The 409,128-nt window shown below is 73.9% G+C and carries 390 protein-coding genes, 2 tRNA genes, 6 pseudogenes and 1 riboswitch; of the genes and pseudogenes, 187 read left to right on the forward strand and 211 right to left on the reverse strand.

Features of this window, described 5'->3' with window-relative positions:
- Positions 1–62 precede the first annotated feature (62 nt).
- Both ACQPYN_RS30020 and ACQPYN_RS30025 read left to right on the forward strand, forming a co-directional pair.
- Entirely contained in the window at positions 63–272 is a 210-nt protein-coding gene (locus ACQPYN_RS30020) for a CsbD family protein (RefSeq protein ID WP_433030634.1), read from the forward strand.
- 153 nt (positions 273–425) lie between these two features.
- Positions 426–689, forward strand: a complete 264-nt coding sequence (locus tag ACQPYN_RS30025) for a hypothetical protein (protein WP_433030637.1) — start codon at positions 426–428, stop codon at positions 687–689.
- A 52-nt stretch (positions 690–741) separates the two neighbouring features.
- Here the strand turns inward: ACQPYN_RS30025 and ACQPYN_RS30030 are convergent, their stop codons facing one another.
- Positions 742–1,056 (reverse strand): DMT family transporter, encoded by a 315-nt coding sequence (locus ACQPYN_RS30030; protein WP_433030640.1) that lies wholly within the window; start codon positions 1,054–1,056, stop codon positions 742–744.
- A 13-nt stretch (positions 1,057–1,069) separates the two neighbouring features.
- A riboswitch (guanidine-III (ykkC-III) riboswitch) is annotated at positions 1,070–1,143 on the reverse strand.
- Between the two features lie 69 nt (positions 1,144–1,212).
- On the reverse strand, positions 1,213–1,605 hold the full coding sequence (locus ACQPYN_RS30035; protein WP_433030643.1) for a VOC family protein: 393 nt from the start codon (positions 1,603–1,605) through the stop codon (positions 1,213–1,215).
- 181 nt (positions 1,606–1,786) lie between these two features.
- On the opposite strand from ACQPYN_RS30035, the gene ACQPYN_RS30040 reads away from it, so the two are divergent.
- Positions 1,787–2,428, forward strand: coding sequence for a thermonuclease family protein (locus ACQPYN_RS30040; protein WP_433030646.1), 642 nt, complete (start codon positions 1,787–1,789; stop codon positions 2,426–2,428).
- Positions 2,429–2,510: 82 nt separating this feature from the next.
- Entirely contained in the window at positions 2,511–3,005 is a 495-nt protein-coding gene (locus ACQPYN_RS30045; protein ID WP_433030649.1) for a hypothetical protein, read from the forward strand.
- Here ACQPYN_RS30045 and ACQPYN_RS30050 read toward each other — a convergent pair.
- From ACQPYN_RS30050 to ACQPYN_RS30065, 4 genes are all read right to left on the reverse strand, one after another.
- Complete coding sequence (locus tag ACQPYN_RS30050; RefSeq protein WP_433030652.1) at positions 3,002–3,907, reverse strand: DUF5996 family protein; 906 nt, start codon at positions 3,905–3,907, stop codon at positions 3,002–3,004. The genes ACQPYN_RS30045 and ACQPYN_RS30050 overlap by 4 nt on opposite strands.
- A 37-nt stretch (positions 3,908–3,944) precedes the next feature.
- Entirely contained in the window at positions 3,945–5,162 is a 1,218-nt protein-coding gene (locus ACQPYN_RS30055) for an NAD(P)/FAD-dependent oxidoreductase (protein WP_433030655.1), read from the reverse strand.
- Positions 5,163–5,181: 19 nt separating this feature from the next.
- Complete coding sequence (locus tag ACQPYN_RS30060) at positions 5,182–6,114, reverse strand: acyl-ACP desaturase (protein WP_433030657.1); 933 nt, start codon at positions 6,112–6,114, stop codon at positions 5,182–5,184.
- Positions 6,115–6,201: 87 nt separating this feature from the next.
- Positions 6,202–6,918, reverse strand: a complete 717-nt coding sequence (locus ACQPYN_RS30065; protein ID WP_433030660.1) for a TioE family transcriptional regulator — start codon at positions 6,916–6,918, stop codon at positions 6,202–6,204.
- Between the two features lie 58 nt (positions 6,919–6,976).
- Between ACQPYN_RS30065 and ACQPYN_RS30070 the strand changes: the two genes are divergently transcribed.
- Positions 6,977–8,158 carry an erythromycin esterase family protein gene (locus tag ACQPYN_RS30070; RefSeq protein ID WP_433030663.1) on the forward strand — a complete coding sequence of 394 codons (1,182 nt, stop codon included), beginning with the start codon at positions 6,977–6,979 and terminating at the stop codon, positions 8,156–8,158.
- Between the two features lie 21 nt (positions 8,159–8,179).
- On the opposite strand, the gene ACQPYN_RS30075 is transcribed toward ACQPYN_RS30070, so the two are convergent.
- From ACQPYN_RS30075 to ACQPYN_RS30085, 3 genes are all read right to left on the reverse strand, one after another.
- Positions 8,180–9,457 carry a serine hydrolase domain-containing protein gene (locus ACQPYN_RS30075; protein ID WP_433030666.1) on the reverse strand — a complete coding sequence of 426 codons (1,278 nt, stop codon included), beginning with the start codon at positions 9,455–9,457 and terminating at the stop codon, positions 8,180–8,182.
- Positions 9,458–9,597: 140 nt separating this feature from the next.
- Positions 9,598–10,326 carry a spermidine synthase gene (locus ACQPYN_RS30080; RefSeq protein ID WP_433030668.1) on the reverse strand — a complete coding sequence of 243 codons (729 nt, stop codon included), beginning with the start codon at positions 10,324–10,326 and terminating at the stop codon, positions 9,598–9,600.
- 58 nt (positions 10,327–10,384) lie between these two features.
- Entirely contained in the window at positions 10,385–11,098 is a 714-nt protein-coding gene (locus tag ACQPYN_RS30085; protein ID WP_433030671.1) for a GAF and ANTAR domain-containing protein, read from the reverse strand.
- 138 nt (positions 11,099–11,236) lie between these two features.
- Here ACQPYN_RS30085 and ACQPYN_RS30090 point away from each other — a divergent pair, with 138 nt between their 5' ends.
- From ACQPYN_RS30090 to ACQPYN_RS30105, 4 genes are all read left to right on the forward strand, one after another.
- Positions 11,237–11,821, forward strand: coding sequence for an NADPH-dependent FMN reductase (locus tag ACQPYN_RS30090; protein WP_433030674.1), 585 nt, complete (start codon positions 11,237–11,239; stop codon positions 11,819–11,821).
- Positions 11,822–11,915: 94 nt separating this feature from the next.
- Positions 11,916–12,134, forward strand: a complete 219-nt coding sequence (locus tag ACQPYN_RS30095) for a hypothetical protein (protein WP_433030677.1) — start codon at positions 11,916–11,918, stop codon at positions 12,132–12,134.
- Between the two features lie 31 nt (positions 12,135–12,165).
- Positions 12,166–12,624, forward strand: coding sequence for an SRPBCC family protein (locus tag ACQPYN_RS30100; RefSeq protein WP_433030680.1), 459 nt, complete (start codon positions 12,166–12,168; stop codon positions 12,622–12,624).
- A 54-nt stretch (positions 12,625–12,678) separates the two neighbouring features.
- Positions 12,679–13,443: an alpha/beta fold hydrolase gene (locus tag ACQPYN_RS30105; protein ID WP_433030683.1), complete on the forward strand. Its 765-nt coding sequence runs from the start codon at positions 12,679–12,681 to the stop codon at positions 13,441–13,443.
- Between the two features lie 95 nt (positions 13,444–13,538).
- Here the strand turns inward: ACQPYN_RS30105 and ACQPYN_RS30110 are convergent, their stop codons facing one another.
- Entirely contained in the window at positions 13,539–13,832 is a 294-nt protein-coding gene (locus tag ACQPYN_RS30110) for a hypothetical protein (protein ID WP_433030686.1), read from the reverse strand.
- Positions 13,833–14,445: 613 nt separating this feature from the next.
- On the opposite strand from ACQPYN_RS30110, the gene ACQPYN_RS30115 reads away from it, so the two are divergent.
- Positions 14,446–15,573 carry an AI-2E family transporter gene (locus ACQPYN_RS30115; RefSeq protein WP_433030689.1) on the forward strand — a complete coding sequence of 376 codons (1,128 nt, stop codon included), beginning with the start codon at positions 14,446–14,448 and terminating at the stop codon, positions 15,571–15,573.
- Between the two features lie 1,548 nt (positions 15,574–17,121).
- On the forward strand, positions 17,122–17,484 hold the full coding sequence (locus ACQPYN_RS30120) for a cupin domain-containing protein (RefSeq protein WP_433030692.1): 363 nt from the start codon (positions 17,122–17,124) through the stop codon (positions 17,482–17,484).
- Between the two features lie 308 nt (positions 17,485–17,792).
- Here the strand turns inward: ACQPYN_RS30120 and ACQPYN_RS30125 are convergent, their stop codons facing one another.
- Positions 17,793–18,989, reverse strand: a complete 1,197-nt coding sequence (locus ACQPYN_RS30125) for an MFS transporter (protein WP_433030695.1) — start codon at positions 18,987–18,989, stop codon at positions 17,793–17,795.
- Positions 18,990–19,723: 734 nt separating this feature from the next.
- On the opposite strand from ACQPYN_RS30125, the gene ACQPYN_RS30130 reads away from it, so the two are divergent.
- Entirely contained in the window at positions 19,724–21,049 is a 1,326-nt protein-coding gene (locus tag ACQPYN_RS30130; protein WP_433030697.1) for a heparin lyase I family protein, read from the forward strand.
- A gap of 286 nt (positions 21,050–21,335) precedes the next feature.
- Here ACQPYN_RS30130 and xth read toward each other — a convergent pair whose 3' ends face one another.
- Together xth and ACQPYN_RS30140 are read right to left on the reverse strand one after the other, a co-directional pair.
- Positions 21,336–22,115 (reverse strand): exodeoxyribonuclease III, encoded by a 780-nt coding sequence (gene xth, locus ACQPYN_RS30135; protein WP_433030700.1) that lies wholly within the window; start codon positions 22,113–22,115, stop codon positions 21,336–21,338.
- Between the two features lie 778 nt (positions 22,116–22,893).
- Positions 22,894–24,219: a hypothetical protein gene (locus ACQPYN_RS30140; protein ID WP_433030703.1), complete on the reverse strand. Its 1,326-nt coding sequence runs from the start codon at positions 24,217–24,219 to the stop codon at positions 22,894–22,896.
- A 496-nt stretch (positions 24,220–24,715) separates the two neighbouring features.
- Here ACQPYN_RS30140 and ACQPYN_RS30145 point away from each other — a divergent pair, with 496 nt between their 5' ends.
- Positions 24,716–25,561, forward strand: a complete 846-nt coding sequence (locus ACQPYN_RS30145; RefSeq protein ID WP_433030706.1) for a PhzF family phenazine biosynthesis protein — start codon at positions 24,716–24,718, stop codon at positions 25,559–25,561.
- 1,420 nt (positions 25,562–26,981) lie between these two features.
- Complete coding sequence (locus ACQPYN_RS30150; protein WP_433030709.1) at positions 26,982–27,134, forward strand: hypothetical protein; 153 nt, start codon at positions 26,982–26,984, stop codon at positions 27,132–27,134.
- 278 nt (positions 27,135–27,412) lie between these two features.
- Here ACQPYN_RS30150 and istA read toward each other — a convergent pair.
- Positions 27,413–28,681: pseudogene (gene istA / locus ACQPYN_RS30155) on the reverse strand (IS21 family transposase).
- 992 nt (positions 28,682–29,673) lie between these two features.
- On the opposite strand from istA, the gene ACQPYN_RS30160 reads away from it, so the two are divergent.
- Positions 29,674–30,192: a hypothetical protein gene (locus tag ACQPYN_RS30160; RefSeq protein WP_433030711.1), complete on the forward strand. Its 519-nt coding sequence runs from the start codon at positions 29,674–29,676 to the stop codon at positions 30,190–30,192.
- A gap of 483 nt (positions 30,193–30,675) precedes the next feature.
- Here the strand turns inward: ACQPYN_RS30160 and ACQPYN_RS30165 are convergent, their stop codons facing one another.
- The 4 genes from ACQPYN_RS30165 to ACQPYN_RS30180 form a co-directional block, all read right to left on the reverse strand.
- A complete protein-coding gene (locus tag ACQPYN_RS30165; protein ID WP_433030714.1) occupies positions 30,676–31,014 on the reverse strand; it encodes a transposase in 339 nt (112 codons plus the stop codon).
- 3 nt (positions 31,015–31,017) lie between these two features.
- The gene (locus ACQPYN_RS30170; protein ID WP_433030717.1) at positions 31,018–31,248 is read right to left on the reverse strand and encodes a hypothetical protein; all 231 of its coding nucleotides are present in this window, start codon (positions 31,246–31,248) and stop codon (positions 31,018–31,020) included.
- An 823-nt stretch (positions 31,249–32,071) separates the two neighbouring features.
- A complete protein-coding gene (locus ACQPYN_RS30175; RefSeq protein WP_433030720.1) occupies positions 32,072–32,227 on the reverse strand; it encodes a hypothetical protein in 156 nt (51 codons plus the stop codon).
- 1,191 nt (positions 32,228–33,418) lie between these two features.
- The gene (locus tag ACQPYN_RS30180) at positions 33,419–34,936 is read right to left on the reverse strand and encodes a protein kinase domain-containing protein (RefSeq protein WP_433030723.1); all 1,518 of its coding nucleotides are present in this window, start codon (positions 34,934–34,936) and stop codon (positions 33,419–33,421) included.
- A 623-nt stretch (positions 34,937–35,559) separates the two neighbouring features.
- Here ACQPYN_RS30180 and ACQPYN_RS30185 point away from each other — a divergent pair.
- Positions 35,560–36,522, forward strand: a complete 963-nt coding sequence (locus ACQPYN_RS30185) for a hypothetical protein (RefSeq protein ID WP_433030726.1) — start codon at positions 35,560–35,562, stop codon at positions 36,520–36,522.
- Positions 36,523–36,981: 459 nt separating this feature from the next.
- Here ACQPYN_RS30185 and ACQPYN_RS30190 read toward each other — a convergent pair whose 3' ends face one another.
- The 3 genes from ACQPYN_RS30190 to ACQPYN_RS30200 all read right to left on the reverse strand — a co-directional run bounded on the left by ACQPYN_RS30190 (position 36,982) and on the right by ACQPYN_RS30200 (position 39,909).
- Entirely contained in the window at positions 36,982–37,896 is a 915-nt protein-coding gene (locus ACQPYN_RS30190) for a hypothetical protein (RefSeq protein WP_433030729.1), read from the reverse strand.
- 103 nt (positions 37,897–37,999) lie between these two features.
- Complete coding sequence (locus tag ACQPYN_RS30195; RefSeq protein WP_433030732.1) at positions 38,000–38,593, reverse strand: hypothetical protein; 594 nt, start codon at positions 38,591–38,593, stop codon at positions 38,000–38,002.
- 77 nt (positions 38,594–38,670) lie between these two features.
- Complete coding sequence (locus ACQPYN_RS30200; protein WP_433030734.1) at positions 38,671–39,909, reverse strand: hypothetical protein; 1,239 nt, start codon at positions 39,907–39,909, stop codon at positions 38,671–38,673.
- A 197-nt stretch (positions 39,910–40,106) separates the two neighbouring features.
- Between ACQPYN_RS30200 and ACQPYN_RS30205 the strand changes: the two genes are divergently transcribed.
- Positions 40,107–41,657: a hypothetical protein gene (locus ACQPYN_RS30205; RefSeq protein WP_433030737.1), complete on the forward strand. Its 1,551-nt coding sequence runs from the start codon at positions 40,107–40,109 to the stop codon at positions 41,655–41,657.
- A 316-nt stretch (positions 41,658–41,973) separates the two neighbouring features.
- Here the strand turns inward: ACQPYN_RS30205 and ACQPYN_RS30210 are convergent.
- Positions 41,974–42,046, reverse strand: a tRNA-Lys gene (locus ACQPYN_RS30210).
- 544 nt (positions 42,047–42,590) lie between these two features.
- Between ACQPYN_RS30210 and ACQPYN_RS30215 the strand changes: the two genes are divergently transcribed.
- Complete coding sequence (locus ACQPYN_RS30215) at positions 42,591–43,145, forward strand: hypothetical protein (protein WP_433030740.1); 555 nt, start codon at positions 42,591–42,593, stop codon at positions 43,143–43,145.
- Positions 43,146–43,523: 378 nt separating this feature from the next.
- Entirely contained in the window at positions 43,524–44,324 is an 801-nt protein-coding gene (locus ACQPYN_RS30220; protein ID WP_433030743.1) for an ArsR/SmtB family transcription factor, read from the forward strand.
- A 48-nt stretch (positions 44,325–44,372) separates the two neighbouring features.
- Here the strand turns inward: ACQPYN_RS30220 and ACQPYN_RS30225 are convergent, their stop codons facing one another.
- Complete coding sequence (locus ACQPYN_RS30225; RefSeq protein ID WP_433030746.1) at positions 44,373–45,407, reverse strand: PHP domain-containing protein; 1,035 nt, start codon at positions 45,405–45,407, stop codon at positions 44,373–44,375.
- An 88-nt stretch (positions 45,408–45,495) separates the two neighbouring features.
- Between ACQPYN_RS30225 and ACQPYN_RS30230 the strand changes: the two genes are divergently transcribed.
- The 5 genes from ACQPYN_RS30230 (at position 45,496) to phoU (ending at position 52,683) form a co-directional block, all read left to right on the forward strand.
- Entirely contained in the window at positions 45,496–47,094 is a 1,599-nt protein-coding gene (locus ACQPYN_RS30230) for a Rieske 2Fe-2S domain-containing protein (RefSeq protein ID WP_433030749.1), read from the forward strand.
- Between the two features lie 4 nt (positions 47,095–47,098).
- On the forward strand, positions 47,099–48,217 hold the full coding sequence (dusB, locus tag ACQPYN_RS30235) for a tRNA dihydrouridine synthase DusB (protein ID WP_433030752.1): 1,119 nt from the start codon (positions 47,099–47,101) through the stop codon (positions 48,215–48,217).
- 248 nt (positions 48,218–48,465) lie between these two features.
- A complete protein-coding gene (locus ACQPYN_RS30240; protein ID WP_433030755.1) occupies positions 48,466–49,440 on the forward strand; it encodes a GGDEF domain-containing protein in 975 nt (324 codons plus the stop codon).
- A gap of 880 nt (positions 49,441–50,320) precedes the next feature.
- Positions 50,321–51,955: an LCP family protein gene (locus ACQPYN_RS30245; protein ID WP_433030758.1), complete on the forward strand. Its 1,635-nt coding sequence runs from the start codon at positions 50,321–50,323 to the stop codon at positions 51,953–51,955.
- A gap of 71 nt (positions 51,956–52,026) precedes the next feature.
- Positions 52,027–52,683, forward strand: a complete 657-nt coding sequence (gene phoU, locus ACQPYN_RS30250; protein ID WP_433030761.1) for a phosphate signaling complex protein PhoU — start codon at positions 52,027–52,029, stop codon at positions 52,681–52,683.
- A gap of 66 nt (positions 52,684–52,749) precedes the next feature.
- Here the strand turns inward: phoU and pstB are convergent, their stop codons facing one another.
- The 6 genes from pstB to ACQPYN_RS30280 form a co-directional block, all read right to left on the reverse strand.
- Positions 52,750–53,526, reverse strand: a complete 777-nt coding sequence (gene pstB / locus ACQPYN_RS30255) for a phosphate ABC transporter ATP-binding protein PstB (RefSeq protein WP_433030764.1) — start codon at positions 53,524–53,526, stop codon at positions 52,750–52,752.
- A gap of 9 nt (positions 53,527–53,535) precedes the next feature.
- The gene (gene pstA, locus ACQPYN_RS30260; RefSeq protein WP_433030767.1) at positions 53,536–54,450 is read right to left on the reverse strand and encodes a phosphate ABC transporter permease PstA; all 915 of its coding nucleotides are present in this window, start codon (positions 54,448–54,450) and stop codon (positions 53,536–53,538) included.
- Positions 54,450–55,418 (reverse strand): phosphate ABC transporter permease subunit PstC, encoded by a 969-nt coding sequence (gene pstC / locus ACQPYN_RS30265; RefSeq protein WP_433030770.1) that lies wholly within the window; start codon positions 55,416–55,418, stop codon positions 54,450–54,452. The genes pstA and pstC overlap by 1 nt, the downstream gene beginning before the upstream one ends.
- A 133-nt stretch (positions 55,419–55,551) precedes the next feature.
- Positions 55,552–56,661, reverse strand: coding sequence for a phosphate ABC transporter substrate-binding protein PstS (pstS, locus tag ACQPYN_RS30270; protein ID WP_433030773.1), 1,110 nt, complete (start codon positions 56,659–56,661; stop codon positions 55,552–55,554).
- Between the two features lie 189 nt (positions 56,662–56,850).
- Positions 56,851–57,771, reverse strand: a complete 921-nt coding sequence (mshD, locus tag ACQPYN_RS30275; protein ID WP_433030776.1) for a mycothiol synthase — start codon at positions 57,769–57,771, stop codon at positions 56,851–56,853.
- Positions 57,772–57,796: 25 nt separating this feature from the next.
- Positions 57,797–58,636, reverse strand: a complete 840-nt coding sequence (locus tag ACQPYN_RS30280) for a winged helix-turn-helix transcriptional regulator (protein WP_274196474.1) — start codon at positions 58,634–58,636, stop codon at positions 57,797–57,799.
- Positions 58,637–58,837: 201 nt separating this feature from the next.
- Here ACQPYN_RS30280 and ACQPYN_RS30285 point away from each other — a divergent pair, with 201 nt between their 5' ends.
- The 7 genes from ACQPYN_RS30285 (at position 58,838) to ACQPYN_RS30315 (ending at position 63,189) form a co-directional block, all read left to right on the forward strand.
- The gene (locus ACQPYN_RS30285; protein WP_433030778.1) at positions 58,838–59,356 is read left to right on the forward strand and encodes a TlpA family protein disulfide reductase; all 519 of its coding nucleotides are present in this window, start codon (positions 58,838–58,840) and stop codon (positions 59,354–59,356) included.
- Between the two features lie 281 nt (positions 59,357–59,637).
- Positions 59,638–60,492, forward strand: a complete 855-nt coding sequence (locus ACQPYN_RS30290; RefSeq protein WP_433030781.1) for a sulfurtransferase — start codon at positions 59,638–59,640, stop codon at positions 60,490–60,492.
- Positions 60,492–60,794, forward strand: coding sequence for a DUF1416 domain-containing protein (locus ACQPYN_RS30295; protein WP_274196221.1), 303 nt, complete (start codon positions 60,492–60,494; stop codon positions 60,792–60,794). Before ACQPYN_RS30290 ends, ACQPYN_RS30295 begins: the two co-directional genes overlap by 1 nt.
- Before the next feature lie 199 nt (positions 60,795–60,993).
- The gene (locus ACQPYN_RS30300; RefSeq protein ID WP_433030784.1) at positions 60,994–61,653 is read left to right on the forward strand and encodes an FABP family protein; all 660 of its coding nucleotides are present in this window, start codon (positions 60,994–60,996) and stop codon (positions 61,651–61,653) included.
- Between the two features lie 14 nt (positions 61,654–61,667).
- Positions 61,668–62,309: a 5-oxoprolinase subunit B family protein gene (locus ACQPYN_RS30305; protein ID WP_433030787.1), complete on the forward strand. Its 642-nt coding sequence runs from the start codon at positions 61,668–61,670 to the stop codon at positions 62,307–62,309.
- Positions 62,306–62,581, forward strand: coding sequence for a hypothetical protein (locus ACQPYN_RS30310; RefSeq protein WP_433030790.1), 276 nt, complete (start codon positions 62,306–62,308; stop codon positions 62,579–62,581). Before ACQPYN_RS30305 ends, ACQPYN_RS30310 begins: the two co-directional genes overlap by 4 nt.
- Complete coding sequence (locus ACQPYN_RS30315; RefSeq protein WP_433030793.1) at positions 62,578–63,189, forward strand: biotin-dependent carboxyltransferase family protein; 612 nt, start codon at positions 62,578–62,580, stop codon at positions 63,187–63,189. Before ACQPYN_RS30310 ends, ACQPYN_RS30315 begins: the two co-directional genes overlap by 4 nt.
- Here ACQPYN_RS30315 and ACQPYN_RS30320 read toward each other — a convergent pair.
- The gene (locus tag ACQPYN_RS30320; protein ID WP_433030796.1) at positions 63,093–63,857 is read right to left on the reverse strand and encodes a hypothetical protein; all 765 of its coding nucleotides are present in this window, start codon (positions 63,855–63,857) and stop codon (positions 63,093–63,095) included. The genes ACQPYN_RS30315 and ACQPYN_RS30320 overlap by 97 nt on opposite strands.
- 78 nt (positions 63,858–63,935) lie before the next feature.
- Positions 63,936–64,847 (reverse strand): hypothetical protein, encoded by a 912-nt coding sequence (locus ACQPYN_RS30325; protein WP_433030799.1) that lies wholly within the window; start codon positions 64,845–64,847, stop codon positions 63,936–63,938.
- 150 nt (positions 64,848–64,997) lie between these two features.
- On the opposite strand from ACQPYN_RS30325, the gene ACQPYN_RS30330 reads away from it, so the two are divergent.
- The 4 genes from ACQPYN_RS30330 to ACQPYN_RS30345 all read left to right on the forward strand — a co-directional run bounded on the left by ACQPYN_RS30330 (position 64,998) and on the right by ACQPYN_RS30345 (position 68,257).
- Complete coding sequence (locus tag ACQPYN_RS30330; protein WP_433030802.1) at positions 64,998–65,438, forward strand: Fur family transcriptional regulator; 441 nt, start codon at positions 64,998–65,000, stop codon at positions 65,436–65,438.
- 65 nt (positions 65,439–65,503) lie between these two features.
- Positions 65,504–66,631, forward strand: a complete 1,128-nt coding sequence (locus ACQPYN_RS30335; RefSeq protein ID WP_433039131.1) for a YgfZ/GcvT domain-containing protein — start codon at positions 65,504–65,506, stop codon at positions 66,629–66,631.
- Positions 66,628–67,584 carry a threonine ammonia-lyase gene (locus ACQPYN_RS30340; RefSeq protein ID WP_433030805.1) on the forward strand — a complete coding sequence of 319 codons (957 nt, stop codon included), beginning with the start codon at positions 66,628–66,630 and terminating at the stop codon, positions 67,582–67,584. Before ACQPYN_RS30335 ends, ACQPYN_RS30340 begins: the two co-directional genes overlap by 4 nt.
- Positions 67,585–67,690: 106 nt before the next feature.
- On the forward strand, positions 67,691–68,257 hold the full coding sequence (locus tag ACQPYN_RS30345; RefSeq protein ID WP_433030808.1) for an RsiG family protein: 567 nt from the start codon (positions 67,691–67,693) through the stop codon (positions 68,255–68,257).
- Here ACQPYN_RS30345 and ACQPYN_RS30350 read toward each other — a convergent pair whose 3' ends face one another.
- Complete coding sequence (locus ACQPYN_RS30350; protein WP_433030811.1) at positions 68,258–68,710, reverse strand: hypothetical protein; 453 nt, start codon at positions 68,708–68,710, stop codon at positions 68,258–68,260. It abuts the gene before it with no gap.
- Positions 68,711–69,296: 586 nt separating this feature from the next.
- Between ACQPYN_RS30350 and ACQPYN_RS30355 the strand changes: the two genes are divergently transcribed.
- Together ACQPYN_RS30355 and ACQPYN_RS30360 are read left to right on the forward strand one after the other, a co-directional pair.
- Positions 69,297–69,488: a DUF3073 domain-containing protein gene (locus tag ACQPYN_RS30355; protein WP_274188761.1), complete on the forward strand. Its 192-nt coding sequence runs from the start codon at positions 69,297–69,299 to the stop codon at positions 69,486–69,488.
- Positions 69,489–69,640: 152 nt separating this feature from the next.
- Positions 69,641–69,859 carry a DUF2945 domain-containing protein gene (locus tag ACQPYN_RS30360; RefSeq protein WP_433030814.1) on the forward strand — a complete coding sequence of 73 codons (219 nt, stop codon included), beginning with the start codon at positions 69,641–69,643 and terminating at the stop codon, positions 69,857–69,859.
- A 3-nt stretch (positions 69,860–69,862) separates the two neighbouring features.
- Here the strand turns inward: ACQPYN_RS30360 and purM are convergent, their stop codons facing one another.
- The 5 genes from purM to ACQPYN_RS30385 form a co-directional block, all read right to left on the reverse strand.
- Entirely contained in the window at positions 69,863–70,978 is a 1,116-nt protein-coding gene (gene purM / locus ACQPYN_RS30365) for a phosphoribosylformylglycinamidine cyclo-ligase (protein ID WP_433030817.1), read from the reverse strand.
- A gap of 45 nt (positions 70,979–71,023) precedes the next feature.
- The gene (gene purF, locus ACQPYN_RS30370) at positions 71,024–72,676 is read right to left on the reverse strand and encodes an amidophosphoribosyltransferase (RefSeq protein WP_433030820.1); all 1,653 of its coding nucleotides are present in this window, start codon (positions 72,674–72,676) and stop codon (positions 71,024–71,026) included.
- A 51-nt stretch (positions 72,677–72,727) separates the two neighbouring features.
- On the reverse strand, positions 72,728–74,968 hold the full coding sequence (locus ACQPYN_RS30375; RefSeq protein ID WP_433030823.1) for a putative bifunctional diguanylate cyclase/phosphodiesterase: 2,241 nt from the start codon (positions 74,966–74,968) through the stop codon (positions 72,728–72,730).
- Positions 74,961–75,767, reverse strand: a complete 807-nt coding sequence (locus tag ACQPYN_RS30380; protein WP_433030826.1) for an SAM-dependent methyltransferase — start codon at positions 75,765–75,767, stop codon at positions 74,961–74,963. The genes ACQPYN_RS30375 and ACQPYN_RS30380 overlap by 8 nt, the downstream gene beginning before the upstream one ends.
- An 82-nt stretch (positions 75,768–75,849) precedes the next feature.
- Positions 75,850–76,251: a sterol carrier family protein gene (locus ACQPYN_RS30385; protein WP_433030829.1), complete on the reverse strand. Its 402-nt coding sequence runs from the start codon at positions 76,249–76,251 to the stop codon at positions 75,850–75,852.
- A 92-nt stretch (positions 76,252–76,343) separates the two neighbouring features.
- On the opposite strand from ACQPYN_RS30385, the gene ACQPYN_RS30390 reads away from it, so the two are divergent.
- Positions 76,344–77,054 (forward strand): SGNH/GDSL hydrolase family protein, encoded by a 711-nt coding sequence (locus tag ACQPYN_RS30390; RefSeq protein ID WP_433030831.1) that lies wholly within the window; start codon positions 76,344–76,346, stop codon positions 77,052–77,054.
- Positions 77,055–77,088: 34 nt separating this feature from the next.
- Here the strand turns inward: ACQPYN_RS30390 and purL are convergent, their stop codons facing one another.
- Entirely contained in the window at positions 77,089–79,386 is a 2,298-nt protein-coding gene (gene purL / locus ACQPYN_RS30395) for a phosphoribosylformylglycinamidine synthase subunit PurL (protein WP_433039133.1), read from the reverse strand.
- Between the two features lie 351 nt (positions 79,387–79,737).
- Here purL and ACQPYN_RS30400 point away from each other — a divergent pair, with 351 nt between their 5' ends.
- Complete coding sequence (locus tag ACQPYN_RS30400) at positions 79,738–80,232, forward strand: hypothetical protein (RefSeq protein WP_433030834.1); 495 nt, start codon at positions 79,738–79,740, stop codon at positions 80,230–80,232.
- Between the two features lie 59 nt (positions 80,233–80,291).
- On the opposite strand, the gene purQ is transcribed toward ACQPYN_RS30400, so the two are convergent.
- Both purQ and purS read right to left on the reverse strand, forming a co-directional pair.
- The gene (gene purQ, locus ACQPYN_RS30405) at positions 80,292–80,966 is read right to left on the reverse strand and encodes a phosphoribosylformylglycinamidine synthase subunit PurQ (RefSeq protein ID WP_433030837.1); all 675 of its coding nucleotides are present in this window, start codon (positions 80,964–80,966) and stop codon (positions 80,292–80,294) included.
- Positions 80,963–81,202: a phosphoribosylformylglycinamidine synthase subunit PurS gene (gene purS / locus ACQPYN_RS30410; RefSeq protein ID WP_433030840.1), complete on the reverse strand. Its 240-nt coding sequence runs from the start codon at positions 81,200–81,202 to the stop codon at positions 80,963–80,965. Before purS ends, purQ begins: the two co-directional genes overlap by 4 nt.
- A gap of 43 nt (positions 81,203–81,245) precedes the next feature.
- Between purS and ACQPYN_RS30415 the strand changes: the two genes are divergently transcribed.
- Positions 81,246–81,881 carry an MBL fold metallo-hydrolase gene (locus ACQPYN_RS30415; protein WP_433030843.1) on the forward strand — a complete coding sequence of 212 codons (636 nt, stop codon included), beginning with the start codon at positions 81,246–81,248 and terminating at the stop codon, positions 81,879–81,881.
- Positions 81,882–81,932: 51 nt separating this feature from the next.
- Here the strand turns inward: ACQPYN_RS30415 and ACQPYN_RS30420 are convergent, their stop codons facing one another.
- From ACQPYN_RS30420 to purB, 3 genes are all read right to left on the reverse strand, one after another.
- Positions 81,933–82,622 carry a DUF2334 domain-containing protein gene (locus ACQPYN_RS30420; protein WP_433030845.1) on the reverse strand — a complete coding sequence of 230 codons (690 nt, stop codon included), beginning with the start codon at positions 82,620–82,622 and terminating at the stop codon, positions 81,933–81,935.
- A 102-nt stretch (positions 82,623–82,724) separates the two neighbouring features.
- Entirely contained in the window at positions 82,725–83,624 is a 900-nt protein-coding gene (locus ACQPYN_RS30425) for a phosphoribosylaminoimidazolesuccinocarboxamide synthase (RefSeq protein ID WP_433030848.1), read from the reverse strand.
- Positions 83,625–83,648: 24 nt separating this feature from the next.
- Positions 83,649–85,067, reverse strand: a complete 1,419-nt coding sequence (gene purB, locus ACQPYN_RS30430) for an adenylosuccinate lyase (RefSeq protein ID WP_433039135.1) — start codon at positions 85,065–85,067, stop codon at positions 83,649–83,651.
- Positions 85,068–85,185: 118 nt separating this feature from the next.
- On the opposite strand from purB, the gene ACQPYN_RS30435 reads away from it, so the two are divergent.
- From ACQPYN_RS30435 to ACQPYN_RS30450, 4 genes are read left to right on the forward strand one after another with little or no spacing between them, the layout of a single operon-like run.
- On the forward strand, positions 85,186–86,373 hold the full coding sequence (locus tag ACQPYN_RS30435) for a PP2C family protein-serine/threonine phosphatase (protein WP_433030851.1): 1,188 nt from the start codon (positions 85,186–85,188) through the stop codon (positions 86,371–86,373).
- Positions 86,370–88,019 carry a sensor histidine kinase gene (locus tag ACQPYN_RS30440; protein ID WP_433030854.1) on the forward strand — a complete coding sequence of 550 codons (1,650 nt, stop codon included), beginning with the start codon at positions 86,370–86,372 and terminating at the stop codon, positions 88,017–88,019. The genes ACQPYN_RS30435 and ACQPYN_RS30440 overlap by 4 nt, the downstream gene beginning before the upstream one ends.
- A complete protein-coding gene (locus ACQPYN_RS30445) occupies positions 88,016–88,453 on the forward strand; it encodes a response regulator (RefSeq protein ID WP_328304392.1) in 438 nt (145 codons plus the stop codon). Before ACQPYN_RS30440 ends, ACQPYN_RS30445 begins: the two co-directional genes overlap by 4 nt.
- A 50-nt stretch (positions 88,454–88,503) precedes the next feature.
- Positions 88,504–89,469, forward strand: coding sequence for a threonine aldolase family protein (locus tag ACQPYN_RS30450; RefSeq protein ID WP_433039137.1), 966 nt, complete (start codon positions 88,504–88,506; stop codon positions 89,467–89,469).
- A 4-nt stretch (positions 89,470–89,473) separates the two neighbouring features.
- Here ACQPYN_RS30450 and ACQPYN_RS30455 read toward each other — a convergent pair whose 3' ends face one another.
- Positions 89,474–90,250 (reverse strand): potassium channel family protein, encoded by a 777-nt coding sequence (locus tag ACQPYN_RS30455; RefSeq protein ID WP_433030858.1) that lies wholly within the window; start codon positions 90,248–90,250, stop codon positions 89,474–89,476.
- A 19-nt stretch (positions 90,251–90,269) separates the two neighbouring features.
- Positions 90,270–91,217: an Lrp/AsnC family transcriptional regulator gene (locus tag ACQPYN_RS30460; protein ID WP_433039139.1), complete on the reverse strand. Its 948-nt coding sequence runs from the start codon at positions 91,215–91,217 to the stop codon at positions 90,270–90,272.
- A 152-nt stretch (positions 91,218–91,369) separates the two neighbouring features.
- On the opposite strand from ACQPYN_RS30460, the gene ACQPYN_RS30465 reads away from it, so the two are divergent.
- Complete coding sequence (locus ACQPYN_RS30465) at positions 91,370–92,899, forward strand: DHA2 family efflux MFS transporter permease subunit (RefSeq protein WP_433030861.1); 1,530 nt, start codon at positions 91,370–91,372, stop codon at positions 92,897–92,899.
- On the opposite strand, the gene ACQPYN_RS30470 is transcribed toward ACQPYN_RS30465, so the two are convergent.
- The 6 genes from ACQPYN_RS30470 to purD form a co-directional block, all read right to left on the reverse strand.
- The gene (locus tag ACQPYN_RS30470) at positions 92,878–93,999 is read right to left on the reverse strand and encodes a pyridoxal phosphate-dependent aminotransferase (protein ID WP_433039141.1); all 1,122 of its coding nucleotides are present in this window, start codon (positions 93,997–93,999) and stop codon (positions 92,878–92,880) included. The genes ACQPYN_RS30465 and ACQPYN_RS30470 overlap by 22 nt on opposite strands.
- An 82-nt stretch (positions 94,000–94,081) precedes the next feature.
- Entirely contained in the window at positions 94,082–95,071 is a 990-nt protein-coding gene (locus ACQPYN_RS30475) for a transglycosylase SLT domain-containing protein (RefSeq protein ID WP_433030865.1), read from the reverse strand.
- 3 nt (positions 95,072–95,074) lie between these two features.
- Positions 95,075–95,380, reverse strand: a complete 306-nt coding sequence (locus ACQPYN_RS30480) for a hypothetical protein (protein WP_433030867.1) — start codon at positions 95,378–95,380, stop codon at positions 95,075–95,077.
- A 60-nt stretch (positions 95,381–95,440) separates the two neighbouring features.
- A complete protein-coding gene (locus ACQPYN_RS30485) occupies positions 95,441–97,480 on the reverse strand; it encodes a transglycosylase SLT domain-containing protein (RefSeq protein WP_433030870.1) in 2,040 nt (679 codons plus the stop codon).
- 7 nt (positions 97,481–97,487) lie between these two features.
- Positions 97,488–97,784, reverse strand: coding sequence for a hypothetical protein (locus ACQPYN_RS30490; RefSeq protein ID WP_433030873.1), 297 nt, complete (start codon positions 97,782–97,784; stop codon positions 97,488–97,490).
- A 55-nt stretch (positions 97,785–97,839) separates the two neighbouring features.
- A complete protein-coding gene (purD, locus tag ACQPYN_RS30495) occupies positions 97,840–99,108 on the reverse strand; it encodes a phosphoribosylamine--glycine ligase (RefSeq protein ID WP_433030876.1) in 1,269 nt (422 codons plus the stop codon).
- Between the two features lie 253 nt (positions 99,109–99,361).
- Between purD and ACQPYN_RS30500 the strand changes: the two genes are divergently transcribed.
- A complete protein-coding gene (locus tag ACQPYN_RS30500; protein WP_433030879.1) occupies positions 99,362–100,474 on the forward strand; it encodes a glycerophosphodiester phosphodiesterase in 1,113 nt (370 codons plus the stop codon).
- Positions 100,475–100,507: 33 nt separating this feature from the next.
- On the opposite strand, the gene ACQPYN_RS30505 is transcribed toward ACQPYN_RS30500, so the two are convergent.
- Positions 100,508–100,807 carry a UBP-type zinc finger domain-containing protein gene (locus ACQPYN_RS30505; RefSeq protein ID WP_433030882.1) on the reverse strand — a complete coding sequence of 100 codons (300 nt, stop codon included), beginning with the start codon at positions 100,805–100,807 and terminating at the stop codon, positions 100,508–100,510.
- A 10-nt stretch (positions 100,808–100,817) separates the two neighbouring features.
- Positions 100,818–102,104: an adenylosuccinate synthase gene (locus ACQPYN_RS30510; protein WP_433030885.1), complete on the reverse strand. Its 1,287-nt coding sequence runs from the start codon at positions 102,102–102,104 to the stop codon at positions 100,818–100,820.
- A gap of 79 nt (positions 102,105–102,183) precedes the next feature.
- Here ACQPYN_RS30510 and ACQPYN_RS30515 point away from each other — a divergent pair, with 79 nt between their 5' ends.
- Positions 102,184–102,909 (forward strand): hypothetical protein, encoded by a 726-nt coding sequence (locus ACQPYN_RS30515; protein WP_433030888.1) that lies wholly within the window; start codon positions 102,184–102,186, stop codon positions 102,907–102,909.
- Here ACQPYN_RS30515 and ACQPYN_RS30520 read toward each other — a convergent pair.
- Positions 102,878–103,117, reverse strand: coding sequence for a hypothetical protein (locus ACQPYN_RS30520; protein WP_433030891.1), 240 nt, complete (start codon positions 103,115–103,117; stop codon positions 102,878–102,880). The two genes, ACQPYN_RS30515 and ACQPYN_RS30520, sit on opposite strands and share 32 nt — an antisense overlap.
- 195 nt (positions 103,118–103,312) lie before the next feature.
- Here ACQPYN_RS30520 and ACQPYN_RS30525 point away from each other — a divergent pair, with 195 nt between their 5' ends.
- Positions 103,313–103,570: a hypothetical protein gene (locus tag ACQPYN_RS30525; RefSeq protein WP_433030894.1), complete on the forward strand. Its 258-nt coding sequence runs from the start codon at positions 103,313–103,315 to the stop codon at positions 103,568–103,570.
- A gap of 25 nt (positions 103,571–103,595) precedes the next feature.
- Here the strand turns inward: ACQPYN_RS30525 and ACQPYN_RS30530 are convergent, their stop codons facing one another.
- From ACQPYN_RS30530 to fbaA, 3 genes are read right to left on the reverse strand one after another with little or no spacing between them, the layout of a single operon-like run.
- Positions 103,596–104,699, reverse strand: coding sequence for an FUSC family protein (locus ACQPYN_RS30530; protein WP_433030897.1), 1,104 nt, complete (start codon positions 104,697–104,699; stop codon positions 103,596–103,598).
- 17 nt (positions 104,700–104,716) lie between these two features.
- Positions 104,717–105,175 (reverse strand): DUF3151 domain-containing protein, encoded by a 459-nt coding sequence (locus tag ACQPYN_RS30535; RefSeq protein ID WP_433030900.1) that lies wholly within the window; start codon positions 105,173–105,175, stop codon positions 104,717–104,719.
- Positions 105,176–105,205: 30 nt separating this feature from the next.
- Positions 105,206–106,240: a class II fructose-bisphosphate aldolase gene (gene fbaA / locus ACQPYN_RS30540; protein WP_433030903.1), complete on the reverse strand. Its 1,035-nt coding sequence runs from the start codon at positions 106,238–106,240 to the stop codon at positions 105,206–105,208.
- A gap of 247 nt (positions 106,241–106,487) precedes the next feature.
- Here fbaA and ACQPYN_RS30545 point away from each other — a divergent pair, with 247 nt between their 5' ends.
- From ACQPYN_RS30545 to ACQPYN_RS30555, 3 genes are all read left to right on the forward strand, one after another.
- A complete protein-coding gene (locus ACQPYN_RS30545; protein WP_433030906.1) occupies positions 106,488–107,150 on the forward strand; it encodes a SigE family RNA polymerase sigma factor in 663 nt (220 codons plus the stop codon).
- A 463-nt stretch (positions 107,151–107,613) separates the two neighbouring features.
- Positions 107,614–107,826, forward strand: a complete 213-nt coding sequence (locus ACQPYN_RS30550) for a hypothetical protein (protein WP_433030910.1) — start codon at positions 107,614–107,616, stop codon at positions 107,824–107,826.
- Positions 107,827–107,899: 73 nt separating this feature from the next.
- Positions 107,900–108,646 (forward strand): DedA family protein, encoded by a 747-nt coding sequence (locus tag ACQPYN_RS30555; protein WP_433030913.1) that lies wholly within the window; start codon positions 107,900–107,902, stop codon positions 108,644–108,646.
- Here ACQPYN_RS30555 and ACQPYN_RS30560 read toward each other — a convergent pair.
- The 5 genes and pseudogenes from ACQPYN_RS30560 to ACQPYN_RS30580 all read right to left on the reverse strand — a co-directional run bounded on the left by ACQPYN_RS30560 (position 108,643) and on the right by ACQPYN_RS30580 (position 112,325).
- Positions 108,643–109,308 carry a TrmH family RNA methyltransferase gene (locus tag ACQPYN_RS30560; protein WP_433030916.1) on the reverse strand — a complete coding sequence of 222 codons (666 nt, stop codon included), beginning with the start codon at positions 109,306–109,308 and terminating at the stop codon, positions 108,643–108,645. The two genes, ACQPYN_RS30555 and ACQPYN_RS30560, sit on opposite strands and share 4 nt — an antisense overlap.
- Positions 109,305–109,856: an orotate phosphoribosyltransferase gene (pyrE, locus tag ACQPYN_RS30565; RefSeq protein ID WP_433030919.1), complete on the reverse strand. Its 552-nt coding sequence runs from the start codon at positions 109,854–109,856 to the stop codon at positions 109,305–109,307. Before pyrE ends, ACQPYN_RS30560 begins: the two co-directional genes overlap by 4 nt.
- Positions 109,853–110,896 (reverse strand): SDR family NAD(P)-dependent oxidoreductase, encoded by a 1,044-nt coding sequence (locus tag ACQPYN_RS30570; protein ID WP_433030922.1) that lies wholly within the window; start codon positions 110,894–110,896, stop codon positions 109,853–109,855. Before ACQPYN_RS30570 ends, pyrE begins: the two co-directional genes overlap by 4 nt.
- A pseudogene (locus ACQPYN_RS30575) lies at positions 110,896–111,459 on the reverse strand (SDR family NAD(P)-dependent oxidoreductase); the annotation flags it as partial. The gene ACQPYN_RS30570 and the pseudogene ACQPYN_RS30575, both read right to left, overlap by 1 nt.
- Complete coding sequence (locus tag ACQPYN_RS30580; protein WP_433030925.1) at positions 111,456–112,325, reverse strand: hypothetical protein; 870 nt, start codon at positions 112,323–112,325, stop codon at positions 111,456–111,458. The pseudogene ACQPYN_RS30575 and the gene ACQPYN_RS30580, both read right to left, overlap by 4 nt.
- A 153-nt stretch (positions 112,326–112,478) precedes the next feature.
- Here ACQPYN_RS30580 and abc-f point away from each other — a divergent pair, with 153 nt between their 5' ends.
- The 4 genes from abc-f (at position 112,479) to ACQPYN_RS30600 (ending at position 117,407) form a co-directional block, all read left to right on the forward strand.
- Entirely contained in the window at positions 112,479–114,137 is a 1,659-nt protein-coding gene (gene abc-f, locus ACQPYN_RS30585; RefSeq protein ID WP_433030928.1) for a ribosomal protection-like ABC-F family protein, read from the forward strand.
- A gap of 203 nt (positions 114,138–114,340) precedes the next feature.
- Positions 114,341–114,802, forward strand: a complete 462-nt coding sequence (locus ACQPYN_RS30590; RefSeq protein ID WP_433030931.1) for a MarR family winged helix-turn-helix transcriptional regulator — start codon at positions 114,341–114,343, stop codon at positions 114,800–114,802.
- A complete protein-coding gene (locus ACQPYN_RS30595; RefSeq protein ID WP_433030934.1) occupies positions 114,799–116,727 on the forward strand; it encodes a PEP/pyruvate-binding domain-containing protein in 1,929 nt (642 codons plus the stop codon). Before ACQPYN_RS30590 ends, ACQPYN_RS30595 begins: the two co-directional genes overlap by 4 nt.
- The gene (locus ACQPYN_RS30600; RefSeq protein ID WP_433030937.1) at positions 116,628–117,407 is read left to right on the forward strand and encodes a PEP-utilizing enzyme; all 780 of its coding nucleotides are present in this window, start codon (positions 116,628–116,630) and stop codon (positions 117,405–117,407) included. Before ACQPYN_RS30595 ends, ACQPYN_RS30600 begins: the two co-directional genes overlap by 100 nt.
- Positions 117,408–117,488: 81 nt before the next feature.
- Here the strand turns inward: ACQPYN_RS30600 and ACQPYN_RS30605 are convergent, their stop codons facing one another.
- The 5 genes from ACQPYN_RS30605 to clpB all read right to left on the reverse strand — a co-directional run bounded on the left by ACQPYN_RS30605 (position 117,489) and on the right by clpB (position 126,102).
- A complete protein-coding gene (locus ACQPYN_RS30605) occupies positions 117,489–118,592 on the reverse strand; it encodes a class I SAM-dependent methyltransferase (protein ID WP_433030940.1) in 1,104 nt (367 codons plus the stop codon).
- Positions 118,593–118,783: 191 nt separating this feature from the next.
- A complete protein-coding gene (locus tag ACQPYN_RS30610; RefSeq protein ID WP_433030943.1) occupies positions 118,784–120,214 on the reverse strand; it encodes an FAD-binding oxidoreductase in 1,431 nt (476 codons plus the stop codon).
- Positions 120,215–120,298: 84 nt separating this feature from the next.
- Positions 120,299–122,599, reverse strand: a complete 2,301-nt coding sequence (locus tag ACQPYN_RS30615) for an ATP-binding protein (protein WP_433030946.1) — start codon at positions 122,597–122,599, stop codon at positions 120,299–120,301.
- Complete coding sequence (locus ACQPYN_RS30620) at positions 122,563–123,378, reverse strand: AfsR/SARP family transcriptional regulator (RefSeq protein WP_433030949.1); 816 nt, start codon at positions 123,376–123,378, stop codon at positions 122,563–122,565. Before ACQPYN_RS30620 ends, ACQPYN_RS30615 begins: the two co-directional genes overlap by 37 nt.
- Positions 123,379–123,510: 132 nt before the next feature.
- Positions 123,511–126,102 (reverse strand): ATP-dependent chaperone ClpB, encoded by a 2,592-nt coding sequence (gene clpB, locus ACQPYN_RS30625; RefSeq protein ID WP_433030951.1) that lies wholly within the window; start codon positions 126,100–126,102, stop codon positions 123,511–123,513.
- 329 nt (positions 126,103–126,431) lie between these two features.
- Here clpB and ACQPYN_RS30630 point away from each other — a divergent pair, with 329 nt between their 5' ends.
- Positions 126,432–127,796 carry an FAD-binding oxidoreductase gene (locus ACQPYN_RS30630; protein ID WP_433030954.1) on the forward strand — a complete coding sequence of 455 codons (1,365 nt, stop codon included), beginning with the start codon at positions 126,432–126,434 and terminating at the stop codon, positions 127,794–127,796.
- Between the two features lie 38 nt (positions 127,797–127,834).
- On the opposite strand, the gene ACQPYN_RS30635 is transcribed toward ACQPYN_RS30630, so the two are convergent.
- The 11 genes and pseudogenes from ACQPYN_RS30635 to ACQPYN_RS30685 form a co-directional block, all read right to left on the reverse strand.
- The gene (locus tag ACQPYN_RS30635) at positions 127,835–128,551 is read right to left on the reverse strand and encodes an AIM24 family protein (RefSeq protein ID WP_433030957.1); all 717 of its coding nucleotides are present in this window, start codon (positions 128,549–128,551) and stop codon (positions 127,835–127,837) included.
- A gap of 51 nt (positions 128,552–128,602) precedes the next feature.
- The gene (locus ACQPYN_RS30640) at positions 128,603–129,019 is read right to left on the reverse strand and encodes a heat shock protein transcriptional repressor HspR (RefSeq protein WP_274189042.1); all 417 of its coding nucleotides are present in this window, start codon (positions 129,017–129,019) and stop codon (positions 128,603–128,605) included.
- 62 nt (positions 129,020–129,081) lie between these two features.
- A pseudogene (locus tag ACQPYN_RS30645) lies at positions 129,082–130,340 on the reverse strand (DnaJ C-terminal domain-containing protein).
- Positions 130,341–130,379: 39 nt separating this feature from the next.
- Complete coding sequence (gene grpE, locus ACQPYN_RS30650) at positions 130,380–131,114, reverse strand: nucleotide exchange factor GrpE (RefSeq protein ID WP_433030959.1); 735 nt, start codon at positions 131,112–131,114, stop codon at positions 130,380–130,382.
- Between the two features lie 112 nt (positions 131,115–131,226).
- Complete coding sequence (gene dnaK / locus ACQPYN_RS30655) at positions 131,227–133,080, reverse strand: molecular chaperone DnaK (protein ID WP_433030962.1); 1,854 nt, start codon at positions 133,078–133,080, stop codon at positions 131,227–131,229.
- 187 nt (positions 133,081–133,267) lie between these two features.
- Entirely contained in the window at positions 133,268–134,239 is a 972-nt protein-coding gene (locus ACQPYN_RS30660; RefSeq protein ID WP_433039143.1) for a C40 family peptidase, read from the reverse strand.
- Positions 134,240–134,338: 99 nt separating this feature from the next.
- The gene (locus ACQPYN_RS30665; protein WP_433030965.1) at positions 134,339–134,641 is read right to left on the reverse strand and encodes a hypothetical protein; all 303 of its coding nucleotides are present in this window, start codon (positions 134,639–134,641) and stop codon (positions 134,339–134,341) included.
- A 14-nt stretch (positions 134,642–134,655) separates the two neighbouring features.
- Positions 134,656–137,244 carry a hypothetical protein gene (locus ACQPYN_RS30670; protein WP_433030967.1) on the reverse strand — a complete coding sequence of 863 codons (2,589 nt, stop codon included), beginning with the start codon at positions 137,242–137,244 and terminating at the stop codon, positions 134,656–134,658.
- 26 nt (positions 137,245–137,270) lie between these two features.
- Positions 137,271–140,168, reverse strand: coding sequence for an ATP-binding protein (locus tag ACQPYN_RS30675; RefSeq protein WP_433030970.1), 2,898 nt, complete (start codon positions 140,166–140,168; stop codon positions 137,271–137,273).
- A complete protein-coding gene (locus ACQPYN_RS30680; RefSeq protein WP_433030973.1) occupies positions 140,152–141,447 on the reverse strand; it encodes a hypothetical protein in 1,296 nt (431 codons plus the stop codon). The genes ACQPYN_RS30675 and ACQPYN_RS30680 overlap by 17 nt, the downstream gene beginning before the upstream one ends.
- A 5-nt stretch (positions 141,448–141,452) precedes the next feature.
- Positions 141,453–141,719, reverse strand: a complete 267-nt coding sequence (locus tag ACQPYN_RS30685; RefSeq protein WP_274188821.1) for a hypothetical protein — start codon at positions 141,717–141,719, stop codon at positions 141,453–141,455.
- A gap of 454 nt (positions 141,720–142,173) precedes the next feature.
- On the opposite strand from ACQPYN_RS30685, the gene ACQPYN_RS30690 reads away from it, so the two are divergent.
- Together ACQPYN_RS30690 and dcd are read left to right on the forward strand one after the other, a co-directional pair.
- On the forward strand, positions 142,174–144,666 hold the full coding sequence (locus ACQPYN_RS30690) for a heterodisulfide reductase-related iron-sulfur binding cluster (RefSeq protein WP_433030977.1): 2,493 nt from the start codon (positions 142,174–142,176) through the stop codon (positions 144,664–144,666).
- A gap of 167 nt (positions 144,667–144,833) precedes the next feature.
- Positions 144,834–145,412, forward strand: coding sequence for a dCTP deaminase (dcd, locus tag ACQPYN_RS30695; protein WP_274188823.1), 579 nt, complete (start codon positions 144,834–144,836; stop codon positions 145,410–145,412).
- A gap of 22 nt (positions 145,413–145,434) precedes the next feature.
- Here dcd and ACQPYN_RS30700 read toward each other — a convergent pair whose 3' ends face one another.
- Positions 145,435–147,156: a diguanylate cyclase domain-containing protein gene (locus ACQPYN_RS30700; RefSeq protein ID WP_433030982.1), complete on the reverse strand. Its 1,722-nt coding sequence runs from the start codon at positions 147,154–147,156 to the stop codon at positions 145,435–145,437.
- A gap of 194 nt (positions 147,157–147,350) precedes the next feature.
- Positions 147,351–147,923 carry a hypothetical protein gene (locus tag ACQPYN_RS30705; protein ID WP_433030985.1) on the reverse strand — a complete coding sequence of 191 codons (573 nt, stop codon included), beginning with the start codon at positions 147,921–147,923 and terminating at the stop codon, positions 147,351–147,353.
- A gap of 257 nt (positions 147,924–148,180) precedes the next feature.
- On the opposite strand from ACQPYN_RS30705, the gene ACQPYN_RS30710 reads away from it, so the two are divergent.
- Positions 148,181–148,254, forward strand: a tRNA-Gly gene (locus ACQPYN_RS30710).
- Between the two features lie 143 nt (positions 148,255–148,397).
- Positions 148,398–148,883 carry a GNAT family N-acetyltransferase gene (locus tag ACQPYN_RS30715; RefSeq protein ID WP_433030987.1) on the forward strand — a complete coding sequence of 162 codons (486 nt, stop codon included), beginning with the start codon at positions 148,398–148,400 and terminating at the stop codon, positions 148,881–148,883.
- Positions 148,884–148,902: 19 nt separating this feature from the next.
- Here the strand turns inward: ACQPYN_RS30715 and ACQPYN_RS30720 are convergent, their stop codons facing one another.
- Genes ACQPYN_RS30720 through ACQPYN_RS30730 form a run of 3 tightly spaced genes read right to left on the reverse strand, consistent with a single transcriptional unit; the run spans position 148,903 to position 150,172 of the window.
- Positions 148,903–149,301, reverse strand: a complete 399-nt coding sequence (locus ACQPYN_RS30720) for a DUF6841 family protein (protein ID WP_433030990.1) — start codon at positions 149,299–149,301, stop codon at positions 148,903–148,905.
- 23 nt (positions 149,302–149,324) lie between these two features.
- Entirely contained in the window at positions 149,325–149,804 is a 480-nt protein-coding gene (locus ACQPYN_RS30725; protein WP_433030993.1) for an SRPBCC family protein, read from the reverse strand.
- The gene (locus tag ACQPYN_RS30730) at positions 149,804–150,172 is read right to left on the reverse strand and encodes an ArsR/SmtB family transcription factor (protein ID WP_433030996.1); all 369 of its coding nucleotides are present in this window, start codon (positions 150,170–150,172) and stop codon (positions 149,804–149,806) included. Before ACQPYN_RS30730 ends, ACQPYN_RS30725 begins: the two co-directional genes overlap by 1 nt.
- A 126-nt stretch (positions 150,173–150,298) precedes the next feature.
- Here ACQPYN_RS30730 and ACQPYN_RS30735 point away from each other — a divergent pair, with 126 nt between their 5' ends.
- The 3 genes from ACQPYN_RS30735 to ACQPYN_RS30745 all read left to right on the forward strand — a co-directional run bounded on the left by ACQPYN_RS30735 (position 150,299) and on the right by ACQPYN_RS30745 (position 153,325).
- Positions 150,299–151,237, forward strand: a complete 939-nt coding sequence (locus ACQPYN_RS30735) for an alpha/beta hydrolase (RefSeq protein ID WP_433030999.1) — start codon at positions 150,299–150,301, stop codon at positions 151,235–151,237.
- Between the two features lie 472 nt (positions 151,238–151,709).
- On the forward strand, positions 151,710–152,447 hold the full coding sequence (locus ACQPYN_RS30740; RefSeq protein WP_433031002.1) for a transglycosylase SLT domain-containing protein: 738 nt from the start codon (positions 151,710–151,712) through the stop codon (positions 152,445–152,447).
- Positions 152,448–152,479: 32 nt separating this feature from the next.
- Entirely contained in the window at positions 152,480–153,325 is an 846-nt protein-coding gene (locus tag ACQPYN_RS30745; protein WP_433031004.1) for an oxidoreductase, read from the forward strand.
- Between the two features lie 56 nt (positions 153,326–153,381).
- Here ACQPYN_RS30745 and ACQPYN_RS30750 read toward each other — a convergent pair whose 3' ends face one another.
- Positions 153,382–153,537 carry a hypothetical protein gene (locus ACQPYN_RS30750; protein WP_433031007.1) on the reverse strand — a complete coding sequence of 52 codons (156 nt, stop codon included), beginning with the start codon at positions 153,535–153,537 and terminating at the stop codon, positions 153,382–153,384.
- Positions 153,534–153,767 carry a hypothetical protein gene (locus ACQPYN_RS30755; protein ID WP_433031010.1) on the reverse strand — a complete coding sequence of 78 codons (234 nt, stop codon included), beginning with the start codon at positions 153,765–153,767 and terminating at the stop codon, positions 153,534–153,536. The genes ACQPYN_RS30750 and ACQPYN_RS30755 overlap by 4 nt, the downstream gene beginning before the upstream one ends.
- A gap of 63 nt (positions 153,768–153,830) precedes the next feature.
- On the opposite strand from ACQPYN_RS30755, the gene ACQPYN_RS30760 reads away from it, so the two are divergent.
- Complete coding sequence (locus ACQPYN_RS30760) at positions 153,831–154,196, forward strand: hypothetical protein (RefSeq protein WP_433031013.1); 366 nt, start codon at positions 153,831–153,833, stop codon at positions 154,194–154,196.
- Here the strand turns inward: ACQPYN_RS30760 and ACQPYN_RS30765 are convergent.
- The 4 genes and pseudogenes from ACQPYN_RS30765 to ACQPYN_RS30780 form a co-directional block, all read right to left on the reverse strand.
- The gene (locus ACQPYN_RS30765) at positions 154,193–156,082 is read right to left on the reverse strand and encodes a propionyl-CoA synthetase (protein ID WP_433031016.1); all 1,890 of its coding nucleotides are present in this window, start codon (positions 156,080–156,082) and stop codon (positions 154,193–154,195) included. The two genes, ACQPYN_RS30760 and ACQPYN_RS30765, sit on opposite strands and share 4 nt — an antisense overlap.
- 123 nt (positions 156,083–156,205) lie before the next feature.
- A pseudogene (locus ACQPYN_RS30770) lies at positions 156,206–157,470 on the reverse strand (amidohydrolase family protein).
- A gap of 47 nt (positions 157,471–157,517) precedes the next feature.
- Complete coding sequence (locus ACQPYN_RS30775) at positions 157,518–158,174, reverse strand: response regulator (protein ID WP_433031019.1); 657 nt, start codon at positions 158,172–158,174, stop codon at positions 157,518–157,520.
- Complete coding sequence (locus tag ACQPYN_RS30780; RefSeq protein ID WP_433031022.1) at positions 158,174–159,463, reverse strand: sensor histidine kinase; 1,290 nt, start codon at positions 159,461–159,463, stop codon at positions 158,174–158,176. The genes ACQPYN_RS30775 and ACQPYN_RS30780 overlap by 1 nt, the downstream gene beginning before the upstream one ends.
- A gap of 133 nt (positions 159,464–159,596) precedes the next feature.
- Between ACQPYN_RS30780 and ACQPYN_RS30785 the strand changes: the two genes are divergently transcribed.
- A complete protein-coding gene (locus ACQPYN_RS30785) occupies positions 159,597–160,073 on the forward strand; it encodes a hypothetical protein (protein ID WP_433031025.1) in 477 nt (158 codons plus the stop codon).
- Here the strand turns inward: ACQPYN_RS30785 and ACQPYN_RS30790 are convergent.
- From ACQPYN_RS30790 to ACQPYN_RS30810, 5 genes are all read right to left on the reverse strand, one after another.
- The gene (locus tag ACQPYN_RS30790; RefSeq protein ID WP_433031027.1) at positions 160,021–160,536 is read right to left on the reverse strand and encodes a polyketide cyclase; all 516 of its coding nucleotides are present in this window, start codon (positions 160,534–160,536) and stop codon (positions 160,021–160,023) included. The two genes, ACQPYN_RS30785 and ACQPYN_RS30790, sit on opposite strands and share 53 nt — an antisense overlap.
- Before the next feature lie 4 nt (positions 160,537–160,540).
- Positions 160,541–161,248 (reverse strand): NYN domain-containing protein, encoded by a 708-nt coding sequence (locus tag ACQPYN_RS30795; RefSeq protein WP_433031030.1) that lies wholly within the window; start codon positions 161,246–161,248, stop codon positions 160,541–160,543.
- Between the two features lie 41 nt (positions 161,249–161,289).
- Positions 161,290–161,976 (reverse strand): tRNA (guanosine(46)-N7)-methyltransferase TrmB, encoded by a 687-nt coding sequence (gene trmB, locus ACQPYN_RS30800; RefSeq protein ID WP_433039145.1) that lies wholly within the window; start codon positions 161,974–161,976, stop codon positions 161,290–161,292.
- Positions 161,977–162,108: 132 nt separating this feature from the next.
- Complete coding sequence (locus tag ACQPYN_RS30805; protein WP_433031033.1) at positions 162,109–162,384, reverse strand: hypothetical protein; 276 nt, start codon at positions 162,382–162,384, stop codon at positions 162,109–162,111.
- A 128-nt stretch (positions 162,385–162,512) separates the two neighbouring features.
- A complete protein-coding gene (locus ACQPYN_RS30810; protein WP_274188839.1) occupies positions 162,513–162,959 on the reverse strand; it encodes a hypothetical protein in 447 nt (148 codons plus the stop codon).
- A gap of 125 nt (positions 162,960–163,084) precedes the next feature.
- Between ACQPYN_RS30810 and ACQPYN_RS30815 the strand changes: the two genes are divergently transcribed.
- The 12 genes from ACQPYN_RS30815 to ACQPYN_RS30870 all read left to right on the forward strand — a co-directional run bounded on the left by ACQPYN_RS30815 (position 163,085) and on the right by ACQPYN_RS30870 (position 176,422).
- Entirely contained in the window at positions 163,085–163,747 is a 663-nt protein-coding gene (locus ACQPYN_RS30815; RefSeq protein ID WP_433031036.1) for a dynamin family protein, read from the forward strand.
- Entirely contained in the window at positions 163,654–164,523 is an 870-nt protein-coding gene (locus tag ACQPYN_RS30820; protein WP_433031039.1) for a hypothetical protein, read from the forward strand. The genes ACQPYN_RS30815 and ACQPYN_RS30820 overlap by 94 nt, the downstream gene beginning before the upstream one ends.
- A 10-nt stretch (positions 164,524–164,533) precedes the next feature.
- Positions 164,534–166,225: a hypothetical protein gene (locus tag ACQPYN_RS30825; protein ID WP_433031042.1), complete on the forward strand. Its 1,692-nt coding sequence runs from the start codon at positions 164,534–164,536 to the stop codon at positions 166,223–166,225.
- A gap of 9 nt (positions 166,226–166,234) precedes the next feature.
- Complete coding sequence (locus ACQPYN_RS30830; RefSeq protein WP_433031045.1) at positions 166,235–166,618, forward strand: DUF6802 family protein; 384 nt, start codon at positions 166,235–166,237, stop codon at positions 166,616–166,618.
- Between the two features lie 41 nt (positions 166,619–166,659).
- Complete coding sequence (locus ACQPYN_RS30835; protein WP_433031048.1) at positions 166,660–168,189, forward strand: TldD/PmbA family protein; 1,530 nt, start codon at positions 166,660–166,662, stop codon at positions 168,187–168,189.
- Positions 168,186–169,604, forward strand: a complete 1,419-nt coding sequence (locus tag ACQPYN_RS30840; RefSeq protein ID WP_433031051.1) for a metallopeptidase TldD-related protein — start codon at positions 168,186–168,188, stop codon at positions 169,602–169,604. The genes ACQPYN_RS30835 and ACQPYN_RS30840 overlap by 4 nt, the downstream gene beginning before the upstream one ends.
- Positions 169,605–169,701: 97 nt before the next feature.
- Entirely contained in the window at positions 169,702–170,586 is an 885-nt protein-coding gene (locus ACQPYN_RS30845) for an NAD-dependent protein deacetylase (protein WP_433039147.1), read from the forward strand.
- 199 nt (positions 170,587–170,785) lie between these two features.
- Complete coding sequence (locus ACQPYN_RS30850; RefSeq protein WP_433031053.1) at positions 170,786–172,615, forward strand: phosphoenolpyruvate carboxykinase (GTP); 1,830 nt, start codon at positions 170,786–170,788, stop codon at positions 172,613–172,615.
- 204 nt (positions 172,616–172,819) lie between these two features.
- Complete coding sequence (locus tag ACQPYN_RS30855; RefSeq protein ID WP_433031055.1) at positions 172,820–173,101, forward strand: DUF3311 domain-containing protein; 282 nt, start codon at positions 172,820–172,822, stop codon at positions 173,099–173,101.
- Positions 173,098–174,759, forward strand: coding sequence for a monocarboxylate uptake permease MctP (gene mctP / locus ACQPYN_RS30860; RefSeq protein WP_433031058.1), 1,662 nt, complete (start codon positions 173,098–173,100; stop codon positions 174,757–174,759). Before ACQPYN_RS30855 ends, mctP begins: the two co-directional genes overlap by 4 nt.
- 20 nt (positions 174,760–174,779) lie before the next feature.
- Positions 174,780–175,949: an alkaline phosphatase family protein gene (locus tag ACQPYN_RS30865; RefSeq protein ID WP_433031061.1), complete on the forward strand. Its 1,170-nt coding sequence runs from the start codon at positions 174,780–174,782 to the stop codon at positions 175,947–175,949.
- An 83-nt stretch (positions 175,950–176,032) separates the two neighbouring features.
- Positions 176,033–176,422: an ankyrin repeat domain-containing protein gene (locus ACQPYN_RS30870; RefSeq protein WP_433031064.1), complete on the forward strand. Its 390-nt coding sequence runs from the start codon at positions 176,033–176,035 to the stop codon at positions 176,420–176,422.
- A 71-nt stretch (positions 176,423–176,493) separates the two neighbouring features.
- On the opposite strand, the gene pntB is transcribed toward ACQPYN_RS30870, so the two are convergent.
- Positions 176,494–177,903, reverse strand: coding sequence for a Re/Si-specific NAD(P)(+) transhydrogenase subunit beta (pntB, locus tag ACQPYN_RS30875; RefSeq protein WP_433031067.1), 1,410 nt, complete (start codon positions 177,901–177,903; stop codon positions 176,494–176,496).
- Complete coding sequence (locus tag ACQPYN_RS30880; protein ID WP_433031070.1) at positions 177,900–179,453, reverse strand: Re/Si-specific NAD(P)(+) transhydrogenase subunit alpha; 1,554 nt, start codon at positions 179,451–179,453, stop codon at positions 177,900–177,902. Before ACQPYN_RS30880 ends, pntB begins: the two co-directional genes overlap by 4 nt.
- Before the next feature lie 218 nt (positions 179,454–179,671).
- On the opposite strand from ACQPYN_RS30880, the gene ACQPYN_RS30885 reads away from it, so the two are divergent.
- Genes ACQPYN_RS30885 through ACQPYN_RS30910 form a run of 6 tightly spaced genes read left to right on the forward strand, consistent with a single transcriptional unit; the run spans position 179,672 to position 186,951 of the window.
- Positions 179,672–180,727, forward strand: coding sequence for an LLM class flavin-dependent oxidoreductase (locus ACQPYN_RS30885; RefSeq protein WP_433031073.1), 1,056 nt, complete (start codon positions 179,672–179,674; stop codon positions 180,725–180,727).
- A 45-nt stretch (positions 180,728–180,772) separates the two neighbouring features.
- The gene (locus tag ACQPYN_RS30890; protein WP_433031076.1) at positions 180,773–182,905 is read left to right on the forward strand and encodes a molybdopterin oxidoreductase family protein; all 2,133 of its coding nucleotides are present in this window, start codon (positions 180,773–180,775) and stop codon (positions 182,903–182,905) included.
- Positions 182,905–183,249, forward strand: a complete 345-nt coding sequence (locus ACQPYN_RS30895; protein ID WP_433031079.1) for a molybdopterin oxidoreductase — start codon at positions 182,905–182,907, stop codon at positions 183,247–183,249. Before ACQPYN_RS30890 ends, ACQPYN_RS30895 begins: the two co-directional genes overlap by 1 nt.
- Before the next feature lie 2 nt (positions 183,250–183,251).
- Positions 183,252–185,822 carry a nitrite reductase large subunit NirB gene (gene nirB, locus ACQPYN_RS30900; RefSeq protein WP_433031082.1) on the forward strand — a complete coding sequence of 857 codons (2,571 nt, stop codon included), beginning with the start codon at positions 183,252–183,254 and terminating at the stop codon, positions 185,820–185,822.
- Complete coding sequence (locus tag ACQPYN_RS30905) at positions 185,819–186,157, forward strand: Rieske (2Fe-2S) protein (RefSeq protein ID WP_433031085.1); 339 nt, start codon at positions 185,819–185,821, stop codon at positions 186,155–186,157. Before nirB ends, ACQPYN_RS30905 begins: the two co-directional genes overlap by 4 nt.
- A gap of 29 nt (positions 186,158–186,186) precedes the next feature.
- Positions 186,187–186,951 carry a maleylpyruvate isomerase family mycothiol-dependent enzyme gene (locus ACQPYN_RS30910; RefSeq protein ID WP_433031088.1) on the forward strand — a complete coding sequence of 255 codons (765 nt, stop codon included), beginning with the start codon at positions 186,187–186,189 and terminating at the stop codon, positions 186,949–186,951.
- Between the two features lie 14 nt (positions 186,952–186,965).
- On the opposite strand, the gene ACQPYN_RS30915 is transcribed toward ACQPYN_RS30910, so the two are convergent.
- A complete protein-coding gene (locus ACQPYN_RS30915; RefSeq protein ID WP_433031091.1) occupies positions 186,966–187,886 on the reverse strand; it encodes a hypothetical protein in 921 nt (306 codons plus the stop codon).
- Positions 187,887–188,000: 114 nt separating this feature from the next.
- Complete coding sequence (locus ACQPYN_RS30920) at positions 188,001–188,960, reverse strand: NADP-dependent oxidoreductase (RefSeq protein WP_433031094.1); 960 nt, start codon at positions 188,958–188,960, stop codon at positions 188,001–188,003.
- 116 nt (positions 188,961–189,076) lie between these two features.
- Between ACQPYN_RS30920 and valS the strand changes: the two genes are divergently transcribed.
- Positions 189,077–191,644: a valine--tRNA ligase gene (gene valS / locus ACQPYN_RS30925; RefSeq protein ID WP_433031097.1), complete on the forward strand. Its 2,568-nt coding sequence runs from the start codon at positions 189,077–189,079 to the stop codon at positions 191,642–191,644.
- An 8-nt stretch (positions 191,645–191,652) separates the two neighbouring features.
- Positions 191,653–192,629, forward strand: a pseudogene (locus ACQPYN_RS30930) (DUF6925 family protein).
- A 22-nt stretch (positions 192,630–192,651) separates the two neighbouring features.
- Here ACQPYN_RS30930 and ACQPYN_RS30935 read toward each other — a convergent pair.
- Positions 192,652–192,969, reverse strand: coding sequence for an adhesin (locus ACQPYN_RS30935; RefSeq protein WP_274196328.1), 318 nt, complete (start codon positions 192,967–192,969; stop codon positions 192,652–192,654).
- 941 nt (positions 192,970–193,910) lie between these two features.
- On the opposite strand from ACQPYN_RS30935, the gene ACQPYN_RS30940 reads away from it, so the two are divergent.
- Both ACQPYN_RS30940 and ACQPYN_RS30945 read left to right on the forward strand, forming a co-directional pair.
- Complete coding sequence (locus ACQPYN_RS30940) at positions 193,911–194,288, forward strand: hypothetical protein (protein WP_433031100.1); 378 nt, start codon at positions 193,911–193,913, stop codon at positions 194,286–194,288.
- Positions 194,289–194,360: 72 nt separating this feature from the next.
- Positions 194,361–194,870 carry a hemerythrin domain-containing protein gene (locus ACQPYN_RS30945; protein ID WP_433031103.1) on the forward strand — a complete coding sequence of 170 codons (510 nt, stop codon included), beginning with the start codon at positions 194,361–194,363 and terminating at the stop codon, positions 194,868–194,870.
- Between the two features lie 28 nt (positions 194,871–194,898).
- Here the strand turns inward: ACQPYN_RS30945 and ACQPYN_RS30950 are convergent, their stop codons facing one another.
- Positions 194,899–196,029 (reverse strand): hypothetical protein, encoded by a 1,131-nt coding sequence (locus ACQPYN_RS30950; RefSeq protein ID WP_433031106.1) that lies wholly within the window; start codon positions 196,027–196,029, stop codon positions 194,899–194,901.
- Between the two features lie 197 nt (positions 196,030–196,226).
- Between ACQPYN_RS30950 and macS the strand changes: the two genes are divergently transcribed.
- The 3 genes from macS to ACQPYN_RS30965 are packed head-to-tail and all read left to right on the forward strand — an operon-like array spanning position 196,227 to position 198,747.
- Positions 196,227–197,396: a MacS family sensor histidine kinase gene (gene macS / locus ACQPYN_RS30955; protein ID WP_433031109.1), complete on the forward strand. Its 1,170-nt coding sequence runs from the start codon at positions 196,227–196,229 to the stop codon at positions 197,394–197,396.
- Positions 197,396–198,034 (forward strand): response regulator, encoded by a 639-nt coding sequence (locus ACQPYN_RS30960; RefSeq protein WP_433031112.1) that lies wholly within the window; start codon positions 197,396–197,398, stop codon positions 198,032–198,034. Before macS ends, ACQPYN_RS30960 begins: the two co-directional genes overlap by 1 nt.
- A gap of 47 nt (positions 198,035–198,081) precedes the next feature.
- Positions 198,082–198,747, forward strand: coding sequence for a VC0807 family protein (locus ACQPYN_RS30965; protein ID WP_433031115.1), 666 nt, complete (start codon positions 198,082–198,084; stop codon positions 198,745–198,747).
- 25 nt (positions 198,748–198,772) lie between these two features.
- Here the strand turns inward: ACQPYN_RS30965 and ACQPYN_RS30970 are convergent, their stop codons facing one another.
- A complete protein-coding gene (locus ACQPYN_RS30970; RefSeq protein ID WP_433031118.1) occupies positions 198,773–199,312 on the reverse strand; it encodes a PadR family transcriptional regulator in 540 nt (179 codons plus the stop codon).
- A gap of 57 nt (positions 199,313–199,369) precedes the next feature.
- Between ACQPYN_RS30970 and ACQPYN_RS30975 the strand changes: the two genes are divergently transcribed.
- A complete protein-coding gene (locus ACQPYN_RS30975) occupies positions 199,370–200,749 on the forward strand; it encodes a carotenoid oxygenase family protein (RefSeq protein WP_433031122.1) in 1,380 nt (459 codons plus the stop codon).
- Between the two features lie 39 nt (positions 200,750–200,788).
- Here the strand turns inward: ACQPYN_RS30975 and ACQPYN_RS30980 are convergent, their stop codons facing one another.
- From ACQPYN_RS30980 to ACQPYN_RS30995, 4 genes are all read right to left on the reverse strand, one after another.
- Positions 200,789–201,580 carry a SirB1 family protein gene (locus tag ACQPYN_RS30980; protein ID WP_433031125.1) on the reverse strand — a complete coding sequence of 264 codons (792 nt, stop codon included), beginning with the start codon at positions 201,578–201,580 and terminating at the stop codon, positions 200,789–200,791.
- 75 nt (positions 201,581–201,655) lie between these two features.
- Positions 201,656–203,134, reverse strand: coding sequence for an N-acetylmuramoyl-L-alanine amidase (locus ACQPYN_RS30985; protein ID WP_433031128.1), 1,479 nt, complete (start codon positions 203,132–203,134; stop codon positions 201,656–201,658).
- Between the two features lie 202 nt (positions 203,135–203,336).
- Complete coding sequence (locus tag ACQPYN_RS30990) at positions 203,337–203,951, reverse strand: hypothetical protein (protein ID WP_433031131.1); 615 nt, start codon at positions 203,949–203,951, stop codon at positions 203,337–203,339.
- 37 nt (positions 203,952–203,988) lie between these two features.
- Positions 203,989–204,639, reverse strand: a complete 651-nt coding sequence (locus ACQPYN_RS30995; RefSeq protein ID WP_433031134.1) for a hypothetical protein — start codon at positions 204,637–204,639, stop codon at positions 203,989–203,991.
- A 218-nt stretch (positions 204,640–204,857) separates the two neighbouring features.
- Here ACQPYN_RS30995 and ACQPYN_RS31000 point away from each other — a divergent pair, with 218 nt between their 5' ends.
- Complete coding sequence (locus ACQPYN_RS31000) at positions 204,858–206,369, forward strand: carboxylesterase/lipase family protein (RefSeq protein ID WP_433031137.1); 1,512 nt, start codon at positions 204,858–204,860, stop codon at positions 206,367–206,369.
- A 131-nt stretch (positions 206,370–206,500) separates the two neighbouring features.
- Here the strand turns inward: ACQPYN_RS31000 and ACQPYN_RS31005 are convergent, their stop codons facing one another.
- The 6 genes from ACQPYN_RS31005 to recC are packed head-to-tail and all read right to left on the reverse strand — an operon-like array spanning position 206,501 to position 216,564.
- Positions 206,501–206,761, reverse strand: a complete 261-nt coding sequence (locus ACQPYN_RS31005) for a hypothetical protein (protein ID WP_433031140.1) — start codon at positions 206,759–206,761, stop codon at positions 206,501–206,503.
- A 28-nt stretch (positions 206,762–206,789) separates the two neighbouring features.
- On the reverse strand, positions 206,790–208,034 hold the full coding sequence (locus ACQPYN_RS31010) for an SLC13 family permease (RefSeq protein ID WP_433031143.1): 1,245 nt from the start codon (positions 208,032–208,034) through the stop codon (positions 206,790–206,792).
- 22 nt (positions 208,035–208,056) lie between these two features.
- Complete coding sequence (recD, locus tag ACQPYN_RS31015) at positions 208,057–209,928, reverse strand: exodeoxyribonuclease V subunit alpha (protein WP_433031146.1); 1,872 nt, start codon at positions 209,926–209,928, stop codon at positions 208,057–208,059.
- Positions 209,925–210,449, reverse strand: coding sequence for a hypothetical protein (locus tag ACQPYN_RS31020; RefSeq protein ID WP_433031149.1), 525 nt, complete (start codon positions 210,447–210,449; stop codon positions 209,925–209,927). The genes recD and ACQPYN_RS31020 overlap by 4 nt, the downstream gene beginning before the upstream one ends.
- Positions 210,446–213,316: a UvrD-helicase domain-containing protein gene (locus ACQPYN_RS31025; RefSeq protein ID WP_433031152.1), complete on the reverse strand. Its 2,871-nt coding sequence runs from the start codon at positions 213,314–213,316 to the stop codon at positions 210,446–210,448. The genes ACQPYN_RS31020 and ACQPYN_RS31025 overlap by 4 nt, the downstream gene beginning before the upstream one ends.
- The gene (recC, locus tag ACQPYN_RS31030; protein ID WP_433031155.1) at positions 213,313–216,564 is read right to left on the reverse strand and encodes an exodeoxyribonuclease V subunit gamma; all 3,252 of its coding nucleotides are present in this window, start codon (positions 216,562–216,564) and stop codon (positions 213,313–213,315) included. Before recC ends, ACQPYN_RS31025 begins: the two co-directional genes overlap by 4 nt.
- A gap of 150 nt (positions 216,565–216,714) precedes the next feature.
- Between recC and ACQPYN_RS31035 the strand changes: the two genes are divergently transcribed.
- Positions 216,715–217,662: a zinc-binding dehydrogenase gene (locus ACQPYN_RS31035; protein WP_433031158.1), complete on the forward strand. Its 948-nt coding sequence runs from the start codon at positions 216,715–216,717 to the stop codon at positions 217,660–217,662.
- A 151-nt stretch (positions 217,663–217,813) separates the two neighbouring features.
- On the opposite strand, the gene ACQPYN_RS31040 is transcribed toward ACQPYN_RS31035, so the two are convergent.
- From ACQPYN_RS31040 to ACQPYN_RS31065, 6 genes are all read right to left on the reverse strand, one after another.
- Entirely contained in the window at positions 217,814–218,377 is a 564-nt protein-coding gene (locus tag ACQPYN_RS31040; protein ID WP_433031160.1) for a DUF3558 domain-containing protein, read from the reverse strand.
- Complete coding sequence (locus tag ACQPYN_RS31045; RefSeq protein WP_433031163.1) at positions 218,374–218,706, reverse strand: PE domain-containing protein; 333 nt, start codon at positions 218,704–218,706, stop codon at positions 218,374–218,376. The genes ACQPYN_RS31040 and ACQPYN_RS31045 overlap by 4 nt, the downstream gene beginning before the upstream one ends.
- A gap of 136 nt (positions 218,707–218,842) precedes the next feature.
- Positions 218,843–219,622, reverse strand: a complete 780-nt coding sequence (locus tag ACQPYN_RS31050) for a MerR family transcriptional regulator (RefSeq protein WP_433031166.1) — start codon at positions 219,620–219,622, stop codon at positions 218,843–218,845.
- Positions 219,623–219,667: 45 nt separating this feature from the next.
- Positions 219,668–219,859, reverse strand: a complete 192-nt coding sequence (locus ACQPYN_RS31055) for a hypothetical protein (protein WP_433031169.1) — start codon at positions 219,857–219,859, stop codon at positions 219,668–219,670.
- Between the two features lie 55 nt (positions 219,860–219,914).
- A complete protein-coding gene (locus tag ACQPYN_RS31060; RefSeq protein ID WP_433031172.1) occupies positions 219,915–220,961 on the reverse strand; it encodes an S-adenosylmethionine:tRNA ribosyltransferase-isomerase in 1,047 nt (348 codons plus the stop codon).
- On the reverse strand, positions 220,958–221,656 hold the full coding sequence (locus ACQPYN_RS31065) for an SDR family NAD(P)-dependent oxidoreductase (RefSeq protein WP_433031175.1): 699 nt from the start codon (positions 221,654–221,656) through the stop codon (positions 220,958–220,960). The genes ACQPYN_RS31060 and ACQPYN_RS31065 overlap by 4 nt, the downstream gene beginning before the upstream one ends.
- A 222-nt stretch (positions 221,657–221,878) precedes the next feature.
- Here ACQPYN_RS31065 and ACQPYN_RS31070 point away from each other — a divergent pair, with 222 nt between their 5' ends.
- From ACQPYN_RS31070 to helR, 6 genes are all read left to right on the forward strand, one after another.
- Positions 221,879–223,078 carry a LysR family transcriptional regulator gene (locus ACQPYN_RS31070; RefSeq protein ID WP_433031178.1) on the forward strand — a complete coding sequence of 400 codons (1,200 nt, stop codon included), beginning with the start codon at positions 221,879–221,881 and terminating at the stop codon, positions 223,076–223,078.
- A 61-nt stretch (positions 223,079–223,139) separates the two neighbouring features.
- Positions 223,140–224,267, forward strand: coding sequence for a hypothetical protein (locus tag ACQPYN_RS31075; RefSeq protein WP_433031181.1), 1,128 nt, complete (start codon positions 223,140–223,142; stop codon positions 224,265–224,267).
- 4 nt (positions 224,268–224,271) lie between these two features.
- A complete protein-coding gene (locus tag ACQPYN_RS31080) occupies positions 224,272–225,213 on the forward strand; it encodes an MBL fold metallo-hydrolase (RefSeq protein ID WP_433031184.1) in 942 nt (313 codons plus the stop codon).
- Between the two features lie 124 nt (positions 225,214–225,337).
- The gene (locus tag ACQPYN_RS31085) at positions 225,338–226,525 is read left to right on the forward strand and encodes an amidohydrolase family protein (protein ID WP_433031187.1); all 1,188 of its coding nucleotides are present in this window, start codon (positions 225,338–225,340) and stop codon (positions 226,523–226,525) included.
- A gap of 188 nt (positions 226,526–226,713) precedes the next feature.
- The gene (locus tag ACQPYN_RS31090) at positions 226,714–227,697 is read left to right on the forward strand and encodes a GGDEF domain-containing protein (protein ID WP_433031190.1); all 984 of its coding nucleotides are present in this window, start codon (positions 226,714–226,716) and stop codon (positions 227,695–227,697) included.
- Between the two features lie 120 nt (positions 227,698–227,817).
- Positions 227,818–230,052: an RNA polymerase recycling motor ATPase HelR gene (gene helR / locus ACQPYN_RS31095; protein ID WP_433031193.1), complete on the forward strand. Its 2,235-nt coding sequence runs from the start codon at positions 227,818–227,820 to the stop codon at positions 230,050–230,052.
- Here helR and ACQPYN_RS31100 read toward each other — a convergent pair.
- From ACQPYN_RS31100 to ACQPYN_RS31135, 8 genes are read right to left on the reverse strand one after another with little or no spacing between them, the layout of a single operon-like run.
- Positions 230,042–230,728 carry a GntR family transcriptional regulator gene (locus tag ACQPYN_RS31100; RefSeq protein ID WP_433031196.1) on the reverse strand — a complete coding sequence of 229 codons (687 nt, stop codon included), beginning with the start codon at positions 230,726–230,728 and terminating at the stop codon, positions 230,042–230,044. The two genes, helR and ACQPYN_RS31100, sit on opposite strands and share 11 nt — an antisense overlap.
- Before the next feature lie 27 nt (positions 230,729–230,755).
- On the reverse strand, positions 230,756–231,514 hold the full coding sequence (locus ACQPYN_RS31105) for a carboxymuconolactone decarboxylase family protein (protein WP_433031199.1): 759 nt from the start codon (positions 231,512–231,514) through the stop codon (positions 230,756–230,758).
- A complete protein-coding gene (locus tag ACQPYN_RS31110; RefSeq protein WP_433031202.1) occupies positions 231,511–232,389 on the reverse strand; it encodes an NAD(P)-dependent oxidoreductase in 879 nt (292 codons plus the stop codon). Before ACQPYN_RS31110 ends, ACQPYN_RS31105 begins: the two co-directional genes overlap by 4 nt.
- Positions 232,386–232,793 (reverse strand): carboxymuconolactone decarboxylase family protein, encoded by a 408-nt coding sequence (locus ACQPYN_RS31115; protein ID WP_433031205.1) that lies wholly within the window; start codon positions 232,791–232,793, stop codon positions 232,386–232,388. The genes ACQPYN_RS31110 and ACQPYN_RS31115 overlap by 4 nt, the downstream gene beginning before the upstream one ends.
- Entirely contained in the window at positions 232,790–233,179 is a 390-nt protein-coding gene (locus ACQPYN_RS31120; protein ID WP_433031208.1) for a cupin domain-containing protein, read from the reverse strand. Before ACQPYN_RS31120 ends, ACQPYN_RS31115 begins: the two co-directional genes overlap by 4 nt.
- The gene (locus ACQPYN_RS31125) at positions 233,176–234,084 is read right to left on the reverse strand and encodes an NAD(P)-dependent oxidoreductase (protein WP_433031211.1); all 909 of its coding nucleotides are present in this window, start codon (positions 234,082–234,084) and stop codon (positions 233,176–233,178) included. The genes ACQPYN_RS31120 and ACQPYN_RS31125 overlap by 4 nt, the downstream gene beginning before the upstream one ends.
- On the reverse strand, positions 234,081–234,890 hold the full coding sequence (locus ACQPYN_RS31130; RefSeq protein WP_433031214.1) for an N-acyl homoserine lactonase family protein: 810 nt from the start codon (positions 234,888–234,890) through the stop codon (positions 234,081–234,083). Before ACQPYN_RS31130 ends, ACQPYN_RS31125 begins: the two co-directional genes overlap by 4 nt.
- Positions 234,887–235,801: an alpha/beta fold hydrolase gene (locus ACQPYN_RS31135; RefSeq protein WP_433031217.1), complete on the reverse strand. Its 915-nt coding sequence runs from the start codon at positions 235,799–235,801 to the stop codon at positions 234,887–234,889. Before ACQPYN_RS31135 ends, ACQPYN_RS31130 begins: the two co-directional genes overlap by 4 nt.
- A 412-nt stretch (positions 235,802–236,213) precedes the next feature.
- On the opposite strand from ACQPYN_RS31135, the gene ACQPYN_RS31140 reads away from it, so the two are divergent.
- A complete protein-coding gene (locus ACQPYN_RS31140) occupies positions 236,214–237,566 on the forward strand; it encodes an MFS transporter (RefSeq protein ID WP_433031220.1) in 1,353 nt (450 codons plus the stop codon).
- A gap of 61 nt (positions 237,567–237,627) precedes the next feature.
- Here the strand turns inward: ACQPYN_RS31140 and ACQPYN_RS31145 are convergent, their stop codons facing one another.
- Positions 237,628–238,524 (reverse strand): SDR family oxidoreductase, encoded by an 897-nt coding sequence (locus ACQPYN_RS31145; protein ID WP_433031223.1) that lies wholly within the window; start codon positions 238,522–238,524, stop codon positions 237,628–237,630.
- A gap of 96 nt (positions 238,525–238,620) precedes the next feature.
- On the opposite strand from ACQPYN_RS31145, the gene ACQPYN_RS31150 reads away from it, so the two are divergent.
- Positions 238,621–239,193: a TetR family transcriptional regulator gene (locus tag ACQPYN_RS31150; protein WP_433031226.1), complete on the forward strand. Its 573-nt coding sequence runs from the start codon at positions 238,621–238,623 to the stop codon at positions 239,191–239,193.
- 3 nt (positions 239,194–239,196) lie between these two features.
- Here the strand turns inward: ACQPYN_RS31150 and ACQPYN_RS31155 are convergent, their stop codons facing one another.
- The 6 genes from ACQPYN_RS31155 to ACQPYN_RS31180 all read right to left on the reverse strand — a co-directional run bounded on the left by ACQPYN_RS31155 (position 239,197) and on the right by ACQPYN_RS31180 (position 244,949).
- The gene (locus ACQPYN_RS31155; RefSeq protein ID WP_433031229.1) at positions 239,197–240,681 is read right to left on the reverse strand and encodes an FGGY-family carbohydrate kinase; all 1,485 of its coding nucleotides are present in this window, start codon (positions 240,679–240,681) and stop codon (positions 239,197–239,199) included.
- 96 nt (positions 240,682–240,777) lie between these two features.
- Complete coding sequence (locus ACQPYN_RS31160; protein WP_433031232.1) at positions 240,778–242,019, reverse strand: RNA polymerase sigma factor; 1,242 nt, start codon at positions 242,017–242,019, stop codon at positions 240,778–240,780.
- A 3-nt stretch (positions 242,020–242,022) separates the two neighbouring features.
- The gene (locus ACQPYN_RS31165; RefSeq protein WP_433031235.1) at positions 242,023–242,373 is read right to left on the reverse strand and encodes a YciI family protein; all 351 of its coding nucleotides are present in this window, start codon (positions 242,371–242,373) and stop codon (positions 242,023–242,025) included.
- 18 nt (positions 242,374–242,391) lie between these two features.
- Entirely contained in the window at positions 242,392–242,829 is a 438-nt protein-coding gene (locus ACQPYN_RS31170; RefSeq protein WP_433031238.1) for an SRPBCC family protein, read from the reverse strand.
- A gap of 90 nt (positions 242,830–242,919) precedes the next feature.
- Entirely contained in the window at positions 242,920–244,125 is a 1,206-nt protein-coding gene (locus ACQPYN_RS31175; RefSeq protein ID WP_433031241.1) for a cytochrome P450, read from the reverse strand.
- 56 nt (positions 244,126–244,181) lie between these two features.
- Entirely contained in the window at positions 244,182–244,949 is a 768-nt protein-coding gene (locus ACQPYN_RS31180; RefSeq protein WP_433031244.1) for a TetR/AcrR family transcriptional regulator, read from the reverse strand.
- 77 nt (positions 244,950–245,026) lie between these two features.
- Here ACQPYN_RS31180 and ACQPYN_RS31185 point away from each other — a divergent pair, with 77 nt between their 5' ends.
- Both ACQPYN_RS31185 and ACQPYN_RS31190 read left to right on the forward strand, forming a co-directional pair.
- A complete protein-coding gene (locus ACQPYN_RS31185) occupies positions 245,027–245,962 on the forward strand; it encodes an ATP-binding cassette domain-containing protein (protein ID WP_433031247.1) in 936 nt (311 codons plus the stop codon).
- Positions 245,959–246,768: an ABC transporter permease gene (locus ACQPYN_RS31190; protein ID WP_433031250.1), complete on the forward strand. Its 810-nt coding sequence runs from the start codon at positions 245,959–245,961 to the stop codon at positions 246,766–246,768. Before ACQPYN_RS31185 ends, ACQPYN_RS31190 begins: the two co-directional genes overlap by 4 nt.
- On the opposite strand, the gene ligD is transcribed toward ACQPYN_RS31190, so the two are convergent.
- Positions 246,765–247,652 (reverse strand): non-homologous end-joining DNA ligase, encoded by an 888-nt coding sequence (gene ligD / locus ACQPYN_RS31195; protein WP_433031258.1) that lies wholly within the window; start codon positions 247,650–247,652, stop codon positions 246,765–246,767. The genes ACQPYN_RS31190 and ligD overlap by 4 nt on opposite strands.
- Before the next feature lie 45 nt (positions 247,653–247,697).
- Here ligD and ACQPYN_RS31200 point away from each other — a divergent pair, with 45 nt between their 5' ends.
- Positions 247,698–248,213 (forward strand): RNA 2'-phosphotransferase, encoded by a 516-nt coding sequence (locus tag ACQPYN_RS31200; protein WP_433031260.1) that lies wholly within the window; start codon positions 247,698–247,700, stop codon positions 248,211–248,213.
- Here ACQPYN_RS31200 and ACQPYN_RS31205 read toward each other — a convergent pair.
- Positions 248,195–248,581, reverse strand: a complete 387-nt coding sequence (locus ACQPYN_RS31205; protein WP_433031263.1) for an NUDIX domain-containing protein — start codon at positions 248,579–248,581, stop codon at positions 248,195–248,197. The two genes, ACQPYN_RS31200 and ACQPYN_RS31205, sit on opposite strands and share 19 nt — an antisense overlap.
- An 80-nt stretch (positions 248,582–248,661) precedes the next feature.
- On the opposite strand from ACQPYN_RS31205, the gene ACQPYN_RS31210 reads away from it, so the two are divergent.
- Genes ACQPYN_RS31210 through ACQPYN_RS31220 form a run of 3 tightly spaced genes read left to right on the forward strand, consistent with a single transcriptional unit; the run spans position 248,662 to position 251,236 of the window.
- Entirely contained in the window at positions 248,662–249,933 is a 1,272-nt protein-coding gene (locus ACQPYN_RS31210; protein WP_433031266.1) for a ferric reductase-like transmembrane domain-containing protein, read from the forward strand.
- Positions 249,934–249,956: 23 nt separating this feature from the next.
- Positions 249,957–250,781: an endonuclease/exonuclease/phosphatase family protein gene (locus ACQPYN_RS31215; protein WP_433031269.1), complete on the forward strand. Its 825-nt coding sequence runs from the start codon at positions 249,957–249,959 to the stop codon at positions 250,779–250,781.
- On the forward strand, positions 250,778–251,236 hold the full coding sequence (locus tag ACQPYN_RS31220; protein ID WP_433031272.1) for a DNA polymerase ligase N-terminal domain-containing protein: 459 nt from the start codon (positions 250,778–250,780) through the stop codon (positions 251,234–251,236). Before ACQPYN_RS31215 ends, ACQPYN_RS31220 begins: the two co-directional genes overlap by 4 nt.
- Here ACQPYN_RS31220 and ACQPYN_RS31225 read toward each other — a convergent pair.
- Entirely contained in the window at positions 251,227–252,093 is an 867-nt protein-coding gene (locus ACQPYN_RS31225) for an NAD(P)H-binding protein (RefSeq protein WP_433031274.1), read from the reverse strand. The two genes, ACQPYN_RS31220 and ACQPYN_RS31225, sit on opposite strands and share 10 nt — an antisense overlap.
- Before the next feature lie 82 nt (positions 252,094–252,175).
- Here ACQPYN_RS31225 and ACQPYN_RS31230 point away from each other — a divergent pair, with 82 nt between their 5' ends.
- A complete protein-coding gene (locus ACQPYN_RS31230) occupies positions 252,176–252,880 on the forward strand; it encodes a TetR/AcrR family transcriptional regulator (RefSeq protein WP_433031277.1) in 705 nt (234 codons plus the stop codon).
- 37 nt (positions 252,881–252,917) lie between these two features.
- On the opposite strand, the gene ACQPYN_RS31235 is transcribed toward ACQPYN_RS31230, so the two are convergent.
- The gene (locus ACQPYN_RS31235; protein ID WP_433031280.1) at positions 252,918–253,388 is read right to left on the reverse strand and encodes a hypothetical protein; all 471 of its coding nucleotides are present in this window, start codon (positions 253,386–253,388) and stop codon (positions 252,918–252,920) included.
- Positions 253,389–253,612: 224 nt separating this feature from the next.
- Between ACQPYN_RS31235 and ACQPYN_RS31240 the strand changes: the two genes are divergently transcribed.
- From ACQPYN_RS31240 to ACQPYN_RS31255, 4 genes are all read left to right on the forward strand, one after another.
- Positions 253,613–254,692 (forward strand): glycoside hydrolase family 172 protein, encoded by a 1,080-nt coding sequence (locus tag ACQPYN_RS31240; protein ID WP_433031282.1) that lies wholly within the window; start codon positions 253,613–253,615, stop codon positions 254,690–254,692.
- A 101-nt stretch (positions 254,693–254,793) separates the two neighbouring features.
- Entirely contained in the window at positions 254,794–255,162 is a 369-nt protein-coding gene (locus ACQPYN_RS31245; RefSeq protein ID WP_433031285.1) for a hypothetical protein, read from the forward strand.
- An 89-nt stretch (positions 255,163–255,251) separates the two neighbouring features.
- Positions 255,252–256,100, forward strand: a complete 849-nt coding sequence (locus ACQPYN_RS31250; protein ID WP_433031288.1) for an MOSC domain-containing protein — start codon at positions 255,252–255,254, stop codon at positions 256,098–256,100.
- A gap of 91 nt (positions 256,101–256,191) precedes the next feature.
- Entirely contained in the window at positions 256,192–256,626 is a 435-nt protein-coding gene (locus ACQPYN_RS31255) for a hypothetical protein (RefSeq protein ID WP_433031291.1), read from the forward strand.
- A gap of 28 nt (positions 256,627–256,654) precedes the next feature.
- Here the strand turns inward: ACQPYN_RS31255 and ACQPYN_RS31260 are convergent, their stop codons facing one another.
- Positions 256,655–259,702 carry a DUF3427 domain-containing protein gene (locus ACQPYN_RS31260; protein ID WP_433031294.1) on the reverse strand — a complete coding sequence of 1,016 codons (3,048 nt, stop codon included), beginning with the start codon at positions 259,700–259,702 and terminating at the stop codon, positions 256,655–256,657.
- A 332-nt stretch (positions 259,703–260,034) separates the two neighbouring features.
- Here ACQPYN_RS31260 and ACQPYN_RS31265 point away from each other — a divergent pair, with 332 nt between their 5' ends.
- Positions 260,035–260,793, forward strand: coding sequence for an SDR family NAD(P)-dependent oxidoreductase (locus ACQPYN_RS31265; RefSeq protein WP_433031297.1), 759 nt, complete (start codon positions 260,035–260,037; stop codon positions 260,791–260,793).
- 10 nt (positions 260,794–260,803) lie between these two features.
- On the opposite strand, the gene ACQPYN_RS31270 is transcribed toward ACQPYN_RS31265, so the two are convergent.
- A complete protein-coding gene (locus ACQPYN_RS31270) occupies positions 260,804–261,292 on the reverse strand; it encodes a hypothetical protein (RefSeq protein ID WP_433031300.1) in 489 nt (162 codons plus the stop codon).
- Between the two features lie 295 nt (positions 261,293–261,587).
- On the opposite strand from ACQPYN_RS31270, the gene ACQPYN_RS31275 reads away from it, so the two are divergent.
- The 5 genes from ACQPYN_RS31275 to ACQPYN_RS31295 all read left to right on the forward strand — a co-directional run bounded on the left by ACQPYN_RS31275 (position 261,588) and on the right by ACQPYN_RS31295 (position 264,317).
- Positions 261,588–261,917, forward strand: a complete 330-nt coding sequence (locus ACQPYN_RS31275; RefSeq protein WP_433031303.1) for a hypothetical protein — start codon at positions 261,588–261,590, stop codon at positions 261,915–261,917.
- Between the two features lie 11 nt (positions 261,918–261,928).
- On the forward strand, positions 261,929–262,273 hold the full coding sequence (locus ACQPYN_RS31280) for a hypothetical protein (RefSeq protein WP_433031306.1): 345 nt from the start codon (positions 261,929–261,931) through the stop codon (positions 262,271–262,273).
- A 115-nt stretch (positions 262,274–262,388) separates the two neighbouring features.
- Positions 262,389–263,039 (forward strand): hypothetical protein, encoded by a 651-nt coding sequence (locus ACQPYN_RS31285; RefSeq protein WP_433031309.1) that lies wholly within the window; start codon positions 262,389–262,391, stop codon positions 263,037–263,039.
- Positions 263,040–263,119: 80 nt separating this feature from the next.
- Complete coding sequence (locus ACQPYN_RS31290) at positions 263,120–263,662, forward strand: YbhB/YbcL family Raf kinase inhibitor-like protein (protein ID WP_433031312.1); 543 nt, start codon at positions 263,120–263,122, stop codon at positions 263,660–263,662.
- Positions 263,663–263,678: 16 nt separating this feature from the next.
- Positions 263,679–264,317 carry a TMEM175 family protein gene (locus tag ACQPYN_RS31295; protein ID WP_433031315.1) on the forward strand — a complete coding sequence of 213 codons (639 nt, stop codon included), beginning with the start codon at positions 263,679–263,681 and terminating at the stop codon, positions 264,315–264,317.
- Here ACQPYN_RS31295 and ACQPYN_RS31300 read toward each other — a convergent pair.
- On the reverse strand, positions 264,291–264,491 hold the full coding sequence (locus ACQPYN_RS31300; protein ID WP_433031318.1) for a hypothetical protein: 201 nt from the start codon (positions 264,489–264,491) through the stop codon (positions 264,291–264,293). The two genes, ACQPYN_RS31295 and ACQPYN_RS31300, sit on opposite strands and share 27 nt — an antisense overlap.
- 31 nt (positions 264,492–264,522) lie before the next feature.
- Here ACQPYN_RS31300 and ACQPYN_RS31305 point away from each other — a divergent pair, with 31 nt between their 5' ends.
- From ACQPYN_RS31305 to ACQPYN_RS31325, 5 genes are all read left to right on the forward strand, one after another.
- Positions 264,523–265,107, forward strand: a complete 585-nt coding sequence (locus ACQPYN_RS31305) for a YdeI/OmpD-associated family protein (protein ID WP_433031321.1) — start codon at positions 264,523–264,525, stop codon at positions 265,105–265,107.
- 10 nt (positions 265,108–265,117) lie between these two features.
- Positions 265,118–265,417 (forward strand): antibiotic biosynthesis monooxygenase family protein, encoded by a 300-nt coding sequence (locus tag ACQPYN_RS31310; protein ID WP_274196411.1) that lies wholly within the window; start codon positions 265,118–265,120, stop codon positions 265,415–265,417.
- Between the two features lie 18 nt (positions 265,418–265,435).
- A complete protein-coding gene (locus ACQPYN_RS31315) occupies positions 265,436–265,747 on the forward strand; it encodes a DUF6092 family protein (RefSeq protein ID WP_433031324.1) in 312 nt (103 codons plus the stop codon).
- Positions 265,744–266,283 (forward strand): nitroreductase family protein, encoded by a 540-nt coding sequence (locus ACQPYN_RS31320; RefSeq protein WP_433031327.1) that lies wholly within the window; start codon positions 265,744–265,746, stop codon positions 266,281–266,283. Before ACQPYN_RS31315 ends, ACQPYN_RS31320 begins: the two co-directional genes overlap by 4 nt.
- A gap of 127 nt (positions 266,284–266,410) precedes the next feature.
- Entirely contained in the window at positions 266,411–266,788 is a 378-nt protein-coding gene (locus ACQPYN_RS31325) for a DUF2267 domain-containing protein (protein WP_433031329.1), read from the forward strand.
- Between the two features lie 62 nt (positions 266,789–266,850).
- Here ACQPYN_RS31325 and ACQPYN_RS31330 read toward each other — a convergent pair whose 3' ends face one another.
- On the reverse strand, positions 266,851–269,112 hold the full coding sequence (locus tag ACQPYN_RS31330; protein WP_433031331.1) for a M20/M25/M40 family metallo-hydrolase: 2,262 nt from the start codon (positions 269,110–269,112) through the stop codon (positions 266,851–266,853).
- Between the two features lie 136 nt (positions 269,113–269,248).
- Between ACQPYN_RS31330 and ACQPYN_RS31335 the strand changes: the two genes are divergently transcribed.
- Genes ACQPYN_RS31335 through ACQPYN_RS31345 form a run of 3 tightly spaced genes read left to right on the forward strand, consistent with a single transcriptional unit; the run spans position 269,249 to position 271,920 of the window.
- Complete coding sequence (locus ACQPYN_RS31335) at positions 269,249–270,073, forward strand: mycofactocin-coupled SDR family oxidoreductase (RefSeq protein ID WP_433031334.1); 825 nt, start codon at positions 269,249–269,251, stop codon at positions 270,071–270,073.
- On the forward strand, positions 270,070–270,963 hold the full coding sequence (locus tag ACQPYN_RS31340) for an AAA family ATPase (RefSeq protein ID WP_433031337.1): 894 nt from the start codon (positions 270,070–270,072) through the stop codon (positions 270,961–270,963). The genes ACQPYN_RS31335 and ACQPYN_RS31340 overlap by 4 nt, the downstream gene beginning before the upstream one ends.
- 48 nt (positions 270,964–271,011) lie before the next feature.
- Positions 271,012–271,920, forward strand: coding sequence for a vWA domain-containing protein (locus ACQPYN_RS31345; protein WP_433031340.1), 909 nt, complete (start codon positions 271,012–271,014; stop codon positions 271,918–271,920).
- Here ACQPYN_RS31345 and ACQPYN_RS31350 read toward each other — a convergent pair.
- Both ACQPYN_RS31350 and ACQPYN_RS31355 read right to left on the reverse strand, forming a co-directional pair.
- Positions 271,913–273,106: a DUF998 domain-containing protein gene (locus tag ACQPYN_RS31350; protein ID WP_433031343.1), complete on the reverse strand. Its 1,194-nt coding sequence runs from the start codon at positions 273,104–273,106 to the stop codon at positions 271,913–271,915. The genes ACQPYN_RS31345 and ACQPYN_RS31350 overlap by 8 nt on opposite strands.
- Before the next feature lie 140 nt (positions 273,107–273,246).
- The gene (locus ACQPYN_RS31355) at positions 273,247–274,206 is read right to left on the reverse strand and encodes an AraC family transcriptional regulator (protein ID WP_433031346.1); all 960 of its coding nucleotides are present in this window, start codon (positions 274,204–274,206) and stop codon (positions 273,247–273,249) included.
- Between the two features lie 158 nt (positions 274,207–274,364).
- Between ACQPYN_RS31355 and ACQPYN_RS31360 the strand changes: the two genes are divergently transcribed.
- From ACQPYN_RS31360 to ACQPYN_RS31385, 6 genes are all read left to right on the forward strand, one after another.
- Positions 274,365–276,098 (forward strand): PEP-utilizing enzyme, encoded by a 1,734-nt coding sequence (locus tag ACQPYN_RS31360; protein WP_433031350.1) that lies wholly within the window; start codon positions 274,365–274,367, stop codon positions 276,096–276,098.
- Positions 276,095–276,925: an inositol monophosphatase family protein gene (locus tag ACQPYN_RS31365; RefSeq protein WP_433031353.1), complete on the forward strand. Its 831-nt coding sequence runs from the start codon at positions 276,095–276,097 to the stop codon at positions 276,923–276,925. The genes ACQPYN_RS31360 and ACQPYN_RS31365 overlap by 4 nt, the downstream gene beginning before the upstream one ends.
- On the forward strand, positions 276,922–277,953 hold the full coding sequence (locus tag ACQPYN_RS31370; protein WP_433031356.1) for a hypothetical protein: 1,032 nt from the start codon (positions 276,922–276,924) through the stop codon (positions 277,951–277,953). The genes ACQPYN_RS31365 and ACQPYN_RS31370 overlap by 4 nt, the downstream gene beginning before the upstream one ends.
- Positions 277,946–279,010: a cobalamin-independent methionine synthase II family protein gene (locus ACQPYN_RS31375; RefSeq protein ID WP_433031359.1), complete on the forward strand. Its 1,065-nt coding sequence runs from the start codon at positions 277,946–277,948 to the stop codon at positions 279,008–279,010. Before ACQPYN_RS31370 ends, ACQPYN_RS31375 begins: the two co-directional genes overlap by 8 nt.
- Before the next feature lie 160 nt (positions 279,011–279,170).
- The gene (locus ACQPYN_RS31380) at positions 279,171–279,959 is read left to right on the forward strand and encodes a hypothetical protein (RefSeq protein ID WP_433031362.1); all 789 of its coding nucleotides are present in this window, start codon (positions 279,171–279,173) and stop codon (positions 279,957–279,959) included.
- A complete protein-coding gene (locus ACQPYN_RS31385) occupies positions 279,956–281,032 on the forward strand; it encodes an RNA polymerase sigma factor (protein ID WP_433031365.1) in 1,077 nt (358 codons plus the stop codon). Before ACQPYN_RS31380 ends, ACQPYN_RS31385 begins: the two co-directional genes overlap by 4 nt.
- 161 nt (positions 281,033–281,193) lie before the next feature.
- Here the strand turns inward: ACQPYN_RS31385 and ACQPYN_RS31390 are convergent, their stop codons facing one another.
- The 4 genes from ACQPYN_RS31390 to ACQPYN_RS31405 form a co-directional block, all read right to left on the reverse strand.
- Positions 281,194–281,880 (reverse strand): hypothetical protein, encoded by a 687-nt coding sequence (locus ACQPYN_RS31390; protein WP_433031368.1) that lies wholly within the window; start codon positions 281,878–281,880, stop codon positions 281,194–281,196.
- 124 nt (positions 281,881–282,004) lie between these two features.
- A complete protein-coding gene (locus ACQPYN_RS31395; RefSeq protein ID WP_433031371.1) occupies positions 282,005–282,343 on the reverse strand; it encodes a hypothetical protein in 339 nt (112 codons plus the stop codon).
- Positions 282,340–283,485, reverse strand: coding sequence for a WXG100 family type VII secretion target (locus ACQPYN_RS31400; protein ID WP_433031374.1), 1,146 nt, complete (start codon positions 283,483–283,485; stop codon positions 282,340–282,342). Before ACQPYN_RS31400 ends, ACQPYN_RS31395 begins: the two co-directional genes overlap by 4 nt.
- A gap of 9 nt (positions 283,486–283,494) precedes the next feature.
- Positions 283,495–283,785, reverse strand: a complete 291-nt coding sequence (locus tag ACQPYN_RS31405) for a hypothetical protein (RefSeq protein ID WP_433031377.1) — start codon at positions 283,783–283,785, stop codon at positions 283,495–283,497.
- 78 nt (positions 283,786–283,863) lie between these two features.
- Between ACQPYN_RS31405 and ACQPYN_RS31410 the strand changes: the two genes are divergently transcribed.
- The 9 genes from ACQPYN_RS31410 to ACQPYN_RS31450 all read left to right on the forward strand — a co-directional run bounded on the left by ACQPYN_RS31410 (position 283,864) and on the right by ACQPYN_RS31450 (position 289,525).
- Positions 283,864–284,298, forward strand: coding sequence for a DUF3293 domain-containing protein (locus tag ACQPYN_RS31410; RefSeq protein WP_433031380.1), 435 nt, complete (start codon positions 283,864–283,866; stop codon positions 284,296–284,298).
- On the forward strand, positions 284,295–285,314 hold the full coding sequence (locus ACQPYN_RS31415) for a serine/threonine-protein kinase (RefSeq protein ID WP_433031382.1): 1,020 nt from the start codon (positions 284,295–284,297) through the stop codon (positions 285,312–285,314). The genes ACQPYN_RS31410 and ACQPYN_RS31415 overlap by 4 nt, the downstream gene beginning before the upstream one ends.
- Entirely contained in the window at positions 285,314–285,631 is a 318-nt protein-coding gene (locus ACQPYN_RS31420) for a hypothetical protein (protein WP_433031385.1), read from the forward strand. The genes ACQPYN_RS31415 and ACQPYN_RS31420 overlap by 1 nt, the downstream gene beginning before the upstream one ends.
- A 19-nt stretch (positions 285,632–285,650) precedes the next feature.
- The gene (locus ACQPYN_RS31425) at positions 285,651–286,064 is read left to right on the forward strand and encodes a nitroreductase family deazaflavin-dependent oxidoreductase (RefSeq protein ID WP_433031388.1); all 414 of its coding nucleotides are present in this window, start codon (positions 285,651–285,653) and stop codon (positions 286,062–286,064) included.
- The gene (locus ACQPYN_RS31430; protein ID WP_433031391.1) at positions 286,064–286,795 is read left to right on the forward strand and encodes a hypothetical protein; all 732 of its coding nucleotides are present in this window, start codon (positions 286,064–286,066) and stop codon (positions 286,793–286,795) included. Before ACQPYN_RS31425 ends, ACQPYN_RS31430 begins: the two co-directional genes overlap by 1 nt.
- Before the next feature lie 88 nt (positions 286,796–286,883).
- Entirely contained in the window at positions 286,884–287,297 is a 414-nt protein-coding gene (locus ACQPYN_RS31435; RefSeq protein WP_433031394.1) for a hypothetical protein, read from the forward strand.
- A 19-nt stretch (positions 287,298–287,316) separates the two neighbouring features.
- Entirely contained in the window at positions 287,317–287,844 is a 528-nt protein-coding gene (locus ACQPYN_RS31440) for a DUF3558 family protein (RefSeq protein ID WP_433031397.1), read from the forward strand.
- The gene (locus ACQPYN_RS31445; RefSeq protein ID WP_433031401.1) at positions 287,841–288,425 is read left to right on the forward strand and encodes a hypothetical protein; all 585 of its coding nucleotides are present in this window, start codon (positions 287,841–287,843) and stop codon (positions 288,423–288,425) included. The genes ACQPYN_RS31440 and ACQPYN_RS31445 overlap by 4 nt, the downstream gene beginning before the upstream one ends.
- A gap of 35 nt (positions 288,426–288,460) precedes the next feature.
- Positions 288,461–289,525: an EcsC family protein gene (locus tag ACQPYN_RS31450; protein WP_433031404.1), complete on the forward strand. Its 1,065-nt coding sequence runs from the start codon at positions 288,461–288,463 to the stop codon at positions 289,523–289,525.
- A gap of 96 nt (positions 289,526–289,621) precedes the next feature.
- Here ACQPYN_RS31450 and ACQPYN_RS31455 read toward each other — a convergent pair whose 3' ends face one another.
- Positions 289,622–294,187 (reverse strand): AAA domain-containing protein, encoded by a 4,566-nt coding sequence (locus tag ACQPYN_RS31455; protein WP_433031407.1) that lies wholly within the window; start codon positions 294,185–294,187, stop codon positions 289,622–289,624.
- 202 nt (positions 294,188–294,389) lie between these two features.
- Here ACQPYN_RS31455 and ACQPYN_RS31460 point away from each other — a divergent pair, with 202 nt between their 5' ends.
- From ACQPYN_RS31460 to ACQPYN_RS31485, 6 genes are read left to right on the forward strand one after another with little or no spacing between them, the layout of a single operon-like run.
- Positions 294,390–295,586 (forward strand): DUF2786 domain-containing protein, encoded by a 1,197-nt coding sequence (locus ACQPYN_RS31460; RefSeq protein WP_433031410.1) that lies wholly within the window; start codon positions 294,390–294,392, stop codon positions 295,584–295,586.
- Positions 295,587–295,610: 24 nt separating this feature from the next.
- The gene (locus tag ACQPYN_RS31465; protein ID WP_433031413.1) at positions 295,611–296,000 is read left to right on the forward strand and encodes a hypothetical protein; all 390 of its coding nucleotides are present in this window, start codon (positions 295,611–295,613) and stop codon (positions 295,998–296,000) included.
- Between the two features lie 29 nt (positions 296,001–296,029).
- A complete protein-coding gene (locus ACQPYN_RS31470) occupies positions 296,030–296,572 on the forward strand; it encodes an NADPH-dependent FMN reductase (protein WP_433031416.1) in 543 nt (180 codons plus the stop codon).
- Positions 296,569–297,027: a redox-sensitive transcriptional activator SoxR gene (gene soxR, locus ACQPYN_RS31475; RefSeq protein ID WP_433031418.1), complete on the forward strand. Its 459-nt coding sequence runs from the start codon at positions 296,569–296,571 to the stop codon at positions 297,025–297,027. The genes ACQPYN_RS31470 and soxR overlap by 4 nt, the downstream gene beginning before the upstream one ends.
- Positions 297,028–297,085: 58 nt before the next feature.
- A complete protein-coding gene (locus ACQPYN_RS31480) occupies positions 297,086–297,496 on the forward strand; it encodes a VOC family protein (protein WP_433031421.1) in 411 nt (136 codons plus the stop codon).
- Complete coding sequence (locus tag ACQPYN_RS31485; protein WP_433031424.1) at positions 297,493–298,074, forward strand: TetR/AcrR family transcriptional regulator; 582 nt, start codon at positions 297,493–297,495, stop codon at positions 298,072–298,074. Before ACQPYN_RS31480 ends, ACQPYN_RS31485 begins: the two co-directional genes overlap by 4 nt.
- Here ACQPYN_RS31485 and ACQPYN_RS31490 read toward each other — a convergent pair.
- Together ACQPYN_RS31490 and ACQPYN_RS31495 are read right to left on the reverse strand one after the other, a co-directional pair.
- Positions 298,058–298,942 carry an ABC transporter substrate-binding protein gene (locus ACQPYN_RS31490; RefSeq protein WP_433031427.1) on the reverse strand — a complete coding sequence of 295 codons (885 nt, stop codon included), beginning with the start codon at positions 298,940–298,942 and terminating at the stop codon, positions 298,058–298,060. The genes ACQPYN_RS31485 and ACQPYN_RS31490 overlap by 17 nt on opposite strands.
- Positions 298,943–299,006: 64 nt before the next feature.
- The gene (locus ACQPYN_RS31495; protein WP_433031429.1) at positions 299,007–299,366 is read right to left on the reverse strand and encodes a nuclear transport factor 2 family protein; all 360 of its coding nucleotides are present in this window, start codon (positions 299,364–299,366) and stop codon (positions 299,007–299,009) included.
- 70 nt (positions 299,367–299,436) lie between these two features.
- Between ACQPYN_RS31495 and ACQPYN_RS31500 the strand changes: the two genes are divergently transcribed.
- Both ACQPYN_RS31500 and ACQPYN_RS31505 read left to right on the forward strand, forming a co-directional pair.
- A complete protein-coding gene (locus ACQPYN_RS31500; protein WP_433031432.1) occupies positions 299,437–300,306 on the forward strand; it encodes a LysR family transcriptional regulator in 870 nt (289 codons plus the stop codon).
- 17 nt (positions 300,307–300,323) lie between these two features.
- Complete coding sequence (locus ACQPYN_RS31505; RefSeq protein ID WP_433031435.1) at positions 300,324–301,085, forward strand: EI24 domain-containing protein; 762 nt, start codon at positions 300,324–300,326, stop codon at positions 301,083–301,085.
- 76 nt (positions 301,086–301,161) lie between these two features.
- Here ACQPYN_RS31505 and ACQPYN_RS31510 read toward each other — a convergent pair whose 3' ends face one another.
- The 7 genes from ACQPYN_RS31510 to ACQPYN_RS31540 all read right to left on the reverse strand — a co-directional run bounded on the left by ACQPYN_RS31510 (position 301,162) and on the right by ACQPYN_RS31540 (position 309,915).
- Entirely contained in the window at positions 301,162–301,638 is a 477-nt protein-coding gene (locus tag ACQPYN_RS31510; protein WP_433031438.1) for an SRPBCC family protein, read from the reverse strand.
- A complete protein-coding gene (locus tag ACQPYN_RS31515; protein ID WP_433031441.1) occupies positions 301,619–302,014 on the reverse strand; it encodes an ArsR/SmtB family transcription factor in 396 nt (131 codons plus the stop codon). Before ACQPYN_RS31515 ends, ACQPYN_RS31510 begins: the two co-directional genes overlap by 20 nt.
- A gap of 78 nt (positions 302,015–302,092) precedes the next feature.
- Positions 302,093–303,253, reverse strand: coding sequence for a TIGR02678 family protein (locus ACQPYN_RS31520; protein WP_433031444.1), 1,161 nt, complete (start codon positions 303,251–303,253; stop codon positions 302,093–302,095).
- Positions 303,254–303,323: 70 nt separating this feature from the next.
- A complete protein-coding gene (locus tag ACQPYN_RS31525) occupies positions 303,324–304,853 on the reverse strand; it encodes a TIGR02677 family protein (protein WP_433031447.1) in 1,530 nt (509 codons plus the stop codon).
- Entirely contained in the window at positions 304,850–305,704 is an 855-nt protein-coding gene (locus ACQPYN_RS31530; RefSeq protein WP_433031450.1) for an SbcC/MukB-like Walker B domain-containing protein, read from the reverse strand. The genes ACQPYN_RS31525 and ACQPYN_RS31530 overlap by 4 nt, the downstream gene beginning before the upstream one ends.
- Positions 305,614–308,994 carry a hypothetical protein gene (locus tag ACQPYN_RS31535; protein WP_433031453.1) on the reverse strand — a complete coding sequence of 1,127 codons (3,381 nt, stop codon included), beginning with the start codon at positions 308,992–308,994 and terminating at the stop codon, positions 305,614–305,616. The genes ACQPYN_RS31530 and ACQPYN_RS31535 overlap by 91 nt, the downstream gene beginning before the upstream one ends.
- Before the next feature lie 24 nt (positions 308,995–309,018).
- Entirely contained in the window at positions 309,019–309,915 is an 897-nt protein-coding gene (locus tag ACQPYN_RS31540) for a hypothetical protein (RefSeq protein ID WP_433031456.1), read from the reverse strand.
- A 35-nt stretch (positions 309,916–309,950) separates the two neighbouring features.
- Between ACQPYN_RS31540 and ACQPYN_RS31545 the strand changes: the two genes are divergently transcribed.
- Positions 309,951–310,682: a YaaA family protein gene (locus ACQPYN_RS31545; protein WP_433031459.1), complete on the forward strand. Its 732-nt coding sequence runs from the start codon at positions 309,951–309,953 to the stop codon at positions 310,680–310,682.
- A gap of 155 nt (positions 310,683–310,837) precedes the next feature.
- Here ACQPYN_RS31545 and ACQPYN_RS31550 read toward each other — a convergent pair whose 3' ends face one another.
- The 3 genes from ACQPYN_RS31550 to ACQPYN_RS31560 form a co-directional block, all read right to left on the reverse strand.
- The gene (locus tag ACQPYN_RS31550) at positions 310,838–311,650 is read right to left on the reverse strand and encodes a serine hydrolase domain-containing protein (protein WP_433031462.1); all 813 of its coding nucleotides are present in this window, start codon (positions 311,648–311,650) and stop codon (positions 310,838–310,840) included.
- A 10-nt stretch (positions 311,651–311,660) separates the two neighbouring features.
- Positions 311,661–312,566, reverse strand: coding sequence for a serine hydrolase (locus ACQPYN_RS31555; RefSeq protein WP_433031465.1), 906 nt, complete (start codon positions 312,564–312,566; stop codon positions 311,661–311,663).
- Between the two features lie 74 nt (positions 312,567–312,640).
- Positions 312,641–313,507: a mechanosensitive ion channel family protein gene (locus tag ACQPYN_RS31560; RefSeq protein WP_433031468.1), complete on the reverse strand. Its 867-nt coding sequence runs from the start codon at positions 313,505–313,507 to the stop codon at positions 312,641–312,643.
- Between the two features lie 221 nt (positions 313,508–313,728).
- On the opposite strand from ACQPYN_RS31560, the gene ACQPYN_RS31565 reads away from it, so the two are divergent.
- Together ACQPYN_RS31565 and ACQPYN_RS31570 are read left to right on the forward strand one after the other, a co-directional pair.
- Positions 313,729–315,081, forward strand: coding sequence for a sodium:proton exchanger (locus ACQPYN_RS31565; protein ID WP_433031471.1), 1,353 nt, complete (start codon positions 313,729–313,731; stop codon positions 315,079–315,081).
- Positions 315,078–316,049 (forward strand): hypothetical protein, encoded by a 972-nt coding sequence (locus ACQPYN_RS31570; protein WP_433031474.1) that lies wholly within the window; start codon positions 315,078–315,080, stop codon positions 316,047–316,049. The genes ACQPYN_RS31565 and ACQPYN_RS31570 overlap by 4 nt, the downstream gene beginning before the upstream one ends.
- A gap of 515 nt (positions 316,050–316,564) precedes the next feature.
- Here the strand turns inward: ACQPYN_RS31570 and ACQPYN_RS31575 are convergent.
- From ACQPYN_RS31575 to ACQPYN_RS31590, 4 genes are all read right to left on the reverse strand, one after another.
- Entirely contained in the window at positions 316,565–317,797 is a 1,233-nt protein-coding gene (locus ACQPYN_RS31575) for an ABC transporter ATP-binding protein (RefSeq protein ID WP_433031477.1), read from the reverse strand.
- A 28-nt stretch (positions 317,798–317,825) separates the two neighbouring features.
- Positions 317,826–318,659: a carbohydrate ABC transporter permease gene (locus ACQPYN_RS31580; protein ID WP_274188993.1), complete on the reverse strand. Its 834-nt coding sequence runs from the start codon at positions 318,657–318,659 to the stop codon at positions 317,826–317,828.
- Positions 318,660–318,662: 3 nt separating this feature from the next.
- Positions 318,663–319,610 carry a carbohydrate ABC transporter permease gene (locus ACQPYN_RS31585; RefSeq protein WP_433031481.1) on the reverse strand — a complete coding sequence of 316 codons (948 nt, stop codon included), beginning with the start codon at positions 319,608–319,610 and terminating at the stop codon, positions 318,663–318,665.
- A gap of 70 nt (positions 319,611–319,680) precedes the next feature.
- Positions 319,681–320,952 (reverse strand): extracellular solute-binding protein, encoded by a 1,272-nt coding sequence (locus ACQPYN_RS31590; RefSeq protein ID WP_433031484.1) that lies wholly within the window; start codon positions 320,950–320,952, stop codon positions 319,681–319,683.
- A 226-nt stretch (positions 320,953–321,178) separates the two neighbouring features.
- On the opposite strand from ACQPYN_RS31590, the gene ACQPYN_RS31595 reads away from it, so the two are divergent.
- Positions 321,179–322,216: a LacI family DNA-binding transcriptional regulator gene (locus tag ACQPYN_RS31595; protein WP_433031487.1), complete on the forward strand. Its 1,038-nt coding sequence runs from the start codon at positions 321,179–321,181 to the stop codon at positions 322,214–322,216.
- Positions 322,213–323,508, forward strand: coding sequence for a DUF4032 domain-containing protein (locus ACQPYN_RS31600; protein WP_433031490.1), 1,296 nt, complete (start codon positions 322,213–322,215; stop codon positions 323,506–323,508). The genes ACQPYN_RS31595 and ACQPYN_RS31600 overlap by 4 nt, the downstream gene beginning before the upstream one ends.
- A 9-nt stretch (positions 323,509–323,517) precedes the next feature.
- On the opposite strand, the gene ACQPYN_RS31605 is transcribed toward ACQPYN_RS31600, so the two are convergent.
- The 3 genes from ACQPYN_RS31605 to ACQPYN_RS31615 form a co-directional block, all read right to left on the reverse strand.
- On the reverse strand, positions 323,518–325,161 hold the full coding sequence (locus tag ACQPYN_RS31605; protein WP_433031493.1) for a glycoside hydrolase family 13 protein: 1,644 nt from the start codon (positions 325,159–325,161) through the stop codon (positions 323,518–323,520).
- Between the two features lie 62 nt (positions 325,162–325,223).
- Positions 325,224–325,700 (reverse strand): hypothetical protein, encoded by a 477-nt coding sequence (locus ACQPYN_RS31610; RefSeq protein WP_433031495.1) that lies wholly within the window; start codon positions 325,698–325,700, stop codon positions 325,224–325,226.
- A 97-nt stretch (positions 325,701–325,797) separates the two neighbouring features.
- Positions 325,798–326,832 carry an alpha/beta fold hydrolase gene (locus tag ACQPYN_RS31615; RefSeq protein WP_433031498.1) on the reverse strand — a complete coding sequence of 345 codons (1,035 nt, stop codon included), beginning with the start codon at positions 326,830–326,832 and terminating at the stop codon, positions 325,798–325,800.
- Positions 326,833–326,961: 129 nt separating this feature from the next.
- Between ACQPYN_RS31615 and ACQPYN_RS31620 the strand changes: the two genes are divergently transcribed.
- A complete protein-coding gene (locus tag ACQPYN_RS31620) occupies positions 326,962–327,345 on the forward strand; it encodes an HNH endonuclease (RefSeq protein ID WP_433031501.1) in 384 nt (127 codons plus the stop codon).
- Here the strand turns inward: ACQPYN_RS31620 and ACQPYN_RS31625 are convergent.
- The 5 genes from ACQPYN_RS31625 to ACQPYN_RS31645 all read right to left on the reverse strand — a co-directional run bounded on the left by ACQPYN_RS31625 (position 327,342) and on the right by ACQPYN_RS31645 (position 331,691).
- Positions 327,342–327,977, reverse strand: coding sequence for a TenA family protein (locus ACQPYN_RS31625; RefSeq protein ID WP_433031504.1), 636 nt, complete (start codon positions 327,975–327,977; stop codon positions 327,342–327,344). The two genes, ACQPYN_RS31620 and ACQPYN_RS31625, sit on opposite strands and share 4 nt — an antisense overlap.
- A 181-nt stretch (positions 327,978–328,158) precedes the next feature.
- Positions 328,159–328,989, reverse strand: a complete 831-nt coding sequence (locus ACQPYN_RS31630; RefSeq protein WP_433031507.1) for an aldo/keto reductase — start codon at positions 328,987–328,989, stop codon at positions 328,159–328,161.
- An 84-nt stretch (positions 328,990–329,073) separates the two neighbouring features.
- On the reverse strand, positions 329,074–330,630 hold the full coding sequence (asnB, locus tag ACQPYN_RS31635; RefSeq protein ID WP_433031510.1) for an asparagine synthase (glutamine-hydrolyzing): 1,557 nt from the start codon (positions 330,628–330,630) through the stop codon (positions 329,074–329,076).
- Between the two features lie 108 nt (positions 330,631–330,738).
- Entirely contained in the window at positions 330,739–331,356 is a 618-nt protein-coding gene (locus ACQPYN_RS31640; protein WP_328303957.1) for an NUDIX hydrolase, read from the reverse strand.
- Positions 331,353–331,691, reverse strand: a complete 339-nt coding sequence (locus ACQPYN_RS31645; RefSeq protein WP_433031514.1) for a DUF3024 domain-containing protein — start codon at positions 331,689–331,691, stop codon at positions 331,353–331,355. The genes ACQPYN_RS31640 and ACQPYN_RS31645 overlap by 4 nt, the downstream gene beginning before the upstream one ends.
- A gap of 184 nt (positions 331,692–331,875) precedes the next feature.
- On the opposite strand from ACQPYN_RS31645, the gene ACQPYN_RS31650 reads away from it, so the two are divergent.
- The 3 genes from ACQPYN_RS31650 (at position 331,876) to ACQPYN_RS31660 (ending at position 333,897) form a co-directional block, all read left to right on the forward strand.
- Complete coding sequence (locus tag ACQPYN_RS31650; protein WP_433031517.1) at positions 331,876–332,376, forward strand: hypothetical protein; 501 nt, start codon at positions 331,876–331,878, stop codon at positions 332,374–332,376.
- Between the two features lie 78 nt (positions 332,377–332,454).
- Positions 332,455–333,033 carry a peroxidase-related enzyme gene (locus ACQPYN_RS31655; RefSeq protein WP_433031520.1) on the forward strand — a complete coding sequence of 193 codons (579 nt, stop codon included), beginning with the start codon at positions 332,455–332,457 and terminating at the stop codon, positions 333,031–333,033.
- 9 nt (positions 333,034–333,042) lie between these two features.
- On the forward strand, positions 333,043–333,897 hold the full coding sequence (locus ACQPYN_RS31660) for an NAD(P)-dependent oxidoreductase (RefSeq protein ID WP_433031523.1): 855 nt from the start codon (positions 333,043–333,045) through the stop codon (positions 333,895–333,897).
- Between the two features lie 32 nt (positions 333,898–333,929).
- Here the strand turns inward: ACQPYN_RS31660 and ACQPYN_RS31665 are convergent, their stop codons facing one another.
- The 5 genes from ACQPYN_RS31665 to ACQPYN_RS31685 form a co-directional block, all read right to left on the reverse strand.
- The gene (locus tag ACQPYN_RS31665) at positions 333,930–335,105 is read right to left on the reverse strand and encodes a glycoside hydrolase family 6 protein (RefSeq protein WP_433031526.1); all 1,176 of its coding nucleotides are present in this window, start codon (positions 335,103–335,105) and stop codon (positions 333,930–333,932) included.
- A 222-nt stretch (positions 335,106–335,327) separates the two neighbouring features.
- Complete coding sequence (locus ACQPYN_RS31670) at positions 335,328–337,286, reverse strand: galactose oxidase-like domain-containing protein (RefSeq protein WP_433031528.1); 1,959 nt, start codon at positions 337,284–337,286, stop codon at positions 335,328–335,330.
- Positions 337,283–340,213 (reverse strand): glycosyltransferase family 2 protein, encoded by a 2,931-nt coding sequence (locus ACQPYN_RS31675; RefSeq protein WP_433031531.1) that lies wholly within the window; start codon positions 340,211–340,213, stop codon positions 337,283–337,285. Before ACQPYN_RS31675 ends, ACQPYN_RS31670 begins: the two co-directional genes overlap by 4 nt.
- A gap of 329 nt (positions 340,214–340,542) precedes the next feature.
- The gene (locus ACQPYN_RS31680; RefSeq protein ID WP_433031534.1) at positions 340,543–341,088 is read right to left on the reverse strand and encodes a metallophosphoesterase family protein; all 546 of its coding nucleotides are present in this window, start codon (positions 341,086–341,088) and stop codon (positions 340,543–340,545) included.
- A 5-nt stretch (positions 341,089–341,093) separates the two neighbouring features.
- A complete protein-coding gene (locus tag ACQPYN_RS31685) occupies positions 341,094–341,492 on the reverse strand; it encodes an SRPBCC family protein (protein WP_433031537.1) in 399 nt (132 codons plus the stop codon).
- A 107-nt stretch (positions 341,493–341,599) separates the two neighbouring features.
- Between ACQPYN_RS31685 and ACQPYN_RS31690 the strand changes: the two genes are divergently transcribed.
- Positions 341,600–343,003, forward strand: a complete 1,404-nt coding sequence (locus ACQPYN_RS31690) for a cytochrome P450 (protein ID WP_433031540.1) — start codon at positions 341,600–341,602, stop codon at positions 343,001–343,003.
- A gap of 26 nt (positions 343,004–343,029) precedes the next feature.
- Here ACQPYN_RS31690 and ACQPYN_RS31695 read toward each other — a convergent pair whose 3' ends face one another.
- Positions 343,030–344,226: an acyl-CoA dehydrogenase family protein gene (locus ACQPYN_RS31695; protein WP_433031543.1), complete on the reverse strand. Its 1,197-nt coding sequence runs from the start codon at positions 344,224–344,226 to the stop codon at positions 343,030–343,032.
- 97 nt (positions 344,227–344,323) lie between these two features.
- Between ACQPYN_RS31695 and ACQPYN_RS31700 the strand changes: the two genes are divergently transcribed.
- The 4 genes from ACQPYN_RS31700 (at position 344,324) to hchA (ending at position 346,615) form a co-directional block, all read left to right on the forward strand.
- Entirely contained in the window at positions 344,324–344,752 is a 429-nt protein-coding gene (locus ACQPYN_RS31700) for a limonene-1,2-epoxide hydrolase family protein (protein ID WP_433031546.1), read from the forward strand.
- A gap of 139 nt (positions 344,753–344,891) precedes the next feature.
- Positions 344,892–345,071 carry a YegP family protein gene (locus ACQPYN_RS31705; RefSeq protein ID WP_274197748.1) on the forward strand — a complete coding sequence of 60 codons (180 nt, stop codon included), beginning with the start codon at positions 344,892–344,894 and terminating at the stop codon, positions 345,069–345,071.
- A gap of 270 nt (positions 345,072–345,341) precedes the next feature.
- A complete protein-coding gene (locus ACQPYN_RS31710) occupies positions 345,342–345,596 on the forward strand; it encodes a hypothetical protein (RefSeq protein ID WP_274197747.1) in 255 nt (84 codons plus the stop codon).
- A 131-nt stretch (positions 345,597–345,727) separates the two neighbouring features.
- Positions 345,728–346,615, forward strand: a complete 888-nt coding sequence (hchA, locus tag ACQPYN_RS31715; RefSeq protein ID WP_433031551.1) for a glyoxalase III HchA — start codon at positions 345,728–345,730, stop codon at positions 346,613–346,615.
- A gap of 117 nt (positions 346,616–346,732) precedes the next feature.
- Here the strand turns inward: hchA and ACQPYN_RS31720 are convergent, their stop codons facing one another.
- Both ACQPYN_RS31720 and ACQPYN_RS31725 read right to left on the reverse strand, forming a co-directional pair.
- The gene (locus tag ACQPYN_RS31720; RefSeq protein WP_433031554.1) at positions 346,733–347,944 is read right to left on the reverse strand and encodes an acyl-CoA dehydrogenase family protein; all 1,212 of its coding nucleotides are present in this window, start codon (positions 347,942–347,944) and stop codon (positions 346,733–346,735) included.
- 13 nt (positions 347,945–347,957) lie between these two features.
- Complete coding sequence (locus ACQPYN_RS31725; protein WP_433031557.1) at positions 347,958–348,509, reverse strand: SCP2 sterol-binding domain-containing protein; 552 nt, start codon at positions 348,507–348,509, stop codon at positions 347,958–347,960.
- 75 nt (positions 348,510–348,584) lie between these two features.
- Here ACQPYN_RS31725 and ACQPYN_RS31730 point away from each other — a divergent pair, with 75 nt between their 5' ends.
- The 5 genes from ACQPYN_RS31730 to ACQPYN_RS31750 all read left to right on the forward strand — a co-directional run bounded on the left by ACQPYN_RS31730 (position 348,585) and on the right by ACQPYN_RS31750 (position 354,079).
- Positions 348,585–349,286 (forward strand): TetR/AcrR family transcriptional regulator, encoded by a 702-nt coding sequence (locus ACQPYN_RS31730; RefSeq protein WP_433031560.1) that lies wholly within the window; start codon positions 348,585–348,587, stop codon positions 349,284–349,286.
- A gap of 170 nt (positions 349,287–349,456) precedes the next feature.
- Positions 349,457–350,647 (forward strand): ATP-binding protein, encoded by a 1,191-nt coding sequence (locus tag ACQPYN_RS31735; RefSeq protein WP_274192159.1) that lies wholly within the window; start codon positions 349,457–349,459, stop codon positions 350,645–350,647.
- A 215-nt stretch (positions 350,648–350,862) separates the two neighbouring features.
- Positions 350,863–351,198, forward strand: coding sequence for a GroES family chaperonin (locus ACQPYN_RS31740; RefSeq protein ID WP_274192158.1), 336 nt, complete (start codon positions 350,863–350,865; stop codon positions 351,196–351,198).
- Entirely contained in the window at positions 351,195–353,207 is a 2,013-nt protein-coding gene (locus tag ACQPYN_RS31745; RefSeq protein ID WP_433031565.1) for a VanW family protein, read from the forward strand. The genes ACQPYN_RS31740 and ACQPYN_RS31745 overlap by 4 nt, the downstream gene beginning before the upstream one ends.
- Entirely contained in the window at positions 353,204–354,079 is an 876-nt protein-coding gene (locus tag ACQPYN_RS31750) for a DUF1206 domain-containing protein (protein WP_433031568.1), read from the forward strand. The genes ACQPYN_RS31745 and ACQPYN_RS31750 overlap by 4 nt, the downstream gene beginning before the upstream one ends.
- Before the next feature lie 3 nt (positions 354,080–354,082).
- Here ACQPYN_RS31750 and ACQPYN_RS31755 read toward each other — a convergent pair whose 3' ends face one another.
- Both ACQPYN_RS31755 and ACQPYN_RS31760 read right to left on the reverse strand, forming a co-directional pair.
- Positions 354,083–354,970: a DUF72 domain-containing protein gene (locus tag ACQPYN_RS31755; RefSeq protein WP_433031571.1), complete on the reverse strand. Its 888-nt coding sequence runs from the start codon at positions 354,968–354,970 to the stop codon at positions 354,083–354,085.
- 31 nt (positions 354,971–355,001) lie between these two features.
- A complete protein-coding gene (locus tag ACQPYN_RS31760; RefSeq protein ID WP_433031574.1) occupies positions 355,002–356,861 on the reverse strand; it encodes an acyl-CoA dehydrogenase in 1,860 nt (619 codons plus the stop codon).
- A 151-nt stretch (positions 356,862–357,012) separates the two neighbouring features.
- Here ACQPYN_RS31760 and ACQPYN_RS31765 point away from each other — a divergent pair, with 151 nt between their 5' ends.
- Positions 357,013–359,367: an FUSC family protein gene (locus tag ACQPYN_RS31765; protein WP_433031577.1), complete on the forward strand. Its 2,355-nt coding sequence runs from the start codon at positions 357,013–357,015 to the stop codon at positions 359,365–359,367.
- On the opposite strand, the pseudogene ACQPYN_RS31770 reads toward ACQPYN_RS31765, so the two are convergent.
- From ACQPYN_RS31770 to ACQPYN_RS31780, 3 genes and pseudogenes are all read right to left on the reverse strand, one after another.
- Positions 359,310–360,629 (reverse strand): annotated as a pseudogene (locus ACQPYN_RS31770) (D-arabinono-1,4-lactone oxidase). The gene ACQPYN_RS31765 and the pseudogene ACQPYN_RS31770 overlap by 58 nt on opposite strands.
- Positions 360,630–360,731: 102 nt before the next feature.
- Complete coding sequence (locus tag ACQPYN_RS31775; protein WP_433031580.1) at positions 360,732–361,280, reverse strand: DoxX family protein; 549 nt, start codon at positions 361,278–361,280, stop codon at positions 360,732–360,734.
- Positions 361,281–361,453: 173 nt separating this feature from the next.
- Positions 361,454–362,065, reverse strand: coding sequence for a hypothetical protein (locus tag ACQPYN_RS31780; protein ID WP_433031583.1), 612 nt, complete (start codon positions 362,063–362,065; stop codon positions 361,454–361,456).
- Between the two features lie 300 nt (positions 362,066–362,365).
- Between ACQPYN_RS31780 and ACQPYN_RS31785 the strand changes: the two genes are divergently transcribed.
- On the forward strand, positions 362,366–363,973 hold the full coding sequence (locus ACQPYN_RS31785) for an SDR family oxidoreductase (protein WP_433031586.1): 1,608 nt from the start codon (positions 362,366–362,368) through the stop codon (positions 363,971–363,973).
- A 34-nt stretch (positions 363,974–364,007) separates the two neighbouring features.
- Here the strand turns inward: ACQPYN_RS31785 and ACQPYN_RS31790 are convergent, their stop codons facing one another.
- Both ACQPYN_RS31790 and ACQPYN_RS31795 read right to left on the reverse strand, forming a co-directional pair.
- On the reverse strand, positions 364,008–364,886 hold the full coding sequence (locus ACQPYN_RS31790) for an aldo/keto reductase (RefSeq protein WP_433031589.1): 879 nt from the start codon (positions 364,884–364,886) through the stop codon (positions 364,008–364,010).
- A 122-nt stretch (positions 364,887–365,008) separates the two neighbouring features.
- On the reverse strand, positions 365,009–365,941 hold the full coding sequence (locus ACQPYN_RS31795) for an NAD-dependent epimerase/dehydratase family protein (RefSeq protein ID WP_433031592.1): 933 nt from the start codon (positions 365,939–365,941) through the stop codon (positions 365,009–365,011).
- Positions 365,942–365,996: 55 nt separating this feature from the next.
- On the opposite strand from ACQPYN_RS31795, the gene cutA reads away from it, so the two are divergent.
- Both cutA and ACQPYN_RS31805 read left to right on the forward strand, forming a co-directional pair.
- A complete protein-coding gene (gene cutA / locus ACQPYN_RS31800; RefSeq protein WP_433031595.1) occupies positions 365,997–366,344 on the forward strand; it encodes a divalent-cation tolerance protein CutA in 348 nt (115 codons plus the stop codon).
- Positions 366,345–366,428: 84 nt separating this feature from the next.
- Positions 366,429–367,652, forward strand: a complete 1,224-nt coding sequence (locus tag ACQPYN_RS31805; protein ID WP_433031598.1) for an MFS transporter — start codon at positions 366,429–366,431, stop codon at positions 367,650–367,652.
- Here ACQPYN_RS31805 and dnaB read toward each other — a convergent pair.
- From dnaB to ACQPYN_RS31835, 6 genes are all read right to left on the reverse strand, one after another.
- Positions 367,649–369,040 (reverse strand): replicative DNA helicase, encoded by a 1,392-nt coding sequence (gene dnaB / locus ACQPYN_RS31810; protein ID WP_433031601.1) that lies wholly within the window; start codon positions 369,038–369,040, stop codon positions 367,649–367,651. The two genes, ACQPYN_RS31805 and dnaB, sit on opposite strands and share 4 nt — an antisense overlap.
- A 586-nt stretch (positions 369,041–369,626) precedes the next feature.
- Entirely contained in the window at positions 369,627–370,076 is a 450-nt protein-coding gene (rplI, locus tag ACQPYN_RS31815) for a 50S ribosomal protein L9 (RefSeq protein ID WP_274192143.1), read from the reverse strand.
- A gap of 11 nt (positions 370,077–370,087) precedes the next feature.
- Positions 370,088–370,324, reverse strand: a complete 237-nt coding sequence (rpsR, locus tag ACQPYN_RS31820) for a 30S ribosomal protein S18 (protein ID WP_274192142.1) — start codon at positions 370,322–370,324, stop codon at positions 370,088–370,090.
- A 90-nt stretch (positions 370,325–370,414) separates the two neighbouring features.
- A complete protein-coding gene (locus ACQPYN_RS31825; RefSeq protein ID WP_433031606.1) occupies positions 370,415–370,975 on the reverse strand; it encodes a single-stranded DNA-binding protein in 561 nt (186 codons plus the stop codon).
- Positions 370,975–371,307, reverse strand: coding sequence for a 30S ribosomal protein S6 (rpsF, locus tag ACQPYN_RS31830; RefSeq protein ID WP_274197728.1), 333 nt, complete (start codon positions 371,305–371,307; stop codon positions 370,975–370,977). The genes ACQPYN_RS31825 and rpsF overlap by 1 nt, the downstream gene beginning before the upstream one ends.
- A gap of 136 nt (positions 371,308–371,443) precedes the next feature.
- Complete coding sequence (locus ACQPYN_RS31835; RefSeq protein WP_433031609.1) at positions 371,444–371,857, reverse strand: hypothetical protein; 414 nt, start codon at positions 371,855–371,857, stop codon at positions 371,444–371,446.
- A 96-nt stretch (positions 371,858–371,953) separates the two neighbouring features.
- Between ACQPYN_RS31835 and ACQPYN_RS31840 the strand changes: the two genes are divergently transcribed.
- Positions 371,954–372,268 (forward strand): hypothetical protein, encoded by a 315-nt coding sequence (locus tag ACQPYN_RS31840; RefSeq protein WP_433031612.1) that lies wholly within the window; start codon positions 371,954–371,956, stop codon positions 372,266–372,268.
- A 312-nt stretch (positions 372,269–372,580) separates the two neighbouring features.
- On the opposite strand, the gene ACQPYN_RS31845 is transcribed toward ACQPYN_RS31840, so the two are convergent.
- The 4 genes from ACQPYN_RS31845 to ACQPYN_RS31860 all read right to left on the reverse strand — a co-directional run bounded on the left by ACQPYN_RS31845 (position 372,581) and on the right by ACQPYN_RS31860 (position 377,504).
- Positions 372,581–374,212: a glycosyltransferase family 87 protein gene (locus ACQPYN_RS31845; protein ID WP_433031615.1), complete on the reverse strand. Its 1,632-nt coding sequence runs from the start codon at positions 374,210–374,212 to the stop codon at positions 372,581–372,583.
- A 24-nt stretch (positions 374,213–374,236) separates the two neighbouring features.
- Positions 374,237–376,555, reverse strand: a complete 2,319-nt coding sequence (locus ACQPYN_RS31850; RefSeq protein ID WP_433031618.1) for a transglycosylase domain-containing protein — start codon at positions 376,553–376,555, stop codon at positions 374,237–374,239.
- A 50-nt stretch (positions 376,556–376,605) separates the two neighbouring features.
- The gene (locus tag ACQPYN_RS31855; protein WP_433031621.1) at positions 376,606–376,755 is read right to left on the reverse strand and encodes a hypothetical protein; all 150 of its coding nucleotides are present in this window, start codon (positions 376,753–376,755) and stop codon (positions 376,606–376,608) included.
- A gap of 341 nt (positions 376,756–377,096) precedes the next feature.
- A complete protein-coding gene (locus tag ACQPYN_RS31860) occupies positions 377,097–377,504 on the reverse strand; it encodes a DUF5318 family protein (protein WP_433031624.1) in 408 nt (135 codons plus the stop codon).
- Between the two features lie 175 nt (positions 377,505–377,679).
- On the opposite strand from ACQPYN_RS31860, the gene ACQPYN_RS31865 reads away from it, so the two are divergent.
- Together ACQPYN_RS31865 and ACQPYN_RS31870 are read left to right on the forward strand one after the other, a co-directional pair.
- Positions 377,680–378,372, forward strand: coding sequence for a PadR family transcriptional regulator (locus ACQPYN_RS31865; protein WP_433039149.1), 693 nt, complete (start codon positions 377,680–377,682; stop codon positions 378,370–378,372).
- A 54-nt stretch (positions 378,373–378,426) separates the two neighbouring features.
- Positions 378,427–379,503, forward strand: a complete 1,077-nt coding sequence (locus ACQPYN_RS31870) for an inositol-3-phosphate synthase (RefSeq protein ID WP_433031627.1) — start codon at positions 378,427–378,429, stop codon at positions 379,501–379,503.
- A gap of 83 nt (positions 379,504–379,586) precedes the next feature.
- On the opposite strand, the gene ACQPYN_RS31875 is transcribed toward ACQPYN_RS31870, so the two are convergent.
- Positions 379,587–380,399 carry a hypothetical protein gene (locus ACQPYN_RS31875; RefSeq protein WP_433031630.1) on the reverse strand — a complete coding sequence of 271 codons (813 nt, stop codon included), beginning with the start codon at positions 380,397–380,399 and terminating at the stop codon, positions 379,587–379,589.
- Between the two features lie 375 nt (positions 380,400–380,774).
- Complete coding sequence (locus tag ACQPYN_RS31880; protein WP_433031633.1) at positions 380,775–383,678, reverse strand: leucine--tRNA ligase; 2,904 nt, start codon at positions 383,676–383,678, stop codon at positions 380,775–380,777.
- Between the two features lie 152 nt (positions 383,679–383,830).
- Here ACQPYN_RS31880 and ACQPYN_RS31885 point away from each other — a divergent pair, with 152 nt between their 5' ends.
- Entirely contained in the window at positions 383,831–384,295 is a 465-nt protein-coding gene (locus ACQPYN_RS31885) for an SdpI family protein (RefSeq protein WP_433031636.1), read from the forward strand.
- Between the two features lies 1 nt (position 384,296).
- Here the strand turns inward: ACQPYN_RS31885 and ACQPYN_RS31890 are convergent, their stop codons facing one another.
- Entirely contained in the window at positions 384,297–384,785 is a 489-nt protein-coding gene (locus ACQPYN_RS31890; protein ID WP_433031638.1) for a DUF427 domain-containing protein, read from the reverse strand.
- 106 nt (positions 384,786–384,891) lie between these two features.
- Complete coding sequence (locus ACQPYN_RS31895; RefSeq protein ID WP_274192131.1) at positions 384,892–385,482, reverse strand: YqgE/AlgH family protein; 591 nt, start codon at positions 385,480–385,482, stop codon at positions 384,892–384,894.
- Between the two features lie 203 nt (positions 385,483–385,685).
- On the opposite strand from ACQPYN_RS31895, the gene ACQPYN_RS31900 reads away from it, so the two are divergent.
- Positions 385,686–387,140 carry an MFS transporter gene (locus tag ACQPYN_RS31900; RefSeq protein ID WP_433031642.1) on the forward strand — a complete coding sequence of 485 codons (1,455 nt, stop codon included), beginning with the start codon at positions 385,686–385,688 and terminating at the stop codon, positions 387,138–387,140.
- Positions 387,141–387,685: 545 nt separating this feature from the next.
- Here ACQPYN_RS31900 and ACQPYN_RS31905 read toward each other — a convergent pair.
- Positions 387,686–389,161: a CCA tRNA nucleotidyltransferase gene (locus ACQPYN_RS31905; RefSeq protein WP_433031645.1), complete on the reverse strand. Its 1,476-nt coding sequence runs from the start codon at positions 389,159–389,161 to the stop codon at positions 387,686–387,688.
- A 190-nt stretch (positions 389,162–389,351) separates the two neighbouring features.
- Between ACQPYN_RS31905 and ACQPYN_RS31910 the strand changes: the two genes are divergently transcribed.
- From ACQPYN_RS31910 to murJ, 3 genes are all read left to right on the forward strand, one after another.
- Positions 389,352–389,780: an NUDIX hydrolase gene (locus tag ACQPYN_RS31910; protein ID WP_328311064.1), complete on the forward strand. Its 429-nt coding sequence runs from the start codon at positions 389,352–389,354 to the stop codon at positions 389,778–389,780.
- Entirely contained in the window at positions 389,777–392,098 is a 2,322-nt protein-coding gene (locus tag ACQPYN_RS31915) for a DUF6049 family protein (protein WP_433031648.1), read from the forward strand. Before ACQPYN_RS31910 ends, ACQPYN_RS31915 begins: the two co-directional genes overlap by 4 nt.
- 399 nt (positions 392,099–392,497) lie before the next feature.
- Complete coding sequence (gene murJ / locus ACQPYN_RS31920; RefSeq protein WP_433031651.1) at positions 392,498–394,492, forward strand: murein biosynthesis integral membrane protein MurJ; 1,995 nt, start codon at positions 392,498–392,500, stop codon at positions 394,490–394,492.
- Positions 394,493–395,078: 586 nt separating this feature from the next.
- On the opposite strand, the gene ACQPYN_RS31925 is transcribed toward murJ, so the two are convergent.
- Positions 395,079–395,477: a hypothetical protein gene (locus tag ACQPYN_RS31925; protein ID WP_433031654.1), complete on the reverse strand. Its 399-nt coding sequence runs from the start codon at positions 395,475–395,477 to the stop codon at positions 395,079–395,081.
- Positions 395,478–395,677: 200 nt separating this feature from the next.
- On the opposite strand from ACQPYN_RS31925, the gene ACQPYN_RS31930 reads away from it, so the two are divergent.
- From ACQPYN_RS31930 to ACQPYN_RS31955, 6 genes are all read left to right on the forward strand, one after another.
- The gene (locus ACQPYN_RS31930) at positions 395,678–396,583 is read left to right on the forward strand and encodes a hypothetical protein (protein WP_433031657.1); all 906 of its coding nucleotides are present in this window, start codon (positions 395,678–395,680) and stop codon (positions 396,581–396,583) included.
- A 61-nt stretch (positions 396,584–396,644) separates the two neighbouring features.
- Positions 396,645–397,307 carry an RNA polymerase sigma factor SigM gene (gene sigM, locus ACQPYN_RS31935; protein ID WP_433031660.1) on the forward strand — a complete coding sequence of 221 codons (663 nt, stop codon included), beginning with the start codon at positions 396,645–396,647 and terminating at the stop codon, positions 397,305–397,307.
- A 265-nt stretch (positions 397,308–397,572) separates the two neighbouring features.
- The gene (locus tag ACQPYN_RS31940; protein WP_433031663.1) at positions 397,573–397,965 is read left to right on the forward strand and encodes a hypothetical protein; all 393 of its coding nucleotides are present in this window, start codon (positions 397,573–397,575) and stop codon (positions 397,963–397,965) included.
- A 49-nt stretch (positions 397,966–398,014) separates the two neighbouring features.
- Entirely contained in the window at positions 398,015–399,109 is a 1,095-nt protein-coding gene (gene trxB / locus ACQPYN_RS31945) for a thioredoxin-disulfide reductase (RefSeq protein ID WP_433031666.1), read from the forward strand.
- A 37-nt stretch (positions 399,110–399,146) separates the two neighbouring features.
- Entirely contained in the window at positions 399,147–399,473 is a 327-nt protein-coding gene (gene trxA, locus ACQPYN_RS31950) for a thioredoxin (RefSeq protein WP_274197712.1), read from the forward strand.
- 229 nt (positions 399,474–399,702) lie between these two features.
- Positions 399,703–400,860: an N-acetylmuramoyl-L-alanine amidase gene (locus tag ACQPYN_RS31955; protein WP_433031670.1), complete on the forward strand. Its 1,158-nt coding sequence runs from the start codon at positions 399,703–399,705 to the stop codon at positions 400,858–400,860.
- A gap of 28 nt (positions 400,861–400,888) precedes the next feature.
- Here ACQPYN_RS31955 and ACQPYN_RS31960 read toward each other — a convergent pair whose 3' ends face one another.
- The 7 genes from ACQPYN_RS31960 to yidD form a co-directional block, all read right to left on the reverse strand.
- Positions 400,889–401,572: a GNAT family N-acetyltransferase gene (locus ACQPYN_RS31960; protein ID WP_433031673.1), complete on the reverse strand. Its 684-nt coding sequence runs from the start codon at positions 401,570–401,572 to the stop codon at positions 400,889–400,891.
- Positions 401,573–401,769: 197 nt separating this feature from the next.
- The gene (locus ACQPYN_RS31965) at positions 401,770–402,879 is read right to left on the reverse strand and encodes a ParB/RepB/Spo0J family partition protein (RefSeq protein WP_433039151.1); all 1,110 of its coding nucleotides are present in this window, start codon (positions 402,877–402,879) and stop codon (positions 401,770–401,772) included.
- 44 nt (positions 402,880–402,923) lie between these two features.
- Positions 402,924–403,841 carry a ParA family protein gene (locus tag ACQPYN_RS31970; protein WP_433039153.1) on the reverse strand — a complete coding sequence of 306 codons (918 nt, stop codon included), beginning with the start codon at positions 403,839–403,841 and terminating at the stop codon, positions 402,924–402,926.
- 100 nt (positions 403,842–403,941) lie between these two features.
- Positions 403,942–404,631 (reverse strand): 16S rRNA (guanine(527)-N(7))-methyltransferase RsmG, encoded by a 690-nt coding sequence (gene rsmG, locus ACQPYN_RS31975; protein ID WP_433031676.1) that lies wholly within the window; start codon positions 404,629–404,631, stop codon positions 403,942–403,944.
- A 156-nt stretch (positions 404,632–404,787) separates the two neighbouring features.
- Positions 404,788–405,366, reverse strand: a complete 579-nt coding sequence (locus ACQPYN_RS31980; RefSeq protein ID WP_433031679.1) for a protein jag — start codon at positions 405,364–405,366, stop codon at positions 404,788–404,790.
- 150 nt (positions 405,367–405,516) lie between these two features.
- On the reverse strand, positions 405,517–406,758 hold the full coding sequence (yidC, locus tag ACQPYN_RS31985; protein ID WP_433031682.1) for a membrane protein insertase YidC: 1,242 nt from the start codon (positions 406,756–406,758) through the stop codon (positions 405,517–405,519).
- The gene (gene yidD, locus ACQPYN_RS31990) at positions 406,752–407,171 is read right to left on the reverse strand and encodes a membrane protein insertion efficiency factor YidD (protein WP_433031685.1); all 420 of its coding nucleotides are present in this window, start codon (positions 407,169–407,171) and stop codon (positions 406,752–406,754) included. Before yidD ends, yidC begins: the two co-directional genes overlap by 7 nt.
- 135 nt (positions 407,172–407,306) lie before the next feature.
- Here yidD and ACQPYN_RS31995 point away from each other — a divergent pair, with 135 nt between their 5' ends.
- A complete protein-coding gene (locus tag ACQPYN_RS31995) occupies positions 407,307–408,092 on the forward strand; it encodes an FkbM family methyltransferase (protein ID WP_433031688.1) in 786 nt (261 codons plus the stop codon).
- Here the strand turns inward: ACQPYN_RS31995 and rnpA are convergent.
- Together rnpA and rpmH are read right to left on the reverse strand one after the other, a co-directional pair.
- Complete coding sequence (gene rnpA, locus ACQPYN_RS32000) at positions 408,082–408,489, reverse strand: ribonuclease P protein component (RefSeq protein ID WP_433031691.1); 408 nt, start codon at positions 408,487–408,489, stop codon at positions 408,082–408,084. The two genes, ACQPYN_RS31995 and rnpA, sit on opposite strands and share 11 nt — an antisense overlap.
- Positions 408,490–408,587: 98 nt before the next feature.
- Positions 408,588–408,731 (reverse strand): 50S ribosomal protein L34, encoded by a 144-nt coding sequence (rpmH, locus tag ACQPYN_RS32005; RefSeq protein WP_274197702.1) that lies wholly within the window; start codon positions 408,729–408,731, stop codon positions 408,588–408,590.
- Positions 408,732–409,128 lie beyond the last annotated feature (397 nt).

A 409,128-nucleotide genomic window follows, 5' to 3' on the forward strand; every position in this document is an offset into this window, starting at 1 on the left:
GGCGCGGTGATGATCGGGTAGGCCCGGCGACGACCGTGCACCGTTCATCCAGGAGGCACCCCATGGCCGAGGACACGTCCGCCGAGGACCTCAAGGGCCGCGCCAAGGAAGCCGTCGGCGCCATCACGGGCCAGGACGACTGGGCCCGCGAGGGCAAGGAGCAGCAGAAGAAGGCCGACGCCGAGGACACCGCCCGGCAGAAGGAGGCGGAGGCCCAGAAGGCCCGCGCCCAGGCCGACAAGAAGGACGCCGACCAGAAGAAGCACCAGTAGTCCTCACACTCCCCGTGCGGCCCCGGACCGGCCACTGATCGGTCCGGGGCCGTCGTGTGTCACGCCCGGACAGGCACTGGACGCACTGCGTAACGAACTTCGCCTTCCGATCGATCATCAGCCGTCACGCGGGGTCGATGAGGGAGCGCAGCGATGATGGTGCTCGTGGTGCTGGGGGTCGTGGCGATGGGTCTCGCCCTCGCCTGGGAGCTCCGGTTCGTCGCGCTCTGGCTCCTCGTGCGGGCCGTCGACGCAGTCGAGGGCGCCGACGCCGCGGGCCGCCGGCAGTACGGCGACTTCCGACGCATCGTCGCCGAGAAGGGCCTCGCCGGCGTCGACCTCGCCTGGCTGGCGAGCGGCGACGACGACCGGTCCGACGCCGCCGACCGCGCGGACTGGCAGCTGCGCAGCGCCTGACCGTGCACCGACGACGCGTGAGTCAGTGGACCGTGCGTCAGTGGACCGTGCGTCAGTGGACCAGCTTCAGCCCGACCACGCCGCCGACGATCGCCACCAGGAAGACGATCTTCAATGCGGAGATCGACTCGTCGCCCGTGGCCATGGCGTAGGCGACGGTGAGCACCGCACCGATCCCGACCCACACCGCGTACGACGTGCCCACCGGCAGGCTCCGCATCGCGTAGGCCAGGCCGATCATGCTGAGCACGATCGCGACGCCGAAGGTGATCGACGGTCCGAGCCGGGAGAAACCCTCCGACCTGCCCAGAGCGGTGGCCCACACGGCCTCGAGCACACCGGAGACGACGAGAACGATCCATGCCACGACGAGCCTCGCTACGGTCGCCGTCTTGTCGCGGTCTGGGTACGGCGCCCCTCGTCCAGGTCGCTCCCGATGATCGGGGAGCGCCTCCCGAGGATCGCAACGGGTGCGTGAGCTCGGCAAGGCGGACGACGGTGCGTTGCGTCTCCACGGTCCGGCTCAGACGACCCGCGCCATCCAGAGGTGGCCGTCGGGGTCGGTGAACGTGCTCTGGTACCCCCACCCCGGGTCGCCCGGCTCGACCTTCACCGTGGTGCCCGCCGCCCGCACGCGCTCGGTGACGGCGTCGACCTCGGCAGGCGTGGCCGCGCCGAGGGCGAGCAGGCACTCGCTCACGCCGTCCGGGGCCACCTCGTGGTCCGCGCTGACGAAGCCGAAGCCGTCGCGGGGTATCAGCATGAGCGTCACGCCGGGGCCGAGGGCGAACTGGAGCGGCTCGGGCAGGCCGTCGTCCGCGATCTCGCTGCCGACGGTCTCGAGGTCGAGCACCCGGCGGTAGAAGTCGTGGGCGATCCGGCGGTCCTGCACCGGCAGCGCGACGGTGAACGGCATTTCCGCACCCTCCCACCGATCTGCCCGATCCCACGAGCGGGTGACGGCGTAACAATTCCGACCGACCGGACGAGATCACCGTCGACGGACAGGCCGGAAACGCCCGCAACCACGCGGCAGCGGCCGCCGCAGTTCCGTCTCCATCCACGTTCGTGCGGTTCTCTGTCGGGGGGACATTCCTGTGTCGAAGAAGGGCTGGGCCATCGGCGTCGTCGCGTTCCTCGCGATCGTCGGCTCGTGCAGCGACAAGGAGACGACGTCGACGACGCCGGCCCCGGTCGCGGCGCCTGCCAGCTCGTCCCCGTACGTCGCACCCGTGGCGGCGCCGACGACGTCGGCCGCGCCCGCGGGGGTCGCCGTGACCCGGGTGATCGACGGGGACACCTTCGAGATCGCCGGCGGGCAGCGGGTGCGCGTGCTCGGGATCGACTCGTGCGAGCTCGGCACCTACGGCGGCACCCAGGCGAAGCAGTCCGCCGAGATCGCGCTCGACGGCGAGTCGGTGGTCCTCGAGCAGGAGCCCGGCATCGACCGCGACCGCTACGGCCGCCTGCTGCGCTACGTCTCGACCGGCTACGGCAGCGACTTCGGCGAGTCCATGGTCGTCCAGACCCACACCGGCGTTGCCCGGGGCGACAGCGACGCCTCCGACGCACGGCTCGCCGAGCTGCGGGATCGGGACGACGGCGGTCGCGACTGCTCGGAGCCGGACGACACGCCCTCCACCACCTCCTACGACGTCGACGTGGATGACGACGACGACGTCAACCTCCCCGACGGGGCGCTGACCGGCGGCTACTGCGCCCGCAAGTGGTGGTGCTGACCCGGGCGACGCTCTGTCACGCCGACGAGTGACGGCTCGCACGCGGGCTCACGAGCTGGTCTGGGCGGAGCGATTCCCGGGCATGACGCAGTCGGGGCGCCACGCTCGGGACCACAGCTCGATCAACGCCGCGCGGCTGGCACTGGCCAGCACGGTGATCGGGATCCTCGCGGCCGCGGTGGTGGTGCTGACGTCCGCAGCGCCGGACGTCGCACTCGTGGCGTCCCCGGTGGCGCCCGCCGCCGCGGTCGCGCCGGTCGCACCGGGGACGGTCGTCCCCGCGGAACCGGTCACCACGGCTCCGGCCTCGTCGCCGAAGGCCGCCCCGGCGACCACCAGGTCGCGGACGTCGGACGAGCACGAGACACCGTCCACCTCGTCCCGCGCCGGCGCCCGGAGCTCGGGCGCGGGGTGTGGTCAGCGCGCGGTCTCGGCGGGCGAGTTCAACCCGTCGTGCTCGGAGTACCAGGGCTACCTCGACCCCGGCCGCGCCGGCGGCCGCGCCCCGAGCTCCGGCGACCTCCAGACCGAGTGGGGATGCGAGCAGGGCTACATCCCCGCCGAGGAGTGCGACTAGGTCCGCTCGAGGGCCTCGCGGTCCCACGGCGCGTTGTCCGCGGCCGCCTCGTAGGTGCTCTGCAGGAACTCGAGCAGGTACCGGTCCGGGTCGGCTGCCCGGCGCACCGCCTCGTAGGGCAGCAGGAACTGCTGGGCGGCGTCGACCCAGGCCGCCTCGGCCGGGGCGACCGGGTGCTCGCGGAACCCGGGGGGCTCCGGGTAGGCGTAGGCGTAGAAGGCGCCCTCCTCGCCGAAGCCCGGCCAGAAGCCGGCACTGCTGAGCTCGTGCGAGTAGCCCTCGACCATGACCCAGTCGGCGCAGTTCGGGGCGCCGCCGGGGTGCGGCGGTGCGGTGCGGCCCGAGAACCGCGTGCACGCCATGTCCAGCCCGCCCCAGAAGAAGTGGACCGGGCTGACCTTGCCGATGAAGCGCGACCGGAACTCGGTGAGCACCCGCTGTGCGTTGACGAGCTGGCCCCAGAACGCCCGCGCGTGGTCCGGCTCGTAGGTGGTGTGCTCGTCGTCCTTCTCGAACGGGATCGCCCGCACCACCTCCGTGGGCGTGGTGCGGATCGTGACGTCCACGCCCAGCTCGCCCAGCGCGGCCATGGTCTCGGCGTAGAAGTCGGCCACGGGCCTGCTCGCCAGCGGCACGGAGCGCTGCCCGCCGGTGCTCGCCCGGAGGTCCAGGCGGTGCTCGACGAAGTCGAACTCCATGTCGAAGGCGCCGTGGGCGTAGGGCATCGACGACGTCGTCAGACCGCGCGCCGAGACGTAGAGCGGGACCTGCCACCAGTGGTTGATCATCGGCTCCGAAGCCATCCGGATCTTCCCGACGATCTGGGTCCACATGTGCAGCGTGTCCCGGGTGTCCGCCCAGTCGGCGACCCGGAGGGCGGGCCACAGCTCCGTACTACTCATTCCTCCATTCATAGCCGGACGAGCACGCCGCCGTCGATCAAAGGTCGGACAGCGGGACCCCGGGGTCGGCGAGCCGGGCGGTGTCGAGCGTCGTGCCGGCGCGGATCAGCCGCTCGATGTCGTCGGTGACGTCCCAGATGTTGACGTTCATGCCGGCGAGCAGTCGCCCGTCCTGCAGCCAGAACGCGATGAACTCGCGGCCGGCGAGGTCGCCGCGGACGACCACCTCGACCTCGTCGCCCGCGTCGACGTGGCCCGTGTACTCCATGCCGAGGTCGTACTGGTCGGTGAAGAAGTAGGGCAGGCGGTCCCAGCCCGCGGCGTTCTCGTCGATCATCGCCGCCGCCGCGACCGGCCCGCTGTTCTGGGCGGTCGCCCAGTGCTCGACACGGATCTGCCGGCCGAGGGCCGGGTGGTGGATGCTCGCGATGTCCCCGGCGGCGTAGATGTGGGGATCGCTGCTGCGCAGGTGCTCGTCGACCCGGACGCCGTCGTCCACCTGCAGACCCGCGCTCTCGGCGAGCTCGGTGTTCGGGGCCGCGCCGATGCCGACGACGACTGCGTCCGCCTCGACGAGCGAGCCGTCGCCCAGGCGGACGCCCACGACGGCGCCGTCCTTGCCCACGATCTCGGTCACCTGCACGCCGGTGCGCAGCTCGACGCCGTGCTCGCGGTGCAGGCCGGCGAACACCTCGGCGATCTCCGGGCCCAGCACGGCCAGCAGGGGCGCGTCGGCGGCCTCGAGCACGGCCACCTCCACGTCGGCGATCCGCGCCGCCGCGGTCACCTCGAGGCCGATCCAGCCCGCGCCGATGACGGCGATGCGCCCCGCCCGCTGCAGCAGGATCTTGAGGCGGTCGCTGTCGTCGAGGTAGCGGAGGTAGTGCACGTCCTCCAGCTCGGCGCCCGGCACCCGCAGGTGCCGTGGCGAGGACCCGGTGGCGAGCAGCAGGGCGTCGTAACCCACGCGGCCGCCGTCGTCGAGGACGACCTCGGAGGCCTCGCGGTCGATCGCGGTGACGGTCGCACCGAGGCGCAGGTCGACGTCGTGCTCCCGGTACCAGTCGGCCGGGTGCACGAAGACCTCGTCGCGCTCCGACGATCCCTGGAGGTACTCCTTCGAGAGCGGGGGGCGCTCGTAGGGCCGGTGCTGCTCGGCGCCGAGCAGCACCACCGGCCCCTCGTACCCGCCGTCCCGGAGGGCCTCCGCAGCCCGGGCGCCGGCCAGTCCCGCTCCGACGATCACGTACGTCATGCGTGGCTCCTCCTGTTCGTCAGCCCGACTTGGCGGCGAGGCGCTCGCGCGTCCTCGCCCGCTGCTCCTCGAACCGCGTGGCCTGGGCGTCGATCCGGGTCAGGAACTCGGAGAGCTCCGTCCGGGCCTTCTCCCCCTCGGCGTCGAGACCCTCGAGCTCGAACACCTTCCAGTGGCGCAGCAGGGGCCAGACCACCTCGTCGTGGTGCACACGCAGGTCGTAGATGCCCGCCTGGGCGATCTGCACGGCCTTGCGGGTGAAGCCCGGGATGATCGCGCCCGGCATCGCGAAGTGGACCACCTCGTCGGTGATGGCCCGCATCGTGGCGTTGGGCGCGAAGTCGAGGGCGGCCTTCGTGAGGTTCCGGTAGAAGACCATGTGCAGGTTCTCGTCGGTGGACACCCGCGTGAGCAGCTTCTCCGCGATGGGGTCCCCGGCGAACTTGCCGGTGTTGCGGTGCGAGACGCGCGTCGCGAGCTCCTGGAACGAGACGTAGGCGAGCACGTTGAGGATCGGCTTCTCCGCCGAGTCGTAGCCCGTCTGCATCACCTGCATCCGCGCCTGCTCGAGCTCGTCCGGGTCGACGCCGCGGGTCACGAGGAGGTAGTCGCGGATGCAGAAGGCGTGACGGCCCTCCTCGGCGGTCCACCGGTGCACCCACGTCCCCCAGGCACCGTCGCGGCCGAACGCCCGCTCGATCTCGCGGTGGTAGCTGGGCAGGTTGTCCTCGGTGAGGAGGTTGACCTCGAGCGCCGTCCGCGCGATCGGCGACAACGCCGACTGCTCGGGGTTCCAGGCCTCTCCGCCGAGGTCCGCGAAGTCACGCCCGAGGCTCCAGGGCACGTACTCGTGCGGCATCCAGTCCTTCGCCATCCCGAGGTGCCGGTCGAGGTTCTCGGTGACGGCGGGCTCGAGATCGAGGAGCAGGCGCGTGCTGTCCGTGGTGGTCATGATGTGTCCACTCTCAGCCGCGGTGTCGGCCATGGGGTGCGTGCGCACGGCCCCCGCAGACTACCGGGCCGGGCGACCCTCAGATGATCAACGCTCGCGCTCGCGGAGGTAGGCCTCCAGCTCGGCGGCCCCGCGGAGCATCGCCCGCCCCCGGGCGGCGAGCCGTGCGTGCCAGTCGCCCAGGGCGCCCTCCAGCGGCTCGAGCCCGCCGGCCGCCCGGACCTGCGCGATCAGCGGGGCGATCTGCTCCAGCAGATAGCCTCCCCGGCGGAGCTGGTGGGCCATCCGGACGTCCCGGACGTCGGCGTCGTCGTAGACGCGGTAGCCGGTCCGCGGATCGCGGCGCGGGACGACGAGGCCGGCCCGCTCCCACGTGCGCAGCGTGGCGGGCCGCAGCCCGAGCTGGTGTGCCAGCGGCCCGATGAAGATGCCGCCGGGCTCGGGCGTCGCGACGGGACCCAGGTCGCGCAGGGCCCGCTCGACAGCCCGGAGGGTCCGGCGGTCGTCGAGGAGCTGGGCGTGGCCCTCGTCGACCAGGCGGAAGGCCTCCTCGGTCGCGCCCTCGTTGACCGCCCGCATGATCGACGTCGCCGCCCCGTGGCCGTGCCCGGGCACGAGGGCGAGGAACGCGCGCAGGGCCGCCGCGTGCACCGGGGTGTAGACCCGGTAGCCGTGCGCCGTGCGGGTGGCGGGCGGGAGGCTGCCGGCGTCCTCGTAGTTCCGGACGGCCTGGGGGGACAGGCCGTGCCGACGGGCCAGGTCCACCGGCCGGAGCTTCCCGGCACTTTGAGGGTTTCGGGCCATCGTCCCCCCGATATCGCGCCGAAGTCTCCACCGAGGGTTCAACGATAGCGTTGAGGAGGTGACTGCTGACATCACCGCCACAGCCCGACCCGTCGACGCCCGGGCCGTCATGGGGCTCCTCCCCGGTCGGCCGCGGGTGCTCGCCCTCGGGGAGCCCACCCACGGCGAGGACGCGCTCCTCCACGTGCGCAACGCGCTGTTCCGCCAGCTCGTCGAGCAGGAGGGCTACCGGACCATCGCGATCGAGAGCGACTGCCTGAAGGGCCTGCTCGTGGACGACCACGTCACCTCGGGGGCGGGCAGCCTCGACGAGGTCATGGAGCACGGGTTCAGCCACGGGTTCGGTGCGTCCGCGGCGAACCGGGAGCTCGTGCGCTGGATGCGGGCCCACGACGACGGACGGCCCGCCTCCGAGCAGCTCCGTTTCGCCGGGGTCGACGGGCCGCTGGAGATCAGCGGGGCGGCGAGCCCCCGACAGGCCCTCACCGCGCTCCACGGCTACCTCGCCGCGCACGGCGACGAGAGCCTGCTCCCGTGTCCTGCGGCGACGCTCGACGACCTGCTCGGCGCCGACGACCGGTGGACGAACCCCGCCGTGATGTGGGAGCCGGCCGCATCCGTCGGGCGCTCCGCCGACGCCCGGGAGCTGCGACTGCACGCCGACGATCTCGCGTCGCTGCTCGACGAGCAGACGCCGCACCTGATCGCGGCGACCTCCCGGGACGAGTGGGAGCGGGCCCGCCTCCACGCCCGCACCGCCGTCGGCCTGCTGCGCTACCACCACGCGATGGCCGACACCTCGTCGAGCCGGATGCCGCGGCTGCTGGGCGTGCGGGACCAGATGATGGCCGACAACGTCCTCGCCGCCGCCGAGCGGGGACCGACACTGCTCTTCGCCCACAACGCCCACCTGCAGCGGGAGAAGAGCTCGATGCGGATGGGCGACCTCCCCGTCCCGTGGTGGAGCGCCGGCGCGCTGGTCAGCGCCCGCCTCGATGAGGACTACGCGTTCCTGGCCACGGCCCTCGGCACGATCCGGCACCACGACGTCGACGACCCGCCGCCGGACACCCTCGAGGGGCTCCTGTCCGCGCTGCCGGAGAGCCGCGTCCTCGTCGACCCCCGACAGCTGCCGGCCCGCGCCGCGCCCCGCACGTCGCCCTGGTTCGGCTATGCCCCGTTGGACCCGGCGCACCTCGGCTCCATCGACGGCGTCGTGTTCGTCCGTGATGTGGCCTGACGGCGGTCAGCTCGCCGAGCGTCACCCCGCCGGCAGCTCGTAGACCTGGCCGGCCACCTTCGTCAGCAACACGTTCGCCGTCTGCCGGCCGTCGAGCCCCACCGTCAGGTTGCTCCAGATCACGATCGTCACCTGGTTGACCGGGTCGTAGCCGGCGAAGTCGTTGTAGCTCGGCATCTCGCCGAAGTGGAAGTAGAGCGGGACGTTCGGCGCGAGGATCTGCCGCTCGATGCCCAGCCCGTACTGCGTCGCGCCCGGCTGCGACGGGTCGGAGGGCTGCGGGCTGTCCAGCCACTGTCGCTGGAGGTCGGGGCCGAACACCCGGCCGCCGACCAGCGCCTGCATCCAGGTCGCGAGGTCGTCGGCGGTCGAGATGGCCCCGCCGGCCGCCGTGGCGTAGGACGAGTTCTGGTGGGTGTAGTCGACGGGCGCCAGGGTGCCCGCCCGGGCCGCGGCCACCATCTCGGGCGGGTAGGGGGTCTCCACGAGGGCGTACTCGGAGCCGCCGTACAGGTAGCCACGGGAGAAGGGTTCGGGGAGCGAGGTGTCCGTGGTCGCCGGGAGGCTGGTCTGGGCCAGACCCTGCGGGCCGTACAGGCGGTCCTGGAACGCCTGGTTCAGCGGCCTGCCGTCGACCCTCTCGACGATGAGGCCGAGGAGGGCGTAGTTGGTGTTGCTGTAGTCGTAGGCGGCGCCAGGGGGGAACAACGGGGGGTGCCGGAAGGCGATGTCCAGCACCTCCTGCGGCGTCCAGACCTTCGCCGGGTCGGCGTCGAGGGTGTCCGCGAAGCCGGGGTCGTTCGTGTAGCCGTACAGGCCGCTGCGCATCGTCAGCAGCTGGGCGACCGTGATGTTCTCGCCGTTCGGCACCCCCGGGACGTACCTCGACACGGGATCGGTGAGCTGCAGCTTCCCCTCCTGCGCCAGCAGCAGCGTCACCGCGGAGGTCATCGTCTTGGTGATCGAGGCGATGCGGACATGGGTGCCGCCCGTGGGCGCCACCTGCGCACCCCGCTGCGTCGTCCCGACGGCGGCCGTGAACTCGCCCTGGGGGGTGCGGACCTCGACCACGGCGCCGGGGATCATCAGCTCTGCGGCGGTCGCCTCGACCATGGACGTGAGGGCGGCGGGATCGATCGTCTTCACCACGCCCGACCCGTTCGACGGCGTCGCCGCGGCCGCCGCGGTGGGTGCCGCCGCTCCGTTCGCCGAGCAGCCGGCGAGCACCAGGAGCAGGCAGGACGCCAGCCCGAGGACACGGGCTCGCGGAGGCGGCCCGGGCCGAGAGTCAGCACGCATGTCCTGCTCCCCGCCCTGGGCGCCGACGTCGTCGTCGGATTCACGAGGTTGGCGCACGGTCCGGCATGGTCACCAGCCGCTGACCGGCCGAGCCACCGCACGTAGGGGACCCGCGACGCAGAGGCAGTGTCTCCCGCGCGTCAGGGCCGAGCGGCGGGTGTGGTCGCGACGTAGACGGTGTGGGCCGCCTCGCGGTCCTGCAGCGGGTTGGGGAAGCGGACGACGTGCGCCTCGGCGGTCGCGAAGGCGTCGGCCAGCAGCGCGGTGAACTCGTCGTCGGGCGGGTCGTTGGACCAGAGCGCGAACACCCCGCCGGGACGCAGGCGCGCGGCCACGCGGGCCAACCCGTCCCGGCCGTAGAACTCGGCGTGGGCGGGATCGAGGACGTGCCTCGGCGAGTGGTCGATGTCGACCACGATCGCGTCGACGAGTCGGTCGGGAACCGATGCGTCGAACCCCGACGGGGACCGGAGCATCCCGAAGAAGTCGCCGTGCACCAGCGTGCACCGCTCGTCGGAGATCAACGACGCGGCCGCGGGCACCAGGTCCCGCCGGTGCCACTCGATCACCTCGGCGAGCGCGTCGACGACCACCAGGCGGCCGACCCTCCGGTCCGCGAGCACCGTCTGCGCCGTGTAGCCCAGCCCGAGTCCTCCCACGACCACGTCGAGGTCCTCACCCGACACCTCCGCCAGGGCGAGACGAGCCATCTCCACCTCGGCCACGGTGAACATGCTCGACATCAGGAAGTCGTCGCCGAGCTTGACCTCGAAGATGTCGATCTCGGAGGCGGGGAGCCGCCGCCGGCGGAGCACGAGCTCACCCATCGAGGTCGACCGCCAGTCGAGCTCCTCGAAGCGAGCGCTCACCGACACCCACCTCGTCGCGATCCGGCCACCCCCGCACCGTAGCCCTGGGCCCTTCCCCTCAGCCGAGGTCGAGCGAGCGGTCGAGGACGTCACGGGCGACGTCCGTCAGCGGCCGTTGCCGGCTGCGGGCGTGGCCGCGGAGCCGGATGAAGGCCGTGCCCAGGTCGAGGGCGTGGCGTGCGGCGAGGAAGCCCTTGGCCTGCTCGATGACCACCCGGCTCGTCAGCGCCTGCTCCAGCTGCTGGTTGACGGTCTCGACCTTCACCTGGGCCCGGCGGTGCAGGATGCCGATGGCCGCGGCCGTGCCCAGGAAGTGGGCGATCCGCTGATCGGCGGCCGGCAGGGGCCCGGGCTCGCGACGGAACAGGTTGAGGCCCCCGACGACCTCGGCGCGCAGCGCCACCGGCTCGGCGTGGGCGGCGCGGAAGCCCTCGGCCCGGGCCTGACGGGCGAACGCCGGCCAGCGGTCCACGTCGTCATCCAGATCCGCGCAGTGCACCGGCCCGCGCGCGTGCACGGCGTCGAGGCACGGGCCTTCCCGGACCAGTATCTGCAGGTTCTCGAGGTTCTCGCTGCCGCCGTGGGTGGCGGCGACGGGGACCAGCAGGCCTTGCTCGTCGACCAGGAGCACCCCGGCCGCGTCGACGTCGAGCAGTTCCACGCACGCGGTCGTGAGCGTGTACAGCAGGTCGGCGACATCGAAGCCGTCGCTCAAGGTGTCGGTGAGGGCGACGACGACCTCGGCGACGAGCTCGTCCCTCGGGGAGCTCATGGGGCAAGTATGGCCCGGGCCGGCGGACACGGGACGGCGAGCACCGCGGTCGTGAGCCGGGACGGCCGTCGTGCCCGGCGGCGATCCTCCGGGGATGATCGACGGTCGACCCCGAGCCGAGAGGACGGCGTACACGCGATGAAGCTGTTGGCGATCTCGGGCAGCCCCTCGTCACCGTCGAAGACGGTGCTGGCGCTGTCGGTCGCGCTCGCGCGGGGCGCCGAGCACGACGACGTGGACACCGACCTGCTGGATCTGCGCGAGCAGGAACTGGTGTTCAGCGACGGGCGCGACCCGGCCGACTACACCGGTGCCAGCCGGAGGGCGATCGACGACGTGGTCGCCGCCGACGCGCTCCTCGTCGGCACACCGATGTACCGCGGCGGGTACACCGGTCGCCTGAAGAACCTGTTCGACCTGCTCCCCAACGACGCGCTGGCCGGCAAGCCGGTGGGCCTGGTGGCCACCGGCGGCACCGATCACCACTTCCTGGCGCTCGAGCACGAGCTCAAGCCGCTCGTCGGCTTCTTCCGGGCCTGGGCCGTGCCCGGTGCCGTGTACGCCAACAACACGCACTTCTCGGCGGGCGAGCTCGTCGACCGGGACGTGCGGGACCGGCTGCACGATCTCGCGGACGCCGTCGTGACCTTCGCCCGGCACATGCCCACCCTCGCGGGCGCCGCCGCGCCGGACATTCCTCGCAAGTCCGCCGAGGAGGCCTGACGGGCCCTCTCGTTCGGGCGAACGGTGTAACGAGTGCGTCCGCGTAGCGACAACAGGCTGACACCGCAGGAATTGCCGCAGCCGGGGGGACACCATGAAGCTCGCGATCACCGCCACCGCTCGCCGTGAGCGTCGGGAGGCCGGCGAGCGCCGGCAGGAAGCCGCGCTCGAGGCGCAGCGCGCGGAGGCCCTGCGTCGCGCTCGCAACCGCTCGGCCGTCGTCGCCGCCGCGCTGGCCTCGGTCCCGCAGCCCCGTGACGCGACGGGCGGCCTCGTCGCGCAGCGTCGGACGGTCGGCGTCCCGCACGTCTAGACGATCGCTGCACCGAGCCGGAGCGAGAAACGTGTGCCCGTTCGCCGGTGAGCTGCGCGTCGACGGGTTACCCGCGGACATGGCCGACTTCCAGGGCACCACCACCGTCGACGCTGCCGACGACGTCCTCTTCGCCTTCCTCTCGGACGTCCACAACCTCCCGAAGTACTTCGCACGCATGACCTCGGCCGAGCCCGGCGAGGGCAACGAGGTGCACACCACCGCCGCGCTGCCCGACGGATCGCAGGTCGAGGGCACGGCGTGGTTCGAGGTCACCGACGACTCCCGCCACATCGCCTGGGGCGCCGAGGGCGAGAGCGGATACCACGGGTACCTCGACGTCCGGGCGGTCGGCGACGACCGCAGCGAGGTCGAGGTCCACATCCACTCCGAGCGCGTCGCGTCCGGCGACGAGTCCGTCCAGGGTGGCGTCGACGAGACGCTCGCCGCGATCAAGCAGCTCGTCGAACGCGCGAACGCCCTCGACTAGCGTGCCGTTCCCCGGCGTGGCCGCGCTCTCGCGAGCAGAGCAGGATGCGGCGCCATGACGGTGGCACTGGTGCACGGCAATCCGGAGAGTGCGGCGATCTGGGACCCCCTCGTCGCCGAGCTGGCGCGCGCGGGGGTCGAGGACGTCGTCCGGCTCTCCCCGCCCGGCTTCGGCGTGCCGCTCCCGGCCGGCTTCCCCGCGACCGTGACGGCGTACCGCGACTGGCTGATCAACGAGCTCGAGCGCTTCGACCGGCCCGTCGACCTCCTGGGCCACGACTGGGGCGGCGGCCACCTCGGGACCGCGCTCATGGAACGCCCCGAGCTGGTACGCAGCTGGGCCAGCGACGCCCTGAGCGTCTTCGAGCCGGACTACGTGTGGCACGACCTCGCCCAGACGTGGCAGACGCCCGGCGACGGCGAGGCCAGCCTCGACGAGATGTTCGCCGGAACTCCCGCAGAGCGAGCCGAACGACTGCAGGCCTTCGGCATCGGTCGGCCCGAGGCCCTGCAGATCGCCGGTGTGCAGGGCGACGAGATGAAGCAGGCGATCCTCGCGCTCTACCGCTCCGCCGCCCAACCGGCGATGGCCGAGCTCGGCAAGGGGCTGTCGGCTCTGGCGAGTCGTCCAGGCCTCGCGCTCGTCGCCACCGCGGACCCCTTCGGCGGGTCCGAGGAGCTCCGCCGGCGCGCGGCGGAGCGCGCCGGCGCCGAGGTCGCGGTGCTCGACGAGCTGGGCCACTGGTGGATGGTCGAGGACCCGGCCCGCAGCGCTCGTGTCCTCACCGCCTTCTGGCGCTCGCGGGCCTGGAGCGCGTAGGCCACGGCGGCTGACGGATCGGAGGCCCGGCCGATCCGTGCACCCGCGACTCTGCGCTGTTCGGCGTCCCCCTGATCGACCCTGACAGGCCTCCGTCACCCGACGGGGGGTGGCGACGAGGTCCCGGATGCTGCCGCCCCGATGGACGGATCGGGAACGTCCGGCGACGTGTCGAGGCCGTGCTCCCCCGCGTGCTGATCCAGCAGAGCCATCAGCCTCCGGCTCGCCTGCGCGTCGCCACCCAGACGCTGCTCGGTGTACAGGGCCGCCCCGAGGTCGTGCAGGAGAGCGTGCCCTCGCCGCTTGGCCGCCATGGACTCCATCTTGGCCTGACCCTTGGCTCCCGCCTCCATGCTCTTCCGAGCGAGGCTCTCCGCGTTCGTCTTCATCGCATCCTTGAACCCCATTGCGCCTGCTCCTCTTGCACGGTTCCGATGGTGAGGGCCCAGTGGACGCCGACTGACCGGCGACGGCATCACCCGGATCGGACGAGCGCGGGGCGGCCCCGGCACCGTGCGACCGGGATGCACCGAGACGAGGGCCACCCGACTACAGAGCTCCTCGAGACCACGGAGCTGCTCGAGGATGCCGTGCAGGTGGGAGTCGTCGATGTCTTGCGGCTGTGAACGACCTGTCGTCGCAGCGGCACCGAACCGGGAGCACCGCGGCTGGAACATCGCGCTGGGGATCATCGGCCTGCTCGCGACACTGGTCTGGGTGCGACTCGACGGCCTCGCTGGGAAGTCACGATGACGAGCGTCCAGCGCGGCCTGCTCCACGAGGAGCCTTCGAGCTGCTCTCTGAACGGAGATCAACGCCGAGGACGGGCACCCGACCGCAGGGGACTCCACCCACGATCGGGAACATCGATGGTTTCGCCCGGGAAGAGCGCGGTCATCCCGAGCGATGGCTCAGCCCACCGGGAGTCCGGGTGGCCCGCGCGGCGCCACATCGAACGACGGCGCCCCGGTGGCGGGCGCCGAGCGTGGGCATCATCCCTCGGTGGCCCAGCCCCACCTCGACGCGGAGGGCCCCATCGCCGAGGCCGAGGCGTACGCCGCGCACTCGAGCACCACGCAGCAGCCCCTCGGCCCGCTGGGTTCACCGTTGAATCGCCGCTCGCCGTTCCTGATCGGGCTCAGCGCGGCGCTCGGCGTGGCGGTCGTCATCGCCCTGGTGCAACTGGTCACCGGCGCGGCCGACGTCCTGGTCCTGATCGGGGTCGCGCTGTTCGTCGCGCTCGGGCTGGAACCGGCGGTGTCGTGGCTGGCTCGCCGCGGGCTCCGGCGCGGGTTCGCGGTCACCCTCGTCTGCGTCGGGTTCGTGGTGATCGTGGGCGGCTTCCTGGCCCTGGCCGTTCCACCGATGATCGAGCAGGCGGCCGGTTTCCTGGGCCAGACCCCCCGGTATCTGCAGCTGTTGCAGGACCGCAGCTCGACCATCGGCATGCTCGACGCCCGGTTCGGACTGCAGCAGCATCTCCAGCAGGCCCTGGCAGGCAACAGCTCAACGCTGATCAACGGCGTTCTCGGGGCGGGGTTGGCGGTCCTGGGCGCGCTGGGCGACACCGTGGTCGTCGTCGTGCTCACGGTGTACTTCCTGGCCGCGCTGCCCGGGATACGCCAGGCGGCGTACCGGTTGGCGCCGGCCTCGCGGCGGCCCCGCGCCGTCTTGATCGGCGACGCCATCTGCGTCCGCTTCGGGGGCTACGTGCTGGGCAACGTGGTGATGTCGGTGATCGCCGGGACGGCCACGTTCGTCTGGCTGCTGATCTTCGGGGTGCCCTATGCGCTGTCGTTGGGGGTGCTGGTCGCCCTGCTGGACCTGATCCCCGCTGTCGGGGCCGTGATCGGCGGCGTCCTGACCACACTGGTGGCGCTGGCCGTGTCCTGGCCCGTGGCCCTGGCCACGGTCGGGTTCTTCGTGGTGTACAACCTCGTCGAGGACTACCTGCTGATGCCGAAGATCATGGGTAGGACGGTCGACGTCCCCGCCGTGCTCACCGTGGTCGCGGTGCTGATCGGCGGTGCACTGCTCGGGGTCATCGGAGCCGTGCTGGCGATACCGGTCGCGGCCGCCGGGCTGCTGGTCATCCAAGAGATCGTCTATCCGCGGCTCGACCGCACCTGAGTCCAGGGTCGAGGTCATCACTCCCGAGCTGGTCCCGGTGACGGCGTGGCCGAGGAGAGCCCCACGTCCTCGGCCCCGGGGGCGTGGCAGATGGTTCGGGAGGTGGGCCGATGTCATGGTCGACGTCCACCGCGTACCGGCGCTGCGTTCGACGACGTCGATCTTCCGGTAGACCGAGCTCACGTGCGCGGCCCCGTGGCCTCGCGTCGGCCCCGACGAGAAGGCCGACACCTGCGCCGGCTCCCTTCGCCGCGCCGCCGCGCCGCCGCGCTGGGCGAGCTCGGCGTCGAGCACGTGGAGCGGGTCATGACCGACAACGCCTGGGCACTGGTGGAACGTGGTGGGCCCTGTGGGACTCGAACCCACAACCAACGAATCCAAAGATCGCCGCACCCCGGCCACTAAGATCTGTACCAGCAACAACGATGTCGGAACCAGTCACTCCAACCGCACCACGGACCTACAGCAGCCGCCGTTTCGCACCAGAACCCGCACCACGAGCCCCTGGACGGCTCGAGGCTCCGACCGTTGTCACCGAGCTGCCGACTGACGATCTCACGGGTCATTGTTGCCCGTCCTCGCCGGACGCGGTCAGTGCGTCATTCGCCCTTGAGCTGGGCGGCCGTAGGCCATCAGCGGCGCCAGTCGCGATTCTTCGGGCGGCGGGTTGCACCGCGGCCGACCGCTACCCGCCTCCGCGCCAGGAATGCTGCGTAGGAATTCGTCACAGGCTGGGGAGGCTCGTCGAGGGATCCGGCCGATCCCGATCAGGGTTCGCCAAAGGTCCCTCGAAGTTCGAGGAGTCCGCACCGGGAGCCCCCCATATCGATGAGGGGTAGATTGACGCAGGCGCTGCTCCTGTCGGCGGTGTACCTGCGCTGGAGGGGCCCGGGGCAACGGCCGTGGACCGCGCGCGGGCGGCCCTGTTCTCGCCGACGTCCGCCCCTTGGTGGCTACGCGGCAGCGGTGAGCACGCACATGTTCGCGCGACAGGCCGTCGGATTCTCGGGGTCAGGCGGGCTCGCGGCTGAGCAGGGTGGCGCGGCAGTAGTACTTGTGGAGCCCGTCGAGAGCGGGCCGGTGTGGCCCACAGGGTTTCGTCGTCGCAGACCGAGTCGAGCGAACAGACGACGACGTCGGGCGCCTTCAAGGATGCCCACACCGGCGCCTCCTCGGGCCGCGACCCCGTGGTCACGGTGGTCGAGGAAGCGCCGCACTCGAGGTCAACGCTAGGGGCAGCTCGGGGTTGACGGAGCTGGCACCACAGGCTGCCTCGCATAGGAGCCGAAGCTGCCTGTGATTGGCTGGCTACAGCTCCACCACGGATACGGACACGTAGGTGAGGCTTCATGGGGCCGAATAGGGCCTTTCTCTCCATGACACTGCCGCGAGCTCTACAGTGAGCGGCGTTCACAACGCGACTGCGATGCTCGCCTCTCCGCCTCAGAGGCTCAGCTTGATTTCGGATCAGTTCACTCCATGATCGGTCTTCGGCCCGTCCCTCGGGCCGCGGGACGAGCAGAACGGTCACTGATGTAGGAGGCAACCATGGCCGGTCTCGTCACGAAGAGTCTGAACAATCCTGAAGAGGTCCGCCCGTTCAAGGACGGAATGGGCAAGCTCGAGCTGGTCAACCAAGACGCCGGCGGGGTCGGGCGCGCCACGTTCCAGCCCGGGTGGCAGTGGTCCCAACACGTCAAGCCGATCGCGGGGACCGAGAGCTGCCAGGCCGCCCACATGGGCTACGTGATCTCGGGCCAGATGATGGTCCGCATGGACGACGGGCAGGAGACCCTTATCGGGCCCGGCGATTTCATGGACTGCCCACCAGGACACGACGCTTGGATCGTCGGCAACGAGCCGTGCGTCATGATCGACTGGCAGGGTTTCGCAGATTACGCGAAGGGCTGATCAAATCTCATCGACGATGGCGTCGCTGTTTCCGGGCCGGTGGCCTTGATCAGCCCGATGTCGGTGACTTCCGCGATCAGGCCCCGGCTTCTCGAACATGGCCGCGTAGACCACGGGGGTCACCTCGGAGAGGTCTTGGATGCCGGCGCCGGTCGCGTCGACATCGCGCAGGCGCCCACATCAAGGGCTCCGAGCTGCGGGTCATCAACGACGTGCGGCTCGCTTCGTCCCACTTAGGTCGCTTGCCGGCTCCTCCGCACCAAGACTCGCCTCGCGCTCGAAGCCGGCAGCGGGGACGGACTCTTCGGTCACGCCCTGGGTGTGGAGCCGCCGAGGCGCGGCGGCAGCGGCCTGCGGTACAGCGAGATCGTCCAGACCGCACCGGCGACCGCAATGCCGGCTCCCGCGCCGAACGCCCACGGAATCCCATACGAGTCGGCGATCAGGCCGAGGGCGATCGGCCCGAAGCCGAGACCGAGATCCACGACCGCGCTGGCGGTGCCGGACGCGGCACCGCGCTCGCCCGGTTTGGCGCTTGCGAAGATCGCGGAGAAGAACGCTGGGGTACTGAACGACACCCCGACCGCCACACAGAACACACCAACCAGCAAGCCGCCGGGCGTCCGCCCGATCGCCATGAGCGCAAGGCCGGCCGCCGTCACCAGCAACGCGGCCGCGCCGAGCGGAAGCGAGGGCAGGCGGTCGGGAACCTTCGCGAACAGCAGCCGGCAGGCAACGACCACCACGCCGTACACGAGCAGCGCCAAGCTGGCGTCGGCCAGGCCGACAGCCACCGAGTGCAGCGACGCGAAGGCGAGGAACCCGCCGACCGCGGCGAGCGAGGCGAGGAAGCCGACCGCCACCGGCACCGCGGGGCGGTAGATCAGCTTGCCGTGCCCGCCGGCGGGATCGATACCGCTGCGGGTCTCACCGATGCCGACGGCCACGAGCGCGGCCACCACGGCCAGCCCGGCGGCGCCGTACCACGCCGTTGGATAGCCCCAGCGTTGCAGCAGCAGCTCGCCCAGCGGCGGCCCGAGCGCGAGGCCGAGGTAGAGCCCGAGCGAGTTGTAGCTGAGCGCCTCCCCGACCCGGGCCGGCGGGGCGAGGTCAAGCAGGGCGGCGAAGCTCGCAACGAAGAACGCGGCCTCGGCGACGCCCTGCAGCAGCCGCAGCGCGACGACGACAGCGACGGTTTGCGCGTGCGGCAGCAGCGCCAACCCGATCGCGCACAGCAGCGCCCCGCCGACCAGCAACGGCCTGCGCCCGACGGTGTCGGTCAGCCGACCGGCGAACGGGCGACACACCAGCGCGGTGACCCCGAAGGCGCCGAACGCGACGCCGGCCCCCGCCGCGTCCGAGCCGACCGGCCCGACCACATACAGGGGCAGAGCGAAGAACACGACACCGTTGGCGGTGAAGTAGGCCAGATCACCAACGCTCAACGCGACGAACGCCGGTGTGAGCAGGCGACCATGGCGGCTGGGCGCAGGCTCCCGGGCCATCGCTCATTAGACCCCTAGCCGCTGTGGAAATGGGCCGATCTCGGCCACATTCCCTGCGACCGCGCTCCGCGACGCCATCGGCGACGACGTCGAGCAAGCCCGCCGACGAGGCGGTCATGGGACCCAGCCCGTCGCTCGGTGGGCGTGGACGAGGCGCAGATCCAATTCTTCGACACCAAGCCCGACCCGACCGCTCCTCGGCTGTACACCAGGCTCAGCGCACGCCTCCGCCTGAGATGTAGTCACAGGCGCCGCGACCGGAGGAGAACCGGAACGCACACCGGGGCTGGACCGCGCCAGTGCGCCCGGTGGGCAGCTCCACCTCGAGCGGAGCCGGCGCCCGGAGGACCTGGTGGTCTGACTGTTCGCAGGCGTCGCAACCTGCTGGATCGTCAGCACCAAGCTCGCCGGTAGGGCGTTTCCACATCGACCGCCCGGCAACGCCTCTCGCACAACACTCCAGGGAGCAGGGGGCCGCCGGCACGACCATGGGACACCATCGCGACACAGGCGCCGGAATGCGCCCGACGTTGCACACCTCCGGAGGGGTGCGCTCGCACCGTCGGCCGCCGGGTGTGGCGCGAGCCCGGGCGGTCTCCCTGGTGGCCATCGGTGCTCTCGCGGGCGGGGTCGCCATCGCCAGCACGACGACGCCCTGGTCCCGCGAGGCACCGCACCTCCCGCCGGGAGCTCGTCCCGACGGACCGTCCGAGGCACCAGGCGCCGGAGCTGGCGTGCTCCCCGTGCCCCCGGTGCCGCCCCCGGCCACCGAGGAGCCTGTCGAGTCCGCCGCGGTGCCGGCCGTCGCGCCGGCCCTCGCACCGGCCGTGCCGACGGAACCCCCGGCTTTCCCCCCGGTGTTGGTGGAAGCCCCAGCCTCGGCGGTGTGGCGTGCCGACGGCCCGCGCGCCTTCCTGGGAACGTCGTGGAACACCGTCGGGGCCCTACCGCCCCAGGTGAACGACGACGAGGTGTCCTTCGAGCTCAGCGGGCGCGGACAGCGCAGCGAGCTCGAGCCCGCCCTGCCCACCGTGCACGAAGGAGACCAGCACGACGTCACCTTCTCGGTCCGACTGGACGGCGAGTTCGCCACGGGCTCCACGGCTCGCCAAGTCATCGCTCGTTGGGAGAATGACAGCCCGGGGCAGGCGCCTCTCGACCTTCGGGTGGACGAGGGCGAGCTCGTCCTGCACGGCGGCGAGGGCCACCCGTCGGGCCCTCGGCCCTTCACCCGCACACTCGGGCGTGCGCCCATCGGCGAGTGGACCCAGCTGCGTGTCCTGGTGCGCTTCTCGGCCGACCCGCAGAAGGCCGGCGTCAGCGTCTGGCGCGACGGCCGGTCCGTCGTCGACGACGACCACCCTCGCGGCGGCACGCTCTACCCGGGCCAGCAGAGCTACCTCAAGGTCGGCCTGCACCGGGACCGGACCATCACGCCACTGAGCAGGGTGCGGTTCGCTGCGTGGCGCATCGACCACGGACGCGCTGCCGCACACCCGGACCGCACGGGCCCATCTCGGGACGACACCCCCACCGCGGTGCGCCAGTCGATCGGTCCCTCGGATGACGAACCTCGCTCGACGCCGTTCGCCGCTGGGAACGGGGCGTCCGAGAGCTCGGCTCGGGACGAGTCCGACCGAGACGTCGCTCAGCACACGCCGACGATCCAGCAACACACGTCACCGAACGACGGATCAGACCGTGAAGAATCCGATGACGGTCCGTCGTCCGAACGCAGCTCGACGGGCTCGTCGGATCCTGAACGCAGCACCTCGCAGTCCGACATGTCGCACCGACCTGCGTCCGAGAGGTCGTCTCGGCACGTCGGGAGCATCCACCGGACGTCATCGGAAAGCACGTCCCTCCGCGAACGATCCGAGGAAAACTCGACATCTGATCACCGCTCGGAGCCCAGCCGGCGCACCTCGCCGCCCGACCCGACCCCTCGCGGCGCATCCAAGGACCCCGGCTCACACCAGGGCTCCTCGCGGGACGGCGCGTCAACCGACATCGACGGCGGAAGTAGTGACGACTCCGGCGAGCGCTCGAGCGACGGATAGCCGCGCAACGCACGGAAGTCAGCCGCGAGCAAACACACCGAAGCGGCATCCGTCGACATGGAAACTCACATCGACAATCGACACTCGTTCCACGAGGCCCCTCGGGGCAGCGGCCTGATGGTCCGAGTCGTCTGGGTTCGTCAGCACTCGCTGCGGGGGATGTATCCCTGCTCGCATCCGTACTCGGTCTGCAGGTCACCCGAGGACGGGCACGCCCGTCCGCGCGGGTGCTCGCCGACCAGGGCCGGCCAGTCGACAGGTCCGTCGCAACGGCGAAGTGGGCGCGTTATCGCGGGTCGGTCAGTTCAATCCAGGTCGGCGCGTGGTCGCTGGTCTTCTCCTTGGCGCGGACGCCGCGGTCGACGCCGGAGGCGACGAGCCGGGCCGCGACGGCCGGGCTGAGCATCAGGTGATCGATGCGCAGGCCCGCGTCGCGGCCGAACGCGTTGCGGAAGTAGTCCCAGAAGGTGTAGGTCCGCTCGCCCGGGTGCAGCGTCCGTAGCGCGTCCGTCCAGCCCTGCGCGGCGAGCCGGTGGAACGCGTCGCGCACCTCGGGGCGGAACAGGGCGTCGTCGACCCAGCGCTCCGGCTTGTAGACGTCGAGGTCGGTCGGCATCACGTTGTAGTCGCCGGCCAGGACGACCGGAACGCCGCGTGCGAGCAGGCTCGCGGCGTAGCCGATGAACGCCTCGAACCAGGCCAGCTTGTGGTCGAACTTGGGACCGGGAGCCGGGTTGCCGTTGGGCAGGTAGAGGCAGCCGATCACAATGCCGTTCACCGTCGCCTCGATGTAGCGCGACTGCCCCGGATCGGGCTCGCCCGGCAGACCCCGGCGGGTCTCCGCCGGCGACTCGCCGCGAGCCAGGATCGCGACCCCGTTCCAGCTCTTCTGTCCCAGCCAGACGGCCTCGTACCCGGCGTCGCGAATGGCCGCCACGGGAAACTTCTCCTGCGGCGCCTTCAGCTCTTGAAGGCAGACGACGTCCGGCCCGGCCTCCGCAAGCCACTCCAGCAGGACCGGCAGCCGCCCGTTGACGCCGTTCACGTTGTAGGTCGCGATCTTCATCTCGTAGGTGCGCCTCGTCCCACCGTCAATGGCTTCAGGCCGCGGCCGGTGGCGGACCGGGTCCGCTCGGTCCGCGGGCCGGCGGGCTGGCGGGTCATCGCTGGCTAGCGGGCAGACGCAAACGGTCTCCATACGGTCTCGTGATGGGCCTCGGCCCAGAGTCACCCCAGACCACGGTCGAAGCCCGCGGCATCTTGGGGCGCGGCTGTGGTCGCGAGGGGCGCCCAGAACGATGCTCCGCAGCGCGGGCACTCCACGAGGAGCTCCTCGCGGTGTTCGTCCTCCCGAAGGAGGGAATGGGCTCGGCCGAGGCAGCCGCCGGTCACACACGGGGAGTTCACTGACACGCCACTCCAGCGCCCACTCAGAGCTCAAGTGTTACGCCTGCAGCGTTCCCCGGTCGGGAAGAACGGCCATGCGGCCAAAGGTATGCGGCTGCTCGGACCGGTGCAGCGACCCGGGCTGTCGCACTGCGCCGGTTTGCGCTCCGGCGGAGAGACAGCCTCCGCGGACTCCCCACCAGAACCGCGCCCCCGGCGCCGGGACCTGGCCGAAGACGTAGGCCCTGAGGGAGGGTGGCGACTGCGTGCCGCTCGATGCGCCACCGCAAGCCGCGAGGCCAAGTACATCTCCGGCAGGGGGGCAGCGAACACAACTTCAGGTGAAGCAGCCGGCTCAGAGCGAGCCCCGAAGTACCGATCCGCCCGCTGAGGACGCGATTGCTCGTCGGACCGAGGCCCGATGCTGGCCGCGGCTTACGGCCGCACGAACGCGACGATCAGGAGGGCCGGCGGCTGCGGGCGGGATGAACCCAGCCGGCCTCGGATTGACTCCGACCACGAGGCGTCTCGGGACCGGCGCGGAGAGCGCGACCTCGCCGCGTCAAGACGGCCCCCAGGTGACCGGGAGGTCGGTGAGGCCCCTGAACACCCAGCCGAACCACGCCTCGTCGCGACGAGTGTCGGTCCGGAGACCGTGCAGAGCCTCGTAGACCCGTGGTACGGCGATCTCGCCAACAGCGATGCGGGCGGCCCAGTGTCCGGGGCAGAGGTGAACGCCGCTTCCGAACCCCAGGTGCGCCCGCTGCGAGCGGGCGATGTCGAAGCGCTCGGGGTGCTTCGAACGCGGCGGGGTCGCGGTTGGCGGCGGCGATCACCACACCCAGTGTCGCGCCGCGAGGCAGCTCGACGCCGTCGAGCACGGTCGCCCGGGTGGTCTCGCGGGGGTACATCCCGATCGGGGACAGCCACCTCAGCGCCTCGTCGAACGCGACCGGCCACAGCGACGGGTCAGCCAGGACGCGATCACGCTGCTCGGGGTGTCGGCTCAGCGCCCACACCATGTTGGTGATCATGTGCTGCGGCTCGTTCATCCCGCCCGAGATCGTGAGCTTCACATTTGCCCGCACCGCAGCCGCGGGGATACCGGCGTTGGCCAGCGCGGAGGTCATCGAGGTGTCCGGGTGGCGCAGCAGGTGCGGGAGCAACACGTCGAGGTGCTCGTCGACTTCCCGCTGAGCGTCGTCGCAACGAGCCCAGATTTCGGGGTCATCGGCCAGATTCCCGATCCCGGCGATGAAGGCGTGGGACCACCGCTGCATCTGCTCGGGGGTGGCCTCGCGGAACCCGAGCACATCGACGAGATTCCGCGCGGCCACCGGTGCCGCGTAGTCGCGGTTCAGCTCGGCCTGCTTCGGCCCGCGCTCGCGCAGGACGTCGAGGTGAATCTGCGCGTTGCGCTCGAAGCGCGGCCCCCAGGACGCGCGGATGCTCTTCGCCCGCAGGCCCGGATTGATCGGCGCCCGTTCCACCGCGTGCTCGGGGTCATCCTTGCGCAGCATGGGCTTCGCGCCGAGCGCACGCGCCATCGTCGCGCCACCGCCGCCCACATCGGCCGAGAACGTGGCCTGATCGGCTTCGACGGCACGGCAGGCCGCGAACCCGGTGACGAGATAGCGCTCAAGGGCCGGCACCCAGACGACCGAGCCCTGCTCACGCAGCCGATCGTAGGTGTCGAAAGGATCACGGAGCATCGCCCTGGGATCGACCCAGTCCGCGGTGGTGGCGGCGGCCACGGCCGTCGTGGTGAAGCTGCCGTCGGACATGATCGCGGCCTCCCGGGGTCGCACCGCCCGCCGCAGTGGACACCGCGCCCCGCCGGGGCGCGTCGCAGCGGTGTGCGACCAGAGTCGGGGCCGCGCACAGCCCCTGTAAACCGCTCATCTCCGAGTGCCACCGAGCGGAACACCCGGTGGCCGAGGGTGCGAGCGCGCCTGTCCTCCGGACGTGAGCAGCATCGGGCGCGTTCCGGGGGAACGGTCATGAACCGAATTCGAACTACGTCCCCGGTCCAGCGGCAGCTCGTTGGTGCGCAGCTCACGTCGTGTCCTCGAACTCGTCCTTGGCGAGTGAGGGCAGGGTGCTGACCCGCAGGCGAGTCGGGAGAGCCGCGGCCATGACCGCCGGACCGGAGCGGACCGGAAGCGGCGCGACCAACTGCGATGAACGACGAGGCGAACGCGACCACCGGGGGGGCGCGCAGCTGCCACTTCTGCCCAGGTGGCCCTGGCCCCACAGGGCACGATCTGGGGTGATCCGGCCATGACCGAGCACCGCTTCTCGCAGATCGACGTCTTCGCCGACCGGCTCACCGAGGGCAACCCGGTCGCCGTCGTCCACGACGCCGACGACCTCACCGACGAGACGATGGCGGCGTTCGCCGCATGGACCAACCTGAGTGAGACGACGTTCCTCCTGGAGCCCACCGACCCCACGGCCGACTACCGACTGCGGATCTTCACACCCGACCGGGAGCTGTTGTTCGCCGGGCATCCCACCCTCGGGGCGGCGAGGGCCTGGCTCGACGCGGCCGAGGCTCCCCGAGACCGGGACACCCTGGTGCAGGAGTGCGAAGCCGGGTTGGTCCTTATCCGGCGGGAACCCGGCAGCGGAGGACGGCTCGCCTTTGCCGCTCCTCCGCTGCTGCGCTACGGACCGGTCGACGATGCTGACGTCGCGATCCTGCGCCGAGGCCTCGGTCTCGCCGCGACCGACATCGTCGACGCCGCATGGGTCGACAACGGGCCGGGCTGGGTCGCCCTCCTGTTGCGCGACGCGGCCACCGTCCTGGACATCGAACCCGACCGCGTTGTGCTGACCGGGTTCGACGTCGGCGTCGTCGGCCAGCATCCCGCGGGCTCGGACGCCGCCATCGAGGTGCGCGCCTTCGTCCCGACCGTGGGTACCGGCGAGGACCCGGTGACCGGCAGCCTCCACGCCGGCCTCGGGCGGTGGTTGATCGACAGCGGTCGTCTACCGACGGCCTACACCGCGACCCAGGGCACCTGCCTGGGACGACGCGGCCGCGTGCACGTCGAGCAGGTCGGGGACGACCTGTGGGTGGGCGGTGCCACCACGCCCGGGGTCTCCGGAAAGGTCCATCTCTGAAACTTGGCCTTCCTCCCGCACCTCACACCACGCGGCTATGTCCAATCAGAGCCCGCACCCCCGCGGACCGGCTCCGTTCGTGAGCTCATAGTCGCGCCGGTACTGATGGAGCCACCGCTGACGCGTTGGCCAGCAACCGACGGAGAAGCCGGAGCCCATTCCACGGTGCGAACAAGCAGAGGGGTGCGAACAGTGCGGGATCGGCACCCGCAGGCCTACATGCGCCCTTCTCCGAGGCGCGATGGGATCTCTTGCTCCCGGGCCCGGTCGTGAGCCCCGGCGATACCGCGGGTCCGCGCCCGTGCAGTGCTCGGGGCCGCGCCGGTCGCGACCGCCTCGTCGCCGAGCACGCCGAGGCGCTCACGTCACCTCGACCTCAGTCTGGTTGCGGCACCGAGCAGCACGAGGTCGGCCTGAACCTCGCCCACCGATGGACGGCCTGGGCCGGCGGCGTCGAGCCCGAGCTCGTCGAGGCAGCGCTCTTCGAGTGTGGCCGTACGACCGGCTCCCAGATCCACAGAGCCACGTCGAACTGACCACTTGCCTCGTCGCCTTCCGACACACCAGGTCTTCGCCGCCATGCGAGTTCTGCCAGGCGCTCGAGCACCATCTGCGCTGGTCAGCGGCGTGTTGCGTCCACGATCCGCACCAGGACGCCGATTCTCGAGCCAGAGTTCGAGGTTCTCGATCGTCGAGGCGCAAGCGAAGTCGCAGGTCACAAGGTTGTGGGCCCCGTGGGACTCGAACCCACAACCAACGGATTAAAAGATTCCCGTGCTTCGCCTCACACAGCCTCTACCAGCAACTCTAGTAGCGGAACAGACCTCGTGGACCTCCTCCACGCACAACAGTTGACACCGCTGTTCTCCACGAACTGCTCCACGCGAAGATCATCCACGGCGACAGCTTCTGCCTTCACCGTCCTGACGGTTCGACTATGGGCCCAGGGCGGTTACGCAGCCCGACGTGTCGGGACTGGATGGAGGCGTGTTCTCTTCCCTCATCACTCCTCGGGGCCCGTGGGCGTAGGAGGCTCGCGGTCACGGGTCGCCAGGAGGGTGGCCGCGCGGCGACGCGCAGCGCCTTCGACGGTGAGCGACGCCCAGCAAAGCTTCGGAGCCGGCCAGCGACACAAGCTAGCCGACTGCGACGAAGCGACTTTCGACGCCTTGACCGCTTGAGCCGACCCATTGTCTCGCCTTCCGAGTAAGTGCCTCACCGCGAGCGGCATCCTCACGGCATCCAACGGTGCACGTCACCGGTCCCACCGTTGCACACGAGGCGACTGCGTTTGAGGCCACGAAGGAGGCCACGCCACCTCTGCTGCTCGCGTGCCGGTGTTCGGGAAGTGGTGACCCGTGCTGCCCGCCCGATCGTCTTCGGCCCGAGCCTGGCCCAGGCTCATGCGAGGATCTTTGATGTGACCACTGACCCGCCAGACAACAACCCGCTGGGCTCCGATGAGGGCCGGCCCGATTTCGACGGGCTGTTCCTGGTCAACGACGGCGAAGATGACGCCCACCGCTGGCTTACCCGCGGCTGGCGGCGCGGCTCTGGCTCGCCGCAGACCTGATCGCCGACGAGCACCACGTCGATCCCGAGGCTCTTGCGGGCCGGGTAGCGTGCGACGCGGATACGGCTCGCGCCGCCGTCGGCTTCGCGGGCGGCGACATCGCGTTGCAGGCAGGCGGCCAGGAACTCCTCGTGGGTCCAGAACTCGGCGCGGATCCGTTCGGCCAGGCGCTCGACCGCCGCCGCCAGCGACGGAGCCTTGAGCGCGCGGGTCAGGAAACGCCAACTCCGAAGCCACGTTGCGCCCCGAGCCAATCGCGGTGCCGTTCTTCGTGGTCATCAGACGGCCTCCTTGACCGGCCCGTCATCGAGGTCGAAGAGGCGGTCGTAGTCGGCCAGACCGCGACCTGCGACCTCGACCGCAGGCGGTGGTGTCGGCTGGTCGTGGCGGGCTCGGCGCAACTGGCGGCGGCTTGGGCATGTTCGGGGTCGGTGATTGTCTGATGCCGGGCCCAGCGGCGATCGTGCCGAGCGACACGGACGACGTCGCGAGCATCGGCACGGCCGCTGGCGAGGGTCCACGGTGAGGTGTTCGAGGTCGGCGCTGGCGACCACGCGCCGCCCGACCGCGCTCGGGTGCACCGAGTAGTCGTTGGCATCGAGTCGGACGTAGTGATCCCACGGCAGTAGCAAGCTGCTGGTCCACCCCCAAGGTCGCCGCGGCCGGCGGCAGCGGCGGCAGCGCGACCATCGAGGCACGGTCAGGCCTCCAGCGATCGATCGGGCGGCACCCGAGTCGACGGTGGTGGCGCTGGTTGGCCCGAGCCAGCCAGACCCCGAGCTGGGCGTTGAAGTCGCTCGGCGAGGCGAACCCGCGATCGGGCAGGAACGGGGCTCCAAGTACTCGTTTGGCCCGCTCGACCAGGCCCCTGGCCTCGGGCTCGCCGGGCCGGCACTGGATCACCTTGATCCCGAGCGCGCCGCCGAACCCGGTCATGGTCGCAGACAACTGCGGGCGCCCGGCGCGCCAGGAGCCGACCGCGGAGTCGTTGTCCCAGACCAGCGCCCGCGGCACCGCGCCCAACTCCGAGAGCAGGCGCCAGTGCCCGGCCAGCAGATCCGGCCCTGCCGCGAGGGCAACATCCGCGCGGCCATGATCCGCGAGTAACCGCCACCATCACCAGCACCGGCGGCGACCCGACCGGTCCGGCCCCGAGCGGCACTCGCGCCGGCGGGAACCACAAGTCGCACTGCGCGAGCTCACTGGGCCGGTACTCGGTGGCGACGCCGGGTCCGGCGGCAGGTACTGCGGGCGCAGTTCTCGAACCCGGTCCTTGAGCACCGTCCACGACCTGCTCCAGCCGATCCGCTCAGCGATCACCGTCACCGCATCGTCGGCCACTCCGCGCGCAACTCCCGGACCTGCGGCTCAACCGCATCGACGATCGAGCCCCTCGCCGCCCCCTCGTACTTCGGCGGCGCCTCGGCCGCCAACGCTCGGCGCACGGTGTTCCGTCCGACCCCGAGCTTGCGCACGATCGCCTTGATCAGCATCCCCTCAGCCCGATCCAGGCGCCGGATCTCCGCCCAGTCCTCCACGCTCAGCACCCCTCACTAACGGCGAGGGTGTACAGATTCCCCAGTCGCGAGGAGATCAGCTTTCAGCCGTCGTCAGCACGCACTGCCGGCCAGTGATGGGCCTCGGCCCAAGTCATCCCCGGCCACGGTCGAAGCCCGCGTCATCTCCGCAGCTCGGCCCGTTGACCGAGCACCCGAAGGCAACGATGTGGGCCGAAGTCCCTGGCATGTACGGGGGCTTCGCCTGTCGGCCGTAACAGCCCCGTGGAAGTAGCCGACTAGGTCCGCAGGATCGCAGACGTTAGGAGCCGAGATGGGCCTGTTCAGCCGCCGTCAGCATGGCAGAGGCCGCCACGACCAGGGCGAAGCTCGCCGGTCTGTGTCCGAGCTTCTCGAGGGGTCGTTGCGGACACGACCGGCAACACCTTTGGAGATTCGCCAGTCTCGGACTTGGATGGGACTAGTTGATCGTGGCTTGGGTGAGGACCATTTCGTCTGGTTCGCAAAGGATGTCGGAGGTGGCAAAGTCGTAGTTCGGACACACCGAGACGGCGAGCGCACCATGTGGCTGCACGACGCCTGGATGGAGATGCAGCGGCTCGAGAAGACGTACCGCCGTCCTGCCTCGGGTTCGCGTCGGGCCGTCTCCGACGCCTAAGACCACGGCTTTTCCAGGTGATCGCGCAAGCAGCCGTAGCGCGAGGACCTGAGTCGATCGTTCGCGCGCGGGCCATGCAATCCGACCTAGCCTGCACTGAAGAACCCGGCTCACCTCTGACCGCGGGCCGGCCGCACAGCGTTCGACGTTGAGGTCCTCGAACGGCGCCTCACAAATGGGTCCGATGCTCTTCCGCTAGTTGCAGGCGATTGATGGGGTACTTTCGGTGCGCGCCACTGGACGAGCGGACGATTGTCCGACCTTTCGACTTGCTCAGCGTAACGCTCGAACCGGCAGCCCCGATCTCCTCAGAGGAAAATTGGGAGGACATATGAAGATCGGCTTATCAGAAGAAGAGTTGCGTGTGGTCGTCGAGATGTTCGGTGAGGCGAGAGAGGAACAAGGCGATCTATTCGGCCAGAACCAGTACATTACTCCCTCGACCTACTACTATTTGACGAGTGGAGTTCTCACGTCGGCGATGGTATGGGGAGAGTCAGACAAAGCGGGAGTGAGCTTCTTCTCGTGCGCACGCGCAGAGATGGTCCCCACGCTCGACCTATACCGCTACGTAGGCCTCTGGCGTTCCACGTGCGGTATCGGTGCTCCGTACGTCGTGGAGTTCAATAGCCGAGCGGCCGTTATGTGCCAACAAGAGCTGAGTGGAAACGACTTCAAGAATGACGAAGTGATCGCGCGCCAGGTCGCCGTCATGTTCGACCTCATCTCGGAAACGAGTAGAATCCTGGGTCAAGATCTGTCGAGGGCCGACGGGGTACGCCTGGAGGAGACCGCGCCGGACATTGAGGAGGCCCAGCTTGCAGTCCATCAATACTGGCAAGTAAGCGATCCCCGCATCTCGGAGCTCATGGGCCTTAGTTAGTTAAACACCCTGTTTCGCGGCGTTAGCGTGGGGTCACGGAGGACACCGCCCGGTGGTGAGTGGATGCCGTCAGACAGCGCCACAGCACTTTCGAGAGACCCGCCCCTCAAGACCATTCAGACCGTGTCGTCACACGCACTCAACCAACGTGTCCGGTCAGTACAACTGATATGGAGCGCAGTCCTGTCAAGTAGGCAGGGGTGTTCGGCCCTCGATGTGGCGAATCGTGGCTGGTCAGGGGCTATGGGTCCGGCGGGGCCGGGTGGGCGGGAGGCGCGCGGTCAGACTGATATGCGCGGGTTGGTGACCGCATGACCGGGTGTTCGCCGGGAACGTTCCGCGAATCTAAGGGCGAGGATCGCCCAGCAGCGGCGTGAGCCGCAGCGAGCTGCTCATAGCTGTATCGCGGGCCCGTTCCTCGCGCTGCCTGCGTCCCAGCCGGCGCCCGCCGGGGTCTGTGGGCGGGCCGTTGCGGTCAGCCGATCACGCAGCTGTGGGGTGGTCGTCTTCGAGGACCGCGAGGCTCCAACACCAGCCGGCGCGCTCGCGGGCGACCGCGACCACCGACACCGTTGGCCACTTCTTGCGCTGCTCGAGACGGCACCAACGCTGGTGCAGCCGCCTGTTACCGGCCTCGGCCCGCTCCCGGACCGCGGCGGACTGCCCGTCGGCGCGTCCGGCGCGTTCCCGGCGAGCCGTGGCGCGCAGCGGGCGGCGGTGATGCCAGGCGGCCTCGACCAGCAGCCGGCGGGCGTGACCGTTGCCCGTCTTGGTGATCGGCCCCTGGACCCGCCGGGCCCCGGAGGAGAACTCCGAGGGCACCAGTCACAGGTTGGACCCGATCGTGGACCCGGTGAAGCGGCGCCAGTCGGCGACCTCGACGCACAACCCGGTCGCGGTCAACGTCGAGACCCCGCGCAAGCAGCGCAGCCGCCCCACCGACCCGACCAACGCCGGGTCGGTCGCGGCCATCTCTTCGATCGCAGCGTCGAGGCTGTCCCGGCGCGCGTGCACCGAGAACACCGTGTCGAGGGCCTCATCGAAGGCGAGCTGCACCCCGCGCCGACCGAAGCGATGGCTGCGCGACAGTCCTCGTGCGCGCCGGTCCAGGCGCTGTGTTCCTACACCAGGCCTTGGCGCAGCAGCAGCTTGGACAGCCGGTGCCGCGCACGCATCAGATCTCCGCGGCAATCCTCCCGAGCCCGCACCAGATCCCAGGCGGCCTCCTCGGCCTATCTCGGGACTCGCACCCTCGGGACCTCCCCGATGTGCAGCAGCCGCGCGAGCCGCTCCGCGTCCCGGCGGTCGGTCTTGACCTTGTCTCCGGCCGGGCGCTCCAGCTTCGAAGGCGCCACCAGCTCGCAGTGGACACCGGCGGCGCTCAGTGCTCCGGCCGCCCGAAGCCGGTCGGTCCGGCCACGTAGCAAGCGGCCACCGGGCCGGGCTTAGCCCTGACCCAGTCCACGATCTGCTCGGTTCGTGCCCGATCCGCTGAATGCGGGGATGTCCGCTCTGGTCTCGTCGATTGTGCAGCTCACGACCGAAAGTGCGTGAACCTCCAACCCGATCCAACTACCCTCACCAGGCACCGGCGCCTCCCCGTAAATGCGGCACCGCCAGCGACGGTGACCCGCGCCAACTTACGAGCGGAGGCGCCGGTCTCCATACGATCCAGAGGACCTGGGACCAGGGATTCCGAGTGCCTACCGACAGCACGGGCGGTCTCGCATGGAACAGAAAGGGACAGCGCTTTACCCCCCACCCCCTCCGCGGGGGGTGCCTCGGAAGCGGCTGGTCCCGCCCTGAGCTCGTTCGATGACACGCGCAACCGCGGGCACGACGAGTCTCGACCTGCAGAGCTTTGAAGCGTCACGATCTGCTACTCAGCCAACCGCTTCGGTGTCGGGGTTGCTGCCGCCTCCGCCTCCGGAGCCTCCGTCGTCTCCTCCGAATAGAGCGCCTCCGCCACCTCCGGAGCTTTCACCGCCGCCACCGCCGCCTTCGCCGCCACCGCCGCCGCCGCCACCGCCGCCACCGCCGCCTCCGGAGCCTCCGGAGCCTCCAGTTCCTCCAGTGTCGTAATCCGATGCCACGTGTGGCGACACCGCACCGGCTTGCCCGCGTCCGACCCTGCCGGGGCCGGAGGCGCTAGCAGATGCGCCGCCCCGTCCCGCCGCCCCGCCGGATGCTTGCCCATCGGGTGCGGCGCGCGTCGCCGCATCACCTGCGCCCGGACGGGCTGCACCTGCTGCGTCGTTGCCCAGTCCGCCGCCGGTGCCCAACACCGTGCCTGGGGGAGGCGGAAGGGCGGGGTTAGCGGGGTCGGCGAGGGGCAGGAGCGGCGCGTCGACCGCCGAGTCGGAGCAGCTCACGATTGACGTTCGATCAGGGACGCGGACGTAGAGCATCGAGACGAATAGACCGTCGGAGGTCTTCAGCCAGGTCGCCGTCGAGACCGTTCCGTCGCTCACGATGTCGCCGGTCTGCCCGCACTGGATCTGCAGGCGGGAGCCGCGGGCTGCGGTGTCGCGCGCAGTGGTCGGGACGACCTGCGGCAAGTCCCTGAGGTTGACGCCGGCGGCCCCGACGTCGTGGACGATACCGACCCACGATGGAGCGAACGACGCGAGCGGGCTGATCGCTGAGTCGCTCGACACCCACCACGCCATTGCGCTGACCAGGAGGAACGCCTGCAGGACGCAGGCTGCCGCGATGAGGGACCAGCGCACCGCCGGGCGCGCGGCGCGCGGGTAGCCCGCCACGGTGCGCAGGCGTGCGGCGATCGCCGCTCGAAGCGAGGCGCGCGAGGGACCTTCGGGTATGCGGGCCCGGTCCAGCGTTGGTTGTGGCGACCCGGGACTCGGGGCGGTCGGCGGTGATGGCGGGTCGGTCGGTGGGGGAGCCGGGTAGTACCCGAGGCCCGGCCTGAGGCCCTGGACGGGCAGGCCGGGTGGCGACGACGGCGGCCCGTCGGTCGACGGGAGCGGGCTGCTCGAGTGACCCCCCTGAGTGGGGATCGCAGACTGGGGCACGCGGGGCGATGGGGTGAGGGGAACGAGCGCCCTGTTCCTCGGCCAGCCGGGCAGGGCCGCGCTCCGGCCCGCGTCGGCCGAACAGCCGTCCTTCGCCATAGTCATCGACTCCCCCTCACGTGGCCCAGGTGACACAGGCCGCAAGCGGTAATCGGCGCTTCACTCGGAAGAGTTACAGCTGAGAAAGGTCGTTCTCACTGTGCGGTGATGTCGAAGTCGACCTGATCACCCACCACCGTCGTCACCGTGACGCGCAGCGACTGCGTGCGGCCGCTGGAGGAGGCAGTGCACGTAACCGAGGCACCCGGTCGGGCCGGGAGGGGGCCGGAGCACTGCACCTGGCCGGGAGCGAGGCCCGACTGCTGGACGATCTGCGCCTCAACCGCCGACGCCGGCACGGCCGGGGTGCGCGTCAAAGTGAGTACGACGATCGCTAGCACGACCGTCAGCACTGCGCCGACCACCGTCGCGAGCGTCCCGAGACGACGCTCGCGACCACCCCTACGCCGCGACACCAGCCCTGCGACGGCACCGACCGGCGGCACGAGCACCGCGAGCACGAGCGCCATGAGTCCCGCGCGACGCTTCGCCTCGTCGGCGCCGGATGGCCGTTGCGGGGCCGAAGGGATGGGCTCCGGCGGAAGGGCGTTGGGCGGACCCGGCGGCGCCATGTCCGCCGCAGCAGCGCCGGGGCGGGCATGCTGGGGCAGCAGCATTACTCGGGGCGGCAGCGCCGGTGGGGGCGGCATCGACGTCGGGTCCCGCCGAGCGAGGGGCGACCAGGGAGGTGTGCGCATCCAGGGACCGGCCTGGGGCCGGACGCGGCTCGCGTCGACCGGTCCTGGTGATCCCGCTGCGGCGCGCGGGATGGTCGCCTCGGTCGCCTTCTCGGCCTCGCGCACCGTCTGCCGAGCCGAAGCGGCGAGCTCCCCGGCCGACCTCGGACGCTCGTCCGGGTCCTTTCGCAACGCGCCGAGCACCACGTCGTCGAGGCTGGGCGGAAGATGGGACACCAGGGCAGACGGGCGAGGCGGCTCCTCGTTGAGGTGGCTGAGCATCACGGCCATGCGGTCGCCGACGAACGGCGGCCGCCCCGTCATTGCCTCGAACAGCACGCACCCCAAGGCGTACACGTCGAGGCGATGGTCGAACGGCTCGCCGCGCAGCTGTTCAGGCGCCATGTAGGCCGGGGTTCCCAGCGAGGTCCCTGTCGCGGTCAACCGCTGCGGGCGTGTCGCCTCCCGGACGTGCACGATCCCGAAGTCGGCAAGGTAGACGAAGTCGCGCGCGGCGAGCAGCACGTTCGAGGGCTTGACGTCTCGGTGGACCAGCCCGGCATCGTGAGCGGCGTCCAGTGCATCGGCGACCTGTCCGACGATCGCGATCGCCCGCTCCGCATCCAGCGCTCCCTCGGCGGTGATACGCGCCCCGAGATCGCGACCTCGAACCAGGCGCATGTCGATGAACATGCGGCCATCGATGACACCGAAGTCGTGGATCGGCACCACGTGCGGTGACTCAAGGCGAGCCGCGATCCGGGACTCACGCCGAAAGCGCTCCCGCACGCCGGGGTCGCCCTGCTCCTCGGGGTGCAGTCGCTTCAGCGCGACGGTGCGCTCGCGCACCGTGTCGAAGGCCTCGTGGACCTCGCCCATGCCGCCTCGACCCAGCCGGGACAGGATGCGGTACGAGCCGAACAGCTCCCCCGTCATCGCACCCCACGTGTCCGCTCGTCCGGATCGCTTGATGGTAGTGCGCCTGCCGAGCGCACCGCGGTATCGGCATCACGAGGGGCCGAGAGCTTGGCGGAGCGCGCGCACGGCTCTCTCGGCCCCGTACCGCCGAGGTGTAGGGGCCATCCGAAGCTGGCGGCGTTGGGCGTTACCAGGAGGGCGGCTTGACGTCCATGCGCTGGCGCCATCGGTACAGCGCTGAACAGAAGCGGGGTGCCGCGGCTGCAACGGATCCGTGTCGCCCGACGATGATTGGACGACGGCCGCGGGGGGCGCTGCCGCAGGAAGGCAGGCGGATGAGCGAACTGTGGTCGGCGATCCCGATCGACACGGTGCCTCAGCGGCCGCGCCCGTCGACGCCGTCGTCCGTTATTCCGCTTGCTTCACCTCCCGCGACAGCGCTAGGCGTAGCGCCGATCCCACAGGCAGCGCCGACGTCACCCGCGGCCCCGGTCCTGTTGCGGACGAGTGCACTCGACGCGCCGACGGTCGTCCTCGACGAGGACAGCACGCACCGATTGAGCTCGCACCTGCTCGTGGCCCGCGCCACCGCTCCCGCTCCTCGTCCACCGACATGCGTCGGACGTCCCACCCTGGCAACGGTGGGGCGTCCTGTCTCGCCGATGCTGCCCCAACACCTGCCGGGGCCCGCGCGGCGCGGCTACCTCTCGGCCATCGCGCTCGCGGCACTGTTCTGCGTGGGCGCCGCGGTGCTCGTGCCGTGGCCCGGGACGGGGCCGTGGGTCACGGGCTCGCCGATCGGGCTCGTGCTGCTCGGTGGGCTTACCCTCCTTACGGCTCCGGTGACCGTCGACCTGCTGACCGGCCGGGACCGGGCGACGGTGATGCTGCTCGGCTTGCCACTGATGGCGGCTGCGGCGGCGGTCACCGTCTTCGTCAGCGGTCGCGATCTCCCGACTGTCCTCGCGACGCAGGGGGTGGGCGCCGATCGGAGCACAACGGCAGGCGTCCTGGCAGCTGCTCTCCTCGGATGTCTGCTCGTCGGCAGCGTGGGGGCGGCGCGCCGTCCGAGGAGCACTCCAGCACCGGGTGCCTCCGCGATCATCGTCGGCCTCTGCGCAGCGATCAGTGTCGCGGCGGTGTCGGCGCTCGTGATCGCACTCGCCGGTCCGGCTCCGGAGTCGGCGACCGTCGCGAGCGCCTCCGGCTCGGCACCAACTGCCGCGACCGGACCAACGGCCGGCAACGGCACGACACCCGCGACCGGGACGACGGCGAGCTCCGGGACGGCGGCGGGCTCCGGCACGACCTGTCCGACCGAGGCAGCGAGCACTCTGCCCGAGGCCGCCGCCGGTGCCCCGGTCGTTGCGCACAGTTCCGATGTGCACATCGCGATCTGTCAGGGGACGTCCGGGGCGCTCTACTACTACGGCGCCAACGAGCGCACCGGTCTGACGATCACCCTGCCCGTCACGCGGAGCGAGGACAGCTGGATCGCCACCAACAATGGCGTGACTTACTCGATCACAGCCGAGAACCTAATCATCTCCAGAGGCGCGGACACCCTCGCCGACGAGGCTCTGACGAGCGGTTGGACCCGTTAGGCACAGTTCAGGACGTCCGCCATGGGTCGGCGTAATCGTCGACATGCCGACCTCCCCGGACCCCACCTCGCACCCTCGGCCCGTGCACGTCCGCAGCGTGCGTACCGGCGGGGCCGAGAGGCGCACGTTGAGGTGTCGGGCAGGCTCGGATGGTCGACCTCCTTCGCGGAGGCGTACGGCCCGGCACGCCGCAGGAGGCCGGGCACGCCGACCGATCGGCTGTCTCCGCCTCGGCCCGTGGTGTAGGAGGCGAGGGCGTCGGGGTCAGGACACGCGCGTGATCGGGGACTCGGGGCAGCGGCGGTTGTGGACGTCCCGGACACCGCCGTTGACGGAGCCGTCGTCGAGGGCGGAACCACCGCCGGATCGGCCGGTCCCCGCCGGGGTCGACGTCACCGATAGCCCGAGGACCATGCCGGCGACGACGGCGACCCCGTTGATGACCGCGACGGCGCGCCTTCATGTCTGCACCACTCGTGCTCCCGCCCCGCGGTCGATCCTTCGGATCTCCCGCGTGAGGGCCTGAAGGAAGTGGCGGTAGGAACCGTATCCCGGAATGGTCGCCGGACCCATGGGGATCACGAACAGGATCTTCTCGTTGACCGTCTGATATTCCAGGAGACGGACACTGAGGCGGGTTCCGCTGAGCCGGACGCTGAACGTGCAGTGCTGGAGGCCGCGGAAGCCGCTGAGGATCGCGCAGTCCAGACCGTCAGGCTGGTGGCGCAGGACGGAGTAGGCGCAGCCGTCGGTGGTGAAGTAGTTGCCCCGGTTCGCGAGCGCCCGACCGACGGCGTCGCGGACCGTCTCGGGAGACGCCTCGACGTCGAGGTCGAGGCCGACGGAGCCTCGGGAACCGGCCCGGATCGCCACCGGGAAGACCAGGTCGGGCCCCGTGTTGTCGGTGTCGTCGAGCGACCCGCGCGCGCCTTCGCCCCGCTGGAAATTCTGGTGCCACCCGTAACCCGCCCATCCGACGATCAACAGCGGAGCGATGGTGACGATCGCGGGGAAGCTGTAGTGCCCGGTGTCCTGCTCCCACACCCAGATGCCGTAGATGCCCGCCAGCAGCCCCACACCGCCGAGGAGCAGCTGCCGGTTGCGGGGCATGGTCGGCACGAAGACCGCGCCGATGGCCAGAGCACCGGAGAGGACCGTGAGCGCCGGGAGCCAGTTCAGCTCCAGCGACTGCGGGTCCTCGCCGCCATACTCGTCGGAAGACGAGTACGAGGAGTACGAGTCCGACGAGTTTGAGCTCGACGAGGAGTAGCTGCTCGAGGACGAGCTCGACGACGAGACGTCACCGACACCGGCCGCCAGCCCCAGCAGCAGCAGGACGGCGACGACGCCGGTGATGATCAGGGTCGGCTTCACGGCTCGCTCCTCCACACAAACGGTCGCTCTCGACGTCGCCGAGCGGTGGGTGGCGGCGAGGTGACCTGGTCCCGCCCCGCCCGCGACACCCCGTCTGGCGGCCTCACCGCCGACGGGTGATGGTCGCCTGCGGCGCGCCGAGGGCGCCGCCGGTCCACGGCCATATGGTGCTTGCGCGGCCCGATGGGCAGCAGTTCGCGTCCTCCGGGCCGTAGAACGACTCGTCGCCGAGGACGCGTCCGGGCAGCAGGCGGCTCACGGTGATCGCGTTGGGAATCTCGCCGAGGCGCGGCTGCGAGCTGGACAGTGCGCCGAGGAGGGCGGCCTCGCCCGAGGAACCGTCGAGGAGCAGGGCAGTGACGACGGTCGTGCCCGCTGCCGTGGAGTCGTGGTTGTTGCAGATCAGCGGGAGAGCGGCCTCGTCGCGTCCGTCCCCGGTGAGGTCGCCGTAGACGACCGTGGAGACGTCGACGTGGACGTCCTGCGGGTAGTTCGCGCTGGGGCCGTCGAAGGAGGACGGGACCGCCAGGGCCTCGCCCCCGCGAAGCCGGATGGGGGCGGGTGAACGACAGACGGAACCCGGCAGCGTCGCGTCGCCCCAGTCGACCGCGTGCAGGTCGAGCGGTGGAGCGACCCTCTCGACGCTAGGACGCAAAGCCGGGAGGGCGCCGAGAACGAGTCCGATACCGAGTCCCACGCCGGCCACGAGCGACACGACAATGGTGAGGACGAGCCCGCGGCGCCTTCTCCCGGTCCCGGGCGGGTGCAGCAGGGTCACGGCTGCGGTTCGGCCGCGCGGTACCCGAGCAGGCGGGACCCGCAGCGCACACAGTGCACGGCGCCGGGCACCGCTTCCGCCCCGCAGCGCCCGCAGAAGGCCGGGGCGTTCGACTCCGGGGCAGTGGCGGCGAGCTCGATGGGGTCGGGCCGTACGCGGCGGCCGCTCGGCGGGCCGACGCGGGTCATCGTGCCGGGCGGCCGAGAGACCGGCCCGGGACGCGGAGGGACAGGTGGTGGCGGCCCCGCCGGCGGACCCCACGGGAGCGGACTCGCGGTGCTCGTGGCCGCTCGTGGGTCGGCGTGCCGGCCGGTCGCCAGGGGAGGAGTCGGCGGAGGGAGCGGGGGCAGATACCCGATCGGGGCCGGCGGTATCGGCCCGGCGGATGCGCCGCGGCCGCTCTCCAGTACGTGGCGGTGGAGGTTTTCCACGACAGGCAGGGCCGCCTCGCCGAAGAATCGCCGAGCGTCGGCGGGCAGCCACAGGGCCACGACGACAGCGGCGTGCAGACCGAACGCAGCGAGCAGCGGGAGCACGCTCTCGTCGGCGGCGGAGAGCAGGACCACGACGACGAGGTCGGCCGCGGTCGCCACGGTGACCAGCACCCGGGCGAGCCGCTCGGCGCGGGCGACCGCGGCCTTCGCCCAGAACCCGACAGCGGCGACGGCGGCGCAGACCAGCGCCGTGACGATCATCAGTCCGGCGGTGCCCGCGGCGTACGGGAGGGCGAGCAGCGCGATCCCGGCCACCAGCAGCGTCGCGGCGAGCAGGGCGGTGATGCCCGACGAGTACAGGATCACCGTCTGGGCGACGACGATGGAGGTAGGGAGCTCCGTGCCGCGGCACCACGGCCCCGCGAACCACGCGCGCGCCGACGGGGCGAAAGCCAGGACGGCGACGACGCCGAGCGAGCCGACGGCGAGCACGACCGTGAGCCCGGTGGCCACCGGCATCGCGAAGCACGAGAGCAGGAGATAACCGGCGAGCACGAACGCGACGCCCCGCGCGACCCGGCTCCCCTCGTAGAGCCCGTAGCCGACCCGCGCGAACGCGACGACGAACGACCCCGACACAAGAGCGATCGCGAGCCCGAGCAACCCAAGCGCGGGCGAGGAGAACATCGCGGCGCCCAGCCGCAAGAAGACGATCGTCGGATAGAGCAGGCAGGCGGCGACGATCCCGAACCCGGCGATCATCGCCCAGAGCAGCCCGGGCACCGCGCTCTGTCTCGTCATGCGCTGATACATCGCCCGTCCCCCCAACATCCCGGCGCCCCCGCCGGACGGTCGGTCATCGCTGGAGTGGTGAGCTCCCGTTACGCCCGGGCGCAACGTCGAGGGCCCTCGCGGCGATGGGGGTGCTGACGAGACCCGACCCCGAGGGGTCCGCCCCACCGCGGCGGCGGGGTCGGGCACCCAGGAGGAAGCAACCCGTGGCGGCACCGACGCGACCCACCGACGACGTCCCGACCAGACCGATCCCTCGGGTCGACCTGCAGGGCGCGGCCACACCCCCACGCCGGGCCTTGCCGTTCTTGGCTGCCGGGGTGGCGCTGCTGCTGGTGGCCGCCGCGGTCACGGTGCTCGCGATCCGCGTCGGTCGGACGTCCGGACCTCCTGCGCCGACACCGTCGGTGGCGGCCGGTCCGACCACGGCACCGGGGGCGCCGGCCTCGCCGACCCACGCCCCGGTTCCGGTCGGGGGCGTGCTCTTCTCGTTCACCGGGTCCCCGAACGATCAGGCACACGTCGACGCCGACGGAGCCGTGGTCGCGGTGCTGGACGACGTGAGCACCACCCCGGGCCGCAGCAGCCACCAGCTCGTGACCTACGACCAGGCGACCGGCGCACAACTCGCGACCGCGGGGCCGGGGCTACCCGAGATCCTCGACTGCCGGGCCACAGTCGTCCGGCGTCCGGACGGGACGAGCGTCGTCCTGACCCGCTACGACACCGAATTGCCCGCGAACGGGGTGGAGCTGGGGAGGCGCGAGGCCCACGTCGGTGCACGGGACGGCAGAACCCTGCGCCCCCTCTGGGACGTCGTCCTGCACTCCGGTGACACCACCGACCAGACCCTGCTCATCGACACCGTGTGCCACAGCGCCACACCGGCGTTCTTCCCGACCACGGACGGCCGCTACGTCCTCAACCGCAGCTTCGACGTGTCCCGGCTGATCGACCTGTCCACCGGCGCGATGCGGCCTGTCCCCTATGCGGTCAATGTGGTGGGCAACGACGTCGTCGTCGCGGTCCCGCCGCCGTCGGAGCCAGGGGTCGACACCCGACCCGACCCCACGGGCCCCAGCACCTTCGATGCCATCCGGCTCGTCGCCGACACCGACCTGCGCGTGCTGTCGACGATCCCCGTCAGCGACACCGACACCAACGACGTCGCGCGGGCGCTGGCGGCGGTGGGCCGACCCGGGCACCCCACGCTCGACGGGTTCGCCAGTACCGGCTCCGACACGCGGTACACGGGGAAGTCCCTCTCCGGCGACGCCCGCACGCTCGCCCTTCGTGGCAGCGAACAAGTCTCGCTGGTCGATCTCCCGTCCGGGCGGGTCCGCGCGACGATCCCGACCGGCAACATCACGAACTACGCCGTCCTCGACCCCACCTCGAGGCCCCTGGCGATCGTCCCCGGCGACGCGCCTCAGCAGGACGTCGTCGTCGTGGCCACACCGCGGCGGGACTCGTCGGCGACGCAGCAGAACGTCTACACCGCCTACGACCTCACCGGGCGACAGCTGTGGTCATTGCCGGCCGGCGCGGCCGACAACATCTGTGCGATGGACCGCGGCGTGCTCCTGCTCCAGGCCGCCGGCCTCACGTCCGTCGACCCGGTCTCCGGCCGGCAGCTGTCGGTCGACCAGAACGCGACCTGCCCCGAGGTAACCGCCGGGCTCACCGTCACGTCCACGCAGGGCAGCACGGTCTCGACCTCGGCGCAGTATGCAGTGAGGGTGCTGCATCGCCCTTGAGGCTGATACCCGGCCGCCGCGAACCGGTGTCGCATCGACTACATGGACGACTCCGCCTCGGCGAACGAACGCTTCTGGGCGTGGGAACAGCTCGTCGCACCCCAGAGCCACGTCGCACCGGAGCGTTAGCCCCGTCGCCTTGCGACACACAAGGTCTTCGCCATCCCGCGAGCTCCGCCAGGCACTTGAACGCCATCTGCGCTGGTCAGCAGCGTGCATCGTCCACGATCCGCACCACGACGCCGAGTTTCGAGCCACCCTTCGAGGTTCTCGATCACCCATCCCACAACGCACGCAGTCGCTGGCCAGAAGCTTGTGGGCCCCGTGGGACTCGAACCCACAACCAACGGATTAAAAGTCCGTAGCTCTGCCCATTGAGCTAGAGGCCCGGGCCGCGGTGCGGCCGCGGGGGAAGCGTAACCGTGGCGCTGCCCCGACCCGGGGTCGATGGCCGAGACCACCGCGTCGCTGGGCCGTTCAGCGCAACTGTTGCTCCACTCGGCGACGCCGCGGCACCCGAGGAGTCGCCGGGAGAACCACTCGCCCGAGAGACACGCGGCCGCTCCGACGGACCTGGACGGGTGATGACCGGTCACCGCAGCGAGGGTTCGACAACGACGTTTCTCCTGGTCAACGAGCCATGAACAACCGTGGACCGTCGCGACGACCCGACACGCCGGAGCGACGCGCCGATCACCCGTATGACGTTGCGTAGCAGGGCGTCACCGTCCGCTGACCATCGTGCGGCGGCGAGGAAACGGGTACCAAACACTCGCAGCACCGGAGTTCCTACTCCCGGTGTGCACGACCGGTGCGGTGGGACCGAGCGCTCCCTGAACCACGGCTCGATCCCGCCGCGTGCCGCACGGTTCCCCGTGGGCCCCGACGGGACGCCACCCAGGCCTCCCGACCGCACGGAGAGGAGGCCACGACGTGTCGATGGCCGTGGTCATGTCCGAGATGCCCGACCTCTGGCGCAAGGTGCTCGCCGAGCACGTGCCGGACCCCCAGGGGAACTGTCGCGAGTGCTTCCACGCCGGCGGTCGTGCCAGCTGGCCGTGCCAGACCTACCGCATCGCCGAGGAGGCGAAGTGGGTCGCCGAGGGTGGTCTGCCCGGCACCGGCCCGCACGGTCCTGGCCCGAGCCGCACCCGGCTCAGCCCCCCGGAGCCCCAGGCCGCGCGCCGGGATGACCCGCTCGAGGACCCGCTCGGGAGCCTCGACGCCCCGAGCTCGACCCCGGGTTCCGCCCCGTTCCCCGCCACCGGGGGCTGGCGCTCGCCGTCGACCGGCTCGTCGCCGCTGCCCTGGCTCACCGGTGAGAGCACCCCGGACGACCACCGTCCGTTCGCGGGCGACCCGTTGGCCTCCGGACCGATGCCGGCCGCCCGGGACGACGCCACCGGCGAGCGCCCCTACGGCTCGACGTTCGACGCGCCCTACGGCGCCTCGTTCGGCATCGACGACCGCCCGCGGGCCGCGCGCTAGACAGCGCGCCCCGGCGCCGGACACAGGAAGGCCCCCGGAGCGCTCCCTCCCGCACCGGCGATGCCGGGCGGTCGGGCCCCGACTGGACGAGGGTCGGGAAACTCCGGGGGCTGGTGTCCTGCCTGGATTCGCTGGCCGCCCTGCCGCAGGATCATCGCCTGCGGACCGGCCACTCCACGGCCTTCGAGCAGCTAGCTGACGGACACCTCACGAGTCCTGTCGTTCTTCAACGCTGGACCACCTCCTCTCCCGTGTACCGACCACGCTAGGCGCGCTTCGATCACCTCGCAAACGGCTTCCGGCACGTCCCTTGACGAGCAACCGAAAGGTTGCCTATCGTCAGACAGGCAACCGCAGGGTTGCCTGATCGGAGGCGTGATGGACGAGGTGTTCCGCGCGCTCGCCGACCCCAGTCGGCGGGCCCTGCTCGACGCGCTGCACGCCCGCGGCGGCCAGTCGCTGCGGGAGCTCGGCGAGGGACTGGAGATGTCCCGCCAGGCCGTCGCCAAGCACCTCGGGGTGCTCGAGGCCGCGGGTCTCGTCGTCACCTCGTGGCAGGGGCGCGAGAAGCACCACCACCTCAACGCCGCGCCGATCAACGACGTCGCCGACCGGTGGATCCGGCGGTACGACCGGGCGCGGGCGCAGACCCTCGCCGACCTCAAGCAGGCCCTGCAGGAGAACTCCGAGGAGACCGAGATGTCCGACGACTTCGTCTACGTCACCTACATCCGCACGACGCCCGAGAAGCTCTGGCAGGCGCTCACCGACCCCGCGTTCATCGCGAAGTACTACGACGGCGGCGGTCCGACGTCGGACTGGGCGGTGGGCTCGAAGGTCCTCTGGTCGATGGGTGGCGAGGAGCCCCACGACTGGGACCAGCACGTCCTCGAGGCCGACCCGCCCCGGCGGCTGTCCTTCACCTGGCACAACTACCAGCCCGAGATGCAGGAGATGTTCGGCTGGAGCGACGAGCGCCTGGCCGAGCTCCAGCAGGAGAAGCGCTCGAAGGTCACCTTCGACATCGAGCCGGCGGGGCAGGCCGTGAAGCTGACGGTGACCCACGACGACTTCGTGCCCGACAGCGAGATGCTCAAGGGGGTCTCGGGCGGCTGGCCGGCGATCCTGTCGAACCTCAAGTCGGTGCTCGAGACCGGCGAGGCCGTCGTCACCGACTGATCGTGGGGTCTTTCCTGACGTTGAACGTCAGCATGGCCCCCATGCTGACTAGCCCCGAGAACGCCAGGCGGCCAGGTCGTCGACGGAGCGGGTGTTGACGATCCGCTCCACCGGCACCTCGCACTCCTCCGCGCGCTCGCAGCCGAAGGGCTGCCAGTCGAGCTGGCCGGGGGCGTGGGCGTCGGTGTCGACGACGAACTCGCAGCCCGCGGCGAGGGCCTGGCGCAGGAGCGGGCGCGGCGGGTCGAGGCGCTCCGGGCGCGAGTTGATCTCGACGGCGACGCCGTTCTCCACGCAGGCGTCGAACACCGCCTCGGCGTCGAACGTCGAGGGCGGGCGGGTGCCGCGGCCCCCGGTGACCAGGCGCCCGGTGCAGTGGCCGAGGACGTCGACCAGCGGGTGCGACACCCCGGCGACCATGCGGGCGGTCATCACGTCGCTCGGCGCCCGGAGCTTCGAGTGCACGCTGGCGACGACGAGGTCGAGCTCTTCCAGGAGGTCGTCGGGGGCGTCGATGTCGCCGTCCTCGAGGATGTCCACCTCGATGCCGCGCAGAAGGCGGAACGGGGCGAGCTCCTCGTTCACCCGGGCGATCACGTCGAACTGACGACGCCGGCGCTCGGGCGTCAGGCCGTTGGCGACGGTGAGGTTCTCGGAGTGGTCGGTGAGCACCATCCACTCGTGGCCCAGGTCGCGGGCGGTGCGGGCCATCTCGAGGATGTCGCTGCCGCCGTCGGACCACGTCGAGTGCGTGTGGCAGTCGCCGCGCAGCGCGGCGCGGATGCCCGTCCCGCCCGCGACGGGCTCGGTGTGCCGGCTCTCCAGGTCGGACAGGGTGGTCGACGTCCCGCCGTCGAGGACCTCGGTCACCACCGCCGCCGTCTTCTTCCCGACCCCTTTGAGGTCGGTCAGGGTGCCGGCCCGGGCGCGGGCCGCCACGTCGTCGGGGTCCAGCTCGGCGAGGCGTTCCGCCGCGGAGCGGTAGGCCTTCACCCGGTAGGTCTCGGCCCGCTCACGCTCGAGGTAGAAGGCCACGGCGCGCAGTGCGGCGATCGGGTCACCGTCGACGGGAAGGGCGGTCACGTGGTCAGGGATACCCCACCCGAGGCGGTCGTGGGCCGCGCCACCACGCACAATCGGTGGTGAGCACTGTGATGGAGGTGGTCTGCTCGTGCGGGTGACCGGAGTCGGGCACGCGGGGATGCGTTTCGAGACCACGGGCGGCAGCGTGCTGTGCGACCCGTGGGTGAACCCGACGTTCTTCGCGTCGTGGGTGCCGTTCCCGGACAACACGCAGCTGGACTGGGACGCCCTCGGGGACTGCGACTACCTCTACGTCTCGCACCTGCACCGCGACCACTTCGACGCGGTGAACCTGCGCGACCACGTCTCGAAGGACGCCCGCGTCCTGCTGCCGGACTACCCCACCGACGAGCTCGAGAACGAGCTGCGCGAGCTGGGCTTCCGGCACTTCGTGCGCACGGAGAGCGGTGTCCCGCAGGAGCTCGACGGCGGCCTGCGGTTCACGATCACGTCGCTGAAGGGGCCCGGCGACGGCCCGATCGGCGACTCCGCGCTCTCCCTCGACGACGGCACCGCGCGGATCGTCAACCAGAACGACGCGCACCCGCTGGACATCCCGAAGCTGCTGGAGTTCGGCGCCTACGACGCGCACTTCACGCAGTTCTCCGGCGCCATCTGGTGGCCGATGGTCTACGACCTGCCCAAGGCCGCGAAGCGCGAGTTCGCCCGCCGCAAGCGCATCGGCCAGGAGGACCGGGCGATGCGCTACATCCGCGAGGTCGGCGCCGCGCACGTCTTCCCGACGGCGGGCCCGCCCTGCTTCCTCGACGACGAGCTCTTCAAGTGGAACGGCCTGGGCTACGAGGGCGTCGAGGACGAGTCGATCTTCACCGACCAGTGGGAGTTCCTGGCCCGGATGCGGGAGCTCGGCCACGACAGCGGGAGCGACCAGCAGGGCCACCTGCTCCTGCCCGGAACGACCGCCGAGATCGGCCACGGCACCGTGGACGACCTCACGCACCCGATGTCGGACGCCGAGATCGAGACGATCTTCCTCGACAAGGAGCGCTACCTGCGCGACTTCGCCGAGCGCACCCGGCCCGCGATCGAGGCGCAGAAGGCGCAGTGGGCGGCGCCGCAGCCGGACATCCTGCGCCAGCTCAAGGAGTGGATCGAGCCGCTGATGAAGCGCGCCGACCACATGTGCGACGGCATCGGCGGCCCGGTCCGGATGGACCTGCACGGCATGCCCGACGACACCCCCGGGGTCGACGAGGACGGCACGCTGTCGCTGGCGTTCGACTTCCCGGCCCGCGAGATCCGCATCTACAACGGCGAGCAGGCCCGCTACCGCTGGGGCATGCCGGCGACGCTCGTGCAGACCAACATCGCGACCGGCGAGGTCGACTGGTCGAACTCGCTGTTCCTGTCCGTGCGCTTCACCGCGACGCGCGTCGGCCAGTACAACGAGTACCTCTACACGTTCTTCAAGTGTCTGTCCGAGGAGCGGATGGACTACGTCGAGAACTGGTACGACGCGCAGAACGACGACGGGCGCGACATCGAGCTCGACGGCTGGGCGGTGCAGGCGCGCTGCCCGCACCTGTCCGCGGACCTGTCGAAGTTCGGCGCCGTCGACGGCGAGGTGCTCACCTGCACGCTGCACAACTGGAAGTTCAACCTCCGGACCGGTCGGTGCCTGACGTCCGCGGGGCACGAGATCCGGGCGCACAAGCTGGGAGACTGAGGCCGTGCTGCGCATCGGTCCCCTCGAGCTGCCGACGCCCGTCGTGCTCGCGCCGATGGCCGGCATCACGAACGTCGCGTTCCGCCGCCTGTGCCGCGAGCAGGGCGCAGGGCTCTACGTCTGCGAGATGATCACCGCGCGGGCGCTGGTGGAGAAGCACCCCGGCACCGCCGAGATGATCGCGTTCGACCCGGACGAGACACCGCGCTCGATGCAGCTCTACGGCGTCGATCCCGAGACGATCGGCCGCGCGATCGACCGGATCGTCGACGAGGACCTCGCCGACCACGTCGACCTCAACTTCGGCTGTCCGGTGCCCAAGGTGACGCGGCGCGGCGGCGGGGCGGCGCTGCCCTACAAGCGGCGGCTGTTCGAGTCGATCGTGCGCACGGCCGTCGCCTCGGCGTCCCGCGGCGGGTTGCCGTTGACGGTGAAGATGCGCGTCGGCATCGACGAGGACCACGTGACGTTCCTCGACGCCGGGCGCATCGCCGCCGCCGAGGGTGCGGCCGCCGTCGCCCTGCACGCGCGCACCGCGGCGCAGCGCTACTCGGGCCACGCCGACTGGGACCGCATCGCCGATCTGCGCGAGGCAGTGCCCGCGGAGGTACCGGTGCTCGGCAACGGCGACATCTTCGCCGCGACCGACGCCGTGGCCATGATGGAGAAGACCGCCTGCGACGGCGTGGTCGTCGGGCGGGGCTGCCTGGGGCGCCCGTGGCTCTTCGGGGAGCTCGAGGCCGCGCTGGCCGGCCGCCCGATCCCCACACCCCCGCGCCTCGGCGAGGTCGCCGCGGTGATGCGGCGCCACGTGGAGCTGCTCATCGCCCACCACGGCGAGCGCAAGGGCGTGCGTGACTCCCGCAAGCACATGTCCTGGTACCTGCACGGCTTCGCCGTCGGGTCGGAGCTCCGCCGCGAGCTGGGGATGATCGACGGGCTGGAGCGTCTCGACGAGCTGCTCGCGCAGCTCGACGCCGACCTGCCGTTCCCGCCCGACGCGGACGGCCCGCGCGGCCGGCAGGGCTCGCCCGGGCACGTGACCCTGCCCGAGGGATGGCTCGACGACCCCGAGGACGACACCGTCCCGGCGGGCGCCGACGTCATGCACTCCGGCGGCTGAGCCCTCGCCGGGCGCTACTCCTCGTATCGGAGCCCGGCATCACGTCGATCACACGTCACGGCCGGCATGCGCGCGTCCGCCACGACCACCGTCGCGGGCGACTCAAGGTGGGCCGAACGTGTCGGCGCGGGATCCGTCTACGCAGCGTCACGTGCGCCGACTGAGCGAAGTTGTCGGCGACGCGGCGAAGGACCGTTACAGAACCATGATCGAGGGCGACACTAGGAGCAGGGACGGAGGTGATGTGTGTGCGCTTGGCCGGGCTGCTGCCGGGACGCGGGACCGTGGCGACGCCGACCGCGGAGCCGGTGCCCGACGCCGGGGTCCCGACCCCCGCCGCGCACCCCGCCCCCGACGAGGGCACCGTCACCTGCGGTTTCCCCACCTCTCCGATCGTCGGGCTCGACGCGGTGCCCTCCGACACACGATCCGGGGCACCGACCGTCGCCGGCCGGTCCGACCAGGCGCGGGCCCACGAGGCGGCCGCCGAGGTCCTCGCCGACCGCGGCGACTGGCGCCGCGCGTACCAGCACCTCAAGGCCGCGGTCTCGCTCGTGCGGGACGAGCGGACGACGCCGGACGAAGTGCCCGATCAGTTACGCATCGAGGTCGATCGTCTCCGACGCGAGCGTGCCGAGGCCCGCGAACAGAGCCGTCGGGACAGCCTCACCGCCACCTGGAACCGTCGCTACCTCGACGAGCGGCTGAGCACGCTGCGTGGTGAGGGCGCCGACTCGCCCGCCTGCGTCGCGCTGGCCGACGTCGACCACTTCAAGACCGTGAACGACACGCACGGGCACGCCGTGGGCGACCGGGTGCTGCGCCGCCTCGTCGACCTCATGAACGAGGGGCTGCCCGACGAGGGCTTCTGCGCGCGCTACGGCGGCGAGGAGTTCGCACTCGTCCTGCCCGGCCTCGCACCGGCCGAGGCGGTGCGGGTGTGCGAGGAGGCCCGCGCGCGGGTCGACGCCTACCCGTGGCACGAGCTCGCCGACGACCTGCGCGTCACGGTCAGCGTGGGCGTCACGTGCCTCGACGCCGGCGCGCACCCCGGCGCGCCCGGACTCGACGCCGCCGATGCCCTGCTCTACGTCGCCAAGCGCGCCGGCCGCAACGCGGTGGCCTACCGCGACGCCGACGACGGCACCGTGCGGCTGGCCGGAGCGGCTGCCGCCCGTCGCGGGATCGCCGCCGCTGCCCGCGGCGCGTTCGCGACGTCCTGACCGCCGACGACCGCTCACCGGGCACCTCGTCGTCCGGGGCCCGGCCGGATCGCCCGGCCGCGGCGCCGCTGAGACGGGCCTGAGCACGTCGGTGCCCGAACGGGTGTCCGGTGTCGCCCGGTCGTGTGGCGACCGTTGTGCTCCGGTCACCGCGTGGCGTAACGGCCCCGAGACCGTCGGAGTCCGGCCCGGCCGTAGTATCCCGCTGCTGACCAGCCGTGTTCCGGGCCGCCCGCCCGAGATCATCCGCCACGAGGAGATGCGTGACCGACGACCGCGCCGGCGACCCGGCCCGGGGCTCCCGCCCCGGGGCTCCCGGGTCCGACGTGGTCCGCTCTCCCGCGGCGCGCACGGGCCCCGCGTCGGCGCCGTTCCGCATCCCCGTCGCCACCCCGACGGCCCAGGCCGGGCGCCGGCCGACGATGGTGCCGCTGACCCGCAAGCGCGGGCCGCGTCTCGGTCTCCGCCCACCCGGCGCAGGGCTCGTGACCGCGCCGTCCGCGATCCCGTCCTCGCCCGGCACCCCGTCGGCGGGCATCCCGTCGCCGGCCGCGGCGAAGGCACCGTCCACGCGGGGTCCGGTGGACGCGGTGACGCTGCCCGCGGGGCGCATCCCGGCGCGCGCGGCCCCGCCCCCGCCGACCGCGCCCCCGCCCAGCCCTCCGGTGCCGTCCAGCCCTCCGGTGCCGCCCGGCGCCCCGGTGGCGCCCGCGCCCCGGCGCCCGGCCACCCCCGCCGTCGTCCCGACCACCGCCGCGCCCGTCCCCCCGGTGGCCGGCCCCCGACCCGACGTCGCGCGTCCGGCCGATCCGCCTCCCCCGAGGAGCCGGACGAGCCGGAGGCGGACGAGCCCCGGGCCCCCGAGCCCGAGCCCGCGCCCGTGGAGTCGCCCGCGGTCCGTCACGTCCGGGCCGCGGCGGCGACGAGCGAGGCCGCGCCGCGGCGCCCGGCCGCCACCGAGGCCCGCGCGGGCGAGACCGAGTACGCCGCCACGTCGGCGGTGCTCGCCTCGGTGGGCAGCCGCTTCACGACGTGGCGGCGGCGGTGGACCTGGCGCCGGACGGCGCGGCTGCTCACCGCGACCTGCGCGGTCCTCGTCGTCGTCGTGTGCGGGCTCGGGTGGGGCGCGGCGTCGTGGGTCGAGGCCGCGGTGCGCCAGATCGGCGCGCTGGACCCGAACTCGTCGGCCATCCAGAACGCCGCCGCGCAGGCCGGCGACCAGAACTTCCTCGTCGTCGGCTCGGACAGCCGCGCCGGGGCGCCCCCGTCGGAGGACGCCGGCGACACCGCCGACGTGCCCGGGGCCCGCACCGACACGATCATGGTCGTGCACGTTCCGGAGGACCGGTCGACGGTCACGGTGGTGTCGTTCCCCCGCGACCTCGAGATCACCCGGCCGGCCTGCGAGCGCTGGGACCCCGTCTCCGGCGCCTACTCGCCGCAGATGCTGCCGCCGACCCCGCGCGTGAAGCTCAACTCGGCCTACGCCGCGGGCGGGCCGCGCTGCGTGACCCGCGCGATCCAGGAGCTCTCGGGCCTGGCGATCAACCGCTTCCTCGGCATCGACTTCCAGGGCTTCCAGGGCATGGTCGACGCCGTGCGCGGTGTGCCGATCTGCGTGGAGCGCCCGGTGCGCGACTCCGTGCTCGGCACCGTCATCCCCCAGGCCGGCCCCACCGTCCTGAGCGGGCAGCAGGCGCTCGACTACGTCCGCGCCCGCCACGTCGAGGGCGACCCGTCGAGCGACTACGGCCGCATCCAGCGCCAGCAGCGGTTCCTCGGCGCGCTGCTGCGCTCGGTGCTCTCGGCCGGCACGCTGCTCGACCCCAGCCGCCTCGAGGGGCTCGTCGAGGCCGTCTCGCGCTCCACGTTCGGCGAGAACATCGGCTCCGACCAGCTGCTCGCGCTCTCGCAGTCGCTGGGCAGCCTGGACCCGCGCACCGTCAGCTTCGTGACGGTGCCGACCACGGGGCTCGCCAACGACCGCGGCAACGAGGTGCTGCGCCGCGGCGACGAGCGGGCCATGTTCGACGCGATCATCGGCAACGACCCGCTGCCGGGTAGCGGGGCACCGGCACCCGGCGTGCCGGCCGCGCCCGTGCCCGCCCCGGCCCCCGCCGACATCCGGCTCGTGGACGCGCGCTCACCCGCCGAGGACCGCGGTGACGACGAGGGCGAGGACGGCGGCGACGAGGGCAGGGCTTCGGACGGACCCTCGGCCGAGCGCGTGGCGGACCGTCTGCGCTCCGCCGGCTTCGTCGTGACCAGCGACGACGGGGGCGCGTCGTCGGGCGGGGCCGGGACGACGATCCGCTACTCGCCCGACCAGGCCGCCGCCGCGTCGGCGCTGGGCGCCGCCGTGCCGGGGGCCCGGCTCGAGCCCGGCGGTGCGGGGCGCAGCACGCTGACCCTGACCCTGGGCGACGACTTCGACGGCGAGGTGCGCTCGGACGGGGCGACGCCGTCCGCGCCGGTCAACCCGACGATCACGGCCGCCGACGCCTCCTGCGCCTGACCCGGCGGCGTTCATCCCCGGTTCATGCCGTCGTCGGACGGACGACCGGCCGTCCGCGTACGTTGCGCGACATGCGCACGGCCTACAACGAGAAGCTCGCCGCCCTCTCCGAAGAGCTCGCCGAGATGTCCCAGATGGCCGGCGAGGCCATGAAGAAGGCGACGACCGCCCTGCTCGAGGGCGACCTCGACCTGGCCGAGGAGGTCATCTCCTCCGACACGAAGATCGACGCCCTGCGCAGCCAGGCCGAGGAGCAGGCGTTCGGCCTGCTCGCCCTCCAGGCGCCGGTGGCCGGCGACCTGCGCTCGGTCATCGCGGCGATCCACTCCGCGGGCGACCTCGAGCGGATGGGTGACCTCGCCCTGCACGTCGCCAAGGCGGCGCGTCGTCGCCACCCGGCCAAGGTGCTGCCCGAGGACGTCGCCCCCTACTTCGCCGAGATGGGCCGCGTGGCGCTCGACCTGGCCCAGGACGCCCGCAAGGTCATCCTCACGCGCGACGTCGAGCTCGCGTTCACCATGGAGTCCGACGACGACGCCATGGACGACCTGCACCGCCACCTGTTCACCCTGCTGCTGAGCAAGGACTGGCCGAGCGGTGTCGCGCCCGCCATCGACGTGACGCTCCTGGGCCGCTTCTACGAGCGCTTCGCCGACCACGCCGTGGCCGTCGCCCGCCGCGTGGTCTTCATGGTCACCGGCAAGATGCCCAACACGCCCGAGGCCTGAGCGCGCACACGCCGACGAGAGCCCCTCCCGCAGCCTGCTGCGGGAGGGGCTCTCGTGCTTGCGCGACTAACCGAAGCGGCCGGAGATGTAGTCCTCGGTGGCCTGCTCGCGCGGGTTCGAGAAGATCTTCTCGGTGTCGTCGATCTCGACCAGCTTGCCGGGCTTGCCGGTGGCCTCGAGGTTGAAGAAGGCCGTCTGGTCGCTCACCCGCGCCGCCTGCTGCATGTTGTGGGTGACGATGACGATCGTGTACTCCTTCTTGAGGTCCCCGATGAGGTCCTCGATCGCCAGCGTCGAGATCGGGTCGAGCGCGGAGCACGGCTCGTCCATGAGCAGCACGTCGGGCTGGACGGCGATCGCGCGGGCGATGCACAGGCGCTGCTGCTGACCGCCGGAGAGGCTGCCGCCGGGCTTGTCGAGGCGGTCCTTGACCTCCTTCCAGAGGTTCGCGCCGCGCAGCGAGGCCTCGGCCACCTCGTCGAGCTTCTTCTTGTCGCGCACGCCCTGGAGCTTCAGGCCGGCCACGACGTTGTCGCGGATCGACATCGTCGGGAACGGGTTGGGGCGCTGGAAGACCATGCCGATCGTGCGGCGCACGGCCACCGCGTCGGCGCTGCGGGCGTAGATGTCCTCGCCGTCGAGCAGCACCTCGCCGTCGACGCGGGCGCCGGGGATCTCCTCGTGCATCCGGTTCAGCGTCCGGAGCACGGTCGACTTGCCACAGCCCGACGGGCCGATGAACGAGGTGACGCTGCGCGGCGACACCGAGAGGTTGACGTCCTGCACGGCGTGGAAGTCGCCGTAGAAGATGTCGACGGCCTTCAGGTCCAGTCGCTTGGCCACGGTGTTCCTCTACTTCGAGATGGCGGAGAAGCGCGACACGACGCTCGCCCCGAGCTGCAGGATCATGATGATGAGGATGAGCGTCAGCGCGGCGCCCCAGATGCGGAACTGGCCGGACGGCTCCGGGTTCGAGAGCTCCGAGAACATCAACAGCGGCAGCGAGGCCATGTTCCCGGAGAACGGGTCGAAGTTGATGGACTGCGAGTAGCCGACGAGCACGAGGACCGGGGCGGTCTCGCCCATCACGCGGGCGAGGGCCAGCATCACGCCGGTCACGGTGCCCGACAGGGCGGTGGGCAGGACGATCCGCAGGATCGTCTTCCACTTCGGGATGCCGAGCGCGTAGGCCGCCTCGCGGAGCTCGTCGGGCACCAGCCGCAGCATCTCCTCGGTGTTGCGGATGACCACCGGGAGCATGAGCAGCACCAGCGCCAGCGACACCATGAAGGCGCTCTGCTCGGCGCCGAGGATCGAGATGAACGCCGCGAAGATGAACAGCGCGGCGACGATCGAGGGCACGCCGGCGAGGATGTCGACCATGAAGCTGGTGGTCTTCGCCAGGCGCCCGCGCCCGTACTCGACGAGGTAGATCGCGGCCAGGATGCCGATCGGCACGGCGATGACGGCCGCGAGCGCCGCCTGGATCAGCGTGCCGTAGATCGCGTGGTAGACGCCGCCGGCGTACGACTCCGGCAGCACGCCCGAGAGCGACTTGCCCCACCAGTCGGAGGACAGGATCGCGCCGATGCCGCGGATGACGACCGTCGCGAGCACCCACACCAGCGGGATCAGGGCGATGACGAACGCGAGCCCGACGAGGAACGTCGCGAGGTTGTTCTTGATCTTCCGGCCGGTGCTCGGGGCCTGGAAGGTCGGTGTGGTGGCGGGGCGCTCCGGAGAGTTGAGGCCGGTCGCGGTGCTCATCAGCCGTTCACCTTCCCGCCGGCGACCACGCGGGCGATCGCGTTGACCACGAAGGTCAGGACGAACAGGACCAGGCCGGCCGCGATGTAGGCGCCGGTGGGCAGCGGCTGGCTGAACTCCGAGGCCGCGGACGCGATCAGCGAGGCGAACGTGTAGCCGCCGTCGAACAGGCTGAAGCCCGACGGCGTGGTGGCCGCCCGGATGACGATGAGGACCGCGATCGTCTCGCCGAGCGCGCGGCCGAGGCCGAGCATCGAGCCGGCGATGTAGCCGCTGCGCCCGTAGGGCAGGACGGCCATGCGGATGACCTCCCAGCGGGTGGCCCCCAGCGCCTGCGCCGCCTCGATGTGGAAGCGCGGGGCCTGGGAGAACACCTCGCGGGTGACCGCGGTGATGATCGGCAGGATCATCACCGCGAGCACCACGCCGCCGGTGAAGATCGTGCCGGTGAGGACGGGCAGGTTGCCCGGCGCGAAGAGGAAGAACCAGCCCAGGTCGTCGCGCAGGAACGTCGCGATCGGCAGCAGGGCCGGCGCGAGCACCGCGATGCCCCAGAGGCCGTAGATGATCGACGGCACGGCGGCCAGCAGGTCGATCACGTAGGCGAACGGGCGCGCGACCCGCTTGGGCGCGTACTGGGTGAGGAACAGCGCGATGCCCAGGGCGATCGGCATCGCGAGGACCAGGGCGAACAGCGACGACAGCAGCGTGACCACGAGCAGGTCACGGATACCGAAGTTGAGGTCCGCCGCGTCGCGGGTGTCGAACACCGGCGACGTCAGGAAGTTGGCGTTGTTCGCCAGCAGGGAGGGCACCGCCTGCACGAGCAGGAAGAGCCCGATCGCGGCGATGGCCGCGACGACGAGGAGGCCGGAGCCCGAGGTCAGCCCCCGGAAGATGCGTTCGCCGCGTCCCGGGGTGGCCTTCCCTCGATCCGTCCCTCCCCTACCGGGGTCGGTGTCGGTCACGGTGTCCAGGGTGGCCGACCCGGCCGCAGAACCCTCGTCCTGAGGGTCCCGCGGGCGAGCCGCCGTGGTGCGTTCGGTCACAGCCGGGGTTCCGTCCGCCTCGTCGTCGCCGGGCAATCGTGTCGCCGGTCCGTTACTGGATGGCGTTGACCGCGGTGGTCAGACGCTGCTTGAACTGCTCGGGCAGCGGGACGTAGCCCGCGTCCGGCAGGGCCTGCTGGGCGTTCGGGGAGAGCGCGGTCTGCAGGAAGCCCCGGACCGCACCGGCGGTCTGGTCGTCGGCGTAGTTCGAGCAGACGATCTCGTAGGTCGCGAGCGCGATCGGGTACGCGCCCGGGGCGTTGGTCTGGTAGAGGCTGTTCAGGTCCAGCTTCAGGTCGTTGCCCTGACCGGTGACCTGCACGTTGTTGACGGCCGTGGCCACCGACTCGGTGCTCAGCGGCACCGGCTGACCGCCGCCGGCGTTGATGATCTGCGCCATGCCGAGCCCGCCGCGCTGCGCGAACGACGACTCGACGTAGGTCACCGAGTTCGGGGTGTTCTTGGTGGCGTCGGCGACGCCCTGGCTGCCGCGGGCGCCGGCGCCGACACCGCCGTTGAACGTCTGCGCGGCCTCCTTGCCGTACGCGCCGTTGGAGGCGGCGACCAGGTACTTCTGGAAGTTCTCGGTGGTGCCCGACTCGTCGGAACGGAAGTTCACGACGATCGGGGCGGCCGGGAGCTGCTTGCCCGGGTTGAGGGCGGCGATCGCCGGGTCGTTCCAGGTGGCGACCTGACCGTTGAACACCCGCGCGGCCGTGGGGCCGTCGAGCACCAGGTCGGTCACGCCGGGGACGTTGTAGGCGATCGCGACGGGGCCGAAGACGAGCGGCAGGTTCCAGGCCGGGGAGGCGCAGCGCGCCTGGGCGCGGGTGGTCTCGTCGCCGTCCTTGAGCGCGGAGTCCGAACCGGCGAAGTCGGTCTGCCCGCCGAGGAACTCGTTGCGCCCCGCGCCCGAGCCGCTCGGCGTGTAGTTCAGGGTCTGGCCCTGGCAGGTCTGCTGGTAGGTCGCGACGAAGCGCGTCATGGCGTTGTTCTGCGCCGACGATCCGCTCGAGCGCAGGTCGGGCTTGCCGCCACAGGTGACGCCCGGTGCCGCGGACACCCCGCCGCCACCGGCGTTCTCGTCACTGCCGCACGCGCTGAGCACGAGCGCCGATGCGGCGATCAGGCCGATCGCTGCGACGCGTCGCTGATACCTCACAGAAGATTCCTCCGTGTCCGTCCTGCCCACCTCCGCGTGGGCACGTCGCAGCGCGGGGTCGCACCACGCCACCGGAGGCTAAGCAGGCCGGGTGGACGCTCGGAGCGCTCGGGATGAACGAGGGATGAACGCATCCCGGGAACGTCGCCCGGAGAGGTGAGCGAGTGCGACGTCGGTCACTCTCGGCGATCAGCGCTGGTAGGAGACGTCCACCGCGTCGCGCTCGAAGCCGAGGCGACGGTAGGTCGCGATCGCCGGGGCGTTGTCGCCCTCCACGTACAGGATGGTCGTGCGCAGACCGCGATCGCCGAGATGGTGGAGCCCCGCGAGGGTGAGCGCCCTGCCCAGACCGCGGCCCTGCGCGCCGGGGTCGACACCCACGACGTACACCTCGCCCAGCGGCTCGGGCACCGTCTCGGAGACGGCGTGCACCTTCGTGAAGTGGAAGCCGAGCAGGTCGCCGGACGCGGTGTCCCACGCCAGCAGCACTCCGTCGGCGTCGAACCAGGACTCCGCCTCGATCGCGGCGACGTCGTCGGTGGTCCAGCCGCTCTGCTCGGGGTGCCACGAGAACGCGCGGTTGTTCACCGCCACCACGGCGTCCTCGTCCTGCCCCACCCGCAGCGGCCGGATCGCGACGCCGTCGGGGACCACCAGCGCCGGCAGCGGCGGGGCCTCGTGCCCGGGGGCGGGCCGGCGCATGCGCCACAGCTCGCGGGCGCGGCGGCGCCCGGCCCGCTCGGCCAGGCGTGCGGCACCCGGGTGGTCGCCGTGGGCCCAGAACCGCGCCAGGGGTGACTCCTCGAGCACCGCGTCGACCACCGCGGCGCCGACCCCACGACGACGGTGGGCGGGGTGCACGGAGAGCTCGGCGACCGGGTCGTCGAGGTTCTCGCCGTCGAGCAGCGCGTGGCCGACGAGGTCGCCGCCGTCGCTCACGAGCAGGTGCCGCGTGGTGGGACGCCCGCCGTCGACGATCGCGTCGAGGTCGCGACGCGCGGGCTCGGCGTAGGCGTCCACCCCGTCGGCCGCCGCGACCGCGGCGACCAGCGCGTGGACGTCCTGCGCCTCCTGCGGCGTCACCGTCGCCACCCACCGGCTCTCCAGCACGGCGGTGACCGTAGCGCTCCTCGCCTCAGACGCCCCGCGCCCAGGCGGCGGGACGCACCACCCGGGCGTCGTCCCAGGACCCGGTCGACCGCGGAACCGGCGTGGCGGGGGTGCTCCGGGGGCTCGTCGCCGGTGCATCCTCCTCGGCGTCGTCGGACTCGTCGGACGCGGTCTGCGCCGTCCCGAGCACGCCGCGCATCGGACGGACGAACTTGTAGCCGACGTTGCGCACGGTGCCGATGAGCTGCTCGTGCTCCGGGCCGAGCTTCGCCCGCAGCCGCCGCACGTGGACGTCGACGGTGCGGGTGCCGCCGAAGAAGTCGTAGCCCCAGACCTCCTGGAGCAGCTGCGCGCGGGTGAAGACCCGGCCGGCGTGCTGGGCGAGGTACTTGAGGAGCTCGAACTCCTTGTAGGTGAGGTCGAGCGGCCGCCCACGCAGGCGGGCGGTGTAGGTCGCCTCGTCGATCACGAGCTCACCGAGCACCAGCGCACCCTCGGCGCCGGCGCCGTCGGAGGCGCGCCGGGCCCGCAGCAGGCGCAGCCGGGCGTCCACCTCGGCGGGGCCCGCGCCGGGCAGCAGCACTTCGTCGACGCCCCACTCGAGGGACACCGCGACGAGACCGCCCTCGGTGAGGATGGCGATCACCGGGACGTCCAGGCCGGTGGAGCCCAGCAGGCGACAGAGGCTGCGGGCGGCGGCGAGGTCGTGCCGGGCGTCGACCAGCACGGCGTCGTGCGGGCCGGCATCGAGCAGGGCCGCCACCTCGGGGGCTGCGGTCCGGAGTCCATGGGGTAGCAGGGTCAGCGACGGCAACACTGACGTCGGCTCGGGGTCGGCGGTGAGCAGCAGCAGCTCCACGCGAATCTCCCTCCGCGATCGTGGGGTGGACCCTAGACCAGTTCACCGCGCCGTCACCCTGCTGAGCGTTCCATGTCACGTCGGGTCCGCAAGCCTGTCCGCCCGGAAAGCGCCGGTCAGGGGCCACCTCCCCGCCGATCCGGTGACCCGGACCGCGGGCTACGCTGCGTGAGCAGGACGGATCGTGCGGGCGGGGGAGGATTCCGGGTGTCGGGCTGGGTGCTGGTGGCCGCCGCCGCGGCCCTGGCGGTGGTGCTCGTCGTGGGGCTCGTCCTCGCGATCGTCCGGCTCCGGCGCTCGCGCGCCACGGCGGCCGGGGGACTCACCCCGGTCCCGTCGGCCCCCGACCCGGGCCCCGAGGGCACGCGCCGCGACCTCCGTCCGGTGGGTCCGCAGCGACCGGGCGACGCCGTGACCGGCGTCCTCCCGCGCGACCTCGCCGGCCCACCCGGCGGTCTCGCGCTGCTGCAGCTGTCGTCGCAGTTCTGCGCCGACTGCCGGGCCTCCCGGGCCGTGCTCACCGACGTCGCCGGCGAGCACCCCGGGCTGACGGTGCGCGAGGTCGACGTCGCGATGCGCCCCGAGCTCGTGCGGCTGCTGGGGATCCGCCGCACCCCGACGACGCTGGTCGTCGACCCCGCGGGGGTCGAGCTGGCGCGCCACGTGGGGGTGCCGCGACGGGCCGATCTGCTGGGCTCGCTGGCCCCGTGGCGTCGCACCGGGTGAGCGCGCTCCACGAGCGTGTGACGTCACCCTCGGTCGGCGCCCGATTCTTCGGTAGCGTGGCGCGTGTGGACGGCGGGCTCACCCAGCGACGCGTGGTGGACCTGTGCCGTGTGGACTCCAGCCTCTGTTGCTGACCCGGCCCCCGGACGACTCCGCGCCCGGACCGCCCACCTGACGTCCTTCGCAGTGTGATCGCGGGTCCTCGGCTGTACGGGGGTCGCCGGCGGGGATCCCGTCGTGAGAACCACCAGAAATCCGCAAGCACCCGAGGAGCAACACACATGAGCCGCCAGGACGCCCTGGTCAGTGCCGACTGGGCCGAGCAGAACCTCGACGCCCCCAACACGGTCTTCGTGGAGGTCGACGAGGACACCACCGCCTACGACGGCGGGCACATCCCCGGCGCCGTCAAGCTCGACTGGAAGACCGAGCTGCAGGACCAGGTCCGCCGCGACTTCGTCGACAAGGCCGGCTTCGAGAAGCTGCTGTCCGCCAAGGGCATCGGCAACGACGACACCGTCATCCTCTACGGCGGCAACAACAACTGGTTCGCGGCCTATGCCTACTGGTACTTCAAGCTCTACGGCCACCAGGCCGTCAAGCTGCTCGACGGTGGCCGCAAGAAGTGGGAGCTCGACGGGCGCAAGCTCGACACCGAGGTCCCGCAGCGCTCGCAGACCTCCTACACCGCCCAGGAGCAGGACACCTCGATCCGCGCCTTCCGCGACGAGGTCGTCAACGCGATCGGCACCAAGAACCTCGTCGACGTGCGCTCGCCCGACGAGTTCTCCGGCAAGCTGCTCGCCCCGGCGCACCTCCCGCAGGAGCAGGCGCAGCGCGGCGGCCACATCCCCTCGGCGCTCAACGTGCCGTGGTCGAAGGCCGCCAACGAGGACGGCACCTTCAAGTCGGACGACGAGCTGCGCAAGCTCTACTCCGAGCAGGGGCTCGACTCCTCGCGCTCGACCATCGCGTACTGCCGCATCGGCGAGCGCAGCTCGCACACGTGGTTCGCGCTGCACGAGCTCCTCGGCGAGTCCGACGTCAAGAACTACGACGGCAGCTGGACCGAGTACGGATCGCTGATCGGTGTGCCGATCGAGACTGGGCCCGGACAGAGTGGGAGTGGTTCCTGATGTGTGGAGCGCCCGAGCAGACCGCCGAGCTGCCCGCCGGCACCGACCTCTCGAAGGAGTCGGTGCTGGTCGGGAAGGTCCTCGCGGGCGGGTCGCCCGTCGGCGGGGCCTACGTCCGGCTCCTCGACGGCACCGGTGAGTTCACCGCCGAGGTCGTGTCCTCGGCCTCCGGGGACTACCGGTTCTTCGCGGCCCCGGGCACCTGGACCGTCCGCGCGCTCTCGCGCTCGGGCAACGGCCAGTCCGAGGTCACCGTCGGTGGCCCGGGCCTGTTCACGACCGAGGTCTCGGTCGCGGCCTGAGAGCCACCCCCCTCCGCCCCCTCCGCCCGCTCGTCCCGCCCACCGCGGCGGGGCGGGCGGGCGGTGGTCGTTAGGGTGGGCCGGTGGCGTGGTTCTACACCGTCCTGCTCGCTGCGTGCAGCGCCGGAATCCTCGGCGCCGGCGTCGTGCTGACGCGGCGGCTCTTCCGCGACGAGGCACTCACCGGCGAGGAGGAGCGATGAGTTCGTCCATCAACCCCGACGATCCCGACCTGCCCGAGGGCAGCAGCGGCAACGAGGCGATCCGGGCGGCCGCGGAGCGCGCCGAGCGCACCCGGGGCGCCAACATCCCCGGGTGGGACGACCTCCCGATCCCGAACGACACCGCGAACCTGCGGCTCGGTCCGGAGCTGAACGACGCGCTCCTGGGCCTGCTGCCGCTGGTCGGGGTCTGGCGCGGTGAGGGCGAGGTCGTCTACCCGACGATCGACGGCCCGTTCCACTTCGGGCAGCAGATCACCGTCGCGCACGACGGCCGGCCGTTCCTGTCCTGGGAGGCCCGCTCCTGGATCCTCGACGGGCCGGGCGGGGCCGTGGTGCGGCCCGCCGCCCGTGAGGTCGGTTGGTGGCGCGCGCAGGAGGACGGCACGCTCGAGCTCCTGCTCGCGCACCACACCGGGATCATCGAGCTGTACTACGGCGAGAGCCGCACGCAGACCTCCTGGGAACTGCAGACGGACGCGATCGCCCGGACCTCCACGGCGAAGGAGGTCAACGGCGCGACCCGGCTCTACGGCATCGTCGACGACGGCGACCTCGCCTACGTCGAGGAGCGCGCCATGGAGGGCCAGCCGATGCAGCCGCACACGTCTGCGCGGCTGCAGCGCGTCGTCGGCTGAGCTCCACCCCGCTCGTGGACGTCCGGCCCGTCGGTCCCGAGGCGCTGCTCGTCGACCTCGACGGGCTCGCCGCCGTGGACGCGGTCGGCGCGGCCCTGCGCGACGCCCTGACACGCGGCGAGCTGCCCGGCGTCGTCGACGTCGTCCCCGCGGCCCGGACGGTGCTGGTGACGGCCCCGGGCGCCCGTGAGGCCCTGCCCGCGGTCCGGGCGCTGCTCGAGCGGATCGACACCACGGCCCCGCGCGGCGACCGCGACGCGGGCAGCGTGGAGCTGCCGGTGCACTACGACGGCGAGGACCTCGAGCTGGTCGCCCGGGACGCCGGCTGCTCGGTGGACGAGGTGGTCGAGCTGCACACCGGCGCCACGCTCACGGTGGCCTTCGGCGGCTTCGCCCCCGGCTTCGCCTACCTCGCCGGGCTCCCCGAGGCGCTGCAGCAGCCGCGTCTGGACACCCCGCGCCCGCGCATCCCGTCCGGCTCCGTGGGGGTGGCCGGCGAGTTCGGCGGCGTCTACCCCCGCACGTCGCCCGGTGGCTGGCGGCTGCTGGGGCGGCTGGCCGACGACGCGCCGACCCTGTTCGACCCCGACCGCGACCCGCCCGCGCTGCTGGTGCCGGGGACGACGGTGCGCTTCCGGGACGCGGGGAGCACATGACCCGGGAGCTCGTCGTCACCGAGGTCGGTCCCCGCGCCCTCGTGGTGGACCGTGGACGGCCCGGGTGGGCCCACATCGGCGTCCCGCCGGCCGGCGCCCTGGACGGACCCGCGCACGCGCTGGCGCAGCGGCTCGTCGGCAACCCGCCGGAGGCCGCCGGGCTGGAGATCCTGCTCGGCGGGCTCGCGCTGCGGGCCACCGAGGCGACGACGGTCGCGCTCACGGGCCCGCCCGGAGGGTTGGTCGTGCGGACCGGGGCCGCGAGCGCGTGACGGCGTCGCACCAGCCCGTCCACGTGCACGCCGGCGACGTCCTCGTCGTGCCCGCGCCGACCAGCGGCCTGCGCGGCTACCTCGCCGTCGGCGGCGGCGTGGCGGTCGAACCCGTCCTCGGGAGCCGCAGCGCCGACACGCTCTCCGGTCTCGGGCCGGCGCCGCTGGAGGTCGGCACGCGGCTGCCGCTCGGTTCGCCCACGTCCACCCCGTCCGTCGGCACCGGGGCGATCGGCGTGTCCGCGGCGCCGGACGCCGTCGTGATCCGCCTGCACCTGGGGCCGCGCGCGGAGTGGGTCGACGACCCCGTGGGCCGGCTGCGCGCCGGCACGTGGACGGTGGGCTCGACGAGCGACCGGGTCGGGGTGCGCCTGGAGGGCCCCGCGCTCGAGCGGGCCGAGGCGCTCCGGGGCGTGGAGCTGCGCAGTGAGGGCCTGGTCGGCGGCGCGGTGCAGGTGCCGCCGGACGGGCAGCCGGTGGTCTTCCTCGCCGACCACCCGACGACCGGGGGCTATCCCGTGGTCGGCGTCGTGGAGCCGGCCGAGCTGCCGGCGTTCGCCCAGCTCCGGCCCGGCTCGTCGGTGCGGTTCGTGCCGCTCGGGGCCTGATCGTCGGGGAGCAGCCCCAGGCGCCGGGCCACGAGCGCCGCGAGCCGTGACTCGTCCACCCCGACCAGGCGGGCGACCTGGCTCGGGCTCAGCCCGGCCCGCAGCAGGGCCGTGACGTCGCCGTCGGAGGCCGACGTGCCGGCGTCGGTGTCCACGGCGGCGAGGGCCGCCACCGCGGCCTGGGGATCCCCGAGGAGCACCGCGAGCAGCCGGTCCTTGGCCGACTCGGTGTCAGAGCCGGCCTCGCCGTCCGCCGCCGCCGCGTGCCGGGGGCGGTGCGGTTCCGCGGGCGGGGTGTCGTCGGCCGTGGACCCGGGGCTCGGCTCGGCGAGAGCCGCCCGCACCGCGCCCACGTCGAGGGGATCGGTCGGCGGGTCCGAGTACGTCGCCGGGGCCGTCGCGTCCGGCGCGTCGTCCAGGTTCGACACCGGCGAGCCCGCGGTACCTGTCCCTGCCGGCGGGCGCCGGCGAGCCGTGGCCGGGTCGCTCCACGCCGCTTCGGGGTCCGGGCGCCCCGATTCGAGCGCCGGGGGCGGCCACGCCGCGGCGGCGGCCGCCCGACGGGCACGGCGGCGCCGGACCGACGACACCACGATGAGCACGATCGCCACGACCAGCAGGACGGCCGCGACCACGATCCACGTGATCGGGGACTCGAGCACGCGCATGGGTGGCCACGGTACGCCGTCCGGCCGCGGGACGCGGCGTCATCCGGTCACCGACGGTCTAGCGGAAGGTCAGACCCGTCACCCGTCTGCCGCACGCTCCGGCGAGGACGGCGCCGGGCGGGCCGCACTGGCGGCGGGCTGGGTGCCCTCCGTGACGTCGACCTGGGAGTCGGGAGTCGCCGACTCGCCGGCGGCGGCCGTGCCATCGGTGCCGTCGGGCTCGGCGGCGGCGTCGACCGACACGGTGTCCGCCGCGGTCGCGTCGGCGTCGACCGGGTGGGCGACGGGATGCATGGTCGGCTGGTCCAGCGAGCCGGGCGCGAACGCCGGAGGCCCGCCGTACGGCCCGGGCGGCCGGTGCCCCGGGTGCGGGGGACCGGGCGGCCGGGCGGGACCGCGCCACGGCCCCGCGGGCCCGGGACGGGGCGGCGCCGCGGAGGGGCGCGTCGGGCCGGAGACGATGTCGTCGAGCCGCCCGCGCAGGCGGACGAGCTCGTCGACCACCGCGTCACGCTGCGCGCGCAGCTCCGCGAGGGCGGCGCGCGACTCGGCGTGCTCGGCGAGCAGCGACTCGGCGGCCTTGCTGCGCACGAGCTGCGCCTCCTGCTCCGCGGCCTGCAGGATGCCGCGCAGCCGGTCGTTGAAGGCGCCGACCATGTCGGGGCTGCCGGGCGCCCCGTCGCCGGACTCGTGCTGGTCCGCGCCAGGAGCGCGGCGCGCCTCGGGGATGGTGTCCGAGACCCGGCCCTCCAGCCCGGAGGACGCCGGCGCCTCGGGGGCGGCGCTGCGCCGGCGCTCGCGCACGGCGAGCTGGGCACGGAGCTGGGCGTTCATCCGCCGGAGGCCGGCGACGTGCTCGTCGACCTGCCGTCGGTCGTATCCCCGCAGCACGACGTCGAAGTGCGGGCCGGGACTGTCCTCCTCGATGCCGGACAAGTCCAGATAGTGCTCGGCGTCGGGCGGTGTGCGTCCCTGCTCACCGGTCGTCATCGTCACCTGCCTGCAGCCGGGGTCCACGGAGCGCGCCGGGTGTCGGGCGCAGAACCCTCCCGATCGTAGGGACCGCCGCCCGCCGACGCACGGAGCCGCCCCCCGCCCACCCGGGGGTTCTCGTCGCGTCCGAGGCCTACCATCGAGCGGGTGGACACCGAACTGCGGCAGACGCTGCACCGCCGTGGCCTGCGCATGACCCCGCAGCGCCAGCTGGTGCTCGACGCGGTCATCGAGCTGGGCCACGCGACGCCGGAAGCCGTCTGTACGCGGGTGCAGGAGACGGCGCCCGCGGTGAACATCACCACGGTGTACCGCACGCTGGACCTGCTGGAGCAGCTCGGCGTCGTGAAGCACACCCACCTCGGGCACGGCGCGCCGACGTACGCGACGTCCGAGCACGAGCACGTCCACCTGGTCTGCCATCACTGCGGCGCGGTCGACGAGATCGATGTCGACGCGCTGGAGGCCCTGGCGGAGTCGCTGCGCGCGTCGCACGGCTTCCGCCTGGACGCCACCCACGTCGCGCTGTCCGGCACCTGCCGGGCGTGCGCCGACCGCGCCGACGCCGAGCTCGCGAAGGACGCGTAGTGACCGATCCCCTGACCCCGTCCCCGACCTTCGACGAGCCGGGCGCAGTCGCCCCGCAGCCCCCGATGGGTCCCGACGGCGACGAGGGCCCCGACGGTGGCACCGACGGTGGCCCCGACGCCGCCGTCCCCGCCCACTACGGCGACCCGTTCGGCGAGCAGCGCGCGCTGATCCGCCGCGCCGGCGTCGTCGACCGCTCCCACCGCGGCGTCGTGCGCGTCTCCGGTCCGGAGCGTCTGAGCTGGCTGCACCTGCTGCTGACCCAGCAGGTCGCCGACCTCGGCGAGGGCGCCGGCACCGAGGCACTGGTCCTCGACGCGCAGGGCCGCGTCGAGCACCACGCGGTGCTCGCCCACGTCGACGACACCGTGTGGTTCGACGTCGAGCCCGGCCGCGCCGCCCCGCTGGCCGAGTACCTGGACCGGATGCGCTTCTGGTCGCAGGTCACCGTGGCCGACGAGTCGGCCGACTGGGCGGTCCTGTCGCTGGTCGGCCCCGAGATCGACGAGGTGCTCACCGCCGCCGGCGTCGTCGCCCCGCACGGCGACCACGCGTCGTCGGCGCTGCCCGACGGCGGTGTCGTCCGGCGCATGCCGTGGCCCGGGCCGGGTCCCGAGGCGGCCGTCGACCTGATCGTCCCGCGCGCCGAGCTCGGCTCCTGGTGGTCGCGGCTGCGCGGCGCGGGCGCCCGGCCCGCCGGGCACGACGCGTTCGAGGCATTGCGGGTCGGCGCCGTCCGCCCGCGCCTCGGCGTCGACACCGACGAGCGCGCCATCCCCCACGAGATGGGATGGATCGGCGGCGCGGTCCATCTGCACAAGGGCTGCTACCGGGGCCAGGAGACGGTCTCGCGCGTCGCGAACCTGGGGCGCCCGCCCCGCCAGCTGGTGCTGCTGCACCTGCAGGCCGGGGACGACCCGCTGCCCCCGCCCGGCACGCCCGTGCTCGCCGCCGAGGGCGGCCGGTCGGTCGGGCGCATCGGCAGCGCGGTGCGCCACCACGAGCTCGGCACCGTCGCGCTGGCCCTGCTCAAGCGTTCGGCCGTCGCCGCCGCGTCCGCGGACACCCCGCTGTGGGTCGCAACTGAGGGCGACCAGCAGGTGCCCGGCCCGGCCGCCGTCGACCCGGACTCGATCCCGCCGGACACCGGCGAGCCGCCCGGCCGCGCGGCGATGCGCCGCCTGCAGGGGTGAGGTTGCTCGGGCCGTCCGACGTCGCCGCGGCCGCCGCGGTGCTCGAGGGCGTCGCGGCGCGGACGCCGGTGCAGGAGCTCGCGCCCGGCTTCGCGGTGAAGCGCGAGGACCTCCAGCCGATCGGCGCGTTCAAGCTGCGCGGGGCCTTCCACGCCGCGAGCCGCGTCGCGCCCGAGCGCCGGACGGCCGGCCTCGTCACCCACTCCTCGGGCAACCACGGGCGCGCACTGGCCTGGGTCGCGCGGCGCCTCGGCGTCCCGTGCACCGTGGTCGTGCCGGACGACGCGGTCGAGGCCAAGGTCGAGGCCATGGCCGCGCTCGGCGCCCGGCTGGTGCGCGTCCCGGCCGACGAGCGCGAGTCGGCCGCCGACGCCGCGGTCGCGGAGACCGGCGGGACGCTGATCCCGCCCTACGACCACCCCGACATCATCGCCGGTCAGGGCACCGTCGGCGCCGAGATCCTCGCCGACCGCGCGGGCGTGGAGCAGGTCGTGGTGCCGATCGGCGGCGGCGGGCTGATCAGCGGGATCGCCGCCGCGCTCCGCGGCTCCGGGGTGCGCGTGATCGGCGCCGAGCCGTCCCTCGCGGGCGACGCCGCGGCCAGCTGGCACGCCGGCGAGCGGCAGCGCTGGCCGCGCGAGCAGGTGGCCCGCACGGCCGCCGACGGGCTGCGCTCCACCGCGCTGGGCGAGCTCACCTGGCCGCACGTGCGCGACCTGGTCGCCGACGTCGTCACCGTCGACGAGGACGCCATCGCCGACGCCACCCGCGGGCTGCACGCCGCCGGCGTGCCCTGCGAGGCGAGCGGGGCCGTCGCGACCGCGGGATGGCTCGCCCTGCCACCCGACGACCGCGCCCGGAGCACGGTCGCGGTGGTCAGCGGCGGCAACGTCGACCCCGCCTGGCTGGCCGGGGTCCTCGGCCGCCGGGCGCCGGTGCCGACGTTCGGGTGAGGACCGAGCCCGTCGCCGACCGGCGCACGCGCCGCACGCACCTCTCGACGCGCCGACCCGCCTGCCGCGTGACAGCGGACCCCCTGGTCGCGCACGATGTGAAGCCATGATCGAGTTCCGGCAGGGCGGTCGCCGACGCCTCGACCGCGTGCTCGACCCCGCCTTCCTCGCCGACCTGGCGACGTGCCCGATGGACGACGCCCGGGCCAAGCGCGATGACGCGGCGCAGGAGGAGACCGACCTCTCCTACCTGCGCCGGCTCCTGCACGCGCGCATGGACATCGTCCGGTTCGAGCAGCGACGTCGAGCGGCCGCCGCCGAGGGCGAGGAGGGTCCGTCGCTCGTCGACGAGCTCCCGCGGATTCTCGCCGACAACGCGCTCGGCCCGTCCGCGGGCCGCGGGCGTCACCACACGGTGCAGCCCTCGCGGGCCGAGTCGCACCGCCGGCACGTCGAGGCGCTGCTCGCCGACACCGGCCTCTCCGACGTCGCGACCCTCTCCGACGACGACCTCACGGCCGCCGCCACCGCGTACGCGGAGGAGGAGCGCTCGGTCTCCGAGCACCGCAGCATGGTCCAGCAGGTCATGGACGCCTGCAACGACGAGCTCGGCCGGCGCTACCGCGACGGCTCGGCGTCGGTGGACGACCTGCTGCGCAAAGAGATGCAGTAGCTAATTCGCGCGCGAGTGGGCCGCACGGCCCGCCCAGAAGTCCCGCAGGCGCCGGTAGCTCGCCATCGCCCGTTCGGCGTCGCCGCCCCGCAGCGCCTCGAGGGCCTCGGTGACGTCCTCGGCCGAGGTGTCCGCGGCGAGGGTCTGGTCGTCCATGAGCGTCACGAGGCCGCCGTAGTCGAGCTCGACCAGCGAGCCCGGGTCGAAGTGCCGCAGCCACCGCGCGGTGTCGCGCAGGACCTCCGCGGGGCCGTCGTCCCCGAGCGTCTCCGTGAGCAGGTCGGCGGCCGCGTCCGCCCGCGTCAGTGCGTCGCCGATCGGCACGCGCCAGTAGCAGCGACGGGCGGGCGCCTCGGGCGCGGTCACGGCGTCGTCGCTGGGCAGGACCAGGATCCGCTCGGCGGGGTCCACCAGCGCGAACCACGGCAGCGGGACCGTCCAGTTGGCCGACACGATGTGGGTCGCGGACTCCCCGAGCTCCGCGACGGCGGACTCGGCGCGCGAGCGGACCGCCGACTCCTCGGTGGCGAGCGCCGCCGCGCGCAGGATCGGCGCCTCGCTGGTGAGGAACCCGACGAGCGCCGCCGCGGCCCGCGGGCGCGTCTCGAGCGGGCAGACCAGCGTCTTCGGCCCGACCGGCTCGCCCCCGTGCCGCCGGGTCCCTCCGCGAGCAGCACGTCAGCCGGGCCGTCGAGCGGGGTGCCGTCGGCACGCTCGCCCGGCAGCAGCCGCGAGGGCACGGCCAACTGTGCGCGGAGACACACTTCGCGGTCGCGACGGCCCGCGTCGACCACCGGTACCGCCCCGCGGGCCAGTCCGGCCCGCACCCGCGCGGCCAACGGGGCCTTCAACGCCCCCAACGGCTCGTAGACGCGCAGGTAGCAGACGAAGGGGGCGGGCACGGCCGCCGATCGTGCCATGTCACGTCGCGACCCCGATCGGACACACGGTATTGTCGTGAGTACGAGAGTTACCTCAGATTTCAGGGGGCCGCCGGAGATGCTCCGGCCGCCCCCGCCCTGTGCGAGGGGGTCCAGACATGGGACGCGGACGAGCCAAGGCCAAGCAGACGAAGGTGGCCCGAGAGCTCAAGTACAGCTCCCCGAACACGGACTTCGACGCGCTGCAGCAGGAACTGGGCAGCGGCGACGACCGGTTCGCCGCCCGACGCTCCGACGACGACGAGCAGGTCGACGCACGCTGGGGCGAGTACAGCTACGACGAGCGTTGACGGCTCAGTAGGACCGTCGATCGTCGCCGGCCGGACACACGGCCACACCACGGTTCGACCCGCTCCGGACGGCACGCTTCACCGCCGCCCGGGCGGGTAACCGCGCGCAACGACCGCTCGACCACGAGCGGCCCGGCGCGCGAGGAGCGAGCGTGACGAAGGCGTTCAGCAAGGGCGACGACGTCAAGTGGAACTGGGGTCAGGGCCAGGCCGAGGCCACCGTCTCGGAGGTCCACACCGAGCGCGTCGAGCGCACCATCGACGGCAAGAAGAAGACCCGCAACGGCACCGACGACAACCCGGCCTACGTGCTGGAGCAGTCGAACGGCCAGACGGTGCTCAAGCTCCACTCGGAGCTCATGCCCGACTGAGCCTCAGAAGCGGGGGTGATCCCCGCGCAGGAGGGCGTGTCCGGCGTCGGGCGCCCCGCCGTCGGCCTCGCTGGTGGCCCGCACCTCGCCGATCACCCACGACGGCACGTGCTTGGCCGTGAGGACGGCCATGGCGCGGTCGACGTCGTCGGGCGGCAGCACGGCGATCATTCCGACGCCCATGTTGAAGGTGCGCTCCATCTCGTCGCGGGTGACGCGGCCGCGCGAGGCGATGAGCTTGAACACCGGGGCCGGGGTCCAGCTCGACCGGTCGAGCTCGGCGGTCAGGCCGGCCGGCAGCACGCGGGCCAGGTTGGCGCACAGGCCGCCGCCGGTGACGTGGGCGAACGTGCGCACGTCGGTCTCCGCGGCGACGGCCAGGCAGTCGCGCGCGTAGATGCGGGTGGGCTCGAGCAGCTCGTCGGCGAGCGTGCGGCCGAACTCCTCGACATGCCCGTCCAGCGACATCCGCCCGATCTCCAGCAGCACCTGGCGGGCCAGTGAGTAACCGTTGGAGTGCAGGCCGGACGAGCCCATGGCCACCACGGCGTCGCCGGGGCGCACGCGGTCGGGCCCGAGCATCCCGTCCGCCTCGACGATCCCGACGCCCGTGGCCGAGAGGTCGTAGTGGTGCGGCTCCATGACGCCGGGGTGCTCGGCCGTCTCGCCGCCGAGCAGGGCGCAGCCGGCGAGCCGGCACCCCTCGGCGACGCCCGAGACGATCTTCTCGACCTTCTCGGGCACGAGCTTCCCGATGGCGAGGTAGTCCTGCAGGAACAGCGGCTCGGCGCCGCAGACGACGAGGTCGTCGACGACCATGGCCACGAGGTCGCGACCCACGGTGTCGTGGCGGTCGGCGGCCTGGGCGACGGCGAGCTTGGTGCCGACGCCGTCGGTGGACGCGGCGAGCACGGGCTCGCGGTACTTGCCGGTGCGCAGCGCGAACAGGCCCGCGAAGCCGCCGATGCCGCCGAGCACCTCGGGGCGCGAGGTCGACTTCGCGAGCGGCTTGAGACGGTCGACGGCCCGCTCCCCCGCCTCGACGTCGACCCCGGCGGCCGCGTAACTGGCCTGCTGGCCCGCGAGCTCGGGGGCCGTGTCGTCGGGGGCGTGGGTCATCGGTGGAGTTCCTCGCAAGGCGGGAGTAGGCGGGGGTGAGAGCCGTCAGGGACGGCTGAGCGCGTCCTCGGCACCGTATCCCGGCGTCCCGAGCGGCATCCCGGTGCCGTTCGAGCGCCCGTGCTCGAACACGACGGGGCCGCCCGAGCCGCCGTCGCCGCAGCTCGCGCCGGTGACGTCCTCGAGCAGGTGCTTGCCGACCATGGCCTCGTCCGGCAGCGGGATCGGGTACTCCCCGGAGAAGCACGCCGTGCACAGCCGCGAACGCGGCTGGTCGGTGGCCGCGATGAGGCCGTCCTGCGAGATGTAGCCCAGGCTGTCGGCGCCGACGGACCGGCGCACGCCCTCGTCGTCGAGGCCGTTGGCGATGAGCTCGGCCCGCGACGCGAAGTCGATGCCGTAGAAGCAGGGCCAGCGCACGGGCGGGCTCGCGATGCGGACGTGCACCTCGAGCGCGCCGGCCTCACGCAGCATCCGGACGAGCGAGCGCTGGGTGTTGCCGCGGACGATCGAGTCGTCGACGACGACGAGGCGCTTGCCCCGGATGACCTCGCGCAGCGGATTGAGCTTGAGCCGGATGCCCAGCTGGCGGATGGTCTGCGAGGGCTGGATGAACGTGCGGCCCACGTAGGCGTTCTTGACCAGGCCCTGGCCGTAGGGGATGCCGGAGCGCTCGGCGTAGCCGATCGCCGCAGGGGTCCCGGACTCGGGCACGGGGATGACGAGGTCCGCGTCCGACGGGTGCTCGTCGGCGAGACGGCGCCCGATCTCGACGCGCGCCGAGTGCACGCCACGGCCGGAGATCGAGGTGTCCGGGCGGGCGAGGTAGACGTACTCGAAGATGCAGCCCTTGGGCTCCGGCGCGGCGAACCGCGAGCTGCGCAGGCCCTCGGCGTCGATGGCGATGAGCTCGCCGGGCTCGACCTCGCGGACGAACGACGCCCCGACGATGTCGAGGGCGGCGGTCTCGGAAGCGACGACCCAGCCGCGGTCGAGACGGCCCAGCACGAGCGGGCGCACGCCGTGGCGGTCGCGGGCGGCGTAGAGCGTGGTCTCGTCGCAGAAGGCGATGCTGAAGGCGCCCTGCAGGTCGGGCAGCAGGCGCAGCGCCGCCTCCTCGACCCCCAGGTCGGCCGCCGAGTCGGCGAGCAGGCCCGTCACGACGTCGGAGTCGGTGGTGGCGCCGACGAGGGTCGACGACCGCCGGTTGCCACCGCCGTGCCCGTTGCGCGGGCCGCCGTTCACCGCGAGGGCGGCGTCGCGACGCCGCACCAGCTCGGCGGTGTTGACGAGGTTGCCGTTGTGCCCCAGCGCGAGGCCGGTGCCTGCCGCGGTGGTGCGGAACGTCGGCTGGGCGTTCTCCCAGGTGGGGGAGCCCGTCGTCGAGTACCGGGTGTGGCCCACGGCGAGGTGGCCGCGCAGGGACGAGAGCGTCTGCTCGTCGAAGACCTGGCTGACCAGCCCGAGGTCCTTGAAGACGACGATCTGACGACCGTCGCTGACGGCCATGCCCGCGGCCTCCTGGCCGCGGTGCTGCAGGGCGAAGAGCCCGAAGTAGGTGAGCTTCGAGACCTCCTCGCCGGGCGCCCAGACGCCGAAGACGCCGCACTCCTCCTTGGGCCCCTCGTCGTACGCGGGGGCCTCGGGGGGTGTCGAGGTGGATGACGTGGGCCGTGAATCAGGTCCGGCTGGGTCCACCGGGACGGCTCCTTGTCGACGGTGATGCCACGAGTCGTGCCGCTGCCAACCCTACGCGCCCCGACCGTCCCGGCGGGGCCCCGCGCGCCGTCGGGGACGCGATCCCGCTCTCAGACCGGCCGGCCTCGACGGTGAGGCGGTGGTCAGTTCGCCCAGCGGCTCCCCGCGCCGCAGCATCGTGGCGACGTCCCCGGCGGGCAGGGCGGGCGCGAACAGCCAGCCCTGGCCCTCGTCGCACCCGAGCTCGCGCAGCCGCGCGGCCTGCGCCGCGGTCTCGACCCCCTCGGCGGTGACCGTCAGGTCCAGCGCGTGACCGAGGTCGACCAGCGTCCCGACGATCCGCTCGTCGACCTCGTCGTAGAGCTCTTCCTCCCGCAGACCCTCGCCGAACGACCCGTCGAGCTTGATCACGTCGACGGGCAGTTTGCGCAGGTAGGAGAGGTTGGAGTAGCCGGTGCCGAAGTCGTCGACGGCGATCCGGACGCCCATCGCGCGCAGCCCGTCGAGGGCCTTGAGCGGGGCACCCTCGTCGGTGGTGAGCGCCCGCTCGGTGAGCTCCACCTGCAGGCGGTCGGGGGGCAGGCCGGTGCGGTCGAGCAGGGCCGCCACCTCGGCGACCAGGCCCGGCTCGTGGAGCTGGCGCGGGGCGACGTTGACGCTGACGAACGGGGCCGCGGACCCGAACTCGGCGTGCCAGTCGCGGGCGTCGCGGCAGGCGGTCTCGAGCACCGAGCGCCCCAGCGGCACGATGACGCCGGTCTCCTCGGCGGGCCCGATGAACAGCGCGGGCGAGAGCACCCCGAGCCGGGGGTGCTGCCAGCGCACCAGCGCCTCGACGCCGCGGACGCGGTGGTCGGACAGCGAGACCAGCGGCTGGTAGAGCACGAAGAACTCGTCGTGCGCGACCGCCATGGGCAGGGCCGCGGACAGCGTGAACCGCGCGGTCTCGGCCTCGTCGCGATCCGGGTCGTGCACCGCCCAGCGGCCGCGTCCCTCCGCCTTGGCCGTGTAGAGCGTGATGTCCGCCGCGCGCATGAGCTCGCTGGCGGTGGTGTCGGTGACGGCCTGCTCGACGACGCCGATGCTCGCACCGACGGCGAGCTCCTGGCCGGCCAGGCGCAGGGGCGGGGCGAGGGCCGCGAGCACGCGGTCGGCGAGGCCCACCAGGCGGTCGACGCCCTGGGAGTCCTCGACCAGCACGACGAACTCGTCGCCCCCGGTGCGGGCGACGAGCTCGCCCTCGCCGGCGCAGGCGCCGAGACGGCGGGCCACCTCCTGCAGCATGAGGTCGCCGATGTGGTGGCCGAGGCTGTCGTTGATGGTCTTGAAGCCGTCGAGGTCGAGGTAGCAGACCCCGACCCGCCGCGTGGAGTGCGGCCCGGCGTCGGCGAAGACCTTCTCGAGGCGCTCGGTGAAGCGCGCGCGGTTGGCCAGCGTGGTCAGCGGGTCGTGATAGGCCTGGTAGGTCAGGTGCTGCTGCAGGCGGTGCCGCTCGGAGACGTCCTCGAGCATCGCCAGCTGGTAGGACGGCTTGCCCTCCTCGTCGCGCACCAGCGAGAGCGTCAGATGCCCGACGATCACCTCGCCGTCGCGCCGGAAGAAGCGCTTCTCGATGCGGAAGTTGTCCAGCTCGCCGCGCAGCAGGCGCTCGTAGAGCCGCCAGACGGCCGGGGCGTCGTCGGGGTGGGCCAGCTCGCCGACGGTGAGCGCCCGGAACTCGTCGGCGGTGTGCCCGAACATGCGCGTCATGGCCGGGTTGACCTCGAGGATCCGCCCCTTCATGTCGCCGAGGCCGATCCCGATCGCGGCCTCGTGGAACATCGCGCGGAACCGGGCCTCGCTGGCGTGCAGGGCCTGCTCGGTGTGCTGGCGCGCCACGAGCACGGCCCGCCGGATCGCCTCCTGCTCGTCGAGGGTGCGGTCGCGCAGGGTGGCGGCGTAGCCGGCGGCGAGCGCCCCGGTGAGCGCGTGCACGGCCGGCGTCACCTCGGGGCCGTAGAGCGCGGGCAGCCGCTCCGCGAGCAGCACGACCGTGCGCTCCAGCGTCGAGGGCCCCGTGAAGTGCGCCGCGACGAGACGCCGGCCGACCTCGGCGCCCACCTCGGGGCGGGGTGGCTCGGCGCGGACGGCCTCGACGACCAGGCCGGCGAGCTCGAGCAGGTGCTCCTGCAGCTCGTCGGCGGCCATCGGCACGTAGCTCGTGCCCTCGACCTCCTCGGCCCACCGGGCGGCGAGCGCGCCGAGCGTGTCGCGGTCCGGGGCCGCGGGCCCCGCCGTCCGACGCTCAGTCACGACGACCCACGGCGGCGTGGCCGGTGAACCGTTCCGGGTTCTCCAAGGGCACCGACGGGTCGTCGGGACGCCACTGCGGGAGGTACACGATCCCGGGCTCGACGAGGGTGAACCCCTCGAGGAGCCCGGCGACCTCGTCGCGGGAGCGCATGGTCATCGGGGTCGTGGTGCGGCGGTAGAGCGCCCGGTGCTCGTCCGCGTGCTCCGGGGCGCCGTCGGCGCTGGCGTGGCTGAGGACCAGGTGGCTGCCCGGCGCCATGACCTCGCGGTAGCGGGCCAGCACCTCGCCCGGGCGCCGGTCGTCGCCGACGAAGTGCAGCAGCGCGACGACGAGCACCCCGACCGGCCGGGAGAAGTCGATCAGCGAGCGCGTCACCGGGTCGTCGAGCACGGCCGGGGGGTCGGTGAAGTCGGCCTCCACGACGCCCGTGGTGGGGTCGTCGGCGAGCAGCGCCCGGGCGTGCGCGACGGCGACCGGGTCGATGTCGACGTAGACGACGCGGGCCTCGCCCAGCGCTGCCTGGGCGACCTCGTGGACGTTGCCGGCCGTGGGGATGCCGGATCCGATGTCGAGGAACTGGTCGATGCCCTGCGCGGCGAGGTGGCGCACGGCCCGCCGCAGGAACGCCCGGTTGGCCTGCATGATGCGCGGCAGCTCGGGCCAGTCGGCGACGGCGCGGGCCGCCATGTCGCGGTCGGCCGAGAAGTTGTGCAGGCCACCGAGGTAGTAGTCGTACACCCGGGCCGCACTCGGCCGGTCGACGTCGATCTCCTCGGGAGCCCAGCTCGGCCGCTGCACCCGGTCCCCTCTCCGTCGACCGCCACCGCTCGTGCCGGTCACGTTCCGGTCATCGGGATGATACGGGTGCTACCGGGTCGGCTCAGTCGTTCTCACACGTTCGATGAACGTCCACCACCGGGAGCCATCGCGCGATGTCCGCGGCGCGGTGCCCCGACGCCGTCACGCGGTCGGCCGCGGCGTCCCACGTCGTCAGCCCGAGCGCGAGGGCGAGCCACGTCGCCGCGTCGGTCTCGACGACGTTCGGCGGCGTCCCGCGGGTGTGGCGCGGGCCCTCGACGCACTGCACCGCGCCGAACGGCGGCACGCGGACTTCCACCGAGTGGCCGGGGGCCTGGTGCTCCAGCGTGCGCAACGACGAGCGCACCGCGGCGGCGAGGGCGGGGCGCGGCGGGCGCTCGACGCCGTCGGGGTCGCGGACCCAGCCGGCGACGGCCAGCAGGTCGGCCCGCACCTGCGCGGGGTCGGGGGCTCGTCGGGGCACGGTCGTCCAGGGTAGCGAGGGCGGGGGCGCCGGACCGGAGGCTGTTGACCACGGGACGGTGCCCGGACCCCGCGCGGCTACGGTGCCGATCCGTGCCGCGCGTCCGCTCCCTCGTCCTCGCCGGGTTCCTCGGTGTCGCCGCCGTGCAGGCCCGCCGCCTGTGGCTCGCCACGACGATGGAGCCCGACCACGCCGCCTACTGGCGCCGGCGCGGACGCAGCCCGGGGGACGTCCTGCTCGTGGCGCTCGGCGACTCGCTGGCCCAGGGGCTCGGCGCCGTGCACCCGGAGCGGTCGTGGGCGGGCCGGCTGGCCGACGCGATCGAGGCGCGCGACGGGATCCGCGTGCGCGTGGTGAACCTGGGCGTCGTCGGGGCGACGGCGGCCGACGTCCTCGCCGACCAGCTCCCGGTCGTGCCCCCCGAGGCGTTCAGCGACCCGACGGCGATCGTCGCCCTCGCCGTCGGCACCAACGACGCCGCCCAGGACGTCCCCGTCGACGACTACCGGCGCGATCTCGACGCCCTGTGCTCCGCGCTGCCCGCGGGCGCGCTGGTCGCCGACGTCCCGGACCTGCAGCGGGGCGTTGTGCGCGAGCGCGGGATGCGCCTGTCAGCCGTCGCCCGCGAGGTCGTCGCTGCCCGCCCGGAGCTGCGGCCGGTGGCGCTCGAGGCCGCGACGCACCGGATCCGGGTCTGGGAGGCCGGGCCCGACCTCGCTCACCCCAACGGCCGCGGCTACCGGCGCTACGGGCGCGCGTTCGTCGCGGCGCTGGGCGAGCGAACGGGGAGTTCGCGCGCGTAGAAGCAGCGAACCACTCGTTCGCTGCAACACCGGGTCAGTCGAGGGCCGCCGGGAGGGTGGCCTCGGAGAGCGCGCGGAGCTCGGCGAGCGGGAGCGGGTCGACGCCCTCGATCGCGAGCACCTCGCCGCCGACCTCGCCGAGGCGGGCGGCCGCCTGGCCGGCGTCGGCGCAGCGGCGGGCGAGCTCGGCCTCGTCGCCGGGGGCGACGGTGACGAGCATCCGCGCGCCGGTCTCGGAGAACAGGACCGCGGCGGGGTCCAGGCCCGGCGCCGGGGGCAGGGTGACCCGTGCGCCGCGCCCGGTGGCCAGCGACGCCTCGACGAGGGCCTGCGCCAGCCCGCCGTCGGAGAGGTCGTGGGCGCCCGAGAGCAGGCCGTCGGCGCCCGCCGACGCCATGAGCGCGGCGAGGCGCGACTCGGCGGCGAGGTCGACCTCCGGGGGCCGCCCGCCGAGGTGGTCGTGCACGACGCCGGCCCACGCCGAGCCGTCGAGCTCGTCGCGGGTCTCGCCGAGCAGCCAGACCGCGTGGCCCTCCGGACCGAGGCCGTGGCGCACCGACCGCGAGACGTCGGTGAGGATGCCGAGCACGCCGACCACCGGCGTCGGCAGGATCGCCGCGCTCCCGGTCTGGTTGTAGAAGCTGACGTTCCCGCCGGTGACGGGCAGGCCCAGCGCCGCGCAGGCGTCGGCGAGGCCCCCGACGGCCTCCGCGAACTGCCACATGACGGCCGGGTCCTCGGGCGAGCCGAAGTTCAGGCAGTCGGTGACCGCGACCGGGACCGCGCCCGAGGACGCGACGTTGCGCATCGACTCCGCCAGGGCGAGCTGCGCGCCGGCGCGCGGGTCGAGCTGGCAGAAGCGGGCGTTGGCGTCGATCGACACCGCGACCCCGCGGCCGCTGGCCTCGTCCACGCGGACCACGCCGGCGTCCGCGGGCGTCGCGGAGGTCGTGTTGCCGCGGACGTAGCGGTCGTACTGCTCGGTGACCCACGTCCGCGCGGCGAGCGCCGGCGACGCCACGAGGTCGCGGACCTGGGCGGCCAGCTCGGTGGGCGCCGACGGCCGCGCGCGGCCCCCGACGCCGTCCGCCTGCAGCGCGTCCTGCCAGTCGGGCCGGGCGTAGGGCCGCTCGTAGACCGGGCCGTCGTGGGCGACGGTGCGCGGCGGGACGTCGACCACCGTCGCGCCGCGGTGGGTGATCCGCAGGCGGTCACCGTCGGTGACCTCGCCGATCACCGTCGCCGTGACGTCCCAGCGCCGGCAGACGGCCATGAAGGCGTCGACGTTCTCGGGGGTGACCACCGCGCACATCCGCTCCTGCGACTCGCTGGAGAGGATCTCGGCGGCGGTCATGTTCTCGGCGCGCAGCGGGACGGTGTCGAGGTCGACGTGCATGCCGCCGTCGCCGGCGCTGGCGAGCTCGCTCGTCGCACAGGACAGCCCCGCGCCGCCGAGGTCCTGGATGCCGACGACCAGCCCGCCGCCGAAGAGCTCGAGGCAGCACTCGATGAGGACCTTCTCGGCGAACGGGTCGCCGACCTGGACGCTGGGCAGCTTCTTGCGCCCGGTGCCCTCGACGAAGGTCTCCGACGCGAGCACCGAGACCCCGCCGATCCCGTCGAGACCCGTCCGGGCCCCGAAGAGCACGATCTTGTTGCCGGCGCCGGAGGCGAACGCCAGGTGCAGGTCCTCGTGGCGCAGCACGCCGACGCACAGGGCGTTGACCAGCGGGTTGCCCGAGTAGCTCGGGTCGAAGACGACCTCGCCGCCGATGTTGGGCAGACCCAGGCAGTTGCCGTAGAAGCCGACGCCGGAGACGACGCCCGGCAGCACCCGGGCGGTGTCGGGGGCGTCGAGCGGGCCGACGCGCAGCCCGTCCATGACGGCCACCGGGCGTGCGCCCATGGCCATGATGTCGCGGACGATGCCGCCGACGCCGGTGGCCGCACCCTGGTGCGGCTCGACGTAGGAGGGATGGTTGTGCGACTCGATCTTGAAGGTGACGGCCCAGCCGTCGCCGACGTCGACGACGCCCGCGTTCTCGCCGATGCCGGCGAGCAGGCGCGCGCGCATCGCCTCGGTGGTGGTCTCGCCGAAGCGGCGCAGGTGGACCTTCGAGGACTTGTAGGAGCAGTGCTCCGACCACATCACCGAGTACATGGCGAGCTCGGCCTCGGTGGGCCGGCGACCGAGGATCTCCCGGATGCGGGCGTACTCCTCGTCGCGCAGGCCGAGGGCGGCGTGCGGCTGGGGCTCGTCGGGGGTCGCCTCGGCGTGCGCGACGTGGTCGACGGGCGGGAGCGCCGGAGGCGCCTCGCGGACGGGGTTCACAGGGGCCGGACCGGCGGGAACGGGCACCCCTCCGAGAGTAGGCGCCCGTCGCGACCGGCTCCCGGGCCCGTGCGGAGGGCCTCACCAGGGGCTCTCGAGGACCTCACCCGCGGTGAGCGTGTCGCTACCCACGACGTGCGGTCGACAAACGGTGATCCGCCGATGTCACCGACTCCACACGGCGCTGTCCACCACACGCCCACCGTGCGCACCGCCACTAGGTGGAGTTGGCTGGACCGTTAGCTCGATCGGATGGCCGTTCATGGGCCAACACGGTCGTTTCGTCGCGACACGGTGCGGGCGTGTCGTGCAATACCCGGGGGTGTCGGACCCTCGATACATCATGGAGCCATGACCACCGCCTCCGTCTCCCCGGCCGCCGGTGCGACGTCGGACGACGCGCCCGCGTCGACCGCCGATCCGCTCGCCCGGCTCGGCCTGGTGCTCGATCGCGAGCTGATCGGGGTCCGCCGTCACGACCTCGAGCTCGCCGGGCGCGTCCCCGAGAGCGTCCGCCCGCACGTCGACGCCTCCGCCGGCATGCTCGAGTTCCTCGTCGACGACGGCTCCGGAGGTGTCGTCGTCCTCGCCCTGGCCCCGGGGGCCCGCGGCGACACGGTGGTGCCGCTGCTGCCCGCGGTGCAGCCCACCGAGCCGGGCGGTCACGACGTCAGCGCGGCGGCCCCGTTCGACGAGGTGGTCGGCGAGGCCGTCGAGGACGTGTCACGCCTGCTCACCCACGTCGAGCGTCCCGACGAGATGCGCGGGCTCGTGCTGCACCTCGGCGGCCAGATGCTGATGGTCTACGCCGACCTCTGGGAGCTCCGGGTCACGCTGCTGCCGTGAGGCTGTGGATCCTCCAAGCTGACCGCGCCCGCGAGCTCCTTCGTCGCTCCGCGCGCCCGTCAGCGGAGGGCGGCGAACGCCGCGAGAACGGAGGTGAAGAGGCCCAGGCCGTCGGTGCCGGGGCCGGTGAGCGCGTCGATGGCGTGCTCGGGGTGCGGCATGAGGCCGACCACGCGGCCGTCGGCCGAGCTGATGCCCGCGATGTCGCGCAGCGCGCCGTTGGGCGCGGGCTCGGTGTAGCGGAACACCACGCGGCCCTCGCCCTCGAGGGCGTCGAGCGTGGCGTCGTCGGCGACGTAGCGCCCCTCGCCCGACTTCAGCGGCACGCGGATGTCCTGGCCGACCGCGAACGACGACGTCCACGCCGTGTCGGCCTCCACGCGCAGCCCCACCTCGCGGCACACGAACCGCAGGCCGTGGTTGCGCACGAGCGCGCCCGGCAGCAGGCCCGCCTCGCAGAGGATCTGGAACCCGTTGCAGATGCCGAGCACCGGCATCCCGGCCCGGCCCGCCTCGACGACGGGACCCATCACCGGCGAGCGCGCGGCGATGGCGCCGGCGCGCAGGTAGTCGCCGTAGGAGAAGCCGCCGGGCACCACCACGGCGTCGACACCCTGGAGGTCGGCGTCGTCGTGCCAGAGCCCGACGGGCTCGCCGCCCGCGTAGCGCACCGCCCGGGCGGCGTCGACGTCGTCGAGCGTCCCCGGGAACGTGATGACCCCGATACGGCTCACGACGACACCCTCCGCACGACCCACTCCTCGATCACCGGGTTGGCCAGCAGCGAGCCGGCGATGCGCTCGAGCGCGGCGTCGTCGACGGTGTCGTCGACCTCCAGCTCGAAGTGCTTGCCCTGGCGGACGTCGGCGACGCCGTCGACCCCCAGACGCCCCATCGCCCGGGCCACCGCCTGACCCTGGGGGTCGAGGATCTCGGCCTTCGGAAGGACGTCGACGATCACGCGAGCCACACCGACCAGGTTACCGGTGCCCCGCGCGGGGAACGGCGATGGCGTGGAACTCGTGCACCTCGGCCACGCCTGCGTCGTGGCGGACACCGGCTCGGCCCGGATCCTGCTCGATCCGGGCGCCTTCTCCTCGGGCTACGAGACCCTCGAGGGCCTCGACGCCGTCCTGATCACCCACCAGCACTTCGACCACCTCGACCTGGACAAGCTGCCGGCGCTCCTGGCCCAGAACCCGGGCGCGGAGCTGATCGTCGACACCGGCACCGCCGAGCAGCTGCGCGAGCGGGAGATCACTCACACCGTCCGCGAGCCCGGGGAGACGTTCACCGTGGGCGGCGCGACGGTCGAGGTCGTCGGCGGCGGCGAGCACGCAGTGATCCATCCCGACATCCCGACCATCGCCAACAACGGCTACCTGATCGACGGCAGCGTGCTGCACCCCGGGGACGTGTTCACCGTCCCCGAGCGCACCCCGGACGTCCTGCTCCTGCCCACTGCCGCGCCGTGGCTCAAGGCCTCCGAGGCCGTCGACTACCTGCGCGCCGTGGCCCCGCCGCTCGCCGTGCCGATCCACGAGGCCGTGCTGGCGAACCCGGACCTGCACTACAACCTGTTCTCGAACCTCGGGCCCAAGGGCACCGACGTCCGGATCGCCCCGCGGGGGGTGGCTTTCGCCACGTGAGCACTTCGGAGTGCTGGAGCACCTCGAAATGCTCACCTGCGCGCAGCGCACCTAGGCCGTGATCGACCAGTCCTCCGGGTCGCCGGCGGCGCCGGTACGTCGCGGGGCACGGCGCCCGACGAGCTCGCCCCCGCCCAGCGGGGTCGCGCCCCCGGCGAGGGCGTCGTCGACGAGCGCGCCCGCGGTCGCCGCGGGCGTGCCGGCGTGCAGCGCGAGGTGGACGAGCCCGGGCCGGGTGCGCCGACGGGTCGGACGGCCGCGACGCGGTGCGCCCGCCCCCGGGCCGGTCACGGGCCCCCGCCACGAGGTGGCCGGCGCGCCGCCGGCGGCGAGACGGTGCACTCCGGCGTCGTCGAGCACCAGGCCCACGCCGGCGGCGGCGAGGGCGTTCCGGGTGCCGTCCGAGGTCGACCACCCCGGCGCGGCGAACCCGTCGACGGCCAGGCCGAGGACGTCGCGGCTGCGCAGCGCAGCGGCGAGACGCAGGCCGGCCTCGTGCGCGGGCAGGCGCCGGTAGGGACGTCCGGCACCGACCTCGGTCCGCGTGCCGTGCAGCAGCACCGCGTCGCCCACCCGGCGTCGTGCGGTGGCCCAGACCGCGACCTCGGGGTGGGGCTGCGGGCCGACCAGCCAGGTCGCCGGCACGCGACGGGCGTCGAGGGCGTCGGCGAGCGCGACGGCAGCCGTCAGCGGCGCACCGGGCCCGAGGCCGGAGACGGAGACGATCAGGCGGGGAGTCACGCCCCCCATGAGGCCAGTCGGAGGTGCCGCCCGTGCGTCCGGGGGGTGAACACCTCGGCTCGCGTGGACGACGGGGTCGCGCCGGCATCGACGCAGGTCAGATCACATGGCGGGGGGCCACTCCCGCCCCGTCAACCGGGTGTAGGCCTCGACGTAGCGCTCCCGCGTGGCTTCGATCACGTCGTCCGGCAGGGGCGGCGGGGCCTCGCCGGAGTGGCGGTCCCAGCCCGAGGCCGGTGAGGTCAGCCACTCGCGGACGTACTGCTTGTCGAACGAGGGCTGCACCGACCCCGGCGCGTAGCCCTCGGCGGGCCAGAAGCGCGACGAGTCCGGGGTGAGCACCTCGTCGCCGAGCACCAGCGCGCCATCGGGCGAGAGGCCGAACTCGAGCTTCGTGTCGGCGAGGATCAGGCCGCGCGAGGCGGCGTAGGCCGAGCCGCGCGCGTAGATGGCGAGGGTCTGGTCGCGCAGCGCGCCGGCGAGGTCCGCCCCGACCTGTGCCGCGACGGTCTCGAAGCTGACGTTCTCGTCGTGCTCGCCCTGCGCGGCCTTCGTCGCCGGCGTGAAGATCGGCGCCGGCAGCATGCTCGCCTCCTCGAGCCCCGCGGGCAGCGCGACACCGCAGATGGCCCCGTCGCGGCGGTAGTCGGCGGTGCCCGAGCCCGCCAGGTAGCCGCGGGCGACGCACTCGACCGGGATCATGTCCAGCCGCCGCACGAGCAGCGCGCGGCCGCGGACCTCGTCGGGGATGCGGTCGTCGCGGGCGGCGATGAGGTGGTGGCCCACCGGCGGCGCGGCGACGTCCGGGCCGCTGAGCAGCTCGAACCAGAAGACGCTCATCGCCGTCAGCACCCGCCCCTTGTCCGGGATGGGGGTCGACAGGACGTGGTCGAACGCCGAGATCCGGTCGGAGGCGACGAGGAGCAGCGTCTCGTCGTCGACCTCGTAGAGGTCACGGACCTTGCCGGAGGCGACGTGCCGGTAGTCGGCGAGGGAGACCACGGGCCGGGAGGCTAGAGGATCGGCCTAGAGAATCGGTGACGGCGTGTAGCCCGCCGCGTCGGGATGCTGCGCCACGAGCGCGTCCACCCGCCGGGTGATCTCCGCGACCTGCGCGCCCGCGGCCCCGACGAAGGCCCGCGGGTCGCCGACGGCGGCGTCGAGGTCGCCGGCGGAGAGGCCGAGGCGGGCGTCGCCGCCGAGGCGGGCGAGCAGGTCGTTGCCGTCGGCACCCTTCTCGCGCATGTCCAGCGCCACCGCGCGGGCGTGCTCGGAGATGATCTCGTGTCCGGTCTCGCGACCCACCCCGGCGCGCACCGCGCCCATCAGCACGGCCGTGGTCGCGAGGAAGGGCAGGAACCGGTCGAGCTCGCGGGCGATCACCGCGGGGTAGGCGCCGAACTCGTCGAGGACGGTCAGGATCGTCTCGAGCAGGCCGTCGATCGCGAAGAACGCGTCGGGCAGCGCCACGCGGCGCACGACGGAGTCGGAGACGTCGCCCTCGTTCCACTGGCTGCCGGCCAGCTCGGAGACCATCGCCGCGTTGCCGCGCAGCACCACGGCCAGGCCGTTGACGCGCTCGCAGGAGCGGGTGTTCATCTTGTGCGGCATGGCGCTCGAGCCCACCTGGCCCGCCTGGAATCCCTCGGTCACGAGCTCCTGCCCGGCCATGAGGCGGATCGTGGTCGCGAGCGACGACGGGCCGGCCGCGAGCTGCACCAGCGCGGTGAGCACGTCCTGGTCCAGCGAGCGCGGGTAGATCTGCCCGACGCTGGTGAGGACCTCGGAGAAGCCCAGGTGCTCGGCGACCCGGCGCTCGAGCTCGGCGAGCTTCCCGGCGTCGCCACCGAGCAGGCCGAGCATGTCCTGGGCGGTGCCGACCGGCCCCTTGATCCCGCGCAACGGGTAGCGGGCGATCAGCTCCGTGACCCGGCGGTGCGCCACCAGCGTCTCGTCGGCGGCCGAGGCGAAACGCTTGCCGAGGGTCGTCGCCTGCGCGGCGACGTTGTGGCTGCGCCCGGCCATGACCAGCTCGGAGTACTCGCCGGCCCGGCGCGCGAGGCGGGCCAGGACCGCGACGGTCTTCTCGGCGACGAGGCGCAGCGAGTCCCGGATCTGCAGCTGCTCGACGTTCTCGGTGAGGTCGCGGCTGGTCATGCCCTTGTGGGCGTGCTGGTGCCCGGCGAGCGCGTCGAACTCCTCGATCCGCGCCTTGACGTCGTGGCGCGTGACCCGCTCGCGGGTGGCGATGGAGGCGAGGTCGACGTGGTCGACCACCGCGCGGTAGTCGTCGAGGACACCGTCGGGGACGTCGACCCCGAGCTCGGCCTGCGCGGCGAGCACCGCGATCCACAGCTCGCGCTCGAGGGTGACCTTGCGCTCGGGCGACCACAGCGCCGTCAGTGCGGGAGAGGCGTACCGCCCGGCGAGCACGTTCGGGACCATCGGTGCACTCACGGGGCCGAGCCTACGGCCCCGGTCGGCGCACGGGCTGCGCCCGCGGTCGGGCCGGTGTCACCAACGGCTACCGTTCCGCTGAGCCGTGACCGGGGAGGAGGGGCTCATGGAGCCGGTGGAGCCGGACGCTTCCGCCCCGTTGCGGGTGCTGCTCGTCGAGGACGATGACGCCGACGCCGTCCTGGTCACCGAGCACTTCACCGACGCCGACCTCGCCGTCGATCTCCAGCGCGCCGAGTCGCTCGCCGACGCCGAGGCCGCGCTGCACGACCCGGAGGCCGTCGACTGCGTGCTGCTCGACCTGGCCCTGCCCGACGCCCACGGCTTCGAGGGCCTGCGCCGCCTGCTCTACACCGACGGCCCGGCCGTGCTCGTGCTCACGGGCCTGCGCGACGAGCAGCTCGGCGCCGACGCGGTGGGGGTCGGCGCCCAGGACTACCTGGTCAAGGACCTCGTCGACGGCCCCTCGCTGGCCCGCGCCGTGCGCTACGCCGTCGAGCGCCGCCGCTCCGACCGGGTGCGCCGGGCGCTGCGCGACGCCCGGCTGCGTGCCGACGAGAACGCCCGCCTGGAGCGCGGTCTGCTCCCCACCCCGCTGATCGGGGACCCGGAGGTGCGGGTCCTCGCCCGCTACGAGCCCGGCACCGAGCAGACGCTGCTGGGCGGCGACTTCTACGACGTCGTCGAGGGCAACGACGGCACGCTGCACGCCGTGATCGGGGACGTCTGCGGGCACGGGCCCGACGAGGCCGCCCTCGGGGTGAGCCTGCGGATCGCGTGGCGGACGCTGGTGCTCAGCGGGATCGACCCCGACCGGGTGCTGCCCACGATGCACGAGCTGCTGGTGCACGAGCGCAACCAGCCCACGCTGTTCACCACTCTCGCCACCGCGACCGTCGAGCCGGGGCGGGAGCGGATGACGCTGCGCCTCGCCGGGCACCCGCCGCCCGCGCTGGTCGGCGAGGGGCAGGACACGTCGATGCTCTCGACCGAGCGTCTCGGCCTGCCGCTGGGCGTGGGCGACGGCACGTCCTGGACGCCGCTCGAGGTCGAGCTGCCCAAGAAGTGGGCGCTGCTGCTCTACACCGACGGACTCATCGAGGGCCGGCAGGTCTCCGGCGACGTCCTGTGGACCGACGGCCTCCTGGACCTCCTGCGGGAGGTCACCGCGGGGCCGACGCCGTGGCGCGACGACCCGGGGACGATGCTGGACGCCGTGATGGAACGGGTGCGGTCCCTGTCGACGGCACGACCCGACGACGTGGCCGCCGTGCTGCTGGTGTCCGACAAGTGAGCGCGTCCACCGGGATCGCCGAGGACACCGCCGACGTCACCCCGGACGTCGACGACGCGCCCCCGACGGCCGCGCCCGCCCCCCGCCCGCGACGGCGCCGCCGCGACGGCCTGAGCCGCTGGCCGCTGCAGCGGATCCTGCTGGTCACCGGCGCCGCGCTCGGGGTCCTGCTCCTGGTCGCGCTCCTCGTCGGGATCGCCGGGCTCACGGCCCTCTCCGCGCAACGCAGCGAGCTCGTGGACCGCCTCGACCCCGCCCTGCTCACCGCCCAGCAGCTCGACGCCGCCACCGTCGACCAGGAGACCGGCGTCCGCGGGTACGTCCTCCTGCCGCGCCCCGAGCTCCTCGACCCCTACACCCGCGGACGCGCCGACGAGGCCGAGCTGGTCGCCGGGCTCCGCGCGCTCGTCGGGGGCCGGCCCGAGGCACTCGCGCAGCTCGAGGCCGTCGAGCAGGCCACCGCGCAGTGGCGCGCGACGTACGCAGAGCCCTCGATCGCCGCCGCCGGGCAGGGCGTCCCCGGCCCGTCGATCGAGGTCGGGAAGGCGGCCTTCGACCAGGTCCGGGCCGCGCTCGACGCCCAGCGCCAGCGGCTGTTCGACCTGCGCAACGACGCCCGCGACGGCCTCGACGGCGCGGCCGACACGCTCGCCGTCAGCGGCGCCGTGACCCTGGTGGTGGTGGCCCTCGGCGTCCTGGCGCTGCTCGAGTGGCTGCGCCGGGTCGTGGTCGCCCCGACGCACCGCCTCGCCCGCGAGGTCCGGCAGGTGGCGGACGGCGACCTCGACCACCAGGTGCTCGCCGCCGGCCCCCGCGAGATCACCGAGCTCGGCGAGGACGTCGAGGCGATGCGCGTGCTCATCGTCCGCGAGCTGGCCGACACCGAGCGCGCCCGCCAGGAGCTCGACAGCCGCAGCCGCGAGCTCGCCCGCTCGAACTCCGACCTCGAGCAGTTCGCCTACGTCGCCTCGCACGACCTGCAGGAGCCGCTGCGCAAGGTCGCGAGCTTCTGCCAGCTGCTGCAGCGCCGCTACGCCGGCCAGCTCGACGAGCGCGCCGACCAGTACATCGAGTTCGCCAGCGACGGCGCCAAGCGGATGCAGGTGCTGATCAACGACCTGCTCGCCTTCTCGCGGGTGGGACGTCAGGGCGACGCGATGGAGACGGTGGACCTGAACCGCCTCGTCGACCGGGCCGCCGAGAACGTCGCCGGGGCGCTCGAGGAGTCCGGCGGCGCCGTCGAGCGCGGCGACCTGCCCCGGGTGCACGGCGCACCGGCCCTGCTCACCACGGTGTTCCAGAACCTGCTCGGCAACTCGCTGAAGTTCCGGGGCGAGGACCCGCCCCGCGTCCGCGTCGACGCCGAGCGCGACGGCGACCGCTGGCTCCTGCGTTTCCGTGACAACGGGATCGGGATCGACCCGGAGTACGCCGAGCGGATCTTCGTGATCTTCCAGCGCCTGCACGGGCGGAACACCTACCCCGGCACGGGGATCGGGCTGGCCATGTGCCGGAAGATCCTCGAGCACCACGACGGCTCGATGTGGCTCGACACCGACGCCACCCCCGGCACCACCTTCGTCGTGGCCCTGCCCGTCCTGACCGAGCCGCCCGACGCTTCTCCGACCGACCTGGAGGCCCCGTGACCGACCCCGCCGACGAGATCCACGTCCTGCTCGTCGAGGACGACCCGGGCGACGTCCTGATGACCCAGGAGGCGTTCGAGCACCACAAGCTGCGCAACCAGCTGCACGTCGTCTCCGACGGCGTCGAGGCGCTCGCGTTCCTGCGCCGCGAGGGCGAGTTCGCCGACGCGCCCCGTCCCGGTCTGGTGCTGCTCGACCTCAACCTGCCGCGCAAGGACGGCCGCGAGGTGCTGGAGGAGGTCAAGAACGATCCGTCGCTGCGCAGCATCCCGATCGTGGTCCTGACGACCTCCCAGGCCGAGGAGGACATCCTGCGCAGCTACGACCTCTACGCCAACGCGTACGTCGCCAAGCCGGTGGACTTCGAGCGCTTCATCGAGGTCATCCGCCAGATCGACGACTTCTTCGTGTCGGTGGTGAAGCTGCCGCAGTGAGCGGGACGATCGATCTGCGCTCCGACACGGTCACGCGCCCCTCGCCCGCGATGCGCGAGGCGATGGCCGGAGCGGACGTCGGCGACGACGTCCTCGACGGCGACCCGACCCTCGGCGCGCTCCAGGCCCGTGTCGCCGACCTGCTCGGCGTCGAGGCCGCGCTCTGGACCCCCACCGGCTGCATGGCGAACACCGTCGCGCTCATGCACCACCTGACACGCGGTGACAGGTTCCTCGCGCCCGCCGGGGCGCACGTCCTCGAGGCCGAGCTCGGGACCGCCGCGTGGCTCGCGGGCGGGCTCCCGCTGCCGCTCGAGCACGACGGCGGCCCCGGACGCCCGACACCGGCCGCGGTGACGCGCGCCGCCGGCGCCGCCGGGCCCTACTTCGGGCTGCGCACGTCGCTGCTCTGCCTCGAGAACACCCACAACGGCGCCGGCGGGGCCGTCACCGGCGTGGACGAGCACCGCGCGCTGGTGGCCGCGGCGCGCGACGCCGGGCTGGCCGTGCACCTCGACGGCGCGCGGATCTGGCACGCCGCCGCCGCGCTCGAGGTCGCGCCGCACGAGCTGACGGCGGGCGTCGACACCGTGAGCGTGTGCCTGTCCAAGGGCCTCGGCGCGCCGATGGGGTCGGTGGTCGCCGGCTCGGCGGCGTTCGTCGACCGGGCCTGGCGCCTGCGCAAGATGCTCGGCGGCGGCATCCGGCAGGGCGGTGTCATGGGCGCAGCGGGGCTCGTCGCGCTCGGCCAGGCCCGCGACCTCCCCGCCGACCACGCCCGCGCCGCCCGCCTCGCCGCGGGCCTGCGCGCCCTCGGCTGGCCGGCGACGACCCCGGACACCAACATCGTCCTCGTCCCCACCGACGACCCGGTCACCCTCGTCGCCGGACTGGGCGCCGCGGGCGTGCGCGCCGTGCCGTTCGGCCCCGGCGTGCGCTTCGTGACCCACCGGGACGTCGACGACGACGACATCACCCACGTCCTCGACCGCGTCGCGGGGATCGCGGCGCCCTGAGGCGTTACCGCGGCGCCTGCTCCCGGTCCTCGAGCACGTCCAGCCGGGCCCGCAGCGCCCGGATCTCCGCGAGCAGCTCGCCGTGGCGCGCCTCGGCGGGGTCGCGCTGCACCGCGGGGGCGACCGCCTCGGAGGCGTCGCGGGCCCCGACCTGCTCGAGGAACCACGTCGCGATCGCCGCGGTCACCGTGCCGAGGATCGCGATGCCGGCGAGCATCAGGCCGCCCGCGACCAGGCGCCCCTCGACGGTCACCGGGTAGAGGTCGCCGTAGCCGACGGTGGTGATCGTCGTGAGCACCCACCAGAGGGCGTCGCCGAACGTCGTGATCGACGCCTCCGGGGCGTCGCGCTCGGCCTCGAACACCCCGAGCGCGGCCACGAAGCTGAGCAGGGACACCGAGACGATCAGGTAGCTGCCGACGCGACCGCGGAAGTCGTCACGTAGGACCCGCCCGAGCGTCGAGATGGCGGCGACGAGACGCAGGAGGCGCAGGAACCGGAAGAACGGCGCGGCGACGATCAGCAGGTCCAGCGGGTGCCGGACGATGAAGCGCAGCCGGCGGTTCGCCAGGACGATCCGGATCCCGTAGTCGACGACGAACAGCGCCCACACGCCCCACAGGGCGACGTCGAGCCACCACCACGCGGCCTGGCCGGGGCGCGTGGCGAGCACCTGGACCGCGTAGACCGCGAGGTAGAACACCGCGAGCCCGGTGAGCGGGTAGTCGGTGCGGCGCTCCCACGCCTCGAGCCGATGCTCGTCGTCGGGTTCACCGGCCATGAGGAGGCACAGTAGGACGTCACCGCACCGGATAGTGCGTGCCGGCGGCCTTGACCGTGCGGATCACCGGCGCGGTCTCCACGGCCTGCACGCCGGGCAGCGTCGCGACCCGCGTCGTCAGGTAGCGGTAGAGCCCCGCGGCGTCGGCGTTCGCCACGCTGGCGATGATGTTGGAGCGCCCCGCGGTGGCCGCGGCGAACGGCACCTCCGGGTGCGCCGCGAGCGCCCGGCCGGCGGCGTCGAGGTCGGCCGGTGCGACGGTCAGCCAGAGCATCGTGCGCAGCCGAAGGTCCATGACCTCGGGATCCACGTCGACGTCGAGGTAGAGCAGGCCGCTGCCCCGCAGGTCGTGCAGCCGGCGTCGCACGGTCGACGCCGACGTCCCGCACGTCCGGGCCATGTCCTCCACCGGCGCGCGGCCGTCGACACGCAGGAGGTCGAGCAGGTGGCGGTCCACGTCGTCGAGCCTCGGCACCGGGATCGGGCCGGGCACGTGCTCGGCCAGCCGCTGCACCTGCTCGTCGCTCAGCGCCCCCTGCTTGGTGAACGGCTCGCGGGCGCCGCCGTAGAACACGTGCAGGATCTCCTGCGCGCTGACGTCGAGGATGCGCGGCGTCCGCGGGAGACGGTGCAGCAGCATGTCGTCGGCCGCCGTGCCCCGCGCGCGGAAGGAGCACGAGACCTCGGTGCCGCCGGAGATGAGCCCGATCCAGGACGTCTCGGGCCGGCGGGCGAGCGCGTCGGCGATCTCGAGGCTCGCGTCCGGCGCACAGCGCAGCCGCACGTGCCACTGGTCGTCGCCCACCGCGATGGGGTCGCTGAACCCGATCACGCGCAGCGCCCGGGCGGACCGCAGCCGGGCGTAGCGGCGCGCGACCGTCTGGTCGGAGACCCCGAGGACCTCCGCGACCCGCCGGAACGGGGCCCGCCCGTCGATCTGGAGGGCATGCACGAGCGCACGGTCCATCTCGTCGAATTCCACCACCGATCGGCCCTCCGATGTCGATGACCGCTGATGTCCGGTCAGGAGCGCGGCCTTCTCCGCGGCGGATGTCGACGATGGTCGCAGCGACGGCGACCTGCCGTCGACTCCCTCCCCCTCCGGTCCGAGGAGAACTCATGCGTCCGTGGTGGCCCCTGGTGGCGATCTGCCTGGGCACCTTCATGCTCCTGGTCGACGTCACGATCGTGAACGTCGCCCTCCCCCCGATCGCGGCGTCGCTGGACACGTCGTTCTCGTCCCTGCAGTGGGTGATCGACGGGTACGCGCTGGCCCTGGCCGCGCTGCTCATGGTCACGGGCACCCTCGCCGACCGCTTCGGGCGTCGCCGGCTCTACCTGGTCGGCCTCGGGGTGTTCGCGGTGTCGTCGCTGGCCTGCGGGCTCGCGCCGTCCGCGGGCGCGCTCGTCGCGGCCCGGGTCGCGCAGGGCTGCGGCGGCGCGGCGATGTTCGCGACGACCGCCGCCCTGATCGCGACCACCTACGACGGCCGCCGCCGGGGGACCGCCTTCGGGGTCTGGGGCGCGGTCAACGGCCTCGCCGCCGCGTGCGGGCCGCTGCTCGGCGGCCTGCTGACCGAGGCCTGGGGCTGGCGCGCGATCTTCCTGGTGAACCTGCCGATCGCGGTGCTCGCGGTGGCCCTGACCCTCGCCGTGGTCACCGAGTCGGCGTCCGGCGGGTCCGAGCGCGTGGACGTCGTCGGCGCGACGACCTTCACGGTCGCCTCGGCGGCGCTCGTCTGGGGTCTGGTCTCGGCCGGCGAGCGCGGCTGGGGGGCGACGGCGACGGTGCTCGCCCTGGTACTCGCGGCCGCCGCGCTCGCGGCGTTCGTCGTCGTCGAGCACCGCAGCGCGGCGCCGATGCTCGACCTCACGCTCTTCGCCCACCGCTCCTTCACCGCGATCATGGTCGCCGCCGCCGTGCTGTCGGCGTCCGCGTTCGCCCACCTCGCGCTGGTGTCGCTGTGGCTGCAGACCGTCCTCGGGCTCAGCCCGATCCGCGCCGGCCTGGTGGCGCTGCCGCTGAGCCTCGCGGCGTTCACCGTGTCCGCCGTCGCCGGGCGGTTCCTGCACGGTGGCTCACCCGCCCGCCCGGTGGCCGGTGGCCTGGCCCTCATCGGTGTCGGCGCGCTGATGATGACCGTCGTCGACGCCGGCTCGGGACCGTGGGCGCTGGTGCCCGGTCTCGTCGTCGCCGGGCTCGGGGTGGGCCTCGCGACGCCTGTCCTCGTCTCGGCGACCCTCGCCGTCCTCCCGTCCTGGCGCGCCGGGGTGGGCAGCGCCGCGGTGAACACCTTCCGCCAGCTCGGCCTGGCCGTGGGGCTCGCCGTCCTCGGGACGGTGTTCACCGGGCGGATCGCGGGTGTCCTGTCGTCCGGCGGCGTGACCGACGCCGACACGCTCGCCACCGTGGTCGCCGGCGGCGGCGCCCCCGGCGTCGTGGCCGCGGCCCCGGCGGGCGCGCGCCCGCAGGTGGCCGCGCTGCTCGGCGAGACCGTACCCGCCGGGCTGGACGCGGTCTTCCTCGTCGCCGGCGTGGCGGCCCTCGTGGCCGCGCTCCTCGTCGCCGTGCTGGTCCGACCGGAGCGCCCCGAGCGCCCCGAGCCCACGGCGAAGCCGGGCGACCGTCAGACGGTCGGCAGCCAGTGACCGAGCCGGTCGAGGGCCTCGTGCACGTCGGCCGTGGCGCCGGCGAACGAGAGCCGGATCCACGTGTGGCCGTCGACGGGGTCGAAGTCGATGCCCGGGGCCACCGCGACGCCGGTCTCGGCGAGCATCCGCTGCCCGAAGGCGAGCGTGTCGTCGGTGAGGTGGGCGACGTCGGCGTACACGTAGAACGCGCCGTCGGCGGGCGCGAGCCGGGTGATCCCGAGCCGCGGGAGGCCGTCGAGCAGCAGGCGGCGGTTGATCGCGTAGTGCTCGACGTGCGCGTCGGCCTCGGCGACCGAGGCGTCGGTGAACGCCGCGAGCGCCGCGTACTGCGCCGGGACCGGCGGGCAGACGGTGAAGTTGCCGGCGATGACGTCCACCGCGCGCCGGAGCCGCTCGGGCACCAGCAGCCAGCCGAGCCGCCAGCCGGTCATCGACCAGTACTTCGAGAACGACGTGACGACGAGCGCCTCGTGCGAGGTGCTCCAGGCGCTCGCGGTCGGCGGGGCGTCCCCGTACTCGATGCCGTGGTAGATCTCGTCGCTGATCAGCTGGATGCCGCGCTCCTCGCAGTACCCCGCGAGGGCGGCCAGCTCGTCGGGCTCGATGACGCTGCCGGTGGGGTTCGCGGGGCTGGCGACGACGAGGCCCTTCGGCGTCGTGTCGAGCGCCTCGAGCATCGCGACGGTCGGCTGGAACCGCGTCTCCTCGCCGCAGGGGAGCTCGACGACGTCGCAGCCGAGCGCGGCGAGGATGTTGCGGTAGCAGGGGTAGCCGGGGCGGGCGAGCACGACGGTGTCGCCCACGTCGAACGCGGCGAGGAACGCGAGCAGGAAGCCGCCGGAGCCGCCCGTGGTCGCGATGACGTCCTCGGCGCGCACGGTGTCGTCGCCGTAGCGCCGGCGGTGGTGGGCGGCGATCGCCTCGCGCAGCTCGGGGGTGCCGAGCGAGCTCGTGTAGCCGAGGATCTGCTCGTCGAGCGCCCTCGCGGCGGCCGCGCGGACGTCGGCGGGCGCGGGGGTCGAGGGCTGGCCGGCCGAGAGGTTCACCAGGTCGCCGTGGGTGCGGGCCCGTTCGCCGGCGGCGGCCCAGACGTCCATCACGTGGAACGGGGGGACCGTCGCCCGCACGGCCGGGCCGAGGCGCGCCAGACTCGTCACCGCCCCACCCTAGGTGCGCCGCTCAGTAGCCGACGTAGGCGTCTCCGCGCGCGAGGGCCTCGACGCCCGGGACCGCGGACACCGAGCCGTAGCGGTCCACGGCGTAGCGGACCCCGGCGATGATGTTGTCGACCGGGTCGGTGATCTCGTCGTGGCCGGGCAGCTTGTACGCCTCGAACGTCGGCCCGATCGTCTGCATCAGCCCCTGCGACGGCGTGCCCCTCTCGGCGTTCGTGTCCCAGGCGTTGACCGCGTCCGGATCGCCGCCGGACTCGCGGGCGATGATCGTGGCGATCGCGGCCGGGTCCATCTTCTCGGGTGGGATCCCCGCGGCGGTGAGGATCGCGAGGGCCTCGCGGATCCAGTCGCCGACCCGGCCCGCGGGCGCCTGACCTGCGGCGCTCCTGACCACCGTCGACGCGGTCTCGGAGGCCGGGGCATCAAGACCCTCGAGCGCCGCGAACGAGGTGAGCCCGTCGGCGAGGTCGCGGATGCGGGCCGCCGACGCCGTCAGCTCGGCCTCGGCGCGCCGGACGGCGGCGCGCGCCGCGTCGGTGGGACCGCGCACCGCGTCGCCCGCGAGCCGGTCGGCGAGGTCCGGCGGCGCGTCGGGCACAGTCGCCGCCTGCGCGCGGGCGCTACCGGCCAGGGCCACCGCACGCGCCACCTGCTGGTCGATCTCGCGGCGCAGGTCCTCGAGCACCACCCCGACCTGGTCGAGCACCGGGCCGGCCTCGACGATCGCGGACCGGTCGCGCGCGCCGGCCGCCGCGAACGCGCGGGCCCAGTCGCCGAACGCCGTCGCCCCCGTGCCCCGCCAGCGGCCCTCGACCGCCGCCGCGCCGCGTCCCACCGCGCGCATCGACCCGTCGACGGCGTCCCCGACCGCCACGATCTGCGCCGCGGACGCCCGCAACGCGCCCGGATCGACGGTCCGGACCCGTCCCGCGATCGCCGCGAGCTCGGCGGCCGCGGGCTCCCCGGCGAGGGCAGCCTCGAGATCCTCGGGCACGGCTCAGGCCCCGACCGGCGCGAGCAGCTCGGTGTTCGCGCCCTCGGTCCCGCGGACGAGGCGCGCCGCCGCGTCGAGGGCCCGCGCGGCCTCGCGGAGCCGGGCGCCCGCGGCGTCGAGGTCGGCGACGAGCGCCCGCGTCAGGGCGGCGAGGGCGTCGACCAGGGCGCGGGCGGCGTCCAGAGCGCCGAGGTCCGGCGGCGGGGTCGCGGCCCACCGATCGGCCAGCACCGGCATCCGCTCCGCCTCGCCCGCCACGACCGTGCGCGCCTCCTCGAGGGTGTCGGTGTCGTAGGCGATGTCGTCCACGAGGAGGACGGTAGGTCGCCGGGCGGGCGTCCGGGTGCGGTTCGGGAGAACTGGCCGACGTCAGTAGCCGACGTAGGAGTCGCCGCGGGCCACGGCCTCGACACCCGGCACCTGCGACACCGAGCCGTACCGGTCGATGGCGTACCGGACCCCGGCGATGATGTTGTCGATCGGATCGGTGATCTCGCCGTGCCCGGGGAGCTTGTGCGCGTCGAACGTCGGTCCGATGGTCTGCATCAGACCCTGCGACGGCGTTCCCTTGTCGGCGTTCGAGTCCCAGTTGTTGGTCGCCTCGGGGTCGCCACCCGACTCGTGCTCGATGATCGTCGCAATGTCGTCGGGATCCATCTTGTCGAGGGAGACGCCCTCGGCCTGGAGCACGGCCATCGCCTCGCGGATCCAGTCCCCGACCTGACCCTGCGGCCCACCCGCCGGCGCCGACCCGGCGTCGGTGGCGCTGCCGCTGCTGTCCCCCGACGTGCCGGTCACGGCCCCGTCCTCGCTCTCGGCGTCGTCGGCCTCGGCGTCGTCGGCCTCGGCGTCGTCGGCCTCGGCGTCGTCGGCCTCGGCGTCGTCGGCCTCGGCGTCGGCGCCCTCGTCCTCCTCAGGTGCGTCCGAGCCCGACCCCTCGTCGTCCTTGTCGTCGGTCTTGTCCTCGCTCTTGTCGTCCTCGCCCTCGTCCTCGCCCTCGTCCTGGGACGCCGAGTCGTCGGCCCCGGAGTCGTCGGGTGCGGGCGCATCCGCGTCGGAGGTGTCCTCGAGGAAGTCGTCCCCGAGGTCGCTGGAGTCGCCCACACCGGCGGAATCCGCATCGTCCGCACCAGATGCTTCGGAATCCGAAGCATCTCCGCCGGTGTCCTCACCGTCCGAGCCCGGCGCCTCAGAACCCGACTCCTCTACACCGGACGCTTCGGAAACCGAAGCATCCCCACCACCCGAGTCCGGCTCCTCGGAGTCCGGAGCCTCCTCGAGGAAGTCATCCCCCAGGTCGCTCGAGTCGCCCACACCCCCGGAACCCGACTCCTCCGATGCAGATGCTTCGGAAACCGAAGCATCCCCACCACCCGAGCCCGGCTCCTCGGAGTCCGGAGCCTCCTCGAGGAAGTCATCCCCCAGGTCACTCGAGTCGCCCACACCCCCGGAACCCGACTCCTCCGATGCAGATGCTTCGGAAACCGAAGCATCCCCACCACCCGAGTCCGGCTCCTCGGAGTCCGGAGCGTCCTCGGGGAGGTCACCTGAGTCGCCCACTTCTCCGGTACCCGACTCTTCCGCCCCGGACGCTCCGGAATCCGAGCACTCGGACGACTCCCCGCCCGAGGACCCGGAGGACCCGGACGCGTCGTCGGCCGAGGAGGACGACTCGCCCACCGACGAGACGTCCGACGAGGCGCTCCCGCCGTCGAGATCGATGCCCTGCGTGCCGCCGTCCCCGTCGATGGAGGCGGGGACGGTGGCGAGCGACTCGCCGGCCGGGATCGCCGACCAGCCGAGCGGGCCCCCGCCCGCGGCCGGGGCGATGGGGCGCGCGTCGGGGGCGGGCAGGCGGGAGAAGCCCACGACGTCGGCCGTCATCTCGCGGAGGGCCCGCGCGGCGTCGCCGAGCGCGGTCTCGGCGCGCTCGACGGCGGTGCGCGCGGCGGCGGTGGGCTCGGTCATGGCCTGGGCGGCGAGCTGGTCGGCCATCGGGGCGCGGACGGGATCGGCGAGGGCCTCGGAGCGGACCCGGCGGGCGGCGTCGAGGGCGCGGGAGACCTGCGCGTCGACCTCGCCGCGCAGCGCGGCGAGCTCCCGGCCCGCGTCGTCGATGTGCACGCGGATGCGCCCGGCCGCGTCGAGCGTCCGTGTGCCCGCGCGGCCGAAGTCGTCGAGGTAGCCGGTGAGGGCCTCGGCGCCCCTCCCCTGCCAGGCGCCCTGCACGTCGTCGCCGTGTCGTCGCACCGCACGCACCGACCCGTCGACGCCCTCGACCATCGACCCGAGGCGGCGGCCCATCCCGTGCAGCACCTCGGGATCGACCTGCTGCACCCGGGCGACGAGCGCGCTGAGCTCCTGCCCCCCGGGCTGGGCGGCGAGCTCACCGACGGCGTCGAAGGCCATCACGGACTCACGCCGCGGAGAGCGACGTGGCGGCGTCGCGGTCGCCGGCCTGGATCGCGGTGAGCGTCGCGTCGAGGGCACGGTCGAGCCCGTCGAGACCCGACCCGGCGGCAGCGAGCTCGCCGTCCAGGACGCGAACGACCTCGTCGAGCGCGCCGAACATCGCTCCGGCGGAGGCCAGGTCGCCGAGCCCGGCGCGGGGGACGACGACCTGATCGATCATCGCCGGCACCCGGCGCGCCTCGGCGGCGACGGCGGTGCGCGCCTGCTCGAGGACCTCCGGACCGAGGACGAGATCGGGCATGGCGGGAGGGTAGGTCGGCGCGCCGCCCGGCTGGGGCCGTTTCGGAGAACCCGCGTCAGGCGCGGACGGGCATCGCGATGTGGCCGGCGGCGGCCTCGCGGGCGATGTCGGTGCGGTGGTGGCCACCGGGCAGGTGCACCGCTGCGAGGCGTTCGTAGGCGTCGCGGCGGGCGGCGTCGAGGTCCTCGCCCGTCCCGACCACCGACAGGACGCGGCCGCCGCTCGACACCACGGCCCCGTCGTCCCGTCGCCGGGTCCCGGCGTGCAGCACGCCCGGGCCGTCGGCGCCCTGCAGGACGTCGCCGCTGCGCACCGAGCCCGGGTAGCCCTCGGCGGCGACGACGATCGTCACGGCAGCACCGTCCGCCCAGGTCAGGGGCGGCTCGCCGGCCAGCTGACCGGTGGCGGCCGCCGACAGGAGACGCGCCGTGGAGCTGCGCAGGAGGGCGAGGACGACCTGGGTCTCGGGGTCGCCGAAGCGGCAGTTGAACTCGATCACCTGCGGGCCCGACGAGGTCAGCGCGAGCCCGGCGTAGAGGAGGCCGGAGAACGGGGTGCCGCGGGCGGCGAGCTCGGTGACGACGGGGGTGACGAGGCGCTCCACGATGTCGTCGACGAGGCCCGCGGGCGCCCAGGGCAGCGGGGCGTAGGCGCCCATGCCGCCGGTGTTGGGGCCGGCGTCGTCGTCGCCGAGGCGCTTGAAGTCCTGGGCGGGCAGCAGCGGGACGACCGTCGTGCCGTCGACGACGCAGAACAGCGAGGCCTCGGGGCCGTCGAGGAACGACTCGAGGAGCACGGGGTGCCCGCCCTCGAGGACGGCGGCGGCGTGGCGGCGGGCGGCGTCGAGGTCCTGGGTAACGAGGACGCCTTTGCCGGCGGCGAGCCCGTCGTCCTTGACCACGTACGGCGGGTCGAAGCGGGCGAGCACGGCATCGAGGTCGCCGGGGTTGTCGACCGCCTCGCTGCGCGCGGTGGGCACGCCGGCGGTGGTCATGACGTCCTTGGCGAAGGCCTTCGAGCCCTCGATGCGCGCGGCGGCGGCACTCGGCCCGAAGCAGGGGATGCCGGCGTCGCGCAGCGCGTCGCCGACGCCCGCGACGAGCGGGGCCTCGGGGCCGACGACGACGAGGTCGGCGCGCCACTCACGGGCCAGGGCAACGACCTGCTCGCCGGAGGTGGGGTCGGCGAGGCCCGGGTGCTCGGCGAGCGCGGCCGTGCCGGCGTTGCCGGGGGCGGCGGCGAGGGCCGTCACCTCGGGGTCGCCGGCGAGGGCGAGGAGGAGGGCATGCTCGCGGGCTCCGGAGCCGATGACCAGGACGCGCACGGGCGCCACGCTACGGGTGCCCGGCGCGCGCCGACGACGTGGCTTTCCTGGCGTCCAGTGCCAGCGTGGACGCAGGGCTTGCACCCGCGATGCACCAGCAGTTCACCGCACCGCCGGGTGGGGAGGTGGCGGGGAGGGCGCGGGGCGGGCGAGGATGCGCAGCGATGTACACGCCGGGGTGGGTGCCGTCAGCGTTGTCCCGCCGGAGCGCGCTGTGGGGGGGCCTGGCCGCGGCCGGGGCGCTCGCCGCCGGGTGCTCGAACACCCCGTCGCCGGCCCCGCGCCGCCGCCGACCGGGGCGCCCTCCCCGTCACCGACGCCGACGCCCGCCCCCGCCGTGCCCGCGCCGGCCGGTCCGCCGCGGGTCATGGTCGTCGGGCACCGCGGCGCCTCCGGGTACCGCCCCGAGCACACGCTCGCCGCCTACGAGCTCGCGATCCGGATGGGCGCCGACGCCGTCGACGTCGATCTCGTCCCCACCCGCGACGGGGCGCTCGTCGCGCGCCACGAGCCCGAGATCGGCGGGACCACCGACGTCGCCGAGCGCCCCGAGTTCGCCTCGCGCCGCACCACCAAGCAGATCGACGGGACCACCTACACCGGCTGGTTCACCACCGACTTCACGCTCGCCGAGATCCGCACGCTCCGCGCGAAGGAGCGCATCCCGCAGACGCGCCCGCACAACACGCTCTACGACGGCCGGTTCCCGGTGGTGACGTTCGACGAGGTCCTCGACCTGCTCGACGGTCTCGCCGCCGAGCTGCGCCGCCCCGTCGGCGTGCTGCCCGAGGTCAAGCACTCCACCTACTTCGCGAGCCTCGGACTGCCGGTGGAGCCCGGGCTGGTCGAGACCCTGCGCCGGCGGGGCCGCGACGGCGCGGACTCCGGGGTGATCATCCAGTCCTTCGAGACCGCCAACCTCCGCGCGCTCAGGACACAGGTCGCCTGCCCGCTCCTGCAGCTCGTCGACGCCGCCGGCACCAGGCCCGCCGACCTCGTGGCCGCGGGCGATCCGCGCACCTCGGAGGCCCTGGTGACCCCGCAGGGCCTGCGGGAGGTCGCCGGCTACGCCACCTGGCTCGGCCCGACCAAGGAACTGATCATCCCGCTCGGGCCGGACGATGCCGCGGGCGCACCGACCACCCTGGTCCGCGACGCGCACGCGGCGAACCTGCGGGTCATCCCCTACACGTTCCGCAACGAGAACGAGTTCCTGCCCGCGGGGCTCCGGCGGGGCGGACCAGCCGCGCCCGCGGACACCTACGGCGACGCGTTCGGCGAGTACCGGCAGTACGTCGCGCTGGGAGTCGACGCCGTGTTCAGCGACGACCCCGACACCGCGTTGGCAGCGGTCACGCCTACCTGACTCCGCGCCGGCGGATCGAGCACGTGGCGCGACTTACGGCGCGAGACGCCGGTCGATGTAGCACCAGCGCCACGTCTCGTTCGGCTCGTGCGAGCGCATGACGGCGTGGCCGGTGTCCTCGTGGTGCTTCGAGGCGTGCCGGTACGGGCTGGAGTCGCAGCAGGCGACGTGCCCGCAGTCGAGGCACTTCCGCAGGTGCGCCCACGCCGTGTAGCCCTCGGCCCGGCAGTCCGGGCAGATCAGCGTCTCGCCCTCGCTCGCCACGGCGCTCGGAGCCGGGTCCGTGGCGATGCCCTCGGGACCGATGGTCAACAGGTGTTCGCAGGCTCCCACCCGGACGAGTCTACTGGCCGACGTCCCTCGTGACCGTTTCGTCACGCCCCGGACCGACGCCGATCGCCGAGACCGGCGCTCCGGAGAGCTGCTCGATCCGCTCGACGTAGTCGCGCGCCTTGGCCGGCAGGTCGGCGAAGGAGCGGCAGGCCGAGATGTCCTCGAACCAGCCCGGCATCGTCTCGTACACCGGCACCGCGGTGGCGACGTCGGCCTGGGTCATCGGCATCTCGTCGACCCGCTGCCCGTCGACCTCGTAGCCCACGCAGATCGGCACGTTCTCCAGGCCGGAGAGCACGTCGAGCTTCGTGAGGAACAGGTCGGTGATCCCGTTGACCCGCACGGCGTACCGGGCGATCACGGCGTCGAACCAGCCGCAGCGCCGGCTGCGGCCGGTGGTCACGCCGAACTCCCCGCCGGTCTTGCGCAGGTACTCGCCGTCGGCGTCGAAGAGCTCGGTCGGGAACGGGCCGGAGCCGACCCGGGTCGTGTAGGCCTTGAGGATCCCGATCACTCGGCTGATGCGCGTCGGCCCGATCCCCGAGCCCGCTGCGGCACCGCCGGCCGTCGGGCTCGACGACGTCACGAACGGATAGGTCCCGTGGTCGACGTCGAGCAGCGTGCCCTGCGAGCCCTCGAGCAGCACGGTCTCGCCGCGCTCGAGGGCCTGGTGCAGCGCGAGGCGGGTGTCAGCGATGCGGTGGGCGAAGCCCTCGGCGTGGCCGAGCACGGTGTCGGCGACCTCGTCGACGTCCAGCGCACGCCGGTTGTAGATCTTGACGAGGATCTGGTTCTTGAGCTCGAGCGCCGCCTCGACCTTCTCGCGCAGCAGCTTCTCGTCGAGCAGGTCCTGCATCCGCACGCCGACGCGCGCGACCTTGTCCTGGTAGGCCGGGCCGATGCCGCGTCCCGTGGTGCCGATCCGGGACTTGCCCAGGAAGCGTTCGGTGACCTTATCGATCGCCACGTGGTACGGCATGATCACGTGCGCGTCCGCGGAGATCAGCAGCTTGCCGGTGTCGACGCCCTTGCCCTCGAGCTCGGCGAGCTCCTCGAGCAGGACGCCGGGGTCGACCACGACGCCGTTGCCGATCACGTTGGTGACACCCGGCGTCAGGATCCCCGACGGGATGAGGTGCAGCGCGAAGTTCTTGCCGTCGGGGAGGACGACGGTGTGCCCCGCGTTGTTGCCACCCTGGTAACGCACGACCCACTGGACCTGCTCACCGAGGATGTCGGTGGCCTTGCCCTTGCCCTCGTCACCCCACTGGGCACCGATGAGGACGATGGCCGGCATGTCAAACTCCCTGGCGTCGACTCCGTTGGTCGCACGGGAGTGCGGGCCGCCCCGTGCAGCGGAAGGGTAGTCCACGCGTGTGCAGCGGCTCGTCCTCACGGGGCCCCTGGTGCGCGTGATGACCTGCGGGGACTCCGCCCGGGCACGCTGGGTGCCCTGGCTGGCCGCGCACGACACCCCGCGACACGACCTCCCCGACCTCCCGGCACGCGCCGACGTCGACCCGGTGCTCGCCGACGTCCCAGCCGGCGGACGCCTCGCGGTGGCCGGTGACGACGCGGCCCTCGCCGCCGTCCTCGTGCGCCTGCTGCGCCGCGAGCGCCTGGACGTCGCCGTCGCCCTGCTCCCCGCGCCCGGCTCCGCCGCGGCCGCCGCCTGGGGCGTCCCGACCGACCCGTCCGCCGCGGTCGCCCTGGCCCGCGACGGTGTCGCCCACCCGTCGCCGCTGGTCCGCGACGACCACGGCGGCCTCGTCGCCGGACGCCACGCGACCGGACCGTTCCACGGCGAGGTCTACTGCGACGAGCACCTCGTCGCGCGCGGCGACGCCGAGAGCCTGGTCGTCGTCCCGGACCCCGGGGGCGGCGTGACCGTGACCGTCACCGGCCCGCGCCGCCTCGCCGGGCTGCGCGCGGGGCACGTCACGACGCTGTCGGGCCGTGCCGTGCAGCTCGGCTGCCGCCCGCCCGTGCCCGTGGTCCGCGACGGCGTCCCCGGTGACCGGCCCGTGGCGCGGCGCAGCTGGTACCGGCACACCCAGGACTGGCTGCTCGTCAGTCCTCGGGGGGCGTCAGCGGGACGGTGACGACGAGGACCTCGTCGAGCCCCTCGGACGCGTGCTCGACCCGGCGCCGCTCCGCGTCCACCGCCGCGGCCTCGCGGTCGAACGGGCCGAACGCGTCGGTCTCGCCGGTGACCGGATCGGCCACCAGCACGACCCAGGCCACGGGATCCGGTTCCGCGTGCCCGGGCTCGGCCGGTCCCGGGCCGCCGGTGCGCGACACGTCGACCACGCCGCGAAACTACCCCCGGGCGCGATGGAGCCTGCGGGGACACGGCGCACCGGGTGACCGGCGAGGATCCCCCGACCCAGGGGTAGCCCGCCGATCGATCGACCGGCCGACTCCTCAGCGCGACCGGCCAACGACCGTCCGTGCACACTCATGCCGATCACGCATGGGTCCGGGGGGTCCGGGTACACAGCCTCCATGCTGGCGGTGGTCATCCTCGTTCCGATCGCGATCATGGTTCTGGCCTGTGTGCTCGAGCGTTTCGAGGCCCGCGCCGTGCCCACCGCCCGAGCCCCCCGCACCTCGCGCGCCGGCCTCCGTGCCCCGGCCACCACCCCGGCCACCACCCCCGCGCCGCCCCTGCAGCTGGTGCCCGGCGCGGCCGAGGACGACGATCGGGACGTGCTGCCCGAGCCGGCGACGACCCCCGCGACCCCCCTGCGCCGCGCCTCCTGAGCAGCCCCGCCCGAGTCCCAGCGGCTCAGCCTTCGTCGAAGCCCGGACGCATCCGCGCCGTCGCCGCCACCGCGTCGTCCCGCTCCATGCCGGTCGCCCCCAGCAGATCCACGAGCATCGAGCGCAGCTGCGCCAGGACCACCTCCGCCGAGTAGCCCCCGCCCTGCGACGGCACGAGCGCGGCCGTGTCGAGGAGGTCGCTGCGGGCGCCGTCGGTCGACTCGCCGGTGGTCAGCTCCTCGCGCAGCACCGCGACGGCCTCGGCGAGCCGGCGCATCACCAGCACGAGATCGGGATCGGGCTCCTCGCCGTCGAGGATCGAGGCGTGCGCGCGCCGCGCGAGCACCCGGGCGTTGCGCAGCGCCAGGTCCACCGGCCGGATCGCCGTGCGCAGGCGCGCCAGCTCCCCGCGGTGCCGGCGACGGAGCGGGGCGATGGTCGTGATCTCGAAGCCGGCGTCGACGGCGTCGACCAGCGTGTCGACCCGCTTCTGCGTGGCCCGCGCCCGCTCGAGGACCGCCGCGGCGGCGTCGCCGTCACCCGCCTCGAGGGCGTCGGCGGTGCCGACGAGCACCGCCTCGAGCTCCTCCAGCAGCTCGGTCAGGCCCCGCCGCGCGCGCGTCAGGGGGTGGGACGGCAGCGTCGCCGCCATCGCCAGCCCGATCGCGGCCCCGATGAGCGTGTCGATCCAGCGGGAGAACGCCGCCGTGGTGCCCGGCGGCTGCAGGGTCGCCACCAGCACGGCCGACACCGCGGCCTGGTTGAGCAGCAGAGCGCCGACGTCGAAGAGCAGCGCCGCCAGCAGCGCGAGGCCCACGACGACACTGATCTGCCACCAGCCGGGGCCGATGAGCGCGACGATGAGGTCGCCGACGGCCACGCCGACGCTGACCCCGACGGCGAGCTCCACCGAACGCCGCAGCCGGTTGGTGACCCCGACCCCCAGGACGAGGACGCAGGCGATCGGCGCGAAGAACGGCACCGGGTGGCCGACCAGGTCGCGCGCGACGAGGTAGGCGAGCCCGGCCGCGAGCGCGCACTGCAGCACCGGCAGCCCGGAGTCCCGCAGCCGCCGCACCCGCGTGCCGGCGACCCGGCGCAGACGGTCGACGGCGGAGACGGCGGCCACGGCGCGACTCCGGGACGTCAGTCCGCGAGGCCGAGCAGCTCGACCGCCGAGGGGTCGCAGTCGGCGACGAGCTGCACGCAGCGCTCGACCTCGTCGATCTCGCCGATCGCCTTCGCGGCCCGCGCCAGCGCCGCGACGGCGCGCAGGAAGCCCTGGTTGGGCTCGTGGTCCCACGGGACGGGGCCGAAGCCCTTCCAGCCGTTGCGACGGAGCTGGTCGAGGCCGCGGTGGTAGCCGGTGCGGGCGAAGGCGTAGGCCGTCACGGGCTCACCGGCCGCCTCGGCGCGCTCGGCGAGCGCCGCCCAGCCCGCGCTGTAGGTCGGGTGGTCGGCGACGACGGCCGCCGGGTCCTCGCCCGCGGCGAGGCGCGAGGCGGGTTCCGGGGACTCGGGGAGGTAGGTGGGCTGCGGTCCGAGCAGGTTGTAGCCAAGAGGATTGTCGGAGTGCGCCGCGCCGGGCCCGGTCGGGATGGTCATGGACCCATCATCCGCCCGGGCCCACCGCGGTCAGCGGCCCAGGGTCTGCCCGGTGGAGCGCAGGTTCTCGCAGGCGGTGACGACGCGCGCGCCCATGCCCTTCTCGGCTTCCTTGAGGTAGCTGCGCGGGTCGTAGACCTTCTTGTTGCCGACCTCGCCGTCGATCTTCAGCACGCCGTCGTAGTTCGCGAGCATGTGCCCGGCGATCGGCCGGGTGAACGCGTACTGCGCGTCGGTGTCGACGTTCATCTTGATGACGCCGTAGTCGAGCGCCTCGTGGATCTCCTCGAGCAGCGAGCCGGACCCGCCGTGGAAGACCAGGTCGAACGGCTTGGAGCCCTCGGGAAGCCCGAGCTTGCGCGCCGCGACCTCCTGGCCCTCCTTGAGCACCGAGGGCTTGAGCTTCACGTTGCCTGGCTTGTAGACGCCGTGCACGTTGCCGAAGGTGGCCGCGAGCAGATAGCGGCCCTTCTCGCCGCCGCCGAGGGCGTCGACGGTGTGCTCGTAGTCGCCCGCCGCGGTGTAGAGCTTGTCGTTGATGTCGTTGGCGACGCCGTCCTCCTCGCCGCCGACGACGCCGATCTCCACCTCGAGGATGATCTTCGCCTTGACCGCCTCGGCCAGCAGCTCCTGGGCGATCTCGAGGTTCTCGTGCAGCTCCACCGCCGAGCCGTCCCACATGTGGGACTGGAACAGCGGGTTCTGCCCGGCGTTCACGCGGTCCTGGCTGATCGCGATCAGCGGACGGACGAAGGCGTCGAGCTTGTCCTTCGGGCAGTGGTCGGTGTGCAGCGCGACGTTGATCGAGTACTTCTCGGCGACGACGTGCGCGAACTCGGCCAGGGCGCTCGCGCCGGTGACCATGTCCTTCACCGACTGGCCCGACCCGAACTCCGCACCACCCGTCGAGAACTGGATGATCCCGTCGCTCTCGGCCTCGGCGAAGCCGCGCAGCGCCGCGTTGATCGTCTCCGAGGACGTGCAGTTGATGGCCGGGAAGGCGAAGGCATTGGCCTTCGCGCGGTCCAGCATCTCGTTGTAGACCTCGGGGGTCGCGATGGGCATCGTCGTGCCTCCCAGGAGTTCCTCGACGCGGTCGGTGCAGGGCGGCCGACCGGCGGACTGGCGCGCAGTATGACTCAGGCGACCGCTCCGGCGCTGGGTCTCCGGGGTGTGACCCGATCGTCGTCGGTGAGCGGGCCGGTGCACCCCGGTAGGCGTCCTGGGCCACGCGGGTGACACGGAGGGGGGTCGTCCCCCGGACCCTCGTCCCCACCGGAGGCACAGGTGGTGAAGGGCTATCGTCGGAGACGTGGGCCACCCCGGGGAGAGTGCCGTCGAGCGCACGCTGGGCAGCCTGAGGGCGATCGATGCGGTCGCCCCGTCGGATGCCTCGGTGCCCCATCCGTCGGCACCACCTGCGGCGCCGTACCGACCGGGCCCCCCGGCGCCGCACCCCGCCAGCGGGCCCGTCGCGACACAGAACGAGCAGGCCCCGCGCACGCTCGAGGATCTCTACCGCGAGCACCGGATGCGGTTCGTCCGCCTCGCCGTGCTGCTCGTCGACGACCCCGCGACCGCCGAGGACGTGGTCCAGGAGGCGTTCACCGGCCTGCACCGGCACTGGAGCCGGCTGCGCGACGAGCACGCGGCGCTGGGATACCTGCGCACCGCCGTCGTGAACGGCTCGCGCTCGGTGCTGCGGCGCCGGCGCACGGCCCGCGAGTACACCCCGCCCCACACGGCGGACGCACGGTCGGCGGAATCCCTGGCGATGCTCTCCACCGAGCACCAGGCCGTCGTGTCCGCCCTGGGCAAGCTGCCGCGCCGCCAGCGCGAGGTGCTGGTGCTGCGGTACTACGGGGGCCTGTCCGAGGCCGAGATCGCCGAGGCCACCGGCATCAGCAAGGGCACCGTGAAGTCGACGGCGAGCCGCGGCCTGGAGGCCATCGGCAAGCTCGTGGGAGACGGTTAGGCCCTCCGTTGGGCCGTTCGGGGCCCCTCGGGCGGGCCTGGGTCGCGTCGGGGGGCGCGACTACCATCGACCGGGATGGACGACGAGCGGCTGCTGTCGGAGGCCCTGCGCGCGCACGCCGCGGGCGGGGTCTCGTCCCCGGGCAGTGGCCCGGCCGCCCCGACCCCGGGTGCCCCCACCCCGTCGGACACCGCGTCCGGCTCGTCCCGCCTGCGTGACCGTTTCCGCCCGCTCGGCCGCCGCCGCGGCGCCCCCGATGCCCCCGACGCCGAGGACGTGACCGCTCTGTCCGCCCGCCCCTCCGCGACTCCCCCGTTCCCGGCCGCCACGCGGGGCGCACCCCGCCCGGAGCCCGCCCCGGGCCTCCTGCGCCGACGGGGCCTGCGCCGACGGGGCCCGCCCGTCCCTGGCCGCAGACCGGACCCCGCCCGACGTCCCGCCCCCGGTCCCGCCCACCGGTCCGATGGGCCGTCCCGGCGTCCCGCAGCAGCGGCCCGCTCCCGTCACGGCGGCCACGACGGTCACCCCGGCCGGCGCCGGACGCCCGGTCGCGGACCAGGGCGGCGCGACGGAGTGGACGCCCGCGCGGATCGCGTGGTGGTCGGCCGTCGCCCTGCTCGGCGGCGCCATCGCGGGAGCGCTCACGGCCGTCGGCACGCTCGCGCTGCCCGGCTGAGGGCAGAGCCCGGGACACGCCGCCGGGAGACCCGGAGACCCGCGACGAGGCGCGCCGCGTACCGTTTTGACACGTGTCCACCACTCTCGCCGCCGCGACGACCTCGGTGCAGGCCCTCGGACCGGAGTGGCTGGACCCGCAGTTCATCATCGAATGGCTGGGGCCGTGGGCCCTCGCGGGTGTGTGCCTGATCATCTTCGCGGAGTGCGGGCTGCTGGTCGGCTTCTTCCTCCCGGGCGACTCGCTGCTGTTCATCACCGGGCTCGCCGTGGTCACCGGCCTCATCGACACGCCGCTGTGGCTGGTCTGCATCCTGCTCGTCGTCGCCGCGTTCCTGGGTAACGTCTGCGGCTACTACATCGGACGCAAGGCCGGGCCGGCGATCTTCGACAAGCCGAACTCGCGGCTGTTCAAGCGCGAGAACGTCGACCGCACCCAGGCGTTCTTCGACAAGTACGGCAACCGCGCGATCGTGCTGGGCCGTTTCGTGCCCATCGTCCGCACGTTCATCACCGTCATGGCGGGCGTCGGGCGGATGGACGCCAAGCGGTTCTTCACGTTCTCCGCGATCGGCGGCGTCGCCTGGGCGGCCGGCGTCACCCTGCTCGGGGCGGCGCTCGGCCAGATCCAGTTCGTGCGGGACAACATCGAGCTGATGCTGATCCTGGTCGTGCTCGTCTCGGTGCTGCCGATCGCCTTCGAGGTGATCAAGGCCCGCCGGGAGAAGAAGCTCGGCGCCCAGGGCCTCGCCGAGGACGTCCTCGACGGCGCGAGCGAGGAGCCCACGCAGGTCATCGACACCCGGCGCACCGACCGTTAGAGCTCCGCGTGCGCGCGGACCCACGCGTGCATGGCGATCCCCGCCGCGACGCCGGCGTTGATCGAGCGCGTCGAGCCGAACTGGGCGATGGACAGCACGTGGTCGGCGCCCGCCGTCGCCTCCGGGGTCAGCCCCACGCCCTCCTGACCGAACAGCAGGATGCAGCGCCGCGGCAGCACGGCGGTCTCCAGCGGCGTCGCCCCCGGCCCGTTGTCGACGGCGACCACCGCCAGGTCGTCGGCCTGCGCCCAGGCGAGCAGCGCCGCGACGTCGGCGTGGTGGTGGACGTGCTGGTAGCGATCGGTGACCATCGCGCCGCGCCGGTTCCACCGGCGCCGGCCGACCACGTGCACCGCGGCCGCGGCGAACGCGTTGGCCGTGCGGACGATCGTGCCGATGTTCGCGTCGTGGTGGAGGTTCTCGATCGCGACGTGGAACGGGTGGCGGCGCCGGTCGAGGTCGGCGACGACGGCCTCGCGGCGCCAGTAGCGGTAGCGGTCGACGACGTTGCGCCGGTCGCCCCCGGCGAGCAGCTCCGGGTCGTAGCGGGGGTCGTCGGGCCACGCGGCGGGCCCGCCCGGCCACGGCCCCACGCCCACCGGATCGGGGCCCGTGCGCCACTCGGTGGGGCCGGGCTCGTCCGGGTCGTCGGGGGTGGTCACAGCCCCAGGTCGGCCAGCCCGAGCAGCGATCGGCAGGCCAGGCCGCGGGCCTCGACGGCCTCGGTGGCGCCGGTGCCCCGGTCGACGACGGTGACGACCCCGACCACCTCGGCGCCGGTCTCCACCAGCGCGTCGACGGCGGTGAGCACGCTGCCGCCGGTGGTCGAGGTGTCCTCGACGGCGAGCACCCGGCGGCCGACGACGTCGGGCCCCTCGATGCGCCGCTGCATCCCGTGGGTCTTCGCCGCCGAGCGCACGACGCACGCGTCGACGGGTGGGCCCGGGGCGTGCATCACGGCGAGGGCGACCGGGTCCGCACCCAGGGTGAGCCCCCCGGCGGCGTCGTAGGTCCAGTCGGCGGTCAGCTCGCGCACCAGGCGCCCGATCAGCGGGCCCGCCTCGTGGTGCAGCGTGGCCCGGCGCAGGTCGACGTAGTAGTCGGCCTCGCGGCCCGAGGACAGCGTCACCCGCCCGTGCACGACGGCGAGCTCGGTGACCAGCGCGGCGAGCCGGGCGCGGGCGTCGGGGTCGACGGCGGGGACGGTCATCCGCGCCCCGACGCCGAGCGGGCGGCCAGGGCCCGCAGCAGCGCGCGCGGCATCACCCGCGTCACGCCGACGATCGTCTTGTACACCGCGCCCGGCACCGACACCGCCTTCCCGGCCTCGAGGTCCGCCATGCCCTCGGCGACGACCTCGTCCGCGTCCATCCACAGCCACTCCGGGCCGGAGCGCTCCTGGCCCAGCCGGGCGTGGAACTCGGTGCGCGTGTAGCCGGGGCACAGGACCATCACCCGCACGCCGGTGTCGACCAGCGTCAGGGCGAGCGTGCGCGAGAGCGCCGTGACGTAGGACTTGCCGGCGCTGTACACCGAGCCGCGCCCGGGCAGGAACCCCGCGACGCTGGAGATGTTGACGATGTCCCCGCGCCCGCGGGCGACCATGCCGGGCAGGGCCGCGGCGGTCAGCTCGAGCACGGCGGCCATGTTGACCTCGTAGTTCGCGCGCAGCGCGGCCGGATCGGTGTCGACGAACTCGCCGGCGGTGGGGAACCCGGCGTTGTTCACCAGCAGGTCGATGGGGCGCTCCGTGGCCGCCACGCGCTCGGCGACCTTGGCGCGGCCGGCGACGGTCGCGAGGTCGGCGACGAGCACGTCGACGCGCACCGCCTGCGCGCGCAGCCGGTCGGCGACCTCCTCGAGGCGGATCGCGTCGCGGGCGACGAGCACGAGGTCGTGGCCCGCGGACGCGAGGTGCTCGGCGTACGTCGCCCCGATGCCGGAGCTGCCGCCGGTGACCAGCGCGATGCCGGCCGGGCGCGCGCCCGGGGCCCGCGCCGGCCCCGCAGCGCCTGGGGCAGGGAACCGCGCCGCAGCCCGGCGGCGACCCGTACCGCCGGGAACGGCACGAGCCGGGAGACGCCCACCAGGGCCCGCGGACCGACACCGGGCACGCAGAGCGCCCGGCCGGCGGCGTGGTCGGCGAGCGCGGCGGCGGCCACCGCGTCCGCGTCGGGCGGGGCGACGTGCAGGGGCATCGCGCCGGCGAGGCGCCACCGCTCCTTCTCGACGTGCGGCGGCGTCGGGCACACCGTGGTCAGGGCGAGCCCGTCGCGGGAGAACGTGTGGGCCAGCGCCTCGGTCAGCATCCCGATGTAGGCCTGCGCGGCGCCGTCCAGCCCCGCGGGGCCGGGCACCGGCAGGTATCCCGCCGGGCCGGTGACGGTGATCGCACCGCCGGGACCGGGGTGGCCACGGGAGATCATCCCGGGCAGCGCGGCCCGCAGGAGCGCCAGCACGGCGCCCGCGCTGCGGTCGAGCGCGGCCCGGACCTCGGCGACGTCGGCCTCGGGCAGCGCGCGGGTGCTCGGCGGGGTGGGGCCGACGACGAGCAGGTCGATCGGGCGGGTGCCGGTGAGGAGCCGGCGCACGACCAGGTCGAGGTCGAGCTCGTCGGCGAGGTCGCCGGGCAGGACCTCGGGGCGCGATCCGGACGGCCCGGACAGCTCGCCGGCGAGCGTCTCGAGGGCGTCGCGCTCCCCGCCCGCGAGCACGAGCTCGTCGCCCGCGGCGTGCAGGCGGCGGACGAAGGCACGCCCCAGGTCCGTGTCCGCACCGGTCACGAGGGTGCGGCGCGGGGTCGGTCCGCTCACCGCCCCGAGGACGAGCTGCTGCGGGCGCCGGGCCCGAACTCGTCGTCCTCGATGTCGTAGGGGATGTCCGCCGGGCGATCACGGTGGGTCGGGCGGGGCTGGGACTCGGGACGAGCCTCGGGCTCCGGCTCGGCGTCCACGGGCTCGGCGTCGACGGGACGGTCGTCGCCCGCCGCGTCGTAGGCCCCGAAGCCGCCGTCGGACCAGCCGTCGCCCCGGTCCGGATCCGCGCCGCCGCCCGCCGCGTCCTCGAGCGCCACCGACACCTCGACGAGGGCCTGCAGCAGGTTCTGGACGCGGTCGGGGTCGGCGCCGGGCTCGATGGTGGCGAGCACCCAGGTGTCCTCGGCCCAGAGCAGCGGGACGTCCTCGCCGACGAGGTCGGCCGCGCGGGCGACGTCGGGCGTCACCAGCGGTCGCGCCTGCGCCACCGAGGTGACGAAGGCGTAGCGCTCGCCGACCTGGCCCAGCGAGTCGAGGCCCGCGTCGTCGGGCAGCGGCGCCGACGGGAGCCGCAGCTCGATCGCGACCGGGAGCGTCGCCACGCCGCGGACGGCCGCGACGATCCCGGTGACCTGGCCCGCCTGCTCGTGGTCGAAGACGTGCGCCAGGCGGCGTCCGCCCGGCCCGGGCACCGCGCCGGTGGCGAGGTCGAGCGCGCGGCCGTGGCCGCCCTGGTGCACGGCGCCGTAGCGCCAGCGGCTCGGCAGGACGGGGTCGACGTCGACGAACTCCCAGCTCTTCGCCTCCGCCCACCGACGCCGGTCGCGTCGGTGCCCGCCGGTGCGGGAGCGGTCGGAGAGCAAGAGCAGCGCCCCGCCGCCCGCGGCCAACGCCGCGATGACGAACCAGACCCAGGCAGGCACGGCCCTGAGCCTACGACGCCCCCGTCCCCCCATCGTGCAGCACGTCACCGGCGCGCCGGAGGAGATGTGAACGATGGTCGTGGCCATCGCCCCGGATTCCGCCCACGTGGGAGCGCCGAAAGCGGTCGCGGCGCACGGATAGGGTCGATCGTCGTGAGTGCCACCCTGGTCGCGCGGGACCTCGCCGCCGCGCACGGCGCCCGGGTGCTGTTCACCGGCCTCGACCTCGTCGTCGCCCCCGGGGACGTCATCGGTCTCGTCGGCGTCAACGGCGCCGGGAAGTCGACCCTGCTACGCCTGCTGGCCGGTCTCGCGGCGCCCGACCAGGGCTCCGTCGCGGTGTCGCCGGCGACGGCCACCATCGGGCACCTGCCGCAGGAGACCGCCCGCGTGCCCGGCGAGACCGTGCGCGGCTTCGTCGGACGCCGCACCGGGGTCACGGCCGCGACGGCCACCCTCGAGTCCGCGACGACCGCGCTCTCCGAGGGCCTCCCGGGTGCCGACGACGCCTACGCCGTGGCCCTCGAGCGCTGGCTCGACCTCGGTGGCGCCGACCTCGAGGAGCGCACCGAGGAGGTCGCCGACGACCTGGGCCTCGCCACCGAGCTGCTCGACGCCGAGATGACCTCGCTGTCGGGGGGCCAGGCCGCGCGGGCCAACCTCGCCTCGCTGCTGCTCGCGCGCTTCGACGTCTTCCTGCTCGACGAGCCGACGAACGACCTCGACCTCGCGGGGCTCGACCGGCTCGAGCGCTGGGTGCGCGAGCTGCGGGCGGGCACCGTGCTGGTCAGCCACGACCGCGAGTTCCTCGCCCGCACCGTCACGTCGGTGCTGGAGCTCGACCTCGCCCAGCAGGAGGTCACGCTCTACGGCGGCGGCTACGAGGCCTACCTGACCGAGCGGGAGACGGCCCGGCGGCACGCGCGCGAGGCCTACGAGGAGTACGCGGAGAAGCGCGGCGAGCTGACCGCGCGGATGCAGACGCAGAAGCAGTGGGTGGAGAAGGGCGTGCGCAACGCCCGGAAGAAGGCCTCCGACCCGGACAAGCACGTCAAGCACTTCCGGGGCCAGACCTCGGAGAAGCAGGCCGCGAAGATCTCGCAGACCGAGCGGCGGATCGAGCGCATGGAGGTCGTCGAGGAGCCCCGCAAGGAGTGGGAGCTGCGGATGACGATCGCGGCGGCCCCGCGGTCGGGCACGGTCGTCGCCACCCTGGACGGCGCGGTGGTCCGTCGCGGGGACTTCACCCTCGGTCCCGTCTCCCTCCGGCTCGACTACGCCGACCGCGTCGCGATCACCGGGGCCAACGGGTCCGGCAAGTCGACGCTGCTCGCCGTCCTGCTCGGGCGCCTCGCCCCGGACGAGGGCCGGGCGGCGCTGGGCTCGGGGGTCGTCGTCGGCGAGGTCGACCAGGCGCGCGGCCTGCTGTCGGGCGGCACGTCCCTGCTCGACGTGTTCTCCCGCGAGCCCGAGCTCGACCGCTGGCCCACCGCGGAGATCCGCACCCTGCTCGCGAAGTTCGGCCTCGGTTCCGAGCACGTGCTCCGCGGCGCCGACACGCTCTCGCCCGGGGAGCGCACCCGGGCCGCCCTCGCGCTCCTGCAGGCCCGCGGGGTGAACCTGCTCGTGCTCGACGAGCCGACCAACCACCTCGACCTCACGGCGATCGAGCAGCTCGAGACCGCGCTCGCGTCCTTCGAGGGCACGCTGCTCCTGGTCTCCCACGACCGGCGCCTGCTCGCGGGCGTCGCCACCACCCGGGGCTGGCACCTCGACGGCGGGCACGTCGTCGAGGTCGACCGGCGTGGATGAGAGCACTCCCCTCCGGGCGTCACCGGCTCGCCTGACGCGGTTACTGGCTGGTATCGCTCGCTGAGCGAGCGATACCAGCCAGTAACCGTGGGATCAGGTCACTCGTCGTCGGCGTCGTCCCATCGGCGCGAACGGTCGATTGACGGACCCGGACACCAGTGCTTGCATTAATGCATTCATTGCAGAGTTGCAAGGACATGACGATGGACGAGCGGGACCGGCTCGCGACGAGCTTCGGGGACATGCGGCGCGCGATGATCCCCGCCTTCGTGCTGGACCTCCTCGCCACCGTCGACGGCGGGGACGAGCTCTCGATGACCCAGCTCGCCACCCTCTACGTCCTCGACGCCGGCGAGCCGGTGTCCCTCGGCGGGCTCGCGGACCGGATCGGGCGATCGGTGTCGGCGACCAGTCGCCTCGTCGACGCCCTGGTCCGGCGCGGTCTCGTCGAACGCCGGGAGCACCCGTCCGACCGTCGCGTCCGCCGGATCGCGCTCGCCGACGACGGCGACGCCCTGCTCCGCCGCCTCGAGCGCACCCGCGCCGAGGCCCAGCTCGAGGTCATGAACCGCCTCGACCCCGCGGACCGGGCCCTCGTGGCCCGCGCGATGACCCTGCTCGGCGACTCCGCTCGGCAGGGACGAGAGAAGAGAGACCCGGCATGACCGACGTACCGCTCGTCCTGCCCCTGGAGGCCGTCGACCCGACCGACCCCGACACCCTCGGCCGCGTCGGCGGCAAGGCCGCCAACCTCGGGGCCCTCGTCCGCGCCGGCTTCGCCGTGCCGGCCGGCGTCTGCCTCACGACCGCCGCCTACCGACAGGCGGTGGGATCGGCGCTGGACGCACTGCTCGCCGAGGGCACGGACGCGGCCGGCCTCGCCGGGAAGGCCCGCGCCGCGGTGCTCGCGGTGCCGATCCCCGACGAGGTCGCGGACGCCGTGCGGGCGACGTGCCCCGACGGGCCGGTCGCGGTCCGGTCGTCGGCGACGGCCGAGGACCTGCCGGGCGCGAGCTTCGCCGGTCAGCAGGACACGTTCCTGAACGTCGTCGGCGACGACGCGGTGCTCGACGCGGTCCGGCGCTGCTGGGCCTCGCTCTGGACCGACCGGGCCGTCGCCTATCGCGGCGCCCAGGGCATCGACCACGCCGCGGTCACGCTCGCCGTGGTGATCCAGTCGATGGTCGACGCGCGGTGGGCCGGCGTCCTGTTCACCGCGGATCCCGTGACGGGACGCCGCGGGCAGGCCGTGATCGACGCGGCGCCGGGGCTCGGCGAGTCGGTGGTCTCCGGCTCGGTCGATCCCGAGCACGTCGTCGTCGAGCCGGGCGGCGAGATCGTGTCCCGGCACGCGGGCGCCGGCGGGACCGTCGTCCGCGCCCTGCCCGGCGGGGGCACCGAGACCGTGGCGCACCCGAGCGGCGCGGGCTCGCTGGACGACGCCGACGTGCAGACGCTCGCCCGTCTCGGCCGCCGGGTCGAGGCGCTGTTCGGCGCGCCGCAGGACATCGAGTGGGCCCTGGACGGCGACGGCCGCGCGTGGTTGACCCAGTCGCGCCCGATCACGACCCTCTACCCGCTCGTGCCCGGGCGCCCGGGCCTGCGCCTGTTCCTCTCGGCCAACGTCGCGCAGGGCGTCTTCCGACCGTTCACCCCCGCCGGGCTGTCCGCGGCCCGGCATCTCGCCTCCGGCGTCGCCGGTCTGCTCGGTGTGCCGGTCGACGACCCCGAGCAGGGCCCGCCGATGCTGTCCGAGGCGGGCGAGCGCGTGTTCGTCGACCTCACCGACGTCCTGCGCAGCCGGCTGGGCCGGGCCGGGGCCGCCGGCGTGCTGGGAGTGATGGAGACCCGCTCGGCCGAGGTGATCGCCACCCAGCTCGACCGGCCCGAGCTCGCCGTCACCCGGCGCTCGCCCCTGCCGACCGTGCGTCGGGTCGGCCGGATCGCGCTCCGCTACCGCATCCCGCCGGCCGTCGTCGGCGCCTGGACGAACCCGGCCCGGGCGCGGGACCGGGCGTTCGACCTGGTCCGCACGGCCGGCGAGGCCCTGCCCGCGCGGCCGGAGGCGGGCCGGGTGGAACGTGTCGAGCGTGTGCGCTGGATGCTCACCGACCGTTTCGTCCGGGTGCCCCGCGGACCGCCGCGGCCCCGGCGGCCGGCTTCCTCGCCCTCGGCCTGGCCGCCCGCCTGCTCCGCGGTCGCGCCCGTCCCGGCGAGCTCGGCACCGTACTGCGCGGCCTGCCGCACAACGTCACCACGGAGATGGACCTCGCGCTCTGGGACCTCGCCGTCCGCCTGCGCGACGACCCCGCCACCGTCGCCGCTCTCACCGGGACCCCGCCCGCCGAGCTCGCCGGGCAGCGCAGCACCTGGCCCCCGGTGCTCGCCGAGGGGCTCGGCGCCTTCCTCGCCGCGCACGGCCGCCGCGCCGTCGCCGAGATCGACCTCGGCCTGCCGCGCTGGTCCGACGACCCCACCCACCTGCTCGGGGTGCTCGCCAACTACGTGCGTCTCGACGACGCCGGGCGCGCGCCGGACGTCGTGTTCGCCCGCAGCGCCGCGGAGGCCGAGGCGACGATCGACGCGTTGACCGTGCGCGCGGGCGGCCTGCGCGGGCGGGTGGTGGCCGCGGCCCTGCACCGGGCCCGTGACCTCGTCGGGCTACGCGAGCTGCCGAAGTACTGGCTGGTCACGGTGCTCGCGGCCGCCCGGAGCGAGCTGGCCGCGGTGGGCGCCGACCTGGCGTCCCGGGGCCGACTGGATACGGGCGACGACGTGTTCTTCCTGAGCCTCGACGAGGCCCGGGAGGACGTCGACCGCCGCTGCGTCGTGCGGGAGCGGCGCGCCACCTACGAGCGTGAACTGCGTCGCCGGCACGTGCCGCGCATCGTGCTCTCGGACGGCACCGAGCCCGAGGCCCTGGGCACCAAGGACGCCCCCGCCGACGGTGCGCTCACCGGCGTCCCGGCCTCGGCGGGGACCGTCACGGGCCGGGTCCGGGTGATCACCGACCCGCAGGGCGCCCGTCTCGAGCCGGGCGACGTGCTCGTGTGCCCGTCGACCGACCCCGGCTGGACGCCGCTCTTCCTCACCGCCGGCGGGCTGGTGATGGAGATGGGCGGCTCGAACTCCCACGGCGCGGTCGTCGCCCGGGAGTACGGGCTGCCCGCCGTCGTCGGCGTCCGCGACGCCGTGGCCCGCCTGACGGGAGTGGCGGAGGTGCGCGTGGACGGCACCAGCGGGCGCGTGGAGCCGCTGGTGGCGTCGTAGAAGTATCAGCGGCGTGGCGCCGCTGACGTTGGGTGTCCGAGTGAGGGGAGCACGCCGAGAGGGCCACGCAGTCGCGAGCGCTCAGACCACCAGTCGGTAGAACCGGAAGATGTCGTTCTCCAGGTCGTCGAGCACCTCGACGCCCGAGAACCCGGCGCCGCGGGCGTACTCCTCGAGCGTGCTCCGGCGCATCACCGTTCCGGTGCCCACCGAGTCGTCGGCGGAGAGGCCGTCGGGCAGGCAGCACATCAGCGAGAAGCCGTAGAACAGGCGCTCGACCTCGTCGCCGTCGGGAGCGAAGGCCTCCGCGACCTTCTCGTCCATGATCAGGACGGTGCCGCCCGGCGCCACGGCCCGGCGCATCGCGGCGAGCACGGACACCGGGTCGGGCATGTCGTGCACGCACTCGAACGCGCACACGAGGTCGTAGACGCCGGCCTCGGCGCTCGCCACCTCCGCGTGGTGGACGCGGACCCGGTCGTCGACGCCCTCCGCCCCGGCGTGACGCCGCGCGGCGGCGACCGACGCGGCGTCGACGTCGAAGCCGTCCACCCGGGCGGTCGGGTAGCCCCGCGCGATGCCGATGCTCGACCACCCCTCGCCGCAGCCGACGTCGGCCACCCGGCCGCCGGCGCGCAGCGCGGCGTCGACCTCGCCGAGGCGCGGCAGGTGGTCGCGGGCGAGGGCGTCCCGCAGGAGGGGGCGGTTCTGCGCCGCCTGACCCTCGCGGGCGTCGTCCCCGAGGGCCTCCCAGCTCACGCCGCCACCCGTTCGGTAGGCCTCGAGGAGGTCGTCGATGCGGCGCAGCGACGCGACGAGGATCCGCGCGAACGGCGTCAGCACCGTCTCGCTGTCGAGGTCGGCGAGCACCGGGACGTGCGCGGCGGGCATCGCGAAGCGGCGCTCGTCGGGCGCGGCCGCCGCGTCGTCGACGGTGAGCATCCCGCTCACCGCCTGGTACTCGAGCCACTCGCGGGCGTAGCGGGCGGCGGTGCCGGTCCGCGCGGCGAGCTCGGGCGCCGTGGCCGGGCCGTCCTCGGCGAGCGAGCGGAACCAGCCGAGCCGATCACCCACGTAGAGCGCGGTGGTCTGCTCCATACCGAGGATCCAGCCGAAGACGGTGTCGGCACAGGTCTCGGTGGTGTGCGCAGTGCTGTGGGTGGTGCTCTCGTCAGTGCTGGTCATGGCGTCGACAGTGACACCGGTCCCGGCTCCTCGTCACGCCTGCGGCAGGCGCACCGCGGTACCGCTGACGTCGACACCCGGCGGACAGCACGACCCCGGCCGGGTTGCCCCCGGCCGGGGTCGTGGTGAACGCCGCGCAGCGCCGGACCACGGTGGGCAGGCATGCCCGCGGTGTCCTACCCCCTGTCGTTCTACCCCTGACGCGGCGGCGGGATGACGTTGCCGGCGGGGACGATGTTCTGGTTGGTCCGGAACAGGTTGTCCGGGTCGTAGTGGCGCTTGATCCGGGTGAGCCGGTCGTAGTTCCCGCGGTACGACGCCCGGATCCGGTCCTCGCCCTCCTCCATCATGAAGTTGATGTAGGCGCCGCCGGCCGAGTACGGATGCAGGGCCTCCTGGTAGTCACGGGCCCAGCGGGTGAGCGCGGCCGCGTTCGCGGGGTCCGGGTCGACGCCGACGATGACGCCCGACCACCCCCCGTCGCGGTACGGGAACGCCGTCGCGTCCTCGGGCACCTGCGCGGCGGCGCCGTCGATCGGATACAGGTGCATGGTCGACTGACCGCTGGGCAGCACCTCGGCGAACCGACGGTGCACCTCGATCGCCTCGTCGGTGATCTCCCGGAAGACGTCGCCCTTCCAGTACCACTGCAGCCCCGGCGGGAAGAGCGGGTCGAACGCCGCCTGCAGGGCCGCGAACGGCATCGGCTGCAGGCCGACCATCAGCGGGGACCCGAAGGTGCGCACCGGTTCGAGCACCTCGTCCGCCCGGTCGCCCGGTCCGGTGTAGCACCAGACGATCCCGCAGACGGTCCGTCCCCAGAGCTCCTCGGGGAACGGCGGCGCCGGCGGGACGGCCATCACGCCGATCCAGCCACTGAGCTCCGTCGGCAGCGACGGCAGCAGCTCGCGGTACCAGCGCATGACCTCGCCGAGGTCGTCGAGCGAGTAGAACACCGGCCCCCCGATGATCGTCCCGGCGTCGCCCACCGGGTGGCAGCGGAACCTGAACGAGGTGACGACGCCGAAGTTGCCGCCGCCTCCGCGCAGGGCCCAGAACAGGTCCGGCTCACTGTCCTCGGACGCGGTGACGAACGATCCGTCGGCGAGCACGACGTCGGCGGAGAGCAGGTTGTCGACGGTCATCCCGTAGCGCCGCGTCAGGTAGCCGGTGCCCCCGCCGAGCGTCAGGCCGGCGACCCCGGTCGTCCCGACGATGCCCGACGGCGTCGCGAGCCCGAACGCGCTGGTGGCGTGGTCGACGTCGCCCCAGACGCAGCCGCCGTCCGCACGGACGGTGCGCTCCCCGGGATCGACGCGGGTGCTGCGCATCAGGGAGAGGTCGAGCACCAGCGCCTCGTCGGTGACGCCGAGGCCCGCCGCGTGGTGCCCGCCGCCGCGCACCGCCAGTGTGAGGCCGTTCTCGCGCGCGAAGTCCACGCCGGCGATCACGTCCGCGACGTCGCGGCACTGCGCGATCGCGGCCGGCCGCTTGTCGATCATGCCGTTGTAGACGGCACGCACGGCGTCGTAGTCGGGGTCGGCGGGCAGGACGATGCGACCGCGGAGGACGGCGGCGAGATCGGTCCAGGGAACGGTGGTGCGTGGGGCGGTGGTGGTCACGTGGGTCTCCGCGGGTCGGACGGTCGGCGAGGTACCGACGGTCCCCGGCCGGCGTTCGCGCAGCGTTCGCGCCGGGCCGTCGCGTCACCCGTGCGGCCGCGGGGCCTGCGAACGCTCCGTGAGCGCGGTCATGTCGATGGCCCGGAGGTCGGCGTGGCAGCGGTCCAGGAGGGCAGTGCTGCCGTGCTCGCGGGCCAGGTCCGCCGCGACCCGGAGGCGTCCGACGGCGCCCGGGCCGTCGTCGAGCGCCGCGCGCCGCCGCAGCACCTCCGGGAGCCACCACACGTCCTGGCGGGACCGGGCGTCGGCGACCGCCGCGTCGAGCACCGCCCGTGCCTCGTCCCGATGCCCCCGCCGCTGTGCGATGTCGGCGACCAGCGTGAGCCAGTACGGCATCCGGAAGAACGCCCCGGTGGCCCGCAGCCCGTCGATGCCGCGGTGCGCGGTCTCGGCGCCCTCGGCACCGCCCCGCGCCCAGCCGATGAGCAGGGGCGCCCACTCGCGGTAGTACGCGAAGCCGTAGCGCTCGCACAGCTCGGTCAGCTCGGCCACCGACGCCTCCAGGGCTGGGCGATCGTCGCGGAGCTGGTGGGTGACCGCGTCGTAGGCCAGCGCCACGGCGGTGCTGTAGGGGTGCTCGATGCGGCGTGCCAGCGCGACGGTCTCCGCGGCGGTCCAGCGGGCCCGGTCGTCGTCGCCGAGCAGCCAGTGGGCGTGGGCGGCCCACCCCGCGCCGTGCACGTCGAGGCGGGTGCCGACGCTGAGCGACACCGTGTTCGCCGCGTCGGCGACCACCGCGAAGTGGTGCAGCGCCCGCCGGGGCCGCCCGAGGGCGAACGCCGATCCGGCCGCCGCGAAGTGGGCGTGCGCGACGAGGGCAGGGGCGCCGTCGGCCATGGCGATGACCCGCGTCGCGATCGCCTCGGACTCGCCGACGGCGCCCGCGACGAAGCGGGCGGTCCAGAGCCCCACCAGCGCGGACAGCTCGGCGTCCCGGTGCCCCATCCGGTGGGCGAGCGCCACCGACGCCTCCAGCGTCTCCCGCACGACCGGTGACGCGTACCCGTGGCGCGCGTTGAGCGGAGCGGTCAGCACCTCGCGGAGGGCGAGCTCCTCCTCGTCGCGGCGCCGGCCCGCGGGCAGGGCCCGGACCAGGAGCAGCGCCTCCCGGAGCAGCCGGATCGCCTCGCCGTGGGCGAAGCGCGAGGCGGCGACGTGGGCGGCGCGCCGGTACGCCGACACCGCCTGCTCCGGGCGCCCGCTCCGGGCGTGGTGGCGTGCCAACCGCGCCGACACGGCGTCGAGGTCGTCGGCGTGCAGCTCCTCGAGGGCACGCGCCAGGTGGCGGTGCAGCAGCCAGCGGGTGGGCGGGCTGGCCAGCGCGTCGGCCGCCTCGCGCAGGAGGTCGTGCGAGAAGTCGTAGCCGCTCGCCGTCTCGCGGACGATGCGGCGGCGCCAGAGCTCGTCGAGCGCCCGGACCACGGCCTCCGCGTCCAGGTCGCTGGCCTCGACGAGCAGGGCGAGGGTGAACTCGCGCCCGACGGCGGCGGCGAGGACGGCGATGTCGCGGGCGGTGGGGCTCACCTCCTCCAGGCGGGCGCGCAGCATCGCGGCGAGGTCCCCCCGCGTCGCGCCCGCCGTATCGCCGAGTCCGCTCACGGCCTCCACGACGTGCAGCGGGAGCCCGCCCGTGACGGCGTGCAGGGCCTCGGGATCGTCGGGGGGTCGTCCGTTGACCGCCGTGGCCAGCCGGGCGGTGCCGGCGGCGTCGAGCGGGTCCAGCGCGAGCTCCGACGCGACGCCGGTGGCCCGCATCCGCGGGAACCACCCGTCGACCGCCCCCGGTTCGTCGCGGGCGGTGCCGACGATCAGCAGCGGCGCGTCGCCGGCCCGCCCGAGGAGGTGGGCGAGGAACGAGAGGGTCTCCTGGTCGCCCCACTGCAGGTTGTCCAGCACGAGGAGCAGGGGTCGCCCGACCTGCAGGAACGCCTGCGCGAGCCCCTCGGAGAACCGGTGGCGCCGCCACGCGTCGGCCATGGCGCGCGCGCCGTCGACGAGGCCCGGGTCCGCCCGCCCTGCGCGGGGGACGAGCCGCTCCACCTCGAGACGCCAGACGGGGTCGAGGGCCCCGGCGGCGGCGTGCACCGCCGGCACCCGGAGCCAGTCCGCGACCGGGGCGAGCGCCAGCCGGTCCGAGGTGCCGTAGCAGCCCGACTCCGCGACGACGCCGTCCCGCTCGCGGACGAGGGTGGCGAGCTCGGCGACCAGCCGGGTCTTGCCCACCCCCGCCTCGCCCCGGACGAGGACGAGCCCCGGCTCACCGGCGACGGCGCGACGCCAGGCCCGGGTCAGGACGGCGAGCTCCGCCTCCCGGCCGACGAGCACGGGCGTGCCGCCGACCCGGGACTCGATCGGGGTCGTCCCGTCGCCGTCGGGGAGGTGGTCACGACGGCGAGCGCCCGTCGCGTGTCGGCGTGCGGGGCGACGCCGAGCTCGCGGCCGAGCACCGACGCGCAGCGCTCGTACGTGCTCACCGCACCGGCGCGGTCGCCCTGGGCGAGCTGCAGCTCCATGAGCGCCCGGTGCCCGGCCTCCTCCAGCGGCCGCAGCCGCACCCGGCGGCGCGCGACGTCGACCGCCGCCGTCAGGTCGCCGGTGCGCGCCAGCGCCTCGGACAGCAGTGCGCACAGCCGCGCGCAGCGGTTCTCGCGGTCCTCACGCACCTCGCGTGCCCACTCGTCGTCGACGCCGGGCAGGAACGCGCCGCGGTACTGCGCGAGCGCGGCGGCCGCGTGGCGCACCACCGCGGCGGTGTCGTCCCGGGTCGCCGCGTCGAGGGCGTCCCCGGCCTCACGGTCGAAGACGCGCAGGTCGACGGCGACCTCGGCCACGTCCTGCCAGGCGAGACCGGCGGTGTCGGCCCGGACGACCGGGGCGTGCTCGAGGGTGTGACGCAGGTGGTGCAGCTCGCGGCGCAGGTTGGTCAGCGCCTGGGCGTCGCCGGAGTCGGGCCAGAAGAGGGCGGCGAGACGCGGACGGGGGACGACGGTACCGGCGTGCGCCACGAGGTGGGCGGCCAGCGCGATCCCCCGCGACGAGCGCGACCGCGGACCGCCCTCCTCGTCGGCGATCACCTGTTGCCCGAGCACCGCGACGTGGAGCATCGGAGGCCTCCCCCCAGGGGTCACCCAGGGTGGCGATGCCGTCGGTCCCCGACCAGAACGAGCGACGGCCTCCCGCTGTTCGTCGCCGGATCGTGACGAACAGCGGGAGGCCGTTGAGCTGTACGGGCGAGGTCAGGCCGCGCGCGACACCAACAACGCGCCGGTGCCGCCGTCTCCCTGCTCGTCGAGGTCCACCGACACCGTGTCGCCCTCGCGCACCTCGCCGCCGAGCAGGGCCTTGGCGAGCTGGTCGCCGATGGCCGACTGCACGAGGCGGCGCAGCGGCCGCGCCCCGTAGACGGGGTCGAAGCCCTGGAGCGCGAGCCACTCGCGGGCGGCGTCGCTGACCTGCAGCGTCAGCCGCCGCGCGGCCAGCCGGGCGCCGAGGCGGTCGAGCTGGATGTCGACGATGTGGGTCAGCTCCTCGGTGGAGAGGGCGTGGAAGACCACCACGTCGTCGAGCCGGTTGAGGAACTCCGGCTTGAACGAGCGCTTCACGACCTCCATGACCTTCTCCTTGCGCCCGGCGTCGTCGAGCGAGGTGTCGACGAGCGCGGCGGAGCCGAGGTTCGAGGTCAGCACGAGGATCGTGTTGCGGAAGTCGACCGTGCGGCCCTGGCCGTCGGTGAGACGCCCGTCGTCGAGCACCTGCAGGAGCACGTCGAAGACGTCCGGGTGGGCCTTCTCGACCTCGTCGAGCAGTACCACCGAGTAGGGGCGCCGCCGGACGGCCTCGGTGAGCTGGCCGCCCTGGTCGTAGCCGACGTACCCGGGCGGCGCACCGACCAGGCGGGCGACGGAGTGCTTCTCCCCGTACTCGCTCATGTCGATGCGGATCATGGCCCGCTCGTCGTCGAACAGGAACGCGGCGAGCGCCTTGGCCAGCTCGGTCTTGCCGACGCCGGTGGGCCCGAGGAACAGGAACGACCCGGTGGGACGGTCCTCCTCCGCGATCCCGGCCCGCGCGCGGCGGACGGCGTCGGACACGGCGCGCACGGCCTCGGCCTGCCCGACCACGCGGCGGCCGAGCTCGTCCTCCATGCGCAGGAGCTTCGCGGTCTCGCCCTCGAGCAGGCGCCCGGCGGGGATGCCGGTCCACGCCGACACGACGTCCGCGACGTCGTCGGGGCCGACCTCCTCCTTGAGCATCACCGGGGCCGCCGAGCCGGCGTCGGCCGCGGCGAGCTCCTTCTCCAGGGCGGGGATGCGCCCGTAGCGCAGCTCCGCGGCCCGGCCCAGGTCGCCGTCGCGCTCGGCGCGCTCGGACTCCCCGCGCAGGGTCTCGAGCTGCTCCTTGAGCGCGCGCGTCGAGTCGATCGCGTCCTTCTCGCCCTGCCAGCGGGCGGTCAGCGCGTCGAGCTCCTCGCGGCGCTCGGCGAGCTCGGCCCGCAGGGCGGTGAGGCGCTCCGCGGACGCGGCGTCGGACTCCTTCGCCAGCGCCATCTCCTCGATCTCGAGGCGGCGCACGGCGCGCTCGACCTCGTCGATCTCCACGGGCCGCGAGTCGATCTCCATGCGCAGCCGCGAGCTGGCCTCGTCGACGAGGTCGATGGCCTTGTCGGGCAGGAAGCGCGCGGTGATGTAGCGGTCGGAGAGCGTGGCCGCGGCCACCAGTGCGGCGTCGGTGATCCGCACGCCGTGGTGGACCTCGTAGCGCTCCTTGAGCCCGCGCAGGATGCCGACGGTGTCGTCGACGGTCGGCTCGCCGACCAGGACCTGCTGGAAGCGGCGCTCGAGCGCCGGGTCGGACTCGATGTGCTTGCGGTACTCGTCGAGCGTCGTCGCGCCGACCATCCGCAGCTCGCCGCGCGCCAGCATCGGCTTGATCATGTTGCCGGCGTCCATGGCGGACTCGCCGGTCGCGCCGGCCCCGACGATCGTGTGCAGCTCGTCGATGAAGGTGATGACCTGGCCCGCGGAGTCGGTGATCTCCTGCAGGACGGCCTTGAGCCGCTCCTCGAACTCGCCGCGGTACTTCGCGCCGGCGACCATCGAGCCCATGTCCAGGGCGACGACCCGCTTGTTGCGCAGCGACTCGGGCACGTCACCGGCGATGATCCGCTGCGCCAGGCCCTCGACGATCGCCGTCTTGCCGACGCCGGGCTCGCCGATGAGCACCGGGTTGTTCTTGGTGCGCCGGGAGAGGACCTGGACGACGCGGCGGATCTCCGCGTCGCGGCCCACCACGGGGTCGAGGGCGCCGGACCGGGCGCGCTCGGTGAGGTCCTGGCCGTACTTCTCCAGGGCCTGGAAGGTGCCCTCGGGGTCGGCCGACGTGATCCGCCCCGACCCGCGCACCTTCGCGAACGCCTCCTGGAGCGCCTCGGGCGTCGCGCCGTGGCGGGTGAGCACCTCGCCGGTGCGCCCGCCGGCCGCGGCCAGCCCGACCAGCAGGTGCTCGGTCGAGACGTACTCGTCGCCCATGTCGGCGGCGAGGGTCTGGGCGTGCTGGAGCACGCGCGCGGTCTCCCGGTCGAACTGCGGCGCCGCGACGCTCGAGCCGCTCGCGCTCGGCAGGCCCGCGAGGACCTTGCCGACGTCGGCCCGCACCGCCGTCGGGTCCGCCCCGACCGCGCGCAGCAGCGGTTCGGTGAGGCCGTCGGTCTGGTCGAGGAGCGCGGCGGCCAGATGGGCCGGCGAGACCTGCGGGTGACCGTCGACGGTGGCCGCGCGCACGGCGGCCGACACCGCCTGCTGGGTGCGGGTGGTGGGGGTGAAGTCCATTGCGGGGGTCCTCCTGCGTGACGTACGGATCGGGCAGCCCACCAGCCGCCCAGTGAACTTGAGTCTACCTGGCTCAACTTCGCTGACGTGGGGTTTGTTCCCGGCGATTCCCCGGCGTTCGATCACCCACAGCGACGACAGTGAGAGGCCCCGATCCGGGACGTCGTTGCTGCTCAGCGTGGTCGGGAACGTGGTTCGACGCCGGTGGGGGGTCGGACGACGACACGATGATGGGGACCCTGCGTGACGGCCGCGAACGGGCTGTCATAGTGGTCCCGATACGCGGGGGCTCGGGTCCCGCGCCGGGGGGTCGGGGAGAGGTAGGGGGCATGTCCGCGGAGCCGCTGCCGGGAGACGGTCCGGCCGACCCTGCCCCGGCGTCCCGCCCCTCACCGACCGTCCGGCCCGGATCCCGGCGCCTCGCCCCGGTCCGGTCCGTCCCGCCGCCCGCGACGACGCCGATGGTGCGTCCGGGACGACACGCCGCGCCGGACCCGGTCGACGGCCCGGCGTCCAGCGCCGCGCCGGTCGCGCCGCCCGCCCCCGCACCCCGTCCCGCGCCCCCGACCCCCGAGGCCGACGCCGCGCGCCGGGTCCGCGAGGCGTGGGAGGCGGTCGGGCCGCAGGTCGACGAGCTCGCCGACTGGTTCGCCGCGCTGCTCTTCAGCCTCGACCCCGGGTCGCGGGCGCTGTTCCCCGCCCGGGTCACCGAGCCGGCGCGCCGGCTGCTGCGCTCGCTCGTGCTGGCGATGAGCACCGTCGACCGTCCCGCCGACCTCGCCGCGCTGCTCGAGCCGCTGGTGCGCGAGCACCGCGCGCTGGGCCTGCGCGCCGGGCAGTACGAGACGCTCGGCGTCGCCCTGATCGGCGCGATGCGTCGCTTCGGTGGCGCCACCTGGGACGACGCGGCGGAGCACGCCTGGGTACGGGCGTTCTCCCTGGCCGCGGGCCCGATGGAGGACGCGGCGCGGGCGGCCGGGAACGACGGGGCGCCCGCCCTCGCCGAGGCCACCGTCGTCGGCCACCGGCGCGTGGGCTGGGACCTCGCGGTGCTGCACGTCGCGCCCGACCGGCCCGTGCCGCACCGCGCCGGGCAGTCCCTGACCGTCGAGATCCCGCAGCGCCCGCGGATGTGGCGTGCGCTCAGCCCGGTGACCGCGCCCCGGCCGGACGGCCTGCTGGAGTTCCACGTCCGCGCCGTCGAGGGCGGCTGGGTGAGCCGGGCGATGGTCGCGCACACGGCGCCGGGCGACCGCTGGCGCCTCGGTCCGGCGTCCGGGCGGCTCGGGCTCGACCCGCGCAGCGATCGCGAGGTGCTCATGGTCGCCGGCGGCACCGGCGGCGCGCCCGTGCTGGCCCTGTGCGAGGACATGGCCCGGTGGGCGCGGCCCCGCCCGTGCACGGTGTTCCTGGGCGGGCGGGTGCCCGACGACCTCGTCGTGCTCGACCGCCTGCGGGCCCTCGCCGAGGTGCACCCCTGGCTCGCGGTCGCCCCCGTCTGCGAGGACGACCCGCTCAACGCCGAGACGCTGCCGGGGACGCTGCCGGACGCCGTGGTGCGCTCCGGCGACTGGTCGGGGCACGACGTGCTGCTCTCCGGCTCGCCGGGGATGATCCGCGCGACGGCCCAGGCGCTGCTCGTCGACGGCGTGCCGCTCGACCGGATCCACTACGACCCGTTCACCGACCAGTAGCGGCGTCGGGCGCCGACCGCCGGACCCGGCGGGGGAGGTCAGTCGTCCGACGATGACGACGACGAGCGGTCCGGCAGGTACGGCTGGATGGCGGCGGCGAGCTTGGCCGGCGTCATCGACTGCAGCCAGATGCGCCCGGGCCCGTGGACCTCGGCCATCAGCAGCGAGTCGCCGAAGAGCTTGTTCTTGACCCCGCCGATCGACGCGAACTCCACGCGGAGATCCGCCGGGAGGAGTGCGAGGTGGCCCGGGTGGACCCAGAGCGACTGGCCGGCCGGCAGGTCGTACTCGGTGATCTCTCCGGCCAGCTGGACCCACGCCGTGCCGTGCCCGGCGAGCTTCTGGAAGACCACGCCCGCCCCGCCGAAGAGACCCGCGCCGATCTTCTTCTGCAGCCCGACCGACACCTCGATCTCCGACGTGCTGGCCACGAACGATCCCGAGAGAACCATGACCGGCGCGGCGGGATCGACCGTGATCTCGCGGATCGAGCCCGGGAGCTGGGCCGCGAACGCCACGAACCCGCCGGACCGCGGCGGCGTGTACTCGGTGAGGAAGAGCTGGCCTCCGCCGAGGGCACGCTTGAGACCGCTCATGAACCCGCCGCGGCCGCCGGACCCGAACCGGGTCGAGGTCTCCAGCGAGAAGCCCGACGTCAACCACGCGACGTCCCCGCCCTCGGCCGTGAGTCGCTCGCCCGGGGCCAGGGTGATCTCGAGAACCGGCATGGTGGTGCCCGTGATCCGCGACTGCATGCGCCGACCATAGCGACGGGCGGGCATGCTGCATCGCGCTGCGCATCGCCGTCACTCGTGTCGGTGGCGAGGCCCTGGCTGCCAGACGACCACCGACTGGGTGCGCCGGGCCGGCAGCCGGTCGCCGCGTGACGGGGCCTGCTCCGCGGCGGTGCGCCAGCGGGCCAGCTCCTCGGTGACCTCGGCGAGGCGGTCGGTCAGCGCACCGACCTCGCGCTCGAGCTCGATGATCCGCTTGATACCGGCGAGGTTGACGCCGTCCTCCTGCGAGAGCCGCTGGACCTCGCGGAGCACGGCGATGTCGCGCACCGAGTAGCGCCGCCCGCCGCCGCTGGCGCGGCCCGGGCTCACGAGACCGATGCGGTCGTAGCTGCGCAGGGTCTGCGCGTGCATCCCGGCGATCTGCGCCGCGACGGAGATGACGAAGACGGGGGTGTCCTCGTCGGCCCACGTCGGGAGGGCGGGCATGGACGGGGCGCCGAGCGGGGCCGGCCACGGCCCGCGCTCGTCGGCTCCGCCCTTGCCCCCGCTCATGACGCGGTCTCCCTCCGGGCAGCGGCCTCGGCGCGCCGTGTGAGGTCGGCCCGCGGGTCGTGGTCCGACGTCGCCTGGACGTAGGCGTCGAGGGCCTCGCGTGCCTCCTTGCTCAGCCGGCTCGGCACCGCGAGCTCGACGGTGACCAGCAGGTCGCCGGTGCGCCCGTCCTTACGGTGCACCCCGCGCCCGCGGACCCGCAACGTCCGTCCGCTGCTGCTCCCCGCGGGGACCTTCAGCGAGACCTTGCCGTCCATGGTGGGCACGGTGATCGTCGTGCCGTCGACGAGCTCGGGGAACGTCACCGGCACGGTGAGCGTCAGGTCGTCGGCGTTGCGCTCCGAGCGCCCGAACAGGTCGTCGGAGTTGACGTGCACGACGACGAACAGGTCGCCGGGCGGGCCGCCGCGACTGCCGGGCTGCCCCTGGCCGGCGAGGCGGATGCGCTGGCCGTCGTCGACGCCCGGCGGGATCCGCACGGTGAGGGTGCGCGAGCGGGTGCTCACGCCGTCGCCGCCGCACTCGGGGCAGGGCTCGTCGACGATCGACCCGGTACCCGAGCAGTCGCGGCACGGCTCGCTGAAGGCGAACGCACCCTGGCTGCGCGAGACCACCCCGGCGCCGCCGCAGGTCAGACAGGTGCGGGGGCTGGTGCCGGGCTTGGCGCCGTTGCCGCCGCAGTTCGTGCAGCGCGTCGGCGAGGCCAGGCGCAGCGGCAGGGTGGTGCCGCCGACCGCCTCGGCGAAGTCGATGCGGACGTCGGTCTCGACGTCCGCGCCGCGCTGCTCGCGCGGACGGGTGCCGCCCATGCCGGGCGTCGGCCCGGTGGTGGTGCCGGCACCGCCGCCGAACAGCCCGCCCAGCAGGTCGCCGAGACCGCCCGCACCGGGCTGGCCCGCGCGGGCGCCCCGCCGCCGAAGAGGTCGCCGACGTCGAAGCCACCGGAGAACCCGGTGCCGCCGGCGCCCGCGCCGGCCCCGGCGCCGCGTCCGCCGCCGAACCCGCCGAAGCGCCCGCCCGAGAACATCGTGCGCGCCTCGTCGTACTGCTGGCGCTTCTCCGGGTCGGAGAGCACGCCGTACGCCTCGCCCGCCGCCTTGAAGCGGGCCTCGGCCTTCGCGTCGCCGGGCTTCGCGTCGGGGTGGTTCTCCCGCGCGATCTTGCGGTAGGCCTTCTTGACGTCGTCGGCGGAGGCGTCCTTGGCCACACCCAGCTCGCGGTAGTAGTCCTTCTCGACCCAGTCACGGGCGCTCATGTCGGAACTGCTCCTTCCGCGGGGCCGGGGGTGTGGTGATCAGGAGGTGCCGGCGTCCGCCGGCTCCGACGTGGTGTCGGTGGCGGGCGCGGTGCCGTCGGAGTCGGTGACCGCGACCATCGCCGCGCGCAGCACACGGTCGCCGAAGCGGTAGCCGCGGCGCATGACCGTGGTGACGGTCGGGCCCGAGACGTCCGGGGAGGTGTCGTGGGCGACGGCCTCGTGCACCGACGGGTCGAAGGTGTCGCCCTCGGCACCGAAGGGGGTCAGGCCCGCGCGCTGCAGCGTCTCGGTGAGACGGTCGGCGACGACCTTGAACGGGCCGGTCAGGTCGCCGTGGCTCGCGGCGCGCTCGACGTCGTCGAGCACCGTGAGCAGCTCGCCGGCCACGGACGCCTTCGCCGACGCCACGGTCGACTCGCGCTCGCGCTCGGTGCGCCGGCGGAAGTTGGTGAACTCGGCCGAGACGCGCTGGAGGTCGGCGGTGCGCTCGGCGAGCTCGCCGCGCACACGCTCGAGCTCCGGGTCGGCGCCCTCGGCGGTCCCGCCCGCAGTGGCGTCCGACGCGCTGGCGTCCGACGCGCTGGCGTCCGCGGCGGCCTGGGCCGCCCGCGCCTCACCGGCGAGCCCGTCGAGGGCTCCCGGGGCGGGCGTCGCGGCGTCGTCCGTCGCGCCGTCGCCCTGCGGCGTCCCGGCGGGCGCGTCCTGACCGGAGGTGGGCACCCCGCCGACACTGGAGTCGGTGGCGTCCTGCCCGACGACCGGATCCTGCACTGTGACCTCCTCGAGAGGGTCCCCGACGCCGCGGCGCCGGGGTGAGAACGATGGGGGGAGAACGTGCCGGAGCCGGCGGGGCCGCAGGAAGCCTGCGGCCCCGCCGGTCGGGTCACTCCTTCTTGTCGTCGTCGACGATCTCCGCGTCGACCACGTCGTCGGCCCCGTCGGCCGGACCCGCGTCGCCGGCAGCCCCGGCGGCACCTGCGGCGCCGCCCTCGGACTGCTGCTGGGCGTAGAGGGCCTGACCGAGCTGCTGGGACTCGGTGGCGACCTTCTCCGAGGCGGCCTTGATCGCCTCGGTGTCCTCACCCTCGAGGGCGGTCTTCAGCTCGCCGACGGCGGCCTGGACCTTCTCCTTGATGTCCGACGGCAGCTTGTCGTCGTTCTCGGAGATGAACTTCTCGGTCTGGTAGACCAGCGTCTCCGCCTGGTTGCGGGTCTCCGCGGCCTCGCGGCGCTGGCGGTCCTCGTCGGCGTGGGCCTCGGCGTCCTGGACCATCCGGTCGATCTCGTCCTTCGAGAGGGCCGAGCCGCCGGTGATGGTCATCTGCTGGGACTTGCCGGTGCCCTTGTCGACGGCCGAGACGTTGACGATGCCGTTGGCGTCGATGTCGAAGCTGACCTCGATCTGCGGCACGCCCTGCGGGGCGGGCGGCAGGTCGGTGAGCTCGAACATGCCGAGCTTCTTGTTGTAGGCCGCGATCTCACGCTCGCCCTGGAAGACCTGGATCTGCACCGACGGCTGGTTGTTCTCCGCCGTCGTGAAGACCTCGGACTTCTTGGTCGGGATCGTCGTGTTCTTCTCGATCAGCTTGGTCATGACGCCGCCCTTGGTCTCGATGCCGAGGGACAGCGGCGTGACGTCGAGGAGCAGGACGTCCTTCACGTCACCGCGCAGCACGCCGGCCTGCAGCGTGGCTCCGACGGCGACGACCTCGTCGGGGTTGACGCCCTTGTTGGGCTCCTTGCCGCCGGTGAGCTCCTTCACCAGGTCGTGCACCGCGGGCATGCGGGTCGAGCCGCCGACGAGCACCACGTGGCTGATCTGGCCCACGGAGATGCCCGCGTCCTTGACCACCTGGTTGAACGGCTTGCGGCAGCGCTCGAGCAGGTCCGAGGTGATCCGCTGGAACTCGGCGCGCGAGAGCGTCTCGTCCAGGAACAGCGGGTTCTTCTCGGCGTCGACCGTGATGTAGGGCAGGTTGATGCTGGCGCTGGACGAGCTGGAGAGCTCGATCTTCGCCTTCTCCGCGGCCTCGCGGAGACGCTGCATCGCCATCTTGTCCTTCGACAGGTCGATGCCCTGGGAGCTCTTGAAGCGGTCGACCAGCCAGGTCATGATCCGCTCGTCCCAGTCGTCGCCACCGAGGTGGTTCTCACCGTTGGTGGCCTTCACCTCGACGACGCCGTCGCCGATCTCGAGCAGGGACACGTCGAACGTGCCGCCACCCAGGTCGAACACCAGGATGGTCTGCTCGGTCTCGCCCTTCTCCAGGCCGTAGGCCAGAGCCGCCGCAGTGGGCTCGTTGACGATGCGCAGGACGTTGAGGCCCGCGATCTGGCCGGCCTCCTTGGTGGCCTGGCGCTGCGCGTCCTCGAAGTAGGCCGGGACGGTGATCACCGCGTCGGTGACCTCCTCGCCCAGGTAGGCCTCCGCGTCGCGCTTGAGCTTCTGCAGCGTGCGGGCGCTGATCTCCTGCGCCGTGTACTTCTTGTCGTCGATCTCGACGGCCCAGTCGGTGCCCATGTGCCGCTTGACCGACCGAATCGTCCGATCGATGTTGGTCACCGCCTGGTTCTTGGCCGACTGGCCCACCAGGACGTCGCCGTTCCGGGCGAACGCAACCACCGACGGGGTGGTGCGGCTTCCCTCGGAGTTCGCGATGACCGTCGGCTCGCCGCCCTCCAGGACGGCGACCACCGAGTTGGTCGTGCCGAGGTCGATGCCGACCGCTCGCGCCATGCTGACGTCTCCTCTCGAGACCGGGGATGTCATTGAGTGTTCTTCGCTCAAGTATGACCCGGATGCTGTGTCGCGCAAACCGAACCTGAGTCCGTCGCGCTCAAGTGTGTCATCCCGAGCAACGGAGCATCGCACGGACTTGTTCCCGCCACGCTCAACTTCGTCGAGAAGACCTCGTCAGGGCTGGTCAGGCCCGGTCCGAGCCGGTGCCCGGGCGGGTCGCGAGGGGCAGGAGCTCGCCCTCGTCCCACTTGACCTCGCGGGTGCCCAGCGGCACGCCGGTCTGCTGGGCCTCCATCATCTGCCCGTTGCCGAGGTACATCGCCACGTGGTGGATCGTGTCGGGATCCGACTGGTCGTAGGCCCAGAAGAGCAGATCACCCGGCTGGGCCTGCTCGACGGCCACGTGCGCGCCGGCGTTGTACTGGTCCCGGGAGACGCGCGGCAGCACGATCCCGGCTCGCTCGTAGGCCCGCAGCATCAGCCCGGAGCAGTCGTAGCTGCTCGGCCCGGTGGCGCCCCAGACGTAGGGCTTGCCGGTCTCGGCCGTGGCGAACTCGATCGCCGTGCGCGCCACCCCGGGCGGGAGCGCGGCCGCGGGACCCGGGCCCGCCTGGGCCGCGGGCACGCACTCCTGGATCGCACCGGTCACCCCCGCGAGGTCGGTGACCAGGCTGTTCGCCAGCGACTCCCACTTGGCGTAGGCGTTGGGGAACGCCGAGCGCTGCACGATCTGCGCCGCCCGCGTGACGGGCATCGTGTCCCAGCCGGGGACGGTGAGCAGGCGCTCGAGGAACGTCCGGGTCGCGTAGACGGGGTCGCGCACCTGCTCCGGCGACCCCCAGCCCTGGCTGGGCCGCTGCTGGAACACGCCGAGCGAGTCGTGGTCCACCGCGACGTCCATGCCGACGGTGCCCATCTGCGACTCCTGCATCGCCGTGGCCAACGCGACCACCCAGCCCCGCGGCGGGATCGCCATGCCCTTGGCGACGCCGATGATCGTGGCCGCCGTCTGGCGCTGCACCGCGTCGAGCTCCGCCGAGGTCTGCGGGACGTCCGCCGACGGCGGCGCGCCCGTCCCGGCCTCGCACGTCGTCGCCTCCTCGCCGTCCTCACCGCCGCCCACGAACTGCCCGACCACGAGCAGCCCCGCGGCCATCACGACGACGAGGAAGCCCGCGAGGGCCGCGACGGGCAGCAGCAGGCGCAGGAACCGCAGGCGGGGCGGGAGCCGGGGCGGGGTGATCACGCGTGCCGCCTAGGACGCCCGGTCGTAGCCGGACACACGCCAGTCCCCGGGCGCGACCTGCACCATCAGCAGCTCCAGGCGCACCGCGTCGGTGGGCACCTGCACGCGGACGGCCTCGGGGCGGACCTCGACGGCCTGCGGCGGGCCGGTGACGCGGGTTCCGGGCACGTTCGCGGGATCGACCTCGGTGAGGGTCGCGAGGTACTCGTCGGTGGTGAACGGGGCCAGGCCGGCGGTCCACTGCGCGGGCGTCGTGCCCGGCGGGTGCGTCGCCCACGCCCGCGTCCAGCGGTCCGCGACGGCCAGCGCCACGGGCGGGGCGTCGCTCAGCGGCAGGCTCCGGGGCGCAGCTCCGTGACCGGCGCCGACCCGCTGCCGGGCGGCGCACCGGGGGCGGTGGTCGACGCCGGCCCGAGGGCGCGGCCCGGGGTGCTCGGCCCGCTCACGGCCCCGCCGACGTAGGAGAACCCGATGACGACGGCCACCAGCACCGCGAGGACCGCGAACAGGCGCGCGGGCGAGTGCAGGGGCCATTCCCAGAGCGCCCGGTAGGCCGCCGTGCGACCGCGCCTAGTCCGGATCGGCACGCGCGCCTCCCTCGCCGGCGGAGGAGCGCGGGGTGCGCGCGGTCCGCGAGGAGCGAGTGCTGGAGCCCGACCCGACCGGCCGGCTCGGGCGGTAGACCCGGTACACCGGCGCGCCGTCGACGAGCTCGGCCTGCACCGGCCGCCGCGGGCCCCCGGCGTCGTTGCTGCGGGCGGCCACGCTGCGGTAGAGGCTGCGGTCGGCGTCGCCGACCGCGGCGCGGGCCGCCGGGGTCGCGTCCCGGTCGCCACGGGGCGCGCCGACCGACATCCCCGTGGACGTGCCGCCGGGCAGCGCCGCTGCGCGGCGCGGCGGGCCGCCAGCGCCGCCGCGGGGTCGGCGGCGTGCTCCTGGGTGTGGCCGACCCGCTCGCTGTCGACGCGCAACGGCCCCGGGGCCACGATGTCGGTGCCGGCCGCGGAGGTCGCGGGCTCGGTGCGCGCCCGGGTGCTCCCCTCGGGGCGCCAGCCGTCGCCACCGGTGCCGCTCGTCCCGCGCCGTTCGGTCCACCAGTCGTCCTGGCGCGACGTCGACCCCGGCAGGAAGCGCGACAGCGCGCCCGTCCCGGCGGGCGGGAGGAAGCCGCTCATCTGGTCGCGGGTCAGCGAGACCATCGCCGCGAGGCGGCGGAACGGGCGCGCGAGGGCCCACATCACCACCGTCACCACCCCGGTGACCAGCAGCGCGAGCCACGTGTTGACCCCCGCCCCGGGACGGAAGAGGGCGATGACCATCAGCGAGTGCAGCCCCGCCATCGCCCCGACGAGCAGGGTGTTGACCAGCGCCGCCCCGCCGACCCGCAGCGTCGCGGGCAGCACCTCGGGCTTGAGCAGCGCGAGCAGGGCGAGCGCCGGCGCGACCATCACGAGCAGCCTGATGATCAACATCGAGACGAGGATCAGCAGCTTGCTCATCAGCTGGAACAGCCCGATGCACACGGCCTGGATGAGCGCGAGCACGCCCGCGCCGGTGCGCGAGCCCTGCCGGCCCTGGAAGTAGCTGTAGCGGTCGCCCACGCGGTCGGCGACGGCCGTGTACTGCTGCTTCTTCGCGTCCGCCTGGGCCTGCCCGTCCTGGCCGTCGGCGACCTCCTGCTTGGTGAACGTCTGCGCCCGCAGCAGCTCGCGGCCCAAGTCCCGGGCCTGCGGCACGTCCGCGGAGCCGAACTGCCCGCGCAGCCAGTTGTTGTAGACGATCTGGTCGGTGAGCACCGTCGGGAGGGTGTTGGCGTCACCCACCCCGACCTGGCCCAGGAAGCCCCGCTGCATCGCGGTGACGCCGTCGAGCAGGACCCCGTCGAGCATGCTCGACCAGCGCACCGGGGCGGCGTAGGCCGCGGCGGCGATCGCGAGGGCGATCACCGCGATGCCGGCGCGCTGCGCCTGGCGCGAGAGGTCGCCGCGCATCGCGAGCACCAGCAGGATCGCCGCGAGCACGATCAGCGCGAGGCCGACCCACGTCGAGAACACCGCGCTGTACATCGCCTGCGTGCCGGCCTGCACGATCCCGTCGAGCGGGCTGAGCAGCCCCGAGCCCTGCTCGATGAGGTAGTGCGACCAGTTGACGCCGCCGACGACGAGCTTGGCGAGGTTGAAGAACTGGTTGCCCAGCCATGTGTCGGTGGCCGCCGCGGGGTCGCGGGCCGCGCCCGGGCCGCAGCCGAGGTCGTAGGTCCACCAGACCTGCCCGGCGTAGCCGACCTCGTTGTAGACGCTGCCGGGAGCGCCGACCCCGAGCGGCGCGGGGTCGAGCGAGCCGACGAGACCCGTGCCCGGGCGGTCGGGGTCCGGGGCGGCCTTGCAGTCCAGCGGGGCGGCCGACGCGGGCAGCCCGACGAGCACCAGGCCCGTGACCAGCGTGACGACGGTGACGAGCGCCCGGCGCCGGCCGCGGCTCGGACGAGCTTCCCTCTTCTCCCGGGCGCGCTGTGCGCGCTGGGACCGCCGCCACCCCACGACGAGGGCGGCGGCGAGGATCGCGACGACGAGGGTCACCCGGGTCCCCGGGCGCCCGGCGCCCACCCAGCCGCCGGGGTCGGGGGCGTCCCGCCGCCCGGGGCTGCGGTCGGCGGGCGTCGTCACCGTGGCGCCGTCCGCCAGCTCCCCGACCGCGTCCCCGGTGGCCGGACCCTCGTCCATGACCCAGGCGTCGGCCCAGTCGTCGTCGCCGGCGGGCCCGGTGGTCCCGGCGGCGTCACTGGTCTCCGCGGGCGGCCCGGGGAGGTCGTCGTCGAGGTCGGGCACCAGGTCGTCGAGCCCGGGCGGCAGGGACTCCGGGCCGTCGGGGCGCTCGTCCAGCACCGTGCCCTCGACGACCGTGCGCTCGACCATCGGATTGCGCGACGGCGTCACCGGGCTCACCCGGGCGGTGCCGGGCGGCGGGGTCGTCGGACGGCGGGGCGCGGCGGGTGGAGCGGGCGGGGCGGGGGCGGGCCGGCCGCGGGCACGACCGGCACGGGTCCGGTGCGCTCCGCCTCGGTCTCGGGCGGGACGGACGGCGCCGAGCCGGCCGGCGGTTCGGCCGGCGACTCGACGGGGCCCGACGGCAGCGGCCGGACCCGGCGGGCGTCGGGGTTGGTGTCGAGGGTCTCGCGCAGGTGCTCGAGGTGCGGGCCCTCGAGGTCGATCCGGATCTTCTCGACGCCGCCGTGCCCGTCGGCGAAGACGAACTGGCGCGGGGTGTCGTCCGGGCGGTCGTCGTGGCGGGGGCGCGGGGACAGCGTCCCGAGCATCTCCTCGTAGCCCACGTCGGTGGGCACCCGGAGCAGGCGCAGAGCCTCGGCCTGGGCCTCCTCGTCGTCCGTGCGGCCGACGAACACCGCGTTGACCAGCGACGCGAACCCGGGCACGCGCAGCAGGTCGCCCGCGAGCTGGGAGGCGAACAGCGCGCGGACGTTGAACTTGCGGGAGTCGCGGGCGAGGCGGTCGATGAGCACCTTGCCGGTGGGGATCTGGGACAGGAAGTGGGTCTCGTCGAGCGCCACGCCCTTCCGCAGGTTCCGGTCGGCCGTGTAGATCGTGCGCTGGGTCAGCCAGGACGCGAGGTTGAGCAGCTCGACGGCCAGTGACTCGCCGTCCGTCCACTCCTCGCGCGGGCTCCCGGGGCGCGGCAGCGCCATGCCCTGCATCGTCAGGACGGTGAGCCGGTAGTTCTCCTCGCCGACCCAGGGGTCGGCGCGCGGGTCGGCGTTCTCGTCGGGGAACAGCAGCGCGGCCTGGGGCAGCTCGCGGCGCTCCTCGAGGAAGTCGGCGACGACGTCGGCGTGCTCCTCCCCCTCGCGCGCGTGGCGGCGCAGCACGGCGATGACCTGGCCCGGGTCGCGGTCCGGGGCGCCGCCGACCTCGCGCACCGCGCGCAGCAGCACGATCCGGGTGTGGGGCATGCGCGCCACGTCGAAGGGCAGCAGGCCGGTGAGCACGTCGAGCACCAGGCGCCGGCGGGTCGCGGCGGCCAGCGAGCGCTCGCGGCGCCAGGCCTTGTCGGGGTCGTCCTCGTCGAGGAAGTGGTCGCGCCGGGGCTCGGCCACCACCCGGTAGGGGTTGAGGATGCCGGGGTCGGCGCCGAGCAGGTGGATGTGCCGCGAGAACGGCGCGAGCTCCGGGAGCTTGGTCAGCTCCGCGAGCGGGCCGGAGGGGTCGAGCACCGTCCATCGGGCTCCGGCGCGCAGCGTCTTGTAGACGAGTAGTCCGGTGAGGAACGACTTACCGGAGCCGAGACCACCCACCACCGCGGTGAGGCCCGAGGCCCGGCGCACCTCCTGCGCCATCCACGGGTCCCACGCCACCGGCCGGCGGGTGGCCGTGCAGGTCTCGCCGATCATGACCCCGCGGCGGTCGCCCACCGACGCCGATGCGGCCGGCACGCCCGCCGCCACCCAGGTCACCGATCCGCGGCGCCGGTAGGCCGTCGACGCCAGCGGCTCGCCGGGGATGAACTCGCGGGCGTAGGCGTACTGGGCCTCGGGGTGCTCCATGGCCACGCGCGGGCGGTAGAGGTCGAGCACCTGCTGGGCGCGGGTCAGCGCCTCGCTCTCGTCGCGCCCCGAGACCGCGACGCGCCACCACCCGTAGACCCGGGTGTTGAGCTGCGTGAGCCCGCCGGAGAGTTCGTCCTCGATCTGCAGCACCCGGTCGGCCTGGCGCGAGAGCGACATCGGCGGGTCCAGGTCGTGGTCGTGCGTGTAGTGCCGGATCTGGCTGCGCACCTTGCCCATCTGGCGCTGCAGCTCGCCGGCGACCTCCTCCGGCTTGCGCACGTAGATGCGGGCGGACCACTCGACGGGGAACGGCAGCCGGTCGCTGCGCTGCATCCAGGGGTCGTCGGCCTCGGGGATCCGCAGCCCGTCCATCAGGCCCACCGAGAGCACCGCGACGTGCCGCTGCACGGGCTGCGTGCCGAACCGTCCGAGGACCTGGACGGTCGGCGCGTACGGCTCCTGGTGCAGCGCGACGCCGTCGGTGAACGCCGCGAGGTCCTCGGTCTCCCAGTGGTCACCCGAGGTCGGGGTCACCGTGCGCGGCGCGGGCAGCCCGAGCGAGCACGAGCGGTGCATCAGCCACGCCATGTCCTCGGCGGTCGCCGGCACCGCGTCCAGCCCCGCCCGCGACACCAGCGCCTCGACGTGCGCGATCTCGGACTCCAGCGCGGCGAGCTCCGCGGTGGCCGCCGAGGGCACCAGCCGGCCCAGGAGCGGGGCGGCGCCCTCGAGCCAGCGGTCGACGACCGAGCGCCCGGAGACCTCGACGCCGACGAAGACCTCCTTGTCCGACATCGACAGGCCCATGAGGTGGCGCTGCTCGCCCTCGAGGAAGCCCTCCCAGGACAGGGCCCCGGCGACGTCGGGCAGGCGGCCGGGCGCGTTGTGGTCGAACGTCTCGGCCCACAGCGCCACCGGGTAGGGCCGCGACGTGACGCGGACGTGCAGCCAGCGGCCCTGCAGCTCGCCGAGCTGGGTCGCGATCTGGCGGATCAGCGTCTCGCGCTGCGTGTCACTGCGGAAGCTCCACGGCTGCGGGGCCAGTCGGTACCAGGCGGTGACGCTCGACGCGGTGCGCGCGAGGTTGCCGTCGATGGCGCGCAGGGCGATCGCGGAGCGGTAGCCCTGGGCCGGGGACTCGCCCAGCAGGGAGCGGCCGCGCCGGCCGGCACCCTGCGTCGTGCCGGTGGCAGGACGCAGGCCCGTGCTGCGGTGGCCGGACTCGAGCTGCCGGGGCTCGCCGTCGGCCGGGCCCCGGGCCTTACCGCGGCGCAGCACCGTTGTCCCCTCGGTCGCCCCCTCGCCCGCTCCCTCGCCCGCTCTCAGGGCGCCCCGCGCTGCCGCGCGTCCCCGGGCCGAACGGTGCGTCGGGTGCCGACGAGCCGGAGGGCTCGTTGGACATCGGCCAGCCCGGGCGGCGCCGCGGACGGGTGGGACGTCGCTGCGTGCGGTCGGGGTCGGTGTCGGCGGCCGTCGTCGTGCGGCGGTGCGCCGGCACGGCCTCGCGGCGGGCCCGGCCCGCGCCCGTCCAGGCCGCGACGGAGGCGTCGCCGGCACGCCGGTCGGCCGCGGGCGGCAGGGCGGGCGACTCCTTCGTCGCGCCGGTCCTCTTCGGGTCGGTCTTCTTCGGGTCGGTCTTCGTCGGCTCGGTCTTCGTCGGCTCGGCCTTCGTCGGCTCGGCCTTCGTCGGCTCGGCCTTCGTCGGCTCGGCCTTCGTCGGCTCGGCCTTCGTCGGCTCGGCCTTCGGGGCGGCCTTCGCCGGGGTGGCCTTCCCGGCCTCGGCCCCGATGTCCGCGGTGGACGGCGGACCGAACTCCGCACCCGAGGCGGCGGCGGTCCGGCCCGGGAACCGCGCCCGCGGGCGGCGCTCGTGCGCGGCGCGCGCCGCGCGGCGGTGGGACGGGACGGCGTCCTCGACGCCGGGCGTCAGGTGCTCGCCGGAGCGGGCGGACGCGGAGCGCCGCTGCTGCGGGACGGGCTCGGGAGCCGGGGTCTCATCCGCCGGGGAGGGGACAGCCGCCGGCTCCTCGGTCGCAGCGGGCCGGGCCGTGTGGGCCGCCCGGTCGCGGGGCGACTCGTCGTCCCGCGGCGGCGGGCCCCAGGAGTCGTCGGCCTCCGCGGCCTCCGGCGCGATCACGCGCTCCGACCGGTCGCTGCCGCGGGGCAGCGCGATCGCGGTGGGTGCTCCGGTGAGGCGGGGGCGGTCGCGGTGGACGGTGACGTGGCCGGTGGTCAGGGCCCCGCCGATCACGCGATCCCGGGCGCGCGGACCGCGCAGTTCGTGGACGAAGAGCGTCAGCCACTCCAGGAGCGGGCGCTCGTCGTTGATGCGCCGCGACACGAAGCGCGTCACGGCGACGGTGATGAGGAGCGCCCAGGCGACGGAGAAGAAGCCGAGGTCGATGCCGAGGCGCCGCTGGACGAACATCACGACGAGCATGACGAGCAGGCCCACGCCGTACGCGGAGTAGCGGGCACGCCAGGGGAACGTCGCCCTCGGGGGGCCGAGCCAGACGGCGTCGACGCGGTACACGTCGTCGTCGGTGCGGATGTGCACCCGCGTCACCCCGTGATGAGCTGGGCGAAGAACGCGCCCACGCGCGCCCCCGCACCCGGGGTGAGCGCGATGCCGAGCGCTATCAGGCCGATGATCAGGCCGATGGCACGACGGGCGACGCCGGCGTTGTCGCCGCGACCGCCGATCCACAACATGATGATCGCGATGCCCAGGAGGATCAACGGGACGATGTTGTCCTGGATCCAGCCCTGGAGCCCGCCGGTCCCCGGGGCCTGCGCGACCAGGTCGGCGCCGAGGAACGTGACGGTCATGGCGGTCCTCCTGCGGACGTGCTCATCGATGTGCCGGGGCCCGTTCTCGACCGGTTGAGTAAACACGGCAGGTGAGGTGTTTCAAAGCCTCGCTCGCCCCGACACGCGGCGCCCTGGAGAAGCGCCGGAACACCCGTCCCGCACTCCTTCCCCCACAGGCGTCGCTGCATCGTCCACCCTCCGCGACCGCATCCGGCGCGCGACACGCCCTGGTGGTCCGGATGAGCCCGGAGTGATGCTCAGCGCACGGACGGTCATCACGGTCCGACACGGACGGCTGGCGTTCACGTCTGCAAAGCATCGCCCGATGGTGTGGTCAGCACCCAGTTACCGCCGAGTAGCTTCGGTCACCCTTCGCGGCGCCGATCGCCCGACCGGCGGTTACAGTGCCGCCGACGCAGTCGTTGTTCTCACCGGGTCACCACCACGACCCGGCACTCGGGGAGGTCCCGTCGTGGTCGTCCGTTTGGTCCTGGGCCTCGCCCTGACCCTGGTCGTGGCCGTCGTGGCCGCGCGCAGGGCCTGGTGGCTCTACACCCTGATCTCCTCCGGCCAGCCCGACGCCAAGCGTGCCGAGGGTCTCGGCGGGCGGGTGCGCGCGCAGTTCGTCGAGGTGTTCGGGCAGCGGAAGCTGCTGCGCTGGTCGATCCCCGGCCTGGCCCACCTCTTCACGATGTGGGGCTTCATCATCCTGCTGACGGTCTACATCGAGGCCTACGGCGCGCTGTTCGTCGAGGACTTCCACATCCCGCTGATCGGGCGCTGGGCGGCCCTGGGCTTCCTGCAGGACTTCATCGCGATCATGGTGCTGATCTCGATCATCGCCTTCGGGATCATGCGCATCCAGCAGGCCCCGGAGCGCCGCGCGCGGACCTCCCGCTTCTACGGCTCCCACACCGGCGGCGCGTGGCTGATCCTCTTCCTGATCTTCTGCGTCGTCTGGACGCTGTTCGCCTTCCGCGGCGCCTCGTCGGCGGCCGGCAACCTGCCCTACGAGTCGGGCGCCTGGGCCTCGATCGCCACCGGCTACCTCTTCTCCGGGCTGTCGCCGACGACGCTGTTCGTGCTCGAGACCGTCTTCCTCATGCTCCACATCGGCGTGGCGCTGATCTTCCTCGTGGTGGTGCTCTACTCGAAGCACCTCCACATCTTCATCGCGCCGATCAACGTCTCGGCGAAGCGCATGCCCAAGGCGCTCGGGGCCCTGCAGCCCCTCGAGCACGAGGGCAAGCCGATCGACTTCGAGGATCCGCCCGAGGAGGCGTCCTTCGGTCGCGGCAAGATCGAGGACTTCACCTGGAAGGGCATGCTCGACTTCGCGACCTGCACCGAGTGCGGTCGCTGCCAGAGCCAGTGCCCGGCGTGGAACACCGGCAAGCCGCTCTCGCCCAAGCTGCTGATCATGGACCTGCGCGACCACATGTTCGCGAAGGCGCCGTACATGATCGGCGGCAAGGACATGCCCGACGAGGGCGCCGCCACCCAGGCCGGCGCGGACAACCCGGGCCACGAGGCCCACGGCGTCCCGGAGTCGGGCTACGAGCGCCACCGCGGCACCGACCTCCTGCAGGCCACCCGCCCGCTCGTCGGCGACGCCGAGTCTCTCGGCGTCATCGACCCGGACGTCCTCTGGTCCTGCACCACCTGCGGCGCGTGCGTCGAGCAGTGCCCGGTCGACATCGAGCACGTCGACCACATCGTCGACATGCGCCGCAACCAGGTCATGATCGAGTCGGAGTTCCCGGCCGAGCTGGGCGTCCTGTTCCGCAACCTGGAGAACAAGGGCAACCCCTGGGGCCAGAACAACTCCTCGCGCATGGACTGGGCCAAGGACCTGCCCTTCGACGTGCCCGAGTTCGACGGCGAGCTCGCCCCCGAGACCGAGTACCTGTTCTTCATCGGCTGCGCAGGCGCGTTCGACGACAACGCCAAGAAGACGGTGCGCGCGGTCGCCGAGCTGCTGCACATCGCGGACGTGGACTACGTCGTGCTCGGCAAGGAGGAGAGCTGCACCGGCGACCCGGCGCGGCGCTCGGGCAACGAGTTCCTCTTCCAGATGATGGCCATGCAGACCAAGGAGATGCTCGACGCCGTCTTCGAGGGCCGCGAGCCGGGCACGCGCAAGATCGTCACCACGTGCCCGCACTGCATGAACACCCTCGGGCGCGAGTACCCGCAGCTCGACGGCCACTACGAGGTCGTCCACCACACCCAGCTGCTCAACCAGCTGGTGCGCGAGAAGAAGCTCGTGCCGGTCGCCCCCGAGGCGTCGCCGGTGCCGGCCGCGAAGCTCGACATCTCGCCGGTGACGGGGCTGCAGTACCACGGGCCGCACTCCGACGGCACCGAGCGCGGGCTCATCCCGGCCAACGGCCACGCCACCGAGGGCCACGACGCCGACCAGGCCGCGCCCGCCCCGGTCGCCCTCGCCGAGAAGGAGTCGGCCAACGGGAACGGGAACGGACATGCCGGCTCGAACGGTGGGGCGCGCAAGACCGTGACCTACCACGACCCCTGCTACCTGGGCCGTCACAACGAGGTCTACACGCCGCCGCGCGAGCTCGTGGAGGCCGCGGGGGCCGAGCTCAAGGAGATGCCCCGCCACGCCGACCGGGCGCTGTGCTGCGGCGCCGGCGGTGCGCGCATGTGGATGGAGGAGCACATCGGCAAGCGCATCAACATGGAGCGCGTCGACGAGGCCATCGCCACCGAGACCGACACGATCGCCACCGGCTGCCCGTTCTGCCGCGTGATGCTCACCGACGGTCTCACCGAGCGCCAGAGCGAGGCCAAGGCCGTCGGCACCGAGGTCATGGACGTCTCGCAGATGCTCCTCGCGGCGGTCAAGCGCGGGCGACCCGAGGCGGTCGAGGAGACCGATCACGTCGGCGACTCCGACCCGGACACCGCGGCCACCTCGGCCAACGTGCGCAACCCCGAGAGCTGATCGGGTCCACCCCTCCGGACACCAACGACGCCCCCGCTGCTCACCGGGCAGCGGGGGCGTCGTTCGTTCGTGCGGGTCGGTCGCAGCGAACGCGCTGTTCGCTGCCTCTATGCGCGCAAACTCCGCGCTCGCGACGCCGCCTCCGCACCGACCGATAGGGTCCCCGCGTGCTGCTCTCCGACGGCGACATCCGCGCCGAGATCGCGGCCGGGCGGGTCGGGCTCGACCCGTTCGACGCGACGCTGCTGCAGCCCTCGAGCGTCGACCTGCGGCTCGACTCGCACTTCCGCACGTTCAACAACCACGCCTACACGCACATCGACCCGGCCCTCCAGCAGGACGACCTGACGCGCATGGTCGAGCCGGCGCCGGACGAGGCGTTCGTGCTGCACCCCGGCGAGTTCGTCCTCGGCTCGACCTACGAGGTCATCACGCTGCCGGACGACGTTGCAGGGCGGTTAGAAGGGAAATCGAGTCTAGGCCGTTTGGGCTTATTGACTCATTCCACCGCCGGATTCATCGACCCCGGCTTCTCCGGCCACGTGACGCTCGAGCTCTCGAACGTCGCGAACCTGCCGATCCGGCTGTGGCCGGGGATGAAGGTGGGGCAGCTCTGCCTGTTCCGGCTGTCCTCGCCCAGCGAGCACCCCTACGGCTCGCCGGTCTACGGCTCGCGCTACCAGGACCAGCGTGGACCGACGCCGTCGCGCTCGTACGTCAACTTCCGGCGCGGCCTGCCCCGCTGACGGGCGCCCTCAGCCGACGAGCTCAGCCGACGAGCTCGCCCGCGCGGTGCACGCGGTTGCGGCCCGAGTTCTTCGCCGAGTACAGCGCCCGGTCGGCCTCGCTGAGCAGGGCCTCGCCGTCGCCGGCGTGCTCGGGCAGTCCGGCGACGCCGAACGACGCCGTCACGAGCTGCTTGTCGCCGCGCCGGAAGTCGGCCTCGACCCGGGAGCGCAGGCGCTCGGCGAGCTGGGCCGCCTCCTCCGGGCCGCCCCGCGTCACGAGGATCGCGAACTCCTCGCCGCCGTAGCGGTACGCCGTCTCCCCGTCGCGCATGGCGGTGCGGATGGTGCTCGCGACCTCCTGGAGCACGACGTCACCCTGCTGGTGGCCGTAGCGGTCGTTGAGCTCCTTGAAGTGGTCGAGGTCGAGCATGATCACCGACATCGGCGAGCCGTGCCGCTTGGCGTTGGCGACGGCGGAGTCCAGGTCCGCGCCGAGGCGACGGCGGTTGGCGAGCTGGGTCAACGGGTCGAACTGCGAGAGCCGCTCGGTGGCGGCGTGCAGGCGGCTGGCCTCGATCGCCGAGCCGGACAGCGTCGCGAGCATCTCGACCGCCGACAGGCGCTGGCCGTCGACCTCGCCCTCGGGCGAGTCGTAGCACTCGAGAATCCCTATCACCCGCGCACCGACGACCAGCGGCACCGCGACGGCGGCGTCCTCGCCGGTGTCGGGGTCGCCGCGCGAGATCTGCCCGTAGCGCGCCGACCGTCCCACGACGCCGACCCCGAGGTGGCAGTGCTCCTCGAGGGGCGCCACCGCGCCCCGGTCGGAGTCGTAGGCGAGCTCGAGGCCGCTGCCGTCCTCCTCGAGGAGCCAGAGCAGCACCCGGCCGTCGGTGACCGCGACCGCCGCCTGCACGGTGGAGTCGATGACGTAGCGGGTGTTGAGACTGCCCGCGATCTCGCGGGTCATGATCAGGATCGTGCGCAGCCGGTCGGTCTGGGCCTGCAGGCGCTCGGCCTGGGCCGCCGCCTCCTCGCGCTGCCGGCGCAGGGCGACGGTCATGTCGGCGAGCCCGTCGCGCAGCGCCACGAGCTCCGCGGACCCCTGCACGGGCTCCGGTGGGGCCAGGCGTCCCTCGCTGATCCCGCGGACCGACGCGAGCAGGCCGTCGACCGGGACGACGACGTGGCGCTGCAGCCGGTACCGCCCGCGCAGGGCGACGACGAGCGTCGCGATGCCGATGAGCGCCAGCAGCACCCCGATGACGAACTGGTTCGCCACCGCGCTGCGGTCGGCCGCATCGATCGCCGCGAGGGTGTCGACGCGGGTGCCGTCCTTGCGGGCGCGGTAGTCGTCGAAGAGCGCCGTGCCCTGCTTGAGGAACGCCTCGGCGCCGCCGGGCGGCGGCAGCTGGCGGGCCTGGTCGGCCCACTCGGTGCGCCAGCGCTGCTGCGCGAGCAGGAGGGCGAGCACGTCCTGGCGGAGCTGGGGCTCCTCGAGGAGGTTGACCATCTGCGTGTCGGCGGCCGCGAGCGCGGGAGCCGCACCGGTGGCGGAGTCGGTGAAGAACTGGTCGCCGGTCGCGAGGTAGCCGCGCAGCGAAGCATCCATGTCGAGCATCGCCTGGTGGGAGTCCTCGAGCGCGAGGAGTCCGCTCTGCAGCCGGGCGTCGGTCGGCCCCGTCACCGCCACGGACCACGCGAGCCGGAAGACCACCAGCAGCACGATGAGGAGCGCAGCGATCGACACCGTGAGGCCCAACCGTTGGACCTCATGGATCAATCTGGGTGCTCGCCTCACCGACCCCCGCCTTCCTGGTGCGCCGCCTGTACACCAGGTCCATCAGGCTTGCGGGGCATGACGTTAGCCGCGAGGGGGTACGGGCTCTACTTTTTGTGCGCACTTCATCACTGAGTGATGACCGAAGGCCCTGTGCTCGCTCTGGGTGACCTTCGTCAGGCGGACAGCGTGCGGTCCGTCGGTAGCCGGACGATCCGCGGGGCGTCCGTGGCCGCCAGTCGCTCGCGCACGAGCCGCTGGGCGGCGGCCACCGAGCGGACGTCGGCCGGCTCGATCTCCGCGGCGTGCTGCGTCGCCACGAGCGCGGCGATCGCCGCCTGGTTGGCGGTCTCCACGGCCGTCCCCCCATCGACCGGCAGGGCCACCACGGGGACCGAGCGCCACACCGCCACCTGGGCGGCGACGAGCGCGGTGGGCGACCCGCCGCGCACGATGACGGCGCCGGGACGGTCGTCGGCCACGAGGGCGTCGATCCGCGGGAGGAGGACGGCGGCCTCGGCGGCCGGGCCGGCCTCGGCGTCGTCGACGATCAGCACCCGGCCTGCGAGGGCACCGAGGTCGTCGAGGGCCTCGTCGACGGCCATCGGGTCGCGACCGGTGGCGACGAGCACCGGGAGGACCTCCGGATCGCGGGCGCCGAGCGCCGCGAGGACGTCCGCGTCCTCCACCGAGGCGACGAGGACGAGGAGCTCGGGCAGAAGGCCGTCCTGCTGCTCACAGGCAGTCATCTCGACCTCCTCCGCCGGAGTCCGGTGTCGCGTGTCGCTGACCAGCCAACACGAGACGTGGCCCCAGCTGCAGGGCCTCGTCATGGATCTACCCCGACGACGCAACGGCCCGTGACGCAGTGTGCGACTTGGTCGCGTCCAATCCGTGATCCCACCGTGATCGGGCGGCGAACGACACCGATGTAGTCACGCAGGGGGTCCGAGCAACGGGCCCTCCACCGGGCCCCGCAGACGCCGTGTACGCTCTTGAACCACGCGCGAGTGTAGTTCAATGGTAGAACATCAGCTTCCCAAGCTGAATACGCGGGTTCGATTCCCGTCACTCGCTCCAGACCGCTTTCCGCAGGTCACAGGCCCACCGCCCGATCACTCGGGGGTGGGCCGTTCTCGTTCCCGGGCATCGGCGGGGTCTCCGTTGCCCTCGTCGAGCCGTCACGACACCCTGCGCGGGTGCTGGTGCGACGGGAACGACGCGTGGACGTGGACGCGGTCCGGGAGGTCGTCGCGGCGGCCTTCGCCGGGGACGACGGGCGGGAGCCGATCGAGGTCGGCCTGCTCGCGAGGCTGCGGGACGACCCCGGCTGGCTCCCGGCCTACTCGCTCGTCGCGGCGGAGCCCGACGGGCCGGTCGTCGGGTACGTCGTCGCCACCCGCGGCGACGTCGACGGACGGGCCGCCCTCGGCCTGGGCCCGATCGCCGTGCACCCCAAGTGGCAGGGACGCGGGGTGGGCTCGGCGCTCATGTACGCGGTGCTCGGTGCCGCCGAGGGGCGCGACGAGGAGCTCGTCGCCCTGCTCGGCGCGCCGGCCTTCTACGGGCGGTTCGGGTTCCGCCCGGCGAGCGACCTCGGGATCGTCTCGCCCGACCCGGCCTGGGGCGCGTCCTTCCAGGTCCGGCTGCTCGCGGGGCCGGCGCGGCGCGGCTTCTTCCGCTACGCGGCGCCGTTCGCCGAGCTCTGAGGGCCGCGCGCCGATCCCGTCAGGCCTTCCCGACCGCCAGGGCGGCGATCCGCGGCCCGTCGGGGCCCTCGGCGATGAGGTAGCTCGCCGAGAAGCTCGCGATCTCGGTGCCGTCGGCGGCGCGGCGCCGGAACCGCGCCTCGTAGCGGGCGCAGGTGGCGTTGAGGACCACCGTGACGGAGGCCTCGACCTCGGTGCGGTCGAACCCGGCGTGGCGCAGGCCCTCGATCTGCGCGCGGGTGACCCCCACGACCTGCTCCGCGTCGTGGAGCCACCCCGTGCCGCCGGGCGAGCTGAGCAGCATGGGCACGCCGTAGAACCCGAGGATCGCCTCGACGTCGTCCCGTTCCCCGCGGGCGAGGGCCACGAAGCAGTCCAGGTAGGTGGCGAACCAGAGCTCGACGTCCTCGGAGGTCACGCCACCATCCTGCCCGCGTGCCCTCAGCCGGCGAGGAGCTCGTCGAGGCGCTCGTAGCCCTCGCGCACGCCGTGGTCCATGCCGCTGGAGAGCACCAGGTCGCGGGTCTCCGTCGAGTCGTAGAACGAGAGGGCCTCGATGCGTGTCCGGCCGTCGCCGAGGTCGGTGAAGGTCATCGTCTCGAGGCTCACGCCATCGGGGAAGCCCTCGAAGGTGAAGGTCTGGACGATCCGCTCGTCGGGCCGGACCTCGTGGAACGAGCCGTAGAACTTGTACTCGCCGTTCTCGTCCCGGTGGGTGTACCGGTAGGCCCCGCCGGTCTCGCAGTCGAAGCGTTCGATGTCCATCTCCAGCCCGCGCGGGCCCAGCCAGCGCCGCACGAGCTCGGGCTCGACGTGGGCGCGGAAGACGCGCTCGGGCGGGGCGTCGAACTCGCGGGTGATGATGATGGTGGGGGCGTTCGGGTCCGCCGCGATCGTCGTCTCGCGCGTCGTGGTGTTCATCAGGAAGCTCCTCGTTCGCTGTCGGGTCGGGGGGTCGGCGCTTCGGTGTCCATCTCGGCGAGGACGTCGTCGAGACGGCGGTAGCGCTCCTCGGCGCGGCGCCGGTAGCGCTCGATCCACTTGGTCATCAGGTCGAAGACCTCCGCCTCGAGGTGGACCGGCCGTCGCTGCGCCTCGCGGCTGCGACTGACGAGGCCCGCCTCCTCCAGCACTTTGAGGTGCTTGGACACCGCCTGGACGCTGACGTCGTAGGGCTCGGCGAGCTCGTTGACGGTCGCGTCGGCGGCGGTCAGGCGGGCCACCATGTCGCGCCGGGTGGGGTCGGCGAGCGCCGAGAACACCCGGGAGAGTTGGTCGTCCACGTCCACTCCTTGTTCAACCTTGCGGTTGAGGAGAACGGTACCCCGCGCGTCCAGTGTGTTCAACCCCTGAGTTGAACGAGAGCAGCGATCCCCACGGTGGCGGGCACCGGCGACAGACCCGAGGATGCCGACGTGACCGACCCCCGCATCGACCCCGAGATCGCGACCGCGGTCGCCCGCCTGGAAGCCGACGGCTGGCTGCCCCTGCGTCGCGAGACCGTCGCCGAGGCCCGCCGTGTCTACCGGGACCTGGCGCTCGCGCGCCGCGGGGACGCGGTGACCGAGGTGGGGTCGGTGCACGACGACGTGGTGTCCGACGCCGTGACCGAGACCGACACCGCCGTCCGGGTCTACGAGCCGGCGGGCGAGCGGCAGGGGATCACGGTGGTCTGGCTGCACGGAGGCGGCTGGGTCCTCGGCGACCTCGAGACCGGCGACGCCTCGGCGCGGCGGGTCTGCGCGCACCTCGGGGCGACCGTCGTGTCCGTCGACTACCGGCTCGCCCCGGAGCACCCGCACCCCGCGCCGCTCACCGACGCCCACGCCGCGCTGCGCTGGGCCGCCGCCCGGCGGCCGTCGGACCGGCTCGTCGTCGCCGGGGACAGCGCGGGCGCAGGCCTGGCCGCCGGCACCGCCCTGCTCGCCCGTGACTGGGGTCCGCAGCTCGACGCGCAGCTCCTGCTCTACCCCGGGCTCGACCCGTCGATGGCGTCCGCGTCGATGGCGGAGAACGCCGACGGACCGTTCCTCGCCCGCGCGGACCTCGAGTGGTTCTGGGAGCGCTACCTGCCCGATCCCGCGCTGCGCCACGACCCGTCGGTGGCCCTGCCCGAGGCCGCGGGCGACCTGCAGGACGTCGCCCCGGCCGTCGTCGCCACCGCCGAGCTCGACCCCCTGCGCGACGAGGGACGGGCCCACGCCGACGCCCTCGAGGCCGCCGGTGTGGCCGTCCGCCGACTGGAGGGCGCCGGGCTCATCCACGGCTACTTCGGACTCGCCGTGGCATCGGCGGCGGCCCGGGAGGAGGGCGACCGGGCCCTCGACGCCCTGCGGGACCTGCTCACGCGCTGAGGCCGACACGCGGACCCGGCCGGCGGCGGCACGCTGCGCCGAAGGGTTGTGGGGCCGTGGAGCGTCCGCGAGCCGCCCGTCGAGCGGCCGCCCACCGTCCGATGGACCGCCCGCCGCGCGACGGTCGCCGCTCGCGGGGATGGCCGGGTGCGCATGAGCAACCCGCTCCCGCCCGTCGGACCTCTCGTCGCCACGACACGGGGACGACGCCCGTTCGGGGCCTCCCGGGCGCCGGAGGGGCTCGGCACGGCCATGCGAAGGCTCGCTATGTTGTGACGGTCCGATCACGGATAGGTCACGGCGACAGCTCCCCCACTGCGCTGCCGGGCCTGTAGTCGATACGAGCGAGGTGACCGTGCCCCGACACGGCCTAGGCGAGCCGGACACTGTTCCGTTCTCCCTGAGCGGTACCCGGACGACGACGCGCGGAACCTCCCGGTTCTCCCCGCGCTCCACCCCCGGCACCATCCTCGTGGCCGCTGTCGCCGCCGGTGCGGTCCTCCCCGCCGTGCAGGCCCTCAGCACGGCCCACGTCGCCGACGCGGAAGCCCCGCAGGCGCCGGACCCCGCGTCGACCACGGCCGCGCTGTCCCTGGCCTCCCAGCACCGCGCCGCGGGCACGGCGGGCCACTCGAGCTCGGTGAGCCCGATCTCCATGCCGGCCACCTCGACCGGGACCGCACGCCACGCGGCCTCCTCGTCGTCCGACGACGAGCCCAGCGCCGGCGACGCCTCCGACGTCTCCTCGATGCTGAAGTCCATCGAGTACGAGCGCGAGAACGGGCCGCTGGAGTTCGGACGGCCCTACGAGGCCGGCAACGAGCGCACCCTCGACGGGCAGATCGCCAAGGCGCTCGGGCTCATGGGCCTGCCGCAGCGACTGGCGCCGGGCGTCAAGAAGATCATCATGCGGGAGTCCACCGGCAACGCCGACGCGGTGAACGACTGGGACTCGAACGCGGCGAGCGGCACCCCGTCCAAGGGCCTCATGCAGCTCATCGACACGACGTTCCGCAACGCGGTGCTGCCCGAGCTCGCCGACCGCGGCATCTTCGACCCGGTCGCCAACATCACCGCGGGCGTCCGCACGATGATCGCGAACCACAGCATCGACGACGTCCTGGCCGGCGGCCTGCGGAACTCGTCGGGCAACTACATCGGCTACGGCGGTTCGGCGATCCCCGACGACGGCCTGGGCCTCGCCGACTGACATCCCGTGCCCGGTGCGGGTATGCCGGAGCCATGAGCGAACGAACCTGGCTGATCACCGGCGCCTCGCGCGGTCTCGGCCGCGCCCTCACGGAGACCGTCCTCGAGGCCGGTGACCGCGTGGTGGCCACGGCGCGCGACGCCGGCGCCCTCGACGACCTCACCGCGAAGCACCCCGAGCGGCTCCTGACCCGCGACCTCGACGTCACCGACCGCGACGCCGTGTTCGCGGTGACCAACCAGATCGCGGGCGAGACCGGCCGCATCGACGTCCTCGTCGCCAACGCCGGCTACGGCCTGGCCGGCGGGGTCGAGGAGGTCACCGAGGAGGAGGCACGCCGGCAGGTCGAGGTGAACCTGTTCGGCGCGCTCTGGTCGATGCAGGCGGTGCTGCCGACGATGCGCGCCCAGCGCCGGGGCCACCTGCTGCCCATCTCGAGCATCGGCGGCGTCGGCGCCTTCCCCAACACCGGGCTCTACCACGCGACGAAGTGGGGCCTGGAGGGCTTGTCGGAGTCGCTCGCCCAGGAGGTCGAGCCCTTCGGCATCCACGTGACGATCGTCGAGCCGGGCCCGTTCCGCACCGACTGGAACGGCGGCAGCATGGTGCGCGCGACCCCGATGCACGCCTACGACGACATCCTCGGCCCGCGCCGGCAGGCGATGGACGGCTCGTCGGCGTTCACCCAGCCCGGCGACCCCCGCCGCGCGGGCGAGGCCATGATCCGCGTCGTCGACGCCGAGGACCCGCCCCGTCGTCTGCTGCTCGGCGAGTTCGCGGCGGACCTCGCCCCGAAGCTCTGGGCGCAGCGCATCGAGGAGGCCGGGGCCTGGCGCGACGTCGCCGTGGGCGCCGACTTCCCGCCCGACGAGCGCTGACCCGGTCGCAGCGAACGCGCTGTTCGCTGCTTCTAGGCGCACGAAGTCCGCGTTGATCACCGACCTCCGACGGCCTCGGTCAGCTTGCGCATCGCCGAGGCCGCGCTGGGGCTGACGGTCGGCCCGAGGACCGCGAGGCTGGAGATCAGCGCCGCGGCCTCGGGCAGGTCGAAGCGGATCGGCGCGGGGGCGGCGACGCGCGGGAGGCTCACGCCGCCACCGCGCCCGGGGTGCGCGACGATCGGGACGCCGCTGTCGCGCAGGCGCTCGACGTCGCGGGCCACGGTGCGGGGGCGACGCCCAGGTCGCGGGCGAGGTCGGCGAGCTGGAGCCGGGCGCCGCGGGCGGTGTGGAGGCGCTCGATGACGGCCTGCTGGCGCTCGACGCGGCGCAGCGCGAGGTGGCCGTCGCGCGACGCCGCGGCGAGGGAGTCCCGGGGCACGCCCGCAGACTAGGCCAGAACACGACACCGGCGTGTCCGGTTCTGTCCCTAGCGTCACCCACCATGACCGACACCCACACCGTCGACGGCTTCTTCGCCACCTACGCGCAGGCCCTGCTCGCCCGCGACGAGCAGGCCGTCGCCGATCTCTACGCCGTGCCCGCGCTGATCCTGTTCCCGGGGACCTCGATCCCCGTGACCGACGCGGCGCAGACGGCCGCCTTCTTCGGCTCGTCGTGGGACCAGTACGAGGGCGTCGACACCGCGGACCCCTCGATCACCGTGATGGCCGAGGGGCCCGTCGGCGTCTGGGCCGACGTCACGTGGGACCACGGCCGCGGTCCCGCCGAGCGGTTCTGCTACCAGCTCGTCGCGGGGCCGGACGGGTACCGGATCGCCGTCCTGACCCTGCTCGAGACGCCCGCCTAGACCTCCGGCCCCTTCTGCAGCGCCGGGCGCAGGGCGTCGAGCACGCTCGGGTCGTCGATCGTCGACGGCACGGCCTCGTCCTTGCCGTCGGCGATCCCGCGCATGGTCTTGCGCAGCACCTTGCCCGAGCGGGTCTTCGGCAGGGCGGGGACGATCGCGACGTTCTTGAACGACGCGACGGCGCCGACCTCGTCGCGCACCATCTTCACCAGCTCGGCGTTGAGCTCGGCCTCGTCGCGCTCGACGCCGGCCTTGAGCACGACGAACCCGCGCGGGACCTGACCCTTCATCGCGTCGTGCACGCCGATGACGGCGCACTCGGCGACGTCGGGGTGGCCGGAGAGCACCTCCTCCATCGAGCCGGTGGACAGGCGGTGCCCGGCGACGTTGATGACGTCGTCGGTGCGGCCCATGACGTAGAGGTAGCCGTCCTCGTCGAGGTAGCCGCCGTCGCCGGTGAGGTAGTAGCCCTCGTAGCGCGACATGTACGACTCGCGGAACCGCTCGTCGTCGTCCCACAGCGTCTGCAGACAGCCCGGGGGCAGCGGGAGCTTGATCGTGATCGCACCCTCCTCGCCGCGGGGCAGCTGCGACCCGTCGACGTCGAGGATCTCGACCTGGTAGCCGGGGACGGGCACCGACGGCGAGCCGGCCTTGAGCTCCATCGGCTCGAGCCCGCGCAGGTTGGCCGCGATCGGCCAGCCGGTCTCGGTCTGCCACCAGTGGTCGACCACGGGCACGCCGAGCTTCTCCGACGCCCACGTCCAGGTCTCGGGGTCGAGGCGCTCGCCGGCGAGGAAGAGCGTCTCGAGGCTCGAGATGTCGTAGTCCTGCAGGAGCACCGCGTCGGGGTCCTCCTTCTTGATGCCGCGGAACGCGGTGGGCGCGGTGAACAGTGCCTTCACCCCGTGCTCCTGGACCACGCGCCAGAACTGGCCGGCGTCGGGTGTGCCGATCGGCTTGCCCTCGTAGAGCACGGTCGTCGCCCCGATGAGCAGCGGCGCATAGACGATGTAGGAGTGCCCGACGACCCACCCGACGTCGGACGCGGTGAACATGACCTCGCCGGGCCCCACGTTGTAGATGTTGGGCATCGACCACGCGAGCGCGACGGCGTGGCCTCCGTTGTCGCGCTGGACGCCCTTGGGCTTGCCGGTGGTGCCCGAGGTGTAGAGCACGTAGAGCGGGTCGGTGGCCGCGACGGAGACGCAGTCGGCGGGCTCGGCGGCCTCCACGGCCTGGGCCCAGTCGACGTCGCGCTCGGTCATCGCGGCCTCGGCCTGCGGGCGCTGGAAGACGATCACCCGGCCCGGGTCGTGCTCGGCGAGCTCGACGGCCTTGTCGAGCAGGGGCTTGTACTCGATGACCCGCTTGCCCTCGATGCCGCAGGACGCGCTGACGATCGCGGAGGGCCGGGCGTCGTCGATCCGGACGGCCAGCTCGCGGGCGGCGAACCCGCCGAAGACGACGCTGTGGATCGCGCCGATCCGCGCGCAGGCCAGCATCGCGACGGCCGCCTCGGGGATCATCGGCATGTAGATGATCACTCGGTCGCCCTTGTCGACGCCGACCGAGCGCAGCACCCCGGCGAAGCGGGCGACCTTGTCGCGCAGCTCGGAGTAGGTGTAGCGCTGGCGGTCGTCGGTGACCGGCGAGTCGTGGATCAGCGCGACCTGGTCGCCGCGACCGGCGTCGACGTGGCGGTCGAGCGCGTTGTGGCAGGTGTTGAGCTCGCCACCCTGGAACCACCGCGAGAACGGCAGCGCCGAGGAGTCCATGATCGTGTCGGGTTCGCGGTACCAGTCGATCAGGCCCGCGGCCTCGCGCCAGAAGCCGTCGGGGTCGGTCATGCTGCGGTCGTACGCCTGCCGGTACTCGCCACTCATGAGCGCGACCCTAACGACGCCACGAGCCCCGGCGCACCGCCCGAAGCGACGGGCACATCGTTCCGGCCGGCCTCCGGCCCCGTTGAGCGAAGTTCCCGGCTATAGCCGGGAACTTCGCTCACGTCAGGACTTGACCTTGGCGGCCACGCGGCGGGCGCCGGCGAGCACGTCGCCGGGGTCGACGCGCGTCAGGGCCCCGTCGCTGAGCACCGGCTCGCCCGCCACCCAGACGTCCCGCACACCCCGGGCGCCGCTGGCCCAGACGAGGTTGGAGACGAGCTGGGCGTCGTCGTCGGGGTCGATGAAGGCCGGGTCGTCGAGCCGGACGTGCACGACGTCGGCCCAGGCGCCGGGGGCGAGGACGCCGAGGTCGTCGCGGCCGAGCGCGCGGCCCCCTCGCGCGTGGCCATGGCCAGGGCGTCGGCGGCGGTGAGCGCGGTGGCGTCGGCGCCCCGCAGCCGGGCGAACAGCGAGGCGAGGCGCTGCTCCTCCCACATGTCGAGGTCGTCGTTCGAGGCCGGCGAGTCGGTCCCCAGTCCCATCCGGACGCCGGCGGTGCGCAGCTCGGCCACCCGTGCCGTGCCCGCGGCGAGCTTCGCGTTCGAGCCCGGGCAGTGGGCCACGGCGACGTCGTGGCGGGCGAGGATCGCGATGTCGTCGTCGGAGAGCTGGATCGCGTGCGCGGCGAGCACCCGCCCGCCCAGCGAGCCCGTCGCCTCGAGCATCGCGGGCACCGAGCCGAACTCGGCGCGCACGTCGTCGTCCTCGCCCACCGCCTCGGCGACGTGGAGCTGCATCAGCGCGCCCCGCTCCCGCGCGAGCGCCGCCGTCGTCACGATCGCCTCGGTGGGCAGCGTGTACGCGGCGTGCGGGCCGTAGCCGAGCTCGATGCGCTCGCCGGGTCCGAAGCGCAGCCCGTCGGCGTCGATCCAGCGCGTGATCGCGTCCCGCATCTGCTGCCAGGTGCCCAGGCGCTCCATCCCGGGCGCGGTGATGATGCCGGGCGTCAGCACCACCCGGGAGCCGATCTCGAGCACCGCCTCGACGACGTGCTCGCTCTGGAAGTACATCTCGGCGGACGTGGTGACGCCGCCGCGCAGCATCTCCGCGGTGCCCGCGAGCATCCCGGCGCGCACGTCGGCGCCGTCGAGCTTGGCCTCGGCAGGCCAGACGACCTCGAGCAGCCAGCGCATCAGCGGGAGGTCGCCGCCCATCCCCCGCAGCACGGTCAGCGGGGTGTGGGCGTGGGTGTTGACCAGCCCCGGCATGAGCAGGCCGTTCACCCGCGTGACCGGCGCGTCCGTGGCCGGCGCGCCCTCGGCCGGCCCGACGTGGGCGATCCGCCCGTCGTCGTCGACGTCGACCACCGCGTCGCGCAGCACCGACATCGACGCGTCACAGGGGAGAACGATCGGAGCGGTGAGGCGGCGCACGGTCAGACTGTGCCACGGCCCGCACCGAGCCCGAACCAGGCGAGGACGGCGAGCACGCGGCGGTGGTCGTCGCTCGAGTCCCGGGCGAGGCCGAGCTTGTCGAAGATCGACGAGATGTGCTTCTCGACCGCCCCCTGGCTCAGGGTGAGGGTCCGCCCGATCGCCCCGTTCGCGCGGCCCTCGGCGACGAGGGCGAGCACCTCGCGCTCGCGCGCCGTCAGCGACGCGCGGGGATCGCGGCGGGCGAAGAGCGCCGAGACGACCTCGGGGTCGAGCACGGTGCCGCCCGCGGTGACCCGGGCCAGGGCGTCGGCGAGGTCGTCGAGGCGCGTGACGCGGTCCTTGAGCAGGTAGCCGACGCCGCCGCCCGCCCCCAGGAGGTCCTGGGCGTAGGACACCTCGACGTACTGCGAGAGCACGAGGATCGCGGTGCCCGGGAGGTCGCGACGCACGCGCAGCGCCGCCCGCAGCCCCTCGTCGGTGAAGTCCGGCGGCATCCGGACGTCGACCACCGCGACGTCCGGCCGGTGCTCCGCGACGGCCGCGACGAGCGCCTCCCCGTCGCCGACGGCCGCCACGACCTCGGCGCCGTACTCACCGAGGAGGCGCACGAGTCCCTCGCGCAGCAGCACCGAGTCCTCGGCGAGCACGACGCGCATCAGCTCTCCCGCACCGGGAGGCTCGCGGTGAGCACCGTCGGACCGCCGGCCGGGCTGGTGATCGCCAGCGTGCCGTCGACGGTGGTGACGCGGTCGGCGAGACCGGCGAGGCCGTGGCCCTTGCCGGAGTGCGCGCCACCCCGGCCGTCGTCCTCCACCGAGACGACGAGCCGGTCGTCGTCGAGCGCGGCGGTGACCGTGGCGCGCGTGGCCGCCGCGTGCTTGGCGACGTTGGTGAGCGCCTCGGTGACGACGTAGTACGCCGTCGTCTCCACCGCCGCGGGCAGGCGTCCGGGCACGGCCACGTCGAGGGTGACCGGCACGGGGCTGCGCGCGGCGGCCGCCCCGAGCGCCGCGTCGAGCCCGCGGTCCGAGAGCACCGGCGGGGCGATGCCGCGGGAGAGCGCGCGCAGCTCGGCGAGGGCCTCCCGGCTCTGGGCGATCGCCTCGTCGAGCAGCGGGCGGGCCTTCTCCGGGTCGTCGTCGAGGCGTCGCGAGGTGGCCTCGAGGTCCATGGTCATCCGCACCAGCCGCTGCTGGGGGCCGTCGTGCAGGTCCCGCTCGAGGCGGCGCATGGTGGTCGCCTCCACCTGGACCGCGGCCCGCCGGCCGGTCGCGAGCTCGTCGGCGCGGGCGCGCAGGGCGGCGGTCTGGTTGGTCAGGAGCCCGCGGGCCAGCGCCGCCCGGGTCGCGACGAGCCCGCGGACCAGCCACGGGAACACGGCGAGCATCACCGCCCCCAGCACGGTGTTGACGACGATCTCGGCGATCCGGCTCTCGGTGCCGCTGAGCAGCCAGGACAGGCCCCGGCGATCCTCCGGGCCGTCGGGCAGTGCCCACTCCCACGCCACGAACAGCAGGCCCCCGAGCCCGCCGATGCCCCAGCACAGGGCGATCACGGCGGCCGCGAGACGGACCGGGAACCCGAGCACCGCGTGCAGCAGGTCCCGCCACGCCTGCGGGTCGCCGATCATCGCCAGCGAGAGCGCCGGGCGGCCCGCGCCGGGGACGGCCACGCGGTAGTGGTGCGGCGGCAGCGCGCGGCCGGTGACGCGCTCGGTGGAACGACGCTCGACGGTGGCGAGACCGCGCGCGGCCCAGAGGGTGGCGGCGAGGATCGGGACGCCGATCCAGAGGATCAGGGTGGACACCCCGAGCGAGAAGCCGGCGACCGCCACGACGAACGCGGCGATCCCGAGCGGGAGCCCGGCGAGCAGGTAGGCGATACGGCGCCACAGGACCTTCCCGGTGTCGGTGGGCGTGGGCACGGCGAGCGCCATCGTGGTCATGCCTCCGGACCCTGCTCGTCGTCCACGGCCGGCCCCAGCCGGTGATCCTCCCGGTCAGGGTAGGGACAACCCCACCCCGGGCGGGGCGCCTGCCGGCTGTCCCGGCGGCACGCCGGCGCGGAGTGTGGTCCGCATGTCGATCCTCGCCGTCTCACCTCCTGTCCCCCGTCCCGTGCGCGCCGCGGTCGTCGTCTGGCTGGTCGCCGTCGGCGCCGGGGTCGCCGAGACCCTGGTCCACCTCGCCCTGCCGGACCCTCCCGGCCCGGCCGCCCTGGCCAAGCGCGCCCTGATCTACGCCGGGGTGGTCGTGCTCGTGCTCGCCCTGCCGAAGGGCCGCAACGTCGTGCGGTGGACGCTCGCCGTGCTGCTCGGGGTGGTGGGGACGGCGTCGCTGGTCGTCGAACCGCTGATGTGGCTCGCGACCGGGGCCTCGCCCGTCGCGTACCTCGCCGACGCGGGCGTCCCGGACCTCGCCGTCGTCGCCCTGCGCGTCGTGCACCTGGCGGCCGTCGTCGTCGCGCTGGTGCTGATGTTCCGGCCCGAGGCGAACGCGTTCTTCAGTTCGCGCCCGCCAGCTCGGCCAGCGTCCGGAGCTGGCGACGCATCATGACCAGGTCACCCCAGGCGAGGGCGTACCGCAGGAGCCCGCCGCGAGCGGCACCGTCCACCGTGACCGTGGCGATGAGCCGGGAGCCGCGGGGGTCGGGCGCCACGGCGTAGGTGATCGCGAACTCCGCGAGCGAGCCGGTCCCGCGCCGCCGGAGCCGCAACGTCAACTGCTCGCCGGGGTCGAAGGAGTCGACGACGAAGAGCACCAGCAGGCGCTGCCCGACGCGCAGGTCGTCCGCGCCCGGGGTCAGCAGTCGCGGGCTCCGCCGGCCGCGGTTGTCGAGGAGGTCGTAGCTGTACGGCGCGACGGTGAGCTGGCAGACCCAGAGCCACAGGTCCTCCGGGCTCGCCGCCGACGTGACCCCGCGGGTCCAGCGGGCGCGGGGCGCGGGCACCAGGACGTCGGCCGGGGTGTGCCGGGCGCGCTCGTCGGGCGTCGTGCCCCAGTGCTCCGGCAGCCCCACCGGGCTACCGCTCGAGAAGGGAGCGCAGCGAACGCAGCGGCGGCAGCCACGCGCCGGCGTCGGGCAGGGTGTCGAGGCTGACGCGCGGCAGGGGCTCGCGGAAGACGCCGTCGATGTCCTCGAGGTCGAGGAAGTCGACGATCTCCGAGGACACCGCGAACGCGGCGTACTCGCGGAACCCGATGACGGTGACCGTGACGCCCTGCGCCACCAGGTCCTCGAGCGGCTCGCGGAACGCCCGCCCGTCGCCGGAGGCCACGACGACGTGCGCGAGCCCGCCCTCGGACCGGCGCAGCTCGATGTGGGCGAGCATGTCGTCGTCGACGTCCGAGTCGTCGGCGGACTTGGGCTTGGCGAACACCGCGAACCCGACGTTGCGCAGCGCCTCGACCCAGGGCCGCACGATCTCCGTGGAGCCCGGCACGACGTTGGTGAACACCGTGGCCTCGGCGACGCCCTCGGGGCCGGCCTCCCCGAGCAGCCAGCGGCCGACCGCGTCGAAGCGGGGCCGGAACGCCGATGTCGGACGCGTGCCGAGCAGCGAGCCGAGGCTCATGTCGATGTTCGGCGCGTCCCAGACGAGCAGGGTGCGCGCGGGCGGGGCCTCCGTCGTGGGCACCACACCGACGCCCTCGTCGACCCGCACGTCGCCGCCACCGGCGATGTCGGTGGGCGGGGTGGCGAGATCGGCGGGCGACGGCGAGGGTGACACGGGGCCGACTCTAACCGCCCGGCGCCGGGTCCGATGGGTGCTCAGGACTCGCCCCCGGCCGCCTCGGTGCGCACCAGGAGGAGATCGCGGCTCGGGCGGCCCTCCTGCTCGGCGCGGGCCTCGAACTTGGTGCGCGGGCGCCACGCCGGCCGCGGCGCGAAGCCGCCGTGCGGGTTGTCGAGCAGCGGCTCGGCGTCGGTCACCTCGAGCATCCACTCGGCGTAGTCGGCGACGTCGGTGGCGAGGTGCAGCGTCGCGCCGGGCGCGAGGCGCGAGGCCATGAGGGCGACGGTCGCGGGCTGGACCAGGCGGCGCTTGTGGTGCCGGCGCTTCGGCCAGGGATCGGGGTAGAAGACCCGCAGGCCGGCGAGCGAGTCCGGGGCGACGAGGTCCTCGAGCACCACGACGGCGTCGCCGCGCAGCAGGCGCAGGTTGGCGAGCTCCTGCTCCTCGAGGCGCATGAGCAGCTGGGCCAACCCGGGGGGATAGACCTCGACGGCGACGTGGTCGGCGTCGGGCTCGGCGGCGGCGAGGGCGGCGGTCGTCTCACCCATCCCGGAGCCGATCTCGAGCCGCAGCGGGGCCCGTCGGCCGAACCAGGCGGGGGCGTCCAGCCGGCCGCCGTCGAGCGGGGGCCGCGGGCCGTCGGGGTCGCGGTCGAAGCCGGCGGCGTCCGCCCCGAAGCGCGTCCAGAGGCGGTCCCAGGCCCGCTGCTGGCCGGCGGTCATCCGCCCGCCGCGGTCGGTGAAGCTGACCACCGAGCGCCGCGGGACGCCCGGTCCGGACGTCGCGCGCGTGTCGTGATCGGTCTCCACCACCTGATCCTCACATCCCGCGCTCCGGCGCGAGAGGTGCGGGAGTCAGGACCGGCGCAGCGAGGCCACCGACGCGTCGTCGGGGGTGATCCGGATGCGGACGGCCGCGTCGGGCAGGCCGAGGACGGCGCCCACGAGCCGGCGGGCCGCGGCGTCGGCCTCCGCGAGCCGGTCGACCACCACCTGCTGCCCGGAAGGGCCGAACCGCAGCGTCCATCCGCCGGAGGCGAAGGTGGCGGTCACCGCGTGCACCACATCGGTGAGTCGCGGCAGCGGCCTGGTCAGCGGCTCCGCGACGACGGGCGTGCGGCGCCGGGTCAAGGGGACGAGGGTCACATCCGCACATCGCGCAGATCACAGCCCGGGTTAGCGGATCCGCGCCGAGATGACCCGGTCGGGCGATCCGTGGACCCCGGACGGCCTCCGTGAGGGCCTGTGCCAGGCCGAGGTCAGCGCCCGCCGCCGCCGGACGAGGGACCGCCCTCGATCACCTGCTGACGCTGCGTCTGCCGCGCACGACGCTGCTGCTCGTACTGGCTGCTCATCTCCGACTCGATGGTCTCGCTGCGCCGCCGGCTCCGGACGCGGGCGAGCAGCAGCAGCGTCAGCCCGTGGAGCACGCCGAGCAGGAGCATCACGCCGCCGAGCTGGGTGATCACGATCTGCACCGTGCCCTGGACGTCGAAGGGCCGGTACGTCGAGATGAGGGCGAGGAAACCCAGCGCCACGAGGTGGAACAGCACCCCGAGCAGCCGGTTCGTCGAGACCGCCGTCTCCTCGGAGTCGAAGACGTCGCGAAGGAACCCGATCCCCGAGCGCATGAGGATCTGGCCCACCACCAAGGTGATGATCGCGCCGACCACGACGATGAAGAGATACGTGCCGGTGTCGAGCACGGGGGGCCTTCCTCGCAGGTGACGGTTGGTGAGCAGTCTCCCCCGACGGGCGATCAATCGAAACCCTCCGGAGTCCTGCCGAACCGGCCTCGCGGGCACGGTCCGACGCCTACGCTGCCACGGCTGTGGGCCCCCTGCGCAGCGCCGTGGTCGCGACATGCCGTGCGCTGTCCCCGCGGGTGTCGCTGCCGAGCGCCGACGCGGTGGAGGCGATCGCCGACCGGATGCTCGCCACGCCGTCCCTCGTCGTGGCCGGGCCCGTCTCGTCGGGCAAGTCGACGCTGGTCAACGCCCTGGTGGGACGCCGGGTCGCGCCGACGGGGGCGGGCGAGTGCACCGGGCTGACGGCCCACTACGTCCGCGGGCCCGCCGATCGGCTCGACGTCGTGCTCGTCGACGGCACCCGTCGGCCGCTGCCGCTCGCCGCGGGCGGGCGGGTCCCGGCCGCGGTCGGCGACCGGCTCGGCGTCCGGCCCGAGGACGTCGACCACCTGGTGGTGACGCTCACGAGCGCCGCGCTGGACGACCTGACCGTGATCGACACCCCGGGGACGGGATCGGCGCGCCGGCCCGGAGGTGTGTCCGGCGGCGCCCACGCCGACGCCGCGCTCGTCGTGCTGCCGGCGACGGCGCACGCGGGCGATCTCGACGTGCTGCCCGGCCCCGCGGCCCACGGCCCGGCGGGGTCGTCGCCGTGCTGGGACGGGCGGACACGGTCGGTCCCGACGACGGCCGCGACCTCGCCGTCGAGCTCGGGCGACGGCTCGGCGACCGCGTGGGGCCGGTGACGCCGGTGATCGGCCTGCTCGCCGAGACCGCGGTCACCGGGGCGCTGCGCGCGGAGGACGTCGGCGCGCTGCGGGTGCTCGCGGCGGCCGACCCCGCGGTGCTCGAGGTCGCCCTGCTCGACGCCGAGCTCTTCACGACCGCCGAGCTGCCCCTGGCGGTCGAGGCCCGGACGCGGCTGGTCGAGCTGCTCGACCTGCGCGGCCTCGCCCTCGGGATCGCGCTCCTGCGCGCCGACGCCGCCGCCGGGGTCGGGGAGCTCTGCGACGCCCTGCTCGCCGCCTCCGGGCTCGCGACGCTGGTCCGACGGCTGCACGACGAGGTGCGCGCCCGCACCGACCTGCACGCCGCGACGGCCGGGGTCCGCGACCTCGCCGCGCTCGGCGAGGCCCTGGGTCGCACCGAGGCGCAGGACGGCGCCGGGCGGGGAGGGCACCCGGATCGCCGACGCCGCCGCGGCGCTGGCGCGCCGGGAGGCGTTCACCGAGCGGGCGCTGCTCGCCGCCCGCGCGCGGCTGTGGGCGGGCGCGCTGGGGCTGCCCGCCGAGCTGCTCGACGAGGTCGACCGGCTCGCCTCGGCCGCGCCCCGGACGTCCGCGTGGGCCGCCCGGGCGCCGGGCCGGTGGAGGTCGCGGGCCACGCGGCCCGGCGCGCCGCCTGGTGGCGCGCGTACGGGTCCTGGGGCTCGCCCCGGCGGATCGCCGACCTCGCCCACGTCGTCCACCGCACCTACGTCGGGATGTGGCAGGACCTGACCGCACGCACCGGTCCCCCGTGACCGGGTCGTCGTGACCGCGTCGGGGCGGGACGTCCCCGCCGAGGTCGCGCGCACCCGCGAGGCGCTGACGACGCTGCTCGCCCGCCTCGACCCGGACGTCGCCGACCGCGCCGCGGCGCCGCCCCCGCCTATGCGGCCGACCGTGGTGCTCGTCGGGGCGCCCGGACGGGGTCGCCGGGAGCTGCTGGCCGCGCTGCTCGGTCGGGACGAGGTCACCGTCGCGCACGCCACCCACGACGACCTCGGCGTGCCGCTGCTCGAGGAGCTGGACCTCGTCGTCCCCGCCCGCGGCCCCGACCCCGGCAGCTGGCCGGTCGACGGCGCCACCGCGGCGCTCGTGCTCGCCGACGCCGCCGCCCCGCTCGGGGCCGAGGAGCTCGACGCGCTCGCCCGCGCGGCCGGCCGGGTGGACACCGTCGTGTTCGCGCTGAGCCGCACCGATGCCCACCGCGGCTGGCGCACGGTGCTCGAGGCCGACCGCGCCCTGGTCGCCGAACATGTCCCGCGGCTCGCGGGGGCGCCGTGGTTCGCGGTCTCCGCCGAGCTCGCCCGCCGCGCGGGCACGGCCGAGATGCTGCCCGAGGCCGCCGAGGCCCTGCGTCGGCGCTCCGGCCTGGCCGCCCTGCAACGCGAGCTGCACCGCCTCGTCGCGCGCCGCCGCCGGATGCTCGCCGAGGCCAACGCGCTGCGCCTGCTCGCCGCCGGGCTGGACGGGGTCGCAGCCAGGGCCGAGGCGACCCGGAGCGCCCTGCGCGCCCCGGCCGACGGGGTCGGCGACCTCGCCCGCCGTCGCGACGAGCTCCTCGCCGCCCGGGCCGCGCTGCGCCGTGACCACCACACGCGCTGGCGCGCGGACCTCGCCGCCGCCCGCGTGGCCGCCGCCGACGACCTCGCCGCGCGCGTCCGCGCCCTCGCGACGGCCACGCGCGGGCGCATCGACGACGCCGACCGCGCCGGGCTCGCCGCGGTCCCGCGCGACCTCGCCGCCGAGGTGGAGACGCTGGCGGCCGCCGTGGTCGAGGGCCTCGGCACGCGTCTGCGCGGGCTGGTCGCGGCGACCCTCGCCGACCTCGTGCCGGCCGGCGAGCTGCCGTCCCTGCGGGTCGCGGATCGAGGGTGGCCGACGCCGCCGAGCCCGGCCTCGTGCCCCCGCCGCGGACGCGGCCCGCCGAGGACCGCCTGCTCGTGGTCGCCGGGGCGTCGGGCGGGCTCGGGCTCTCCGCCTCGCGCTGCTGCCGCTGCTCGCCGTCCCGATCGCGCCGGTCGCGCTCGGCGCCGCGCTCGTCCCGGTGTCGGTGGGGCTCGGGCTGGGCGCGGCGGGCTGGGTCGCGCGGGCCCGGCGCCTCGCCGCCGACCGCGCGCACCTGCGCCAGTGGGCGGCCGAGGCGCTCGCGGAGGTGCGCGGCGACCTCGACCGGGTGCTCGCCGACGCGCTCATCACCACCGAGCGGAGGTCACGCTCGCCCTCGACGCCGCACTCGAGCACCGCGCGCGGGATCTCGACGACGCGCTGGCCGCCGCGGAGCGCGCCGTGCGGCACGCGGGCGCCGACCGGACCGCCGCCGACCGCGCCGCGGCGCACACCGCGGCGGAGGCCCGCGAGGGACGCGACCGTGCCGAGGCGCTGCTGCGGCGGCTCGCCGCACTGCGGGACCGCGTGGATCTCCCCGAACCGCCACCACGGGAGGCGGCGGCGACCTAGCCTCGCGCCATGGTCGAGCTGCCCGACGACTCCTCGCTGGACTCCGGGCTCCACCCCGAGGCCCACGTCGATCCCGGCGGCCCCGCCGCCGAGCTGCTGGTCGCGGCGCCCGACGGCCCGCACGCGCTCGGTCCGGCGACGGTCGACAGCGACGCCGACGGGCGCGCCGACACCGCCGTGGTCGCCGGGCCGGACGCCCTCGAGCTGGGCACCGACGTCGACGGCGACGGGCGCGTCGACGTGCTCACCCGGGTGCTCGCCGACGGCACGGCGACCACCGCCACCATCACCGCCACCACGCCCGGGCTGCCGGGCGAGAGCTGGGACGAGGGCCCGCCCCCGCCCGCGCCGACCATCGATCCGGTCACCGGACGGTGGGTCCGCGGCGGTTGATCCCCCGACCCGGTCGCCCGCGGCCGGTAGGTTCGGCGCCCGTGGAGAGATCCGGGACGCACGCGGTCGGCCACCCGGTCGACCAGGACTTCCTCGCCCTGCCCCTCGCGGCCCTCGCCGACGCCGCGCTCGACGCCGCGCGCCGGGGCGGGGCCCAGCACGCCGACCTGCGCGTGCACCGCCTGCGCACCCAGCACCTCGAGCTGCGCGACGGGCGGGTGGTCGTCGCCGCCGACTCCGAGAGCCTCGGGCTGGCCGTGCGCGTCCTGCGCGACGGCGTGTGGGGGTTCGCCGCCCACGTCGACCTGACCCCCGAGGTCGCGGTGGCCACGGCGCACCGGGCTCTCGACGTCACGGCGACCCTCGCGTCGCTGGCCACCGAGCGCGTCACGCTCGCCGACGAGCCCGTGCACGCCGATGCGGTCTGGGTCTCGCCGTACGACGTCGACCCGTGGGCCGTCGACGTCGCCGAGAAGATCGCCCTGCTCACCGACCGGTCGGCGGCCCTGCTCGCCGCGTCCGGTGTCGACCACGTCTCGGCGAGCCTCGTGCAGGTCAAGGAGCAGAGCTTCTACGCCGACACGGCCGGCACCACGACCACCCAGCAACGCGTGCGCGTCGACCCCGACATCTCGATCACCACGGTCGACCGGGCCGGCGGGGCCTTCGAGTCGCTGCGCACGCTCGCGCCCCCGGCCGGGCGCGGCTGGGAGTACCTCACCGGCACGGGCTGGGACTGGGGCGCCGAGCTCACCGAGCTCCCGGAGCTGCTCGCCGAGAAGGTGCGGGCGCCGAGCGTCGAGGCGGGCCCCACGGACCTCGTCATCGACCCCACCAACCTGTGGCTCGTCATCCACGAGTCGATCGGGCACGCCACCGAGTACGACCGCGCCATCGGCTACGAGGCGGCCTACGCCGGCACGAGCTTCGCGACGCCCGACAAGCTCGGCACCCTGCGCTACGGCAGCGACGTCCTCACGGTGACCGGCGACCGCACCGTCCCCCACGGCCTCGCGAGCGTCGGCTACGACGACGACGGGGTCGCCGCGCAGGAGTTCGACCTCGTGCGCGACGGCGTGCTCGTCGGCTACCAGGTCGACCGGTCGTTCGCGCCGCGCCTCGGTCTCGACCGGTCCAACGGCTGCGCCTACGCCGACTCCGCGGAGCACGTGCCCCTGCAGCGGATGGCGAACGTGTCGCTGCGGCCCGACCCGGTCACCGACAGGCCGACGTCGGAGCTGATCGGCGCGGTGGAGGACGGCCTCTACGTCGTCGGCGACCGCTCCTGGTCGATCGACATGCAGCGCTACAACTTCCAGTTCACCGGGCAGCGCTTCCACCGCATCCGCGGGGGCGAGCTCGTCGGGCAGGTCCGCGACGTCGCCTACCAGGCGACGACCACCGACTTCTGGGGCTCGCTCGAGGCCGTCGGCGGGCCCTCGACGTGGCGGCTCGGCGGCGCGTTCAACTGCGGCAAGGCCCAGCCCGGCCAGGTCGCGCCCGTCAGCCACGGCTGCCCGTCAGCCCTGCTGCGCGGCGTCAACGTCCTCAACACGGGGAGCGGATCGTGACCACCTCGGGCTCGACCCTCGTCGAGCGCGCCCTCGCGATCGCCTCCGCGCAGGTCCCGGACGCGGGCGCGGTCGCCCTGGTCCGCGAGGTCTCCGAGGCCGTCGTGCGGTGGGCGAACTCCACGATGACCACGAACGGCAACACCGTCGAGCGGCGGCTCTCGGTGGTCGTGCTCGTGCCCCTCGAGGGCGGCACCGGCGCGGGCGTCGCCACCGTGCCGGCTCCGACGGGACTCGCCGACGGCCCGGAGGGCGACGCGGTGCTCACCGACGCCGTCGCGGGCGCGGTGCAGGCCGCCCGCCGGGCCGGTCCCGCCCGCGACGCGGCGCCGCTGCCCGAGCCCGCCGGCGCGGCCGACGCGCACTGGGACGAGGGCGCCGAGGACACCTCGACCGCCGTGTTCGCCCGGCTCGCCGAGGAGCTCGGCGCGTCCTTCCGGCACGGCGAGGCGTCGTTCGGGTTCGCCGACCACCGCGTCACCACGACCTGGCTGGGCACCTCCGCGGGTGTCCGCCGCCGCTGGGTCGAGCCGTCGGGGTCGGTCGAGCTCAACCTCAAGGACCCGGCCACGGGCACGTCGGTCTGGGGCGGGGAGGGGGCCACCGACATCGGCGCGGTCGACGTCGCCGCGCTCGTCGAGCGTCTGCGGAACCGGCTGCCGTGGGGTGCCCGGCGGATCGACCTCCCGGCCGGGCGCTACGAGACGCTGCTCCCGCCGTCCGCGGTGTCCGACCTGATGATCTACCTGGCCTGGTCGATGGGCGGGCGGCCCGCGCAGGAGGGCCGCTCGGCCTTCTCGCGGGCCGGCGGCACCCGGGTCGGCGAGCGGCTCGGGGACCTGCCCCTGACGCTCGCGGGCGACCCGGCCGGCGCCGGCTTCGCCGACCTCGCCTACACCCCGGTGCTCGCCACGACGTACTCCGGCGACGAGGTGTCGGTGTTCGACAACGGCGCCACCACCGGGCGCGTGGAGTGGGTGCGCGACGGCACGGTCGCGACGCTCGCCTACCCGCGGGCGGCGGCCACCGAGTACGGGGCGTCGTTCGCGGCGCCCACCGACAACCTCGTGCTCACCGGCGGCGACGACGCCACGCTCGAGGAGATGGTGGCGACCACCGGACGCGGCCTGCTGCTGACCTGCCTCTGGTACATCCGCGAGGTCGACCCGACGACGCTGCTGCTCACCGGCCTGACCCGCGACGGCGTCTACCTGGTGGAGGGCGGCGAGATCGTCGGCGAGGTGAACAACTTCCGCTTCAACGAGTCGCCGCTCGACCTCCTGCGCCGCGCCACCGAGGCCGGCGCCACCGAGCGCACGCTGCCGCGCGAGTGGAAGGACTGGTTCACCCGCGCCGCCATGCCCCCGCTGCGCATCCCCGACTTCCACATGACCTCGGTGTCCCTGGGCCGCTAGGTGCGCTTCGCGCATGTGAGCACTTCGGAGTGCTCTGGCACTCCGAAGTGCTCACGTGCGCCGGAGGCGCACACTGGACGGCGTGATCCGGTCGGTGATGCGCTCCACCGCGCCCCAGACGGCGTGGGAGGCCGAGGTCCCCGTCCGCGGGGACGTCGCCGCGCTCGCGACGCTGCTCGCCGAGGGTGGGGCGGTGGTGCTCACCGGCGCCGGGATCTCCACCGACTCGGGCATCCCCGACTACCGCGGCCCGACGAGCGCGCAGCGCCGCCACGCCCCGATGACCTACGACGCGTTCGTCGGCGACCCCGTCGCCCGGCACCGCTACTGGGCCCGCAGCCACGTCGGCTGGCCGCAGATCGCCGGCGCCCGGCCCAACGAGGGGCACCGCGCCGTCGCGTCGCTGCAGCGCGCGGGCCTGCTGCACGGCGTCATCACCCAGAACGTCGACGGGCTGCACCAGAAGGGGGGCGCACGCGACGTCGTCGAGCTGCACGGGGCGCTGGGTCGCGTCGTGTGCCTGGGCTGCCGTGCGGCGCTGGGACGGGAGCGGGTCCAGGAGGACCTGGCCGCCCTGAACCCGGACTTCGACACGCGGGCCACGGAGATCAACCCCGACGGCGACGCCGAGCTGCCCGACGCCGAGCTCGACCGCTTCACGATGACCGGCTGCCCGTCCTGCGGCGACGGGCCGCTGAAGCCGGACGTCGTCTTCTTCGGCGAGTCCGTGCCACGCGCGCGGGTCGACCACTGCTTCGAGCTCGTCGAGCGGGCGCGCTCGCTGGTCGTCCTCGGCTCCTCGCTGACGGTGATGTCGGGGTTGCGCTTCGTGCGCGCCGCGGCCCGTCGTGATCTCCCCGTCGCCGTCGTGACCGCCGGGCCCAGCCGGGCCGACGACGTCGCGGCCATCCGTCTCACCGAGGCGCTCGGAGAGGTCCTGCCTGCGACGTTGACCACGCTCGGCCTCGGCGAACGAGCCTGAATCGTTCAGCTTGATCGTGTAAGTGAGTCCCCCGACAGCGACTCGGCGGTGTCGCGGAGAAGAAGTCTCGTTAACGTCGGAGACCACCATCGGAGGCTCTTCCCGGGCACGTCGCCGTGTCCGGGGGTGCTTCCGTTCCCGAGGCGACCGGGCCGCTTCGCGGTCTCGGCGTTCGGCGATCGAGCGACCGAGGAGACGCATGACTGCCGTTCCGACCATCCAGGGACTCGACAACCCGCCGATCCGACGCCGTGAGGTGCTCGACTGGGTGAACGAGGTCGCGGACCTCACCACGCCCGACAGGGTCGTGTGGTGCGACGGGTCCCAGGACGAGTGGGACCGGCTCACCTCCGAGCTCGTCGAGGCCGGGACCTACGTCCGGCTCGACCCGGCCAAGAAGCCGAACTCGTTCTACGCCGCCTCCGACCCCGACGACGTCGCGCGCGTCGAGGAGCGCACCTTCATCTGCTCGGTCAACGAGGCCGACGCGGGGGTCACCAACAACTGGATGGACCCGGCCGAGATGAAGGCCACGATGCGGGAGCTCTACCGCGGCTGCATGCGCGGTCGGACGATGTACGTCATCCCGTTCTGCATGGGGCCCGTGAACGCCGAGCACCCGAAGCTGGGCGTCGAGATCTCCGACAGCGCTTACGTCGTCACCTCGATGCACATCATGACGCGCATGGGCCCCGAGGTGCAGCGGCGCCTCGACGAGGGCGACACCGAGTGGGTCCCGGCGCTGCACTCGGTCGGCGCCCCCCTCGAGCGCGGCCAGCAGGACGTCAAGTGGCCGTGCAACGACACCAAGTACATCAGCCACTTCCCCGACACCCGCGAGATCTGGAGCTTCGGGTCCGGGTACGGCGGCAACGCGCTGCTCGGCAAGAAGTGCTACTCGCTGCGGATCGCGTCGGCGATGGCGCGCGACGAGGGCTGGCTCGCCGAGCACATGCTGATCCTCAAGCTGATCAGCCCGGAGGACAAGGCGTACTACATCGCGGCCGCGTTCCCGTCGGCCTGCGGCAAGACGAACCTCGCGATGCTGCAGCCCACCATCCCGGGCTGGCGCGCGGAGACCGTCGGTGACGACATCGCCTGGATGCGGTTCGGTGCCGACGGCCGGCTCTACGCGGTGAACCCGGAGTTCGGCTTCTTCGGCGTGGCGCCCGGGACGAACTGGAAGACCAACCCGAACGCGATGCGCACCATCGAGCAGGGCAACGCCCTGTTCACCAACGTCGCGCTGACCGATGACAACGACGTCTGGTGGGAGGGACTCGAGGGCGACCCCGAGCACCTCACCGCGTGGACCGGGGACGACTGGACGCCCGGCTCGGCCAAGCCGGCGGCCCACCCGAACTCGCGCTACACCGTGCCGATCTCGCAGTGTCCCGTCGTCGCGCCCGAGTGGGACGACCCGCAGGGCGTGCCGATCTCGGCGATCCTCTTCGGCGGTCGCCGCAAGACGACGATCCCGCTGGTCACCGAGTCCTTCGACTGGCAGCACGGCACCTTCATGGGCGCCACGATGTCGAGCGAGATGACGGCCGCGGCCAAGGGCGGCAAGGGCCAGGTCCGCCGCGACCCGATGGCGATGCTGCCCTTCCTCGGCTACAACGTCGGCGACTACTTCCAGCACTGGGTGGACGTGGGCAAGAACGCCGACGCCACCAAGCTCCCGTCGATCTTCTACGTCAACTGGTTCCGCCGGGGCGAGGACAACCGCTTCCTGTGGCCCGGGTTCGGCGAGAACAGCCGCGTGCTGAAGTGGATCATCGAGCGCCTCGAGGGCAAGGCCGCCGCCACCGAGACGCCGATCGGCCACGTCCCGAGCGCCGACCAGATCGACGTCGAGGGTCTCAGCGAGCCGATGGAGGACATCGAGGCGTCGCTGCGCTTCGACGTCGACGAGTGGCGCGAGGAACTGCCCCTCATCGAGGAGTGGTTCGAGAAGATCGGCGAGAAGCTGCCGACCTCCATGCGCGACGAGCTCGAGTCCCTCAAGCAGCGCCTCGACGCGAGCTGATCCGCTCTCCCCCGACCGAACGACACGGCGCCCTCGCTGCTCGGAAGAGCAGCGAGGGCGCCGTTCGTTCGTCCCGGGCCGTGCAGACGGCCGAGCCGCCTCGGCCGCCTCGGCCGACCCGGTCGCACGCGCTTCACCCCGACGTGACGCGGGCTTAGGATCGCGGCGCTCTGCGTGAGCGCGCGATGACAGGGAGGTCATGGGATGACGACGAGCGCCCCACCACCGGGGGAATCCTCGAGCCCGACGGACGAGACGTCGGCGCCCTCCCGTGGCTGGACCGACGTGAAGTTCCGCCCGGTCAACCTGCTCCTGCTCATCCCGCTGATCTCGATCCTGCCGTTCCTGTTCAACCAGGCGGAGCCGACGCTGATCGGGATGCCGTTCTTCTACTGGTTCCAGATGGCCGTGATCCCCGTCGGCATCCTGTGCACCGTCGCCGTCCACCGGCTCACCCGCCACGTCGACGAGGAGGGTGACCGGTGACCGGCGCGCAGGTCGTCCAGCTGATCGTCTTCACGCTGCTGTTCATCGGCGTCGCCGCGATGGGCTTCATGGCCAGCCGCTGGCGTCGCGCCGACGACATCGAGCACCTCGACGAGTGGGGCCTCGGCGGGCGCAAGTTCGGCTCGTGGGTGACGTGGTTCCTGCTCGGCGGGGACCTCTACACCGCGTACACGTTCGTCGCGATCCCTGCGCTGCTGTTCTCGTCCGGCGCCCTGGGCTTCTACGCCGTGCCCTACACGATCATCGCGTTCCCGCTGGTCATGCTGCCGCTGCTGCGCCTGTGGTCGGTCTCCCGCGTGCACGGCTACGTGACGCCTGCCGACTTCGTCCGCGGCCGCTACGACTCGCCGGTGCTGGCGCTGCTCGTCGCGATCACCGGGATCGTCGCGACGATGCCCTACATCGCCCTGCAGCTCGCCGGGCTCGAGGCCGTGCTGCGCACGATGGGCCTCAACGGGTCGGGGTTCTGGGGCCACGCGCCGCTGTTCGTCGCGTTCGTGGTGCTCGCCGCGTACACCTACCAGTCGGGGCTGCGCGCGCCGGCGCTGATCGCGGTGGTCAAGGACCTGCTGATCTACCTGGTCATCCTCGTGGCGATCATCTACCTGCCGCTCAAGCTCGGCGGCTGGGGCACGATCTTCGACGCCGGCGCGGCCAAGCTCTCCCAGCCCTCGCCGAGTACCGGGCAGCCGATGGGCTCGACGCTGCTCACGGCGAACAACCAGCTCCAGTACGCGACGCTGGCGCTCGGCTCGGCGCTGGCGCTGTTCCTCTACCCGCACTCGGTCACCGGGGTGCTCTCCAGCTCCAGCCGCGGCACCATCCGGCGCAACATGGCGGCGCTGCCCGCCTACTCGTTCCTGCTCGCGCTGCTGGCCCTGCTCGGCTACGTCGCGATCGCGGCGGGCAGCAAGCCGATCATCAACGGCTCCACCGGCCGCCCCGACACCAACACCATCGTCCCGGTGCTGTTCGCCGGGCAGTTCCCGTCCTGGTTCGCGGGTATCGCCTTCGCCGCGATCGGCATCGGCGCGCTCGTGCCCGCCGCGATCATGTCGATCGCCGCCGCGAACCTGTGGACCCGCAACATCTACAAGGAGTACATCCACCGCGGCGCGACCCCGCGCGAGGAGGCCCGCCAGGCCAAGTTCGCCTCGCTCGTGGTCAAGGTCGGCGCGGTGCTGTTCATCGTCGCGGTGGACCCGCAGTTCTCGGTCGACCTGCAGCTCATCGGCGGCGTGATCATCCTGATGACGCTGCCGGCGGTGGCGATCGCGCTCTACACGCGCTGGTTCCACCGCTGGGCGCTCATCGCCGGCTGGGCCGCCGGGATGGCGTGGGGGATGTACCTGCTCTACCAGATCCCCAACCCGTCGAACGGCAAGCAGCACTTCGGCGGCTCGGCGCTCGCCCTCGACAAGCTCTCGTTCTTCGGTTGGGCGCCGTGGGACGGCTCGCGTGTGCAGATCTACGTCGGCTTCGTGGCGCTCATCCTCAACATCGTCGTCTGCGTCGTGGCCACGTTCGTGCTGCGCGCGTTCGGCACCCCCGAGGGCCGCGACCACACGACCGGAGCGGACTACCACGCGACGCGCGTCCCCGAGTCCACGGCGCCGGAGGCCGTCACGAGCGTGTGACCGGGCCATACTCCCGGCCCATGACCCCCGCCGCCGGCACGCTGGCCGACGTCTCGCCCTCCCTGGCCGCCGCGCTCGGCGTCGAGGGGTTCGACGACCACCTCGGCGTCGGGCCGGCGCGCGGCACGGCGCTGATGCTCATCGACGGGCTGGGCGCGGACCTCCTCGCCGAGCACGCCGACCGGGCGCCGGTCCTGGCGGAGCTCGCGGCGCGCGGGCAGACCCTGCTGGCCGGCTTCCCGTCGACGACGGCCGTCAGCGTCACGAGCCTCGGCACCGGACTCCCGTCGGGTGAGCACGGCATCGTCGGCTACAGCATGGGCGTGCCGCCGCTCGACGACCCGGGCGCGCCGGCGGAGACGGTGCTCAACACCCTGCGCTGGTGCGCCCACGGGGCCACCGACCCCGTCGACCTGCGGCGCGAGCTCCCGCCCGAGGAGGTGCAGGCCGCGCCGACGGTGATGCAGCGCGCCGCCCGGGCCGGGGTCGCGGTCACCACGATCGCTCCGGAGATCCAGCGTCGCTCGGGCCTCACCCGGGCGGCGTTGCGGGGTGGCCGGTTCCACGGGGTGTCGGCCCTGGGCGACCTGGCCGCCGCGGTGCTCGACGCCCTCGCCACGAGCGCGGCCGAGGAACGCGCGTTCTGCTACGCCTACCACGGCGACCTCGACATGCTCGGCCACACGTTCGGCCCGGGCTCGATGCCGTGGCTGATGCAGCTCACGGTGATCGACCGGCTCGTCGGCGCGATCGCCGAGGAGCTGCCGTCGGACACGCTGCTCGCCGTCGTCGCCGACCACGGCATGGTCGGCACCGACTCCGGCTGGCGGATCGACCTCGACACCAGCCCCGAGCTCCTCACCGGCGTCCGTCGGCTCGCGGGCGAGGCCCGCGTGCGCCACGTCTTCACCGCCGCCGGTGCCGCCGACGACGTGGCCGCGGCCTGGCGCTCCGAGCTCGGCGACGCGGCGTGGGTGCGCACGCGCGACGAGGCGATCGACGAGGGCTGGTTCGGCCTCGAGGTCACCGACACCGCCCGCGGGCGCATCGGCGACGTCGTCGCCGCCGCGCAGGGGAACTGGACTCTCGTGCGCTCCCGCATCGAGCCGATGGAGACCGCGCTGATCGGCCACCACGGCTCGCTCACCGACGCCGAGCAGCGCGTCCCGCTGCTGCTCGCCCGGGGCTGAGAGGTGCGCTCCGCGCATGTGAGCAGTTCGGAGTGCTCGGGCACCTCGAAGTGCTCACGTGCGCGGAGCGCACACTGGGGCCGATGAGCGAGGAACCGTCGGCCGACGTCCGGGAACTGGCCACGCGCGTGTTCGACATGGCCCGCGACGGCGACGCCGCCTCGCTGGCGGCCTACCTCGACGCCGGGGTGCCCGTGGACCTCACCAACGAGAAGGGCGACACGCTCGTCATGCTCGCCGCGTACCACGGGCACGCCGACGCGGTGGCCGTGCTGGCCGCCCGCGGGGCCGACGTCGACCGCCTCAACGACCGCGGTCAGGCGCCCGTCGCCGGCGCGGTCTTCAAGGGCGAGGACGCCGTGGTCCGCGTCCTCGTCGAGGCCGGCGCCGACCCCCTCGCCGGGCACCCCACGGCCGTCGACACCGCCCGGATGTTCGGCCGCGAGGATCTCCTCGAGCTCCTCGGCCCCTGACACCCCGCCCGCGCCGGAGGTCGCGGGACAGCGCGACGGAGGAGCGCTGACGTGCGATTCCCTTGGCGCGACTAGAGCGCCTTGAGGATGTCCTCCACGCGCGCCTTCGCGTCGCCGAAGATCATCGAGGTGTTCGCGCGGAAGAACAGCGGGTTCTGCACGCCCGCGTAGCCCACCGCCATCGAGCGCTTGAACACGACGACGTTCTTGGCCTCCCACACGCGCAGGACGGGCATGCCGGCGATCGGGCTGCCCGGGTCCTCCATCGCGGCCGGGTTGACCGTGTCGTTGGCCCCGATGACGAGCACGACCGACGTCGAGGCGAGGTCGTCGTTGATCTCGTCCATCTCGAGGACGACGTCGTAGGGCACCTTCGCCTCGGCGAGCAGGACGTTCATGTGCCCCGGCAGGCGCCCGGCGACGGGGTGGATGCCGAACCGGACCTCGATGCCGCGCTCGACGAGCCGCCGGGTGAGGTCCGCGACCGGGTACTGCGCCTGGGCCACCGCCATGCCGTAGCCCGGGACGATGACCACCGACGACGCCTCGGTGAGCATCTCCGCCACGGCGTCGGCGTCGACCTCGCGGTGCTCGCCCTCCTCGGTGCCCGACGACGACGTGCCCGACTCGACGCCGAACCCGCCCGCGATGACCGAGAGGAACGAGCGGTTCATCGCCTGGCACATGACGTAGGAGAGGTACGCACCCGAGGACCCGACGAGGGCGCCGGTGACGATGAGCAGGGTGTTGTCGAGCAGGAAACCCGACGCGGCCGCGGCCCAGCCCGAGTAGCTGTTGAGCATCGAGACGACGACGGGCATGTCGCCGCCGCCGATCGACGCGACGAGGTGCCAGCCCAGCGCCAGGGCGACCGCGGTGATCGCGATCATCAGGCCGAGCGAGGGCGTCACGGTGAAGGCGACGGTCAGCGCGGCGAAGGCGACGAGCGCGCCGAGGTTGAGGGCGTTCTTGCCCGGCAGCGTCAGCGGGCGGGACTTCATCCGCCCGGAGAGCTTGCCGTAGGCGACGAGCGAGCCGGTGAACGTCACCGCGCCGATGAAGACGCCGATGCCGACCTCGACGGAGTGAATCCCGAGGAGCTCGGTGGGCACCGTCGTTTGCGTCGGACCGACCGCCTCCACCTCGAGGTACCCGTTCCACCCCACCAGCACGGCGGCCAGACCGACGAAGCTGTGCAGCAGCGCGATGAGCTCGGGCATGCCCGTCATCTCGACGACCCGCGCGCGCCAGAGCCCGATGCCGCCGCCGACGACCATGGCGACGGCGAGGAGCGCGATCGCGCCGGCCGTGAGCGACTCCGCCGCGAGCACCACGGTCGCGACGAGGGCGACGGCCATGCCGGCGATGCCGTAGGCGACGCCCGCCCGCGCGGTCTCGTGCTTGGAGAGCCCGGCGAGACTCATCACCGTCAGGAGGGCGGCGACGATGTAGGCGGCCGTGGCCGCGGTTCCGGCGCTCATGAGGCAGGCCCCTTCGTGAACATCGCGAGCATCCGGCGGGTCACCGCGAAGCCACCGACGATGTTGATGCTGGCCAGCAGGATCGCCACGAACGCGAGCACCGAGACCACCGTGCCGTGCTGCCCGAACTGCAGCAGCGCCCCGACCACCACGACGCCGGAGATCGCGTTCGTCACCGACATCAGCGGGGTGTGCAGGGCGTGGTGGACCTTGCCGATGACGTAGTAGCCGATCACCACGGCCAGCACGAACACCGTGAGGTTGGTGGCGAGCGCGGGCGGCGCGAAGGCCGTCGCGGCGAAGAGCAGCGCGAACGCCACAGCGATCAGCGCGTAGCGCCGGGCCGGCGACGCGACCTTCGCGGGCGCCACCACCGGCGTCGACGCCGCAGGCTCGACCGGCGCTCTGTCAACGTTCCCGCCCGCCCCGGCCGACACCGAGATCGGCGGCGGGGGCCAGAGCACCTCGCCGTGGTGGGTGACGGTGACCCCGCGGACCACGACGTCGTCGAGGTCGAGCACCAGCCGCCCGTCCTTCTCCGGGACGAGCAGCTTGAGCAGGTTGACCAGGTTCGTGCCGTAGAGCTGGGAGGCCTGCGCGGGCAGCCGGGCGGCGAGGTCGGTGTCGCCGACGATGATGACGCCGTTCTCGGTGACGACGACCTCGTCGGCCACCGAGCCCTCGACGTTGCCACCCTGGCCCGCGGCCATGTCCACCACGACGCTGCCGGGCTTCATGAGCGCGACGTCGGCGGCGGTGAGCAGCCGTGGCGCCGCGCGCCCCGGGATCAGCGCGGTGGTGATGACGACGTCGACGTCGGCGGCCTGCTCGGTGTAGATCTCGGCGGCCCGGGCGTCGTAGGCCTCCGAGGTCGCGCGGGCGTACCCGTCGGTGCTGGCCTCCTGCTCCTCCACCTCGACCGCGAGGAAGTCCCCGCCCAGGGACCGGACCTGCTCCGCGACCTCGGGCCGCGGGTCGGTGGCCCGCACCACGGCGCCGAGGCTCGACGCCGCGCCGATCGCGGCGAGGCCGGCGACCCCGGCCCCGGCGACGAGCACCTTGGCCGGCGGGACCTTGCCCGCCGCCGTGACCTGCCCGGTGAAGAAGCGGCCGAAGCGGTGGGCGGCCTCGACCACCGCGCGGTAGCCCGCGATGTTGGCCATCGAGCTCAGCACGTCCAGCGACTGCGCCCGCGAGATGCGCGGGACGGCGTCGGTGGCGAGGACCGTGATGCCGCGGCGGGCGAGGTCGGCGAGCAGGTCCGGGTTCCGCGCGGGCCCGACCATCGCGACGAGCGTGGTGCCCGGAGCCAGGCGGTCGAGGTGCTCGGCGTCCGGCGTGCGCAGCGCGAGCAGGACGTCGGCGGTCCAGGGATCCCCGATCTCCGCGCCGGCCGCCGCGTAGGCGTCGTCGGTGAAGCTCGCGCGCTCCCCCGCCCCCGGCTCGACGACGACCGTCGCCCCCAGGTCGATCAGACCCACCACCGTGGCCGGCGTCGCGGCCACCCGGGTCTCGCGAGCCCCGGGCTCCCGGGGCACACCGATGCGCACCGTCGCGCTCCTCTGCTCTCTCGTCCGCCACGTGCGCCGTCACCAGCAACGACGCCGCGCGGACCGTCCGGACGTTCGTCCGAACGGGCTGTCGATGGCGACCCTAATCTCACGTCCGTGAAACATTCGCGTGGAGGTCCTGTCTCACATCGGGACGATCGTCACCCCACCGGACCGGTCCCGGAATCCGGACGCGAGTCCACGGCGTTGTCCCTGCCATGCGTGATCCCGTGCTCTCGGTCCTCGACCTCTCCCCGGTCCCCTCCGGCACGCCGACCTCGGCGGCGCTGCACGAGACGATCGAGCTGGGGCGGACCGTCGAGCGCGCCGGCTACCGGCGGATGTGGCTCGCCGAGCACCACGGCATCCCGAGCGTCGCGAGCTCCAGCCCCGAGATCCTGATCCAGGCGGTCGCGAGCGCGACGAGCACGCTGCGGGTCGGCTCCGGCGGGATCATGCTGCCGAACCACAGCCCGTTGAAGGTCGCCGAGACGTTCCGCGCGCTGGAGGGGCTGCACCCGAACCGCATCGACCTCGGCCTCGGCCGCGCCCCGGGCACCGACCCGCGCACCGCGATCGCGCTGCGCCGCAGCCGCGAGGCGCTGACCGCCGACGACTTCCCCGAGCAGTTCGCCGAGCTCCGCGGCTACGTCGACGGCTTCCCCGAGGGTCACCACTTCGCCGGGATCGCCGCCATGCCGAACGACGTCCCGCTCCCGCCCGTCTGGATCCTCGCCTCGAGCTACTACGGCGGGCAGGCCGCGGCCGCCTTCGGCACGGGCTTCGCCTACGCCGGGCACTTCGGTGGCGCGGATCCGGGCCAGGCGACCCGGATCTACCGCGAGCAGTTCCGCCCGAGCGACGCCGCGGGCGCCCAGGACCCGCACGTGATCCTCGCCGCTGCGGTGATGTGCCACGAGGACCCCGAGCGCGCCCGCGCCATGGGCCGCGCGCACGCGCTGTCGATGGCCCGCCTGCGCACCGGGAACCCGGGCCCGCTGCCGAGCCCGGAGGAGGCGATGGCCCACGACTGGAGCCCCGCCGAGCTCCAGGTCGAGCAGTCCATGGCGTCGAAGATGACGGCCGGCACCCCCGACGAGGTCCGCGACGACCTCGAGCGCCGGGCGCGCGAGGCGGACGCCGACGAGGTCATGCTCGTGACGCCGATTCACGACGTCGCCGAGCGGCGGCGGTCGTACGAGCTGGTGGCGCAGGCCTTCGGCGTCTCCGGGCCGGCCGTGACGAACGCCCCGCCGTCGCTCGCCCAGGTGTAGTGCTCGTGTAACCGTCCGGAAACAGCTCCCCCGCAGCGTGGGAGCGTGCCCTCGTCCACCACCGGGTCGGTGACCCCGGTACCGACCCACTGCCCGTACTGCTCCCTGCAGTGCGGCATGACGCTGACCCCGCGGGAGCAGGGTGCGGGCCCGGTGCTCGAGGTGGCGGGCGCGAACTTCCCGACCAACCGCGGCGGGCTCTGCGAGAAGGGCCTGTCGTCGGCCGAGCTCCTCGACCACCCGGACCGGCTGACGACGCCCCTGGTCCGCGACCACCGCGACGCGCCGTTCCGCGAGGCCACCTGGGACGAGGCCTACGACCGCATCGTCACGGCGCTGACCGTCGCCCAGGAGCGCCACGGCCGCGACGCCGCGGGGCTCTTCGGCGGGGGTGGGCTGACCAACGAGAAGGCCTACCAGGCCGGCAAGTTCGTGCGGGTCGCGCTGCGCAGCGCGTCGATCGACTACAACGGCCGCTTCTGCATGTCGTCGGCGGCCGCCGCGGCGACGAAGGCGTTCGGGATCGACCGCGGGATGCCGTTCCCGCTGGCCGACATCGCCCGCGCGGACACCGTCATGCTCGTCGGCGCCAACCCGGCCGACACCATGCCGCCGGCGATGCGCTGGTTCGCCGCCGGCGTCGAGCGCGGCGCACGCCACCTCGTCGTCGATCCCCGCTACACCGCGACCGCGGCGACGGCCGACGTGCACCTGCAGCCGGTGCCGGGGACCGACCTGGCCCTGGCCAACGGGCTGCTCCACCTCGCGATCAAGCACCGTCTCGTCGACGCGGGCTACATCGCCGAGCGCACCACCGGCTGGCCTTCGGTCCGGCGCGCGATGCGCCAGTACTGGCCCGACCGCGTCGAGCGGATCACCGGGGTCCCGGTGAGGGTCATGGAGCGCGCGGTGCACCTGCTCGCCGAGTCGCGGGCCACCATGATCCTCTCCGCCCGCGGCGCCGAGCAGCACGCGAAGGGCTCGGACACGGCCCTGGCCTGGATCAACCTGGCGCTCGCCCTCGGCCTGCCCGGCCGCCCGTCCTCCGGGTGGGCGACGATGACCGGCCAGGGCAACGGCCAGGGCGGGCGCGAGCACGGGCAGAAGGCCGACCAGTTGCCCGGCTACCGGATGCTCGCCGACCCCGCCGCCCGCGCGCACGTCGCCGGCGTCTGGGGCATCGACCCCGACGAGCTCCCGCAGCCCGGGGTCTCCGCCTACGAGATGCTCGACCGCCTCGGCACGCCGGGCGGCGTGCGGGCGCTGCTGGTCATGGCGTCGAACATCGCGGTCTCGGCGCCACGGGCCGCCCACGTGCGGGAACGGCTCGGCGCCCTCGACTTCCTCTGCGTCTCGGACCTGTTCCTCAGCGAGACCGCCGAGCTCGCCGACGTCGTCCTGCCCTGTGCCCAGTGGGCCGAGGAGGAGGGCACCATGACCAACCTCGAGGGCCGCGTCCTGCGGCGACGCCGGGCCGTCGAGGCCCCCGACGGCGTGCGCAGCGACCTCGTCGTCCTCGCCGAGATCGCCGACCGGCTGGGCCGCGGGGCCTTCTTCGACCGCGAGCCCCGCGCGGTGTTCGACGAGCTGCGCCGGGCGAGCGCGGGCGGGAAGGCCGACTACGCGGGCATCAGCTACGAGCGCATCGACGCCGAGCGCGGCGTCTTCTGGCCGTGCCCATCCGAAGATCACGAGGGCACGCCGCGCCTCTTCCAGGACGGCTTCGCCACGCCGGACGGCCGCGCGCGCTTCCACGTCGTGCACCACCGCGACGCCGCCGAACCGCCCGACGACGAGTACCCGTACCGCCTGACGACCGGGCGCAGCCGGGCGCACTACCAGTCCGGCACGCAGACCCGGCGGACCAAGACGCTGCTCGACGCCGAGCCCGAGCCCGTCGTCGACATCCATCCCGACCTGGCCGCGCGGCTCGGCGTCACCGACGGGAGCGACGTGTCGCTGCGCACCCGGCGGGGGGCGGCGCGGATGCGCGCGCGGCTCTCGCCGGAGATCCGCCCCGACACCGTCTTCGCCCCCTTCCACTGGTCGGGCGAGGCGACGATCAACGACCTCACGAACCCCGCCCTCGACCCGACGTCCCGGATGCCCGAGTTCAAGACCTGCGCCGTGGCCCTCGAGGCCGCGGAGTCCACCCACGGAGAGGACGCCGACACGTGATGACCACCCCGCGATTCCTGCAGGGCGCCTTCGAGTTCGAGGGGCACGGGCTGGCCAAGCCCGCGCTGCTGGACCCGAGCCTGAGCTACACCGTGCCCGAGGGGGTCACCGGCCAGGTGCTCTACGTCCGCGCCGGCAACTCCTCCGACGAGCTCGTGTCCGTCCTGCTCGCCTTCGACGGCACGCCGTCGCGGTGGCTCCCGGTCGGCGCGAAGAGCGACATGCACGTCTCGCTGCGCGTCGTGGAGGACCTCCTCGCCGGGAGCACCGTCGAGATCCACTACTCGGCCCCCGAGGGCGCCACCGGCACCCTCGTCGTCGACTGCGGACTGGTGGAGGTCTAGGGGTGACGCAAACCGCGGATCGACCGGAGACCGAGCAGGAGAGCCCCGCGAAGAGCCGCCTCGTGGTGGTGGGCAACGGCATGTCCGGGGCCCGCGCGCTCGAGGAGATCCTCGCCCGCGGCGGCGGGGACACCTTCACCATCGAGGTCTTCGGCGACGAGCCCTACGGCAACTACAACCGGATCCTGCTGTCCGAGGTGCTCGCGAACGCGGCGGGCCGGGCCGTGGACGACGAGGACGCCGACGGGGAGGACGAGCTCTACCTCAACCCCCTGGACTGGTACGACGAGAACGGCATCACGCTGCACGCCGGCGTCCGGATCGTGCGCATCGACCGGCACGCCAAGGTCGTCTACGGCGACGACGGGTCGGTGACGCCGTACGACACGCTCGTCCTCGCCACCGGCAGCCGCTCGTTCTTCCCGCCCATGGAGGGCATGTGGGCGTCGAAGACCGAGCTGACGCCCGGGGTGTTCGGGTTCCGGTCGCTGGACGACGCGACGTCGATGCTCGCCCACATCAAGCAGCACCGGACCGCGGTCGTGATCGGCGGCGGGCTGCTGGGTCTCGAGGCGGCCGCGGGGCTGCAGGCGCACGGGGTCGCGGTGCACGTCGTGCACCCGACCGAGGTGCTGATGAACCAGCAGCTCGAGGCCGAGGCGTCGAAGGTGCTGCGCTCGAAGCTCGAGGACATGGGCATGCACCTGCACCTCGGGGTGAAGACGAACGAGATCCTGGTCGAGGACGGCCGTGTGTCCGGGGTCCGCTTCACCGACGGCTCGGACCTCGCGTGCGACATGGTCGTCGTCACCGCCGGCATCCGCCCCAACATCGGGCTCGCGATGGTCTCGGGCCTCGAGACGCAGCGTGCGATCGTCGTGGACGACAAGCTGCGGTCGGTCGACGACGACTCGATCTTCGTGGTCGGCGAGTGCGCGCAGCACCGCGGCGAGGTCTACGGCGTCGTCGGGCCGTTGTGGGAGCAGGCCGCGGTCCTCGCCGACGTCGTCACCGGGGCGGATCCCGACGCCGAGTACCACGGCTCGCGGCTGGCGACGAAGCTCAAGGTCGCCGGCGTGGACGTCGCCCAGATGGGCGTGAAGGTCCCCGAGAGGTCGTCGGACGAGTTCGTGCAGTTCTCCGAGACCGGGCGCGGCGTCTACCAGACCGTCGTCATCCGCGACGGCACGCTGATCGGCGCGACGCTCGTCGGCGACGTCAGCAAGGTCGCGGCGCTGACCCAGGCCTTCGACAGCCGCTCGGCGCTGCCCGAGGAGCGCATCAAGCTGCTCTTCGACCTCGGCAGCGCCGCCGACGCCGCGGGCGCCGCCGACCTCCCGGCCGACACCCAGATCTGCCACTGCAACGGCGTCTCGAAGGGCGACCTCGTCGCGTGCGTCCACGACGGCGCCGAGTCGGTGTCGGCGTGCATGGCCGCGACCCGGGCGGGCAAGGGCTGCGGCTCCTGCAAGGGACTCGTGAAGGAGGTCGTCGAGGCGGCGCTCGGGGGCGCGGGCGTGGAGGACCCGGCCGAGCGCTACTACGTCCCGGGCATCCCCCTGGACAAGCCGACGCTCATGGCGGAGATCCGGTCCCGGGGCCTGAAGTCGGTCTCCAGCGTGTTCGCCGCGCTCGCTCCGGACGGCAAGGACCACGTCGGCTCGAAGATGGGGCTCACCGCCCTGCTGCGGATGATATGGCCCGACGACCACGTCGACGAGCGCGACGGCCGGTTCATCAACGACCGGGTGCACGCCAACATCCAGCGCGACGGCACGTTCTCGGTCGTGCCGCGCATGTCCGGCGGCGTCACGAGCCCCGACCAACTGCGCCGCATCGCCGACGTCGCCGACAAGCACGAGATCCCGATGGTGAAGCTGACCGGCGGCCAGCGCATCGACCTGCTCGGCGTCCCGAAGGAGAAGCTGCCGGAGGTCTGGGCCGACCTCGACATGCCCTCGGGCTGGGCGTACGGCAAGAGCTTCCGGACGGTGAAGACCTGCGTCGGCACCGACTTCTGCCGGTTCGGGCTGGGCGACTCCACGCGGCTCGGCATCGACATGGAGGAGCGCTACAAGGGCGTCGAGGGGCCGGCGAAGATGAAGCTCGCCGTCTCCGGCTGCCCGCGGAACTGCGCCGAGTCGATGGTGAAGGACGTGGGGCTTGTGGCCGTTGAAGGCGGCCGATGGCAGATCTACGTCGGCGGCGCGGCCGGGGCGACGATCCGCAAGGGCGACATCCTCGCCACCGTCGACTCCCACGATGAGGCGCTGCGGATCACCGGCCGGTTCCTGCAGTACTACCGCGAGAACGCCAACTGGCTGGAACGCACCTACGACTTCGTGCCGCGCATGGGCCTCGACCACCTGATCGGCGTGGTCGTCGACGACGTCGAGGGCATCGCGGACGAGCTCGACGCGCGCATGCAGGAGACCGTCGACCGCTACGCCGACCCGTGGGCGACCGACCGGACCGAGGCCACGCCGGGCCAGTTCCACGACGCGCTGCCGCTGGTCCCGCTCCCGCAGGTGCCCGGCAGGACGAGCTCGAGCCGGGACGGGGTGTCGTCGTGAGCAGCACCGAGGAGGCCGTCGAGGCGCGTCTCGGCCCCGTCGAGCGGATCCCCCTGGGCGAGGGGCGGGCGTACCTCGTCGGCGACGAGCCCGTGGCCGTGTTCCGGCCGCGCTCGGGCGGGCTGCACGCGTTGCGGGCGATCTGCCCCCACCGCGGCGGGCCGCTCGCCGACGGGCTCGTCGGCGGAGACACCGGTGATGGGGAGGTCGTGATGTGCCCGCTGCACAACCACCAGTTCTCCCTGGTCGACGGCTCCTGCGCGACCGGCGCGGACGACGTCGCGGCCTACACGGCCACCGAGGAGGACGGCGAGCTCGTGGTCCGCCTGGGCTGACCTCGTCGTGGGGGCCGAGAATGGGGGTCATGCCGACCGTCGACCGCTTCACCGACGAGATCGTCCTGCACACCGCGGCCTTCGCGGACGCCGTGCACGCCGCCGGCCAGGAGGCGCGGGTCCCGTCGTGCCCGGACTGGTCGGTGCGCGACCTCGCCGAGCACCTCGGCGCCGTGCACCGCTGGTGCGCGGGCACCGTGTCGCGGCCCGGCGAGAAGCTCGTGCGCCGGGGGCCCACCGACCCGCCGATGCCGGCCGCCGACGACGAGGTCTCGACCTGGCTCCTGGCGGGCGCCGCCACGGTGACCGAGGCGATCCGCGCCGCCGGCGAGGACACGGTGGTCGGCGGCTTCGGGACGATGGCGCCGGTGTCGTTCTGGGCGCGGCGCCAGTGCCACGAGACGCTGGTGCACCGCGTCGACGCCGAGCTCGCGGCGGGCGGTCCGGTGCTGGCCGGCGTGGACCCCGTGATCGCCGTCGACGCCGTGGACGAGCACCTGGCGATGATCGCGATGGGCGCCAGGCGTCGTCCCGAGCTGCGGGCGGACGGCGCGACGCTGCACCTGCACGCGACGGACGAGGGGCTGGACGGTGCCGGCGAGTGGGTGGTGACGCTCGGTGCCGAGGGCCCGGTGATCGAGCACGCGCACCGCAGGAGCGACGCGGCGGTGCGCGGTCCCGCGACCGCCCTGCTCACCGTGCTCACGAGCCGCCGACGCCCCGAGGACGCCGGTGTCGACGTCCTCGGGGCCTCGGAGCTGCTCACGCTGTGGCGTGAGCAGGGGGCCATGTAGTCGGAGCGACGGGGCTACAGCGACCCGGTGAAGACCGCGTGCTCGTGGTCGAACGAGGGCACCACGTCGACCTGGGCCTCGCCCGCGTCGGTCGTCGTGGAGAACGCGACGTCGTAGGTCAGGCTGCGGCCGGGCTGCAGCTGGTTCTGCGGGGGCAGGCCCATCTCGCTGTCGAAGACCTGCGAGGACGGGGCGCCGGCGGTCGACATCGCGACCGACAGCAGGGTGGGGTCGAAGGCCCGGCCGGTGTTGTTGGTGACGCGCACGGTCACCTGGAACGCGTGCGGGTTGGTGTGCCCGGCGGCGTAGCTCGAGGGGTCGTAGGCGGTCGGCCGGTCGACGGTGACGGCCAGGCCGTCGGCGTAGGTGAAGGTCTGGCCGAAGCCCACCGCGGACGTGGCCGGGGCCGAGGCGCCGGAGGTGTCGGGCGTGCCGGAGGCGGCCGGGGTGGTGGCACCGATCGCGGACAGGTCCTCGCCCAGCTGGGTCACGGCGTTGGCGACGATGACCATGCCGGTGATCCCGAGCGCGACGGCAAGCACGCAGGCCACGACGCCGCTCACGGCGGTCCTGGTGTTGGTGGCGACGCGGCGACGGGCGCGCTGCACGCCGACGAGGCCGAGCACCAGGCCGACGATCCCCAGCAGGATCGCGCCGATGCCGAACAGCGGGATCAGGCCGACCACCAGGCCGCACAGGCCCAGCACCAGCCCCGCGATGCCGAGGCCGTTGCGCGGCGCCACGGGCGGCTGGGGCGGCATCACCGGCACGCCCGGCATGAGCGGCATCCCCGCGCCCGGCGCCCTCCGCGGCGCCGGCACCGCCGCCGCGCGGGCGGCGTCGAGCGCGGCCCGCGGGATCGGCATGGTCGGCGGCTCGACCGGCGCCGAGGTCTCGGCGGGAGCGCGGTGACGCGGCGGCTGGACGGTGGTCATGGTGTGCGTATCCCCCGACGAGATGCGTGGTGTCCGCCGGACGGCGGACCTGCCGCTGATGTCGTCGGGGGCGACGATCCGTTAGCACCCGTCACCGGAACGAGTGAACGCTCCTCAGAGGGTCAGCACGATCTTCCCGAACGTCGAGCCCTTCTCGAGCTCGCGGTGCGCGGCGGCCGCGTCCTCGAGCGGGAACGTGCCGGCGATCCGGACCGTGAGGACGTCCTCGTCGATGAGCCGGGCGATCCCGGTGAGGGCGACGCCGTCGGGCTCGACGAGGAAGTCGGTGACCCGCTTGCCCTCGGCGTGCGCCCGCTCCGTGAGGCCCTCGGGCACGCCGGAGGGCACGCAGACCAGCAGGCCGCCGGAGCGCATCACGGTGAGCGAGGCGGGGCCGTTGGTCTCGGTCAGGTCCACGGCGACGTCGATGTCGCCCGTGGCCTCGGTGACGTCCTCGGTGCGGTGGTCGATCGCCTCGTCGAGCCCGAGTGCGACCAGGTCGGCGTGCTTGCCGGCCGAGGCGGTGCCGATGACGTAGGCGCCGCGGGCCTTCGCGATCTGCACCGCGAGGTGGCCGACGCCCCCGCCGGCGGCGTGGATCAGCACCCGTTGGTCGCGCTGGACGTCGGCGGTGTCGACGAGGATCTGCCAGGCGGTGAGGGCGGCGAGCGGGGTGGCCGCGGCGGTCACGTCGTCGACGTCGTCGGGGATGCGCGCGAACTGGCGGGAGGGGGCGGTGACGTACTCGGCGTAGGCGCCGGCCTGCCGCGGGAACCAGGGCATCCCGTACACGCGGTCGCCCACCGCGAAGCGCGTGACGCCCATGCCGACGGCGTCGACGACCCCGGCCACGTCCCACCCGACCGTGAACGGCGGTGCGGTCATGTCTCCGCCGGCCGAGGCGAGCCCGGCACCGCCCGCACGGACCTTGGTGTCGACGGGGTTCACGCCTGCGGCCGTCACGCGGACCCGGATCTCGGTGGGGAGGGGCTCGGGGACCGGGGCGTCGGTGAGGTGCAGGACCTCGGGCCCGCCGGCGGTGTCCTGGGTGATCGCGCGCATCGTCGAGGGCATGTCCCCCGCGTGCCCCGGGACCGCCGCGGGCACACCCCGTCTGCGCAGCTCCGCTTCGCCGCGTGCGTCGCGAGCAGGGCGGAAACCCGCCGGACCCCGTCGGTAAACTGGGTGTCATGGTGCAGTCCGAGCCCGGCACACGCGTGCCCGAGAAGCCGACCCTCGACGGCCTCGAGGACCGGTGGGCGCGCGTATGGGAGGACGAGGGCACCTACGCGTTCGACCGCACGGCCACGCGCGAGCAGGTGTACTCGGTCGACACCCCGCCGCCGACGGTGTCCGGCTCGCTGCACGTCGGGCACGTGTTCAGCTACACCCACACCGACATCGTCGCCCGCTTCCAGCGCATGCGTGGCAAGCACGTCTTCTACCCGATGGGCTGGGACGACAACGGCCTGCCCACCGAGCGGCGCGTCCAGAACTTCTACGGCGTGCGGTGCGAGCCGAGCCTGCCGTACGACCCGGACTTCACCGCGCCGGACAAGCCCGGCAAGCAGCAGGTCCCGATCTCGCGCAAGAACTTCGTCGAGCTCTGCGAGACGCTCACCGCCGAGGACGAGAAGGCGTTCGAGGAGCTGTGGCGCCGCAACGGCCTGTCGGTCGACTGGTCGCACGGCTACCAGACCATCGACGCCCGGGCCCGCGCGATCAGCCAGCGCGCGTTCCTGCGCAACGTCGAGCGCGGCCAGGCCTACGTGTCGATGGCGCCGACGCTGTGGGACGTCACGTTCCGCACCGCCGTGGCGCAGGCCGAGCTCGAGGACCGCGAGCACACGGGTGCGTGGCACCGGGTCGCCTACCACGGGGCCGACCAGGACATCGTCATCGAGACGACGCGCCCGGAGCTGATCCCCGCGTGCGTCGCGCTCATCGCGCACCCCGACGACGAGCGCTACCAGCCGCTCTTCGGCACTACGGTGCGCTCGCCGCTGTTCGACGTCGAGGTCCCGGTGCTCGCGCACCCGGCCGCCGAGATGGACCGCGGCGCCGGCATCGCCATGTGCTGCACGTTCGGCGACCTCACCGACGTCCAGTGGTGGCGCGAGCTCGACCTGCCCAACCGCACGGTGATCAACCGCGACGGCCGTCTCCTGCGCGAGACGCCCGAGTGGATCACTTCGGAGCTCGGCCGGCAGCGCTACGAGGAGCTCGCGGGCGCGACGGTGCACACCGCCAAGGAGCGGATCGTCGCGATGCTCACCGAGACCGGCGAGCTCGTCGGCGACATCCGGCCCGTCACGCGCCCCGTGAAGTTCTTCGAGAAGGGCGACAAGCCGCTCGAGATCGTCTCCAGCCGCCAGTGGTACATCCGCAACGGCGGCCGGGACGCGGCCGTGCGCGACGAGATGATCGCCCGGGGCCAGGAGCTGCAGTGGCACCCGGGCTACATGCGCCACCGCTACGAGGACTGGGTGCGCGGCCTCAACGGCGACTGGCTGGTCAGCCGCCAGCGCTTCTTCGGGGTGCCGGTGCCGGTCTGGTACCGGCTCGACGCCGACGGCGAGGTCCTGCCCGACGAGGTGCTCACGCCGTCGGACGACGCCCTGCCCGTCGACCCCTCGACCGACCTCCCGCCCGGCTTCACGGCCGACCAGCGCGACGTCCCGGGCGGCTTCACCGGCGACCGCGACATCCTCGACACCTGGGCGACGTCGTCGCTGACCCCGCAGATCGCCGGGCTCTGGAGCATCGACGACGACCTGTTCTCGCGGGTCTTCCCGATGGACCTGCGCCCCCAGGGCCACGACATCATCCGCACCTGGCTGTTCTCCACGGTGCTGCGCAGCCACCTCGAGCACGACAGCCTGCCCTGGGCGCACACGGCGCTGTCGGGCTGGATCCTCGACCCGGACCGCAAGAAGATGTCGAAGTCCAAGGGCAACGTCGTCACGCCGATGGACCTGCTCGTCGAGTTCGGCTCCGACGCGGTGCGCTACTGGGCGGCCAGCGGGCGTCCCGGCGTCGACACGGCGTTCGACCGCGGTCAGATGAAGGTCGGCCGCCGCCTCGCGATGAAGCTGCTCAACGCGTCGAAGTTCATCCTCGGCGTCGGGGTGCCGGCCGGGGAGCCGGACCTCACCGCGGTGACGATGCCCCTGGACCGCGCGCTGCTCGCCCGTCTCACCGAGGTGGTCGAGAAGGCGACGACGGCCCTCGACGGGTACGACTACGCGGTCGCGCTCGAGACCACCGAGCAGTTCTTCTGGTTCTTCTGCGACGACTACCTCGAGCTGGTCAAGTCCCGTGCCTACGGCGAGTTCGACGAGGCCGGCCGCGACTCGGCGCGCGCCACGCTCGCGGCCGCGCTGCGGGTGCTCCAGCGCCTGTTCGCGCCGGTGCTGCCGTTCGTGGCCGAGGAGGTCTGGTCGTGGTGGCAGGAGGGCTCGGTGCACCGGGCGCCCTGGCCCGACGTCTACGAGCTGGCCACCTCCGCGGAGGCCGACCCGCAGGTCCTCGAGGTCGCGTCCGACGTCATCGGGAGCATCCGCCGGGCGAAGTCCGAGCAGAAGCTCTCCATCCGCACCGAGGTCGAGAGCCTCTCGGTGCAGGCCGCGCCGGCCGCGCTCGAGGCGCTGCGCGCGGCGCTCGCCGACGTGCGGGCCGCCGGGCGGGTGCGCGACGTCGAGCTCGTGGTGTCCGCGGACGGCGAGCTCGTCACCACCGTCGGCGCCCCCACCGGCTGACCTCGCCCGTGGACGACCTCCTCGACTGGGTCGACGATCCGGACGCGGGCTGGAGCGTCGGCACGTTCGGCGCGCTCGCCGAGTTCCTGCGCGACCCCGACGAGCCCGCCGACGTGGTGCGCGCGCCGGGTCGGGCCTCGGTGGTCACGCCGCGCGGGGGCGTCGCCGTCACGCTGACCGACGACGTCCTGCCGGTCGCCTGGGAGCGGCGGGCCGGCGAGAGCTGGAGCCAGGCCGTCGCGCTGTGCCTGCTGCTGCCCTCGGGCGGACGGTCGGTCGTCACCGAGCTCGGGCCCGACGACGACGCGCTGCGCGACGCGGACCGGGACGCGGTCCTGGTCGACCTCGGCGTCGGCGCGCCGCACCTCGAGGCGTGCGTGCGGACCAGCGACGCGTCGCTGCTGGCCGAGCTGCGGGCGGTCGAGGGCCGGCCCTCGCGGAGGCCGGACACCTGGCCGCGGCGCTGGTCGACGCCGGTCCGCACCGGGTGTTCCGCACCGGTGTCGCGCGGCTCGAGGTGTTCACCCCGATCCCGCCGCCGACGGGCGCCAGCCCGGACGGTCCGCACACCCACCTGCTGCCGCGCCTGCTCGCGCGTGGCCGGACGCACGCGGCGACGGACCCGATCCCGGCCGGTCACGCGCCGGGCGCGACCATCCATCTCCCGCACCCGACCCGAGCGGTCGACGGGCGACGGGTCCCGACGCGCGCCGACCGACACCGCCGGGGCCAGGAGATACTGGCTCGGTTCGGCGACCCGGCGGTGGTGGCGGCCAAGGCGGCGGTCGACGATGCGCTGGCGACATCGACGGAACCGCCCCCGTGGGCGCTGGAGCGGGGATACCGGGCGGCGGTGGAGCTGGCGCTACGGCAGAGCGAGGAGCTGTGGCCCGGTCATCCCCATGTCGAGGCGTGGCGACGGCACGTCCCGCGGGAGCGGGCGGACGGCCACGATCAGCCGCTCACCCACGATCCCGCCCAGTAGTGGTGAGACCGAGCGGGGTGAGTCAGTCCTGGAGCTCGGACTGCGGCGTGATCGCGAAGCGGAACTCGTCGCCGTCGCCGCGCTCGGCGTCCGGGACGCGCTCGACGTCGAGCACCTTGTCGTCCAGGGCCGACGCGGCCTGGGGCTCGAGGAAGATGACGGCGCCGCCACCTTCGAGCACGGTGTCGTCCGCCGCGGGGGTGGGTGCCACGGAGAGCTCGAGGCCCTCCTCCGCCATGTTGGGCGTGGCCGCGATGCGCAGACCCGACCCTTCAGGCATCTCATTGGTCTCGAGGATGGTCGAGATCGCCTCGGCCGCCGTCTCCGTCAGTGCCAACATGCCTCGTTACCATACGGATCACGGATTGGTCACGCACGTGGATGCGCGTGCCGTCACGCGACCGAATCCCCAGCTCAGGCCAGAACGACTGCCCGAACACGGAGGGGAACGACCGAATGGCCCTCCCGGTGAGCCCAGACCCCACCGATCGGCGCGCGGCCGTACTCCGAATGCTCGAGGCGTCACCGGACGGCCTCTCCGACGCCGCTCTCGCCCGGGCGCTCGGCGACGGCACCCGCCCCCAGACGGTCAACCAGCTCTGCCGCCGCCTGGTCGCCGAGGGCGCGCTCGAACGCGTCGGCACCCGCCCGATCCTCAACCGCCTCCCCGTCCCACCCACCCGCCGCCGGGGTCGGAAGACCACGGCCGCCTCGAGCGCTCCGGACTCGACGCCGCCCACGGAGCTGCGTGCGCGCGGGACCGGCCGCGGCGCAGGGAGGGCCGCACCGCCGACGAGCGGCCGCCCGCCCGCGGACGTCACAACCCCCGTGCCGGACGCTTCGGAAACCGAAGCATCTCCCGCAGCGCAGTCGGATCGGGCGACGACCCGGCCGAAGAGCGGCCGCCGGACCGCCGAGGCGAGGACCCCCGCGTCGCATGCTTCGGAGACCGAAGCGTCGCCCGCGACGGCACCGGCCGCGGCGACGACGCGACGGGCCCGGAACGGAACGCGCTCGACGACCGGCGGCACGACCGCGGGCGCCACGACCCGCTCGGCGAACGCTTCGGAAATCGAAGCGTCTTCCGCGAAGGAAGCCACCCCCGAGCCGACGACGCCGAAGCGGGGGACGCAGAGCACGGCCGAGGGCGCGGCTCCCACGTCCGGGGCCGACCAGGCCGAGCCGGACCCCGAGGTCGTCACCCCCTCGACGTCGCCGAGCGAACCCGAGACACCGACCTGCGGGCCGCCGCCGTTCGACGCACTCCAGGCGTGGTCGCGGGTGGCGAACGTGCAGGCGCTCGTCGCGGACTGGCTGGTGCGGCGGGGGGCGACGCTGCGCTCGGCCACGCTCCACGGTCAGGGACCGACCCGCGACCTCGTCGCGTCGCTCGACGGCGACGACGTGCACGTCGAAGTCACGGGATGGCCCGCCGACGGCGCGCGGACGCACCCGACGACGATCGCCGGCGACTGGTTCTCCGGCGCCGAGCAGGCGGCGGTGCACCGACGTCGCGCACACCCGAAGGCGCGCATCGTCATCGCGCTGCCCGACACGCGGCGCTACCGCAGCCTCACCGAGCAGCGCGCGACCGCGTTGGCGGGCGCGGGGGCCGAGGTGTGGTTCGTCGACCCGGCGGGGTCCGTCCAGGCGCGGTGAGGCTTGCCTACCGGTTCGCGCCGAACGGCCCGGGGTAGGACCCCGGTGCCACCACGCGAACGAGAGGGCCCCATGTCCGCCGACATCACCGAGATGATCCTCGACGACCACGACTGGTTCCGCCGCCAGTTCCTGCACCTGGCCGACCTGCGCGAGCAGCCCGAAGTGGCCGAGAAGGTCTGGGACAGCCTGGCGATCCAGCTCGAGATCCACGCCTCCGCCGAGGAGCAGCACTTCTACCCGTCGATGGCCCGTCGCGCCGACGACGAGGAGGCGTCGGCGACCGAGGACGCGATCGGCGACCACGACGAGATCCGCGCGGGCACCGAGAAGGCGCGCGCCGCGACCGTCGGCAGCCAGGAGTGGTGGGACGCCATCGACGAGACCGACAAGGCGAACAACCACCACATGTCCGAGGAGGAGAGCGACGACCTCGCGCCCTTCCGCAAGGTCACCTCGCTGGCGTTCCGCCAGGAGCTGGGCGCGAAGTTCGAGCAGTTCAAGGTCGAGCACGCCGAGGGTCGCGGTCTGTCCTTCGAGCAGAAGGACGCCGAGGAGTACGTGGAGGCCGTCACCTCCTGACGCCGCTGGGGCTGACCTCGAGGGAGGATCAGCGCGGCGGGTCCCCGGTCCGGTCGAAGCCGACCGGGGACACGGCGTCGGCGTTGGACGTCAGGCCGGGGATGTCGGGCTCGGCGACGAGCACCGCGGCGGACCCGGCCAGCACGAGGGCGAGCACGGTGGAGAGCGCGGGCACAACCCAGCCCGGCCGGTCGCCGCGTGGTCGATCGGCGCGCGGCAGGGGCACGAGCGCGCCGTCCGGCAGAGGGAAGCCGTCGGTCGGGCACGGGTCGTCCACCGGGCCGGCGTCCTCCTCGTGCCGCGGGAGCACCAGGGCCGCGGCCCACGGCAGGGAGCTCGCCTCGGGGGGTGCCCAGAGCAGGGTCGCGTCGGCGCCCTCCGGGTCGGCGAGGTGCTCCACGACCGGCGTCTCGCGGTCGGCCACGACGATCGTGAGGACGTCGGGCACATCGTCGCCGAGGCCGTCGGTGATGATCTCGAGCAGCGCGTGCTCGACGAGGCGGGTGAACTCGCCGCGGGTGAGGTAGACCTCGGCCTCGCCGGCCGTCACCACGAGCTCCTCGCCGTCCGAGACGCACATGATGTGCCGTGCCTCGCGCAGCTCGCGGCTCAGGTGGGCGGCGTCGCGCCGGCCGACGGCGTCGGAGCGGTCGCGCAGCGAGTCGGCGAGCTCCGGGGCGACCACCGCGAGCTTCGCGTGCACGACGCCCGACAGCAGCCCGTCGAGGCGCGCGTTCAGGTCGACCGCGCCGCCCTCGGCGATCTCGACCCCGTCGTCGGCGGCGCGCACCGGCCACACGGCGAGCTCGTCGCCCCGGGTGTCGACGACGACCGCCGGCGTCCCCGCGGCCGAGCGCGCGAGCTGGTCGCCGGCCCACGCCACCGCGTCGGGCAGCCAGGAGGGGTCGGGCAGGCCCGCGAGGCTGACGGCCTCGGTCAGCACCGCGAACCGGTGCTCGTCGAGGTCGCCGGGCACCACGAGCACGAGGTGGTCGGGCTGGCTGCCCTCAGCGGCGACGAGCTCGGCCAGTGAGGCGCCCAGTACCTCGGCGTCACCGTCGGCGAGCTCCACGTCGATCGTGCGGTACTCGACGTCGTCCACCCGGATCGCCGCCGAGGAGCCCGGAAGGGCTTCCAGCACCATGACCCACCGGTCCACGTCTCCCCCTTCACCCGTCGTACTCCGAACAGGTTAACGTTCACTCGTCTGTTCGGTCTACGAACGCGCTGCGTTAGCCGGTTGCTGGGATCTTCACTCACGAGTGATCCGGAGGGATAGTCCATTCGGCGATTGGCCAGTGCCGGGTCCGCTACGCTCGCGCTCCTCGCCCGGGAGGCGCGCCGACGGGAGGTGTCGTGATCACCGCCGACGCCTCCCCACGCGCCCGCACCCATCCCCACCTCGTGCACCCCCACCTCGTGCCACTGTGGCGGGGGCTCGTGGTCTACCGGGTCGTGGCGCTGGTCGCGGCCGTGGTCAACCTCGTGCGCTTCTACGACGTGTGGGCGCGTCCGGTGCTCGGGGTCGTGGTGGTCGCCGCGATGGCGGTCTGGACCGCGATCTCCTCGCGGCGCTACCTGCGCTCCGGCGACCCGGCCACCGCCGTCGCCGACCTCCTGGTGACCGCGCTGGCCACCGCCTCGACGCTGCTCGTCGACACCCCCGACCGCGTCGCCGCCGGCGGTTCGGTGATCACGACCGTGTGGTCGGCGGGGCCGGTGCTCGCGATGGCGATCGCCCTCGGGTGGCGGGGCGGGCTCTCCGGCGCGGTGGTCACCCTCGCCGTCCTGTTCGGGGTGCGCCGCGCCCTCGACGCCGACCTGCTCTTCGACGCCCAGCTGCTGCTCGTCGCCGGGCTCGCCGTGGGGCTGGCGGCCGACACGATGCGCCGCTCGGTCGAGCAGCTGCGCGCCGCTGCCGCCCGCGAGGCTGCGACGGCCGAGCGCGAACGGCTGGCCCGCGACATCCACGACGGCGTGCTGCAGGTGCTCGCCCTCGTCCGGCGGCGTGGCGACGAGCTCGCCCGCCACGGCGTCGACGCGCCCGCCGTCGAGCTCGCCCGCCTCGCCGGGGAGCAGGAGGTCGCGCTGCGCCGGCTGATCACCTCGGCGCCCGTGCCGGCGGCCGACGGCACGGTCGACCTGTCCTCGCGCCTCGCCGGCGTGCTGCCGACGCACGCCTCGCTCGCGGTGCCCGCGCACGCGGTGCCCCTGCCCGCCACGGCCGTCGACGAGCTCGCCGCCGTGCTCCGCGAGGCCGTCACCAACGCCGGGAAGCACGCCCCGGAGGCCGGGCTGTGGGTGCTGGTCGAGGCCGACGACGACGCGGTCACCGTGAGCGTGCGCGACGACGGCCCCGGCATCCCCGACGGGCGCCTGGAGGAAGCCGCGGCGGAGGGCCACCTCGGCGTCGCGGGATCGATGCGCGGGCGCGTCCGTGACCTCGGCGGCACCCTGTCGCTGCACACCGGCCCCGGGGAGGGCACGGAGTGGGAGATCGTCGTTCCTCGTGGGAGGCAGGCCTGATGGTCCGCGTCATGGTCGTCGACGATCACCCGATCTGGCGCGAGGGCGTCGCCCGCGACCTCGCCGAACGCGACGTCGAGATCGTCGCCACCGCCCCGGACGGGGCCGCCGCGGTGCGCATCGCGCGCGCCGTCCGACCCGACGTCGTGCTCATGGACCTCCAGCTCCCGGAGCTCTCCGGCGCCGAGGCGACGGCGGCGATCCGGGAGGCGCTGCCCGACACCCGCGTGCTCGTGCTCTCGGCGAGCACCGAGCACGGCCACGTCCTCGAGGCCGTGCGGGCGGGCGCGTCGGGCTACCTGGTCAAGTCGGCCGGCATGGAGGAGCTCGTCGACGCGATCGACCGCACCGCCCGGGGGCAGGCCGTCTTCTCGCCCGGGCTGGCCGGGCTCGTGCTCGGCGAGTACCGGCGGCTCGAGTCCGAGGGCCCGGACGAGCCGCGTCTGACCCCGCGCGAGACCGAGGTCCTGCGCCTCGTCGCCAAGGGGCTGACGGCCCGGGCCATCGCCACCCGGCTGACGCTCTCGCACCGGACCGTGGAGAACCACGTCCAGAACTCCCTGCGCAAGCTGCAGCTCACCAACCGCGTGGAGCTGACGAGGTATGCCATCGAGCGTGGTCTGGACGCCGACGAGTGACATGTCCTGATTGACATGTCGCGGCGGACAGGTGGATGCTCCTCGCCATGGAGCAGGAGACCGCCGCCGCGGACGAGCAGCGCCCCACCGGCCTGAAGAACTTCTCGGGCCTGCTCTGGGACGTCGGCGCGCCGCTCGTCGGCTACTACGCGCTGCACCTGCTGGGCGCGTCGGACTGGGTGGCGCTGCTCGTCGCGACGCTCGCCGCCGGCCTGCGCCTGGTCTGGGTGGCGGTGCGCAGCCGCGAGATCACGTGGTTCGCCGCGGTGATGCTCGCCGTGTTCGGCCTCGGCCTCGCCCTGGCGTTCGTCGGCGGCGACCCGCGGTTCCTGCTGGTCAAGGACTCGTTCGGCACGGCGCTCGTCGGCCTGGTGTTCCTCGCGAGCCTGTTCTCCCGCAAGCCGCTGACGCTGTCGGCGTTCCAGACGTGGCAGCCGAAGGAGGCCGCCGAGATGGACGGCTTCTACCGGACGCTGCCGCCGATCCGCCGCATGTTCCGGCGCAGCGCGGTGGTGTGGGGCATCGGCCTGCTGCTGGAGGCGATCGTGCGCATCCCCCTGATCTACCTGCTGCCGATCGACGTCATGGTCGGGCTGTCGACGGCGATGATGGTGACGGTGATCGTCGGCCTGTCGGTGTGGAACGGCTGGTACGGCAAGCGCGCCGGCGGGAAGGCCCGCGCCTGGGCCGCGGAGCACCAGGTCGCAGCCTGAGATCCGAGGGGTCGAGGCCTGGCGCTCAGCGCGCCGAGCCGACCCCGACCAGGCGCTCCAGGCTCCACATCGCCCAGCCGTGCACCGCCTCGTACTGCCGCAGCCCGTACTCGCCGGCGAGGCGTCCGAAGGGGAGCGGATCGCCCTCGCGGTGCTCCGCGTCCTCGGCCTCCATCAGCGGCCGCAGCTCCTCGATCTCGGCGGCGCAGTGCGCGGCGATGCCCTCGAGGAGCTTGCGCGCGTCGTCGGGCTCCAGCGACTGCACGAGGAACATGCGCAGCACTGTCTCGTCGCGCACCGTCGCCTGCTCGGGCCAGTGGAACATCCACCGGCGCAGCTCGGTGCGCCCGTCCTCGGTGAGCACGTAGGACTTGCGCCCGCGCGGCCCCGTCTCGTCGACGACGACCTGGCCGGCCTCGGTCATCTTGCCGAGCTCGGGGTAGATGCGGCTGTGGCCCGCCTGCCAGGCGTAGCGGCCGATGCCGCCGTCGAAGGCGCGGGTGAGGTCGTACCCGCTGGCCGGGCCCTGGGCGAGCAGGCCCAGCAGGGCGTGGCGCAGCGACATGCGGCGACGCTACCAGTCCGTCTTGACATGTCCGTACAGACAGGTTGGAGTGGGCTCATGGTCACCACGCCCACCCCCACCCCGATCGGACGCCGCCCGGAGCTGGGCGGGCGGTTCGCCCCGGTGCCCGACGAGATCGACGCCGTCGACCTCCCCGTCGAGGGGACCCTGCCGCCCGAGCTCACGGGGCGCTACCTGCGCAACGGCCCCAACCGGCTGCCCGGCGAGGAGCCCGGCCACCTCTTCACCGCGCACGGGATGCTGCACGGCGTGCGACTGCGCGAGGGGCGCGCGGAGTGGTACCGCAACCGCTGGGTGCGTACGCGCGCGCTCGAGGGGCACCCGTTCCTGTCCGAGGCCGGCGTCGACCTGGCCGCGGTCCCGGCGAACACCCACGTCATCGAGCACGGCGGGCGGCTGTTCGCGCTGGTCGAGAACGGGCTGCCCTACGAGATGGACGCCGACCTCGGCACCGTCGGGCCCTGCGACTTCGACGGTCGCCTCACCACGGCGATGACCGCCCACCCGAAGACCGACCCGGTCACCGGCGACCTGCACTTCTTCGGCTACTCGCCGTTCCCGCCGTTCCTGACCTACCACCGGCTCTCCGCGGACGGCAGCGATCTCGTCAGCCGCGGGGTCGACGTGGCGGGGCCGACGATGATGCACGACTTCGCGGTCACCGCCGAGCACGTCGTGTGGCTCGACCTGCCGATGACCTTCCAGTGGGAGCGGATGGCGACGGGCATGCCGTTCGGCTGGGACGAGTCGTACGGGGCGCGCCTCGGGGTGATGCGTCAGGACGACCCGGCGGGCGCGGTGACGTGGTTCGACGTCGACCCCTGCTACGTCTTCCACGTGGGCGGGGCGCACACCGACGACGACGGGCGCGTGGTCGTCGACGGCGCGCGCTACGCGCCGGCGGATGTCGGGGTGATGTGGGGCGGGCCCGTGCCGGGCGATCCCGCGGCGGCCGCGGCGGCGACGGGCGCAGCCCGGATGCACCGTTGGGTGCTCGACGCGCGCGACGGCTCGGTGACCGAGACGGCGCTCGAGGAGCGGGGCGTCGAGTTCCCGACGCTCGACGAGGCGCTGGTGGGCCGCCCGTCGCGCTGGCGCTACGCCGTCGCCGACCGCGGGGCGGGCGGCGAGCGGGCCGGCGCCGTGGTCAAGGTCGACAGCGACGGCACCCTGGCCGCCCACGAGCTGGGTCCGGACGTCGTGGCGGGCGAGGCGGTGTTCGTCGCGTCGGAGACCCCCGGGCGCGCCGAGGACGACGGCTGGCTGCTGACGATCACCACCACGCGCGACGGCGCGGCGTCCCAGCTGCTGGTGCTCGACGCGACCGACGTCGGCGGGCCCCCGGTGGCCGCGGTGACCCTCCCCCGCGGCGTGCCCTCGGGCTTCCACGGCAGCTGGATCCCCGACCCCACGTGAGCGAAGTTCCCGGCTATAGCCGGGAACTTCGCTCACGGGTCAGTTGAGGTGCGCGCGCCAGCGGCGGGCGTGGCGGCGGAGCTCCTCGGCGTCGCGGGGCAGGTGCTCCGCCCAGTGCTCGAGCAGGGCCGCGGCCTCGCCGAACGCCGCGCGGCGGCCGCGGATCTCGGCCAGCTCGGCGACCTCGACCGCGGAGACCCCGGGCAGGGCGAGGCGCATGCGCAGCACCCAGCCGAGCTGGGCGAGGTCGCCGCGCGCCCGGTGGATGCCGCGCAGGTTGGCGAGCATCCGCACGAGCACGGACTCGCTCGTGACCGGCGCCAGGAAGGCGTCGTCGAAGGCCACCTCGGGGCCGAGGCCCGTCGACTCCCGGAACCGGCGCTCGCACTGCTCGCGGTCGAGCATCTCCCCGGTGAACGGGTCGAGGTGGCGCGCCGAGCCCACGGGGTGCACGAGGAAGTGCCCCGGCATCCCGACCGGCTCGAGCGCGACGCCCGCGCGGCGCCCGACCTCGACGCACAGCACGGCGAGGGTGATCGGGATGCCCGTGCGCCGGCCGAGCACCTCGATCAGCGAGGAGTTCCGGGGGTCGTAGTAGTCCTCGCGGTCGCCGTGGAAGCCCTCCTCGACGAACAGCCGGTGCACCAGGGCTTCGACGTCGGTGATCCCCACGGCGAGCCGGTCGATCTCGGCGCGCGCGTGCTCCGCGTCGGCCGACGGGTCGGCGGCGCGGGCGATCTCGAGCGCGCCCTCCAGCAGGTCCGGCTCCCCTGCCGTGACCAGGGCGACGAACCGCTCCACGGCCGCCCGGCGCGCCGCGTCGTCGTCCACGCCGCGCATCCTGCCCCCGTGGGCGCCGGACCGCCGGGTGGTCGGGCGGGCGTGGTGGTCAGGCCGGCGTGGTGGTCAGGCGGGCGCGGCCACCGTCCCGCTGCCCCGGGTCCAGGTCAGCGCCCCGTGCTCGAAGTTCTGCTGACGCCCGGTCGGGACGTCGTACTCGGCGCTGGTCGGATAGCCCAGCGGCGAGCCCTCCGCCCCGGCGCCCCGCCAGTGCTCGGCGATCGCGCCGGTCACCGGCCATGCGCCGGTCCGCGGCGACCAGACCACCGAACCGCGCTCGAAGTCGGTGCGCCGCCCCGTCCCGTCGACGGTCGGCGACTCGACGCGGGTCGGCTCGCCGAGCACCGCGCGTTGCGCCGTCCAGGCCGCCCGGACGTCGGTGGCCGACTCGTCGATGAGCGCCTTCACCTTCGCGCGCAGCGGCGCCATCTGGGCGTAGGCGATGTCGCCGGGGCAAGCGGTGTTCCCGACGTCGCGGTGCGCGAACAGCGCGGGCACCGTCGTCGTCTGGCCCTTCGGGAACCGCGAGGTGCCTCCGCCGTTGGACGTGAGCCGCACCTGCTCGCCGGGGTCGCGGTACAGGCCCCCGAGCTTCCAGGCGGCGAGGGCCGCCACGGAGTTCATGGTGGCGGCGCTCGGGGGCAGGGTGGAGTAGTTGCCCATCATCGCGATGCCCCAGGTCTCGCGGTTGAACCCGCCGGCGTGCGCGGCGACCACGGCCTTGTCCATGCCGCCGGCGCGACCTTCGAAGATCGTCCCGTACTTGTCGACGAGGGCGTTGTAGCCGATGTCGCCCCAGCCCTGCTTCTCGGTGTGATAGGCGAAGATCGCTCGGACGACCGCCGCCGACTCGGCAGGGCTGTAGTCGTTCGACTCGCTGGTGTGGTGGATGGTCACCGCGCGCACCGTGGGTGTCGTCTCGGGTCGCCAGGAGGCCTTCGACTCGTCGGCGCCCCACTGGGCCCGCGTCACGTACTTCGGGGCGGCCGGCCCGCGCGCCGAGCCCATCGACCCGATCGCCTGGTCGTTGCTGCCGACGCCCGGGTCGATCCGCACGACCTGCACCTGGTCGGTCACCGGCTGCCCGGCGCGCATCGCGCGGACCTCCACGCCGGTGCGGTCGCCCACCCAGATCGGGTCGGTGCCGCCGCGCGCGGGTGCGCCGGTCGGGGGCGCGTCCTCGCGCTCGGCGCCCGCCGGGTCGAGGTTCGTCCAGGTCCCCCACCGCCCGGCGGCGTCGGTCGAGCGCAGGGAGACCGCGTCGGGTGCCGGGCCGGCCCACGTCACGGCGACGAGACGCAGCGGGGTCTCGCCGCGCGCCTGCCGCGCGCCGAAGGCGTCCCGACCGCCGGGCGTGAACGACACGGGCGCCACACCGGTGGCCACCGGGGCCGCGGGCGGCAGACCGGCCGGCGGCATCACCGCGTGCGACGGGTCGAGCTGCGAGGCGCCGGTGGGCACCATCGGGTCGGCGGGCACCTCCGGACCGGCCGGCTGCGCCAGCGCCGGGCTCGGGAGCAGCAGCGCCCCGGTCGTCAACAGCACGACAGCGCCCGTCCGGGTCCGCGCCGCCCTGCGGGCACGCCCCCTCGGAGCACGGGACCCGACCATCGCGCACACACCTCCGCTCGCGTCGGCGGCCTCGTCATGATCCGCCGCCGCCCACGATGACCCCCACATGCGCACCACTCGCCACACCACGCGCAGAAGGCGCCCGGTCGGGTGACTTCGCGTCAGCACTCACCACTCAGAGGTGGGCCTGCGCGAACGTCGCCACCGTCCTCATCGCCATGGCGTCCGCCCCGGCGCCGATCGGGGCCGCGACGACGGGGATGAGCTTGGTGACGTTGAGGGCGCCGCGTTTGGTGAAGCGCGAGGTGAGGCGGTAGCCGATGCGGGTGTCGAGCTGTCCGCGCACCTCGGGCGGCAGGCGGCGCAGGCCGTGGAGCAGCGAGGCGTTGACGAGGTCGAGGCCCGTGCGCTCGGCGAGCTCGGTGCCGTCGGCGCCCAGGACGCACACGAACGCCGCGGTCCGGATCACCGGGTCCTCGAGGTCCCGGCCGCGCAGGTGGGCGATCGTCGCGGCGAGGCGCGTGCCGAGCAGGTAGAGCCCTGTCATCCCCGCCGGCGCGGTCACCACGAGCGTCGCCGCGCCCCCGAGGCTGGTGAGCAGGCCCGAGCTGGCCGCGAGCCGGACGTGGCTGCCGACGACCCGGCGCACCGCGGCCTCGACGTCGTCCTCCGTCGCGCGCAACGCGTCGTCGGCCACCGACGCCGCGCCGGCGAACGGGCCGATCCCGCCGACCGCGCGCCGCCACAACTCGTCGATCAGGGTGTCGGGCAGACCCCGCGAGCTCGCCACCCGACCAGTGTCTCCGAGAGCGGCCCCGTCGAGAGCCTCAGTCCAGGAGGTCGCAGGCGGCGGTGAGCGTGCCGGCCCAGCGCTCGCGCGCGTCGCGGTCCCGGGCGCGCTCGAGGCGCTCGCGCTGGGTGTCGGCGTGCGCCCAGGCCAGGATCATCGGGTCGACGCGCGCGCCGTAGAAGGCGTCGACGACGAGCTCGGCGAGGTGGTGGTCCGCGCTCGCGATCTCCTTGTACTCCCAGATCGCGATCAGCCGCGCGGGCGGCTCACCGAGCGCACCGACGCTGTCGAGCATCGCCACGGCCGTCGCCCCGCCAGGGGCGTCGGGGTGCATGTCCAGCAGCGCCGACCACACGGCGTCGGCGACGTCGCGCACCGCGTCACGCTCGAGGTCGCCCCACGTCGCCCAGGTCTCGGCGATCCGCCCGAGCACGGTGCGCAGGTCGACACGCTCGTCGGTGAGCGCGGTGCGCAGCAGCCACGGGGTGAGCGCGCGCAGGTCGTTGGGCGTGCCCAGCGTGTTGCCCAGCGTGAGCGCCAGCGTGAGCGGGTCGGTCTCCGCGACCGACACCTCGCCGCCCTGGCAGTGGGGGCAGCCCGCCAGCGACCGCGGGGCCGGGTGCGCCACGAAGGCGGCCTCGAGTCCCCACAGCGCGGCGTCCACGCCCGCATCCGTCTGCACGTCCATCGAGAGAAATCTTCGTCCTCGCAACGCGACACGCTGGGCCGATAGGGCGAATATCCATCAGTGGTGTGACAGAGCGTCGCTCCGCGTACCGCCGAGCGTGTCAGCACGTCCACTCGTCTTGTCATCGAGGGGGCGAGTTCCGACCGCGACACGCCCGGGACGCGCCGTACAGATCACATCGGCGGGCGTGCGGGGGCGCCGTGGACGAGAGTCGGGACATGCGCTCGCGGTCCCAGGCCCCCACTCCCGGTCCCGAGATCAAGACCACCGGCGGCGTCGTCCGGGGCATCACCACGCACGACGTGCACACCTGGCGCGGTGTGCCCTACGCGGCGCCACCCGTCGGCGATCTCCGCCTGCGCGCGCCGCAGCCCGTGGTGCCGTGGGAGGGCGCGCGCGACGCCTCGCGGTACGGGCCGGTGCCGATCCAGGAGCGCGTCGGCGAGTTCATCGGCGCCGGCAAGCACACGCCGATGGCCGAGGACTGCCTCACCCTCAACGTCAGCGCCCCGACCACCCCGTCCGACGAACCGCGCCCCGTGATGGTCTGGTTCTACGGCGGCGCGTTCGTCGTCGGGGCATCGTCGGCGCCCACCTACCGCGGCTACGACTTCGTGCGTCGCGGCGAGTGCCTCGTCGTGACCGTCAACTACCGCCTCGGCGCGCTCGGCTACCTCGACTTCTCCGGCTTCGGGACGCCCGAGCGACCGATCGAGTCGAACCTCGGCCTGCGCGACCAGATCGCCGCCCTCGAGTGGGTGCGCGACAACATCGCGGCCTTCGGTGGCGACCCGGGGCAGGTCACGGTGTTCGGCGAGTCGGCCGGGGCGATCTCGGTGACGACGCTGATGGCGACGCCCGCCGCCCACGGCCTGTTCCACCGCGCCATCGCCGAGAGCTCGGCGCCGGGCATGGTGTTCGGCCAGGAGCGCGCGCGGGGCTGGGCCGCCGGGTTCGTCTCCGCCCTGGGCGCCGACGACGACCCGCTCCGGGGTCTCACCAGCGCCACCCCGGACGAGCTGCTCGCCGCTGCCCGCATCCTGCGCGAGAGCATCGGCGACCAGCCGGGCACGATCCCCACCGCGCCCGTCGTCGACGGGGACCTGCTGCCCGAGTCCCCGCTCGACGCGTTCGAGGGCGGCCGCGCGGTCGACGTCCCGCTGATCATCGGCACCAACGACACCGAGGGGCGCCTGTTCGAGCTCCCCCGCCTGCGGATGGACGTCCTGGTCAGCGAGGAGCGGGCGTCGCAGATGTTCGCGCTGACCCAGCCCGAGCTGCGTGAGCAGGTGCTCACCGCCTACGAGGGCACGGCGCACCGCAAGGACCTCGGCGGCGACTACATGTTCTGGTACCCGTCGGTGCGCGTCATGCAGGCGCACCGGGGGCCGGTGTGGGCGTACCGCTACGACCTCACGACACCGGTGCTGAACCTGATGGGCGTGCGGGCCACCCACGGCATGGAGCTCTACGCCGTCTTCGGTCTCGTCGACTCCGGCGCGGCCCGCGTCCTGACCGCACTCGGGGGGCGTCGCCACCTGCGGGCACTCTCCGAGCGCATCCAGGCCGACTGGGTCCACTTCGCCCGGCACGGCACGCCGGCCGGCCACTGGCCGACCTACGACACCGAGACCCGCCTCACGAAGATCTTCGACCGCACCGACCGCGTCGAGTCCGACCCCCGCCGCGAGCGCCGGCTCGCGTGGCAGGGGTTCCGGGGATACGACTGATCCGCCCCGCCGCTGCGGCCCTGCTCGGGCGTCTCGCCGTAGTCATCGACCGACTGCCGCGGTGAGACGCAGGACCACCCACGCCGGAAGCTTCGAAATCCGAAGCATCTCCCTCGAAGGAGATGCCGCCGTCAGGACGGCTTGGCGTTCCGCTTCCGGGACGCGACGCGCAGGGTGATCGCGAGGGCGACGAGGGCCACGACGGCGAAGACGATGCCGAGCACGATGTCCTCGAGCACGAAGAAGAAGATCAGCGCGACGCCGACCGACAGGGCCGTGCCGAGGACCCCGATCCCGACGTTGAGCTTGAGCTCGCTCTGCTTCTCGGGCGCGTGGTCCGGGTCCGCGGCGGGGTTGCGGGCCTGGGGGGTCTTGCCCTGCTCCTCGGTCATGGGGTCCCGGGTACCCGGTCGCGGGCTCCTACAGCCATCCGGGCAGGACGAGCAGGGCCCACGCCAGCAGGGGACCCGTCACCACGACGATCCCGCTGTAGACGAGCATGCGCCGGTAGAACGCCTCCCGGTCGATGTCGGCCGGCGCGGACGCGAGCACCAGCGCGCCGTTCGTCGAGAACGGGCTGACGTCGACGACCGTGGACGCGACCGCGAGCGCCGCGACCATCCCGATCGCGCCGACCGCTCCCTGCTGGAGGAACGGCAGCGCCAGCGGGATCGCGACGCCGAGGATGCCCGCCGACGACGCGAACGCCGAGAGCACGCCGCCGAGGTAGCAGAGCAGCAGCGCCGCGATCAGCGGGACCCCGAGCGCGACGATGGCCTGGCCGACGTAGTCCACGGTGCCCGCCTCCTGGAGCACCGCGACGTAGGTGAGCACGCCGCAGCCCAGCAGGATCGTGGACCAGGCGATGCCCTTCGCCGCCTCGCGGTGCCCGGCCGGGCACAGGATCCCGAGCACCACCGCGATCGTCAGCGACAGCACGCCGACATCGAGGCCGAACGCCACCGTGCCCACCGCGAGCGCCAGGATGCCGATCAGCGTGAGCACCTGGGCGCGGTCGACGGGCGGGGCCCCCTGCTGCTCGGCGCCCTCCTCGCTGTCCTCCTCGCTGTCCTCCCCCGACGTGCCCACCGGCACGTGGTGCGCCACCCGCACGCCCGCCAGGGACCGTCCGCCGAGGACGACGAAGAGCACCGCGGCGATCACCAGGTTGATCACGAGCGGGGCGAGGAAGAGCACCGTGGGGCTGAACGGGATGCCCGTCGGAGCGACGACGCCCGCCACGAAGGTGCCGTACACGCTGATCGGGGAGAAGGCGCCGGCCAGCGAGCCGTGGACGACCATCATGCCCATGAGCAGCAGGTCCACCCCGTAGCGGCGGGCGAAGGGCATCGCCAGCGGCGCCACGATCGCGACCGCGAACAGCGCGCCGATCGCCGAGAACACCGCGGACAGCGTGAAGAAGATCCACGGTGCGGCGACGAGGTGGCCCCGCACGAGGCGCATCGACCAGCGCACCAGCAGGTCGACCGTGCCGTTCTGGTGGGCGACCGCGAAGAGGTAGGTCAGCCCGAGCAGGATGAGGAACAGGTCGCCCGGGAACTCGGCGAGCACGTCGTCGAGGCTCATGCCCACGACGAGCACACCGACGCCGGCCGCCGCCACGAACCCGAGCGCGCCGAGGTTGATCGGCAGCACCGTCGTCAATCCCGACGCGCGGCTGCTCCCCTCAGCGGCGTCGCCGCAGCCCCGAGGCCCGTCCGATCGGCCGGGCGATCGCCGCCCGGACGGCCTCCTCGCTGCCGACGAGGCGCACCTTCGTGCGGGCGCGGGTGACCGCCGTGTAGAGCAGCTCGCGCGTGAGCAGCGGCGACTCGGCGGGCGGCAGGATCACCGAGACACGGGCGAACTGGCTGCCCTGCGCGCGGTGCACGGTCATCGCGTGGACGGTCGCGATGCCGTCGAGCAGGGCCGGCGCGATCTCCACCGGCGCCCCGCCGCGGGCGAACACCGCGCGGGCCCCCCGGGGCGTGGAGATCACCACCCCGGTGTCGCCGTTGTAGATGCCGCGGTCGTGGTCGTTGGCCGTCACCAGCAGAGGGCGTCCGGGGTACCACTCCTCGTCGCGGTCGGCGACGGGCCCGGCCTCGAGCACCCAGCGCTCGACGTCGGCGGCCCACCGGGTGACGCCCCACGGGCCGCGCCGGTGCGCGCACAGCAGACGGTGCTCGTCGAGGCGCGTGAGGGCGAGCGACGCGTCACCGTCGAGCGCGGCGAGCTCGGTCTCGGCGGCGCCGCCGACGACCTCCTCCCGCAGCTCGCGCAGACCGCCCGGATCACGGGTGGTGAGGTCGGCGTCCTCGACGAACACCACGTCGTGGTGCCCGGCGCGCAGGGCGGCGACCGCGGCGTCGGCGTCGCCCTCGCGGATCGCGGCGGCGAGCGTGGCGATGGTGCCCTGGAACCGCCAGGTGCGGTCCAGCACCGTCACCCCGCCCCGCACCGGCGGGCCCGGCGCGCCGACGCGCTCCAGGGCCCGGTCGAACACCGGCTCCGGGTCGGCGGGGGCCGCGACGAGGTCGCCGAGCACCGCGCCCGCCTCGACCGAGGCGAGCTGGTCCGGGTCGCCGACGAGCACGAGCCGGGCGTCGGGGCGCACGGCCTCGAGCAGCCGGGCCATCAGCGTCAGCGACACCATCGACGTCTCGTCGACCACCACCACGTCGAAGGGCAGGTGCCGGTGGCGGTCGTGGCGGAACCGCGACGACCCGCGGATCGGCCCGAGCAGCCGGTGGATCGTCGAGGCGGACAGCCCCGTGATGCGCGCGCGGTCGGCGTCCGGGAGGTCGACCTCGGCGAGCGCCTCCGACAACCGCGCGGCCGCCTTGCCGGTGGGGGCGGCCAGCGCGATGCGCAGGGACGCGTCCTGGTCGCGCAGCACCGCGAGGAGCGTCGCGACGGTGGTGGTCTTGCCGGTGCCGGGGCCACCGGCGAGCACGCTGGTCCAGCGCAGGGTGCACACGGCGACGGCACGGCGCTGCGCGTCGTCCGGGGCGCCTTCACCGTCCTGCCGGGCGCGGAAGAGGCGGTCGAGCGCGACGTGGAGCCGGTCCTCGTCGACCTCCGGGGGCGGGGCGGCCGCGCGCTGCGCGAGCGTGGCGCGGACCTGCTCCTCCTGGCGCCAGTACCGGTCGAGGTAGAGCAGACCGTCGACCAGCCGCAACGGGCGCCCGGCCGCCGTGGCGGCGTCGTCGGCGACCAGCGGCGACGCGGCGGCGGCCGCGGTCCACGGGACGGGGTCGGGCCAGGGCAGGTCCGAGGTGTCGACGACCTCGTCGCCCTCGGCCAGCACCGTCCGGTCGACGGCGGCGAGGTCCAGGCACACCGACCCGGCCCGCAGCGCGCGCACCACCAGGGCGGCGGCGAGCAGGACCTGCTCGTCGTCCTCGCCGCCCAGGCGCCCGAGCCGGCGCGCGACGTGGACGTCGGTGGGCGCCAGGACGCCGCGCGCGTTGAACGCGGCGAGCAGGCCCGTGGCCCGCGTCGCGAAGCGGATGCCCTCCTCGGCGAGGAGGTCGCCGGCGACGGTCGGCGCGCTCATCGCCGGCCCCCGTCGAGCAGGGAGCTGAGCTCGACGACGAGCGCGGGCGGCGGCGACCACGCGAAGACCCCGCACGTCGTGTCGCCGACGACCGGGGTGTCCGGGCCGCACATGCCGCGCAGGAACAGGTAGAGCACGCCGCCCAGGTGGGTCGCGGGGTCGTAGCCGCGCAGCCGCCAGCGCAGGAACCGGTGCAGGGCGACCGCGTAGAGGATCGCCTGCAGGGGGTAGTGGGAGCCGATCATCGCGGTGGCCATCGCCGTCGGGCCGTAGTGTGCGGCGGTCAGCGGCTCGCGGCCGGTCGGGCCCACCGGCCCCAGCCAGTTCGTCTTGTAGTCGACGACGACGAACCGCCCGTCGGGCCCGCGGAGGACACCGTCGATGCTGCCGGTGAGGTAGCCGCGCAGCACCTGGTCGCCGAGGCCGTGGGCCTGGTGCTCGAGGGCGTCGGGGTAGGCGGCGAGCGGGTCGTCCGCGGGCAGGTGGCGGCGCAGGAGCGCCGCGACGGCGGCCAGCGTCACCAGCGGCGTGTCCGCGCCCGCGCGGTCGCCGCCGGCGAGCGGGAGCTCGAAGTCGAGCTCGGCGAGCCGGTCGGCGGGGTGACGTCCGCGAGGCTCGCCGGCCCGCCGCGCGGCAGCGGCGTGCGCATCACCGGCAGGAGCGCGTCGGCGAGCGTCGTCGCGTCGACGTCGGCGTGCGGGTGGTGGCGCAGCTCCTCGGTGGCCGAGGCGACGAGCGCGGCGTGCAGGTCGCCGGTGGCGGTGTCGACGGTCTCGAGCACGGAGTGCACGAGCGTCCCGAACGCCGCCCCGACGGGCAGGTCCGCCATCGGGGACGGGACGGGTTCGACCTCGTCGGGGGTCGGCGCCGTGGCCCTGTCGAGGTCGCTGTCCGGGTCGTCCTCGTCGACGATCGTGCGCGCCTCGGGCTCGCTGACGGGAGCGCCCGCGTGCGCCCCGGCGGTCAGCGAGGAGTACGACGAGCGCCGCCAGGCGAGGTCGAGGGGGCGGTCGAACGGGGCCGCGGCCAGGGCGTGCGCGCGTCCCGCGGACGGGACGAAGGGCACCGCCGTGCGCAGCTCGACCCGCTCGACGGCGATGTCGTCCCCGGCCAGCGTGCTCAGCTCCGCGAGGACACGCTCGTCCTCGACCACCGGGTACGCGCCGTCGGGGCTCGTGCCCGGCGCCGGCCGGCCGAGGAACAGGCGCTGCACCGCGGAGTTCGCGGTGGTGGTCGCGGGCGCCCACCAGCACACGACCTGACCCTGCGCGCGGGTCAGCGCGACGTAGAGCAGGCGCAGGTCCTCGCCGTCGTCCTCGGCGCGCGCCGCGGCGACGTGCTCGGGCCACGCGGGGTCGTCCTGCCCGCCGACCGCGCGCACCCGCTGCCCGCGCTCGTCGTGGTGGGTGACGACGGTCGGGGTGTCGGAGACCCAGCGGTCCCAGCCGAACGGCACGTAGACCACCGGGAACTCGAGGCCCTTGCACTTGTGCACGGTGAGCACCTGGACCGCGCTGGCGTCGGACTCGAGCCGCCGGCTGCGCTCGGGACGCAGCTCGCCGGTGCCCGCGGCGGCCTCGGCCATGCGCGCGCGGAGCCACTCGACCAGCGCGACGACGCCGAGACGCGACTCGACCGCCGCAGCGTGCAGGACCTGGCCGATGTGGCGGATGTCGGTGATGCGCCGCTCGCCGTCGACGCGGGCGAGCACCCGCGCGGCGAGCCCGGTCTCGGCCGCCACGGCCTCGAGGAACGCCGCGACGCCGCGGTCGTGCAACGCGGCGCCCCAGCGGCGCAGCATCGCGCCGACCTCGGGCAGGACGGCGTCGGCGTGGGCGTCGAGGTCGGTGGCGGCGTGCCCGAGGAACACCGTGAGCGCGGCCGCCCGGACCCGTCCCGTGCGGCCGGGCTGCTCGACGGCCTCGAGCAGGGTCAGCCACTCCTCGGCGCTCTCGGTGGCGAACACGCTGGTGGCCCCGGCGAGGACCGAGGGCACGCCGGCGACGGCGAGGGCCTCGCGGACGAGCCCTGCCTGCGCGTTGGTGCGCACGAGCACCGCGACGTCACCCGGGCCGAGCGACGGGTCCTCCCGGCCGTCCTCCCAGCGGGAGTCGGCGGCGACCAGCTCGGCGACGTCGGCGGCCAGGTCGGCCGCGATCCGCTCGCGGACCGGGCCGACCATCGGGAGCCCGGTCTTCCAGTGCGCCCGCAGACCGGCCCGCGGCAGCACCCGCAGACGGAACGGCGCCGGCCGGGGCGCGCCGACGAGCCTGCGCGTCGGGTGGGCGGACTCGACCCGCGGCACGACGATCTTCTCGTCGCCCAGCGCGGCGCCACCGAAGACGGTGTCCAGGGCGCGGACCAGCGGCTCGTCACTGCGCCAGTTCTTCGTCAGCCCCTCGCGCGTGCCCGCGGTCTCGACGGCCTGCAGGTAGCTGACGACGTCGGCGCCGCGGAAGGCGTAGATCGCCTGCTTGGGGTCGCCGATGAAGGTCAGCGCCGTGGGCCGCTCCGCGGACTCCTCGTGGAAGGCCGCCCGCAGGATGTCCCACTGGATCGGGTCGGTGTCCTGGAACTCGTCAACCAGCACCACCGAGAACCGCGCCCGCAGCCGCGCGCGGGCCGCGGCGCCGAGCTGCGGATGGCGCAGCGCGCGGTGCAGGCGCAACAACATGTCGTCGAACGTGAACAAACGGCGGCCGCGCTTGCGCTTCTCGACCTCGGCGCGCACGGCCTCGGCGAACCCCGCCCGCGCACCCGCCGCGTCGGGCGCGTCGCGCCCGGGCTCGATGCGCGCGCCGGGGTCGTTGACGACGGCCTGTCCGATGGCCAGCGCGGTGGTGCGGTCGAAGTCGGGGGTCTTGGCGCCGGGGACGGCGTACTTGCGCAGGTAGAAGTCGTCGACGACCTCGGTGACCACGTCGTCGATGCGCTCGACGAACGTGCCGTCGGGATCGGTGTCGCCGACGATCCCCAGGCCGGTGAGCATGTCCTGGCAGAACTGGTGGGTGGTCGCGATCGTCGCGGCGTCGAAGCCGGCGAGCGCGGCACCCAGCCGGGCGCGCCGGAGCGCCACGACGGCGTCGTCGCCCTCGGCGAGCAGCCGGATCACGGGATCGTCGTGGCGGCGGGCGCCCGCCGGGTCGGCCAGCGCGCGCTCGGTGATCACGAACCGCCCGCGCACCCGCTCGCGCAGCTCGCGCGTGGCCTCGCGGCCGAACGTCACGAGCATGACCTGCGGCAACGTCGCGTGGCCCTCGGCGACGTAGCGGGCCGCGAGCGCGGCGATCGTGTACGTCTTGCCCGTGCCCGCGCTGGCCTCGAGCACCGTGGTGCCGCTCGGGAGGTCGCCGCAGACGTCGAAGGGGCGCGTGAGCGTGGCGGTCATCGGCTGCCCAGCTCCTCGGCCTCGCGCACCGGGGTCCACAGCCGCGTGGCCAGCCCCGCGAACCGGCTCGGCGCCTCGCCGGTCGCGGCCCCCACGAGATCGTCGAGCTGACGCTTCCGCCCCCAGACGAGGACGTGCGCGGGGTCGTCCTGCTCGCCGCCGAAGCGGGTCGCCCACTTGTCGCGCGCTCGGTTCATGGCCGCGCTCTCGCCCTTCGTCGCCCGCGCCTGGGCGTAGGCCTCCGATGTCTGGCACATGAGCGGCAGCGGTTCGAGCATGCCGTCGGCGTGCAGGGCGAGGAGGTCGGCGAGCACCTTCTGCGCCACCTCGGGCTCGAGCGGCCCGAGGGTGGAGACGGCGGTCGGCTTGTCCCAGGAGCCGCGGCCGACGGTGACGGCCCGCCAGGTGCGGTCCGGGTGGGCGGCGCTGAGCGCGAGCAGGCCGATCCAGGCGCGCAGGCGGTGCTTGGGCGCCAGCCGGGAGAACGTCACGGTGACCAGCGTCGAGTCGTGCACCCCGGCGACGGAGCCGACGAGCGTGTCCGAGGTGATGTCGACGTCCGTGGCGGCCGCGTCGCGCAACCCGGTGACGACGGCGGTCAGCGGCTCGACCTGGCGGCCGATGTCGCGCACCAGACGGTCGCCGAGCGGGCCGGGCGGGAGCTCCCCGCGCCGGCGTTCCGCCTCCATGCAGGCCACGACGTCGCGGCCGTCGAGACGGTCCCGCAGCAGGCGCTCGCCGATCGCCCAGCGCGCGAGGCCGTCGGGCTCGACCGGCACCGCCTCCGCCGTCTCCTCCTCCTCGCCGCGCGCGAACACCCCGAGGCGCTGGCGCAGGAACGCCCGCACCGGGTGCTCGACGAACTTCACGAGGTCGTCGACGTCGAGCGGCCCGCGCGGGCGTGCCGGCAGCGGGCCCGGCAGGAACGGGACGACGGCGGAGCGCTCGGCGCGCAGCGCGCGGGTGCCGGCGAGGGCGGCGCCGTCGAAGGAGAAGGGGGCGCTCGCGTCGAAGTCGCCCGCGTCGAACGGCTGGAGCGGGTTGCGCCGCGTGAGGTGGTCGCGGGCCCGCTCGGCGCCGTTCTCGGAGGTGGGGGCGAACGCGAAGGTGGCGTCGAGGGTGTCGAGCAGCTCGCCGATCGGCACCGCGGGCGGCCGGTCGGCGCCGGTGCGCTCGTCGGCGCCGGAGTGGACGACGACCAGGTGGTCGGTGGCGGCGACGATCGCGTCGAGCAGCAGCTGGCGGTCCTCGGCGGCGGGGTCGCGCTCGCCCACGCGCGGGTCGCGGGCCAGCACGTCGTCGCCGTCCGCGCGGGTCTCGCGGGGAAAGACCTGGTCGTCCATGCCGAGCAGGCACACCACGCGGTGCGGCACCGAGCGCATCGGCATCAGCGTCGCCACCGTGAGCGTGCCGGTGCGGAAGTTGGCGCGGGTGGGACGGCCGGCGAGCCGGTCGGCGAGCACCGCCCGCACGTCGTGCAGCGTCATCGTCGGGTCGTGCGGCGCGCTCTCGAGCACCGCGGTGAGCTCGGCGCGCGCCTGCGCGAGCTGCCAGGCGTCGGCCGGGACCGTGGCCGTGAGGCCGTCGAGCCCGCGGCGCAGGGCCTCGATCCAGGCGGCGAGGGGCTTCTCGCCGCGCAGGTCCTCGAGCACCGCGCCCACGCGGTCGACCAGCTCGCCGAGGCGCCCGACGAGCTCGGCGTCACCGGAGTCGACCTCGTCGAGCGGGAGCGCGTCGCCCAGCCAGTCGCCGCCGTCGGCGGACATGGCCACGCCGACCAGCAGGCGGTCGAGCCCCTGCGACCAGGTGTTCTCACCGAAGCGCGCGAGGGAGAACGCCGCGCGGTGCGGCGCGTCGAGCCCCCAGCGGACCCCGGCGCGCTCGGCGAGCTCGCGCAGGCGCGGGAGGTCCTCGTCGTCGAAGCGGAAGCGCCGGCGGACCGGGTCGGACTCGGCGAGGTCGAGCAGCTGAGAGGCCGTCACCCGCGCGTCGGCGAGGTCGAGCAGCGTGGCGAGCGTGCCGAACAGCGGGTTGACCTCGCGGAGCGAGCGGTCGGCGAGCCGGACCCGCAGCCGGTGGCCGGGGTGGGCGGTCGCCTCGCCGTCGCCCGGCCCGAAGGACGCCGTGACGAGCGGGGCGAACGTCTCGATGTCCGGGCACAGGACGATGACGTCGCGCGGCTCGAGCGTCGGGTCGGCACGCAGGATGCCGAGGATCGTCTCGCGCAGGACCTCGACCTGACGGTCCGGACCGTGGCAGCGGTGCACGCGGATGCTGCCGTCGTCGACCGCCGGGCGGGCCGCCGGCGCGCGGTCGTGGCGCAGGTCGTCCTGGAGCTGGGCGAGCAGCGTGGTCGGCGGCGAGACCGCCGCATGGTGCCGGTCGGTACGCGCGGCGCGGCCCGGGCGGGACAGGCGCAGCTGCAGCTCGCGGACGTCGCGCCCGAGGCTCGCGAGCAGCGGGTGCGCCACGGCCTGCGCGCTGGTGTCGTCGGCGCGGCGGCTGCCCTCGCGTCCCTCGAGGCCCGTCCAGAGCGCGGGCGAGGGGTGGGGCAGCCAGAGGTGGACGTCGTGGTCGACGGCGAGGGCGTCGAGGACGGTGAGCTCGGTGTCCGACAGGCGGGTCGCCCCGAAGAGCGACAGGCGCGCCGGGAAGCGGCCGGCGGGCACGCGGACGTCCGCGACCGTCTCGGCGGGGCTCACCGTCGCCACCCGCGCCCGCAGCCGGCGCCACAACTCGGGCTGCCAGCGCAGGTCGTCGGGCGTCTGCGCGTCGTCCCCGGCCGCCCAGGCGCGGACCAGCGCGGGCCGGTGGTCGGCATAGCGGCTGAAGAGCCGGGCGAGGTGGCGGGCGGCCGCGAACCGGCGCCCGCGGCGCGTGTCCCCCTGGTCGCCGACGCCGAGGAAGGCGCCGAGCGGCGCGCACCAGGGTTCCTCGGCGCACTCGTCGATGGTCTCGAGCAGCGGCCACACCAGGCGCTCCGGGCGCCACGGGTCCTCGTCCGGGACCGCCAGCACGCGCCCGACGACGTCCGCGGGCGACGGGAAGACGACGTTGGCGCACACCCCGTCGTCCCCGCCGGTGACGCCGAGCCGGTGGGACAGCCGCTGCGCGAGCCACCGCTCGATCCCCCGCGTGGGGACGGCGACGAGCTCGGGCGCGAAGGGGTCGTCCGGCGGGTCGGCGAGCACGTCGGCCAGGGCCTCGACGAGCCGGTCGGCGCGCTCCGCCCGGTGTACGTGCAGCACGCCCCCACCTCCCCCTGGCTACCGATCCTGCTCGCTCGCGACGCTAGACGAGGGGGCCGACAGCTCCGACCTCCGGGCTCGTGCGTGTCTTGACCTCGACCTTCCTCCAGGCCGCAGCCTCGGGTGCGTCGTCCGACGGAAGGAGTGGCCATGCGTGCGGTGCTGGTGGAGGAGTTCGGTGGACCCGAGGTGCTGCGTCCCGTCGACGTCCCGGCTCCGGAGCCCGGACCCGGTGAGGGGGCGATCGCCGTCTCCGCAGCCGACGTGATGTTCCTGGACACGCTGCTGCGCTCGGGGTGGGGGGAGGGCTTCTTCCCGGTCCGCCCGCCCTACGTGCCGGGCAGCGGGGTGGCGGGGACCTGCGCCGGTCGCCGCGTCGTCGCCGACACCAAGCAGGTCGTGGGCAGGTCGGAGATCCCGGTCGGGGGCTACGCCGAGCAGGCCGTGGTGCCGGAGTCGGAGCTGATCCCGATCCCCGACGGCCTCACCGACCAACAGGCCGTGGCCCTGCTCCACGACGGTCCGACGCTGCAGTCGCTGCTCGACGCCGTGGCTCCGTCTCCGGGCGAGCGGGCGCTCGTCCTGGCCGCCGCCGGCGGGGCGGGTGTGCTGCTCGTCCAGGAGCTGACACCGCGCGGGGTGCACGTCGTCGCCGCGGCGCGGGGTTCGGCGAAGACCTCGCTGGTGCGCTCCTTGGGCGCCGCGGAGGTCGTCGACTACGGGTCTCCGTCGTGGACCTCCCACGTCGGCTCCGTCGACGCCGTGCTCGACGGCGCCGGCAGCGCGCTCGGCCGGGCGGGGTTCGGGCTCGTGGCCGACGGCGGCCGCTTCGTCTCCTACGGCACGGCGGGCGGCGAGTTCGCGTCGCCCGACCCCGACGAGGCCGCGCGGCGGCGCATCGCCGTGACGGGCCTGACCGACCTCCCCCGCCTCGACCGCGCGGCCCGGCGGGCACACGTCGAGCGGACCCTGACCGAGGCGGCGGAGGGCCGCTACCGGCCGGTGATCGGCCAGACCTTCCCGCTCGAGAAGGCCTCCGACGCCCACGCCGCCATCGCGGCCAGGACGGCGGTGGGGAAGACGCTGCTGGTGCCGTGAGCGGTGGGCGTTGGACGGGTGGCGGGGCAAGATCTGCAATCTCGGAGCGGGCGTTCCGCTGGGCGGAGCGTTCGCTCCACGGATCGGGATCGTGGGTGTTCCTCGGGGCGCGGGGTCGGGCAGGACGGGACCGTGTCCTGAGGACACGGTTCTACTTGGCGGGGAGGGGTGGGAGGGAGGCGACGATTCGCTCGGCGACGCGGCGGGCACCGCCGCAAGGGTCGTCGGCCTGAAGATCCCGACCGAGGTCGCCATCGGTGTAATCGACGATGAAGCCCTGACCGTCGGCCGTTCCGACCGTCACGATGCAGGAGACCGCGTCTGCCGATCCTTGCTCTTGAGTTCCGGGCAATCCAATGACCGAGATCGGCTGGAAGAGGGCGAACTGTCGAGTCCTATATGTGTCCACGAGGATGTCGCGGGCCGGGCTGACGGTGATTCCGACGAACTGATCGTTGCGCGGCCCTCGCCATTCGCAGGCCCGCTCACCAGTCGCGAGGGTCTGCGGTCGCCCAGCCGGAAGGTATCCGAGCGCGTTCCAGTCGTTCGGGGCGAGAGGGCCTCGGCAAGGGTCCTGCCCATAAGGACGGACATCTCGAGGCGACGACGCCACCGGCGCACCGAAGCGCTCAGGCTGTGATGGTGGCGCAGGCGTACCTGCACAGGAAACGAGCGCGAAGCCAACAGCGGTTAGAGCGAGAGCACGGCTGATCATGAGGTGCTGTCGAACTGCGCCTCGGCACCTTCATCGCTCCTCTCGTAGGCAGCGATGCCCGCGCGCAGCGACTCAATCGTCCGGCTGACCTCGGTCATGCCGTCGGTCAGCGCTTGGCTGAGAGAGCCAGGTCCACCATTGGCGACCCGCCCGAGTACCTGTGCTGCGTCAAGACTCACCTGGTCACGGGTTGGCGGGGCGACACGACCAAGTGCAATCGCGTCCCGCTGGATTGCTCTCAGCTCCTCCAGCGCGTCCTCCAACTCCCGGATCGCCTTCGGCGCCTGGGCGATGTCCACGGCGAAGGACCCGCCGCCGGGTTGGGTCATCGCGTCGCCCTCCTCCTGATCACCGACCGCTCACGCTAGCCACCGACGCGTCGCCGTGGGTGCGGTTCGGGCGAAGATCCAGGGTTCGGTGAGGAACCCCCGCAGATCTGCAGGGGTTCGTCACCGAGTCAGCGATCTACTGCCGCTCCGCGTTGGCGTGCACCGCGTCCCGGACGTACTGGGCCAGCCCAGGGGCGATGTCCTCGTACGTCTTGGTGAAGCGGGGATCGGAGACGTACATGTCGGAGATGCACGCGTGCATCTCGGCCGGGCAGTCGTAGAACCACCACGTGATGTGCTGGCGGTGGGCCTCCGCGGCGTCCATCGCCGCCGGCCCGTCCGCGGGCTCACCCGCCTGCAGCGCGGCGACGAAGCGGCCGTGGATGTCGTCCATCTCGGCCTTCATCGCCTGCCAGTCGGCCTTCGTGTACTGCGAGGTGCGCTGCTGGGACTGACGCCAGGCCTCGGTGTCGCCCCACCGCTCGCGCGCCTCCTCCTGGTACTCCTCCTTGTAGCCCTCGCCGAACAGTTCGCGCTGCTCGGCGGGGGTCAGCTGGATGCCGGACACTTCTGCCTCCAGGGCTCGGTCGATGGCCGTGACGAGCTCGCCGAGTTCGTCCAGCCGGGACATGACCGCGGCGCGCTGCCGGCGCAGGTGCCCGGCGACGTCGGCCTCGGGGTCGTCGAGGAGGACGGCGACCTCCTCGAGCGAGAACCCGAGCCGCCGGTAGACGACGACGTGCTGCAGGCGCACGAGGTCCTCGTCGGTGTAGAGCCGGTACCCCGACGCGCTCCGGCGGCTCGGGCGCAGGAGCCCGATCTCGTCGTAGTGGTGCAGGGTCCGGACCGTCACCCCGGAACGCTCGGCGACCTGGCCCACCGTCCAGGTGGTCGTCCCCGGTGCCGTCTCGGTCATGGGAACCACCCTCGGGCCTTCCGTCGCGTGAGGGTCAAGTGTCGCTCAGGAACGCACGAAACCCGACGAGCCGCGGTACGACGCTGCGCGGAACGTCCCGCGCTCGACCGAGCAGTGCTCCATCACCTCCGCGATGGAGGGGTCGGACAGGCGCCAGTGCTCCGCGATCGCCGCGGAGTCCGGGTAGAGCTGGAAGCTGTGGGCGAGGAGCCGCTCGTCGTCGATGAAGACCTGCACGGCGACCTGGGGTCCGTGTTGTGCAGCAGCAGCGGCGCGTGCCGCGTGGACCGGCTCACGACGCCACCCCTTCCGGCAGCAGGAGCGTCGAGTCCCCGAACTCGTGCCACAGGTACCGCTCCGCCACCGCCGCCTCGTACGCGCGCCCGACGAGCGCGGGCCCGGCCACCGCCTCGAGCAGCGCCAGGTGGCTCGCCTCCGGCTCGTGCAGGCCGGAGACCAGCCCGTCGACGGTCCGCGCCGGGCGGTGGGAGCCGAGGACGAGGTCGGTCCAACCGTGTCCTGAGGACACGGTCCCGTCCGGCGCCGCGACGGTCTCGAGCGCCCGCACCACGGTCGTCCCCACCGCGACGACCCGCGCGCCCGCCGCCCGCGCCGAGTTGACCAAGCGGGCGGTCGACGCCGGCACCCGGAACCGCTCGGCCGTCGGCGGCTCGTGCTTCTCCTGACTCGACACCCCGGCGTGCAGCACGAGCGGGGCGACGGTCACGCCGCGCGCCATCAGCCGGACGAGCAGCCGCTCGGACAGCGGGCGCCCGGCGCTCGGCATCTCGGCGCTGCCCGGCTCGGTGGCGTAGACGGTCTGGTGGTCCGCGAGCGGGAACCGTCCGGCGAGGTGCCCGTACGCGATCGGGTGCCCGTAGGTCGCGAGGTAGCCCGCCCTCCCGACCGCAGGCCAGGGCCGCGCCCGCCACAACCGCCTCGGGGCGTGCTCGTCCGGGTAGGGCGCGACGAGGGTGAGGACGACGCCGGGCAGCGTGAGCCGGTCGCCGGCCGCGACGTCCTGCTCGGGTCCGTCGGGGCGGCGGGGTTCGACCACCCAGTCGCCGTCGTCGAGTTCGCTCGCGACGTGCAGGGCCATCGCCCGCCCGTCGCGGTGCCGGGCGTCGAGGGCCGCCGGAAGGGTCGCGGAGGTGTTGACGACGAGCAGGTCGCCGGGGTCGAGGACGTCGGCGAGCTCGTGGAACCGCCGGTGCTCGACGACGCCGGGACGGGCGACGAGCAGCCGCACGCCGTCCCGGGCGAGCCCCCGGTGCTCGGGGGGTCCGTGGGCCTCGGCGCCGGGCGGGAGCCGGAAGGACGTCACGGGCAGCACGGTCATGACGCCACCGCCGGGGCGAGGTCGGCGGCGCGGTAGCGGCCGCTCGGGTGGTCGCCGTCGACGAGGACGCGCAGCGCGGGCACGACCGTCTCGGGCTCGGGGCGGTCGCTGATGTCCTCGCCCGGGAAGGCCTCCTGGTGCATCACGGTGCGCATGTCGCCGGGGTCGACGACGTGCACGCGCCACTGCGGGTTCTCGACGGCGAGCACCGCGCCGAGGTGCTCGAGCGCGGCCTTCGACGTGCCGTAGCCGCCCCACCCGGCCATCGCCTCGGCGCCGGCGTCGGAGGTGACGGCGACGATCCGCGCCCCGGGCCGCAGCAGCGGGCGCAGCGCCTGGACGAGCCCGAGCGGCGCGACGACGTTGACGCGCAGCACCTGCTCGAGCACGTCGAGGGGGTAGTCGGCGAGCTCGGGCTGCGGGCTCGGTCCGAGCAGGCTCGCGTTGAGGACGAGCAGGTCGAGGCCACCGAGGTCGTCGGCGGCCTCGGCGAGCGCGGTGCGGTGGACGGGGTCGGCGACGTCGCCGGGGACCGTGACGACGCCCGGCAGGCCGGCGACGGCGCGGGCGAGCTCGTCGCCGTGGCGCGCGTCGACGACGACGCGCCAGCCGTCGCCGGCCAGGTCGGCGGTGAGCGCGCGCCCGAGTCCGCGGGACGCGCCGGTGATCAGTGCTGTGGGCTGGTGTCGGCTCATGTGCTCGACGGTGCGACCTGGACGGAAGTCGAGGTCAAGCGTTCTCCCGGAACGGCACCCGGCGAACCAGTCGTCGTGCCAGCCTCTGGACGCCAATCTGCCGAACGGAGAGCAGTGGAAAGTTCATCTACCCCGGCGCTGACCGATGACGACGGCGCAGCGAAGATCCTCCTTCTTCGAGGACTGGACGACTGGGTCAGCCTGGCTGAGGCCCGATTCCTCGTGAGCCTCGCCGAACCAGGTTCACCCGACGCGGTCCGCGAGGCGACGCTGCGGGCGATCACACTGCTCGTCGAGCACGACCTCGCCCGCCTCGGCGAACTCGATCCCCGGTTCGAGCCGTGGTCCCTGTCGAAGGACGAGGGTCTGACGCGCGTCCGCCGGGAGTGGTGGGACCCCGAACGCGACCTCGTCCCCGGCAACGTCGTCTGGATCGACAACACCCCCGGCCGGCGACGAGCTCGCCCACGCGCTCGAGGCCGCCCGCAACACCTGAACCCGTTCCTCCGCGCCCCGCCGCGCAGTAGCGTCGCCGGTCACGGAGGCGTTCCCATGGACATCCAGGCGCTCCGCTACGCGGTGACGCTGGCGGAGGAACTGCACTTCCGGAAGGCCGCGGAGCGGCACTACATCGCCCCGCAGGCCTTCGGGCGGCACGTGCGCGCGCTGGAGAAGGAGGTCGGCGCCCGCCTCTTCGACCGCACGAGCCGTCGCGTCACCCTCACACCGGCCGGGGCCCGTCTCGTCGAGCGGGCGTGCGACGTGCTGGCGCGCGTCGAGGACCTGGCCGCGGCGGTCCGCGACGCGCCGTCGGCGAACGACGACGGGATCGTGCGCGTCGGGATCCTCGGCTTCGGAGCGGCCGACCGCTGGACCGCGTTGCGCCGCCTGGTGCAGGCGCAGCTCCCCGAGAGCCTGCTCGTGCACATCGAGCTGGACTGGGACTCGCAGTTCGACGCCGTCCGCGAGGGCGAGGTCGACGTCGCGGTGGTGCACGACGTCGGGCCGGTCGACGGGCTGCGTCTCGATCACGTGCTGACGGCGGGCCGGGTCGCGGTCGTCCCGGTCTCGTCGCCGTTCGCCGACGCGGAGCACCTCGACGAGGACGACGTCGCGGGCTCGGCGTGGGTGCGGCCGGTCGGGCGCCATCCCGGTCTCGGGCGGTGGGCGGGGCCCGCGATGCAGGTGTCGCGCCGCAGCCCGGTGGTGCGCACCCCCGCCGCGATCCCCGCGGCGGTCGCGACGTCGGGGATGCTCGGCGTCCACGGCGACCCCGCCCGGCGGTTCTTCGCCCGCCCCGACGTGCGGTTCGTCCCGCTGGCGGGCGACGAGTGCCACGTCTCGGTGGCCACGCGCGTCGACGACGACTCGCGCATCGCGCTCGCGTTCCGCCAGGCGGCGGACCTCGTCACCCTCGCCTGAGCTGTCAAGAGACGGATCGCAACCGAAACGGCACGTGATCCGACGGGCGACCCGGGCCACGGTGGGAGCCACGACCCCGACGACGTGGGAGGCCACGATGGCCCGGCGACTCAGTGACCACTTCGGCCACCTCTTCCCGACGACCGCGGTGGGCTCCTACCCGCGGCCGAAGTGGAACACCTTCGACCTCGGCGGCGAGGACATCCGCGTGGCGATGCGTCGCGGCGACTTCGCCGAGGCCTACTCCGACGGCGTGCGCGCGATGATCGGCGACCAGATCGACGCGGGCATCGACCTGCCCACCGACGGCCACCTCTGGTACGACCGCCACGAGGGCTTCATCTCGTCGTTCCTGCTCTACCCCGCCTATCACCTCGACGGCATCACGGTGGAGCCCGCGCCGAACCACCTGTTCGACATGTTCGGCACCGAGACGGCCGCGCCCTTCGCCGGGACGTGGAGCGAGACGGCGGTGACCGGCCCGATCGGGCGCGGCACCATGCACCTCGCCGACCTGTGGCGCAGCGCGCGCGCCGTCAGCCCGCGCACCGTGAAGTTCTGCAGCGGGATGGGCCCGGCCAACCTCGCCGGCTGGCTGACCGACCGCCACTACCACGACAAGAAGGCCCTCTACCGCGACCTCGCGGCGGCCTACAACGCCGAGTTCAAGGACGCCGTCGCCGCCGGGGTCGAGGTGCTCCAGCTCGACGACGTCGGCTTCACGCTGCACCAGCCCGAGGACTACCCCCTCGTCGTCGAGACGCTCAACCAGGCGCTCGAGGGCGTCGACGCCCTGACGATCTTCCACATCTGCCACCTCGCCAGCGGCGTCCCGGTCGGCATCACGCCGTACGCCGGGTTCCACGAGCTGGTCGCGAACGAGCTGCGGGTCGACGCCGTCGAGTACGCCTTCGCCGAGACGGGCTTCCCGGACGCCGACTTCGACCTGTGGTCGCGCTTCCCCAGGGACAAGGGCCTCGGCGTCGGTTGCATCGACATCAAGCGGCTCGTCGTCGAGACGCCGGACGCGATCGCGGCGGGCGTGCGCAAGGCCCTCGAGCACGTCTCGCCCGACCGCGTCCACCTGACGTCCGACTGCGGCCTGTTCTCGCTGCCGCGACCGATGGCGCGCGGGAAGCTCGTCTCCATGGCGAAGGCCGCCGAGCAGCTGCGCGCCGAGCTGGCCTGATCCGATGAGCGCCCGACACGACGACATCACCGTCCCCGGCCCCCCGCGGTGCGAGGAGGTCTCCGACGGCATCCACGCCTACATCCAGCCCGACGGCACGTGGTGGATCAACAACACCGGCTTCGTGGTCGGCCCGCAGGGCGTGACCGCGATCGACGCGTGCTCCACCGAGCGGCGCACCCGCGCGTTCCTCGACACGATCGCCTCGGTGACCGACCGGCCGGTCCGCACCCTGGTGAACACCCACCACCACGGCGACCACACCTTCGGCAACGCCCTGTTCGGGAACGCGGCGATCGTGGCGCACGAGAAGACGCGGTCCGAGGCCATCGCGTTCGGCCCCGCCCGCGAGCTGCCGTACTGGCAGAACCCCGAGTGGGGTGACCTCCCCCTCGACCCGCCGTTCATCACCTTCACCGACCGCGTCGCGGTGCACGCCGGCGACCTGCGCGGCGAGGTGCTCCACGTCGGCACCCCGGCGCACACCACCAACGACTCGATCGTCTGGTTCCCCGACCGCTCGACGCTGTTCTGCGGCGACCTGGTCTTCCACGGCGGCACACCGTTCCTGCTCATGGGCTCGGTGGCGGGCGCGATCGACGTGCTCGAGAACGTCCTGTTGCCCCTCGGTGCGCAGACGACCGTGCCGGGCCACGGCCCGGTGTTCCACGACCGGGCGCCGCTGGACGCGACGCTCGACTACCTGCGCTTCGTCCTCGACGTCGCCGAACGCGGCCGCGCCGCCGGCGTCACCCCGCTGGAGGCCGCGCGGGACACCGACCTCGGCCGGTTCACCGACTGGCCCGACGCCGAGCGCATCGTCGGCAACCTCCACCGCGCCTACGCCGAGCTCGACGGCCTCGAGCGCGGCGGGACGATCGACGTCTTCGCCGCCCTCGACGACATGGTCACCTACCACGGCGGCCCGTTGACCTGCTTCGCCTGAGACCGCTCGCGGCGGAGATCAGCACGGCGAAACGCACCTCCTGACGCCCTCGAGAGGTGCCTTTCGCCCCGGTGATCTCGGTGCGGTGCCACCCTGGTCCCCTGTCGGCAGGGGAGGCAGGGCGATGACGACGATCTCCGGCGCGCGGGTGTTCGACGGGAACGACGCCCTCGGCGTGGCGAGCGTGACCGTCGAGGACGGGGTGGTCACCGCGGTGCGCCCCGGAACGGGCGACGGGACGGGGGACGTCGACGGCCGGGGCATGACCCTGCTGCCCGGGCTGATCGACGCCCACGTGCACCTGCGCGGCGCCGGCAATCTCGGCCAGGACCTGCGCCACGGCGTCACCACCGTGCTCGACATGTTCTCCGCGCCGCCGCAGTTCACCGGCGTGCTCCGGAGGCGGGCGCAGGTGCGCACCGACGAGGCCGACCTGCGCAGCTCCGGGCTCATGGCCGGCGCGGTCGACGGCTGGCCCGCGGTGATGCTCCCGCCCGACCCTTCGGGCTGGCGCATGCCCGGGCTCTCTGGTCCGCAGGACGCCGAGCAGTTCGTGAGCGACCGCGTCCGTGAGGGCTCCGACTACCTCAAGATCTTCGTCGAGAGCAGCGCCGACGTCACCCGTCCCACGCTCAGCCCGGAGACGGTGGCCGCCCTGTGCGTCGCCGCGCGGTCCCACGGCCTCCAGACCGTGGCGCACGCGCCGACCCGGTGGGCGTTCCGGACCGCGCTCGAGGCCGGGGTCGACGTCCTCACCCACGTCCCGCTGGACGGCCCGATCGACGACGCCGACCTCGCCGGCCTCGTCGTCTGCCCGACGCTCGCGATGATGCGGGCCCGCGCCGACGCCGCGAGCACCGACGAGCTCCTCGCCGACCCCCGCCTGCTCGCGGGGCTCGACCCCGAGGTCGTGGCGGCCCTGCGCGCGGGCGACCGGGGCCACCTGCCCGTCAGCACCGCGCCCGGCGTGTCCTACGACCACGCGGCCGGGAACGTCGGACGCCTCGTCGACGCCGGCGCGACGATCCTCGCCGGCACCGACGCCAACGACGTCCCCGGTCACGCCGCGGCGGTGCTGCACGGGGCGTCGATGCACCTCGAGCTGGAGCTGCTCGCGCGGGCCGGCCTCACGCCGCGCCACGTCCTGCGCGCCGCGACCTCGCTGCCGGCGGACGTGTTCGGCCTCGCCGACCGCGGCCGGATCGCGCCGGGCAAGCGCGCCGACCTGCTGCTCGTCGAGGGCGACCCGCTGACCGACGTCACCGCCACCCGCGACGTCCGCGCGGTGTGGCGCGCGGGCGTCCGTCTCTGACGGAGTATCCAGCCGTCTCGCGGAGGCGCTAGACGGCCCGAGAGAGCCCGATCGCCGCCACCCGAACGGCGCCGATCGCCACAACGGGTGATGACCGGGACCTCCCCGACCGGCGCGGGACCGCGGGGGCAACACTGGAGGCAGCGGCCGGGAGGGGGCCGTGCATCCACGCCGGGGGAGGCATGGTCGTGACGTCCACTCAGGATCTCCGCATCGCTGCGGAGCTCGCGCCGCCGCGCGCGTTCGACGCGGCCTGCCGCATGGTGGTCGACTACCTCGCCCGCGTCGTCCCGCTCGACGCCTGGGCCGTCACCCGTGTCGCGGACGGACGGCAGACGATGCTGGTCACCGCCGACGCGGCTTACGGACTCGAGCCCGGCGTGAGCGCGGCGTGGTCGGACTCGATGTGCCAGTACATGGTCGCCGGGACCACCCCGCGCATCGTCCCGGACACCCGCGCGATCCCCGACTTGGAACGCATCGCGTGTACCGCCGCGGACCAGGGCATCGAGGTCGGCACCTACGTCGGCACCCCGATCGTCACCGGCGACGGCTCGCTGTTCGGCACCGTCGTCGGGATGAACCGCGAGCCGGTGACGACGACCCTGGACGACCAGGAGCCGCTGCTCGACCTGCTCTCCAGCCTGCTGTCCTCGGTGCTCGAGGCCGACTCCGCCGCGGTCGACACGGCACGCGCCCTCGAGCGGGCGGTCAGCGACGCCGAGACCGACCCGCTCACCGGGCTGCTCAACCGGCGCGGGTGGGAGCGCTGGCTGGCGCGCGAGGACGAGCGCTTCCGGCGCTTCGGCGACCCCGCGTCCGTGGTGATGCTCGACAGCGACGGGCTCAAGACCGTCAACGACACCGAGGGGCACGACGCCGGCGACCGGCACCTGCGGCACACCGCCGCGGTCCTGCGCTCGGCGATCCGCAGCACCGATCCGCTCGCCCGTCTCGGCGGCGACGAGTTCGCGCTGGTGGTGCAGGTGGGCGTCGAGGACGCCGAAGGGCTCGTCACGCGCCTGCGCGAGGCCCTCGATGCCTCGGGCGTGCCGTGCTCGATCGGCACGGCCCCGTTCACGGTCTCCGACGGATTCCCGGGCGCCTGTGCGGCGGCCGACGCCGCGATGTACGCCGACAAGCGCGCCCGGCGCGGCGGCGACCGCATCTGATCTCTTCCCTTTCCAACGTATAGCCGACCACGGGGCTTGCGGCAAGACCCGGGTCACGGCGCACGATCGCCGCTCACCAGAACGGGATCGGCGCCGTCGGGCGGCGCTGTGGGGAGGCCTGTGTCCACGCCGGGGTACGACGAGGAACTGCGATCCGAGCGCGACCACGTGTCCGGGCTCTACGCCCGGCTCGACGCGGAACGCGCCCGGGTGAAGGGCGAGTACGACGCGGCGCTGAAGGGCACCGGCGAGTCGCCCATGGAGCGCGACGTCGCGGTGCGGGCCGCGGCCACGCAGATGAGGCGGCTGGACGTCGCGGACAACGGGCTGTGCTTCGGGCGGCTCGACGCGCACTCCGGCGAGCGCTCCTACATCGGCCGGATCGGTCTGCGCGACGAGGACGACGAACCGGTGCTGCTCGACTGGCGCGCCCCGGCCTCGCGCGCCTTCTACGTCGCCACCGGCGCGCATCCCGAGGACATGCGCCGGCGTCGTCAGTTCCACACGCGCGGGCGCCGCGTCGTCGACTTCACCGACGAGGTGCTCAGCCGTCCCGGCGCCGGCAGCCCCGACGGCGCCGACCGGGACGCCGACGCGGTCCTGCTCGCGGCCGTCAACGCGCCGCGCGGCGAGGGCATGCGCGACATCGTCGCGACGATCCAGGCCGAGCAGGACGAGATCATCCGGCTCGACCACCCCGGGGTGCTCGTCATCGAGGGCGGCCCGGGCACCGGCAAGACCGTCGTGGCGCTGCACCGCGTCGCGTACCTGCTCTACACGCAGCGCGAGCGGATGGAGCGCCACGGCGTCCTCGTGGTCGGACCGAACCCGGCGTTCCTGCACCACATCGGCCGCGTCCTGCCGTCGCTGGGCGAGTCCGACGTCGTGTTCATGACCACCGGCGACCTCGTGCCCGGCCTCTCGGTCACCGCCGAGGACACGCCCGAGGCCACCCGACTGAAGGGCTCGCGGGCGATGCTCGACGTGCTCGCGGCGGCGATCGCGGACCGGCAGCGGCTGCCGGAGGAGCCGCTGACGATCGCGCTCGAGGACGTCACGGTGCGCATCGACGCCGAGACCGCGCAGTGGGCGCGCGACGAGGCGCGCGCCAGCGGGCTCCCGCACAACGAGGCCCGGCCGGTCTTCACCGAGATCGTCACCTACGTGCTCACCGAGCGGGCGGTGAGCCGGATCGCGCAGGGTTGGATCACCCGGGCCGACCGCGCCGCGTGGGCGCAGCTGCGCACCGACGTGCTCGACGAGCTGGGAACGTCCGAGGCGTTCACCGCCGCGCTCGACGAGCTGTGGCCGATCCTGACCCCGGCGACGCTGCTCGGCCCGCTCTACGCCTCGCCCGACCGGCTGCGCGCGGCCGGCGCGGACCCCGCGTTGTGGCGGGCCGACGGCAAGGCCTGGACGGTGCCCGACGTGCCGCTGCTCGACGAGCTGGTCGACCTGCTGGGGCGCGACAAGGCGGCGGTCGACACCGAGGAGCGCGCCGCCCGGCAGGAGTGGCAGGCCGAGTCCGAGTACGCCGCCGGCGTCATGGAGATCCTGACGCTGGACCGCGAGGAGCTGGACGAGGACGTCGGGGTGACCGTGCACGACCTCATCCAGGACGCGCGCCTGGCCGAGCGGTTCGAGGAGCGCGACACCCGCGAGCTCGCCGAGCGCGCCGCGGCCGACCGCGACTGGACCTACCGCCACGTCGTGGTCGACGAGGCCCAGGAGCTCTCGGAGATGGACTGGCGGGTACTGATGCGGCGCTGCCCCAGCCGCTCGTTCACCGTGGTCGGCGACCTCGCCCAGCGCCGGTCCCCGGCCGGGGCGAGGTCCTGGGGCGCGATGCTCGAGCCGTATGTGCCCGGGCGCTGGGCGTACCGGTCGCTGACGGTCAACTACCGCACCCCGGCGGAGATCATGGCCGTCGCGGCCGCGGTGCTCGCCGAGTTCGCCCCGGACGTGCGGCCGCCGGACTCGGTGCGGGCGTCCGGCGTGCGGCCGTGGTCGCGGCGGGTCACCGACGACGAGCTCCCGGCCGCGATCGAGGCGTTCGTGCGTGACGAGGCCGGACGCGAGGGGACGAGCGTGGTGATCGGGACGGGCGGGGTAGCGCCGTCCGCGACGAAGGGCCTCGAGTTCGACGCGGTGCTCGTCGTCGACCCCGACCGCATGCTCGCGCAGGGACCGCAGGGCGCCGCCGACCTCTACGTCGCCCTCACCCGCGCGACCCAGCGTCTCGGCGTCCTGCACCGGGACCCGCTGCCGGGTGCGCTGCGCGCATGTGAGCACTTCGAAGTGCTGGAGCACTCCGAAGTGCTCACGTGCCGGCAGGCACCTCCGCTCAGGTCGTGAGCTGGGCGGTCGCCGTCGCCGCGGCCGCGCGGATGTGCCGGATGCTCGCCTCGGCGGCGGCGTCGGCGTCGCGCGCCTCGACGGCGTCGACCACCGCGCGCAGCTCCGACGCGGCCTCGGCGGGCCGGCCCGGCGCGGAGAGCGACGTCGCACGCAGCAGCCGCACCCGCGCCTGGAGCCCGGCGAGCGTCTGCTGGAGCGGCCCGCTCGCCGACCCCTCCATGAGCACGTCGTAGAAGCGGTCCTTCGCGCCGAGGTGGTCGCCGACCTCGCCCGTCGCCGCGCTGCGGGCGATCTCGTCGACGGCGCTGCGCAGCGCGCGGACCTGGTCGTCGCCGGCCCGCTGCACGAACCGCCGGACCGCGAGCGCCTCGAGCGAGGCGCGCATCTCGTAGATGTCGGCGGCGTCGGACGGCGACAGCGACGTCACCTCGGCCCCGCGCTGCGGGACGACGGTGACGAGGCCCTCGGCGGCGAGCTGGCGGATGACCTCGCGGACCGTCGCCCGCGAGACCCCGAGGCTCTCGGTGAGCTCGCGCTCGATGAGGCGCTCCCCGGGGCGCAGGCGCAGGTCGAGGATCGCCGAGCGCACGCGGTCGGTCACCTGCTCGCGCAGAGGCGCGGCGACGCGGGGCAGCGGCTCGGGACCCCACACCGACGACGACACGGCGCCCATCGTTCCACCAGGCCCCGGCACCACGCGTCAGCGCGAGTCCGCCAGCTCGGCGAGGATCGGCGCCGCGGTCGTCGCGGCGTGGATCCCGACGACGCTGGCGATCTCGAACATCTCGAGGATCTCCGCGACGGTCGCGCCGTGGCCCAGGGCGTTGCGCAGGTGCAGCTTGAGGCCCGGCACGTAGAGGTGCGTCGCCGAGGCGTCGAAGGCGCAGTAGACGAGCTCCTTGACCTTCGGCTCGAGCGTGCCGGTCTGCCAGGGCACCGACGAGAAGGCGACGTAGGCCTCGAACAGGTCCGGGTCCAGCTCGAGGATCTCGTCCCAGAACGTGTGCCAGTAGCCGCGGGTCGCGGTGAACTCGGCCTTGAGCCGCTCCTGGCGCTCGTCGAGCGGCGCCGGCCCGTCGCGCAGCCCCTCCTCGACGAGCACCTCGACCAGCAGCGGCACCCCGATGTTCGCGGCGTGGATGCCGAGCGTGCTCGTCAGCTCGAGCACCTCCATGATCTCCTGCGGCGTCGCGCCCGCGTCGAGCGCCGCGGCCACGTGCTGGCGCACCCCCGGCGTGTAGAGGTGGGTCGCGGCGGCGTCGACGGCGATGTACAGCAGCTCGCGGACCTTCGGCGTGAGCGCGCCGGGCTCGCGGCGCCAGGGCACCGCGGAGAAGTCGAGGTAGGCGCGCACGAACGCCGGGTCGAGCTCGAGCATCCGCTCCCACGGCTCGCCCCAGGTGCCGCGCACGCGGACGAACTCGTCCTTGATGGCCTGCTGCTCGTCGGTGAGCGTCACGGTGTCCCCTTCCGCTCGCGCAGCCAGCGGGCGATCTCGGTGTGGTCGGCGGTCGGCCCGAGCTCCGCGAGCGCCTCGTCCCACAGCGCGACGGTCGCCGCCGCGTGCCGGGTCGGGACGCTCGTGCTCGCGGCGAGGTCGAGGGCGATGTGGATGTCCTTCACCAGCAGGCCGATCCCGAAGCCGGCGCCGTAGGTGCCGGGCAGGATGTGGTTCGGCCACTTGTTCTCGGTCGATCCGCTGCGTCCGGACGAGCCGTTGACGACCTCGAGCATCACGGCGGGGTCGAGCCCGAACTCCTCGCCGACGAGCACCGCCTCCGAGCTCGCGACGAGGTGGGCCGCCGACATCAGGTTGTTCAGCGCCTTGAGCGCGTGCCCGGCGCCGACCGGCCCGACGTGGCGCGGGCGGCCTATGGCGGCGAGCAGCGGCTCGAGGTCCGCGACGACGTCGTCGGGCCCGCCGACCATCACGGCCAGCGTGCCGGCGCGGGCCCCGGAGACGCCGCCGGAGACCGGGGCGTCGACCAGTACGCGCCCGGTGTCAGCCAGCGAGGCGGCGAGCGCGCGGGTGCGCAGGGGCTCCGAGGAGCTCATGTCGACGATCACCCGGGCACCATCCAGCTCCGCCACCACCGACTCGACGATCGCCGAGTTCGGCAGGCAGAGCAGCACCGCCTCGGCGCCGTCGGCGGTCTCCGACGCCGAGCCGACGACCGTCGCGCCGGGCACCGCGGCGGCGAACGCCTCGCGCGCCTCCGGCGAGGCGTCGTACGCCCGGACCGTCACGCCCGCGTCGACGAGGCGCGACACCATCGGCGTGCCCATGTGTCCGAGGCCGACGAAGCCGACGGTCCGACCGGAGGGCGCGCTCACGACCGCTCCCTCGCCTCGGCCAGCACCCCGTCGGCGACCCGGAACGCCTCCAGGCCGGCGGGCGCGCCGCAGTAGGCCGTGGCCTGCAGCAGCGCCTCCTGGATCTCGGTCTCGGTGACGCCGTTGGTGAGCGCACCGCGCACGTGCACCGCGAGCTCGTGCGACCGGCCGAGCGCCGTGAGCATCACGAGGTTGAGCAGGCTGCGGGTGCGGCGGTCGAGCCCCGGGCGGTCCCACACCTCGCCCCAGCAGCAGCGGGTCACGTACTCCTGCACGGGCCGGGAGAAGTCGCTGACCTGCGCCATCGACCGCTCCACGTGGGCCTCGCCGACGACCTCCTTGCGGATCGCGAGGCCGCGCTCGAAGCGGTCGTCGGTGCCGTTACGGCCGCTCTGCGCGGTCACTGCGCTGCCTGCCCGTACTCGTCCTCCGACACCTCGTCGAGCCACGTCGTCGTGCCCAGGGAGACCGCGAGGTGCGTCATGATCGAGCCGGGGCCGGCGCCGTGCCAGTGCCGCTCGTCCGGCGGCACCCAGACGACGTCGCCGACCGTCAGCGGCTGCGGCGTCTCGCCGTGCGTGCACACCCACCCCGTCCCGGCGGTGACGACGAGGATCTGGCCCCGCTCGTGGTGGTGCCAGAAGGTCCGCGCGCCGGGGGTGAACGTCACCGAGTTGATCGTGGTGCCGTCGGTGGTCGGCAGCACCGGGTCGCCCCAGACGGTGCCGGTGAAGGTGGCTCCGCGTGCTTCGGTGACGACGCCGTCGGCGCGCCCGTGGACGATCTTCACGAGGTCTCCCCAGGAGTCGGGTGGGTCGTGGGCTGCTGGATCCGGACACCGCCGGCGAGGTCGCCGAGGGCGTCCACGACGCGGTTGGAGATGACGTCGCCGTAGCCGAGGTGGGCGGCCATGCCGAACGAGGCGATCGGGCCCGCGGCGTTGAGCGAGGGCACGCCGAGGCGTGCGAGCAGCTCGGTGTAGAGCGTGACGTCCTTGGTCATCAGGCGGCTGGTGAGCCCGCCCTCGAGGTAGTCGCCCTCGACGATGCGCGGGAAGCGGTTGCTCGAGGCGAACGACTGCCCGCTCCCGCCGTTGATGGCCGCGAGCAGCGTGCGCAGGTCCAACCCGGCGCGCTGCCCGGCCACCATGACCTCGGCGGTCGCGGCGAGCGTCACCGCGTTGAGGAAGTTGTTGAGCAGCTTCGCGGTGTGACCGGCGCCGACCGGGCCGAGGTGGTGCACGGTCGCGGCCAGCGGCGCGAGGACGGGGCGGATCGCGTCGACCGCCGCGGCGTCGCCGCCCGCCATGATCGTCAGCGTGCCTTTCTCGGCCGCCGCCGCGCCGCCGGCGATGCCGGCGTCGAGATAGGTGACGTCGCGGGCCGCGGCGTCCGCGGCGAGGGCGACCGTCGACTCGGGCGAGGCGGTGGACAGGTCGACGACGGTCGTGCCGGGGGCCGCCGCGGTGAGCAGGTCGCGGACCACCGGCTCGACGAACGTCGAGTCCGGCAGTGAGAGCAGCACCGTCCCGGCGCGCCGCGCGACCTCGGCGGGGCTCCCGACGGCCTCGGCGCCGACGTCCTCCGCGCGGCCGGCGACGGGGTCGTGGCCGACGACCTTCCACCCCGAGTCCACCAGCCGGCGGGCCATCCGCCCGCCCATGTTGCCCAGTCCGATCACGCCGACCGTGGTCATGTGCGGTGTCCCTCCACCTCGAGTCGGATCACGAGGTCGTCGATGCCGGTGCCCTGCGCGCGGCCGGGGAAGCGGCGTCCCACGTCGGCGTCGTGCCCGGCCACGAGGACCCGGCCCGGACGGTCGGTGATCTCGCGCAGGGTGTCGAAGCCCGCGTACATGGCCTCGAGGTCGGCGACGACGAAGAACGGCCGGTCGCGGGTGAGCTCGTCGTAGAAGTGCAGCGCGTCGGCCGCCAGCACGACCTCCCCGCCCGCCACCGCGACGCGGGCGATCAGCTGGCCCGGCGTGTGCCCGCCGACCTCCACGAGCGCGAACCCGTCGCCCAGCTCGCAGTAGCCGGTGAACGTCGTGACCCGGCCCTCGTCGTGGGCGCGGGCCAGCGCGGCGATCTCGCCGGCCTCGGTGGAGTGCGCGAACTGGACGCGCCCGGCGTGCGGACCGGCCCAGAACGCGAGCTCCCGCGCAGTCACGACGATCTCGGCGGCGGGGAAGCGGTCGAGGTTGCCGATGTGGTCGTAGTGCGCGTGGCTGACCACCAGACGGTCGACCGTGGCGGCGTCGATGCCGAGCGCGGACAGCGCGTCGACGGGGTCGACGAGCATCTCGCGGCCGCGGCGCCGCCCGACCTCGGGGTCGAAGCCGCAGTCGACGACGGTGGTGCGCCCGCCGCCCCGGACGATCCAGAAGAAGTAGTCCATGCGGAACGACTCGTCGGGCTCGCCGTAGACGTGCCAGTTGAGGTACGCCTCGGTGCGTGTGGTGACGCGCGTGCCGTAGCGGACGGCCCAGACCTCGTTGGTCATCGGAGCTTCTCCAGTACCGGCAGCAGGTGCTCGAGCAGCCCCTCGGGGTCCTCGGACATCGGGAAATGGCCGCGTCCCGACATGACGATCAGCTCGCCGCCCAGCTGGTCGGCGGCCCGCCGGCTCATCTCCGTGGTGGCCGAGTAGTCGTACTCGCCGCTGAAGACGTACAGCGGGCAGGTCGCGCGGCCGAGGCCGGCGGCGATCGGGGGGAAGTCGAGCGAGTAGAAGGCCGTGTCGCCCTGGTAGACGCCGGGTCCGTTGCTCGCGTAGCCCCACAGGGTCTGCGCGCGCTGTCCCTCCGGGCTCGACGGCGCGATCAGCCCGCCGACCCAGCTGGCCAGGAAGCCGGAGTGGTCGACGTCGGCGCGGTGGGTCCACTCGACGAAGCGCCCGGCGCTCCCGAGGCCGCCCTCGAGCGCGCACACCCCGGCGAACCGGTCGCCGTGCTCGGCGGCGAGGTAGAGCGCGATCGCCCCGCCCATCGAGCAGCCCAGGAGCACCGGGCGGTCGAGCTCGAGCGCGTCGGCGACCGCGAGCACCGTCGCCGCGTACGTCGCGGTGTCGAGCGTGTAGCGGCGGTGCTGCCAGTCGTCGGGGGGATCGGAGCGCCCGTGCCAGGGCATGTCGAAGGCGACGACGCGGTGGTGGTCGGTGACCCGCGGGTCCTCGAGCAGGCCCCGGAACTGGCGCGAGTCGGCGCCCGCCGTGTGCAGGCAGAGCAGCGGCGGGCCCTCGCCCGCGGTCTCGACGAAGATCCTCCGACCATCGTCGAGGTGCAGGTAGCGCCCCACGCTCGGCCCGAACCCCGGCGGCCGGGGCGCGGGATCGGGCCGTCGCCGGATCGGCGGCCGGTCGGTGTCCCGCAGCGCGTCGAGGAACCGGTCGATCGCGGGGGCGCCCGCGCCCACACCTCGCGCCGGCCGGTGATCCGCTCGCTTCCGCGGGTGGCGACGAGGGCCTGCGCCGTCGTCGCGCCGCGCGGGGGCGGGTCGGCGCAGAATTCGGCCCACTCCGCGTCGGAGACCACGAAGCCGACGTCCCAGGTGGCGTTGATGCCGGGCGCGCCCTCGACGCGCACCGAGCCCTCGACCACGCGGAGCAGGACGCGCGTGGCCCCGATCTCGAGCAGCAGGCTCCAGTCGGGTCCGGGCGGCAGGCCCGCGAGCAGGTCGTCGGTGAGCGTCTGCGCCACCCGTGTCTCGTCGAGCCCCATCGCGCCTCCCCGTCGAGGACCTGTTGACGCCGTCGGGGCGCGACTCTACGTTCCAGATTGTCTGACAGCCAGACGAAGAAGCACCTCGGTGGCGAGGAGTGGTCTCGATGACGAGTCCCGAGCAGGCCGTGCGCACGCCGGCGGAGAGCCCGGAACGGGCGGAGAAGCGGAAGTCGGCGACCCGCGGGGCGTTCTTCGCCGAGTTCGTCGACATGTTCGACATCTATCTGCCGACCGTGGTGCTCACGCCGGCGCTGCTCTACTTCCAGCCCGCGCAGCTCGACCCGGGCACCACCGCGATCTTCACGTCGCTGGTCTTCGTCACCACGCTCGTCGGCCGGCCCATCGGCGCCGCGGTGTTCGGCGCGCTGGCCGACCGCATCGGGCGCCGGCGCAGCACGATCATCTCGGTGACGGGTTTCGGCGTGATCACGCTGCTCATCGCCCTGGTGCCCGGCTACACGACGCTCGGGATCGCGTCGTTCTGGGTGCTCATCGTGCTGCGGTTCCTCGACGGGATCTGCCTCGGCGGCGGGTACACCGGCGCGCTCCCGCTGGCCATGGAGTACTCGACGAAGAGCCGCCGCGGGCTGCTCGGCGGGATCATCCTCTCGGCGTTCCCGCTGGCCTACGTCGTGATCACGCTGGTCGGCCTGGCGTCGTTCGCGCTCTTCCCGCTGGCCGGGCCCGACTCCCCGTACGCCGTCTGGGGCTGGCGCGTCCCGTTCGTGCTCGGGGCGCTGCTGGCCTTCGTCCTCGCGGCCTACTACGTGCGCAGCGTGTCCGAGTCGGAGATCTGGGAGGCCGCCGAGGCCGCGAAGTCCGAGGGCACCTCGCAGGGCGGCGCGGGCCGTCCGCTCCTCGCGGTGCTACGCAGCTCCACGTTCCTGCAGGTCTTCGGGATGATGACCGGGTTCTGGCTGACGCAGAACCTCGTGACGCTCTTCCTGCCCACCACCGTGCTGCGCAACCTCGTCGGCCTGTCGAACACCCAGCTGACCGTGACGTTGCTGATCGCCTACGTCTGCCTGGTCGGCAGCTACATCGCGTCGGGCGTGATCGGCCAACGGATCGGGCGACGGCGGTTCTTCATCATCGGGGGTCTGCTCATCGCCACCGTCGGCGTGGGGCTCATGGCCGTGCTCGTCAACGGCCGCGGGCTGCCGCTCGGCGTCGTGATCCTCGTCGTGTGCCTGTTCTCGATCGTCGTCACCGCGCCCTGGGGCGTCGTCCTCCCCTACATCACCGAGCGGTTCCGCACCGACGTCCGCGCCTCCGGCTTCGGCCTCGGGTTCAGCGTGTCGGTGGTGATCCCGTCCTTCTACGCGTTCTTCCTCGAGGGCCTCGGCGGGCTCATGCCGTACGCGACGGCCGTGCTCGTGCTGCTCGCCTTCGGCGGCCTGCTCGGGGCCGGCGGCGCGGCCGCGGGCCCCGAGACGAAGGACGTCGACTTCGAGTAGGTGCGCTCCGCGCATGTGAGCACTTCGAGGTGCTGGAGCACTCCGAAGTGCTCACATGCCGTCAGGCACCTCGGTAGGCGCCGGCCTTGATGTCCTCGAGCAGGCCGGGGCCCGTCGGCGTCCAGTCGAAGACCCGGCGGGTGTGGTCGGTCGACGCGGCGAGGTCCATCCCGAAGAACATCCCGATGAACCCGAAGTGCTCGACGGCGTCCTCGGGGGCCACGGAGGTGACGGGGACGCCCAGCGCGTCGCCGATCGCCTGCGCGATCTCGCGGCTGGGGATCGCCTCCTCGGCGACGGCGTGCAGCCGCGTCCCGGCCGGGGCCTGCTCGAGCCCGAGCCGGACGAGCCGGGCGGCGTCGGACACGTGCACCGCCGACCAGCGCGTCGAGCCGTCCCCGACGTAGGCGGACACGCCGTGACGGCGGGCGGCGGCGGTGATGAGGGCGATGAAGCCGTGGTCGCCGTCGCCGTGGGTGGTGGGCGCGAAGCGGGCGCTGACGGCGCGGACGCCGCGGTCGACGTAGGCGAACGCCAGGTTCTCCGCGCCGCCGCGCGGCGAGTCCGGCCCGATCGCGGGCGACGGATCCGCCTCCGTCCCGGGTCGCCCGGCCGCGAGCCCGGCCACCCCGCCGGCCAGCACGAGCGGCCGGCCGGTGCCGACGAGCGCCTCGCCCAGGGTCTCGACCGCGACGCGCTCGGCCCGGTTCGACTCCGCCGGGTTCGCCCAGTCGTGCTTGTTCGCGAGGTGCACGACCCCCTCGGCGTCGGCGGCCCCGCGCCGCAGCGCCTCGAGGTCGTCGAGGTCCCCGCGCAGGACCGTCACGCCCTGGGCCTCCAGCGCGGCGGCCGAACCGTCGGAGCGGGCGAGCCCGACGACCTCGTGTCCCGCGCCGAGCAGCTCATCGACGGTGGCGGAGCCGATCCAACCGCTGGCTCCGGTGACGAATACACGCATGATGCGTGGCCTCCTCTGCCCTCACGGGCGACCATGTCAGGTACTGACATCACTGTAGACCCTGATGTCAGCGACTGCCATCAGTACGCTGTGCCCATGGTCCGCTGGGAGCCCGGGGCGCGCGAGCGGCTGCAGGCCGCCGCCCTCGAGCGCTTCGGCGCGCAGGGCTTCGACGGCACGACGGTCGCGGAGATCGCCGCCACGGCCGGGCTCACCGAACGGACGTTCTTCCGGCACTTCGCCGACAAGCGCGAGGTGCTCTTCTCCGGCCAGGACGAGTTCGAGCGGCTGTTCCTCGCGGGCATCGAGGAGGCGGCCGACTCCGACCCCATGGCCATCGTCGCGGCCGCGCTCGAGGGCGCCACGGCGTTCTTCCCCGACGTCCGCCGCGCCTGGTCCCGCGCCCGCCAGCGCGTCATCGACGCCGACCCGGGCCTGCAGGAGCGCGAGCTCCTCAAGCTCTCCGGCCTGGCGACGGCGATGACCGACGGCCTGCGCCGCCGCGGCGTCGACCCGACGGCGGCCGCCCTGGCCGCCGAGAGCGGCGTCGCCGTCTTCCGGGTGGGCTTCGCGACGTGGATCGCCGAGGGCGAGGAGCGCTCCCTCGCCGAGGTCCTGCGGGCGGTGCTGACGCAGCTCCGGTCGCTGGTCACCGCGCCGCAGGTGTAGACGCTAGCCGCGCCGCTGCTCCTCGGCGAGGAAGTGCGCGGCGCCGGCGGTGGCGGGGTAGAGCGCGCGGTAGTGCTCGTGGAAGGCGTCGTAGCGGGCGGTGCGCTCGGGGTCGGGCGTCACGGTGGCGACGATCGGGTTCCAGCGCGCGAGGTCGGCGTCGAGCCCGAGCGCCAGGGCGGCGAGGACGGCGTCCCCGAACGCCGCGCCGGTCGTGTCGGCCGGAACGTGCTGCTCGTGCCCGGTCACGTCGCTGACGATCTGCGTCCAGAGCCCGCCGCGGGTCCCGCCGCCGACGGCGACCAGGCGCGGCTCCGGTCCGCCGGCGTCGCGGAACGCCTCGAGGTTGTGCCGCACCCCGTGCGCGATGCCCTCGAGCGCGGCGCGGTAGAGCTCGGCGCGGCCGTGGCCCGTCGTCAGCCCGAGCACCAGGCCGCGGGCGTCGGGGTCGAAGATCGGGGTGCGCTCGCCGGCGAAGTACGGCAGCAGGAGCAGCCCCCGGGCCCCCGGCGGGACCTCGGCGGCCTCGTCGGTCAACGTCGCGTAGTCGGCGCCGACGAGGTCGCGCAGCCAGGCGGTGATCGCGCCGGAGGTGGCCATCCCGGCCGCGGTGGTGAACGAGCCGGGCGCGACGCCGCGGGTCGCCCACAACGCCGGGTGCCGGACGGGCGCGTCCGCGACCTGCACCAGGAACATCGTCGTGCCGTACATGACCATCGTGTCGCCGGCGCTCTCCACGCCGACGCTGGCGGCCTCGGCCCAGGCGTCGACCGTCCCGGTGACCACCGGCGTCCCGGCCCGCAGCCCGGTCTGCGCCGCCGCGTGCTCGGTGACGACCCCCGCGACCTCCCCCGGCCACCGCAACCGGGGCAGGGCGAGGCCGGGCGCGACGAGCTCGGCGAGGTCGGAGGCCCAGTCGGCGGCATCGAGGTCGTACATCGGGTCGCACTGGCTCGCCGAGTGGTGGTCGAGGACGTACTCGCCGGTCAGGCGGTGCACGAGGTACGAGCTCGCCATGAAGAAGTAGCGCGTCGCGTCCCAGACCTCGGGCTCGTGGCGCTGCAGCCACCGCCACTTGGGCCCGACCGCCTGGCTCGACAACGGGGTGCCGCCGCGCGCGACGATCGCGTCCGCGCCGATCTCGTCGGTGAGCTCGGCGATCTCGCGGGTGGCGCGGGTGTCGACGCCGTAGAGGATCGCGGGGCGCAGCGGGCGAGCGTCGGCGTCGGCGGGCAGCAGCACCGGCCCGATGCCGCTGACGCCGACCGCGTCCGGCATGCCGTGGGCGAGCAGCTCGCGGGTGATCGAAGCGAAGTCGGCCCACCACACGTCCTCGGCGTCGTGCTCGACCCACCCGGGGTGCGGGAACGACGTCGCGTGCTCGACCTCCGCCCGCGCCACGACCGTGCCGGCGTCCGCGTCGACGAGGACGCCCTTCGACGACGACGTCCCGACGTCGATCCCGAGCACGAGCGTCCCGTCCGGCACAGCTGCCGACGATAGAGGGGCCGAGGACACGAACCCGTCACAGTCGGTCGGACCGTGTCCTGAGGACACGGTCCGTCGGTGGGGCACCGATCGGCGTCAGGCGCCCGCCCACGACGCGAGGCGTCGCGTGAGGTGACGCCGTTCGACGTCGTTGCGGGTGGCGTCGACCGCCTCGCTCATCACCGCACGCGCGTCCTCCGCCTGCCCGAGCTGCCAGTGCAGCTCGGCCCGCAGGACCAGCGCGCGGTGGTCGTCGGGCGCGGTCACGACGCCGTCGAGGGCCTCGAGCCCGGCGCCGGGTCCCCGCGCGACGGCGACCGCCGCGGCGCGGTTGACCAGCACCGCGGGCGCGGGCGTGACCTCGCGCAGGCGGTCGAACAGCGCCACGACCGCCTCGGGGTCGTGATCGGGGTGGATCTGCAGCGCGGCGACGGCGGCCTGCAGCACCCAGCGTCCCGGGCGGTCCCCGGCGAGCTGCACCGCCCGGGTCGCGAGCTCGAGACCGGTGGCCACGTCGTCCCACCGCCAGGCCTCCCGATCCTGAGCCGCGAGGGGGACGAGGTCCGTCCCGCCGTCGAGGCGAGCGGCGCGGCGGGCGTCGGTGAGCAGCAGCAGCGCCGAGAGCCCGAGCACCTCGGGCTCGTCGGGCAGCAACCGGCGCAGGAGCGCGGCGAGGCCGAGCGCCTCGTCGCAGAGCTCGGGCCGCAGCAGCTCGGGGCCCTCGGTCGCGACGTGCCCCTCGGTGAACAGCAGGCCGACCACGGCGAGCACCGCGTCGAGCCGCTCGGGCCACGCGGACCGCGGGGGGACGTCCAGCGCTATGCCCGCCGTGCGGATCTTCCGCTTCGCGCGCGTGAGCCGCTGGGCGACGGTCGCCTCGCTCGTCGCCATGAGCCGCGCCGTCTCGGGCGCGGTCAGCCCGCAGAGCATCCGCAGCGCCAGCGGGATGCGGGCGGCGTCGCCGAGGGCGGGGTGGCAGCAGACGAAGACCAGCCGCAGCAGGTCGTCGGCACCGGTCTCGGCGCCGAAGGGGTCGTCGAGGTCCGGCAGCCCGGCGGGCGCGACCGACTGCGACGCCACGGCGGCGAGGTGGTCCTCGGCGACGCGCTCGCGGCGCAGGCGGTCGAGCACCCGGCGGCGGGCGACGGTCTGGAGCCACGCGCCGGGCCGGTCGGGGACGCCGTCGCACGGCCACCGGTCCACCGCGGCGGCGACCGCGTCGGCGGCCGCGTCCTCCGCCCGGTCGAGGTCGCCGCACCAGCGCGCCAGGCCGGCGACCAGCGTCGGCCAGTGCTCCCGGTGGACGTCGGCGACGGCGACCTCGAACGGGACGGCCACGGCTCAGCCGAGCTCGGTGAGGGCCCGGACCTCGACCGAGCCCACCTCCGTGCCCGGGCACGCCCGGGCGTGGCCGAGCGCGGTGTCGAGGTCCGGCGCCTCCACGACCCAGAAGCCCCCGAACGACTCGGCGACGTCGGCGAACGGGCCGTCGGTCAGCACGGCCTCGCCGTCACGGACCCGCAGCGTGGTGGCGGTGTCCGCGGGCTGCAGCTGCTCGGCGCCGCGCAGGACGCCGGACTCCGCGAGTGCCTGCGTGAACGCGACGAAGCGCGAGAACAGCGCGGCGTGCTCCTCCGGCGGCAGACCGCCCAGGACCTTGCCATCGACATTGGACATGAGGATGTAGCGCATCTCGATCTCCCCCGCGTCTCAGGCGAACCGCTGCTGCAGGACGGCCAGCGTGCCGTCGAGGGCCCGTCCGGCGCGACGGGGGAACCCCATCAGCTCGACGAGCCGCCGCCCGCGCTTGGCGGAGTAGTCGAACGTGCCCCGGACCTCGGTGCCCCCGGGAACGGCCGCGAGCTCCCAGCGCCACACGTGACGGCCGGTGTGGCGCCAGGCCACGAGCGCGTCCGGCACGTACTCGACGACGGTGTTGACCGTCGTGTAGCCCCTCATCCGCATCGTGAACGTGGCGCCGCCGGTGAGGCGGTCGGGACCGTCGGCCAGGCGCTCGACCAGCCCGGACCCGTCGAGCGCGGCGTGCTCGCGGGGGTCGGTCAGCACGGCGAACACCGCTGTGGGCGGGGACGCGACGACCGTCCGGCGGGTGACGTGGGCGGTGGGGGCGGGCGCGAGGGTGGTCATGGTGTCCTCCGGGGATGCGGGGCCGGTCGCCCCGTGCGGAGGTTCGACGCGCGGGCACCCCGGATTTGGACAGCCCTCCGGAGAAAGTTCTCACCACGCCAGCGGCAGGCGGTGCAGGCCGTAGATCAGGGTGCGGTGGCGGAACTCGGGTTCGCCGGCGAGGCGCAGCCCCCGGAAGCGCTGCAGCAGTGCCGGGAACGCCACGCGCATCTCGATCCGCGCCAGCGGGGCGCCCAGGCAGTGGTGGATGCCGTGACCGAAGGCGAGGTGCGGGGACGGCGGGCGGGAGATGTCGAGCTCCTCGGCGCGCTCGACGACCTCCGGGTCGTGGTTGGCCGCGACCAGCGACGCGATCACCAGCTCGCCGGCCGCCACCGGGTGCCCGCCGAGCGTCGTGTCCGCGACGACCGCGCGCGGGAAGCTCCCGTGCACCACGGTCAGCCGGCGCAGCAGCTCCTCGACCGCGCCGTCCACCGCCGTGGGGTCGTCGCGGACCCGCGCCAGCTGGTCGGGGTGCTCGAGCAGCGCCAGCGTGCCCAGCGACAGCATGTTCGACGTCGTCTCGTGCCCGGCGACGAGCAGCAGGTTGCCGATGCCGATCAGCTCGTCGTCGGTGACGTCGTCGGAGTGCTCGCGGATGAGCATGCCGAGCAGGTCGTCGCCGGGGGCCTCGCGGTGCCGGGAGACGAGGTCGCTCATGTACTCCCGCGACGCGTCGGCCAGGCGCATCCGTTCCTGGGGCTCGATGGTGCTGTCGAGCTGGCGGGCGCTGCGCTCGGTGAACTCGCCGCGGTCCTCGTACGGCACGCCGAGCAGCTCGCAGATCACCATCGACGGCACCGGCAGGGCGAAGTCGGCGACGAGCTCCGCGGGCGGACCGGCCGTCTCCATCGCGTCCAGATGCTCGGTGACGATCTCCTCGACGCGCGGGACCAGGCGCTTCATCCGCTTCACGGTGAACTCGCCGGTGAGCATCCGTCGCAGCCGCGTGTGGTCCGGCGGCTCCTGCCCGAGCAGGTTGCCGGCCTGGCGACGCCGGAACTCGGCGGTGTCGCGACCGGCCGCCACCAGCGCGGGCGGCGCCGGGACGCCGTCGAGGCGGAAGCGCTCCGGGTCGCCATGCAGCTCACGGACGTCGGCGTAGCGGCTGACCATCGTCGCCTCGTGGCCGAACGGCGTCGCGACCCGGCGGGTCTCCCCCGCGTCGCGCAGCGCCTCGACCTCGGGCAGCAGCGTGAAGCCGTCGCGCTGCGCGGCCACCTCGCCGGTCCACGCGTGGGTCGCCTGGTCGGTCATCGCGGTCCTCCCGGTGACGGTGGTGGGCCCCCCGCCCTCGATGGTGCTCCCCCGAATCAGGTGCCGCCCGCGTCCTGCCCGGAACCTCCGGAATGCACCCGGACCGCGATCCCGTCGAGATAGGCGTCCACCGCGCGTTCGAGGATCCCCTCCTCGGCCAGGACGTCCTCGCTCTCGAAGCCGCCCTCGTACCAGAGCCGCGTCATCGAGGGGTACCGCTCCTGTTCGAAGTACCGCTCCCAGAACACCGCGTTGATCGACGACCAGTACTCGGCGAGCCCCACGCCGGTGCGCCGGACCTGGTCCTGCTCGCTCGTCGAGTCGCGCGCGAGGCCGGTGACCAGCGAGCGCAGCGCGATCGCGGCGTTGACCGTCTCGGCCGGGGCGAGGCCGATGTCGAGGAACGGCGCGAAGAAGGCGTCCTCCATGCCGAGCACGTGCGGCCCCATCGGCAGGCGGCTGCCGTGGTGGAGGATCCACGGGTGGCGGGCGTAGAGCTCCCACAACGCCCGGGCCTGCCGGGCCGCGGCGTCGCGCCAGGGCTCGCCGGGGTGGGGGTACAGGTCGCCCGTGATCTCCGCGAACGCCGCGTCGATCATCAGCGCGACGAGGCCCTCCCGGCTCTCGACGTGGGTGTAGAGCGCCATCACCCCGACGCCGAGGTCGGCCGCGACCGCGCGCATCGAGAGCTCCTCGAGCCCGGCGGCGTCGGCCCGCGCGAGCGCGGCCGCGACGACCTGCTCGCGCGTCGTCCGCGCCGGCCGGCCCCGTCCCGTCCCGGGACCCCGCCCCCAGAGCAGGTCGAGGTGGTGCTCGTCGCCCATCCGCACTCCCTTGCCTTTCCGGACAGCGTCCGCTTAACCTAGCAGGCACTTTCCAGACGTTGTACCGAAAGGTCGCGATGATCCGCACCGAGGACCTGCGGCGCACCTTCCGACGGCGCGGCGCGGTGGTCGAGGCGGTCCGCGGCATCTCGCTGCGGGTCGAGCCGGGCGAGCTCGTGGCCGTGCTCGGCCCGAACGGCGCGGGGAAGTCGACGCTGCTGCGGATGCTGACGACGCTGCTCGGCCCGACGTCGGGCACCGCAGAGGTCGCGGGCATCGACGTCGTCGCCGATCCCACCGGCGTGCGGCGACGGATCGGCTACGTCGGCCAGGGCAACGCCGGCGGCCACAACCACCGCGTGCTCGACGAGCTGATCACGCAGGGCTCCTTCTACGGGCAGACGCGCGCCACGGCCCGCCGACGGGCCGGCGCGCTGATGGAGGCCCTCGAGCTGCACGGCCTCGAACGCCGCACCGTCGCGTCGCTGTCCGGCGGGCAGAAGCGGCGCATGGACGTCGCGATCGGGCTGATGCACCGGCCCGGCCTGCTGTTCCTCGACGAGCCCACCACCGGCATGGACCCGCAGGCCCGCGCCAACCTCTGGGAGCACATCACCCGCCTGCGCGCGGAGCACGACACCACCGTCGTCCTCACCACCCACTACCTCGACGAGGCCGACGCGATGGCCGAGCGGATCGTCGTCGTCGACCACGGCGAGGTCATCGCCGACGCCGGCAGCGCCGAGCTGCGCACGCGCCACGCCGAGGACCGGCTGGTGCTGCACGTCGACGACCCCGCGGCGGTCGCGGGCCTGGTCGAGGGTTCGCGGGCGCTCGCCGACCGTGTGGAGCTCCGCCTCACGGGCGGCGCCCGGGTGCTGCCCGGCCTGCTCGCCCGTCTCGACCGGGCAGGCGTCACCGTGCACTCCGCGCACCTGCACGAGGCGAGCCTCGACGACGTCTTCCTGGCCCTGACCGGCCGGAGCCTGCGCGAGGAAGGAGCCGCGGCATGAGCGTCGACGTCGCTGCACCCCCGGACCTCGTCGCGCCCCGGGCGGGCTTCGTCCACGACACCGCCGCGGTGTTCGTGCGCGAGTTCGCGCTCGTGCTGCGCGACCCGTTCTCGCTGATCTTCTCCCTGCTCCAGCCGCTGGTCTTCCTCGGGCTGTTCGCCCCGCTGCTGGCCGGCTCGCTGTCGGCCGACCAGCTCGGCGGCGAGTCGCCGCTGACGTGGTTCCTGCCCGGCGTCGTCGTCATGATCGCCCTGTTCGGCACCGGGAGCACCGGCGCCAACCTGCTCTTCGAGCTCATGACCGGCAGCTACGAGCGGGTGCTCGCCACCCCGATCTCGCGGGCGTCGATCCTCGTCGGGCGGGCGCTCAAGGAGCTCGCGCCGCTGGTCGTCCAGGCCGTGATCATCACGCTGGCGGCCGTCCCGTTCGGCGTGACGTTCTCGCCCGTCGGCGTGCTCGTCGGCCTGGCGATCCTCGGGGTGTTCGGCGTCGGGCTCGGGGCGCTGTCCTACGCGCTGGCCCTGGCGTCGAAGAACCGCGAGTGGCTGTTCTGGGGCGTCCAGCAGACGCTGATCTTCCCGCTGCTGATCCTCTCCGGGATGATGCTGCCGCTCGAGTCCGGGCCCGCCTGGATGCAGACGGCGGCCACGGTGAACCCGCTGACCTACGTCGTGAACGCGGAGCGGGCGGCGTTCACCGGGGCTCTGGGCGACCCGTCGATCCTCGACGGCGCGATCGCCGCGGCGCTGACCTGCGCCGTCGGGCTGGCCGTCGGCATCCGGTCGGTGCTGCGCAGCGCGGGCTAGGACAGCGCGCGGGCGTTCTCCGCGAACTCGGCCCACGGGTCGGTCTTGCGGGCGAGGCGGCGCGGGATCGAGCGGACGTCGTGCTGGTCGGGCGTCACGCGGGCGAGCTCGTCCCAGTCCAGCGGCGTCGCGGTCGGTCCGCCCGGGCGCGCCCGCGGCGAGTAGGGCATCACCGCGGTCTGGCCGTAGGCGTTGCGGCCGATGTCGAGGAAGGTCCGGCCGCCGCGGGCGTCCTTGCGCACCTCCGTCGTGAGCTCGTCGGGGGCGTCCGCGGCGACGGCCTCGGCGATCTCGATCGCGGCGTTCCGGACGGCCTCCTGGTCGGCGGAGCCGTCCAGCGGCGCGACGACGTGGTACCCGCGGCTGCCGGTGCTCTGCAGGAAGGCGACGAGGCCACGGTCCTCGACGGCGTGCCGCACGGCCCGCGCCACGTCCCGGATGCCGGCGAGGTCCTGGCGCTCGCCGGGGTCGATGTCGACGATCAGCCGGTCGGGGCGCTCGAGCGCGCCCGCGACCACGTTCCAGCCGTGCAGCGTGACGGTGCCGAACTGGACGAGCCGGATGAGGTCGGCGGTCTCCTCGACCTCGGGGTGGTGCACGACGTCGTCCGCGTCCTTCTTGCGCTCGCGGCGCGGGGTGTCGACGGTGTGCAGGCCCTTCGGCGCGCGCTTCCCGGCGTCCTGCTGGACGAACCCGCCGGCGTCCAGGCCGTCGGGGAAGCGCTGCAGGGTCAGGGGCCGGCCGGTGAGGTGCGGGAGGACCGTTGGTGCCACCGACTCCCAGTACCGGGCGAGATCGGCCTTCGTGACGTCCTCGCCGCCCTCGCGGGCGGGCAGGAGCACCTTGTCCGGGTGCGTGACGTCGATGCCGGCGACGGTCGTCATGTCCCGGCGTTTGCCTCCCGGGGCCGGTCGACAAACCTGCTGGTCGTGGACCGCGTCCGGCTCTCGAAGCGCCTGTCCCGCGCCCTGCGGCACGACCCGGGGCGTGTGGGGCTGACGCTCGACGCCGAGGGGTGGGCCTCGGTGGACGCGCTGTGCCGGGCGTTGCACGTGTCGCGCGCCGACGTCGAGGACGTGGTGGCGCACGGGTCGAAGGCGCGGTTCGAGCTGGCCGACGGGCGTATCCGCGCCCGCTACGGGCACTCGCTGCCCGGCCACGTCGCCCTACCGGCGGCCGACCCGCCCGACGAGCTGTTCCACGGGACCTCGTCGCCCGTCGTCGACGCGATCCTGCGCGACGGCCTGCTCCCCGGCGGCCGCCAGTACGTCCACCTGTCGCCGGACCCCGACACCGCGCTCACGGTCGGCGCACGCCACGGGCGGCCGGTGGTGCTCGTGGTGGACGCCCGCGCCGCTGCCGCGGACGGCGTGGTCTTCCGCCGCGGCAACGACGACACCTGGCTGACCGACGCGCTCGACCCCCGCTACCTGCGACGGGCGTGAGCCAGGACGAGGTCGGCGAGCTGTCGCGGACGGACGTCGGTGTCGTCGAGGTCCTCGAGCCGGTGCCACCCGGCGGCGAGGTGCGGCTCCTGGCTGACCGGATCGGCGGCGTCGATCCGGACCGCGAAGACGTGGTTGATCTCGTGGTGCCCGTCCCAGCGGTTCTCCAGCTCGCCCCAGCGCTCGGTGATCGTCGCGTCCACGTCGAGCTCCTCCCGCAGCTCGCGCGCCACCGCGTCCTCGGGCGTCTCCCCCGCCTCGATATGCCCGCCGGGGAAGAACCAGTAGCCGGCGGCCCGCTCCTGCATGAGCAGCACCGCGCCGTGCTGAAGGACCACGGCCCGGGCGACGAGCTCGGGGTCGGTCACAGAGCTCCCTCGGTCACGGAAAGGTCACAGCGCCACCGAACGGCACCGGCGCCGTCGGGCACCCGCCTAGCTTCCGCGCCATGAGCGAGCAGGGTCGGACGTGGGTCATGGTCCTCGCCCTGGTGGTGCTCATGCCGATCGTGGCCCTGATGATCTCCGCCGGCTCCCCCCAGCTGGCCGAGACGGTCTCGCTCACCTCGGGGACGGGCCTCGTCGCCGCGGTGCTCATGGTCGCGATCGTCGTGGTCGTGTCCCGGGTGCGCGGCCTGACGCGGGTGCTCGGGGTGGAGCTCGGCGTTGCGCTCCACCGCCGGCTCGGCGTGGCCGTCGTGGGCATCACCCTCACGCACGTCGTGTCCGCCGTCGCGCACTCGCACCGCGGCCTGGGGATCCTCAACCTGTTCGCGGTGGGACCGCCGATCAAGGTCGGCATCATCGCGGTGGTCCTCATGGCCGTGCTCGTGGCCCTCCGGCCCCGGGCCACCTCCCGTCGATACGGGCTGTCCTCCCGAGTCCACGCGGCGCTCGGGGTCACCACGGTGCTACTCGTCGTCGCCCACGTGGTGCTGTTCGGGCACCTGCCGGAGAACCCGCTGGTGGGGGTCACCCTCGGCGCGCTCGGCGTCGTGCTGGTCGGCGTCGTCGTGCGGCGCTGGGTCGCCGTGCCGCTGCTCGACCGCGGGCTGCACGTCGTGGCTGCGGTGCGTCCGGAGTCGTCGGACACCTCGACCGTGGTGCTCAGCCCGGCGCGACGCGCGCTCGACCCCGCACCCGAGCCGGGGCAGTTCGTGTGGTTGCGGCTGCGGCGGTTTCCCCTCGCCGAGGAGCACCCGTTCACGATCGCGGCCTCGACGCGGGCGGGCCGGCTCGAGCTGACCGTCCGCGACCGCGGGCCCTTCAGCAGCGGTCTCCAGGCCCTCGAGGTCGGGCGCCACGTGTGGGTCGACGGCCCGCACGGCGCGTTCGTGCCGATCGCCGCCACCGACATCAGCGGCGGCGGCCTCGTGCTCATCGCCGGCGGGGTCGGCATCACGCCGATCATGAGCATCCTGCGCGCCCACGCCGCGGCGGCCGATCCGCGCGCCCATGCCCTCCTGCTCGCCGAGCGCGAGAACGAGGCGCTGTTCGCCACCGAGATCCTCGCGCTGTCCCGGCGCCTCGACCTGTCCGTCCTGCGCACCGGCGGCCACCGCCTCGATCCCGGCATGCTCCGCGCCGTGCTGCCGACGGGCGTTCCCGAGAGCCACCGGTACTTCGTCTGCGGGCCGCCCCCGCTCGTCGGCGCCGCGCTCGACGGCCTCGGCAGCCTCGGCGTCCCCGCCCGCGCCATCACCACCGAGCGCTTCGGCTGACCCAGAGACGCCATGATGGTGGCGTGCAGCGACGCTGGCAGGCGCTCGGGCTCGCCCTCCTGGTCGGCCTCGCCGTCGCCTGCGGCTCGGAACCCGAACCGGTCGCGACGACCCCCGACCCTGCCGACCCCGCCGCGCTGCGTGTCATGACCTGGAACGTCCAGACCGGCGAGCACGACCCGCCGGAGTGGGCCCCGGTCGTCGCCCAGCTGCGCCCGGATGTTCTCGCCCTGCAGGAGATCTGCACCGCTGACGCCGAAGAGCTGGCCCGGCTCCTACAGCGCGACCACGGCCTCACCTACGAGGTCGTCCCGGGACCCATCCGGCCGCCGACCCCCGCCGAGGCCAACGCGTCGGTGAACGCCGCCCTCGGCCCCGCCTGCGACACGGCTCCCGACGACGTGCAGTTCGGCCTCGCCGTGCTCTCGCTCCTGCCCGTGACCGGCGCGCGCGTCACGACCTACCCGCCCGACGGGCGCGACGAGCAGCGCGGTTACCTGTCCCTGCAGGTCTCCACGCGGGCGAACCGGCCCGTCACCGTCCACACCACCCACCTCGGGCTCAGCGGGGTGCAGGACGACCAGCTCCGCCGGCTCGCAACCGACGCGGCGGGGGCGGCGCCCGCCGTGGTGCTCGGCGACCTGAACCTCATCGCCTCTCAGCCCGAGCTCGCGCCCCTGCGCCAGGCCTTCACCGAGGTCGACCCGGACGCCCGACTCGCGACGAGCCTGCTCGGCAAGATCGATTACATCTTCCTGCGCGGGCTCGTCCCCGTCGGCGCGCCCGAGGCGCCGGCCGTCACGGCGTCCGACCACCGCCCGCTCGTCGCGACCCTGCGCCTGTCGTGACCACCGCGGGCCGTTTCGTCATCCAGCGCCACCACGCCTCGACGCTGCACTTCGACGTCCGGCTCGAGATCGACGGCGTGCTGGTGTCGTGGGCGGTGCCCAAGGGGCCGTCGACCGATCCGGCCCAGCGCCGTCTCGCCAAGCGCGTGGACGACCACGCGCTCGGCCATATCGACGTCGAGGGCCCGCTCGGCACCGGCACGGTCATCGTCTGGGACACCGGCACCTACCAGATGCGGACCGAGGGGACCGCGGCCGAAGCCCTCGCGCACGGCCACCTCACCGTCGAGCTGCACGGCCAGAAGCTCACCGGCGGGTACGCGTTCCTCCGCACGAGCGGCGACGACTGGCTGATGATCAAGACCAAGGACGAGGCCGCCGACCGTCACCGCGACCCCGCCCGGGACGAGAACACGTCCGTCCTCACCGGGCGCACGAACGACGACTACGCCTGAGCCGCGGGCACGGCCGCGGCCAAGACCTCCTGCAGCGGCGTCGCCGGCCGGCCGAGCAGGCGGGGCAGCGTCGGGTCGACCGCGGCGAAGTCGCCGCGACGGCTCGCGGCGAACATCCCGACGAGCATGTCCGCGGCCGCCTCCGGCGCGCCGTGACCGACCAGCTCGGCGCGGTAGTCCGCGTCGGACACCACGACCCGGCGGACCGGACGACCGGCGGCCTCCGAGGCCAGCGCGGCGACCTGCTCCATCGTGAGCGCCTCCGGGCCGGTGAGCGGCGGGGTGAGGCCCTCGAAGTCGTTGCTCGTCACGGCCAGCGCTGTGAGGTCGGCCAGGTCGCCGTGCGTCGTCCAGGCGATGGGCCCGTCCTCGGGCGCCCGGAGCTCCCCGGTGTGCCAGGCGCCCTGGAGGAGCCTCGGCACCGTGGAGGCGTAGAAGCCGTTGCGCAGCGAGGTGAACGGCGTCCCGCACGTGCGGAGCACCTCCTCGTTGGCGGCGTGCTGGGGCATCGGCGGGAACGGCGAGTCCGGCTTGGCGCCGGCGTGGCTGGTGTAGAGCACGCGCTCGGCGCCTGCCGCGACGGCGGCCTCGATCGCGGCGCGGTTCTGCCGCAGCCCCTCCTCGCCGAGCGTGTTCGCCGACACCACCAGGACGCGCGACGCCCCCTCGAACGACGCGGCGAGGCTCGACGGCTCGGCGTAGTCGCCGCGGCGCACCCGCACGCCGCGGTCCGCGAGGTCCCGCGCCTTGTCCGGGTCGCGGAGGCTCGCGCCGACCTGCTCGGCGGGCACGCGGTCGAGCAGCCGCTCGAGGACGGCGCGGCCCAGCTGGCCGCTCGCTCCGGTCACGACGATCATGAGGACTCCGTTTCCAGTGGTAACGCTCGAACAGTAGCACTGTTGTTAGCGGTGGAAGCGCGTTCTCGCTATCGTCGGCATCGTGGAGACCGAGGGCGGTCCGGACGGCCCGCGCGAGCGCATCGTCGCGGCGGCGCTGCGCCTGCTCGAGGAGGACGGGGCGGAGGCGGTCTCGACCCGCGCGGTCAGCTCCGCGGCCGGCGTTCAGGCGCCGACCATCTACCGGCTCTTCGGCGACAAACAGGGCCTGCTCGACGCCGTCGCCGCGCACGGCTTCGCGTCCTACCTCGCCACCAAGACCGCTACGGAGCCGGGCGACGATCCGGTGCAGGACCTGCGCGAGGGCTGGGACCTGCACGTCGGCCTCGGCCTCGCCCACCCCGCGCTCTACCGCATGATGTACGCGCGCACCGGCCCGGGCTCGCCGGCCGCGACCGCCGCCGTCGACGTCCTCGCCAAGCACATCGGGCGGATCGCCGAGGCCGGCCGCCTGCGCGTCCCCGAGGACCGGGCCGTCGGGCTCGTGCGGGCCGTCGGCGAGGGCACGACGCTGACGCTCATCGCCACGCCGGAGGGTCAGCGCGACCCGTTCCTCGCGACCTCCGCCCGAGAGGCCGTCATCGCAGCGATCACCACCGACGCGCCCGCCCTCCCCGACCCCGGCCCCGTACCTGCGGCCGCTGCCCTGCGCGCCGCCCTGCCGGACGTCGACACCCTCAGCTCGGCGGAGCTCGGCGTCCTGCGCGAGTGGCTCGACCGCATCACCGGGGCCTCCGACCGCCGCTGACCGGTGTCCGCGGGACGACGACCGGCAGCGGTCACCCTCAGGCCAGCACGAGATCGGCGAAGTAGTAGCTGCCGGTGTCGACGTCCGCGGGGTCCGGGAGCCGATCGATCAACGTCGCGGACTTCCCTTCGGCACGACGACGCGCGACGACCTCGCGGTGCAGCGCGACCACCCTCCACGGGCGTCGCATCGGCCGCGCCTTGGGGTTGTCGACGCCGAACATCGGCATCCTCGCGGGCTCCACGTACACGAAGCCCTCGATGTAGACCGGTCGGTCAGGCAGCGGATGGTCGGCCGCGGTGCCGTGGAGCAGGAACCCTTGTCCGCAGGTGTCGACCCGCAGCTGCCCGTCCTCAGGGCCGGGAGCCGACTCCCGCCGGAGAAGTCCTCGCGTCACCGACCAGCAGTCGTCATCGGTGATCAGGTACTCCATGCCGTCGTCGGCCGCCTCCACGACGTTCCAGTCGTCGATCGACACGGCGAGCTCGCAGACGTCCCCGGTCGCCATCGAAGGGACTAGCCCTTCCATCAGGAGGAGCGCGAACACCTGCGCCCTCACCCGGCCGAGAGGGGGAGTCTCGTCCAGCTCCTCCGCCGTCGGCATCTCCTCCGCGGTCGACATCGCCACCGCCTCCTTCTGTCCTCGGGTCGTCATCTGGTTCTGACTCCCGCGGGCGCCGAGCGGTTCCTTCCATTTTCGGTCGACTAGCTCCGGTTGGGCACGCTGGGCCCATGACCGTCGACTACGGCCCCCACGGATCGAGCCTGCGCGACCTCCCGCGGCTGCGGCGCACGCGACGGCGGCGCTCGTCGAGCTGGGACCGCACCGGGGGCAACGACGACCGCGCCTCCCTCCGCCCCGGCGAGACCGCCACGATGCTCGACGTCGCCGGGGCCGGCGTCGTCACCCACCTCTGGATGACCGTCGCCGCGCCCCGCTCACTGCGCCGGCCGCTCGGCGGGACGGACGACCTGCTGCGACGTCTCGTCCTGCGTGCCTGGTGGGACGGCGAGGAGCACCCGAGCGTCGCCGTCCCGCTCGGCGACTTCTTCGGCGTCGGCCACGGGCGGACCACCAACTTCGTGTCGCTGCCGCTGCAGATGAGCCCGGAGGACGGCAAGGCGTTCAACTGCTGGTTCGCGATGCCGTTCGGGTCCGGGGCGCGGATGGAGGTGACGAGCGAGGTCGACGACGCGGACGTGGTCGTCTACTTCTACGTCGACTACGAGGAGCTCGACTCGCTCGACGCGGACATCGGGCGCTTCCACGCGCAGTGGCGCCGTCAGAACCCGACCGCGGGCGTGCGCCCCGGCCCGTCGAATGCCGCCTACCAGTTCGGCGGCACGAACCTGACAGGCCGTGACAACTACACGATCCTCGAGGCCGAGGGCCACGGGCACTACGTCGGCTGTGTCCTGAACATCCAGAACCGGCGTCGAACCCGGAAGTGGAACTGGTACGGCGAGGGCGACGACATGATCTTCATCGACGGCGACGAGTGGCCGCCGACCCTGCACGGGACCGGCACCGAGGACTACGTCAACACCGCCTGGTGCCCGACGCAGACCTACTCCGCGCCGTACCACGGGGTCACCCTCGCGGGCGGGAAGAACTGGCGCGGGCCGGTGAGCCTCTACCGCTTCCACGTCGAGGACCCGGTCGTGTTCGAGCGCTCGATCCGCGTGAGCATCGAGCACGGGCACGCCAACAAGCGCAGCGACGACTGGTCGTCGACGGCCTACTGGTACCAGGCCGAACCCCACCGCCCGTTCGAGCTCGCGCCGGTGGAGGATCGCCTCACGGGTCCGTGAGCCGGACGTCACTACCCACTTGGCCAGGGTCACACCCCTCCGCACTGGCAGGACCAGCCCTGCTCCTCGCACCATCGGTCATCCGTCCACGGAGGTACGCCTTGAACGACCAGGAGCGCTACGACCGCTTCCTCTCTGCCCTCGGTTTCCGCGCCAACCTCGACGGGACACCGTCCGGTGGCGTGGACCTGATCGACCTCGACGGCGAGCCCGTCGACCCCGCCGTGCGCCTGCACGTGTGCCCCGAGACGCTGGCCGCGCACGTGTGCGACGAGCAGGGTGTCGCCCCCGGCGCCCACCCGTCGCTGGACGACGAGCCGGACGAGCTCGACGACCCCGAAGCGGCCAGCCTGCAGACCCTGCTCGCCCAGATCGAGGAGGCGATCCTCGTCCGCGAGCCGGGCAAGGACCACCTCGTGCTCGTCGACGGCGGCGTGCGCGCGGTCTCGGAGGACCAGGTCCCGGCCTGACCCTCGGTCTGCCCGACGCCTCCTGGCCGTGACCCCGCCAGGGGCGCAGCGTCGTGACACGCTGGCTCTCACACGGCGTCGGGAGCGGCATGGTCGAGGAGAACGAACGACCGATCGCTCGCGTCGCGTCCCTGACCGTGTTCCCGATCAAGGGCTGTGCGGGGATGGCGGTCGACCGCCGCGAGGTCACGACGACCGGACTGGCCGGCGATCGGCAGTTCATGGTCATCGGCCCCGACGGCCGGTTCAAGACCCAACGGCGCCATCCCCTCCTCGCGACGGTGCGGCCGCACCTCGACGGTGACCGCCTCACGCTCGCCGCGGACAGCCGCGAGCAGTGCTCGGTCGGCATCGTCGGCGACGGCCCGCGGCGCCAGGTCGAGATCTTCGGTCAGTCCCATCCCGCGCTCGACCAGGGCGACGAGGCCGCCGCCTGGCTCTCCGACGTGCTCGGGGTGGACAGCCGGCTCGTCGGCGTCACGCCCGAGCACCGCCGCCCCACCGACGGCCTCGTGCCCGGACTCTCCGGCTGGGCCGACAGCGGCTCGCTCTTGCTCCTCTCCCGCGCCGCGGCCGACGACCTCTCCGACCGCGCTGCCGAACGCACCGGCGAGCCGATCCCCCTCGAGCGCTTCCGCGCCAACGTCGTCCTCACCCACTGCGCGGCGCACGCGGAGGACGACCTCGACCGCGTCCTTCTCGGGAGCGCTCACCTGGCGTCCTCGAAGCAGGCCGTGCGCTGCGCTGTCGTCACGGTCGACCAACGCTCCGGCGAGCGCGCCGGCCCCGAGCCGCTGGAGACCCTCGCGACCTACCGCCTCACCGACAAGGGCGTCGTGTTCGGGGCGAAGTACACGGTGCTGGCGCCGGGCGAGGTCGCGGTCGGTGATGAGCTGCGTGTGGCACCGGCTGCTGGCGACGTCCGGACGGGCGGCTGACTCGACACGCCGCCCAGCATGACTCCGCGAGCAGGTGCCGCTCGGCGCGTCGCCGGCAGATTCAGCATTCGCCCGATAGACCATGACGGCGATGCCCGAAGGCCTGACGAGGACCCGGCAACAGACCGAGATCGGCGAGGGTCTCGCCGTGGGCTGCCTGGTCGCGGGGGTCAACGCGATCAGCTCGACCGCCCCGCTCGACATGGCGCTGCGGAGCGCCTTCGACTCGTGGCCGTGGGTCTCGCGCTACCCGACCGCACGTCGTAGCCCGAGACTCGCCGAGATCCTGCAGCGCAGCTACGGGCGCCGCGGGAGCCGGGTCGCGCGGTGGAGCTCCTCCAGTGGGCTCTTCGTTCCCCACCTCTGCGATGACGAGTGGGACCTGGCCGCGGCCTGCGTCCAGCTCGAGGAGGCGACGGCCATCCCTGCGCGATGGTGGTGCGAGCTCGCCGCGGCGTTCCTCGAGGGCCTCGAGCCCGTCTTCGTGTGGCGGGCCCACCCCATCGATCCGCTCGACGACATGTGACTCGGCCACGCGCACAACGGGCATCCTCCTAAGCAGCGTCGACGGCGCCGGCCTGAAGCAGAGACTGCGGCATCGGCCGGTCGAGACGCCAGGTGATCGATATCGGGCGCTCGCCCGCGTGCTCTATGGCAGTAGCCGTCCCGAGGCAGAGGAACGGCGCGGACCCGAACTCGTCGGCGCGCGTCGCCCTCACGAACAGCACGACGTTGCTCGTTCCCTTGATGTAGCGCTGACCCATCGGCGACGCGAGCGCTGTGGCGTTCTGCGACTCCCAGTGGAAGAGGTCCGCCGAGATCGGGTAGTCCCGATATCTCGTCGATGGCGCGAAGTCCTTCTCCTCCTTGTGAAGAGTGACCAACAGCGCGTCCACGTTCGTCGCCTCCGAGTACACGACTCCGGCGGCCTGCCCACGCGTCTTGCGTGTCCCGTCGGCCCAACCGATACCTGCCAAGACCTCATCGCGCCGATAGGTGCAGTGCGACTGAAGCGAGACGCCCGGGATACCGAGGTCCCTCGGGACCATCCGCGCCCGATCCGCGGCGAGCGCCATCAGGGTGCCCAACTCCTCGACAACAGCTGGGTGCCTGCGCAGCGTCTGCAGCGCCGCCTCGAAGGAGGCATGGCGACCGAGGTCCGGCCAGATCGTGTAGACGAGCATCCGCGCGAGGGCCTGGTCGTCCGGCGACAGAGAGGGAAAGGCCGGACCCTCAGGACTCAACAACTCACTGTAGATGGCGGCGCGACCTGGATCGTCCACGTGAATCAGGCTCGCCACCCGTCGGAGGAGTTCGTCCTCGCGGTGGCCGGCGGGCTTCGTCGCGAACCCGGCCTCCCTCCGCAAGCCGGTCCAGCTGACTCCAGCCACGCGACCGTAAACATCGGCGAGATCCTGTCCGCTCGCCTGGAGGTAGTCCTCGAGCGACAGGTCGCCATGCGACCGGACGTCCTGCACCAGCGCCTTCCGGCCGCCCTTCAGACCCTGGCGCACGTTCTCGAGGACGACTCCCTGCGCGACACGATCGAGAATCAACCGCGAACCAGAGGGGAGGAACGGGAAGCCGTCCTCGATGTCGCGGACGAGCCCGGCTCGGGTCGATCCGGTCAGCGCGCGGTAGCGGACGTCGAAACGGAATTCGCGGCGATGCTGCCCGATGAAGTCGAGGACGGTGAGCACCGCTTTCCCGGGCGCTCGCCGAAGCCCGCGGCCGAGCTGCTGCAGGAAGATCGTCGCGCTCTGCGTGGGCCGGAGGAAAAGGACGGTGTCGACCGTCGGGAGGTCGACGCCTTCGTTGTAGAGATCAACGGTGAACAGGCACGCGACTCCGCCGGAGCGGAGCTCGGCCGCCGCCTGGTCGCGCTCGACCGACGCGGTCCCTCCATGCACCGCGCGTGACGGGATGCCGGCCTCGCTGAATTTACGCGCCATGTACTCGGCATGCGCGACCGAGACACAGAAGCCGAGGGCACGCACCCGCCGAGGATCAGCCACCCGATCATGTAGGGCGTTGAGGACGATCCGGGTACGAGCGTCGTTGCCGGTGTAGAGCTGGTCGAGGGCTTCGGTGTCGTAGGAGCCGCGCTTCCATTCGAGCGCGCTGAGGTCGGTGTTGTCCGCGACCCCGAAGTAGTGGAACGGGCACAGCAGGTCCTGCTCGAGGGCTTCCCTGAGCCCGATCTCGACGGCTGTGCGGCCGCCGAAGAACTCCCGCACGTCGACACCGTCGGCGCGGTCTGGTGTGGCAGTCAGACCGAGGAGTTCGATTGCCTCGAGCTTCTTGAGCAGTGCGCGATACGAGGGTGCCTCCGCATGATGAAACTCGTCGATCACGGCTACGTCGTACGCCGGAAGGTCCACCTCGCGGAGCGACTGGACTGACGCAAATACGTGCTTCCACCGACATGGCCGCTGACCACCAACGAGCAACTCGCCGAACGTTCCGTCGCCCAACACCTCGCGGTAGGTGCGCTGTGCCTGTTCAAGCAGCTCCCGACGATGCGCGACGAACAGCAGGCTCTTCTCGCTGCCGCCGAGCCCCCGATAGTCGAGAGCGGCCACGACCGTCTTGCCCGTACCGGTCGCGGCGACGACGAGATTGCGGTGACGGTCGTGCACGGTGCGCTCGGCCTCGAGGGCTTCGAGAATGCGCTCCTGGTGCGGGCGCGGCCGGACCTCGAGCCCCGAGAGGACCAAGGTGGACGGACCGGCGCCCGACTGGGCGCCGAGCGCGCGGTCGAGAAGTTCGGCGTCGCGATCGGGGTCGTAGGGCCGGAACTCCGGGTTGTTCCAATAGGTATCGAAGGTGGCCTCGAACTTGCGGACCAAGGTCGGTGTGGCGACAGAGGAGATGCGGACGTTCCACTCCAACCCGTCGACCAACGCGGACTTCGAGAGGTTGGAGCTACCGACGTACCCCGTGTCGAACCCGCTGGCCCGCCGAAACAGCCAGGCCTTCGCGTGTAGCCGCGTTGACTGCTCCTCGTACCGAATACGGACCTCAGCGCCATAGCGGCGGACGAGTTCGTCAACGGCGCGCCGTTCAGTACCGCCCAAGTACGTCGTGGTGATGACCCGCAGCGGCACTCCGCGCTCGCGCAACGCCGTGAGCTGCTCGGCGAGAAGGCGCGTGCCGTGGAACTTGACGAATGCGCACAGCAGGTCGACTCGGTCGGCACTCGCAAGTTCAGCGTTCAGCTCCGCACCCAGACTGGGTTCGTCAGGCGTGTTGGTCAGCAACGCCGTGTCCGACAGCGGCACCGTCGGTCGGACGACCCGCTGAACGCCGGGCGCCACCGCCACGGCCAGCAGCTGCTCCAAGGCCACGACAGCGTCATCGCCCTGGTTCTGGTTCACCATGTCGACGATTCCGTTGACGAGATCGCGACGACGATCGCTGTCCGTCTGGTCGGTCAGTGCGCGGCGGACGACCTCAGCGACGTGCCGGGCGAGAACGTCAGGCGCGCTCGTCTTATCGATCGCGTCGAACCGAGCGGCGCCGTCCGGCAGAGCACGCAGACGGCGTTCGAGACCCCGCGTGTGAAGGAGTTCGTATAGCCCGTCGTCCACTTCCCCATCCACGACGGCAGAGTGGCACATGGCTCAGATGGGTCTCGTGACCCGGTGGCCCGAAGATCAGCCCGGTGATCGGGCCGGCTAGGTCCACGACTACGGCGACTGGCTGCCTCGACGTGCCGCTCGACGTCGGCACCACCCGCCAGGTGGAGATCGAGCGCGCACATGGAGGAGGACACTGGCGCACTTCTGACGCCCCGAACTTGTCCCACGACGGACAGCCACGACACGCCGCCACCGCGACGCAGGCACCACCCGGCCGTGCCGCGACCGTGACCTGCGGGCCCCCAGAACGCGCCACGCTGCGCCTTCGGGAGCGACGCGAGAGGAGGCCAATCATGGCGAGGTTGGACGGCAAGGTCGCCATCATCACCGGCGGGGAGAGCGGAATCGGGCGGGCGTCGGCCGGCGCGATGGTGGACGAGGGCGCGCGGGTGCACCTCGTCGGCCTCGACGCCGATGCACTGAAGCGGGCGGTGAACGAGCTCGGCGAGGACAAGGCCGGCTTCACGACGGCCGACGTCACGGACGAGGAGGCGGTCCGTGGCGCGGTCGCCGAGGCCGTCGAACGGTTCGGGCGCCTCGACGTCGTCTTCAGCAACGCCGGCAACACGGGGGCCGTCGCGCCGATCGAGGACTACCCGTCCAACGAGTTCGCCCGCACGCTGCAGGTCCACGCCCTCGGCGCGTTCCACATGATCAAGCACGCGTCCCCGCACCTCGGCGAGGGTGCGAGCATCATCATCACCTCGAGCGTCGTCGGGCTGATGGGTTTCGGCGGCATCAGTGGCTACGTCGCCGCCAAGCACGCGCAGGTCGGCATGATGCGGGCGGCCGCCAAGGAACTCACCCCGCGTCGTATCCGGGTCAACTCCCTGCACCCCGGGCCCACGTCGACGCCGTTCCAGGACTCCATCGAGATGCGCGCGACGGGCCTGCCGCAACAGGAGGCCGCGGCAGCGTTCGACGACCTCGTCCCGCTCGCCCGGCACGCCACTCCCGCGGAGATCGCGAAGACGGTCGTCTACCTCGCCTCCGACGACAGCGCCTACATGACCGGGGCGACGGTTGCCGTCGACGGCGGCCTGACGATCTGAGCGCGCGGACTCAGTGCCCTTCGAGGTCGAGAAGGTAGGTCGCTGCGTGCTCGAGCCCCGACGGCCTGGGCAGGCTCTCCAGCTCCTCGGTGCCCTCGTCACCGAGGCGCCGGATGCGGTCGACCGACCACATCCGCACGCCGTCGGGCAGGAGCGGCCAGAGCATGCCGTCGGCGGCCCAGAGGTAGGGCTCGACGACCAGGCGCCCGGTCACGGCGAGCATCGAGTCCGCCGGCCACCGCTCGTCGGCACTCGCCAACAGGGGCTGGACCAGCCCTGCGTCGAGGACGGGCGGCACCTCGGTGCCGGGCACGCGCACGGTGCCCGCGACGGTGGTCGTGGGGACGCGGCTGCCTTCCTGCCTCACGCCGGCACTCGACGCGGCCGCGATGGACGTCACCTGCAGCGCGAAGCCGAACCCGGCGAGCCGACCGGTGCCGACGTCGTCGTACTCACCGTCCGCGAGCGTGTGGGTCGGCACCACCGCCACCAGCCGCACGGTGCGACCGTAGCTGCTCGACTGAGCCAAGGCGCGGAAGATCGATGGAACCGTTCGGGCTCCACACCAGTCCAACCAGGTAGTCGCGGCGCTGAGGGCCGCTCGTTCTCCTGGAGGCTCGATGTCGTGGACTGCGCGTGCCGTCGTCGCGTTCGTTGCCCTCGGTCTCACGCTCCTCGGGCCGCCGACTGCTGTGTCAGCGGCACCAACGGCGGTGTGGGCGGCATGTGGCGCCAGTAGCCCGCCGGAGAAGGTCGTCCGAGTCTTTCCTCGGGCCGTCTTCGTGCCCGGACCGGTGGGCACCAGCTCGACACTGCTCTGCGGTACCGAGGGCTTCGGTTACCGCCATGTCTCCGCTCGACATGGTCAGGACTGGCAGAACGTCTCGCTCTACACCGGCGGGAACTGGCGCGACCTTGCCGACTTCGCCATCGAACAGATCCTCAGGGCGCCGCAGCCCGGCTACCCGCGCCACAACGGCAAGAACGACACGTGGACTTTCAAGGCGCCGTTGGAGATCCGGGACGGCCAGGGTCGGGTGCGGGACGTCTACCACCCTGTAGCGGTCGTCGCGGGTGGCGACGGGAAGCTCATCACGACCTATCCGACACGCGACCCAGCCTGAGGAGGCACGTCATGGAACCCACCGACGGAGAGCTCTACGACCAGCTCGTCGGCTACCTCGCCGCCGAGGGTGCGGTCGACGAGGACCGCGTGCAGGGACTGGTCGTCCTCACCGAGTTCGATCACCGTCCACTCCCCGTGCCGCTCCGCCTCCACATCACCGCAAGGAGCTTCGGGGACCATCTGCGCGCGGCGGCTCCGGAGGCCGCCGTCGTGTGGCCCGACGTCCAGCCCGTCGAGGCGGCCTGGCGGCTCTTCCTCGTCCACCTCGAGGAAGCCGTGCGCACAGCGAAGCCAGGCGAGACGGAACTCCTCCTCGACCGCACCGGCGTGGTGGCGCGATCCGCCGACGCGTGATGCCCCCGCGGCCCGTCCGTGAACACGAACGGGCGTTCTCGGGCCGGAGATCTGTCACCGAACGGCACATCCGCAGTGGGATGAACGGGTCACACGAGCGCGGAGGGGAACGGCCATGACGAGCACCGAGACGAAGATCGGCGGAGCGTGTGGGGTGCTGGCCGCGCTGGCCATGATCCCGGCGTATCTCGTGGGAACCCCGGACGAGCCCCGCACGCCGGAGGAGGCCGCCGGCTACTACGACAGCGCGTCCTGGTTCGTCACGGCCAACGGGTCGCTGCCGATGCTGCACGTCCTGCTGGGGCTGGTGTTCCTCGCGGTGCTGGTCCACGTGCTGCGCCGGGCCGCGGGCCCGTCGGCGGCGGTCTACCTCGCCCTCGCCGGCGGGGTCTTCTTCTTCGCCCTGACCGCCGCAGGCTTCGCGGCCGAGGTGGCGTACCCCGCGGCCGTCGTCCGGTTCGGCGGCGTCGTCCTCCCCGTGCTCTCCCAGCCCCTCCTCGCGCTGGCCGTCTGGAGCTACCACTACGCCCAGCTCGGGGCGACGGCGATGATCCTCGCGACGTCGCTCGTCGTGTGGCGGACCCGGGTCCTGCCCTCCTGGGTCGCCGTGGCCGGCGTTCTCGGCGTCCTTCCGTTGCTGCATCTCTGGCTGCCGATCGTCGCCGCGCTGAGCAGCCTGCTCTGGTTCGCGGTGCTCGGGGTGGCGCTCCTGGTCGCACCGACCGTGCCCGCCGAGGATCGGTACGCCGCGCCGGCGACCGTCTGACGACGACGGGAGGCGTGGCGGCCCGGAGCACACGGGTACTGGCGCGGGGAGACGGACCACCACCGACGAGGAGGCACACCGTGTCCCACCAGCCGCCCGATCCCTACGAGTTCCTGCCCGACGTCCCGTCGTTCACCGTCACCAGCTCCGACGTGACCGACGGGCAGACGCTCCCGAACGCGCAGGTCAGCGGCATCATGGGCGCCGGGGGCGAGGACGTGTCGCCGCAGCTGGAGTGGTCCGGCGCGCCCGAGGGCACGAAGAGCTTCGCCGTCACCTGCTTCGACCCCGACGCACCGACCGCGAGCGGGTTCTGGCACTGGGCGGTCGTCAACATCCCCGCCTCGACGACGAGCCTGCCCGCCGACGCCGGCGATCCCGAGAAGGGCCTGCTGCCCGACGGGGCCATCACCCTCCCCAACGACGCCGGCGCCAAGCGGTACATCGGTGCCGGGCCGCCCGCCGGGCACGGCGAGCACCGCTACTTCTTCGTCGTGCACGCCGTCGACGTCGAGGACCTCGGCGTGGGCGCCGACGCCACCCCGGCGTTCCTCGGGTTCAATCTCTTCTTCCACAGCATCGGGCGGGCGATCATCACCCCGACCTACGAGATCAGCGGATAGAAGTCAGGGGGCGTCGGTGGTGGACGACGAGGACAAGCCACCACCGCCGTCCCTCGACCGGGTCCAGGCGTTCAGCGACGGCATCTTCGCCATCGCGATCACGCTGCTGATCCTGCCGCTGACCGAGGCCCAGATTCAGGACGGTCAGGTCACGGAGGACCTGCTCGCGCTGCAGCACCAGTTCCTCGCGCTCTTCCTGAGCTTCGCGGTGATCGGGCGCTTCTGGCTGCTGCACCACGAGGACCTGCGGATGATGACCGCCGCGGGCCCGAAGATGCTCGTCGGCAACCTCGTCTTCCTGTTCTTCGTCGTGCTCCTGCCCTTCCCCACCGCGCTGCTGGGTGACGGCGACAGTGGGGCCGGCACGATCATCTACGCCCTCGCGCTCATCGCAACGTCGCTGAGCTCGCTGTTCATGTGGCTCTGCGCCGAGCGCGACGGCGTCACCGCCACCGAGCGCGCCCGGCGGTGGGCGCACGAGAAGTACTGGGGCACCGGGGCCATCGTCCTGGCGTTCCTGCCCTCGATCCCGCTCGCCTTCGTCTCGCCGATGTGGGCGCGCACCAGCTGGGCGCTCGCGTTCCCGCTGAGCCTGCTCGCCGACAAGCTCGAGGCACGTCGACGGCCGTCAGGAACGTCGGCGCAGGCCCCGTAGGACGACGGCGCTGTAGACCGCGACGAGCAGCAGGACGGCGCCCAGCACGACCGGCGCCCACAACGACACGACCAGCCCGTAGACGACGGCCGCGCCACCGAGCAGGCTCCCGATCGCGACGATCAGACGCAGGCGGGTGCGGCGGCCGCTGCGGTCGGGACCGGGTGCCACCACGACGCCGGACGGTACGCGCGGGAGGACGGGCATGGTCACCGGCGAGCAGGTGCACCCCGAGGACATCGACGCGTGGCGGGCCTGGCTCGCCGAGCATCACGACCGCGGCGTCGGCGTCTGGCTCGTGACCTGGAAGGCGCGCACGCAGCGCCCGACCGTCGGGTACGAGGAGGCCGTCGAGCAGGCGCTGTGCTTCGGGTGGATCGACAGCACCAACCGCTCGCTCGACGACGAGCGCTCGATGATGTGGTTCGCCCCGCGCCGGCGCGGCAGCGGCTGGGCGCGCTCGAACAAGCAGCGCATCGAGCGGCTCGAGGCGTCGGGGCAGATGGCACCGCCCGGACGCGCGCTGATCGACGGCGCCAAGGCCGACGGGTCGTGGACGATGCTCGACGACGTCGAGGACCTGGTGGTCCCGCCCGACCTCGCCGAGGCCTTCGACGCCCACCCCGGCTCCCGCGGGCAGTGGGACGGGTTCGGCCGCTCCAAGCGCCGGGCGATGCTCGCGTGGGTCGCCGAGGCGAAGAGGACCGCCACGAGAAACAGCCGTGTCACCCAGGTCGCGGAGCGCGCGGCGGGCGGCGAGGTCGCGTTCCCACGGCCCGCAGGCGGGTAGCCGTGACGTCATGATGACCGTCATCACCCACGTCACCCTCACTCCCGGCCGCGAGCCGGAGTGGGACGCCGCGATGCGCGACCGCCTCGAGACCGCCCGCGACAAGGAGGGCTGGGTGGGCAACCAGCTCGTCATCCCCCTCGACGCCCCCAACGAGCGCACGGTGATCGGTACCTGGACCACCCGTGCGGCGTGGGAGGCGTGGCACTCCGACGAGGCGTTCCTCGAGACCCGCGAGCGCATGGAAGGTCTGCAGGACGGCCCGAGCGACATGAGCTGGTACGAGGTCGTCTCGGACGAGCGCGCCTGAGCGCGCCAGGATGACGGGGTGACCGCACCCTGGGTCCTCGACGAGGACGACGCGCTGGAACTGCTCGCCTACCTCGTCACCGCGGCGCGGACCCAGGTCGACGAGGCGGCCGAGTACGGGCCGATGCGCCTGCTGACCGCCGCGCACCGCCTGGCCGAGGCGATGGGGCCGCGGTCCTCGGAGGAGACGGCCGCGGCGCTGGCCGGGCCGCTGGCGGACATGCCCCTGCTGGCCGTACCGCGGGAGCGCACCGAGTACGTCGAGCAGCTGGACGCGGTCTGCCGGTCGCTGGCCGCGCACCTGTCCTCGCTCTACGGGGCCGAGAAGTGACCGATCCTGTCCTCGACGCGATCCGCCGCCGGCGGGTCACCCGGGCGATGACCGACGAGCCGGTGTCGCGCGAGCAGGTCGAGACGATCCTCGACGCCGCCCGCTGGGCACCGACGGCCGGCAACCGGCACCTCCAGCGCTACGTCGCCACGACCCACTCGGGCCCGCTGCGGGTGCTGCGCATGGTCTCGCCCGGCATGATCCCCCGCCCACCCGCGGCGATCGTGATCTGCGTCGACCGCGGCCTCTCCGAGCAGTACGGCTTCCGGCCCGAGGCGCCGGGGCCGTGGATCGACGTCGGCACCGCGACGGCCACGATCCTGCTCGCCGCCCAGGCGGTGGGCCTGGGCGCGGCGCCGGTGAGCTCGTTCAGCCACGCCGCGGTGGCCGAGGCCCTCGGCCTGCCCGACGGCTGGGACCCGGTGCTGATCGTCTGCCTCGGCCACCCCGCCCCCGAGCAGCCGCGCCCGATCAGCCCGAACCGCGGGCTGACCTGGCGCGACCTCACGCAGTGGGTGCCCGCACACGAATCCTGACGGTGGGTTTGCCCGGACGGGGCGACCGGGCACCGAGGGGGCGGCAGAAGAACGCCCCCGCCCGACGGCGGGAGCGGTCGGATGCCGGATCCCGTCGTGGGCGGATCTTTCGAACGGAAGGTTCGTCATGAAGTACAACGAGATCCTCAACAAGGTGGACAGCGAACTCGGCCTGAACGACACGCAGCAGGCCGAGGTCATCGTGACCGGCACGCTGGAGCTCATCGGGCAGCGCCTTGCGGGCCAGGAGCCCTCCAACCTGGCCTCGCAGCTGCCCCAGGAGCTCAAGGAGACGCTGACCCGGCACACCGGGTCGGCGGAGACGTTCGACGTCGACGAGTTCCTGCGCCGGCTGGCCGATCACGAGGGCTCGGGCGTGGACCCGGAGCGTGCTCGCGAGCACGCTCAGACGACGTTCCGCGTCATCGGCAGCTTCGTCTCCGGTGGCGAGCTCGAGGACGTCCGGGACCAGCTCCCCGCCGGGTACGCCCCGCTGTTCGCCTGAGACCGAACCCGCGGGGTCGGAGCGAACCTCCGGCCCCGCGGAGGTCACACCCCCAGAGCCCGTCAGGGCACCGCCACCGCCCGCGACACGACCACGACGTCGCTCTCGTTCCCCCGCGCCTGGCGCAGCTCCGGCGGGCGCGGGGTGAAGCCCGGGACGGCACCGAGGCCGAGGGTCTGGTCGTCGACGCGCAGCTCCACGGGCCCGGGGATCGCCCCGTCCACCACGACACCCTCGCGCCCGACGTCGTCGAGGCGCAGGTCCAGGGGCCCGGGACCGGGGTCCACCGAGACCGGCGGGCGGCCGGGGTAGAGCACGGTGATCGGCCCGCCGCGCTCGGCCCGCAGGAACATCGTCGGCGCACCGCGCGGCGAGCTCAGCAGCAGGCGCACGCCGGCGGGCGTGCGCTCGAGCACGGTCGCGACCGGGCCGGGGACGGGCAGCGGCGGCGCGGGTCCGGTGCCCACGGGCTCGTCGCCGGGCCAGGCGGCCAGCGGAGCACGCGCGCTCCCGGCGTAGCTCCGGATCCATGGCGCCGGGGCCTCGTCGGCCGTCACCCAGCGGGCGTCGCCCCGGTCGGCGTCGACGACGTAGGCGAGGCTGCTGCCGTACGGGGTGCGGGCGTCGGGGCGGTCGAGGAACAGGCCGCCGGCGCCGAGGATCAGCACCCAGACGACCGCGAGGATCGGCAGCGCGTAGCCACGGACCGCGCCGGGCTGCGGCAGCGCGGACAGCGCGGCGCCGATCGGCACCCCGACCAGCACGAACACCGCCACGGCCAAGCCGTCGGACACCTCGGCGACGCCGTACGACGCGACCGCGAACGGGATCAGCAGCGCCACCGCCGGCGCCGCGCCGAGCACCAGCAGCGGCACGGCGAGCCATAGGCGCTCCCCGACGAGCAGGACGAGCGTCAGACCCAGCGCGAGGCCCACCACCGGCCAGGCCAGCAGGAACACCGAGCCCGGCGCCACGACGGCCAGCGCGGCGGTGAGCAGCGCCAGTACGAGCAGGGCGCCGGCGCACAGAGCCGCACCACCCGGTCGGCGGCGCAGCAGGCTCACGACCAGCGTCGTCACCGCGAACGCGAGCACCCCGACCGCGATCTCATAGAACAACGGGCGCCCGAGGAACGGGCCCGTGTCGGCGTAGGCGGGGCGGATCGCGACGAGCGCCGCCCAGAACCCGACGCCCGCGGCGACGGCGGCGACGAGCGACACGAGGTAGGTGAGCGCCCCGCCGAGGACGCCGGCGACCGTGACTTTCTGCCGCACCCGGGCCACGACGATCAGCGCGATCACGAGCAGCAGCGCCAGCCCCGCGACCGGCCAGGCCCAGACGGTGTCGTAGGTGACGAGGGAGCCGAGCGCGGTGAAGTAGGTGCGGTCACCGGTGGCGGGCGCGCCGGAGGCGGCGGGGTCCAGCGGCGCGAGGTCCCGCTCCCCCAGCGCCCGCGTCAGCGCCACGGCGTTGCCGCCGTGGTTCTGCACCGAGGCGCGGCTGAGGTTCGCGGGCACGTCGCCGGGGGTGTGGTACTGGTACGCGCCCTCGATGAAGGCCGCGTTCATGCCCGGCCGGCCCGCGTCGAGCACGGGCGAGAGGTCGGTGTCGTTGGGGAGGAAGCGGTAGATCTCCACCTGCGACGAGTCGCCGCGGGGATACGGCACCGACTGCGCCCACGCGTCGACGAGCCCGGCGTTGCCCGGCGAGGTCTGGAACAGCAGCGACGGGCCCTCGACGCCCCGGGCCTCCCAGTTGAGGACGACGGTGGGGCGATCGGGAGCCAGCTGCTCGCGCACCCACGCCCGCGCCCCGTGCAGCCCCGCCTCCTCGCCGTCCGTGAGCACGACGGTGACGTCGTTGCGCAGCGGCGGGCCGGCGCGCAGGGCCCGCACGGTCTCGAGGATCGTCGCGACGCCCGACATGTCGTCGGCCGCGCCGGGTCCGGCGGCCACCGAGTCGTAGTGCGCCATGAGGACGACGGCGCCGGTCGGGTCGGTGCCGGGCACGGTGGCGACGACGTTCTCGACGCGCGCGGCCCGCGCCTGCCCCTCCTCGGCGGCGAGCGAGGCCGTCGCGTCGACCCGCGGCGCCAGGCCCTCGGCCCGCAGGCGCCCGACCAGCGCGTCACGGGCCGCGTCGGACGCCGGGCTGCCGATCGGGCGGGGCTCGCGGGCGAGCTGGTCCACCACGGAGACCGCCCGGTCGGCGCTGAAGTCGGCGGGCGGGGCCGAGGCGGGCGCCGGGTCGGGCGGGCGCTCGAGGAGCACGGCGTAGACGCCGATCACCGCGAGCAGCACCACGGCCAGGAGGCGACCCCACACGGCGAGCACCGTGCCGTACCCGGGGAGTACTCGCCAGGGATGAGCAACAAGATCGGCCGTCCGGCTGTGGCGTGATCGACGTGGTGTGGGTCACGGTGGAGGCGACACCGATGTCGAATGCTAAGGAGCCGCGAGCATGGGACAGCTCGACGGAAAGGTCGCCTTCATCACCGGGGCAGCGCGGGGGCAGGGACGCAGCCACGCGCTGCGGCTCGCGCAGGAGGGCGCCGACATCATCGGCGTCGATCTCTGCGAGCAGGTCGGCACCGTGCAGTACGCGATGTCGACGCCCGAGGACCTCGCCCAGACCGCCAAGGAGGTCGAGGACCTCGACCGCCGCATCGTCACCCGCCAGGCCGACGTGCGCGACAAGCGCGGCCTGCAGGAGGCGTTCGACGCCGGGGTCGCGGAGCTCGGCCGGGTCGACATCATCCTGGCCAACGCGGGCATCGCGAACCAGGTCGGCGGCGAGCCCGAGGACGAGGAGCGCGGCTGGCAGGACGTCATCGACATCAACCTCACCGGCGTCTACAACACGGTGCGGGTCGCGGCGCCGCGCATGATCGAACAGGGCGACGGCGGCGCGATCGTGCTGACGAGCTCCACCCAGGGCCTGTCCGGCCGTGGCGGCGACGGTGGCGGGGCGATGAGCGGCTACGCGGCCGCCAAGCACGGCGTCGTCGGCCTGATGCGGACGTTCGCGCACTGGCTGGCGCCGCACAGCATCCGCGTCAACACCGTGCACCCGACCGGCGTGAACACGCCGATGGTCGTGAACCCGCAGCTCGAGGCGTGGATGGCGGCGAACCCCGAGAAGGGCGACGCGCTGGCCAACCTCCTGCCGGTCGAGATGGTGGAGGCCGTCGACATCTCGAACGCGATCCTCTACCTGGTCAGCGACGCCGGGCGCTACGTCAGCGGCGTGACCCTGCCGGTCGACGCGGGGTTCAACGTCAAGTGACGGCGGAAGACCACCTGCCCGACGTCCGCGAGAAGATCGCCGCGCGCGTCGTCGGCCGGGAGCGGGAGCTCGACCTGCTCCTGGCCGCCGTCGCGGCCGGGCGCGACGTGCTGCTCGAGGGCCCGCCGGGGACGTCGAAGTCGACGATCCTCGCGGCGATCACCGCGGAGTGGGACGTGCCGCTGGTGTTCGTCGAGGGGAACGCCGACCTCACCCCGACCCGGCTCGTGGGCCACCACAGCCCGGCGCGGGTGCTGCGCGAGGACTACTCGGCCGACACCTTCGTGCCCGGGCCCCTGCTCGACGCGATGCGCTCGGGCGGCTTCCTCTACGTCGAGGAGTTCAACCGCGCGCCGGAGGACACGCTCAACACCCTGCTCACGGCGATGGCCGAGCGCCGGATCGCGGTGCCGCGCGTCGGCACCGTCGAGGCCCTGCCGTCGTTCCGGGTCGTCGCGACGATGAACCCCTACGACACGATCGGCACGACGCGGCTCTCGACGTCGGTGAGCGACCGGCTGTGCCGCCTCGCCGTCGGCTACCAGGACGCGGCGGCCGAGCGGGCGATCGTCGCGGCCCGCACCGACCTCGAGCAGCCGCAGCTGATCGCCGACGCGGTGGCCCTCACCCGGGCCACCCGCGAGCACGAGGCGATCCGGCAGGGCAGCAGCGTGCGCGGGGCGATCGACCTCGCGCTCGTGGTCGACCGCCTGGCCCGGCTGCGCGGCGATGCCGACGCGTACCCGGACCTCGTCCTCGACGGGATGCTGCTCGCGCTCTCGGGGCGCATCCACCTCGACGAGGTCGTGGAGGCGACGCCGGAGGACGTGCTGCGCTCGATCTGGGAGTCGTACTTCGTGCTCGACCCGGCGCAGGCCGAGCCGGGTTGAAAGCAGGTCGCGGCCGAGGGGCCGGTCACCCGGCGGGCGCGGCGGCCGTTGCGCCGGAGACCGAAGCAGCTCAGTGAGGAGCCGGCGCTCTACGAGCGGGGCGGCGCGGGCGGTGGGCTCGTGCTCTCCGACGGGACCCGGCGCCGGCGGCGTCGCGACCGCTCGGCCGGCGGCCCGACCGCGCCCGGGGCGTCCGACGAGCCCGCCGAGGTGGTGCCGCTCCAGGAGCTGGGTGACCGTCCCGGGGACGCCGTCGCCCGCGAGCGCCTGCGGCGGATCGCCCGCCGGCTCGCCCTGCGCCGGCCCCACGAGGCGGACGCGACGGGGACGGCCGGCGAGCTGGTCAGCGCGCGGTGGCACGGCGCGGGCGACGACCTCGACCTGGACGCGACGCTCGAGGTGCTCGCCGCGAACCCGATGCCCACCGACGAGGACCTGATCGTCCGCGAGCGCCGTCGCAGCGCGCGGACGGTGGTGCTCGCCGTCGACGTCTCGGGGTCGATGACCGGGGAGCGCGCGCTGACCGCGGCCGCCACCGTCGGCGCCCTGGCCGGCGAGCTGGGCCGCGACCGGCTCGCGGTGCTCGCGTTCTGGTCCGACGCCGCGGTGCTCGTGCGCCCCGGCGAGCGCGTCGCCCCGCTCGCGGTGCTCGACCTGCTGCTGCGCGTGCCCACCCGCGGGCTGACCAACGTCGCCTTCGCCCTCACCACCGCGGCCCGGATGGTCGGCGGGACGCGCGACGCGCGGGTGCTGCTGCTCTCCGACGCCGTCCACAACGCGGGCCCCGATCCGCGCGGCGTCGCCGGCCGGCTGGCCCGGCTCGACGTGCTGCTCGACGTCTCGGGCGAGCGCGACGTCGAACTCGGCCGCGACCTCGCGCGCGCCGGCCGGGGCCGCTGCCGGCCCGTGCGCGATCACACCGACGTCGCGCCGGCCCTGACGAGGATCTTCACCTGACCGGCCGGTGCGTGAGCACCGCCGCGGCCACCACGACCGGCCACACCGACTGCACCAGCATCACGATGCGCTGCGACGTCCCGTACCAGGTGCCGCCGGTGACCAGCTGCACCGAGAACCAGGCCACGAGGACGGCGAGGAGGACGACGACGACCGCGGACCCCCGCCGCAGCCACAGCGGCGCCGACGGCGAGAACGCGAGCCCCAGCGGCCAGAGCGAGTAGGCCAGCCACGCCAGGCCGGCGGCCACCATGTGCACCGCGGAGTAGCCGCCGACGGGCTGGGGGTTCAGCGCCGCGACGAGCAGCATCACCCCGGCCGTGCCGAGGAGCACCCAGGCGGCGGAGGGGACTTTCGGGCGCAGACCGATCGCGACGAGCACGTGCAGCACCGCGGCGACGCCGAGGGTCGCCGCCATGATCCACCGGCTGGTCGCGGCGAGACCGGAGAGCGCGCTCAGCGACTGGTTCCACGGGTCGGGCCCGGGCCACGCGGACTGCGCGGCCCCGAGACCGACGACGAGCACGGCCGGCGCGAGCACCGCGAGCGCGAGCGTCGTCCACCCGGCGCCGCCCCACGCCCGGCCCACGGGTCCGCGCCAGGACGCGACCGCGACCCGGACCGGCCACACCGTCTGCACCAGGAGGATCGCGCGCTCGGCGGCCCCGAGCCACGTGCCGTCGGTCCAGGCCTGCGCGCACAGCCACACCAGGGCCGCCGCCATGGCCGCGAGCGCGACGGCGGAGTCCCGTCGCAGGCCGGGGTCGAGGCCGCGGTCGGCGGCGAGCGGGATCGTCCAGGCGATGAAGGCGAGCAGGCCGGTGACCGTCGCGGTCATGTGGATCGTCGAGCTGCCGTGCGCCGGCTGGGCAGCCAGGGCGGCGACGACCACGGCCGCGCCGCCGACACCCAGGAGCAGGCGTGCCGGGCGCGGGACGTGACGCAGCCCGAGGGCCACGACCAGGTAGATCACGCCCATGGCGGCCAGGACCGTCGCCATGATCCACCGGTCGGTGGCTCCCCGGCCGGCGAGCGTGCTCACGGTCTGGCCGACCGCGTCGTAGGTCCCCGGCGGCTGCACGGACTCCGCGACCAGCCCGCCGATGATCAGCAGGAGGGGCGCCGTGACGGACAGCGCCACCACGACCGGACCCCGCAGGCGCTCGCGAGGAGCCTCCGTGGTCACCACTGCCATGCTCGGAGCCCCTTCCGCCCGTGTCGACGCGGCGACTACCCCATGATCTCGCGGCGGCACACCCCGCGCTGCAGGGTCACCCCTCCGGCGCACGGGGTTCGGGACGAGGAACCGTGTCCTCGGGACACGGTCTACCGACCCAGGGTCGCGCTCGGCGTCTCGCCGAAGCGGGCGCGGTACTCGGCGGCGAAGCGGCCCGCGTGGGCGAAGCCGTGGCGGTGGGCGACGTCGGCGACCGTCGTGGCGGCGCCCGGGTCGAGGGCCAGGAGGTCCGCGCGCACGGCGTCGAGGCGCCGTCGTCGCAGGTAGGTGACCGGCCCGACGCCGAACTCGGCGTGGAACACCGTGCGCAGCGTGCGCTCGCTGACCCCGGTGAGCCGGGCGAGCTCGGGTGCCGTCGGCGGGCACGCGGGGTCCTCGGCGGCGCGCTCGAGGACGCGACGCACGACCGTCGACGACGCGGGCGGGGCGGGCGCGCGCAGGGCGTCGCTGAACGAGTGCGGGTGGCCGAGCAGCAGCGTCGTGCACACCAGGGACTTCAGCGACGACCACACCCGCGCCGGCGGTCCCTCGGCGCCGGCGGCGGCGCACGTGCTCCGGACCAGTTCGGCGGGCCCGCCGAGGGCCCCGCGGACCCGGGGCGCCTCGAGGTCGAAGGCCACCGGCCGCTCGGGCGCGCGTCCGAGCAGCGTCGCGAGCTCGCGCTCGAGGTCGTCCCGCGCGATCTTGAGGACGAGCAGCTCGAGGCCCGGGTCCCACTGCATCGTCAGCGGCCCGGACGACGAGAACACCGCGCCCGTCGTCCGGTCGGCGCGCACGCGCATGCCCCGGTGCTCGGCGCGGAAGCCGCCGCGCGAGGGCAGGTGCACGGTGGCGAAGTCGTCGAGGGGGTGCGAGCGGATCTCGACCTCGGCGCCGTAGGAGAACCGCAGCAGGCCCAGCCCGTCGCCGCCCACCCACTCGACGTCGGCGCGGAAAGGGGCACCGCGGCGGTCGACCGTCATCCGGTGCCCGGTCATCAGCTTCTCGGTGCGCTCGTGGGCGTCCTCGGGGTCGTCGGTGCGGAACCCGCCCCGGAGCACTGCCGCCACAAGAGCACCTCCCTTCGCGCAGTGACCCAGACCACTGGGACGACGACCGGGTGTCAAGGCCCGCCGTATGAGGACGTCCCTCGCCGGAAGCGGCTACCGACCCGCGCGACCCGCTCCTAGGTTCGCGACCACCGCTGAACCACGAGGACGTGACGCCGGTGTCGAACGAGACCGTCATCCCGCTCGGCGAGTACGCCGACGGCGACTTCTACCCGGGCTACGAGCCGCGCCTGGAGTCCCGGCCGTTCCTCGCCGAACCGCTGGCGCCCTTCACCCGCGAGGACGAGTCGCGGTTCTGGATGCGCGACTCGCAGCACTTCTCCGAGGGCATCACCCCCGCGAGCATGGGCCTGCTCGAGGACGCCCAGACGTGGGGCACGCAGTACGGCGCCGAGATCGTCGGGATCCCGCCCACCGCCGGGATGGTCAACCGCATCGCCGGCGTGCACGTCTACCTCGGCCAGTGCCCGATCACCTCGCCGTGGCAGATCGCTACCCGCGCCGAACGGTTCGGCGCCTTCGCCGGCCCCCGCCTCGCCGACTTCGCGACCTACTGGGCGGGCTACCGCGCCGAGCTCGAGGCCGCGTACGCGCACTTCGACGCGCTCGACGTCGACGCCTTGTCGCTCGACGAGCTGCACGACGCCCTGACGGACGCGCACGCCTTCCACCGCCGCGGGTGGGGCGTGCACTTCGAGGTGATGTACCTGCTCGCGGCCAACTACGTCGGCTTCTTCGGGCTCGCCGCGGACCTCGGGCTCGACACCGGGCAGATCGCGCAGTGGCTGGCCGGCGAGGAGACGTCGTACCTGCACACCGACGCCGAGCTCTGGCGTCTCGCCGGGCGGGCCCGCGAGCTGGACGTCGCCGTCGCGCTCACCGAGCCCACCGTCGAGGCCGTCCGGGCGGCGCTCGACGCGGCACCGCAGGGCGCGACGTGGTGGGCGGAGTTCGAGGCGTTCCTCGCGGTGTGGGGCCAGCGCACCGACGAGACCGCGACGATGGACCGGCCGTCGTGGGCCGAGCACCCGGCCACTCCGCTGGCGTCGATCCGGGAGTTCCTCACCCGGCCCGAGGGCCACGACTTCGCCGCCGCCCGCCGGGACGTGCTCGCCGAGCGGGACCGGCTCGTCGACGAGGCCCGCGCGACCCTCACCGAGGAGGGGCGGGTGTCGTTCGACCAGGCCCTGGCCTCGAACCGGTCCGCGAACTTCGTCTGGTGGAACGAGGAGCACAACTTCCTCATCGACCGGCGCATCCACCTTCCGGTGCGTCGGCTGACGCTGGCCGTCGCCGACCGCCTCGTCGCCGACGAGCGCCTCGGCGCGCGCGAGGACGTGTTCTTCCTCTTCCGCCACGAGCTGCTCGACATGCTCGCCGGCGGCGGGCCGTCGGACGTCCCGGCGCTCGTCGTCGCCCGCCGCGACTACTACGACCACTGGTCGGCCCGGGGCAGCGAGCTGCCGCCCGTCGTCGGGAACGTCCCGGACGCGGTCCACGATCCGATCATGACCGAGCTCTTCGGGCTGACCCCCGAGTACTTCGCCACGATCAAGGCGCAGGGCACGGCCACGTCGCTGAGCGGCTTCGCGGCCGGGCGCGGCACCGTCGTCGGCACCGCCCGCGTGGTGCGCGCGGCGCAGGACATCGACCAGGTCCGCGACGGCGACGTCCTGGTCTGCGGCGGCACCACCACCGAGTGGACGCCGGTGTTCGGGCTCGTGGTCGGGTGCGTGACCGACACCGGCGGCACCCTGAGCCACACCGCGATCATCGCCCGCGAGTACGGCATCCCGTGCGTCGTCGGCACCGGCGTCGCCACGTCGACGATCAGCACCGGCGACCGGGTCCGCATCGACGGCGACCGCGGCATCGTGGAGGTCCTGGCGTGACGGGGCTCGATCTGGAGGCCCTCGATCTGAAGTCCCTCGCGGCCACGGCCGAGCGCGCCGCCCGGGCCGGTGGCGCGGTGCTGCTCGAGTACCAGGACCGCGTGCTCGAGGTGACGCTCAAGGACGAGCGCGTCGACGTGAGCTCGTCGGCCGACCTCGCCGCGCAGGAGGCGGTGCTCGCCGCGATCGCGGCCGAGCGCCCCGACGACGTGGTGGTCGGCGAGGAGTCGCCGTCGGACACGGGCGTCGCGTCGGAGGGCCTGGTCTGGTGGGTCGACCCGCTCGACGGTTCCCGCGCCTACATCGACGGCTTCCCGTGGTTCGCGACGGCCGTGGCGATCACCGTGGACGGCGAGCCGGTGGTCGCCGCGGTGTACGACCCGCTGCGCGACGAGCTCTACCGCGCGGTGCGCGGCGGCGGCGCGACGTGCAACGGGCGTCCGCTGCGGGTGGCGGCCGCCGAGAAGGTGGCCGAGGTCGTCGTCATCGTCCAGGCGCAGTCGTCCGACCCGGTGGTGATCGCCGAGTTCGCCCGGCTGATGCGGGCGATGCTCACGGTGTCGGCCGGGGTGCGCTTCCCCGGCGCCCCGGCACTCGTCATGGCCCACATCGCCGCCGGTCACCTCGGCGGCTACGTCGAGCGCGACATGAACCCGTGGGACGTCGCGGGCGGGCGCCTGCTGATCGAGGAGGCCGGCGGGCGGGTGACCGACTTCGAGGGCCGGACCCGGGACGCGTCGTCGCGCTACGACGTCGTCGCCAGCAACGGCGCGGTGCACGACGAGCTCGTCGCCGCCACCGGCATGCAGTTCGAGGAGGGCGGATGACCGTCAACACGGAGCTGGCCGTCACCACCACGGGCGGCTGGGCGCGCCCGGGCTGGTGGGACGTCGTCGAGCCCGCCGAGGCCGCCGGGAGCTTCGGGCCGGACGACGAGAAGGAGCTGTACGACGACTACTGCCGCCTGGCGATCTCCGACCAGGAGCGCTGCGGGCTCGACATCGTCACCGACGGCGAGCACCGCAGGCGCGGCTGGATCGAGAACATCACCGCCGCGCTGCCGGGCCTTGTCCTGCAGCCCGCGCCCCGACGGCTCGGCGCGCTGGGCTACGACATGCTCGACGTCTGGAAGGTCACCCAGCCCCTTGACGAGCTCGCGTGGATGTGGGACTTCGTCGGCGAGTACCGCTTCCTGCGCGCGGCCACCGACCGGCGCCCGCGCGTCGGCATGCCCGGGCCCTACGGGATGACCACGGAGCTGGACTTCCGCGACGTCTACCCCTCGCGCAAGGCGTGCGCGGAGGCGCTCGTCCCGGCGCTGCGCGGGCACATCCGCGAGCTGCTCGACGCCGGCTGCGACTACATCCAGCTCGAGGAACCGATCACGCCGGCCGTCGCCGACGACGACCGGAGCCCGGCGTCGATGGTCGAGATCATCAACAAGGTGGTCGACGGCTTCGACGACTGCACCTTCACCGTGCACATCTGCTTCGGCTCGTTCCGGCGCCTGCCCTACGCCAAGCGGACCTACCGGTGGCTCTTCCCGACGCTGCTCGACGCGAACGTCCACGGCTTCAGCCTGGAGTTCGGCGGGCGCGAGATGGCCGAGATCGACCTCGTCGGCCAGTGGGACCCGGGCCGCATCCTGTCGGCGGGCCTCGTCGACATCAAGACGCACTACGCGGAGACCCCCGACGACCTGGTCGAACGTCTCCACACCTGCCTGAAGTACCGGAACCCCGAGGCCCTGGAGATCTCCACCGACTGCGGGCTGCGGCGCGTGCCGCGGAACCTGGCGATGGCGAAGATGACCGCCGCTGCGGAGGCGGCGAGGAGGGTGCGCCGCGATGGGTGACGTCTCCTGGCGCGCCGAGACGGTCGGCAGCCTCCTGCGCCCGGCCGAGCTGCGCGACGCCATGCTCGCCGGGACGTCCGATCTCCGGGCGCTGCAGGACCGGGCGGTGCTCGACGCGCTGGCCCTGCAGCAGGAGGTGGGGCTGCCCGTCGTCAACGACGGCGAGATGCGGCGGCGGATCTGGCACGGCCCGGTGCTCGACGTCGCCGACGGCTTCGACCCCGAGGGCTACACGCGCACCTGGACCGCGCCCGACGGCCGGACCGCCTCGCACACCTCACCGGTGGTGACCTCGCGCCTCACCGAGCGCGGCAGCCTGGTCGACGTCGAGGCGGCGTTCGTGCTCGAGCACGCCGACCGGCCCGTCAAGGTCACCCTGCCGGTGCCCACCAACTTCCTGAGCTACTGGACCCCGGGCGTCTCCGACCAGGCCTACGCCGACCCGCAGGAGTTCCTCGACGACCTCGTCGCGATCCTCCAGCGCCAGGCCCGCGCCCTGGTCGACGCCGGCGTGCGCTCCCTGCAGCTCGACGCCCCGAAGTACACGTTCCTCGACAACCGGCTGATGTTCCCGGACCCCGCCCGCTGGGCCGACCAGCTCGCCACGCACGTGCGCACCGACCGGCGCGTGTTCGACGGGCTGCCCGACGACGTGGTGACCGGCATCCACATCTGCCGCGGCAACTACCGCAGCATGTTCGAGAGCACGGTGCCCTACGACGAGATGGGCGAGGTGCTGTTCTCCGAGGCCCGCTACGACCGGCTACTCCTCGAGTACGACGACGCCCGCGCCGGCGGCTTCGACGCCCTGCGCCACGTGCGGCCCGAGAGCACCGTCGTCCTCGGCCTCGTCACCACCAAGCACCCCGAGCTCGAGGACGTCGACGACCTGCGCCGGCGGATCGACGCCGCGGCGGAGCACCTGCCCCTCGACCGTCTCGCCCTGAGCCCCCAGTGCGGCTTCGCCAGCACTTGGGAGGGCAACGAGCTCTCCGCCGACGACCAGCGACGCAAGCTCGAGACCGTCGTGCGCACCGCGGACCTCGTCTGGTCGTAGGTCGGGGCAGCTGCGCCGACCCTCGCGAATCACACGTTCGTGGTTCAGGTTTGGTCACGAACGGGTCACCGTCGTGTTTCAGAGTGGGGGTGATAACGCGCGAATGGGTGAGTTATGGTGCCGCCTTGTGAGCCAGTCGGGCGATGCCACCCAGACCAATGTGTTCGACCTGACGAAGCGGGGCTACAACCCGAACCAGGTCGACGGACACGTGCAGGCGCTCCTCGCGCGTGTCGAGATGCTCGAGCACGCCCACCGCCAGGAGCAGCAGCGCGCGGACGACGCCGAGGCGGAGCTGACGCGCAGCCGGGCCCGCCCCTCCGGCGAGGCCGAGCACGGCGACGCCGTCCAGCAGGGCTTCGGGCACCGCATCGAGCGCGTGCTGCGGGTGGCCGAGCAGGAGGCCGCCAATGCGCGCGCCACCGCGTCGCGCGAGGCCGCGGCCCTCATGGAGCGCACCCGCCGCGAGGCCGAGGCCCACCGCCAGGAGGTGGAGCAGAACCTCGCCGGGCGTCGCAAGGCGCTCGACGACGAGGCCTCTCGGCGCCGCGGGGAGCTCGACGAGCGCGAGCGTGAGCTCGACGAGCAGGCCGCCGCCGCCCGGGAGGAGGCCGAGCAGACGCTCGCCGAGGCCCGGATGGGCGCCGAGCAGATCACCCGCGACGCCGAGGCCGAGTCCCAGCGTCGCCGCGACGACACCGAATCGATCATCCGGCGGCGCCACACCGAGGCCGAGAACGAGCTCCAGCGCCTCAGCGGCCTCCACGACGGCGTGCGCAACGACCTCGGCCGGCTGCTCGAGTCGCTGTCGGGCCAGCTGCCCGGGCGCCAGGGGCGTCACCTCGCGGCGGCGAACGCCGAGTTCCAGGGCAACGGACCGGACGAACCGCAGGACCAGTACGTGCACGCCGAGCACGGCGCGCAGCCCGAGGGAGCCGACGCGTCATGACCCCGGGGCGAGCGGTGCCCTCGACGCCCGGCCCTCCGGCTCCTGCCCGCGGGCCCGTGCCCTCCCCCGAGCCCGCGGGCGATCGGGGTGCCGACACCGCCGTGATCCGGCCGATCCCGCGTGCCGTGGCCGCGCTGGACACCCTGCCGGCGGTGCAGCGGCGCGCACTGCTCCTGCGGCACGCCCGCGGGATGACGCCGACCGAGATAGCCGCATTCGACGGCGTCGCCGTGGACGTCGTCGAGCGTCGCCTCGCGCACGGCGCGCTGGCGCTCGCCCACCGGCTCGGGGCCCCCGGCACTCCCGAGGCCGTCGCGGCAGGGGAGCTCGCCCCGCTCGGCGGGTTCGCCGACGCCTCCCTGGCGCCGACCACGCCCGCCGCCGACGGGTCCGAGGGACGCCGGCGACGGCTGCCGATCGTCGCGGCCTCGCTCGCGGCCGCCTCGGTGGCCGCGCTCGGCGCAGCCGTCGCGACCTCCCAGGGCCTCGACCATGTTGAGGACACCGCCGGACCGGGTTCGCCGATCGGCACCGGCTCCGCCCCCGGACTCGGCGCGATGCTCCCGCCGCCCGCCGCGGGGACCGACGTCGCGCCCGGCGCCGTCCCATCCGGCCCCGCCGTCGGCGACCTGGGCCTGCGCCCGAGCCCCGATCCCTCCTCGGGGCCGGTGCCGTCCTTGGCCGCGAGCCCCGGGCCCCTCGCCGGCGTGCCGACCGGGGGCTCGGGACCGGTCGACGCCGGGGCGCCGCGCGTCGTGGCACCGGGCGTCTCGACGGCCCGGCCATCGCCGGCCTCGTCCCCGGCGCCCTCGTCTTCGGTGACGGAGCCCTCCTCGCAGCCGTCGTCGCAGCCCTCGTCGGCACCGTCGTCCGCGCCCTCGGACTCGGCGTCGCCGTCGACCTCGGCGTCGGACCCCGGCCCCACGACCCGCCCGGAGGCCCGCGAACGGCGTGACGGGCCGCCCCGCGCGCCGGCGCGTCGAGCGGTGGCTCGCGCGACGACCGGAAGGGTGGTCGGGACGGGGGCCGTGGTGGCACCGGTGGTGTCGACGCCCCCGCGGGGGCGAGCGTGACGGCGACCGCGGTGGAGGCGCCCGTGGAGGCGACGACCGCGGTGGGGGCGGCGCCAGTGGCGGTGACTCCAGTGGCGGCGACCGTGGCGGCGACGGCCGTGGCGGGGCGTCCCCGTCCGGGCCGGGCTCGTCCCGCGGCGGACGCTGAGCCGGCAGGGACGTCAGCGGGCAGCCACCTCCCCCGCGAGCGCCGCGTCCGGCACGTCGTCGACGAGACGCAGGTCAGCGACGTACATCGCGTCGTCGGTGACCTCCTCGGGCTCGGGCACCGCGTCGAGCCGCACCGGAGCGCCCGGACGGTAGGCGGTGCGGAGGTAACGACGGATCTCCCGCACCCGGTAGCGCCGCCGGCACAGCGCCACCGCCTCGCCGTGCTCGGTGCCGGCCGACAGCTCCGGGTCGAGGTAGAGCGCACCCTCCAGCCAGAGGCGGCCGTCAGCCGGCTCGGATGCCGCCCAGTTCACGGGGAAGAACTGCCCGGCCACGTCGAGCACGTCGACATGACAGGTGCACTCGTCGCCGCCGACCGGCGCAGCGATCACCGTGCCCCGGCCGTCGAAGCAGCCGAACTCGTCGACCGTCCACGTCTCGCTGCCCGAGAGCGCCGGCAGGTGACCTGCCGTGTAGATCGCGGGCGCGACCTCGAGCTCCCGCCCGACCACCACCGACGGCAGCGCCCCGGCCGCGAGGTGCTGCGGGAGGAGCTGCACCGTCAGCTCGCCGTCCCACCGTTCCTCGCGCAGCGCCCGGCGGCCGAGCGTGCGCCGGACGAGCTCCTCCCGGTCATCGTGGTGGCGCCCGGCCACCCGCCGTTCCTTGTCCCGTCGCGCTCGCGCGGGCTTCCCCATACCTGCCTCCTCGGGTCTCCTCTCCTTCTTGGAGTCCCGCGAGGGCGTCACGGTTCCATCCGGTTCCGCGGGCTGTGGACACGAAGCCGATGCTTCGGTTTTCGAAGCGTTCTCATCGGTCGAGTCAGGTGTCCGGCGCGGCAGCGAACATGCACGGCTGCCACGGTTCGAGGGGCTTGTCTCCCGCAAGCACAGCTCTGGCGTGGCGTTCCAATGCATCCGCCGCTTCTTCAGGCGACATGTCCCAAGGCACGAAGGCACCCTTCGTGGTGCCGATGTCGCCCGCCACGAGTCGGCCCTCTCCGACGAGTCGAACTGCGAGAGCGGTCGCCCGACGGTAGCGCTCGACGCGATCGTCCCCGCCTTCGACGATCTTCACGACCGCCATGACGTGGCCTAGGTCGATCCAGTCGAACCGCGCCTCGTTGACGATGTCAGCCATCAGCTCTTCGTCGAGGCTCATCCGGGCTCCTGTCGAGGTGTATGAATCCTGATGACCGTGTCGTCTCCGGGGTTGATGTCGACGGCGGGCTCGTAGGGCGGCGTGGAGGATTGGCGGCGATAGGTCATGTAGGTCCCGTCTTCGAGGAGGACCACGGTCCGGTCACCCGAGGTCTGCACCCTCTGACCGCCCTCGGACAACGCCCGATAGATCTCCTCGACTTCCGTCACCGTGTCGACCTCACGCACAGGGATCTTCATCTTCTTCGCGCTCCCGAGTCGTCCGATGTGTTCCCCTTTGCTCAGAGCGTGCTGACGGGCCGTGAGCCCGCCCCACGTGCCGACCGCAGGTTCGACAGTGCCCGGCGTCGCGTCCTCGGCGGACCCCGGCGGCACCGCTCCGGCGGCGCGGGTGGCGCGTTCGATCCGTCCGGCAGCGCCCGCACCACCGAGGGCGGAGAGTCCCGCCCCGGTGAGCATCTCGCCGGCCCAGCGGGTGGGGTTGGTGGCCGCCTCGCGCGGGTTGAGCGCCGCCGCGACGGTCTCCGCGGGGTGCGTGACGGCGTGCGCGACGCCGGAGCCCAGGTCCTGCCAGCCCTGCGCCGCCGCGGCGGGCTCGACGAGGAAGCGGGTCGGGTTGACCTGCCAGAGGAACTGTCCCGTCGCGGAGATCTCGGACCATGCCCCACCGGCGAGGTCGCCGAGGAAGCCCCCGAGCTGCTGGGCCACCGACGGCGCCGGCGGGGCGAGATCGCGAGCGCGCCCCACGAGGGTCGCGGCTCGGTCCCCCGCCGTGAGGACCTCGATCCGGGCGGCCCGGAGCCGGTCGACAGCGGCGACCGGGTCCGCCGACCACCCCTGGACAGAGGTCGCGGCCTCGTCGCGGGCCCCCTCGAGGACGTCGGCGTACCGGGCGAGGGCGTCGGCCGCCTCCAGGAACGCCTCGCCCGTCCCGGTCCAGAGCGGCGGCACGGGCTCGAACACCCGACGGAAGGAGTCGGCCGCCTCGCCCTGCCAGTCGCCGGTGTCGATGCGGCGGAGCCCGTCGCCCGCGCCGACCAGCGCGGCCCCGAGCCGCGCCATCCTCGCCCGGACCGTGCGGATCCCGACGGGGTCGCCGGGCACCAGCGCGGCCGGGTCCGTGGTCTCGCCGAGCTCGGCCATGTGCCCGGGTCACCGGCCCCAGCGGAACTGGTCGACGGCGAGCTGCTCGGCGTCCGCGTAGCCCGCGGCGGCCTCCTCGAGCCCCCGGGCGAGGGCGTTGCCGTCGTCGGTGAGGTTGGCCAGACCGTAGGACCAGCGAGCACAGAAGTCGGCCGTGACCACCTCGAGGTCGTCGTGGCCGAACGTCCCGGGCGTCGTCGCGAGGTCGCCGACGTCATGCGCGGCGAGCTCGTCCATCACGGCCTCCACCCCGTGGGCGGCGTCGAGCAGCGCCTGCAGCACCACCCGGACGTCCGCCACGACCGGGGACGCTAGGCATCGGCGCGGTCCCATGGGTGCGCTTTCGACGGACCCGCTCCCGGCACAATCCCAGGCGTCATGGACGAGAGAACGGCGCGGACCGACGGCTACCGGCGCGCGGTCCTGCGCGTCCCCGACCTCGGGCTCGTCCTGCGACCGCGGCCACCCGGGACCGTGCGCGGGACGTTCCCGTTCGACGGGCCCGCGCACGTCGTCACCGCGCACAACCCGGGCGCCGAGCGTCCCGGCGAGGCCGAGAACGCGGCGCGGCAGGCGCGTCTCGAGGCCGAGCTCGAGGCGCGGGGCCTGCGCCGGTGGACCACGGTGGCGAGCGCCGAGGACGGGTCGTCGGCGGAGGTCGGCGCGCTGGTGGTGGGTCTCGACGACGCCGCGGCCTGCGCGTTCGGCGCGGCGTGGGGCCAGGACGCCGTCTTCCGCTGGAGCCCGTCGGCGTGGACGGTGCTCGCCTGCGACGATGCGCCCTCGGTGGACCTGGGGTGGGAGATCGTGTGACCGAGCACTTCGGGCCCTACGAGCTCATCGAGCTCCTCGGGCGCGGCGGCATGGGCGAGGTGTGGCGGGCCGTCGACACCCGCAAGGGGCGGACCGTCGCGCTCAAGCGGCTGCCGGCCGAGATGACCGGTGAGCGCGAGTTCGAGGACCGGTTCCGGCGCGAGGCCCGGGCCGCGGTGCGGCTCAACGATCCGCACGTCATCCCCATCCACGACTTCGGCGAGATCGCGGGACGGCTCTTCCTCGACATGCGGCTGGTGGCCGGCGACGACCTCGGCGCCGTGGTGGAGAAGGAGGGCGCCCTCGAGCCGGCGCGGGCGGTCTCGGTGCTCGAGCAGGTCGCGTCCGCCCTCGACGCCGCCCACGACGAGGGGCTCGTGCACCGCGACGTCAAGCCGTCGAACATCCTGCTCACGCCGTCGAAGGGCACCGCGGCGCCGCGGGACTTCGTCTACCTCATCGACTTCGGCATCGCGACCGGCGCCGCCCTCGGCACGCGGCTGACCCAGACCGGGCTGGCCATCGGCACGGCCGCCTACATGGCCCCGGAGCGGTTCACCGACGGCGTCGACGCCGACCGTCGGATCGACGTGTACGCACTCGGCTGCGTCCTCCACGAGATGCTCACCGGCCGCGCCGCGTTCGCGGGACGCGACTTCGCGAGCCTGATGTACCAGCACCTCAACACCGCGCCCACGGCTCCGTCGCGGATCACCGGCGGGTTGCCGGCCGGGTTCGACGAGGTCGTGGCGCGGGCGCTGGCCAAGGACCCGGACGAGCGCTGGGGCCGTGCCGGCGATCTGACCGAGGCCGCGCGACGCGTCCTCGCGCCCACCGGCCCGGTGCCGCAAGGACGCGTCGAGACGCAGGTGCCGCCGCGTCCGGCACCCCGGTCGAGCGCCCGGTCCCGCAGGCGGGGGCGTCGCCGCCCATCCGTCCCGCGACGGCCTTCGGACCACCCGCCTTCGCCCAGCCGTGGCAGCCGGGCCCGCCGCGCTACGCGCCACCACCGGTGATGGCGGGCCCGCCGCCCGCCCGGACCGGCGGGCGCACCGCGGCGGCGATCTGCGCACTGCCGGTGGCCGCGCTCCTCGCCCTGATCTGCGTGGCCGGGGCGGTCTCGGAGCTCGGGACGTGCGCCACCCGCGCGACCTCGTGCGTCGCCGGCGGGAGCGCGCTGCTCGGCGTGCTCACGGCCGTCCTCGGCGCGGTCGTCGCCGGGACGGCCCTGAGCGCGCTCGGCCGTCGGACGACGCGACGGGCCGGGCTCGCCTGGGCCGCGGTCGGCGTCGCGTTCGTCCTCCTGATCGTCGCGGCGGCGTTGTCGGCCTGAGGTCGGCAGGATGGGTGCCATGAGCGACACACGTTCCTGGAACGACCAGATCATCGACGAGTTCCGCGCCAACGAGGGCCGCGTGGGCGGGCCCTTCGAGGGCGCCCCGCTGCTGTTGCTGCACCACATCGGCGCCAGGTCGGGGACCGAGCGCGTGACACCGATGATGTACCAGGCCGTCGGTGACGACCTCGCCGTCTTCGCGTCGTACGCGGGCGAGGACGTCCACCCGGCCTGGTACCACAACCTGCTCGCCAACCCGGACGTCACGGCCGAGGTCGGCACCGACACCGTCGCCCTCCGCGCCCGCGACCTGCCCGCCGACGAGCGCGCCCCGATCTGGGAGAAGCAGAAGGCGGACTACCCGGGCTTCGCCGGCTACGAGCAGAAGACGTCGCGCACCATCCCCGTCGTGCTCCTCGAACGCCGCTGATGCCACGCCCGGTGTGGAACAAGCTCGCCGACAAGCGCGGCGAGCTGCTCAGCCGCGAGCTGGTCCCGGACGTGCACGCCGAGCGCTGGGCGCGGCGCTACGACGGCACGGTCGGTCCGCTCAACCGCTGGGTCGACCACGTCCGGGACACGACCTACGAGAACATCCCCTACTTCGACCCGGCGAGCGCCGGTACCGGTGCGCACGTCCTCGTGCTGCTCCAGGACCCGTCGAGCGAGGCGGAGGAGGGGTCGGGCTTCGTCAGCAAGCACAACAACGACCCCACCGCGCACAACACCAACATCGCGACCGAACGGGCCAAGCTCGGCTACGACATCTCGCTGCACTGGAACGTCGTGCCGTGGTGGGTGGCGAACACCGCGAAGCCGGTGCGGTCGCTGTGGAAGGAGTCGGTGCGCGCCCAGCCGTACATGGTCGAGCTGCTGGAGATGCTCGACCCGGCGCCGACCGAGGTGATCCTCCTGGGACGACCGGCGGCGCGTGCCTGGGAACGACTCGTCCGCGCCGGCCTGCCCGATGCGTTGCGCGGGGCGACGGTCCAGACCGCACCGCACCCGAGTCCGCTGGTCTTCCCCCGCACCGACGCGGCGACGGGTCGCGGGAACAGCGACCTGATCGTCGAGGCGATGCGCATGGCCGGGCAGCGGGCGAGGGGCGAGAAGGTCCGGCCGGCGGCGGGTGGGCCCGCGGGTCGGCGACGCCCGTTCTGACGTGCTTCTTCTCCGAACCGGGCCGTTCCGCCGTGAGGATCTCGCTACCGTGATCCGCGACCGGTGCGGCGAGCGGAAGGACGGCCCGATGACCGAGCCCCACCCCCCGCCGCTCCGGGCCGACAGCCCCACCGCGCTGTTCGACGGCCGGGTCGTCGAGCGGTATCGGCCGCCCGGGGTCGGGGGCGGGGACTTCGCGGTGGACCTGGCCAATGCTCCCCGGGCGATCCGGGAGCTGGAGGAGGCCAAGATCGAGCTCCTGAACATCCGGGACGAGGCGTTCGCGCTCGGGAAGGTGACGCCGCCCTCGGCCGACCAGGTCAGTGCCGATGCGGCGACGATGCTGGGAATCGCGGCAGTCGGCGGCAACGGGTCCTTCATCGCGGCGCTGGACGCCGGCGCCACGCAGATTCAGCAGTACGTCGATGCAATCCATGCGGCCCTGAGTCGTTACGAGAACACGGACGCGCGGAACAGCGACGAACTCGATGCCCAGAGCTAGCTACCTCACGGTCCTCGCGATGGTGCTGGTCGCCGCCGCGTGCTCGAGTCCTGGACCAGCGCCTCCCCCCGCGGATAATCGTCATGGCGCCCCGATCCCGCCGTCCTCCCGCGACCTCCATCTCGCCGCCGAGAACCCCTGCCAGAGGCTTCTGACTCCGGAACAGCTCCGGTCCCTCGGACTGCTGGCGACCTCTGCGCGCATCGTGGAGTTGCCTGGCGCCCGTCAGTGCTCATGGAACGACAGGGAGCGCCGGCAGACCCTGAGCCTCGCGCCCTGGCCCGATCGGGATCTCCTGGTGGACACCTACCGGACACGACAGCTCGCGGTCTTCCGGCCTGACGTCATCTCCGACCTCCCGGTCGTCTACCAACAGACGGCTCCCGGGGCCGCGGTATGCACGATCACGACGGGCGTCACGCGCGGCCAGGCTCTGGAGACGACCTGGTACTCGCTGTCGGACCCGGTCAACTCCCCTCCGTGCGTGGCGGCGCAGCGAGCAGTTGAGCTCGTTCTCGCCGGCATACCGACCGTTCCTGCCCGGTGACGTCGATCGACGAGCTCGCCGCCTCTCTCGCGTCGCTCCCGCCCTCGGCCGGCGACACGATCCTGGTCGGCATCGACGGCTTCTCCGGGGCCGGGAAGACGGCGTTGTCCGAGGCGCTCGGTCGCCGGGAAGGCATCCAGGTCGTCTCGATCGAGGAGTTCTATCCCGGCTGGGACGGCCTCGCGCAGGGCCCGGCGCGCGCAGCCGACGGGCTCGTCGCACCGTTGCGGGAGCGGCGCACGCCCCGGTGGAGGCCGTGGGACTGGGACCACGACCGCGAGGGCGCGGAGACGGAGCGCCCGCTGCCCGGACCCGTCGTCGTCCTCGAGGGCTGCGGGGCGGGAGCGCGGGTGCTGCGGGCGCACCAGGCGCTGACGGTGTGGGTCGAGGCCGCCCCGCAGGAGCGCGAGCGGCGGCTGCGCGAGCGGGAGGACTGGCCGCTCTACGCACCGCACCGCGAGGCCTGGCAACACCGCGAGCAGGCGCTCGCGGTGCAGGAGGGTCTGCCGGACGCCGCCGACGCCCTCGTCCGCTACCACCCGGACGGAGGCCTCGACATCCGTCCGTCACCTCGGGGATGAGGTCGGATGCTCGTGCGGTGGGTAACGTCCCGCACGTGACCGCGACGACCGAGGACACCGCAGCGCCGACACCGGACGTGTCTCCCGGTGACGTGGAGCGCTGGCGCGAGGTCGCCCAGTGGAAGGACCGGTCGCTGCAGAGCTCGTCCGGGATGCTCAGCCCGGTCCTCAACGGCCTCGCCGGCGTCCGCGGGGAGATCACGTCGTTCCTGCGTCGGGTCCCCGGCGTCTCCCAGGTGGACGACAGTGTCCAGGGGATGATGCACCAGCTCGCCGCCGCGGGCGCGGGTGCGGGCGCGGCGACGCTGCGGCGGGAGTCGGTCTTCGAGGACTTCCGGGCGCAGGGCCACGACGTCACCGACTTCAAGGACATCCGCAAGCTCGACATCGCCCAGGTCGAGGCGGCGATGCCCCGGCTGGACATCGGCTACACGGTGTTCGCGGGCATCCAGGGCGGGGTCACCGGCTTCCTGTCCGGCGCGGGAATCACCGCCGCCGCCGGGGGGACCAACGGCGCCGGCATCGGCAGCCTGCCCGGCATCGCGGTGACGGTGGCGACCTTCACCGGCGACACGCTCGTCACCGTGGCCTCCTGCACGCGGGCCGTCGCGCACGTCGCGGCCTACTACGGCTACGACGTCACCAAGCGTTCCGAGCAGATCATCGCGCTGGCGGTGCTCGCGGTCGGGCTGTCGTCCGACGAGGACGCTCCCGGCGCGTACCAGGAGCTCAGCGAGCTCATCACGGCGAAGACCGAGGAGAACCAGAAGCGCAAGCAGCAGCAGGCGCAGATCAAGCGCCTCGGGCAGGCCGTGTACAACCGCCTGCTGGCCCAGATCGGGCAGAAGGAGCTCGCGCAGCTCGTGCCCGTGCTCGGGATCGGGGTCGGGGCGGTGCTCTCGGCGCGGCTGCTGGCCACCGTCGTCGACACCGCCGAGCACCTCTACCGCGAGCGCTTCCTGCACGACAAGTACGAGCTGCCGTTCGGCGTCGACCTGCCGTTCGACCCGGCGACCTACCGGCCCTACGTCGACGGCGAGCCCGACGACGGTGGCGACGACGCCGACGACGAGGGCGACGAGATCTTCGCGGGCGCGTGACCGGACCCGCTACCTCGCGGCCCGAGTGCCCGCGGTGATCGACGGAAGAATACGGACACCGGGTGTCAGCGACGCGCCTCCGCTGACACGAAGCTCCTAACGCTCCGTCGACTCCCCGAGGTGGGCGCGGATGTCGGCGACGGAGGTGAACACCTGGTAGCCGAGGGCGCGCAGGCGGTCCTGGGCGGGTTCGGTGAGGTCGGGGTCGAGCACGACCGGCGGGGCGAGGGCGCGCCGGCTGAGCCCCGTGGGCCAGAGGGCCGCGGCGTCGGTGAGCACGTCGCCCCCGCGCGGGTCGTGCACCCGGGCCTCGCGGCGCGGGGGCGGGAAGCCCTGGGCGGCGAGGTCGTCGACCAGGTCCTCGAGCGTCTCCGGCACCGCCTCGCCCAGCACGGCGCGCCCGGAGCGCCCGCGCCGCGGCCGGTACTCGGTGTGGTCGCCGGGCGCGGACTCGACGACGGCGAGCGGCCCGGTCGGCGCCGAGGGCGTGATGCCCGCGGCGGCGGCCGCCTCGAGCACCGGGGCCAGCGCCGCCTCGGGGTCGGTGACGTAGCGGGACTCCGCGACGCGGACCACCGGCCAGCCGCACCGCCGCAGGTCGTGCTCGGCCTCGACGTCGGCGCGGGTCGCGGCGCGCCGGTGCTCGTCGCCGTCGCACACCACCGCCAGCCGCCCGTTCGCCCCGGTGACGACGAGGTCGAGGGTGCGCCCGTGCACCTCGACCTGCGGGACGACGGCGAACCCGGACGCGGAGAGGTCGGCGAACACCCGCTGCGCGAACAGGCTCCCGAACGCCGGGTGGCGGTGGTCGCGGTCCACCAGGGCGGGCGCCGGGCGGTTCTCCGGTGCGCCGGCGGACCCGTCGGGCTCGATCGCAGTGACGTGCTCGAGGAGCTTGCGGCGCAGGTCGGCGGGGGCGAGGTCCTCGGCAGGGACCGAGTGGAACAGCCACATCTGGTCGCGGGCCCGGGACGCGGCGACGTTGAAGGCCTGGCGGTAGCGCTCGGCGGTCAGCGACACCAGGCGGTGCCCCGGCGCGACGACCATCGAGAGCCAGACGACGTCGCGCTCGTCGCCCTGGAAGTCCGCGGCGACGCCGACCCGCAGGCGCCGGGTCTCCCACTCGTCGACCCCGAGCCGCTCGCGCAGCAGGCCCTCGATCAGCTCGACCTGCCCGTGGCCCTGCAGCACGACGACCCCGAACGTCGCGCCGGCGTAGGCCGGGTCGGCGGCACAGCGCGCGACGGCGTCGACGAGCGCGGCCGCCTCGGCGTCGTTGGCCAGCGACGAACCCTGGCCGCGCACCGTCGCGTCGGGCACGAACGTCGCCCGCAGCGGCGGGAGCCGGTCGGCGCCGAACTGGCGCAGGGGCACGAGCGGGATGTCCCCCTCACCCGGCCCCGAGTAGAACTCCTGCGACGACCAGCCGACGATCTCGGGCATCGAGCGGAAGTGCTCGCGCAGCCGGATCGGCGGGCCGAACGTCGCCCGGAACACCGAGAACACGCTCGCCCGCGGGGTGAACTGGCTGCGCAGGTAGAACGGCACCTCGGGCAGGTCGGTCTCCAGCCGCGCGAACGCGGGCTCGAGCGAGCCGACGCCGACGTCGGCGGGCGTGCACTGCCGGTCGTCGCCGACGACGATCACGCGCGGGGCGAGCCAGAGCAGGAAGAGGCTGGTCAGGTCGGCCTGGCTGGCCTCGTCGACGATCACCACGTCGAACGCGTCCGGCCACGGCTCGACCGCGGAGAGGACCTCGCGGATCGGCATCACCCACGCGGGCACGGCGTCGCGGGCGACGGCGACCGCCTCGCGGGCCGCGGTGCGGTAGCGGTCGGCGAAGCGCCCGGTGCCCCGACCCACGGCGGACACCGACGCGCGGTGGCTCTGCAGCGCGCGCATCTGCTCGGCGGTGATCCGGGACAGGCACGCCCGCCACCCCTGGGCCGCCGCCAGCCGGGCCGTGACGCGCGCGAGCTCGACATCGAGGTCGGCGAGACGGTCCAGGGCGTCCTCGGCCGCGGCCCACCGCGTCACGCGCGCCGCGGCCCGCGCGAACGCCCACGCCCGGTCGAAACGCGCCTCGCGCTCGGGCCACGCCTCGCCCGCGTGTGCGCGCAGCAGGGCGAGCACCCCGGGCGCCGCGCGGTCGAGGCGCTCGCCAAGGGCGTCGGCGCGCCGCTGATCACGCGCCTCGTCGTGCGCCGCCTCCACCGCGAGCACCGCGTCGACGTAGGCGTCGGCGTCACGGCGGCGCAGGGCCTCGAGCACCGCGATCAGCTCCGGCGCCTGACGAGCGAGGGGCACGCCGCCCTGGACGCGCTCGACGACCTCCTCCAGCTCGCTGCGGGCGAGGTCGGCGGCGCGGGTGTCGTCGACGTCGAGGCTCAGCGTGGCGAGCACCTGCAGCCGCGCCAGCGAGTCCACCCGCGGGCGCTCGGCCGGGGGCAGGGCGGAGAGCAGGCGCCGGACGTCGACCGCCGAGGTGAGGACCTTGCCGACGGCCAGGCAGGTCGCGCGCAGGGCGAGGACCTGCTCGACGAGCATCGCGCGGTGCTCGGCGCGGCGGACGGGATGGCCGAGCGGCGCGAAGCCCTCGGCCAGCCGGTCGGTGATCTCGAGGATCCGCAGGTGGTGGGCGACGGCGGTGGCGCCGGAGACCGTGGACGGCTGGGCGCCCTGCAGGCGGATCGACGACAGGTACGGCTCGACGGCCTTCTGCTCGTCGGGCTTGAACAGCCTCTTCGTCGTGCCGCCGTCGGCGAGGAACGCCGCGAAACGCTCGAACACCGGCGCGGCGGCCGCGGGATCGACGCCGTCGTCGACCCGCACCTGGGCGGGTCCCGCACGTCGGTCGTGGTCGAGCACCGCGTCCACCGCGCGCAGCCCGTCGACCGCACGACCCCACAGGTGCCCGGCGCGCCCGGAGAGCACCGCGTCGGCGACCCCGTGCGCCCACTCCGCGTCCTCGCCGGTGTCCTCGAGCTCGGCGAGCGCGTCGGCCACCCGGCGGCTGACCGTCGGGAGGTGCGCGGCCGCCTCGGACGGCAGGCGCCCGAGCGCGGCCACGACCTCGCCCGCGTCGCCGCTGGTGGCGTCCAAGCCCCGGGTGACGGTCTCGGCGAGGTCGGCGACGTGGCTCTCCGGCGGCAGCTCCACCGGGGGCGGGAGCACCTGGCGGGCGCGTTCGCGGCGGGCCGGGGTCTCGGTGGCGAGCAGGGCGCGGAGCTCGGCAAACTCCTCGGCGCTCAGCGGGGGCTCGATCGGGAGGTCGGCGTCCGGCCCGAGGACGTCGGCCAGCCAGCCGTCCTGCCCGCGGGCGGCGAGCACGCGACGGGCGACCTCGGTGCGGGTGCCGGTCATGCCGGGCCCGAGGTCGCGCTGCACCGAGGTCTCGGCCGCGCGCTCGGCGACCGTGGCGTCCACCGCGGCGTCGCGGTCCGCGCGCAGGGCGTCGCGGCGCTCGACGAGCTCGGCGATCGTGCGGTCGGCCTCGTCGGGGTCGAACTCGGTGCTGCGCGCCTCGAGACCCGCGATGCCCGCGCCGAGCCCGGGGTCGCCGCCGTCGGGCCCCTCGGCCAGCGAGATGCACAGGTCGCGCATCTCCGGCGGCAGCTTGTCGCGCAGCACGCGCAGGGCCTGCGCCTTCTCGCTGGTCACGAGCACGCGGCGGCCCTCGGCGAGCAGCGCGCAGAGCAGGTTCGCGATCGTGTGGGTCTTGCCGGTGCCGGGCGGCCCCTCGACGACGACCCCCGAGTCGCGACCCAGCCTGCTGAGGATCCGGCCCTGCGCCGCGCCGACGGGCAGCGGGAAGAGCGGGTCGACGACGGGCGCCTCGTCGTGCCCCGTGCGCGCGAGCCACGCGGCCCGGTCGGCGGGCTCGATCGCCTCGACCAGCTGGGCGAGGCCGACCGGGAGGGGCCGTTCCGTGTCGGCCAGATCGGCGACGATCGCGTCGTAGAAGGTCCGCAGCGCCGCGGCCCCGCGCCGGCGGGCGACGAGCGCGGGGGCGGGCACCAGCGTGGTGCCGGGCCCGGTCGGGGCGATCCAGTCGTCGCCGCGGGTGTGCTCGACCCGCAGGTGCCGGTCGGCCCACCCGGCGAGGGCGGCGACGAGGTCGGGGTCCAGCGGCGACGCGGGGGTGACGTCCTCGCCGGGCGCGGCGTCGTCGACGAGCCCGGTGCCGGCCAGCAGCTCCTCGTGCTCCCAGCGCGCGGCGTCGCCCGCGAGCGTCACGACCATCTCGTCGCCGTCGTGCTCGATGCGCACCGGGCGGGCGAGCAGGTGGACCCGGACGTCCTGGTCGGGCGCGTGCAGCAGGCCGCCGGCGAGGACGAGCTCGACGGCCTCGGGCTGGTCCGCCGCCGCGCGCATGAGGTCGAACAGCGCGTCGAACGTCGCCCGCATCGGGCCCTCGGCGGAGGCGCGCAGGATCTCGTCGCCGGCCTCGGAAGGCCGCCGGACCGCGCTCTGGTCGGCCACGTCGACGAGGGCGAGCTCGCCCACGTGGTGACGGGTGTGGCGGACGGGGCGGGCCCGCGCGAGGGCGACCCGTCGCAGCACCTCGACCAGGCGCTGGACCCGGTCGCGCAGGGCGGGGTCGTGCTCGGGACGGGTGACATCGGACGATCCGCTCGCGATCCGGAGCGGTTCCTGCGGCACGGCCACGACCTCGCTCCCTCCGCCCGCGTGCTCGATCCTCCGGCGGACCACAATCGCATCCCGGTGCAGGTGCGGGCACGTGAGCCCGTCCTTGTCCGGAACCGTGCCGCGAACGATGCCGCGAACCGTGCCGCGGAACTCGAGGGAACCGTGCGGGCCCCGCGCCCGTCGAACCCCGTGACCGACCCGAGAGGAGGACGCCATGGGAACGACGGAGGCACGTGACGCCCACGACCCCGCCGAGGTCGCACGGTTCCTGACCGGCCTCGCGGCCGTGGACGCCCGGGCCGAGCGGCAGAACGCCGAGATGCTGCGGGTGCGGTACGGACGGTCGCGGGCGCTGTCGGCCGGGGCGGATCTCGCCCTGCTGGACGCGGCGGACGCGTTGCACGAGCACGGCTGGGGTCCCCGCGACGTCACCGAGGTCGTGCGTCGGCGGCTCCCCGCGGGGCGGCTCGTGCTCGCCGTCGACGTGCTCGGCGCGGCCGCGGCACGGCGACCCCGCGGCGACGCGGCCACCGACGCCGACCTCGCCGACCTGGGCGCGACGCCGGCCGCGCGGGACACGCCGCTGGTGGTGCAGTGGAGCACGGTGCGGGGTGTCGACCCCGACGCCGCCCTGCGTGCGGCGGTCGCGCTGGTCGGGCTGATGCGCTCGCTGCCGGCGCTGCCACGGCTCGGGGAGGAGGCGCGGCCGACGGACGGGGTCGACGCGCGGGTGCTCGCCCGCGTCCGGGGGCTGCTGGCGAAGGCCGAGTCGACCGAGTACCCCGAGGAGGCCGAGGCGCTCTCGGCGAAGGCGCAGGAGCTGATGGGGCGCCACGCGCTCGCGCAGGCCCTCGTCACCCCGGCCGCCGAGGCCGGCCCGCGGGCGGCGGCCCGGCGTCTCTGGCTCGACCCGCCCTACGCCAGCGCGAAGTCGAGCCTCGTGCACCAGGTGGCCGCGGCCAACCGGTGCCGGGCGATCGGCCTCGCCGCACTCGACATGGTCACCGTCATCGGGCACGCCACCGATCTCGCCACGGTCGAGCTGCTGGTCACGTCGCTGTTGGTGCAGGCCGACCGCGCGATGCTCGTCGCCGACGACGGCACGGTGCCCCGCTCGCGGACACGCTCGTTCCGCCACGCGTTCCTGCTCGCCTACGCGACGAGGATCGGCGAGCGGCTCGCCGCGGCCGCCCACGAGGCCCAGGCGCAGGCCCGCGCCGAGCTGGGCGAGGGCCTGCTGCCCGTGCTGGCCGCGCGGGCGGAGGTCGTCGAGCGCACGGTCGGCGAGCTGTTCCCCCGCGTCACCCGCCGGCGGTTCAGCGTCAACAACGGTGCGGGCTGGGCGGCGGGACGCGCCGCGGCGGACGCCGCCAGCCTCACCCCGGGCCGCGACGCGCTGGCCACCGGGTAGGCACCGGTAGGCCAGGATGCCCCCGTGGCCGGGAACCGCGAGCGACGCGCCGAGAAGAAGCGGCGGCGCGACGCGAAGCGGGGCTTCGACGCGAAGGCCGGGCCCGACGATCCGGGCCTGCCCCCCGAGTCGCTGCAGGCCGTGCTGCGCAGCACGGCCGCCGACCTCGCCGGCGGGGACGAGAACGCGCTCACCGAGCTGCGCCACGTCCTCGTCGAGCACCTCGCCCGCCGCCGCGACCGCGTCCTCGAGGCCTGCGACGCGGTCACCGCCGAGGTGACGGCTCCGGACTCCGGCGGGCTCAGCACCGAGCTCGCCGGCGGCGGCACCGTGTCGTCGTGGGCCGAGCGGGAGGGTGTGCGCACCGAGGAGGCGGCCGTCGCGACCGTCCGCCTCCTCGCGTCCTTGACCTGAACGATCGTCGAGGTTCTACCTTCGGCATCATGACCGAGAACATCCGACTCGCCGTGGTGGTCGGCAGCGTCCGCGAGGGTCGCTTCGGACCCGTGGTCGCCGAGTGGTTCGCCGATCGTGCCCGCCGGCGCCCCGAGCTCTCCGTGGACGTCGTCGACCTGGCCGACACCGGGCTCGACCAGTCGTTCGCCGAGCGCGTCGGGCTCGCGGACGCCCTCGTTGTCGTCACCCCCGAGTACAACCACAGCTTCCCCGGCCCGCTGAAGACCGCGATCGACGCGACGTCGGGGCAGCTGCGGGACAAGCCGGTGGGGTTCGTGGCCTACGGCGGCATGTCCGGCGGGCTGCGCGCGGTGGAGCAGCTGCGGCCGGTGCTCGCCGAGCTCCACGCCGTCGGGCTGCGCGACACCGTGAGCTTCCACGGCGCGGCCGGGGCCTTCGACGGCAGCGGCCGGCCGCGCGAGGAGAGCGAGAAGGAGGCCGCCGCGACGGTGCTGCTCGACGCCCTCGTCTGGTGGACCTGCACCCTGCGCCGCGCCCGCGACGAGCACGCCGTGGGGAGCCCGACGTGAGCGATCACCCCCGTCCGTACCCGGGCCAGGAGCTGTCGGTCGGCGAGGTGGCCGACCGCAGCGGCGTCCCCGTCTCCGCGCTGCACTTCTACGAGCGCGAGGGGCTGATCTCCAGCCGCCGCACGTCCGGCAACCAGCGCCGCTTCCGCCGCGAGGTGCTGCGCCGGCTGTCGTTCATCCGTATCGCGCAGCGGGTGGGCATCCCGCTGGCCGAGGTCCGGGCCTCGCTCGACTCGCTGCCCGACGGGCGCACCCCGACCCGCGCCGACTGGGAGCGGCTCTCGGCGCAGTGGCGCGAGGAGCTCGACCACCGCATCCGGCGTCTCGAGCAGCTGCGCGACGACTTCACCGGCTGCATCGGCTGCGGCTGCCTCTCGATCGACCGTTGCGGCCTCGTCAACCCGCACGACCGCCTCGGCGAGGACGGGCCGGGGCCGCGTCGCCTCGTGGGTTGACCACGTCATGTGTCGTGGCTAGCTTGACCACGACAGCTGACGTGGTCGGGAGGCCTGCATGCGGTTCAGCACGCTCGGGGTGTGTGTCCACGCCGAGGACGTCCCGGCGGTCCGGGCCTTCTACGTCGACGTCCTCGGGTTCGCGGTGACGCTGGACATTGGGTGGTTCGTGAGCCTGCGGCATCCCGAGCACGACGACCTCGACCTGTGTGTCGTCCACCGCGACCACGCCCTCCCCGGGATGGGCGGGCCGGTGGCCGGCGTGGTGCTCGCGTTCCTCGTCGAGGACGTCGACGCGGAGCACGCCCGGCTCGTCGAGCTCGGCGTGCCGGTCGACGTGGCGCCGCGTGACGAGCCGTGGGGCCAGCGCCGGTGCCTGGTGCGCGATCCGGCCGGCACGGGCGTCGAGCTGGTCCAGCCCACGGCGCCCGATCCGGCCTGGCTCGCCGCGTTCACGTCCGCGTCGTGACGGCCCGCCCGCCCCGCAATCCGCAGCGTCGCGACCAGCTCCTCGACGCCGGACTGGCCGTGCTCGCCGAGCAGGGCGCGCGCGGGCTGACGTTCCGCGCCGTCGACGCCCGTGCCGGGCTGGCCACCGGTACGGCGACCAACTACTTCGCCGACCGGGACACCCTGCTCGCCGAGCTCGGCGAGCGGATCCACACCCGTCTCGAGCCCGACGAGTCCGAGCTGGCGGCCGCCCGGGGCGGCGACCCGACCCCGACCGTGATGCGCCGCCTGCTCGAGCGGGTCCTCGCGCGCCGGGAGGTCTACGTGGCGCTGCTCGAGCTGCGGCTGGAGGCGACCCGGCGGCCGGCGCTGCGCGAGTCGCTGACCGCGACGGTCCGGGCGCGCTTCGAGGCCGACGTGGCGTTCCACGAGCAGGCCGGGGCACCGGGTGGGCGGCAGGCCGTCGCGCTGCTGCACCACGCGATGGAGGGCCTGATCCTCGACCAGCTCACGCTGCCCGGGGCGCTCGGCGACCCGGCCGACGCCGGCGCCGTCGCCGAGCGGCTCGCGGCGGCGGTGCTCAGCCGAGAGCCGTGATCCGGCCCGGCGGGGGTGCCGGCACGGCGTCGGGGTGCAGCGCGGCGGCCAGGGCCTCGATCCCGTCGACCAGCCGCGGGCCGGCGCGGACCACGTAGGACGCGGAGTCGATGGCGACGAGCGGTACGCCGGGGAGCTCGGCCCGCACCGCCTTCGCCTGCGCGATGGCGTCGTCCAGCCCGAACCCGCAGGGCGCGACGAGCGCGACGTCCGGGGCGTGCGCGCGGGCCTCGTCCCAGGTCGTCGCGACGCTGCGCCCGCCGTCGATCCCCGCGAGCGGCTCCCCGCCCGCCCGGCGCACCATCGCCGGCACCCAGTGCCCGGGCAGGAAGGGCGGGTCGACCCACTCAAGCGCGAGCACCAGGGGCCGCGGTCGATCCTTCACGGCCTGGTCGACGGCGTGCAGGCGTTCCTGCAGCTCGGCGACCAGTGCCTCGCCCGCCGCCGGGCTGTCCGCGGCGCGGGCCACGGCGGCGATCGCGTCGAGGACCTCGTCGAGGGTGTGGGGGTCGACGGTCAGCACGGTCGCGTCGAGGTCGAGGGCGCCGAGCGCCTCGGCCACCGTCGACGCGGGCAGCGCGCACACACGGCAGAGGTCCTGGGTGAGGACGAGGTCGGGCGCGGCGTCGCGCAGGGCCTCGCGATCGAGCGCGTACTGCGGCAGCCCCTGCGCGGCCCGCTCGCGGACCGTCGCGTCGATCTCCGCGGGCGTCAGGCCCGCCGGGAGGGCGGTGTCGACGACGACGGGGCGGGTCGCGCGCACGTCCTCAGGCCGGTCGCACTCGAAAGTCACGGCCACGAGGTCGTCGGCGAGACCCAGCGCGCCGACGATCTCCGTGGCCGCCGGCAGCAGCGAGGCGATCCGCACGTGGCCGACCCTATGTGAGTGATGTTCCCGGCTATAGCCGGGAACTTCGCTCACGTTGGGCCGGTCAGCCCAGCAGCGGGCGGGGGTCGAAGACGGCGCGGATGCGGGTGACCCGGCCGTCGACGACGTGCGCCCAGTTGACGGTGAGCATCGGGGCGTCGGTCGCGGTGGTGTGCAGGTCGTAGATCGTCGCGACCTCCGGTCCGTCCACGAAGACCTGCCGGATCGTCACGGCGGTCACGATGCCGAACAGGCCGCGGAGGCTCGCGAGGTTGTCCTCGAGCCCCTCGACGTGGCCCATCGGGCCGTCGAAGACGACGTCGTCGGCGAGGACGTCGTCCAGGGACTCGGCGTCGCGGCGCTGCCACGCGTCGAAGTAGGCGGTCATGGTGTCGGCGGGGGTGCGGTGCGTCGTCGTGGTCATGGACCCAGCCTGGGTCCGGACGCCCCAGAAGTCGAAGAGCTGTCGACGCTCCCTGCTACAACTGATGCTTATGGAGCTGCACCAGCTGCGCTACCTCGTCGCCGTCGCCGAGGAGGGCGGGTTCACGCGCGCCGCCGCGCGCGAGCACGTCGCCCAGCCGGGGATCAGCGCCCAGATCGCGCGCCTCGAGCGCGAGCTGGGGCACGTGCTGTTCGACCGCTCGGCGCGCGGGGTCCGTCCCACCCCGGCCGGGGAGGCCGTGCTGCCGCACGCGCGCGCCGCACTGGCCGCGGTCGCCGCCGTGCGCGACACCGCCGACGAGCTCGCGGGCCTCGTGCGCGGCCGCGTGTCGGTGGGCATGGTGCGGGGCGGCGGGGTCGTCGACCTGCCCGGCCTCCTCGGCGACTTCCACCGGACCCACCCGGGCGTGGAGATCCGACTGGTCGAGGCGGCCACCGACGCGCTGCTCGACGGGCTGCGCCGCCACGACCTCGACCTCGCGTGGGTCGGGCGCCACGGCGACCCGCCCGCGGACCTCGACGTCGACGTCGTGCTCGACGTCCCGCTGGTCGCCGTGCTGCCGCCGGGGAACCCGCTCGGCGACACCGTCACGGTGGCCGAGCTCGCCGAGCACCCGGTGATCGCACTACCGCGCGGGGCGGGGGTCCGCGCGGCCCTCGACAGCGCCGCGGAGGACGCCGGGGTCGTGCTGACGCCGGCACTGGAGGCGGGCTCGCCGGCAGTGCTCCTCGACCTCGCGGTGCAGGGCCTCGGCGTCGCGATCGTCCCCGAGCCCGCCGTCGCCGGGCGTGAGGACGTGCGGGTGGCGCCCCTGGTGCCCGAGGTCCGGGCACGGATCGACCTCGCCCGGCGCCGGGACGCGCCGCTGAGCCCGGCGGCCCGGGCGCTGCTCGCCCGGGCTCGGGAGTGGATCGCGTAGCCGACAGAATCGGACGGGTGGACCTGCTGCTCGGGGTACGCCTGTTCGTCCGGGGCGCGGCGACGGTGTTCCGGTCGCCGCGGCTGCTGGCGCTGGGCGCCGTGCCGGCGCTGATCGTGTCGGTGCTCTACGTCGGCGCGCTGGTCGCGCTCGGCGTGTGGCTGCCGGACCTGGCGGCCGGGATCACGCCGTTCGCCGACGGGTGGTCCGAGACGGCCCGAACGCCAGCACGCCTCGCGGCCGGCGTCGCGATCGTGGCCGCGGCGGGGGCCACCGCCGTCGTCACCTTCGTGGCGGTGACCCTGACGGTCGGCGGGCCCTTCTACGAGAAGCTCTCCGAGACCGTCGACGAGGAGCTGGGCGCGGTGCCCACGCCGCCGGGCTCGTGGGCCGGCGCCGTCCTGCGCGGGGTGCGGGACGGGCTGCTGCTGATCGGGCTCTCGGTGCTCGCGGCGGTGCCGCTGTTCCTCGTCGGTCTGATCCCGGTGGTCGGGCCGGTGCTCGCACCGGTGGGGGCCGCGCTCGTCGGCGGCCGCCTGCTGATGATCGAGCTGACCGCGCCGGCGCTGCAGCGTCGCGGGCTGGACTTCGGAGGCCGCCGGCGGCTCCTGCGGTCCCGCCGGCTCCTGACCTGGGGCGTCGGGATCCCGACGTACCTGCTCGCGGCGATCCCGCTCGTCGCGATCCTGGCCATCCCGGCCGGTGCGGCGGCGGCGACCCTGCTCGCCCGCGAGCTGCGGGGCGAGCCGTCGACCGTCAGCGCGCCGCGTGGGCCGTGAGCACCCCGGCAGACGAGCGGGGGGCTTTCCTCATGTTGAACGTCAGCATGGCCCCCAGGCTGAGACACCCCGTGCCTCAGGCGTAGTCGTCCCAGTTCGGCATCGGGGTGCCGTGCAGGCTCGCTTCGAGGCGGTCGAGGTACCAGCGCCAGCCGCTCTCGACGTCCTCGCGCTTGAGGCCGTCCGCGAGGCGCTGGGCGAAGAGGAGCACCGCGCCGTCGCCGTGGGGTTCGACGGTGAGGTCGAGGTGCCAGGAGCGCTCCTCGCTCTCGGGGAACTCGAGGACGAGGTGGCGCGGCGGCTCGCAGGCGAGGATTCGGACGTCGGCGGGCTCGGCGACCTCGCCGCCCGCGTCCGCCTCGCCCGTCATCGTGAACGCGACGGTGCCGCCGACGCGGGGCTCGCCGGTCCAGGTCCCGATCCACCGGCCCAGGCGCTCGGAGTCGGTGATCGCGGCCCACACGTCGTCGACGGGGTCGGGGTACTCGCGACGCCAGACGAGCGTGGTCGTGCCGTCGGGGTCGGTGCGGGTCTCAGCCGGCGGTGCGGTCATGACGGTCTCCTTCGTCGGCGGCGGCCCGGCGGGCACGCCGGCCGCGGTGCATCTCGGTGTCGAGGGCGTCGAGCCGGCTCGCGGGGCCGGCGCTCTCGAGCGGTCGGAAACGCTGCAACCAGGCATCGAGCTCCGCGAGCGGACGCCGGTCGAGTCGGTAGATGCGGTGCTGACCCGCGACCCGCGACGACACCAGCCCCGCCTCGCGCAGGATGCGCAGGTGGCGGCTGATCGCCGGGCGGCTCACCGGGAAGGCCGCGGCGATCTCGCCCGCCCCGACCTCCCCGTCGGCCAGGCGCTCGAGGATCGCCCGGCGCACCGGGTCCGCGAGCGCATCAGCGGGGAACACGGTGCGATATGTAACCAGATCCTTCATTAACCGTCCAGCTACACGTCGCCCGCGAGTGCGTGGCGATACGGACGCTCAACGTCAGCGACAGACCGCCGCTGAGCCTCAGAGCAGCGTCGGCTGCTCCTCCTCGTCGTCACCGTCGGCGACGGTGACCTCGGGGGCGTAGCGCGCCGCGGCGGGCAGGACGCGCAGGGAGCCCTCGGCGCCCCGGGAGACCAGGCGCATCGCCTCGAGCAGCCCGACGACGTCGACGGCGAAGCGGTCGCCGTCCGCGATCGCCGCCTTCGACCAGTACCGCCCGTACTCGCCGACCAGCTCCGTGAGCACCTCCCGCACCGACGGCCACGGGATCGACTCGGGGTCCTCGGCCGGCCGGAACTGGTAGATCAGCTCGCTGACCAGCAACAGCGCGGCGTGCGCGACGGTGCCCGATCCCGGGAACGCGACGTCGGAGCAGCCGCCGTCGACGTCGAGCGCGGCGAAGCCCTCGGCGCGGGCCTCGACGACGAGCCCGGTGCGCGCCTCGATCCGGCGCGCCTCGTCGCCCGCGTGCCGCCGGAGCTCGGCGAACCGTGCGGGGTCGAGGTCGTCGGCGTGGACCACGGGGTCCTCCACGAGCCGACGCCGCGCCGCCGTCGACGCCGACCCGCGGGCGCGGGCCCGGGCGAGCAGGTCGGCGGGCGTCTCGGCACCCGCGACCGCGCCGACCGGCAGGAGCGCCATCCGGTCCTGCCGGACCTCGAGCAGCGCGTCGGCGCCGGCGTCGTGCTCGTAGAGGCCCACGCCGCGGTCGAGCTCGCGCACCATCCCGTGCGCGATCAGCCAGCGCAGGGCCGTCACCAGTGCCCGGCGCGACGCGGTGTCGGTGTCCATCACGATGCCGGCCTCGGCGGCCGCGGAGTGCACGCCGTTGACGAGGTCCCGCAGGCTGGTGCGGTCGGGGCCGGAGGTCGTCGTCGCGAGCACCAGGACGAGCGCGGTGTACTCCGACGGCGTGAAGGCGCGCGGCGTCGTCGAGATCGTGCGCAGCGGCCGGTCGGCGGGGACGTGCCCGACCTTGACCAGCCGCGCGGTGTCCGCGGTGACGACGAGGCGGTAGTTCAGCTCCTGCGTGAACCACGCGTCCAGCGCGTCGGCGTGGCGGCGGACCAACGCGACGATCTCGGGGTCCGCCTCCGCCGTGCGCCAGGGTCGCGTCAGCAGGGCCCGCGTCGCGGCGACGAGCTCGCCGTCGCGCTGCGGGTCGGAGCGGGCGGTGGTCACGGCGCGCACCCCGTGATCAACGGGGAGTTGGCGCGCGTAGAAGCAGCGAACAGCGCGTTCGTTGCGAGACTCACGGCGCCGGCTCCACGGTCAGGGTCAGGTCGCGGACGCGCAGGGCGCCGGCGTGGGTGGGCACGCTGGTCGAGGTCCCGGGCGCGCGGGCGACGGTGCAGCGGACGCCGTCGAGGATCACGGTGCCCGAGGCGCCCGGAGACAACGCCGGGCCGAGGTCGGCGACGGCCCTGGTGAGCACGCGCTGGAGCTCGCGCAGGGCGGGCTCGGACAGGCGCGCGGTGAACCCCTCGGCCCCCGCCTCGACCAGCTCGGCGCGGGCGGCGGCGGCGCGCTTCTCCGCCTCCGCACGGCGAGCCAGGAGGTGGCGGCGCTCCTGACTGCGGTCCTGCACGCGGCTGGTGCGCCCGCGGCTGGTGGTGTCGCCGCGCTCGCGCAGGCTAACCGGCACCTGCGCGGTCGGCGCGTCCCACCACGACATCGCGGCGTCCACAGGGTCGGTGTCGTCGCCGCCCGCGCCCCCGAGGTGCCGGGCGCCGGCGAGCCCGAACGCCGCGGCCGCGATCTCGTGGACCGAGGCGGGATCGCTGCGGTCGAAGAACAGCGCGAGACGCAGGTAGTCCGCGCGCCGCGACGCCCCGGCGGTGCCGCTGCGCGAGAGCCGGGTGAGGTTCTGGGTCAGGGTGCGGACGGCGTCCACGGCGTCCCGCTCGAGCACCTGGATGCGGCTCGGGCGCCCCGGCGCGCCGAGGAACCACGACGCGAGGTTCTCCCAGTCGGCCTCCACCGCACCCGGCTCCCGGCGCACGCGCACACTCGACAGCCCCGCCGCCGCGACCCGGGCCGCGAGCCCGTCGGCCGCCCGGTCGACGATCACAGGGACGCGCGGCAGCACCGTCTCCAGCAGCGCGCCGACCGGGCGGGCCCGGCGGCGCAGCGCCTCGAGCCGCTCGCCGACGTAGCCGACGAGCACCTCGGAGAAGAACGCGAACTCGTCCTCGTCGAGGTCGAACCGCGACTGCCACTGGTTGATCGCCGCGAAGAACTGGGTGATCTCCGCGGAGAACGCGACGTGCGGGTCGAACACCGCGCGCACGGCCTCGGCGAGCCGACCGGGCGGGGCGCTCGCAGCGTCGAGAGCGGCCAGGGCCGACAGCCCCTCCCGCAGCTGGTCGAGGCGGCCCAGGGAGACGTCGCGCACGTCGTCGACCTGCGAGAGCACACCCTCGACGACGTCGTGCACCTCCTGCCCGACGCGCGTGATCAGGTAGCGGTTGCGGCGCCGGTAGTAGTCCTCGACGGTGCCGACCTGGCCCACCGACGCCGACACCTCGAGGTTGCCCCAGCCCCGCAGCGCCTCCAGGCGCGCGGTCACCGTCGACTCGTCGAGCTCCGTGCCCACCTCCGCGAGCCGGGCCGTGACCTCGGCGGGGGTCAGCTCGGCGAAGAACGTGCCGGCGAAGACGGTGAGGATCGCCCGGTACTCGGGCGACTCGGTGACGTAGGCGAAGACGGAGGTCCGGACGCCGGGTCGATGGGTCGAGCTCCGCTCCCCTATCGGCGTGCTGAGTTCGATGTCTCCCGTCATGCCTTGACCTCCAGGGAAGCCCCGTCCCACCGGTAGTGCACGAGCGCGATGGCCCGCAGCTCCGGGTCGCGCAGCACCTCGGTGATCGCGAGCGCCGGCACGTTCGGGTGCGTGCCCCACAGCCGCTCGGAGGTGACGACGAAGTCGACGTCGAGGTCGACGAGCAGGCCGAAGAGCTTGGCGTGGTTGTCCTCGGACACCTTCGCGAACGCGTCGTCGAGCAGCACCAGCCGCGGTGCGCCCACGCCGTGCGGGTCGTGCGCGGCGGCGCTCGCCGCGGCCGCGGCGGCCATCGGCAGCACGGTGACCAGCTTCTTCTCGCCCTCGGACAGCGTCGTCCGGCGTGTCAGCAGCTCGTCGCTGCGCCCGGGCCGGCGCAGGTAGAGCCGCATCTCGTGCCAGGTGCGGTAGTCGAGGACCTCGCCGATGACGCTGCGGTACGACGCCTCGGGATCGTGGGTGCGCGCCTGCTCGACGAGCGTCTTCACGGCCTCGCGCACCTGGTCGTCCTCGTCGGGGCTGCGCAGGTCCGGGTGCTTGCCGAGGAGCTCCAGCGCCGTCGCGGTCTCCGGGTCGAGGTCGCCGCGCGGGCGCCAGTCGAGCCGCACGCCGATGCCCTGGCTGGACGTGACGCCCTTGAGGATGCGGTTCATCCGGTCGACCAGCTCGCGCGCCGAGAACAGCGCGTCGGCGACCTCGCGGGCGATCCGGCCGTGCAGCAGGTTGCGCAGCGCCTGGTCCTGCTGGGCCGACAGCAGGCTCACGGCCCGGCGGCGCTGCACCGCGACCCGGTGCACCATCTGCGCGAGCACCGCCCGCGACGGCCCGCTGACGTGCACCGCGAGCGGCATCCCGTCCGCGGACCGGGTGCTCTCGATGTCCCAGCCGCTGGCCAGCTCGTCGCGGGCCGTGCGCAGCGCCTTCTCCAGGGCGTCCTCGCTGACGGCCCGGCGTGGCGCGGGAAGCCGCGCCCGCAGGGCCGCGACGAGCTCCTCGGCGCCCTCGACGGTGTCGGCGACGGACGGGAGGGGTTCCGGGGCGACGTCCTCGTCGGCGTCGTCGGCGTCCCCGGCCGGCTCGGTCGACCGCTCCGCCGCCGCCAGCAGCCCCGGCACCGCGGCCGCGTCGACCAGACGTCCCCGCGCCCCGCGCGCCGCCCCTGGCGCTCGTCGAGGGCGCGGCGGGACTCCTCGAGCGTCATCTCGGCCTTCGACACGGCCACCGCAGCCGCCGTCTGCTGCTCGCGGGCGCCCTCGAGCTGCCCGGCGACCTCGCGCAGGCGGTCGTCGAGCTCGCCGACGCGCGCGGCGACCTTGGCCGGCTCCTCGCCGAGGGACTCCTCGATCGTCGACAGTTCCGTGCGGACCGACGCCCCGTGGGTGGCGGCAGCGCGGTGCTCGCCGACGGCGGTCGCGTGGTCGGCCGCGTCCCGCTCCCAGGCGCTGATCGCCTCGCGCCACGAGCGCGCGGTCCGGGTGACACGGTCGCGGGCGGAGTCCACGCCGGCGAGCGCACGCTCGGCGTCGACCACGGACTCGAGCAGGCCGTCGAGCCGCTCCGGGTCGGTGGGCACGCCCGCCTCGGCGGCGGCCCGGGACAGCGCCGCCCAGGCGTCGTCGGCGCGGCGGCGGGCGTCGGTCGCCGACGCCGTCAGCTCGCGGTGGCGGGCCTCGGCGCCCTCGGCGTAGCGGACGGCGCCGGTCGCGGCGGCCACGGCGTCGTCCACCCCGCGCGTGCCGGGCAGCTCCGCGACGAGCCGGCGCAGTGTCGCGGCGTGCGCGTCGAGGGCGTCGGAGGTCGCGCGCGCGGCGTCGCGACGGGCCTCAGCGTCGGTGACGAGCGCTGCGAGCTCGGCGAGACGCCGCGCCCGGGCCTGCGCGCGGGCACCCGCCCCGACGTGCTCCGCGGCGGGCTTGGCGTGCCGTCCGCGCAGGGGGCCCAGGCCGAAGGTGCCGTCGGTGGCGACGTGGACCGGGCCGGCTCCGCCATCGACACCGACACCCACGGCCCCGAGCACCCCCGCGACGGCCTCGACCGGCACCTCGCCCGTGTCGACCGGCGCCAGCAGCGTGTCGAGCGCGGTGCCGCCGGCGGAGGCCGACGGGCCCACCGTGAGGTCGCCGATGCGCAGCGTCCCCGTGCCGTCGGAGGCGTCGACGGCCGCGGCGAGCAGCCCCGACGCTTCCAGGGCCGCCTCGAGGCCGGCGCGCTCGGCGTCGTCGAGGTGGTCGCGGAAGTCGACCAGCGAGGCCAACCGCGTCCCGTCGGGGACGTCGTCGTCGGTGCGCCAGGGCGCGCGCGGCAGCGCCAGCTCGCCGGCGTCCTCGACCCGCGCGTGCTCGGCGCGCCACTGCGACAGCTCGGCCTCGACGTCGGTGACGCGGGTGGCGGCGACGGTCCGCGCCTGGGTGAGCGTCGCCGTCAGGTCGTCGGCGGCTTGCCGTGCCCGGGCCCGCCGGGCCTCGGCGGCGCGGCGCAGGTCGTCGTCGTCGGGCTCGTCGTCCACCGTCGCGGGCACGGCGAGCCAGCCCGCGTTCCCGTCCGGCTCGGCCGGCGGCAGGGCGGCGACGTGCTCGGCGAGACGCCGGGTCCAGCCGGCGACGGCGTCCGCGTGCTCGTCGGCGGCGGCCCGCGCGGCCCGGCGAGCAGCCGCCGCCTGCTCGGCGGCGGCCTCGTGCGCGGCGAGCGCGTCGGCGGCGGCGACGTCCGCAGCCTCGGCGGTCTCCGTGGCGCGCCGGGCACCGCTCGCGCGCTCGGCGACGTCGCGCACCGTCGTGCGGTGGGTGCGCAGGGCGTCGCCGACGGCGGTCAGGGGGCCCGCGAGGTGGGCGGTGAGGTCGTCCTCCGGGTCCTGCGGCACGTCGACCGTGGTCTCGCCCGCCTCGTCGCGCCGCGGCTCGGTGGCCGGCGTCGGCGGGTCGGGGAGCGTCGCGGCGATCGACGGGGCGGACGCCGCGCGCGCCGCGGCCGCGACCGCCCGCAGCCCGTCGGCCACCCCGGCAAGGTCGGAGTCGAGCTGACCGCGCGCGGCGGCCACGGCCGAGGCGGCGGCGGTGACGCGGTCGCGGGCACGGGCGCGGTGGCCGTCGAGGGTCGCGGTGTGGGCGTCGGCGCGGGCGACCTCGTCGCGGCGGCGCACGAGGTCGGCGTGCGCCGTGTACTCGGGCAGCGCCGCGAGGCCGGCGCGCTCCGCGGTGGCCGCGGCGTGGTCGTCGGTGAGGTCGGTCACCACCGTCGCGGCCGTCGTCTGCGCGGCCGTCGCCTTCTCGACGCCGCCCCGGTCGCGCTCGAGGCGCCGGGCGGCGGTGCGGGCGGCGTCGACCGTGCCCGCGGTGTCGTCGACCGCGGCCGCGAGGACGCGCCGGGCGTAGTCGGTATAGGTCTCGACGGCGCCGTCGAGCGCCTCGGCGGTGCGCGCGAGGTCGGTGACGTTGCGGCGGTGGTCCTCGAGGTCCTCGAGCGGTTGCGCAGCGTCGTGCACCGCGTCCTCGGGAACGGGCGGCAGCGCCTCGCGCAGCGTGCGCGGCAGGTCGGTGTCGATCCGGTCGCCGACGCGCGGGTTGCGCACCTGGTGCAGCAGCCGGAAGTACGCGCCCGGGTCGACGCCGCCGAAGAAGCGCCGCGCGATCTCGGCGCGGTACTCGGCGGTGGACGTGAACACCTGCCCGCGCGTGCCCAGCTCGGAGCGCAGCACGTCGATGGAGAACGGGACGTCGGCCTCGGTGAGCCGTAGGTCGATCCGGACCCGGCGGTCGGTGGAGAACCACCAGGTGGCGACGCGGTCGGTGCTGCGGTTGGCCCGGATGCCACAACCGACCGTCCGGTACTCGGTGTCTCCTCCTGCGGCGCATCGCTCGAACTCGATCCACAGGTAGCCCGTGCGCTGCGTGTCGTCGTGGTCGGACAGCATCCAGCTGCGCAGCACGCCGCGCTGCTCGCCCGCCGCGTCGATCTTCCGGACGTCGGCCTCGAGCAGGAACGGCAGCAGCATGTTCATCGCCGTCGACTTGCCCGACCCGTTGACGCCGCGCAGCAGCAGGCGTCCGCCGGCGAACTCCAGCACCTCGTCCTGGTACTGGTAGACGTTCAGGATGCCGGCGCGGGAGGGCCTCCAGCGCTGCTCGGGATCGTCAGCGGGCACCCGGACGAGGGTACGGAGCGGGTCCTACTTGCCCGCGAGCCAGTCGGGATCGCCGACGAGGGCGAGCACCTCGCGGGGCGTGTCGACGAACCGTGGATCGCCGGCCGCACCGCGCTGCCAGGTCAGGGCGCGGGCGACGACGGCGGCCCGGCAGGCGGTCTCGGCGAGCCGCCGGAGCTCCTCGGGTGGTGCGAGGTCGGCGAAGACCTCGAGATAGGCCTCGCGGGGACGGGTGATCGCGGGGTCGTCCGCAGCGACCTGCAGCGTGCGCCGCAGCGAGCCCAGCGCGACGAGCAGGCTGGCGAACGGGTGGGCGAGCACGGCGTCGCCCCAGTCGGCGAAGCGCCTGTCGACCAGGACGTTGCCGACGTGCAGGTCCTGGTGGTCGACGGTCGGGGCGGCGGTCCCGTCGAGCTCCGCCGCCCAGCCGGCGACGAGGGCGCGGGGGTCGTCGCTTCGCGTTCCGATCGTTGCGACGGCCTCGTCGTACCGGTCGACCAGCGCGCCGGGGGTGGCGTCGGGGACGGCCGTGGCCCGGAGGTCGCCGAGGTGCGGAGCCAGGGCGCGCTGCAGGCGGGCGTAGCGCGGGAGGGCCGCCGTCATCGCGTCGGAGGGGTCCACGGCGGTGTCGCGGACGCTGGGGCCGTGGTCGGGCAGCAGGAGCCGACGGTCGTCGACCGCGAGCGGGGTCGCGACGGCGTCCGGGGCGAGGCGGGCGATCAGGTCGTGCAGCGGGACCTCGTGCGCCATGCCCGGCGCGGGCTCCTTGAGCCAGAGCGGGCCCTCGGCCGTCGGGATGCGCAGCACCGTCGACCAGGCGCGGTGGCGCTGCTCGACCTCGCCGATCGGGCGCAGGCCGGTGGTCTCCGTGACCCACGCGAGCACCTCGTCGCGCCAGGCGTCGGACCCGCGGGTGGTCATCGGGGTCATTGTCGCGGTCGGGCTACCGTGCTGGCGTGCTCGTCGTCCTGCCGCCGTCGGAGACCAAGGCGCCCGGTGGGCGCGGGCGCCCGCTCGACCTCGACGCGCTCTCGTTCCCGTCGCTGAACCCGACGCGGAAGGTGCTGGTCGACGAGGTGGTCGCGCTCGCGGCCGACCTGCCGGCCTCGCGGGCGGCGCTGGACATCTCCGAGCGTCAGGACGACGAGATCGCGCGCAACGCCGCCCTGTGGACCGCACCGACGGCGCCGGCGCTGCGCCGCTACACCGGGGTGCTCTACGACGCGCTGGACCCGGCGTCGCTGACTGCGGCCGCCCGACGTCGCCTGCTCGTCTGCTCGGCGCTGTTCGGGCTGGTCGGGGGCACCGACCCGATCCCCGCCTACCGGCTCTCGGGCGGGAGCGCGCTGCCGGGCCGTGACGGGTTGCGGACGCTGTGGCGCCCGGAGCTCATGCCCCTGCTCGCCGACGCCGACGATCTGGTGGTCGACCTGCGCTCGGGTCCCTACGCCGCGCTCGGCCCGGCGCGCGGCGCGGTGACCCTCGACGTGCACAGCGAGGCGGCGGACGGCTCGCGCACGGTGGTCAGCCACGCGAACAAGTCGCACAAGGGCCGTGCCGCCCGGATCCTCGCCTCGTCCCGGCGCCGCCCGAAGGACGCCGGCGGGGTGCTCGCGCTCCTGCGCGACGCCGGCCTGCGCGTCGAACAGGCCTCCGACCACGCGCTGGTGCTCGTCGTCCCGCGCTGATGTCAGCCTGGGGGCCATGCTGACGTCAGACGTCAGAAAGCCCCCAGCCTCGCGCCGCGGCCCGGCCTGGCCGGATCGCTCAAGATCGTGGTGGATTTCCTGACGTTGAACGTCAGCATGGTCCCCACGCTGGCACGCCCCACGCCGGCTTGCACTCAGTGCAGGTCGGCCAGCACCGCGTCCGAGAAGGGCGGCCAGGCGGACTTGGCCCAGTCGCCGAAGTCGCGGTCGGTCAGGGCCACGGCGGCCGCGCCGGCGTCCGGGTCCACCCACAGGAACGTGCCCGCCTGGCCGAAGTGGCCGAAGGTGCGCGGGGAGTTCGCCGTCCCCGTCCAGTGCGGGGACTTGCCGTCGCGCAGCTCGAACCCCAGGCCCCAGTCGTTGGGCTTCTGGTGCCCGAAGCCCGGGATCGTGCCGTTGAGCCCCGGGAACTGCACCGACGTCGCCTCGGCCAGCGTCGACGGGTGGAGCAGGGTCGGCGCCTGGAGCTCGGCGGCCAGGCGGAGCATGTCGTCGAGCGTCGAGGTCGCGCCGTGGCCCGGCGAGCCGTCGAGGGTCGTCGACGTCATCCCGAGCGGCTCGAGCACCGCCTCGTGCAGGTAGTCGGCGAAGCCGATGCCGGTCGCCTCCTCGATCGTCGAGGCCAGGACCTCGAAGCCCGCCGAGGAGTACAGCCGCCGCGCGCCGACCTCGGCGACCGAACGGTGCTCGCCGAACGCGAGCCCCGAGGTGTGGGCGAGCAGGTGGCGCACCGTGGAGCCCTCGGGCCCGGCGGGCTGGTCGAGGGAGATCGCCTCCTCCTCGACCGCCACCAGCGCTCCGTAGGCCACCAGCGGCTTGGTCACCGACGCCAGCGGGAAGCGCCGGGCGCCGTCCCCGCGGGTGCCGCGCACCGTGCCGTCGGCGGTCACCACGCCGGCGGCGGCGTGCTCGACGGGCCAGTCGTCGATCAGGGCGAGGCTCTGCACCCGCGGGAGCCTAGGGTCCGTCGGCGAGCGCGTCCCGGACCGCGCCCGCGGCGTCGTCGAGCAGGGACTTGCCGGCGTCGTAGCCCAGCGGCTGATTCGACATCAGCACGACGACGTAGCGGCCGTCGACGTCGGGCAGGCCCGTCGAGTGCAGGTCGATGCTCGACTGCAGACAGCACAGCCAGCCCTGCTTGGCGGCCGCGGCGCCGCGGCGGTCCGGGTCCAGCAGGCCGAACGCCTGGTCGAACCCGTCCGCGGCGGTGTCCTGCGCCCCCGCCAGGCCCGAGAGCACGAGGTCGCGGTCGGCGGGGCTCAGGCGCGTGAGGACGAAGACGTACACCGTGGCGACGTCGCGCGCCGACGTCTCCACCTCGCCCCACTGCCCCACGCGCTCGGGCGGCCGGGTCTGCGTGAGGCCCAGCTGCGCGGCGATGCGTACGACGCCCTCCTCGCCCCCGAAGCGCGACCACAGGCCGTTCATCGCCTCGTCGTCGCTGAGGCTCAGGGCGCGCCGGATGCGCTCGTCGTCGTCGGCGCTGGTCGTCACCTGGCCCGCCTCGCGGCGCGACAGGATGTCGGCGATCGTGAACAGCTTGGCCACCGAGGCCGCGCGCAGCTGGGTGTCGCCCTGGTCGTTCGTGGTGATCTGGCCCGTGCTGCGGTCGAGCACGGCCACGCCGAGCGTGACGTCGTCGCGTTCCTGCCCGGCGGAGGTGGTGGCGTCCACGGCCGCCCGGGCCCGCGACGGCGTGGGGGCCAGGGTCGTGGTGGGCGGCGTCGTCGCCGTCACCACCGGGCCGGGCGCCGGGGCAGGCACCGGGGCCGCCGCCGGCCGCGGTCCGGCGAACGAGCATCCGGCCACGAGGGCCGAGGCCACGAGCACGGAGGCAGCGAGGCGTGATCGGCCGGCGGGCACACGATCATCCTCCGCCCGATCAGGTGAATTCCGCGCGCCGACACACGGCCGGAGCCACCGATGTCACATGAGCGTCACGCCGCCAGGACGACGTCGTCGGCGCGCAGGGCGGCGACGACGTGCTCGGTCATGGACCGCTGGACCGCCCACTGGCGCCCGGGCTTGGTCATCGCGATGAGGCGCAGCGTCATGCCCGACGACGACAGCGACTCCACCCCGAGCACCTGCGGCTTCTGGAGCACGTCCTGGCCGTGACCGTGCTCGTCGATCCCGGCGGTGGCCGCCTCCTCGGCGGTCGCCGCGGCACGGGTGATGTCGGTGTCGAGGGCGAGCGGCACGTCGACGACGGCGACGGCGTGGTCCTGCGAGCCGTTGCCGACGCGCTCGATCGTGCCGTTGCGCACGTACCAGACCATGCCGGTGACGTCGCGCACCGTCGTCGTGCGCAGGCCGACGCGCTCGATGGTGCCGACCGCGTCACCGAGGTCGACGTGGTCGCCGACGCCGTACTGGTCCTCGAGCAGCATGAAGATCCCGGACAGGAAGTCCTTGACCAGGTTCTGGGCACCGAACCCGATGGCCAGCCCGAGCACGCCCGCGGAGGCGAGCACCGGCGCGAGGTTCACGCCGAACTGGCCCAGCACCATCATGAACGCGGTGCCGAAGATCAGGATCGTCGCGGCGTTCCGGATCACGGAGCCGACGGTGCGGGCGCGCTGGGCCCGGCGGGCGGACCCGAAGGCCTCGATGCGGTCGGCGTCGCTGACGCCGCGACGCCGGCGCACCAGGCTGAGCATCCCGGGCACACCGGCACCGGCGGCCACGTGCCCGATGACGCGGTTGACCACGAAGCGCAGGACCACGGCGACGAGCACGATGATCGCGACGGTGACGCCGATCTGGACGAGGGCGTCGACGGTGAGGGCAGGGGCGAACGGCACGGCGACCACCTCGGGGAGCGGGGAGCACAGCAGCGGGGAGCGCTGGTCTGGAGATGCCGGCACCGCACCGTGCCGGACGATCCGGCACGTCGCAAACCACCTGGGCACACGCGCGTGTCAGGCCGATCCGGGCATCAGGCACCCTTCGTCACGCGCGGGTCCCGCACGAAACGGGCGCGTCGAACGGGTGTGGGAGTCGGGAGCGGGGTAGAGAACCGGACATGGCGACCAGCAGCGCGGGTACGACCCGCCGCGACCGATCCCCCGTCCTGGTCGCCGCCGCCGTGGTGGCCGCCGTACCCGGGCTGGTCCTGCACGTCGCGGGCATCTCGCTGTCGCCACCGGTCGACGCCCTGCTCTTCGGCCTGGCGATCATCGGTGCGGCCTTCCTGCTGTCCTGGGCCGCGGAGGCCGCGCAGGTCGACATCTCCGCGGGCCTCGCGATCGCGCTCCTCGCGCTCGTGGCGGTGCTGCCCGAGTACGCCGTCGACTTCGTCTTCACCATCCAGGGCGGCGAGGCCTACGCCCAGTACGGGCCGACGTGTCTGCCGCCGGGCTCGGCGGAGCAGTCGCCCTGTGGCCTCGCGCTGGCCAACATGACCGGCGCCAACCGGATCCTCGTCGGCGTCGGGTGGGCGCTCGTCGTGCTGCTCGCCGCGATCCGGCTGCGCCGCGGGGGCGCCGACGCCGGGCAGGACGGCGGCGCCGGGACCTCGCACCAGCCGGGACACCCGACCAAGGTGACGCTGCTGCGCACCGACTCCGTGCCGCTGGTGTTCCTGCTCATCGCGACGCTCTACTCGTTGACCCTGCCGCTGCGCGTGAGCATCACGCTCGTCGACACCGTCGTCCTCGTCGGCATCTTCGTGCTCTACAGCATCCGTGTGTCGAAGGCGCCCGCCGAGGACCCCGATCTCATCGGCCCGTCGGCCTGGGTCGGACGGATGGACGCCCCGAAGCGCCGCACCGGCTACATCGGGCTCTTCGTCGTCGCCGCGGTGATCATCCTGCTGTGCGCCGAGCCCTTCGCCGAGTCGCTCGTCGAGACGGGTACCGAGCTGGGCATCAGCCAGTTCTTCCTCGTGCAGTGGCTCGCCCCGCTGGCGTCCGAGGCGCCCGAGCTGCTCGTCGCCGGCCTCTACGCCTGGCGTCTCAAGACCACCGACGCGCTGGCCACGCTGGTGTCGTCGAAGGTCAACCAGTGGTCGCTGCTCGTCGGCACGCTGCCGGTGGTGTTCGCCCTCTCGGCCGGCTCGTTCAACGGCCTGCCCATCGACGCGATGCAGCGCGAGGAGCTGCTCATCACCGCGGCGCAGTCGCTCTTCGCCGTGGCGCTGCTGGTGACGCTGTCGATCACCGTGGTCGGCGCGCTGAGCCTGCTCGGGCTCTTCCTCGCGCAGTTCGTCCTCGCCGCGACCCTGCCCCCGCCCCTGCAGGAGCTCGAGCTGCTGGTGCTCTCCGCCGTCTACCTGATCGCCGCGATCGTGCTGTTCGTCCGGCACCGCCGGGCCCTGGTCAGCCTGGTGCGCGACGGCCTGCGCACCCCGTACGCCGACCTGACCGAGGCGAAATGAGCGACCGCAAGCTGGCCGTGATGCTCGTGCACGGCGTCGAGAGCGCGGGCGAGCAGTACGCCGCCCGGGCGACCGAGCTCCTGCGCTCCGAGTTCACCCGCATCGCGGGGGTGTCCGCCGACGAGGCGCTCGTCATCGAGCCCGCGTTCTGGGCGCCGGTGTTCGAATCGGGGCAGGAGCAGCTGAGCGAGCGCCTCAGCGGTCCCGGGGCGAAGTGGCTGCTGAACATGCTCGACGCGCTCGCCGCGCGGGCCAGCCAGGGCTCGACGCCCGCGCTGCTGGCGGCGGCGTCCACGGCGGGCCTGCGCTGGCTTCCCGGGCTCGAGAACGCGCACTTCCCCACCCTGCGCTGGCTGATCGTGCACTACCTGGGCGACGCCGTGGCCTACCACTCGGGCACCGACGGCACGGGGCACTACGAGCAGGTCCAGACCGTGCTCGCCCGCAGCCTGCACGAGCTCGCCCTCAAGGCCGGCGACGACGCCCCGCTGGCGGTGCTCGGGCACAGCCTCGGCAGCGTCGTCTCCAGCGACTTCCTCTACGACCTGCAGGGCGTGGCGCAGGGGACCCCGCTCTATCCCGGCGCCCGGGCGGCCCTCGACGACACCCCGATCGAACGGGGCGAGACGTTCGGCTGGTTCTACACGCTCGGCAGCCCGCTGGCCCTGTGGGCGCAGCGCCACCCGGACTTCGGCGTCCCGCTGACGGTGCCGCACCCGGAGTTCGCCGAGCACCACCCCGACCAGCGCGGCGAGTGGGTCAACGTCTACGACCCCGACGACGTCATCGCCTCACCGCTGCGGCCGCTGAGCGACTCCTGGGCGCGTGCGGTCCGTGAGGACCGTCGGGTCGGCGTCGGGCCGTGGTGGCTCGGATGGACGCCCCTGGCCCACCCGTACTACTGGAACGACCGGCGCGTCGTCACCCCGATCGCCTCCCAGCTCGCCCAGGCCTGGCACCGCCTCTGAGCCGTGCTCTCGGGGGTGCACGGGCCTCACTCGCCGCGCCCGCCCGCGTCGACGAGGGCCCGGCACGCGGTCGGCCCGGGGGGAGTTCGTCGCCCGCACGCACTGCCGGTAGGCCCGGGCGGCGGACTGTCCGAAGACCACCGGTCCCTCGTCCTCCGCGGTCGTCCGAGGCACGGTGATGCGCGTCGTCCGGGTGCTCCGGGTCGTGGTCGGCCGGGACGTCGACGACCGCGGGGACGTGGCCGTGGTGGTCGTCGTGGGCGCGGGCACCGCGGTGGGCGTCGTCGACGGCGGGGCGACGGCCGTGGTGGTCGGCACGGCGGCGGGCGCCACCGCCACCACGGGCGCGACCGGCGCCTCGCTCGTCCTCACGATCTGGGTGCCGGCACCGACGCCGACGGCCAGCGTCGCGACGGCCAGCGCCGCCACGGCCCACGAACGGATCTCCGCCATGACGACCCATCGCGCCCCCGGCCCCCGGGGTTACCGCCCCCGCACGACCGGGTGTGCGCGGCTCACACCTTCGCCCGCTCCACCTGCTCGATCCGGTCCTCGGCGGCCTCCTCGGTCAGCCTGCGGCCGGCCTCGGCGTCGCGGGTGAGGTTCTCGCCGGTCTTGGGGTCGAAGACGTGCACCTTGCGGGTGTCGAGCCAGAACTCCGCCTCGCGGCCCTCGCGGATGCGGCTGGTGGAGTCGATCGAGACGACGGCCTGGGTGCGCAGCTGGTCGGAGTCGAGCTCGCGGGAGAGCTCCTTGAGCTGCTCGGTGACGTCCGCCGGCGCCTCGTACGGGATGTAGGCGTACTGGGCGTCGCCGAGCCACTCGGTGACGTCGACCCGAGCGGTGAACGTCGTCCCGCGCGGCTTCTTGGCCTCGTCGACGAGGCTCGCGTCCTCGAAGTACTCAGGGCGGATGCCGACGAGCAGCAGGTCGTGGCCGCTGATCTTCTTCGCCCGCTCCTCGTCCAGCTCGATCGCGCCGAACGGGGTCTGCAGCGCGTTCCCCGACACGGACGCGGGCAGGAAGTTCATGGGCGGCGAGCCGATGAACCCGGCGACGAAGAGGTTGACGGGCTGCTCGTAGAGCTCGCGCGGCGACGCCACCTGCTGGATGACGCCCTTGCGCAGCACGCAGACGCGGTCGCCGAGGGTCATGGCCTCGGTCTGGTCGTGGGTGACGTAGACCGTCGTGATGCCGAGCCGGCGCTGCAGGCGCGCGATCTCGGTGCGCATCTGGCCGCGCAGCTTCGCGTCGAGGTTCGACAACGGCTCGTCGAACAGGAACGCGTCGGCGGCGCGGACGATCGCCCGCCCCATGGCGACACGCTGGCGCTGACCACCCGAGAGGTTGGCCGGCTTGCGCTCGAGGTGCTCGCGCAGCTCGAGGACGTCGGCGGCCTCGTCGACCCGCCTGCGGACCTCGTCGTCCGACACCTTCGCCAGGCGCAGCGGGAACGCGATGTTCTCGTAGACGGTCAGGTGCGGGTAGAGCGCGTAGTTCTGGAACACCATCGACAGATTGCGGTCGCGCGGCGCCTTGTCGTTGACGCGGTTCCCGGCGATGACCATGTCGCCCGAGGTGATGTCCTCGAGCCCGACGATCATCCGCAGCAGCGTCGACTTCCCGCAGCCCGACGGCCCGACCAGGATCATGAACTCGCCGTCGGCGATGTCGAGGCTCACGTCGTTCACGGCGGGGAAGCCGTCGCCGTACTTCTTGACGATGTGGCTCATCTCGATCGAGGCCATGCCACTCCTTGTCCTTTCTTGAGACGAGTCAGCCCTTCACGGCGCCGTTGGTCAGACCGGCGACGATACGTCGCTGGAAGAGGAGGACGAGGACGATCACCGGGATCGTCACGATGAGCGCCGCGGCGGCGATGGGGCCGTTCGGCGACTCGAACTGCGAGGCACCGGAGAACAGACCGAGGGCCGCGGGCACCGGTCTCGCCGCCTCGGTCGAGGTCAGCGAGATGCCGTAGACGAAGTCGTTCCAGGCCAGGAAGAACGCGATGATCGCCGTCGTGAACACGCCGGGCGCGGCGAGCGGGACGATCACCTTGCGGAAGGCCTGCCATGGCGTCGCCCCGTCGACCTGGGCGGCCTGTTCCATCTCCCACGGGATCTCGCGGAAGAAGGCCGACAGCGTCCAGATCGAGATCGGCAGGGTCAGCGACAGGTACGGGATGATGAGGCCCGGCCAGGTGTTGTAGAGCCCGATCTGGCGCCACAGGTTGAACAGCGGCGTGACGATCGAGATCACCGGGAAGATGGCGACGGCCAGCGCCGTCGACAGGATGATCTTCTTGCCCGGGAAGTCGAGGCGCGCGATCGCGTAGGCCGCGAACATCGACAGCAGGCACGAGATGAACGTGGCGATCAGGCAGATGCCGAACGAGTTCACCAGTGCCGGCAGGAAGAGTCCGGCCGCGTCGCCGACGAGGATCTGCTCGTAGTTCGCGCCGGAGAACGCGGTGGGCAGGAACTGCCCGTTGGCGATGTCGTCGGAGGACTTGAACGACAGCGACACGATCCACGCCACCGGGAAGAGGCAGTAGATGATGATGATCAGGCCGCCGATTCCCCAGCCGACCTTCTCGCGGGTGGACACCGTCTACTCCCCTCGCGCCTGGGACAGGTCGACCTTGAAGCCCTTGATGAACAGCGCGCTGATCAGCACCACCGACAGGAACAACAGCACCGACACCGCGGACCCCAGCCCGATCTCGACACGCTCGATCGTCTGGCGGTAGGCCAGGAACGAGACGGTCTCGGTGCTGTTGGCCCCCGCCGTCATGACGAACACCGAGTCGAAGACGCGGAACGCGTCCAGGGTGCGGAAGAGGACGGCGACCATGATCGCCGCCTTCATGTTCGGCAGCGTCACCCGCCGCAGCCGCTGCCACGCCGTCGCGCCGTCGACCTTGGCCGCCTCCTGGAGCACGTCGGGCACCTGCGCCAGGCCCGCGAGGAGCAGCAGCGAGATGAACGGCGTGGTCTTCCAGATCTCGGCCAGGCAGATCACGAACAGCGAGAGGCCCTGCGTGCCGAACCAGTCGGTGGTCGCCGAGACCCCCGGGACCCACGAGAACCAGGAGTTCACGAACCCGGAGTCGACGCTGAACGCGAACTGCCAGGCGAAGGCGGAGACCACCGTGATCACCGCGTAGGGGATGAGGATGACCGTGCGCAGGACCGGCCGCAGCCCCCGCAGCGCGTTGAGCATCACCAGCGCGAGCCCGAAGCCGAGGACCAGCTCGACCGCCACCGTGACGACGGTGATGAAGACGGTGACGCCGAACGAGGTCCACCAGACCGAGTCGGTGAGGATGACGCCGTAGTTGCCGAGGCCGACGAACGACGAGTTCTCCGGGTCGGTGAGGCGGTAGTCGAACAGCGAGTCGTAGATCGCCTGGACGATCGGGTACGCCGTGACCAGCAGCATCACCGCGAAGGCGGGGCCTGCGAGGTACCAGCCGAGCCGGCGCTCGGCCCGCGACTTGTCGTTGCGGTTGCCCGCGGTCGGGTCAGCAGCGCTGAGAGGACGTTCCAGCGTGGTCACAGGCCACCCCCGTCCGACGGTGCCGCGGGCGCGACGCAGGAGTGACCGCGGTAGCGGTCGTTGCGGGGGATCACAGCAGAGCCTCCTTCCTCAGCACCGCGGTGATGAGCGACGTCGCCGCCTCGTTGGTCGCGCCGGGGGTCACCGCGCCCGGCGGGTGGAAGGTCCGCTGGATGCCGCCGGAGACCTCGGCGTAGTACGGGGTCTGGGGCCGCGGCTTGGCCAGGGCGAGGGAGTCACGGATGACCGGGGCCATCGGGAACTCGGCCAGGACCTCCGGGTCGTCGAAGACCGAGGGCCGCGAGGACGGGTTGCCGTTCGAGACGAAGTAGTACGACGAGTTCGCCGGGCTGGAGATGCACGTCGTCGCCTCGTAGGCGAGGTCCGGGTGCTCGCTGAACGCGCCGACCCCGAGGTTGATGCCACCGAGCGGCGGCGCGCTGGGCCGGTCGGGCGTGGTCTGCGGGTAGATCGTCCACCCGTAGTCGTCGGGCACCGACTGGGGCAGCGTGCCCTCCTCGACGGCGGACTTCGCCTTCCCCCAGATGAAGGGGTAGTTGACCATGAACGCGGCCGAGCCGGACTGGAAGGACTCCGCGTTGGTGTCCTCGTCGGCCGTCGGGAACCCGGGCGGGGCGACACCGGCGTCGCCGAACTCGCGCAGGATCCGCGCGGCCTCGATGCCGGGCGGGGCGTTGAGGCCGAGCTGGACCAGCGCGGGGTCCTCCTCGCCGACGTTCGTGATGATCGAGCCGCCACCGGACTCGACGAGGGCGTTGACCCACACCGTCAGCGACTCACCCCGGACGCCCTGCGCGGCGATCTGCGTCTGGGCCCGCGAGGCGGCCTGGATGATCTGGTCCCAGGTCACCGGCCTGCTCATGTCCAGACCCATCCCCGCGACCGCGGACTTGCGGTACCAGAGGAGCTGGGTGTTGGCCCAGAACGGCACGGCGACGAGACGGCCCTGCCAGGTCGAGGCCTCGATCGAGCTGGGGAACCGGTCCTCGCGGGCAGCGGCCTCGACGGCCGGCGGCATCGGCGCGAGGAAGCCGGCCTGCGCGAACTCGGGCACGTAGGGCGGGTCGATGCTCATGATGTCGATCGACGAGTCGTTGGCCGCGAGGCGGCGCACGAGCTGCTGGCGCTGCTCGGACGCCTGCCGGGGCAGGGTGGACGTCGCGATCGTGTAGCGCCCGTTGGACGCCGCGGTGCAGCGCGCGGCGATCTCGGTCTGGCCCCCGTCGTCGGGGTTGATGTACCAGGTGAGCACCGGCGGCCCGGCCGGGCCGGAGCTGCACGCCGACACCAGAGCGGCCATGACCGCGACCACGACGGTCATGGACCACCGCAGTCGTCGTCGTGGGTGGCCCATTCGGTCATCCCCTCCCCAGCACGGGCGATGGAAGCGCTTCCGGGGGGAGACTGGTGACCCGGGTCTCACAAGTCAAGCGCTCAGAGCGACCGTCTGATGACCCTGTGACGTTTGGGGCAATGTGCTCGGACGTGCGACGCAGTGCGCCCGTTGGCGTCTGGAACCGCTTCCAGCCGCGTGCCATGCTCCGCCTGTGACCGGGGACACGAGTGGTGCGCAGGCTCCGCTGCGCCCTGCGGCGCGCGTGACCCTCGACGACGTGGCCCGCCACGCGGGGGTCTCGGCGGCGACGGCGTCGCGAGCCCTGGGCGACGGACCCCACGTCGCGGCCGCCACCCGGGAACGCGTCCGTGCCGCCGCCGAGGAGCTGGACTACGTCGCCTCCCCCGAGGCCACCCGGCTCGCGGGCGGGCCGACGGGACGGGTCGCCGTCCTCGTCCCCCACCCGTCGCGATGGTTCTTCGGCGAGCTGCTCGAGGGTCTCGAGGGCGAGCTGCGCGCCGCCGACCTCGACCTCGTCCTCTTCCGCGTCGGCGGGCCCGAGGAGCGCGCGGCGTTCTTCGCCCGCCTGCCGGCGCGCCGGAAGGTCGACGCGGTGGTCGTGCTCACGCCGGTGGACGAGACCGAGCACGCCCGTCTCGCGTCCCTCGACGTCGCCGTGGTCGCCGCGGGCGGGCGGGTCGCGCCCTACCCGTCGATCGCCGTCGACGAGCACATCGCCGGGCGCCAGGCGATGGACCACCTCCTGCACCTCGGGCACCGGAGGATCGGGATGATCGACGTGGAGGACACCGGGCGGCCCGACGGCCGGCGCGCGGCGTGGGAGGCGGCGCTGCACGACGCGGGCATCGAGCCGGACACGGACCTCGTCGTCACCGTGCCTGCGGACGGGGAGGGCGGTGCCGACGGGATGGCGCGGCTGCTGGGCCTGCGCTCGCCGCCGACCGCGGTGTTCGCCCACAGCGACGAGATCGCCCTCGGCGCGGTGCGCACGCTGCGCCGCGCGGGCCTGCGCGTCCCCGAGGACCTGTCGGTGATCGGGATCGACGACCACCCGCTGGCGGCGCTCACCGACCTCACGACCGTCGCCCAACCGGTGCGCGAGCAGGGCCGGCGTGCCGGTGAGCTCGTGCAGGCCGCCCTGCGCGGCGAGATCGACCAGCAGGCCGTGACCCTGCCGACCCGCCTGGTGCTGCGCAGCACCACCTCGCCCCCGGCGGCCCCGCGGTGAGCGCGCCCGACCTGCGCCTGCGGGCGCCGAGCCCGGAGCTGCTCGCCCTGCCGTGGGAACGCCCCCTCGGCGAGTGGGACGCGGCCACGGTGCCGCTGCGCGAGCTCCCCGTCGGACCGAGCCGGCACCTCGTGCGGTTCGTCGAGGCCGACGGGACGCTCTGGGCGCTCAAGGAGCTGCCGCCGCGCATCGCGCGCCACGAGTTCGACGTGCTGCGCCACCTCGAGGTCGAGTGCCTCCCGGCGGTGCGCCCGGCAGGGCTCGTCACCCAGCCCGACCACGACGTCGCGATCCTGCTGACCCGCTACCTCGTCGGGTCCTGGCAGTACCGGCGCCTCATCGCGCGGCTGCCCCCGAACCGGCCCGCGCACCGCGCGCGCCTCTTCGACGCCATGGTCGGCCTGCTCGTCGAGCTGCACCGCCACGGCGTCTACTGGGGCGACTGCTCGCTGGCCAACACGCTGTTCACCCGCGACGGCCAGCTCTACGCCGCCCGGCTCGTCGACGCCGAGACCAGCGAGGTGCACCCGTCGCTCTCCGACGGGCAGCGCGCCCAGGACCTGGAGATCCTCGTCGAGAACGTGGCGTCCGGGATGGTCGACCTCGCGGCGAGCCTCGGTCGTCCCCCCGAGATCGAGGACGAGCTCATCGCCGAGGCGATGGCGCTCCCCGAGCGCTACGAGGCGCTGTGGAACGCGCTGCACGCGATGCCGCAGTTCGCCTTCGGCGACCGCTACCGGGTCGAGGGGACGGTCCGCGAGCTCAACGACCTCGGCTACATCGTCGACGAGGTGAACCTGGCCCCGGCCGGGGACACCGGGGAGGGCGGCGGCCTGGTGCGCCTGCGGATGGCCGTCGGCGACCGCACCCACCACGCCCGGTACCTCAAGGAGCTGACCGGGCTCGAGGTCGGCGAGGGCCAGGCCCGCATCCTGCTGGGCGACCTGCGCGCCCACCAGCGGGCGCTCAGCCGCGACCAGTCCCGGCGCGTCACCGAGGGGGAGGCGATCGCGAGCTGGCTGCACGACGTCCTCACCCCCGGCATGCGGCGCGCGCACGCCGCGGTGCGCCACGTCGACACGGCGGTGCAGGCCTACTGCGACCTGCTCGAGGTCCGCTGGCTGCTCTCCGAGCAGGCCGGCGCGGACGTCGGCACCGAGCGGGCGCTCGAGGCGCTGGCCGAGCGGGCGCCCACGGACTCCGTCGCCCGCGCGCTCGTCGCCGACACCGCGTCGGACATCCCGATCGTCGCCCCCGACCCGGCCGTCCCGCCGGTGCCGCCGGACTGGTGAGCCCGGTGATCAGGACACGGCGAGCCACACCGCGGCGTCGCTACCGAGCCGCCCGTTCTCCAGGGGCACGCTGGTGAGCAGCACCTCGTCGTGGGCGGGCAGGTCGACCGGCGCGTCGGACAGGTTGACCACGCAGGCGAAGCCCGGCGCGCGGCGCAGGTGCAGCACCGCGTCACCGGGCGCCGAGACCCAGGTCAGGTCGCCGTCGCCCAGCGCCGGGTGCGCGCGCCGGCGGGCGAGGACCGTGCGGTAGAGCTCGAGCATCGAGTCGGGGTCGCCCTGCTGGCGCGACGCGGCGTAGCGCGCCCACCCGTCGGGCTGCGGGAGCCACGGCTCGGCCGCCCCGTCCGGGCTGAAGCCCGCCGACGCACCCTCCTCGTCCGACCACGGCAGCGGCACCCGGGCGCCGTCGCGGCCGCGGACCGTGTGCCCGGAACGCTCCCAGGTCGGATCCTGACGTTTCTCGTCAGGAATGTCCTCGACCTCTGGCAGGCCCAGCTCCTCGCCCTGGTAGACGTACATCCCGCCCGGCAGCGCGGCCTCGAGCACGCGGGCCGCCCGGGCGCGCCGGGTGCCCAGCGCGAGGTCGGGGGCGTCGCCCGAGACCGGCGGCACCGCGGACGTGGGCACACTCTCCGGCTCGCGGGCGGGCCGCCCGTAGCGGCTCGGGTGGCGGACGACGTCGTGGTTCGACAGCACCCAGGTCGCGGAGGCGCCGACCTCGCGCAGGTGGCCGGTCGTGACGTCGATGGCCTCGCGCAGCGCCGTCGGGTCCCACGGGGCGACGAGGTAGTCGAAGTTGAACGCGGTGTGCAGCCGGCCCGGCGCCACGTACCGGGCGAGCCGCTCCGGCGCCGGCGTCCAGGCCTCGGCGACGAACATCCGGTCGCCGGGGTAGGCGTCGGCCACCCGCCGCCACGACTCGTAGATCTCCAGCACCCCGTCCCGGTCGACGAACGGGTGCCCGCCCGGGCTGTAGCTGCGACCGAGCAGGTCGTCGGCGTCGCCGAGGTCGGGCAGCGCCGCGTCCTTCACCAGCCCGTGCGCGACGTCGATGCGGAACCCGTCGACGCCCCGGTCGAACCAGAACCGCAGGACCGCCTCGAACTCGGCGGCGACGTCCGGGTGCGCCCAGTTCAGGTCGGGCTGGCCGGGGTCGAAGAGGTGGAGGTACCAGGCACCGTCGGCTACCCGCGTCCACGCCGACCCGCCGAAGTGCGAGCGCCAGTTGTTCGGCGGCTCGGCGCCGTCGGGGCCCGACCCCGGCCGGAACACGTACCGGTCGCGCGCGCCGGGCTCGTCGGCGAGCGCGGCCCGGAACCACACGTGCTGGTCGGACGTGTGGTTCGGGACGATGTCCGGGATCAGCCGCAGCCCGTGCTCGTGGGCGTCGACGATCAGCTTCTCGGCGTCCGCCACGCTGCCGTAGGCCGGGTCGATCGTCCGGTAGTCGGCGACGTCGTAGCCGGCGTCGGCCTGCGGCGAGGCGTACCAGGGATTGATCCACAGCGCGTCGACGCCGAGGTCGGCGAGGTACGGCAACTTCTCGCGGATGCCCGCGATGTCACCGATCCCGTCGCCGTCCGCGTCGGCGAAGCTGCGGATGTAGACCTGGTAGATGACGGCGTCGCGCCACCAGGGCGTGTCGGGCACGGACGGCTCCCGGGTCGATCGTGGGGGGACGGCCCCTCCCACGATGCCCGATGAGCCCGGCGTCAGGCGCGGGCCGGGGCGCGCTCCTCGATCTCGTCGTCCTCGTACTCGTCGTCGAACTCGTCGTCGTCCTCGTCCTCGAGGTCCTCCGGCGCGGTGATCTCCTCCGGCGCCGGGGCCTCGTCGATGCCCTCGGGGGCACGCCGGGCGCGCAGCGTCTCGGTGGCCCGGCGCAGCATCTCCAGCGCCTGCGCGGCGAGGCGGACGACGAACGCGAGGAAGAGGCGTGCCTGCTCCATGACGAACGCGACCGCCGCGCCCGCGCTGCTCTGGCCCTCGGGGGCCGCTTCCTTCGTGCCGCCCGCGCCGCTGCTGCTCTCGCCGAGACGGTCGGCGAGGCCATCGACCTTCTCGACGGCGCGGTCGACCACGGCGGTCAGGACCTTGCCGGCGAGCACGGGGAGCATGCGCTTGGCGGCCTCGCCCAGGACCTGGTTGCTCATCTGACGGGGACCGGGGGTGGTGCCGTTGGTGGTCATCCCGCGCGACGTTAGACGTGCACAACCGGATCGACACTCCCCCGACGGCACCCACCCCGGTGGCACCTGCCCGTGCTCGCTCGCATCCGGACCAGGGTTACACCGGGCGCTCGAGCATCTCCCGGATCGCGGCGTCGATGAACGCGGTGTCGTCGGGGTTCTTCCCGCCCCCGGCGAAGTGGCCCCACACGCCCGGGATGACGCGGACGTCGCCGTGGGGGATGTGCTGCGACGCCCACACCTCGTCCTCGGGCGGGAAGTAGAGGTCCTTCTCGGCCGGCATCGAGAGGAGCGGGCAGCGGATGGAGTTCAGGGCCGCCACCGTGTCGCCGTCGAAGCCGGGCGTCTGCCCGACGTCGCCGTGCTCCCACGTCCACAGCATCGTGAGCAGGTTGTTCGGGTCGCGTCCGTCGAGCCAGAAGCCCTCCCAGAAGCCGACGAGGAAGTCCTCCAACGAGGAGTGACCGAGCCGGCGCCACTCCTCCTGCCAGTAGAACGCCTGCGAGAAGCCCCAGCCGGCGTAGATGCGGGCGAACGCGCGCAGCCCGCGCAGCGGCGGCGCGTCCGGCGCGTACCACCCGTCGGCGAAGGCGGCGTCCGCGCGCATCGCCTCGCCGAGCGAGTAGAGGAAGACCTTGTTGTGGTCCGCGGTGACGCTGGACCCGCAGAACGGGACGGCCCGCTGGACCATCTCGGGGTGGCTCACCGCCCACTGGTAGGTCTGGCCGGCACCCATCGACCAGCCGGTGACCAGCGCGAGGGTCTCGATCCCGAAGTGCTCGGTGACGAGGCGGTGCTGCGCGGCGACCTGGTCGTGGAACGTCACGAACGGGAAGCGCGCGCGGTCGTACGGCATCGGCTGGTTGCTCGGTGAGCTCGACAGCCCGTTGCCCAGCATGTTCGGGACGATGATGAACCACTCGGCGGGGTCGAGCGCCATGCCCGGCCCGATCAGCCACTCGTTGTCGGTGTGCCACCCGGAGAACCAGGTCGGGTAGACGATCGCGTTCGACCGGTCGGCGTTGAGCGTGCCGTACGTCCGGTAGGCGAGCCGGGCGTCCGGGAGCGTCATGCCGTGCTGGAGGACGACGTCACCGAGCGGGAAGTGCTCGGCGTCGGTGGGTGGCGGCATGCGTGGGCCCTCTCGGTCGACGGTGACCCCCGCCGGGCATCCGAGCACGCCGGAGTGCCGCGCCGTCGGCGCCGGGCGTGATCGTCACGAGACCGCAATCTCCGCCGCCCGGTGGCAGCATGGAGGGCGATGCGGCAGCCGGGGCGACGGGAGCGTCTGCTCGCCGCGCGCGAGCGCGACGGCGACACGTGCCTCTGGTGTGCGCGCGGCCTGACCGGCACCGTCGCGGCCACCACCGACCACGTCGTGCCCAAGGTCAAGGGCGGGCCGTCGTGGCTGGAGAACGAGGTGGCGGCCTGCCGCCGCTGCAACGGCGAGCGGGGGCACCGCGGGGCGGTGGAGTGGCTCGAGGAGTGCGAGCGACGTGGGTGGTCGCCCGACCCCGCGCGCCTGGAGCGGGTGCTCGTGTCGCTGGCCGACGCCATCGCCGAGCGGGGCGGTCAGCGTCGCGCGCGACCGCACCTCGACGCGCAGCTGCGCCGGCTGCGCAAGCGCTGGCCCTCGGCCGCCTAGCGGTCCCCGTACGCGGCGTCGAAGAACGCGAGCTCCAGATCGACGGTGCGCCGGAAGACCTCGCCCATGCGTTCGCGGGCGACGTCGTCGGTGGTGGCCGCGACCCGGTCGGTCTCGGCGCGCAGGAGGTCGACCCAGGCCGTGAACCCGGGCCCCCGGTGCAGGTCGATCCACTCGCGGTGCAGCCGGTCGGGCGGCGCGGCGTCGGGACGGGCGGCCCAGTCGAGGTAGAGCCACTCGGCGACGAGCAGGACGGTCAGCGCGACGCCGTAGTCGCCCGACCGGCGGGCGTCGTCCATCAGGTCGAGGAAGCCCTGCGTGGGCGGGAGCGGCTCGGCCGGCGCGGTGGCCCCGAGGCGTCCGAGGGCGCGCCCGAAGTAGTCGTCCTCGTCCGAGGCGACGAGCCCGAGCTGGCGGGCGATCGCCAGGCGGGCCGCCGTCGAGTCCGCGGTGGCCACGGCGGCGCCGAGCAGGGCGACGAACCGGTCGAGGAACAGGGCGTCCTGGGCGAGGTAGCGCGCGAGGACGGCGTCGTCGACGGTGCCCGCCCAGAGCTCATCGACGAACCGGTGGCCGGTCGCGGCGTGCCAGGTGGTCGACGTCGCGGCGCGCAGGTTCTCGGAGAAGCTCACGCCTCACTCCGTCTCGAGGATGCGGCTTTCCTGGCGTTGAGTGCCAGCGTGGACGCAGGGCTGGCACCCGGCCCCCCACGCCATGGCGCGGCCCGGGCACCGGCGAGCGGGGCGTTCGCCGGTGACCGGGCCGCGGGGCGTCCGGGCGCGCGCGGGAGGCCGCGCGCCGCCCGGGGGGTGCTCAGCGGGCGAACTCGTCGGGGTCGGGACCCAGGCGCTCCGCCTTCTCCATGGAGTTGATCGTGTTCATCTCGTCGTCGGAGAGCTCGAAGTCGAAGATCTCGAAGTTCTCGCGGATGCGCTCCGGGGTCACCGACTTCGGGAAGATGATGTTGCCGAGCTGGATGTGCCAGCGGAGCACCACCTGCGCGGGGGACTTGCCGTGCGCCTGCGCGATGTCGGCGAACTCGGGGGCGTCGAGCAGGCCCTTGCCCTGGCCGATCGGGCTCCACGCCTCGGTGCGGATGCCGTGGCGTTCGTGGTACGAGCGCAGGCCCGCCTGCTGCATGTGCGGGTGCAGCTCGATCTGGTTGATCGCGGGCACCGTCTCGGTCTCGGAGAGGAGGCGGTCGAGATGGTGCGGCTGGAAGTTCGAGACGCCGATCGTGCGCGTCTTCCCGTCGGCGTTCGCCTGCTCCAGGCCCTTCCACGTGTCGACGTAGAGGTCCTTGCCCGGCAGCGGCCAGTGGATGAGGTAGAGGTCGACGTGATCGAGCCCCATCACGCGCAGGCTCTCGTCGAGGGCCTTCTGCGAGTCCTCGTAGCCGTGGTTCGAGTTGTTGCACTTCGTCGTGATCCACAGCTGGTCACGCGGGATGTCCGACTTGGCGACGGCCTCGCCGACCTCGGCCTCGTTGCCGTACATCTGCGCGGTGTCGATGTGGCGGTAGCCGACGTCCAGCGCCGTCCGCACCGTCTCCGCGGTGTCCGACGGGTCGATCTGGAACACGCCGAAGCCCAGCTGCGGGATGGTCGTGCCGTTGTTCAGTTCGATACCGGGGACGTCACTCATACGGCTCGATTACCCGGGACCGTCCGGTCCTCAACCAGGGGTCGAGCGGCCGTCGGTGCACGGGCACCGACGACCGCTCACCGGCTACGCCGTGGCGAAGGCGCCGAGGGTCGCGTTCGGGCGGACGCCGGAGAACGACCGGTGCCAGGTCCGGTAGTACGCGATCTCCTCATCGCTGCGCAGCGCCCAGCCGTGCTCGACCGTCGGGGCCGCCGCGTCCTGCGCGTCCTCCTTGGCCTTCTCCTTCTCCACGAGCTTGGCCAGCACGTCGCCGGCACCGGAGCCGTCGCCGAACTGCTCCTTGCCGCGCCAGATGATGTCGTAGGGCACCATCCCGTCGAAGGCCTCGCGCAGCAGCTGCTTCTCGGTGCGCTCGTGGATCTTGAGCTTCCACTCGGCCGGCAGCGCCAGCATCTCGCGCATCACCGTGGCGTCGAGGAACGGCACCCGCGCCTCGAGGCCGTAGTTCATCGTGGCGCGGTCGCAGCGCTGCAGGTTGAGCTCGTGGAGGCTCTCGATCGAGCGCACCAGCTCGGCCTGCAGGGTGTCCGGGGTCGAGAACTCGTCGCTGTGCACGTACTCGTAGCCGGCGAACAGCTCGTCGGCGCCCTCCCCGGTGAGCACCACCTTGACGTGCTTCACGGCCTCGCGGGCCAGCAGCAGGTTGGGCACCGCGGAGCGCACCAGGGCGGGGTCGAAGTGCTCGATGACCGTGACGGCCTCGTCGAGGGCCTCCTCGAGGTCCTCGGGGGTCGGGACGATCTCGTGGTGCTCGGTGCCCAGGTACTCCGCGACCGCGCGGGCGGCCAGCAGGTCGGCCGAACCCTCGGTGCCGACCGCGAAGGTCGGCAGGCGCTCGCCCTTCTCCTGCGCGACCTTCGCCGCGATCGCCGCGACGATCGCGGAGTCGAGACCGCCGGAGAGGAACACGCCCACCGGGACGTCGCTCATCATGTGGCGGCGGATCGAGTCCGAGAGCACGTCGCGGATGTGGCCGAGGTCCTCCTCGGTCCACTGCTTGTCCGGGGCCAGCCGGGCCGGGCGGACCTCGACCGGCACCGCGTCGGCGAACCGGACCATCGCGCCCTCGGCGATGTCGTGCCCGGCGATGCCCGGCGTCCAGACGTGTCCGGGCGGGAACGCCTCGACGTAGGGCTGGTCCTCGGGATCGAAGGCCCGCAGCTCGCTGGCGAAGATCGTCGTCTCGCCCAGGCGCGCCCAGTAGAGGGGCTTGATGCCGATCGGGTCGCGCGCCACCGCGCCGCGTCCGTCGGTGTGGGCCATCGCCAGCGCGAACATCCCGCGCACCTCGTACAGCGCCGCCGAGCCGTCGCGCAGCACCAGCCGGAACGCCGACTCCGTGTCCGAGTCGGTGGCGAAGCGGACCTCCGAGAGCACGTCCCGGATGTCCTCGTGGTTGTAGATCTCGCCGTTGCCGACCACGTAGGCCGAGTCCGTGTCGTCGGCGATCGGCTGCTTGCCGCCCGTCACATCCATGATCGAGAGACGCTGGTGGCCGAGCCACGCGTTCTCCAGCTGGATCCGGCCGGTGTCGTCAGGTCCTCGGTGGTGGATTCGAGCGAGCATCCGCTCGCATTTCTCGGCATCGATCGAACCGTAGGCAGCGACGATTCCGCACACGTGTGCTCACGCATCCTCGTATCGGGGTCGTTGTCCAGACAACCACGATCCACGCCGTCACGCCCTGTATCGGGGCACGCGTCACGTGGCCTTAACGGTCAAGGCCCGTCAGCGCCAGGCGAACACCGGCTGCTCGAGCCCGTCGACGCGCGTGGTCCGCCCGTGCAGCGCGACCTCGCGGAACTGCAGCAGCACGGCGCCGGTGGGGGCGTGGATGTAGTGACCGACGAGCGGCATCTGCACCACCGGCCGCGGTGACTCCTCGATCGCCAGGTAGCGCGGCTCGACGTCGAGCTCGTCGAACGTGATGTGGAAGAGCTCGGAGACCTCGTCGGGCGAGGGCACGAGGTCGGCGACCGCGCCGGGCCCGGCCATCACCACCGGGGTGATCACGAAGCCGGAGCGGGTCGGGTAGTCGTCGAGCATCCCGAGGACCGCGTCGGGACCGAGGGTGAGCCCGAGCTCCTCGTCCAGCTCACGGAGGGCCGCGGTGACGGTGTCCTCGCCGGGGTCGACCGAGCCGCCGGGCAGCGCGAACTGGCCGGGGTGGTCGCGCAGCTTCGAGGTGCGGCGGGTGAGCAGCACCCCCGGCCCGCGCTCCGGGTCGTCGAGGACGACGACGGCGACGGCCGCGCGGCGCAGGTCGGGGCGCTCGGCGACGCGCCGGTCGTCGCGGTCGTGGCCGCGGACCCGCGCGGCCACCTCGGCCGCGGAGGGAGGCGTCATCCCCAGAAGATGCCGGTCGGATCGGCGTCGATGATGTCGAGCAGCGGGGCGGGCGAGCCGGCCTTCGTCTCGTCCGGGTAGCGGTGCCAGCGTCCACTGGAGTCCGGCCAGAGCAGGATCCAGCGGTCCTCGTCGGGCACCAGGCGCAGCTGGGCGAGGGGCTCGGTGGTCCAGTTGGTGCCCAGCTCGGGGAACACCGGCGCCCGCCGCACCGAGATCGTGATCCGGCCGGCGCGCTCGGTGTACGAGATGCGCAGCGCGTCCCGCTGCGCCTCGGGGACGCGACGGGCGCACCACTGCCGCACGAGAGCGCGGTGTTCGTCGGGGACCTCCACGGGCGTCACTGTGACACGCCCGCCCCGGCGCCCGGGAGTGCCCCGCACCACTGATCGTCCGGCAGCCGACAGCAGGGGCCCGACGACCACCCGGTCCGCGCCGGACGGGCGCGGCCTGCCAGCATGCGCCGTCGAGCAGGGCGGACGAGTCGGGGCTGGCGAGCCGGGACGAGAGGGGCGAGGCGTGAGCGCTGGGACACGCCGCGGGAGGGCTGCGCGGACCGGCGCCTGCGCGGTTCTCGGGATCGGGCTCGTGCTGGGGGCGGCCGCGTGCGGTGGCGGCGCCCCGCAGCCCGGCGTGGCCCCGCCGGCCGCCGCGACCTCCGCAGCACCCGCGACGCCGGACCCTGCCGTGCGCCCCTACTGCGACACCGTCACGCGCGTGCAGGGCGAGCAGGCCGCCCCCGGTGCGGGCCAGGGCGGGGTCCCGACGTCCTCGGCCGCCGCGCGCCAGCAGGTCGCCGACCTCGTCGCCGTCGCCCCGCCCGAGATCGCCGGCGACTGGCGCACCGTGCAGGCGCTGACCGACCAGGCGCTGGCCTCCCTCGCCGGCACCGGCGGCGACCCGTCGCGCATCGACCGCGCGACCCTCGAGCGCCTCCAGGCCGACGCCCAGCCCGCGGTGACCCGCATCCAGGAGGTCACCCAGCAGCGCTGCGGCATCACCTTCCGCCCGGCGCCCTAGCCGCTCCGAGGAGAGGCGCACGCCGGCGCTCCTCCGTCGCGCTCCGTCGGGCACCGTCCTCGACTACGGTGCGCGAGGGTGACCGAGTCCATCAGCCGCTTCCCCGTCGTCGAGCTCGACGAGCTCCCCGACGACCTCCGCGAGCGCGTCGGCGCCATCGCCGAGCGCTCGGGGTTCGTCCCCAACATCTTCCGCGCCCTCGGCCACCGGCCGGCGGAGCTGCGGGCGTTCCTCGACTACCACGACGCGCTCATGGAGCGGGAGTCCCCGCTGTCGAAGGCCGAGCGCGAGCTGGTGATCGTCGCGACGTCCGGCGCCAACCACTGCACCTACTGCGTGGTCGCCCACGGCGCGATCCTGCGCATCCGCAGCAAGGAGCCCGAGCTGGCCGACCACGTCGGGATCAACCCCTACGGCGCGGAGCTCGACCCGCGCCGGCGCGCGATCGTCGACCTGGCGCTGTCGCTGGCCCTCGAGTCGGCCTCGCTCAGCGAGGACGACCTCGACGACGCCCGCGATGCCGGCCTGTCCGACGAGGAGATCTGGGACATCGGGGCGATCACCGCCCTGTTCGCGATGTCCAACCGTCTCGCGCACCTCACCGCGCTGCGTCCCAACGCCGAGTTCTTCGGCATGGGCCGCGAGCCGCGGGGGTAGGCGACCCGCATGAGCACCACGGTCGCAGTACTCGGCACCGGGATCATGGGCGCGGGGATGACCCGCAGCCTGCTCCGCGAGGGCCTCGAGGTCACGGTCTGGAACCGGAGCACCGACAAGGCGAAACCCCTCGCCGACGACGGTGCGCGCGTGGCGGAGACGGCGGCCGACGCGGTCGCCGACGCCGACGTCGTCATCACGATGCTCTTCGACACCGACGCCGTGGCGCAGACGATCGAGCCGGTCCTCCCGCGCTTCCGCGACGGCGCGGTGTGGGTGCAGGCCAGCACGGTGGGCATCGAGGGCACCGACCGGCTCGCCGCCCTCGCGCGCGACGCCGGCGTCGACTACCTCGACGCCCCGATGCTGGGCACCAGGGCGCCGGCCGAGAACGGTCAGCTCGTGGTGCTGGCCTCGGGCCCGTCGTCGCCGCGGGACACGGTGGCGCCGGTGCTCGACGCCATCGGCTCACGCACCCAGTGGGTGAGCGAGACGATCGGCGACGCCAGCAGGCTCAAGCTCGCCATCAACGCCTGGATCGGCGTGATGATCAACGGCATCGCGCAGTCGATCGCGCTCGCCCGCGGGCTGGGGATCGATCCGCAGCAGTTCCTCGCCGCCGTCGACGGCGGCGCGGTGAACGCGCCCTACGTGCAGCTCAAGGGCAAGGCCATGATCGACGGCGAGTACACGCCCTCGTTCGAGCTCGACGGCGTCATCAAGGACACCGACCTGATCACCGCGGCGCTCCGGGAGGCGGGCGTGGACACCACGCTGGCCACCGCCGTCCGGGACCGCCTCGCCGCCGCGTCGTCCGAGGGGCACGGCAGCGAGGACATGGCCGCGGTCGTCCACGCCTACTAGTCCGTCGCGCCTGGGCACGCTCCGGTGGTCGCCTACGCTCCGGGGGTGTTGCGGGCCAGGTCGAGGGCGTACTGCGGCCAGAAGTCGCCGGCCGACGGGGCGCCGCGGCAGTCGCCGTCGGAGTCGCCCGGTTCCTTGACCCAGAGGAACGCCGCGACCTGCGGCGACCCGGTGTCACGGGTGGGCGGGGTGCCCAGTGCACGGCCCGGCGGGTTGCACCAGGTCGGCTGCTCGGACCCGGTGTAGGTGCCGTTGCCGTTGCGGCTGGTGTCGATGACGTAGCGCGCGCCGCCGAGCTGGTCGGAGACCCGGTTGCCGTACGCCTCGACCTGCTCGGTCTCCATGAAGTTGGCGACGTTCAGGGCGAAGCCGGCGGCGTCCGAGACGCCCGCCTTGCGCAGCCCGTCGGCGAGCTTGCCGATGTCGGTGACGAAGCCCGGGTTGCCGGCGTCGATGTAGACCTCGCCGCCCGCGCCCTTGAGCGTGCGCACCGCCTCGGCCAGCAGCTCCTCGCGGCCCTCCTGCTCGCCCTGACCCTCGCAGTTGGTCAGCGTCTGCGGGAGCGCGTCGGGCTCGAGGATCACCACCGAGCGGGTGCCGCCCATGCCGCGGGCGAAGGCGCTCAGCCACTCGCGGTAGGCGCCCTCGTCCCCGGCGCCGCCGCTGGAGTACTGCCCGCAGTCGCGGTTGGGGATGTTGTAGGCCGTGAGGACCGGGGTGCGGCCGGCCGCGCGGGCCTGCGACACCACGCCGGCCACCTCGCCCTCGACGCCGCCGGTCTCGCCGGTCGGCCAGATCGCGACGGGCTGGCGGGCGATCTTCTCCAGCGCCGCCGCCTCGTCGGTGCGTCCCTCGGAGCGCCACTGCTCGATCTGGCGGGCCGCGGCGGACCCCGGGTCCACCCAGAACTCTGAGGCGGCCGGGGCGACCGGCGGGCCGCCCTCGGACCCGCCGTCGCCGGAGTCCCCGCTGCAGGCGGCGACGCCGAGGGCGGTGGCGACGACGGTCACGGCGGCCACCCCGGCCACGAGCCATCCACGACGGGGCCGGCGGGAGCCGGCGCGACGCTCGGCACCGCGGGTCTCGGCACCACGCGGCGTGCCGTCGCGGCGCTCGGCACCGCGCGGCTCGGCACCGCGCGGCTCGATCCGGATGGGCTCGGTGTCGGCTTCCGGCATCCCCGGCATCTTCTCCGGCAACTTCGACACCTCCGCTCCACCGCGTCGTCCGTGCGTCTCACGTGCCACCGTCGTGCCACCCCCGGGCGTGTCGTCCATTCGGACCTAGGCTCCCAGGCCACCCCGTGGCGCCGGTGTGGGGGGAGGCGCCGCCCGTCGCGACCGGCCGCCCGCTCACCCGTCCGCCACCCGAGCAGGGGCCAGGATCGCGACCGTCGAGGCCCCCGGACCGCCGGGAGCGAGCGACGGAGGTCACGATGCGGCCGCCGGGCCGGCCTCCGGTACCTCGATCCAGCGCGCCTGGGACGGCACGCCGCGGTCGTCCACGAGGAAGAGCATGTACCGGCCCGCGGGCGCGATCGTGCGGTCCTCCGGCATGGTCACCGAGACGCCGGTGTCGGTCTTGGTCATGTCCAGCGCGATGGAGCGCTGCCCGACGTCGGTGACGTGCGTCGACGCCATCGGCGCCATGAGGCGCGCGCTGGTGATGCGCGCGGCGTCCGGTGTCGGGACCTCGGCGGTGCGCCCGAGCGCGAGCGTCGTCGGGGCCGCGCCGACCGTCGGCTGTGCGCCGCGGAAGAGGTACGGCGGCGTGTAGATCTCGATGCGCTGCTCGAACGTGCCCGGGATGGTGCCCGCGGCGTCGTCGAACAGGGGGTCCGAGCCGACGACCATGACGCGCCCGTCGGGCAGCAGCATCGACGCCGAGTGGTAGTTCCGGCCCACCTGCGGGTCGGCGGCGTAGTCGAGGGTGTTGGTCTGCGGCCGGTAGAGGCGCGCGTTGTGGTTGTTCGAGTCGCCCTTGCCGCGGTAGTCGCGCGACCCGTTGCTGATCAGCAGCGAGTCGTCCGGCAGCGTCGTCAGGTTCGGGTAGCGCGTGCCCTCGGGCAGCATCGGCCCCGGCGTCCACGTCGGGTTCGGGCTCTTGAGGTCGATCGTGTCGATCCGGGCGCTCGACCGCGGGCTCTCGCCGACGCCGCCGCCGCCGACGACGGCGACCCGCTGGTCCTGCACGGGGCCGACCCAGGCCGAGCCCGCGGTCTCCAGCAGGTCGGGGTCACGCATGCCGGGGATCGGCGAGAAGATGTTGTTCTTGAGGTTCCACATGCCCGGGACGCGGCCGAGCTCCGACGAGCCGTACCCGGCGTTCGCGCCGGAGTAGAACAGCTGGTCCTCGCGCGCGGTCTGGAACAGCGCCGGGTAGGTCGGGAAGTACTGGGTGAGGTCCTTGCGCTCGGTCCACCGCCGGGTCGCGGGGTCGTAGACCTCGTTCTGCCCGTTCAGGATCTCGCCGGTGCCGTCGAGGCCGGAGACCGCGATGACGCTGCCGTCCGCGAGCGGGGTCAGCGTCGGGTACCAGCGCTTGAAGAACATGTCCCCGACGCGCTCGTAGGACTCCGTGAACGGGTTGAACTCGTAGGTCTCCTCGATGCCCTGGTAGTCCTGCTTCTCCATGGTCATCGCCTGGCCGAGGGCGTAGATGTTCTGCCCCTCGGCGGGGGTGAGCCCACCCACCGCGTACTGCTTCGGGCCGACGGCCACGTACTGCGGGCCGGGCGCCACGGCCTCGGCGAAGACGATGGTCTCGCTGGCGGTGACCGTCGCGCCGCGCCGGGTGGCGACCTTGTTCGCCGGCTGCACCGTGAACGAGTGGCCCGCCCGGTAGACGAGCCCCTCGGGCGACCGGAACTCCGTGCCGGCGGGGAACGTGCGCGGCGCCGCGTCCGGGTCCTCGTTCTTGACCGTCACGCCGCCCGCGGCGTTGACCACCGCGCCGTCGAGGCGCTCGTAGCGCTGGGTGCCGCCCGCGATGAGCAGGTTGCCGTTGCCCAGGAACGTGTGGCCGGCGCAGAACATGTCGTCGGGCGTGGGGATGACGCGGCTGCGTCCCGTCGCGGGGTCGTAGATCAGGCTCTTGAAGGTCCCCGCGTTGAACATGTCCTCCTTGTTGCCGGAACCGGCGATGAGGAGGATGCGCCCGGTCGGGAGCACGGCGGCGTGGATCGCGTTGACCTTCTGGTCGTCGGGGAGGTCCACGACGTCCCACTTGCCGAACTGCTCCTTGTACTCCTGGCTGTTGATCAGCTGCTGGTGCCGGAGCTCGGAGATCCATGCCCACGCCGGCGGGACGTTCACGCCGAGCATGACCGCGGGGACGACGACGAGGAGCAGGAAACGCTTGACCCGCCTGGTCAGCCCCTGCTCGATCAACTCGCCTCCGTCCGTCGCCCTTCGATGTCCGGCGGCACCCCTGCGGGTTCCTGCCGGGCGGGACCGGCCACCGCGGCCAGTGCCACCACACGCACGGCGACCGTCGGCGCGTTGACCGAGCCGGTGTCGGGCGCGCGGCTCCCACCGTCTCGTCCGTCGTGTCGCTTTGCCGTTTCGTTACCGATGCTAGACCCCACCGAGACCGGCATCACGGCCTCGGTCCCCTCGGCCTCGAGCTCCGCCGGGGTGGAGAACAGCATCGGCGGGCGCTCGCGACGCGGGCCGGGGCGCGGGGTCCGCTCGGGACCACGGCCCGGCGCGGCGTCCGGACGGGGTGCCGGCGACGGCGGGGTCGGACGGCCGAGCGGGGTCTCGCCCGGGCGTCCGTCGGGCCGCGGGGCGGGGGCGGGGCGGGAGGCGGCGGGACCTGGCCCTGGTGCTCGGCCGCAGGAGCGACGTAGCGGCCGCCGTGCTCGGCGGCGGCGGGACGCTCGCCCGGACGGACCGGCGGGGCCGGGAACGGGCTGGGCGCCGGACGCGGCGTGGGCCGGGGACGCGGTCCCGGAGCGCCACCGGGGGACGTGCTCCCGGCGGGACGGCGGACGGTCCCGGCGGCGGGCCGGCGGGACGCGGGGGACCCTGCGGGGCCTGCGGACCCGGGTGGGGTCCGGGCCGCGGCGGCTGGCCGGGCGGGCCCTGCGGTCCGGGCTGGCCCTGCGGTCCCGGCTGCCCCTGCGGTCCCGGCGGGCCCTGCGGCCCGGGCTGGGGAGCCGGCCCCGGCGAGGGCCGCGATCGCGGCACCGGCGACGGCGTCGGGTCCACGGCGGGGTTGTCGTCGCGGCCGTGACGACGGCCCGGGGTGGGCCGAGCGTCCGGGGTGGGCCGGTCCGGGGTGGGCCGGTCCGGGCGGCCGTCGCGCGGGGCCGGCTTCGGGGCGCCGTCGGTTCCGGCCCGGCGGTCGCGCCCGGCGAGCGAGGCGGTGCGGACCCAGCCGGCGGGCAGGTCGCCCTCGGGGACGGCCCCGGTGCGGTCGGCCTCCCGCGCGCCGACGCCTGCGGGCACGGCCTCCGGGCGCGGCGAGCGGCGGGTGGCGCTGCCGGCCGCGAGCAGGGCGTCGAGCGCGGCGCGCTCGAGGGACTCGGTGGTGATGCCCGAGCGGCCGTCGGGCAGCACCGCGGGGGCGCGGCGTCGATGGCCGGCTGGCGCCCGACGATGCGCTCGACCAGACACAGCACCGGCGGGGCGAGGCAGGCGGCCAGCGCGACGGCGGGCCACAGCAGCACGGCCGGCGTGGCGTAGCCCTGCAGGATCGCGAGCACGATCGCGCCGATGAGCAGCGCCGCCCACTGCAGGTGCCGGCGGAAGGTCAGGATGTGGTCGGCGCTGGACGACAGGCCCTTCGGCGTGACGACGAACCTGGCCGGCAGCCGCAGGATCGTGGCGATCAGGGACGCCGCGAAGATCGGCGCCGCGAAGATCGACATGAGCATGCCCTTGATGCCCGAGGAACCCTCGGGCTCGTAGGGGCTGACGTTGTAGCGGCGGTTGCGCAGGTAGACCCAGAGCTGGAACGCGGTCGCGTCGATGTAGAGCGCCAACCACAGCTGCACCGGCACGACCACGCCCTGGACGCCCAGGGCCAGGAAGAGGCACGCATTGACCGCGCCGAGCACCCAGCCGATGGCCATCGACGGGTAGAACGTCGTGATCAGGATGTAGTGCAGCGCCCGGCCCGGCGACAGGCGCGGCAGCCGGAAGATCATCTCCTTGAGCAGCACCTCGAAGGTGCCGCGCGACCAGCGCATCTGCTGGGAGAAGAAGTCGCCCCAGGACGACGGGCCCTCGCCGACCGCCAGCACGTCGGGGGTGTAGACCGACTTCCAGCGCCGACCGGACGCCGCGTTGCGCCGCGTGTGGAACTTCAGGCCGGTGGCCATGTCCTCGGTGATCGAGTCCGAGAGGCCGCCGACGGCCTGCAGGGCGCTGATCCGGATGGCGTTGTTGGTGCCCACCAGCATCGCGGCGTTGTAGCGGTTGGCCGCGCGCTGGATCAGCGAGTGGAACGGGAACTGCTGCGACTCCGCCGCGCGCGTCACGAACGTCTCGTCGTTGGCGTAGCACTGGGGGCCCACGACGTAGGCGACGTCCGGGTCGCGGAAGTAGCCGAGGATCCGCTCGGCGTAGTTGGGCAGCGGCACGTGGTCGGGGTCCACGGAGAGGAAGACCTCGTACGAGTCGCCGTGCTCGGAGACCCAGGCGTTGTAGTTGCCGTGCTTGGTCTTGGCCTTGAACGCGCCCTTGCGCTGGTTGTACTTGCCGATCCCCTTGCGGGTGAAGTGGTTGACGCCCAGCTCGCGGCACATCGCCTTGACGTCCGGGTCGTCCCCCTCGTCGAGGATCCAGACGTCCAGGATCCCGTCGTACTGGATGCGCAGCGCCGCCTGGAGCGTGCCGCGCACGACGTCGATGGGTTCCTTGCTCGGCACGATCGTCGTGAGGAAGGCGATGCGCTGGTCCGGGCGCGGGGGCACGGGCACCGGGTCGCGGGAGATCACCGAGGCCAGCGACAACGAGAAGACGTTGATCAGCCGCAGGAGCTCCATGAGGCCGATCGAGCCGATGACGATCCAGTTCGCGTAGATCGCGAAGGTGGAGCCGAAGACCGGCGGCCGGTGCGAGGGGTGCAGCAGCCAGAGGAAGAAGAGGGCCTCGAAGGCGAAGTTCAGGCCGGCGACGAGCAGGGACCGGGCGACCCGACCGCGACCGTGCACGGCGTCGACCCCGCGGTAGGCCACCCGGTAGGCGCCTTCGGCGGGGTCGGGCTCGCGGATCGGCCCGGCGAGCTGGGAGAACTCCTGGATGCGACGGCCGACGACGAGTTCGGACTCGTCGACCTCATCCGGGGGTCGCTCGGCAAGAAGGGTCATCGGCCGTTTCGTCTCGATTCTCGCGACACCGAGTGGTCGGTCGTCACGAGCCTCCCGTCGTCGTCACGGCCCCTCACGGGCCCGCGAGGGGCGGTCGCCGCCGACGTGCGGTCCTCCCGTCGGTCGTCTCCTCGCCGGAACCGTTGTGGTCAACGGTCCGGGAAAACGGTAAGGCCATCACCCACCGTGCTCACCCAGGGGGACGTTCTTCGGCCGTCCCGGGCCCCGGCACCCCGCAACATCGCACAACGTTGGCCCGTTCGAGGGAGACCACACCGTCGTCACCCGCAACGACACCCATCCGTGATCGATGACGCACCGTAGTGCCGTCACGACCGACCGGCGCCGCCGGGTGGCAGGTCGTGACGCTGCACCGAGGCCAGTGTGCCGTCGCGGATCTCCGCCGTCATGTAGGTGCAGGCGGGCTCACGACGGCGCTCGGTGGGCGAGCCGGGGTTGAGCAGGCGGACCCCGCCGGGGGTCGTCGAGTCCCACGGGATGTGGCTGTGCCCGAACACGAGGACGTCGACGGGGGTGTCGCCGTCCGGCCCGAACCGGGCGTCGCAGCGGCGCTCGCGACCCGTGGCGGCGCCGGTCTCATGGGTGACCGCCAGGCGCACCCCATCGATCTCGGCCACCGCCGTCTCCGGGAGCCGCGCGCGCAGCGCGTCGCCGTCGTTGTTGCCCCAGCAGGCGACCAGGCACGACGAGCGCTCCTCGAACGCGTCGAGCAGCTCGGGATCCATCCAGTCGCCCGCGTGCACCACGACGTCGGCGGCGTCGAGGGCCTCCCAGACGGGGTCGGGCAGGACCCGTCGGGTCGGTCGGCGCACGGGCAGGTGGGTGTCGCTCGTGATCAGCAGCCTGGTGGTCACCGCGGTCACCGCTGCAGCAGCAGCGCGTGCAGCCCGATGAAGGCCACCGGGGAGTAGGGCAGGACGACGAGGGCGGGGCCGGTGGTGCGCAGCCAGGTGCGGGTGCCGTCGGCGCCGAGGTCCTCGATCCCGTGGTCGAGGGTGAGGGTGACCGGCCCGACGCGGACCCGCCACGACCAGGTGCGGGCCTGCTCGTCGACGGCGAGGACCTCGAAGGGGACGTGCACGAGGCCGGCCGCGCGCACCGTGCCCTCGAGGCCGGGACGCAGCCGGCGCGGTCCCGGTCCGGAGACGGCCACCCCCGAGATCTGGGGCGCCCAGCGCGGCCACCGGTCGAGGTCGGCGTAGCGCTCCCACGCCTGGTCGGCGGGGAGCGGTCCCGTGGCGCGGAGGGTCGTCTGCACGGTCGGGGGCGTACCCGCGACGGGCCTGGACGACGAACACATACTCCGAGTATGGTTTCGACGCACCCTGGTACGTCCATGTACCGCCCCGACTCCGGGAGGCCCCCGTGGCCCTGTCGTCGCTGCCCTCGTCCGTCGCCGCGTCGGTCGGCCGGTCCGTCGCCTCGTCCGTCGCGTCCTCGTCCTTCGGGACGACGCTGCGGTGGGGCGCCACGCACGGGCTCATGCGCGCGGCCATCCGCCGCCAGGTGCGCGCCGGCAACCCGGACGCCCGCCTCCTGCTCGACCCGGTGATGCAGGCCGACCCGTTCCCGCACTACGAGACCCTGCGCGCGTCGTACCCCTTCGCGCCCGGCGCGTTCGCCCGGCTCACCGTCCACCACGACGTGTCGACGGCGGTCCTGCGCAGCGAGGACTTCGGCGTCACCCACCCGACGCAGGTCGTGCCCGCGCCGGCGCGGGCGGCGCTCGCCCTGGCCGGCCCGCCGCGGAACCCGGGCCCGATCGAGCCGCCCTCGATGCTCGCGGTCGACGCGCCGGACCACCCGCGCTACCGCAAGCTGGTCAGCCGGGCCTTCACCGCGCGCCGGGTCGCGGCCCTGCGCGAGCGCACCACCGAGGTCGCCCAGGAGCTCCTCGACGACATGGACCGGGCCGCCCGGGACGCCGACGGCCACACCGTGGACCTCGTCGCGCACTACGCGAGCCTGCTGCCGGTCACCGTGATCAGCGAGATGCTGGGGGTGCCCACCTCGATGCGCGAGCAGTTCCTGAGCTGGGGCGACGGCGCGGCCACCTCGCTCGACATGGGCCTGACCCGGCGGGCGCACGCGAGCATGGAGGCCAACCTCGCGGCGCTGAACGACTGGATGCGCGAGCACCTGCGCCGGCTGCGGCGTGAGCCCGGCGACGACCTGCTCTCGAGCCTCGTCGGCGAGGTCGACGACGACGGCGCGGGCCTGTCCGAGCAGGAGCTGGTGTCCACCGCGCTGCTCGTGCTCGCCGCCGGGTTCGAGACGACGGTGAACCTCATCGGCAACGGCACCGCGCAGCTCTTCGCCCACCCCGAGCAGCGCGAACGGCTCGTCGCGGAGCCCGACCTGTGGCCGAACGCCGTCGACGAGGTCCTGCGCTTCGACCCGCCCGTCGAGCGCACCGCGCGCCGGGCGAAGCGCGACACCGAGGTCGCCGGCACGGCCCTGGCCGAGGGCGACCTCGTCGTGACGGTGCTCGCGGGCGCCAACCGCGACCCGGACGTCTTCGCCGATCCGGGCACCTTCGACGTCGCACGGGCGAACGCGAAGGAGCACCTCGCGTTCTCCAGCGGGCCGCACTTCTGCCTCGGGGCGCAGCTCGCGCGCATGGAGGGCGAGGTCGCGCTGCGCGCCCTCTTCGAGCGCCACCCCCACCTCGCGCCGGCCGGGCCCGCCCGTCGCCGCCCGACGCGCATCCTGCGTGGCTACGCGGAGCTGCCCGTGCGCTTGGAGCCGGCGGTCGCCGCGATCACGTGAAGGCCCTGATCACGTGAAGGCGCTGATCACGTGAAGGCGCTGTGCCCCGTGATCTCGCGCCCGACGATGAGGGTCTGGATCGTCTCGGTGCCCTCGAAGGTGTGGATCGACTCGATGTCGGCCATGTGCCGCATGACGTGGTTGTCCAGCAGGATCCCGTTGCCGCCGAGCATGTCGCGCGCCTCGGCGAGGATCCACCGGGCCTTGCGGGTGTTGTTCATCTTGGCGAGCCCGGCGATCGTCGGCGCGAGGTCGTCGTCCTCGGCGAGCCGCGCGATCTGCATGCAGTAGAGCTGCATCCCGGTCAGCTCCGCGAGCATCTTCACGAGCTTGTCCTGGATGATCTGGTTCGCGGCGAGCGGACGGCCGAACTGCCGGCGCTCCAGGACGTAGCGCAGGGCGGCGTCGTAGCCGGCGGTCGCGTGCCCCAGCGCCATCCACGCGCACGTGCCGCGGGTGGTGGCCAGGACGCGCCCCGTGTCCTTGAAGCTCTCCGCGCCCGGCAGCCGGTCGCGCTCGGGCACCCGCACCCCGTCGAGGCTGACGTCGGCCTGCCACACCGACCGCATCGAGCCCTTGCGCGGGATGACGGTGCCCTCGTAGCCGGGCGTCGTGGTGTCGACGAGGAAGCCGAGGACGGTGTTGGTCTCGGTGTCCCGCGCCCAGACGACCGTCCGCCCGGCGATGCTGCCGTTGCCGATCCAGCGCTTGCGCCCGTCGAGGATCCAGTCGTCGCCGTCCCGGCGGGCGGTGCTCTCCAGCGACACCGAGTCGGAGCCGTGCTCGGGCTCGGTGAGGCCGAAGGCGCCGACGAGGTCCAGGCGGGCCATCGCGGGCAGGAACTCCTGCTTCTGCTCGTCGGAGCCGAGCATCGCGATCGACTTCATCGCGAGCCCCGACTGCACGGCGTGGAACGTCGCGAGGCTGCCGTCGCCGCGGGCGAGCTCCATGGCCACCAGGCCGCAGGTCAACGGGTCGTGCCCCGGACACCCGTAGCCCTCGATGTCGTCGCCGACGATCCCGAGGTCGGGCATCCCGCGGATGACCTCCCACGGCATCTCCGCGGCGTCCCACGCCGCGGGCGCGGCCGGCGACACCACGCGGTCGACGTAGCGGCGGACCGCCATGAACGTCTCCCACTGCGCGTCGTCGAAGCGCCGCCGCACGGAGAAGAAGTCCGTCCCGAGGGCCTCGGTGAGCGGTGCGTCGCTGTCGACCGGCATCGCGGATCATCCCCTCGTCGGGGCGGTCGGCCCGCCCGCTCCTGACGGCGGTTCCCCGTGGGCGGGGTCACCACGCCCCGGAGCGCAGGATGACGCCATGACCGCACCCGCCGAGACCGATCCGGCGCGGGTCGTCCGCGCCTTCCTCGCCGACCTCGAGCGCCTCGACGTCGACGCCGCCTGTGCCCGCCTGCACCCCGACGTGGTCTACGAGAACGTGTCGCTGCCCCCGGCACGCGGACGCGACGCCGCCCGCCGCGTGCTCGGCCTGCTCACGAGCCGCGCCACCGGCTTCCGCGCGGAGAACCACCGGGTGGTCGCCGACGGACCGGTGGTGCTCACCGAGCGGACCGACACCATCGAGATCGGGCGGCTGCGCACGTCGTTCTGGGTGTGCGGCACGTTCGAGGTGCACGACGGCGTGATCACGCTGTGGCGCGACTACTTCGACTGGGCCGCGGTCACCGGCGCGCTGCTCGCGGGGACGGGCCGTGCCCTGGTGTCCCTGCTGCCGGGGCGGCGCTGACACCCGTCGGTGTGCTCGCCCTGGGTCACCACCTCCGGCCGACGTCGACGGCACGCCCGGACGGGTGCATCCGCACGGCGTCCGTTCGCGCTAACGTCCGCCGGCGACCAGCACGTTCAGCACCGAGCGGAGGATCGTCATGGCGGGCAAGTTCGAGGTGTACGAGGACAAGGCCGGGAAGTTCCGGTTCCGTCTCAAGGCCAGCAACGGCCAGATCGTCGCGTCCGGCGAGGCCTACGAGACCAAGGCCGCCGCCAAGAAGGGCTGCGAGTCGGTCCAGAAGGCCGCCACCGGCGCGCCCATCGAGGAGAGCGCCTGAGCCGTCGGCCGTCGACCCGGGGCCGGACCACCCGTCCGGGTGGTCCGGCCGTGTCACGCTCCCCGGTCGTCGGATAGCCTGGACACACAGCGAGACGGTTGACAGTCCGACGCAGCCAGGAGGGGCGATCCGCTCCTCCGACCCGAGCCGGGTCGGTCCCCTGTCCTCCGTCATTCGCGCGGCCCGCACGACCTGCGGCCGCGCGGTCCACGGCCGGGCCACGCTGGACGTTCGTCCACCCCGTCCGTGGTCGTGCTCCGGGGGGAGTGGATGGACGGACAGGCACACCGCACCGACGGTGAGCGACGCGACGCGGGCGAGTACCTCGTCGTGGTGGTCGATCGCACCGGGCGGTTCCGCGACGCGTACGGGCCCTACGGCCTGACGGCGGCCCACCACGAGGCCGAACGGCGGCGACACGCCCTGATCGGCGCCGGCGAGTACGCCGCCGACGTGCGGATCGCCCGCCACCACCCGGTGGCGATCCCGCGACCGCGGGGCCACTGGCGTCTCGGCGAGCCCTGAGCGCCCCGGCGCTCGACTCCACGCCCGGACCACCGTCCTCGTTCCGTGGTCTGCTCAGCCGGCGCGCGGCGGGAGTGGGCACGGCCTGAGCCGGGGAATCCGTCGAGACCCTCTCGACGGGAGCATCCGCGATGACCAGTACCGACACGTCCGACCGGTCCACGGAACCGACCCCGGACCCGGCGGAGCGCAACGCGTTCTTCCCCTCGCCGTACTCGCTGGGCCAGTACGTGCCGCCACGAACGGACTTCGACGGCGTCGACCACCCGAACGGCTACACGGGCGGGCGCTGGAAGGTGCTCGTGATCGGCGTCGACGAGCGCTACCTGCCGATGCAGAACGGACGCCTGTTCTCCACCGGCAATCATCCGGTGGAGACCCTGCTGCCGATGATGCATCTGCACGAGACCGGGTTCGGGATCGACGTCGCCACCGTCTCGGGCAACCCGGTGAAGTTCGAGCACTGGGCCATGCCCGCCGACGACAAGGCCGTGGACGAGGCCTACGACACGTTCGCCCCGCAGTTCCGGGACCCGCTCGCCCTCGCCGACGTCGTCGAGGGCCTCGGACCGGACTCGGACTACCTCGCGGTGTTCGTCCCCGGCGGTCACGGCGCGATGATCGGTCTCGCCGGGAGTGACCATGTGCGGACGGTCCTGGACTGGACCCTGACCGATGACCGCTTCGTCATCTCCTTGTGCCACGGGCCCGCCGCGCTGGTGGCCGCCGGCCGCGACCGCGAGCGTTCCCCGTTCGAGGGCTACCGGGTGTGCGTGTTCCCCGACGACCTCGACACCGGCGCCAACCTCGACATCGGCTACATCCCCGGGCCCATGCCGTGGCTCGCGGCCACCCGTCTGCGGGAGCAGGGCGTCGTGGTCACCAACGAGGACATGGCCGGTCACGTGCTCCGGGACCGACGGTTGCTGACGGGGGACAGCCCCCTGGCCGCGAACGGGCTGGGTCGAATCGCCGCGAGCACCCTGCTCGAGCACGTGCAGGAGCACGATCGGCGCTGATCCGGCGTCGGGCCGCTCGCCGACACGAGGGCGCCGACACGAGCACGGCTGCCGGCCGCGCGACGGCGCCGGTCACGGGGACAGCCCCGTGACCGGCGTCGATGGCGCTGGGGAGCGTCAGGCGATGTGGCGGCCGCTGATGGCGCGGGCGATGACGAGCTGCTGGATCTGCTCGGTGCCCTCGAAGATGTCGTAGATCTTCGAGTCGCGGTGCATCCGCTCGACGGGGTGCTCGCGGGAGTAGCCGGCGCCGCCGAGGATCTGGATCGCGCGCTCGGTGGCCCAGACCGCGACGCGGCCGGCCTTGAGCTTCGACATCGATCCCTCGCCGGCCTCGAAGGCCACGCCGTTGCGACCCATCCAGGCGGCGCGCCAGACGAGCATGCGGGCCGCGTCGATCTCGGTCTTCATGTCCGCGAGCGTGAACGCGATCGACTGGTTGTCGATGATCGGGCGGCCGAACGTCTCGCGGGTCTTCGCGTACTCGAGGGCGTACTCGTAGGCGGCCCGGGCGATCCCGATCGCCTGCGACCCGACCGTCGGGCGCGAGAGCTCGAAGGTCTGCATGGCCGACGAGCCCTTGGACTTCACGCCCTCGCGGGCGCGGGCGAGGCGCTCGTCGAGCTTCTCCTTGCCGCCGAGCAGGCAGGACCCGGGCACCGTGACGTCGTCGAGGAAGACGTCCGCGGTGTGCGACGCGCGCAGGCCCATCTTCTTGATCTTGCGAGTGGACTCGAGGCCCGGGGTGTTCGGCGGGATCACGAACGCCGCCTGGCCGCGCGAGCCCAGCGACGAGTCGACGACGGCCTGCACGACGTGGATGTTGGCGATGCCGCCGTTGGTCGCCCACGCCTTGGCGCCGGTGAGCGTCCACTCGTCCTTGGCCTCGTCGTACACCGCACGGGTGCGCATCGCCGAGACGTCCGAGCCCGACTCGGGCTCCGAGGAGCAGAACGCCGCCACCTTCACGTCGGCGGCGTCGCCGTAGCACTGGGGGATCCACTCGACCATCTGCTCGGGCGTGCCCGAGGAGAAGATGCCGGCGACGGCGAGGGTGGTGCCGAAGATGGCCATCCCGATGCCGCCGTCGCCCCAGAACAGCTCCTCGTTGACGAGCGGCAGGCTCAGGCCCGTCTCGTCACCCCAGAAGCTGGCCAGGGTCTCGAAGTTGTACAGCTCGATCTTGGCGGCCTCCTGCAGGACCGGCCAGGGGGTCTCCTCGCGCTCGTCCCACTCGGCGGCGGCCGGGCGGATCACCTCGGCGGCGAACCCGTGGGCCCAGTCGCGGAGATCGTTGTGCTCCTCGGAGAGCTCCATGGAGAAGGTCATCGCTGGACTCCTGTCACGCCGAGGGGATCGTGAACATCTTCTGCAGCGCCGTCGCGAACCCGACGTCGCCCGACACCTTGAGCTTGCGCGTCATGAACAGCGTGATCGGCGACGCGTTGTTCGTGACCACCTTGAGGAACTGCACGCCGTCCATCGAGAGCTCGGTGCGCGGCTCCTCGGAGAGCTCCTCGGACACCTCGCAGGTGCCGTGCTGCATCGCCGTCTGGTAGCTGTCGTCACCCCCACCGGGGGCGCCCGTGACGTGCCAGTGCACGACCTGGCGCTTCGCGCTCGACCCCTTGGAGGAGTAGAACTCGGCCATCCTGCCGAAGATGGCGTCGAGGACGGGCCGCCGCACCTCCGAGGACATGACGGCCTCGAGCTGGCCCTTGCCCGTGCTCTTCACCAGCCGCGCGAACAGGGAGGGGTCGATGTCCTTCGCGCCCCCGCCGGCCAGGCCGTCCCGCAGGGAGCCCACCAGCTCTTCCTCGGAGAGGGACTTGGGGTCGACACTGCGCCCCAGCTCGTTGACGTCGATCTTCTCGGGCACGGTCGACTCCGGCATCGTCGCGGGTTATGCGGTACTGGCGGTCCCGCCATCGAGCCCTACTTTACGCATCGGTAGATTGGATTCGCCAGCGTGACCCCCACCGCACGTCCGGCACGGCAGCGTCTCGCTCCCGAGGTGCGCCGGCGCCAGGTGCTCGACGCCGCCGTCGCGGTGTTCTCGGAGCAGGGGTTCCACGGTGCGTCGATGGACGACGTCGCCGCGCGCGCCGGGCTGTCGAAGCCCATGGTCTACGCCCACGGCGGCAGTAAGGACGAGCTGTTCGCGGCGTGTCTGCACCGGGAGGCCGAGCGCCTCCTGCGTTCCGTGGAGGCCGCATCATCCGGGGCAGCGACCGAGGACACGTCCAACGACCCCCAGACCCGGCTCTGGCTCGGCCTGCGCGCCTTCTTCCACGCGCTCACCACCCGCCGTGCGGGCTGGACGGTGCTCTACCGGCAGGCGTCGACGGGCGAGTTCGCGGGCGAGGTCGACGCGCTGCGCGGCCGGATCGTCGCCCAGGCCGCCGCCCTCATGGCCGACGGGCTCGGCATGCCGCAGGAGGCCGTGCGCCCGTACGCCCACACGCTGGTCGGGGCGGCCGAGGGGCTCGCGGACTGGTGGCTGACCGGGCCCGCGCCGGTGACGGGTGACGACGCCGCCGACGTCCTCGCGGGCATGCTCATGTCCGCGGCCTGGCCGGGGCTGGACGCCCTGCGCTCCGGTCGGGTCTGGAGCCCGCCCCGGGACCGGAGCGGCATCGCGTCGTCTCCGCCCGTCTCGCCCGAGGGCTAGAGAGGCGTAGAGAGCGCGATCGCGTCCTCTTGCGCCGTCTCAGGAATGTCGTAGAGAGCCCGAGACGACGCGATCCGCGACACGCCGATCGCGATTTCTCGCGAGGTATCGGGCGGACGCTAGAGAGGTCCATACGCTCGTAGCGCCCAGGCCCGACCCGGAGGTGGCGCATGGACCCCGTGCGGAACCCGTACGCCCCCGGCGCGGGCCAGCGCCCGCCGGAGCTGGCCGGCCGCGACCGCGAGCTCGGCGCGTTCGACGTGGTCCTCGAGCGGGTCGCGCGCGGCCGCCCGGAGCGCAGCCTCGTGCTCACGGGCCTGCGCGGGGTCGGCAAGACCGTGCTGCTCGGCGAGCTGCGCTCGATGGCCGTCCGCGCGGGGTGGGGCGCCGGCAAGATCGAGGCGCGGCCGGACGCCGACCTGCGCCGGCCCCTCTCGGCCGCGCTGCACCGCGCGGTGCGCGACCTCGCCGTCCACCACCGCGCCCCCGACCGCGTCGAGGACGCCCTCGGTGTGCTCAAGGCGTTCGCGCTCAAGGCGACGCCGTCGGACGCGAAGATCAAGGACCGCTGGCAGCCGGGCATCGACGTGCCCGTCAAGAACGGGCGGGCGGACTCGGGCGACATCGAGATCGACCTCGTCGAGCTGTTCGGGGTGTGCGCCGAGCTCGCCGCCGACGTCGGTGTCGGCATCGCGCTGCTCATCGACGAGATGCAGGACCTGCAGCTCGACGACGTGTCCGCCCTGTGCGCGGCGTGCCACGAGCTCTCGCAGTCCGGGGCCCCGCTCGTCGTCGTCGGCGCGGGGCTGCCGCACCTGCCGGCCGTGCTGAGCGCGTCCAAGTCGTACTCCGAGCGGCTCTTCCGCTACGTGAACATCGGCCAGCTGGACCGCGCCGACGCCGACCTCGCGCTCACGGTGCCGGCGAAGCGGGAGGACGCCGAGCTCACCGAGGCCGCCCTCGACGCGCTCTACGAGGTCTCGGGCGGCTACCCCTACTTCGTCCAGGCCTACGGCAAGGCCGCCTGGGACGCCGCCGTGCAGAGCCCCATCGACGCCGACGACGTGCGCATGGCGGCCCCGGAGGCCGGCACCGAGCTCGCCGTCGGCTTCTTCGGCTCGCGCTACGAGCGCGCGACCCCGGCCGAGCGCGAGTACCTGCAGGGCATGGCCGAGCTGGCCGAGGGTCGCGACGAGCCCGTGACCACGGCCGCCCTGGCCCAGCACCTCGCCCGCAAGCCCTCGTCGCTGTCCCCGGCGCGCGACAGCCTGCTGCGCAAGGGCCTGGTGTTCTCCGCCGAGCGCGGCTGGATCGCGTTCACCGTCCCGCACTTCGGCCGCTTCCTCCTGGGCCGCGACTGAGGTCGGACTAGCCCGGACGAGTGAACTGCCGCGGTCCGGGTAACGCGGCCTCCCCGTCCACCGACAGACCGGACGAGCCCCGTGGCGCTGCCGGACCCCCGACCTGGCAGGGCCACGGGGCGTTCCTCGTTCCGGGCCGGTTCCCCGTCAGGCCCGCGTGAGGTCTCCACGGCCCTGACCCGCGAGGCAATCCGGGCGCCCCGTACGATCCCGACGTGTCGGATCCCAGGCTGGAGATCCAGATGCTCCACGATCGCGTGATGGTCGCGCCCGCCCAGGGCGACGGCGAGCGGCGCAGCAGCGGGGGCATCGTGATCCCGGCGACCGCTCAGACGCCCAAGAAGCTCGTCTGGGGCGACGTGTACGGGACGGGCCAGCACGTCCGCAGTGTCGCGGTGGGGGATCGCGTGCTCTACGGCCAGGACGACCACTTCGAGGTCGACGTGTCCGGGCGTTCCTTCGTCGTGCTCCGAGAGCGCGACCTGCACGCCGTCGCGAGCGCGACGACCGAGTCGACGAGAAGTTCGAGCGGAACGGGGCTGTATCTGTGACCTCACCCGGGGGCCGCACACCCGAGGACACGACCGTCGACCCCGCCGTCGACGATCCCCATCGGGACGCCGAGGACATCGACGCCACGGCCGACACCGACGGGTCGGGGCTCGACGAGCCCACGCGGTCGATGCCCCCGGAGCGCGGGGCGGAGACCGACGCCGAGCGCACCGAGTGGATCCCCGTCACCGACGACCGGCCGACGGGCCCCCAGGGGCCACCACCCCGGGAGCACGGCGCCCACGAGGCCGGCGACGACTCCGCCGGCGGCCGCCGCCGCCCGCTGCTCATCGGCGCTGCCGTGGTCGGGCTGCTCGCCGTGCTCTACGTCGGCGACCTGCTGATCTCCTCCACCGACGTGCCCCGCGGGGTCGCCGTCGCCGGGGTCGAGATCGGCGGGATGGGCAAGCCCGAGGCCGAGCAGGAGCTCAACACCCAGCTCGCGGGCCGCCTCACCCAGCCCGTGACGCTGCAGGCCGGGGCGAGCACCGCCACGATCGACCCGCGAGCCGCAGGCCTCGAGCTCGACGTCGAGGGCACCATCGCCCGCGCCGGCGAGCAGCCGTTCAACCCCTGGACGCGCCTCACCTCGCTGTTCGGCACCCGCGACGTGGCCCCGGTGACGCGGGTCAACGGGTTCGCGCTGGGCCAGGCGCTCGACGGCGTCCGCCCGCAGCTCGACCGCCCCGCCACCGAGGGGACGATCCGCTTCGAGAACCTCGAGCCGGTCGCCGTCCAGTCCGTGCCCGGCCAGGTCGTCGACGGCGCGGTCGCCGCCCAGGTCGTCACCGAGCACTGGCTCGACCCGACCCCGGTCGGCCTCCCGATCGTCGAGGCCCCGGTGACGGTCACGCCCGCCGCGATCCAGGAGGCGCTCGACACCGTCGCCCGCCCCGCCGTCGCCGGCCCGCTGACCGTCGTCGGCGACGGGAAGAACGCGACGGTCACCAGCCGCGCGATCACCACGTTCCTGACCTTCCGTCCCGACGGGCAGGGCGGCCTCACGCCCGGCGTCGACGAGCCGGCCGCGATCGCGGCCGTCGAGCCGCAGCTCGGCACCACCGAGACCGAGCCGCGCGACGCCACCCTCGAGTTCGGCGGGACGACGGCGACCGTCGTGCCGGCCGTCGTCGGCCGGGAGATCGACTGGCCGCGGACCTTCGAGGGGATCGTCGAGGCCCTGCGCCGCCCCGACGACGGGACCACCCCGCCGATCTTCACCCCGCCGCCGGTGACGCCGGGCGCCGAGCCGGCCTCGCCGCCGCCCGCCACCGGACGCGCGATCAACGCCGTCTACACGACGACCCAGCCGGAGGTGACCACCGAGTCGCTGCAGGCCCTGGGCCCCGCCACGCTCATCGGGGAGTTCACCACCCGGGGCTTCAAGCCCGACTCCGGGCAGAACATCCGGCGGATCGCCGAGATCGTCAACGGCAAGATCATCGCACCGAACTCGGTGTTCAGCCTCAACGAGGCCTCGAGCCCCCGCAACGAGGCCAACGGCTTCGTCCCCGCCGGGATCATCGACGACGGCGCCCCGGGCCGCGGGGTCGGCGGCGGCGTCTCCCAGTTCGCGACGACGCTCTTCAACGCGGGCTACCTCGCGGGGCTCGACGACGTCGAGCACAAGGAGCACAGCTACTACATCAGCCGCTACCCGGCGGGCCGCGAGGCGACCGTCTTCGAGGGCTCGATCGACCTGCGCCTCGGCAACGACGGGCCCACGCCGGTGTACATCCGCACCCAGTGGACCCCGTCGTCGATCACGGTGCAGCTCTACGGCATCAAGCGCTTCGAGGTGACCTCGGAGCCCGGGCCGCGGGTGAACCCGACCCCGCCCGGGGTGCGCGACCTCGGCGCCAACCCGGAGTGCAAGCCCTCCCAGGGCTCGGAGGGCTTCACGATCACCGACACCCGGGTGCTGCGCGACGTCCGGACCGGCGAGGTCCGTCGTGAGCCCCGCACGGTGCGCTACGAGCCCCAGCCGACCGTCACCTGCGGCCGGTGAGCGACGCGGCGGCGGGGTCCTCGGGCGGGTCGTCGGCGGGGTACTCGTCCGGCTCCACCCGCGACGTCGCCCGGGGTGACGGCGAGGGCGAGGCCCCGCACCGCGCGGTCGAGATCCTCGGACGGGTCGGCCTCGCCGGCTACGGCCTCGTGCACCTGCTCATCGGGGTCATCGCGGTGCAGATCGCGGTGCGCGGGGGCGGGCAGGCCGATCAGCAGGGCGCCCTGTCGACGCTGGCCGCCGAGCCGTTCGGGTTCGTCCTCATCGTCGTGATCGTGATCGGGCTCGTCGCCTTCGGCATCTGGCAGGGCGTGGCCGCGGCCACCGGGTTCCGCTGGGCCTCGGGCTGGGCCCGCACCCAGCGACGGATCGGGTCCGGGGCCACGGCCGTCGGCGTGCTCTTCGTGGCCCTCATCGGGGTGCAGCTGCTGGTCACCGGCTCGTCCGGGTCGAGCAGCAGCGGCTCCCAGCAGACCACCGCCGGTCTGCTGGCGCTGCCCGGCGGCCAGTTGATCGTCGGGGTCGTCGCGCTCGTCGTCCTGGTGATCGCGGGGGCGACCGCCTGGACCGGCATCCGCGGCTCGTTCGCCGAGGACCTCGCCTGGTCCCGGCTGCCGCAGGGCCTGCGCAGGCCCGTCTACTGGCTCGGGATCGCGGGCCACGTGCTGCGCGCCGTGGCGTTCGCGGTGATGGCGGTGCTGTTCGGCCTGGCCGCCCTGCGCTCGGACCCGGGGCAGGCCGGAGGGCTCGACGCGGCCCTGAAGGCGCTCGTCGCGCAGCCCTTCGGCGTGGTGCTCCTGCTCGTCGTCGCCCTGGGCTTCGTGGCCTACGGGCTCTACTGCGCCGCCGAGGCGTGGGCGCGCCGGATCTGACCCTCAGCGACACCGGTCCCGCAGCCCCATCGCGTCGAACGGCGCGTGCACCTTGATGTCGTTGTCGAAGTAGACGACGACGTCGCGCCCCGACGGAGCGGGCGGCGGCGGGTCGTCGGGCGCCACGGTGTCCCCGGACGTCGGGGCCTCGCCGGCGGCCCAGGCGCGGATCGTCGCCGCCCACCGGTCGAGCGCCTCGGGGGTGTAGCCGCTGGCGTAGAGCTCGGTGTCGCCGTGGAGGCGGACGTAGACGTGGTCGGCGGTGACGTCGTCGAGGCGCGGGAAGGTCCCCGCGGTGTCCGCGACGACGAGCGCGACGCCGTACCGGCGCAGCTGGTCGACGAAGCCCGGGTCGCGGTAGCTGGCGTGCCGGACCTCCATCGCGTGGCGCAGCGGACGGTCCTCGTCGGTGGTGGTCGCGGGCTCGGGGACCTTGTCGGTGTGGCCCTCGGCCAGCGCCGCGGCCTCGGCGGTGGTGCGCGGCAGCAGCCGCAGGAAGTCCTCGATGCGCTCGGGGTGGTAGCCCAGGTTCGGCGGCAGCTGCCACAGGACGGGCCCGAGCTTGGGTCCGAGGGCCAGCGGCCCCGAGGCGAAGAAGTTCGCGAGCGCCTCCTCGACGCCGCGCAGCTTCTTCATGTGCGTGACGAAGCGCCCGCCCTTGACCGCGAACACGAAGTCGTCGGGCGTGCGCTCCGCCCACGTCCGGTAGCTCGAGGCGCGCTGGAGGCTGTAGAAGGACCCGTTGATCTCGACGGTGTCGAGACGCTCGGCGAGGTACTCCAGCTCACGACGCTGGACGAGACCCTTCGGGTAGAAGACCCCCCGCCACGGCGGGTAGATCCACCCGGAGGTCCCGATGCGTGTCCGCACGTGAGTGCTCTGGGTCGTCATGACGACCCAGAACACTCACATGGCGACGCCATCACAGCGAGGCGACGTCGAGCTCCATGATCGAGTTCTCGGCGCCCTCGACGATCGTGCGGCGGGAGCTGAGCTCGGGCAGCACGTTGCGGGCGAAGAACCGCGCGACGGCGATCTTGCCCTCGTAGAAGTTCTGGTCGCGCCCGGCGGTGCCGGCGTCGAGCACCTCGCCCGCCACCTCGGCCTGCCGCAGGAGCAGCCACCCGATGAGCATGTCGCCCACGCTCATCAGGAAGCGCACCGCGTGCTGGCCGACCTTGTAGAGGTTGGTGACGTCCTCCTGCGAGGAGGTCAGGTAGCCGACCATGCTGCCGAGCATCGACTGGACGTCGCCCAGCGCCGTGGCGAGAAGCGCGCGCTCCTCCTTGAGACGCCCGTTCCCGCTCTCGGCGTCGAGGAACGCCTGGACCTGGCCGGCGACGTGCATCAGCGCCTGGCCGTTGTCCCGGACGATCTTGCGGAAGAAGAAGTCCTGCGCCTGGATCGCCGTAGTGCCCTCGTACAGCGAGTCGATCTTGGCGTCGCGGATGTACTGCTCGATCGGGTAGTCCTGCAGGTAGCCCGAGCCACCGAGGGTCTGCAGCGACTGGATCAGCTGCTCGGACGCCCGCTCGGAGCCGACGCCCTTGACGATGGGCAGCAGCAGGTCGTTGACCTTCTCCGCGAGGGCGATGTCCTCGTCGGACACCGCGCCGCGATCCGCGTCGGGAGCCTCACCGAAGCGGATCACGTCCTGGTAGGTCGACGTGAACGTGTAGACGGCGCGCAGGCCCTCGGCGTACGCCTTCTGCAGCATCAGGCTGCGGCGCACGTCCGGGTGGTTGGTGATCGGCACGCGCGGGGCGGTCTTGTCCGTCTGGCGCGTGAGGTCCGCGCCCTGGATGCGCTCCTTCGCGTACTCCAGCGCCCGCAGGTAGCCCGTCGAGAGCGTGCCGATGGCCTTGGTGCCGACCATCATCCGGGCGTACTCGATGACCTGGAACATCTGGGCGATGCCGTCGTGGACCTCGCCGAGCAGCCAGCCGGTGGCCGGGACGCCGTTGCCGCCGAAGGTGACCTCGCAGGTTGCCGAGGCGTTGAGACCCATCTTGTGCTCGACGTTCGTGACGAAGGCGCCGTTGCGCTCGCCCGGCTCGCCGGTCTCGGGGTCGAAGTGGAACTTGGGGACGAGGAACAGCGACAGGCCCTTGGTGCCGGCCCGCGCGCCCTCGGGGCGGGCGAGCACCAGGTGCATGATGTTCTCGTTGAGGTCGCCGGCGTCGCCCGAGGTGATGAAGCGCTTGACACCCTCGATCGACCAGGTGCCGTCGCCGTTGTCGCGGGCCTTGGTGCGGCCGGCGCCCACGTCGGAGCCCGCGTCGGGCTCGGTGAGCACCATGGTGGCGCCCCAGCCGCGGTCGACCATGAGCTGCGCCCAGTGCTTCTGCTGCTCGGTGCCGTTGCGGTAGACGACCGAGGCGAAGTTCGGGCCCGCCATGTACATGAAGACCGGGGCGTTGGCGCCGAGGATCATCTCGCCGGCGGCCCACTGGACGGTGGGCGGGACGCCCATACCGCCGATCTCGTTGTCGGCCGAGAGCCGCCACCACTCGCCGTCCCACAGCGTGTGGAACGACTTCTTGATGCCCTCGTCGAGGTGGGCGGTGTGGGTCTGCGGGTCGAAGCGCACCGGGTTGCGGTCGCCGGACTCGTAGGAGTCGGCCAACGGCCCCTCCGCGATCGCCGCCACCTCGCCCAGCAGGGCGCGGGCGGTCTCCTCGTCGGCGTCCGCGAAGGGCCCGGAACCGAAGCGGTCCTGGACGCGGAAGACCTCGAAGAGGTTGAACTCGATGTCGCGGACGTTCGCCCTGTAGTGGCCCATCCCGCCTCGCTCCTGTTCACCACGTGGTGTGCGGTCGGCGTCTCTACCGGCCGGTAACCGCAGAGTATTACTCCGGGGTAACCCTGTCGAGATCGGCCTGCGGCGCGCCCACCGTGCGAGACTCGCGCCCAGCGTCCCGGACGGAGGAGCGGTGGCAGGCGACGGGCGACGAGGGCGGCGATCCTTCGACCTCCGCACCTGGCTCGCCGGCGTCGACCCCGGCCTGACGCGCCTGCGCCTCGCCGCGATCGCCGTCACGTCCATGATCCTCGCGGTCGCGGTGGTGGCCGCCCTGCGCGCGCTGCTCGACCCGTCCGAGCCGGTCACGGTCCTGCTGTTCACCGGCGTCCTGGCGATGATCTCGAACCTCGCGGTCAACGAGCCCACCCTGCCGCGTCGGCGCACGACCACCGCGCTCCTGATCCTGCCCGCGGCGGCGAGCACCGTCGCCGGGGCGTTCGTGGCGCCCTACCCGATCGCGTCCGCGGTCTCGTTCGTCGCGGTCATGGTGGTCGCGGTCTGGGTCCGCCGCTACGGGCCACGCGGCTTCGCGCTCGGCATGGCCGCGTTCATGCCCTTCTTCTTCACCCAGTTCCTCAAGGTCGCGCCGGCGCAGGTGCCGTGGCTGCTGATCGCGGTGGTCGTGGGCGTCTCGTCCACGCTGCTGCTGCGCGGGGTCGTGTTCGCGGAGCGGCCCGCCCGGACGCTGCGACGGATGGTGACGGCCTTCCGGGCGCGCGCCCACGCGCTGGTCGGCGAGATCGACGACGTGCTGGTGGAGCTGCCGCGCGAGGGCCCGGACGAGGGCGACCTCGAGAGCGTCCGGAAGGCCCGCGCGCGGCTGCAGGAGGTGGCCCTGCTCGTCGAGGACGCCCTCGAGCAGACCACCGCCGGGCGCGTCTGGCCCGGCCTCGACGACGACACGCTCGCGCTGCGGGTCGCGGACGCGGAGCTCGCCCTCGAGCGCCTCTCGGTGGTCGTGCGACGCCTCGCGCTGCCGCCCACCGACGGACCGCCCGAGCCCCTCGACCCGGTCGTCGTCGGGGCCCTGCGCACCGGCGTGGGCCATCTGCGCACCGCGCTGGGGGCCGGCACCGACCAGGCGACGATCCTCGAGGCGTCCGCGGACGCCCGCGCCGCGGTGGCCGGGCTCGTGGCCGACACCCGCGCCGGCGGGGAGCGCGTGCAGCGCACGGCCTTCGCCATCCGGCGGGTGGCCGACGCGATCCACCACGCGCAGCTCGACGCCCCGTCGCCCGCCTCGGCGCCGGGGCGGCGGGACGCGGGCGGGGGCGCCCCGTCGCCGGACGCACTCGCCGACCGCCCGGAGCCGGGGAGCACGGTCGACGTGCCCGAGCGCCGCCCCGCCGAGGACGACGTGCGGCCCGAGGAGGAGCCGCCGCGCCCCGCGGGCGGGATCGCCGTCACGACGCGCCAAGCCGTGCAGGTGGGGGTGGCGGCGACGCTCGCGATCGTCGTGAGCGAGTCGATCGCGCCGCAACGCTGGTACTGGGCGGTGATCGCCGCCTTCGTCGTGTTCGCCGGCACCAACAGCCGGGGCGATCTGCTCACGCGGGGCTGGGGCCGGGTCGTCGGCACGATCGGCGGCGTGATCGCCGGCATGGGGCTCGCCGCGCTGGTGGGCGACAACCAGGTGCTGTCGCTCGTGCTGCTGTTCGTCGGCGTCTTCCTCGCCCTCTACCTGGTGCGCATCTCGCCGGCGATGCTCGCGTTCTGGATCACCGCCGTGCTGGCGCTGGTCTACGGCCTCATCGGCCAGTTCAGCGTCGAGGTGCTCCTGTTGCGGATCGAGGAGACCGCGATCGGGGCGGCCGCGAGCATCGTCGCCGCCTTCCTCGTGCTGCCGCGGGGGACGCGGGCGGCCTTCGGGGAGGCGGTCAGCGAGCTCGTCGACGCGATCGACCAGGTGCTCGCCGACGCCACCGACCGGCTGGTGGGCCGCGCGACGGCGACCTCCCGGCGGGAGGGCGTGCGGGCGATGGACGACGCGCTGGTGACCCTGCGCCAGCGCGCCCAGCCGCTGGCCGCCCCGCTGGCCCGCCGGCGGGCGCGGTCGAGCTACCAGCAGGGGCTGCGGGTCCTGGTGGTGTGCGACGTCTACGCGCGCTCGCTGGCCCGCAGCGCCGACCACCTCACCGACCCGAGCTGGGCCGCCACGCTCGTCCCGGCCTCGGAGCAGGTGCGGGCGAACCTCGACGGGCTGCGCGACGTCCTCGTGCGCGGCAAGCGCGCCTCGGACGGCGGGCAGGTCCGGGCCCGCTCCGCCGAGCGCCTCGTCGACGCCGCGGAGGAGCACGCAGCCCGGTCGGCCGACGATCCCCACCGGCGCACGGCGATGCTCGGGGTGGCCCGCCTCCTGCGCCGCATCGACCAGGCGGTCGTCGGGCTGGCGATCGATCTCGGGGCCGCCGAGGACCTCGACGAGGATCAGTCGCCCAGCACCGCCGCCAGCGCGGGGGTGGCGAACACCCGGTCCGGGTCGTAGTCGTCGCGCACCCGCCGGAAGTCGGGCAGGCGCGGGTAGGCGCGGGCGGTGTCCTCGACGGTCCAGTCGGAGCGCGACGCCCAGTGCGGGCGTCCGCCGTGGGCGCGCAGGACCCGGTAGGCCCGCTCGAGCACCGGGGCGTGGTCGGTGCCGCGCGGGACGCGCACGGCCACCCAGGCCGTCGGGCGGTCGTGCGCGGGGTGCAGCCAGCCGGACTCGGGCGCGCCGACGCGCAGCCGGACGGGGAGCCCGACCTCCAGGTGGTCGTCGGCGAGCGCGGCGAACAGCTACCGGGCGCCCTCGGCGAGCGCCGCCCGGGGCAGCGCCCACTCGGTCTGCTCGTAGCGGACCGCGGGCGGGCTGGAGAGCACCCGGTACATCGGGCCGGTGGCCGAGACCCGGCGGGCGAGGCGCGAGACCGCGCGGTTGAACCGCGGGACGAGACGGGGCAGGGCGCGCTCCACGACCACCGCACCGCCGAGCGCGGTGCGCCCGGTGGCGCCGGCCACGGTGACGCCGAGGCTGCGCTCGGGCTCCTCGGTCTCCGCGTCCTCGTCGGTGTCCCCGGTGTCGGTGTGCTCGGGCAGCGGCTCGGCCCAGCGGGTCAGCGCCGTGCCCGCGGACGGGAAGACCGCGGCCTCCGCCACCGGGTGCTCCGCCCAGAACGCCGGGTCGAGGACCTCCTCGACGGGGCGCGGCGCGCGCGTCACGCGGACCCGGCCGGCCGGGACGACGGCGAGCTCCGCCTCGACCACGATGCCCAGCGCGCCGAGCGAGGTGCGGGCGCCGTCGAGGTCGGCGACGGTCACGTCCCGCAGGCGGCCCCGGCCGTCGACGAGGCGGAGCCCCGCGACGGCCGCGGACAGCGAGCCGTGCGCAGACCCGCTGCCGTGCATGCCGACGGCCAGCGCGCCCCCGACCGTCGGGGCGGCGAGCTCGAGCGGCGCCTCGAGCGCGAGGTCCCGAGAGGCGAGCTCCTCGTGCAGCTCACCGACCGTCGTGCCGGCCCGGACGCGGACCGTCGGCCGGCCGGGGCGTCCGCCGATGCCGGTGACCCCGCGGAACGCGGAGAGGTCGACGTGGACGCCGTCGGTGACCGCGAGCGCGCTGAAGGAGTGCCCGGCGCCGATCGGCCGGACGGTCTGGCCCCGCTCCGCCGCGCGCCGCACCACCGCCGACACGCCGCTGTCGTCGAGCGGGCGCACCGTCGCGGTCGGCCGGCACTGCTGGCCTCCGGACCAGTTCGTCCACACGGACGCCACCCTAGGGGCTCGACCCAGGCGGGATCCGCCCGCGCGGGGGACCGCCGTCGCCGGCGGTCCCCGTGGCGGTTCGGACGGGACCCGTCGCTGCGCTCGCCCGAGTCAGGCCGCGAACTTGCCGATCGCGACGTCCACGCTGTCAGTGAGGGTCTGGCGCACCTTGTCGCCGGTGCCCTCGGTCTGGTCGGTGAGGTCGCTCGTCTTCTCGGCGAGCTTGCGGGCGGCACGACGGCCGCGCCAGCCCAGCGACGGCTTCCCCTCGGTGTCCACCGCGGCCAGGATCAGCCCGCCGAGGATGCTGAGGTTCTTGAGGAACTGCTGCTGGTCGGCCGCCTTCTCCGCCGGGTCGGACTTCTCCCAGAACGGGTGACCCGCGACGGTGGTCGGCACCAGGGTCCCGGCCAGGGCCAGCGACGCCAGTCGCGGGAACTTGTTGACGGCCAGCAGCACCCCGGCCCCGATCTTGACGCCGGCGTCGATCTTGACCAGCTGGTGGGGCTCGGAGGGGACCTGGTCCGGCAGGCTCGGCGCGGCCTTCTCCAGCAGCGGGGTGGCCTTCTGCACCCGCGGCTCGGGGTTGAGCAGGGTGTCGACCCCGCCCTTGATGAAGATGGCGGCCAGCAGGGGCCGGGCGAGACGACGGATGAGCACGGAAGCGACCTCCACGGGGCGCGACGACGACGGGACCGGACACGCCGGAGGACCGACGGTCCGCGCGGGTGTCGCAGCATAGCTCCGGCCGGTGCTGCCCTACGGCGGCGTCCGCCCGGAGCGCCGGGTCGCCCGTGTCGGACGACCCGACGAACCGGTACCCGTCGGCGGCGTCAGCGACGCAGCGCGTGCCGCCCCGACCTGGTCTCCTCGCGGCGCCAGGTGTGGCGCCCACCCTCGCGTCCCGCGTCGTCGCGGGCGTCACCCATCGGGCGGCGACGGCGCTCGGCGCGACGGCGCAGCTCGTCCTCCGGGTTCTCCCCGGCCCCGGGAGCCGGCGGCGGGGGCACGGTCGGCACGTCGCGCAGACCCCGGCCGTGGTGCTGTGCCCGCTGTGCCCACTCCTCGTCCTGGATCGGCAGCGCGCCGGAGCCGGGGTGCGGCTCCGGGACGTGCACCGCGTCCCGGTCGCGCTCGCGCCACGACGGTCGCGGAATGTCCCGCGACCGGTCGACGCTCAGCTCGTGGAAGATCGGCGTCGGGTCGTCCCCGAGCGTCGCCAGCGCCCGGTCACCGACCGGCCGCTCCGGGCGCCGCTCCGGCCGTCGCCGGTCGACGACGGGAGCGCTCCCCGCCCCGCCGGCGTAGCCCCGCAGCGCACCCGTGCCGGCCCCCGGCCGGTCGAGCGGCGAGGGCTCTTCCCACACCCACGTGTTGTTCCCGTCCAGTCGCCACCCGCCGGCTCCGCCGAGCGCTCCTCCGGACCCCAGGTCGTCACGCCACACCCACACTTCGACCTCCCCGACTACTGATCCATCGGCCCGTCCGCCGTGGCCGCCGAACGGCCGAATGACGTCGAGCATCTGGCTCCCTCAACGGCAGCTCCTGGAGAGGACTTGGGGCCCGGATCCCGCCGACACGGCCATTCGCCCGCGACACGCCGATGGATCCCCCGGCCGGGTGTCACTCCCTGGAGTGCCGCGGGGTTTCGGGACGGGTCCCGGTCGGACGAAGTCGGACGTCAGCCGCCCCGCACCCGTGGTCCGACACTGCGGTCGGGGCGCGCAGGCACCACGATCGACCTCGTGCGATGCGTGGTGACCGGAGCGACGGGATACATCGGCGGGCGCCTCGCCCCACGCCTGGCGGCGGAGGGCCACGAGGTGCGCTGTGTCGTGCGCGACCCCGCGAAGATGCGCGACACCCCGTGGGCGCAGCAGGTGGAGATCGTCGCGGGCGACGTCCTCGACGAGGAGTCGATGCGCCGCGCCTGCGAGGGCGCCGACGTCCTGTACTACCTCGTGCACTCGCTCTCCGAGCACGGCTTCGCCGCGGTCGACCGCCGGGCGGCGCTGATCAGCGCGCAGGCGGCCCGCGAGGCCGGCGTGTCGCGGATCGTCTACCTCGGCGGCATGCACCCGGAGGGCGTCGAGCTCTCCGAGCACCTCGCGTCGCGCGCCGAGGTCGGCGAGACCTTCCTGCGCTCGGGCGTCCCGACCGTCATCCTGCAGGCGGCGGTGATCCTCGGGTCGGGGTCGGCGAGCTTCGAGATGCTGCGCTACCTCACCGAGCGCCTGCCCGTGATGCTCACGCCGTCGTGGGTGCACCACCGCGTCCAGCCCATCGCCATCCGCGACGTCCTGCACTACCTGGTCAAGGCGGTGACGCTGCCGCCCGAGATCAACCGGACGTTCGACATCGGCGGCCCCGACGTCCTGACCTACCTCGAGATGATGGAGGGTTTCGCCGAGGTCGCGCAGCTGCCGCGACGGACGATGCTGCCGGTCCCGGTGCTGACCCCGCGCCTGTCGTCGCACTGGGTCAACCTCGTGACCCCGGTGCCCCGCTCGACGGCCGTGCCCCTCATCGACTCGCTGGTCCACGAGGTCGTCGCCGCCGAGCACGACATCGACCAGTTCGTGGCACCGCCCGAGGGCGGGCTCACCGGCTTCCAGCGGGCCGTCTCCCTGGCGTTGCAGCGGATCAGCTCCGGCCAGGTGGAGACGCGCTGGTCGGGGGCGAACGCGACGTACGCGCCCTCGGACCCGTTGCCGTCGGACCCCGCGTGGGCGGGCGGCACCGTCTACACCGACAGCCGCGAGCGCCACGCGTCCGCGTCGGCCGAGCACGTGTGGCACGTCGTCACCGGCATCGGCGGCGAGCGGGGCTGGTACTCGTTCCCGCTGGGCTGGTGGGCGCGCGGGGTGATGGACCGGCTCGTCGGCGGGGTCGGGCTGCGTCGCGGCCGACGGGACGCCGACTCGCTCAAGGTCGGCGACGCCCTGGACTGGTGGCGCGTCGAGGAGTGCGTCGACGAGGGGGTCTCGCGCCTCGACCCCGACGAGACCGCGCTGGCCCCGGGCGAGCGGCTGCTGCGCCTGCGCGCGGAGATGAAGGCTCCGGGCCTCGCGTGGCTCGAGCTGCGGGTCGCCCCCACCGAGGACGGCTCGATCTACCGGCAGCGCGCGATCTTCTTCCCGCACGGGCTCGCCGGCCACGCGTACTGGTACGTCATCGCGCCGTTCCACGCCCTGGTCTTCGGCGGCATGGAGCGACGCATCGTGGGCGCCGCCGAGCGTGTGGAGCGCGGCGAGGACCCGGACCCCCCGACGGGCGTCGTGGCGCGTCTCCGCGACCGGCGCTCGCGCCGGGACGCCGAGCGCGCCCGGCCCGTGCTGCGCACGGGGACCTGACGCGCCCGGCCCGGCCCGGCCCGGACTCCCGACGTCAGGAGCCGGCGGCGTCCAGCGTCGCGACGGTGTCGCGGTCGAGCTCGAGGGTCGCGGCCGCGCAGTTCTCCGTGAGGTGCTCCAGCGAGCTGGTGCCCGGGATGGGCAGCATCACCGAGCTGCGCTGCAGCAGCCACGCCAGCGCGACCTGCGCCGGCGTCGCACCGAGCGCGTCGGCGGCCCGCGCCGCGGCGTGGCCGGGCTCGGCGAGCTTGCCGGCGTCGGCCGGGGCCCACGGGATGAACCCGATGCCGTGCGCGGTGCAGTGGCGCAGCACGTCGTCCGAGGAGCGGTCGACCAGGTTGTAGCGGTTCTGCACCGAGGCGACGTCGACGATGCGTCCGGCCGCCTCGATCTCCGCGACGGAGACCTGGCTCAGGCCGACCTCGCGGACCTTGCCCTCGCGCTGCAGATCGGCGAGCAGACCGAACTGCTCGTCGGCGGCGACGTGCGGGTCGATGCGGTGGAGCTGGAAGAGGTCGAGCGTCTCCACGCCGAGGCGGCGCAGGCTCATCTCGGCCTCCTGGCGCAGGTACTCCGGGCGCCCGCAGGGGATCCAGCGGTTCGGTCCGGTGCGCAGCAGGCCCGCCTTGGTGGCCACGGTGATCCCGCGGTACGGGTACAGCGCCTCCCGGATGAGCTCCTCGCTGACGTAGGGCCCGTAGGAGTCCGCGGTGTCGACGAAGTCGACGCCGAGCTCGACCGCCCGCCGCAGGACCGCTACCGCGTTCTCCGGGTCCTTGGGGGGTCCCCAGATGCCCTCGCCGGTCAGGCGCATGGCGCCGTACCCGAGGCGACGCACCCGCAGGTCGTCGCCCAGCGCGAACTCTCCGGAGGCAGCCACGGGGCCCGTCTCGACAGCGGTGTCGTCGGTCATGTGCTCACCCTTTCCGGCCGTGTTCGGTCCAGCCGTGACCACCAGCGTGGCATCCCCGGCCGCCGCGTGTCGGGGCGCGTGTCCGATGTCCCATCCCCAGGGCCCAGACGTCCCCGATCGGATCACGTCGCGGGCATCCACCGTGCCGTCAGCGCCAGCCCCTCGGCGATCCCCCGCGGCGCGAACCCGAGCTCCCGGGACCGGCCGTCCCGCACCCGGTAGCCCCCGATCCGCCCGTAGACCACCGACCGGTCGGCGAAGGGCGGCGCGCCGTCGGGCAGCTCGGAGCCCTGGGGGAGCGCACGGACCCGGTGCGGGCTGCCGGCCGCCTCCGCGTAGGTGTCCAGCACCTCCGGGAACGAGGCGACCTCCCCGCACAGCACGTGGCGACGGCCCGTCTCCCCGCGGTCGTGGACGAGGAGCTGGCCCACCGCGACGTCCTCGGCGAGCACCCAGCCGACGCGGGTGTCGACGATGTCGCCGACCGCACCCCGCGCCGCGGCCGCGAGGAGCTGGTTGTAGCTCAGGGGCCCGCGCGGCGAGGGCCCGTACACGTTGACGACGGTCGCGACGACGGCGTCGATGCCGCCGGCGCCCACCGCGTCGAGGACGACGGCCTCCGCCTCGGCCTTCGTCGTCGAGTACGGGTCGGTCAGCGCGGTGCCCCCGGCGGCGTCCTCGTCGACCAGGCAGCCGGGACCGTCGGGATCCGGCACGCAGATCGCAGCGCTGGTCGAGGTGTGCACGAGCCGGCGCACCCCGGCTCGCCGGACGGCGTCGACCACCCGGGCGGTGCCGCCGACGTTGAGCTCGTGCGCCTCGGGACCCGGAGCACCCACCGCCGCGGCGAGGTGGAAGACGCTCTCGCAGCCGTCCATCGCGCGCACCAGGGCCTCGCCGTCGGCGAGGTCGGCGGCCACCCGTTCCACGCCGTCGGGCAGGACGTCCGCGCGCGCCGGGTCGCGCACGACGGCGCGCACCGCGTGGCCCCGTGCGTGCAGCAGCGCGACCACGGCCGACCCGACGAAGCCCGTGGCGCCCGTGACGAGGAACATCGCGGCATCGTGACACGGACCGAACACCGATGACCGGCGCCGGGAGGCCAGGCTGATGACCGCTGACGCGACGACCGCCCGCGTCGTCCTCACCACCACCGACTCCGCCGACGAGGCGGAGCGTCTGTCCCGCGTGCTCGTCGACGCCCGGCTCGCGGCCTGCGTGCAGATCGCCGGACCGGTGCGCAGCGTGTTCCGGTGGGAGGGCGCCGTGTCGGTCGAGGAGGAGTGGCAGCTCTGGCTCAAGACCGACGTCGCGCGCGCCGACGACCTCACCGCCCGGCTGGTCGCCGAGCACACCTACGACGTGCCCGACGTGCTCGTCCTGCCCGTCGTGGGCGGGCACGGGCCGTACCTGGCGTGGGTGACACAGGAGACGCAGCGGAGCGGAGTCGACCCGTGATGCAGGAGACGCAGCGGAGCGGAGTCGACCCGTGACACAGGAGACCGCGCGTCCGGGGGCCGCCGACGGTTAGCCTCGACAACGATGTCGTCGCCGGGGGGCGTTGCGCGCCCGCCGGCGCTGCGCCGTGGGGACCCCGGCTTCCGCCCGATCGCGGTCGGCCTGTTCTGCGCGGGCTTCACGACGTTCGCGCTGCTCTACGCGACGCAGCCGCTGCTGCCGGCGCTCGTCGGCGCCTACGGCATCACGCCCGGGACGGCGTCGCTGTCGATCTCGGTCACGACGGCGGCCCTCGCGGTGGGCGTCATCCCCGCGAGTGCGCTGTCGGAACGCTGGGGTCGCCGACCGGTCATGGTCGGCTCGCTGGCCGCCGCCGTCGTGTTCGGGCTCGCCGCCGCCGTCGTCCCCGGATTCGCGCTGCTGCTGGTGCTGCGCGGGCTCGAGGGGCTCGCGCTCGCGGGGCTCCCCGCGGTCGGCATGGCCTACCTCGCCGACGAGATCGACGCCGAGCACCTCGGCGGCGCGATGGGCCTCTACATCGCGGGCAACTCGGTCGGCGGCTTCGGCGGGCGGATCATCGTCAGCGCCCTCGCCGACCTCACCGGGTCGTGGCGCTGGGCCCTCGGCGGGATCGCGTTGGTGTCGGGCGTCTTCCTCCTGGCGTTCGTGCTGGTGCTGCCCACCTCACGTCGCTTCCGGCCGCGCCCCGTCGGGGTGGGCGAGCTGCTCGGCGCCGCCCGCGCCCACCTCCGCGATCCGGTGCTGCGCCGCTTCTACGCCGTCGGGCTGCTCGCCATGGGCGTGTTCGTCTGCGCCTACAACTACGTGACGTTCCTGCTGCTCGGCCCGCCGTTCCGGTTGCCCGCGCTCGTCGTCGGCTTCGTCTTCGTGCTCTACGCCGTCGGCACCGCCACCTCGACCCGCGCCGGCCGCCTCGCCGACCGCCTGGGGCCCCGGCCCGTCCTCCTCGGAGCGGCCGGGGTGGCCGCCCTCGGCGCCGCCGCGATGCTGACGACGTGGCTGGGCGTCGTGATCGTCGGCCTCGCCCTGCTGACCGTCGGCTTCTTCGCCGCGCACACCGTCGCCAGCGCCTGGGTCGGCCGCCGCGCCGAGCAGGGCCGTGCCGTCGCCTCGGGCCTCTACCTCGGCGCCTTCTACGTGGGCTCGTCCGTCGGCGGCACGCTCGGCGGCGTCGCCTACGGCGTGGCGGGGTGGCCCGCGACCATCGGCTTCGTGCTCGTGCTGCTCGCCCTGTTGGCGGCCGTGGTGTGGCCGCTGGGCGCCGATCGCCTGGCCCCTGCGCCCTAGCCCCGCGCGATGTCGCTGAACCGGCTGTAGTGCAGCTGGTGGGCGACGGTGATGGTGGCCGTGGGGCCGTTGCGGTGCTTGGCCAGGATCAGGTCGGCCTCGCCGGCGCGCGGGTCGTCGCGCTCGAAGGCGTCGGGACGGCTGATGAGCATGACCATGTCGGCGTCCTGCTCCAGCGACCCCGACTCACGGAGGTCGGAGAGCATCGGCTTCTTGTCGGTGCGCTGTTCGGGACCACGGTTGAGCTGGCTGATCGCGACCAGCGGGACCTCGAGCTCCTTGGCCAGCAGCTTGAGCTGACGCGAGAACTCCGAGACCTCCTGCTGGCGGGACTCGACCTTCTTGCCCGAGGTCATCAGCTGCATGTAGTCGAGGATGATCAGCTTCAGGTCGTGGCGCTGCTTGAGGCGCCGCGCCTTCGCCCGGATCTCCATGATCGTCATGTTGGGGGAGTCGTCGATGAACATCGGCGCCTCGCTGATCTCGCTCATCCGCCGGGCGAGACGCGTCCAGTCGTCGTCGGTCATCGATCCGGAGCGCATGTCGGCCAGGCGGATCTTCGCCTCGGCCGACAGCAGGCGCATGACGATCTCGGTGCGGCTCATCTCCAGCGAGAAGAACGCGGAGGTGAGGCCGTGCTTGATGCTCGCCGAGCGGGCGAAGTCCATGCCCAGCGTGGATTTCCCGATGCCGGGACGGGCCGCCACGATGATCATCTGGCCCGCATGCAGGCCGTTGGTGACGTCGTCGAGGTCGGTGAACCCGGTGGGCACGCCGAAGGACACCCCACCGCGCGAGGCGATGGCGTCGATCTCGTCCATCGTCGGCTGGAGGACGTCCTCGAGGGCCACGTAGTCCTCGGTGACGCGGCGGTCGGTCACCTCGTAGACGGCGGCCTGGGCGCGGTCGACGACGTCGTCGGTGTCCGCGCCCTCGGAGCCGTGGTAGCCGAGCTGGACGATGCGTGTGCCGGCCTCGACGAGGCGTCGCAGGATCGCGCGGTCGGCGACGATCTCGGCGTAGTAGCCGGCGTTGGCGGCCGTGGGCACCGCGGCGATGAGGGTGTGCAGGTACGGCGCCCCGCCGATGCGCAGGAGCTCGCCGCGGCGCTCGAGCTCGGCGGAGACGGTGACCGGGTCGGCGGGCTCGCCGCGGCCGTAGAGGTCCAGCACGCACTCGTAGACCGTCTGGTGCGCCGGCCGGTAGAAGTCGTCGGGCTTGAGCATCTCGATGACGTCGGCGATGGCGTCCTTGCTGAGCAGGATCGCGCCAAGCACCGACTGTTCGGCGGGGAGGTCCTGGGGTGGCTGCCGGTCGAACTCGGTGGGCGCAGCCCCCTGTCGGTCCTGACCCCGTCCGGACGTCCCCCGATCGTCCAGTACCGCCACGTCGGTCCCCTCCCTCGCCTCGGACGCGTACCCGGCGGGACACGTCCGTCGAACACACGTTCTAGCAGGGCCCACCGACAGCCCCGGCGACACCGGACCGGCCGGCGGCGCTGACGCGGTCTCCCGACCGTGTCGACCGCACGCTAGGTCCCCGTCGTGCAGGGCTCCAACAGGCCCTGGGGACGCCCTGGGGACAACACCGGGATCGGTCCACCGAGCACACCCCCGCGGTGGGCACGCAGGTGGGGACAACCTGTGGGCAACCCATGATCTCGAACGATCGCCGCAGGTGGGAGACCTGTGGGCGCTGTGGACAACAAGTGGATGAAGGAGACGTCGGCGCGTCGTCCGCTGCGTGTCGTCCGTGTGTTCACCCGGTCGCGCAGCGTTGCGAGCCGAGCGGGGGCCGGGGCTCGCCGGGCGGGGGAGCGGCGGTGCGGACGGGTCGAGCCGGAGGCCCGTGGCGGGCCGTCCCCGGACATCCCTCGGGTCCGTGTCAGGACACACGTCGGGCCCGGACCGTCGTGCGGTCCGGGCCCGAGGTGGGTGCGAGGGACGAGGCGGAGCCCGACCCGTCAGCGGGTCGTCAGCCGCCCTGGACGTCGAGGGGGAGATCCACCGCGACGTCGGGGTGCAGGCGCACCGTGACCTTGTGGTCGCCGGTCGACTTGATGTGCCCCGAGATGGCGACGAACCGCTTGTCGAGGTTCGGGCCGCCCTGCGAGCGCACGGCCGCGACGATGTCGGCCGGGGTGACCGAGCCGAACAGACGCCCGCCCTGGCCGGCCTTGCCGCTGACCGTGACGGTGCCGAGGCCCTGGATCTGCCCGGCGACCTCCTTGGCGTGGTCCAGGTCGCGGATCCGCTTGCCCTCCTGGGTGCGGCGGATCGTGTCGACCTGCTTCTGGGCGCCGCGGGTGGCCACGATGGCCAGGCCGCGGGGCAGCAGGAAGTTGCGGCCGTAGCCGTCCTTGACCTCGACGGTGTCGCCGGGGCCGCCGAGGTTGGCGACGTCGGCGGTGAGGATGAGCTTCATGTCGTCCTCCCTCAGCGCGCGGTCGACGTGTAGGGCAGGAGCGCCATCTCGCGGGAGTTCTTCACCGCGACCGCGACGTCGCGCTGGTGCTGCGAGCAGTTGCCCGACACCCGGCGCGCACGAATCTTCCCGCGGTCGGAGATGTACTTCCGCAGGAGGTTCGTGTCCTTGTAGTCGATCAGCTGGTTCTTGTCCTTGCAGAAGGTGCAGACCTTCTTCTTCGGCTTGCGGATCGGCGGCTTCGCCATGATTCCTTCACTTCCAGGCGTGGTGGCCCGCCGCGCCGTGGGGCGCCGGGTGGGCCGATTCGTACAGGTCGATGCGGGCGGGAGCCCAGGTCAGAACGGGGGCTCGTCGTCGTAGCCGCCACCGCTGCCGCCGCCGCCGGAGGACCCGGCGGCCGGAGCGGAGGCCCAGGGGTCGTCGCCCCCGCCGTAACCCCCACCGGAGCCGGAGCCCCCGCCGGAGCCGCCGGAGCCGTAGCCGCCGCCCCCGTTGCCGCCCCCGCCGCCGTAACCGCCGCCCCCGGAACCCCGGGAGGCCTTGGTGACGGACGCGGTGGCGTAGCGCAGGGACGGGCCGACCTCGTCGACCTCGAGCTCGATGACGGTGCGCTTCTCGCCCTCACGGGTCTCGAAGGACCGCTGCTTGAGCCGCCCCTGCACGATGACGCGGGCCCCGCGGGTGAGCGTCTCGGCGACGTTCTCCGCGGCCTGACGCCAGATGTTGCAGCGCAGGAAGAGGGCCTCGCCGTCCTTCCACTCGCCGCTCTGGCGGTCGAAGGTGCGCGGCGTCGACGCCACGGTGAAGTTGGCGACGGCGGCACCCGACGGCGTGAACCGCAGCTCCGGGTCAGCAGTGAGGTTGCCGACCACGGTGATGACGGTGTCGCCGGCCATCAGGCAGCGCCGGCCTTGCCACGACGCCCGGCGAAGGCGGGGTCGCGGCGCATGACCTTGGTGCGGAGGATCGACTCGTTGAGCGCGAGCTGACGGTCCATCTCCTTGACCGTGGCGGGCTCGCAGTTCACGTCGAGGACGGCGTAGATGCCCTCGGCGTGCTTCTCGATCTCGTAGGCGAGGCGACGGCGGCCCCACACCTCGACGTTCTCGACGGTGCCGCCGTCCTTGCGGACGACGTTGAGGAACGTCTCGAGGGACGGGGCGATGGTGCGCTCGTCGAGGCTCGGCTCGAGGATGACGACCAGTTCGTAGTGGCGCACGAGTACCACTCACCTCCTATGGGCTCAGCGGCCACGGACGATCCGTGACAGGAGGGGTTCTCGGTCCGTCCAGGCTACCGAACCGGCCTGCGAGCGCCCTCACCAGGTCCGACGCAGCGGCCGACCCGGCGGTTCCCGCGACTTCTCAGGCCGGGACGGGCGTGCGCGCCGCGACCGTGGTCCCGGCGTCCTCGTCCTCGGCCTGCTCGTCGGCGTCCTCGTCGCGCTCCTCGGCCACCTCGGCCGTCGCCCCGTCCGCGGACTCCGTGGCGGCCACCGGCGCGGCGGCAGCGCCGCCCACCGACGACGACGACGACGCGACCGCGCGGCCGAGGACGATCCGGCGCACCGCGAACGCCGCGACACCGGAGAGCGCCAGCACCGCGATGAGCGCCGGCACCCCGACCCCGCCCTCGGTGAGGGCGTCGACGGGCAGGGCCTGGACCTGGCTCGCGGTGGTGACCGCGCTGGCCGGGTCGTACCCGAGGTAGGCGGGCGAGCCGGCGCGCAGCCCCGGGAAGGCGGAGCCGAGCAGCAGGTTCGGGTCGAAGGCGCGCACACCGGGCGCCGGGCCCGCCGCGCCCTTGAGGAACGACGAGGGCAGCGCGCCGAACGCGGGCGCGAACGCCGGCGCGGCCGCGGCGGCCTGCTGGGGGTGAAGGTCGGCGCGGCGGCGGCGGGCGTCGGGACGGCCGCCCGCGAGCGCGGGGTGGCCGTGGTCGCCGAGCGCGGGGCGTCGAGGACGGCGCCGGTCGCCCCGCTGAGCTGCTCGGTGGCCGGGCGCAGCGGCGGCGCGGCCTGGGCGACCTGCTCGCTCACGGGCTCGACGACCTGCACCTGGACGCGGCAGAGGATGCCGCCGACCAGCTGCGTGATCGGCTTCATCCCGGTCCGGACCTCGCGCTCGAACGGCAGGCCGAGCGTCGGGATGATCTTGACGGTCTGCCCCTCCTCGGCGCGCACCGTCTGACCGCAGCGGGCCTCGACGACGTCGTCGGCGGCCGGGGCGGCGGGGGCCGCGAGGGCCGAGCCGGCGCCGAGCAGCAGCGATCCCGTCACCAGACCACCGGCGATGAGGCTCGTCAGCAGGCGGGGAGGACGCACGGCCATGGAGGAGGACCTTTCTGACGAGCCCGGGGAGACCGGGACAGGCCCCACTGGGGGAGCGGGCCGTCCCGGCGGCACGTGAACCCAACGAGCGAGTAACCCGGTGGTGACGCCCACCCTCACCCGGCTGCCGGAGCGTTCGGCGGCCGACACGCCACCGCAGCCGGACCCGCCCTCATCGAGGGACTCCAGTCCCTCCGCGCGCTCGTCCGAACAGCCCAGCCACGGGGTCGAGGAGCGCGTCCACCCGGGCCAACCGACGGGCGTCGTCGGGCGCGTCGTCGAGGACCCCGCCGTCCGGGTCGTCCAGTCCGCGGGAGAACGAGGGGTCCCGCGGCGTGCGGATCAGGTCGTGCTCGGGACGCAGCACCGAGCGGACGACGAGCGCCGCCAGGACACCGACGGCGAGGTCGCGCACGAGCACCGAGCCGTAGAACCAGGGCGCGGGCAGGCCCTTCGCGTCGGTGCCCAGGTAGTAGTACATCCGCGGCGCCCAGACCAGCGCATCGAGCACCATCCACGCGAGCAGCGGGCGCCAGCGCGGGTACGCCAGGACCGCCAGCGGCACGAGCCACAACGAGTACTGCGGGCTCCAGACCTTGTTGGTCAACAGGAACGCGGCGATGACGAGGAACGCGATCGCGGCGAACCGGGGCCGTCGCCGTGCGCGCACCACGAGCACGGCGATCGCCAGGCAGCACACGGCGAACAGGACCGCGCTCACCGCGTTGAGCACGGTGGGGTCCTGCCCGGGGGCGAGCTGGCCGTCGAACCCGCTCCAGCCCGTGAGCCCGGAGACGACGTTGTAGAGCGAGTCGGGGTCGGCGCCCCGCTGGCCGTTGAGCCGGAAGAACTCCCACCAGCCCGCCGGCGCCGCGAGGGCCACCGGGAGGTTGACGAGCCCGACCGCCAGGACCCCGGCCGCGGTCGCCTGCGCCCAGGCCCGCATGCGTCCCGCGCGCAGGCAGAGCAGCAGCAGCGGATACAGCAGGAAGAGCGGATAGAGCTTCGCCGCCGCGCCGACGCCGAGGATCACGCCGGCGAGGACCGGTCGGCGCCGTGCCCACGCGAGCATCCCGAGCGTCGCCGCCGCGACGGCCAGGGTGTCGAAGTTGGTGAACGCGTGGACCGCGACGAGCGGTGACACGGCGGCGAGGGCGGCGTCCCAGGGACGCCCGGGTCGCAGGCGCACCACCGCCCAGACCGTCACCAGCCACGCGAGGGCGAGCCAGAACGCGGAGAGGTCGAAGTAGACGACCACCGCCAGCCCGCCGGGCAGCAGACCGGCCTCGGCGCCGGCGAGCCAGACGTCGGCGAGGCGGGCGTTGGCCCACTGGAAGAACCCGGTGAGCACCGGGTACTCCATGTAGCGCACCTGCTCGGAGCCGTCGTCACGACGGTCGACCCACGACGTCACGTAGGGGATCCCGCCGACGTCGAGGCGCTCGGCGGTGTAGAGCGGGACGGTGTCGGAGTAGCACATCGCCACGTACTGGCGGCCGTCGCGCCAGTCGAGCTCGAGCCCGTTCTCGCCGGGGTACTGCTGCAGGCACGGCGCCTTCGCGAACCACGCGAGCGCGAGGGTCGCGATCGCCAGCAGCAGCACCACGCGCAGCGGGGTGACGTGGCGGGCCCGGCCCGCGACGGCGTGCTCGCCGAGCGGGCCGCCGACGACGGCCGACAGCGACGCGACGAACGGGTCCTCGTGGGTCGGACGGACGCGCTGGTCCGGGCCGAGCGAGGCCGGGTCGTGGGTGCGGGCGCGCCCCGACGTCGGGACGCCGCTGCGGGTGGGCGCCCCGGTCACGGTGCGCCGACCCGAGGGCGCACGTCAGCCACCGAAGAGGCCGCCGCCGTCGCCGCCACCGTCCGTCTGGCCGCCGGCCGGGTCACCGCCCGCGTCGCCCTGTCCCTGATCGACGCCACCTTGGTTGGCCTGGTCGCCGCCACCCTGGTCGCCGCCACCCTGGTCACCGCCACCCTGGTCACCGCCGAACTGGCCCTGGTCGCCGCCGCCCTGATCGCCCTGCCCCTGGTCGCCCTGACCCTGGTCGCCGCCCTGGTTCTGGTCGCCCGGGGGGCACGGCTGGCCCTCGACGCAGCCCGGCTGGTTGGGCGGCGCCGCGGGCGTGGTCTGCGGCGGGGTGCCGATCGGCCGGAAGTCCGAGAACTGCTCGATCGGGTCGCCGCGCAGAGCGTCGTTCATGTAGCCCTGCCAGATCTGGCCGGGCACGCCGCGCCCGTAGATCGGGCGCCCGTCGCCGTTCTTGATCGGGGTGTTGTCGTCGGTGCCGACCCACACGGCGGTCGAGATCGACGGGGTGAAGCCGACCATCCAGGCGTCGTTGTTCTGACCGTCGACCGAGGACTGCACGGTGCCGGTCTTGGACGCCACGGGACGACCGCCCGAGAGCGGGATCTCCGAGTGGTCGGCCACCGGCAGCATCGCCTCGACGACGTTGCGCGCGAGCTGCTGGGTCATCCGCGTCTCGCCGGCCGGCGCGCCCGCGTCGAAGAGCACGCGACCGTCGGCCGTCGTCACCCGGCTCACCAGGTGCGGCCGGTGGTAGACGCCGTCCGCCGCGAACGTCGCGTAGGCCGCGGCCATGTCGCTGGGCCGGACCTCGCGGTCACCCAGCGAGATACCGCCGCTGGGCGCCTCGAGCGGCGCGGAGACGCCCGCCTGGTGCGCCGCGTCGGCGACGCGCTGCGGGCCGACCTGCACGCCGAGCTGGTAGAAGACCGTGTTGATCGACTGGGTCATCGCGGTGCGCAGGTCGCAGTTCCCGCAGTTCTCACCCTCGTTGTTCTCGACCTCGGTGCCCGCGATCGTCTGCGGGCTCGAGCCGTCGAACGTCGTGCCGAGGCCGATCGGGTTGGGGTTGCGCTGGAGCCCGGCGAGCAGCACGAACGGCTTGAACGACGACCCGGGCTGGCGCTCGGTCTGGGCGTAGTCGAACCCGGAGCCGTCCTCGCCGCCGTAGTAGGCCAGCACGGCGCCGGTGCGCGGGTCGACCGACACGAGCGCCGTGCGCAGGTTGACCGGCTGACCGCGCAGGCGGCGTTCGACCGACTCGACGGCCTGGTCCTGGCGTCGCGGGTCGATCGTCGTCGTGACCTGCAGGCCCTCCTGGTTCACCTGGGTCTCGGTGATGCCGTACGAGTTCAGCTCCGCGCGCACCGCGGACACGATGTGGCCGCGGTCGTTGTCGGGGATCCCGCTGCGCCGCGGCTGGGGCGGGATCGCGGCCGGGAACGTCTGCGCGCCCCGCTCGGCGGCCGGCAGCCAGTTCTGGCCGACCATCCCGTCGAGGACGAAGGCCCACCGCTGCTCGGACATCCCGCGGTCGACCGCGGGGTCCCAGCGCGACGGCGACTGGATCAGGCCCGCGAGCACCGCGCCCTCGGAGACCGACAGCTGCGAGACGTCCTTGTCGAAGTACGACTGCGCCGCCGCCTGGATGCCGTACGCACCGCGGCCGAAGTAGATCGTGTTGAGGTAGTTGCCGAGGATCTCCTCCTTGCTCTGCTCCTGGGAGATCTTCGCCGCGATCACCACCTCGCGGTACTTGCGCCACAGCGAGTACTCGTCGCCGACCAGCACGTTCTTCACGTACTGCTGGGTGATCGTCGAGCCGCCGCCGCTGCCGCCGGTGGCCTGGTTGAACGCCGCGCGGATGATGCCGACCGGGTCGAACCCGAGGTTCGAGTAGAACGAGCGGTCCTCGGCCGAGAGCACCGCCTGCTGCACGTGCAGCGGGACCTGGGTGATCGGCACCTTGATCCGGTTGCCCTGCTCGGGCACGAGCGAGGCCAGCGAGCTCCCGTTGGCGTAGGAGATGGTCGCGACCTGGTTGTTCGTCGCGTCGTCGGGCGTCGGTACGCGGAAGAAGATCCAGCCGACGGCGAAGGCCAGGACCGGGCCGAGCACGAGCAGCCCGATCAGCAGGAAGACGATGCGCCGGATGCGGCGCTTGCGGCCCTTCGGTGCGGGCGCGGAGCCGTCGCGTCCGGGGCGGCGCCCGCGGGGCGGCTCGTCGTCGTCCCCGCCCCGACCGGGACGGGCGGGCCGCGGGGACACCGCCGTGCCGGACAGGCCGCCTCCCGCCATCGCCGAGCGCGAGGTGGCGGCGGTCGCGGTGGGCGCCATGGCGCGCGTCGCGGTGCCGGTGCGGCTGCCGGTGCGGCCGCTGTCGTGGGTCAGCAGCCGCGGCTCACGGGTGTGGCCCGCGCCCTCGGGGGCGTGACCGTGCCGACCGCGCTGCGTCGCGTCCCGCCGACGGCCTCGGTGTTGGTGATGGTCGGCTCGTCGAAGGCGGAGTGGTGGGTGGGGTTCTGCGACGGGGGCACCGGTCGCCAGCCGGCGGGCAGGGCGCCGTCGGGGGCGGGCGGCGGGGGTGGGCCTCCGGGGCGGCCGTGTCCTCCGTTGCGTGGACCGGGGGAACCCTGCGGAGGACGGGGCGGTCCTGGTGGTGGGCCGGGTGGGCCCTGCGCGGTGCGCGGTGGGCCGGGTGGCGCACCTCGCGCATCACCTCGCCCGTCTCCTCGACCGTCTCCGCGGGCCGGCGGTCCGGGCGGGGTGGCGCCGGGTCTGACCCGGTCGGCACCGGGGGGTCGTCCGCCCCCGCGGTCCGTGCGCCGCTCGTCGTCCACCGATCGCCTCCCGGTTCCGGGTGGTTCTCTCCGAACCGTCAGGGCGAGGCGGTCCGGCGGCGCCGGCGGCCCCCTCCCGACGCGTCGTCGGTTCCCAAGACGTATGACTGTACGAGGTGGTTCCACCGGCACGATCGGCAGACCTCCACGACGTGCACGGTGAACTCGCTGATCGCATCCGCCAACCGGCTGATCTCGTCGGCAGACCGGGCGGATCCTGCGGCCCCGCCGAGCCGTTCCCCGAAGATCCAGTGGACCTCGACGAGGGGATCGCGCCGGCAGAGCGGGCACGTCCGGGTGGTCGGACGACCGTGGTGCGAGGCGGCCTGGAGCAGGTAGACCCCGGCGTCGCAGGCGTCGGCGGTGGCCACGCGGCCCGCCGACACGTCGGCCAGGAGCGCACGGCGCTGCAACGCGTAGTCGACCACCTGACGGACTCCCGGCACGGAGACCAGCGTAGCCATCGCGCCCCCGCACGTCCCCTGCTCCGGAGGGCTCCCGACGCCCGGGGCGGGTGTGACGTGATCGTCGATGCCCGACGCCTGATGTATCGCTCCGATATGGTCGGGGACGTGTTCGCGGAGATCGCCGTGGGCGATCCGGTGACCGAGGGGGGTGTCCGTGCTCGAGCTCGCGGTGCTCGGCCTGCTCCACGAGTCGCCGATGCACGGCTACCAGCTGCGCAAGCAGCTGCACGCCCGCCTCGGGACCTTCCGTGCCTTCTCCTGGGGGTCGCTGTACCCGACCCTGCGCCGGCTCCAACGCGCCGGGCTGATCGCCGAGACCGACGAGCCGCCCCCCGACGACGCCGCCGACGAGGGCGAGCCGACCGGGTCCGCCCGGTCCCGGCCGCCCGCCCGCAGCTCGTGGGGGCGGCGCGGCCGCCGGACCTTCGAGCTCACCGCGGAGGGCAAGGACCGGTTCGACGAGCTCCTCGGCGACGCCGGCCCGCAGACCTGGGACGACGAGAGCTTCGGCGTCCATCTGGCCTTCTTCTCGCGGACGCCGGTCGAGGTGCGGATGCGCATCCTCGAGGGCCGGCGGCGTCGCGTGGAGGAGCGCCGTGAGGGCCTCCGGTCGACCCTCGGCCGCGCGGGCGAGCAGATCGACCACTACACCCGCGAGCTCCACCGCATCGGCCTGGAATCCACCGAGCGCGAGGTCCGGTGGCTCAACGAGCTCATCGCCGCCGAGCAGGCCGCCGAGCCGGTGGCCGACACACGGCCCTCCGGCCCCGGTGCCGGCCCCGATCCCGGGCCCGACTCCAGCCCCGACGACGGCGGCACCCGTCCGCCGTCACCCCGCGACGCCTGAGCCCCAGGTCCGTCCGACACCTGTCACCGAGGAAGAGACAAGAGGAGAACTGCCATGGGTTCGGTCCGAGTGGCGATCGTGGGCGTGGGGAACTGCGCCTCCTCACTCGTACAGGGCGTGCAGTACTACGCCGACGCCGACCCGGCCGCGCGCGTGCCGGGCCTCATGCACGTCGACTTCGGCGGCTACCACGTGGGCGACCTCGAGTTCGTCGCCGCGTTCGACGTGGACGCCAAGAAGGTCGGCCAGGACCTCGCCGACGCGATCTCCGCGTCCGAGAACAACACCATCAAGATCGCGGACGTCCCGCCGACCGGCGTGACGGTGCAGCGCGGCCACACCCTCGACGGTCTCGGGAAGTACTACCGCGAGATCATCACCGAGGCCGACGGCGACCCCGTCGACGTCGTCGCCGCCCTGCGCGAGGCCCGCGCCGACGTGCTCGTGTCCTACCTGCCGGTGGGCAGCGAGGACGCCGACAAGTTCTACGCCCAGTGCGCCATCGACGCGGGCGTCGGCTTCGTCAACGCCCTGCCGGTGTTCATCGCCTCCGACCCCGAGTGGGCGGCCAAGTTCACCGCGGCCGGCGTGCCGATCGTCGGTGACGACATCAAGTCGCAGGTCGGCGCGACGATCACCCACCGCGTGCTCGCCAAGCTCTTCGAGGACCGCGGCGTGCAGCTCGACCGCACGATGCAGCTCAACGTCGGCGGCAACATGGACTTCCAGAACATGCTCGAGCGCGAGCGCCTGGAGTCGAAGAAGACCTCGAAGACCCAGTCGGTGACCTCGCAGGTCGACCGCGAGATGGGCAAGGGCAACGTCCACATCGGCCCGTCGGACCACGTGCCGTGGCTCGACGACCGCAAGTGGGCCTACGTGCGCCTCGAGGGCCGCGCGTTCGGCGACGTCCCGCTGTCGCTCGAGTACAAGCTCGAGGTCTGGGACTCCCCGAACTCCGCGGGCATCATCATCGACGCCGTCCGCGCCGCGAAGATCGCGATGGACCGCGGCATCGGCGGCCCGCTGCTCGGTGCCTCGTCGTACTTCATGAAGTCGCCGCCCGAGCAGTACCGCGACTCGGTGGCCTACGACCGCGTCGAGTCGTTCATCCGCGGCGACGACAGCTGACCGGACGCGTCCCCTGGTTTCGCGCGAAGGGCACCTTCAGCCGGATAGAGCGGCGGAAGGTGCCCTTCGCTGTTTCGTGGTGATCACCGGCGGCGGATGGCCGGACGCGAGCGGGCGCGGGCCTGGGCGAGCGCCTCCCAGAGCAGACGCTTCACCGTCTCCGGCTCGTCGCGGAGCTGGCGGGGCCTCACCGGCACGAGCAGCACGCCGGCGGCGATGAGGCGGGCCTGGCGCCTCATGGTCTCGTCGAAGGCCTCCGGGTCCGCGTGGTGCTCGAACGACTGGATCTCGATCGCCAGCGCGACGCCGTCCACGAACCCGTCGACGCAGGCCAGGAACGTGCCGTCGGCGTGCTCGAGGCCGGCGTTCCAGATCACCGGCGGGAAGCCCGGCATCTCCGCGACGATCATCCGGCACCAGGCCTCGGCGACGGACCGCACGCCGTCCTCGATCTCGACGAGGACCCGTCGTACGAGCGCCGTCCCGCGCCCGGAACCCTCCTCGAGCTCGCGACGCAGGGCCACCACGGTCGTGAGGCGGCGTTGCACGGCCTCGGCCAGGAGCGCGCGGACGTCGTCGATCCGGCCCATGCGCCGCGCGGCGTCCAGCACCGCGCGGTGGACCGGGGCCACGGGCACGTCGTCGCGAGGGTGGGGACGGGGCAGCCGCAGGGTGCGCTCGGCGAGGACGAATCGCTGCGAGCGTCGGCGCGTGGCGTGGGGCACGAGGACGTGGACGGTGTCGTCGTCCGGGAGACGCCTCAGGCCGTACAGCCGGCAGGCCGCGACGCCGGTGACCATCGCCTGCGCGCCGGCGTAGAGCAGGGCGGCGGCGAGGCGCTGGCGGCGGGTCAGCACCCCGCGGGTCAGTGCGATGACGCCCGAGATCACCCGCACCCAGATGCCTCCGGGGGCGCACCGCGAGGAGATGGTGCTCGACGGGACGCCGAGTTGGGCGAGGTCGCGGAGATGGATGACGTCGAAAGGGGCGGCCGCCGCGACAGCAGCCCAGTCGACTCGGGAACGTCGGGGCACATCCTGTTCGACGCACGCCGGCCTCCGCCGGATCCATCGATGTCGCCGCTGGGCTGATGTCCCTGCGCGCGCCGACCCGGCGAAGGGTCACCCTCGCCGCTCTACCCGCGCGAAGGGCACCTTCGGCCGAAACGGCGACGCCCCGCTGCGCGCCGGGCCCGGTCAGCGAAGGGCACCCCTCGCCGCTCTAACCGGCTGATGGTGCCCTTCGCGCGGAACAGGGGGACGAGCTTCGACTCAGCGGACGACGTTCACCAGGCGGCCGGGGACGACGATCACCTTGCGCGGCTCGGCGCCCGCGAGCAGCTCGGCGACCTTCGGGTCGGCGAGGGCCGCGGTGCGGACCTCGTCCTCGCCGGCCGCCGCGGGCACGGTGATGCGCGAGCGCACCTTGCCGTTGACCTGGATCGGGTACTCCGCCGTGTCCTGGACGAGCAGGGCCGGGTCGGCCTCCGGGAACGGCGCGAACGCGAGCGAGTCCGGGTGGCCGAGACGCGACCACAGCTCCTCGGCCAGGTGCGGGCACAGCGGCGCGAGCATGAGCACCAGCGGCTCGACGACCGAGCGGGGCGTGCCGCCCGACGGGTAGGTCTTCGTCAGGTGGTTGGCCAGCTCGATGAGCTTCGCGACCGCGGTGTTGTAGTGCATCGCCGGCAGGTCGGTGCGCACGCCGTCGATCGCGCGGTGCAGCGCGGTGAGGGTGTCGCGGTCGGGCTCGGTGTCGGCGACGCGCAGCTCGCCCGTCTGCTCGTCGATCACCAGGCGCCACACCCGCTGCAGGAAGCGGTGCGAGCCGACGACGTCGCGGGTCGACCAGGGCCGCGAGGCCTCCATCGGCCCCGTGGACATCTCGTAGAGCCGGAAGGTGTCGGCGCCGTAGGCGTCGCACATCTCGTCGGGGGTCACCACGTTGCGCAGCGACTTGCCCATCTTCCCGTACTCCTGGCGCACGGGCTCGCCGTTCCACGTGAATCCGGACGCCGCGTCACCCGCCACCTCCTCGGCCGGCACGTAGACGCCGCGGGCGTCGGTGTAGGCCCAGGCCTGGACGTAGCCCTGGTTGAACAGGCGCCGGAAGGGCTCCGACGACGAGACGTGGCCGAGGTCGAAGAGCACCTTGTGCCAGAAGCGCGCGTAGAGCAGGTGCAGCACCGCGTGCTCCACGCCGCCGACGTAGAGGTCGACGCCGCCGGGGTCGCCCGGCCCCTGCGGACCCAGCCAGTAGCGCTCGACGTCGGGGTCGACGAAGCGCTCCGTGTTGTGCGGGTCGAGGTAGCGCAGGTAGTACCAGCAGGAGCCGGCCCACTGCGGCATCGTGTTGGTCTCGCGCAGGTACTCGGTCCAGCCGTGCTCGGGGTCCGACGGGAGGTCGGCCTCGAACGCGACCCACTCGGTGGCGCGCGCCAGCGGCGACTCCGGCGAGGAGTCCCGGTCGTCCGGCGCGAACGACTTCGGCGAGTAGTCCTCGACGTCGGGCAGCAGGACGGGCAGATCGGCGTCGGGCAGCGCGCGCGGGATCGAGGGCCCGCCGTCGGTCTCGCCCTCCGCGACGTAGGCGACCGGGAACGGCTCGCCCCAGTAGCGCTGCCGGGAGAACAGCCAGTCGCGCAGCTTGTACTGCACCACCGACTCGCCGGCTCCGCGAGCGGCCAGCCACGCGACGATCGCCGTCTTGGCCGCGTCGACGTCCAGGCCGTCGAGGCTGACCTCGTCGTTCGCGGAGTTGATGGCCGCCCCCGCGCCGACGTACGCCTCGCCGTCGAAGTCCTCCGGCGGCTGCACGGTCCGGCGGATCGGCAGGCCGAAGACGGTCGCGAAGTCCCAGTCGCGCTGGTCCTCGCCCGGGACCGCCATGATCGCGCCGGTGCCGTAGCCCATGAGGACGTAGTCGGCGACGAAGACGGGCAGCGCCTCGCCGTTGACCGGGTTGGTGGCCCACGCCCCGGTGAAGACACCGGTCTTGTCGCGGGCCTCCTGGCGCTCGAGGTCCGAGCGCGACGCGACGACGCTGCGGTACTGCGCGACCGCGTCCGCCGGGGTGTCGGCGCCACCGGTCCAGCGTCCGTCGAGCTCGTCGCCGGTCGGAGGCGAGGGCCAGGCGGCCGGGACCAGCGCGTCGACCATCGGGTGCTCGGGGGCCAGCACGAGGTACGTGGCGCCGAACAGGGTGTCCGGGCGGGTGGTGAACACCTCGATGTCGCCCGCGTCCGACGCGAAGCGCACCTGCGCGCCCTGCGAGCGCCCGATCCAGTTCCGCTGCATCGCCTTGACCGAGTCCGGCCAGTCGATACCGTCGAGGTCGTCGGCCAGGCGGTCGGCGTAGGCGGTGATCCGCATCATCCACTGGCGCAGGTTGCGCCGGAAGACGGGGAAGTTGCCGCGCTCGGAGCGCCCGTCGGCGGTGACCTCCTCGTTGGAGAGCACCGTGCCCAGCGCCGGGCACCAGTTCACCGGGGCGTCGGCGAGGTAGGCCAGGCGGTGGTCGTCGAGGACGCGGTCCTGCTCGGGACGCGACAGCGTCGCCCAGTCGCGGCCGTCGGGCAGCGCGCGGATGCCCGCCGCCAGCTCCTCCTCGAGCTCGGTGATCGGGCGCGCGCGGTCGGCCTCGACGTCGTACCAGGCGCCGTGGATCTGCAGGAAGATCCACTGCGTCCACCGGTAGAAGTCGATGTCCGTGGTGGACACCGAACGGTGCTGGTCGTGCGCGAGACCGAGCTGGCGGATCTGCTGGCGGTAGCGCGCGATGTTCGCCTCGGTGGTGGTGCGCGGGTGCGTGCCCGTCTGCACCGCGTACTGCTCGGCCGGCAGACCGAACGCGTCGAAGCCCATCGTGTGCAGCACCGTGCGGCCGGTCATGCGCAGGTAGCGGCCGAGGACGTCGGTCCCGATGAACCCCAGCGGGTGCCCGACGTGCAGGCCCGAGCCGGAGGGGTACGGGAACATGTCCATCAGGTAGAACTTCTCGCCCGCCGGCGCGGGGGGCGGGTTCGGCACGGCGAACGTGTCCGCGGCCTCCCAGCGGTCCTGCCAGCGCCGCTCGATCGCTCCGGCGAGCGCGGCGGTGTAGCGGTGGGGCGGCACACCGGAGGCACTCTCGGCGTCGGGTCGCACGTCCGGCGCCACCTCGGGCTCGGCGGTCACGGGGGTTCCTCCTGGTCTCGACCGGCGGTCCTCGCCCTCCGGATGCGGCCGGTCGGCACCTGCCACGACATCCGCCGTCGACCCGGGGCCACGCCCCGGCGAGGGGGGCACCGCGGATCCCGCGAGGACCACATCGAGCCTACTCTGGGGGTGTGATCGTCCCGGCCCTGGTCCTGACCCTCGCGGCGCTCGTCGTGGGCGGCGCCGGCGTGCTCGCCCTCCTCCACCGGCTGCCCCGCAACCGCGTGCTCGGGGTCCGGACGCTGTGGACCATGGGCAGCGTCGACGCCTTCCGCCGCGCGAACCGTGCCGCCGCCCCGGCGTTCGTCGGCGCGGGCCTGGTCGGGCTCGCGGGGGCCGGCGCGGCGCTGCTGTCGGCGACGACGGTCGCGGGCGTGACGATGCTGGTGCTCGGCGGCCTCGGGCTCGTCGGGCTGCTGGGGGCCGGCGGCATCGTGGGCGCGCGCTTCGCCGCCGCCGAGGAGGCCGAGCACGAGGCCCTCGCGGCCCTGCCGCCGACGTCGTGCCTGCCGCCCGAGGAGCCGGACTGCGCGCCCGCGGCCGGAGTGTGCGGCGGCTCGTGCGCGATCTGCCCGCGCGCCCAGACCCAGGCCTGACTCACCAGCCCCAGGTGCCCGGGCTGCCCTTGAAGGGGCCGACGACGTCCGCGGTGATCCAGCCGCCGTAGAACCCGCCGGGCTGGGGCTCGACGCGCTCGCCGTCGAGGGTGATCTCGTCGAAGGGCGCGGGGTAGAGCGCGACGCGGTCGGCGAGCACGGGGTACACGGCGTCCTGCGGGTACCACCAGCCGACGTCGCGCAGCGGCTCCACGCCGGGCACGACGATGTCGACGTAGCGGGCGGTGCCCTTCCACTCGCACACCGTCCGTCGCTGCGCGGGACGCAGCACGCCCTCGGCGAATGAGGTGCGCGGCAGGTACCAGGTCGGCGGGTGGCTGGTCTCGAGCACGCGGACCACGTCGTCGGTGTCGGCGACGACCGTGCCGCCGTGGGTCACGACCGCGCGCCGCCGCACCGCCTCGGCCCGTGGCGGGCGGGGGTAGTCCCACACCGATTCCTGGCCCGGACCTGGCTCGACACGTCGCACCGGGCCGACGCTAGGCGCGGTCGGCGGGCCCGGCGCGGCGAGCGAACGGGGAGTTCGCGCGCATAGAAGCAGCGAACAGCGCGTTCGCTGCAACAGAAAGGGGCGCCTAGTTCCGGCGGGGCTCGGCGAGGTGGGTGGCGAGGAGGGCGAGGGGGACGCCCTGGCGGCGCAGGACGCCGCCCCAGAGGTCGTAGCCGGGCGGGGCGAGGACGTCGTCGGGCAGGGCGGGGACGACGTACCAGTCGCCGCGCCCGATCTCGCCGGCGAGCTGGCCCCGGTCCCACCCGGAGTAGCCCGCGAAGACCCGCAGGCCCCGGACGCGGGGGGCGAGGTCGTCGGGGTCGCCGTCGAGGTCCACGAGCGCCACGGGGCCGCGGACGCCGACGACGCCGCCGGTGCGCGCCGGGTCCTCGCCCGCGCGCAGGGCCGCGAGGCACAGGGCCGTGCGCTGCTCGACCGGGCCGCCGACGAACACGGCGTGCGGCGTCGAGGTGTGCGGTCCCCAGGTGGGCAGGACGTCGGCGACGGACACCTCGCTGGGCCGGTTGAGCACGACGCCGAGGGTGCCGGCGGGCCGGTGGTCGATCACGAACACGACCGACCGCGCGAAGTTGGGATCCGTCAGGGTCGGCGCGGCGACGAGGAGCGTCCCCGCCTCGACCTCGGCCTGCTGATGTTCCTCCACACCACTGGCCACGACGCCCATCGTCGCACCGCCCGGAGGGCGGGCGGCAGGCACGGTGGGGTGTTCGGCGGCACGCGTGCCGGGCGCGTCACCGTCGGGTCACACACGGGTGACGGCGGCGTCGCGGGCACCGGGGATCGGCCGCCGGGGGTTGCGCCGGGCGGACGCCGGAGCACCACGCCGCGGGACGCAACGGACGCGTAGCGTGGGCGCCCGTGCCCGTCGCGTCCGATACGACCGCTGCCACGGTCGAGGGTGCGTCGCCGGCGGCAGGACGCACCGGACGCTTCCGTGAGCTGCTCCTGCACCCCGGGTTCGGCCGCCTGCTGACGGTCCGGCTGGCCGCCCAGTGGGGCGACGGCGTGTTCCAGGCCGCGCTGGGCGGGCTGGTGCTGTTCAGCCCCGAGCGCGAGGCCGACCCGGTCATGGTCGCCCTGGGCCTCGCGACGGTCCTGCTCCCGTACTCCCTGATCGGCCCGTTCGCCGGCGCCCTGCTCGACCGCTGGGACCGGCGGCGCGTCCTCGTCGTCGCGGGCGCCCTGCGCGGCGTGCTGACGCTCGCCACCGCCGGCGTCGTACTCGCCGGGATCACCGGTCCACCCCTGTACCTCGGCGCCCTGGCGACGATCGGGGTGAGCCGCTTCATCCAGGCCGGGCTCTCCGCCGCGCTGCCCCACGTCGTCTCCTCCGAGCACCTCGTGGGTGCGAACTCCCTGGTCACGACGTCCGGGGCGGTGGCCGCCGCGGTCGGCGCCGGCTGCGCGATCGGCCTGCGCGGTCTCCTCGGCCCGGCCGACGTCGACGCCGCGTGGACGACGATGGTCGCGGGCGTGGGGTCGGTGGTCATCGTCGTGGTGGCGACGACGATCGCCCGCGGTTCGCTGGGTCCCGACGAGCGCCGCGAGGCCGCGCAGGCCCTCCGGGCGGTGGCCTCGGGGCTCGCCGACGGCGCCCGGGCCGCCCGCGACGCCCCCGGGGTCGTCGCCGCGTTCTGCGCGGTCGCCGCACACCGCCTCGCGTTCGGTGTCACGACGCTCGTGGTGCTGCTGCTCATGCGCAACTCGCTCACCGACGTCGGGCCGTTGAAGGCCGGGATCGCCGGCCTCGGCGAGGTGGTGGTGGCCGCGGCCGCCGGTCTGGGCGTCGCCGCGGTGGTGACGCCGTGGCTGACCGGGCGGGTGGGGCGCACCGGCACCGTGCGGATCATGCTCGTGCTCGCCGCGGTCGCCCTGCTCTCGCTCGGCCTGCCGATGACGCTGCCGACGATCCTCGGCGGGTCGTTCGTGCTCGGGCTCGTGGGCCAGGCGATCAAGCTGTGCTCCGACGCCGCGGTGCAGACGGAGGTGGGCGACGCGGTGCGCGGGCGGGTGTTCTCGCTGTCCGACACCACGTTCAACGTCACCTACGTCGCCGCCGTCGCCGGTGCCGCGTTCCTCGCCCCGCCGAGCGGCCGCTCGCCGCTCCTGCTGGCGCTCGCCGCGGGCCTCTACCTGCTGGGCCTGGTGGTGCACGAGCTCGCCCTGCGCAGCCGGGCGTGCGGCCCCGCTCAGGGCGGCACCCAGCCCGCCGACCCCTCGGCCACCAGCGTGTCCACCGCCCCGTCGGAATCGGTGTCGGTGAGCAGCAGGTCCCAGCGGGCCGACGGCGCGCCGGGCGCCGAGGACAGGTAGGCGAGCTCCGCCCGGCCGTCGTGGTCGGCGTCGACGAGCAGCTGCTCGGCGCGCCCGTCGCCGTCGAGGTCGCACACCACCTCGGTGCCGTCCTCGTGGTCGGCCTCGACGGTCGCGCCGTCGAGCACCCCGTCGCCGTCGGTGTCCAGCGCGGGCGCGGCGCTCGCGGACCGGCCGCGCACGTCGCTCCAGGTCAGCGCGGCGCCGGCCGTCACCGGGTCGGCTCCGGCCGCGAACGGCACCCGCGTGTCCCACAGCCCCCGCCCCGAGGGGTCCGAGTAGGCGTGGTCGGGACGGCCGTCGTCGTCGAGGTCGAGCACGGAGCGGTCGGCGGCGCCGTCACCGTCGGCGTCCCACAGGGCGTCGTCGACGCGGCCGTCGCCGTCGAAGTCGAGGGCCACGGCGTCCCGGAGGCCGGCCGGGCCCAGCGCGACGTCGGCGGGGGAGACGTGGTGGTGCACCGGCTCGCGCCCGGTGCCGAAGACGTAACTGATCGCAGGGGAACCCACATCGGGTTCGACGCAGACGCCCCTCGACCGGTTCCCTCAGCCCTTCGGTTCCCCCTCGTCGCCGGGATCCCCGATCCCCTCACCGGCCGCCCAGCGGAGAAGCTCCGCGCGGGCCTCGTCGTCGTCGAGCGGTCCGCGCTCGAGACGGACCTCCTTGAGGTGCCGCCACGCCCGCCCGACCAGCGGACCCGGCGGGATCCCGAGCAGCTCCATGATCGCGTTGCCGTCGAGGTCGGGACGGACGCGGGCGAGGTCCTCCTCCTCCGCGATCCGGGCGATCCGCTCCTCGAGGTCGTCGTACGAGCGCTGCAGGGCCGCGGCCCGGCGCTTGTTGCGCGTGGTCGAGTCCGAGCGGACGAGCTTGTGCAGCCGCTCCAGCAGGGGGCCGGCGTCGGTGACGTAGCGGCGCACTGCGGAGTCGGTCCACTCGCCCTTGCCGTAGCCGTGGAAGCGCAGGTGCAGGAACACCAGCTGGGCGACGTCCTCGATGACCTGCTTCGGGTAGCGCAGCTCGCGCAGGCGCTTGCGGGTCATCTTCGCCCCGACCACCTCGTGGTGGTGGAAGCTCACCCGCGTCCCCGGCTCGACCTTGCGGGTCGCCGGCTTGCCGATGTCGTGCAGCAGCGCGGCGAGGCGCAGGACGAGGTCCGGCCCGTCCGTCTCGCGGCCGATGGCCTGCTCCATCACCGTCAGCGAGTGCTCGTAGACGTCCTTGTGCTGGGCGTGCTCGTCGATCTCCAGGCGCATCGCCGGCACCTCGGGCAGCACGACGTCGGCGAGCCCGGTGTCGACCATGAGCTCGATCCCGCGCCGGGGATGCGCGCCGAGCAGCAGCTTCGAGAGCTCCGCCTGCACCCGCTCCGCGGTGATCCGTCCGAGCTGGGGCGCCATCGCCTCCATCGCCACGCGCACCCGCGGCGCGACCTCGAACCCGAGCTGGGAGACGAAGCGGGCCGCGCGCAGCAGGCGCAGCGGGTCGTCGCCGAACGAGGTCTCCGGGTCGGTCGGGGTGTCGAGGACGCCGCGGGCCAGGGCGGCGAGCCCGCCGCACGGGTCGACGAAGGTGCGGTCGGGCAGCGACAGCGCCATGGCGTTGGCCGTGAAGTCGCGGCGGACGAGGTCGCCCTCGACGGAGTCGCCGAACGCGACGACGGGGTTGCGGCTCACGCCGTCGTAGGCGTCGGCGCGGAAGGTGGTGATCTCGCAGGTCACGCCGCGCTTCGCGGCCCCCACGGTGCCGAAGGCGATGCCCGTGTCCCACACGGCCTCCGCCCACCCGGACACCAGCGCCTGGATCTGCTCGGGCCGCGCGTCGGTCGTGAAGTCGAGGTCCGGGGACAGCCGTCCCAGCAGCGCATCCCGCACGCTGCCGCCCACCAGGTAGAGCCGGTGTCCGGCCGCCGCGAACCGCTCGGCGAGGTCGTCGGCGACCGGCGAGTAACGCAGCATCTCCACCACCGCCGTGTGATCGGCGCCGGTGGACGTGGAGGGGGCCTGGGCGGGAACGGGCACGACAGGTCACCGTACCGCGACGGCGGGCCGGGGACGGGACACCGGCCGGACACGGGCCACGACCCGGGCGACACCGCGCCGCCGGACGGCCGACAGATCCCCGTCACCGCCCGGGCGCCGTACGATCGCGACCGTGTCCACCCCGTCGCGACGGTCCGGCGACCGGCGCCGACGGGGCTCCCGGCGGCGGATGCGCACGGTCGACGAGACCTCGGCGGGCGGCCTCGTCGTCGACGCCGCCGGCACCCGTGCCGCCCTCATCGGCCGGCTCGACCGTCGCGGTCGCCTGCTCTGGTCCCTGCCGAAAGGCCACCTGGAGGACGGCGAGACCGCCGAACAGGCCGCGGTGCGGGAGGTCGAGGAGGAGACCGGCATCATCGCATCCGTGCGGGCGTTCCTCGGCAGCATCGACTACTGGTTCGTGGCCGAGGACCGCCGGATCCACAAGACCGTGCACCACTACCTGCTCTCGGCCCACGGCGGCGAGCTCTCCGACGCCGACGTCGAGGTCACCGAGGTGGCGTGGGTGCCGCTGGCCGAGCTGGACACGCGGCTCGCCTACGCCGACGAACGCCGGCTCGTCCGGCGCGCGGCCCAAATCCTGGAGGAGTCGGCGTGAGGGCTCCCCGCCGACCGCGGGGAGCCCTCCGTCGTGCCGTCCCCGTCCTCGTCCTCGCGGTCCTGCTGCCCCTCGCCCTGGTCGGCCTCGGTGCCCTGACGGCCCCGACGGCGGTCGCCGCCGAGCCGCCCGCGGTCGGTGACGAGCCGGTCGCGGTGGTGCTCGACGACATGGCGCCGCGCGTGGTCACGGCGGACGGCCCCGGCGAGCTGGTGGTCACGGGACGGGTCGTCAACCGCTCGGCGGTCCCGGTGCGCGACCTCGGGGTGCGCCTGGAGCGCGGGGCGGCCCTGTCCGGCGGCCGGGCCGCGCTCGGGGCGCTCGAGGGCGACGAGTCCTCCCAGGCCGTCCGCACCGGCTTCACCGAGATCGCCGGGGTGCTCGCGCCCGGCCAGGAGGTGCCGTTCACGCTGCGCGTGCCGCTGGTGGGCGACGCGGCCCGCTCGCTCGCCCTCGCCGGGCCCGGCGTCCACCCGCTGCTCGTGAACGCGAACGGCGCCCTCGGTTCCGGGAGCGCGACGCGCCTCGGCGCGGTCCGCCTGCTGCTCCCCGTCGTCGGCGTACCGGGAGGCGGGCCCGTCGCCGCGCCCGCGATCGGCCGGGCCGCCGGCGTCTCCGTCCTCTACCCGCTCGCCGACCGCCCGCGGCGCATCCCCGTGGTGCCGGGCGCCCCGACCCTGCTCGCCGACGACGACCTGGCCACCTCCTTCGCCCCCGGCGGGCGCCTCGCGGGCCTGGTCGACGCGCTCGGACGCGGCGCACCCGCGGGGTCCGCCGCCGCCCGGTCGGTGTGCCTCGCCGTCGACGCCGACCTGCTCGAGACCGCCGAGGCCATGAGCGCCGGGTACCGGGTGCGCACGCCCGACGGCGGCTCCGTCGCCGGGGCGGGCGCCGACGCCGCCGGGCGGTGGCTGGACGCGCTCCGTTCCCAGGCCCGCGGGCGGTGCGTGACCGCGCTGCCCTACGCCGACACCGACCTCGTCGCCACGGCCCGCGGCAACCTCACCGACCTGACCACGGCTGCCGTCGCCACCGGGACGCGCCGCGTCGCCGAGCTGCTCGGCGTCACCCCGGTCCCGGACACCGTGTGGCCGGCCGACGGGGTGGTCGACGAGCGCAGCCTCGCCGACCTCACCGGCGGCGGCACCCGGGCCCTGCTCCTCGACGGGAACGCGCTCGAGGGCGGGCTGCCCGCGGGCGCCCTCGCCCGCCTCCCCGGCCCGCCCGGGGCGGCGGCCACGGCCGTCGGCCTCGACCCGCTCGCCGCCACCGCGCTCGCGCCCCGGGCCGGCGGGCGCGACGGCGGCGACTCCACGAGTCCCGCGGGCACCTCCGGCGCCCTCGCCACGCAGGACGCCGTCGGGATCCTCGCCCTGCGCGCGCTGCAGGACACCCCCGACGACGAGGTCCCGCCCGTCGACGTCGTCGCCCCGCCGCTCGACTGGGCCGCGAGTCCCGCCGAGGCGGGTGCCCTGCTCGGCGCGGTCGACGACCTGACCCGGCTCGGTCTCGCCCGGCCCCTCGACCTCGGCACCCTGCTCGGCGGGGTCGGACCCACGACGCCGCTGCCCGCCACCTCGCCGTCGGCGCCGGCGAACGCGGTCGACGCGATCGGGGAGACGGTGCTCACCCGGGCCGGCGAGGTCCGCGACCGCCAGCGCGAGCTGCTCGCCGCCACCGAACGCGACGGCGTCGGCGCCCCCTCGCCCTCGGACTTCGTCGAGCCGCTCACCGACGGGGTCCTGCGCAGCCTCTCCGCGGCGTGGCGCGACGACCCGGCGGCCCAGGAGGCCGCGATCGGCGGCGTCGAACGGCAGATCGACGAGCTGCGCTCGCTGGTGCGGGTCGTGCAGCCCGCGGGCTCGTACTCGCTGGGCAGCAACGACGCGCCCCTGCTGCTCACCGTCGAGAACCGGCTGCCGGTGGCCGTCCGGGTGGAGGTCGTGCTCGAGCCCACGAACGGGCTGCGGACCGGGCCGCTGCCCGTCATCACGGTGCCGGCGTTCGGCAGCCGACAGGTGCAGGTCGAGGTCGAGGTGACCCGCGCGGGCCAGTTCGCGGTGGACGCGCAGGCCCAGACACCGGGGGGTGAACCTCTCGGACCCTCGGCTCGTCTGCTGCTGCGATCGACCGCCTACGGCACGATCACGGTGTGGTTGACCGCGTCCGCAGCCGTCGTGCTGGTGATCCTGGCGAGCGTACGGATCGCTCGCCGGGTGCGGGCGGCGCGCCGGTCCCGGCGCAACCACCGCCACCGGGGCCCGGGCCCGCCGACCGACGTGCTGGACCTCACGAACCGCGAGCTGCAGAAACGGTGACCTCCCGCGAGCCCGACGAGGACCGCGACGACGCAGGCCCCGCCGCCGACCCCGCTGCCGAGACCGGCCGCGAGGTCCCGGACGTCGTCCCGCCCCCGCCCCCGTCGGACGCGCGTCCCGAGACCCGTCCGGGAGGCCTCAGCGTGCCCGGGGGCCCCGCTGACCGGCCGGCCGCGCCGGTCGCTCCGCCGGGGCCCCCGCCCGGACCGCCCCCGCCGGACCGCCCCCGCCGGACAGGCGCCCTCTGGCCCGGCCCCTCCGGACCGCCCCGCGGCGGGCCGGCCGGTGCGCCCGCACGCCCGCCGGCACCCCCGCAGGGACCCGGCGCGCCCGGCCCACCCCGCCCGCCGGCCGGCCCTCCCGGACCGCCGCGCACGCCCGGACGTCCGCCGCCGGCCGGTGCGGGACGTCCGCCACCCCGGGCCCGCCGCCCGGCCCGCCCCCGGGACCACCCGGTCCGCCGCCGGGCCCCCGCCCGCGGACCCCACCCGGCCCCTGCCCCGGGGCGGGCCGCCGCCGCGCCCGCCCGGCTCGCCCGCCGGTGCGGCCGCCTCCGAACCGTCGACCACCGGTCTCACGGCGCCCACCGCCGCGATGGAGGCGGCCGACGCCACATCCGCCGCGCCCGGCATCCGCGACGAGCGCACCGTGCGGGTCGCCCGTCCGGCCCCGCTCGCCTCGTGGAGCGTGGCCGGCTCGAACGACGAGACCGTGCTGCTCCCGCGCCCACCGCTGGAGCAGGACGCGCCGGCCGTCCCGGCCCCGCGCTCGCCGGTCGACGACGCCGGCCGCGACGACAAGGCCCTGGTCAAGGCCTCCGGCGGCATGGCCGTCGCCACGCTGGTCAGCCGGCTGACCGGGTTCCTGCGGACCCTCGGGCTGACCGCGATCGTCGGCCTCAACCTCGTCGGCAGCGCCTTCAACGTGGCGAACACCCTGCCGAACATCATCTTCGAGCTGCTGCTCGGCGGCGTCCTGACCAGCGTCGTCATCCCGGTGCTGGTCCAGGCGGCCAAGGAGGACGGCGACGACGGCGAGGGGTTCGCCCAGAAGCTGCTCTCCGGTGCCTCCGTCGGGCTCGCCCTGGCCACCGGGATCGCCGTGATCGGCGCGCCCCTGCTGATCCGGCCCTACCTCGACCCGGGCACCGACCTCGAGCTGGCCACCGACTTCGCCTACCTGCTGCTCCCGCAGATCTTCTTCTACGGCATGGGCGCGCTGTTCGGCGCGATCCTGAACTCGAGGGCCAACTTCGGTCCGGCCGCCTGGGCCCCGGTGCTCAACAACGTGGTCGCGCTCATCGCGCTCGGCATCTACGCCTTCCTCCCGTCGCCCGAGGTGGGCATCTCCACCACGCAGCTGCTCGTGCTCGGGATCGGCAGCACGCTCGGCATCGTCGTCCAGGCCGGCGTGATGCTCCCGGCGATGCGACGGGTCGGCTTCCGATGGAAGTGGCGCTTCGGGTGGGACCAGCGGCTGACGGCGTTCGGCGGGCTCGCCGCCTGGGTCGTGGGCTACGTCCTCGTCAGCCAGGTCGGTCTCGCCGCGATCCTGCGCGTCGCGTCCGGCTCGAGCGACGGCGGACCCGCCGTCTACAGCTACGCCTGGCTCCTCATCCAGGTGCCGTACGGCGTCCTCGGCGTCTCGCTGCTCACCGCGCTCATGCCCCGGATGAGCGCCGCCGCCGCGAACGGGCGCCTCGACCAGGTCGTCTCCGACCTCTCGCTCGGGACTCGCCTCTCGACGGTCACCCTGCTGCCGATGAGCGCGCTGCTCACGGTGTTCGGCTCGCAGCTCGGCATCGCGCTGTTCAGCATCGGGCGCTCCGGCCCCGAGGGCGCCGCCTCGCTCGGCGGCGCCATGGCCGCGTCGGCGTTCGGACTGGTGCCGATGGCGGTCGTCATGCTCCAGATGCGCGTCTTCTACGCGATGAACGACGCCCGCACCCCGACGCTCATCATGGTCGTCATCACCGCGGTCAAGGTGCCGATGGCCTACCTGTGCCCGGTGCTCCTGCCGCCGGAGCAGGTCGTGCTCGGGCTGGCCGCGGTGAACGCGTTCGGGTTCGTGGTCGGCCTGGTCGTCGGCAACATCTGGCTGCGGGTGCGCATCGGGCACCTCGACACCCGTCGGGTGCTGCGGACCTTCGTCCTGACCCTCCTGGCCTCGCTCGTGGCGGTCCTCGTCGCCGTGCTCTGCGTCACGCTGCTCGAGCGCCTCGTCGGCGGCGGCGTCTCGCTCGTCCTGCGTTCGTGGCTCGTGCTGGTGGTCGGCTCCGGCGTCTTCCTCGTGGTCGTCGCGGTGGCCATGCGCGTGCTCAAGGTGCCCGAGCTCGATCCCGTGGTGTCGCGGCTGCGGCGCCTGGTCGGACGGGGCCGCGCGCCGGCGCAGTGACGCGGCGGCGTCACAGCGGCCATCGGGGTGGTCCCGGCCGCCCGGCGCAACCAGGACCCGTGCCCCGGCGTCCCCCGAGGCGGTACCGGAGTCCCGTAGGCTCCGACGTCGTCGAGGGGGAGGTGAGGGACGTGGCCGGCGAACCGTCGGGGGAGCGCACGTCCACCGGTTCCGCGCCCGACGAGGCCGGGCCCGCGACGCCGGAGCGTGACACGCCCGCCCGCGACACGCCGTCGACCCCCACCCCGCCGCCCTCCACCCCCGCCCGCACGGGTGTCGGGATCGACGGGCCCACCGCCCACGTCGCCCGGGCGTCCGACCGGCCCGCCGGCGACGCCGGCGCGTCCTCCGCGAACGGCAACGGCAGCACGAACGGCAGCACCGGCACCGTGGCCCCCGGCGCCCCGAGCACCTCCGGAGGCGCCGGCCGCGCCCCGCGGGGTCCCGCCGCGCGCAGGCCCGGACCCGGTGGGCCGCCCGGGCCCCCGTCCGGACCGTTCCCGGCGCCGCCGCGCCGCCCCGGCCGCGGTGCCCCGGGTCGTCCGGCCGCCGGGCCGCTGATGCCCGGCACCCTGCTCGCCGACCGCTACCGCCTGGTGGCCGAGGTCGGCCGCGACCGCAGCGCCGAGGCGGCCATGTGGAAGGCCCGCGACGTCATGCTCGAGCGCGACGTCGCCATCACCCTGCTCGTCGGCACGTGGCAGGGCGACGCCCGCGCCTCGGCGGCGCTGTCGCGGGCCACGCGCTCCGCGCACTTCGAGCACCCGCACGCGGCGCGCATCCTCGACGTCGTCCGCCCCGGCGGCAGCCCGCTGCCCACCGGCGTCCTCGGGGCCGCGGTCGCCGAGTGGACGCCGGGCCGCGACCTCGTCGAGCTCGTCGCCGACGGCCCCTGCGGCCCAGCACCGCGCTGCGCGTCATCGAGCCGCTCGCCGACGCGGTGGCCGCGGCCCACCGCTCCGGTCTCGTCCTCGGCCTCGACCACCCGCAGCGCGTGCGCGTCAGCACCCGGGCGGCGACGCGGCTCGCCTTCCCGATGCCGCGCGGCGAGGCCACCAACGCCGACGACGTGCACGGGCTCGGGGCGCTGCTCTACCTCATGCTCACCGCCCGCTGGCCCGGTCCCGAGGGCAGCCAGGCCCCGGCCGGCCTGCGGCTCGCCCCGCACGCGCCCGGCGGGGCCCGGTGCCCGCGCGCCAGCTGCGGCCCGACCTGCCGGTCGAGCTCGCCGCGCTGGTCGACCGCACGCTCGACGAGGACGGCGGCATCCGGACGGCGGCCGCGGTGCACCGTCTGGTCACGCAGATGCGCGAGGGCCTCGAGGACGACGGCGTGCTGCTGCCGGTCCTCGAGAACGGCCAGACGATCGACGCCGACGACCCCACCGAGGTGTGGCACGACGACGCCGTGCCCGAGCCCGGCCCCGACCCCGACCGACGCCGCAAGCTGCGCATCGGCGTGACCGCCCTGGTCCTCGCGACGCTCGCGATCCTCGGCTTCGCCACCTACCAGGTGATCACCGTCGTCGCGGGCGGCGGCTCGTCCGGACCCCCGGTGGTCGTGATCCCCGAGACCGCGGCGCCCGCCCCGGTCCCCCCGCCCGCCTCGCCGTCCCCGGCGCCCGTCTCGCCGCCCCCGGTGGCCGGCGGGCCGGTGCAGCTCTCGAGCGTCGCCGTCTACAGCCCGGCCGGCAGCCCGGACAACCCGACGCGGATCAACCGCGCGGCCGACAACGACCCGTCGACGACGTGGTCCACCTCCGAGTACCGCCAGCAGCTCCCGGCGCTCAAGCCCGGGATCGGCATGATGAGCACGTTCACCGCGCCGGCCTCGGTGGCGTCGGTGACGGTGCGCTCGCCCAGCCCGGGGACGCGCATCGAGGTGCGCAGCGCGCCCACCGCCGACGTCCCGCTCGCCCAGACCCAGCTCCTCGGCGCCGGGCAGGTGGAGGGCGACCAGCTGGTGATCCCGCTGCAGGCCGCGCCGCCCACCGGCAACCTGCTGATCTGGATCACGGCGCTGGGCCAGGACGACGACGACCGGTACGTCAGCGAGCTGGCCGACGTCAGCATCCAGCGCGCCGGGCCCTGATCGCAGCGGGCTTCCCCGAACGGCCCCGGCGGGCGGCGACCGCTCGCTAGCGTCACCTCCCGTGCCCGACCCGCGCAGCGACCGCGAGCTCCTCGCCGCGCACGTCGCCGGGCAGGACGGCGCCTTCGACGAGATCGTCCGCCGCTACGCCGAGCGGCTGTGGCTGCTGGCGTTCCGCACGCTGGACCACCGCGAGGACGCCGCCGACGCGGTGCAGGAGACGTTCGTGTCCGCGCTGCGGGGCGCCGCCCGCTACCGCGGCGAGTCCGAGGTCTCCACATGGCTCTACCGGATCACGATGAACGCGTGCCTCGACCGGATCCGGCGCCGCCGCACGCGCTCCACCGAGCCCCTCGCCGGGCATGACCTGCCCACCCCGCGGGACGGGATCGACGACCAGCTCACCCGCCTCACCGTCGCGGACGCCCTCGCGACGCTGCCCGACGGCCAGCGTCTGGCCGTGGTGCTCGTCGACGTGCACGGGTTCTCCATCACCGAGGCGGCCCGCATCCTCGGGGTGCGGGAGGGCACGGTGAAGAGCCGCTGCGCCCGCGCGCGGGGCCGTCTGGCCGGCCTCCTGGGCCACCTGCGGCCCCGCCACCCGACGAGCGTGGCCGGTGGGGTGCCGGTTGACCGGGAGGACGCCGGGAACGGCAGGGGCGCCGGCGACGTCCAAACCACGAGGAGCGCGACCAGGGCCGACCGGACAGGAGGCGGACCGTGACCGACGACCAGCACGCCGCCGACGACCGCGACGGCGAGGCGCCCGACCTGCCCGACCCGGAGGACCCGGCCGTGGCCGCCGGGCTGGCCCGTACGCGCGCCGATCTCGCCGCGCACGGCGGACGCACGCCCCCGATGCCCGCCGGCCTGCTCGCCGACATCGACGCCGCCCTCGCGGCCGAGCGCGGCGTACCCCCGTCGACACGCCCGATCCGGGTCGGCGGACGGGCCAACGCACCGTCCTGGTCCTCGTCGCGGCCGCCGCCGTGGTCGCGGCGGTCGTCGTCGGGGTGCTCACCGCGGTCGCGCCGGCCGGTGCCCCGGCCCCGAGCGCCCTGCCGACCACCCCGGCTCCCGAGGTGCCCGAGGTGCCGGTCCTGGCCGGAGGCGACGGGCCGTCGGCGCTGCGTGCCGGTCTGGGCCGCTCCGACTACGGACCGCTCGGCGACCCGGGACGACTCGCGGGCTGTCTGGGGGCGCACGGGGTCCCCGCCGGCGCCCGACCGGTCGGCGCACGCCAGGTCGTCGTGGACGGCCGGGCGGGTGTGCTGTTCGTGCTGCCCACCGGGGTGGCCGCCCGGTTCCGGGTGCTCGTCGTGGAGCCGGCGTGCGCGGCCGGGGCACCGCTCACCCTGTCCGACACGCTCGTCGGCCGGTGAGCGGCACCGCACGGGGAATCCTGCGGCGCCCCCGGGCGTTGACGCACACGTGAGCGACCAGACCATCCACGACGTCATCATCGTGGGCTCGGGACCGGCCGGGTACACCGCCGCGGTGTACTCCTCGCGCGCCCAGCTCGACGTGGTGGTCTTCGAGGGCAGCCAGTTCGGCGGCGCCCTGATGACCACGACGGGAGTCGAGAACTACCCGGGCTTCGCGGACGAGATCCAGGGCCCCGAGCTCATGGACCGCATGCGACGCCAGGCGGAGCGCTTCGGCGCGCAGCTGCGGCCGGAGGACGTCGAGTCCCTCGACCTCACCGGCGAGGTGAAGTCGGTCCGTGTCAACGGCACCGACCACCGCGCGAAGGCGGTCATCCTCGCGATGGGTGCGCAGGCCCGCTACCTGGGCGTTCCCGGCGAGCAGGAGCTGCTGGGGCGCGGCGTCAGCGCCTGTGCGACCTGTGACGGCTTCTTCTTCCGCGACCACGACATCGTCGTGGTCGGCGGCGGCGACTCCGCGATGGAGGAGGCCACCTTCCTCACCCGGTTCGCCAAGTCGGTCACGATCCTGCACCGGCGCAGCGAGTTCCGGGCCTCCGGGATCATGCTGGAGCGTGCGCGTCAGGACCCGAAGATCACCATCCGGACGGACACGGTGGTCGAGGAGGTCCTCGGCGACACGACGGTGGAGGGGGTGCGCGTGCGCAACACCGCCACCGGCGAGGAGGAGACGCTGGCCGTGTCCGGCTTCTTCGTCGCCGTGGGCCACGACCCGCGCTCCGGGCTCGTGCGCGACGCCGTCGACACCGACGACGAGGGCTACGTCCGCGTGGCGCTGCCCGGCACCGGCACCAACATCCCGGGCGTCTTCGCCTGTGGCGACCTCGTCGACCACACCTACCGCCAGGCCATCACCGCGGCCGGCAGCGGCTGCCAGGCGTCGATCGACGCCGAGCGCTGGCTCGCCGAGACCGCCGACGCGACCGTCGACACCGCCCCGCCGCCCACCCCCGGGGTGGACGGCGCGCAGGTCGACGGCCTGGCGTCGATCGGGGCCTCCGACGGCCCGCGCAGCAGCGGTGGTTTGGTGGACGAGGGATCTCCCGAGCCCGCCGGAGACGCCGTTCCCGCTCCCTCCTGATCCCGTTCGACCCGCTCCACCGGAAGGAAACCAGCGCATGAGCGCCCCCGTGAACGTCACCGACGCCACCTTCGCCGACCAGGTGCTCGGCAGCGACAAGCCCGTCGTCGTCGACTTCTGGGCCACCTGGTGCGGCCCCTGCAAGATGGTCGCCCCGGTGCTGGAGGAGATCGCCGCGGAGCACGGCGACAAGCTGACGGTGGCCAAGCTCGACATCGACCAGAACCCGGCCACGGCGCGGGACTACCAGGTCATGTCGATCCCGACGCTGCTCGTCTTCCAGGACGGCAAGCCGGTCAAGCAGATCGTCGGCGCCAAGCCGAAGTCGGTCCTCCTCGACGACCTCTCCGACGTCCTGGCCTGACGGTCCACGTCGGCCTGATCGCTGCCGCTCGTCGCTCCGGCGCCGGGTGGCCGTCCTCCGTGGCGGCCGCCCGGCGCTTCGGCGTGTCCGCCCGTCGTGGCCCGACCGTGACCCCCCGCGGCGCCCCACTGCGCGGCGTGACGGCCCGGGCAGGGCACAATGAGGCTCCAGTGAAGTGCGACCACACCTGGCGCCCGGCACCCGGGCGCGACGATCGGGAGCGAACTGCATGCAGCTGCTGAGCCGCGGTGACGCCGGCCCGCCGGTCGCCGAGGTCCGCGCAGCGCTGGAGGCGCTCGGCATCGTGGAGCCCACGGGTCCCGGCCCGGTGCTGTTCGACGACCAGCTCGAGCACGCCGTCCGCATCTTCCAGCAGCGCCGCGGCCTGATCACCGACGGCATCGTCGGGCCCGCCACGTACCGCGCCCTGCGCGACGCACGCTGGGCCCTGGGCGACCGGATGCTGCTGCTCAACGCCGCCTCCCCCCTCACCGGCGACGACGTCTTCGCCCTCCAGGAGCGTCTCCTGGAGCTCGGCTACGACTCCGGGCGTGCCGACGGCGTGTTCGGCCGCCAGACCGAGCAGGCCCTGCGCGGCTTCCAGCGCGACTACGGCATGACCCCCGACGGCATGTGCGGGCCGCGCACCCTGCGTCACCTCGGCTACCTCGGCCGCAAGGTCACGGGCGGGCGCCCGGGCCTGCTGCGCGAGCAGGAGCGCCTGCACCGCGCCGGGCCCCGGCTCTCGGGCAAGCGCATCGTCATCGACCCGGGCCACGGCGGCGCCGACCGCGGCGTGTCCGTGGGCAGCGGGGCCGACGCCATCACCGAGGCCGGGCTGGTCGACGACATCGGCCGCCGCCTCGAGGGGCGCATGGCCGCCGCCGGCATGGAGGCGCTGCTCTCGCACGGCCCGAACGACTGCCCCACCGACGCCGAGCGCGCCGGCTTCGCCAACTCCGCAGGTGCGGACGTCGTGCTCTCGCTGCACGTCGACGCCAATGCGAGCCCCGCCGCCAACGGCCTCGCCGCGTTCCACTTCGGCACCGGCACGGGCGCCACCTCCACGGTGGGCGAGGCCCTCGCGGGCTTCATCCACCGCGAGCTGCTCGCCCGCACCCGCATGCTCGACTGCGGCGTGCACCCGCGGCCCTGGGAGCTGCTGCGCCTGACGCGCATGCCCGCCGTGCGCGTCGAGATGGGCTACCTCACCAACGAGCGCGACCGCGCCGCCCTGCTCGACCCCGGTTTCCGGGACGTCGTGGCCGAGGGCATCCTCGTCGCGGTCAAGCGGCTCTACCTGCTCGGGCAGGACGACAAGCCCACCGGCACCTTCACCTGGGCCGAGGTCCTCCAGCGCGAGAGCAACCGCCCCGCCGGGGTGTAGAGGCACCCCCGGCGGGCCGGCAGGCCCGTCAGGACCCCGAGTAGACCCGTGCGGGCTGCGGCGAGGCCGCCGGGGCCGTCGAGATCGTCACCGAGCCCAGCAGCTGGGCGATGGCGGCCTCGACGTCCTCCTTCCAGTTGAAGCCGGTCTGCATCTCGTAGCGCAGCCGCGGCCAGCGCGCGTGCGGCGCCACGGTCTTGAACCCCACGTTGCGCAGGAACGCCGCCGGCAGCACGCAGGTCGGGGTGCCGCGCTCGGTGCGGCCGTGGGCCTCGGCGCGGGGGCGCTCGGCGTCGTCACCGAACGCCTCGACGGCCTTGACGCCGCGGCGGGTCAGGTCGCGCACCACGTCCTGCACGAGCAGGCGCCCGATGCCCTCGCCGGCGAAGTCCGGCATCACGTGCACGCCGCACAGCAGGACCGCGTCCGCGGAGACCGGGGCCGTGGGGAACGCCGCGGCACGAGGGACGACGTTCGGTGGGGCGAAGAACGCGAAACCGGCCGGGACGCCGTCGACGTGGGCGATCCGCCCGCAGGAGCCCCACTCGAGCAGGACGCCGGAGACCCAGGCCTCCTTCTCGAGCTCGACCGTGCCGAACTCCTCGGCCTGGTCGCTCAGGTGCGGCGGGATCTCCCAGTACACGCAGCGCCGACACTGCTTGGGCAGCTCCTCGATGTTGTCGAGGGTGACCCCGACGCAGCTCCGCGACACGCGACCCGCCTTCCCCGACCGTCTTCGTCCGAGAGGATACGGTGCCCGGTTCGCCGGGTCCCGATCACGGGGTCGCCCGTCCGGACGACCGCCTCTCGTGTCGTGCGATGTCGCGGCCCCACCAGGCGGCCGATGTCTCCGTCGATCTCAGGGCGCCCTCAGATCGACGGAGAGGGCCCCGGCGAGCACCCGTGATGTCAGGAGCCCGAGGAGGGGTCCCGACCCATCAGACGCGCGATGCGCTCCAGATCGTCCACCGAACCGAACTCGACGACGATCCGTCCCTTGCGCTGGCCGAGCTCGACCTTCACGCGGGTGTCGAACGTGTCGGAGAGCCGCTCGGCGAGGTCCTGGAGTCCCGGCGCGTGCATCGGCTTGCGCGCCGGTGCCCGCTTGCCCGCGTTCGGTGTGCCGCCCCGCGCGAGGGTGACGGCCTCCTCGGCGGCGCGCACCGAGAGCCCCTCCGCGACGATGCGGGCCGCCAGCTCCTCCTGCGCGCCCGCGTCCTCGAGACCGAGCAGCGCCCGCGCGTGGCCCGCGGAGAGCACGCCCGCCGCGACCCGCCGCTGCACCGCGACGGGCAGCCGCAGCAGGCGGATGGTGTTGGTGATGGCCGGGCGGCTGCGCCCGATGCGGTCGGCGAGCTGCTCGTGCGTGACGTCGAACTCGGTGAGCAGCTGCTGGTAGGCGGCCGCCTCCTCCAGCGGGTTGAGCTGGGCCCGGTGGATGTTCTCGAGCAGCGCGTCCCGCAGGAGCGTGTCGTCCGGCGTGTGCCGCACGATCGCGGGGATGAGCTCCAGCCCCACCCGCTGCGCCGCGCGCCAGCGGCGCTCGCCCATGACGAGCTCGTGGGTGAGGGGCGGGCCGCCGTCCGCACCGGCCTCGGGCACGACGAGCTCGCGGACCACGATCGGCTGCAGGAGCCCGAACTCGCGGATCGAGTGCTCGAGCTCGGCGAGGGCCTCCTCGTCGAAGACCTGGCGCGGCTGCCGGGAGTTGGGGCGGATCCCGTCGATGCGGACCTCGCGGTAGACCGCACCGGCCACCTCGCCCGAGACCTCGACCGTCGCCGTGGCGGCCACGTCCGCGGTGTTTCCCGTGGAACCAGGGTCGCCGTCGCCTGTCGTCGCGACGCCTCCGGACTCCTCGTCGGAGCGCCGGGCACCGAAGACGACGTCGGCCGCGCGGTTGCCGAGCCCGTGCCGCGAGGGGGCGGGGGCGTCGGTCTCCGGCGGACCGGTCGGGATGAGCGCGGCGAGACCGCGCCCCAGCCCGCCGCGCCGTTCCGCGCGCGCCGGGCCGTTCATGGTCGACGGCCCCCCTCCGCCGCGCTCAGCATCCTGTCGCTCGCTCATCGCGCCCCCTCCGCACCCTCGGTCTGGCGACGCACACCGCTGCGCGCAGCGACCTCGCGGGCGGCGTCGAGATAGCTCATGGCCCCGCGCGAGCCCGGGTCGTAGGTGAGCACGGTCTGACCGAAGCCGGGCGCCTCGGACACCTTGACGCTGCGGGGGATGACCGTGCGGAGCACGACCTCGCCGAAGTGGGTGCGCACCTCGGAGGTCACCTGGTCGGCGAGCTTGGTGCGGCCGTCGTACATCGTCAGCAGGATCGTCGAGACGTGCAGGCGCGGGTTGAGGTGCGACTGCACGAGGGCGATGTTGTTGAGGAGCTGGCTCAGACCCTCGAGCGCGTAGTACTCGCACTGGATCGGGATCAGGATCTCGGGCGCGGCGACCATCGCGTTCAGCGTGAGCAGCCCGAGCGACGGCGGGCAGTCGATGAGCACGTAGTCGACGTCGAGCCGGTCGAGGGCCTCGGTGGTCAGTGCGTTCTTCAGCCGCGACTCGCGGTTCAGCATCGAGACGAGCTCGATCTCCGAGCCGGCGAGGTCGATCGTGGCGGGGACGCAGAGCAGGTCCGAGGAACGCTCACAGACCGCGGCGGCCTCGTCGATCGTCATCTCGCCCAGGAGCACCTCGTAGACCGAGGGCGTCCCGCTGCGGTGGTCGACGCCCAGCGCCGTGCTCGCGTTGCCCTGGGGGTCGAGGTCGATCAGGAGCACCCGGGCGCCGTGCAGCGCGAGGGCCGCCGCGAGGTTGACGGCGCTCGTGGTCTTGCCGACGCCGCCCTTCTGGTTGGCGACGGTGATGATCCGGCGCTCGCTGGGGCGGGGGAGACGGTGGTCCTCGGGGTGCAGGACGCGTGCCGCACGGGCGGCCTCCTCCGCGATCGGGGTCAGCCCCTCGTCGCCACCCGGGTAGAGCACCTCACCCGCGCCGAGCACTCCCGCACCGGCGCTGGCGGCGGCGTCGCTGACCGCCTCGCGGACCTTCTCCGCGGACGGGCGCTCGCCGGAGCGAGCGGTTTCACGTGGAACGGTGCGGCCGGACGTCGGTCGATCGGTCACGGGCTCGATCCTTCCTGCCGCGTGCGCGGCGTCCGGCACCGGGGGACGGGCCGCGTCGCTCGCTCCGGCTTACCAGCACGACGGTGGTGGCAGCGTCTCCCACGCCGCACCGCACCACCCGGGGGTCCTCCCCGCCCGCCGCGCGAATCTCCTTCAGGTCGCGCTCCACCTCGCCGGCGGCACTCGCGCCCTTCATCGCCGCCAGGGTCCCACCCGGCCTCACCAGAGGAAGCGTCCAGGTGGTCAGTCGCCCCATCGGGGCCACGGCGCGGGCCGTGACGACGTCGCTCTCCCCGCACTGCCGGCGGGCTTCCCGCTCCTCGGCCCGACCGCGGACCACGGCGACCGGGAGGCCGAGCTCGGCGATCACCTCTTCGAGCCACGCGACCCGGCGGGCCATCGGTTCGAGGAGCGTGATGTGGAGGTCCGGACGCGCGAGCGCCAGCGGGATGCCGGGGAGCCCGGCGCCGGAGCCGACGTCGACCACGGTGGCGTCGACGGGGAGCACCTCGCCGACCGCGGCGCTGTTGAGCACGTGGCGGTCCCAGAGGCGGGGGAGCTCGCGCGGGCCGATGACGCCCTGGTCCTGCCCGGGGCCGGCGAGCAGCGCGACGTAGCGCTCCGCGCCGGCCAGGCGGTCACCGAACACGGCCGCTGCGGCTGCGGGGGGAGCAGGGACCTCCCCGGCGTGCGGGGCCGGCCCGTGAGAGCCGACCCCGTCCGCGGAGTCCCCACGGGTGGTACTCATCTACGTGTTCCACGTGGAACGTGCGGGGCCGGACCCCTGGTGCGCGCCACGACGTGCTCAGCCCTCCGTCGGGTGGACCACGACGCGACGGCGGGGCTCCTCGCCCTCGCTCTCGCTGCGCACACCGCTGATCCCGGCGACCGCGTCGTGCACGATCTTGCGCTCGAACGGCGTCATGGGGCGCAGGCGCTGGAGGTGCCCGGTGTCCTTCGCCTCCGAGGCGGCGGTGCGTCCGAGGTCGGTGAGCTCCGACCGGCGCTGTGAGCGCCAGCCGGCGACGTCGAGCATGAGGCGGTTGCGGGTGCCCGTCGACTGCTGCACCGCGAGGCGCGTGAGCTCCTGCAGCGCCTCGAGGACGTCGCCGCGGGCGCCGACCAGCTTCTCGAGGTCCTTGCCGCCGTCCACGCTGACGACCGCGCGTCCGGCCTCGACGTCGAGATCGATGTCCCCGTCGAAGTCGAGGATGTCGAGCAGCCGCTCGAGATAGTCACCCGCGATGTCGCCCTCGCGGACCAGCTGGTCCTCCGAGCTGCGCTCTGCACGCGTCGCGTCCTCCGGGGGCCTCCCGGTCTCCGCGCCGGCCTCCGCTCCGGTCTGGTCCTCCGCCTGGTCCTGCGACGTCACCGTCTCCGACACGCCGTCTCCTTCCGCCGGGCCCCACGGGGCCTCTCCTGGCACGCGTCGCGCCGACCGTCGCGCGCGTGCGGGTTCGTGGTCCGGTCCGCGCCGCGGGTGTCGCGCGTCGGGCCGGGGGGTCGCGACGGCCCGGAGGCCGTCCGCGTGGCTCTACTTCTTCTTCTTGTTGTTCGGGCGCTTGCCCTGGCCCGACGACGCGAGCTGTCCGTTCTTGGCGCCGGCGCCGTTGCCGCCGCCCTTGCCGCCGTTCTTCGCGGAGCCGTTGGCGGATCCGTTCGCCGAGCCGTTGCCGGACCCGTTCGCCGAGCCGTTCGCACCGACCTTGCCGGGGGCGGCGTTGCCGGAGGTCTGCCGTCCGCCCGAGCGGGCGGGTCCGACCTTGCCCGGGGCACGCCGGCCCGAGCCGCCCCCGGCCTTCTTGCCGCCGGGCTTCGCGCCGGGCTTCGGTGCGGTGCCGGGCGCCGGTCCCTCGATCACGTCGTCATCGGCCACGAGGTCGTCACCCACGTCGAGGTCGGCGTCCGCCGCGCGCTGGCGCTGCGGCTTCTGACCGGGCCGCGGGGCGAGCGCGTCACGCTGCTCGCGCGCCTGCTCGCGCTTCGCCTCCTCCTCGCGGGCGATCTTGCGGTAGATGAGGAACTGCTGGGTGAGCGTCCAGGTGTTCTGGCTCAGGAAGTAGATGAGGATCGCGATCGGGAAGAACACACCGAAGACCAGCAGACCGGCCGGGAACAGCCACATCGTGATCTTGCCCATGATCGCCGCCTGCGGGTTCGCTGCGGCCGCCGGGCTCTGGTGCTGCTGCGAGACGCGCGCGGTGAAGTGGGTGGCGACCGCCGCGAGGATCATCAGCGGGAGGGCCACCGGCAGGACGTGGGCCTGGAAGTCGCCGAAGTTGAAGTGGAAGGTGCCCAGCGACTGCATGCCGCCGGCGACCGCCTCGTTCAGCCGCACGCCGAAGATGTCGGCGTTGGTGAACGACTCGATGTCGGCGCGGTCGAAGACGTAGTTGTAGGGGTAGTTCGGCTGGAACCCGCGGAGCACGTGGAACAGGCCGATGAAGACCGGCAACTGCACCAGGAGGGGGAGACAGCCGCCGAGGGGGTTGACCCCGTGCTCCTTCTGGAGCTTCTGCATCTCCTCGGCGAGCTTGGTGCGGTCGTTCTTGTACTTCTCCTGCAGCTTCTTGATCTGCGGCTGGAACTCCTGCATCTTGCGCATCGAGCGGACCTGGCTGATGAACGGCTTGATCAGCAGGGCCCGGAGCGTGAAGACGAGGAAGATCACCGACAGCGCCCAGCCGAGGCCGCTGGCGGGCCCGAGGAGGAAGCCGAACACCTCGTGCCAGAACCACATGATGGCCGACACCGGGTAGTAGATGAAGTTCAGCACGACTCTCGCTCCTCGGTGTGGGGGTCAGCCCCCGTGTCGGTGGCGCGGCGGGGCCACCCGCACCACGTCCGGTGCCCGCGGGGTGGCACCGGGTCCAGGCCTCCAGGGTGCCAGGGGGCGCACTTGGCCACCCTGACCAGGGTCAACCCCGTGCCGATCACGACCCCGTGGGTGCGCAGCGCGTCGATCCCGTAGGCGCTGCAGGTCGGGTGGAAGCGGCACGAGGGCGGGAACATCGGCGAGATCCAGCGCCGGTAGAAGCCGAGCACGGTGACCAGCACCCGGACCCCGATCGACGGCCGGGCCGGGGCGCCACCGGGCGCGTCGGGGGCGTCTGCGGGGCCGTCGGGGGCGTCAGCGGGCACCGGGGAACCCGTCGCCGGCGCGCCGCGCACCGGTGCTCGGTCCTCCACCGATGCCGTCCTCCTCGTCTCCGACCGGGCCGTCCGCTGGGCGGACGGCGGTCGTCGCCTCCATGGTGCCTGTCCACGGGCCGGGAAGCGACCGCCGCCCGAACGTGTCCGGAGCACCGTGGGAGCATCCGCGCCGTGTCGATCGCCGGAGGCCCTCCCACCGAACGGACGGCCCGCGGCACCCGCCGTTCGCGCGTCGTCCGCACCACCCTCTCCGCCGCCGCCCGCCGGGGCTCGGTCGTCGAGAAGGAGATCCTCGGCCTCGCCGACCTCGTCGGGCCGGGCGACGTCTGCCTCGACGTCGGCGCCGAGTTCGGTCTCTACACCCACGTGCTCGCCGACCTCGTCGGACCGGACGGCGCCGTGCACGCCTTCGAGCCCCAGCACGGCGCCCACCGGGCGCTCGAGCTCGGGGTGCGCGCCGCCGGCCTGTCGTGGGTGTCGCTGCACCGCATCGCCCTCGGCGCGACGCCCGGGACGGCGCACCTCTCGGTGCCCCGGCGACGCGGACTGCCCGTGCACGGCCGCGCCTACCTCACCGCGGGCGCGCAGGACGCCGGCCCGAACAGCGAGTTCGCCGGGCACCGGCTGGAGTCCGTGGCCGTCGAGACCCTCGACTCGATCGTCGCCGACCTCGGCATCCAGCACGTGGCCCTGGTGAAGGCCGACGTCGAGGGTGCCGAGGGGGCGCTGCTGGACGGCGCCGCCGGCCTGCTCGCCACTCAACGCCCGCACCTGCTGCTCGAGATCGAGGACCGCCACACCCGCAAGTACGGCGTTGGCGCCGACGAGCTCTTCGCCCGCCTCACGGGCGCGCTCGGGTACCGCGCGTTCACATGGTCTCCGGGCACATGGTCTCCGGGCTGGCGGCCCGTCGCGGGGATCGTCGACACCGAGCGCAACTACCTCTTCAGTCCGTGAGCCGCAGCCCGGTGAGACCCAGCCGCGCGAGGGCGGCGTCGAGGTCGTCGCCGAGCTCGGACGAGGTCGCGCCCGCCGCGGCGGGCTGAGCGCGGATCACCAGGTCGGTGCCCGGCGGCAGGCTCTCGAGGCGCGGGCGCAGCAGGTGGCGCAGCTGCCGGCTCACGCGGTGACGCGTGACGGCCGGGCCGACGGCCCGGCCCACGACGAGGCCGGCCCGGGCGGGGTGCTCCGGCGTGGAGGCCGTGGGAGCGGCGATCGCGTGCACCACGAGGCGGCGGCGCCCGGCGCGACGGCCCCGGCGCAGCACGAGGCGGAAGTCCTGGGGCCGCGTGATGCGGCGGGGGCGGGGAGCACGGTGGCGCGGGGCGCAGACACGGCACCGACGCGGCAGCACCGGGCGACGCGGGGCCCGACACACGACGACGGGACCGCGTCCGGAGGGAGCGGTCCCGTCGAGGAGATCGTGCCGGCCGCTCGGGCCGGTGGCGCCGATCAGGCGCTGAGCTGGTCGCGGCCCTTGCGGCGACGGGCGGCGAGGATCGCTCGGCCGGCGCGCGTGCGCATGCGCAGCCGGAAGCCGTGCGTCTTGGAACGCCGACGGTTGTTCGGCTGGAACGTGCGCTTGCCCTTGGCCACTTTCGGGTTCTCCTGCTCCCACGCGCCGCGTGATCGCGGCGCCACGGTCAGTGCCGATCACCCCGTCGGGCGCCGACTCCGGTCACGGCAAGGGTAGCCGGTACCGCGCCGAGGACGCGCACCCCGGTCGCCGCACGGCCCACACCGCCGTCCGGGGGGAGGTTGTGGGCCCTGCCGGACGCTTGTTAGCGTCCTTCACCCGTCGAGGACGCGGCCTTCGCCCCGCGCTCACCGTGCCGTCGACCGGAACCGAGCCCGGGCGCCGGGGGGCCGCCCCGCACCCGCGCGTCACCGTCCGTACGACGTCGTGCACAGTTGTGGACAGAACTGTGGATATGCGCGCCTTCGGCCGGTCGGGCGAGCGCACACAGCGGGCAGGGGACGGAGGGGGTGCCCG

This window comes from Actinomycetospora sp. CA-053990, assembly GCF_050948445.1.
Classification (GTDB): Bacteria; Actinomycetota; Actinomycetes; order Mycobacteriales; family Pseudonocardiaceae; genus Actinomycetospora; species Actinomycetospora callitridis.

Excerpts from the sequence above, each read along its gene's own strand:
- ACQPYN_RS31470 (WP_433031416.1), top strand. The coding sequence starts at position 296,030 with ATGACCGAGAACATCCGACTCGCCGTGGTGGTCGGCAGCGTCCGCGAG.
- ACQPYN_RS30290 (WP_433030781.1), top strand. The coding sequence starts at position 59,638 with ATGAGCCGCCAGGACGCCCTGGTCAGTGCCGACTGGGCCGAGCAGAAC.
- ACQPYN_RS31185 (WP_433031247.1), top strand. The coding sequence starts at position 245,027 with ATGATCCGCACCGAGGACCTGCGGCGCACCTTCCGACGGCGCGGCGCG.
- ACQPYN_RS31035 (WP_433031158.1), top strand. The coding sequence starts at position 216,715 with ATGCGTGCGGTGCTGGTGGAGGAGTTCGGTGGACCCGAGGTGCTGCGT.
- ACQPYN_RS30670 (WP_433030967.1), bottom strand. The coding sequence starts at position 137,244 with ATGGTCGAGCGCACGGTCGTCGAGGGCACGGTGCTGGACGAGCGCCCC.
- ACQPYN_RS30920 (WP_433031094.1), bottom strand. The coding sequence starts at position 188,960 with ATGCCCTCGACGATGCGCGCGATCACCCAGGACACCGCCGGCGGGCCC.
- ACQPYN_RS31175 (WP_433031241.1), bottom strand. The coding sequence starts at position 244,125 with ATGACCGACCAGGCGACCCACGCGTGGACCGGCGAGGTGGCCGCGCAG.
- ACQPYN_RS31060 (WP_433031172.1), bottom strand. The coding sequence starts at position 220,961 with ATGACCGTGCTGCCCGTGACGTCCTTCCGGCTCCCGCCCGGCGCCGAG.
- ACQPYN_RS31085 (WP_433031187.1), top strand. The coding sequence starts at position 225,338 with ATGACGACGATCTCCGGCGCGCGGGTGTTCGACGGGAACGACGCCCTC.
- ACQPYN_RS30140 (WP_433030703.1), bottom strand. The coding sequence starts at position 24,219 with ATGTCCGACGGCAGCTTCACCACGACGGCCGTGGCCGCCGCCACCACC.
- ACQPYN_RS31180 (WP_433031244.1), bottom strand. The coding sequence starts at position 244,949 with ATGGGCGACGAGCACCACCTCGACCTGCTCTGGGGGCGGGGTCCCGGG.
- trxA (WP_274197712.1), top strand. The coding sequence starts at position 399,147 with ATGAGCGCCCCCGTGAACGTCACCGACGCCACCTTCGCCGACCAGGTG.
- ACQPYN_RS30310 (WP_433030790.1), top strand. The coding sequence starts at position 62,306 with ATGACCCGGGAGCTCGTCGTCACCGAGGTCGGTCCCCGCGCCCTCGTG.
- ACQPYN_RS31575 (WP_433031477.1), bottom strand. The coding sequence starts at position 317,797 with ATGGCCTCGATCGAGATGAGCCACATCGTCAAGAAGTACGGCGACGGC.
- ACQPYN_RS31850 (WP_433031618.1), bottom strand. The coding sequence starts at position 376,555 with ATGGCGCCCACCGCGACCGCCGCCACCTCGCGCTCGGCGATGGCGGGA.
- ACQPYN_RS31440 (WP_433031397.1), top strand. The coding sequence starts at position 287,317 with ATGGTGCTGGTCGCCGCCGCGTGCTCGAGTCCTGGACCAGCGCCTCCC.
- ACQPYN_RS30180 (WP_433030723.1), bottom strand. The coding sequence starts at position 34,936 with ATGACGGGGGAGCTGTTCGGCTCGTACCGCATCCTGTCCCGGCTGGGT.
- ACQPYN_RS31265 (WP_433031297.1), top strand. The coding sequence starts at position 260,035 with ATGGCGAGGTTGGACGGCAAGGTCGCCATCATCACCGGCGGGGAGAGC.
- ACQPYN_RS31525 (WP_433031447.1), bottom strand. The coding sequence starts at position 304,853 with ATGACGGGAGACATCGAACTCAGCACGCCGATAGGGGAGCGGAGCTCG.
- rpsR (WP_274192142.1), bottom strand. The coding sequence starts at position 370,324 with ATGGCGAAGCCGCCGATCCGCAAGCCGAAGAAGAAGGTCTGCACCTTC.
- ACQPYN_RS31675 (WP_433031531.1), bottom strand. The coding sequence starts at position 340,213 with ATGACCCTTCTTGCCGAGCGACCCCCGGATGAGGTCGACGAGTCCGAA.
- ACQPYN_RS30320 (WP_433030796.1), bottom strand. The coding sequence starts at position 63,857 with ATGCGCGTGCTCGAGTCCCCGATCACGTGGATCGTGGTCGCGGCCGTC.
- xth (WP_433030700.1), bottom strand. The coding sequence starts at position 22,115 with ATGAAGATCGCGACCTACAACGTGAACGGCGTCAACGGGCGGCTGCCG.
- purB (WP_433039135.1), bottom strand. The coding sequence starts at position 85,067 with ATGGTCCCGAACGTGCTCGCCGGGCGGTACGCCTCTCCCGCACTGACG.
- ACQPYN_RS30220 (WP_433030743.1), top strand. The coding sequence starts at position 43,524 with ATGGACGAGGTGTTCCGCGCGCTCGCCGACCCCAGTCGGCGGGCCCTG.
- pstA (WP_433030767.1), bottom strand. The coding sequence starts at position 54,450 with ATGAGCACCGCGACCGGCCTCAACTCTCCGGAGCGCCCCGCCACCACA.
- ACQPYN_RS31495 (WP_433031429.1), bottom strand. The coding sequence starts at position 299,366 with ATGACCACGACGACGCACCGCACCCCCGCCGACACCATGACCGCCTAC.
- ACQPYN_RS31190 (WP_433031250.1), top strand. The coding sequence starts at position 245,959 with ATGAGCGTCGACGTCGCTGCACCCCCGGACCTCGTCGCGCCCCGGGCG.
- ACQPYN_RS30785 (WP_433031025.1), top strand. The coding sequence starts at position 159,597 with ATGTCGATCCTCGCCGTCTCACCTCCTGTCCCCCGTCCCGTGCGCGCC.
- ligD (WP_433031258.1), bottom strand. The coding sequence starts at position 247,652 with ATGACGACCGTCGCCGGCATCGACGTCACGCACCCGGACAAGGTGCTC.
- ACQPYN_RS31050 (WP_433031166.1), bottom strand. The coding sequence starts at position 219,622 with ATGACCGAGACGGCACCGGGGACGACCACCTGGACGGTGGGCCAGGTC.
- ACQPYN_RS31225 (WP_433031274.1), bottom strand. The coding sequence starts at position 252,093 with ATGATCGTCGTGACCGGAGCGAGCGGCCAGCTGGGCCGCGCCGTCCTC.
- ACQPYN_RS31700 (WP_433031546.1), top strand. The coding sequence starts at position 344,324 with ATGACCGCACCCGCCGAGACCGATCCGGCGCGGGTCGTCCGCGCCTTC.
- ACQPYN_RS30915 (WP_433031091.1), bottom strand. The coding sequence starts at position 187,886 with ATGACCACCGTCCAGCCGCCGCGTCACCGCGCTCCCGCCGAGACCTCG.
- ACQPYN_RS31615 (WP_433031498.1), bottom strand. The coding sequence starts at position 326,832 with ATGCCGCCACCCACCGACGCCGAGCACTTCCCGCTCGGTGACGTCGTC.
- ACQPYN_RS30620 (WP_433030949.1), bottom strand. The coding sequence starts at position 123,378 with ATGCTCCACGTCGCGGTGCTCGGGCAACAGGTGATCGCCGACGAGGAG.
- ACQPYN_RS31125 (WP_433031211.1), bottom strand. The coding sequence starts at position 234,084 with ATGACCACGGTCGGCGTGATCGGACTGGGCAACATGGGCGGGCGGATG.
- ACQPYN_RS30095 (WP_433030677.1), top strand. The coding sequence starts at position 11,916 with ATGAAGCTCGCGATCACCGCCACCGCTCGCCGTGAGCGTCGGGAGGCC.
- ACQPYN_RS30965 (WP_433031115.1), top strand. The coding sequence starts at position 198,082 with ATGGAGCAGGAGACCGCCGCCGCGGACGAGCAGCGCCCCACCGGCCTG.
- ACQPYN_RS31460 (WP_433031410.1), top strand. The coding sequence starts at position 294,390 with ATGGGAACGACGGAGGCACGTGACGCCCACGACCCCGCCGAGGTCGCA.
- ACQPYN_RS31660 (WP_433031523.1), top strand. The coding sequence starts at position 333,043 with ATGAGCACCACGGTCGCAGTACTCGGCACCGGGATCATGGGCGCGGGG.
- ACQPYN_RS30145 (WP_433030706.1), top strand. The coding sequence starts at position 24,716 with ATGACCGAGCACCGCTTCTCGCAGATCGACGTCTTCGCCGACCGGCTC.
- phoU (WP_433030761.1), top strand. The coding sequence starts at position 52,027 with ATGCGCACGGCCTACAACGAGAAGCTCGCCGCCCTCTCCGAAGAGCTC.
- ACQPYN_RS31640 (WP_328303957.1), bottom strand. The coding sequence starts at position 331,356 with ATGACGCCTCCCTCCGCGGCCGAGGTGGCCGCGCGGGTCCGCGGCCAC.
- clpB (WP_433030951.1), bottom strand. The coding sequence starts at position 126,102 with ATGGACTTCACCCCCACCACCCGCACCCAGCAGGCGGTGTCGGCCGCC.
- ACQPYN_RS31025 (WP_433031152.1), bottom strand. The coding sequence starts at position 213,316 with ATGACCGCCACGCTCACGCGCCCCTTCGACGTCTGCGGCGACCTCCCG.
- ACQPYN_RS31425 (WP_433031388.1), top strand. The coding sequence starts at position 285,651 with ATGAGCGACACACGTTCCTGGAACGACCAGATCATCGACGAGTTCCGC.
- ACQPYN_RS30550 (WP_433030910.1), top strand. The coding sequence starts at position 107,614 with ATGGGCCGTCCCGGCGTCCCGCAGCAGCGGCCCGCTCCCGTCACGGCG.
- ACQPYN_RS30685 (WP_274188821.1), bottom strand. The coding sequence starts at position 141,719 with ATGACCGTCACGTTCCTCGGCGCCGACCTGGTCGCGCAGGCCCCGGGG.
- ACQPYN_RS31435 (WP_433031394.1), top strand. The coding sequence starts at position 286,884 with ATGACCGAGCCCCACCCCCCGCCGCTCCGGGCCGACAGCCCCACCGCG.
- ACQPYN_RS30065 (WP_433030660.1), bottom strand. The coding sequence starts at position 6,918 with ATGGCCCGAAACCCTCAAAGTGCCGGGAAGCTCCGGCCGGTGGACCTG.
- ACQPYN_RS31045 (WP_433031163.1), bottom strand. The coding sequence starts at position 218,706 with ATGACCCAACCCGGCGGCGGGTCCTTCGCCGTGGACATCGCCCAGGCG.
- ACQPYN_RS31630 (WP_433031507.1), bottom strand. The coding sequence starts at position 328,989 with ATGAGTGACGTCCCCGGTATCGAACTGAACAACGGCACGACCATCCCG.
- ACQPYN_RS31795 (WP_433031592.1), bottom strand. The coding sequence starts at position 365,941 with ATGTTCCTCGTCACGGGCGCCACGGGCTTCGTCGGGTCGGCCGTGGTC.
- ACQPYN_RS30605 (WP_433030940.1), bottom strand. The coding sequence starts at position 118,592 with ATGACCAGCACTGACGAGAGCACCACCCACAGCACTGCGCACACCACC.
- ACQPYN_RS31705 (WP_274197748.1), top strand. The coding sequence starts at position 344,892 with ATGGCGGGCAAGTTCGAGGTGTACGAGGACAAGGCCGGGAAGTTCCGG.
- ACQPYN_RS31430 (WP_433031391.1), top strand. The coding sequence starts at position 286,064 with ATGCCACGCCCGGTGTGGAACAAGCTCGCCGACAAGCGCGGCGAGCTG.
- ACQPYN_RS30045 (WP_433030649.1), top strand. The coding sequence starts at position 2,511 with ATGACGCAGTCGGGGCGCCACGCTCGGGACCACAGCTCGATCAACGCC.
- ACQPYN_RS31170 (WP_433031238.1), bottom strand. The coding sequence starts at position 242,829 with ATGACCACCCTCGCGCCCGCCCCCACCGCCCACGTCACCCGCCGGACG.
- ACQPYN_RS31760 (WP_433031574.1), bottom strand. The coding sequence starts at position 356,861 with ATGGGCCACTACAGGGCGAACGTCCGCGACATCGAGTTCAACCTCTTC.
- ACQPYN_RS31620 (WP_433031501.1), top strand. The coding sequence starts at position 326,962 with ATGCGGCAGCCGGGGCGACGGGAGCGTCTGCTCGCCGCGCGCGAGCGC.
- ACQPYN_RS30635 (WP_433030957.1), bottom strand. The coding sequence starts at position 128,551 with ATGCAGTCGCGGATCACGGGCACCACCATGCCGGTTCTCGAGATCACC.
- ACQPYN_RS30355 (WP_274188761.1), top strand. The coding sequence starts at position 69,297 with ATGGGACGCGGACGAGCCAAGGCCAAGCAGACGAAGGTGGCCCGAGAG.
- ACQPYN_RS31565 (WP_433031471.1), top strand. The coding sequence starts at position 313,729 with ATGGCGACCAGCAGCGCGGGTACGACCCGCCGCGACCGATCCCCCGTC.
- ACQPYN_RS31510 (WP_433031438.1), bottom strand. The coding sequence starts at position 301,638 with ATGACCGCACCGCCGGCTGAGACCCGCACCGACCCCGACGGCACGACC.
- ACQPYN_RS31790 (WP_433031589.1), bottom strand. The coding sequence starts at position 364,886 with ATGACCGACGACACCGCTGTCGAGACGGGCCCCGTGGCTGCCTCCGGA.
- dnaK (WP_433030962.1), bottom strand. The coding sequence starts at position 133,080 with ATGGCGCGAGCGGTCGGCATCGACCTCGGCACGACCAACTCGGTGGTC.
- ACQPYN_RS30745 (WP_433031004.1), top strand. The coding sequence starts at position 152,480 with ATGAGCGAACGAACCTGGCTGATCACCGGCGCCTCGCGCGGTCTCGGC.
- ACQPYN_RS30110 (WP_433030686.1), bottom strand. The coding sequence starts at position 13,832 with ATGAAGACGAACGCGGAGAGCCTCGCTCGGAAGAGCATGGAGGCGGGA.
- ACQPYN_RS30850 (WP_433031053.1), top strand. The coding sequence starts at position 170,786 with ATGACTGCCGTTCCGACCATCCAGGGACTCGACAACCCGCCGATCCGA.
- ACQPYN_RS30910 (WP_433031088.1), top strand. The coding sequence starts at position 186,187 with ATGCCGACCGTCGACCGCTTCACCGACGAGATCGTCCTGCACACCGCG.
- ACQPYN_RS30970 (WP_433031118.1), bottom strand. The coding sequence starts at position 199,312 with ATGTCGCTGCGCCACGCCCTGCTGGGCCTGCTCGCCCAGGGCCCGGCC.
- ACQPYN_RS31695 (WP_433031543.1), bottom strand. The coding sequence starts at position 344,226 with ATGCCGGTCGACAGCGACGCACCGCTCACCGAGGCCCTCGGGACGGAC.
- ACQPYN_RS31280 (WP_433031306.1), top strand. The coding sequence starts at position 261,929 with ATGGAACCCACCGACGGAGAGCTCTACGACCAGCTCGTCGGCTACCTC.
- ACQPYN_RS30345 (WP_433030808.1), top strand. The coding sequence starts at position 67,691 with ATGATCGAGTTCCGGCAGGGCGGTCGCCGACGCCTCGACCGCGTGCTC.
- ACQPYN_RS30765 (WP_433031016.1), bottom strand. The coding sequence starts at position 156,082 with ATGAGTGGCGAGTACCGGCAGGCGTACGACCGCAGCATGACCGACCCC.
- ACQPYN_RS31805 (WP_433031598.1), top strand. The coding sequence starts at position 366,429 with ATGTCGTCGCCGGGGGGCGTTGCGCGCCCGCCGGCGCTGCGCCGTGGG.
- ACQPYN_RS31480 (WP_433031421.1), top strand. The coding sequence starts at position 297,086 with ATGCGGTTCAGCACGCTCGGGGTGTGTGTCCACGCCGAGGACGTCCCG.
- ACQPYN_RS31395 (WP_433031371.1), bottom strand. The coding sequence starts at position 282,343 with ATGAGCCTCGACGAAGAGCTGATGGCTGACATCGTCAACGAGGCGCGG.
- ACQPYN_RS30490 (WP_433030873.1), bottom strand. The coding sequence starts at position 97,784 with ATGCCCGATCTCGTCCTCGGTCCGGAGGTCCTCGAGCAGGCGCGCACC.
- ACQPYN_RS30460 (WP_433039139.1), bottom strand. The coding sequence starts at position 91,217 with ATGGACCGTGCGCTCGTGCATGCCCTCCAGATCGACGGGCGGGCCCCG.
- ACQPYN_RS31955 (WP_433031670.1), top strand. The coding sequence starts at position 399,703 with ATGCAGCTGCTGAGCCGCGGTGACGCCGGCCCGCCGGTCGCCGAGGTC.
- ACQPYN_RS31150 (WP_433031226.1), top strand. The coding sequence starts at position 238,621 with ATGGTCCGCTGGGAGCCCGGGGCGCGCGAGCGGCTGCAGGCCGCCGCC.
- ACQPYN_RS30895 (WP_433031079.1), top strand. The coding sequence starts at position 182,905 with ATGACCACCCCGCGATTCCTGCAGGGCGCCTTCGAGTTCGAGGGGCAC.
- ACQPYN_RS30470 (WP_433039141.1), bottom strand. The coding sequence starts at position 93,999 with ATGGACGTCTGGGCCGCCGCCGGCGAACGGGCCCGCACCCACGGCGAC.
- ACQPYN_RS30595 (WP_433030934.1), top strand. The coding sequence starts at position 114,799 with ATGACCGACGTACCGCTCGTCCTGCCCCTGGAGGCCGTCGACCCGACC.
- ACQPYN_RS30300 (WP_433030784.1), top strand. The coding sequence starts at position 60,994 with ATGAGTTCGTCCATCAACCCCGACGATCCCGACCTGCCCGAGGGCAGC.
- ACQPYN_RS30050 (WP_433030652.1), bottom strand. The coding sequence starts at position 3,907 with ATGAGTAGTACGGAGCTGTGGCCCGCCCTCCGGGTCGCCGACTGGGCG.
- ACQPYN_RS30295 (WP_274196221.1), top strand. The coding sequence starts at position 60,492 with ATGTGTGGAGCGCCCGAGCAGACCGCCGAGCTGCCCGCCGGCACCGAC.
- ACQPYN_RS31165 (WP_433031235.1), bottom strand. The coding sequence starts at position 242,373 with ATGCGCTACATCCTCATGTCCAATGTCGATGGCAAGGTCCTGGGCGGT.
- ACQPYN_RS30510 (WP_433030885.1), bottom strand. The coding sequence starts at position 102,104 with ATGCCGGCCATCGTCCTCATCGGTGCCCAGTGGGGTGACGAGGGCAAG.
- ACQPYN_RS31080 (WP_433031184.1), top strand. The coding sequence starts at position 224,272 with ATGAGCGCCCGACACGACGACATCACCGTCCCCGGCCCCCCGCGGTGC.
- fbaA (WP_433030903.1), bottom strand. The coding sequence starts at position 106,240 with ATGCCCATCGCGACCCCCGAGGTCTACAACGAGATGCTGGACCGCGCG.
- ACQPYN_RS31420 (WP_433031385.1), top strand. The coding sequence starts at position 285,314 with ATGGCGGGCCCGCCGCCCGCCCGGACCGGCGGGCGCACCGCGGCGGCG.
- recD (WP_433031146.1), bottom strand. The coding sequence starts at position 209,928 with ATGAGCGCGCCGACCGTCGCCGGCGACCTCCTCGCCGAGGAGGGCATC.
- ACQPYN_RS31965 (WP_433039151.1), bottom strand. The coding sequence starts at position 402,879 with ATGAACGGCCCGGCGCGCGCGGAACGGCGCGGCGGGCTGGGGCGCGGT.
- ACQPYN_RS31870 (WP_433031627.1), top strand. The coding sequence starts at position 378,427 with ATGGGTTCGGTCCGAGTGGCGATCGTGGGCGTGGGGAACTGCGCCTCC.
- ACQPYN_RS30200 (WP_433030734.1), bottom strand. The coding sequence starts at position 39,909 with ATGACGAGACAGAGCGCGGTGCCCGGGCTGCTCTGGGCGATGATCGCC.
- ACQPYN_RS30775 (WP_433031019.1), bottom strand. The coding sequence starts at position 158,174 with ATGCGCGTCGTGCTCGCCGAGGACTCGGTGCTGCTGCGCGAGGGACTC.
- ACQPYN_RS31065 (WP_433031175.1), bottom strand. The coding sequence starts at position 221,656 with ATGAGCCGACACCAGCCCACAGCACTGATCACCGGCGCGTCCCGCGGA.
- ACQPYN_RS30090 (WP_433030674.1), top strand. The coding sequence starts at position 11,237 with ATGAAGCTGTTGGCGATCTCGGGCAGCCCCTCGTCACCGTCGAAGACG.
- ACQPYN_RS31100 (WP_433031196.1), bottom strand. The coding sequence starts at position 230,728 with ATGGGCGCCGTGTCGTCGTCGGTGTGGGGTCCCGAGCCGCTGCCCCGC.
- ACQPYN_RS31285 (WP_433031309.1), top strand. The coding sequence starts at position 262,389 with ATGACGAGCACCGAGACGAAGATCGGCGGAGCGTGTGGGGTGCTGGCC.
- ACQPYN_RS31540 (WP_433031456.1), bottom strand. The coding sequence starts at position 309,915 with ATGACCACCCGCGGGTCCGACGCCTGGCGCGACGAGGTGCTCGCGTGG.
- ACQPYN_RS30400 (WP_433030834.1), top strand. The coding sequence starts at position 79,738 with ATGACCACCGCCTCCGTCTCCCCGGCCGCCGGTGCGACGTCGGACGAC.
- ACQPYN_RS30055 (WP_433030655.1), bottom strand. The coding sequence starts at position 5,162 with ATGACGTACGTGATCGTCGGAGCGGGACTGGCCGGCGCCCGGGCTGCG.
- purM (WP_433030817.1), bottom strand. The coding sequence starts at position 70,978 with ATGACCCACGCCCCCGACGACACGGCCCCCGAGCTCGCGGGCCAGCAG.
- ACQPYN_RS30760 (WP_433031013.1), top strand. The coding sequence starts at position 153,831 with ATGACCGACACCCACACCGTCGACGGCTTCTTCGCCACCTACGCGCAG.
- ACQPYN_RS31570 (WP_433031474.1), top strand. The coding sequence starts at position 315,078 with ATGAGCGACCGCAAGCTGGCCGTGATGCTCGTGCACGGCGTCGAGAGC.
- ACQPYN_RS31610 (WP_433031495.1), bottom strand. The coding sequence starts at position 325,700 with ATGACCACCAACGGCACCACCCCCGGTCCCCGTCAGATGAGCAACCAG.
- ACQPYN_RS30455 (WP_433030858.1), bottom strand. The coding sequence starts at position 90,250 with ATGGCCGGTGAACCCGACGACGAGCATCGGCTCGAGGCGTGGGAGCGC.
- ACQPYN_RS30855 (WP_433031055.1), top strand. The coding sequence starts at position 172,820 with ATGACGACGAGCGCCCCACCACCGGGGGAATCCTCGAGCCCGACGGAC.
- ACQPYN_RS31370 (WP_433031356.1), top strand. The coding sequence starts at position 276,922 with ATGACCGTCAACACGGAGCTGGCCGTCACCACCACGGGCGGCTGGGCG.
- ACQPYN_RS31725 (WP_433031557.1), bottom strand. The coding sequence starts at position 348,509 with ATGCCGGAGTCGACCGTGCCCGAGAAGATCGACGTCAACGAGCTGGGG.
- ACQPYN_RS31130 (WP_433031214.1), bottom strand. The coding sequence starts at position 234,890 with ATGACCAACGAGGTCTGGGCCGTCCGCTACGGCACGCGCGTCACCACA.
- ACQPYN_RS31210 (WP_433031266.1), top strand. The coding sequence starts at position 248,662 with ATGAGCGAGCAGGGTCGGACGTGGGTCATGGTCCTCGCCCTGGTGGTG.
- pyrE (WP_433030919.1), bottom strand. The coding sequence starts at position 109,856 with ATGACCGTCCCCGCCGTCGACCCCGACGCCCGCGCCCGGCTCGCCGCG.
- ACQPYN_RS30035 (WP_433030643.1), bottom strand. The coding sequence starts at position 1,605 with ATGCCGTTCACCGTCGCGCTGCCGGTGCAGGACCGCCGGATCGCCCAC.
- ACQPYN_RS31390 (WP_433031368.1), bottom strand. The coding sequence starts at position 281,880 with ATGGGGAAGCCCGCGCGAGCGCGACGGGACAAGGAACGGCGGGTGGCC.
- cutA (WP_433031595.1), top strand. The coding sequence starts at position 365,997 with ATGACCGCTGACGCGACGACCGCCCGCGTCGTCCTCACCACCACCGAC.
- ACQPYN_RS30525 (WP_433030894.1), top strand. The coding sequence starts at position 103,313 with ATGCTGGCGGTGGTCATCCTCGTTCCGATCGCGATCATGGTTCTGGCC.
- ACQPYN_RS30995 (WP_433031134.1), bottom strand. The coding sequence starts at position 204,639 with ATGGACGTGCAGACGGATGCGGGCGTGGACGCCGCGCTGTGGGGACTC.
- ACQPYN_RS31240 (WP_433031282.1), top strand. The coding sequence starts at position 253,613 with ATGACCGTCGACTACGGCCCCCACGGATCGAGCCTGCGCGACCTCCCG.
- ACQPYN_RS30590 (WP_433030931.1), top strand. The coding sequence starts at position 114,341 with ATGGACGAGCGGGACCGGCTCGCGACGAGCTTCGGGGACATGCGGCGC.
- ACQPYN_RS30125 (WP_433030695.1), bottom strand. The coding sequence starts at position 18,989 with ATGGCCCGGGAGCCTGCGCCCAGCCGCCATGGTCGCCTGCTCACACCG.
- ACQPYN_RS30485 (WP_433030870.1), bottom strand. The coding sequence starts at position 97,480 with ATGGCCTTCGACGCCGTCGGTGAGCTCGCCGCCCAGCCCGGGGGGCAG.
- ACQPYN_RS30630 (WP_433030954.1), top strand. The coding sequence starts at position 126,432 with ATGTCCGCGGAGCCGCTGCCGGGAGACGGTCCGGCCGACCCTGCCCCG.
- ACQPYN_RS30870 (WP_433031064.1), top strand. The coding sequence starts at position 176,033 with ATGAGCGAGGAACCGTCGGCCGACGTCCGGGAACTGGCCACGCGCGTG.
- ACQPYN_RS30975 (WP_433031122.1), top strand. The coding sequence starts at position 199,370 with ATGGTCACCACGCCCACCCCCACCCCGATCGGACGCCGCCCGGAGCTG.
- ACQPYN_RS30020 (WP_433030634.1), top strand. The coding sequence starts at position 63 with ATGGCCGAGGACACGTCCGCCGAGGACCTCAAGGGCCGCGCCAAGGAA.
- ACQPYN_RS30435 (WP_433030851.1), top strand. The coding sequence starts at position 85,186 with ATGGAGCCGGTGGAGCCGGACGCTTCCGCCCCGTTGCGGGTGCTGCTC.
- ACQPYN_RS31310 (WP_274196411.1), top strand. The coding sequence starts at position 265,118 with ATGATGACCGTCATCACCCACGTCACCCTCACTCCCGGCCGCGAGCCG.
- ACQPYN_RS30660 (WP_433039143.1), bottom strand. The coding sequence starts at position 134,239 with ATGGCCGCGGGGCTGCTCGTGGTCGGGCAGTTCGTGGGCGGCGGTGAG.
- ACQPYN_RS31305 (WP_433031321.1), top strand. The coding sequence starts at position 264,523 with ATGGTCACCGGCGAGCAGGTGCACCCCGAGGACATCGACGCGTGGCGG.
- ACQPYN_RS31825 (WP_433031606.1), bottom strand. The coding sequence starts at position 370,975 with ATGGCCGGCGACACCGTCATCACCGTGGTCGGCAACCTCACTGCTGAC.
- hchA (WP_433031551.1), top strand. The coding sequence starts at position 345,728 with ATGACCAGTACCGACACGTCCGACCGGTCCACGGAACCGACCCCGGAC.
- ACQPYN_RS30465 (WP_433030861.1), top strand. The coding sequence starts at position 91,370 with ATGCGTCCGTGGTGGCCCCTGGTGGCGATCTGCCTGGGCACCTTCATG.
- ACQPYN_RS30075 (WP_433030666.1), bottom strand. The coding sequence starts at position 9,457 with ATGCGTGCTGACTCTCGGCCCGGGCCGCCTCCGCGAGCCCGTGTCCTC.
- ACQPYN_RS31255 (WP_433031291.1), top strand. The coding sequence starts at position 256,192 with ATGCCCGAAGGCCTGACGAGGACCCGGCAACAGACCGAGATCGGCGAG.
- ACQPYN_RS30960 (WP_433031112.1), top strand. The coding sequence starts at position 197,396 with ATGGTCCGCGTCATGGTCGTCGACGATCACCCGATCTGGCGCGAGGGC.
- ACQPYN_RS30105 (WP_433030683.1), top strand. The coding sequence starts at position 12,679 with ATGACGGTGGCACTGGTGCACGGCAATCCGGAGAGTGCGGCGATCTGG.
- ACQPYN_RS30535 (WP_433030900.1), bottom strand. The coding sequence starts at position 105,175 with ATGACCATCCCGACCGGGCCCGGCGCGGCGCACTCCGACAATCCTCTT.
- ACQPYN_RS30335 (WP_433039131.1), top strand. The coding sequence starts at position 65,504 with ATGGGTCCCGACGGCGACGAGGGCCCCGACGGTGGCACCGACGGTGGC.
- ACQPYN_RS31335 (WP_433031334.1), top strand. The coding sequence starts at position 269,249 with ATGGGACAGCTCGACGGAAAGGTCGCCTTCATCACCGGGGCAGCGCGG.
- ACQPYN_RS30830 (WP_433031045.1), top strand. The coding sequence starts at position 166,235 with ATGGTCGAGCTGCCCGACGACTCCTCGCTGGACTCCGGGCTCCACCCC.
- rplI (WP_274192143.1), bottom strand. The coding sequence starts at position 370,076 with ATGAAGCTCATCCTCACCGCCGACGTCGCCAACCTCGGCGGCCCCGGC.
- ACQPYN_RS30325 (WP_433030799.1), bottom strand. The coding sequence starts at position 64,847 with ATGACGACCGGTGAGCAGGGACGCACACCGCCCGACGCCGAGCACTAT.
- ACQPYN_RS31040 (WP_433031160.1), bottom strand. The coding sequence starts at position 218,377 with ATGATCAGCCGTGCTCTCGCTCTAACCGCTGTTGGCTTCGCGCTCGTT.
- ACQPYN_RS31515 (WP_433031441.1), bottom strand. The coding sequence starts at position 302,014 with ATGAAGGATCTGGTTACATATCGCACCGTGTTCCCCGCTGATGCGCTC.
- ACQPYN_RS30945 (WP_433031103.1), top strand. The coding sequence starts at position 194,361 with ATGTCCGCCGACATCACCGAGATGATCCTCGACGACCACGACTGGTTC.
- ACQPYN_RS30450 (WP_433039137.1), top strand. The coding sequence starts at position 88,504 with ATGCGCGAGGCGATGGCCGGAGCGGACGTCGGCGACGACGTCCTCGAC.
- ACQPYN_RS30640 (WP_274189042.1), bottom strand. The coding sequence starts at position 129,019 with ATGCCCGCCCTCCCGACGTGGGCCGACGAGGACACCCCCGTCTTCGTC.
- ACQPYN_RS30845 (WP_433039147.1), top strand. The coding sequence starts at position 169,702 with ATGCGCTCCACCGCGCCCCAGACGGCGTGGGAGGCCGAGGTCCCCGTC.
- ACQPYN_RS31325 (WP_433031329.1), top strand. The coding sequence starts at position 266,411 with ATGAAGTACAACGAGATCCTCAACAAGGTGGACAGCGAACTCGGCCTG.
- ACQPYN_RS31910 (WP_328311064.1), top strand. The coding sequence starts at position 389,352 with ATGCGCACGGTCGACGAGACCTCGGCGGGCGGCCTCGTCGTCGACGCC.
- ACQPYN_RS30025 (WP_433030637.1), top strand. The coding sequence starts at position 426 with ATGATGGTGCTCGTGGTGCTGGGGGTCGTGGCGATGGGTCTCGCCCTC.
- ACQPYN_RS30865 (WP_433031061.1), top strand. The coding sequence starts at position 174,780 with ATGACCCCCGCCGCCGGCACGCTGGCCGACGTCTCGCCCTCCCTGGCC.
- ACQPYN_RS31720 (WP_433031554.1), bottom strand. The coding sequence starts at position 347,944 with ATGACCTTCTCCATGGAGCTCTCCGAGGAGCACAACGATCTCCGCGAC.
- ACQPYN_RS30085 (WP_433030671.1), bottom strand. The coding sequence starts at position 11,098 with ATGAGCTCCCCGAGGGACGAGCTCGTCGCCGAGGTCGTCGTCGCCCTC.
- ACQPYN_RS30935 (WP_274196328.1), bottom strand. The coding sequence starts at position 192,969 with ATGTTGGCACTGACGGAGACGGCGGCCGAGGCGATCTCGACCATCCTC.
- valS (WP_433031097.1), top strand. The coding sequence starts at position 189,077 with ATGGTGCAGTCCGAGCCCGGCACACGCGTGCCCGAGAAGCCGACCCTC.
- ACQPYN_RS31140 (WP_433031220.1), top strand. The coding sequence starts at position 236,214 with ATGACGAGTCCCGAGCAGGCCGTGCGCACGCCGGCGGAGAGCCCGGAA.
- ACQPYN_RS30705 (WP_433030985.1), bottom strand. The coding sequence starts at position 147,923 with ATGACTGCCTGTGAGCAGCAGGACGGCCTTCTGCCCGAGCTCCTCGTC.
- ACQPYN_RS31710 (WP_274197747.1), top strand. The coding sequence starts at position 345,342 with ATGGACGGACAGGCACACCGCACCGACGGTGAGCGACGCGACGCGGGC.
- ACQPYN_RS31590 (WP_433031484.1), bottom strand. The coding sequence starts at position 320,952 with ATGACCGTCGTGGTCGCGGTCATGGCCGCTCTGGTGTCGGCGTGCAGC.
- trmB (WP_433039145.1), bottom strand. The coding sequence starts at position 161,976 with ATGACCGCCGGCCAGCAGCGGGCCTGGGACCGCCTCTGGACGCGCTTC.
- ACQPYN_RS31250 (WP_433031288.1), top strand. The coding sequence starts at position 255,252 with ATGGTCGAGGAGAACGAACGACCGATCGCTCGCGTCGCGTCCCTGACC.
- ACQPYN_RS31530 (WP_433031450.1), bottom strand. The coding sequence starts at position 305,704 with ATGCCGCTCGCGGTGCACGTCAGCGGGCCGTCGCGGGCGGTGCTCGCG.
- ACQPYN_RS31500 (WP_433031432.1), top strand. The coding sequence starts at position 299,437 with ATGGAGCTGCACCAGCTGCGCTACCTCGTCGCCGTCGCCGAGGAGGGC.
- ACQPYN_RS31235 (WP_433031280.1), bottom strand. The coding sequence starts at position 253,388 with ATGGCGACCGGGGACGTCTGCGAGCTCGCCGTGTCGATCGACGACTGG.
- ACQPYN_RS30060 (WP_433030657.1), bottom strand. The coding sequence starts at position 6,114 with ATGACCACCACGGACAGCACGCGCCTGCTCCTCGATCTCGAGCCCGCC.
- ACQPYN_RS31385 (WP_433031365.1), top strand. The coding sequence starts at position 279,956 with ATGACCCCGGGGCGAGCGGTGCCCTCGACGCCCGGCCCTCCGGCTCCT.
- ACQPYN_RS31005 (WP_433031140.1), bottom strand. The coding sequence starts at position 206,761 with ATGACCGAGGAGCAGGGCAAGACCCCCCAGGCCCGCAACCCCGCCGCG.
- ACQPYN_RS31410 (WP_433031380.1), top strand. The coding sequence starts at position 283,864 with ATGGACGAGAGAACGGCGCGGACCGACGGCTACCGGCGCGCGGTCCTG.
- ACQPYN_RS31735 (WP_274192159.1), top strand. The coding sequence starts at position 349,457 with ATGGACCCCGTGCGGAACCCGTACGCCCCCGGCGCGGGCCAGCGCCCG.
- ACQPYN_RS31400 (WP_433031374.1), bottom strand. The coding sequence starts at position 283,485 with ATGGCCGAGCTCGGCGAGACCACGGACCCGGCCGCGCTGGTGCCCGGC.
- ACQPYN_RS30725 (WP_433030993.1), bottom strand. The coding sequence starts at position 149,804 with ATGAACACCACGACGCGCGAGACGACGATCGCGGCGGACCCGAACGCC.
- ACQPYN_RS31375 (WP_433031359.1), top strand. The coding sequence starts at position 277,946 with ATGGGTGACGTCTCCTGGCGCGCCGAGACGGTCGGCAGCCTCCTGCGC.
- ACQPYN_RS30885 (WP_433031073.1), top strand. The coding sequence starts at position 179,672 with ATGCGTGATCCCGTGCTCTCGGTCCTCGACCTCTCCCCGGTCCCCTCC.
- pntB (WP_433031067.1), bottom strand. The coding sequence starts at position 177,903 with ATGAGCGCCGGAACCGCGGCCACGGCCGCCTACATCGTCGCCGCCCTC.
- ACQPYN_RS30780 (WP_433031022.1), bottom strand. The coding sequence starts at position 159,463 with ATGACCACGATGGCGCTCGCCGTGCCCACGCCCACCGACACCGGGAAG.
- ACQPYN_RS31145 (WP_433031223.1), bottom strand. The coding sequence starts at position 238,524 with ATGCGTGTATTCGTCACCGGAGCCAGCGGTTGGATCGGCTCCGCCACC.
- ACQPYN_RS31000 (WP_433031137.1), top strand. The coding sequence starts at position 204,858 with ATGCGCTCGCGGTCCCAGGCCCCCACTCCCGGTCCCGAGATCAAGACC.
- ACQPYN_RS30120 (WP_433030692.1), top strand. The coding sequence starts at position 17,122 with ATGGCCGGTCTCGTCACGAAGAGTCTGAACAATCCTGAAGAGGTCCGC.
- ACQPYN_RS31755 (WP_433031571.1), bottom strand. The coding sequence starts at position 354,970 with ATGACGACCCAGAGCACTCACGTGCGGACACGCATCGGGACCTCCGGG.